The organism is Fructilactobacillus carniphilus, assembly GCF_024029675.1.
GTDB lineage: Bacteria > Bacillota > Bacilli > Lactobacillales > Lactobacillaceae > Fructilactobacillus > Fructilactobacillus carniphilus.
In genome coordinates this window covers 979,155-1,440,527 of the sequence record NZ_CP097121.1, presented here as the reverse complement: position 1 = coordinate 1,440,527, position 461,373 = coordinate 979,155, and the positions used below count along the sequence as shown (strand labels likewise).

General features: G+C 44.5%; 432 protein-coding genes, 7 tRNA genes, 9 rRNA genes, 6 pseudogenes, 1 CRISPR repeat array, 5 riboswitches and 3 other annotated features (2 of these 463 running past the window's edge). Of the genes and pseudogenes, 261 read left to right on the top strand and 193 right to left on the bottom strand.

Annotation, left to right across the window (positions count from 1 at the left end; translation table 11 throughout):
* Positions 1-419: the 5' portion of an HIT family protein gene (locus M3M37_RS07225; protein WP_252795127.1), read on the bottom strand. It extends 40 nt beyond the left edge of the window; the window shows 419 of its 459 coding nt (coding positions 1-419); the start codon lies at positions 417-419; its stop codon lies beyond the left edge, outside the window.
* A 130-nt stretch (positions 420-549) separates the two neighbouring features.
* A complete protein-coding gene (locus M3M37_RS07220; protein WP_252795126.1) occupies positions 550-1,881 on the bottom strand; it encodes an APC family permease in 1,332 nt (443 codons plus the stop codon).
* A gap of 384 nt (positions 1,882-2,265) precedes the next feature.
* On the opposite strand from M3M37_RS07220, the gene M3M37_RS07215 reads away from it, so the two are divergent.
* A tRNA-Lys gene (locus tag M3M37_RS07215) sits at positions 2,266-2,338 on the top strand.
* A 99-nt stretch (positions 2,339-2,437) separates the two neighbouring features.
* On the opposite strand, the gene M3M37_RS07210 is transcribed toward M3M37_RS07215, so the two are convergent.
* Both M3M37_RS07210 and M3M37_RS07205 read right to left on the bottom strand, forming a co-directional pair.
* Positions 2,438-2,905: a MerR family transcriptional regulator gene (locus tag M3M37_RS07210; RefSeq protein WP_252795125.1), complete on the bottom strand. Its 468-nt coding sequence runs from the start codon at positions 2,903-2,905 to the stop codon at positions 2,438-2,440.
* 12 nt (positions 2,906-2,917) lie between these two features.
* Positions 2,918-3,577: a histidine phosphatase family protein gene (locus M3M37_RS07205; RefSeq protein WP_252795124.1), complete on the bottom strand. Its 660-nt coding sequence runs from the start codon at positions 3,575-3,577 to the stop codon at positions 2,918-2,920.
* A gap of 155 nt (positions 3,578-3,732) precedes the next feature.
* Here M3M37_RS07205 and M3M37_RS07200 point away from each other — a divergent pair, with 155 nt between their 5' ends.
* Positions 3,733-5,865 carry an LTA synthase family protein gene (locus M3M37_RS07200; RefSeq protein ID WP_252795939.1) on the top strand — a complete coding sequence of 711 codons (2,133 nt, stop codon included), beginning with the start codon at positions 3,733-3,735 and terminating at the stop codon, positions 5,863-5,865.
* Between the two features lie 46 nt (positions 5,866-5,911).
* Here the strand turns inward: M3M37_RS07200 and M3M37_RS07195 are convergent, their stop codons facing one another.
* Together M3M37_RS07195 and M3M37_RS07190 are read right to left on the bottom strand one after the other, a co-directional pair.
* The gene (locus M3M37_RS07195) at positions 5,912-6,505 is read right to left on the bottom strand and encodes a DUF1054 family protein (protein WP_252795123.1); all 594 of its coding nucleotides are present in this window, start codon (positions 6,503-6,505) and stop codon (positions 5,912-5,914) included.
* Positions 6,506-6,522: 17 nt separating this feature from the next.
* Positions 6,523-7,515 carry an NAD(P)/FAD-dependent oxidoreductase gene (locus M3M37_RS07190; RefSeq protein WP_252795122.1) on the bottom strand — a complete coding sequence of 331 codons (993 nt, stop codon included), beginning with the start codon at positions 7,513-7,515 and terminating at the stop codon, positions 6,523-6,525.
* Between the two features lie 44 nt (positions 7,516-7,559).
* On the opposite strand from M3M37_RS07190, the gene M3M37_RS07185 reads away from it, so the two are divergent.
* Complete coding sequence (locus tag M3M37_RS07185) at positions 7,560-8,321, top strand: alpha/beta hydrolase (protein ID WP_252795121.1); 762 nt, start codon at positions 7,560-7,562, stop codon at positions 8,319-8,321.
* Between the two features lie 122 nt (positions 8,322-8,443).
* Positions 8,444-9,391 carry a nucleoside hydrolase gene (locus tag M3M37_RS07180; protein WP_252795120.1) on the top strand — a complete coding sequence of 316 codons (948 nt, stop codon included), beginning with the start codon at positions 8,444-8,446 and terminating at the stop codon, positions 9,389-9,391.
* A gap of 46 nt (positions 9,392-9,437) precedes the next feature.
* Here the strand turns inward: M3M37_RS07180 and M3M37_RS07175 are convergent, their stop codons facing one another.
* The 3 genes from M3M37_RS07175 to spx all read right to left on the bottom strand — a co-directional run bounded on the left by M3M37_RS07175 (position 9,438) and on the right by spx (position 12,133).
* Positions 9,438-10,535 carry a PTS sugar transporter subunit IIC gene (locus M3M37_RS07175; protein ID WP_252795119.1) on the bottom strand — a complete coding sequence of 366 codons (1,098 nt, stop codon included), beginning with the start codon at positions 10,533-10,535 and terminating at the stop codon, positions 9,438-9,440.
* A 344-nt stretch (positions 10,536-10,879) separates the two neighbouring features.
* Positions 10,880-11,686, bottom strand: coding sequence for a Cof-type HAD-IIB family hydrolase (locus M3M37_RS07170; protein ID WP_252795118.1), 807 nt, complete (start codon positions 11,684-11,686; stop codon positions 10,880-10,882).
* Between the two features lie 51 nt (positions 11,687-11,737).
* Positions 11,738-12,133, bottom strand: a complete 396-nt coding sequence (gene spx, locus M3M37_RS07165) for a transcriptional regulator Spx (RefSeq protein WP_252766690.1) — start codon at positions 12,131-12,133, stop codon at positions 11,738-11,740.
* A 202-nt stretch (positions 12,134-12,335) separates the two neighbouring features.
* On the opposite strand from spx, the gene M3M37_RS07160 reads away from it, so the two are divergent.
* A complete protein-coding gene (locus M3M37_RS07160; RefSeq protein WP_252795117.1) occupies positions 12,336-13,889 on the top strand; it encodes a bifunctional metallophosphatase/5'-nucleotidase in 1,554 nt (517 codons plus the stop codon).
* A gap of 45 nt (positions 13,890-13,934) precedes the next feature.
* Here the strand turns inward: M3M37_RS07160 and M3M37_RS07155 are convergent, their stop codons facing one another.
* From M3M37_RS07155 to rny, 5 genes are all read right to left on the bottom strand, one after another.
* Positions 13,935-14,711, bottom strand: a complete 777-nt coding sequence (locus M3M37_RS07155) for an energy-coupling factor transporter transmembrane component T family protein (RefSeq protein WP_252795116.1) — start codon at positions 14,709-14,711, stop codon at positions 13,935-13,937.
* Entirely contained in the window at positions 14,692-15,561 is an 870-nt protein-coding gene (locus M3M37_RS07150; protein WP_252795115.1) for an ATP-binding cassette domain-containing protein, read from the bottom strand. Before M3M37_RS07150 ends, M3M37_RS07155 begins: the two co-directional genes overlap by 20 nt.
* Positions 15,537-16,379: an energy-coupling factor transporter ATPase gene (locus M3M37_RS07145; protein ID WP_252795114.1), complete on the bottom strand. Its 843-nt coding sequence runs from the start codon at positions 16,377-16,379 to the stop codon at positions 15,537-15,539. Before M3M37_RS07145 ends, M3M37_RS07150 begins: the two co-directional genes overlap by 25 nt.
* 15 nt (positions 16,380-16,394) lie before the next feature.
* The gene (locus tag M3M37_RS07140) at positions 16,395-16,988 is read right to left on the bottom strand and encodes an ECF transporter S component (RefSeq protein ID WP_252795113.1); all 594 of its coding nucleotides are present in this window, start codon (positions 16,986-16,988) and stop codon (positions 16,395-16,397) included.
* A gap of 172 nt (positions 16,989-17,160) precedes the next feature.
* On the bottom strand, positions 17,161-18,750 hold the full coding sequence (rny, locus tag M3M37_RS07135; RefSeq protein WP_252795112.1) for a ribonuclease Y: 1,590 nt from the start codon (positions 18,748-18,750) through the stop codon (positions 17,161-17,163).
* Positions 18,751-18,878: 128 nt separating this feature from the next.
* On the opposite strand from rny, the gene M3M37_RS07130 reads away from it, so the two are divergent.
* The 3 genes from M3M37_RS07130 to M3M37_RS07120 are packed head-to-tail and all read left to right on the top strand — an operon-like array spanning position 18,879 to position 20,693.
* Entirely contained in the window at positions 18,879-19,286 is a 408-nt protein-coding gene (locus tag M3M37_RS07130; protein ID WP_252795111.1) for a helix-turn-helix domain-containing protein, read from the top strand.
* Between the two features lie 14 nt (positions 19,287-19,300).
* Positions 19,301-20,146 (top strand): SAM-dependent methyltransferase, encoded by an 846-nt coding sequence (locus M3M37_RS07125; RefSeq protein WP_252795110.1) that lies wholly within the window; start codon positions 19,301-19,303, stop codon positions 20,144-20,146.
* A gap of 10 nt (positions 20,147-20,156) precedes the next feature.
* Positions 20,157-20,693, top strand: a complete 537-nt coding sequence (locus M3M37_RS07120) for a GNAT family N-acetyltransferase (protein ID WP_252795109.1) — start codon at positions 20,157-20,159, stop codon at positions 20,691-20,693.
* Between the two features lie 194 nt (positions 20,694-20,887).
* Here the strand turns inward: M3M37_RS07120 and M3M37_RS07115 are convergent, their stop codons facing one another.
* From M3M37_RS07115 to M3M37_RS07100, 4 genes are all read right to left on the bottom strand, one after another.
* Positions 20,888-21,361 (bottom strand): hypothetical protein, encoded by a 474-nt coding sequence (locus M3M37_RS07115; RefSeq protein WP_252795108.1) that lies wholly within the window; start codon positions 21,359-21,361, stop codon positions 20,888-20,890.
* An 11-nt stretch (positions 21,362-21,372) separates the two neighbouring features.
* Positions 21,373-21,786: a hypothetical protein gene (locus M3M37_RS07110; RefSeq protein ID WP_252795107.1), complete on the bottom strand. Its 414-nt coding sequence runs from the start codon at positions 21,784-21,786 to the stop codon at positions 21,373-21,375.
* An 80-nt stretch (positions 21,787-21,866) separates the two neighbouring features.
* The gene (locus M3M37_RS07105; protein ID WP_252795106.1) at positions 21,867-23,054 is read right to left on the bottom strand and encodes an aminotransferase-like domain-containing protein; all 1,188 of its coding nucleotides are present in this window, start codon (positions 23,052-23,054) and stop codon (positions 21,867-21,869) included.
* A gap of 18 nt (positions 23,055-23,072) precedes the next feature.
* A complete protein-coding gene (locus M3M37_RS07100) occupies positions 23,073-24,032 on the bottom strand; it encodes a ketopantoate reductase family protein (protein WP_252795938.1) in 960 nt (319 codons plus the stop codon).
* Positions 24,033-24,430: 398 nt separating this feature from the next.
* Between M3M37_RS07100 and M3M37_RS07095 the strand changes: the two genes are divergently transcribed.
* Positions 24,431-24,871, top strand: a complete 441-nt coding sequence (locus M3M37_RS07095) for a universal stress protein (RefSeq protein ID WP_252795105.1) — start codon at positions 24,431-24,433, stop codon at positions 24,869-24,871.
* A gap of 65 nt (positions 24,872-24,936) precedes the next feature.
* Positions 24,937-25,827 (top strand): RluA family pseudouridine synthase, encoded by an 891-nt coding sequence (locus M3M37_RS07090; RefSeq protein ID WP_252795104.1) that lies wholly within the window; start codon positions 24,937-24,939, stop codon positions 25,825-25,827.
* A 59-nt stretch (positions 25,828-25,886) separates the two neighbouring features.
* On the opposite strand, the gene M3M37_RS07085 is transcribed toward M3M37_RS07090, so the two are convergent.
* Positions 25,887-26,132 carry a hypothetical protein gene (locus tag M3M37_RS07085; protein WP_252795103.1) on the bottom strand — a complete coding sequence of 82 codons (246 nt, stop codon included), beginning with the start codon at positions 26,130-26,132 and terminating at the stop codon, positions 25,887-25,889.
* A 147-nt stretch (positions 26,133-26,279) separates the two neighbouring features.
* Between M3M37_RS07085 and M3M37_RS07080 the strand changes: the two genes are divergently transcribed.
* The 3 genes from M3M37_RS07080 (at position 26,280) to M3M37_RS07070 (ending at position 29,150) form a co-directional block, all read left to right on the top strand.
* Positions 26,280-26,948, top strand: coding sequence for a type 1 glutamine amidotransferase (locus tag M3M37_RS07080; protein WP_252795102.1), 669 nt, complete (start codon positions 26,280-26,282; stop codon positions 26,946-26,948).
* A gap of 149 nt (positions 26,949-27,097) precedes the next feature.
* Entirely contained in the window at positions 27,098-28,327 is a 1,230-nt protein-coding gene (locus M3M37_RS07075) for an MFS transporter (protein WP_252795101.1), read from the top strand.
* Between the two features lie 73 nt (positions 28,328-28,400).
* Positions 28,401-29,150: an SDR family oxidoreductase gene (locus M3M37_RS07070; RefSeq protein WP_420842965.1), complete on the top strand. Its 750-nt coding sequence runs from the start codon at positions 28,401-28,403 to the stop codon at positions 29,148-29,150.
* A 109-nt stretch (positions 29,151-29,259) separates the two neighbouring features.
* Here M3M37_RS07070 and M3M37_RS07065 read toward each other — a convergent pair whose 3' ends face one another.
* The 15 genes from M3M37_RS07065 to M3M37_RS06995 form a co-directional block, all read right to left on the bottom strand.
* Entirely contained in the window at positions 29,260-29,643 is a 384-nt protein-coding gene (locus M3M37_RS07065) for a DUF2255 family protein (protein WP_252795100.1), read from the bottom strand.
* A gap of 5 nt (positions 29,644-29,648) precedes the next feature.
* Positions 29,649-29,984 (bottom strand): carboxymuconolactone decarboxylase family protein, encoded by a 336-nt coding sequence (locus M3M37_RS07060; protein ID WP_252795099.1) that lies wholly within the window; start codon positions 29,982-29,984, stop codon positions 29,649-29,651.
* A gap of 2 nt (positions 29,985-29,986) precedes the next feature.
* Positions 29,987-30,403 carry a cupin domain-containing protein gene (locus M3M37_RS07055; RefSeq protein WP_252795098.1) on the bottom strand — a complete coding sequence of 139 codons (417 nt, stop codon included), beginning with the start codon at positions 30,401-30,403 and terminating at the stop codon, positions 29,987-29,989.
* 16 nt (positions 30,404-30,419) lie between these two features.
* Positions 30,420-30,854, bottom strand: a complete 435-nt coding sequence (locus tag M3M37_RS07050; RefSeq protein ID WP_420842964.1) for a MerR family transcriptional regulator — start codon at positions 30,852-30,854, stop codon at positions 30,420-30,422.
* Positions 30,855-31,019: 165 nt separating this feature from the next.
* Positions 31,020-33,560, bottom strand: a complete 2,541-nt coding sequence (locus tag M3M37_RS07045) for an ATP-binding cassette domain-containing protein (RefSeq protein ID WP_252795097.1) — start codon at positions 33,558-33,560, stop codon at positions 31,020-31,022.
* A 193-nt stretch (positions 33,561-33,753) separates the two neighbouring features.
* Positions 33,754-34,569, bottom strand: a complete 816-nt coding sequence (locus tag M3M37_RS07040) for a DMT family transporter (RefSeq protein ID WP_252767500.1) — start codon at positions 34,567-34,569, stop codon at positions 33,754-33,756.
* A gap of 153 nt (positions 34,570-34,722) precedes the next feature.
* The gene (locus tag M3M37_RS07035) at positions 34,723-35,226 is read right to left on the bottom strand and encodes a shikimate kinase (RefSeq protein ID WP_252795096.1); all 504 of its coding nucleotides are present in this window, start codon (positions 35,224-35,226) and stop codon (positions 34,723-34,725) included.
* A gap of 1 nt (position 35,227) precedes the next feature.
* Complete coding sequence (locus M3M37_RS07030; protein ID WP_252795095.1) at positions 35,228-36,322, bottom strand: prephenate dehydrogenase; 1,095 nt, start codon at positions 36,320-36,322, stop codon at positions 35,228-35,230.
* The gene (aroA, locus tag M3M37_RS07025; protein ID WP_252795094.1) at positions 36,322-37,620 is read right to left on the bottom strand and encodes a 3-phosphoshikimate 1-carboxyvinyltransferase; all 1,299 of its coding nucleotides are present in this window, start codon (positions 37,618-37,620) and stop codon (positions 36,322-36,324) included. Before aroA ends, M3M37_RS07030 begins: the two co-directional genes overlap by 1 nt.
* 2 nt (positions 37,621-37,622) lie before the next feature.
* The gene (locus tag M3M37_RS07020; protein ID WP_252795093.1) at positions 37,623-38,147 is read right to left on the bottom strand and encodes a beta/alpha barrel domain-containing protein; all 525 of its coding nucleotides are present in this window, start codon (positions 38,145-38,147) and stop codon (positions 37,623-37,625) included.
* Position 38,148: 1 nt separating this feature from the next.
* The gene (gene aroC / locus M3M37_RS07015; RefSeq protein WP_252795092.1) at positions 38,149-39,318 is read right to left on the bottom strand and encodes a chorismate synthase; all 1,170 of its coding nucleotides are present in this window, start codon (positions 39,316-39,318) and stop codon (positions 38,149-38,151) included.
* Between the two features lies 1 nt (position 39,319).
* Entirely contained in the window at positions 39,320-39,598 is a 279-nt protein-coding gene (locus M3M37_RS07010; protein WP_252795091.1) for a chorismate mutase, read from the bottom strand.
* A 16-nt stretch (positions 39,599-39,614) separates the two neighbouring features.
* The gene (gene aroD, locus M3M37_RS07005) at positions 39,615-40,367 is read right to left on the bottom strand and encodes a type I 3-dehydroquinate dehydratase (protein ID WP_252795090.1); all 753 of its coding nucleotides are present in this window, start codon (positions 40,365-40,367) and stop codon (positions 39,615-39,617) included.
* Complete coding sequence (locus M3M37_RS07000) at positions 40,360-41,247, bottom strand: shikimate dehydrogenase (RefSeq protein WP_252795089.1); 888 nt, start codon at positions 41,245-41,247, stop codon at positions 40,360-40,362. The genes aroD and M3M37_RS07000 overlap by 8 nt, the downstream gene beginning before the upstream one ends.
* A gap of 1 nt (position 41,248) precedes the next feature.
* Positions 41,249-42,424, bottom strand: coding sequence for an MFS transporter (locus M3M37_RS06995; RefSeq protein ID WP_252795088.1), 1,176 nt, complete (start codon positions 42,422-42,424; stop codon positions 41,249-41,251).
* 587 nt (positions 42,425-43,011) lie between these two features.
* On the opposite strand from M3M37_RS06995, the gene M3M37_RS06990 reads away from it, so the two are divergent.
* The 9 genes from M3M37_RS06990 (at position 43,012) to M3M37_RS06950 (ending at position 47,496) form a co-directional block, all read left to right on the top strand.
* Complete coding sequence (locus M3M37_RS06990) at positions 43,012-43,434, top strand: hypothetical protein (RefSeq protein ID WP_252795087.1); 423 nt, start codon at positions 43,012-43,014, stop codon at positions 43,432-43,434.
* Positions 43,435-43,618: 184 nt separating this feature from the next.
* Positions 43,619-44,047, top strand: coding sequence for a hypothetical protein (locus tag M3M37_RS06985; RefSeq protein ID WP_252795086.1), 429 nt, complete (start codon positions 43,619-43,621; stop codon positions 44,045-44,047).
* 184 nt (positions 44,048-44,231) lie between these two features.
* Positions 44,232-44,657 (top strand): hypothetical protein, encoded by a 426-nt coding sequence (locus M3M37_RS06980; RefSeq protein ID WP_252795085.1) that lies wholly within the window; start codon positions 44,232-44,234, stop codon positions 44,655-44,657.
* Positions 44,654-44,851: a hypothetical protein gene (locus M3M37_RS06975; protein ID WP_252795084.1), complete on the top strand. Its 198-nt coding sequence runs from the start codon at positions 44,654-44,656 to the stop codon at positions 44,849-44,851. The genes M3M37_RS06980 and M3M37_RS06975 overlap by 4 nt, the downstream gene beginning before the upstream one ends.
* Before the next feature lie 256 nt (positions 44,852-45,107).
* Positions 45,108-45,533, top strand: coding sequence for a hypothetical protein (locus M3M37_RS06970; RefSeq protein WP_252795083.1), 426 nt, complete (start codon positions 45,108-45,110; stop codon positions 45,531-45,533).
* The gene (locus M3M37_RS06965; protein ID WP_252795082.1) at positions 45,530-46,297 is read left to right on the top strand and encodes a hypothetical protein; all 768 of its coding nucleotides are present in this window, start codon (positions 45,530-45,532) and stop codon (positions 46,295-46,297) included. The genes M3M37_RS06970 and M3M37_RS06965 overlap by 4 nt, the downstream gene beginning before the upstream one ends.
* Before the next feature lie 21 nt (positions 46,298-46,318).
* A complete protein-coding gene (locus M3M37_RS06960; protein WP_252795081.1) occupies positions 46,319-46,861 on the top strand; it encodes a hypothetical protein in 543 nt (180 codons plus the stop codon).
* The gene (locus M3M37_RS06955; RefSeq protein ID WP_252795080.1) at positions 46,858-47,193 is read left to right on the top strand and encodes a hypothetical protein; all 336 of its coding nucleotides are present in this window, start codon (positions 46,858-46,860) and stop codon (positions 47,191-47,193) included. Before M3M37_RS06960 ends, M3M37_RS06955 begins: the two co-directional genes overlap by 4 nt.
* 24 nt (positions 47,194-47,217) lie before the next feature.
* Positions 47,218-47,496, top strand: coding sequence for a hypothetical protein (locus M3M37_RS06950; protein WP_252795079.1), 279 nt, complete (start codon positions 47,218-47,220; stop codon positions 47,494-47,496).
* Positions 47,497-47,636: 140 nt separating this feature from the next.
* On the opposite strand, the gene M3M37_RS06945 is transcribed toward M3M37_RS06950, so the two are convergent.
* From M3M37_RS06945 to M3M37_RS06935, 3 genes are all read right to left on the bottom strand, one after another.
* On the bottom strand, positions 47,637-50,033 hold the full coding sequence (locus M3M37_RS06945) for a phosphoketolase family protein (RefSeq protein ID WP_252795078.1): 2,397 nt from the start codon (positions 50,031-50,033) through the stop codon (positions 47,637-47,639).
* A 171-nt stretch (positions 50,034-50,204) separates the two neighbouring features.
* Positions 50,205-50,930, bottom strand: a complete 726-nt coding sequence (locus M3M37_RS06940) for a GntR family transcriptional regulator (protein ID WP_252795077.1) — start codon at positions 50,928-50,930, stop codon at positions 50,205-50,207.
* A 121-nt stretch (positions 50,931-51,051) separates the two neighbouring features.
* Positions 51,052-52,626 carry an Nramp family divalent metal transporter gene (locus M3M37_RS06935; RefSeq protein ID WP_252795076.1) on the bottom strand — a complete coding sequence of 525 codons (1,575 nt, stop codon included), beginning with the start codon at positions 52,624-52,626 and terminating at the stop codon, positions 51,052-51,054.
* A 122-nt stretch (positions 52,627-52,748) separates the two neighbouring features.
* On the opposite strand from M3M37_RS06935, the gene M3M37_RS06930 reads away from it, so the two are divergent.
* Complete coding sequence (locus tag M3M37_RS06930) at positions 52,749-53,246, top strand: aminoacyl-tRNA deacylase (protein ID WP_252795075.1); 498 nt, start codon at positions 52,749-52,751, stop codon at positions 53,244-53,246.
* Positions 53,247-53,295: 49 nt separating this feature from the next.
* Positions 53,296-54,267, top strand: coding sequence for a polyprenyl synthetase family protein (locus M3M37_RS06925; RefSeq protein ID WP_252795074.1), 972 nt, complete (start codon positions 53,296-53,298; stop codon positions 54,265-54,267).
* Here M3M37_RS06925 and cydC read toward each other — a convergent pair whose 3' ends face one another.
* The 9 genes from cydC to M3M37_RS06880 all read right to left on the bottom strand — a co-directional run bounded on the left by cydC (position 54,268) and on the right by M3M37_RS06880 (position 65,742).
* Positions 54,268-56,007 (bottom strand): thiol reductant ABC exporter subunit CydC, encoded by a 1,740-nt coding sequence (cydC, locus tag M3M37_RS06920; RefSeq protein WP_252795073.1) that lies wholly within the window; start codon positions 56,005-56,007, stop codon positions 54,268-54,270.
* Positions 55,997-57,745 carry a thiol reductant ABC exporter subunit CydD gene (gene cydD / locus M3M37_RS06915; protein ID WP_252795072.1) on the bottom strand — a complete coding sequence of 583 codons (1,749 nt, stop codon included), beginning with the start codon at positions 57,743-57,745 and terminating at the stop codon, positions 55,997-55,999. Before cydD ends, cydC begins: the two co-directional genes overlap by 11 nt.
* Before the next feature lie 21 nt (positions 57,746-57,766).
* Positions 57,767-58,792: a cytochrome d ubiquinol oxidase subunit II gene (gene cydB, locus M3M37_RS06910; protein ID WP_252795071.1), complete on the bottom strand. Its 1,026-nt coding sequence runs from the start codon at positions 58,790-58,792 to the stop codon at positions 57,767-57,769.
* Positions 58,789-60,228 (bottom strand): cytochrome ubiquinol oxidase subunit I, encoded by a 1,440-nt coding sequence (locus M3M37_RS06905; protein WP_252795070.1) that lies wholly within the window; start codon positions 60,226-60,228, stop codon positions 58,789-58,791. The genes cydB and M3M37_RS06905 overlap by 4 nt, the downstream gene beginning before the upstream one ends.
* Positions 60,229-60,245: 17 nt before the next feature.
* Positions 60,246-61,421, bottom strand: a complete 1,176-nt coding sequence (locus tag M3M37_RS06900; protein ID WP_252795069.1) for an NAD(P)/FAD-dependent oxidoreductase — start codon at positions 61,419-61,421, stop codon at positions 60,246-60,248.
* A gap of 235 nt (positions 61,422-61,656) precedes the next feature.
* Positions 61,657-62,298 carry an HD domain-containing protein gene (locus M3M37_RS06895; protein WP_252795068.1) on the bottom strand — a complete coding sequence of 214 codons (642 nt, stop codon included), beginning with the start codon at positions 62,296-62,298 and terminating at the stop codon, positions 61,657-61,659.
* A 12-nt stretch (positions 62,299-62,310) separates the two neighbouring features.
* Entirely contained in the window at positions 62,311-62,946 is a 636-nt protein-coding gene (locus M3M37_RS06890; RefSeq protein WP_252795067.1) for an HD domain-containing protein, read from the bottom strand.
* A gap of 112 nt (positions 62,947-63,058) precedes the next feature.
* Complete coding sequence (locus tag M3M37_RS06885; protein WP_252795066.1) at positions 63,059-64,051, bottom strand: AEC family transporter; 993 nt, start codon at positions 64,049-64,051, stop codon at positions 63,059-63,061.
* 32 nt (positions 64,052-64,083) lie between these two features.
* Positions 64,084-65,742 carry a malolactic enzyme gene (locus tag M3M37_RS06880; RefSeq protein ID WP_252795065.1) on the bottom strand — a complete coding sequence of 553 codons (1,659 nt, stop codon included), beginning with the start codon at positions 65,740-65,742 and terminating at the stop codon, positions 64,084-64,086.
* A gap of 142 nt (positions 65,743-65,884) precedes the next feature.
* On the opposite strand from M3M37_RS06880, the gene M3M37_RS06875 reads away from it, so the two are divergent.
* Together M3M37_RS06875 and M3M37_RS06870 are read left to right on the top strand one after the other, a co-directional pair.
* Positions 65,885-66,772, top strand: coding sequence for a LysR family transcriptional regulator (locus M3M37_RS06875; protein WP_252795935.1), 888 nt, complete (start codon positions 65,885-65,887; stop codon positions 66,770-66,772).
* A gap of 97 nt (positions 66,773-66,869) precedes the next feature.
* Positions 66,870-68,423, top strand: coding sequence for a multicopper oxidase family protein (locus tag M3M37_RS06870; protein ID WP_252795064.1), 1,554 nt, complete (start codon positions 66,870-66,872; stop codon positions 68,421-68,423).
* Between the two features lie 533 nt (positions 68,424-68,956).
* On the opposite strand, the gene M3M37_RS06865 is transcribed toward M3M37_RS06870, so the two are convergent.
* From M3M37_RS06865 to M3M37_RS06835, 7 genes and pseudogenes are all read right to left on the bottom strand, one after another.
* On the bottom strand, positions 68,957-70,744 hold the full coding sequence (locus M3M37_RS06865; protein ID WP_252795063.1) for an oligopeptide ABC transporter substrate-binding protein: 1,788 nt from the start codon (positions 70,742-70,744) through the stop codon (positions 68,957-68,959).
* An 88-nt stretch (positions 70,745-70,832) separates the two neighbouring features.
* Positions 70,833-71,774: pseudogene (locus M3M37_RS06860) on the bottom strand (ABC transporter permease).
* Positions 71,775-71,789: 15 nt separating this feature from the next.
* Positions 71,790-72,749, bottom strand: coding sequence for an ABC transporter permease (locus M3M37_RS06855; protein ID WP_252795062.1), 960 nt, complete (start codon positions 72,747-72,749; stop codon positions 71,790-71,792).
* Between the two features lie 2 nt (positions 72,750-72,751).
* Complete coding sequence (locus M3M37_RS06850) at positions 72,752-73,720, bottom strand: ABC transporter ATP-binding protein (RefSeq protein WP_274705512.1); 969 nt, start codon at positions 73,718-73,720, stop codon at positions 72,752-72,754.
* Positions 73,720-74,735 (bottom strand): annotated as a pseudogene (locus M3M37_RS06845) (ABC transporter ATP-binding protein). The gene M3M37_RS06850 and the pseudogene M3M37_RS06845 overlap by 1 nt, the downstream one beginning before the upstream one ends.
* 393 nt (positions 74,736-75,128) lie before the next feature.
* Positions 75,129-75,719 carry a CPBP family intramembrane glutamic endopeptidase gene (locus tag M3M37_RS06840; RefSeq protein ID WP_252795061.1) on the bottom strand — a complete coding sequence of 197 codons (591 nt, stop codon included), beginning with the start codon at positions 75,717-75,719 and terminating at the stop codon, positions 75,129-75,131.
* Complete coding sequence (locus M3M37_RS06835; RefSeq protein ID WP_252795060.1) at positions 75,716-76,477, bottom strand: nicotinamide mononucleotide transporter family protein; 762 nt, start codon at positions 76,475-76,477, stop codon at positions 75,716-75,718. Before M3M37_RS06835 ends, M3M37_RS06840 begins: the two co-directional genes overlap by 4 nt.
* 167 nt (positions 76,478-76,644) lie before the next feature.
* Here M3M37_RS06835 and M3M37_RS06830 point away from each other — a divergent pair, with 167 nt between their 5' ends.
* Positions 76,645-76,863 carry a hypothetical protein gene (locus M3M37_RS06830; RefSeq protein WP_252795059.1) on the top strand — a complete coding sequence of 73 codons (219 nt, stop codon included), beginning with the start codon at positions 76,645-76,647 and terminating at the stop codon, positions 76,861-76,863.
* A 63-nt stretch (positions 76,864-76,926) separates the two neighbouring features.
* Here M3M37_RS06830 and M3M37_RS06825 read toward each other — a convergent pair whose 3' ends face one another.
* The gene (locus M3M37_RS06825) at positions 76,927-77,733 is read right to left on the bottom strand and encodes a manganese catalase (protein WP_252795058.1); all 807 of its coding nucleotides are present in this window, start codon (positions 77,731-77,733) and stop codon (positions 76,927-76,929) included.
* Between the two features lie 303 nt (positions 77,734-78,036).
* Here M3M37_RS06825 and M3M37_RS06820 point away from each other — a divergent pair, with 303 nt between their 5' ends.
* Positions 78,037-78,552, top strand: coding sequence for a flavodoxin (locus M3M37_RS06820; RefSeq protein WP_252795057.1), 516 nt, complete (start codon positions 78,037-78,039; stop codon positions 78,550-78,552).
* 59 nt (positions 78,553-78,611) lie between these two features.
* On the opposite strand, the gene M3M37_RS06815 is transcribed toward M3M37_RS06820, so the two are convergent.
* Entirely contained in the window at positions 78,612-80,969 is a 2,358-nt protein-coding gene (locus M3M37_RS06815) for an HAD-IC family P-type ATPase (protein WP_252795056.1), read from the bottom strand.
* A 145-nt stretch (positions 80,970-81,114) separates the two neighbouring features.
* The gene (locus M3M37_RS06810) at positions 81,115-81,540 is read right to left on the bottom strand and encodes an Hsp20/alpha crystallin family protein (RefSeq protein WP_252795055.1); all 426 of its coding nucleotides are present in this window, start codon (positions 81,538-81,540) and stop codon (positions 81,115-81,117) included.
* Positions 81,541-81,749: 209 nt separating this feature from the next.
* Here M3M37_RS06810 and M3M37_RS06805 point away from each other — a divergent pair, with 209 nt between their 5' ends.
* From M3M37_RS06805 to nrdI, 3 genes are read left to right on the top strand one after another with little or no spacing between them, the layout of a single operon-like run.
* A complete protein-coding gene (locus M3M37_RS06805) occupies positions 81,750-83,114 on the top strand; it encodes a hemolysin family protein (protein ID WP_252795054.1) in 1,365 nt (454 codons plus the stop codon).
* A 56-nt stretch (positions 83,115-83,170) separates the two neighbouring features.
* Complete coding sequence (locus M3M37_RS06800) at positions 83,171-86,197, top strand: YfhO family protein (protein WP_252795053.1); 3,027 nt, start codon at positions 83,171-83,173, stop codon at positions 86,195-86,197.
* A gap of 13 nt (positions 86,198-86,210) precedes the next feature.
* Complete coding sequence (nrdI, locus tag M3M37_RS06795) at positions 86,211-86,684, top strand: class Ib ribonucleoside-diphosphate reductase assembly flavoprotein NrdI (RefSeq protein WP_252795052.1); 474 nt, start codon at positions 86,211-86,213, stop codon at positions 86,682-86,684.
* A 56-nt stretch (positions 86,685-86,740) separates the two neighbouring features.
* Here the strand turns inward: nrdI and M3M37_RS06790 are convergent, their stop codons facing one another.
* Complete coding sequence (locus M3M37_RS06790) at positions 86,741-87,190, bottom strand: NUDIX domain-containing protein (protein ID WP_252795051.1); 450 nt, start codon at positions 87,188-87,190, stop codon at positions 86,741-86,743.
* 139 nt (positions 87,191-87,329) lie between these two features.
* On the opposite strand from M3M37_RS06790, the gene M3M37_RS06785 reads away from it, so the two are divergent.
* The 4 genes from M3M37_RS06785 to M3M37_RS06770 all read left to right on the top strand — a co-directional run bounded on the left by M3M37_RS06785 (position 87,330) and on the right by M3M37_RS06770 (position 90,716).
* The gene (locus tag M3M37_RS06785; protein WP_252795050.1) at positions 87,330-88,673 is read left to right on the top strand and encodes a dihydrolipoyl dehydrogenase family protein; all 1,344 of its coding nucleotides are present in this window, start codon (positions 87,330-87,332) and stop codon (positions 88,671-88,673) included.
* Between the two features lie 29 nt (positions 88,674-88,702).
* Positions 88,703-89,092 carry a DUF488 domain-containing protein gene (locus M3M37_RS06780; RefSeq protein WP_252795049.1) on the top strand — a complete coding sequence of 130 codons (390 nt, stop codon included), beginning with the start codon at positions 88,703-88,705 and terminating at the stop codon, positions 89,090-89,092.
* A gap of 4 nt (positions 89,093-89,096) precedes the next feature.
* On the top strand, positions 89,097-90,032 hold the full coding sequence (locus M3M37_RS06775) for an aldo/keto reductase (RefSeq protein ID WP_252795048.1): 936 nt from the start codon (positions 89,097-89,099) through the stop codon (positions 90,030-90,032).
* Positions 90,033-90,176: 144 nt separating this feature from the next.
* On the top strand, positions 90,177-90,716 hold the full coding sequence (locus M3M37_RS06770) for a hypothetical protein (protein ID WP_252795047.1): 540 nt from the start codon (positions 90,177-90,179) through the stop codon (positions 90,714-90,716).
* A gap of 36 nt (positions 90,717-90,752) precedes the next feature.
* Here the strand turns inward: M3M37_RS06770 and M3M37_RS06765 are convergent, their stop codons facing one another.
* From M3M37_RS06765 to M3M37_RS06740, 6 genes are all read right to left on the bottom strand, one after another.
* Positions 90,753-91,070, bottom strand: a complete 318-nt coding sequence (locus tag M3M37_RS06765) for an ArsR/SmtB family transcription factor (RefSeq protein ID WP_252766622.1) — start codon at positions 91,068-91,070, stop codon at positions 90,753-90,755.
* Positions 91,071-91,085: 15 nt separating this feature from the next.
* Entirely contained in the window at positions 91,086-91,661 is a 576-nt protein-coding gene (locus tag M3M37_RS06760) for a cadmium resistance transporter (protein WP_252795046.1), read from the bottom strand.
* Between the two features lie 126 nt (positions 91,662-91,787).
* Positions 91,788-92,492 (bottom strand): methionine ABC transporter permease, encoded by a 705-nt coding sequence (locus tag M3M37_RS06755; protein WP_252795045.1) that lies wholly within the window; start codon positions 92,490-92,492, stop codon positions 91,788-91,790.
* Positions 92,489-93,547 (bottom strand): methionine ABC transporter ATP-binding protein, encoded by a 1,059-nt coding sequence (locus M3M37_RS06750; RefSeq protein ID WP_252795044.1) that lies wholly within the window; start codon positions 93,545-93,547, stop codon positions 92,489-92,491. The genes M3M37_RS06755 and M3M37_RS06750 overlap by 4 nt, the downstream gene beginning before the upstream one ends.
* A complete protein-coding gene (locus tag M3M37_RS06745) occupies positions 93,528-94,742 on the bottom strand; it encodes a pyridoxal phosphate-dependent aminotransferase (RefSeq protein ID WP_252795043.1) in 1,215 nt (404 codons plus the stop codon). The genes M3M37_RS06750 and M3M37_RS06745 overlap by 20 nt, the downstream gene beginning before the upstream one ends.
* A gap of 33 nt (positions 94,743-94,775) precedes the next feature.
* Complete coding sequence (locus M3M37_RS06740; RefSeq protein ID WP_252795042.1) at positions 94,776-95,624, bottom strand: MetQ/NlpA family ABC transporter substrate-binding protein; 849 nt, start codon at positions 95,622-95,624, stop codon at positions 94,776-94,778.
* Positions 95,625-95,687: 63 nt separating this feature from the next.
* Positions 95,688-95,956: a binding site (T-box leader), on the bottom strand.
* A gap of 134 nt (positions 95,957-96,090) precedes the next feature.
* Here M3M37_RS06740 and M3M37_RS06735 point away from each other — a divergent pair.
* From M3M37_RS06735 to M3M37_RS06720, 4 genes are read left to right on the top strand one after another with little or no spacing between them, the layout of a single operon-like run.
* Positions 96,091-97,305, top strand: a complete 1,215-nt coding sequence (locus tag M3M37_RS06735) for an isochorismate synthase (RefSeq protein ID WP_252795041.1) — start codon at positions 96,091-96,093, stop codon at positions 97,303-97,305.
* Positions 97,283-98,899 carry a 2-succinyl-5-enolpyruvyl-6-hydroxy-3-cyclohexene-1-carboxylic-acid synthase gene (gene menD, locus M3M37_RS06730; RefSeq protein ID WP_252795040.1) on the top strand — a complete coding sequence of 539 codons (1,617 nt, stop codon included), beginning with the start codon at positions 97,283-97,285 and terminating at the stop codon, positions 98,897-98,899. The genes M3M37_RS06735 and menD overlap by 23 nt, the downstream gene beginning before the upstream one ends.
* Complete coding sequence (gene menH / locus M3M37_RS06725; RefSeq protein ID WP_252795039.1) at positions 98,899-99,711, top strand: 2-succinyl-6-hydroxy-2,4-cyclohexadiene-1-carboxylate synthase; 813 nt, start codon at positions 98,899-98,901, stop codon at positions 99,709-99,711. Before menD ends, menH begins: the two co-directional genes overlap by 1 nt.
* Positions 99,708-100,823 (top strand): enolase C-terminal domain-like protein, encoded by a 1,116-nt coding sequence (locus M3M37_RS06720; RefSeq protein WP_252795038.1) that lies wholly within the window; start codon positions 99,708-99,710, stop codon positions 100,821-100,823. The genes menH and M3M37_RS06720 overlap by 4 nt, the downstream gene beginning before the upstream one ends.
* A gap of 41 nt (positions 100,824-100,864) precedes the next feature.
* Here the strand turns inward: M3M37_RS06720 and M3M37_RS06715 are convergent, their stop codons facing one another.
* From M3M37_RS06715 to M3M37_RS06700, 4 genes are all read right to left on the bottom strand, one after another.
* Positions 100,865-102,076 (bottom strand): MFS transporter, encoded by a 1,212-nt coding sequence (locus tag M3M37_RS06715; RefSeq protein WP_252795037.1) that lies wholly within the window; start codon positions 102,074-102,076, stop codon positions 100,865-100,867.
* A gap of 195 nt (positions 102,077-102,271) precedes the next feature.
* A 5S ribosomal RNA gene (gene rrf, locus M3M37_RS06710) occupies positions 102,272-102,388 on the bottom strand.
* Between the two features lie 70 nt (positions 102,389-102,458).
* Positions 102,459-105,374: ribosomal RNA gene (locus M3M37_RS06705) — 23S ribosomal RNA — on the bottom strand.
* A 213-nt stretch (positions 105,375-105,587) separates the two neighbouring features.
* Positions 105,588-107,163: ribosomal RNA gene (locus tag M3M37_RS06700) — 16S ribosomal RNA — on the bottom strand.
* A 385-nt stretch (positions 107,164-107,548) separates the two neighbouring features.
* A riboswitch (THF riboswitch) is annotated at positions 107,549-107,646 on the top strand.
* A gap of 42 nt (positions 107,647-107,688) precedes the next feature.
* Here M3M37_RS06700 and M3M37_RS06695 point away from each other — a divergent pair.
* A complete protein-coding gene (locus M3M37_RS06695; protein ID WP_252795036.1) occupies positions 107,689-108,225 on the top strand; it encodes a folate family ECF transporter S component in 537 nt (178 codons plus the stop codon).
* A 40-nt stretch (positions 108,226-108,265) separates the two neighbouring features.
* Here the strand turns inward: M3M37_RS06695 and M3M37_RS06690 are convergent, their stop codons facing one another.
* The 10 genes from M3M37_RS06690 to M3M37_RS06645 all read right to left on the bottom strand — a co-directional run bounded on the left by M3M37_RS06690 (position 108,266) and on the right by M3M37_RS06645 (position 122,018).
* Entirely contained in the window at positions 108,266-109,135 is an 870-nt protein-coding gene (locus M3M37_RS06690; RefSeq protein ID WP_252795035.1) for a phytoene/squalene synthase family protein, read from the bottom strand.
* On the bottom strand, positions 109,128-110,621 hold the full coding sequence (locus tag M3M37_RS06685; protein WP_252795034.1) for a phytoene desaturase family protein: 1,494 nt from the start codon (positions 110,619-110,621) through the stop codon (positions 109,128-109,130). Before M3M37_RS06685 ends, M3M37_RS06690 begins: the two co-directional genes overlap by 8 nt.
* A 101-nt stretch (positions 110,622-110,722) precedes the next feature.
* A complete protein-coding gene (gene ppk1 / locus M3M37_RS06680) occupies positions 110,723-112,858 on the bottom strand; it encodes a polyphosphate kinase 1 (RefSeq protein WP_252795033.1) in 2,136 nt (711 codons plus the stop codon).
* Positions 112,848-114,254, bottom strand: a complete 1,407-nt coding sequence (locus tag M3M37_RS06675) for a DUF2252 domain-containing protein (RefSeq protein ID WP_252795032.1) — start codon at positions 114,252-114,254, stop codon at positions 112,848-112,850. The genes ppk1 and M3M37_RS06675 overlap by 11 nt, the downstream gene beginning before the upstream one ends.
* Positions 114,255-114,401: 147 nt before the next feature.
* Positions 114,402-115,127 (bottom strand): gamma-glutamyl-gamma-aminobutyrate hydrolase family protein, encoded by a 726-nt coding sequence (locus tag M3M37_RS06670; RefSeq protein WP_252795031.1) that lies wholly within the window; start codon positions 115,125-115,127, stop codon positions 114,402-114,404.
* Positions 115,128-115,139: 12 nt separating this feature from the next.
* Complete coding sequence (locus M3M37_RS06665; protein ID WP_252795030.1) at positions 115,140-116,000, bottom strand: MetQ/NlpA family ABC transporter substrate-binding protein; 861 nt, start codon at positions 115,998-116,000, stop codon at positions 115,140-115,142.
* Between the two features lie 275 nt (positions 116,001-116,275).
* A 5S ribosomal RNA gene (rrf, locus tag M3M37_RS06660) occupies positions 116,276-116,392 on the bottom strand.
* Between the two features lie 70 nt (positions 116,393-116,462).
* Positions 116,463-119,378: ribosomal RNA gene (locus tag M3M37_RS06655) — 23S ribosomal RNA — on the bottom strand.
* 213 nt (positions 119,379-119,591) lie between these two features.
* Positions 119,592-121,167: ribosomal RNA gene (locus tag M3M37_RS06650) — 16S ribosomal RNA — on the bottom strand.
* A gap of 308 nt (positions 121,168-121,475) precedes the next feature.
* On the bottom strand, positions 121,476-122,018 hold the full coding sequence (locus tag M3M37_RS06645) for a hypothetical protein (RefSeq protein ID WP_252795029.1): 543 nt from the start codon (positions 122,016-122,018) through the stop codon (positions 121,476-121,478).
* Between the two features lie 99 nt (positions 122,019-122,117).
* On the opposite strand from M3M37_RS06645, the gene M3M37_RS06640 reads away from it, so the two are divergent.
* The 3 genes from M3M37_RS06640 (at position 122,118) to M3M37_RS06630 (ending at position 124,095) form a co-directional block, all read left to right on the top strand.
* Complete coding sequence (locus M3M37_RS06640; RefSeq protein ID WP_252795028.1) at positions 122,118-123,305, top strand: thiolase family protein; 1,188 nt, start codon at positions 122,118-122,120, stop codon at positions 123,303-123,305.
* Positions 123,306-123,378: 73 nt separating this feature from the next.
* On the top strand, positions 123,379-123,903 hold the full coding sequence (locus tag M3M37_RS06635) for a GNAT family N-acetyltransferase (RefSeq protein ID WP_252795027.1): 525 nt from the start codon (positions 123,379-123,381) through the stop codon (positions 123,901-123,903).
* Positions 123,904-123,915: 12 nt separating this feature from the next.
* Positions 123,916-124,095 (top strand): hypothetical protein, encoded by a 180-nt coding sequence (locus tag M3M37_RS06630; RefSeq protein WP_252795026.1) that lies wholly within the window; start codon positions 123,916-123,918, stop codon positions 124,093-124,095.
* 157 nt (positions 124,096-124,252) lie between these two features.
* Here M3M37_RS06630 and M3M37_RS06625 read toward each other — a convergent pair whose 3' ends face one another.
* The 4 genes from M3M37_RS06625 to M3M37_RS06610 all read right to left on the bottom strand — a co-directional run bounded on the left by M3M37_RS06625 (position 124,253) and on the right by M3M37_RS06610 (position 127,364).
* Positions 124,253-124,798, bottom strand: coding sequence for a hypothetical protein (locus M3M37_RS06625; protein ID WP_252795025.1), 546 nt, complete (start codon positions 124,796-124,798; stop codon positions 124,253-124,255).
* Between the two features lie 96 nt (positions 124,799-124,894).
* Positions 124,895-125,221 carry an AzlD domain-containing protein gene (locus tag M3M37_RS06620; protein ID WP_252795024.1) on the bottom strand — a complete coding sequence of 109 codons (327 nt, stop codon included), beginning with the start codon at positions 125,219-125,221 and terminating at the stop codon, positions 124,895-124,897.
* Complete coding sequence (locus M3M37_RS06615; RefSeq protein ID WP_252795023.1) at positions 125,208-125,915, bottom strand: AzlC family ABC transporter permease; 708 nt, start codon at positions 125,913-125,915, stop codon at positions 125,208-125,210. The genes M3M37_RS06620 and M3M37_RS06615 overlap by 14 nt, the downstream gene beginning before the upstream one ends.
* A gap of 3 nt (positions 125,916-125,918) precedes the next feature.
* A complete protein-coding gene (locus M3M37_RS06610; RefSeq protein WP_252795022.1) occupies positions 125,919-127,364 on the bottom strand; it encodes an APC family permease in 1,446 nt (481 codons plus the stop codon).
* Between the two features lie 235 nt (positions 127,365-127,599).
* Between M3M37_RS06610 and recA the strand changes: the two genes are divergently transcribed.
* Complete coding sequence (recA, locus tag M3M37_RS06605; protein ID WP_252795021.1) at positions 127,600-128,715, top strand: recombinase RecA; 1,116 nt, start codon at positions 127,600-127,602, stop codon at positions 128,713-128,715.
* A gap of 46 nt (positions 128,716-128,761) precedes the next feature.
* Here recA and M3M37_RS06600 read toward each other — a convergent pair whose 3' ends face one another.
* Positions 128,762-129,304 (bottom strand): biotin transporter BioY, encoded by a 543-nt coding sequence (locus tag M3M37_RS06600; RefSeq protein WP_252795020.1) that lies wholly within the window; start codon positions 129,302-129,304, stop codon positions 128,762-128,764.
* 173 nt (positions 129,305-129,477) lie between these two features.
* A riboswitch (TPP riboswitch) is annotated at positions 129,478-129,571 on the top strand.
* Positions 129,572-129,627: 56 nt separating this feature from the next.
* Between M3M37_RS06600 and M3M37_RS06595 the strand changes: the two genes are divergently transcribed.
* Genes M3M37_RS06595 through M3M37_RS06585 form a run of 3 tightly spaced genes read left to right on the top strand, consistent with a single transcriptional unit; the run spans position 129,628 to position 132,137 of the window.
* Positions 129,628-131,031 carry an ABC transporter ATP-binding protein gene (locus M3M37_RS06595; RefSeq protein WP_252795019.1) on the top strand — a complete coding sequence of 468 codons (1,404 nt, stop codon included), beginning with the start codon at positions 129,628-129,630 and terminating at the stop codon, positions 131,029-131,031.
* Positions 131,031-131,687 (top strand): energy-coupling factor transporter transmembrane component T family protein, encoded by a 657-nt coding sequence (locus M3M37_RS06590; protein WP_252795018.1) that lies wholly within the window; start codon positions 131,031-131,033, stop codon positions 131,685-131,687. Before M3M37_RS06595 ends, M3M37_RS06590 begins: the two co-directional genes overlap by 1 nt.
* Positions 131,688-131,699: 12 nt before the next feature.
* A complete protein-coding gene (locus M3M37_RS06585; RefSeq protein ID WP_252795017.1) occupies positions 131,700-132,137 on the top strand; it encodes a hypothetical protein in 438 nt (145 codons plus the stop codon).
* A 59-nt stretch (positions 132,138-132,196) separates the two neighbouring features.
* Here the strand turns inward: M3M37_RS06585 and M3M37_RS06580 are convergent, their stop codons facing one another.
* Positions 132,197-132,568: a PaaI family thioesterase gene (locus M3M37_RS06580; protein ID WP_252795016.1), complete on the bottom strand. Its 372-nt coding sequence runs from the start codon at positions 132,566-132,568 to the stop codon at positions 132,197-132,199.
* Positions 132,569-132,627: 59 nt separating this feature from the next.
* Between M3M37_RS06580 and menB the strand changes: the two genes are divergently transcribed.
* From menB to M3M37_RS06560, 4 genes are all read left to right on the top strand, one after another.
* Positions 132,628-133,449 carry a 1,4-dihydroxy-2-naphthoyl-CoA synthase gene (gene menB, locus M3M37_RS06575; RefSeq protein ID WP_252795015.1) on the top strand — a complete coding sequence of 274 codons (822 nt, stop codon included), beginning with the start codon at positions 132,628-132,630 and terminating at the stop codon, positions 133,447-133,449.
* A 14-nt stretch (positions 133,450-133,463) separates the two neighbouring features.
* A complete protein-coding gene (locus M3M37_RS06570) occupies positions 133,464-134,918 on the top strand; it encodes an o-succinylbenzoate--CoA ligase (RefSeq protein ID WP_252795014.1) in 1,455 nt (484 codons plus the stop codon).
* 15 nt (positions 134,919-134,933) lie between these two features.
* On the top strand, positions 134,934-135,212 hold the full coding sequence (locus tag M3M37_RS06565; RefSeq protein ID WP_252795013.1) for an ArsR/SmtB family transcription factor: 279 nt from the start codon (positions 134,934-134,936) through the stop codon (positions 135,210-135,212).
* Between the two features lie 106 nt (positions 135,213-135,318).
* Positions 135,319-136,806 (top strand): MDR family MFS transporter, encoded by a 1,488-nt coding sequence (locus M3M37_RS06560; RefSeq protein WP_252795012.1) that lies wholly within the window; start codon positions 135,319-135,321, stop codon positions 136,804-136,806.
* Between the two features lie 4 nt (positions 136,807-136,810).
* Here the strand turns inward: M3M37_RS06560 and M3M37_RS06555 are convergent, their stop codons facing one another.
* Entirely contained in the window at positions 136,811-137,695 is an 885-nt protein-coding gene (locus tag M3M37_RS06555) for a LysR family transcriptional regulator (RefSeq protein ID WP_252795011.1), read from the bottom strand.
* Between the two features lie 119 nt (positions 137,696-137,814).
* On the opposite strand from M3M37_RS06555, the gene M3M37_RS06550 reads away from it, so the two are divergent.
* Both M3M37_RS06550 and M3M37_RS06545 read left to right on the top strand, forming a co-directional pair.
* Complete coding sequence (locus M3M37_RS06550) at positions 137,815-138,360, top strand: DapH/DapD/GlmU-related protein (protein WP_252795010.1); 546 nt, start codon at positions 137,815-137,817, stop codon at positions 138,358-138,360.
* Between the two features lie 44 nt (positions 138,361-138,404).
* Positions 138,405-138,863, top strand: coding sequence for a hypothetical protein (locus M3M37_RS06545; RefSeq protein ID WP_252795009.1), 459 nt, complete (start codon positions 138,405-138,407; stop codon positions 138,861-138,863).
* Here the strand turns inward: M3M37_RS06545 and M3M37_RS06540 are convergent.
* Positions 138,860-139,306 carry a GNAT family N-acetyltransferase gene (locus M3M37_RS06540; RefSeq protein WP_252795008.1) on the bottom strand — a complete coding sequence of 149 codons (447 nt, stop codon included), beginning with the start codon at positions 139,304-139,306 and terminating at the stop codon, positions 138,860-138,862. The genes M3M37_RS06545 and M3M37_RS06540 overlap by 4 nt on opposite strands.
* A 165-nt stretch (positions 139,307-139,471) precedes the next feature.
* On the opposite strand from M3M37_RS06540, the gene M3M37_RS06535 reads away from it, so the two are divergent.
* Positions 139,472-140,500, top strand: coding sequence for a zinc-binding alcohol dehydrogenase family protein (locus tag M3M37_RS06535; RefSeq protein ID WP_252795007.1), 1,029 nt, complete (start codon positions 139,472-139,474; stop codon positions 140,498-140,500).
* A 62-nt stretch (positions 140,501-140,562) separates the two neighbouring features.
* Here M3M37_RS06535 and M3M37_RS06530 read toward each other — a convergent pair whose 3' ends face one another.
* On the bottom strand, positions 140,563-140,883 hold the full coding sequence (locus M3M37_RS06530) for a helix-turn-helix domain-containing protein (RefSeq protein ID WP_252795006.1): 321 nt from the start codon (positions 140,881-140,883) through the stop codon (positions 140,563-140,565).
* A 185-nt stretch (positions 140,884-141,068) separates the two neighbouring features.
* Between M3M37_RS06530 and M3M37_RS06525 the strand changes: the two genes are divergently transcribed.
* Together M3M37_RS06525 and M3M37_RS06520 are read left to right on the top strand one after the other, a co-directional pair.
* Positions 141,069-141,311, top strand: coding sequence for a hypothetical protein (locus M3M37_RS06525; protein WP_252795005.1), 243 nt, complete (start codon positions 141,069-141,071; stop codon positions 141,309-141,311).
* Positions 141,312-141,520: 209 nt separating this feature from the next.
* Positions 141,521-141,718 (top strand): hypothetical protein, encoded by a 198-nt coding sequence (locus tag M3M37_RS06520; protein ID WP_252795004.1) that lies wholly within the window; start codon positions 141,521-141,523, stop codon positions 141,716-141,718.
* A gap of 82 nt (positions 141,719-141,800) precedes the next feature.
* On the opposite strand, the gene M3M37_RS06515 is transcribed toward M3M37_RS06520, so the two are convergent.
* Together M3M37_RS06515 and M3M37_RS06510 are read right to left on the bottom strand one after the other, a co-directional pair.
* Positions 141,801-142,691, bottom strand: coding sequence for an ATP-binding protein (locus M3M37_RS06515; RefSeq protein ID WP_252795003.1), 891 nt, complete (start codon positions 142,689-142,691; stop codon positions 141,801-141,803).
* 14 nt (positions 142,692-142,705) lie between these two features.
* Positions 142,706-143,140, bottom strand: coding sequence for a TipAS antibiotic-recognition domain-containing protein (locus M3M37_RS06510; protein ID WP_252795002.1), 435 nt, complete (start codon positions 143,138-143,140; stop codon positions 142,706-142,708).
* Between the two features lie 255 nt (positions 143,141-143,395).
* Between M3M37_RS06510 and M3M37_RS06505 the strand changes: the two genes are divergently transcribed.
* The 4 genes from M3M37_RS06505 to M3M37_RS06490 all read left to right on the top strand — a co-directional run bounded on the left by M3M37_RS06505 (position 143,396) and on the right by M3M37_RS06490 (position 145,932).
* Positions 143,396-144,130 carry a hypothetical protein gene (locus M3M37_RS06505; RefSeq protein ID WP_252795001.1) on the top strand — a complete coding sequence of 245 codons (735 nt, stop codon included), beginning with the start codon at positions 143,396-143,398 and terminating at the stop codon, positions 144,128-144,130.
* Between the two features lie 384 nt (positions 144,131-144,514).
* On the top strand, positions 144,515-145,033 hold the full coding sequence (locus tag M3M37_RS06500; protein WP_252795000.1) for an SA1002 family membrane protein: 519 nt from the start codon (positions 144,515-144,517) through the stop codon (positions 145,031-145,033).
* A 29-nt stretch (positions 145,034-145,062) separates the two neighbouring features.
* Positions 145,063-145,245 carry a hypothetical protein gene (locus tag M3M37_RS06495; RefSeq protein WP_252794999.1) on the top strand — a complete coding sequence of 61 codons (183 nt, stop codon included), beginning with the start codon at positions 145,063-145,065 and terminating at the stop codon, positions 145,243-145,245.
* Between the two features lie 87 nt (positions 145,246-145,332).
* On the top strand, positions 145,333-145,932 hold the full coding sequence (locus M3M37_RS06490) for a hypothetical protein (RefSeq protein WP_252794998.1): 600 nt from the start codon (positions 145,333-145,335) through the stop codon (positions 145,930-145,932).
* A 63-nt stretch (positions 145,933-145,995) separates the two neighbouring features.
* On the opposite strand, the gene M3M37_RS06485 is transcribed toward M3M37_RS06490, so the two are convergent.
* The 7 genes from M3M37_RS06485 to M3M37_RS06455 form a co-directional block, all read right to left on the bottom strand.
* Complete coding sequence (locus M3M37_RS06485; protein ID WP_252794997.1) at positions 145,996-146,403, bottom strand: hypothetical protein; 408 nt, start codon at positions 146,401-146,403, stop codon at positions 145,996-145,998.
* Positions 146,404-146,692: 289 nt separating this feature from the next.
* Entirely contained in the window at positions 146,693-147,922 is a 1,230-nt protein-coding gene (locus M3M37_RS06480) for a DUF6271 family protein (RefSeq protein ID WP_252794996.1), read from the bottom strand.
* Positions 147,923-148,046: 124 nt separating this feature from the next.
* Entirely contained in the window at positions 148,047-148,889 is an 843-nt protein-coding gene (locus M3M37_RS06475; protein ID WP_252794995.1) for a CPBP family intramembrane glutamic endopeptidase, read from the bottom strand.
* Positions 148,890-148,997: 108 nt separating this feature from the next.
* A complete protein-coding gene (locus M3M37_RS06470; RefSeq protein ID WP_252794994.1) occupies positions 148,998-149,180 on the bottom strand; it encodes a hypothetical protein in 183 nt (60 codons plus the stop codon).
* A gap of 98 nt (positions 149,181-149,278) precedes the next feature.
* Complete coding sequence (locus tag M3M37_RS06465; protein ID WP_252794993.1) at positions 149,279-149,827, bottom strand: GNAT family N-acetyltransferase; 549 nt, start codon at positions 149,825-149,827, stop codon at positions 149,279-149,281.
* A gap of 100 nt (positions 149,828-149,927) precedes the next feature.
* Positions 149,928-150,524, bottom strand: coding sequence for an ECF transporter S component (locus M3M37_RS06460; RefSeq protein WP_252794992.1), 597 nt, complete (start codon positions 150,522-150,524; stop codon positions 149,928-149,930).
* Between the two features lie 73 nt (positions 150,525-150,597).
* Positions 150,598-150,686: riboswitch (TPP riboswitch) on the bottom strand.
* Positions 150,687-150,715: 29 nt separating this feature from the next.
* Positions 150,716-152,083: a purine-cytosine permease family protein gene (locus tag M3M37_RS06455; RefSeq protein ID WP_252794991.1), complete on the bottom strand. Its 1,368-nt coding sequence runs from the start codon at positions 152,081-152,083 to the stop codon at positions 150,716-150,718.
* A gap of 251 nt (positions 152,084-152,334) precedes the next feature.
* Between M3M37_RS06455 and M3M37_RS06450 the strand changes: the two genes are divergently transcribed.
* Positions 152,335-152,604, top strand: a complete 270-nt coding sequence (locus M3M37_RS06450; RefSeq protein ID WP_252794990.1) for a hypothetical protein — start codon at positions 152,335-152,337, stop codon at positions 152,602-152,604.
* Positions 152,605-152,663: 59 nt separating this feature from the next.
* Here the strand turns inward: M3M37_RS06450 and M3M37_RS06445 are convergent, their stop codons facing one another.
* From M3M37_RS06445 to M3M37_RS06435, 3 genes are read right to left on the bottom strand one after another with little or no spacing between them, the layout of a single operon-like run.
* A complete protein-coding gene (locus M3M37_RS06445; RefSeq protein ID WP_252794989.1) occupies positions 152,664-152,933 on the bottom strand; it encodes a hypothetical protein in 270 nt (89 codons plus the stop codon).
* 17 nt (positions 152,934-152,950) lie between these two features.
* Positions 152,951-154,036 carry an MFS transporter gene (locus tag M3M37_RS06440; protein ID WP_252794988.1) on the bottom strand — a complete coding sequence of 362 codons (1,086 nt, stop codon included), beginning with the start codon at positions 154,034-154,036 and terminating at the stop codon, positions 152,951-152,953.
* Between the two features lie 16 nt (positions 154,037-154,052).
* Positions 154,053-154,193 (bottom strand): hypothetical protein, encoded by a 141-nt coding sequence (locus M3M37_RS06435; RefSeq protein ID WP_252794987.1) that lies wholly within the window; start codon positions 154,191-154,193, stop codon positions 154,053-154,055.
* A gap of 44 nt (positions 154,194-154,237) precedes the next feature.
* On the opposite strand from M3M37_RS06435, the gene M3M37_RS06430 reads away from it, so the two are divergent.
* Positions 154,238-155,620 carry a sugar porter family MFS transporter gene (locus tag M3M37_RS06430; protein WP_252794986.1) on the top strand — a complete coding sequence of 461 codons (1,383 nt, stop codon included), beginning with the start codon at positions 154,238-154,240 and terminating at the stop codon, positions 155,618-155,620.
* 53 nt (positions 155,621-155,673) lie between these two features.
* Here M3M37_RS06430 and addA read toward each other — a convergent pair whose 3' ends face one another.
* From addA to M3M37_RS06415, 3 genes are read right to left on the bottom strand one after another with little or no spacing between them, the layout of a single operon-like run.
* Positions 155,674-159,402, bottom strand: coding sequence for a helicase-exonuclease AddAB subunit AddA (gene addA / locus M3M37_RS06425; RefSeq protein WP_252794985.1), 3,729 nt, complete (start codon positions 159,400-159,402; stop codon positions 155,674-155,676).
* On the bottom strand, positions 159,395-162,937 hold the full coding sequence (locus tag M3M37_RS06420) for a PD-(D/E)XK nuclease family protein (RefSeq protein WP_252794984.1): 3,543 nt from the start codon (positions 162,935-162,937) through the stop codon (positions 159,395-159,397). Before M3M37_RS06420 ends, addA begins: the two co-directional genes overlap by 8 nt.
* Positions 162,934-163,497, bottom strand: a complete 564-nt coding sequence (locus tag M3M37_RS06415) for an SDR family oxidoreductase (RefSeq protein WP_252794983.1) — start codon at positions 163,495-163,497, stop codon at positions 162,934-162,936. The genes M3M37_RS06420 and M3M37_RS06415 overlap by 4 nt, the downstream gene beginning before the upstream one ends.
* A 176-nt stretch (positions 163,498-163,673) precedes the next feature.
* On the opposite strand from M3M37_RS06415, the gene M3M37_RS06410 reads away from it, so the two are divergent.
* Positions 163,674-164,984, top strand: a complete 1,311-nt coding sequence (locus M3M37_RS06410; RefSeq protein WP_252794982.1) for an NCS2 family permease — start codon at positions 163,674-163,676, stop codon at positions 164,982-164,984.
* A gap of 130 nt (positions 164,985-165,114) precedes the next feature.
* Complete coding sequence (locus M3M37_RS06405) at positions 165,115-166,296, top strand: D-alanyl-D-alanine carboxypeptidase family protein (RefSeq protein ID WP_252794981.1); 1,182 nt, start codon at positions 165,115-165,117, stop codon at positions 166,294-166,296.
* Between the two features lie 45 nt (positions 166,297-166,341).
* Here the strand turns inward: M3M37_RS06405 and M3M37_RS06400 are convergent, their stop codons facing one another.
* From M3M37_RS06400 to M3M37_RS06375, 6 genes are all read right to left on the bottom strand, one after another.
* Entirely contained in the window at positions 166,342-166,704 is a 363-nt protein-coding gene (locus M3M37_RS06400; RefSeq protein WP_252794980.1) for a TIGR02328 family protein, read from the bottom strand.
* A complete protein-coding gene (locus M3M37_RS06395; RefSeq protein ID WP_252794979.1) occupies positions 166,688-167,083 on the bottom strand; it encodes a YbgA family protein in 396 nt (131 codons plus the stop codon). Before M3M37_RS06395 ends, M3M37_RS06400 begins: the two co-directional genes overlap by 17 nt.
* Before the next feature lie 140 nt (positions 167,084-167,223).
* On the bottom strand, positions 167,224-167,874 hold the full coding sequence (locus tag M3M37_RS06390) for an amino acid ABC transporter permease (RefSeq protein WP_252794978.1): 651 nt from the start codon (positions 167,872-167,874) through the stop codon (positions 167,224-167,226).
* A complete protein-coding gene (locus M3M37_RS06385) occupies positions 167,874-168,518 on the bottom strand; it encodes an amino acid ABC transporter permease (protein ID WP_252794977.1) in 645 nt (214 codons plus the stop codon). Before M3M37_RS06385 ends, M3M37_RS06390 begins: the two co-directional genes overlap by 1 nt.
* The gene (locus tag M3M37_RS06380; protein ID WP_252794976.1) at positions 168,515-169,378 is read right to left on the bottom strand and encodes a transporter substrate-binding domain-containing protein; all 864 of its coding nucleotides are present in this window, start codon (positions 169,376-169,378) and stop codon (positions 168,515-168,517) included. Before M3M37_RS06380 ends, M3M37_RS06385 begins: the two co-directional genes overlap by 4 nt.
* A gap of 17 nt (positions 169,379-169,395) precedes the next feature.
* Positions 169,396-170,127: an amino acid ABC transporter ATP-binding protein gene (locus M3M37_RS06375; protein WP_252795933.1), complete on the bottom strand. Its 732-nt coding sequence runs from the start codon at positions 170,125-170,127 to the stop codon at positions 169,396-169,398.
* 141 nt (positions 170,128-170,268) lie between these two features.
* Between M3M37_RS06375 and M3M37_RS06370 the strand changes: the two genes are divergently transcribed.
* Positions 170,269-170,829: a DNA-3-methyladenine glycosylase I gene (locus tag M3M37_RS06370; RefSeq protein ID WP_252794975.1), complete on the top strand. Its 561-nt coding sequence runs from the start codon at positions 170,269-170,271 to the stop codon at positions 170,827-170,829.
* 147 nt (positions 170,830-170,976) lie between these two features.
* Here the strand turns inward: M3M37_RS06370 and cls are convergent, their stop codons facing one another.
* The 18 genes from cls to rpmH all read right to left on the bottom strand — a co-directional run bounded on the left by cls (position 170,977) and on the right by rpmH (position 189,446).
* Positions 170,977-172,446: a cardiolipin synthase gene (cls, locus tag M3M37_RS06365; protein ID WP_252794974.1), complete on the bottom strand. Its 1,470-nt coding sequence runs from the start codon at positions 172,444-172,446 to the stop codon at positions 170,977-170,979.
* Between the two features lie 757 nt (positions 172,447-173,203).
* Positions 173,204-174,529 (bottom strand): C1 family peptidase, encoded by a 1,326-nt coding sequence (locus tag M3M37_RS06360; protein ID WP_420842984.1) that lies wholly within the window; start codon positions 174,527-174,529, stop codon positions 173,204-173,206.
* Positions 174,530-174,624: 95 nt separating this feature from the next.
* Positions 174,625-175,272 (bottom strand): signal peptidase I, encoded by a 648-nt coding sequence (lepB, locus tag M3M37_RS06355; protein ID WP_252794972.1) that lies wholly within the window; start codon positions 175,270-175,272, stop codon positions 174,625-174,627.
* 42 nt (positions 175,273-175,314) lie between these two features.
* The gene (locus tag M3M37_RS06350; RefSeq protein WP_252794971.1) at positions 175,315-176,202 is read right to left on the bottom strand and encodes an alpha/beta hydrolase; all 888 of its coding nucleotides are present in this window, start codon (positions 176,200-176,202) and stop codon (positions 175,315-175,317) included.
* Positions 176,203-176,241: 39 nt separating this feature from the next.
* The gene (gene citG, locus M3M37_RS06345) at positions 176,242-177,129 is read right to left on the bottom strand and encodes a triphosphoribosyl-dephospho-CoA synthase CitG (protein WP_252794970.1); all 888 of its coding nucleotides are present in this window, start codon (positions 177,127-177,129) and stop codon (positions 176,242-176,244) included.
* On the bottom strand, positions 177,122-177,661 hold the full coding sequence (gene citX / locus M3M37_RS06340) for a citrate lyase holo-[acyl-carrier protein] synthase (RefSeq protein WP_252794969.1): 540 nt from the start codon (positions 177,659-177,661) through the stop codon (positions 177,122-177,124). The genes citG and citX overlap by 8 nt, the downstream gene beginning before the upstream one ends.
* A gap of 77 nt (positions 177,662-177,738) precedes the next feature.
* Entirely contained in the window at positions 177,739-179,277 is a 1,539-nt protein-coding gene (citF, locus tag M3M37_RS06335; RefSeq protein ID WP_252794968.1) for a citrate lyase subunit alpha, read from the bottom strand.
* Positions 179,267-180,181: a citrate (pro-3S)-lyase subunit beta gene (citE, locus tag M3M37_RS06330; RefSeq protein ID WP_252766564.1), complete on the bottom strand. Its 915-nt coding sequence runs from the start codon at positions 180,179-180,181 to the stop codon at positions 179,267-179,269. The genes citF and citE overlap by 11 nt, the downstream gene beginning before the upstream one ends.
* Positions 180,181-180,474: a citrate lyase acyl carrier protein gene (gene citD / locus M3M37_RS06325; protein WP_252766563.1), complete on the bottom strand. Its 294-nt coding sequence runs from the start codon at positions 180,472-180,474 to the stop codon at positions 180,181-180,183. Before citD ends, citE begins: the two co-directional genes overlap by 1 nt.
* The gene (gene citC, locus M3M37_RS06320; RefSeq protein WP_252794967.1) at positions 180,464-181,507 is read right to left on the bottom strand and encodes a [citrate (pro-3S)-lyase] ligase; all 1,044 of its coding nucleotides are present in this window, start codon (positions 181,505-181,507) and stop codon (positions 180,464-180,466) included. Before citC ends, citD begins: the two co-directional genes overlap by 11 nt.
* A 9-nt stretch (positions 181,508-181,516) precedes the next feature.
* Positions 181,517-182,653: an NAD(P)-dependent malic enzyme gene (locus tag M3M37_RS06315; RefSeq protein ID WP_252794966.1), complete on the bottom strand. Its 1,137-nt coding sequence runs from the start codon at positions 182,651-182,653 to the stop codon at positions 181,517-181,519.
* 84 nt (positions 182,654-182,737) lie between these two features.
* Positions 182,738-183,532 (bottom strand): alpha/beta fold hydrolase, encoded by a 795-nt coding sequence (locus tag M3M37_RS06310; RefSeq protein ID WP_252794965.1) that lies wholly within the window; start codon positions 183,530-183,532, stop codon positions 182,738-182,740.
* A gap of 66 nt (positions 183,533-183,598) precedes the next feature.
* On the bottom strand, positions 183,599-185,536 hold the full coding sequence (mnmG, locus tag M3M37_RS06305; RefSeq protein ID WP_252794964.1) for a tRNA uridine-5-carboxymethylaminomethyl(34) synthesis enzyme MnmG: 1,938 nt from the start codon (positions 185,534-185,536) through the stop codon (positions 183,599-183,601).
* A 48-nt stretch (positions 185,537-185,584) separates the two neighbouring features.
* Positions 185,585-186,979: a tRNA uridine-5-carboxymethylaminomethyl(34) synthesis GTPase MnmE gene (mnmE, locus tag M3M37_RS06300; RefSeq protein WP_252794963.1), complete on the bottom strand. Its 1,395-nt coding sequence runs from the start codon at positions 186,977-186,979 to the stop codon at positions 185,585-185,587.
* A gap of 168 nt (positions 186,980-187,147) precedes the next feature.
* On the bottom strand, positions 187,148-187,855 hold the full coding sequence (gene jag / locus M3M37_RS06295; RefSeq protein WP_252794962.1) for an RNA-binding cell elongation regulator Jag/EloR: 708 nt from the start codon (positions 187,853-187,855) through the stop codon (positions 187,148-187,150).
* Positions 187,856-188,050: 195 nt separating this feature from the next.
* The gene (gene yidC, locus M3M37_RS06290; protein ID WP_252794961.1) at positions 188,051-188,887 is read right to left on the bottom strand and encodes a membrane protein insertase YidC; all 837 of its coding nucleotides are present in this window, start codon (positions 188,885-188,887) and stop codon (positions 188,051-188,053) included.
* Positions 188,884-189,246, bottom strand: a complete 363-nt coding sequence (rnpA, locus tag M3M37_RS06285) for a ribonuclease P protein component (protein ID WP_252794960.1) — start codon at positions 189,244-189,246, stop codon at positions 188,884-188,886. Before rnpA ends, yidC begins: the two co-directional genes overlap by 4 nt.
* 65 nt (positions 189,247-189,311) lie before the next feature.
* Complete coding sequence (rpmH, locus tag M3M37_RS06280; RefSeq protein ID WP_252766554.1) at positions 189,312-189,446, bottom strand: 50S ribosomal protein L34; 135 nt, start codon at positions 189,444-189,446, stop codon at positions 189,312-189,314.
* A 493-nt stretch (positions 189,447-189,939) separates the two neighbouring features.
* On the opposite strand from rpmH, the gene dnaA reads away from it, so the two are divergent.
* The 15 genes from dnaA (at position 189,940) to M3M37_RS06205 (ending at position 206,794) form a co-directional block, all read left to right on the top strand.
* Positions 189,940-191,283, top strand: a complete 1,344-nt coding sequence (gene dnaA, locus M3M37_RS06275; protein WP_252794959.1) for a chromosomal replication initiator protein DnaA — start codon at positions 189,940-189,942, stop codon at positions 191,281-191,283.
* Positions 191,284-191,505: 222 nt separating this feature from the next.
* Complete coding sequence (dnaN, locus tag M3M37_RS06270) at positions 191,506-192,645, top strand: DNA polymerase III subunit beta (RefSeq protein WP_252794958.1); 1,140 nt, start codon at positions 191,506-191,508, stop codon at positions 192,643-192,645.
* Between the two features lie 170 nt (positions 192,646-192,815).
* The gene (gene yaaA / locus M3M37_RS06265; RefSeq protein ID WP_252794957.1) at positions 192,816-193,034 is read left to right on the top strand and encodes a S4 domain-containing protein YaaA; all 219 of its coding nucleotides are present in this window, start codon (positions 192,816-192,818) and stop codon (positions 193,032-193,034) included.
* A gap of 8 nt (positions 193,035-193,042) precedes the next feature.
* Positions 193,043-194,152 (top strand): DNA replication/repair protein RecF, encoded by a 1,110-nt coding sequence (gene recF / locus M3M37_RS06260; protein WP_252794956.1) that lies wholly within the window; start codon positions 193,043-193,045, stop codon positions 194,150-194,152.
* Positions 194,153-194,176: 24 nt separating this feature from the next.
* Positions 194,177-196,126: a DNA topoisomerase (ATP-hydrolyzing) subunit B gene (gene gyrB, locus M3M37_RS06255; RefSeq protein ID WP_252794955.1), complete on the top strand. Its 1,950-nt coding sequence runs from the start codon at positions 194,177-194,179 to the stop codon at positions 196,124-196,126.
* A 74-nt stretch (positions 196,127-196,200) separates the two neighbouring features.
* Positions 196,201-198,684: a DNA gyrase subunit A gene (gyrA, locus tag M3M37_RS06250; RefSeq protein ID WP_252795932.1), complete on the top strand. Its 2,484-nt coding sequence runs from the start codon at positions 196,201-196,203 to the stop codon at positions 198,682-198,684.
* Positions 198,685-198,873: 189 nt separating this feature from the next.
* Entirely contained in the window at positions 198,874-199,167 is a 294-nt protein-coding gene (gene rpsF / locus M3M37_RS06245) for a 30S ribosomal protein S6 (protein WP_252794954.1), read from the top strand.
* Positions 199,168-199,198: 31 nt separating this feature from the next.
* Positions 199,199-199,720 carry a single-stranded DNA-binding protein gene (gene ssb / locus M3M37_RS06240; protein WP_252794953.1) on the top strand — a complete coding sequence of 174 codons (522 nt, stop codon included), beginning with the start codon at positions 199,199-199,201 and terminating at the stop codon, positions 199,718-199,720.
* Positions 199,721-199,760: 40 nt separating this feature from the next.
* Positions 199,761-200,012: a 30S ribosomal protein S18 gene (gene rpsR, locus M3M37_RS06235; RefSeq protein ID WP_252766546.1), complete on the top strand. Its 252-nt coding sequence runs from the start codon at positions 199,761-199,763 to the stop codon at positions 200,010-200,012.
* Between the two features lie 153 nt (positions 200,013-200,165).
* A complete protein-coding gene (locus M3M37_RS06230) occupies positions 200,166-202,187 on the top strand; it encodes a DHH family phosphoesterase (RefSeq protein WP_252794952.1) in 2,022 nt (673 codons plus the stop codon).
* Positions 202,188-202,235: 48 nt separating this feature from the next.
* On the top strand, positions 202,236-202,688 hold the full coding sequence (gene rplI, locus M3M37_RS06225; protein ID WP_252794951.1) for a 50S ribosomal protein L9: 453 nt from the start codon (positions 202,236-202,238) through the stop codon (positions 202,686-202,688).
* A gap of 33 nt (positions 202,689-202,721) precedes the next feature.
* The gene (dnaB, locus tag M3M37_RS06220) at positions 202,722-204,134 is read left to right on the top strand and encodes a replicative DNA helicase (protein WP_252794950.1); all 1,413 of its coding nucleotides are present in this window, start codon (positions 202,722-202,724) and stop codon (positions 204,132-204,134) included.
* A 135-nt stretch (positions 204,135-204,269) separates the two neighbouring features.
* Entirely contained in the window at positions 204,270-205,241 is a 972-nt protein-coding gene (locus M3M37_RS06215) for a GMP reductase (protein WP_252794949.1), read from the top strand.
* 40 nt (positions 205,242-205,281) lie between these two features.
* Complete coding sequence (locus M3M37_RS06210; RefSeq protein WP_252794948.1) at positions 205,282-205,752, top strand: isochorismatase family protein; 471 nt, start codon at positions 205,282-205,284, stop codon at positions 205,750-205,752.
* A 97-nt stretch (positions 205,753-205,849) separates the two neighbouring features.
* Entirely contained in the window at positions 205,850-206,794 is a 945-nt protein-coding gene (locus tag M3M37_RS06205) for a DMT family transporter (protein WP_252794947.1), read from the top strand.
* Positions 206,795-206,835: 41 nt separating this feature from the next.
* On the opposite strand, the gene M3M37_RS06200 is transcribed toward M3M37_RS06205, so the two are convergent.
* Positions 206,836-207,750, bottom strand: coding sequence for a prenyltransferase (locus M3M37_RS06200; protein ID WP_252794946.1), 915 nt, complete (start codon positions 207,748-207,750; stop codon positions 206,836-206,838).
* Positions 207,751-207,878: 128 nt separating this feature from the next.
* A tRNA-Lys gene (locus M3M37_RS06195) sits at positions 207,879-207,951 on the bottom strand.
* Between the two features lie 211 nt (positions 207,952-208,162).
* Here M3M37_RS06195 and yycF point away from each other — a divergent pair.
* The 11 genes from yycF to M3M37_RS06140 all read left to right on the top strand — a co-directional run bounded on the left by yycF (position 208,163) and on the right by M3M37_RS06140 (position 219,962).
* Entirely contained in the window at positions 208,163-208,876 is a 714-nt protein-coding gene (yycF, locus tag M3M37_RS06190; protein ID WP_252794945.1) for a response regulator YycF, read from the top strand.
* A 30-nt stretch (positions 208,877-208,906) separates the two neighbouring features.
* The gene (walK, locus tag M3M37_RS06185; RefSeq protein WP_252794944.1) at positions 208,907-210,751 is read left to right on the top strand and encodes a cell wall metabolism sensor histidine kinase WalK; all 1,845 of its coding nucleotides are present in this window, start codon (positions 208,907-208,909) and stop codon (positions 210,749-210,751) included.
* Complete coding sequence (locus M3M37_RS06180; RefSeq protein ID WP_252794943.1) at positions 210,735-212,060, top strand: YycH family regulatory protein; 1,326 nt, start codon at positions 210,735-210,737, stop codon at positions 212,058-212,060. Before walK ends, M3M37_RS06180 begins: the two co-directional genes overlap by 17 nt.
* Positions 212,060-212,899 carry a two-component system regulatory protein YycI gene (locus tag M3M37_RS06175; RefSeq protein ID WP_252794942.1) on the top strand — a complete coding sequence of 280 codons (840 nt, stop codon included), beginning with the start codon at positions 212,060-212,062 and terminating at the stop codon, positions 212,897-212,899. The genes M3M37_RS06180 and M3M37_RS06175 overlap by 1 nt, the downstream gene beginning before the upstream one ends.
* Positions 212,899-213,702 carry an MBL fold metallo-hydrolase gene (locus M3M37_RS06170; protein WP_252794941.1) on the top strand — a complete coding sequence of 268 codons (804 nt, stop codon included), beginning with the start codon at positions 212,899-212,901 and terminating at the stop codon, positions 213,700-213,702. The genes M3M37_RS06175 and M3M37_RS06170 overlap by 1 nt, the downstream gene beginning before the upstream one ends.
* A 548-nt stretch (positions 213,703-214,250) precedes the next feature.
* Entirely contained in the window at positions 214,251-214,730 is a 480-nt protein-coding gene (gene rlmH, locus M3M37_RS06165; protein ID WP_252794940.1) for a 23S rRNA (pseudouridine(1915)-N(3))-methyltransferase RlmH, read from the top strand.
* A 17-nt stretch (positions 214,731-214,747) separates the two neighbouring features.
* On the top strand, positions 214,748-215,863 hold the full coding sequence (locus M3M37_RS06160; RefSeq protein WP_252794939.1) for a YibE/F family protein: 1,116 nt from the start codon (positions 214,748-214,750) through the stop codon (positions 215,861-215,863).
* On the top strand, positions 215,860-216,621 hold the full coding sequence (locus M3M37_RS06155) for a YibE/F family protein (protein WP_252794938.1): 762 nt from the start codon (positions 215,860-215,862) through the stop codon (positions 216,619-216,621). The genes M3M37_RS06160 and M3M37_RS06155 overlap by 4 nt, the downstream gene beginning before the upstream one ends.
* Before the next feature lie 123 nt (positions 216,622-216,744).
* Positions 216,745-218,565 (top strand): pyruvate oxidase, encoded by a 1,821-nt coding sequence (spxB, locus tag M3M37_RS06150; RefSeq protein WP_252794937.1) that lies wholly within the window; start codon positions 216,745-216,747, stop codon positions 218,563-218,565.
* A 408-nt stretch (positions 218,566-218,973) separates the two neighbouring features.
* Positions 218,974-219,756: a sulfite exporter TauE/SafE family protein gene (locus tag M3M37_RS06145; RefSeq protein ID WP_252794936.1), complete on the top strand. Its 783-nt coding sequence runs from the start codon at positions 218,974-218,976 to the stop codon at positions 219,754-219,756.
* Positions 219,757-219,803: 47 nt separating this feature from the next.
* On the top strand, positions 219,804-219,962 hold the full coding sequence (locus M3M37_RS06140) for a hypothetical protein (RefSeq protein ID WP_252794935.1): 159 nt from the start codon (positions 219,804-219,806) through the stop codon (positions 219,960-219,962).
* Between the two features lie 54 nt (positions 219,963-220,016).
* Here the strand turns inward: M3M37_RS06140 and M3M37_RS06135 are convergent, their stop codons facing one another.
* Positions 220,017-221,210 carry an MFS transporter gene (locus M3M37_RS06135; RefSeq protein ID WP_252794934.1) on the bottom strand — a complete coding sequence of 398 codons (1,194 nt, stop codon included), beginning with the start codon at positions 221,208-221,210 and terminating at the stop codon, positions 220,017-220,019.
* Between the two features lie 149 nt (positions 221,211-221,359).
* On the opposite strand from M3M37_RS06135, the gene M3M37_RS06130 reads away from it, so the two are divergent.
* From M3M37_RS06130 to M3M37_RS06075, 12 genes are all read left to right on the top strand, one after another.
* Positions 221,360-223,897 (top strand): M1 family metallopeptidase, encoded by a 2,538-nt coding sequence (locus tag M3M37_RS06130; RefSeq protein ID WP_252794933.1) that lies wholly within the window; start codon positions 221,360-221,362, stop codon positions 223,895-223,897.
* Positions 223,898-224,266: 369 nt separating this feature from the next.
* Positions 224,267-225,842, top strand: a 16S ribosomal RNA gene (locus tag M3M37_RS06125).
* 85 nt (positions 225,843-225,927) lie between these two features.
* Positions 225,928-226,002 (top strand) — tRNA-Ile (locus tag M3M37_RS06120).
* A 32-nt stretch (positions 226,003-226,034) separates the two neighbouring features.
* Positions 226,035-226,107 (top strand) — tRNA-Ala (locus M3M37_RS06115).
* Positions 226,108-226,277: 170 nt separating this feature from the next.
* A 23S ribosomal RNA gene (locus tag M3M37_RS06110) occupies positions 226,278-229,193 on the top strand.
* Positions 229,194-229,263: 70 nt separating this feature from the next.
* Positions 229,264-229,380, top strand: a 5S ribosomal RNA gene (gene rrf, locus M3M37_RS06105).
* A 114-nt stretch (positions 229,381-229,494) separates the two neighbouring features.
* Positions 229,495-230,784, top strand: a complete 1,290-nt coding sequence (locus M3M37_RS06100; RefSeq protein ID WP_252794932.1) for a cation:dicarboxylate symporter family transporter — start codon at positions 229,495-229,497, stop codon at positions 230,782-230,784.
* A 258-nt stretch (positions 230,785-231,042) separates the two neighbouring features.
* The gene (locus tag M3M37_RS06095; RefSeq protein WP_252794931.1) at positions 231,043-232,122 is read left to right on the top strand and encodes a carbamoyl phosphate synthase small subunit; all 1,080 of its coding nucleotides are present in this window, start codon (positions 231,043-231,045) and stop codon (positions 232,120-232,122) included.
* Between the two features lie 16 nt (positions 232,123-232,138).
* On the top strand, positions 232,139-235,312 hold the full coding sequence (gene carB, locus M3M37_RS06090) for a carbamoyl-phosphate synthase large subunit (RefSeq protein ID WP_252794930.1): 3,174 nt from the start codon (positions 232,139-232,141) through the stop codon (positions 235,310-235,312).
* 164 nt (positions 235,313-235,476) lie between these two features.
* Complete coding sequence (locus tag M3M37_RS06085) at positions 235,477-236,094, top strand: hypothetical protein (RefSeq protein ID WP_252794929.1); 618 nt, start codon at positions 235,477-235,479, stop codon at positions 236,092-236,094.
* A gap of 25 nt (positions 236,095-236,119) precedes the next feature.
* Positions 236,120-236,365: a type II toxin-antitoxin system PemI/MazE family antitoxin gene (gene mazE, locus M3M37_RS06080; protein WP_252794928.1), complete on the top strand. Its 246-nt coding sequence runs from the start codon at positions 236,120-236,122 to the stop codon at positions 236,363-236,365.
* Positions 236,366-236,379: 14 nt separating this feature from the next.
* The gene (locus M3M37_RS06075) at positions 236,380-236,730 is read left to right on the top strand and encodes a type II toxin-antitoxin system PemK/MazF family toxin (RefSeq protein ID WP_252794927.1); all 351 of its coding nucleotides are present in this window, start codon (positions 236,380-236,382) and stop codon (positions 236,728-236,730) included.
* 42 nt (positions 236,731-236,772) lie between these two features.
* Here M3M37_RS06075 and M3M37_RS06070 read toward each other — a convergent pair whose 3' ends face one another.
* From M3M37_RS06070 to M3M37_RS06060, 3 genes are read right to left on the bottom strand one after another with little or no spacing between them, the layout of a single operon-like run.
* A complete protein-coding gene (locus M3M37_RS06070) occupies positions 236,773-237,372 on the bottom strand; it encodes a hypothetical protein (protein WP_252794926.1) in 600 nt (199 codons plus the stop codon).
* 13 nt (positions 237,373-237,385) lie between these two features.
* Positions 237,386-238,960 (bottom strand): bifunctional metallophosphatase/5'-nucleotidase, encoded by a 1,575-nt coding sequence (locus tag M3M37_RS06065; RefSeq protein WP_252794925.1) that lies wholly within the window; start codon positions 238,958-238,960, stop codon positions 237,386-237,388.
* On the bottom strand, positions 238,944-240,203 hold the full coding sequence (locus M3M37_RS06060) for an MFS transporter (protein ID WP_252794924.1): 1,260 nt from the start codon (positions 240,201-240,203) through the stop codon (positions 238,944-238,946). Before M3M37_RS06060 ends, M3M37_RS06065 begins: the two co-directional genes overlap by 17 nt.
* A gap of 230 nt (positions 240,204-240,433) precedes the next feature.
* On the opposite strand from M3M37_RS06060, the gene M3M37_RS06055 reads away from it, so the two are divergent.
* On the top strand, positions 240,434-241,024 hold the full coding sequence (locus M3M37_RS06055) for a cadmium resistance transporter (protein WP_252794923.1): 591 nt from the start codon (positions 240,434-240,436) through the stop codon (positions 241,022-241,024).
* A 60-nt stretch (positions 241,025-241,084) separates the two neighbouring features.
* Here M3M37_RS06055 and M3M37_RS06050 read toward each other — a convergent pair whose 3' ends face one another.
* The gene (locus M3M37_RS06050) at positions 241,085-241,684 is read right to left on the bottom strand and encodes an NADPH-dependent FMN reductase (protein WP_252794922.1); all 600 of its coding nucleotides are present in this window, start codon (positions 241,682-241,684) and stop codon (positions 241,085-241,087) included.
* 137 nt (positions 241,685-241,821) lie between these two features.
* Here M3M37_RS06050 and M3M37_RS06045 point away from each other — a divergent pair, with 137 nt between their 5' ends.
* The 3 genes from M3M37_RS06045 to M3M37_RS06035 all read left to right on the top strand — a co-directional run bounded on the left by M3M37_RS06045 (position 241,822) and on the right by M3M37_RS06035 (position 244,962).
* Positions 241,822-243,267, top strand: a complete 1,446-nt coding sequence (locus M3M37_RS06045; RefSeq protein WP_252794921.1) for a catalase — start codon at positions 241,822-241,824, stop codon at positions 243,265-243,267.
* Positions 243,268-243,464: 197 nt separating this feature from the next.
* Positions 243,465-244,067, top strand: coding sequence for a 5' nucleotidase, NT5C type (locus tag M3M37_RS06040; protein WP_252794920.1), 603 nt, complete (start codon positions 243,465-243,467; stop codon positions 244,065-244,067).
* A 13-nt stretch (positions 244,068-244,080) separates the two neighbouring features.
* Entirely contained in the window at positions 244,081-244,962 is an 882-nt protein-coding gene (locus M3M37_RS06035; protein ID WP_420842983.1) for a ketose-bisphosphate aldolase, read from the top strand.
* A gap of 164 nt (positions 244,963-245,126) precedes the next feature.
* On the opposite strand, the gene M3M37_RS06030 is transcribed toward M3M37_RS06035, so the two are convergent.
* The 6 genes from M3M37_RS06030 to M3M37_RS06005 all read right to left on the bottom strand — a co-directional run bounded on the left by M3M37_RS06030 (position 245,127) and on the right by M3M37_RS06005 (position 249,427).
* Complete coding sequence (locus M3M37_RS06030; RefSeq protein ID WP_252794918.1) at positions 245,127-245,309, bottom strand: hypothetical protein; 183 nt, start codon at positions 245,307-245,309, stop codon at positions 245,127-245,129.
* Positions 245,302-245,907 carry a DUF1700 domain-containing protein gene (locus tag M3M37_RS06025; RefSeq protein WP_252794917.1) on the bottom strand — a complete coding sequence of 202 codons (606 nt, stop codon included), beginning with the start codon at positions 245,905-245,907 and terminating at the stop codon, positions 245,302-245,304. Before M3M37_RS06025 ends, M3M37_RS06030 begins: the two co-directional genes overlap by 8 nt.
* Positions 245,907-246,236 (bottom strand): PadR family transcriptional regulator, encoded by a 330-nt coding sequence (locus M3M37_RS06020; RefSeq protein WP_252795931.1) that lies wholly within the window; start codon positions 246,234-246,236, stop codon positions 245,907-245,909. The genes M3M37_RS06025 and M3M37_RS06020 overlap by 1 nt, the downstream gene beginning before the upstream one ends.
* 103 nt (positions 246,237-246,339) lie before the next feature.
* Entirely contained in the window at positions 246,340-246,933 is a 594-nt protein-coding gene (locus tag M3M37_RS06015; RefSeq protein ID WP_252794916.1) for an NADPH-dependent FMN reductase, read from the bottom strand.
* 121 nt (positions 246,934-247,054) lie between these two features.
* A complete protein-coding gene (dapF, locus tag M3M37_RS06010; protein ID WP_252794915.1) occupies positions 247,055-248,035 on the bottom strand; it encodes a diaminopimelate epimerase in 981 nt (326 codons plus the stop codon).
* A 15-nt stretch (positions 248,036-248,050) separates the two neighbouring features.
* Positions 248,051-249,427 (bottom strand): aspartate kinase, encoded by a 1,377-nt coding sequence (locus M3M37_RS06005; RefSeq protein WP_252794914.1) that lies wholly within the window; start codon positions 249,425-249,427, stop codon positions 248,051-248,053.
* 179 nt (positions 249,428-249,606) lie between these two features.
* A riboswitch (Lysine riboswitch) is annotated at positions 249,607-249,781 on the top strand.
* A 95-nt stretch (positions 249,782-249,876) separates the two neighbouring features.
* On the opposite strand from M3M37_RS06005, the gene lysA reads away from it, so the two are divergent.
* The 9 genes from lysA (at position 249,877) to M3M37_RS05960 (ending at position 258,398) form a co-directional block, all read left to right on the top strand.
* The gene (lysA, locus tag M3M37_RS06000; RefSeq protein ID WP_252794913.1) at positions 249,877-251,178 is read left to right on the top strand and encodes a diaminopimelate decarboxylase; all 1,302 of its coding nucleotides are present in this window, start codon (positions 249,877-249,879) and stop codon (positions 251,176-251,178) included.
* A 28-nt stretch (positions 251,179-251,206) separates the two neighbouring features.
* Positions 251,207-251,914, top strand: coding sequence for a 2,3,4,5-tetrahydropyridine-2,6-dicarboxylate N-acetyltransferase (gene dapD, locus M3M37_RS05995; RefSeq protein ID WP_252794912.1), 708 nt, complete (start codon positions 251,207-251,209; stop codon positions 251,912-251,914).
* Positions 251,915-251,917: 3 nt separating this feature from the next.
* On the top strand, positions 251,918-253,072 hold the full coding sequence (locus M3M37_RS05990; protein WP_252794911.1) for an N-acetyldiaminopimelate deacetylase: 1,155 nt from the start codon (positions 251,918-251,920) through the stop codon (positions 253,070-253,072).
* Positions 253,073-253,075: 3 nt separating this feature from the next.
* Positions 253,076-253,954 (top strand): 4-hydroxy-tetrahydrodipicolinate synthase, encoded by an 879-nt coding sequence (gene dapA, locus M3M37_RS05985; protein WP_252766501.1) that lies wholly within the window; start codon positions 253,076-253,078, stop codon positions 253,952-253,954.
* Positions 253,955-253,957: 3 nt separating this feature from the next.
* Positions 253,958-254,740, top strand: a complete 783-nt coding sequence (gene dapB / locus M3M37_RS05980) for a 4-hydroxy-tetrahydrodipicolinate reductase (RefSeq protein WP_252794910.1) — start codon at positions 253,958-253,960, stop codon at positions 254,738-254,740.
* Positions 254,741-254,758: 18 nt separating this feature from the next.
* Complete coding sequence (locus tag M3M37_RS05975; protein WP_252794909.1) at positions 254,759-255,841, top strand: aspartate-semialdehyde dehydrogenase; 1,083 nt, start codon at positions 254,759-254,761, stop codon at positions 255,839-255,841.
* 388 nt (positions 255,842-256,229) lie between these two features.
* Positions 256,230-256,874: an amino acid ABC transporter permease gene (locus M3M37_RS05970; RefSeq protein ID WP_252794908.1), complete on the top strand. Its 645-nt coding sequence runs from the start codon at positions 256,230-256,232 to the stop codon at positions 256,872-256,874.
* Positions 256,875-256,885: 11 nt separating this feature from the next.
* Positions 256,886-257,524, top strand: a complete 639-nt coding sequence (locus M3M37_RS05965) for an amino acid ABC transporter ATP-binding protein (protein WP_252794907.1) — start codon at positions 256,886-256,888, stop codon at positions 257,522-257,524.
* Between the two features lie 13 nt (positions 257,525-257,537).
* Positions 257,538-258,398, top strand: coding sequence for an amino acid ABC transporter substrate-binding protein (locus tag M3M37_RS05960; protein WP_252794906.1), 861 nt, complete (start codon positions 257,538-257,540; stop codon positions 258,396-258,398).
* Positions 258,399-258,436: 38 nt separating this feature from the next.
* Here M3M37_RS05960 and M3M37_RS05955 read toward each other — a convergent pair whose 3' ends face one another.
* Together M3M37_RS05955 and M3M37_RS05950 are read right to left on the bottom strand one after the other, a co-directional pair.
* Entirely contained in the window at positions 258,437-258,580 is a 144-nt protein-coding gene (locus M3M37_RS05955) for a hypothetical protein (RefSeq protein WP_252794905.1), read from the bottom strand.
* Positions 258,581-258,601: 21 nt separating this feature from the next.
* Positions 258,602-258,781, bottom strand: coding sequence for a hypothetical protein (locus M3M37_RS05950; protein WP_252794904.1), 180 nt, complete (start codon positions 258,779-258,781; stop codon positions 258,602-258,604).
* 298 nt (positions 258,782-259,079) lie between these two features.
* Here M3M37_RS05950 and M3M37_RS05945 point away from each other — a divergent pair, with 298 nt between their 5' ends.
* Together M3M37_RS05945 and M3M37_RS07475 are read left to right on the top strand one after the other, a co-directional pair.
* Positions 259,080-259,250 carry a hypothetical protein gene (locus M3M37_RS05945; RefSeq protein WP_252794903.1) on the top strand — a complete coding sequence of 57 codons (171 nt, stop codon included), beginning with the start codon at positions 259,080-259,082 and terminating at the stop codon, positions 259,248-259,250.
* Between the two features lie 67 nt (positions 259,251-259,317).
* Positions 259,318-259,419 (top strand): annotated as a pseudogene (locus tag M3M37_RS07475) (type II toxin-antitoxin system mRNA interferase toxin, RelE/StbE family); the annotation flags it as partial.
* 67 nt (positions 259,420-259,486) lie between these two features.
* Here M3M37_RS07475 and gndA read toward each other — a convergent pair.
* Together gndA and zwf are read right to left on the bottom strand one after the other, a co-directional pair.
* A complete protein-coding gene (gene gndA, locus M3M37_RS05940) occupies positions 259,487-260,917 on the bottom strand; it encodes an NADP-dependent phosphogluconate dehydrogenase (RefSeq protein ID WP_252794902.1) in 1,431 nt (476 codons plus the stop codon).
* A gap of 109 nt (positions 260,918-261,026) precedes the next feature.
* A complete protein-coding gene (gene zwf / locus M3M37_RS05935) occupies positions 261,027-262,517 on the bottom strand; it encodes a glucose-6-phosphate dehydrogenase (RefSeq protein WP_252794901.1) in 1,491 nt (496 codons plus the stop codon).
* A 234-nt stretch (positions 262,518-262,751) separates the two neighbouring features.
* On the opposite strand from zwf, the gene M3M37_RS05930 reads away from it, so the two are divergent.
* The 4 genes from M3M37_RS05930 (at position 262,752) to M3M37_RS05915 (ending at position 266,795) form a co-directional block, all read left to right on the top strand.
* Complete coding sequence (locus M3M37_RS05930) at positions 262,752-264,443, top strand: glycoside hydrolase family 13 protein (protein ID WP_252794900.1); 1,692 nt, start codon at positions 262,752-262,754, stop codon at positions 264,441-264,443.
* A gap of 270 nt (positions 264,444-264,713) precedes the next feature.
* Positions 264,714-265,445, top strand: a complete 732-nt coding sequence (locus tag M3M37_RS05925; protein WP_252794899.1) for a LysM peptidoglycan-binding domain-containing protein — start codon at positions 264,714-264,716, stop codon at positions 265,443-265,445.
* 827 nt (positions 265,446-266,272) lie between these two features.
* Positions 266,273-266,524 carry a type II toxin-antitoxin system RelB/DinJ family antitoxin gene (locus tag M3M37_RS05920; protein WP_252766490.1) on the top strand — a complete coding sequence of 84 codons (252 nt, stop codon included), beginning with the start codon at positions 266,273-266,275 and terminating at the stop codon, positions 266,522-266,524.
* Positions 266,517-266,795: a type II toxin-antitoxin system YafQ family toxin gene (locus tag M3M37_RS05915; RefSeq protein ID WP_252766489.1), complete on the top strand. Its 279-nt coding sequence runs from the start codon at positions 266,517-266,519 to the stop codon at positions 266,793-266,795. The genes M3M37_RS05920 and M3M37_RS05915 overlap by 8 nt, the downstream gene beginning before the upstream one ends.
* 257 nt (positions 266,796-267,052) lie before the next feature.
* Here M3M37_RS05915 and M3M37_RS05910 read toward each other — a convergent pair whose 3' ends face one another.
* Positions 267,053-267,463, bottom strand: a complete 411-nt coding sequence (locus M3M37_RS05910; RefSeq protein WP_252794898.1) for an ImmA/IrrE family metallo-endopeptidase — start codon at positions 267,461-267,463, stop codon at positions 267,053-267,055.
* Positions 267,444-267,761, bottom strand: a complete 318-nt coding sequence (locus M3M37_RS05905; RefSeq protein WP_252794897.1) for a helix-turn-helix domain-containing protein — start codon at positions 267,759-267,761, stop codon at positions 267,444-267,446. The genes M3M37_RS05910 and M3M37_RS05905 overlap by 20 nt, the downstream gene beginning before the upstream one ends.
* A gap of 250 nt (positions 267,762-268,011) precedes the next feature.
* Here M3M37_RS05905 and M3M37_RS05900 point away from each other — a divergent pair, with 250 nt between their 5' ends.
* Together M3M37_RS05900 and M3M37_RS05895 are read left to right on the top strand one after the other, a co-directional pair.
* Entirely contained in the window at positions 268,012-269,481 is a 1,470-nt protein-coding gene (locus M3M37_RS05900) for a glycoside hydrolase domain-containing protein (RefSeq protein ID WP_252794896.1), read from the top strand.
* Positions 269,441-270,133: a hypothetical protein gene (locus tag M3M37_RS05895; protein WP_252794895.1), complete on the top strand. Its 693-nt coding sequence runs from the start codon at positions 269,441-269,443 to the stop codon at positions 270,131-270,133. The genes M3M37_RS05900 and M3M37_RS05895 overlap by 41 nt, the downstream gene beginning before the upstream one ends.
* Before the next feature lie 48 nt (positions 270,134-270,181).
* Here M3M37_RS05895 and M3M37_RS05890 read toward each other — a convergent pair whose 3' ends face one another.
* A complete protein-coding gene (locus M3M37_RS05890) occupies positions 270,182-270,682 on the bottom strand; it encodes a hypothetical protein (RefSeq protein ID WP_252794894.1) in 501 nt (166 codons plus the stop codon).
* A 374-nt stretch (positions 270,683-271,056) separates the two neighbouring features.
* Positions 271,057-271,896 (bottom strand): DegV family protein, encoded by an 840-nt coding sequence (locus M3M37_RS05885; RefSeq protein WP_252794893.1) that lies wholly within the window; start codon positions 271,894-271,896, stop codon positions 271,057-271,059.
* A 162-nt stretch (positions 271,897-272,058) separates the two neighbouring features.
* Here M3M37_RS05885 and M3M37_RS05880 point away from each other — a divergent pair, with 162 nt between their 5' ends.
* The 3 genes from M3M37_RS05880 to M3M37_RS05870 are packed head-to-tail and all read left to right on the top strand — an operon-like array spanning position 272,059 to position 276,970.
* Entirely contained in the window at positions 272,059-273,255 is a 1,197-nt protein-coding gene (locus M3M37_RS05880) for an MDR family MFS transporter (RefSeq protein ID WP_252794892.1), read from the top strand.
* Positions 273,252-275,516, top strand: coding sequence for an ATP-binding cassette domain-containing protein (locus M3M37_RS05875; protein WP_252794891.1), 2,265 nt, complete (start codon positions 273,252-273,254; stop codon positions 275,514-275,516). Before M3M37_RS05880 ends, M3M37_RS05875 begins: the two co-directional genes overlap by 4 nt.
* A 38-nt stretch (positions 275,517-275,554) precedes the next feature.
* A complete protein-coding gene (locus M3M37_RS05870) occupies positions 275,555-276,970 on the top strand; it encodes a glycoside hydrolase family 32 protein (protein ID WP_252794890.1) in 1,416 nt (471 codons plus the stop codon).
* 48 nt (positions 276,971-277,018) lie between these two features.
* On the opposite strand, the gene M3M37_RS05865 is transcribed toward M3M37_RS05870, so the two are convergent.
* Entirely contained in the window at positions 277,019-277,282 is a 264-nt protein-coding gene (locus M3M37_RS05865) for a lipocalin/fatty-acid binding family protein (protein WP_252794889.1), read from the bottom strand.
* A 121-nt stretch (positions 277,283-277,403) separates the two neighbouring features.
* Positions 277,404-278,243 carry a glycosyltransferase family 8 protein gene (locus M3M37_RS05860; RefSeq protein WP_252794888.1) on the bottom strand — a complete coding sequence of 280 codons (840 nt, stop codon included), beginning with the start codon at positions 278,241-278,243 and terminating at the stop codon, positions 277,404-277,406.
* An 80-nt stretch (positions 278,244-278,323) separates the two neighbouring features.
* Between M3M37_RS05860 and M3M37_RS05855 the strand changes: the two genes are divergently transcribed.
* Together M3M37_RS05855 and M3M37_RS05850 are read left to right on the top strand one after the other, a co-directional pair.
* The gene (locus tag M3M37_RS05855) at positions 278,324-279,229 is read left to right on the top strand and encodes a phosphatase PAP2 family protein (protein ID WP_252794887.1); all 906 of its coding nucleotides are present in this window, start codon (positions 278,324-278,326) and stop codon (positions 279,227-279,229) included.
* A gap of 33 nt (positions 279,230-279,262) precedes the next feature.
* Positions 279,263-280,087 (top strand): methylenetetrahydrofolate reductase, encoded by an 825-nt coding sequence (locus M3M37_RS05850; protein ID WP_252794886.1) that lies wholly within the window; start codon positions 279,263-279,265, stop codon positions 280,085-280,087.
* Between the two features lie 65 nt (positions 280,088-280,152).
* Here M3M37_RS05850 and M3M37_RS05845 read toward each other — a convergent pair whose 3' ends face one another.
* The 8 genes from M3M37_RS05845 to M3M37_RS05810 all read right to left on the bottom strand — a co-directional run bounded on the left by M3M37_RS05845 (position 280,153) and on the right by M3M37_RS05810 (position 289,760).
* On the bottom strand, positions 280,153-282,735 hold the full coding sequence (locus tag M3M37_RS05845; RefSeq protein WP_252794885.1) for a lectin-like domain-containing protein: 2,583 nt from the start codon (positions 282,733-282,735) through the stop codon (positions 280,153-280,155).
* Positions 282,736-282,917: 182 nt separating this feature from the next.
* Positions 282,918-283,775: a WxL protein peptidoglycan domain-containing protein gene (locus M3M37_RS05840; protein ID WP_252794884.1), complete on the bottom strand. Its 858-nt coding sequence runs from the start codon at positions 283,773-283,775 to the stop codon at positions 282,918-282,920.
* Positions 283,765-284,163, bottom strand: a complete 399-nt coding sequence (locus M3M37_RS05835) for a hypothetical protein (protein ID WP_252794883.1) — start codon at positions 284,161-284,163, stop codon at positions 283,765-283,767. Before M3M37_RS05835 ends, M3M37_RS05840 begins: the two co-directional genes overlap by 11 nt.
* A 12-nt stretch (positions 284,164-284,175) precedes the next feature.
* Entirely contained in the window at positions 284,176-285,204 is a 1,029-nt protein-coding gene (locus M3M37_RS05830; RefSeq protein ID WP_252794882.1) for a DUF916 domain-containing protein, read from the bottom strand.
* A gap of 94 nt (positions 285,205-285,298) precedes the next feature.
* Positions 285,299-285,997, bottom strand: coding sequence for a WxL domain-containing protein (locus tag M3M37_RS05825; RefSeq protein ID WP_252794881.1), 699 nt, complete (start codon positions 285,995-285,997; stop codon positions 285,299-285,301).
* A 236-nt stretch (positions 285,998-286,233) separates the two neighbouring features.
* Complete coding sequence (locus M3M37_RS05820; RefSeq protein WP_252794879.1) at positions 286,234-288,363, bottom strand: Na+/H+ antiporter; 2,130 nt, start codon at positions 288,361-288,363, stop codon at positions 286,234-286,236.
* Positions 288,364-288,552: 189 nt separating this feature from the next.
* The gene (locus M3M37_RS05815; RefSeq protein WP_252794878.1) at positions 288,553-289,209 is read right to left on the bottom strand and encodes a hypothetical protein; all 657 of its coding nucleotides are present in this window, start codon (positions 289,207-289,209) and stop codon (positions 288,553-288,555) included.
* A gap of 185 nt (positions 289,210-289,394) precedes the next feature.
* Positions 289,395-289,760: a hypothetical protein gene (locus tag M3M37_RS05810; protein ID WP_252794876.1), complete on the bottom strand. Its 366-nt coding sequence runs from the start codon at positions 289,758-289,760 to the stop codon at positions 289,395-289,397.
* A 151-nt stretch (positions 289,761-289,911) separates the two neighbouring features.
* Between M3M37_RS05810 and M3M37_RS05805 the strand changes: the two genes are divergently transcribed.
* Both M3M37_RS05805 and M3M37_RS05800 read left to right on the top strand, forming a co-directional pair.
* Positions 289,912-290,067 carry a helix-turn-helix domain-containing protein gene (locus tag M3M37_RS05805; RefSeq protein WP_252794875.1) on the top strand — a complete coding sequence of 52 codons (156 nt, stop codon included), beginning with the start codon at positions 289,912-289,914 and terminating at the stop codon, positions 290,065-290,067.
* Between the two features lie 128 nt (positions 290,068-290,195).
* Complete coding sequence (locus M3M37_RS05800; protein ID WP_252794873.1) at positions 290,196-290,546, top strand: hypothetical protein; 351 nt, start codon at positions 290,196-290,198, stop codon at positions 290,544-290,546.
* Between the two features lie 288 nt (positions 290,547-290,834).
* On the opposite strand, the gene guaA is transcribed toward M3M37_RS05800, so the two are convergent.
* Both guaA and guaB read right to left on the bottom strand, forming a co-directional pair.
* Positions 290,835-292,388, bottom strand: a complete 1,554-nt coding sequence (gene guaA / locus M3M37_RS05795) for a glutamine-hydrolyzing GMP synthase (RefSeq protein WP_252794871.1) — start codon at positions 292,386-292,388, stop codon at positions 290,835-290,837.
* Positions 292,389-292,398: 10 nt separating this feature from the next.
* Positions 292,399-293,535, bottom strand: coding sequence for an IMP dehydrogenase (gene guaB, locus M3M37_RS05790; protein WP_252794869.1), 1,137 nt, complete (start codon positions 293,533-293,535; stop codon positions 292,399-292,401).
* Between the two features lie 222 nt (positions 293,536-293,757).
* On the opposite strand from guaB, the gene hisS reads away from it, so the two are divergent.
* Positions 293,758-294,945, top strand: coding sequence for a histidine--tRNA ligase (hisS, locus tag M3M37_RS05785; RefSeq protein WP_252794867.1), 1,188 nt, complete (start codon positions 293,758-293,760; stop codon positions 294,943-294,945).
* 265 nt (positions 294,946-295,210) lie between these two features.
* Here the strand turns inward: hisS and M3M37_RS05780 are convergent, their stop codons facing one another.
* Complete coding sequence (locus M3M37_RS05780) at positions 295,211-296,764, bottom strand: ClC family H(+)/Cl(-) exchange transporter (protein ID WP_252794865.1); 1,554 nt, start codon at positions 296,762-296,764, stop codon at positions 295,211-295,213.
* A gap of 214 nt (positions 296,765-296,978) precedes the next feature.
* Between M3M37_RS05780 and M3M37_RS05775 the strand changes: the two genes are divergently transcribed.
* Together M3M37_RS05775 and galU are read left to right on the top strand one after the other, a co-directional pair.
* Complete coding sequence (locus tag M3M37_RS05775; RefSeq protein WP_252794863.1) at positions 296,979-297,905, top strand: alpha/beta hydrolase; 927 nt, start codon at positions 296,979-296,981, stop codon at positions 297,903-297,905.
* Positions 297,906-298,048: 143 nt separating this feature from the next.
* Complete coding sequence (galU, locus tag M3M37_RS05770) at positions 298,049-298,924, top strand: UTP--glucose-1-phosphate uridylyltransferase GalU (protein WP_252794861.1); 876 nt, start codon at positions 298,049-298,051, stop codon at positions 298,922-298,924.
* A 72-nt stretch (positions 298,925-298,996) separates the two neighbouring features.
* On the opposite strand, the gene M3M37_RS05765 is transcribed toward galU, so the two are convergent.
* Entirely contained in the window at positions 298,997-299,782 is a 786-nt protein-coding gene (locus M3M37_RS05765; protein WP_252795930.1) for a glucose 1-dehydrogenase, read from the bottom strand.
* Positions 299,783-299,971: 189 nt separating this feature from the next.
* On the opposite strand from M3M37_RS05765, the gene M3M37_RS05760 reads away from it, so the two are divergent.
* Complete coding sequence (locus M3M37_RS05760; RefSeq protein WP_252794859.1) at positions 299,972-300,355, top strand: iron-sulfur cluster biosynthesis family protein; 384 nt, start codon at positions 299,972-299,974, stop codon at positions 300,353-300,355.
* A 78-nt stretch (positions 300,356-300,433) separates the two neighbouring features.
* Here the strand turns inward: M3M37_RS05760 and M3M37_RS05755 are convergent, their stop codons facing one another.
* The 3 genes from M3M37_RS05755 to M3M37_RS05745 form a co-directional block, all read right to left on the bottom strand.
* Complete coding sequence (locus M3M37_RS05755) at positions 300,434-301,111, bottom strand: TVP38/TMEM64 family protein (protein WP_252794858.1); 678 nt, start codon at positions 301,109-301,111, stop codon at positions 300,434-300,436.
* A gap of 23 nt (positions 301,112-301,134) precedes the next feature.
* Positions 301,135-303,003, bottom strand: a complete 1,869-nt coding sequence (locus M3M37_RS05750) for an acyltransferase family protein (RefSeq protein ID WP_252794856.1) — start codon at positions 303,001-303,003, stop codon at positions 301,135-301,137.
* A gap of 142 nt (positions 303,004-303,145) precedes the next feature.
* Positions 303,146-305,296, bottom strand: a complete 2,151-nt coding sequence (locus tag M3M37_RS05745) for an ATP-dependent Clp protease ATP-binding subunit (protein WP_274705509.1) — start codon at positions 305,294-305,296, stop codon at positions 303,146-303,148.
* A 279-nt stretch (positions 305,297-305,575) separates the two neighbouring features.
* Here M3M37_RS05745 and M3M37_RS05740 point away from each other — a divergent pair, with 279 nt between their 5' ends.
* The 14 genes and pseudogenes from M3M37_RS05740 to M3M37_RS07465 all read left to right on the top strand — a co-directional run.
* Entirely contained in the window at positions 305,576-306,565 is a 990-nt protein-coding gene (locus M3M37_RS05740; protein WP_252794855.1) for an LCP family glycopolymer transferase, read from the top strand.
* A 17-nt stretch (positions 306,566-306,582) separates the two neighbouring features.
* Complete coding sequence (locus tag M3M37_RS05735) at positions 306,583-307,335, top strand: hypothetical protein (RefSeq protein WP_252794853.1); 753 nt, start codon at positions 306,583-306,585, stop codon at positions 307,333-307,335.
* 47 nt (positions 307,336-307,382) lie between these two features.
* Complete coding sequence (locus M3M37_RS05730) at positions 307,383-308,645, top strand: hypothetical protein (protein WP_252794851.1); 1,263 nt, start codon at positions 307,383-307,385, stop codon at positions 308,643-308,645.
* Positions 308,635-309,420 (top strand): DUF4422 domain-containing protein, encoded by a 786-nt coding sequence (locus M3M37_RS05725; RefSeq protein ID WP_252794849.1) that lies wholly within the window; start codon positions 308,635-308,637, stop codon positions 309,418-309,420. Before M3M37_RS05730 ends, M3M37_RS05725 begins: the two co-directional genes overlap by 11 nt.
* Positions 309,421-309,432: 12 nt before the next feature.
* Complete coding sequence (locus M3M37_RS05720) at positions 309,433-310,389, top strand: glycosyltransferase family 2 protein (RefSeq protein WP_252794848.1); 957 nt, start codon at positions 309,433-309,435, stop codon at positions 310,387-310,389.
* 12 nt (positions 310,390-310,401) lie between these two features.
* Positions 310,402-311,235, top strand: coding sequence for a GT-D fold domain-containing glycosyltransferase (locus M3M37_RS05715; protein ID WP_252794846.1), 834 nt, complete (start codon positions 310,402-310,404; stop codon positions 311,233-311,235).
* Positions 311,236-311,257: 22 nt separating this feature from the next.
* Positions 311,258-312,343, top strand: coding sequence for a glycosyltransferase (locus M3M37_RS05710; RefSeq protein WP_252794845.1), 1,086 nt, complete (start codon positions 311,258-311,260; stop codon positions 312,341-312,343).
* A gap of 11 nt (positions 312,344-312,354) precedes the next feature.
* Complete coding sequence (locus M3M37_RS05705) at positions 312,355-313,296, top strand: glycosyltransferase family 2 protein (protein WP_252794843.1); 942 nt, start codon at positions 312,355-312,357, stop codon at positions 313,294-313,296.
* Complete coding sequence (locus tag M3M37_RS05700; RefSeq protein WP_252794842.1) at positions 313,286-314,347, top strand: glycosyltransferase; 1,062 nt, start codon at positions 313,286-313,288, stop codon at positions 314,345-314,347. Before M3M37_RS05705 ends, M3M37_RS05700 begins: the two co-directional genes overlap by 11 nt.
* Positions 314,348-314,362: 15 nt before the next feature.
* Positions 314,363-315,481, top strand: coding sequence for a UDP-galactopyranose mutase (gene glf, locus M3M37_RS05695; RefSeq protein WP_252794840.1), 1,119 nt, complete (start codon positions 314,363-314,365; stop codon positions 315,479-315,481).
* 6 nt (positions 315,482-315,487) lie between these two features.
* Positions 315,488-316,915: an oligosaccharide flippase family protein gene (locus tag M3M37_RS05690; RefSeq protein ID WP_252794838.1), complete on the top strand. Its 1,428-nt coding sequence runs from the start codon at positions 315,488-315,490 to the stop codon at positions 316,913-316,915.
* A 152-nt stretch (positions 316,916-317,067) separates the two neighbouring features.
* Positions 317,068-317,733 carry a sugar transferase gene (locus M3M37_RS05685; RefSeq protein WP_420842963.1) on the top strand — a complete coding sequence of 222 codons (666 nt, stop codon included), beginning with the start codon at positions 317,068-317,070 and terminating at the stop codon, positions 317,731-317,733.
* Between the two features lie 114 nt (positions 317,734-317,847).
* Positions 317,848-318,009: a glycosyltransferase family A protein gene (locus M3M37_RS07470; RefSeq protein WP_420842982.1), complete on the top strand. Its 162-nt coding sequence runs from the start codon at positions 317,848-317,850 to the stop codon at positions 318,007-318,009.
* Between the two features lie 80 nt (positions 318,010-318,089).
* Positions 318,090-318,398 (top strand): annotated as a pseudogene (locus M3M37_RS07465) (hypothetical protein); the annotation flags it as partial.
* A gap of 98 nt (positions 318,399-318,496) precedes the next feature.
* Here M3M37_RS07465 and M3M37_RS05680 read toward each other — a convergent pair.
* A complete protein-coding gene (locus M3M37_RS05680) occupies positions 318,497-319,516 on the bottom strand; it encodes an acyltransferase (RefSeq protein WP_252794836.1) in 1,020 nt (339 codons plus the stop codon).
* Between the two features lie 207 nt (positions 319,517-319,723).
* Between M3M37_RS05680 and M3M37_RS05675 the strand changes: the two are divergent.
* The 8 genes and pseudogenes from M3M37_RS05675 to yjeM all read left to right on the top strand — a co-directional run bounded on the left by M3M37_RS05675 (position 319,724) and on the right by yjeM (position 328,331).
* Positions 319,724-321,368, top strand: a pseudogene (locus M3M37_RS05675) (oleate hydratase).
* 150 nt (positions 321,369-321,518) lie between these two features.
* Complete coding sequence (locus M3M37_RS05670) at positions 321,519-322,517, top strand: NAD(P)-dependent oxidoreductase (RefSeq protein WP_252794835.1); 999 nt, start codon at positions 321,519-321,521, stop codon at positions 322,515-322,517.
* 13 nt (positions 322,518-322,530) lie between these two features.
* Positions 322,531-323,523, top strand: coding sequence for an NAD(P)-dependent oxidoreductase (locus tag M3M37_RS05665; RefSeq protein ID WP_252794833.1), 993 nt, complete (start codon positions 322,531-322,533; stop codon positions 323,521-323,523).
* A gap of 11 nt (positions 323,524-323,534) precedes the next feature.
* Positions 323,535-324,140 carry a nitroreductase family protein gene (locus tag M3M37_RS05660; protein ID WP_252794831.1) on the top strand — a complete coding sequence of 202 codons (606 nt, stop codon included), beginning with the start codon at positions 323,535-323,537 and terminating at the stop codon, positions 324,138-324,140.
* Between the two features lie 18 nt (positions 324,141-324,158).
* Positions 324,159-324,374 (top strand): hypothetical protein, encoded by a 216-nt coding sequence (locus tag M3M37_RS05655; RefSeq protein WP_252794829.1) that lies wholly within the window; start codon positions 324,159-324,161, stop codon positions 324,372-324,374.
* 83 nt (positions 324,375-324,457) lie between these two features.
* The gene (locus M3M37_RS05650; protein WP_252794828.1) at positions 324,458-326,251 is read left to right on the top strand and encodes a glycosyltransferase family protein; all 1,794 of its coding nucleotides are present in this window, start codon (positions 324,458-324,460) and stop codon (positions 326,249-326,251) included.
* Between the two features lie 64 nt (positions 326,252-326,315).
* Positions 326,316-326,831, top strand: a complete 516-nt coding sequence (locus M3M37_RS05645; protein ID WP_252794826.1) for a methylated-DNA--[protein]-cysteine S-methyltransferase — start codon at positions 326,316-326,318, stop codon at positions 326,829-326,831.
* 33 nt (positions 326,832-326,864) lie between these two features.
* Positions 326,865-328,331, top strand: a complete 1,467-nt coding sequence (gene yjeM, locus M3M37_RS05640) for a glutamate/gamma-aminobutyrate family transporter YjeM (protein ID WP_252794824.1) — start codon at positions 326,865-326,867, stop codon at positions 328,329-328,331.
* Positions 328,332-328,380: 49 nt separating this feature from the next.
* Here yjeM and M3M37_RS05635 read toward each other — a convergent pair whose 3' ends face one another.
* Together M3M37_RS05635 and M3M37_RS05630 are read right to left on the bottom strand one after the other, a co-directional pair.
* Entirely contained in the window at positions 328,381-329,328 is a 948-nt protein-coding gene (locus M3M37_RS05635; RefSeq protein WP_252794822.1) for an NAD(P)H-binding protein, read from the bottom strand.
* A gap of 73 nt (positions 329,329-329,401) precedes the next feature.
* The gene (locus tag M3M37_RS05630; RefSeq protein WP_252794821.1) at positions 329,402-329,923 is read right to left on the bottom strand and encodes an HdeD family acid-resistance protein; all 522 of its coding nucleotides are present in this window, start codon (positions 329,921-329,923) and stop codon (positions 329,402-329,404) included.
* A 129-nt stretch (positions 329,924-330,052) separates the two neighbouring features.
* Here M3M37_RS05630 and M3M37_RS05625 point away from each other — a divergent pair, with 129 nt between their 5' ends.
* From M3M37_RS05625 to thiM, 6 genes are all read left to right on the top strand, one after another.
* Positions 330,053-332,650 carry a YfhO family protein gene (locus M3M37_RS05625; RefSeq protein ID WP_252794819.1) on the top strand — a complete coding sequence of 866 codons (2,598 nt, stop codon included), beginning with the start codon at positions 330,053-330,055 and terminating at the stop codon, positions 332,648-332,650.
* On the top strand, positions 332,650-333,309 hold the full coding sequence (locus M3M37_RS05620) for a histidine phosphatase family protein (protein ID WP_252794818.1): 660 nt from the start codon (positions 332,650-332,652) through the stop codon (positions 333,307-333,309). The genes M3M37_RS05625 and M3M37_RS05620 overlap by 1 nt, the downstream gene beginning before the upstream one ends.
* 41 nt (positions 333,310-333,350) lie before the next feature.
* Positions 333,351-333,439: riboswitch (TPP riboswitch) on the top strand.
* Positions 333,440-333,535: 96 nt separating this feature from the next.
* Positions 333,536-334,183, top strand: coding sequence for a TenA family protein (locus M3M37_RS05615; RefSeq protein WP_252794816.1), 648 nt, complete (start codon positions 333,536-333,538; stop codon positions 334,181-334,183).
* Between the two features lies 1 nt (position 334,184).
* Positions 334,185-334,994, top strand: a complete 810-nt coding sequence (thiD, locus tag M3M37_RS05610; protein ID WP_252794811.1) for a bifunctional hydroxymethylpyrimidine kinase/phosphomethylpyrimidine kinase — start codon at positions 334,185-334,187, stop codon at positions 334,992-334,994.
* A complete protein-coding gene (gene thiE / locus M3M37_RS05605) occupies positions 334,984-335,643 on the top strand; it encodes a thiamine phosphate synthase (RefSeq protein WP_252794809.1) in 660 nt (219 codons plus the stop codon). Before thiD (M3M37_RS05610) ends, thiE begins: the two co-directional genes overlap by 11 nt.
* A complete protein-coding gene (gene thiM, locus M3M37_RS05600; RefSeq protein WP_252794808.1) occupies positions 335,633-336,421 on the top strand; it encodes a hydroxyethylthiazole kinase in 789 nt (262 codons plus the stop codon). Before thiE ends, thiM begins: the two co-directional genes overlap by 11 nt.
* 35 nt (positions 336,422-336,456) lie before the next feature.
* Here the strand turns inward: thiM and M3M37_RS05595 are convergent, their stop codons facing one another.
* The 5 genes from M3M37_RS05595 to M3M37_RS05575 form a co-directional block, all read right to left on the bottom strand.
* Positions 336,457-337,686, bottom strand: a complete 1,230-nt coding sequence (locus tag M3M37_RS05595; protein WP_252794799.1) for a DUF2075 domain-containing protein — start codon at positions 337,684-337,686, stop codon at positions 336,457-336,459.
* Positions 337,679-339,097 (bottom strand): MFS transporter, encoded by a 1,419-nt coding sequence (locus M3M37_RS05590; protein WP_252794797.1) that lies wholly within the window; start codon positions 339,095-339,097, stop codon positions 337,679-337,681. Before M3M37_RS05590 ends, M3M37_RS05595 begins: the two co-directional genes overlap by 8 nt.
* A gap of 62 nt (positions 339,098-339,159) precedes the next feature.
* Complete coding sequence (locus M3M37_RS05585; RefSeq protein WP_252794795.1) at positions 339,160-339,921, bottom strand: pyrroline-5-carboxylate reductase family protein; 762 nt, start codon at positions 339,919-339,921, stop codon at positions 339,160-339,162.
* 74 nt (positions 339,922-339,995) lie between these two features.
* Positions 339,996-341,372 carry an AAA family ATPase gene (locus M3M37_RS05580; RefSeq protein WP_252794794.1) on the bottom strand — a complete coding sequence of 459 codons (1,377 nt, stop codon included), beginning with the start codon at positions 341,370-341,372 and terminating at the stop codon, positions 339,996-339,998.
* 240 nt (positions 341,373-341,612) lie between these two features.
* Positions 341,613-343,352 carry a phospho-sugar mutase gene (locus M3M37_RS05575; protein ID WP_252794792.1) on the bottom strand — a complete coding sequence of 580 codons (1,740 nt, stop codon included), beginning with the start codon at positions 343,350-343,352 and terminating at the stop codon, positions 341,613-341,615.
* 171 nt (positions 343,353-343,523) lie between these two features.
* On the opposite strand from M3M37_RS05575, the gene M3M37_RS05570 reads away from it, so the two are divergent.
* The 8 genes from M3M37_RS05570 (at position 343,524) to M3M37_RS05535 (ending at position 351,454) form a co-directional block, all read left to right on the top strand.
* Entirely contained in the window at positions 343,524-343,796 is a 273-nt protein-coding gene (locus M3M37_RS05570; protein ID WP_252794790.1) for a GNAT family N-acetyltransferase, read from the top strand.
* 4 nt (positions 343,797-343,800) lie between these two features.
* A complete protein-coding gene (gene galE / locus M3M37_RS05565; protein ID WP_252794789.1) occupies positions 343,801-344,796 on the top strand; it encodes a UDP-glucose 4-epimerase GalE in 996 nt (331 codons plus the stop codon).
* A 6-nt stretch (positions 344,797-344,802) separates the two neighbouring features.
* A complete protein-coding gene (locus tag M3M37_RS05560; protein ID WP_252794787.1) occupies positions 344,803-345,708 on the top strand; it encodes a DMT family transporter in 906 nt (301 codons plus the stop codon).
* Positions 345,709-345,808: 100 nt separating this feature from the next.
* Complete coding sequence (locus M3M37_RS05555; protein ID WP_252794785.1) at positions 345,809-346,438, top strand: TetR/AcrR family transcriptional regulator; 630 nt, start codon at positions 345,809-345,811, stop codon at positions 346,436-346,438.
* Positions 346,431-349,118, top strand: coding sequence for an MMPL family transporter (locus tag M3M37_RS05550; RefSeq protein WP_252794783.1), 2,688 nt, complete (start codon positions 346,431-346,433; stop codon positions 349,116-349,118). Before M3M37_RS05555 ends, M3M37_RS05550 begins: the two co-directional genes overlap by 8 nt.
* A 117-nt stretch (positions 349,119-349,235) precedes the next feature.
* Complete coding sequence (locus M3M37_RS05545; RefSeq protein ID WP_252794777.1) at positions 349,236-350,177, top strand: DMT family transporter; 942 nt, start codon at positions 349,236-349,238, stop codon at positions 350,175-350,177.
* A 3-nt stretch (positions 350,178-350,180) separates the two neighbouring features.
* Positions 350,181-350,498, top strand: coding sequence for a DUF7671 family protein (locus tag M3M37_RS05540; protein WP_252794776.1), 318 nt, complete (start codon positions 350,181-350,183; stop codon positions 350,496-350,498).
* Positions 350,499-350,518: 20 nt separating this feature from the next.
* Positions 350,519-351,454: a DMT family transporter gene (locus M3M37_RS05535; RefSeq protein ID WP_252794775.1), complete on the top strand. Its 936-nt coding sequence runs from the start codon at positions 350,519-350,521 to the stop codon at positions 351,452-351,454.
* Positions 351,455-351,508: 54 nt separating this feature from the next.
* On the opposite strand, the gene metF is transcribed toward M3M37_RS05535, so the two are convergent.
* From metF to M3M37_RS05515, 4 genes and pseudogenes are all read right to left on the bottom strand, one after another.
* Entirely contained in the window at positions 351,509-352,402 is an 894-nt protein-coding gene (metF, locus tag M3M37_RS05530; protein WP_252794773.1) for a methylenetetrahydrofolate reductase [NAD(P)H], read from the bottom strand.
* A pseudogene (metE, locus tag M3M37_RS05525) lies at positions 352,392-353,847 on the bottom strand (5-methyltetrahydropteroyltriglutamate--homocysteine S-methyltransferase). Before metE ends, metF begins: the two are co-directional and overlap by 11 nt.
* A gap of 65 nt (positions 353,848-353,912) precedes the next feature.
* Positions 353,913-354,169: a binding site (T-box leader), on the bottom strand.
* Between the two features lie 26 nt (positions 354,170-354,195).
* Positions 354,196-355,002 (bottom strand): homoserine O-acetyltransferase/O-succinyltransferase family protein, encoded by an 807-nt coding sequence (locus M3M37_RS05520; RefSeq protein ID WP_252794771.1) that lies wholly within the window; start codon positions 355,000-355,002, stop codon positions 354,196-354,198.
* Positions 355,003-355,016: 14 nt separating this feature from the next.
* Positions 355,017-356,309: an O-acetylhomoserine aminocarboxypropyltransferase/cysteine synthase family protein gene (locus M3M37_RS05515; RefSeq protein ID WP_252794770.1), complete on the bottom strand. Its 1,293-nt coding sequence runs from the start codon at positions 356,307-356,309 to the stop codon at positions 355,017-355,019.
* Positions 356,310-356,785: 476 nt separating this feature from the next.
* Positions 356,786-357,029, top strand: a binding site (T-box leader).
* A 59-nt stretch (positions 357,030-357,088) separates the two neighbouring features.
* Here M3M37_RS05515 and M3M37_RS05510 point away from each other — a divergent pair.
* The 17 genes from M3M37_RS05510 to M3M37_RS05430 all read left to right on the top strand — a co-directional run bounded on the left by M3M37_RS05510 (position 357,089) and on the right by M3M37_RS05430 (position 376,560).
* Complete coding sequence (locus M3M37_RS05510) at positions 357,089-358,249, top strand: trans-sulfuration enzyme family protein (protein WP_252794768.1); 1,161 nt, start codon at positions 357,089-357,091, stop codon at positions 358,247-358,249.
* A gap of 19 nt (positions 358,250-358,268) precedes the next feature.
* Positions 358,269-359,429, top strand: a complete 1,161-nt coding sequence (locus tag M3M37_RS05505; RefSeq protein WP_252794766.1) for a homoserine dehydrogenase — start codon at positions 358,269-358,271, stop codon at positions 359,427-359,429.
* 94 nt (positions 359,430-359,523) lie between these two features.
* Complete coding sequence (locus tag M3M37_RS05500; RefSeq protein ID WP_252794765.1) at positions 359,524-360,945, top strand: basic amino acid/polyamine antiporter; 1,422 nt, start codon at positions 359,524-359,526, stop codon at positions 360,943-360,945.
* A 22-nt stretch (positions 360,946-360,967) separates the two neighbouring features.
* On the top strand, positions 360,968-361,537 hold the full coding sequence (locus tag M3M37_RS05495; protein WP_252795927.1) for an LOG family protein: 570 nt from the start codon (positions 360,968-360,970) through the stop codon (positions 361,535-361,537).
* Between the two features lie 556 nt (positions 361,538-362,093).
* Entirely contained in the window at positions 362,094-364,943 is a 2,850-nt protein-coding gene (locus tag M3M37_RS05490) for a YhgE/Pip family protein (RefSeq protein ID WP_252794763.1), read from the top strand.
* Positions 364,944-364,968: 25 nt separating this feature from the next.
* Positions 364,969-365,346: a DUF4176 domain-containing protein gene (locus tag M3M37_RS05485; RefSeq protein ID WP_252794761.1), complete on the top strand. Its 378-nt coding sequence runs from the start codon at positions 364,969-364,971 to the stop codon at positions 365,344-365,346.
* Between the two features lie 20 nt (positions 365,347-365,366).
* The gene (locus M3M37_RS05480; RefSeq protein WP_252794759.1) at positions 365,367-365,627 is read left to right on the top strand and encodes a hypothetical protein; all 261 of its coding nucleotides are present in this window, start codon (positions 365,367-365,369) and stop codon (positions 365,625-365,627) included.
* The gene (locus tag M3M37_RS05475; protein ID WP_252794758.1) at positions 365,627-365,935 is read left to right on the top strand and encodes a hypothetical protein; all 309 of its coding nucleotides are present in this window, start codon (positions 365,627-365,629) and stop codon (positions 365,933-365,935) included. The genes M3M37_RS05480 and M3M37_RS05475 overlap by 1 nt, the downstream gene beginning before the upstream one ends.
* Complete coding sequence (locus M3M37_RS05470; RefSeq protein WP_252794756.1) at positions 365,926-367,563, top strand: hypothetical protein; 1,638 nt, start codon at positions 365,926-365,928, stop codon at positions 367,561-367,563. Before M3M37_RS05475 ends, M3M37_RS05470 begins: the two co-directional genes overlap by 10 nt.
* Before the next feature lie 9 nt (positions 367,564-367,572).
* Entirely contained in the window at positions 367,573-368,451 is an 879-nt protein-coding gene (locus M3M37_RS05465) for a hypothetical protein (RefSeq protein WP_252794754.1), read from the top strand.
* A 32-nt stretch (positions 368,452-368,483) separates the two neighbouring features.
* Positions 368,484-368,870: a hypothetical protein gene (locus tag M3M37_RS05460; RefSeq protein WP_252794752.1), complete on the top strand. Its 387-nt coding sequence runs from the start codon at positions 368,484-368,486 to the stop codon at positions 368,868-368,870.
* 507 nt (positions 368,871-369,377) lie between these two features.
* Positions 369,378-369,677 (top strand): DUF4176 domain-containing protein, encoded by a 300-nt coding sequence (locus M3M37_RS05455; protein ID WP_252794750.1) that lies wholly within the window; start codon positions 369,378-369,380, stop codon positions 369,675-369,677.
* A gap of 173 nt (positions 369,678-369,850) precedes the next feature.
* Positions 369,851-370,114 (top strand): EsaB/YukD family protein, encoded by a 264-nt coding sequence (locus M3M37_RS05450; protein WP_252794748.1) that lies wholly within the window; start codon positions 369,851-369,853, stop codon positions 370,112-370,114.
* Positions 370,101-371,279, top strand: a complete 1,179-nt coding sequence (locus tag M3M37_RS05445; RefSeq protein ID WP_252794747.1) for a type VII secretion protein EssB/YukC — start codon at positions 370,101-370,103, stop codon at positions 371,277-371,279. The genes M3M37_RS05450 and M3M37_RS05445 overlap by 14 nt, the downstream gene beginning before the upstream one ends.
* A 26-nt stretch (positions 371,280-371,305) precedes the next feature.
* Positions 371,306-375,847 (top strand): type VII secretion protein EssC, encoded by a 4,542-nt coding sequence (essC, locus tag M3M37_RS05440; RefSeq protein ID WP_252794745.1) that lies wholly within the window; start codon positions 371,306-371,308, stop codon positions 375,845-375,847.
* Positions 375,847-376,149, top strand: a complete 303-nt coding sequence (locus tag M3M37_RS05435) for a hypothetical protein (RefSeq protein WP_252794744.1) — start codon at positions 375,847-375,849, stop codon at positions 376,147-376,149. The genes essC and M3M37_RS05435 overlap by 1 nt, the downstream gene beginning before the upstream one ends.
* 117 nt (positions 376,150-376,266) lie before the next feature.
* Complete coding sequence (locus M3M37_RS05430; protein WP_252794742.1) at positions 376,267-376,560, top strand: WXG100 family type VII secretion target; 294 nt, start codon at positions 376,267-376,269, stop codon at positions 376,558-376,560.
* 363 nt (positions 376,561-376,923) lie between these two features.
* Here the strand turns inward: M3M37_RS05430 and M3M37_RS05425 are convergent, their stop codons facing one another.
* The 4 genes from M3M37_RS05425 to M3M37_RS05410 form a co-directional block, all read right to left on the bottom strand.
* Positions 376,924-377,241: a hypothetical protein gene (locus tag M3M37_RS05425; protein ID WP_252794740.1), complete on the bottom strand. Its 318-nt coding sequence runs from the start codon at positions 377,239-377,241 to the stop codon at positions 376,924-376,926.
* A gap of 21 nt (positions 377,242-377,262) precedes the next feature.
* A complete protein-coding gene (locus M3M37_RS05420) occupies positions 377,263-378,576 on the bottom strand; it encodes a lipase family protein (protein ID WP_252794739.1) in 1,314 nt (437 codons plus the stop codon).
* Positions 378,577-379,137, bottom strand: a complete 561-nt coding sequence (locus tag M3M37_RS05415) for a hypothetical protein (RefSeq protein ID WP_252794737.1) — start codon at positions 379,135-379,137, stop codon at positions 378,577-378,579. It abuts the gene before it with no gap.
* Between the two features lie 470 nt (positions 379,138-379,607).
* Positions 379,608-380,168: a hypothetical protein gene (locus M3M37_RS05410; protein WP_252794736.1), complete on the bottom strand. Its 561-nt coding sequence runs from the start codon at positions 380,166-380,168 to the stop codon at positions 379,608-379,610.
* A gap of 1,321 nt (positions 380,169-381,489) precedes the next feature.
* On the opposite strand from M3M37_RS05410, the gene M3M37_RS05405 reads away from it, so the two are divergent.
* Complete coding sequence (locus tag M3M37_RS05405; RefSeq protein ID WP_252794735.1) at positions 381,490-382,041, top strand: hypothetical protein; 552 nt, start codon at positions 381,490-381,492, stop codon at positions 382,039-382,041.
* Positions 382,042-382,363: 322 nt separating this feature from the next.
* On the opposite strand, the gene M3M37_RS05400 is transcribed toward M3M37_RS05405, so the two are convergent.
* The gene (locus tag M3M37_RS05400; protein WP_252794733.1) at positions 382,364-383,308 is read right to left on the bottom strand and encodes an MFS transporter; all 945 of its coding nucleotides are present in this window, start codon (positions 383,306-383,308) and stop codon (positions 382,364-382,366) included.
* Between the two features lie 264 nt (positions 383,309-383,572).
* Between M3M37_RS05400 and pyrF the strand changes: the two genes are divergently transcribed.
* From pyrF to M3M37_RS05345, 11 genes are all read left to right on the top strand, one after another.
* A complete protein-coding gene (gene pyrF / locus M3M37_RS05395; RefSeq protein WP_252794732.1) occupies positions 383,573-384,301 on the top strand; it encodes an orotidine-5'-phosphate decarboxylase in 729 nt (242 codons plus the stop codon).
* A gap of 15 nt (positions 384,302-384,316) precedes the next feature.
* A complete protein-coding gene (pyrE, locus tag M3M37_RS05390; RefSeq protein WP_252794730.1) occupies positions 384,317-384,946 on the top strand; it encodes an orotate phosphoribosyltransferase in 630 nt (209 codons plus the stop codon).
* Positions 384,947-385,082: 136 nt separating this feature from the next.
* Positions 385,083-387,854, top strand: a complete 2,772-nt coding sequence (locus tag M3M37_RS05385) for an SH3 domain-containing protein (protein ID WP_252794728.1) — start codon at positions 385,083-385,085, stop codon at positions 387,852-387,854.
* A 146-nt stretch (positions 387,855-388,000) separates the two neighbouring features.
* The gene (locus M3M37_RS05380; protein WP_252794726.1) at positions 388,001-389,188 is read left to right on the top strand and encodes a DUF998 domain-containing protein; all 1,188 of its coding nucleotides are present in this window, start codon (positions 388,001-388,003) and stop codon (positions 389,186-389,188) included.
* Between the two features lie 44 nt (positions 389,189-389,232).
* Complete coding sequence (locus M3M37_RS05375; RefSeq protein ID WP_252794724.1) at positions 389,233-390,117, top strand: aldo/keto reductase; 885 nt, start codon at positions 389,233-389,235, stop codon at positions 390,115-390,117.
* Between the two features lie 103 nt (positions 390,118-390,220).
* Positions 390,221-391,075, top strand: a complete 855-nt coding sequence (locus tag M3M37_RS05370; RefSeq protein WP_252794723.1) for a glycerophosphoryl diester phosphodiesterase membrane domain-containing protein — start codon at positions 390,221-390,223, stop codon at positions 391,073-391,075.
* 83 nt (positions 391,076-391,158) lie between these two features.
* Entirely contained in the window at positions 391,159-391,416 is a 258-nt protein-coding gene (locus tag M3M37_RS05365; protein ID WP_252794721.1) for an acyl carrier protein, read from the top strand.
* 20 nt (positions 391,417-391,436) lie between these two features.
* The gene (locus tag M3M37_RS05360) at positions 391,437-392,015 is read left to right on the top strand and encodes a 4'-phosphopantetheinyl transferase family protein (RefSeq protein WP_252794719.1); all 579 of its coding nucleotides are present in this window, start codon (positions 391,437-391,439) and stop codon (positions 392,013-392,015) included.
* Positions 392,016-392,178: 163 nt separating this feature from the next.
* Positions 392,179-393,432, top strand: a complete 1,254-nt coding sequence (locus M3M37_RS05355; RefSeq protein WP_252794718.1) for an MFS transporter — start codon at positions 392,179-392,181, stop codon at positions 393,430-393,432.
* A 23-nt stretch (positions 393,433-393,455) separates the two neighbouring features.
* Positions 393,456-394,646, top strand: a complete 1,191-nt coding sequence (locus M3M37_RS05350) for an ATP-grasp domain-containing protein (RefSeq protein ID WP_252794717.1) — start codon at positions 393,456-393,458, stop codon at positions 394,644-394,646.
* A gap of 27 nt (positions 394,647-394,673) precedes the next feature.
* Complete coding sequence (locus M3M37_RS05345; protein ID WP_252794715.1) at positions 394,674-395,792, top strand: hypothetical protein; 1,119 nt, start codon at positions 394,674-394,676, stop codon at positions 395,790-395,792.
* A 57-nt stretch (positions 395,793-395,849) separates the two neighbouring features.
* Here the strand turns inward: M3M37_RS05345 and M3M37_RS05340 are convergent, their stop codons facing one another.
* The 3 genes from M3M37_RS05340 to M3M37_RS05330 all read right to left on the bottom strand — a co-directional run bounded on the left by M3M37_RS05340 (position 395,850) and on the right by M3M37_RS05330 (position 399,391).
* Positions 395,850-397,007: an MFS transporter gene (locus M3M37_RS05340; protein WP_252794713.1), complete on the bottom strand. Its 1,158-nt coding sequence runs from the start codon at positions 397,005-397,007 to the stop codon at positions 395,850-395,852.
* A 181-nt stretch (positions 397,008-397,188) separates the two neighbouring features.
* Positions 397,189-398,457: an adenylosuccinate synthase gene (locus M3M37_RS05335; protein ID WP_252794711.1), complete on the bottom strand. Its 1,269-nt coding sequence runs from the start codon at positions 398,455-398,457 to the stop codon at positions 397,189-397,191.
* 181 nt (positions 398,458-398,638) lie between these two features.
* Positions 398,639-399,391 (bottom strand): tyrosine-protein phosphatase, encoded by a 753-nt coding sequence (locus tag M3M37_RS05330; RefSeq protein ID WP_252794709.1) that lies wholly within the window; start codon positions 399,389-399,391, stop codon positions 398,639-398,641.
* Between the two features lie 178 nt (positions 399,392-399,569).
* Here M3M37_RS05330 and purB point away from each other — a divergent pair, with 178 nt between their 5' ends.
* From purB to M3M37_RS05280, 10 genes are all read left to right on the top strand, one after another.
* The gene (gene purB / locus M3M37_RS05325) at positions 399,570-400,865 is read left to right on the top strand and encodes an adenylosuccinate lyase (protein ID WP_252794707.1); all 1,296 of its coding nucleotides are present in this window, start codon (positions 399,570-399,572) and stop codon (positions 400,863-400,865) included.
* Between the two features lie 80 nt (positions 400,866-400,945).
* On the top strand, positions 400,946-402,181 hold the full coding sequence (gene codA / locus M3M37_RS05320) for a cytosine deaminase (RefSeq protein WP_252794705.1): 1,236 nt from the start codon (positions 400,946-400,948) through the stop codon (positions 402,179-402,181).
* A gap of 21 nt (positions 402,182-402,202) precedes the next feature.
* Entirely contained in the window at positions 402,203-403,585 is a 1,383-nt protein-coding gene (locus tag M3M37_RS05315) for a class II fumarate hydratase (RefSeq protein WP_252794703.1), read from the top strand.
* Positions 403,586-403,794: 209 nt separating this feature from the next.
* The gene (locus tag M3M37_RS05310) at positions 403,795-404,136 is read left to right on the top strand and encodes a helix-turn-helix domain-containing protein (protein ID WP_252794701.1); all 342 of its coding nucleotides are present in this window, start codon (positions 403,795-403,797) and stop codon (positions 404,134-404,136) included.
* A 22-nt stretch (positions 404,137-404,158) separates the two neighbouring features.
* Positions 404,159-404,848 (top strand): ATP-binding cassette domain-containing protein, encoded by a 690-nt coding sequence (locus M3M37_RS05305; RefSeq protein WP_252794700.1) that lies wholly within the window; start codon positions 404,159-404,161, stop codon positions 404,846-404,848.
* An 8-nt stretch (positions 404,849-404,856) separates the two neighbouring features.
* On the top strand, positions 404,857-405,621 hold the full coding sequence (locus M3M37_RS05300) for a lantibiotic immunity ABC transporter MutE/EpiE family permease subunit (protein WP_252794698.1): 765 nt from the start codon (positions 404,857-404,859) through the stop codon (positions 405,619-405,621).
* A 3-nt stretch (positions 405,622-405,624) separates the two neighbouring features.
* Positions 405,625-406,296: an ABC-2 family transporter permease gene (locus tag M3M37_RS05295; RefSeq protein WP_252794696.1), complete on the top strand. Its 672-nt coding sequence runs from the start codon at positions 405,625-405,627 to the stop codon at positions 406,294-406,296.
* A gap of 12 nt (positions 406,297-406,308) precedes the next feature.
* Positions 406,309-406,665 carry a hypothetical protein gene (locus M3M37_RS05290; protein ID WP_252794691.1) on the top strand — a complete coding sequence of 119 codons (357 nt, stop codon included), beginning with the start codon at positions 406,309-406,311 and terminating at the stop codon, positions 406,663-406,665.
* A gap of 129 nt (positions 406,666-406,794) precedes the next feature.
* Complete coding sequence (locus tag M3M37_RS05285) at positions 406,795-407,667, top strand: ABC transporter ATP-binding protein (protein ID WP_252794689.1); 873 nt, start codon at positions 406,795-406,797, stop codon at positions 407,665-407,667.
* Between the two features lie 14 nt (positions 407,668-407,681).
* Positions 407,682-408,431 carry an ABC transporter permease gene (locus M3M37_RS05280; RefSeq protein ID WP_252794687.1) on the top strand — a complete coding sequence of 250 codons (750 nt, stop codon included), beginning with the start codon at positions 407,682-407,684 and terminating at the stop codon, positions 408,429-408,431.
* Positions 408,432-408,496: 65 nt separating this feature from the next.
* On the opposite strand, the gene M3M37_RS05275 is transcribed toward M3M37_RS05280, so the two are convergent.
* Positions 408,497-409,510 (bottom strand): YczE/YyaS/YitT family protein, encoded by a 1,014-nt coding sequence (locus tag M3M37_RS05275; RefSeq protein ID WP_252794686.1) that lies wholly within the window; start codon positions 409,508-409,510, stop codon positions 408,497-408,499.
* A 197-nt stretch (positions 409,511-409,707) separates the two neighbouring features.
* On the opposite strand from M3M37_RS05275, the gene M3M37_RS05270 reads away from it, so the two are divergent.
* The 15 genes from M3M37_RS05270 to M3M37_RS05200 all read left to right on the top strand — a co-directional run bounded on the left by M3M37_RS05270 (position 409,708) and on the right by M3M37_RS05200 (position 420,779).
* Positions 409,708-409,878, top strand: a complete 171-nt coding sequence (locus M3M37_RS05270) for a hypothetical protein (RefSeq protein ID WP_252794685.1) — start codon at positions 409,708-409,710, stop codon at positions 409,876-409,878.
* Between the two features lie 243 nt (positions 409,879-410,121).
* Positions 410,122-410,565 carry a 3-hydroxyacyl-ACP dehydratase FabZ gene (fabZ, locus tag M3M37_RS05265; RefSeq protein WP_252766387.1) on the top strand — a complete coding sequence of 148 codons (444 nt, stop codon included), beginning with the start codon at positions 410,122-410,124 and terminating at the stop codon, positions 410,563-410,565.
* Between the two features lies 1 nt (position 410,566).
* Complete coding sequence (locus M3M37_RS05260) at positions 410,567-411,544, top strand: beta-ketoacyl-ACP synthase III (RefSeq protein ID WP_252794683.1); 978 nt, start codon at positions 410,567-410,569, stop codon at positions 411,542-411,544.
* A gap of 30 nt (positions 411,545-411,574) precedes the next feature.
* A complete protein-coding gene (locus M3M37_RS05255) occupies positions 411,575-411,832 on the top strand; it encodes an acyl carrier protein (protein ID WP_252794681.1) in 258 nt (85 codons plus the stop codon).
* 24 nt (positions 411,833-411,856) lie between these two features.
* Positions 411,857-412,777 (top strand): ACP S-malonyltransferase, encoded by a 921-nt coding sequence (locus tag M3M37_RS05250; RefSeq protein WP_252794680.1) that lies wholly within the window; start codon positions 411,857-411,859, stop codon positions 412,775-412,777.
* Complete coding sequence (gene fabG / locus M3M37_RS05245) at positions 412,774-413,508, top strand: 3-oxoacyl-ACP reductase FabG (protein WP_252794678.1); 735 nt, start codon at positions 412,774-412,776, stop codon at positions 413,506-413,508. Before M3M37_RS05250 ends, fabG begins: the two co-directional genes overlap by 4 nt.
* A gap of 57 nt (positions 413,509-413,565) precedes the next feature.
* On the top strand, positions 413,566-414,780 hold the full coding sequence (gene fabF / locus M3M37_RS05240; RefSeq protein WP_252795926.1) for a beta-ketoacyl-ACP synthase II: 1,215 nt from the start codon (positions 413,566-413,568) through the stop codon (positions 414,778-414,780).
* Positions 414,780-415,205, top strand: a complete 426-nt coding sequence (locus tag M3M37_RS05235; protein ID WP_252794677.1) for an acetyl-CoA carboxylase biotin carboxyl carrier protein — start codon at positions 414,780-414,782, stop codon at positions 415,203-415,205. The genes fabF and M3M37_RS05235 overlap by 1 nt, the downstream gene beginning before the upstream one ends.
* 1 nt (position 415,206) lies before the next feature.
* Positions 415,207-415,620, top strand: coding sequence for a 3-hydroxyacyl-ACP dehydratase FabZ family protein (locus tag M3M37_RS05230; RefSeq protein ID WP_252794675.1), 414 nt, complete (start codon positions 415,207-415,209; stop codon positions 415,618-415,620).
* Between the two features lie 10 nt (positions 415,621-415,630).
* A complete protein-coding gene (locus tag M3M37_RS05225; protein ID WP_252794674.1) occupies positions 415,631-417,004 on the top strand; it encodes an acetyl-CoA carboxylase biotin carboxylase subunit in 1,374 nt (457 codons plus the stop codon).
* Complete coding sequence (locus M3M37_RS05220; RefSeq protein WP_252794672.1) at positions 416,991-417,830, top strand: acetyl-CoA carboxylase carboxyltransferase subunit beta; 840 nt, start codon at positions 416,991-416,993, stop codon at positions 417,828-417,830. Before M3M37_RS05225 ends, M3M37_RS05220 begins: the two co-directional genes overlap by 14 nt.
* Complete coding sequence (accA, locus tag M3M37_RS05215) at positions 417,823-418,593, top strand: carboxyltransferase subunit alpha (protein ID WP_252794671.1); 771 nt, start codon at positions 417,823-417,825, stop codon at positions 418,591-418,593. The genes M3M37_RS05220 and accA overlap by 8 nt, the downstream gene beginning before the upstream one ends.
* Positions 418,594-418,676: 83 nt before the next feature.
* A complete protein-coding gene (gene fabI, locus M3M37_RS05210; RefSeq protein WP_252794670.1) occupies positions 418,677-419,444 on the top strand; it encodes an enoyl-ACP reductase FabI in 768 nt (255 codons plus the stop codon).
* Positions 419,445-419,452: 8 nt separating this feature from the next.
* The gene (locus M3M37_RS05205) at positions 419,453-420,214 is read left to right on the top strand and encodes a biotin--[acetyl-CoA-carboxylase] ligase (protein WP_252794668.1); all 762 of its coding nucleotides are present in this window, start codon (positions 419,453-419,455) and stop codon (positions 420,212-420,214) included.
* 31 nt (positions 420,215-420,245) lie between these two features.
* Positions 420,246-420,779 (top strand): TetR/AcrR family transcriptional regulator, encoded by a 534-nt coding sequence (locus M3M37_RS05200; protein WP_252794667.1) that lies wholly within the window; start codon positions 420,246-420,248, stop codon positions 420,777-420,779.
* 113 nt (positions 420,780-420,892) lie between these two features.
* On the opposite strand, the gene M3M37_RS05195 is transcribed toward M3M37_RS05200, so the two are convergent.
* Positions 420,893-421,096 (bottom strand): cold-shock protein, encoded by a 204-nt coding sequence (locus tag M3M37_RS05195; RefSeq protein WP_252794665.1) that lies wholly within the window; start codon positions 421,094-421,096, stop codon positions 420,893-420,895.
* Positions 421,097-421,348: 252 nt separating this feature from the next.
* On the opposite strand from M3M37_RS05195, the gene M3M37_RS05190 reads away from it, so the two are divergent.
* Positions 421,349-422,047, top strand: coding sequence for an NAD(P)H-dependent oxidoreductase (locus tag M3M37_RS05190; RefSeq protein WP_252794664.1), 699 nt, complete (start codon positions 421,349-421,351; stop codon positions 422,045-422,047).
* A 2-nt stretch (positions 422,048-422,049) separates the two neighbouring features.
* On the top strand, positions 422,050-422,232 hold the full coding sequence (locus M3M37_RS05185; RefSeq protein ID WP_252794662.1) for a hypothetical protein: 183 nt from the start codon (positions 422,050-422,052) through the stop codon (positions 422,230-422,232).
* 40 nt (positions 422,233-422,272) lie between these two features.
* Here M3M37_RS05185 and thiD (M3M37_RS05180) read toward each other — a convergent pair whose 3' ends face one another.
* Positions 422,273-423,076: a bifunctional hydroxymethylpyrimidine kinase/phosphomethylpyrimidine kinase gene (gene thiD / locus M3M37_RS05180; RefSeq protein WP_252794660.1), complete on the bottom strand. Its 804-nt coding sequence runs from the start codon at positions 423,074-423,076 to the stop codon at positions 422,273-422,275.
* A gap of 100 nt (positions 423,077-423,176) precedes the next feature.
* Here thiD (M3M37_RS05180) and M3M37_RS07445 point away from each other — a divergent pair, with 100 nt between their 5' ends.
* Positions 423,177-423,302 (top strand): hypothetical protein, encoded by a 126-nt coding sequence (locus M3M37_RS07445; RefSeq protein ID WP_274705508.1) that lies wholly within the window; start codon positions 423,177-423,179, stop codon positions 423,300-423,302.
* Positions 423,303-423,342: 40 nt separating this feature from the next.
* On the opposite strand, the gene M3M37_RS05175 is transcribed toward M3M37_RS07445, so the two are convergent.
* The gene (locus tag M3M37_RS05175; protein ID WP_252794659.1) at positions 423,343-423,780 is read right to left on the bottom strand and encodes a hypothetical protein; all 438 of its coding nucleotides are present in this window, start codon (positions 423,778-423,780) and stop codon (positions 423,343-423,345) included.
* A gap of 109 nt (positions 423,781-423,889) precedes the next feature.
* Here M3M37_RS05175 and M3M37_RS05170 point away from each other — a divergent pair, with 109 nt between their 5' ends.
* The 12 genes from M3M37_RS05170 (at position 423,890) to M3M37_RS05115 (ending at position 436,341) form a co-directional block, all read left to right on the top strand.
* Positions 423,890-424,591, top strand: coding sequence for a ribonuclease H family protein (locus M3M37_RS05170; protein ID WP_252794657.1), 702 nt, complete (start codon positions 423,890-423,892; stop codon positions 424,589-424,591).
* Between the two features lies 1 nt (position 424,592).
* The gene (locus M3M37_RS05165; protein ID WP_252794655.1) at positions 424,593-425,165 is read left to right on the top strand and encodes a sugar O-acetyltransferase; all 573 of its coding nucleotides are present in this window, start codon (positions 424,593-424,595) and stop codon (positions 425,163-425,165) included.
* A 160-nt stretch (positions 425,166-425,325) separates the two neighbouring features.
* Positions 425,326-426,909: a BCCT family transporter gene (locus tag M3M37_RS05160; RefSeq protein ID WP_252795925.1), complete on the top strand. Its 1,584-nt coding sequence runs from the start codon at positions 425,326-425,328 to the stop codon at positions 426,907-426,909.
* A gap of 65 nt (positions 426,910-426,974) precedes the next feature.
* A complete protein-coding gene (locus M3M37_RS05155; RefSeq protein WP_252794653.1) occupies positions 426,975-427,421 on the top strand; it encodes a universal stress protein in 447 nt (148 codons plus the stop codon).
* Between the two features lie 38 nt (positions 427,422-427,459).
* Positions 427,460-428,092 carry a DNA-3-methyladenine glycosylase gene (locus tag M3M37_RS05150; RefSeq protein ID WP_252794652.1) on the top strand — a complete coding sequence of 211 codons (633 nt, stop codon included), beginning with the start codon at positions 427,460-427,462 and terminating at the stop codon, positions 428,090-428,092.
* A gap of 169 nt (positions 428,093-428,261) precedes the next feature.
* Positions 428,262-428,810, top strand: coding sequence for an ECF-type riboflavin transporter substrate-binding protein (locus M3M37_RS05145; protein ID WP_252794650.1), 549 nt, complete (start codon positions 428,262-428,264; stop codon positions 428,808-428,810).
* 6 nt (positions 428,811-428,816) lie between these two features.
* Positions 428,817-430,514, top strand: coding sequence for an ABC transporter ATP-binding protein (locus M3M37_RS05140; RefSeq protein ID WP_252794649.1), 1,698 nt, complete (start codon positions 428,817-428,819; stop codon positions 430,512-430,514).
* Complete coding sequence (locus M3M37_RS05135; protein WP_252794647.1) at positions 430,507-431,337, top strand: energy-coupling factor transporter transmembrane component T family protein; 831 nt, start codon at positions 430,507-430,509, stop codon at positions 431,335-431,337. The genes M3M37_RS05140 and M3M37_RS05135 overlap by 8 nt, the downstream gene beginning before the upstream one ends.
* A gap of 72 nt (positions 431,338-431,409) precedes the next feature.
* A tRNA-Pro gene (locus M3M37_RS05130) sits at positions 431,410-431,483 on the top strand.
* Positions 431,484-431,722: 239 nt separating this feature from the next.
* The gene (gene adhP, locus M3M37_RS05125; RefSeq protein ID WP_252794646.1) at positions 431,723-432,751 is read left to right on the top strand and encodes an alcohol dehydrogenase AdhP; all 1,029 of its coding nucleotides are present in this window, start codon (positions 431,723-431,725) and stop codon (positions 432,749-432,751) included.
* 85 nt (positions 432,752-432,836) lie between these two features.
* A complete protein-coding gene (gene adhE, locus M3M37_RS05120; RefSeq protein WP_252794644.1) occupies positions 432,837-435,455 on the top strand; it encodes a bifunctional acetaldehyde-CoA/alcohol dehydrogenase in 2,619 nt (872 codons plus the stop codon).
* Positions 435,456-435,576: 121 nt separating this feature from the next.
* Positions 435,577-436,341 carry an alpha/beta fold hydrolase gene (locus M3M37_RS05115; RefSeq protein WP_252794642.1) on the top strand — a complete coding sequence of 255 codons (765 nt, stop codon included), beginning with the start codon at positions 435,577-435,579 and terminating at the stop codon, positions 436,339-436,341.
* A gap of 48 nt (positions 436,342-436,389) precedes the next feature.
* On the opposite strand, the gene M3M37_RS05110 is transcribed toward M3M37_RS05115, so the two are convergent.
* Positions 436,390-437,703: a serine hydrolase gene (locus tag M3M37_RS05110; protein WP_252794640.1), complete on the bottom strand. Its 1,314-nt coding sequence runs from the start codon at positions 437,701-437,703 to the stop codon at positions 436,390-436,392.
* A gap of 200 nt (positions 437,704-437,903) precedes the next feature.
* Between M3M37_RS05110 and cas9 (M3M37_RS05105) the strand changes: the two genes are divergently transcribed.
* The 5 genes from cas9 (M3M37_RS05105) to csn2 all read left to right on the top strand — a co-directional run bounded on the left by cas9 (M3M37_RS05105) (position 437,904) and on the right by csn2 (position 444,000).
* The gene (gene cas9, locus M3M37_RS05105) at positions 437,904-439,073 is read left to right on the top strand and encodes a type II CRISPR RNA-guided endonuclease Cas9 (protein WP_252794638.1); all 1,170 of its coding nucleotides are present in this window, start codon (positions 437,904-437,906) and stop codon (positions 439,071-439,073) included.
* Positions 439,033-441,939, top strand: a complete 2,907-nt coding sequence (gene cas9, locus M3M37_RS05100) for a type II CRISPR RNA-guided endonuclease Cas9 (protein WP_252794636.1) — start codon at positions 439,033-439,035, stop codon at positions 441,937-441,939. The genes cas9 (M3M37_RS05105) and cas9 (M3M37_RS05100) overlap by 41 nt, the downstream gene beginning before the upstream one ends.
* Before the next feature lie 210 nt (positions 441,940-442,149).
* Positions 442,150-443,055: a type II CRISPR-associated endonuclease Cas1 gene (gene cas1 / locus M3M37_RS05095; protein ID WP_252794634.1), complete on the top strand. Its 906-nt coding sequence runs from the start codon at positions 442,150-442,152 to the stop codon at positions 443,053-443,055.
* Positions 443,033-443,338, top strand: coding sequence for a CRISPR-associated endonuclease Cas2 (cas2, locus tag M3M37_RS05090; protein ID WP_252794632.1), 306 nt, complete (start codon positions 443,033-443,035; stop codon positions 443,336-443,338). Before cas1 ends, cas2 begins: the two co-directional genes overlap by 23 nt.
* Complete coding sequence (gene csn2 / locus M3M37_RS05085; protein WP_252794630.1) at positions 443,335-444,000, top strand: type II-A CRISPR-associated protein Csn2; 666 nt, start codon at positions 443,335-443,337, stop codon at positions 443,998-444,000. Before cas2 ends, csn2 begins: the two co-directional genes overlap by 4 nt.
* Before the next feature lie 20 nt (positions 444,001-444,020).
* A CRISPR array of direct repeats spans positions 444,021-445,046; the repeat unit is 36 nt; unit sequence GTTTTAGTAGTATGTCATTTCAATGAGATTAAGAAC.
* Between the two features lie 199 nt (positions 445,047-445,245).
* On the opposite strand, the gene M3M37_RS05080 is transcribed toward csn2, so the two are convergent.
* Positions 445,246-446,106 (bottom strand): hypothetical protein, encoded by an 861-nt coding sequence (locus M3M37_RS05080; protein WP_252794628.1) that lies wholly within the window; start codon positions 446,104-446,106, stop codon positions 445,246-445,248.
* A gap of 166 nt (positions 446,107-446,272) precedes the next feature.
* Between M3M37_RS05080 and M3M37_RS05075 the strand changes: the two genes are divergently transcribed.
* Positions 446,273-447,757, top strand: a complete 1,485-nt coding sequence (locus M3M37_RS05075) for a TPM domain-containing protein (protein ID WP_252794626.1) — start codon at positions 446,273-446,275, stop codon at positions 447,755-447,757.
* A gap of 65 nt (positions 447,758-447,822) precedes the next feature.
* Entirely contained in the window at positions 447,823-448,407 is a 585-nt protein-coding gene (locus M3M37_RS05070; protein WP_252794624.1) for a LemA family protein, read from the top strand.
* 42 nt (positions 448,408-448,449) lie between these two features.
* Here the strand turns inward: M3M37_RS05070 and M3M37_RS05065 are convergent, their stop codons facing one another.
* A complete protein-coding gene (locus M3M37_RS05065) occupies positions 448,450-448,692 on the bottom strand; it encodes a hypothetical protein (RefSeq protein ID WP_252794622.1) in 243 nt (80 codons plus the stop codon).
* A gap of 142 nt (positions 448,693-448,834) precedes the next feature.
* On the opposite strand from M3M37_RS05065, the gene M3M37_RS05060 reads away from it, so the two are divergent.
* The 5 genes from M3M37_RS05060 (at position 448,835) to M3M37_RS05040 (ending at position 452,275) form a co-directional block, all read left to right on the top strand.
* On the top strand, positions 448,835-449,242 hold the full coding sequence (locus tag M3M37_RS05060; RefSeq protein ID WP_252794620.1) for a hypothetical protein: 408 nt from the start codon (positions 448,835-448,837) through the stop codon (positions 449,240-449,242).
* A 14-nt stretch (positions 449,243-449,256) separates the two neighbouring features.
* On the top strand, positions 449,257-449,898 hold the full coding sequence (locus tag M3M37_RS05055) for an NAD(P)H-binding protein (protein WP_252794619.1): 642 nt from the start codon (positions 449,257-449,259) through the stop codon (positions 449,896-449,898).
* 119 nt (positions 449,899-450,017) lie between these two features.
* Positions 450,018-450,524: a TetR/AcrR family transcriptional regulator gene (locus tag M3M37_RS05050; RefSeq protein WP_252794617.1), complete on the top strand. Its 507-nt coding sequence runs from the start codon at positions 450,018-450,020 to the stop codon at positions 450,522-450,524.
* Between the two features lie 12 nt (positions 450,525-450,536).
* The gene (locus tag M3M37_RS05045) at positions 450,537-451,598 is read left to right on the top strand and encodes an ABC transporter permease (RefSeq protein WP_252794615.1); all 1,062 of its coding nucleotides are present in this window, start codon (positions 450,537-450,539) and stop codon (positions 451,596-451,598) included.
* Between the two features lie 2 nt (positions 451,599-451,600).
* On the top strand, positions 451,601-452,275 hold the full coding sequence (locus M3M37_RS05040) for an ABC transporter ATP-binding protein (protein ID WP_252794614.1): 675 nt from the start codon (positions 451,601-451,603) through the stop codon (positions 452,273-452,275).
* A gap of 102 nt (positions 452,276-452,377) precedes the next feature.
* Here the strand turns inward: M3M37_RS05040 and M3M37_RS05035 are convergent.
* Both M3M37_RS05035 and M3M37_RS05030 read right to left on the bottom strand, forming a co-directional pair.
* A tRNA-Asn gene (locus tag M3M37_RS05035) sits at positions 452,378-452,451 on the bottom strand.
* A gap of 33 nt (positions 452,452-452,484) precedes the next feature.
* Positions 452,485-452,558: transfer RNA gene (locus M3M37_RS05030), tRNA-Asn, on the bottom strand.
* Between the two features lie 223 nt (positions 452,559-452,781).
* Between M3M37_RS05030 and M3M37_RS05025 the strand changes: the two genes are divergently transcribed.
* The gene (locus M3M37_RS05025; protein ID WP_252794613.1) at positions 452,782-453,234 is read left to right on the top strand and encodes an NUDIX hydrolase; all 453 of its coding nucleotides are present in this window, start codon (positions 452,782-452,784) and stop codon (positions 453,232-453,234) included.
* A gap of 17 nt (positions 453,235-453,251) precedes the next feature.
* Here the strand turns inward: M3M37_RS05025 and M3M37_RS05020 are convergent, their stop codons facing one another.
* Complete coding sequence (locus M3M37_RS05020; RefSeq protein ID WP_252794611.1) at positions 453,252-453,974, bottom strand: response regulator transcription factor; 723 nt, start codon at positions 453,972-453,974, stop codon at positions 453,252-453,254.
* A gap of 109 nt (positions 453,975-454,083) precedes the next feature.
* Between M3M37_RS05020 and M3M37_RS05015 the strand changes: the two genes are divergently transcribed.
* The 8 genes from M3M37_RS05015 to M3M37_RS04980 all read left to right on the top strand — a co-directional run.
* A complete protein-coding gene (locus M3M37_RS05015) occupies positions 454,084-454,950 on the top strand; it encodes a phosphate ABC transporter substrate-binding protein (protein ID WP_252794610.1) in 867 nt (288 codons plus the stop codon).
* 11 nt (positions 454,951-454,961) lie between these two features.
* The gene (gene pstC / locus M3M37_RS05010) at positions 454,962-455,882 is read left to right on the top strand and encodes a phosphate ABC transporter permease subunit PstC (protein ID WP_252794608.1); all 921 of its coding nucleotides are present in this window, start codon (positions 454,962-454,964) and stop codon (positions 455,880-455,882) included.
* A complete protein-coding gene (gene pstA, locus M3M37_RS05005; protein ID WP_420842962.1) occupies positions 455,882-456,784 on the top strand; it encodes a phosphate ABC transporter permease PstA in 903 nt (300 codons plus the stop codon). The genes pstC and pstA overlap by 1 nt, the downstream gene beginning before the upstream one ends.
* A 15-nt stretch (positions 456,785-456,799) precedes the next feature.
* Positions 456,800-457,588 carry a phosphate ABC transporter ATP-binding protein PstB gene (pstB, locus tag M3M37_RS05000; protein ID WP_252794607.1) on the top strand — a complete coding sequence of 263 codons (789 nt, stop codon included), beginning with the start codon at positions 456,800-456,802 and terminating at the stop codon, positions 457,586-457,588.
* A 10-nt stretch (positions 457,589-457,598) separates the two neighbouring features.
* The gene (gene pstB / locus M3M37_RS04995; RefSeq protein ID WP_252794605.1) at positions 457,599-458,366 is read left to right on the top strand and encodes a phosphate ABC transporter ATP-binding protein PstB; all 768 of its coding nucleotides are present in this window, start codon (positions 457,599-457,601) and stop codon (positions 458,364-458,366) included.
* A gap of 21 nt (positions 458,367-458,387) precedes the next feature.
* Positions 458,388-459,065, top strand: a complete 678-nt coding sequence (gene phoU / locus M3M37_RS04990) for a phosphate signaling complex protein PhoU (protein WP_252794603.1) — start codon at positions 458,388-458,390, stop codon at positions 459,063-459,065.
* A 214-nt stretch (positions 459,066-459,279) separates the two neighbouring features.
* Entirely contained in the window at positions 459,280-460,362 is a 1,083-nt protein-coding gene (locus tag M3M37_RS04985) for a glycoside hydrolase family 73 protein (RefSeq protein WP_252794601.1), read from the top strand.
* Between the two features lie 139 nt (positions 460,363-460,501).
* Positions 460,502-461,373: the 5' portion of a zinc ribbon domain-containing protein gene (locus tag M3M37_RS04980; RefSeq protein ID WP_252794600.1), read on the top strand. It continues 352 nt past the right edge of the window; 872 of the gene's 1,224 nt are visible here — the first part of the coding sequence; it begins with the start codon at positions 460,502-460,504; the stop codon falls past the right edge of the window.

Below are 461,373 nucleotides of genomic sequence, written 5' to 3'. Positions count from 1 at the left end.
TTTCTAATCGGGTCATCACGATCCGGTTGATATTCATTTGTTGGTAAACTCCGGTTACTAGCTGGATACAGCCAAACTGGTTTTAGTCTTCGCTCAATCCGTTCACTTTGATAGCGTGGAAACACATGGGCATGTAAAAACTGATCGGTGTTTCCCAAAATATCATAATTAATTCGGTAGGGATGACAAACTGCTAATAAGGCATCGCCTAATTCCGTCATCGCCATTAAAAAGGCATTCCGTTCTGCCGTGCTCAAATCATTTAAACTACTAACTTCGTGTTTGGGGAGAAGCACTGAATAACCAGGTAAAAATTGCACGTCGCCAAAGGCTGCATATCCACCTTCAGTTTCTGCCATTACCATGGGATTTTCTCCTCGTTGCGCCGCAATAATTCGTTGGGTTTGCCAATCCTTCATCTTAGAGACCCCCTGTATTCAGTAGTTAAAGTAATTTTATTAAAGTTCAACATTGCAAATTTTTACTAATAAACAAAAAGGCCTGCCGTTTCTCCAATGAGAAACGGCAGGCTTTTCTAATTAATGACGTTTATTGTTGGGCTTTTTTCCGCGTCGTGTAACGGTGCAGGTAGTAAACTGGCACGCCAATTACGGTAATGCCTAACCCAGCAAAGGCTAAGCCGGGTTGGTTAATTAACGTTGTTACCACGATGAAGAGTCCACCTAAGATGGCAACGGCGGGAACGAGTGGGTACCAAAGCACCCGGTACGGCCGTTCCAAAAGCGGTTCTTTCTTTCTAAGGATGAAAACGGCCAGGAATAGCAAGCAGTTAAAGATCCACATTACAAACACCAACATGTCAGTCAGCAAGTCAAAGCTGCCTAAGCAAATCATAATGATGGCAATCAACAAAATAAACAAGCTGGCTACAAATGGTGCCGCTGCCCGGTTTAAGCGTTGGAATAGGTTACTAAACGGTAATAAATCTTGTTTGGCTAAGGCGTAAGGAATCCGAGCTCCCGTCATGGTGTAACCATTGATGGTCCCAAACACCGAAACCAAGATTCCAATCGTAACTAACTTACCTCCGAGGTTTCCAAACAGTTTGCCCGCTACTTCGGCAGCCGTGTTCGGGTTCCCGGCGATTTGACTAATCGGCATGTTTTTCAAGAAGACCCAGTTTACCAATACATAAATGATCATGATAAAGGTTAATCCCAACACCACAGCCTTGGGAATATCCCGTTTGGGGTTCTTCATTTCACCCGCAATGTCTCCCACGTTGATCCAACCTTCGTAGGCGAACATAGTAGCTAACAGTCCTCCTGAAAAGGCGGTAATCACGTTCGAGTGGTCAGTTGGGGTAACCGGAAAGAAGGTTACATCCACGTGACCAGGCATGAATAATCCAACAATCACAATTAAGAAAACCGGAATCAGTTTAAAAATCAGGGTTAACGATTGCACTGTTCCACCCACTTTTGCCCCTAATAAGTTTAAGCCGGTAATTGTCACTACAACTACAATCGCAATTGGCACCACTAACGACGTTGCCAGGTGCAATAAAATCACTACTTGGGTGGCAAAAATAATTGCCAACGCAGCCATGTTGGCAGGCACGTAAATCAACATTTCCGACCAACCTAGTAAGAATCCACTCAAAGGACCATAGGTATGACGCATGTATTGTACACTACCACCAGTTTCTGGAATGGCGGCTCCTAGTTCAGCAACCGTCAATCCCCCGCAAATGGTTAAAATTCCGGCGACCACCCAGGCTAACAGGGTCAAACTAATGGAATGGGTTACGGCCGTCACACTGGCAATCTTAAAGAAGACTCCGCCCCCAATCACGGTCCCCATCACCATCGCTAGTGCGGTAAAGGGCCCAATGCTCCGCTTTAATTTTTGTTCTGCCATTCTTTATCGCTCCTTTGTCATTCATCTTCATAAAAAATAAAAAGGTCCCAGTTAGTAATTACTAACCAGGACCTTTGCTTAACTAGTCGTAGGAAGGATTCGAACAACTGATGGCCTGGCTAGCAACTACGTGAACTTCTAACCAGGCATCCTAAACTAACCTTACTTAGAGTCACGCAATCCAAGTAGAGTTAGAGGAGGACATCAATTTTTGCATCAATTTGTTCATTATCCTAATTCCTTTCTGTTTTGATACCTTTGATTAAACCATCATTTTTTATGGGTGTCAATCATTTTTTAGTCCGTACTATCCCTAAACCGAAAAAACACAAGAAGGGGTAGCCAAACCAGGTTACCCATGCTATACTATAAAAGTAATGAAACGAGCGGTTAGCTCAACTGTTAGAGCAACGGGCTCTTTGTCCGTGAGATTGGGGTTCAAGTCCTTGACCGCTCATAATTAAAAAGAGCAGCCTTGGTGCTGTTCTTTTTTTGTACTCAATCAACTGAAAAAGCAGTCGATTTCCTGGTGGAAATCGGCTGCTTTTTTACGTCGCTATTCTGCTGATTGATGAGCATCATCAACATCACTAACCGTGTAGACGATCTCTTGATTTTCGTCAAGATAGCCGTAGAGGCGTTTCGTATGCTCTTTATCAAAGTAACCCATGTCAATCATTTGGTGCCCGTCTTTTTGAACTAGGCCATGGTGCATTTTTAAAATGAAGGCGTAGGTCGACCGCACAATTTGCATGTGGTGTTGAGCTTTTTCAAAGGCCGTACTCAACGAATGATCTTGATCTAAGTAAAATTTAATCAACTTAACCATCATGAAGTTTTCATGGTTAAACACCCGTGACGCCATCTTTTCGTTTCGTTCACTGTGAATGTAGCCTTTTTGTTCCCAGTAGCGTAACTGGCGGGGGGAAACGTTCGTCATTTTACTAACTTCCCCGATGCGAAAAATGTAATTATCTTCGTTACATGTCTTATAAAAAGCGGCGTGATCTACTTGATCTACCAACCTCATTCCTCCCTACTTGTTATAGTCTGTTACCGTCAGCTGGTCGCCGTCGACGGCTAGTTTCGTAATGCTACCATTCGCTGGTCGCGTGCGCAGGTCAAACTGACCTGGTTGTGAAAAGCGATCGACCAAGCTTAACAACGTATTTCCGTGACTTACGAGCAACACGCTATCTCCATCCTCAACGTTGGGATTACTGGTAATTAAATCTAACCCTTGTTGTAGACGATGCCAGTATTCCTCGGCATTTTCCGCCATGTGAAACGGATCAGCTTGTTTTAAGAAATCCTTGGCCACGTTCATATCGTACTGGTCAATAATTTCAGCAAAAGTTTTGGCTCCGTGGGGTGCCCCAGCTTGGTACCAAACTTCGTCCATATTCAGGCCTTCAAAGTAGCCGTAAAATTCCTCCCGGAAAAATGGCGACACAATTGGCGTAATTGAATTAAAGGTTTCGTTTTGGTCAAACAGTAACGACATCGTTTTCTGGGCTCGCGTTAAATCACTACAGTAAGCAGCTTTAAACTTAATGTCCTTGAGCCGTTTTCCGGTGGCCACGGCGTCATCAATTCCCTGCTGGGTTAGGGGCGAATTACTCCATCCCTGCAACTTATTGAAGACGTTATAGTACGTTTGTCCGTGGCGTACTAAGTATAATGTAAATTTGGCCATGTGCATTCATCCTCTTTCTCGTTTAATTAAGTATATCACGCTCCCCCATGCTTCGGTATTCTTATACTTTCCTTAGTGTTTTTTAATTTCAAAGTCTGCTATCATTAAAGGCATGTTATCGAACTAATATGAAGGGAATCTTACCTTTGAAATTCATAAAACAGATTCTAGCCAAGGTTAATACTCGAGTTGGCTTTTTTGTCCTCTTAATCGCTTTATTCTGGTTAAAAACCATTTACGCCTACTTTGCGGACTTCGCATTGGGAACCGAGGGAACGCTGCAATTTTTGCTGCTGTTCATTAACCCGATTGCCACGACCATCCTAATCTTTGGGCTCGCGTTTTACTTTAAACCGGCCAAACTTTTTTATCCGGCCATCCTACTTCTAGACATCATTGACACCGTCCTACTGTATTTAAACGTGATTTACTTTCGAGAATTCACCGATTTTATGACCGTGTCCACAATGACCGGATACTCCAAGGTCGATCAAGGACTGAGTGGTGCGTCTTTAGCGCTCACAATGCCTCACGACGTGTTTTACTGGTTAGACATCATTATCGTCATCTTCTTGCTCCTATTTCGGGTGATCAAGATTGACAAGCGAAGTCTTTCCAATCGATTCGCCTTTGCAGTTTTCTCCATTGGCGCCTTGTTTCTAACCTTTAACATTACGTTAGCAGACATGGACCGCCCTCAACTGCTGACCCGGGCCTTTGACCGGAATTACCTGGTTAAATACCTGGGCTTAGACGTCTTTACGGCTTACGATGCCTTTCAGACGCACCAGTCCAATGAGCTTCGGTCCCAGGCCAACAAAGCTGAAATTTATAACGTGAAGGCCTTTACCGATGCCCACTACGCCGAACCCAATCCTAACTTATTTGGGACGTTAAAGGGCAAAAACGTGGTGGTTATTCACCTGGAAAGTTTCCAACAATTTTTAATTAACAAGAAAATCAACGGTAAGGAAGTTACGCCGTTCTTAAACCAAATCTACAACAGTAACCATACTTATGCCTTCGATAACTTTTTCCACCAAGTGGGTCAGGGAAAAACCTCTGACGCCGAAAACATGCTAGAAACCAGCACCTACGGCTTGCCGCAGGGATCATTGTTTGCCCAGTTAGGAAGCGACAATACCTTCCAAGGGGCCCCCGCCATTCTCGGCCAAGATGGTTACAGTTCGGCCGTCTTCCACGGAAACGTGGCCAGTTTCTGGAACCGGAACAATACCTACAAAAACCTGGGGTACCAGTACTTCTTTGATGCCAGTTACTACGATACGACTGGAGATAAGGCCACTGGTTACGGTCTAAAGGATAAACTGCTGTTCAAGGATTCCATCAAGTACCTCCAGCACCTACAACAGCCGTTTTACGCAAAGTACATCACGGTCACCAACCACTTCCCGTACCAGCTTGATGATGAAGACATCAAGGACAACAAAATTAAGACTCCAGATACGGATGATAGTGCCGTTAACAATTACTTTGTGACCGCCCACTATCTAGATCAGTCAATCAAGGAATTCTATGACTACCTCGATAAAACCGGTCTCGCTAAGAACACGGTCGTCGTCCTCTACGGAGACCACTACGGTTTGTCTAATTCCGAAAACCCAACTCTGGCCCCGTTACTGGGCAAGAGTGAGTCGAAGTGGAATAACTTTGATAATGCCCAGTTACAACGGGTCCCATTCATGATTAACTCGCCATCCATTAACAATGGCTATGTAGATCACACCTACGGCGGTGAAATTGACGTCTTACCAACCTTGATGCACCTCCTAGGGATTAACTCCCAGAAATACATTCAGTTTGGAACGGACCTCTTCTCTGCCAAGCACGATCAGGTGGTCGCCTTCCGGAATAAGGATTGGGTCTCCCCAGAATACACTTCCGTGGACGGAACCATCTACGATTCCAAGACCGGTAAGGTCATCCATCCGGACAAGAAGTTGAAGAAAAAACTGCAAGAGATTCAAGAAAAGGTTAATACCGAACTATCGTTATCCGATACCTTGAACCAGCAAAACTTACTGCAGTTCTACCATCCCGATGGCTTCCAAAAGGTTGACCCGACGAAGTTTAACTACTCCAACGGTCTTAGTCACGAAAAACGGACCGAAGAGCAGTTAGGCGATAAATCGAAGAGTCTCTTTGACACTAACGGCAAGAAGGATACGACGAAGCTCTACAAGACTGATGCACCCGAAGTTAACGAACCCCGCAGTGATACCAGTCGAATTCAAATTCAAAATCCGGATTCAAACCAGGAAAAATAATCGTTCCTAACTAAAAAATCCATTCCCATAATTGGGAATGGATTTTTTACTGCAATCGTTGGTATAAAGGTAATAAAGTCTGTAACGTCTGTTCTAAATCCACAAGCACTTGGGGCGTTCCTAACCGAGGATCACCACGTTGAATCTGAATTCCAATTAAGACCTCCGCGGCTTTCACATTCTGGAATCGCTCAACTAGTTGCTCATAGTCGGCTACTGGTAAAGTTTGTTCTACCATGTGGTTGGCACTTAACACAAAGTTCCTCGGTAACCGAGCTACTAACGGGGCGAGCGCTTCTAACTTCGGAATAATCGTACTGGTGTACTGGGGCTTCATGTTACTTTCAACCGCTAAATAGAAGTACAAGTGGTCGGCCCAACAACCCAGTTCAAAGTGAGGCAACATTTTGTACCCCCGTGGATTCGTCGAAAAAGCCACCCACGTATTGTCAGGCGGATTCGTGGTCCGCATCCGGTGCTTGGCAACGTGCGCGTACCACGTTTCGCCCGTCGTTGCCAAAATTGGTAAGAAGGTCTGCGCCGCTTCCTCAAATTGAGGATCCAGCACGGACCGGATTCGCTCCATCCGTTCGTTCAACGTGGGCGCTTCAAATACCTTAAAATCACTGTCAGTAAACATATGACTGGTCACCCCTTCTAGCGCTTCAACGACGTACTGTGAATTGGCAGTTGCCGGTCCGGATAAAGGCGTTTCATAATCGTATTTACGGCGAGGGGAGCTTCCCCAAAGCCCGTGGCAATCAGCGTATCCTTCCCTGGATAAATGGCCTGATCTCCCACGCTAAAGAGCAACGGCACGCTACTTTCTAACTCGCGATTAACTTTAACCAAGGAGTGTTCCAGTTCTGGCTGAACGTCCCAAACTTCCAAATCCTTATTGTTGGCAATAAAGCCGTAGTTAACCACCACGTCGTCCACCGTCAGTGTGATGAAATCATCGTCCGTTTTCATCCGTTTCGCTTCGACCTGGAGGCGGTGGTCGACTTCATTCAGTTTTTGAATCAAGTAGGGGGTTACAATCTGGACCGAAGATGCTTCCAGTTGGTGAACCATCTTTTCCAATCCCCGAAATTCGTTGCGTCGGTGGATCAAGGTTACCTGATGGGCCACTGGTTCTAGCATCAACGCCATGTCGACGGCAGAATTTCCGCCCCCAGCGACCAGAACGTCCTGACCAGCAAAGCGGCTCAAATCAGAGATTCCGTAAAACAAATGTTTACCGGTTTCTGCTTCGGCGTTTTCTGCCCGTAATTCTCGAGGGTGAAAGGCACCGTTCCCAGCGGCCAAAATAACTGCTCGGCTTTTACTGGTTCCCTGGGTGGTCTCAATTTCAAAGTAATCATCGTGCTTGGTTACGTTCGTCACCTTAGTATTGAGGTGGCGTTCGACCTCCGGCACCGTATCTAACTGCGCTTCTAGATTCTGCACGAGTTGGCGACCGCTAACGCCGGCAAACCCCGCTACGTCGAGAATGTTCTTTTCGGGATACTGGGCCATCACTTGACCGCCCAGCTGTTCCAAACTCTCAATAATTTGGACCTTAGCTTCCCGTAATCCGGCGTAAAAACCCGTGAACATTCCGACGGGTCCCCCACCAATAATTGTGATATCATAGACAACGTTGGTCATTCTTATCCGTCCTCACTAAATTTTATTTACAAAGGAATTTTAACATGAAACACAAGAAGACATTTATTTTTTTCATCTTTTTATTAGTCGTTGGAACCGGATTCGGTGGCTGGTGGTATAACACTCAAAAAGCCGCCAACTATCACGTTAAGCAATCCCGAACGGCCACGGTCTTTATTCCTGGATTAGGGGGGAATTACATTACCTCAGACTACATGGTTTCTTCGTGGGATAAGAACGGGGCCGCTACCAAGGCTTTGCAAGTCTACGTTAAGGATAACGGGAAGGTTAGCACCGCCAAACAGTTTAATAAAATCGGGAAAAATAATCCGGTCATTCAGGCAAATTTCCAAACTAACAATAAACCAAGTTTTGAAGCAACCCACATGCCGCAGTTACTAGCTTACCTCAAGAAAAACTATGGCATTCAAAAGGTCAACCTGATTGGCCACTCTTCTGGGGGAGAAATTATTTACGACTACCTGACCAAGTACCGGAAAACGGCTGATCAACCAGAAACGGTAAAATTTGTTTCCATGGCAAACACTTACCCTCTGAAGGATCCCAACATCACGAACCTGCCTAAGAACCTGCAGATCTTAAACTTCTGTGGAAACGTCAGCAACACCGGGAGTGATGGTTTAATTCCGGTCCGAGACGTAGTCAAGATGAAGGAACTGGTGCGGGGCCATGTAAAGAGCTACAAACTCTACGTTTATAACGGTGATCCGCAACAAGCGCAACACTCGATGCTCCATGAAAATCCTGAGGTCAACAAGATCATCGGAGAATACATGTTCAACTAAAATCCAAGCGATTATCGAACGATAATCGCTTTTTGTTCGCATTTGACTAATTTTCGGTTGTTTTCACCTGTGCATTACAGTATTATAGGATTAAATAACTAATATTTAGTGGAGGTTAACGCATGAGTGTTCAGAAAATGATTTTAGATGTTGATACGGGGATTGATGACGCGATGGCGATTGCCTATGCCGTGGCTGATCCCGAAGTTGAATTAATTGGAATCCTATCCTCCTTTGGTAACATCGAATCCGACCGGGCTGCCCAAAATGCTCTCAAAATTTTACACCTCGTGGGTGCCGACGACGTTCCGGTGTTTATCGGCCACCAAAATCCGCTAGATCACAACTACCAACGAATTGGCGTTAACTCCCAGATTCACGGTGAAAATGGAATTGGAGAAGTTGAACTCCCGAATCCCACCCAACCAGTGGCCACCCAGGACGGCGTGAACTTTCTCTTAACCGCTGCTCAGGAATACGGCGATCAATTGACCGTTGTAGCCACGGGTCCGATGACAAATCTCGCGGCTGCTTGGGAACAAGATCCAGCAACTATGAAAAAAATTGGCAACATCACCATCATGGGGGGCGCGCTCACGGTACCTGGTAACGTGACTCCCGTGGCCGAAGCCAACGTAGAACAAGACCCCGTGGCTGCCAACCAACTCTTTACCAGTGACCTAAACGTCACTATGGTTGGTTTAGACGTGACCCTCAGAACCCTGCTAACTAAGCACGAAACGAGCCAATGGCGGACTACTGAGGCCGGCAGCAAAATGGCTGACATCGTAGACTTCTACATTGACGTGTATGCAGACCTTTACCCCGAGTTGGGCGGTTGTTCCTTACATGATCCCCTGGCTGTCGGAGTCGCTATTGACCCCAATTTTGTAACCACCATCGACATGAACATGATGGTGACCACCGAACACGACGCTTACTACGCCCGGACGATTGGTGATAAGGCGCGGCTCAACGACCCGAACCCGAACGTTAAAGTTGCGGTGGCCGTGGACAAGGACCGGTACCTCCAGGTCTTCATGGATCACTTTAAGCAACTCTTTAATTAAACATGAAAAAAGGACTGGAAAAATTTCCAGTCCTTTTTTAGTTGGATTACACTTCTTCTAAATGGAGATCGGCCGGCGCCGTCTTCCCCAGTAGCTTCAATAGTTGATAGTAAGCAAAACCAAGGCAAGCCGGAATTACTACTCCAAAGGCCAATAGCAGTACCAAGCCCGTCTTGTCGTTTGCCCAGTACCAGAGTGGCGCAATCAAGGAGTTCAACCCTAATCCGGCAATCGTGTACGGTGCCTGGAAATGAAAGCCCACTACGGAAATCGGGGCCAGCACCATTACGATTAGGAGCGGTCCTACCGCGTACAGTGGTCGTTTCAACAGGTTCGGAAATTGTACCTTCGGCGTTACCAGCGTTTGGGCAATGTTGCCACCCCAGTCATTTTCTCTAAACGACATCGCGGTAAAGATGACGAACCCGATGGTGGTCCCGATCATGGCGGCGCCTCCCGACTTCGGATCGAGCTGCACGGCGATGGCTAAGGCTGCAGAAGAAGCGGGCGTCATTAGGAACAGGAACCAAGCGGTGGCCACTACCATCGAACCCACAATTGGACTGATTTGCATCGTATCCGCCAACCGTTCACTGATCCAGTTCAATGCGGGCGTCGTTACAGCCGCAAATCCCAGTCCAGCAATACAACCAGTTAAGGCCGTCGCAAGCGGGACCAACACCAAATCAAGTGGGGTTCTGCCCGTTAACCATTTTCCAATTAAAGCAGCGACCACTGCTGCTAACACGGCGGACACTGGCTGTCCGATTGTCAAGATGGCCGATCCAGACGCTTGGGGAGCCACCCAGCTGGTCGCCGTCATGGTTTTGGCAACCGGAGCGGTGGTGAAGTACACCGAGTTGGCCCCTACCGTCGAAGCAATCATGGTGGCTCCGGTAACTAACGTAGTCGTTCGGAGCATGACCGCTACGGACATTCCCAATGCAGGAGCTAATAAGCGTTGACCAATCAAACCGGCTTCGTTGAGCGGTTGCCAGTGCAACATGGTTCCGAGGGTACTCAGTAATAATCCCATCCCTAAAACAGCTAAAATCGTATTGGAAACTCCTTGGGAAACTTGATACACCCAACCCTTCCAATTGGTGGGCGTGGGTTCGGTTGTCTTTCGTCGTACCTTCTTCATTTGTGATTTCCTCCCATAATAGTGTCAGAATTCCTATCTTAAAACAAAAACAGCGCCGGTTAAGTTACTAACCAGCGCTGTTCTGCGATGAATCTGTAAGCGAACAAAGGACTGGCCTCAAGCGGGTGAGGTCAGTCCAAAGTACTTGACCTCACTAACGAATAATAATTTCGTTAATTAAGCTCAAGACTAAGACGTTGTTCGTAAAATTCATCGTTGGTTTCATGATGGGTCTCCTTTGCGTTTTTTCTAAATATACAGGAAAAAATCAGAAAGTCAACCGCTTTTTATAATAATTTTCGGTTTATGGTTGTTTTTGTAATCTTATCAACGAAAAAGTTCGTTTATTGCTTTGAAAAATATTGACGTAAAAAAACTGCTACCCCGTCTGCGTCATTCGTGGTCGTGACCTGGTTCGCAATTTGCTTAATTTCCGAGGAAGCATTGCCCATTGCGACTCCCACTGCCGCTTTTTCTAACATACCGGCATCGTTTTCCGCATCCCCAAACGCCATCAGGTTTGAAAAATCCCAACCAAAGTGGTGTAAGAGATCATCTAATCCAACCGCTTTATCCACTTTTGGTGGTAAAAACTCCAAAATTTCGGGTTGGGAGCGCACAATGTGGTATTGTTGTTTTACAGCGTCCGGTAAGCTTTGTTGCAACCGATCTAGTTCAGCTGAAGTATTAGCAAGAATCCCCTTCGCACACTCTTGCTCCAGTAAATCGACAAACGAACGGGGTTCAAAGTCGATCTTTCCGTTTAACTTATCGCGATAAATCGAACTGCCCAGATCACTAACCGGATAAACCCGGTTAAAATCAAGCACATCCAACGGAACGCCCTGCTCCTGCGCAAATTGGTACAAAGGTTGTAGGGACTGCTTATTCATTCCCCGTTGAGCCAACACCTTACGGGTCGTGTTATCCAGCACTAACCCCCCATTAAAGGTGATCGTGGCGTCTTCCGGTTCCGTTAGTCCCAGTTGTTCGATGTAATTCCAAATGGCGTTAATCGGCCGACCGGTACAGAGTACGACCTTCATTCCCGCTTCATGTAAGCACCGCAGTTCCCGTTCGTTTGCGAGACTAATCTGCTTTTGGGAGTTTAAGAGGGTATTGTCTAAATCCAACGCAATCAACTTAATCATGATTTTACTCCAATCAAAAAGACGCCTTAAACAAGGCGTCCGTAGTAATTATTAACTTAATTTTGCTTCTAGTTCTTTGAGTTCTGCTTGCCGAATGCTACGTGGTAAGAAACGCCGAATTTCTTCTTCGTTGTAACCCACTTCGAGCCGCTTGTCATCAAAGATGATGGGCCGCTTGATTAAATCTGGATACTTAACCAATAAGTCAACTAATTGAGTTAAGGACAAGTCATCCAAGTTTAAGTGCAGCTTCTTGAAAATGTTGGAACGAGTGGAGATGATGTCTTCACTCCCATTTTCGGTTAACCGTAAAATGTGTTTTACTTCGGCAGCATTTAATGGTTTCGAGTTAATGTTTCTTTCTTTAAAGGGAATGTCGTGATCTTTTAACCAAGCCCGTGCCTTCCGACTAGATGCGCTACTTGGTGCAACATATAAGTTTAACATTATCAGCCTACCTCCTCATGCAAAGCATGTGACATAAAGTACGTCTGACAAATATTGACTATTTATTAGACAACTCTATCTTATCATAATAATCCAAGAGTTCAACGTGCTTTTTAAAACTTAATAATTACTTTACTTAATTTACACGAACGCTTTTTAATATTATAATTTAAACATTCTACAATCCGATGGAGGGCTGCACATGAAATTGACAATCTTAACCACTAGCGATACGCACGGCTTCTTGGCACCCACGAATTACGTTAAGCCTCACGCTAATCAGCCCTTTGGTCTAGAAAAAGCGGCCACCATTTTAAAGCGGGAACAGGAAAAAAGTGAGTATCACTTAACCCTCGACGACGGTGACTTTTTGGAAGGATCACCGCTTGCTTACTATCAAGCTGAGGTCGAAAAAGCTCCGGCCCCGACTGCGATTAATGCAGCCTTTAACAGCATCAAGTATGACTTTGGAACGATTGGCAATCATGAATTTAACTACGGTCAAGACTACCTGAAAAACGCCATTGCGGGCAGTCAGCGTCAATTTGTGTCCGCGAACATTTTAAATGACGACGGTACCCCTGCATTTGGAGATCCTTACGCCATTAAAACTTGCGGTGATTTAAGGGTCGCCGTGCTCGGACTTACCACTCAATCCGTAGATGCTTGGGAAAACCAGGCGAGCATTCACAATCTAAAGTTTATCTCTGCACTAGAAGCTGCCCAAAAGTACGTCCCCGAAATGCGGGAAAAAGCAGACGTCGTGGTGGTTCTTTACCACGGTGGTTTTGAACGCGATTTAAGCGACGGCAAACCGAACGATAAAATTGACGGTGAAAACGAAGCCTACGCAATTATGCAGCAGGTGCCGGGCATTGACGTGATGGCAACGGGACACCAACACCGGGCGCTCGCCGGCAAGTTATTTGGGATTCCCTACGTCCAACCGGGGCACCGGGGCAGTTACGTCGGCCGCATCCAACTCGACTTGGAGCGCGTGAACGGTCGCTACCAGGTCCAAAAGAGTCACCAAAAATTGATTAAGACCGGGGACGCTAAACCGGATTCCACAACGGCTGAAAGTTTTACGGCAACGGAAGCCAACGTCGAAAAATGGCTAGCCCTGCCCTTGGCTCACATTGACGGCAGCATGACCTATGACGATCCGTTCCAGGTTCGACTCCATGGTTCGGCCTTCGTCAACTTCATTCAAAAGGTCCAGATGGAAACAATGGGTTGCGATGTCTCGGCTACCGCCCTCTTTTCCAACGAAGCCCGGGGTTTTGAAAATCCCATCACAATGCGCAACATCATCACCAACTACGTCTACCCCAACACCCTCTCGTTGTTAGAGATTACCGGGGCCGACTTAAAGGCGGCGCTCGAAAAAACGGCTGAATACTTTACAATTAAAAACGACCAAATTATCGTTGATCCCAGGTATCACCATCCTAAAATTCGTGATTACAACTACGACATGTACGCTGGAATTGACTATACGATTAAGGTTTCTAATCCGATTGGGAAACGCGTCATTAATCCGACCTACCACGGCAAACCGGTGACCAATAAGATGAAACTAAAGATCGTCTTAAATACCTACCGCGCCGTCGGGGGTGGTCACTACCCAATGTATAGTGAAGATAAAGTGATCCGGTACGATACGATTACGATGAGTAACCTGATTGCCAAGTACTTACAAAAACATCCTGAAGTGAAGGCCGATCACACCCGTAACTTTAAAGTAATTAAATAGCAATTAAAAAACAGTTATTTCGCGATGAAATAACTGTCTTTTTAGTTATAAATAGTTAATCCCAATGATTAATACTAGAAGCAATAAGCTCGTACCGATTGTGAGCCAGTCCTTGCTCGTTCGTTGGGGTACCAGGTATTGGGGTAATTGATGCTTCCCATCATAGCCCCGGAGGAGCATCGCTGCAGCTAAATCCTCGGCCCGTCGAAAACTATTCACGAGCACCGGCAAGAACACGGCTAAGAGCGCCTGGATTCGTTGTTTTAAAGGACCAGTGCGATAGGTAATCCCGCGCGCCTGTTGTGCTGCGGTCACCGTTTGGAACTCAGCAGTTAACGTCGGTACGAACCGAAACGCAATGCTGAGGGTTAACGCGACATCTCCCACCGGAATTCCTACTCTTTGGAGCGGGGCCAGTCCTCGCTCACAAGCAGCGGTCATTGCGACCGGATTAGCAATTAACGTTAGAAGGTTCAGCACCACCAGCGCCGTCCCAAACTTGGCCAATAACAACGCCGCCGCCCGTAAGCTACCGGAAGTCACCTGCAAAATCCCCCATTGCCACAAGCTGGGTCCCGTGTGCACCAATAGTAATTGAAAGCACGCAGTTAAGATCAGAAAGAAGACAAATAACCGAATGCGTCGGAGAAAACGGCGTATGCTGAAACCAGCCAGCTTAACCAACCCGAAGCTTCCCAGCAGCAACAGGATTGCCAACCCCAGCTTCTGGTTTAAAAAAACGGCTACCAGTCCCAGGATGGTGCTCAGTAGTTGCGTTCCCGGCGTCAACCGGCGCACCCAATTATCCCGCTGTGGAGCCATGGTCATCATCCTTTCCTAAGCACCGTAAGAGCCAACGTTGTAATTCAGGTTCTGTCAACGGCAGTTCCGAACTGGGCGCAGTCGGAGCGAACTTTTGCGCCACCTGGAGTGGTTCGGGTAGGACTAAATTAGTGGCCTGCACCAACTCCGGTTCGGATTGAAACAGCATTCGCGGCGAGCCGGCAAACGCCAGCTGACCGTTTGCAAGTACCACTACCTGACTAGCTAACTGGGCCACGAGGTCCATTTCGTGGGTCACCATGATAATGGTGCGTCCCGCACTTTGCAAGTCGTGCAGTAATTGCAGCAACTCACGTTGTCCCTGGGCATCCAATCCGGCCGTGGGTTCGTCAAAAATAACCACTTGTGGTTCTAAAGCTAAGACGCCGGCCATTGCGGCCCGCCGTTGTTGCCCGCCAGAAAGTAAGACGGGATCCTGATTTTGCAGCTGAGTAGGAAAATGGACCAATCGTAAGGCCGTTTGTGCTCGTTGCTGGGCTTGGTCCCGTTCCATTCCTAATGCCAACGGACCAGCCATTACGTCGTCCAGTACCGTCTTTGCAAAGAGCTGCTGAGCCGGATTTTGAAACACCATCCCGACTTGCTGGCGCACTCGTTGTAAGTCACGCGCCGAGCTCCGCTGGGTTAACCGTTTCCCTACGATTTCAATTTCTCCGGTGGTTGGTTGTAAAAGACCATTGAGATGCTTAATCAGGGTTGATTTCCCGCTCCCGGTCTTCCCCACGATGGCGGTTATCTCGTGCTCTGGGATGGTTAGCGAAAGTGATTGCAAGGCCGCCGTTGGTTGATCTGGATACCAGTGGGTTAAATTTTTGATTTCAATTGCCATAAAGCGTCCCTCAAATCAGCACTGGTTGCCGCCTGTTGTTCAGAAACGGAATAACCTTGAGTTGCTAGCCAAGTGCGCAACCGGTACAGAAGCGGGGCCTGCAGTCCCCAATCCGCTAGCTGCTCACTTTGACTTAAAACCGCAGCGGGCGTTCCCTGTCGCGCAATTTTACCATCGTGTAAAACCACGACTTCATCGGCTAACATCGCTTCGTTCGGTTGGTGCGTGACCTCAAGGACGGTGGTGCCAAACTGCCGGTGGAGCTGGTGCAGTTGCGTAACCAACTCCTGGCGTCCCTGCGGATCCAGCATACTGGTAACTTCATCTAACAATAACACTGCGGGCCGCCGCGCCATCACACTGGCGACGGCCACCCGTTGTTTTTGGCCCCCAGAGAGTTGGTCCGGAGCTCTGTCTAAGACCGTTTCCATGTCCACTAACTGGAGAGCTGCCCGGACTCGCCGTTGTAACTCCGTTTGCTCTAAATCTTGGTTGGCCAATCCGAACGCCACGTCATCAGCGACGGTCGCCCCCACAAACTGATTATCGGGATCTTGAAAGACCATTCCGACCGTCGGATTAACGGACTGAGTAATCGGTTGGACGGGCTGACCGTTGATGGTAATCGTTCCAGACTGGGGCCGCTCTAACCCCACCAACAGTTTCAACAGGGTCGATTTTCCGCTCCCATTATTACCTAACAATGATACCCAGCTGCCCGTCGGAATTTGCCAGTTAATCGCTTGGAGTACCGGGGTGTCCTGATTCCGATATTGAAATTGAACGTGCTCAAACTCAATTTCCACTTGCTTTTCCATCCTATTTTCCCCTCGTTACCGGCGCCAGAGTTTCAACAACGGGGTGGCAATGATTGGCACTACGATTGCTGACAGGATTAGTTCCGGAATTCCATTCGTTCCGACCAGTGTCATCAATACGTTCCCTAGTAAATCCGGACTAGAAACTCCATACGCGTGCGCCACGGCGGGAGTGCGATATAAAATCCCGATTAAGCCCACTACCAGCAGGGTGTTTAACGCGGAACCCACGGCCCCGGTCCCAATTAACGCCCAGGTTTGGCGCCAGTGAGCCCGCGTGAGCCATAAAAAGACATACCCGGCAAAAAGTCCCACTAAAACCCGGGGGACCACCGAAACTAATGGGTTAGTAAACACCAACGTACTCAGGGGACTCGTGGGCGCCACAAAGGCCCGAACCCAGGATAATAGTCCCCAGACCAGTCCTAAGAGGGCGCCATCCTTTGGTCCTAGCAATACCGCTGCAATGATTACGGTAATCTGCACAATCGTAATGTTAATCGGCCCGACTGGAATGTACCCCAGAAACGGAACAAAACTTTGTAAAATCACAATGGCAATGAACAGGGCTAAAATGGCCAGGTGAAATGCTTTGGTTTGTTTAATCATCAGCTAATAATTCCTCCAGTTGTTTGGGCTTCATTAAACCTTATTATACCGAGAACTGTCCCTAAAACTCAAACTCCGCGGGAAAAGCGCCGACAGAACCAGAAATAAGCGGTCCACAAATTAGAAAATCTGTCACATTCCTAAAAAAATCCGTTCCCACCGGAAACGGATTTTAACTAACGTGTTTTTTCCGTGGGGCTTGTTTGCCACCCACGTACTGAACGGCGTTCGATCGACGAATCGCCGTTACCTTGATTTTACCGGGATACGTCAGTTCAGCTTCGATTTGCGCACAAACCTGTTGAGCTAACTGCTCCGTTTGCTCGTCATCACTGGCCTTCGGATCCACCATCATCCGAATTTCCCGACCAGCTTGAATCGCATAGCTATCCTTTACTTCAGGATGAGCGTTGGCAATTCGTTCCAAGCCCTTGAGTCGGTTCAAATATTCTTCCACGGATTCACTCCGCGCGCCCGGCCGTGCTCCCGACATGGAGTCGGCCACTCGGACTAAGACGGAAATCGTGGTTTCTGAATCAACGTCCCCGTGAGACGATGCAATTGCATCCACCACGGCCTCTTCTTCTCCGTAGGCTTCAGCAATTTGCACTCCCAACTCCACGTGGGTTCCATTTACCTCGCGGTCGACCGCTTTTCCGATATCATGAAGCAGACCGGCCCGTTTGGCGAGGCGAACGTTCACACCTAACTCCGTGGCCATCATCCCACAAAGCTCGGCCACTTCGACGGAGTGTTGTAAGACGTTTTGCCCGTAACTAGTCCGGTACTGCAAGCGTCCGATTAGTTTCATCAGGTCCGGATGTACCCAACCTAAATGGAGGTTCGCGCACGTCTCTTCTCCGGTCAGGCGAAGTTGCTCAATCACCTGCCGTTCGGTACTACGAACCACGTTCTCAATCACCGCGTTATTCAGCTGGCGCGCCGTAATTAATTCGTTAATCGCGCCCCGGGCAATTTCCCGGCGAATCGGATCGTTCGTACTAATGATCAAGGTTTCGGGACTATCTGGATTGAAGATTAAATCCACTCCAATTAGCGTTTCCAACAGACGCAAGCGTTGTTCGTTTTTCCCAACAATTTTATTGCGCATCCCCTCATCTGGGATAATCACGTTGCGGTCAATGTGATCGCGTGGCACATCGATTGGACCATTTTGGATGGCTTCCACCATTAACTGGCGGGCTTCCTTGGTGGCCGTCAGCACGTGTTCTTCGTGTTCATCCCGAACCGATTGGTCGTAGTCCTGTTGTAACGCGGTTTGCGTCATGTTCAACACGGTCTGTTCGGCTTGCTCGGGCAGTAGCCCACTCTTTTCGTGAAGTAAATCGGTGCGTTGTTGAATTAACTGGTCGGCCTGCTGCTGGGTTTGGTCAATCGTTTGCTCTAGTTCCTGCAATTCGGTTTGCTCCCGTTGCACGTTCTGTTCGCTTTTTTCTAACCGACTAGCAAAGCTCTGTAAACTCTTTTCTTGGAGCTCCACTCGTTCCTGGCGCAGTTGGTTTTCGGCCACTTGTTCGTCAATTTCTTCGTTGACCTCGTCCTGGTGCTCAGCTACGTCCGTTTCCACCTTGGTTTGGATGGCCTGCACCACTTGTTTAATCTGGTGCTGGTTCTCCTGTTCGATTTGTTCAGCTTGGGCAGTCGCTTTTGATAGGCGGTGATTCAACTGGTGGTTTTCGCGACCGTAACCAACCACTAATCCCAGAATTAACGTTACCACTGCAATTCCTAAATAAAGCATCCAATCTCCCTCCCTTCTTTAGTAATTTTTATACTTTAATCATACCATTTAACCCCCTAATTTAAAACGGAGCCCCCTATCATTTAGGGATGGATGAAGTATAATATTAAGAAAAAGGAGGTCGTGCTATGTTCCCAGAAAGACTGAAGGCCTTACGGACCGGGAAACACATTACCCTAGCCGAACTAGCCACTGAACTAAACGAAATGTTTCCAAGTGATAAGCGGCACGAAAACACCGCATCCCAAATTGGTAACTGGGAGCGCGGCATCCGCAACCCATCGTACGTAGAGGTCCGCAAATTAGCGACCTACTTCGGGATTTCGATGGACTACCTCAGCGGACGGGTCGACAGCGAAAAAACAGACTTGTCCAAACTATTCATTTCCGGAACGGACCTTTACTTTAACGAGCAACTGTTGACCGGAAACGATCGGTATGAGATTTACCAACTAATCGATGGCTTTTTGCACGGGAAAAAGGGTCGTCACGACGATGGTCGCGATACCCAAGAAGAGCTTGATTTAAACTACTAATCCTAGGAGCAACAATGAAACGAAAAAAACTACTGAAGAACTTTCAAAAGAATCATCCGCCGGTCAAAAAGACTCCGAATTACATTCAACGGTTACAGACCGAACGCACGGCCTTTGACCACTATCCGGAGGTGAAGTTCCTGCTCAACCACGCCCTGATGGCGAATCAACTCCTGCAAGCTGGTCGGTTACCCCAGGACTTGCCTAATCTAACTTTGCCGGATGACATCCAGGACCGATTGTACCAACGGGTCAACGACCAGTATGCGATGGGTGATCCGGCTGGCGACCGCGAGTGGGATCGAATTTCCAACCTGCTGCCTCAGGTAGACAAAGACCTGCGTTCATTTCGGGATTACTTAGAGGAACACTACGGCATGTGGGCCTACATCTCGTCGTCCTTTACCCAACAGTTGGCTCAATATCTAGACGGTAAGCCAGCGTTAGAAGTGATGGCCGGCAACGGCTACATCACCAAGGGGTTGCTGGACCAAAAGGCCAACGTGATTGGGACCGACAGCCTCGAGTGGCAATCGGAAAACGAAACTGGTAAGCACCAGGTGGCTCCGATTGAAAAACTCAGTGCTCTAGAGGCCTACGAAAAGTACAAGGACCAGGTCGACTACGTCATCATGAGCTGGTCGCCCGACGGAGTGCCGGTTGATGACGAACTCTTAGCCGCCATCCGGCGCGACGGTCATCCGGTTAAGCTGATTGCCATCGGTGAAAAGGACGGTGCCACGAATTCCCCGGCTTTCTGGAAACACGTCGAGTTGGTTAACGACCCTGGGATTGAGCAGCTCAATCAGTACCTGCCCCACTTCGATTTAATTAACGACCGCGTTTACTTAGTCAAATAGGAGAAATGCCATGCCTGCTTCCATCTTTTTACAGCCCCTCACCACGGAACCCGCTGATTACGACTTGATTCAAACCTTGTTTCAACAAGCCAGCACCCAACGGTTTTGGTTTCAACCGCCCCTACTGGGTGCAAATGAGGCCAGTGACTTTTTAAAGCAGCATACCACTGATCCCCAGATTGTCAGTCAGACGATTCAAACCACCGAAAATCCCCACCACGGTGTCGGACTAGTGGAAATCATCGACTTAAATCCGGTGGCGCGCGTCGGTGAATTTGAAATTGCCCTGTTAGATAACGAAAATGGAAATGGTTATGCCCAGGCCGCGATGGAACAATTGCTCAACTTAGCCTTCGCCCAGTTGAACCTGCACAAACTCTACCTGTACGTTGACGTCGCTAACGCGCCAGCGCTACACATCTACCAAAAGTTTGGCTTTCACATTGAAGGGACGATTAAAGACCAGTTCTTTGCAGCCGGGGCCTACCGGGATGCCCACTACATGGGCTTAACCCAGGCGGATTATTTTAAAACTACTAGCAACTAAAAAAAGCACCTCTGATTTAAAAATCAGAGGTGCTTTTTCATTTGGCACTTAGTTTCCCAAGCGGACTAGGTCAGTGTTCACATCACCGCCTAGTCAAGCCACCTGCAATTCGGCAGTTAATGTGGTTCCCATCATAAGCTATGCTTATGCGGCTCGTCGCATATCTTTATTATAGCAAACTAACTTTAATTTAGCTAGTCTGCTTCTTCCGCGGCGGCCTGTTGGTTTTCGGCCAGCGTGGTTAACTGGGCTTCGAGCCAGTCCGTAAACTGATCTAACGCTTGGTCGGGATCCTTTACCAATTGCTCGGCCGCCATTAACTCATCGATTCGCAACTTGGAGCGATTAATCTCTGGAGCCGCAATAATCATGTACACGTTCACGTCGACTTCACCATCACCCACCATAATCTTGTGAATGTTTTTTCCGTATGCCAACGGGAGGTTAATAATTGACGTCTGTAGTTGTACTAAGATATCCGCGTCACTGACCTGCAAGTCGGCACTGGCTAACTTATCAGAGTTCACGGCCGCCTCCACAAATTCTACCAACGGTCGCAACGTTTGGCTCGTTGCTTCGTTTAAATCTGCCAACGACGTCGTAACCGTTTTGTGCGCGTACGTTCCAGCTTCTGCTTCCGTGACAAAGTCATTTTCTTCAATCTTCATGAAAATCCTCGCTATTTTCTAAATTTCAGGTAGCGCTGCACTCGTTCCTTGGTTAAGGATTGCCGGACTTGCCAAGCCAACCGGAACCAGTATAACAGTACTCCCAGCGCTCCCACTACCAAGACGAGCCCGCCCCAACGGACCGGCAAGCCTAAGTGGGGAAGCTGAATTAGACGGTACACGGCATTACAGTAGCCCACCACGTAGAGCGCTTGCACCAGCGCTAACACGTAGAGACCCAGGCGAATCCCCAACCAAGCGACCGCTAGCGGTAACAAAATCATGACAACGGCGGCAATTTCAGACCGCCAGAAGGAAGCCACGCTGCTCTGAAAGATCCCCAGACTCAGCACAGCGTTCAGAAGTAAGAAACAGCCTAACGTCAACAAAGTCCACCAGGTGAGTCGTTTAATTTTCATTGCCATCCCATCCTTTTCTCCTTCAGTATACCGAATTTTCGTCAAGCTGACTATTGTCGGTCATTGAAAGCGAAAGACAGGAACTCTTATTCAGCACCTAAATCATTTAACACCTGGGCAATCCGTTTGATTCCCACTTTGATTTGCTCGTCATTCATGTTGGAGAAGTTCAGCCGGAAGGTTCCCGGTTGGGCCTTTCCTGAGTAGAAAGCAGAGCCCGGTACCACGGCCACGTTGGCTTCCAAGCACCGTTTGGCTAACTCATCACTGTCAATGTTACCCGGCACTTCCACCCAGATGAACATGCCACCCTCGGGTTGACTGTGGTAAACGTCATCCGGAAATTCCCGGTCAATCTCAGCTAACATCAACTTCGCGCGGTGTTCGTAAACATCCGTGATTTTCTTGATGTGCGCTGGCAAATCTTCATCCATTAAGAATTGCGAGATGATGTACTGAGTCAAATTATCGGTGTGCAAATCAGCATTTTGCTTCAGCAGTGAGTATTTCTTTAAGAAAGCTGGTTCGGCCGTTAGCCACCCAATCCGGAGTCCGGGAGCTAACATCTTAGAAAAGGAACTGATGGAAACCACGTTCCCCGTGTGGTCGTAGTGCTTGATCGGCGGTAACATCTCACCCGCGTACCGGATGGCTCCGTACGGATCGTCTTCCACAATGGGAACTCCAGCTGCATCAGCAATCTTCGTCATCCGTTCCCGCCGGGTGGCCGTCATCGTCCGGCCGGTTGGGTTTTGGAAGTTCGGCACCGTGTAGATAAACTTCGCATCTGGATGAGCAGCTAACTTTTGTTCTAAGTCGTCCATCTGCATGCCATCATCGTCCATGGCTACTCCAACTAAATCAGCACCATAGGAACGAAAAACGTCTAAGGCTGCTAAGTAGGTGGGGTCTTCCACCAATACTACGTCGCCCGGATTAATCAACATTTTGGCCACCAAATCAATGGCTTGTTGGGACCCCGTCGCAATTGCGATGTTATCGACACTAGCATCTACCTGCCGGTCCTGCATGATTTGTGCAATCTGTTTGCGTAGTTTGGGGTAGCCCAACGTTCCCGCGTACTGTAAAACTTGTTGCCCATATTGATCAAAAACCTTATTGGTGGCCTTTTTTACGGCGGCGACTGGGAATAGTTCTGGAGCTGGTAATCCACCGGCAAAGGAGATTACGTTTGGATTGGCAGCCGCCTTTAAGATGTCTTCGGTGGCATTGCTATCGCTTTTAGGAACACAGTTAGAATAATGAAATGGCATAATTTTGACCTCGCTTGTTTAGTTTTTAGAGTTCCGCATTTGTTCGGCTAAATGAACTTCGTGGGTGACAAATTCGTGCGTCCGGCACGGATAATCGTTTTTCCGGCCTAGCCGGGCGATGTAACCGTTAATGTAGTCAACCTCCGTGGGCCGACCCTTCGAAAAGTCCTGGTACATCGACGGGTAGTGGTACTTTAACTTAACACAGGAATCCAGCACGCTTTGAACCTGTTGGCCTCGATCTTCAATCATTTTGATGCCGGCCCGAGCGGCAGCATCATGGGTTTCGTTAAAGAGCTGTTCGGCCATTTCCGCGGCACCGGGATAGGAACCAAACTGCCCCATGTTAATTTCAAACATGGTACAAAGCGTGTTACAAACGGCGTTAAAGGCCACCTTCGTCAAACACATTCCTAACCAGTTATTGCTCATTTCTGGTCCTAAAGTAGCTCGTTGAAAGTCAGCATAGATTTCTTCCATCGTTTCGTCCGGGGCTTGGTCGTTGTACGGAGCCATGTGCATCGCTTCCCCGTTTTCTGGACCCATGAAATCCACGTCGCCCGGTCCGTTTAAAACGGTGGCAATCATGGCCGTTCCGGCGAGCATCTGGTCAGGATTGAAATACTGGGCTAATTTTTCAAAGTGGCCCAATCCGTTCATGGCGGAAAAGACGTACTGATCATCCGTAAATAAGCCGGCAGCCGCGTCCCGTTTCAGTTCGTCGGCTAATTGCATTTGTTTTTTAAAGACAATCCACACGTCAGGATGGCCGTCGTACTCTTCCGGGGCATAAATGTTAATTGGAACGAGATGACGATTCTCATGATCGCGAGACACGTAGACGCCCCCCTGTTCACGAACTTGTTTGCGGTTCGGATCCCAAGTTTCAATAAAATCAACCGGAACGCCCGCCTTTTCTTGTAATAAAACTCCGTACCGGTAACCCATGGCTCCGGCGCCAATGATTCCATATCGCATCATCAATTCCTCCTCTAACTAACTGAATTCCCGACCTAAACAAAAAGCTCGCCCCCAGCGTGAACTGGTAGCGAGCTTGTAAAGCTTTCTTCTCGAATTAACTTAGAAGAACCGCTCAGCTACAGTCACCTGGTGAATCTAGCTGAGCACTAACAAATCGTCCCTGCGTAGATTCCGGTTAGGAGACAAACGCAATGACTAAAATGGAACGATTGGTAGTTGAATAAGTTCGGTTCTTCATTAGTAAATTCCTCTCTTTTGAGTTGTTCCTATTTAAGCACGGACGCCATTCATTGTCAAACCCTTTTTTATTTTTTCGGTTGAAATGACCCTCCTGTGCGTGTCAATTAGGCCAAAAAATGATATAGTTAAGGAAATAGAATAACGGGGTGATCGTAATGACAGAGAATTACAAACGGATTTTAGCTCCTGTAGACGGCGGCGAAGACACCATGCCGGTTTTGAACCGCGCCGTAGAATTAGCTAAACAAAATAACAGCCACTTAGACATCTTAAACGTCATCCAAGTGACGCAATTCAACCGAAACTACGGTAACGCAGTTTCTGCTGATACAGTTTACAAGTTGACGGATCAAACCAAGGAAATTTTGGAAACTTTGAAACAATCAGCCGTAAAAGCTGGTTTAACCGATGTTTCCATTCACATGCGGTTTGGTAATCCGAAACGGATTATTGCCCATGAATTCCCAGAAGACCACAAGGATGACTTAATTGTCATGGGCGCCACCGGCTTATCTGCCGTGGAACAACTAGTGGTTGGTTCTGTAACTAACTACGTCATTCGAACTGCTAAACCAGACGTTTTAATCGTAAAGTAATTAGAGTTCAATCATTAAAACCGATCACATTTGTGGTCGGTTTTTCGTAACCGCAAGGAGTTAAGATGCAGTGGCACTATGAATTACCCGTTGCAACAGCGACCGGGGCAATCGCACTGCGGGACTTTTTAAAGAAACAGTTGCAACTGCCCAAACGATTAGTGGGCGACTTACGGAGAAACCAACGGGTGTTGGTTAACCGCCGCTACCAACCCATGAATACGATGCTTCAAGCTTCCGATGTTATTAACTTAACCTTTCTCCCCCAGGATTTTCGCAATCCGTTCCCCAAGACGCTGTTAGACGAGCACCTCACGATTCCGATTCTCTTTGAAAACGCTGACTTTGTCATTGTCAATAAACCACGCGGGATCAAGACCCACGCTAACCAACCGGGTGAAAGTGGCGCCGTCTTAAACGGAGTAGCGGCCCACTATGCACCTAATCCGGTCTACATGATTCACCGTTTAGACCAGGAAACCAGTGGCGCACTGCTCTTTGGCAAAAGCCCTGCCGCCGTGCCGATTCTTACCAAGATGATTCGGGAAAAACAAATCCAACGTGAATACTTGGTGCGAATTCGAGGACAACTACTAGCCCCGGCCGGCATCATCAAAGCACCTATCGGTTTGGACCCCACCGACCAGCGCAAACGGCGGGTCAACGGACCAAATGCCCAGGACGCCGTCACCCATTACCGCGTGCTCCAGAGTAGCCCGACGGAAAGCTTGCTCGAGGTTCAGCTAGAGACCGGGCGGACCCACCAAATTCGGGTGCATCTCGCATTTCTCGGTCATCCGATTCAAAACGATCCGTTGTATGATCCGCAAGCAGAGAACGGCCAGGCAATGCAACTACATTCATGGCGGGTTCGGATGCGAACGCCCTTTACTGACCAACCGCTAGCCGTGACGGCACCAGTGCCGCCGGAGATGGAAATTCCGTTTAAAATTTAATTATTCAAACTAAAATAACCCGCTGAAAATCACTCAGCGAGTTATTTTTTCATGCAATGTTACTTAAACGGCAACCATTCCATCATCCGCTTCATCACCGACCCAATTCGGCCCACAATCCGCGCAATCGTCTGGCTATTTTGCTGTTGGCTGTGACTAGCCCAGTAGTACACGCCGACCACCAACACCGTGACCAGTAGCGTGGCGAGCACCACCATGCTCCGGCTCCCAGTTAGGCCGTGTTGAAACAAGTATCCTAATTTTTTAAGAATGATTAACCAACTGTATCCAATTAAAACTACCATGCTATCACTCACTTACTTAAATTTCGCTCTAATTTCCTAGTTTAATTATACGCCGAGTCCGGGAATGGACTAATCAATGTGATTCCCTCCGCTTGCTAGAAAATGGTATGATTATCACAAATTAAAAGCTAAAAAGAGGGAATTACGATGCGCATCAACGTTTTACAACACACTCCAGATGAAGGTCCAGGCACCATTAAAGAATGGGCAGATAATCACGACTACGAGTTATACGTCTATCACCCGTACATGTTTGGGATGTTACCCACGGCCGCAGAAACCGACTTCTTGGTAATTCTTGGTGGTCCTATGAGTCCTAACGACGGGATTCCGTGGATTGAACAAGAACGGGAGCTAATTCAGCAACTGGTTAAAGCCCATGAACCCATCTTCGGAGTCTGCTTTGGCGCTCAACAAATTACCAAAGTTTTTGGCAAACGAGTGGTTAAATCTCCTGCCAAAGAAGTGGGCTGGGCGCCCGTTTACTTACAAAGTGACCAAATTCCGGGTCTGCCTCACCAGCTAACTGCTTTGCATTGGCACGAAGATTGTTGTGAACTCCCCGACCAAGCAGAATTGTTGTTCAGTTCTGATTTAGTGCAACAGCAGGGTTTTTTAATTGGCGACAATATCATCGGCCTGCAGTTTCACCTGGAACCCACCCAAGATAACGTGCACGAGATGATTGTCAATGATGGTCGGTATGCCTTGGATCACAACGATTTACAGCAAACGCCAACGGAGATTGATACCACGCCGGTCCCTAGTGAAAACAAAACCGCAATGTTCCAATTACTAGATTTTCTGACGCACTAAAAAACCGCCTTTCCTAAAAGGCGGTTTTTTTGCTTCCAAAATTTAATAAAGTTCGCTTTTATTTCCTTTACGACGAAAAACACCAAACAAACGTTCGCATTTGTGTTATGGTTAAGCTACCCTAAATTAAATAAAGGAAATTAACTTTTATGACTTACTTACCGGTTTTGCGCAACGCCGCCTTTCGCTGGTTAATCACCGGCAATACGCTCTCAAACATCGCTAGTAGCATTGCTAACGTTTCGTTGGTCTGGATTGCTTACCACCATTTCAATTCGCCCCTCATCATCGCGGTCGTGCTAGGCGCTTTAGAACTTCCATCTCTGCTAATTGGTCCTTTTGCCGGCGGCCTCCTGGACCACTTTCAAAAGACTACTTTAATGACGGTTGCCAACCTAATTAACGCACTGGTTTTTATCTTTTTAATTTTTAATCCCTTACGCAATCCAGTGGATTTAGGTCTCTTTTTAGTTTTATTAATAATTAGTGGCGCCGTAAAACCCTTGTTAATGGGTGGTTCCTCGATGATTATTCAAGAAGTCTTTCCCACTTCTGACCTCAAAGTGACGGCTAATTCCCTCAACACCATGAGCTTTGACTTCACCTATTTACTGGGAGCACTGCTATCGGGATTAGTTCTTTCCCTTGGTTACGGCCTTAAGGTTTATGGGTTAGTGGCCGGCCTATACTTAGTGGTGAGCTTTTGTTATTCGCGCATCAAAGTAAACCAAACACAGATCCAGCAGCAACCGAACCTTAGCTACGTTTCCGATTTAAAAAATGCCTTGCGCATCATTTTCACTAATCATGCGATTGCTGCGGCCCTAATTTTAGACTTCGTCTGGAATCTCTTTCTCTGGGCCGGTTTAACCGTTCTGCTACCGATTGCGGTTAAGTTACTCTACGGCAATTCAGCGATTCAATACGGCTTCTTAGATTCCATGACTTCGGTCGGAATCATCCTTGGTTCACTATTAGTGGGACTCTATCACCGAAAACAATTGCCCTTGCTAAAAATCGTGGCGGGAGCTATTGCTCTTCACGCGGTTTTATTCATCCTAATTGGCTTTTCCACCCAGGTTTACGTCACTGCCTTCCTGCTATTTTTAATTGGTCTCATTGTGGCTCCAGCACTGATTTACAAAAGTACCTTCTACCAATCCATGTTTAACTCAGAATCAAAGGGCTTATTATTTACCCTAGCCGGAACGATGACCTCCGCTAGCTATCCCATCGGAATTGCTCTGACCAGCCTACTCGCAAGTTTAGTCGGTTCCCAGATTGGCAGCTTATTCATTGGATTTGGTGGCGTTACCCTTGTCACAGCGGGATTCGTTTACTATAAGTTACGGCGTGGTTCTGCTTTGCAATCAAAATAAAACTTTCTCTTTGACTTAGAGTGCAGTGGAAGGTTTATATTAGCATTGTTAAGTTAAAAAGGAGGAAAAAATTATGCCAGTTAAAGATAAAGTAGTTGTCATTACCGGTGGTTCGTCTGGAATGGGTGCCGCTACCGCAAAGTTAGCTAACGAACGCGGGGCCAAGGTGGTAATTGGTTCGCGGAACCAAGCCAAGTTAGATGAAATGCTAAAAACAGTGGCTCATCCTGAAAACTTCGCCGTTCAATTAACCGATGTAACTAAGCTAACGGACGTACAAAGTTTGGTTAACCTGGCGGTGGAAAAATTTGGTCAATTAGACGTGCTCTACAACAACGCCGGGATTATGCCTCAGGGAATGGTAGCCGATGCCGAGAAGTTAGATGAATGGCAAGCCATTTTAAACACCAACATCATGGGCGTGCTCAACGGGATTAGTGCCGCCACTCCGATCATGCGCAAGCAAGGGCATGGTTTGATCATGGCGACCGACTCCGTCGCAGGACACGTGGTTTACCCTGGTTCCGCGGTTTACAACGGTTCCAAGTACGCTGTCCGAGCCATCATGGAAGGACTTCGCCAAGAAGAACACCAAAACGGCATCAAAACCGGAATTGTTTCGCCCGGGGCCGTGGACACGAACCTCTACTCAACGGTTCATGATGAAAAAATCAGAAAACAAATGCTGGAAGGCAACAGTGCCAACAAGAATGGTTGGCTAAAATCCGAAGACATTGCTGAAATTGCAGTCTTCATGATGAGTCAACCAGAAAACGTAGATATCAACGAAGTCTTGGTTCGGCCCACGGGACAACCAATTTAAACCATGTTAAAAACTCGACTATTGTAGTAGTCGGGTTTTTTATTTCCTCAAAAATTATGCTTAAAAAAATTCATTGCCGGCAAAACTAGCAATGAATTCTGTAATCTATCTAATTATTAGGAATAATTTTCACCGTTGCTCCAACCGGTCCCTCTTTTAGCATCGGTGGCAAATAGGGGCTCTTAGCATACTTAGTTTGGTAGGCCGCACTAATGGCGTGGTCTAACTCAGGCGTATTGGCAACGCGTTCAAATTTAACCTCGTAGTCCTGACCCGCCAAATGAATCTTACCAGCTCCTTGCTGCATCGCCGCTTGGTACCACGAAGAGTTTTGGCCGTTATAAGCCCGGACGTATAAATTATCATTTGTAACTACGGACCAAATCCAGGTTGGGGTGCCGTAAGTCTTTCCATCACTGTAAAACGGTGAAACCTTCATGTCATCAGCTTCACTAAATTCTTGTAGTTGGGCGGCAGTCCATTTTTCAGCCATTTCAATCATCCTTTCTTTTCGTCTTCTGCATAAACTTCCTTAGCAAGACTCATCGCTGTCCACGCCTTGGGCCAACCCGCGTAGAACGCTAACTGGGTAATGGCTTCCACCATTTCTTCTTTAGTAACGCCGTTCTTTTTCGCCGTTTCTAAGTGGTACTGCAACGGGCCAAAGATGCCCTGGGAAATGAGGCTCGTGCACGTAATTAAACTTCGTTGCTTAGCAGGAAGTTTTTGTTCCCGCGACCAAATTTCACCAAACAAAACGTCGTCGTTCATTTCGGCAAATTTCGGGGCAAAATCACCAAAGTTATCGTGTCCTGCTGTTTGTTTTTGCGCCATCGTTATTCTCCTAACTGATCGTATTCTGCATCAGAAACTGGTTCTAAGAATTCTGATTTTCCACTGGTAATCGCAATGTGGGCGAACCAACTGTCTTTTGTAGCCCCGTGCCAGTGTTTGATGTTCTTTTTAGTGACCACGACGTCTCCAGGAACAAGGTGCCGAGCTGGTTTCCCTTCTTCTTGATACCAACCTTCCCCACCGGTAACTAACAAAATTTGATATCCGTAGTGGACGTGCCAGTTATTCCGCGTCCCGGGTTCAAAGGTCACGTTTCCCACCCCGGCATCAAGATCGGGATCGGTCACTAAAGTGTCCAAAAAGCTCTTCCCGGTAAAGTATTGTCCATACGGATTGTCTTCTCCGACGGGAAAAATCACTCCGTTTTTAACGTTTTCATTTTTAATTTCGTTTGCCATGTTCATACTCCTTTAGTTAATTTTCGGTTTTAAATTGTTTCAAATACTCCGCAAAAGATTCCGAATCCTGAATCGAATGGTCCAATTTACCGTCATACCAATCGATTTTATGGGAAAGAATCTCCAAATGATTTTGCGTTTCCCGAATCTGGGCTAAGCTTCGTTCTCGGACGTTTTGTAGTAACTCTTTACGTTGTTCAATGGTCGCATCTCCCTGCGCCCGCCAGGTAATGTACTGTTGAATTTCATTCATAGACATGCCGGTGCCCTTCAGGTGCATGAGGAAATGGACCCAGCCGACGTCTTGTTCCGTATAAAAGCGCCGTTGCTTCTCATCTCGATGCGGTACAATCAAATTTTCCCGCTCATAATACCGCAGCGTATACGTTGAAAGTCCCGTTTTTTTCGCAAATTCACCGATGGAATAGTAATCGTTCGCGATGCTAACCAACTCCTTTCCTACTCACAACCTAATGGTATTCCTTAGAGTACACTCTAAGTCAACGAATTAAATTATCTTTTTAACGAAAAAGCGAACTACCCAGCTACATATCGTACTGAATAATCCGCTTTAAATTACATGTATTGTATTAAAATCCAGCCTTAGCAATCATTACTAATCACCTAACCCAAATTTCTGCCAGTACCGCGCTAAATACTCAGTGGTTAGGCTAGTCGGATACTGAACTAAAGTTTGTGGCGTGCCAGCTGCCATCAGTTGACCACCGGCTGCTCCCCCTTTGGGACCCAAATCAATCAGATAATCAGAGTTCGCCACCAGCTCCAGATCATGCGTGATGATAATGATGGTGGCCCCGCGTTGTTTAAGCTGGTTCATGACTCCCAGCAAGGTTTGGACGTCGAGGGGATGCAATCCAATCGACGGTTCGTCAAACACGAACAGGGTCCGTTCCTGATGCTTGCCGAGGTGGTTAATCAGTTTCAGTCGTTGGGCTTCCCCTCCCGACAAGGTTGGAGTACTTTCCCCTAAGTGGAGGTAATCAAGGCCAATTTCAGCTAAGGTCTGCAGGGTCCGCTGAATGGTGGGTACTTCTTGAAAGACCGGTAATGCATCCCGGACGGACAACTTGAGTAGATCAACGATGGAATAGCCGTGCCACTTAATTGCTTGAATCTCATCGTTATACCGATTTCCATGACACACCGGACAGGTTTGCTCAATGTCTGGCAGATACTGAATGTCTAAAGTAATGACGCCAATCCCACCACAGTGCGGGCAGGCGCCCTTTTTATTGTTGTACGAAAAGTCCGAAACACTGTAGTGATGCTCCTGGGCGGCCGGTAAACTGGCAAACAGCTTCCGTAAGTTATCCATGATGTTTGTGTAGGTGGCTAAACTGGAGCGAGCGTTCTTCCCCACCGGTTTAGCATCAACGCTAACTAAGTGATCTAACTGGGTATCCAAGCGTAGGACTTGTTCCGGTAGTTGCTGACCCCGAGTTTGCGCCGTAATTGCCGGCACTAAACTATCCAAAATCAAGCTGGTTTTTCCCGCTCCGGAAAAACCAGTGACCGTCGTAATCTGGTTGCCGGGAATCGTAATGGTTACATCGTGCAGGTTAAAGTAATCAGCCACCTGCACCGTGGTATCCAGCTGTTGTGCATCCGGCCGACTAGCCACCTTCTCGTGCATAACTGGTGCTTTTCCAGATAAAAATGGTCCGATTAAAGATTCTGGATCCGATTGCAAGTGCGCTGGCGTGCCTTCCGCAATCACCTGGCCTCCCTGGGCCCCCGATCCGGGACCAATTTCAATAATCCAATCGGCGGTGGCAATAATGTCCACGTCGTGATCAACTACAACCAGGGAATTGCCCTGCGCAATTAAGGCGCGAAAGACGTGGAGAAGTCCTTTCACGTTATCTGGATGCAGTCCGATCGATGGTTCATCGAGGACGTACAAGACCCCGGTGGTCTCGGTCCGCAGGGTTTTAGCTAGTTGAATCCGTTGCAATTCACCAGTCGACAGCGTGTTGCTGCCCCGAGAGAGGGTTAGATAATCAAGTCCCAGTTCTAACAACGGATGCAGGGTCGCTTGTAAGTTGGAAAATAAAATATCGGTCATGTGCTGCATGTCATCCGGCAGTTCGTGCTTGGTCACGCGCTCCCAATCCGCTAAATCACCAAGCGCTAGGTCCGCTACTTCGGCAATGTTCTTTTCCCCGACAATTTGGGTCAATAAATCGGGATTCAACCGACTCCCGTGACAAACCGGGCACACTGAGAAGTGAAAGAACTGGTTAATTTTGTTCAGGGACCGTTCACTCTTGGCTGTTTTTAATGAATCATAAACCGCGGCGTAGGCGTTCTCGTACAGCGTGTTATCGGTATGAAAAACCCGTCCGGTTGACGTCCGAAAATCCACGGGATACTGTTTTTTGGCTCCGTGCAGGACAATATCCTTTTCGTGGTCAGTTAAGTCCTTGTACGGGACATCCGTCCGAACGCCCAACGTAGCCGCTACCGTCGGCATGAAATTACGACCTGGTAAGTGCCAAGACGCCACGGCTCCTTCGTCGAGGGTCAGGTTCTCGTTACCAATCAATTTGCGTTCATCGAGTTCCCGTACCTCTCCCGTTCCGTCACATTTAAGACAGCGCCCGGCAGCATTAAAGGAAAAATCCTCGGCCGACTTGGCTTCAAACTGAACACCACACACCGGACAGGTCAATAAGCCCATCTCGGTGTTGTCTCCTGGAAGATCCATGACTTGGGCAATGTTTAGACTGGGTTTCAACCGGTGCCCGTTGGGACAAACCGGCGAACCCAACCGCGAAAAAATTAGCCGCACTACGTTAAAGACCTCCGTCATCGATCCCACCGTGGAACGTTCGGACGGAACATCGGGTCGTTGGCGCAGGGCTAAGGCCGACGGAATATGTTTGACCTCCTGCACTTGCGGCGCTCCCTGATTCTGGCTAATCCGCCGCCGGGTGTAGGTCGAAAGCGCTTCTAGATAACGACGCGACCCCTCGGCGTACAGAATTCCCATTGCTAACGAACTCTTCCCCGAACCAGAGAGGCCAGAGATGGCCACAAACTGGTTTAAGGGAATGTTGACGTTAATGTTTTTCAGGTTGTGGACGTTGCCGCCCCGGACTTCGATTTGGTGCGGAAGATGCCTTTCAGGTTCCATTTACTTATCTCCATTAAACTCACTTTTTATCGTTTTCGGTTTATTTAAGTTAACTAACTCTCAACATTAAGTAACCCATCAAGTTAGCCTCAAATAATTGTAATTATTTTCAAAGTATAGCATTAACCTTATCTAATTATAATAAAAAATGGTCACCGGTAATTAAGAATTACTAGTGACCATTTTACTGATTTTAGGTGACTTGATTTTCTTTACTTTGATTTTTCAGGAAGAGATAGATGCCAACCAAGACAATCACGCCCCCCAAAATCTGCAATGCCGTAACTTTTTGGTGTAAAAAGATTACCGCTAAAATAGTAGCTCCGATTGGTTCTCCTAACATACTCATTGAGATGGTAGTTGGACTAACAAAATTCAATAAGTAATTATACAATACATGCGCAATCGTTGGAAAAATTGCTAACGCCACAAACATGAACCAGTCATAAATGGAGTATCCAGTCATTTGCGTGTTGGTCATCAAATTAAAGAGATTTAAAAATACTCCTGCCACTAGGAAAACAATGAAACTATATATCCAAAACGAAATATTTTTAATTTTTGCTTGTCCAATTAAAAGGTAAGATACCAGTGCAATTACACTTAAAAACGATAACAAATCACCTAACAAAGCAAGGGAGTTATTACCGCCGAGGTCCCCCCAACTGACAATTATTACTCCAATGATTGACACAATAATGGTCAAGAAACTCTTTAAATCCACTTTTTCTTTATAGATCAAAAAGCCACCAAATAGGGCAACAATCGGTTGGGTCGAGAGGATGACCGTTGAACTGGTTACCGTCGTTAATTTCAAAGACTCAAACCATAAACCGAAATGTAATGCTAAAAATAAACCGGCGATGATTAGATAAACGTAATTAACCTTTGTTATCTTTTTAAAATCACCACGATGTTTTAACACCATTGGAAGTAAAAAGACACTGGCTAAATACATCCGATACATTCCCATCACGGCTGATGGGGCATTAGTTAGTTTAACTAAAATCGAAGAAATTGAAATTGCAATAATCGAAACGATTAACCAAAAATTTTTCCCTTTGAATATAAGATCACTCCTTAAAAAATTAATTTTTCCTAAATTTTACGTACAATGCTAGCTATTGTAACATTTTTGGAGTCTGAATTAAACTATGAATCTTTAATTTATTGCTTGAAAATAATCTATAATCTCATTCACAATCGTCTCTGGAGTTTGGTTAGCGTCCACCACTAAATCAGCACAGCTTTGATAATAAGCCTGCCGGGAGGCTTTCAACGCCGCTAGTTCGGCTAAATCGAGGTTTTTCGCAATCGGGCGATGCTCGTCCGCTTTCACCCGTTCGTAAGCCGTTTCTGGCGCAATCTCCAGTAAAACCACCGGAGCCGCATGGCGCTGTAAGAGTTCTCGATTCTGTTCCTGCGTGGGAACCCCGCCTCCGGTTGCTAAAATCCCCGGTTGATCCAACTGAGTGGCGAGCGCCTGGGTTTCTAACAGACGAAATCCTACTTCGCCTTGTTCGGCAAAGATGGCTGCGATGGATTGTTCGGCGGTTTCTACAATCACCTGGTCTAAATCGGTCACGGGCAGTCCCAATCGTTCGCCGAGTAACTGACTAATCGTGGTTTTGCCGCTGCCCATGAATCCGATCAAAATTAAATCCATCCTAATCCCTCCTCACAATGTGATACTCGGGTGCAAGCGTCGCCTCCGCCCGTTGGGCATCCGCCGCCGTACTAAAGGTCAGCTGTAAAATTCCGTTGACATCCTCACGGACTTCTAAAATCTGCAGGTTAACCAAATTTAGGTGGGCCTGGGCTAATAACGTCGTCACCCGCGCAATGGTTCCCGGTTGGTCCGGAATGTCTAAGAAAAGGTCGTAAAAGCCCGCACCTCGGTTATCATCCTGTTGTTCTAATTGTTGCCGACTTTGCTGGGCGCTTTGAAAGTATTCCCAGAGTGCCGGACCATCCTGCTGGTCAATGGAGGTCTGAACCCGTTGTAACGTTTCGATGTAAGCAGCCACCTGGTCACTTACCACCGGACCATTGTTGAGCAGAATCGACTGCCACATCGTGGGATCGGCCGCCGCAATCCGGGTCATGGATTTAAAACCACCGGCTGCCACGCGCAGTCCCAACGAATCTGACTGCAGTGCCTGCTTACTCTGATTGACCAGTCCGGCCGCCAACACGTGCGGTAAATGACTAACCTGCCCCACCAACCGATCGTGGCGTTCAGGCGTAATCTGGACAAACTTGGCTTTCGTTCCGGCCAGCAAATGTTGTAGTTGCTGGGCTGCAGCTCGTTCGGCACTACTTTGCGGGGTTTGAAAGTAGAAGGCATTTTCAAATAAATCGGCCCGACCAGCGCGTGCTCCCGTTTTATGAGATCCGGCCATCGGATGGCCGCCGACAAAGACCGCAGGGGTGGCCGCTAATGCTTGACTCGCTTCCACCACGCTCTGTTTTGTGCTGCCCACGTCGGTAACAATCACACCCGGTTGAAGTGGCAACTTTGCCAACGCACGCAGTGTTTGCTTAATTTGATCCACCGGCGTCGCTAAAATAATCACATCCGCTTCCGGAGCCCGTTCCAAGCCCGCACTAATGTGGTCTAGCAACTGGTGCTGTTTTGCGTAATCAATTTGAGCGTGATCCTGGTCGCTGCCGATGATGGTCACCGGTTCAGATCCCTGCCGCAGCACTCGCGCCAGCGAACTCCCTAACAAACCAAATCCGTGAATGAAAACCGTTGTCATTAATGATCCTCCCGTAATTGCTCTAAATCAGTGAAAAACTGGGGATAGGAAACCGCCACGGCCTCCTCGTTTTGTAAGGTCAACGGGGTGTGACTCCGTAACGCCGCCACCGCTAACATCATGCCAATCCGGTGGTCCCCGTGGCTATCTAAATCTGAATTCTGGACGTCCCACGCCGGGCGCCCGGTGATCGCCAATCCGTCGGGATACTCGGTCACCGCGACCCCCAGTTTCTCTAGTTCCTTTTTCAGCACTGCAATTCGATCGGTTTCTTTAACCCGTAACTCAGCAGCGCCGCGAATTGTACTAGTCCCGTCTGCCGTAGCGGCTAAGAGGGCCACCAGCGGAAGCTCGTCAATCACCGCCGGAATCTCCGGAGCCGTCAGGTGAATTGGTTGTAACTGACTGCTGCGAACCACTAAATTACCCCGGGGTTCCCCAGTAGTTGGAATCGGTTCGATGGTAACATCCGCGCCCATTTGGTCTAGGACTCGTAGAATCCCGGTCCGCGTTGGGTTTAAGTTAACGTTCGTCAGTTTCACCTCGGACTGCGGAACAATGGTGGCCGCCACCAAAAAGAAGGCGGCCGAGGAGAGGTCCCCAGGCACCACCACGGTCTGCCCGGTTAAGTGTGGCTGTGGTTGCAGTGTGATGGTGCGTTGATCTGTAGCCGTTGTGATGTCCGCTCCAAACTGGCGCAGCATAATTTCCGTATGATCCCGGGTGGGCAGTTTTTCTACCACCACCGTGGGCGTCGGTGCGTTGAGACCGGCCAGGAGCACCGCACTCTTCACTTGCGCGCTGGCGACGTTCAACCGCACCGTCCCGCCGTGGACCGGACCACCGTGGACGTGCGCTGGCAACGTACCAGCTGCGGTGAGGTCAATTCTAACGCCCAGTTCTGCCAGCGGCTGCGTAACCCGTTGCATCGGTCGGCGTTCTAAAGAATTATCTCCTACCAGCTCGCTGGTAAACGACGTGCCGCTCAAAAGTCCCATCAATAAGCGCGTCGTGGTTCCGGAATTCCCCATTGCTAATGGCGTTGCGGGAGCCACGAAGTTGCCAGCGCCTCCCTTGCCGTGCACGATCACCGTAGTTCCCTGCCGTTCAATCGGAACGCCCACGTCCCGCAGTGCTTGTAACGTGTGCTGGCAATCTTCCCCGGCTAACCAATGTTCGATGGTCGTGGTTCCCATGGCCACCGCCCCCAGCATCAGGGCTCGGTGGGAAATACTCTTATCTCCAGGTACCGCGAGCTCTCCGTGCAGTCCGTGGGGAGCTTGCTCTAACTTGCGCATCTTTACTCCTCCTGTTCTTGATAAACCGTCCAGACCATGTCAACGGCCCACCGGTTTAAAATTCGTTCTTGCGGGTCTAAATTAGCTTGATTGGTAATGCAAAATTCCCCGTCGTGCCGATAGGCTTGGTAGGCCGCCCATTTACTCGCAGCAAAACGCAGTTGGTGCTGGTCGTCAATCAACGGCCGAGCTAATTCTGCCGTTGCGGGATGTAAATCGATGAAACCCGTTTGGCGCTGACTCTGGACCAAAACCAACGAATCGAGCGGATGGGAAAAGACATCAACCAACTGCCACCGTTCCAAATAACGATAGTGTAAAGCGCCCCAGTCGGTCCCGTCTGCTAGTTGCAGTGCCGTCGGTAATAAAATTTGCTCCCCGGGGTGCTTCGTGACAGCGGCAATGGCCGCGGCAAAACTGGAATGTAACATGATTTGATATTCATGCTCCGGATGGCGTTTGACATAAGCCTGGGCGGCTCGGTAACAATCAGTGGTTTGTGGTCCCAACGTATGCACCAGCGTCATCTTAATAATCCGCTAGTTCTTGGCGATAAGCGGCTACTTGGTCCTGCAACCGGCCTAACGTACTGCCATCAAAGGTGTCCGTCAGAGCCTTGACCAGTTCAATTGCCACCACGCTTTCGATCACTAGGGAAGCCGGCACAATCGCAGTCGTATCCGAGCGTTCCACGTTGGCTTTCTTGGCTTCCTTGGTGTTTACATCCGCTGTCTGTAACGGCTTATACAGAGTCGGAATTGGCTTCATCGCGGCATTCACGATAATCGGCATTCCGTTCGTCATCCCGCCTTCAAAACCACCGAGGTGGTCACTTGCGCGCGACCAGTGCTCCGTTTCGTCCCAGTTAATCGGATCCATAACTTGGCTCCCGAAACTTTGAGCAGCTGCGAAACCATCCCCGATACTAACGCCCTTCATCGCGTTGACGCCCATCACGGCTGCAGCCAGCTTTGCATCTAACTTAGTGTCCCAGTTAACGTAGCTCCCTAATCCGGCGGGCACGTTTTCAACAATCACCCGAATGATGCCACCAACGGTATCACCATCGCGTTTGGTTTGGTCAATCAAATCGTGCACCGCAGTGACCTCTTCTTGATCGACCATCCGAAGGTCATTTTGCTGAATTGCAGCGGTCACCCGCGCCACGTCATGAGTCGGAACTTGCTCGCCGCCGATGGGACCCACCTGCGTCACAAAGCCCACCAGATCGATGTCTAACTGCCGGAGCAGTTGCTTGCAGATGTTCCCAATGGCCACTCGCATCGCCGTTTCCCGGGCCGACGACCGTTCCAACACGTTTCGGAGGTCGCGGTGCCGATACTTCATCCCGCCTACCAAATCGGCATGACCCGGACGGGGGCGTTCTACCTTTCGCAGCGTGTTCTGCGGTGTTTCTGGAGCGGTCGGATCCATAATCTGACTCCAATGGGCGTGATCGCGATTTTGAATCACGAGTGCCACTGGACTCCCGAGGGTAATCAGGTGCCGAACCCCACCCACGATTTGAACCTGATCGTGTTCGATTTTTTGTCGATTTCCCCGACCATAACCCCCTTGGCGGGCTGCTAACGCGGCGTTAATTTCATCCAAATCCAATTTCAGTCCGGCGGGAACTCCCGTAATAATCCCGGTTAGTTGGGGACCATGTGATTCTCCGGCAGTAACGTAATTAAGCATCCTAATCGTCCTCCATTGTTTGCTGTTCCAATTGTTTCGTCGTTTGCATCAATTTTCGGTAAATTTCTACCACTGCTCTCTGTTCTCGCGAATCAGGAACGGTGGTCTGAACCTGCCGTAAGACCGCTTGTTCTCGCTTTGGGTCAAAAACGGGCCAGCCATGGTGCTGTTTAATTTGTGCAATTTGTTGAGCAGTTGTTAACCGTTTTACCAGTAACGGAATTAGTTGCGCATCAATGCTTTGAATCTCTTGGCGCGCCGTTTCAAGTGAATCCTCCATCCTAATTCCTCCTCTACTACTTTGTTGTTCCGGGAAACGTGGCCAACAACTCACGAACGAGCGCCACATCCAATTGCCCCGGAGCCGATTGTTGTTCTCCAGCGGCAAAGGTCAGCGCCGACCCAAATAAATTGCCGGTAACCCGCGTAACTTTGCCTAATTCTCCCATTGCCATTGTAATGACCGGACACGAAAACCGTTGTCGGGCCTCGTTAGTGGCCGTTAACAGCGTGAGCACATCTCTCGCCGTGTGGGGCATCGTCGCCATTTTCACGACATCCGCTCCGCTTGCCGCCATTGCTTGTAAAGTCTGGCGTAATTCTGCCAAAGAAGGCGTGCCCTGAAAATGGTGTTGACTAAGAATCAGTGGGCACTGGCTCTGTTGCAGTTCTTGCAACGCCGGCAGTGAAATGGTGTTCCACTCCACGTCTACTGCTTGAACCCAAGGAGCCTGAACGAGCCGTTGTAATAACTGCTGATAAGCTGAGCCAGTTAACGTTCCGGCGCCACCTTCCACAACCGTGCGGTAGGTCACTAAGAGGGACAGTGGCGCAAGCAGTTGTTGTAATTGGCTTCCACAGGCGTCAAGTTGCTCCCAATCGGTAACCGCTTGATAGCCATCAATCCGCCATTCAACTAGGTCGGGATTCAGTTTCTTTAAAGTCTGTGCCTGCTTCAATACCACTTCCGTGGTTTCAGCCACCAGCGGAACTGCCACTTGGGTCTCCTCTCCTAACGTTACCGGTCCAATGTGAACTGGTTTAACCATTCTGGCTCCCTTCGTTAAATAAAACTTGGTGAACGTGTGCCACCGGCATCTCCTGTCCGGTCCATAGTTTAAAAGCCGCAGCTCCTTGTTCTAACATCATTTCTAATCCATTCATGACATGCTTCACTCCGGCCTGATGTGCCACCTGCATGAGTTTGGTCGTCCGAGGAGCGTAAACGGTATCATACACAATCAGGTCCTGAGGAAACCAGCTCGGGTCGTTAAGCAAGCTCTGCCCTTCCAGTGGCTTCATTCCCACGCCCGTGGCATCCACCAAGATGCGCGACGTTTGTAGTGACTGCCGTAACCCTGCTTGATCGGAGAGCGGATGCAAATGAGCCGTGGCGTACGTCTGTTCGTTGATAATCTTGGTTAAGCGCTGCGCCGCATCCCATTGCCCATCCTGGCGATTAAATATATCAAACTCACGAACTCCATCTAACGCGGCTTGAATCCCAATGGCCGTTCCGGCACCACCCGTTCCAATCAAGGTCATTTTTTCCCCGCGAATTTCTAACTGATTTTTAGCAAGGGAGCGCATAAAGCCGATTCCATCGGTATTGTATCCGGTCAGTACCCCGTCATCATTCACTACCGTGTTGACTGCATTAATTAATTCCGCGGCGGGATCAACCCGATCCAATAATTCGAGAACAATTCGTTTATTCGGCATCGAAATATTAGTTCCCCGCATTTCTAGCGTGCGCACGGATTGAATTGCAGCTGGTAGGTGGGCTTGATCCACCTCAAAGGCTAGGTAGACGTAATTCAAACCTAAATCCGAAAACGCAAGGTTATGCATGGTTGGTGACATGGAATGGCGAATGGGGGTTGCCATTAAACCAATCAAAATCGTGTGTCCATCAATTTCATTGCGCATGTTAGTGTTCCTTTCTTAATTTAATTGCGACAGTGGCTCCAATTGCTAAGCAAATTCCGAGCACCGCAATTACTACGTTGGCACTAAAAGCTAGTTGCAAGCTGGTTTTGGATAACCAACCACTAATTAACGGAACTAGTAAAGAAGCCAGGCTCCCGAAGAAGTAGAAGGTCCCCGTTACTAACCCGCGGCGATGTGGGTATAAGTTCATGAACCAGGTTAAGCCTAACTGCATGACTCCACTGGCACAACAAAAACCAAACAACAAACTACCAAATTCGGCCACCAGTGGATTCGTCCCAAAGATTACTAATAATAAAGCCACGAGCGTTCCCAAGTTAAACCCGATTAAGAGCCATTTTTCTGATTTTTCCCGTTTTAAATAACCGTACAGGGTTAAGACGCCGACAATCGATCCAATGCTGTAAAGCGATAGCAGCCAATGCGACAACCCGGCAGAAAACTGCAAGTGCTGTTGGGCAAAGAGGGTAATCCACTGCGTGAACCAAATCATCACGGCCATCGCCGTAAATCCGTACAACGCCAAACAAATTGTGGCGACCCGCCGCCGGGTTTCCCCCACATTAGTCTGGTAAGTGGTATCTGTTTCCGTCCCACTTAACGGACGGGGAAAGTGGACGAATAAGAGGTTAATTACGCTAGCTAAAATTAATAGCGCCATTACCACGAAGCTCCAACCAAACCAAAGCTGGTGGGTGGCTAAATTAGTCACCAGCAACGGCAGAATAAATTCTCCAACTGAGATAAAAGCTTTTAAAATGACGGTTCCTGAGCCCCGGCCTTCATTAATCTCTACTAGGGTCGTGTAGGTTCCGGCATCAAGCGCTGAATTACCAATCCCAGCTAATAGGGCCAGGCCATAAGCAATCACTAAGTTCGAGGTCGCTACCATTCCGAGGGCAAAAACGAAATAGCAAGCCAATCCTAAATAAATAAAATTCTTCCGCGAAAAACGATCCGATAACCAGCCTGTCAACGGATAAGCGATTAATCGACCAATTCCGACTCCCGACATAATGTAAGAGACCACTGCAATCGTAGTCTGCCAGCTAGTCGCTAAACTAGTCATGTTTTGGGCTAAGATAATCAGCGCAAACCCATGAATGAAATAATTAAAGTATAAGCTCCAACTTAATCGACGTTTGTGAATTTCCATAAATTACTCCCTCCTTAAACAACAAAAAACCAGCCCGGCTAACCTCAGTTAGTCTGACTGGTTTTAGAATTGCATTCCTGGAATTAAAGGTGCTTCCTGTAGCAATTTGACGATGAGTCCCAGTTAGATTAACTAGAGTTAGCGCATCTAACTGAGTAACTTAAACCTACTCCGCTTAGATACGAACGGTTCCGTTCGCATCTAAATTCTTGCGAACGGCTACTGAAAATAAGCGAAGTTATAAAAGTTGACCCAAATGGTCGTCATCGTTACCTTACGAGTTGGCATGAGTTTAATTCCTTTCTGAAAAGATGATGGCTTTATTAAAACACGAAAATCCAAGGCTGTCAAACTGATTATTATCCTTTTCAACCCCCTTCGAATCATTTAACGGACATAATCATTCGTAATGACAACTTCACCTGCTTTACCATTTAGTTAACCTTAAAATTCTGCTTTCACTATTGAGACGAAACTATTTTTGCTAACCGTAGCAGTATTAATTAAAATTTTGATTTCCTTTTGAACTATATTAAAATGTATTTAGTTTTTATTATAATTATAATTTGATTAAAAGAAGGTCCCGTATGAAAAAACAAAAAAGTAAATTTTCAACCATCTATATTTTAATAATAGTATTTCTACTCATAATTTTAGGAGCTGGTGGAGTTAAGCAAGTACAAAAACATCAGCATAAAGTTGCCATTGAAAAAGCGGAAAAACGGAAAGCTTTGAAGAAGTACGAAACAGAAATTGTGGAAGATTTGGCGAATAACTATGCCGGTATAAAGTCGGTTGAATTTGATAAATATTCAGTTTCCCCTATGGGAACCGTCGAATGGATTTACTATATCAATGGATATAAAACTAATGATGTTTCTTTGTATCAAATGGATGTTGACGACAAGAAACCATATTCAAGCATAATTGGAAAGTTAAATGTCAAAAAAGGAAAAAGTGACTTTAAGCAGATAAAAATTAAATATAACTATGAAGAGGAGCAGCGATGAGCATAGCTTTAATTTATGGGTTATAGCTCAGCTATCTTGTTATGTTTATTCATCTAAAACTAAAAAATATACAAAACAAAATATAGATAACTATTTTATAATAAATTAATTATGATAAAATTTTAACAATCAATTTAAATTATCGTTTGTTTTATTATATAAGCTAATCAGAAGAAGGTTCGGTATGAAAAAAAAGAAGAGCAAAAAATTTTCCATTATCTGCCTTTTAATTGCAGTAGGATTATTGACCATTTTAGGGGTTGGAGGAGTTCATCAAGTTCAAGAACATCAAAGAAAAGTGGCCATTGAAAATGAGCAAAAGCGAAAAGCTTTGAAGAAATATGAAACAGAGATTGTAGAAGATTTAGCAAATAAATATGCCGGTATAAAGTCGGTTGAATTTGATAAGTATGAAATTTTACCCATGGGATCTATTGAATGGAATTACTATATTAATGGATATAAACCAAATGATGCTTCTACGTATCAAATGGATGTTGTTAATGACAAGAAACCATATGCCAGTGAACTAGGAAAATTGAACGTTAAAAAAGGAAAAAGTGACTTTAAGCAGATAAAAATCAAATATAACTATGAAGAGGAGCAGCGATGAGCATAGCTTTAATTTATGGGTCATAGCTCAGCTAGCTTGTTATTTTTATTCATCTAAAACTAAAAAATATACAAAATAAAATATAGATAACTGTTTTATAATAAACTAATTATGATCGAACTTTAATAATCAGTTTAAATTGTAGTTTGTTTTATTATATAAACTAATCAGAAGAAGGTTCAGTATGAAAAAAAAGAAGAGCAAAAAATTTTCCATTATCTGCCTTTTAATTACAGTAGGATTATTGACCATTTTAGGCATCGGAGGGGTTAAGAAAGTTCAAGAACATCAAAGAAAAGTGGCCATTGAAAATGAGCAAAAGCGAAAAGCTTTGAAGAAGTATGAAACAGAGATTGTAGAAGATTTAGCAAATAACTATGCCGGCATAAAATCGGTTGAATTTGATAAATATATGGTTTCACCCATGGGAGGAGTGCAATGGTTTTACTATGTTAATGGATATAATCCTAAGCAACCTTCGTCATACCTAATGTATGACGATGATAAAAAACCATATGCTTGTCGACTAGGTGATTTGAACGTCAAAAAAGGCAAAAGTGATTTTAAGCAGATCAAAATCAAGTATAACTACGAAGAGGATCAACGATGAGCATGCCATTAACGGATCAACAGAATAGATATTTAAGTGATAGGTCTTATGATGTTGATGTAGCTAAAACTGGAAAAGAAGCTATACGTGCGGGTATGGTTTTAACAGACAAAAGTAACCAAAAATATAAAGTTACTAATACTTTAGATGATAAAAAACTGGATTTCAAGGAATGGCAATGGCTCCCTATGTAAATGGGCACCGTGATTATCATAACATTCAAATTGCGATTGCCGGGACGAATGTTAATGAAATTTCAACCAATGTAATCTAAATTTCAACAGCTCAAATCTTTTTTGGTTTGGAAACTTTCATTTATTGTTCATCATCCACTAAATTTGGCATTCGAAAGTTATAATTGAGAATTCATTTTTATATTAAAAATGTTACAATATGATTAAGCAGTTGACTGCTTATTTTTCACATAATTTATTTAAAAGAAGGTCCAATATGAAAAAGGAAAAAAGTAAATTTTCAACTATATATATTTTGATAATAGTAGTTTTACTCATAATTTTAGGAGTTGGAGGAGTTCATCAAGTGCAAGAACATCAAAGAAAAGTGGCCATTGAAAATGAGGAAAAGCGAAAAGCTTTAAAAAAGTATGAAACAGAAATTGTGGAAGATCTGGCAAATAACTATGCCGGTATAAAGTCGGTTGAATTTGATAAATATTCAGTCTCCCCTATGGGGTACATTGAATGGGTTTACTATATTAATGGATATGTATCAAATGATATTTCTATGTATCAGATGGATATTGCTAACGACAAGAAACCTTATGCCAGTGAACTGGGAAAATTGAATGTTAAAAAAGGCAAAAGTGACTTTAATCAGATAAAAATCAAGTATAACTATGAAGAGGATAAACGATGAACGTACCGTTAACTGATCAACAAAATAATGAACTAAGCAACTGGTCCTATAGAGTTGATGCATCTAAATTTGGAAAAAAATCTATACGTTCGGGTCGTGTTTTTATAGATAAAACTAAACAGCAATATAAAGTTATTAATGCTTTAGATGATAAAAAAACTGGATTTCAAGGGATGGCAGTGGCTCCCTATGTGAATGGGAAACCCGATTATCATAACATTCAGATTGCAATTGCCGGGACAAATGCGATGGATGTTAAAGATGATTTTACCGATGCAACTCAGATTCCTGAAGCTCAGAATGCCATTGACACTTTTATATGGAAAACATCAATGTTTACGTCAAAAAAGGGAATTCTTGAATTTATGGTCGTGAATTCAATGAAGAGACAACTAAAACATCCGGTTCGAAACTATGGAGCAGGTGCCACTAAGTCTGGGAAATCACAGTTTTCTGTAGCAAACCGTTTTTATAATAATACCGTTAGTAAGTTAAAGCAGAAAGGCTTTTCAGCAAACGATATTAAGCATGGAACCGGGCATTCTTTAGGAGGAGCATTAATCTTTTATTTGGCTGCTAAACATCACTTCCCCATGACGGCTTTTTCTAGTGCTGATCCAACAAGTAACCTGTCAAGTAAAGACTTGGATTATATCAAAAAGCATCCTGATATGTTTAAAGATTATTATCATAGTTCTGATGTGATTAGTAACTGGCAAGATTCTACTCATTTAGGTAAATATTTCTCAGTAAGCGAGTTTTAGTCAAAAGATGGGAAAAGTTTTATGGGTTTAATGGGTATTATTAATGGACATTTCCTTGATAGTTACCATTTTGAGCATAGAACCGGACAAGTCGTTGCTAGTCCATTTCAAAAATTTGATTTAAAATTACGTTTGCTTCAAGATGAATACCATGATTTGCAAAGCAGTGGAGCGTTAACTGATGCGGATAAGATTATGTTAGATGCAGCGGCAGCAATGGCTTTAACTACTGCAATTAGAGATGGTGCCACGGAAAGTCTTGATGCGATTATTAATAAACTGCACAATGCCGTTAGCGCGCAAAAATCATATTGGCAAAAATTTAAAGAACAAAGTATGATGGCTGCTCCTAATTTATCTTCAGATGAAGTAATGAGTTGTTTAAATGATAATGGCGCTAATTATCATAGTATCGTAGGAAAGTATGAACAGGATGCTAATCGAAGAATTACCAAAGCCCGAACTTTGCGAAATAAATTCACCGAGTGGGCAAGTAAAGTTCAACAGGGAATTAATGAAGTGATCGCTAGTGACAATCAGTTAGCAAAGGAATTTCATTTATGAGTTCAGATTCTAGAAAAAATTACAAAGCAAAAGAACAATGCGAAACTAAATTGGATGATTTAAAGCAAGAATATCATCAAAAACAGGATGAAATTTTTAGTGCGTATCAACAAGGAACCCAATATCTAAATAGACAACACGATAGTGTTTATCATCTGTTAGTTTCGTTGCAATTACCGGATGAAATTAAAAATAAGGCTGGTTATTTGTTTGCTGAATTTGGTGACACGATTATGCGCCAGCGGAATCAAGCTGAAATTAAATTAGACGATGAGTTTCAATTACAACAAAAAGAATTGAACAAACAATTAGATGAATTAGAAGACCAATAGATTAAATAATGAAATGAGCCAATGATGACAATGTTAGATGATCCAATTCTAGATGCTAAAATGATTAAGGATGCAGAGAAAAAATTAGAACGACAGCTAGTTCAGTACATTGGTAGTGGAGCAGTAAGTACAGCTAGCCATCGCTATAAAAGAAAGATTAATGAAGTTAAACATGAGGAAGCAAGGGTTACAAGCAAATTAGATAGTTTAAGCTCGAAAATTGATACTGCCATCAAAGGAAAATGGTCAAAAAAGGTCCAAGCAGTCAGCAAAAAGGAAATCGAAAAAATCACTAGAATTTAAGGTTACCTGATTGCTTTCTCCAGCTATAACTTTATCTACAAAAAATGCCGATACTAATTAAAGTATCGGCATTTTTCATTAAAAACTATATTTGTTATAAAAGAGAGTTTTTTGTTCTCCCCTACAAACTTAGGCAATCATTACTTGTTTAATGGTTCCCATTTCCAGTTTGTTACTTCTGGTAAATCAGTACCAACTTCGCGGATGTAACGGTTGTGCTTGTCTACCATAGCGTTCATCTTTTGGATGAATTCTGGGTGCTTTTCAGCTAAACCAGGCACGTTTTCAACAACATCCTTAGCAAGGTCGAACCGGTCTAATTGGTTCAAGACCCGCATGTCGAATGGAGTAGTGATATCACCGTTTTCACGGTAACCGTGAACATCAACATTGTGGTTAGCACGGTCAAAGAAGATGGTTCTGATGATGTCTTCGAAACCGTGGAAGGCAAACAGAACTGGAGTATCAGTGGTGAAGTAGCTGTTAAATTCAGCATCACTCAAGCCACGAGGGTCAAACTTAGGACTCCGTAACTTCAATAAGTCAACCACGTTGATAAACCGAATCTTCAAGTCTGGGAAGCTCTTGTGCAAGATTGAAATGGCAGCTAATGCTTCCAGCGTTGGTTCAACTCCGGCAGAAGCAATGACGATGTCAGGCTTTTCACCGTTGTCAGTTGAAGCCCATTCTACCTTACCAAGTCCGTTGTGAACTAAATCAGTAGCTTCGTCAATGTTAAACCATTGTGGACGTGGGTGTTTTGAAGTGGTGATCAAGTTAATCTTTTCGTAATCTGAGAAAGCAACGTCAGCAGTAGCTAATAACGTGTTAGCATCAGCTGGGAAGTATTCCCGGATGAAAGCTGGTTTCTTTTCAGCCAAGTGAGTAATCATACCTGGGTCTTGGTGAGTGTAACCATTGTGGTCTTGTTGGAAAACAGTTGACGAATCAATGAAGTTCAATGATGGGTATTGTTTTCTCCACTTCATTTCTGAAGCTTTCCGTAACCACTTGAAGTGTTGGGTCAGCATGGAGTCCACTACTCGACCAAAGGCTTCGTAAGTTGCAAAGAAACCGTGACGACCAGTTAAGACGTAACCTTCTAACCAACCTTCGTCATCGTGTTCGGATAATTGCGAATCAATAATCCGACCGTAGTGAGCCATGTGTTCGTCGTATGGTTCGTCGATTTGACGTTCCCATTGACGGTTAGTGGTTTCAAAGACACCCCAAAGCCGGTTTGACCAAGCTTCATCAGGTCCAAAGGCCCGGAAGTTGTTCGGGTTCTTCTTCATTGTGTCACGAACCCAGTCAGACCAAACGACCATGTCCATTGCTTCAGTAGCACCTGGAGTTTGAACGTCAACAGCGTAGTTTTTGTAATCAGGCAAGTCTAATGGTTGCGGGTCAATTCCACCGTTAGTAATTGGGTTAACTGACATCCGCTTGTCGCCCTTAGGTGCTAATTCTACCAATTCTTCCTTGATAGAACCGTCTTCGTTAAATGATTCTTCTGGTTTGTAGCTTTCCATCCATTTAACAAATTCGTCAGCAGTTTCCATGTTGTCAGAACTTAATGACAATGGAACTTGGTGAGCACGGAAAGAACCTTCGATTGGTAAGCCTTCTGGATTTTCCTTTGGACCAGTCCAACCCTTAGGGGAACGGAAGATGATCATTGGCCATTGTGGACGAGTTGCTGTTTCAGCAGTTTCGTTTTCACGAGCGTTCTTTTGAATGGCTTGAATGTCTTCGATGGCAGCATCCATTGCTTTAGCTAATTTTTCGTTAGCTTCGTCAACGTCAGTTCCGTGAGGTTCGTTCGTTTCAACGAAGTATGGCTTCCAACCTAAACCTTCAAAGTATTTTTGTAAGTCTTCGTCAGAAGTCCGGTTGAAGATTGTTGGGTTAGCAATCTTGAAACCGTTCAAGTTAATAATTGGAAGTGCAGCACCGTCAGTAACTGGGTTAATGAAGCTGCTTGAGAACCACGAACCAGCTAAAGGACCAGTTTCAGATTCACCATCACCGATTTCAACGGCAGCGATTACATCTGGGTTATCCAAGATAGCACCAACCCCGTGAGAAAGTGAGTAACCTAATTCTCCACCTTCGTGGATTGAACCTGGGGTTTCTGGGGCAGCGTGAGAAGCAATTCCACCTGGGAAGGAGAATTGTTTGAACAACTTAGCCATACCCTTTTCGTCTTGGGTGATTTCTGGGTAAATGTCAGAATAGCTTCCATCAATGTATGAGTTAGAAACCATTACTTGGCCACCGTGACCAGAACCTTCAATGTAGAACATGTTGAGGTCGTATTTGTTAATTACACGGTTTAAATGGGTGTAAATAAAGTTTTGAGATGAAATCGTACCCCAATGTCCAATTGGTTTAACCTTAACGTCATCTGCGGTTAAGGGTTCCTTAAGTAAAGGATTGGCACGTAAGAACAATTGACCAACTGATAAGTAGTTGGCAGTGTTCCAGTATTGCTTCATTCTGTCAAGGTATTCTTTTGAATCATAATCTACTGACATGCAATAACACTCCTTTTTAATATTATCAACCTAACGGCTGAAGAAACAGTCTGAATGCGCTCTCATACGCACTCAACTACAACATCTATCTTAACAACTTTTATTGAAAAGTCAAACAATTCAGCAATTGGTACGTATCAATTTATGGAAATTTAACCAAATTATTTCCCCCTAGTTGGGTAGGTCCACAAAGGTGTTATAGCTGAAGTAGGAGTAGTGAACCCGCATCTTCGACAGTTCAAACGGCGTCCCGTTATCCAGGAAAAAAATACCTTCCATGATACCAACCGGTTCGGTCACGGTCAAATGCAACAGTTCCTGATCGTTAGCATTGCTCGGCTCGACCTTTAACGACATCACCGCCTTAGTTCCGGTATGATGCAATTCCTTGGCAAAGTAAGCAAACAAAGACCCGGCCACGATTTCTCTGGTCAACGCCGGCGCAATCTTAATTGGAATGTAACTAGTTTCGATGATAATCGCCTGGTCATTTAGTAAGCGGAGCCGTTTAATCTCGTAGACAAACTCTTCGTCCTGTAAAAACAAACTTTCCTTTACCTCAGTGGGCGCGGGAATCACCTGAAAATCCAACACCCGAATGCTCGGTTCATACCCCTCCGTTTTCAGGTTGTTGGTAATCCCCAGGTTGGAACCCTCATAGCGAAAGATCGATTTGTTCTTTAAGTACAACGGGTTTACAAAGGTCCCCGACCCCCGCTTTTTAAAGATGACCCCCTGTTGGGCCAAAATACTAAGAGCTCGTTTAATCGAACTCCGACTAACCTGATACGTTTCGCTGAGGGTTCGCTCGTCGGGCAAACGATTATTCGTAAACTGGCCGCTCCGAATTTGTTCTTTCAGTTTTTTCATTACTTTTTGATACACTAAATCAGCCACAAACAACCTACCTCATTTTCATTGAATAATTAGAGTATAGCAGAATTAAGCTAATAACTGGAATCCGGCATTAAAAAACGCCCCACTCCTAGATTGGAGTGAGACGTTCCTTTAATTTGTTTTACTCAGCGTCAGCTTGAGCTTCATGTTTGGCTTCCAGCTTTTTGTCCGAACGAATGATATCGTACAGTACCCAAGCCAGTAAGGCCAAGATGAAGATGTTAACCGTCCAGGCAATTCCGTTAGCTAACGAAACTTGACTGGCAGATGGGTTATCTCCGAAGAATCCTTGCACCGCACTCGGCATGTTGTAGATGTTCAAGAACACTAAGGTAATTACAGAAACCCAACCACAAATTTTAATCCACCAGGAGTTCACGAACCGTTTCCCGTGCATTTCCACTGGACTGTTCGTAAACATCAGGACCGGTAACATCGAGAATGGTAAGGCAATCGCCAGAAAGACCTGGGAATTTTCCATCAGGTTGTTGATGTCAGCGTGTTGTGCCAGTTCTGATTTTCCGGCTGACATCAAGACGCAGAGTAATACTGGGATGATGGAAAGCAATCGAGTTACTAACCGTCGCGCCCACAGTGGCATCCGCATGTGAACAAATCCTTCCATGATTACTTGCCCGGTCAAGGTTCCCGTAATCGTGGAGTTTTGCCCGGAAGCTAATAGGGCTACCGCAAACAACGTCGAAAGAATCCCCGTCTTAGCCACTCCAGCCAGTAACCCGTTAGTCATAAAGGCCGGGTTCTTCAAAGCATCGTACAATCCGAAGAAGGAAGTATCTTCTACAACTCCAGATTTAAAGACGGCCACTCCCATGATTAAGAGGAGGGCGTTCACGAAGAAGGCCATTGATAACTGGATGTTGGAATCAAAGGCAGAGAATTTCACGCCACGAGCAACATCGTCTTCGTCACTGTGATCGATTTTCCGCGTTTGGGCAATCGCAGAGTGCAAGTACAGGTTATGAGGCATCACCGTTGCCCCGATAATCCCCAATGTTCCCGTCAATGGTGACATACCGTGGACCACTGGTTTTTCTTTAATCGTGTCTAAACTAGGAACTAACCCTTTCAAAACGCCTAACCAGTCTGGTTTAGACAAGGCCACTTCGTAAGCAAAGACTAAGAAAATAACTAAAATCAAAGCCACCACTAGGGCTTCAATCTTTCTAAATCCAATTGAAGTTAATAGCAACAGGACCAATACGTCCAGTACGGTAATCATTACCGCCCAGACAATCGGAATCCCGAACAGTAAGTAGAGGGCAATCGCACCTCCGATAACTTCCGCGATATCAGTTGCCATAATCGCTAACTCGGTCATAATCCAAAGTACAATTCCGAGCCCCTTACTAGTCCGGGCTCGAATTGCTTGGGCTAAATCCATTTGGGTCACGATCCCAAGTTTAGCTGCCATGTATTGTAATAACATCGCAATCAAACTTGAAATCAAGATGATGGACATCAGCATGAATTGGAAGTTTTGTCCCCCAGTGATGGACGTCGCCCAGTTTCCGGGATCCATATACCCCACTGCCACCAGTGCTCCTGGTCCTGAGTACATGAACAAGGTTTTCCAAAAGCCAATGTTCTTAGGAACTTCGATGGAACCGTTGATCTCATCTAGTGACTTGCCGTTCGCATATTCAACTAAATGGTGTTTCTTTTGTTCTTCTGCCATCCGCAATCTCTCCTTTGTAAATTAAATTGGAATTCAGAACCATTGTACATTATAAAGTAGAGATTGTCATTAAAAATTTCCGGCTGGTAAGTTATGCTAAAATAAAATGGAGGTGAACTACAATGGCGCACAAGAAAAATAAAATTCACAAGACCCTAGTGGAACAAATTTTAAGTCAACACAAGATTCCTTACCAACAAATTATCTTTCCCACCTACAAAGATGGAGACGTCGCCCAATTGGATACCAACGCATCTGATTATCCCGACCACCAAATCTACAAAACCCTCGCGTTAACCGGTAAAAAAACGGGACCCGTCGTCGGCGTAGTGCCCCTGGATTCCCGGTTAAGCTATAAAAAAATGGCGCAGGCTTCTGGCAATAAAAAAGTGGGGATGATTCCCCTCAAAGAGCTCGAACAGACCACTACCTACGAACACGGTGCCAATACGCCAATTGGGATTTACGAAAAGAAGGGTTATCCCATCTACTTTGACGAGAGCGCCCGGAAGCAAGGTGACATCGTGGTCTCCTCAGGTCAAATTGGCCGGTCCGTCCTCGTCAACGCGGAACAAATTGCGGATCTCGTCCACGGTCACTTCGCCGATCTTACCGAATGATTTATTTTCACTCGTTTGCACACTATAGTTAGAAGGAAAACACAAACCAATGGATAAACTAACTCACGTTTTGCCCTCGCAACTTCAAACCGATTTACACGCTGTGGAACAACGGTTACTCCAGTTAAACGTCGAAAATCCCACCCAAAAAGCCGCTCTACAAAAATTAATTACCGGCAGTGGGAAAATGTTACGGGCTACCTTTGTCCTGCTGGCCAGCACCTGGGGACCAGAAACTCCCAACCGTGACCGGGTAATCAACGCAGCGGCCGCAGTCGAAGTCATTCACTTGGCCTCCCTCGTGCACGATGACGTCATTGACGACGCCACCATCCGCCGGGGACAACCGACCCTGAACTCCCAGTTTGGGGAACAAACGGCCATTTATCTGGGTGATTACCTCTTTACCAAGTACTTTGAACTGCTCTTGAGCTATTCAACTGATTTTGCCAACTTGGAATACTGTGTTACCGCCATGAAGGCCGTGCTAGCCGGCGAAATTCAACAAACGGAATTAAACTTTAACTTGCACCGGACGGAAGACGACTACCTGTGTGCCGTCCAGGGGAAAACGAACGAGCTGTTTCGGATTAGCTTTGGTCAGGGCGCCCGGTTAGCTGGAGCTGATCAAGCGACCTGTCAAACGGCCGAGGAATTGGGCAATCAAATCGGCTTTGCCTTTCAAATTTTGAACGACTTGACTGATTTTCGGGTGGATCCCAAAACCGGGTTACCCCGCCTGAATGACGTGCAGGAGGGGACCTACACCCTCCCGATTATTAAGACGCTAGCTAGCGACCGTGGTCCCGAATTAGCCGCCCTATTAAAAAAAGACCACCTCGAACTCGGTGATCTTAATCTAATTGTTCAGTTAGTAACGGAAAGTGGTGGACTAGCAGCCGCGCAAACCATTGGAGAAGGCTACGTGCATAACTCCTTACAACTGTTAGACCAGTTACCCCAAAATTCGAGCACTAAGTTACTGCGTAAGTTACTCCACCGCGTGTTTGCCACACTCTAGTTACTCCCCTAAGTCCATTCGGTACAAGTTACGGTACCGTTCGTTAGTCCGATATAACTCTGCTGGCGTTCCCTGCATCTTCAGGTGCCCGTTTTCCAAAAAGATAATTTGATTAACGTGGTTCAAGCCCTGCAAATGGTGGGTCACCCAAATCATGGTTTTCCCAGCCAAGACGCGGTTAATCGTCGTGATTAACTGCTGTTCGGTAATCGGATCAAGCCCCACGGTCGGTTCATCTAAAACCACCACTGGGTTATCCTGCAATAAAATTCGGGCTAACGCCAAACGTTGCCGTTGTCCCCCAGATAACCGCACTCCATTTTCACTTACATCCGTTTCCAAGCCATTCGGAAGCTCCCTGACTAAGTCAGCGAGACCCACTTCCTGGATGGCTTTTTTGACATCGTCATCCGTGGCTTGCTCATTTCCGATTCGGACGTTGTTCATAATGGTAGTGTTAAATAAGAACGGTTGCTGGTCTAACACACTAAACCACTGATTGGCCACGGTCTGGAGGTCATGCGCCGGTAGCTGGTCAAACCAGACCTGTCCTTGGGTGGGAACCAAACTTCCAGTTAGTAGTTCCAAAAGGGTCGTTTTCCCTACCCCACTCGGGCCAATGATGGCAAGCGACTCGCCCGCCGGAACGGTAAACGACACTTGTTGAATGATGTCCGTGTCCGTCTTGGGATAGTGAAAACTAACGTTCTCAAAGTGAATTTTTTGTAATGAATTAGGCGCTGGTAAACGTTCTGGCTTTACTGGTTGGGGTTTCACCTGGCGGGAGAGATCATTTAACCGGTTCAGTGATTCCTGATACATCGGTCCTTCCTCGGCCGCCTGTGGAACCGCGCCAAAGGAATCCATCAGTGGGAAAATCCCCAGAGTAAAGGCGGCCGCGTAATTGGCACTTTCTTGGTGCCCCGTTAGCGCTAACGCTGCCCAACCAATGGTCACCATGATCATCAGTCCAAATAACAACTTCACCACGAAATCCCGGTTCCATTCAAACAGGTTGGCCTTACGGTTCAACTGGCCAGCAGGTTCATCCTGCTTCCGCACGGTTTGCACGAATTCCGCTTCCCGGCCCGAAATCATCCAGTCGGCAATCCCAAAGGTGGCATCCGTCAGTCGTTGGTAGGAATCCTGTACCAGTTCGCGTTGCCGAACCCGGGTGGCTCCCTGAATCGATTGAGATAGGATGGGAATCACCACCAGGATAATAGCAAATAAAACAAACATCACCAGTGCGTACGGCCAGCTCACGATTCCCATTCCAATTAACAGCACAATTCCAGTTAGATAAGCCACTACGATGGGAAAAATCGTCCGCAGGTAGAAGTTTTCCAGGTGATCAATGTCATCGGCTAAAAAGCCCAGTAGTTTCCCCGATTGAAATTGTTCGCTTAAAAACAAAGCAGAACTTTCCAGGGTCACGTACAGGCGTTTTCGCAGGCTAGACGTAATCTTTAAGACCCAGTTGTGACTGTTGATTCGTTCCAGGTATTTAAACACCGGCCGCCCAATCCCAAACGCGCGGGTTAACAGCACCGGCACGTACACGACCAGGATGTTATAGGGATGAGTTGCCGTTCGGCTGATTAAGTAACCGGCCACAAACATCAGCCCAACCCCACATAAAATCGTGATGACTCCCAGGAAGAAAACCAGGCAGAGCAACTTCCGATACCGCTTTAAGTTGGGACGGACCCACTGGTCTTGTTGCCACTTATTCTGCATTGTTTTCACCTCGAATCTCGTTCACTAGTTCTTGATAAACACCATTCTGTTGCTTTAATTCCGCCGGCGTTCCTTGTTCCACAATCCGACCCTGGTCCATCACTAACACGTAGTCCATCGCGCTCACCCAGTGCAACCGGTGAGTCGAAAAGAGGACCAAATGATTGTGAAAGACCTTGGTCATCGTTTGTTTCAATTCGTATTCCGTTTCCAAATCCAGGTGGGCGGTTGGTTCGTCAAACAATAGAATTGTCCGGTCCGTGTCTAACAACGCCCGGGCCAGAGCAATTCGTTGGGCTTGTCCTCCACTGATTCCCCGGCCTCCTTCACCGATCACCGTTTCTAATCCCTGTGGTAACTCGGCAATGAACGTGTCGAGCCCGGCTTGGTGGACTGCCTGATGAATGGCGACCTGATCAGCATTCGGCTTATAAAAGGCCACGTTTTGGGCAATCGTGCCGGCAAAAATGTACGGGTGCTGGGGAATGTAACTGATGTGCTTTTGCCAGGCAGTTTGCGCCAGACTATCCACGGCCTGACCATCGACAACCAACGGCTGGTCTTTTTCAGAGGCATCCGGTTGTAACCAACCACCCAGCACGTTGAGAAGCGTTGACTTCCCGGCTCCCGACTTTCCGATAATGCCAACGTTCAAATCGCCGTGTAACGTAAAGTTCAGGTCAGATAACGCTGGTTGGTCTGCTTGGGGATAGGTAAAGTTCAAGGCGCGCACGTCTAACTGACTCTCACTCGTCCAGTTTTGAAAATCCACCAGTGGGACTTCGCTATGCGGGGCAGGAATCGCGAGGATCCGGTTAATCTCCGTCAGCGCGTTCTTTCCGTCCAAGGTGGCGTGGTAGTCATCTCCATAGTCACGCACCGGGAAAAAGTAGTCTGGACACAGAATCAGGATGATTAAGGCTGGTAGCAAGGCAATCGAGCCGACGATTAAGGCCTGCCCCAGTAAAACCGCCACGATGGCAATTGAAATCGTGGTGAAGAAATCGAGTGCGAACGTTGACAATAACGCCACCTTCAGCACACTCATCGTACTTTTCCGGTAGTTTTCACTCACCCGGTAGATGTTGTCACCATATTTTTTACTCAAACCAAACAGCTTCAGCGTCTTGAGTCCCCGAATACTATCGACAAAGACGTTCGCCATCTGTTTAAATTCGGCATACTGCTGGTCTGACTTGGATTTGGCTGACAGTCCCAGGATAACCATGAACAGGATAATCACGGGAAACATCAGCAGCAGAATCACGGCCGACAGCCAGTCCACAAAGAAGATGTAAGCCACGATGATCCAAGGAATAATCGCCATGTTAATCGTTTTCAGCACGATTAAATCCAGGTAATTTTGGACCTGGTCCAGCCCTTCTAAGGCCAGCGTGACCACGTGTCCCGAACCAACGTCCGCCACCATCCATGGTCCCAAGCGAAACTCCTGTTGTAAGAGCTGGGCCTTTAACTGATCAACCGCGTGGTCAGCAAAGTTATCCGTAATTTGACTCTCAATTCGGGTAATTAAATACCGAAGGGCGAAAAAAACAAAAAAAGATAGCACCGGCACCACTAGCGCCGCTATCTTTTCTCGCTGCCAAACTACTACGAGCGATCGCGCTAAGAAGACAGCCTCTAACACGATGGTTAGCGCCTGCAGCACGGCAAGCCCACTAAGTTTGCCAATCAATTTTTTAATTCCCGGAATTGATAGTAACTGTTGATCAAACATTTTATCAATCCTTACTGCGGTTTAATAACCGTCTTGGTCTTCTTGAACTTCTTGTAATGAGACCCGGTGCCACTGGGAGATGTAACTCCACGTAAAGTAGGCAATTACGATTGGCAAGAGGATGCACAAGACCACCGTCATCACTCCGAGCGTGTAACTAGTAGCCGAGGCAGACACAATGCTAATCGTGTGGGCCGAGTTTCTGGCAATCAAAACGTTTGGGAACAAGCCCACAAAGATTAAGGCCACGAGGGCTGCCAGAGTGACCGTGCTGGCAATGTAAGCCGACCATTCTCGATCCCGAATCGTGGCAAGGTGCCCCCACACGGTTGTAGCCACAATTACCACTAAGAAGAATAGCGTAGCAATTGGATGAGTCACAAAGAAATCCGTTTGAAAGTAGAGCGCAATTGCAAAGAGCACTTCCACAGGGTAAGCAGCCCAGTACATGTTTCCACACAAAGTGGCGGCGTGGTCCCGCATTAAGCCGGAAGTCCGTAACGTAGCGTAGTGCAGTCCTTGGTAGAGGCACAACGCCGTTAAGGCCACCCCACCGAGCAGTGACAATGGATTGACCACGTCAAGAAAGCTTGCAAAGATGTTACCCTGGGCATCAATCGGCACTGGTTGAATCATGGCCGTAAAGAGCATTCCAAACAGGAAGGCTGTACATAGACTTCCCCAGAAGTTTGTCCACATCCAAGCGTTCCGACCTTTTTTGGTTTCGGCGTTTTCGGCAAATTCAAACGAAACTCCCCGAAAAATCAGAGCAATTAACACCAAGAAGAGGAGCAGGTAGAAACCAGAGAAGAGGCTCGCATACCACATTGGCATCGAGGCAAACATTGATCCCCCAGCAGCAATCAGGAACACTTCATTTCCGTCCCAGTGGGGTCCAATTGTCCGTAGTAACTGTTGCCGTTCGTCATAGTTAAACGCTAAAAAGCGCGTTGCCATTCCGATTCCTAAGTCGGCTCCGTCCAGCACTAAGAAAGCGGCAAATAACAGCCCTACTACAAAGTACCATAGTAATTGTAAAAAACTCATTTGCTAAAGGCCTCCTTTGAGAACGGATCTTCTGTATCGTATTCAATTGTATCGTCGATGGCTTCTGGTCCCTTTTCCAAGTTCTTTTTGGCGTAGACAAACATGAATGCGCCCAAGAACGAGAAGAGAAAGAAGTACACAATAATCGTAAACAAGACCGCTGCGGCACTCGTACTTGGTGAAACGGCGTCCGCGATTGGGAGTAATCCGTACACAACCCAAGGGTTCCGCCCTAATTCGGTCACAATCCAACCACAGCTGTTAATCAAGAATGGTCCAAAGGTGGCAAGGGTCAATAACAGCAGTAACCACTTCTGTTTGACGATCGTATTTTTCCGTTTTCGTGAGAACCACAGTCCTAACAGGGAGAGCATTCCGAGCGCTCCCGCTCCGGCCACCATGATTCGGAAGGAGTAGAACAACGTGTTAACTGGTGGGTAGTAGTTCATGTTTTTCCCGAACTTCTTATCGTATTTCTTGTGCAGGTCTTTGTTCACCTGGTCCATCCCGGTGATGTTGCCACTTGGTTTATGGTAGGTTAACAAGTCCAACATATACGGAATTTCAATCCGATAGGAAGCCGTTTTTTCCTTAGTATTTGAAATTTGCACCACGCTCCAAGCCGCTGGACTTTTCACGTTTTTGTACTCCCCTTCAGCAGCCGCAAACTTCATGGGTTGATCCTTAGTTAAGTACAGCATCTGACCGTCTCCGGACACAAAGCCGCCGAGTAGACCAAACAGCCCGACAATCAGACCAAGGCGCATTGATTTCCGGAAGAAAGCTGGTGATTTCTTGCGAAAAAGCATCCAAGCAGATGCCCCAGCGACAATGAAACTGCCCGTTACGAAGGCCCCAAAGATAACGTGGGGGAATTCGTACCAGAGTTGTTGGTTCTTAATGATGGCAAAGAAATCTGTCATCACTGCGTGACCAGTTTTGGGGTCAATCTTGTACCCCACTGGGTTCTGCATAAAACTGTTGGCCGCTAAAATCCAAAGGGCGGATAAGGTTGAACCAATTACCACCAACCAAATCATTAACGAGTGCCAAATTGGTTTCATTTTATCCCAGGTAAACATCCAAATCCCTAGGAAGGTTGATTCCAGGAAAAAGGCCAGCAACGCTTCGATGGCTAACGGCGCCCCGAAGATATCTCCCATAAACCGGGAGTAGTTGGACCAGTTCATCCCAAACTGGAATTCTTGAATAATCCCAGTTACGACTCCCACGGCAAAGCTCAGCAAGAAAATCTTGCCCCAGAACTTGGTCATGGTGAGGTAAATCGGCTTCTTCTTAATGACGTACATCGTCTCCATGATTGCAACTAACAATCCTAGTCCAATGGACATCGGTACGAAGAAAAAGTGAAAAATCGTGGTCATGGCGAACTGGAACCGCGCCAATGAAACCACGCTCATGCCAATGTTGAACATCTTTCATCTCTCCTCAATTAACTTTGTAGCATCATTTTCAACCCAGATAGTTCGTAACTACTGCGTTTGAAAATGATGTTTTTAATGACAGCGGCAATGAAGCCGTTAATTTTAACGTTCAGGCCTAACATCGAAACGTCAGCAACCGCGTTGTGTGGTCCGAGCGAGCAGACCGTTCCTAATGAATGGTAGTTAAACGGTGCCACGGACTTACCGGCTAACTTATTTTCTAAGTTAGCGACCGCGTTACTAGCTTCATAAATCGAAATTTGCGCCGTCGTGGGATACATCTGTCCTGAAGTAGGATCCTTCACGGCTGAAACGTCTCCAATGAGGTACTGGTTCGGGTAAGCTTGTAAGCTCATGTCGTCATTGACGACGACCCGGTTACGATGTTGGTCGTATCCAGAAGCGGCAATAACGTCGCTCCCCTTCACTCCAGCGGTCCAGAAAATGTTGGCAGCTGGCAGGAATTGGTTATCCTGACCGTAGTAAACTCCATCATCCGTTACCTTATTGACGTTCGAGCCTAGAATGAAGTTAACGCCCTTCTTTTCCAAATACCGCTTTGCATATGTAGATTGCTTCTCGTTAAACATCCCTAAAAAGGCGGGAGCCACACAGGTAATCTTTAAATCATTCGGCTGAAAGCCGTATTTTTTGGCCCAGGTTGGCACCATATGTACTAATTCACCCAACAGTTCGATGCTGGTAAAACCACCACCGACGGTCAAAATGCTCAGGTACTTCGGATCTTTAGTTTGTGCGTATTTCGCTAAGGAATCCTGCAGCGCTTTGGCATCCCTGCTGGAATTTTCAATGTTACTGATTTGGAGCCCATCTGTATCTGCTCCCGGCGTGTTGAACGTTTCTGGTTCAAAGCCCAGCGCGTTAAACAGGTAGTCGTAACTAATGTCTCCGTGGTTAGTCAACGTCACCGTGTTGTGGTCCCCATTAATCACTTGAACTTCATCCTGAATGAACTTGATCTTGGGACTAATGATGTCTTCAATCCGGAACATAATTTTCTCGGGAGCAATGCTACCCGCTGCCACGCGATAGAGTTGTGTGGAATCGTAATGGTAAGGAGTCCGGTCGACCAAGGTGATTTCTAAGTCTTGCTTGCTTTTTGCTAATCGTTTACAAGCCCGGAGTCCGGCAAACCCAGCTCCAATCACTAATACTTTTTTCATTTGACTTGCCTCCTTCTATTGGCTAGTTCATCTAACTAGCAATCTTTTTTACCCATCTAATCTTACCACATTCTAAATCCAACGGAACGCTGAATTTACTAGGCTCAAGTCCATTGTAACACTTTGTCACTTTTAATTAAATCGGGGATTAATTGAAGCAATTATTCCCGTAGGATTCAGAATCAATCACAAAAAAGCTCCCACCTGCTAACGCAGATGAGAGTTTCATCATGACTTATTTTTCTCCCTGCCATTCAGCCAGGAATTGATCTAAAAATCGTTGGGTCGCCGCTAACCGTCGTTGCGCCAGCTGCTGCGCCGTCATGGTGTTTAACTGCTGCATCACCCGCTGGGTCCGCGCTTGGTAGTGATGAAAGGTGTCGGTAGGATGCCGATATGCACTTTTACTGGTCAACTCTGAAGCATCTGCATGCGCTTCATACAATGAAATCCCGTGGACCGCCCCATACGCAAACGTGCGGGCAATCGCCACCGGACCGATGGCGTCTAAACGATCCGCATCCTGCGCCAGTTGCCCGGCCGGATCCAGCTCATAGTGATGTTGCAAGTTAGTGGAAAACGATAAATGGGCAATGTCGTCCATGATTAACCGAATGGCTGCCGTTGAATAACCCCACTCTGCCAGTTTCGTGGCAATTTCTTGTCGTTTCTGTTTTGGATTAGTCGTCAGTTTTTCGTCCGGAACATCATGTAGATAGGCAATTGTCAGCGCCAACGTTGCATCCGCTGATTCCGTCAGTAACAGCGTTTGCGTCAGTTTAACCACCCGCTGAATGTGGGCAAAATCGTGCCCCGTGTGGTCAGACGCCAGTTGCGCTTGCACGTATTCCTTTACCAGTTGCAATCGTTCATCCATGGGTTGCTCCTTTTACAATTCCCACTCCCGCTTAAATTCCGTCACAAAGGATTGCATATAGCGCTTCCGTTCGTTTCCAATCCGCCGAGCGGTCGCCGTGTTCATTTGGTCCGGCAATTTAAACAATTTCTCGTAAAAATGATTAATCGTCGTTTCGGGCTGCCGGTAGTTTCCCTTCGTCAGGTTTTCGCGGGGTTGCACCTTGGGATCGTACATCGCATACCCGTGCACTGCTCCGTACGAAAAGGCCCGAGCAATGCCAATCGCCCCGATGGCATCCAGCCGGTCGGCATCCTGCACCAACTGTCCTTCGGGACTTAATTTCTGGTGCTGTTCCAGGTTCGCAGCAAACGACATGTGGTCAATGATGGCCAAAATGTGGTCCACTTCCTCTGGTTGGTAACCCACCTGCATCAGCTCGTTCACCACCTCTGCGCGGCGGGCGGCCGGATCATCAGTTAACTTATCATCAAAACAATCGTGTAAATATGCCGCTGTGAGAGCAATTTCGCCGTTAACCGGATTTTCGGCCAGCAACTGGCGGGTCAGATTGACCACTCGTTCAATGTGATCAAAACCATGCCCCGAACGGTCTCCCGTCATCATCTGTTGGGCAAAATCGGCAACTGCCGTTAGTCGTTCTGTCATTTTGCTTCCATCCGCCTTTCTCCATTATTCGTTTAATTCTGCCACAAACGGGCTGGAAACACAAAAAGAGGTCTGCTCCTGGCAGAACCCCTTTCGTAATTACATTTCTTGATTATAGGAAGGTAATGATTTCCATCAAAATTGGCACTACCACGACGAAGAGCACCGTACTGGTAACGACCACGTTGGTAGCGTAGTCGACGTCTCCATGGGCGTTTCCAACTAAGATTGGTAAGACTGCCAATCCCGGTGCGGCAGCTTGGATGACGAAGGTACTTAATTCTGGTCCTGGAACAGAAGCTCCCATCCCATTGAAAGTCATCAAGACCGCAATCATAATGGCAGGTGAGATTACGAACCGACCCACGAGGGCCAAAATCGAATCTCGGTCAAAGTGAATTGAGTTTAATCCGGCATCTGCCAGAATAATCCCAATGTAAATCAGTGACAATGGTGTTACTAAGCCACCAATCATCGTAAAGGTCTTTCCAAGCATTGGGAAAGCTGGTGGTTCTACGATGAAGGTAATGGGTAACCCCAGCACTAACCATATTAAGGCCACTAAGAATCCAATCAACGGTGCCGGCAGTAACTTCTTCCAATTAAACTTAGCCGAGCCACCATCTGACTTGGTCTTGGTCGGATCATCCGCAGAAATGAAGAAGATCCCAATTGCCCAAGTCGAAATTGTATTCATCAGGTAGTACAGCAGGAAGTATGGTAATCCTTTATCCCCGAACAGGGCCATGTTCAACGGCATCCCAATGAAGATGGTATTGGCGTTTACGAACATGTTGATAAAAGTTCCGCGCCGTCCCTTGCGAATCTTAAACAAGTAGGTCAACGCGATGGCGACCGCATATCCAATCACAAAACTGATAAAGACGTACAGCAAGCCGCTGGACAGACTAATCAGTTTATCCCGGTTTAAGTTGGTCACCACGGACATGAAAATAGAAACTGGTAATGCAATGTTCATAATAATGAACGAAATGTTGCCTTTGAAAGTGTCGCCTAATCGGCCTGATTTTCGTAACCAATAACCTAAGGCAATGACGAGGACGATTTCACCGACACTTGACAATGATGTTAAAAACGCTGTCATTGACGTTCAATCCTCCTAAGTTAAAAACAAATTTATTTAGTTGCTAAGTCAGTGAGATCGGTGTAAACCGGGTACCATTTTTCGTTTTCCACGGCTTCTTTGACATCACTGATTGTTTCTCTGGTAACGCCTTGATCCACAGCACTTTGGGCGACGGCATTGGCCACCGTTTGTGAGAACTTCGTGAGTTGATCCACTGGTGGTAAGATGGCTGCTCCCGGTTGTTTAGGATCCACGATTCCCCCTAAGGAGTGCGCAGCGGCACTGATCATGGCATCGTTTAACGTGGTAGCAGTAGCAGCGATAGCTCCTAAACCAATTCCAGGGTAAACCAAGGCATTGTTAGCTTGACCGATTTCGTAAGTAACGCCGTTGTATTCAACGGGAGCACTTGGAACTCCGGTAGCAACTAAAGCCCGTCCGTCGGTCCACTTAATCAAGTCTTCGGCCTTTGCTTCACACAACTTGGTTGGGTTCGAAATTGGTAGGATAATTGGACGATCCGTGTGGGCAGCCATTTCTTTCACAACGTCTTCCGTGAAAGCACCTGGGTTAGTAGAAGTCCCCACCATAATGGTTGGTTGAACGGCTTTTACAATTGAAAGTAAGTCCGTTAGATCTTCACTGTTATCAAATTCAGACCGGCTCCGAGCAAATTCCTTTTGAGCTGGAGTTAAATCAGGCATGTCGTCAAACAAGAGTCCTTGCTTATCCACCATGTAGAAGTGCTTCTTGGCTTCATCTTCAGACAAACCTTCTTGAACCATTTCTTCACAAACCCGTTGTGCAATTCCGGCACCAGCAGTCCCGGCTCCGTAACACAAGTAGGTTTGGTCCGTCATCTTTTCACCAGAGATGTTCAAAGCTCCAAGCACTCCAGCTAACACAATGATTCCCGTTCCTTGGATGTCATCGTTAAAGACCAAGAATTCATCCTTGTACTTGTCCAAGATGTTAGCAGCGTTAGAACGACCAAAGTCTTCAAAGTGCAGGTACAAGTTCGGGAATAAGTCTTCAGCTTCTTGGACGAAGTTATCCACAAAGTTGTAGTACTTGTCGGAGTAGTCCCGTTCTTGGTCTAGTCCCACGTACAACGGATCTTTCCGTAATTCATCACGAGTTGTTCCGGCATCTAAGACCACTGGCAGAACTTTCGCTGGATCAATTCCGGCCGCAGCTGTATATACCATTAACTTTCCAACGGGAATGTCGATTCCTTGGGTTGCCCAGTCACCAATTCCGAGAATTCCTTCCCCATCGGTCACCACTAATAATTCAATGTCGCGACCTTCAGCAGCATTCACTAAGCTTTGCCGAATCGTTTCCCGACTGTCATCATTGATAGATAAGAAAGCGGCATTTTGAGGGTTCACGTACATCCGGCTGTAGTTTTCAATCGAATCCGCGATGGTTGGATCATAAACAACAGGCATGAATTCACTCACGTGCTTAGCGAACGTGGCGTAGAATAACACCCGGTTTTCGTTGAAAATGCTCATTAAGTAAACGCGCTTTTCTAAGTCGTTACTCTTTTGTTGGTATTCAGCGTATACCCGTTCTACTTGTTTATCGAGAGTTTGGACGCGTGGTGGTAACATTCCTTCCAGGTTGAGGGCTTTTCGTTCTGCTTCCGTAAAGGCCGTTCCCTTGTTTAAGAAGGGGTTATTTACAATCTCTTGACTCTTTGTCATAAACTAAGACTCCTTTTTCCGTAGTATAATTAGGTAACATTTACTTTTCAGATTATTCATTGAACACGTCTATCTTAAAAGAGACGGAAAATGATAGTCAAACTCAGATTTTCCATAAATAGAATTTATATGAGGTGTTCCTATCAAACTCCAGGATTTACTCTACTTTAATAAACTCGTTGAACTAAAGAGCTACACGGCCGTTTCCACGTACTTTGGGGTTAGTCAACCCACCGTTTCAATTGCCATTCACCGGCTGGAAACCGAATTTAACGTGGAACTGATTAATCGGAATCAGGCCCACCATCACGTAAAGATCAATCAAGCGGGCCAAACTTTATATGAACACACCCAAAAAATTGCGGAACAGGTTGAAGCAATTAACCATGACTTAAACAACAACGGGCGCGGGCACATTAACTTTGGGATGCCCCCGATTATTGCCAACTACTACTTTCCTGAACTAGCCATCACCCTGCGAAAGGACGGTATCCTCGATAGTTTGGATAACATCGAAGGTGGGTCCGCCTCGTTGCTAGACCGACTGAAGCAAGGCAGTGTTGACGTCGCTCTCTTGGGATCAGCGGCACCCTTAGACAGTGCCACGATTGACGCTCAGGTGGTTGCTCGCAGTGAATTTAAGCTGATTGTGCCCCCGAACTCGCCGTTAGCCAAGCAGAAACAGATTCGGGTCCGAGACTTAGACCAGCAGGACGTGATTGAATTTTCGGACGGTTTCATTCACCAACAAATTTTCAATCAACTCCTTAGGGACCACAGTCTCCACGTTCACACCAGTTATAACACCAGTGACATCGAGCTTTTAAAGCAACTGGTCAGTCGGGGTGTCGGGGTTGCCATGCTAACGGACGAAGCCATCCGGGAAACCGATAACGTGGTCGCTCTACCCATTCAAGATGACGAACTACCTCCGTTTTACGTTTCCGTGGCCTACCGCAAAAGTCACGTACTCACGCCGAAGGAAAAGAACCTCATCAAGGTCCTCACGAAGCAGATTCAAAGCAAATAAGACTACCTTACTTTTTTCCTAAGATTTGCAAAAAAAGCTTTATCCAAATTGGAATTGTAGTAAACTAAAGATGAACCAAAAGAAAGGGTGGAAAACAATGGCAGAACAAGAACAACATCACGTTTATACTGACTACTTTTTCAACGAATCCGCTTATGATTATCATGATGGCGGCTACGTTCCGTTGGAAAAACACGATGCTCCTGAAAGCAAACTGAACATCCCAGAAGTCTTAAAACCAGACAAGGTGGATGGCAACGACGTTTGGTACACTGTCGAAGCACAAACGGGAGAAACCCAGATTTTACCTGGTGAAAAGACCAAGACTTGGGGTTACAACCAAAGTTTATTGGGGAAAACGATTATTTATGAAGATGGTAAGAACTACCACGTTACCTTAAAAAATAGTCTTCCCGAATTAACTACCTACCACTGGCACGGTTTAGACGTTCCCGGTCCTTACATTGACGGTGGTTGTCATGCCCCGGTTTACCCTGGTGAAGCCAAGGAAATCGAATTCCCAGTGCACCAACCAGCTGCTACCACGTGGTTGCATGCGCACCCATGTCCATTAACTGGTTGGGATGTTTGGCACGGTTTGGCTTGTGCCGTGGTCGTAAAAGACCAGCACGAAGCCACACTGCCATTGCCACGTAACTACGGTGTCGATGACATTCCGGTGATCTTACAAGACCGTCGTTTCGACGAACACAACCAATGGAACTACGACGATGACTACGATCCAGATGGAACTGAAGGACCAACGGCCTTAATCAACGGAACGGTAAATCCTTACTTTGACGTTACCACGCAAAAATTGCGGTTACGGTTCTTAGACGGTTCAAACCGGCGGGAATGGCGTTTACACCTGAGCGATGACATGGTGATGACCCAAATCGCTTCCGATGGTGGTTTACTGCCAGAACCCGTTTACCTAACCAAGTTAATGATGACCTGTGCCGAACGGACGGAAGTGGTCTTAGACTTTGGTAAGTACAAACCAGGCGACGAAGTGACCCTGTACTCCGACGATACGCCAATCTTGAAGTTCAAGATTCACGAATTCGCTAAGGACAACACGGAAATTCCTGACCACCTCGCTGACATGGACTACCCTGATCCTGACAAGGACTCATTAGTTCACCAAGTTGTGATGTCTGGAACTGACGAAGAAGTCGAATTCAACGGAAAGAAATTCGGTATGATGCGGATTGATGACCGGCAAGAACTCGGCAAGTCCGAATACTGGGACATCACAAACACCAACGATTGTTGTGGGGGAATGATTCACCCATACCACTCTCACGGTGGCCAATTCATGGTGGTTTCTCGAAACGGTGAAGCTCCATATCCAAACGAACGTGGTTACAAAGATACCATCGGGGTTAACGCCGGCGAAACGGTTCGGGTTAAGATGAAGTTTAACCACCCGGGAATCTTCATGTACCACTGCCACATCATCGAACACGAAGATGGTGGAATGATGGCGCAACTGCAGGTTTACACTAAGGATGATCCATACAAGAAGTACAAGTTGATGGACATGAAGACCTTGATGGATGCCCTGGCTGAAGAACGACACTGTCGTCCAGAAGACTTAAAAATCAAGAGTTTGGAATCCTACAAAAAGATGGGCATGGACATGTGCTAATTTAAACGTAAACTAAAAAGAGTCGTAACTGACGAAGGTCGGTTGCGGCTCTTTTGTTATACAAAAATTAATCCTCAAAATTCGTTAGTTCATGCAAAAAATCATACAGTGAAATGGCTAAAGTAACCAAAGCAATTGCAAAGGTCGTTAGCGAAATAATCTGTTTTTTGTTCATAAGTTTGCTCCTTTTAAAATGATGCTTTATTTAATTTGGATTGTGCTTGTTTCACACTCTTCCTGTATTCTAAACTTTTTCTAGTTTGTGCGGAAGGACGAATCACATCTAGCATCCGTTTAAACTCTGTTTTGGAATTAGTTTTAATTCTAATCGTCTGATTCAGATTATTTACAATCATAATTCTCCCTTCTTTCAGTCTAAATAAACCCAGTTTCTTTCTATTGATAGGCATCCTTTTGTAAGCTATAGAGATCAACATGAGATATAAGTTAGTTCGTTGCTTTCTAATACTAGCACCTCCTGGTTATAAAAAAACCCATAACGATTTCATCGTTATGGGTCCAAAAATTAGAAATTATTTGGTTTCAGTTTGCGTAAGTTGCAAGTTACTAAATGCGTTGTCACCATCAGCTGGTTTAACGCTGTAACCCTTAACCCGCTTGTTAACTGGTTGCCAGTCTAGAGAGAACGAAGCAGGAGCGTAAGCCGTTTCCTTGTTCATGTATTCTTGCCAGTCTTTAAATTGTTTAGCCCGGTACTTTTCGTTCCAAGCCTTGTCGTTGTTCATGTTACTCATCAGTTGCGTGTTTTCTTTCGATACAAAGTGACCCATGTTGAATGGTGCGCTTTTACCGTACAATCCAGTCGGAGTTGGTTCGGAACTAACACTAAAACCACCTCTCCAGACATCAATATCCTTGTTATCTGGTTTTTGTAGAGCTTCAAAGTAACTGTTTGTTTCCATTAACTTTCCAGTAGTAAACTTCACATTCAAGCCTAACTTACGCCATTGTTGAACGTAGTACTTACTAGTGGCGTTAGCTGATTCAGAACTGTTTGGTGCCGCAAAGTTAATTTCCAATGGTTTCCCATTTGGTTGAGTCCGCCACTTACCCTTCTTCTTGTAACCAGCTTGGTCTAACAGCTTTTCCGCCTTCGCTTGATCGTAAGTAAACCCTTTAGCATTCTTGTCGTAATACTTCTTAAATACTGGTGGAAGCAGGGTATTAGCTCGCCATGAAACTCCGTTCCCAAATTTCTTAGTAACTTCGTCTTGATCGATGGCGTACATCATGGCTTGCCGCAAGTTCTTGTTACTCATCTTCTTGTTCTTGTCAGTAACCTGCGTGTTCGTCTTGGTATCTAAGTGACCCAAGTTAAATCCAAAGTAGTAGTAACCTAGTTCTGGTGCACCAACCACCTTGTAATTACTCAACTTCGAAATCTTTGGATAATCAGCTGCAGCTTGAACTCCTTGAGTAAAGTCGTATTTCTTGGCTTTCAACGCAGAGGTCACGTTACTTGGAGAAACAATTTGGATATTAATGTGTTTGATGTGAGCCTTCTTGCCCCAGTAGTACTTGTTTGGACTCCAACTAGTCGATTCCCCTTCAACCACTTTGTCCAACTTGTAGGCACCGGTAAAGATTGGCGTTTTCCGGATTTTTTCCGACGATACCAAGTCAGGAATCTTAACGTCCTTCAAATATTCGTATGGTTCAACCGTTCCCCACATAAAGTCATTCCCAGCGTATTGCATGGCTGGGGTAACCCGATCAAAGTGAATCACAGTCTTCTTCCCTTTTTCACCATCTGGGAAAGTAATTCCTGAAATACCAGCAGCCTTTCCTTCGTGGTAGTCCTTCATTCCCTTAATGTTTTCAAAGTTTTCGGAATATTGTTGGGACTTCGTTTGGGGGTTAGCCAACACCTCGTAGGCGTATTCAACGTCTTTGGCCGTTACTGGCATTCCGTTAGACCACTTAGCATTATTCCGAAGCGTAACTGTGGCGGTATTGTTCTTCCGGTCTAAGCGCAGGTTGGCCAAACCACCGTCCTTAATCTTGTAATTATTGTCGGTGGCAAATAAGTTGTTTTGACCACCAGGTAAGAAAACATCCTGGTCGGTTTTAGCACTAATCAACAGTGGATCAGAAATCCCTGTAAATGGTGATGGTGAAACTTCCCCAATCTTCAAAGTTCCGTTATTAGCGGATTCACTTGCTTTCCCTGAAGCACTAAAAGTTTGTGGCAATTTTGGCGTTTTCGCCGTGGCACTGTCGCCTCCATTAGAACAGGCGGCCAGTGAAAGGGCAACTAAGGCTGCGCTTCCCCACATGGCAAGTTTGTATCGTTTCTTCATTTTCTGCTTTTCCTCCCTTAATTTTAGATGCTGTGAACCGCGTAACTGATGTGAAATTCGCAACCACCTCCCTCAATGATTAATTACTTTAGTTACTCCGCCGTTGGGAAGCATTGGCGGTCCGCCGTAATACTTGGCCCACGTAGCTAATGGCTAAACATAACAAAATAATTTCTAAGGCAGCTGGTAACCAAGTCCACCAATACTGCGTGATGTTGTTTGGATCGTTGGCGTTCGCGATTAACGTCCCCAGTGAAGGAGTGCCATCAGGAAGCCCGAACCCTAAGTAAGATAGTCCCGTTTCCACCCCGATGTTTTCCGCAAAGGATAACGTGGTATCAACGATGATTAAAGATGAAATGTTCGGTAAAATTTATCGGAACATAATCTTGAAATTACTGGTACCAGAGACCTTGGATGCAGCAACGTAATCCTTTTGCGACTCGGCTAACGTACTAGACCGAATCAACCGCGACGTTCCCATCCAGTAAAAGATGGATAGTAATAGGGTTAACGTAATCGCGTTGTAGTGTGGGATAATCGTAACCAACACGATGATTGTCATTAACATCGGGATAATCATCATGAAGTCATAAACCCGTTGCATGGTTAAATCAACGTAACCTCCGTAGTATCCAGAAACTAATCCATATACCACCCCAAAGGTGGAAGAAATGGCGGTTAGCCCAATCGCAATTAAGATTGAGTTCCGTGACCCTACAACCAGTTGCGACAGAATTGGTCGCCCAGAGGAGTCTCCCCCTAAAATATAGTTCGTAAATGGTTTCGCATAGTAGCCCATCAAATCCGTTTGCATGATTTGTGGAACGTTTATAAAGAAGGAACCAATTACCACTAATATGATAAAGGCCACGATAAAGATTGCCGAGGCCATCGCGACTTTATCTGCTTTGAATTCGTTGAACATTACCCGAATGGTACTGGGCGTAGCTTCATTTTCGGCTTCACTAGATAACTCTAGCAATTCGGCATCCGATAACTCATCGCGTCCGTTAAAATCATATGCCATCTTCGTTCCTCCTTCCTACTCAATCCGAATCCGGGGATCCACGATACTCAAGACGATATCTGAAAGTAGGGTCCCTAAAAGGTTCAAGAATCCGTACAGTAACACTAACGTGGTGATAACCGTGTAATCACGGAAGTTAACTGCGTTTAAGAATAGTTGTCCCATCCCTGGATACGAGAAAATCATTTCGGTAAAGATGGAACCAGCTAGTAATCCAGTAATTGAGTAGCCGGCGAAAGCGGCAATTGGTAACACGGAATTTCTAAAGATGTGGTGCCGGTAGATTGCCTTGCTAGGAACCCCCTTGGCAACTTCCGTCTTTACAAAGGCGGAGTGTTTGGAGTCAATTACTTGGGAACGTAAGTACTGAATGATATTTACGGTTCCAAATAAAGCTCCCAAGAGACCCGGTAAGATAATGTGCCCTAGTCGAGATAAAATAGTTGGTCCTAAACCAGAAACACTCGGTGAGACAGAACCTGAAGTTGGGAACCACCCTAATGCGTATCCAAAAATCCAGATTCCAATCACAAGAACCACGAAGAATGGAATCGACATCGTAACGTACGTGTAAATCCGAATTAAGGTATCCGGCCATTTTCCTTCATTCTTCCCGGCGTAAATTCCGAGTGGTAATCCAATCGCGTAGGTCAGAATCATTGTGAAGACCGCTAACCAAAGGGTGTTCATTCCCCGTTGTTTAATCAAGTCCACCACGGGCATCTGGTACTCATAACTCATCCCTAAGTTGCCGTGGAACAAGTTAACCACCCAGTGCCAGTACTGTACGTACCACGGATCAAACAATCCATTGGCCGCCATCAATCGGTGAATTTCAGCGGGGTTACTCTTTGGGTTAATAGATCCAGTAAATGGATCCCCCGGCATCGCCTTCGCCATCAAGAACACCAAGATACTCAAGACAATTAATTCGGGAATCATAATCAAGATTCGGCGTAAAATTGTTTTCCACATGATTAATCTTCCTCCTTTAATTGCTTGTAATGCAGTGCTTCTTTGGGTGGTAATGAGACCAGATGTCCGGGACTAACTTCAACCATGGGGTAGGCCCGACCGTTTTCATCGTAGTAGTCATCTTTATGTTCCTGATATTGTTTTTCAATCTCTCGTCTATGTTCCAAGTTACTCTGCCGTTTTTCGAGGTTGGTACTAGGAATGGCAGCGAGTAAGCGTTGGGTGTAAATGTGTTTAGCATGTTGATAAATATCGGCTCGACTACCAACTTCAACGATTTGGCCCCGATTCATAATCGCGATTCGGTCACACATGTGTCGCACCACCCCGAGGTCATGAGAGATAAAGAGGTAGGAAACCCCAATCTCACGTTGAATCTTCTTCATGAAGTTCAAGACCTGCGCCTGAACCGATAAGTCCAAGGCAGAAACTGGTTCGTCCGCGATAATCAACTTCGGGTTCGTGGCTACGGCGCGGGCAATTCCAATCCGTTGCCGTTGGCCCCCAGAAAATTGGTGGGGATACTTGTACAGCATGTCAGGAGCTAGCCCCACAATCTTCATTAGTTGCAAAACCCGAATTTTTTCTTGTTCGGGAGTTAATTTTTCGAAGTTTTTCAGTGGTTCGGCGATGATACTTTCGACCCGTTTGCGGGGGTTCAAACTCGAAAAAGAATCTTGGAAAATCATTTGCACTTCTTTATCGTAGTTTAGCTTTTCCCGTTCGTGCTTCGTATCAACCGGCTGCCCGTTAAATTGAATCTCACCGGACGTGGATTTTTCCAGTCCGATGATGGTCTTTCCTGTCGTTGATTTCCCCGAACCGGATTCTCCAACTAATCCAAACGATTCTCCTGGTTGGATTTCAAAACTCACTCCGTCGACGGCGTAAACTTTGTCGACCACGCGGTTGAAAAAGCCGCCGCGAATGGGAAAGTGAACTTTTAAATTGTTAACCGTTAACAAGCTCATTATTCACTTTCCTCCTTAAAGTAAAAGTTCTTGTAGCAGGTACACCGGACTTCGTGACCATCCTCTAAGCGGTGCATCTCAGGATGTTCTTCGTGGTCACTAGCCGGAATCCAAGGAATCCGGGGTGCAAAGGCATCTCCGGTCCGCGGCATCTTTTGCAATGACGGAACGGAACCTTGAATCACGTAAAGATCATCGTTTTCACTGTCCGCTTGCGGAATTGATTTTAATAATGAACGAGTGTAAGGATGTTTGGGGTCGTTGAAGACTTGGTCAACCGATCCCTTTTCCACAATCTTACCAGCATACATAACGTGCACGTAGTCGGCGGTTTCGGCCACCACCCCTAAATCATGAGTGATTAGGATGATGCTAGCGTGGTTTTCAGTTTGGATGCTCCGCAACAAGTCCAAGATTTGCGCTTGAATCGTTACGTCCAGCGCGGTGGTTTTGGTTCATCGGCAATGATGAAATCCGGCTTACATGCAATTGCAATGGCGATTACGACCCGTTGGCGCATTCCCCCAGATAACTGGTGGGGAAATTGGTGCGCCGTCCGCTTCGGATCCACAATTCCAACCTGGTCTAACAATTCCAACACCCGTGCGTGCCGTTCGTTGGCGTTTAAATCGGTATGATAGATCAACGTTTCTTGAATCTGATCCTCAATCCGTTTCAGGGGATCTAGGGCTGACAATGGATCCTGGAAGATCATGCCAATCTTGGCGCCCCGAATTTGGTTGTATGTATTCTCATCAATTTGGGTTAAATCTTGTCCTTCAAAGTCGATTTCGCCGCTAATCTTAGTTTCGGCAGGATCTTGTAATCCCATGATGGAATTAACCAAGGTACTCTTACCACAACCAGATTCACCCACAATTGCCAGAATTTCATCTTGTTTAATCTTCATATTAATTTCAGAAATCGCCGGATAAAACTTCCCATCGATTTTAAATGAGGTGGTTAAATCCTTAACCGTGAGAAGCGTTTGCCGTTTTGTTGTCGGTGCTGTCATAAAATCGTCTCCAAATAAATACCTTAACTTTAATTTAAATTTTACTCATTATAGGACGCATTTTCTTAACTTACAAGCCGTTTTTTTGTTTTTCAGCAAGAAAATGACGAACCTTTTTATTTTTTCTTAGGCTTGAATTCGCTTTCATCCTATTATTATCGCCAACTGTAAATGATCATTAAACAAGGGAAAATTTTTTATTTTTTCAATAATTCCACACTTAAAAAAATTAATTATTCAGTGATTATTCCCTGACTAAAACTAACTGTTAACAAAAAAGCGTTCCTGAAATTAAATTTCAAGAACGCTTTCTACGTTAATTTTTAGTTGTTATTTCCATCGTCTTTGTTGTTATTACTATTAGTGTCTGAGTCAGAGCTATATAGTACTTTATCATTGCAAAAATCGGCTTCCAATTAGCAGGGATAAATTCAACAAAGAGTGGAGCACAATGCAATTTAGCACATTTTCCGTCTTAAACTGAACGTAACAAAGAATCAGTGAAATCAAAACGAACTCTACAATCTCAATTAGATTAGTGGAAAAATGAAGTGCCACAAACAAAACTGTGGAAACTAAAGTTGCAATGACAAGCTGTTCGGAAGCATAGTTACCAAAAATTACACCCCGACAGATAACTTCTTCCATAATAGGCGCAAAAATCAGCACCTGTAACACCTGGTAGGGGAGTAACTTAATGGAATCACCTTGATCTGGTTCCAACAGGACTGAGCCAATCATAACGATTAACCCTACCCCTAACGCCAGTCCGTCCAGTTTAAAATTCAAGCCCCGAAATTGAACTAAGTGAGCGTGAAGCGTATACCACAAAATCGAGCCAATAATGAGGAGATCACGAATAATTTTTAAAAATGGTTCGTTCCAATCCGGTCTGATTTTCAGCAGTAAAGCAGTTGCTAACGACACCCCAAAGATGATTAAAAAGATTAGTAAAACGGCCTTGCCAAGGTCAATGATTTTCATTTAGCCTCCCGAGATTGGATCACCGATTTTCCCGTTAACTTCCAGTAGACAAACGAAATCATTGAGTTGAGGACGTAGTAAATGTACTTACCAACGTTGGCCCAGTTTCCCATCGTTACGTTCCGGACCAACTGGAGGACGTTATAGACACCCCAAGCGGTCCATTGTGACTTAACCTTAAAAACGTTCAAAATATCTGCCATTAACGAAAATGAAAAAACTAACGATGTCATGATGAACAAAAAGTTTACCTGGCGAAACGCCCAGTAGTTAATTCCAAAGCTAATAATTACGGCAAATACCGCAATTAACGGCATCACAACTTTAGCGTGCGGAACCGTTCCCTTCCGATGTTTAAAAATCGTCCGCCATGTGAACCAAGCCAGCATATTAAGCACGAAGGAAATTGGATAGGTATAAATCGCCCCAAAGTTTCCCAACGCATAGTCCACGAACCCCGCAATCACAATGTTAATGAACCCAATCAGATTTCCGAGGTTATTAATCTTACCCACGTACCGCGTGGATAGCACAGATAGAACTGCTGAAATTGTGGAGACAATTCCTAAGGGGAACCACTTCCAGGTACTGTCGCGGAGCCACGGAATCGGTGACTGCGCTAACGTGGTGGCGTAATAACCAGCCGAAATGGTTGCTGCTAATACGATAGCGACTCCCAATAAATCGAACCAGTTCGAACCTGCCGTTCGATAAGCCCAGTTGATGATTTGGTCTTTGCGTTTTGGGGATAACTGCATGATCTAAACTCCTTTTGTTTTTTAAGTGGCGTGTCGACAAGCTAGTCGACTTGCGGATGGCAACCCACTAAGTAATTAGATTTGACCCTAGTTTAGCACAATTCTATTGTTCTAACTGGGAAAATTTGATAAATTACTAACAAAGCTAAAATTTGGAGGTGATTTCCTTGAAAAAAACGTATTTTTATTTTCTCTTAGCAATTACGTTGATGAGCTGGCTCGTACAAATTTACATCTTGGTAAATGCCATTAAAACCCAAGCAGTGCTTGGCCTCCTGCCCGTGATTGCCTATAATTCGCCGCAAGGAGCCTTTGGGTGGTCATTGTGCATCGCGTTATTGCTGACTATCATCACAATTGTGGCCCGTGTGTTTACAAAAAAATAAACAAAAAAGACCGGGTCTGCAGTCATACAGATCCGATCTTTCATTTGAACCAAGGGATTAAAATTAACCTTGGTCGTTGTGAAGCCGCTTGTCAGCTGGCTTCGTCTTAGGAATACCACCCATTGCTTCTGGGTTTTCTTGGTAAGTGAATTTCTCACCGTCTTTAGCAACTTGTCCTTCAAAGGCCTTGGAACCTTCACCATCGGAGAAGTTCATCAATACGTGAGAGAATTGCTTGTGTTCAATTTCTTTCATATCACCTGGTACGATTACACCGTACTTTTCTTCTAATTCTTCTTGAGCCTTCATGAATTGAAGTTGGTGTTGAGTTTCACGAGCTAACAAGAACTTCAACATGTCACGAATTCCTTCGTCTTCAGTCATGTAGTAAAGACGACTAACTTGTAAACGAGCTTCTGATTCACGCGTTACGTTGAACCGCATGTCAGCAACCAGGTTACCACTAGAAGTAGCGTAGCCGGCGTTCCAACCAAAACCGTTCGGGTTGTTTAAGCTAGCAGTCATACCGTGAACTAAGGCGTGTTCTGGGTCCATCCCAGCCATAACAGAAGCTAAAGCAGGATCCTTTTGGTAAGCAGCGTCTTGTTCGCTAAATGGTGCTCCTTCTAACAAGTAGGCAATCATAGTAGAAATCATTTCTACGTGGGCAATTTCTTCAGTACCAGTGTCTAATAAAAGATCTTTGTACTTTTCGTCACCAGTTGAAGACCAACCTTGAGATAGGTAAGACATCATACCAGTCACTTCACCCCATTGGCCTCCCAATGATTCTTGTAAGCGACGTGCCATTAATGGATCTGGACGATCCGGCTTGGCGTTGTACTGTAGTTTGCGTGTGTGTTTAAACATAAGAAACATCCTTTCTGTTTTTTACCGTAGCTAATTCACATTAGCTACTTCCCAATAGTTTTCATGCCGCACGTTAAGCAGTTGCCCACTTGTGTATCGCACGCAATTAAATATATCACGATGAATTACCATTGTCTATCAAAAAAGCTTATTTTTGGCGAAAAAAATTCAGAAAATTATTTTAATTGACAATTGAGGTTGCTCATAAGCATGATTAACCGGTCTTTTCAGCCTGTTTTGGATGAACATTGTGCTATGATTAACTTGTGATAAATTATTTTGTACCAGAAAGGAACCTTCATCATGCCAGAAACTAAAAATTTAATTGCCTACTTTTCTAGAACCGGAAACACGAAAGCCATTGCCGAAATGATTCAAGCACAAGTGGGCGGTGATTTATTTGCCATTACCACTAAAGAACCACTACCAAAGACTTTCCAACAACAATTAACTGCTGCCCAAGCTGATCAAGAATCCCACCATGACCCTGAACTGGCTGACCAAGTAACTGATTTTGCTCAGTATGATCACATTTACCTGGGAACTCCCACTTGGGACATGGCTTTACCGCAACCAGTGGCTAGCTTTTTATCCAGTTATGACTTTAACGGTAAAACGGTGCTTCCTTTCGCCACCAACTCTGGCTTTGGAACGGGAACGGTCTTCTCCCAAATCAAGGATCTCGCGAAGGGTGCCAACGTGCTCCCTGGGTTAACCTTAAAGGGTGGGAACGAAAGCGATGGCGAAGATTTCGTCATTACTGGTAATTACCAACAAGAAGTTCAAGATCAAATTAATGATTGGCTGAACCAAAACTAATCCGTAAAAAACTCAAAGAGCTATCATCCGCATCGATGATAACTCTTTTTACTTAATAATTATTTAGATCGTGCAAAACGGTGCTGCAGCTGGTGGTACCACGTCTGGACAACTGGGGTAACCCGATCGACCAGTCGTTGTAGTCCCAGAAACAGCGGATTAATTAAGAGGATTAAGACCAATCCCACTGCCCCCAATGGCCAACTGAAGATTGAGTCAAAGCCAAAGAAGTGACGTAAAAAGATAAAGGTTAACAAGAAGAGAACAATGCTACTCAAGACCACCGTTGACTTATAGGGATTCAGCGGTCGACTAACCAGAATCAATGCTTGCCAGCAAACAAAACCGGTAATCAACACACTCAAAGTGGACAACTGCAATTGATTCCAGTGCAGTAACACCCCAATCCCATTGATCACTAAGATATTAATGACCACCGTCAAAGCGGACGGCAACGAAATCCCGGTAATCCCAGCCACAAAGCGGTCCTTGATGGGATGAAAGGCCGGCGCTAATGCCAGTAAGAACGAGGGAATCCCCACCATCAAGCTGTTAATCGGAGTTAACTGAATCGGTTCGAAGGGATAGTCCTTGGCCAAGAACAAGAAAATAATACTGAGCATCACCGAAAACATCGTCTTAATCAGGTAGAGTGAGGCGATGCTATCTATGTTATTGATGACCCGCCGTCCCTCTTTAAGCACGTTAATGAGCGCCGAAAAGTTCGAGTTCATCAACACAAAGTCCGCAATACTCTTGGTACTTTCGTTTCCACTGGCCATCGCAATTCCACAGTTCGACTGCCGCAACGCCAGGATATCATTGACCCCATCACCGGTCATGGCAACCGTGTGACCGTTGGCTTGTAAGGCCTTAATTAGTTGTTCCTTTTGGTCCGGTTTGACCCGTCCAAAAATCGTGTACCGGTTGGTAAGTTCTCGATAATCGGCATCGTCTGGCACCTGACTCATATCCACTAATTGCTCCCAACCCGGAATGTTCGTGGTGCGGGCAATTTGGGCCACCGTCGTCGGATCATCACCAGAAATCACCTTTACAGTAACTCCCTGATTGCGCAGGTACTCTAAGGTCGACTCTGCGTCCGGACGAATTACATCCGTAATTAAGATGAACGCCAATAAACGAGTTCCCTGTAATTCCGTGGTCGTCATGTGGTCCGCTTGAACTAGTGCCAACACTCTGTTACCAGCTTTGGCAAACGTCGCCACTTGCTCTCGCTGGGCAGGCGTTAGATCCAACACAAACTGGGGAGCACCCAAGGCAAAGTTCCCCGTCGTCCCCAGCTCCGCACCACTCCACTTGCGAGCCGAAGAAAACGGCACCACGTGGCTAACGGCGTAGGGATGTTCGGTAAAGTGCTGCTGCAGAGTTTGCGCTGTTTCGTTGGTATCGGCAATCCCGTTGACCAGCGATCCCAAGATGGCACTTACCTCTGCTTCAGAATATTGGTTTGTGGCTAGTTGTAGCTCTTTAAATTGTAACTTCCCCGTCGTAATCGTTCCCGTTTTATCGAGACAAATCGTATCAACCCGGGCCAGCGTTTCAATCGACGCTAAATCCCGGACCAATACGTGTTGCCGGGCCAAATTATACGCGGAAACTGCCAGCGTTACCGAGGATAGTAACACCAGTCCTTCCGGAATCATTCCCATCATGGCAGCAACCGTCCCTAAAATGGCCTGGTTGTAGCCCACGCCGTGGAAAAAACGTGATGCTAACAGAATGGCCCCGAGTGGCACAATGATAATGGTGAGAATCCGAATAATCCGGTTGATTAACCGCAACAAGCGACTGTTATTTTGCTTAGTTGGTTTAAGCTTGGCAGTCAAGGAGTTCACAAAGGTCGCATCGCCCACCTTGGTTACCTGAACGTATGCATTCCCGCTCACCACAAAACTTCCCGACGTTACGGAATCACCAACTGCTTTGGTAATTGGATCGGCTTCCCCCGTAATTTGTGATTCATCAACTTCCAGTTCCTGGGTGGCAATGATTTTACCGTCCACCGGCAGTTGGTCACCCAACGTAATCTTTAACGTATCGCCCTCCACAATCTCAGCTGGGGCAATCGACTCCGCCGTTCCGTTCCGGATTACCGTAATCGGTGAATGTGACAACAGCGCCATTTTATCAATCTGGCGTTTCGAACGGAGCTCCTGAAAGATGCCAATCAAGGTGTTCACCGTGGCAATCAATAAGAAGAGCATGTTTTTGTAGCTCCCCGTTGTAAAGACCATGACTGCCAGCACCACGTTAATTAAGTTAAATAAAGTAAAAACGTTCTCGGCAATAATCCGACCCGTTGATTTGGTAAGGGGTTTAGGTTCCGTATTCTTCAATCCTTGGTGCACTCGCGCTTGGACTTCCGCACTGGTTAAACCCGTTAATTCTTGCATGCTGAATCCCCACTTTCGTCCTTTTACTACCATTAGTATACAGAAATCTAACTTCGGCGCGGGCCCCAAGCTCTTGTTTCCGTCAAATTTAAGCAAAAATAAAACATCTCGTCCGAACTGGGACCAGATGTTTTATTAGGTTTAATTATTTAATTTCAATGTTGTTACTGCCATCATCAGCGGAAGCAACCTTCGGTAAGGTAACTTTCAACAAACCATCGTGGTAGTTGGCATCAATTTTGTGGTCATCCACGTCTGGCAGGTAAAAGGATCGAGTGACGTCCATGGAACGCCGTTCTTGACTCAAGACGTGTCCATCCTCATTTTGCATTTCTGCGTTAATGTCATTTGTGGCATGCACGTTCAAAGTGCCATCGTTGTAGGTCAGATGAATATCCTGTTTCTTAAATCCCGGTAATTCCACGATCACTTCGTAATCGGTTTGATGTTCAATCACGTCGGTCTTCATTTGGTTATCGCCAGCCACTGAAGTCAACAAACTCTTACCAAAGTTCCCAAAGAAATCATCTAACGGATTGCGACCGTTATTTTGCATTTCATTCCGTGCCATTTTAAAAACCCCTTTACCAATTAATCTATCAGTTACCTGACGCCTATATTTTAGGTCCAGCCAGCCAGCAAGGCAACTAATTAGCCCGAAGTTTCAGAGTCGTTTTCTACAATATTATGGTAAAATAAGAGATAACTGTTTAAAATAGGATTAGTTAGCAACTATTACTATTTTTATTTACTTACATCAACGAAAAGAGGAATGCTACTTTGGTTACTGGATCGATATTTATCGACTTAGTTATTATTTTAGTCACATTCTTTTGTGCCGGCTTTTTCGTGGCCTGTGAGTTTGCCCTGGTGCAAACCCGGACCACGGCCCTACAAGAGGAACTCGATGACGAAAACACTTCTACCAAACGAAAACGGAAATTAACCCGTGAACTGCACATGGTGAAAAACCTGAATGAATACCTATCTACCACCCAAGTGGGAGTTTCGTTAGCCGGAATTATCCTGGGATGGATTGGTGAATCCTTTGCAATTGCTGTCTTTGTCAGAGTACTCGGTCACGACGGAATGGGAACCCCGAGCGCCACGGCGCACGGAATTGGCGCCATTTTGGGAATTATCGTGTTGACCTACTTAGAGGTGGTCTTCACAGAAATCCTGCCCAAAAACCTGAGTATTGATATGCCCCTCAAGGTATTAAACGTGGTTAGCACGCCCTTACATTACTGCCACGTCATCTTCTATCCCTTCGTTTGGTTACTGAACGTTTCCGCCTCTGGAGTAGTTAAGCTACTGGGCTTACCAGTTGCCAACGAAAACGACGAAGCATTATCACAATCAGAAATCCTCAGTGTTTCCAAAGCCGCCGTCCAAAACGGGGACCTCGAACAAAACGACTACCTGTACATGCGGCGGGCCTTTGAGCTCAACGATAAAACGGCCCGCGATATCATGATTGATCGGACGCAACTCAAAACCATCGACATTAACGATACCGTTAGCGATGCAATTGAGACTTACTTAAGCACAAAGTTTAGTCGGCTTCCCGTCGTCAAAGATAACGATAAAGATGACATCCTCGGCTACGTCTACATTTACGATTTAATCAAGCAATCGCAAATTAACCCGGATAAACCAATTACCACTTTGATTCGGAAGATTGACACCACTTCAGAAACCACCACGATTTCGATCGTGTTACAACAAATGATTAAGAATCACCAACCCATCGTGGTCGTCATTGACGAATACGGGGGAACTTCCGGGATCATCACTGACAAAGATATCTACGAAGAACTCTTTGGAACGGTCCGCGACGAAATTGACCCATCGAGTCATACCTACATCTTTAAGCAACCCAATGGTTCTTACAAAATCAGCGGTAAACTCAATACTTACGACTTTGAGAAGTATTTTGATACACAAATCAAAGAATTTAATGAATCAGACATCGTGACGATTGCCGGGTTTGTGATTGATCACTACCCGCACATCGAAGTTGGTGACGTAGTGCAAATTGGTCACTTTAACTTTAAAGTTCTTGATTACGAAAACTCATTTATTAACTGGTTCGAAGTCACCGAAGCTCCCGTGACCACGGACGATGATTCCGAAGAGCACTAAGATTTACACTAAACGAGGAGAACCTCGTTTTTTTATTGACAAGGAGTTCATTTGAGATGGAAAAGCTGCGAAAAATCCCCGTGTGGGTGAGTTATACGTTTTTCTTTGCCGTCATCATCGCGGTCTACTGGTGGACGTTTCACCTCACCAACCGTTCATTAATCTGGAGTCTTGACGGCATTGCCCAACACTATCCGATTTTAGTAAACTTTCGGAACTTGTTGACGCACTTTCTTACCCATCCGAGCCAGGGTTTAACTCACTGGTCCTTTAACATTGGCCTCGGAGCGGATCAACTAACCAGTTTTTCCTACTACGTCGTCGGCGATCTGTTTAACTACTTAATCGTCTTCTTTCCCAAAAATCAAATTGAACTAGGCTACAGCGTGCTAGTGCTCTTACGGCTGTACTGTGCCGGGCTTGCCTTTCTGTTCTACCTGAATTGCTTCCGGTTCCGCAAAGTTAGTCGGCTCATCAGTACCCTAACCTACACTTTCTCGAGTTTCGCACTCTACGCGGGCATGCACCATGCTTTCTTTCTGTTACCCTTAATTTTCTTTCCACTGTTAGCAGCTGGAATTGAACGAATATTACAGCAACGCTCGTGGTTCCCGCTCTTTTTAGCAGTCCTAATTACCTTTTTAAGCAACTTTTACTTTGCCTACATGTTGGGATTGGGCTGCCTGGTGTACGTCGGGATCCGTTTCTTGATGTTACGCAAAACCCCTGGATTTAAATGGTTCCGTTCCTTATTACAACTGACGGGAACAGTCGTGCTTGGCATTTTAGCTGCCGCGGTACTGTTCATTCCCACCATGCTGTATGCCTTTCAGTCAACCCGACTGACGGGCGCCTTTGCGAACGGCTACTGGTTCTATCCTCCGAACTACTACCTCAACTTACCTAGTAAAATCCTCGGGCTCGGAGGTCCCTTCTCCTTCTGGCTAATCATCGGCATGAGCGGAATCAGTTTCTACGCCGTGGTCTACGTCTTTGCGCACTTTAAACGTTATCGTTATGTCACCATGGCCCTGATATTAGTCGGAATCGGAATCCTATTTCCCGCTGTCAGCGCTACCTTTAACGCCTTGGCCTCGCCTTCCAATCGCTGGTTGGCCCTCGCCTTATTGCCGCTGGGCTTAGCAACGGCCATCTTTGCCGATCACCTGACCCGGTTAACCCGACGGGATTTGCTCACCATGGGAATCAGCACGGTCATCCTGCTCTTCTTACTGTGGGGGAGCCGGGGTTTCTTACTCCGCCTGCAACGTCACGATGTGGTGGAATACCTGCTGTTGCTTACTTTACTGGCGCTCTTCTGGCTCGCTAAGGACTACCACTGGCGTCCCCGGACCATTTACCTAAGTGTCCTCGGAATTGTCACCGTTAACCTAATGGCGCTGGGGCTGGGCTACTACAGTCCTAACAACAGTGGCTTTACCAAGGGAATGTTAGCAACCACGAACGCAGCTACCTACACCCAGCACTACTACGACGGCGCTAACAACTACGTAAAGCAGCGCCTGGGTAACTACCGCACTAGCATTGGTCCCCGGTATCACTATTTCCCAGATGACCGGAATAATTCTTTAAACACCGATTACTTCAACGCTAGTTCAAATGCGCCCATGAATCTGGATACCCACGACATTGCGTCCTACCTGACCGTGGAAAATGGCTACGTGGGTAATTTAGAACGCGCCGTTCGCAATAACCAGTTCACCCCGAATGACCCGGTCGCCCAAAACGACTACCGTTCGACCTTATCAGCCTTAATGGGGGTTAAGTATCTCTTTATCCGTTCAGAAAAAGCGCACCATAGCTTACCGGCGGGTTTCCAGATCGTGCGGGATCACAAACGCGAACCCCTGCTCTTTGCCCAGCAGAATCCAATGCTCCCGCCCGACCAACAACAAGGGACAGTCTTAGCTGAGAACCGGAACGCGCTGCCCCTGATGTACAATCAAACTCGTGCTATTGCTCCGGCAACTTGGAACCGCTTGAATCCAGTTGAAAAGGAACAGGCCCTCCTGGCTGGGACTGTCGTTGACTCGGCGAAAATTAAACCGGCAAAACTGCGCCCAACAGCTAAGTCACTTTCCTACACGACGCACTTCGACCAAGAAGACTGGATTACCACGCCCAAGCAACTGGCCGAGTCCGAGTGGGCCAAACCGGATGCCACTTTTAGCGTGCACCATCCTACCAAACAGCAGTTGGACCGGGTTTTAACTGCCAACCAACAACGCCAAACTGCGTTACAGCAACAAAACCGGCAGGGCTTACACGAGTTGAAAACGGACGTCTGGGGTAAACATCAGCCCGTCACCATCAAAATTAAGCGACCACAAACCACGAAACAAACGGAGCTGTACCTTGAGTTAGAGGGAATTCAAGCCAGTGGTCCGAGTGCTACGGAACAAAACCAGGTCGAAAAGAACCTGGCCTTAGTCAGAAATCAGCCGTTGACGGGCATGAACCGCCTCAACGAATGGCGTAAAAACCTGCAAACGGCTAACAACGGTAGTTTCAAATTAATTGCGAAAACCAAGGGAATGAGCAACGCCGTTACCCAGCTGGGAACGGACGAACTCTCAAACTACGTGCCTAAGCACTCCGCCCTGTTAAACCTTGGTTACTCGAGTAAGGTTCGTTCCAAAATTACGTTGACCTATCAGGGTGTTGATCAAATTAACTTCAAACGGGCGCGCGTGATTGCGGTTCCAATGAAACAAAACTACACTCGGCAGATTCGTCAGTTACAAAAACAACGGTTACGTCACATTCAGCAAACTTCTAATCAGATCACCGGGATTAATAACCAACCGCGGACGACGGTCTTAACCACGTCGATTCCATACTCAACTGGTTGGCAGTTACACGTCGACAATCGACCCGTGACAACTAAACGGGTCAACGACGGCTTTGTCGGTGGCATTATTCCAGCGGGCAAGCACCGTGTCACTCTGCAGTACCACACTCCTGGTCTTTTAATCGGCAGCATCCTGACGATGATTAGTGGTATCCTAGTACTCGGAATCAGTCTAATTACTTGGCTCATTTTCAAACGGAAACATGCATAACGGAGGCATCATCATGGAACCAATGCGAATCTTATTTATTTCAATCGAAGGCAACACGCGCAACTTCGTCAATAACCTCACCGCGTACGCGCAAACCATGCACCAGCAGGATCCTGCTCATCCGCTAGTTGAGGGCGTGGAAATTAGCGATCAAACGGACTTTGCCCAGGAAACCAAGCCCTTCTTCGTAACCGTGCCCACCTATCTGGACGGTGGCGACGGCATTGGCAGTGGGGTCACCGAACTATTAACCACCACCCTCGGCGAATACGTTGGTTACAAGGACAACGCCAAGCTTTGTTTAGGCGTCTTTGGGAGTGGGAACAAGAACTTCAACGCTCAATACTGCTTAACGGCTAAGCGTTACTCGCGGATGTTCCAAGTTCCGTTTCTAGCGGACTTTGAACTGCGTGGAACCGACCGGGACGTCCAACGAATCTACCAGGACATGGTCGAACGCAGTGCGGAAGTTTTAACCGCACAATAATCACTCATTAACTAAAAAAGGACTGCTTTCACGTTATCGCCGAAAGCAGTTCTTTTTTAGTTGTGCCAACCCACTTCGTCGTACGGGATGCCCCGTTGGTAATTTTCCAGCGCCCGTCGACGATCCCAAAGTAAATCCTGAGGTAAATCATGGACAGAATACCAGTCGAGCTGGGACGCCTGGTCCGGCTCCGCAATCCAGGGTGTCCCCTGGTAATCCTTAACCACGAAGTAACCACAGTAATACACCGTGTCATTCCCATAGTTGGCGTGAATCAAGGTTGCAAACTCCAGATCCGCTGGCTGGACCGTTAAACCCAGTTCCTCGTGCAGTTCCCGCACCAGTGCTTGTTTCATCGATTCCTGCGCTTCCACGTGACCACCCGCCGCTAAATCATAGTGGCCATCGCCAATTCCGGTTTGAAACCGTTGTTGAAGTAAAACTTCTTCCTGATGATGTCGCAACAGCAACGCAAATACCGCTGATTTGGTTCGATATCGTTCCATCTGGTAACCTTCTTTCTGTAGAACAATTTAATTTTAAAATAACTAACTCAAAGGCGGTTTAATTGCGATACCGCGGTTTTTTTGCTATTTTAAGTTTAGCATCACAAGTACAGTTTACTGTTAAAAAAGGAGAGTAACAATGGCAGAACAAAAATATCAATTTGACGTGCTTTACTTAGGAAGTGGACACGGTGCTTTTAACGGTGCCATGCCACTGGCCCAAGCTGGTTTTAAGCTCGGGATGATTGAAGCAGATAAAATTGGGGGAACCTGCCCAAACCGGGGTTGTAACGCCAAGATTTCCCTCGACATGCCGGTTAAGGTTAAAAACGAAGTGGACCAAATGCAAGGTCACGGATTAACTGGAACGACCAAGATTGACTGGAAGGCCAACTACGAACACGAACATGAAGTGATTGACGCCCTTCCCAACGCCATTGGTTCTGGTCTTGAAAGCCTTGGAATTGAATTAATCCACGGTAAGGGAACCTTGGTGGATGAACACACGATTGCAGTTAACGGGCAAAACTACACCGCTGACAAGATTGTGATTGCCACCGGAGCTCACTACCACCAGTTAGACATTCCAGGTAAGGAATACTTACACAACGGAACTGACTTCTTAAACTTAGCAGAACAACCAGACCGGCTTACCATCATCGGTGGTGGTTACATTGCGATTGAATTCGCAACAATTGCTGCGACGGCTGGAACGAAGGTAACGTTAATGTTGCACCACGAACAAGCTTTGAAGCAATTCTACCAACCATTTGTGGAAGAATTACTGAAAGACTTGGAAGCTAAGGGAGTTACGATTATGAAGAACGTGACTCCTAGTGCCGTTACTCAACAAGCCGATGGTTACGAAGTTGAAACTGACCAAGGCAACGTCGCTAGTGACTGGATCTTAGATGCTACCGGTCGTTTACCAAACGTCGAAGGCATCGGTTTGGACGAAGTCGGCGTGGAATACGATCCTCACAAGGGAATTGAGGTTAACGATCACTTACAAACCTCCGTCGACAGCATCTACGCTTCTGGAGACGTGCTGGACAAGGAAGTGGGTCGTTTAACTCCAACTGCCATTTACGAAGGTCTCTACCTGACGAAGCTCTTTACCGGTAAAACCACGGATCCGATTAACTACCCAGCCGTTCCAAGTGCCGTCTTTGCTTCCCCACGGATTGCCCAAGTTGGAGTTACTCCAGACGAAGCTAAGGCTCACCCAGATCAATACGACGTTAAGGAAGTTGATTTGAGCGAAGACTGGTTCCGGCTGGCCATGCGGGCTAACCAAGGAAAGACGATCACGGTCTTTGATAAAGAAGGTTACCTCGTCGGAATGACGGAAATTAGTTCCGAAGCTGACAACTCCATCGGAAGCGTTCTGCCATTCATCGAATACCACATTGATCCAGAAAAGATGAATGACTTCATCACGTTGTTCCCAACCATTGAATCAGAAACGAAACACCACCTGTAAAAACAAGCTGACGGTGAGGAGGAAGCTCCATGCAGCTAACGATTGAGCGAATTTACACTAAACCCGTAGATCACGACGGTTACCGGATCTTAGTCGACCGTCGCTGGCCCCGGGGGATTTCCAAGGTCAACGCGGCCCTAGATGAGTGGGCTAAAGAAATTGCCCCGACAACGGAACTGCGTCAGTGGTTTAACCACATTCCGGAACGGTTCCCCGAATTTCAACAACGCTACCGTCAGGAACTGGACCACAATCCAGCAACCGCTGCTTTCGTAACGAAGGTGGCAGCACAGTTAGAAACTAGCAACGTGATTCTGCTATACGGTGCCAAGGACCAGCAGCATAACCAGGCCGTCGTGCTGCTGGATTACCTCCATCACCAACCTGCGATTCAATCAGTTTTACAGTCAAAGGAGTAAATTTATGCAAACAGTTAAAATTGGAAAATCAGACGTAACTACCACCCCATTAGGCTTAGGAACCAACGCCGTCGGTGGTCACAACCTCTTCCCCCATCTGCACGATGAAACGGGGATTAAAATCGTTAAAACGGCCCTCGATAACGGGATTACATTGTTAGACACGGCCTATGCCTATGGACTGGGCCGTTCCGAAGAATTAATCGGTCAAGCAATCAAGGACTACGACCGTAGCAAGATTCAAATTGCTACCAAGGGTGGGCAAAAAGTAACCGATCAAGGTGACATGGTAGTTGATGACTCTCCAGAACATCTAAAACAAGCCGTTGCAGAAAGTTTAAAGCGTCTACAAACTGACTACCTAGACATCTTTTACATTCACTTCCCCGATGGTAAGACGCCGTTGTACGAATCAGTGGCCGCCTTACAAGAGCTAAAGGAAGCCGGCAAGATTAAGGCGATTGGCGTTTCTAACCTTTCCATGGATCAACTTCGAGAAGCTAACCGCGATGGCTACGTGGACGTGGACGAAGAACAATACAACCCCTTCGCCCGTGATGCTGAACAGGAACGGTTTGCTTACTTGCAAGAAAACCAAATCTCCTTTGTCCCATTCTTCCCCCTGGCTTCTGGTTTGTTGACCGGTAAGTACAGTGAAAAGACAACCTTTGCGGAAGACGACATTCGTCACGACGACCCGAACTTCCAAGAACCGCGCTTCTCCCAAATCATTAAAGCAGTCGAAACCTTACGGCCAATGGCAAAAGCGCATGACGCTACCATCGCCCAATTAGTGTTAGCTTGGTACATTAAGAACCCCAACATTTCCGTTGTGATTCCAGGGGCTAAACACCCTGACCAGGCTTTAAGTAACGCTAAGGCGCTTAACATTGAGCTAACGGATGAAGAATACAAGGCCATTGATGCAAACTTACGGTAATTAATGATTTAAACCCCGCACTGATTTTAGCAGTGTGGGATTTTTGTTTAGACAGATTTAAAGGGGAATGAGCCCCTTCTCTTTTGTTTCTAACGCTCGTTTGTGGTAAATTACCGATATGACACTACAAAGTGAGGTTATTAAATGAATCCAGAATTAATGTTTAAATTACAAAATTATCTGCAAAAGTGGACCACGATTCGTCGTAACATCCAACGACTCAAGTGGGTTTTTCTCGCTCCGGCGCTACTGTTAATCCTTGTGGGTTTGGGATTGGCAATTTACTTCAACGCCTTTAGTAGCTTTTTCATCCTGCTCCTGGGACTGCTCTTAGGTTTAATTGTCGGCGGAGTTGCCATCTTTAACTACGCCTTTACCGACATCAAATCATTGCTCCACCTCCTGCAGGGTTCCGGATCAAACGTCATCAACGACGCTAATCCTCAGATTGAGCAACTCTCAACCTCTATGCCGGTCATCAGCAAAACCAGAAAAATCATCAACGTAATGGTGGCCATCATCATCTTCGTAACGATTTTACTGCTGGTTCTTAACGCTGCTCCGCTGAGCTGGTTAACCTTCCTGTTTGGTTTCATTAGCGGGAATTTGTTAACCATCGTGGCCCTCGGAACCGCCAAGATTAAAATTGCTAATGGCGCTAATCCGATGATGTTTAAACGCTAACTAAAAAAGCTTCTAACCATTGCGTTAGAAGTTTTTTTATGCGCGAAAATACGGATGTTCTTGGTGCTTCACCACGTGGTCACTGTGTTGGTAAGCCATTTCCACCATTGTGAGGACGTGCGGATCGTTGAGACTGTACAGAATCCGTTTTCCGGTCCGCTGCGCCGTCACCAGTTGATGTTGTTTCAATAACGCCAGCTGGTGCGACACGTTCGGCTGGGTTAAGTTCAGCCGTTCCACAATTGTCGACACGTCCAACGGATTGTTTTCTAACAACAGTAAAATCCGGAGCCGTACCACGTTCCCGAGTAACTTAAAAATCTGGCTGGCTTCCGCTAGGTCTTGTTCGTTCATCGTGCTTCACCTCACCTACAACAGTTTGATTAATCCCATTATATGCGTAATGAAGCCACTATCAAAGAGCACGTACAATCCAATCACCAGATAACTGAACCGCATCAACCGGTCTCCATATCGCTCTAAGATCTGGTTAACCACCGCTAGCTGACTAATCCGTTTTAAGAATACGATGACTAGCACGGTTAGCACCGTTAAATAAGCTACCGTTTCTAAAAACGCGACCAGGGATTGTCCCAGTAAAACAGGAATGAACACCGACAGGTTACAACCGGCACACACGGTTAAGTAGGTTAAGAGCACCGTGATTACCGCGGAATGGCGCTGCTCGGGTTCCGCGTCCTCATCCTCATCACCTCGGATGGCCAGGTAAATCGGTAGAAACCCTAGTCCGCCCAATAGCCACTCTGGGAGCCAGTGCTCCAATGTTTGTCCGAGAACGTAACTCAACACTAATAAGCTGAGCATTCCCAACCAATAGCCGGTTAGCACTGCACGAAGCGAGAACCGCTTTAAAAAGAACAGCAGTAAAACAAAGAAATCTAAGTTAACCGCGATAAAGGTCAACGTTAACAGCCACCAATTCATATTATCATCCTTTCATATGAAAATAATAACATGTATAAGCGACTAGTCAATGATAATGATAATGAAGGCAAAAAAATAACTTCACCAAATTTTGATGAAGTTATTTTACATTATTAAGCTATTTAATTAGGCTTTGGAACTGTGATCAACCCAACGAGCCCACACGTCTCCGACGACTTGAATGATCAGCACCATAATCACCACTAAAATCGTAGCGACCAACGTCGTATCGTTGGCGAACCGGTTATAACCATAGGAGATGGCCATGTTACCTAAACCACCGGCCCCAATGGCACCAGCCATGGCAGTTAATCCGACCAAACTAATCAGCGTTACCGTCGAAACCCGAATTAATTCCGGAAAGGCTTCACTCAGGTAAACTCCCGAAATAATGTCCCAGTTACTGGAACCCAGTGATTGAGCAGATTCAATCGTTCCTTGGTTCACACTCTGCAAGGCCACTTGCACCTGACGAGCGTAGAACGGAAAGACTCCGACTGACAACGGCACCAAGGCCGCCGTCGTTCCGATTTGAGTTCCCACAATTTTTTGCGTTACCGGCGCAATGAAGGCCAGCAAGATGATGAACGGAATGGCCCGGAATAACGAAACCACTTTGTCCACGATGTTAAAAATAATCTTGTTCGGCATAATCCCATCCGAATCAAACAGCACCAGGGCAATCCCAAAGATTAAGCCGGCGATGCCCCCAAAGATGGCGGACCAGAACGTCATGTAGAGGGTTTGCACGATGGACGTCCACCAACCGGTTTCCCCGGTCCACCCCTGTTGCACTACGTTGGGGAAGTTTGTAATAAACCATTCTTTCATTGCGTTACACCTCTCAATTCAGTCACTTGCACGTCTAAATTCTTCAGGTAATCTAAGGCATCCTTAATTTGTTGGTCGGATCCACTCAGATCCACAATCATGATTCCAACTGGTTGTCCCTTAAATTCTTCGATATCAGCATACACGATGCTAGCGGAAACTTGGTACTTGGAGTACAGGTCCACGATGATTGGTTGTGAAATTTCTTGAGAGAAGTACACCAACTTAACTAGGTTCCGTTTCTGCGCATCGATATTCATGGATTGCAGAATGGACAAGGCATCGAAGTCGTTTCCGACAATCTTGCGGGCCACTGGGTTCGTGGATTCCACGAAAACATCGATTAAGCTACCGCTTTCAATCACTTTTCCTTGGTCCATGATTACCACTTGGTCACAAATCCGCTTAATGGCGTCCATTTCGTGGGTAATCAAGATGACGGTTAATCCCCGTTTTTGGTTTAATTCCTGCAGTAAGTCCAAAATTTGGTTGGTGTTTTCAGGGTCCAAGGCAGAGGTTGCTTCGTCAGAAATCAAAATTTCAGGATCGTTGGCTAACGCCCGGGCAATCGCCACCCGTTGTTGTTGCCCCCCGGAGAGTTGACCAGGATAATGCTTGGCGTAATCGGAAAGACCCACGTCTGCCAGTAAATCCTTGGCTTTCTTTTGAACTTCTTTGTCTTTTAGGCCACTGTGTTTAAGCGCAAAGGCCACGTTTTCAAGCACCGTCTTTTGATTTAAGAGGTTGTAATGCTGGAAAATCATGCCAATTTTGCGCCGTTCTTTCCGTAATTCGCCGGTACTAATCACTTTTTCTTCGTGATCATCCTTGGAAAAGAACTGTTCGCCAAGCACCGAAACGGTTCCGTTCGTTGGCTTTTGTAATAAGTTAATCGTCCGTACTAGGGTCGATTTTCCGGCCCCAGAGTAACCGGCAATCCCAAAGATTTGTCCGGCCGGAATGCTAAAGCTCACGTCCGAAACGGCGTGAATGGTTTGTTTGTCTTGGGTAAAATCAACCGAGACATTTTCAAATTTAACGCTGGTTTCCGTCATCGGAAATTCCTCCTTCTGCGTGGTGCGGTGTAAATAAATGTAGTTTCCCAATCCGGTGACAGGCTTCCTGGAGCCGTTCGGGACTCGTAAGCAAGCCGATCCGAACGTATTGATCCCCTTCGGAACCAAAACCCTTGCCAGGAGCAACCGCCACCGCAACTTTGTCTAACAACAAGTCGGTAAACGATTCGGACGTGTACCCCGCTGGCACTGGCATCCAAGAATAAAAGGAACCACCGGCCGGAGTTGCCTGCCAACCAATTGCGGCGGCCGCGGTTTCAAACGCATGTCGTCTGGTTTCATACAAATGGGCCAACTCTGTCACAGAATCCTGCGGACCGGTCAAAGCGGCAATCGCTGCTTCCTGAACCGCTGGAAATACGCTCACAAAGAGATGCGCTTGAATGGCATTAATGGCAGCTACCAAATCTGGATTTCCCACCGCAAAGCCAATCCGCCACCCGGCCATGTTATACGTTTTCGAGAGGGTCGAAAATTCGATTCCGACCTCTTTAGCACCAGGTGTTTGTAAGAAACTCAGCGGCTGTTGGTGATCACCCAGTGCTCCGTAGGCAAAGTCATGGACAATGCCAATTTGATTGTCCCGGGCAAACTGAACCGTCTTTGCGAAGAAATCTGCCGTTGCCACCGCTCCCGTCGGGTTATTGGGATAGTTTAAGTAAAGCAACCGCGCTGCTTGCTTACTTTTTGTACTAATCGTATCATAATCCGGCAGAAAATGGTTACTAGCATGCAAGGGAACTAGTTCGACATCAACATCCGCCAGTCGAGTTCCGGATAAATAGTCCGGATAACCGGGGTCCGGGAGTAGCAGTTTTTCGCCGGGATTCATGACCGCCAGTGGCAGTTCTACCAACCCGGTTTTCGAGCCTCCCAAAATGGCAACTTCCGTTTCGGGATCCACGTCCACTTGATAGTGGTCGTGATAATACTTAACCACCGCCTGCTTTAAGGCCGGGAGCCCGGAAAAGGGAGAGTACTTATGATTTTCTGGTTTAGCCACGGCCACTTGCATCGCTTTGACAATGTTATCCGGGGTCGGTTGGTCAGGATTCCCTTGTCCCAGATTAATCACATCTGCGCCCGTCGCAATTTTTTGGTTCACCTTCTGAACTAACGTGGCAAAGAATTGTTGGGGCAACCGTTGCACCGCCGCTGATTCTGTAAAATGCATATTACTCCTCCCCGCTCATTGAACTAATCTAAATTATTTAAACTTCAGGTTCCAAGCTGGAACTTCTAGTCCGTTGTAGTTCTTTTCAATGACTTTTTCAGTTTCCTTAGTTTGGAAAGCCTTCACAACCTTTTGTAAGTCCTTGTTATCCTTTTGTTCCTTGTTAGCAGCAATCAGGTTAATCCAGGGCTTCGATTGCTTGTTCAAAGGTTCTTTAAAGATTGTCTTGTCAGGACTCAAGTGAGCTGTTTGTGCGTAGTTCGTGTTAACCACGGCGGCCGCTGCATCGTTTAAAGTCCGGGCCGTTTGCGAAGCGTCCACTTCTTTGATGTTTAGGTTCTTGGGGTTAGACTTGATATCTTTTACCGTCAGCAATTTGTTGGGATTGCCACCCAGTTTGATTAAACCAGCTTCCTTTAAAACGAGTAAGGAACGACTTTCGTTCGTCGCATCGTTGGGAATTGCAATCGTGGCACCATCAGGAATGTCCTTCACATCCTTGTACTGCGTGGAGTACAACCGGATCGGCGTAATCACCGTGTTTCCAATTGAAACGATGTTAGATTTGTGTTGTTGGTTCCAGTTTTTCAAGAAGGCATAGTGTTGGAAGGAGTTAACGTCCACTTCGTGTTGACTCAACGCCGTGTTGGGTTGCGTGTAATCCGTAAAGTGCACGAACTTCAGCTTAATCTTGTACTTGTCCTTCGCCGTCTTAGCCACGGACTTCCAAATTTCATCGTCCGCCTTCGATCCACTCATCAAGCCGACCTTCACGACCTTTTCGTTCTGCGTCGATGACTTCGGTGCAAAACTAAACCAGCCAATCACACCAATTACCAGTAAAACCACGATTCCAATGATCCATTTTGTTGATTTCTTCATGATCCTTCACCTCATATTTTTTAATTTAACTTTAAATAAACAAAAAAAGCATCCATCCTTGTTATCAAGGACGAATGCTTTCGTGGTACCACCTTAGTTCACAAAACCAGTTTTTCAACTTGGTTTTGCCTCAGAAACTGCTCCAATTGACGCGTCTCGATTAGAACAATTTTGCTGAGATATCGGTCGCAACCCCGCCACTAGCTAACAGTAACCTGCTCACCAATGATTGATTCAGAACCCATCTTCTTTGCCTGCCTTTCATCCCTTTGCACCATCCAGGGACTCTCTGAGAAATTTCAGCAAATACTCAGTTCCTCAACTTCGTTTATTTAATTGTTCCTTATGTTAGTTGACTACCCCGTAAATGTCAACCACTAATTTAACTTTTTCTTAAAAAATCTTACGGGATTATGGAACCGAGTGTTGTTGGTGTCTCCCTTCCCGTTTTTTGGTAAGCTTAAAGATGGTAACAAACTCGAATTTAACGATTGGAATGAAGCACATGAACTCCCAAACGACCGCGTTCTTAGCGGATTTTGATAATTATCACACTGCCGTTTATTTTTCTGACCCCCAGCACCAGGTGGAATTGATTGGGCTGGGAGAAACAAGCACGTTGCATCACTTTACGTTAGCAGAACTAACGGCCTGGCACGCCCACCAATCCGTGCCCGTCTTTGGTGGCTTGCCCTTTGACCAACAACTCCAACCCACCAGCAACCTTATGAACGGCATCATGATTGCCCCCGCTTACGTGATTAACTTAGCCTCTGGGGAAGAATGGGGCACTCGGCCCGCACCGGATTATAAACAATCACCTCGGACCCACCCGCTCCACATCCTTAACCACACGACCGAAACTGATTGGCAAGCGCGCTTGCAACCGGTCTTACATACGCTTCAAACAGATCCGCAGAAACAGAAAGTGGTCCTCGGGATGCAGGAACACTTCGACCTAGACGGACAATTATCCGCTAGTCAATTAATCAAGACGCTCATCCGGCAACAGCCTCAGACCTATCATGTCGCCATTAAGCACGGCGACGAACTCTTTGGGTCAGCTACACCCGAACGCCTGGTGAAATTAAACCAGAACCAGCTTGAAACGGCAGCGGTGGCTGGTTCCATTGCCCGGGGCCAAACGGACAAGGCAGATCAAAAACTAGCACACGAGTTACAACGGGATGCCAAGAACCAACGAGAGCACCAGCTCGTGGTGACGGAAATTGAACGACGGCTACAACCGTGGGCACAACTTGATTCTGTTGCTGCTCCAGAAATTCTAACCACACCCCAGATTCAACACCTGTACACGCCGATTACCGGGACGATTAAGCAGACGGCTTCCGTTTGGCAAATCGTACAGGCCTTACACCCAACTCCCGCGTTAGGTGGCCTCCCGGTTGACTGGGCGCTGGCGACCATTGCCAACGTGGAAAGCCAGCCTCGGGGCCTCTTCGCCGCTCCAGTTGGATACGTCATGCCTGATGGAAGTGGGGAGTTCGTGATTGGCATCCGCTCTCTGTGGAGCAAGGATCATACCGTTAACCTCTTTGCGGGTGCAGGCATCCTGGCCGCTTCTGACTTAACTGCCGAAGAACGCGAAATTCAGCTCAAAACCACTGCCATGGAAAACATTTTAAAGGAGCAACTCGATGACGAACGTCATGACCAATAACCTTAAACATTTAATTAGTGCCTGTGAAAATCAAGGGGTAACGAACTTTGTGCTTTCGCCGGGGTCACGTAACACCCCGCTGGCACTCCTCCTCGCCGAACGAAACGTGAATCTGACGGTCGCAGTGGACGAACGTTCCGCCGGCTTTTTCGCATTAGGCCTAGCAAAGGCCAGTCGCCAACCGGTGGCCCTAGTAGCCACTTCCGGGACCGCCACCGCTAACTACGCGCCCGCGATTGCGGAAGCCCACAGTTTTCACGTGCCCTTAGTGGTGCTAACCACCGATCGGCCCCAGGAACTGCAGGAAATTGGGGCGCCCCAAACCATTCCCCAAGCCGGGATGTACACCACTAACGTCAAGCAAGCCCTCACCATTAATGTGCAGGAAGAGTCGCCAGACGTAACGGAATACATTGATTATCAGGTCCAACAACTGGTGCGCCAAACTAAGTTAGCACCGCGGGGTCCCGTGCAAATTAACCTGCCACTCAGAAAACCATTGTTGCCCGAATTAGGCACCCCTTGGCCCGTTGTGGTTCAGCAGGACTTTGGTCATATTACTGCGCAATTGGATGCGGCTTCACTGGCACAATTAACCCAACGATTGGAGCATAAGCGTTGCTTAATTACCATCGGTCCCACTGATCACCCGCTGCCAATGCAATTGTTACAAGAAGTTGCCGACCAATTAGACGCGCCCATCATCGCGGACGTTTTAAGCTCGGTCAGAGGGAGCGCTTCCACGGTTCCGGTTCAGCAGCTCTTGAAGTTACCGGAACAGTTGCAACCCGAAATCGTCCTCCGCTTCGGTGGCACTCCAGTTTCGGCCAGCCTGTTGCCATGGTTAAAACAGCAGCACGTTCCGGTAATCCAGATTGGTGCCGACTACCTGGGTAAGGATCACAGTCGTTGGGCCTACACCAGTTACAACTTGTCGGCCACTGACTTTTTGCAACAGTTAGCTACCACTGACATCCAGGGAACGGCGCACTACCGCGCCGACTGGGAACACTCCTTCCAACCGACGCTTGCTGCTGACCAGAAACAGCTTACCGCTCAGGAATTGCCCCGCCTGCTCTCCCACTTGACTCCCGAACACCAACTCTTTTTAGCGAACTCACTCACCGTCCGCAATTTTGATCAAGCCTTTGCGCCAGCTCATCCAGTGCAGGTTCACGGGAATCGCGGGGCCAACGGGATTGACGGTACCATTTCTAGTGCGGTCGGAATGGCTAATCAGCAGTCCACCTGGCTGGTTACCGGTGACCTGGCTTTCTTCCATGACCTAACCGGTTTGCAGTTAGCCCGCCAAACTAATGCCCACCTAACTATTGTGGTGGTAAACAACGATGGTGGCGGCATTTTCTCCCTATTACCACAGGCCGAAGCGCCTTATTTCGAGCAACTCTTTGGCACCCCGCAAGCGCTCAATCTAAAGGCAGCCGCAGCGTTCGTAAATGCACAATACCACCAGGTTACTACTGTATCGGCTTTCCAACGGCTAGTCCAGGAACCATGGGAAGGCTTACGAATCATTGAAGTCCCTGCCAACCGTGCGCACCTCTCGGCAGAATATCCGGAGGGCTTGGCCTAATGCAAACTACCATCAACGTTGCTGGCTATGACTATCACGTTACCATTACAGGAAACGGCGCCCCGTACTGGCTCTTTTTCCACGGCTTTTTAGGCAACCAGAGTGATTTTCAGGCCATTCATCCGAAAGGAACCTGCGTCTACGTCACCCTTTATGGGTTTGGAGCGCACGATCTGATGGTTCCGGCTGCAGGATTTAAGGCGGACCAACAAGTAGCATCCCTCCAGAGTTTAATTACCCAGTTAGCTTTGCAACCAGTTAACATCGTTGGTTATTCAATGGGAGCCCGCTTGGCCCTTTGTCTCGCGGTAACGGCACCCCAGTTAATTCAGCATCTAATCCTAGAAAGTGGCACGCCCGGATTGGCAGATCCGCTGGCACGGCAAGAACGACAGCAAGCGGATACGGCACGGGCAACTCAAATTGAAGCGACTGGGTTAGCTGCTTTTGTAGATCATTGGGAACAATTACCATTGTTTCACAGCCAACAAGTAGTTCCATTATCACAACAACAGCGGATGCACGCCATGCGGATGGCACATCAGCCTATCAACATGGCTAACTCATTGCGCTACTTTGGGACCGGAACCATGCCGAACCAGTGGCCAAATCTTTCGCAATTAACGCCTAAAACTACTATCATTACTGGTGAATTGGACCATAAATTTACCAACATTGGCCGCCAAATGGTGGCATCCATGCCGACGGCGACTCAAATTATCTTCCCAGCTACCGGGCATAACGTCCACTTTGAACAACCACAACAATATCAAGCAGTGTTGAACCATTTCAGTGAAGGGGGCACTCCATGAAAATTAATCAAATTACCTTAATTCCCTTAACCATCCGTTTAAAGGAGGCGTTTCGCACCAATCACGGAACAACTGCAGAGCGCCCGCTCCTTTTGGTCGAAATGAAAATGAGCAATGGAATTACTGGTTATGGTGAAGTTCAGGCCTTTGCCGACTCAAGTTATGCGCCGCAATCCCAAGCAATTGCCCTAGCCGAATTACAGGACGGTCTGCCGGCCCTAATCAAGCGTAGCTGGCAAACTCCCACGGATTTACAACGCCAACTAACCCGCTTCACTTCCTTTGCGCGGGCGGGAGTGGAAATGGCATTGTGGGATGCATACGGAAAGTTAGTCCACCAACCGCTTGCCCAGTTACTGGGTCAACCCGCTGCCACGGTCCCAGTCAGCGTGGCTTTAGGGATTCAAGCTAAAGATCAGCGCACCATTCGGCTAGCTGACGAAGAGTTGCAGGCTGGTTACCAACGATTAAAAATTAAAACGGATAATCTAGCGGTGGCGCAGCGGTTAATTAAAAAGCTCCAAATTGCGTTTCCTCATCAGTTAATTTCGTTTGATCCGAATGCAGCGTGGCCTGTTTCTAATCAAACCGTTGCTGCCCTAACAGAATTAGAAGCCGCTGGTTTGAGTATGATTGAAGAACCCTTCCATGACGCCAGTTTAGCGGAATATGCTAGCGTTCAGGCTCAACTACCGCAGTTGAAAATTAGCTTGGACGAAAGTATCAATTCGTTGACGGACATTCAAAACGCGGTGCGCGCGCAAAGTGCCGCGGCCTTTACACTTAAACCCAGCAAACTCGGTGGGATTACGCCGACCATGCAGGCTATTCAGTACATTACTAACACTCCATACTTGCCGTGGATTGGGGGCATGCTCGGCAGTGGCCTTGGCCGTGCGGTTGATTTAGCCTTAGCGGCACAACTCCCGCAACCAATTTTCCCGGCGGACATTTCAGATAGCAATCATTATTTTGAGCTAGAACCGATTAACGAATCCTTTACCGTCACGAACGGATCCTTGCCGGTTCCCACTGGCTCCGGAATCGGAGTTACCCTGAATTGGGATGCCATTAATCAATTACAAACTGGTGCAAACATTACATTTAACTAACAAAAACCGACCTCAGCTTGGAAAAGCTGGGGTCGGTTTGCTTATCTTTTGCTTTTGATTAGAAAAGTCATGATGACTAGTCCAAAAATGATGGTTAGACTTCCGGATCCCTGCCACAAAACTGGAGTATCGACTTTGATCCAAGCAGCTAGGTAACTCGTAACCGAGCAGAAGGCGAACGTGGAAATGGCTAGCGCATGCATCGCAGAAATGTTGCCAACGTTAAAGGACCGGTACATTAGTTTTTCAAACACATTGCCAGACATGCCCATCCCAATCCCCGCAATTAGCAACAACCCTAAGCGTACCACGTTCGGAACGGGTAACGTAAAGCCAATTAGACAACTACCAGATACCAAGTAATCCACGACAAAAAAGGTCGTCGCTTGCCATTTTACAAACGGGGCCACTGCGCCCCCGATTAAATCACCGGCTTTTTGGACAGCACCGACGGCCGAAAATAAAGCAACTGCTAGTCCTAACTCTTTCATAGTTAACGGTAATAATTCGAATAACAGGCCGGTAATCCCGCCCAAAATAGCTTCAAACAAGATAATTAAAAAGGCTGGCATCGTGTGGGTAAACTGGTATAAATCTGCTAACATTTGCCGGAGATAGGAACGTTCCGTTTTAGGGCTAGTTTCCGGTGCACTATTCTGAAGTTGAAAACTCGCATCATAACTAATCAGATTGTAAAAGATAATCCCGATGGGGGCGCTAACTAGGCTGGCAATGAGAAGTCCCTTACTTCCATTCGGAAGCAATAAAATCGCAGAGCTAAGAAGACTGGTAACGATGGTTATTCCCGTACTCATAAAATATTGAAAATCCACCGATTTTTCAATTTCCGCTTCGTTTTCCTGAAAAACAACGGGGATAAAACCAACTTCGACGGATCCCGAAATGGTATTAACTAAACTCAGGAAGAAATATAAACTCCCAATTATGCCTAAATTAGCTTTTTCCAGCAAACAAAAGCTACCTCCAAATAACGAGACGGTCGCCATTAGTTGCAGGATAATCAACATACGCTTGTTATTTTTCAGATGTGCTAACCAGGGTGATAATAGAATCATCAGGGCGGGCGGCAAAGCGGCTAGAACACCGAAAATAGCTAACGTATGAGCAATAGCATGGTAGCGTTGGACTAGCAAGTAGAGTAGGACGGTTGTGTAGGTACTAAATGCAATTAGTAAGAAGGATTGTCCGAGGACTAACTTCACTAGATTGGGATGTTGGTGAAATTTTTTCATGCAGAACCTCCTACTGGAATGGAACTGACCATGGTTGTTTAAGTGGCATAGATATATTGCCCCATTATACTGTTTTGAATTGTTATGTAAATCTTTTTTTTAATTATTTCTTTCAACAGACAGTTGATCGTGTTTTAGTTAATTTAATGCACAAAAAAAGACACCTTCGAATTGCTTCGAAAGTGCCTTTACTGCGCGTGGCAACGTCCTATCCTCGCAGGGGGCGATCCCCCAACTACTTTTGGCGTGCTAAAGCTTAACTGCTGTGTTCGGCATGGGAACAGGTGTATCCTTTAGGCTATCGCCACCACACTCTGAGTGAACTTCGTTCCCTCAAAACTAGCTAATATTATTTCCTGCTGAGTTTCCATTCTGCTTTTCCTTGGTTAAGTCCTCGACTGATTAGTATTAGTCCGCTTCACGTATCGCTACGCTTCCACTTCTAACCTATCGACCTGATCATCTTTCAGGAGTCTTACTTCCATATAGGAATGGGAAATCTCATCTTGAGGCGAGTTTCACACTTAGATGCTTTCAGCGTTTATCTCATCCATACATAGCTACTCAGCGGTGCGCCTGGCGGCGCAACTGATACACCAGCGGTATGTCCATCCCGGTCCTCTCGTACTAGGTACAGCTCCTCTCAAATTTCCTGCGCCCGCGACGGATAGGGACCGAACTGTCTCACGACGTTCTGAACCCAGCTCGCGTACCGCTTTAATGGGCGAACAGCCCAACCCTTGGGACCAACTACAGCCCCAGGATGCGATGAGCCGACATCGAGGTGCCAAACCTCCCCGTCGATGTGAACTCTTGGGGGAGATAAGCCTGTTATCCCCAGGGTAGCTTTTATCCGTTGAGCGATGGCCCTTCCATACGGTACCACCGGATCACTAAGTCCGACTTTCGTCCCTGCTCGACTAGTCAGTCTCACAGTCAAGCTTGCTTCTGCCTTTACACTTACAGAATGATTTCCAACCATTCTAAGCAAACCTTTGAGCGCCTCCGTTACTATTTAGGAGGCGACCGCCCCAGTCAAACTGCCAACCAGACACTGTCTCCGAGCACGATGAGTGCTCAGGGTTAGAGTGTTCACATAGCAAGGGTAGTATCCCACGGGTGCCTCCACCGAGACTAGCGTCCCGGTTTCAATGGCTCCTACCTATCCTGTACAAGCTATGTAAACACCCAATATCAAGCTACAGTAAAGCTCCATGGGGTCTTTCCGTCCTGTCGCGGGTAACCTGCTTCTTCACAGGTATCTTAATTTCACCGAGTCTCTCGTTGAGACAGTACTCAAATCGTTACGCCTTTCGTGCGGGTCGGAACTTACCCGACAAGGAATTTCGCTACCTTAGGACCGTTATAGTTACGGCCGCCGTTTACTGGGGCTTCATTTCGAGGCGTCGCCGAAGCTAACCTTTCCACTTAACCTTCCAGCACCGGGCAGGCGTCAGCCCATATACTTCATCTTACGATTTTGCATAAACCTGTGTTTTTGATAAACAGTCGTTTGAGTCTCTTCACTGCGGCTGACCTGACGGTCAGCACCCCTTCTTCCGAAGTTACGGGGTCATTTTGCCGAGTTCCTTAACGAGAGTTCTCTCGCTCACCTGAGGATCCTCTCCTCGACTACCTGTGTCGGTTTGCGGTACGGGTAGTTAATTACTCACTAGAAGCTTTTCTCGGCAGCGTGACATCGGTTGCTTCTCTACTTTAATTTCGATCCTCATCAACGCTTGTCAACCCGGTCAGAAGCATTTCACTCCTCACCTGACTTACGTTTTAAACATCCTTTTCCAGCCGGATGCTCAACCTAGCCTTCTGCGTCCCTCCATCGTTCCAACATAATTAACTAGTACAGGAATCTCAACCTGTTATCCATCGCCTACGCTTCTCAGCCTCGGCTTAGGTCCCGACTAACCCTGGGTGGACGAGCCTTCCCCAGGAAACCTTAGTCATTCGGTGGACCAGATTCTCACTGGTCTTTCGCTACTCATACCGGCATTCTCACTTCTAAGCGCTCCAACAGTCCTTCCGGTCTGCCTTCATTGCCCTTAGAACGCTCTCCTATCACGCAACGTAGTTGCGTCCGCAGTCTCGGTAATATGCTTAGCCCCGGTAAATTTTCGGCGCAGAATCACTCGACTAGTGAGCTATTACGCACTCTTTAAATGGTGGCTGCTTCTGAGCCAACATCCTAGTTGTCTAAGCAACTCCACTTCCTTTTCCACTTAGCATATATTTAGGGACCTTAACTGGCGGTCTGGGCTGTTCCCCTTTCGACGATGGATCTTATCACTCATCGTCTGACTCCCGGACATAAATCAATGGTATTCGGAGTTTATCTGAACTCAGTAATCCAAGACGGACCCCTCGCTCAAACAGTGGCTCTACCTCCATGATTCTAATTCCGAGGCTAGCCCTAAAGCTATTTCGGAGAGAACCAGCTATCTCCAAGTTCGTTTGGAATTTCACCGCTATCCACACCTCATCCCAGCACTTTTCAACGTACACGGGTTCGGACCTCCGGTGCGTATTACCGCACTTTCATCCTGGACATGGATAGATCACCTGGTTTCGGGTCTACGGCAACATACTAATTCGCCCTCTTAAGACTCGCTTTCGCTACGGCTCCGCTTTTTCGGCTTAACCTTGCATGCAACTGTAACTCGCCGGTTCATTCTACAAGAGGCACGCCATCACCCCTTAACGGGCTCTGACTGCTTGTAGGCACATGGTTGCAGGAACTATTTCACTCCCCTTCCGGGGTGCTTTTCACCTTTCCCTCACGGTACTGGTTCACTATCGGTCACTAGGGAGTATTTAGCCTTGGGAGATGGTCCTCCCGGATTCCGACGCCGTTTCACGTGTGGCGCCGTACTCAGGATCCTGAACTGAGGGAATTCAATTTCGCTTACGAGACTATCACTCTCTTTGGTGCAGCTTCCCAACTGCTTCAGCTATCAAATTCTTTTGTAACTCAAATGTTCAGTCCTACAACCCCGAACCACGAAGGTTCGGTTTGGGCTATTCCCAGTTCGCTCGCCGCTACTTTGGGAATCGAAATTTCTTTATCTTCCTGTGGGTACTTAGATGTTTCAGTTCCCCACGTCTGCCTCTGCGTAGCTATGAATTCACTACGTAGTGATTAGTCATTACACTAATCGAGTTTCCTCATTCGGAAATCTCCGGATCACAGCTTACTTACAGCTCCCCGAAGCATATCGGTGTTAGTTCCGTCCTTCATCGGCTCCTAGTACCAAGGCATTCACCATGCGCCCTTTCTAACTTAACCTATAATCCGACGGATTATAAATTATTGAGTTTAGCGATTAAACACATTAAAAAACTCAAATTACACAATGGTTTTCTCGGTTAAAATTATATCAATCAATATAATTCTTACAGAAAATAATATTATCTAGTTTTCAAAGAACTAAGTTTGAGAGTAATCCTCTCAAAACTAAACAAGACTTTGATCGGTGTAAGGTTCCGTATTATTCCTTAGAAAGGAGGTGATCCAGCCGCAGGTTCTCCTACGGCTACCTTGTTACGACTTCACCCTAATCATCTGTCCCACCTTAGGCGGCGGACTCCAAACGGTTATCCAACCGACTTTGGGTGTTACAAACTCTCATGGTGTGACGGGCGGTGTGTACAAGACCCGGGAACGTATTCACCGTGGCATGCTGATCCACGATTACTAGCGATTCCAACTTCATGCAGGCGAGTTGCAGCCTGCAATCCGAACTGAGAACGGCTTTAAGAGATTAGCTTGACCTCGCGGTTTCGCAACTCGTTGTACCGTCCATTGTAGCACGTGTGTAGCCCAGGTCATAAGGGGCATGATGATTTGACGTCATCCCCACCTTCCTCCGGTTTATCACCGGCAGTCTCTCTAGAGTGCCCAACTCAATGCTGGCAACTAAAGACAAGGGTTGCGCTCGTTGCGGGACTTAACCCAACATCTCACGACACGAGCTGACGACAACCATGCACCACCTGTCATTCTGCCCCCGAAGGGGACAACTAATCTCTTAGGCTAACAGAAGATGTCAAGACCTGGTAAGGTTCTTCGCGTAGCATCGAATTAAACCACATGCTCCACCGCTTGTGCGGGTCCCCGTCAATTCCTTTGAGTTTCAACCTTGCGGTCGTACTCCCCAGGCGGAATGCTTAATGCGTTAGCTTCGGCACTGAGAGGCGGAAACCTCCCAACACCTAGCATTCATCGTTTACGGCATGGACTACCAGGGTATCTAATCCTGTTTGCTACCCATGCTTTCGAGCCTCAGCGTCAGATGCAGACTAGACAGCCGCCTTCGCCACTGGTGTTCCTTCATATATCTACGCATTTCACCGCTACACATGAAGTTCCACTGTCCTCTTCTGCACTCAAGTTTCCCAGTTTCCGATGCACTTCTTCGGTTAAGCCGAAGGCTTTCACATCAGACTTAAAAAACCGCCTGCGCTCGCTTTACGCCCAATAAATCCGGACAACGTTTGCCACCTACGTATTACCGCGGCTGCTGGCACGTAGTTAGCCGTGACTTTCTGGTTAGATACCGTCACGCCGCGAGCAGTTACTCTCACAGTCGTTCTTCTCTAACAACAGAGTTTTACGAGCCGAAACCCTTCTTCACTCACGCGGCGTTGCTCCATCAGACTTTCGTCCATTGTGGAAGATTCCCTACTGCTGCCTCCCGTAGGAGTATGGGCCGTGTCTCAGTCCCATTGTGGCAGATTACCCTCTCAGGTCTGCTACGTATCATCGCCTTGGTGAGCCATTATCTCACCAACTAGCTAATACGCCGCGGGTCCATCCAAAAGCACTAGCACAAAGGCCAGCTTTCAAACTAAAACCATGTGGTTTTAGTTGTTATACGGTATTAGCATCTGTTTCCAGGTGTTATCCCCTACTTCTGGGCAGGTTACCCACGTGTTACTCACCAGTTCGCCACTCGGTCCGATCTAAAGTCAAATCTGTGCAAGCACGTCATTTCATTTAGGAGACCTCGTTCGACTTGCATGTATTAGGCACGCCGCCAACGTTCGTCCTGAGCCAGGATCAAACTCTCATTTTAAATGAGAACTTTACTAGCTCTACTTTATTTGTTTCTTTAAGCGAATTGACTTCGCAAATGTTTAATTTTTAAACGCTAGTTTAAAAATTCCTTACACTTTTTGTAATCAAAATCTTGTTCAGTTTTCAAAGAACTACTCAGTCATCAATTACTTGACAACTCAATTATCATAGCACGTTTTAGTCAATCAAGTCAAGAAATTAATTTGATTAATTAAAACGACATTGATTGCTTAATTAGCAACAGGAATTACTATATCAGGCTAAGCAGCCCACGTCAACCACCTTGGTCAAATTAAGTCAAATTATTTTAATTTCCCCTTCACACCCTAACTAACTGAATTATGGTATATTAAAAAAGTACTGTTTTAGTACAACTAAAATTTTTTGGAGTAGGATTTAACGCGTTAAGTGCCAGCGGAACGGAATGTGAACGCTGGACGAAAAGCAGACTGCTTGCGATGTTATTTCCGCATTCGCCACTAACCTCACCATTTGGTGGCAGCTCCAGTCAGGAGATGTCAAATTGAATTTTTTACGGAAGTGGGGACTCCGTCCTCTCAGTTTAAAGGGAATGACCTACCTTGCCATTCTAATGGCGATCGAAATTATCGTTGGTCGCTTTGTAATTGGAAGTAGTAGCGTACAATTCTCCTTTACCTTTATTGTAATTGCCTTAATCGCCAAATGGTACGGGCCGTTCTGGTCCACCGGGGTTGCTGTAATTGTTGATTTCATCTCAACCCTCTTTAGCGGGCAACCTTATTTTCCGGGGTTTGCCCTTTCCGCGATTCTAGTTAGTTTAATTTACAGTATTGGCTTTTTTCAGCAAAAACGGATTAGTTGGCCCCGCGTCATCATCGTCGTTGCTCTGATTACTGTCTTCATTAACCTAATTTTGAATTCGTGGTGGGTGTCAATTATTGCCCACACCCCGTTTTCCTATTTCTTCGGGGTTCGGCTCGGGAAAAACTTAATTTCTTTCCCGATTCAAACGGTCTTGTTATATTGGGTCCTGAATAATCGAACCATTCAAAACTTAAAACCAACCATTTTTAAATAAAGAAAGATCCGGAGCTATTGGTGGTAGCTTCGAATCTTTTTTAGATTGAATAACTAATTTTTAATTTAATTAGGAGCCACAATTTATAATACTTACTAACCACTACTCGGCCCCGCAAAACGTTGTAATCTCTTCGGCGGAGCTTTTTCAAAATAGCCTGGTATCCCTCAATTGCTAGTGCTAAGGCCAACCGAGCTTGCCGTTCTGGGACTAAAGCAATCACCGTTGGACCGCATTGATAATCAGAAAAAGCAATTCTTCCAATTCTTTTAACCAAGTCGGAAAAGGCAGCAGGAATTCCTAATGCTGGTTGCCGCAAAAACTGTAGGTCTATTTGCGCAGCCATAAGCAATGATTGGGGCAAATAAAGATAATGGCGAAGATAATCCGCCCGTACGTCCCGCAGAATGTTCGTTAACTGCATCGCAACACCCACGCGGATAACGGCCTTTTTTTCTGCCGGTTGCAACGATTCTTCCCGTAAAACGGCCATTAACATTAAGCCCACCGTTCCGGCAACCTGATAACAATAATTGCGTAAATCTGTCATCGTCTGGATCCGTTGCTGCCGCAAATCTGCCCTTTGTCCAGCAATCATCTCATCCATCAGTTGAAACGAAATCTGAAAAGTTTCAAAAACAATGGCGAGGTTCATGCCCAACTGGGACTGGGGCTTGCCAGCCTTGACGTCGTCCCACTCCTGGCATAACCGTTTAAATTCCTGGGCATCCTGCTGATCTGCCGCGTCATCAAGTTGTCGCAAAAAGGAATACAAAACAAAGATACTCAACGACTGATACTTGGGCAAGCGTGAAAATGCAAAGTAAAAGGTCGTTGAATTTTGCTTAATCATTAGTTCGCTGGCTGCCATTCCGGCTAGATAAGGGGCCAAGCGTTGTGCCCTATTCATTAGACAGATCTTTCTCTAGTTCCTGAGCAGCTAGTTCTCCACTCGTAACCACGATGGGAACTCCCGCGCCCGGATGAGTACTAGCTCCCGCAAAGTATAAGCCCTGAATCTTACGGGCCTTATTGTGAGGCCGAAAATAGTTACTCTGCAGCAGGGTGGGCTTCAGCCCAAAGGCAGTTCCGTACTTACTGTTATAGAACTCCTTAAAATCACTCGGCGTAAAAACGCGTTGGACTTGAATCCACTTTTGTAAATCAGTCAATCCAAAATCAGTTTCCATCCGCCGCAAAATCTTTGGCACGTAATCTTGCACCTCTGTTTCACTGAGTTGTTGTTGCTGTAAATTAGCCACCGGAACCAAAACGTAAAGCGCCGAAGCTCCCGCTGGTGCCACCGAAGCATCAATGGCACTAGGATTATATAAATAATACGAAGGATCGTTAGGCAAAACGCCTGTTTCAATTTCCGTTAGATTACGTTTAAAATCAGTAGCCATTTTAATCGTATGTACTCCTAATTGTTCGTACTGACAATCTACTCCTAGATATAACAGCAAACACGACATTGAGTACTGCATTTTTTGATTAACTTCTTTCTCGCTAATCCGTTCCAAGCGTTGAGCTGACTGGTCCAATAAATGTTCTACGGCATACGGATAATCCGCATTGACAACAACTGCATCACTTGCCAGCGTTTGTCCAGCCACTTTGATTCCAGTGACCTGACTCCGGTTCGTTTCAATTGCTTCCACCGGTTGATTCAGTTTAATTGTACCCCCAAGCTCGGTAAAGCGGCGCTGAAGTGCCAAGGCATACTGATACATTCCCCCATCAATGTACCAAACCCCATAGAGCAACTCGATCATCGGAATAATGTTATAAATCGATGGCCCGCTAAAGGGAGAAATCCCAATATACAGGGTTTGAAATGATAATAAATACTGCAGTTGCTGGTTGGGAATAAACTTTTGCATGTCGTGATAGGACGAGGAAAAGGTTTTTAATTGCAACGCCTGTTTTAAGGTCTTCCAATTAAAGAAGTCGCGGGGCGTGCGAAAACTCTTGTAAATAAAATTATCCTTTGCGTTTAGATACTTTTGATAAATATCCGCTAAATAATTAAGGAACCCCGCCATATCGGCGTCACTGCTCCCCTCAAACAGCTGGGTTAGGCGCACTAAATCACTAGAAATCGGATATCGTTGCTTTGCAATTTCAACGGTCATAAAGGGATCGACTCGTTGCATCGTGAAGTAATCATCCGGATCTACCCCGGATTCTAAAAAGGGCTTGCGATAAATGTCAGGCATCATCACAATCGTCGGACCCATGTCAAACCGATAACCGTCTACTTCTAAACGATTCATTTTTCCACCCACTTGGTGGTTCTTTTCAAAGATCGTAACTTCATATCCTTGAGATTGGAGCTTCAAAGCGGCCGTTAACCCACCGACACCGGCTCCAATAACACTTACTTTTTGCTTCATCTTTTCTCCTTAAAAACCAAAATCGGAACGGGCCCAGCCCGTTCCGATCTCAGCTTCACTCTCATTTACTTTTATTTTGATGTTCACTGCTTATTCCCAGTCTAATTAGTTCTCGTAGTTCTGCGCTGTTGCCACCAATTCAATAACCGATCCCACGCAGATTGCAGTTGGTTTTTGGGTTGGGGTTGCACAGCCAATTCCTTTAAAAAGGTTTGTTGGGCAGAATGACCTTTGGGACTTTCATATTTAAAGTACTTACCTTCTTTATTCATAAAGAAGCCGTCCACATCATCTTGGTCATAAACGGCAATAATGTGTTCTAACGCCTGGTGCATTTGTGGGTCCAAAACCGGAGCTGCTAATTCCACCCGGTTATCCATGTTCCGGGTCATTAAGTCGGCCGAAGAAATCCAGAGCGCGGTCCCTTCGTCGTAAAAGGCGTAAATCCGACTGTGCTCCAAAAATTGACCTACCACACTAGAAACCACAATGTTTTCCTTGGGTCCACAGACGCCAAGTTCCAGACAACAGGCCCCCCGTACAATTAAGCGGAACGGCACCCCAACGCTCGCCGCATCGTAAATGGCTGCAATCACGTCCACATCCGTTAGAGAATTAACCTTGAGGAAAACGTGACCCTGACCGGTGCGTTGGTAATATTCCTTCACCTTTTGAATGTTTTGAATTACCATGTCCTCAATTCGATGTGGTGAGGCTGCCAGAACCTTGTATTTGGGCGGGTTAGCTCCAGGTTGTTCTAGGTAATTAAAGAACGACGCCAGGTCACTCACGTAGTCCTTGCGACTGGAAAAGAGGCTTAAATCAACAAAGCCCTTGGCCGTTGATTCATTATAATTCCCGGTTCCAATCTGGACGTAACCCTCCGGATCTGCACCATCCTTGGTTAGAACCAAACAAGTCTTACTGTGAACCTTCATGTATTTCTTCCCAAAGATGATGTTACAACCGGCATCTTCCAGTTCTCCCGTCACCTTGAGGTTATTGGCTTCGTCAAACCGGGCCCGCAATTCAATCATCACGGTGACTTCAATCCCCTTTTGCGCGGCTTCCTTAAGTAAATCAATGACCTTAGAATTATTAGCCACCCGGTAGATAGTTTGCTTAATTGCCACCGTTTTCGGGTCAGCAATTGCTTCTCGTAAGAAGGTCAAAAATTGATCAAACGAATCATCCGGATACTGCAATAACAGGTCATGTTCCTGTAAATACTGCAGCATGGATCGTTGAACTGGCCATTCACGGGCCTGAAAGTCTGGATAAACCAGCTGGGGCTGCGCCTTTTCCCATGATTTTAACAACGGGAACAAGAAAGTTAAATCCAGTGGACCTGGGATTCGGTAGAGCGCTTGTTCATCAATTCGAAATTTCTTTAAAAATTCCAACACAAACTTATGATTAACGTCTGGTAAAGCTTCGATGGCCAACATCGTAATTCGACCGCGTTCCCGATCGGCCAGGTAGTGCCGGAGATTTTGCACCGTATCTTGGTTATTGTCATCTTTATCAACGTCCAAAGACGCATCCAAATCCCGGCTAACTCGGAATGTCAGAATATCTTCTACTTTGCCATCATCAAACAAAGTATTCAAATTATTGCGAATTAAATCTTCAACCCGCAGATAAATGATTTGATCATCAACGCGCAGGCGAATCGTTCGTCGAATCTCTAACGGCACTGGCACAATTCTAATCGCGTGCTTGCCTTTGAGCTTCATTTTAACTGCTAGCGCCATCCGTTTGTTCTTCAAATAATCCAAATTGTAATTATTTTCGTACGTAGTTGACGTTAAGAAGGGCAGAATCCGTTGGTCAAAAATTTGATCGGCCTTTTCACGTTGGCGCTCATCCAATTGATTGTAAGTGGAAATTTTCCCTAGACCTTCTGCTGGCAATTGTTCACTCAAACTCTTGAAGTAACTGTACTGAATCTCAAAGTTTTTTTCATTACGTTTGTGTAATCGTTTTAAAATTTTGGAATAGTGCAGTCCCGACTTTTTTTCAACCCCGTCATCAGTGACTTCCATCTGACTTTGCAAACTCGGTACCCGCACGCTGTAAAATTCATCCAAGTTATTGGCGGCAATTGCCAAAAACCGGAAACGATCCAAAAACGGGGTTGTCGTTTCATTAGCCAGTTCAATCACTCGACGGTTAAATAATAACCAACTCAAATCGCGGTTATAGCATTTGCCGTGGTAGTTAAACTCACTTACCATCTTTTTCCCCCTTAATAAAAGTTTTGTAATCCAGTTCTACTTGTTTAACGTACTCGTTCGCAAAGTGCACAAAGGCCCGATCCATCCACGTTTGGCTTTGGAGAAATCCAATGACCATGGGGAACGTAGAGGAGCGACTGTGAGCCCGGGCCAAGAGGTTCATACAAACGGAAACGTAGTCCCGATAGGCTGGCCAGTCTAGCTTGTTTAACTTCACCGATCCCTTCATGTCCTTGAACTGCCGGACGTAGAAACTATATTTTTTGGTATCAAAGTAACCCAAGAACCGATCCGAAGAACTCTGCAGAATCCGTTGACACTTCACAATTTCTTCTCCAGAAGAATGGTGCTTGTTAAAGTAAATTTCTTCATTTTGGTAAATCGGGAGCGCCTGCTTAATTTGCAGTACTAGGTAGTCACCGTTACTGTTTTCTAACAAAATGAGGTAACACAGAGTCCCCACGCTTCCCACTCCGACACTGTGGCGCACAATGTCAACAATGTGAAATTCGGATAGAAACTGGTGCACGTCGCTGCGGGCGTGATGGCGGTAATCATAGTAACCGTTGACCAAGCGTTGGTAGGTTTTGGCTCCCACGTGCTTCGTCACCGGATCATTTTCAATGAAATGACGCTTGCCATCCACCACCTCGGTATATTTCTTTACTGCATAATCAGAGTTACTCCGGACGGCCTTTTTAACCGTCTTGCTAACAATTTTTGTGAATGATTTATCAAATTTATCCCGATCATCGTGAACCACGTTAAACGCCGAGGCAATGTTTTCCAAGGTATTTGGTGCAATGAACCGTTCCATGGCTGGTAATTGGTTCAAATGAATCAGGGAACGTATGTAGGTCTTCATCACCTTATGTAAGAAGGGATTAACGTCTTTTTTGATGTCAAATCCTTGTTGTTTAGCCACTAACAAGGAACTGACCAGTAGTCGCTTGACGTCATAATCCCAATAACCAATGTGTGATTCATCGAAATCATTCATATCAAACAGTAATTGGCCTTCGGCAGAACCATAGTAACCAAAATTTCCGATGTGGGCGTCACCACCAATTAAGGTTTTAATCCCACTATTAGGGTTTAAATCCAAGTCATGATTCATGATGTCAACCGTACCCCGGAAAAACGCGAAGGCGGATTCAGACATCCGTTCCCGTTTTAAATTAAGGATTTTTTTGTATAAAAGCGAATTCCGAACGTCCATAATTTTTTCTACGTTCCGTTTATGGGGATTGTAATTCGCAATGTTTCCGTATTCTTGGTCTAATCCAAGTCGTTGTCCTTCCGCAATCAGTTCCGTGCTCGTTTTAGTGGTAATGTCCATCTGATTAAATTCATAAGGGACTAAACTTTTTTGGTTAATTTTTTTATCTTTACTCATTAGAAATGGTTCCTTTCTCTGCTTAGCAGATTTACTAACTTTATTATAACAATCACAAACGACGGAAGGAACTTAAATTTGGACAATTAAATTTTTATCGTCCAAATAAAAAATGTGCCCCGCGTTAATTCGGGACACATTTGCTGATTATTGTTCTAATTGTTTTTGAATCCGAGCAAAGAAATCTAAAAAAAGTTGCTCATCGCGGTGGTCGACTTCCCACATTAACTCGGGATGCCATTGAACTCCAACAACAGTCGCACCATCATTTTCAGCTGCTTCAATTACTCCATCAGTAGCACGAGCAGTGACGTGTAATGGTGCTGCCACTTGTTTCAATGCTTGGTGATGAATGGAGTTGACCTGGGGATTAGTCCCCATTGCATGGGCAATGCTGCTATCCGTATCAACCACAATTTCATGAATTTCCGCCTGTGGCTGGTTAAATTCCACGTGTTCAATCTCAGAACTAGGAAAATCAGTGGCAACGTCTTGGTGCAAACTACCACCTAATGCCACATTAATGATTTGCAGACCCCGACAAATCCCCAGAATCGGCTTACGTTGCCGCATCATTTCTTCAATTAAACCCATTTCCCAGCGATCATGAGGTAAATAATGAGCTTCATCTGCTTGAACAGAATTTTCGGAAAAGAGTTGCGGGTGCACGTCTTGTCCCCCTGGAATAATTAGGCCGTCAATTAAATCGACGTAATCGGGAATCATTTCGGGACTAGCCATCGGGATAATCACAGGAACAACCCCGTGTTTCCGCAAGACGTCAATAAAAACGCGAGCTGTGTAATTAGCATAATCAAGGTTAAAGTTATCGGTTTTAATGCGATTAATATTGGCCGCAATTCCAACTTTCACACTAACGACCTCCTAATTATCAAAGTAACTAACTGGTTTATCAACGTCAATCTTAGTTCCAGAGAACTTCTTTTCGATGTAACGTTGGGCGGCTTTACTGTGGTATAACTTCACTAACTTCTTGTATTCCGGCTTGTTTTTGTTCTTTTCGGCCGTGGCAATCACGTTAATGTTACCCTTCGTTGATTGATCCAATTTTTCGTGGTAAATGGCATCTTTTTTCACGTTTAAATGACTTTGTAGCGCCATCGTGTTTCCAATTAAGACCGCTGCCACGTTTTTATCTTGTAATAACCGAGGGCCGGTATGATCATCAACTTCTTGGAACTTCAGATCTTTCCGATTTTCGCCAACGTTCTGTAAGCTGTACAAGCCCGCCTTGGGTTCCCCCTTCAAAGTGATTAAACCCGCACTTTGTAAGAGCTTCAAGCTTCGAGATGTGTTGGCCGGGTTATTTGAAATTGCAATCGTTGCCCCGTTCGGAATTTCCTTCACTGATTTGTACTGCCGGGAGTAAATTCCCATGGGCTCCAAGTAGGTAGTTCCTAAAATAGCCAGTTTCCCCTTGTTACTGTGTTCGTTAAAGTACTTCAAGTAACTTTCCATTTGGAAGGCATTCACGTCCACTTGTCCTTGAATCGTAGCCTTATTCAAGCTAACTCCATCAGAGAAGTCCTTCACCTGCAAATTGATCCCAGCTTTCTTGGTTTCTGGTAACTTGGCAATGTATTCCCAGACCTGGGTATCAGGACCATATGAACCAATGGTAACCGTCTTTTGTTGGCTGTTATGACCGCCAAATTGATAAAATCCTAAACCAGCGATGACCGCCACAACGGCAATCCCGATGATCCATTTCCATGCTTTTTTCATTGGTAATTCTCCCCTTTTTAAAGTTAATGAAAAATTTACAATTATAGCCAATTTAAGCATAGCACTTACTAATAGTCAATTAATTGCATTGCTAATAGTTTTGCTAAATTAATTAGTATAGGAGAAGAATCTGCTGATTACTTGATTAACCATCAATTTCTCCTTATTTCGTGATAAATAATTACTTCTATTAATGCCAAGCTTTTAGAATTTTATCAGTAATATCATGCACAAAAAAAGACACCCTCGAATTGCTTCGAAAGTGCCTTTACTGCGCGTGGCAACGTCCTATCCTCGCAGGGGGCGATCCCCCAACTACTTTTGGCGTGCTAAAGCTTAACTGCTGTGTTCGGCATGGGAACAGGTGTATCCTTTAGGCTATCGCCACCACACTCTGAGTGAACTTCGTTCCCTCAAAACTAGCTAATATTATTTCCTGCTGAGTTTCCATTCTGCTTTTCCTTGGTTAAGTCCTCGACTGATTAGTATTAGTCCGCTTCACGTATCGCTACGCTTCCACTTCTAACCTATCGACCTGATCATCTTTCAGGAGTCTTACTTCCATATAGGAATGGGAAATCTCATCTTGAGGCGAGTTTCACACTTAGATGCTTTCAGCGTTTATCTCATCCATACATAGCTACTCAGCGGTGCGCCTGGCGGCGCAACTGATACACCAGCGGTATGTCCATCCCGGTCCTCTCGTACTAGGGACAGCTCCTCTCAAATTTCCTGCGCCCGCGACGGATAGGGACCGAACTGTCTCACGACGTTCTGAACCCAGCTCGCGTACCGCTTTAATGGGCGAACAGCCCAACCCTTGGGACCAACTACAGCCCCAGGATGCGATGAGCCGACATCGAGGTGCCAAACCTCCCCGTCGATGTGAACTCTTGGGGGAGATAAGCCTGTTATCCCCAGGGTAGCTTTTATCCGTTGAGCGATGGCCCTTCCATACGGTACCACCGGATCACTAAGTCCGACTTTCGTCCCTGCTCGACTAGTCAGTCTCACAGTCAAGCTTGCTTCTGCCTTTACACTTACAGAATGATTTCCAACCATTCTAAGCAAACCTTTGAGCGCCTCCGTTACTATTTAGGAGGCGACCGCCCCAGTCAAACTGCCAACCAGACACTGTCTCCGAGCACGATGAGTGCTCAGGGTTAGAGTGTTCACATAGCAAGGGTAGTATCCCACGGGTGCCTCCACCGAGACTAGCGTCCCGGTTTCAATGGCTCCTACCTATCCTGTACAAGCTATGTAAACACCCAATATCAAGCTACAGTAAAGCTCCATGGGGTCTTTCCGTCCTGTCGCGGGTAACCTGCTTCTTCACAGGTATCTTAATTTCACCGAGTCTCTCGTTGAGACAGTACTCAAATCGTTACGCCTTTCGTGCGGGTCGGAACTTACCCGACAAGGAATTTCGCTACCTTAGGACCGTTATAGTTACGGCCGCCGTTTACTGGGGCTTCATTTCGAGGCGTCGCCGAAGCTAACCTTTCCACTTAACCTTCCAGCACCGGGCAGGCGTCAGCCCATATACTTCATCTTACGATTTTGCATAAACCTGTGTTTTTGATAAACAGTCGTTTGAGTCTCTTCACTGCGGCTGACCTGACGGTCAGCACCCCTTCTTCCGAAGTTACGGGGTCATTTTGCCGAGTTCCTTAACGAGAGTTCTCTCGCTCACCTGAGGATCCTCTCCTCGACTACCTGTGTCGGTTTGCGGTACGGGTAGTTAATTACTCACTAGAAGCTTTTCTCGGCAGCGTGACATCGGTTGCTTCTCTACTTTAATTTCGATCCTCATCAACGCTTGTCAACCCGGTCAGAAGCATTTCACTCCTCACCTGACTTACGTTTTAAACATCCTTTTCCAGCCGGATGCTCAACCTAGCCTTCTGCGTCCCTCCATCGTTCCAACATAATTAACTAGTACAGGAATCTCAACCTGTTATCCATCGCCTACGCTTCTCAGCCTCGGCTTAGGTCCCGACTAACCCTGGGTGGACGAGCCTTCCCCAGGAAACCTTAGTCATTCGGTGGACCAGATTCTCACTGGTCTTTCGCTACTCATACCGGCATTCTCACTTCTAAGCGCTCCAACAGTCCTTCCGGTCTGCCTTCATTGCCCTTAGAACGCTCTCCTATCACGCAACGTAGTTGCGTCCGCAGTCTCGGTAATATGCTTAGCCCCGGTAAATTTTCGGCGCAGAATCACTCGACTAGTGAGCTATTACGCACTCTTTAAATGGTGGCTGCTTCTGAGCCAACATCCTAGTTGTCTAAGCAACTCCACTTCCTTTTCCACTTAGCATATATTTAGGGACCTTAACTGGCGGTCTGGGCTGTTCCCCTTTCGACGATGGATCTTATCACTCATCGTCTGACTCCCGGACATAAATCAATGGTATTCGGAGTTTATCTGAACTCAGTAATCCAAGACGGACCCCTCGCTCAAACAGTGGCTCTACCTCCATGATTCTAATTCCGAGGCTAGCCCTAAAGCTATTTCGGAGAGAACCAGCTATCTCCAAGTTCGTTTGGAATTTCACCGCTATCCACACCTCATCCCAGCACTTTTCAACGTACACGGGTTCGGACCTCCGGTGCGTATTACCGCACTTTCATCCTGGACATGGATAGATCACCTGGTTTCGGGTCTACGGCAACATACTAATTCGCCCTCTTAAGACTCGCTTTCGCTACGGCTCCGCTTTTTCGGCTTAACCTTGCATGCAACTGTAACTCGCCGGTTCATTCTACAAGAGGCACGCCATCACCCCTTAACGGGCTCTGACTGCTTGTAGGCACATGGTTGCAGGAACTATTTCACTCCCCTTCCGGGGTGCTTTTCACCTTTCCCTCACGGTACTGGTTCACTATCGGTCACTAGGGAGTATTTAGCCTTGGGAGATGGTCCTCCCGGATTCCGACGCCGTTTCACGTGTGGCGCCGTACTCAGGATCCTGAACTGAGGGAATTCAATTTCGCTTACGAGACTATCACTCTCTTTGGTGCAGCTTCCCAACTGCTTCAGCTATCAAATTCTTTTGTAACTCAAATGTTCAGTCCTACAACCCCGAACCACGAAGGTTCGGTTTGGGCTATTCCCAGTTCGCTCGCCGCTACTTTGGGAATCGAAATTTCTTTATCTTCCTGTGGGTACTTAGATGTTTCAGTTCCCCACGTCTGCCTCTGCGTAGCTATGAATTCACTACGTAGTGATTAGTCATTACACTAATCGAGTTTCCTCATTCGGAAATCTCCGGATCACAGCTTACTTACAGCTCCCCGAAGCATATCGGTGTTAGTTCCGTCCTTCATCGGCTCCTAGTACCAAGGCATTCACCATGCGCCCTTTCTAACTTAACCTATAATCCGACGGATTATAAATTATTGAGTTTAGCGATTAAACACATTAAAAAACTCAAATTACACAATGGTTTTCTCGGTTAAAATTATATCAATCAATATAATTCTTACAGAAAATAATATTATCTAGTTTTCAAAGAACTAAGTTTGAGAGTAATCCTCTCAAAACTAAACAAGACTTTGATCGGTGTAAGGTTCCGTATTATTCCTTAGAAAGGAGGTGATCCAGCCGCAGGTTCTCCTACGGCTACCTTGTTACGACTTCACCCTAATCATCTGTCCCACCTTAGGCGGCGGACTCCAAACGGTTATCCAACCGACTTTGGGTGTTACAAACTCTCATGGTGTGACGGGCGGTGTGTACAAGACCCGGGAACGTATTCACCGTGGCATGCTGATCCACGATTACTAGCGATTCCAACTTCATGCAGGCGAGTTGCAGCCTGCAATCCGAACTGAGAACGGCTTTAAGAGATTAGCTTGACCTCGCGGTTTCGCAACTCGTTGTACCGTCCATTGTAGCACGTGTGTAGCCCAGGTCATAAGGGGCATGATGATTTGACGTCATCCCCACCTTCCTCCGGTTTATCACCGGCAGTCTCTCTAGAGTGCCCAACTCAATGCTGGCAACTAAAGACAAGGGTTGCGCTCGTTGCGGGACTTAACCCAACATCTCACGACACGAGCTGACGACAACCATGCACCACCTGTCATTCTGCCCCCGAAGGGGACACCTAATCTCTTAGGCTAACAGAAGATGTCAAGACCTGGTAAGGTTCTTCGCGTAGCATCGAATTAAACCACATGCTCCACCGCTTGTGCGGGTCCCCGTCAATTCCTTTGAGTTTCAACCTTGCGGTCGTACTCCCCAGGCGGAATGCTTAATGCGTTAGCTTCGGCACTGAGAGGCGGAAACCTCCCAACACCTAGCATTCATCGTTTACGGCATGGACTACCAGGGTATCTAATCCTGTTTGCTACCCATGCTTTCGAGCCTCAGCGTCAGATGCAGACTAGACAGCCGCCTTCGCCACTGGTGTTCCTTCATATATCTACGCATTTCACCGCTACACATGAAGTTCCACTGTCCTCTTCTGCACTCAAGTTTCCCAGTTTCCGATGCACTTCTTCGGTTAAGCCGAAGGCTTTCACATCAGACTTAAAAAACCGCCTGCGCTCGCTTTACGCCCAATAAATCCGGACAACGTTTGCCACCTACGTATTACCGCGGCTGCTGGCACGTAGTTAGCCGTGACTTTCTGGTTAGATACCGTCACGCCGCGAGCAGTTACTCTCACAGTCGTTCTTCTCTAACAACAGAGTTTTACGAGCCGAAACCCTTCTTCACTCACGCGGCGTTGCTCCATCAGACTTTCGTCCATTGTGGAAGATTCCCTACTGCTGCCTCCCGTAGGAGTATGGGCCGTGTCTCAGTCCCATTGTGGCAGATTACCCTCTCAGGTCTGCTACGTATCATCGCCTTGGTGAGCCATTATCTCACCAACTAGCTAATACGCCGCGGGTCCATCCAAAAGCACTAGCGCAAAGGCCAGCTTTCAAACTAAAACCATGTGGTTTTAGTTGTTATACGGTATTAGCATCTGTTTCCAGGTGTTATCCCCTACTTCTGGGCAGGTTACCCACGTGTTACTCACCAGTTCGCCACTCGGTCCGATCTAAAGTCAAATCCGTGCAAGCACTTCATTTCATTTAGGAGACCTCGTTCGACTTGCATGTATTAGGCACGCCGCCAACGTTCGTCCTGAGCCAGGATCAAACTCTCATTTTAAATGAGAACTTTACTAGCTCTACTTTATTATTTGTTTCTTAAGCGAATTGACTTCGCAAATGTTTAATTTTTAAACGCTAGTTTAAAAATTCCTTACACTTTTTGTAATCAAAATCTTGTTCAGTTTTCAAAGAACTACTCAGTCATCAATTACTTGACAACTTAATTATCATAGCACGTTTTAGCCAATCAAGTCAAGAAATTAATTTGATTAATTAAAACGACATTGATTGCTTAATTAGCAACAGGAATTACTATATCAGGCTAAGCAGCCCACGTCAACCATCTTGGTCAAATTAAGTCAAATTTCATTGATCTTGATCTGTATAAAGTACAATTCCTGCCTGTGGATGCTGCTTTAGATATAATTTAGTAAAGTCATTCACGGCCTGATGGTCTTTCACATCAATTCCTTCACGTCGCATGGCGGCAACTAAGTCCCGATAAAAATCATCGAACTTAGGATTGTACAAAGACTGTAAACCCTTCGCGTTAATGTTAACCCAGTCAATCAGATGCGAAGCATTGGGCAACTTTTTTTGGGAACCCAGATAACCAAATAACTTTTTCAAAGCGAAAGGAATCAAATCATACAGTTTCTGAGTCTGATCGTCTTTTTCTAATAAGACGACAAACCGGGAGAACATTACCTCACCCACCAGTTGATCATCCCATTGCTCTGGTTGTTTGCCTAATCCGACGACCGCAATTTCCACAAAGCTATCAATAATAGTATCTAAATCTTGTTGTTGTGCCGGGTCTAAATGCGCCACGTCTGGTTCTTGCATAATTTGTTCCAGCCACTGGTCAATTTCTTTGCCAACTGCTTGAAATTGTTCCATTTTATCCATATAACTACCATCCTTTCGTCTCATCAATTATACTATCAAAAGTGCTCTCGATAACATAGCTAATCCCAAAATTCATTCACCCAAGGAGTGATATATATTATGAAACAAGTTGCAGTGATTAGCGCCAAACGAACCCCGATTGGCAAAATTAACGGCCAGCTCAGTCAGCTGACCTCCGTTGAACTAGGAACGATTGTTACCAAAGCCGTTTTGGCAGATAGTGGCCTTGCAGCCCATCAAATTGACCAAGTCATCTTTGGTAACGTGATTCAAGCCGGTGGGGGCCAAAACGTGGCGCGTCAAATTGAACTAAACAGTGGCATCCCAGCTAGCAGTACCGCCTGTACCATCAATCAGGTCTGTGGTTCAGGAATGAAAGCAGTCCGCATGGGGCAAACCGCCATTCAAACTGGCGATTGTGACATTGTCATTGTCGGTGGGACGGAAAGCATGTCCAACGCTCCCTACCTCAATCGGCAAGTCCGAGGTGGTCATCCGTTTGGTGGTTTCACCCTCGAAGACAGTATCGAAAGTGATGGTCTCAACGATGCTGATAGTCATCAGCCAATGGGAACGACGGCCGAAACGGTTGCCGAACGTTTCCACGTTTCTCGAGCAGAACAAGATCAATTTGCTCTGCGATCTCACCAACAAGCAGCTCAAGCGACTGCGGATCAAACTTTTGCTGCAGAAATCGTCCCCGTTACGATTCACCACAAAAAAGAGGACGTGACCATTACAACTGACGAAACAATTCGGACCGATACTAGTCTCGACAAACTAGGTAAGCTCCGGCCTGCCTTTGCTAATGAAGGAACTGTCACTGCCGGGAATGCAGCCAGCCTCAATGATGGTGCCTCTGCCCTGCTTTTAATGTCAGCTGAGCGAGCAGCTGAACTGGACCTCACCCCGTTAGCAATCCTTGACGATTACGCCGAAGCCGGATGTGATCCCCAAATTATGGGCTACGCGCCCTTCTACGCCGTTCACAAGCTTCTCGACAAAACGGATACTGACATCAACGACTTCGATTTAGTCGAACTCAACGAAGCCTTTGCCTCCCAAAGTGTAGCAGTTGCTCGTGATTTAAAGATTGATCCTGACAAACTCAACGTTTCTGGGGGAGCAATTGCCCTTGGTCACCCGCTCGGTGATTCAGGTGCTCGAATTCTCACCACTTTGATTCACAACTTACAACGAACTAAAAACCGCCGCGGACTTGCGACCCTTTGCATTGGAGGTGGCATGGCAATGGCGTTCAGCCTGCACCTCCCAACGGTACAATAGTAGTTGTCATTGTCACCGCAATTCTTTATAATGGAAAATCGTTGACTTAAAAATAGTAAGGGAGTGTTTGATTATGACTTGTATTTACGTTCGTAAAGCAACTGAAAAGGATTTGGATGCCATCAGCGACATCATTAACGCTGGAAGAGGTTTCCTGAAGGAACAAGGAATTGACCAGTGGCAGGGATCATATCCTTCGCGCGACGACATAAAACGCGACGTCGACAACGGAATTGCCTACGTCTTAGAAGTCGATGGTAAAGTAGCGGGTTCTGCTACCCTCCACCTAGGAATTGATCCAGATTACCTTGAAATGGAAGAAGGAGAATGGAAATACGGCTCAGAAGCCCACTACTCTGCCATTCACCGGGTTGCAGTTTCTAATAACTACCGAGGCCAAGGACTTGCTTACAAATTAATTAGTGGTCTGCTCACCATTTCCGGGCTACTCGGCTTCAAAGATGTCAGAATCGACACTCATCCGAAAAACAAGGGAATGCAACACATCATCGTAAACAGTGGCTTCACCAAACGGGGCATCATCCGAACCAAGATTGAAGAAGACGACCGCTTTGCTTACCAAATCGAAATACACTAGGAGAATCAAGCCATGGGAACTACGGCAGTAATGTGGAAATTAATTATCATGATCAGCACGGCTCTATTAGTAACGGTGGCAGCCTTAATTTGGGTCCTAATGCATCATCCCAAAACGCAAGTCACCCGGCTGGTGATCCTGCTGATCATCTTGCTGTTTTTAGTGCTCGGCTGGTGTACGTTAATCTTCTAGACCAAAAAATAACTCCGAAAGTCAATCAACTTTCGGAGTTATTTTTTGTTAGTAATTAATATATGAACTAATTTAAAGTTAGTTAAAAACTCACTATAAGAATAAAATAGAACCAAAATATGGTAAATTTTATAGAATCAAAAATACAAAAATCTGTTTAATTATCCCAACCAGTAGTATACGTTCCATTTTTTTTAACTTGATATATCTGCACCATTCCACTTCCACCACCTTGTTCTTGAGTTGACTTAGATACGACTTTAATTATGTACCTGTCATTAGGAGATGTTAGTAATTCATAGCCGTAATCAGGGTTGTCACCAGAAGCTTTTCTTACAATATCAATTGCTTCATCTGAAGAATTAATAGATTTTACTTCCTTATGACTATCATCGCTATCGTGATAATTACTACTTGTTTTATTCATATTAGCTGTATTGTTTTGTGATGTGGAATTAGAAGTATTTGAATTACTGCTATCATCTGCGCCTTTTAATTCCGTGGAAGTTTTGCTATTACTTTTTGAATAATCAGATTTCTTTTTTTGCTTATCACTTTTATCTTTATTATTTTGATTATTACTCTTTTTTGTTTGCTTCGTTTTTGAGTTATTATCGCTATTATTATGGTAATTATTACATGATGTCAAACTAAATAATAAAATAAATGTCAACGGAAATATAAAAATCTTTTTGTTAAACATAGTATTGCAGTCTCCTAAGTTAAAAAAATTAATATAAAAATCATTGTAATTATTACATAACCATAAATATAAAATCAATATCTAATATAGTTAAAATTAAACTACGAACCGAATTATGGCCAGGGAAACAATTCCCACTGCTACGATGACCAACAAGTTTTTACTAATAACGGCTGAAATCACCGTGGGTACGGAGGCTACCAGATTTTGCCAGTCCAAAGTCGGCAGGTGCCCGAGGTGTTGGTGAAATAAACCAGTAAACCAGAGGGCAGCCATAATTACAACCGGGACAAAACTGAGGAACTCGACCGCTGCCATCGGTAGTTCAAACCGTTTTAACAGTAAAAATGGAATAACCCGATTCAGCCAGGTCACCACTCCACAGCCAACGATAACCAGCAGAACAAATTTAAAAGAAAGCATGTTTCAACAACACCCCCAATCCGCACCCAATCAGGGTCACTAGGATTAACAGCAAATTGCTCGGGACAAAAATCATTCCCACGTAGACTAAGACCAGCGTAATAAGAATCATGATAACTTGAAGCCGGCGATCAATAGTTCGATCTGCCGCCACTTGCAGGTACAATAACCCAATAAACATCGCAATAAAGGCAAAGTCCAATCCAAATTGATTGGGATTGGGAATCAAACTGCCTAACGCTCCCCCAATTCCAGAAGAAATGATCCAGGTTAGATACGCCACCAGGTTGGAGGTATTGAGCCAATCAAAGGATAACTGGCGGTTAGTGTAATTTAACTTGTTCATGCTTAGGGCAAAGGTTTCATCCGTCAATAATGAACCAATGATAACGTTGCGCAGTAACGATTCCTTTTTCATGAACGGCGCCACTGTCATCCCCATCAGTAACATCCGGGCTGACAGCAAAAAGACCGACAGCACGATGGCAGAAAATGAACTTCCCGCTAACAACATGCTGACGATCACAAACTGAGCGGCTCCCGAATACGTAATGGCTGACATTAGCGTAATCATTAAGACGTTGAGACCGGCTGCTTTAGCTACGATACCAAACGCGAGGCCCACGCCAATGTAGCCCGAAAGGGTCGGAATCGTATCCTTAAATCCGGCTTGAGCGCTCAAATCATTCTTCACGAACTAGGCCCCTCCTTGCTCAGATTGACCATGCGCTGTTTTTGAATGACGGGCGCCGTAAAAAATGTAGATTAGCAATCCAATAACGAACCAGGCCAGCGTCAATAACTTAGCATCATTACTTAGTTCCCAGAAAATCACAAACGAAACTAGCGCTGACAAAGCGGGTAGTACCGGATATAACGGCATCCGGAACTTCGGAACCGGTAAATCCTTACCTTCCCGCGGCCGAAGCGCGTAGATTCCTAGTGAAACGAACATAAAGGAAATTAAGGTTCCAGCAGAAACCAAGTTAGCCAGGAACGTGAACGGTAGCATTGCCCCCACCAACACGGCAGCAACCGTCACCACTAAGAGGGCATTCGCCGGGTTATGCTTCTTGTTTACGCGACCTAATTTCCGGGGCAATAAGCCGTCCCGACCAAAGGCATAGACCAACCGTGAGCTAGCTAGCTGGGTCCCAATTAATGAAGCAAAGATTCCCACGATGGCAACTAACGAGAGCAGGTTAGCCGTCAATAGGTGACCAGTTTGCCGCAAGGCCCAGGCCGATGGTTCGGCATTGCCAGCGTAAGTACTGTATTTGAACATTCCGACGAGGACCAGCGAAACGCCCACAAACAACAGACTTCCGATGATTAACGTCCCTAGAATTCCGCGTGGCATGTTCTTACCGGGATCCTTGGTTTCCGCAGTATTCGATGCAATCACGTCAAAGCCTCCATAGGCCACAAAGACCTGTGCTGCTCCGGCTAAGATTCCAGTAAAGCCTCCAAAGGCCGTGCCTGGACGGTGAGCCGGAATAAACGGATGATAGTTAGCGGGGTGAATGGCAGTCAATCCGACCACAATGAACATCACAACCACAGCCACCTTAAGAATTACCAGCACATTTTCTAACTTGTTAACCCCCGCCATTTTGCGGCTTAACAGCAGACTAACTAAGATAATCGAAAGCGCGGCAAAAAGGTCAAAGACCCCACCTGTTTTCGGGTTATACCCTGAGGCTAGGTACGACGGGAGATGAATCCCAAACTCCCCTAAAAAACCCTGGACGTAAGCTGACCAACCGGATGCCACGAAGGTAATTGCCAAAAAGTACTCGGACAACATTAGCCACCCGGCAATCCAGCCAAACCCTTCGCCAAACAACACGCTAATCCAAGAAAAGGCCGATCCGGCCACCGGTAACGTCGCTGCCATTTCGGCATAGGCTAACGCTGCGAGCCCCGCACCAACTCCGCCGACGAGGAAGGCTAAAGCTACCGCAGGCCCCGTATGTTCCGCTGCCACAATTCCAGGTAGAGTAAAGATAGCGGTTCCAACCACCATTCCTAGTCCCAACCCCAGCAAATCCTTCGTTGTCATATGGGGTTCCAGGCGCGAATCTTGATCTAACAAGCCTTGGGCAGATGCCTTCCGGGTAATCCGTTCCCAAATTTTATTCATAAAAAAACCTCCTTAGCCAAACTGATTAATTATTGACTCATTATAATAGTTAATTTTTTGCAAAGATACACATTTTTCCAAATAAGTTATAATTAACGGAGAGCCAGGCAAAATATTTCCGTTAATTAGCTTAAAACTGAACCGTTTTCGGTTGGAATTTCGTACTTAATAGCGTAGAATAATTATTATTGAGGAACCAAACATACGTTCACGCCAAACAGAAAGGGTGCTTTGAATGGCCACAAATTCAAAAAAGAGCGCGCAAGATGCTCGTCAAGCTGAACTTGACAAAGCTTTAAAACAAATCAAAAAAGAATTCGGAACTGGAGCCATCATGCGGATGGGTGAAACCCCTAATTCTAACGTTGAGGCCATTTCCACGGGGATTCTCTCCCTGGATATTGCCTTAGGAATTGGTGGGTTCCCTCGCGGTCGGGTCGTGGAAATTTTTGGAGCTGAATCTTCCGGAAAAACCACAATTGCCCTGCAGGCCGTGGCCGAATTGCAAAAAAACGGTGGTACTGCTGCCTACATTGATGCCGAAAATGCGATGGATCCGGAGTACGCCAAGGCCCTCGGAGTTAACATCGATGACTTATTACTATCCCAGCCTGGAACCGGTGAGGAAGGTCTGCAAATTGCAGACGCCCTAATTGGTTCTGGAGCCATCGACCTCGTAGTGGTAGACTCCGTGGCTGCGTTAGTCCCGAAATCCGAAATTGAAGGTGACATCGGTGATTCCCACGTGGGACTCCAAGCCCGGTTAATGTCACAGGCTTTGCGGAAATTAACCGCCAATATCAATAAGACCAAAACCGTCGTGATTTTCATCAACCAACTTCGAGAAAAAGTCGGGGTCATGTTTGGAAATCCGGAAACCACTCCCGGTGGTCGGGCTCTGAAGTTCTACTCAAGTGTTCGATTGCGGGTAAGCGGTAGTAAGCAATCAAAGGAAGGCCAAGAAGTCGTGGGGAAAGAAACCAAGATCAAAGTGGCTAAGAATAAGGTGGCACCACCATTCAAGACCGTTGACACGTTGATGAGTTTTGGGCACGGAATCGAACCGGTTGCCGACATGGTGAACCTGGCCGTTGATAAAGATATCATTAACAAGTCCGGGTCCTGGTACTCCTATGGAGAAGAACGACTCGGTCAGGGATTGAACAAGACCGTGGCTAACCTGAAGGAAAAACCAGAACTTGTGGATGAATTAACCCACAAGGTCCGGGTCGCTTACGGGATTGAAAAAGAAGACCCAGAAGCAGAAAAAGATGCCGTAAAAGCTAATGCTAAAGAAACAGCTACAACCAACACTTCAACTAAATCAGAAGAAACCGATTTAGACGTCTAGAGTTACGAAGAGCCCCTTCCAAACGAAGGAGCTCTTTTTGTTTGTCCTAAAAATGGGGCAACAAGCGGTGTCGAGCTAATTGATCCGCTACGACCGCCACGACCAACGCTTTTAAGGCATCACCGGGCAAAAAGACCAGGCTGCTAACCAGCACCTGGGTGAACGGTAAGTTACTTTGCCAAGCCAGATAGCCGGCGCCCACGAGGTTCATCAGCAACATTCCACCCACTAAGTTGGCAACTATAAAGCGCCAGAATAATGGAACGCGGCGTAGGTGCTGCACTAACCAGCCAATTGCGTAAGCACAAATCGGCCAGCTAATGAGATAACCAGCGGTGGGTCCAAAGAAGACCCCAACTCCCCCGCGAAAACCTGCTAACAACGGTAATCCAACTGCCACGAGCAGTAAAAAGAGCGTGACGCTCCAAAAGCCGAGTTTCCGGCCCAAACAGGACCCAGCTAGCATGATCCCCGCCGTTTGAAAGGAAATCGGCACGGGTAAAAAAGGAATCGTAATTAACGGAATCAGTCCTAAACAGGCAATGATTGCAATCATCAGGGCACAATAAGTCATTTCTTTCAGCTTCATAAACAGTTTTCATCCTTTACACGTAGTCTGCTTCTGATTGTGCCAAATTAGGAGAACTTTGCCCACCCTCATTGAGTTAGATGGATTAAAACCGCTCTTTTCGGGCAAACAGTTTCGGCTAAATGTCACTTTTGCTGCCCGACCACCAGCCAAAATCTGGTATACTTAACCTAATCGAATAGCTGGGGTGCCCATTTACGGCTGAGATAATACCCGTTGAACCTGATCTAGGTAATGCTAGCGGAGGTAACCTGACACACAGTTGTCGCAAAAAATTCAACCGTCCCCCAATTTTGGAGGGCGGTTTTTTCGTGGAGGAAGCTATGGAACCAGCAGTCACACTGCAACATTTTAGTTTTAAATATCCGAATCAAACTGAACCCTTGTTTCACGACGTTCAGTTAGAAATTCCCACCGGCCATTTTTGGCTCTTAAGCGGTCCATCCGGTTGTGGAAAATCCACCATCTTAGAATTGATCGCCGGACTTAATGATCAATCCTACCAGGGTGAAATTACGTTACAACACCAGCCACTCCCGGAATTACCGGCAGCCCACCGGTCTAAGACCGTCAGCATGATGTTACAGGATCCCAACCAACAGTTTGTCATGCAGACGGTCGCGGGGGAGCTCCAGTTTGCCCTTGAAAATCAGCAAACGGATCCGACAAAAATTCCGGCTAAGATTCAAGCAGCGCTGGAATTTTGTCACATTGAAGCTTTAGCCGAGCGCAAGGTGCTTTCCCTTTCTGGGGGTGAAAAACAAAAGGCCATTTTGGCCACGATGGTAGCGCTCGATCCCGCTATTTTTCTGCTGGACGAACCGTTTGCCAGCATTGATCCGCATTCCAAACGTGACATTTTGCAACAATTGCACCAGCTTCAGACGGAACACGGCAAAACCATCATCGTTTCCGACCACGATTTAACCGGGTATCAGGACCTAGTAGATCACGTGGTCACGGTCGATGCTAACAAACACGAGCTTCATTTGTTGTCGACAACGGAGCAGACCGAACTATTTACCATCCGCCAACAACCTGCGCAACGCTTCTCGCTTCCTGATCCTCAGGATGCACTTTTTCGGCTCCACGACTATCAAATTTGGTACGGACAAACCCCGTTACTTTCGGTACCCAAACTAGCGATTCCAGCTGGTTGTACCCTGATCACTGGACCAAGCGGCAGCGGGAAATCGACTTTAATCCGGAGCCTAAGCAAACTGCAGAAGTATTCCGGGCAAATCAACCTGCAGCAACAAAACATTCAAAAAATCAAAAACAAACGTTACTACGATCGACTCGGACTGGTTTTTCAATCGGCTCCCGATCAATTCCTACGGGTGACCGTTGCCGAAGAGTTAGAGTTGGCACTCAAAACTAGCCAATGTCCCACATGGAACACTGAGACTGTGAATCAGGCCCTGCACCAGTTACACCTCGAAGGTCACGAACAACAGAGCGTCTACACTCTCAGTGGAGGCCAGCAGAAAAAGCTCCAAATTCTAGTAATGATGATTCGCAATCCCCAGTTGCTGCTTCTGGACGAACCGTTTGCCGGTCTCGATCAAGCTTCTGTGGCCACCGTGCAAGCGTTGTTAAAGCAACAATACCAGGGATCCGACCAGCAGTTACTGGTGATTAGTCACCAGCGCTTTGCCATTCCTCACTTTTACGATTACCACTTACAACTTGCCGAGCACACGTTTACCTACCAGGAGGCCGACTAATGAATCCTGCCTTAAAGTTACTTTTAATTGTCCTAATTGCCTTTGAAATCTCGCTGATTCCGAACCTAACCATTAATTTAGTTCTGATTGTCGTCTGCCTTGGTTATCTAATTTGGAAACAAAGTCGGCAGCTCAAGAAGGTTCTCACGTTTAGCCTAATTGCCCTGCTACCCGCGCTCGGGATTTTCTTCTCACAGCTTTATTACGGAGCAAACGGTCTCTACATGGGAACCGTGCTCTTCACTCGGCTCTACGCCTACGTGTACCTCGGCTTGGGTTTTTCCCTAACCACCCCGATGATCCAGTTAGCCCAAGCGCTAGAACAAAATGCGCACGTCCCGTCCAAGTTCGTGTACGGAGTCTTAGCCGCCATCAACCTGGTCCCGCGGTTTCAACAGGAACTGCAAGTCATCCGCGCCAGCGGTAACATGCGCGGTCAGGTATTACATCCGTGGGGGCCCACGATTTACTTTAAGGCCTTAGTCGTGGCCCTCGGTTGGTCCAATCACCTCGCCCGCGCCATGGAATCACAAGGGTTTGTGGAAGATCAACCGCGAACCTTTGCCACGCCCATCCGCGTCACAAACCGCGACTGGATTACACTAGTTGGCGCTCTCGTCCTGGTCCAACTAGTGCTCTTTCTCGCCCCAGCGTAGGAGGTAATCTCCATGCATAAGCAACAAACCGCTGCTGCCCTGATCGAAGGGTACTTGCACCAAAATCACATCACTCCCGCTGCCATCGTCGACCTGACCCGTGCCTATCAGGGTCAGTACAGTCAGCTTCCGGATTACGCAATCACCCAGAAATGGTTAAACGAATTGTTCCAAAATCCCGTCGTGTGGAAACCCGTGCTACTCGTGATTGAGATGGAACAAGCAGCCTCAACCTTTCCACCCGTCCTAGCTGCCGTTCCTAAGGAAGAACTGTGGCAACCCCAACTCCTCCAAATTGCCGGTGTCAATGGGACGATTGGCATTTCCAACTACTTTGAAATTAAGCTGAATCAGCAACCGCTCATCCGACGTTACTTACCGACGCCCCATCCACTAGCCCTGGCGTTGAGCGCCGCGCTATCAGGACAACTGGCGCAATGGGATTCCTAGAACTGGATTAAATTTTAGTTACAAGCCTAAGTAACCTGCCAGAATTTGCTAAAATAAGACTATTGGTCGCCTAACGATTGCTTGGTTAACGTGACGGTGCTGGTACTGACCAACTGGTCGTGGTGCTGTACGTTTACTTGCCAAACTTGGAGACGATGTCCCTGTTGCAGCGGGGTTGCCACGGCCGTAACTAAACCGGTGCGCACGGCTTTGAGATGATGCGTTTCAATGTTGACGCCTACAGCTGCTTCGTGTTCACCCAGCAGTTGATTAGCGCCGATACTGGCCGCCGTTTCTGCCAGCACGCAGCTAATTCCGCCGTGCATCAAGCCATAGGGTTGCTGGTCCTGTTCGGTTACATCTAGCGTGAGTACTACCCGCTTTGGTGTTACCAGCTCCGTTTGGATGTTTAATAATTCAAGTAAATTCACGTTCTTCACCACTTTCGTTATGTCGCCGTTTTATTCCATTATTACCATTGGAGGTTCTTATGACAACTACCTGGGAAACAATTCCGAATCAATACCAAGATATTCTATTTGAACGTCGCGATAAAGTTGCAAAAATTACGATTAACCGGCCGGAAAAACGCAACGCCTTTACCCCCCAAACCGTCAACGAAATGATTGACGCTTTTGCGCAATGCCGAGACGACGAAACCATCGGCGTGATTATTTTAACCGGCCAAGGTGACCTTGCCTTCTGTTCCGGTGGCGACCAAGGGGTCCGTGGGAACGGTGGCTACGTCGGCAGTGACCACATTCCCCGCTTAAACGTGCTGGACCTGCAACACCTCATCCGGGTCATTCCTAAGCCGGTGATTGCAATGGTTCGCGGTTGGTCCGTGGGAGGCGGAAACGTCTTACAGCTCGTGTGTGACCTGACGATTGCCGCTGACAACGCGAAGTTTGCGCAATCCGGTCCCAAAGTCGGTAGTTTCGACGGGGGCTACGGATCGGGCTTACTGGCCGACACGATTGGCATCAAACGGGCCAAAGAAGTCTGGTTCACGTGCAAGACCTACACCGCTGATGAAGCCTTTCAAATGGGCTGGATCAACAAGGTTGTGCCGTTAGATGATGTGGAACAAGAGACCCTCGACTGGTGTGACGTGCTCTTACAACGTTCACCCATGGCATTACGGTTAATCAAGGCTTCCATGAACGCCGCGACCGATGGATTGGCCGGGATTCAACAGCTGGCAGGTGATTCCACCCTGCTGTACTACACCAGTGACGAAGCCAAAGAAGGCCGCGACGCCTTTTTGGAAAAGCGGAAACCAAACTTTAACCAATTTCCTAAATTTCCCTAGAAACCAGGTTTACAATGGATAATTGGCTCCAAAAACGAACACAACTAACGCCCCATCGCCTAGCACTGTCCTTTCACGAGCAGACGTGGACCTTTCAAGACCTTCAACAACAAGTGAACGGTCTCTGTGCGACCTTGCAATCCCGACTAGCAAAGCCCGGGCGGGTCGCCATCCTAGGCAATAACACGCCAAATCTTTACTTTGGTATCCTAGCGTTGCATCAACTCGGCGAACCGATTGTGTGTTTAAATAAACACCTGACCACTCCCGAACTGCAGTATCAAATTGAAGATGCCCAGGTGCAGACCATTTTAACCACGCAGAAATTTCTGCCACAGTTACAGAACGTAGCTAACGTGAAACTAATCGTCCTTGATCAACTCGAGTGGCAACCTCAGTTAAATTGGTCAGCACAGCCAACGGAGCTCGATGCGTTAGCAAGCATTATGTACACGTCGGGCACGACCGGGCGCCCCAAAGGTGTTTGTCAAAGCTATCGGAACCACTGGACTAGTGCGATGGGCGCTGAACTAAACCTGCCGGTCACGGAATCCGATTGCTGGATTTGTGCCGTCCCGTTGTATCACATCAGCGGCCTTTCAATCGTGATGCGGAGTCTGTTGTACGGAATGCCGGTCCGACTCTACGAACATTTTGACCCGCTGGCGATTAACCAGGACTTGGTGCACGGGCGAGGCACCATCATTTCGGTGGTCCCCTACATGCTCAAAAAGTTACTGGCGGAAAAGCACGAACCTTACGATAACCACTTTAGCTACATGCTTCTGGGGGGCGGCGTAATTGATCAAGCGACCCTCGACCAATGTGACCACCATCAAATTCCGGTCATCCAGTCCTACGGGATGACGGAAACGTCCTCACAGGTGGTGGCACTGAATCCAGACGATGCCCAACGGAAACTGGGAGCGGTTGGAAAACCCCTCTTCCCGGTTAGTTTAAAGATTGCAGACACCGAGCAACCCAACCAGGTGGGTGAAATTCTCCTCAAGGGTGATAACCTAACGCCCGGTTACCTCAATCAACCGCAACGACTGGCGGAGAAAACAACGGCAGCTGGCTGGTTTCGGACGGGGGACCTCGGCTACATTGATGAAGAAGGTTTTTTGTACGTTAAAAGTCGTCTCACCGAACTCATCATTTCCGGGGGCGAAAACATCTATCCTCATGAAATCGAGCAGTTATTGAATCAACTACCGTGTGTGCAAGAAAGTGCCGTTGTTGGAAAAACCGATGCGACCTGGGGCTCCATTCCAGTCGCCTTTCTGGTGACTGACCAGGCCTGGAACTTGGAAGAAATCCATCAGTTTCTCACCGGTAAATTGGCCAAGTATAAGTTCCCCAAAGAATTGCACTTGGTTGACCATCTACCTAAGACTGCGAACGGAAAGTTACAACGAGTGGAATTGGTAAGGTGGTTGAAAAAGAATCATCAAGAACCTTACCGTTAACAAAGGAGCATCCTCATGACCGAACTTACCGACGACCAACTTGCCCAAAGTTTCAAAGCGCTAGCTGATCCCAATCGGATTCGCATCCTGAAAATTTTGCTGGCAAGTGATCGAGAACTAACCTGTGGCGAGGTCAGCGATCAGCTCAACATTGCAATCTCGACGGTGTCCTATCATTTCAAAATTTTGCGGCATGCTGGGATTACCAACATGCGCAAGGTAGGCCACGAAAAGTTGCTTTCGATTAACCAGCCCGTAGCAGCTCAACTACATTTAAACCAAATCATCAAATAAAAACAGCCTGTTGAAATTAAATTCAGCAGGCTGTTTGCGTTTTTCCTTCAATCAGACTATGCTTATCACAAAGTTCGATAATCATCGAAATAAGTGGAGGCAAAGAATGTTACACACGCAATGGAACAAACGAAAACGTATCATTATGTTATCAGTTTTATTAGCCAGCTTTATGACTTCCGTAGAAACCACCATCGTCACGACCGCGTTGCCCTCGATTTTAAGTTCGTTACACGGCTTGGCCTGGCAAAGTTGGGTGTTCACGGCCTATTTACTTACGACCACGCTCAGTACGCCTATTTACGGAAATCTCAGTGATCATTGGGGCCGGAAACCCGTCTTTTTAATTGGCTTAAGTTGTTTCACCCTGGGCTCACTGGCCAGCGGGCTGGCTCCCAACCTTCCCGTTTTAATCGGCGCACGGGCCCTGCAGGGACTCGGTGCGGGAGCAGTAATGCCGATTACCTTCACCCTGATTGCCGATACTTTCCCACTTTCGGAACGATCCACCATGATGGCTTGGAACAATACCGCCTGGGGTATTTCAGCGTTAATCGGTCCCCTATTGGGTGGCTTTTTGGTCGACCAATTGAGCTGGCACTGGATTTTCTTTATCAACGTGCCCTTAGGAATGCTCGTCTTCGGCTTAATTTACGCCGGTTATCAGGAATCAGCCCAGCCAACCACTACTTTAAAACTCGATTGGCGGGGAAGTTGCTGGTTAGCAATTAGTCTAATGACCCTCCTGAGCTTATTACAATTACTAAGTAATCAGCAGATTAACTGGATTACGTTAATTTCCGTGCTCCTACTTTTCCTAGTTGCACTTAGCTGCTTCATCCGCGCCGAAAGCCACGCAACCAATCCCATCATTCCGCTAACGCTTTTTCACAATCGCACCTTTACGATTCAAATCCTCACCGCCCTCTTTTTGAGTGGCATGCAGTTCGGCTTTCAAATTTATTTTCCCATTTGGTTGCAATCCATCTATCGAGTCAGCGCCACCGTGGCCGGCTTAGCAATCACGCCCAGTCCCATCGCCTGGTTATTGACTTCGTTTAGCGTGAGTGCCCTAATGAAACGCTGGGCGCCCAAGCGCATTACCAGTCCCATCGTTATCGTGCAGCTGGCGTTCTATCTAACGCTAATCTTTAGTTCCACTACTTTTCCTCTCCTGATGTTTTACATCATCGCCGGGGTAACCGGAGCGGGACTCGGAATCATCATCACCATGAATACCGTTGTCGCACAGGCGGAGGTCCCAGAAACCGATGTCGGAACGGCCTCCTCCATGATTACCCTCGGCCGAACATTAGGTCAGACCATCATGACCGGTCTGTTCGGTTTTATCTTTAATCTGACAATTAACAGCGGGCAACGACAGCATCCAAGCATTAGTCATTCCCTTTTAAATCAAGCAGTTGCTGCCAAAAACATGGCCAAGTTAAAAATCTCCATGACGCAAACTCATAACTTAGACCAAATTCTTTTAACCGCGTTTCACCATGTCTTCTTTCTCTGCACTTTGATTATGGTGGTCATTATTCTCATCAATCTTCTGGATCCACGCCATCAACCTCTGAAAATGAAATAATTAGTTAGCTTTCAGTTCCAGATTCACCCGTTACTAACAGTTCCTTAAAGGCCTGGGCCGCCGGTGATAAAGACCGTTTTTTGAGCCAAACTACCTGAGCCGGACTATCCAAACGGGGCGTCAAGGGGATAAAAGTCAAATCGCTTTCCTTCACATTCACAATTTTATCAATGCAGACCGCATAGCCGACCCCCGCTTGAACCAGTAAACTAGCATTATACAACAAGTTATAGGTTGCCACAATTTGTTGCGGGGCAAATGAATGACCCCACCATTGATTTAGGCGATTCAAGCTTTCCTGTTGTTGCGACATGATTAACGGAACGTCGGTCAGATCAGTAGCAGTTATCGACTCCTTTTGCGCCAACGGACTGGTGCGGGGAGCCAAAATCCCCCATCTGCCACAACCATGTAACGTTTTAAAATCATATAGTTTGGTGTCAATCGCTCCCATCATCACCCCAAAATCAAGCGTGCCGTTCTCTAGTTCTACTGCAACCGCATCGGCATCCATACTCGTAATCTGAAAATGCACCTGTGGCTTCGTTTGCTGCAGGTGCTTAATTATTTGGGCCAATTCTAATAAATGATTTGATTCACCACTACCAATCGTAACCAGTCCGGCAAGTTGATTGTGTTGATGAGCATTAATTAGAGTTTGATCAGCTAAACTAACGATTTTTTCCGCCTGTTCGGCTAGATAAGTTCCCGTCCTAGTTAAAGTTAACCGCCCTGATTCTCTTACAAATAGTGGCACCCCTAACTCTGCTTCGAGTTGATGAATTTGCCGCGAAATGGTCGGTTGTGACAAGTGCAGTTGCTGGGCACTTTTGGAAATATTACCCGTTTGCACAATGCTCAAAAAATAACGTAACACCCTAATTTCCATGTTCTTCTCCCAATTATGCTTTTTAAGCATAGTTTACTATTTAAAATAGGAATTAGACATCATTCACTACCACCCTTACACTAAAGCTAATTCAACAACAACTAAAGGAGGACTTTCAGATGTCTAAATTCCAAATCATTGACCAAAACAGTCTTAAGTTTGCAGAGATTCAAAGAATTAAAACTGCTAACGAAGCACTCATCCAAAATCTTAATGTAAAGTGCCATTCGCAAGCAGAAATTAGAGAACTATTAACTAAAATTACCGGAAACCCCATTCCAGCCAGCACAGAAATCAACGTTCCGTTTGAATCTGACTTTGGCCGCAACATTAAAATCGGAAAGGAAGGATTTATCAATAAAAATGCCATGTTCGTCGACCTAGGTAGCATTACCATTGGTGATCGTTGCTTACTAGGACCTAATGTAACTCTAATTAGTGTTAACCATGCTCAACCAGTAGCCAACCGGCGCAGTCTAGAACTAGCTCCCGTTACGCTTGAGGACGACGTATGGCTTGGAGCTAACGTCACAGTTCTTCCCGGTGTCACAATTGGAGCCGGTGCAATTATTGGAGCCAATAGTTTGGTAACTAAGGACGTGCCCCCATTGTCAATCGCCGTCGGCAGTCCCGCTCAAGTTATAAAACAAGTAGACGAAGCTTAATGGTTCAGCAATCAGATTCGACAATTCTTAGAAAGGAACTTACCATGAATAAATTCCTCAAATTACTAATTAGCCTAGGTACCATCATGATTTTTTCCTTGACATTTAGTATTCACAGTCAAGCCAGTCCAAAACAACCAGATGCCCACCAAGACTTGGAGCTCATGTATCCGGCCGTCCACTGGAATCGGTCCCGTTTGAGTAATCGAGTTAAACACATCGTTAATCACCAAAAGGAAATTCAATTTAAACCCCTTCGAGAAGCAGGATTACATGAATTTACCGGACCCCTCCATGGAAATATTTCTAAAAATCAATTACATCACGGTACCACCCAGCTTAAAAAAGGACATCTCTACTATTATCCAGACCAAAATGTCCTCGTAATTCCCAACCAAGATAACAGTATTGCTCCATACAAAGACTATGAAGTCGGGAAAATTCCTAGCATCACTAAATTTAACTTGCAAAATCTAGATGGGATTAAGCTTAACCAGCGTTAGCTCCCATTAGATCCCCGATACGTCATCCGCACGTGCAGAACCTCAACTTCCAAAAATGGTTCACCTTCTGTCACGAAACCTTGTTTTTCGTAGTAACCCACTGCTTGCATTTGGGCGTTAATCGTAATTGGTAATCCCGGAAACCGCTCGTGACAAAGTTGTAAAATGGCGGTCAGCAATTCCCGACCCTTCCCCGTGCCACGCACTGAGGCACTAGTCAGGACCCGGCCAAAGGTTACGTGATCCCCATCCTGAAATACCCGGGCATAGGCAATTACCTCGCCTTGCTCCGACTGCTCAAAGAGGTGTAAAGCCGTTAAATCCTCGTCATCCGGATCACAACAGTCAATTTTTTGTTCCTCCACAAAGACCTGCGACCGCGCCCGCAAAATTTGGTACACGGTCACAGGATCCATAGCTTGGAGTCGCTGAACTTGAAACATAGTTAAATTCCTTTCTCGCCAGTTGTGTCAAAATTGAAATTATTTTACCATTGCCAGAACTTCAAAGGCTAGCCCCAGTAAACTAAATTCGGGAATCTTTTGGCGGAATGCGATTATACTGGTGGTATTGAAAAAGAATTAATCAAGTCACAAAGGAGAAACATCATGCCAGAACTTATGAATGCCATCGGCTACACCCACTACCTCCCCATTGATAATCCCGAAAGTCTCTTCGAATTTAAAACGGCTATTCCAACGCTTGCAGACCACGATTTGCTGGTTCAAGTCGACGCCGTCTCAGTCAATCCGGTTGATATCTTTACCCGCAAGGGACAATCATCAACTCTAACCGAACCCAAAATCATCGGTTACGATGCGGTTGGCACCGTGGTCAAAACCAGCTCTGCTGTAAGTCTGTTCAACGTCGGCGACCGCGTCTTTTACGCGGGAGCTTACAAACGGCCTGGTAGCAATAGCGAATATCAAGCTGTCGACGAACGAATCGTTGGTCATGCTCCACAGCAACTAACTACAGCCGAAGCAGCCGCCATGCCCCTCACGAGTTTAACTGCCTGGGAATCATTATTTGAGCAAATGAACATCGACTTACACAATCACGAAACTAATGCCCAACAATCTATTTTAATTATTAACGGCGCTGGGGGCGTCGGATCCGTGGCCACCCAATTAGCTCATTTAGCCGGACTGCAAGTCATTGCCACTGCCGGAACCCCGCAAACCAAGGACTGGACGTTGCAACATGGTGCCGATTACACGGTTGATTATCATCAAAATCTGGTGGAACAAGTGCATCATCTAGGCTTTGAAACGGTTAACTACGTCCTCGAACTGCAGAATCTGGATCACTATTGGGATGACATTAGTCAGTTAATCGCTCCCCTTGGAACCATTGTTTCGACGACGGGAAGCGGAAAGGACCTCAACTTTCAACCATTGAAACGGAAGATGGTTCGCTTTGGCTGGGAATGGATGTACACCAAGTCGTGGTATCAAACGCCGAACTTGATTACTCAACACGAAATCCTGGACCAAGTGAGCCAACTCTTAGATCAAGGCCAATTACAATCCACGTTAACCAAAACGTTTAACCCCATCAACGCCGAAAACTTACGAGCGGCCACTAAACTGGTGGAGAGCCATCAGATGATGGGAAAAGTGGTCGTGGAAAATTAATTAAAATAATGTATTAGAAAAAGTCTATCTCAACTGAGATAGACTTTTTTCTTTTATCATGATTATTTGAAAAAGACGTACAGAATCACTAAGACAAAGAAAATATTCAAACAAACAGAAATGATGTTAACTAATCTTCCTAAATTTAGTGTATTTTCCGTCGCTTGTTCTCCCGCATTTAATTCAGATTGATCTTCAATAAAATACAAAACGTCTTTATTTAAGCACTCGGCTAAATCATGAAGTAATTCAACGTTGGGCGAACTTCGATCATTCTCCCATCCCGATAAAGTTTTTCTGGAGATGTTGATTTCGTCAGAAAGTTGTTGCTGGGTTAGATTATTTTCCATCCGCGCCTGCTTAATTTTTTCTGATAATTTCATAAACTAATACCCTTTCTCAGAAAAGCTGATGAACCTTTTTATAAAAGGTTACAGACTATTACCCATTAAAGCAATGTCTTAATCATTAATCATCTGTCTTAAAAACTACTCAATCGCGAAATGACGGTAGTTTAAGCGATTTTAACTTGATAAACTACGAATAAGGAAAGGGAGGAGGAGTAATTATGAAGTTTAAATTTGTCAAAATATATCCCAGTATTGGTGGCAACATTTTCCAGATTATCTGTGGTTTGTTTTTAATGGGAACCGGACTGTACGGAATTTTTACCAAACCGCTCCCCACAATAATGTTAGTCCTTGTCACTTTAGCGGTAATTTATTTTGCAATTTGTACAATTAAAATCGCACTGGCGCTGAAAGATAAAGTCAAGCAAGCAAAGGAGAATTTATATGCAAGTAAAAAATAATCTCGGTTTGTCAATTATTTCATTAATTGCGTCTCTTATTTCCGTCTGGCTAGCAGTAGTTGGGTTTTGTAACCAGAATGCACCCCTGTTTCTAAGAGGAATTTGCATCATTATGTTAATCTTCGTGGTGTGTTGCGCAATTAAAGCTAGCCTAGGAATCATAAAGTGCTTAAAAAAATAATAATAAAGAAACGGAGGAAAATCAGTCTATGCAAACAATCAAAAGAATCGGCTGGCCGGTTATCCAAGCGGTTGCATCATTAATTGCAAGCTTACTTGCTATATCTGCCATTTGTTACAAAAACGATCCAATGATATTGAGAGTAATTTATATCATTGTTCTAATCTTCTTTATATGTTGTGCCATTAAATCTATCAAAACACTCAGAGAAAAATTAAAACAATGAAAAATGGGATTGGTCATTTCAGACTAATCCCTTTTTTATTCCGATATTGATTTTAAAAATTCGAAGTCTTAATCCTTACAAATTATTTTTGCTGGGCCAATTCTTGTTTCGACTTTTTAATTAACTCAATGGCATCGTTAAAGTCATTGAGTCCTACCTTACACTTAGCGCCATCACGTTCTACCGCATGGGAGCTTGCGTAAACGACCACATTTAATAGGTCTCCCCCAGAAAAGCCATCGGTATTAGCTAAAATCTCATCCCAATCGGCTGCAGATAAAGCAATTGGTAGCTTAGCTGGAATCAACTTTTCCAAAATCTTCCGCCGTGCCTCTTTTTCCGGCAATGAGAATTCAATGTTCCCAATAATCCGCCGTAAAAAGGCTGGATCATAGTTCTTCCCGAAGTTCGTCGTAAAAATCGTAATCCCTTCGAAGTTATCTAACTCCAGCAACATGACTGATTTAGTTAGGTTAACGGCATGATCCGTACTTTTTGTTACGCTGTCCAACCGTCGACCCAGAATGGAATCCGCTTCATCAAAGATTAAAACGGCATCTGTATCCTTTGCTTCTTTAAACAGGAGCTTGATGTTCTTCGGCGTTTCCCCTACGTACTTAGATTCAATGTCTGCGTAGTTAACTTTGATCACCTTTTTGCCCATTTCCTTGGCAATGGCTTCGGCAGCGAAACTTTTCCCAGTTCCAGGCAATCCGTACAAGTTAATTACGGTGCGTCCCCCGGTAGAATCAATTTCTCGTAGTCCAAACTGATTGTAGAGTAAGTCATAATTTTCAATTTTAGAGATTAAACTTTGAATTTGGTTAGCCACCTCATCGGAGACAATCAAATTCTTTAAATCCCGTTTAGGTTCTTCCACCGGGAAAACTAAATCAGCGGTTTTGGTTGGTGCTTTCGGTTTTAATTTTAACGGGCCCGTCGTTCGTTCGCCCGCTCTATCAACTTTTGCCATATTTCCTTTCCTATCTATAGTTCGTTGTCTAATGTATTTTGGTTTTCTTCAACCCATTGGTCTTCCAACTTATCAACATACGTATCGATTGAAGCATGCAAGAAGTCCGGTAAATCTGGGTCAATTTTCTCGAATTTCTTTTTAAATTTTGGATCGTCAGCGTACATTTCGTTCAATCCTCTTAATAGCTCGATGCTAGGATCATAAAAGTTCATCAGAAATTGATGCCATCTCACCATCAGTTGTTGAACCTTTTCACTGTCTGGATCCTCATCCTTTAGTTTAGCAAGGTCCACGAAAATCTCGTTACTTTCTTTGATAATCGCGGCCTTTTTCTCATCGCTATAACTATTCCAGTTCTGTTGCGATTGTTTAACTTCTTGATCACCATACTGGTCACTAATTTGCTTTTCTACTTTTGCTTGTTTTTTGTTTTTCTTTTTACTCATTTTAGATCCGACCTAACTTAAAATCTGTTTATACAAGTTTCCATTAGCCTTATTATACAATTTACTACTTGCTTTTGAAATTTATTAATATTAACATTATATTTTATATCACAACATTTTTTATGTGACTTATACATGAAAAGTAATCAGAAGGATTAAAGTATAAAAATAAATTTTGAGAAAAATATAATTTATAAAGACATTTCAAATTAAGTGGTTTATTATTTACCTAAATTATAAAAGGAGATAATTTAGATGGTTGATACTGATTTTACATCTATGGGAATAATTGATATTAAGAAGAGTATTCCTGAAGTTGAAATATTTTTAAAAAAACACAGTAAAAGAGAAGACTATGATGAAGATACATACAATAATTTTATTAATTACTTGATTAATAATAATTGTAACCGTGAAATCAGTTATTATAATAACATGGAGTATTATAATAAAGAATCATATTGTAATCATCTAAAAAAATATAAACATTATATAAAAAAGCATAAGCAAAATAAAAAAGCTAATATTTCACCACGAAAACCAAAAAGGGATAATAAACATTGCTGGATTCATTTACATCATGTAAATGAAAACAAATTCCCTAATTTAGGAAGTCCAATTAGCATTTATAAAAATTTTGATAAATATAAACAAAATAATTACGAAAAAAATGAATCTAATTTTTACGAAAATTTTTGGAAATATGAAAATCAAGATCATAACAATATAGTACCTTGTAATGTATTAGAACACACCGTTTTACATGCCATTATACTTATAGTATATGGTGTTAAAATTTATGGTAATGATAATAAAAATGGAAGAAATTTTAGCAATGGTTATTCTAGCTTAGAAAAGAAAATTTATAATTTCTATAATAAAATTGAGTTTAAAAAATACATTTATGATGCTGACAAAGACATCATGTGCTCAAAGAAAAGAGTATTAGAGATATTAGACCAATTAAAAGAAATAGTAGATAATAAATAAATACAAATATAAAATTTATTCAATATTAAAATTTTATACTTTGAAAATGTTAATTGGACTATACAGATTCAGAAGCAGTAACATCGAATTAATCTAATAAACTTCCACTACATATGGATGACTATTGTTTAAAAATAATCAGTTTTAAAAACAGTGATATGTGAATCATCATTATTTACAATAAAGTAACGAAATCGATAGAGCCCACAATTACTTCTATACTGTCTTTTTTATTAATCATTGCTGAAGAACTCGAATCATTCGGGTTCTTTTTATTTTGGCAACTTCTGAAAGCTAAATAATCTAGTAATCTTATTCCTAGTATTTCTTTCCCTAGCAAGGTCCTCTATTATTAGAATGTAACTTACAATTAAGGAGATTAATATGATAGTTAGCGTAATTATTTTAATTGGATTGTTACTGGCAATCGGATTTATCGCCGGTCGTTCCCAAGATAAATATTTATTTTTAAAATCTGGACTATACTTCTTTTTGATGGAAATCACGTCCAGCGTTGCCTTGCTTATTTCTGTCAGCGGGGTCTATTTCCTCATGGTAAAACTGCTTCACTACGACATTCGGATTCTGACCTTTTGTCTCGCAGCCACGTTCATCGGCGGCATCATCAATTTTTATTTCATTAGATTTTTAAAATTATTCAAGAATTCAAACAGCATGTTAGTCATGCAGGTCGAATACTACATCCAGTGGACCACAATTGCCCTGACCCTCTACCAATTTTTAACGGGGTCGAGTGCTAACTTGAAGATTTTCGCCAAAGCCGGCATTTCGGCTGAAAATCTAGATATCAACGAACTCAACTTACTGGTCCTGCCACTGCTCTTGATTAGTTGGATTTCAATTGCGATGATCAAGATTTATTTAACGGACCGTGGGCACTAAGACTCACTATTAAGGAAGGAACAAATACTATGAAAAATCACGTAGATAACAAATCTAAGAACGGTAAATCAATTATTCCAACTGATCAATGGAACAAGGTTTTAGACAAAATTCAACTCAAGAAAAATCGGACAACTAAAGATCAGAAAGCAATTTTAGTTGATGAAAAAAATGATGATCCTAATTTTATCGACTGGGTACTTCATGGATAACATCAATCTAATTGCTCCCACCTCAGCTCCTTTTTCAAGGTTTAACTATGCTAAAATTAATTTATAACTGATTCTAAGGGAGAAAATATGAAGAAAAAAAGCTTACTGGTAATTCCAGTTGCCCTCACCCTGCTCCTTAGCTTGGCAGCTTGTGGTAATGACCAGAAAAAATCGGAAAATTCACAAGCTAAAACCGAACACAAACAAAGCAAGAAAAAAACTGATACAAAGGAAAAAGAGCAAAAGGCGAAGTCTAGCCAAGAAGCTCAGAGTGACAGTGCTAACCCTGACACTCAACACGGTCAAACCCAAAATGATAATTCTAACCAAAATAATCAGAGTAGTACTGCTGACGGTCAAGCAGTGGCAAACAGTGCCAACGCAAATAACACGGATAACAGCGCTACTAATGGTTCCGAGGCTAGTCAAAACCAACCGCAAGAGTCTCAATCAGTAAAGAATCAGGCAGCCGGTACTACCGACGTAGTTAACACTTCTGAGGCAGCCATTAACATTCTAAAAAACGAATTTGGTAATAGTTCTGATTATTCATACGGTGTATTATCCACCGATAATGGAGTCTATGAAATTGAAGTGACCTCTAAATCAATTCGAGCTCAAGGTGGTAGTGGAACGGTTGGCATTTATGACGTTATGCCTGATGGTACTTATAATCTAAAATATTAATTTTGAAAACAGCAAAGGGCCCTCTTCACCGGGAAGAGAGCCCTTTTTGTATGCTTATTTACGCTATCCGTTAAGCTTAATTTGCTCCTTTAAGTTATCTAACAGAGCGTTAACTTGTTGCTGCGTTGAATTAATGATCGCCAGCATTTCGTCCCTTTGCTGTTCATTATAATCTTTAATTTTATTTTCCTTCCCACTTTTCTCAGTAGGGACTGGGAAACCACGTTTAGCAATAGTCTGACCATATTCATCGTTATTTTTAAGGTAAGCTGCCTTCAACAATTCCCGAATACAATCGCCAATCGTAACGTGATTGACATGCAGAATTTGTGACAGTTCCGTTTTTAATTGCTTTATCTTCGCCTCAGTTTGTTTGTTAATTTGAACTTTTAACATTTTTGTGCTGGGCTTAACTTCAAAATCAAAATTAGCTAAATCCGGCGTTGTAATTCCATAAATGGCCGGCCACACATCAGTTTGATCGTATGCTTGTAACCAGAGGTCGTCCTCAACTGCTCAATTTAAACAATCACCTTTGGTAAAATTGCCACCCATTTTCTGTTCATAACCTAATCACATTTTTTCCAATAAACGCACCGTTTCGATTGAAATCCGGGATTTCTAAATTACCTGCATCCGCATTGTTATTTAATCGTTTCATTAATTCAACCACCAATAAGAATACCACAGCGAAGCCAAGGACTTACGTAAATAAATACCAAAAATAAAGGCTCACCTCATAATAGGTGGGCCTTTAAGTTTAACCATTAATCTCAAATTCTTGCAACGAAATCTTCTTAGTTTCAGCCATCACATCCGGCCATTTTCGCAACAGTGTCACAAAATTTTGCACGTCGCGGACCGTTTTAGCTAAATACTCATCCTCATGTTGCGCTACATGTTGAGCCACCGCTTGATAATTTTCATGCGGAATCGCAGCATAAACGACAACAAATTTAGCAAAAGTATCTTTTAAATCATCATTTAAGTTGTCAGACTTCAATGCGGCTACATACGCATCCGCTAATTGTTGGGACATCACCGCAAAATCATCGGATAAAGTTTGATCCTGCAACGCCCGTTTGGTAACCGTGGTCATCAGTCGCGACAGCAATTTCGAATCACCATAGAGAATATGATTAATCCGGTCATAGCGGTCCTTATTGTAGCGATGGATCACCCGATCGTTGTGATACAACATTTTCCAATCTGATTTACCCAACGCATTATGGTACAAATAATCAGTTCCTGAAGTTACGTTGGCGGGCGAAACCGGCACGTTTAAAAAGATATCCTTGAGGGCAAAATTACCGGCATCAATGTAATTGGCTTTCTTTTCAGAAAAGGTCAGTTTCCCAGTAAAGGTCTCTTTAGAACCCTCTACATATTTGTTGTTAATGTAATCATCTAATTGCGCCGTTGTGTAATTCGGCTTGGACAAAGAAAATAACTTCCGCAAGGTTTCCTGATCATCCTCAACGTCTGAGTAATCAATCCCCCAGGCACCAATGTAGCTACTCCCAACCAATTTAACTTTATCGTCTATGGCAAAACCTTCTAATTCTGCCAGTAATGGCGTTACCGACCGATCTGCTTGCAGATAAACATCCGAATCCCGCCGATGAACGTACCGAGTGCCTAACAAATTAGCCATGATAGAGATTTTATTAACCATTTTACCGTAAGAAAATTCTTCTCCCACGACCAAGTCAACGACATCCGGATCTACTGCTTGCCGTAATAACTGGTCAAAATCATCGGCCGTTACGTGATAAGCCTTAATTGCAGAGCCAGCTAATGAATGAAGCAACTGGTCATGATTAACGGCGAAATCGTGTTCATTCCCGGAATCTAAGACCACCAAAACCAGTTGGTCCGGACTTAATTTCCCCTGCGCAAACGCAATTTTAATTTCATCAAGCAGGCTCGCAATGCTGGCACCTGCTTCCCGGTTAGTTGGGATCACATAGAGATGTTGGGCTGCTGTCATTGGAATGCTCCTTTTAATTTGGTAGATAAGTTTTACATAGCTTATCACTTTTCTTGTGATGAAAGGAGATTAATTAAATTAAAAAAGAGCAGGTTCTCATTGAACCTACTCCTTTTGCTGAACCTTAATTAGTTACTTTGAAATTGCTTAGAATCTGCTTGGAATTGCTTGGTCTAATAAAAGTAAATAAGATAAGAAGACTAATCACTATATAACAAATAGCATGAATAAATAAATCGGTATTACCACCGACGTAAGTAAGCGAATTTTGAATAAAATCAGAGGAAAAATCAAAACAAAAATGAACTATCATTGGCAAGATAATACTTCTCGTTCTTAAATAGATAACCCCCAAAATAATTCCCACGAATACCGTCAAAAAAATTTGCACAGCTACTTTAATTACGTTCTCACTATCTAACAATGGTCTCACCAAATTAACCAAATGCATTACAGCGAACATTAAACTGCTAACCAATAAAGCAGCCAAAATTCCTTTATAGCTTACTAACTTTCGCACATTAATAAAATACTTCAGAAGTGTGATTAACAAAATCCCTCGAAATAAATATTCTTCCAAAACACCAGCTTCAATGTCACTAATGAGGTTCATATAAGCGCCATTGTTAAACGTAAATTTAACGGCAAAAATATTGTATAAAAGACCTACCAATATGATTACTATCAATCCATCAACGACTAATTGTTTCCCCAACGGTACATTAGATAACCAAAAGATCTTCTCTTTCCAAAAAAAGTGATTGAAAAGCATCAAAACAATCAACATGATTAAATCAATGATTATAAACGATTGAAAGTTATTGGAATGTAGTGGGGTTAACCCAATCATCCCCAAATTACTTAAAAATAATTTCCCCACAATTGCTGGAATCAATACAATAATAAAAATGACACTCAAGACCCAAAATGCGGTGATTCCCCAAAATGAATTTTTGAATTTCTGCAATTGATAACCTCCTTTATTTCTAAATTTAGTCAACCTAATCAAGCAAAATATAATAAAACGATGTGAACTATAAAAATTAAATTCCACATCGTCCTAAAATATAATTACCTAAATCGGATTAGCCGCCACCCAGATAATAATTGCAATTACTGCAACTACAACTGCATACCAACCAAAATATTTGGTTTCTTTTTTTCTTAATTTCTTTACAACCCAAACTATCAAAGAAAACAAGGCCGTAAACAATAGAATCCCTGAAAGGGTCGTTAAAAATGAACTCAAACTATTCATATCTTTCTCCTAATAAATTATTTATTAAAGATTAATTTTTATTTTTTAAGTTTACATTATTATAATTTTAAACGCAAATTATGCTTAAAGACCCATGATTATTTACAATAATCTTCACGTAGCAACGAATAAATTGCTTCATCACAAACACCAGAAGTGTTAAGTCCTCGCTGCCGTAAGGTTCCTTCGTAAGTTAATCCGCATTTCTTAATTACCTTACCGGAGTTCACATTCCTGCGATCATGAATAATCTCAATTCTATTGACATCACTGTTTTGAAATAAATAAGCAATCACTAATTTTACAGCTTCGGGAGTATAGCCGTTCCCCCACCAATCGTGACCAATGCAAAAGCCAAATTCCATCAATTTAACGTGCTGGTCTTGATTCACGACGGAAACCGTTCCAATTAACTCGCCATTTTCTTTTAAAACAATTCCCCAATCATAATAATCAGGCTGCTGATACCACGGTTGCCGAATTTTCAAACTTTCTTTCGTCATTTCAATGGATTCATGTGCTGGCCACGTTAAATATTTGGTGACCCGTGGATCACTGGCCCAGTTATAAAACATCATAGCAGTATCGCTTTCCTGTAACGGCCGTAAAATTAGTCGCTCAGAGGTCAACTTTTGGGTTCCTGACATTGTAATTCCTCCTTGATTTCATGATTGAAACAACCATAAACCAAAAGACATAAAAAAGCGACCGTCCACTGACAGTCGCTTCATCATTCATAAATATGGCTCATTTTTCCAACAAATGAGCCCGTTCCAACATCCGCGCAATCAACAGTGAAAGCACACCACTGAAGATGAAGACGGATACCAATGCAACTACGAACAGTGTCGCAATCAAGCCCACGCTAAAGCCGGCATAGTCTTGTCTGATTAATTGGTACCCAAACGTAATCACCGTGGTGGTAATCGAAGTCAGCGTCACACTCAGCCAGCCGTAGTTCTTGTAGCCCGTGACCGCAAATCCAAGTTCAGAACTTACCCCTTGGATTAACCCAGAAATCAACGTGGAAGCACCCCAGATTCCGCCGAGCAACATTTCTACGACAGAACCCAGCAGTTCAGCTAACAATCCGGAACCGGGAATCCGAACTACCAATAGTGCCAGTGGACCAGCCATCGTCCAGAATCCGAGCAGGATCGAACCGGCAAACGGTGCCAAGCCCAACGGCGTTAATACCGCTGTCACGGCCGTGTAAATCGGGTCCATAATCCAGAAAATCAATCCCGTGATAATACCAATTAACGTTACTAAAATGATGTTTTTCAAATGCCATTCTGATACCCAGCGTTTCATAATTTCGTCCTCCGTTTGTAATTTAGCCATAATAAAAAGCACTCAACCACGGCTGAGTGCTTTGAAAAACGAATTTATGATTGCACTAGTAACAATCAGCTTTTCAAACGCGATAATCGTTCCCTGCGGCAGTCCTAACTACATCAGGTTCAATGGGTTTAATCTCAGCTCGTGGCACCCCAACTTTTTATTCTGAACTTATTATAACATATTTTTTCTTACTACTTCGTATTTTTTTCTAGGCCAAAACCACGGGACAATCCGTAGTAGACAATGGCGGAGAAAATCATCGAGATAAACGTAGCGCCGACGGTCTCTTTAATGACCGGCATGTTCTTCAAAACCAGGTACAAAATCACGCCTAAGACCAGTGTCACAATCGCAATCACGTTGTAACCACCCTGGTACCAGAGTTGTCCCTTTGGATTAGCCAAGGTTTGGGGCGTGTAATTCTTCCAGTTTAAGAGGAAGTAATCGACACACATGATGGCGATGATTGGTCCCAGCAGCATTCCCGTGTAGTCCAAGAAGGACGTGAAGGAGGCTAAGAAACTTCCGTTTAGCAACGGCACAAAGGTTAATAACATGGAAACAAGCGTAATAATAACCAATGACTTGTTGAAACTAACCTTGTGAAAGACGTTGTTCAAAGCGGAAGCCCCGGCCTGAATGTTAACCGCGTTGGCCGTCATACTGGTCAAGACAATCACAATCATAGCGATGAAGCCAAGGCCAAGCTTATTGGCAATGATACTAGGATCAGAGTTGTTCGGATCGTAACTTCCAGACGTCATGGCCACGCTAATCGTGGTACAAATCCCAATCAACGTGAAACTCATTAACCCGAGCAGGGCGCCCCAGAACGGAGCACTGATGGCCACGTGCTTTTTGCGCGTGAACCGGGTAAAGTCAGCGGCACCGGTAACCCAGCCTAGACTAGCATCGGCAATCGTATCGATTCCCAGCCCAAACGGCATCTTTTGTGCCGCTGGAATCCGATAGTGTAACAGGTCGGTCATGGAAACGTTCTTAAAGACCACAATCGTTTCCAAAATCACAAAGATGATGACCAGCACGACTCCAATCCGTTCCACTAACTGCACGGAACGTTGGCCTGCCACGATACTCAAAATGTGTAGCACACTCATAATTCCAATTCCGACAATCATCCCGAGGTTCCCACCCGGATGACCAAAGAGTGGCCAGTTAAAGAGGCTATGGAAAATGAAGGCTAACGAGGTTGCCGCAATGAAGGTATTCACGGCCGTCCATCCCAAGAACAAGGTGATGTTAATCAGCGACGGAATAATACTTCCGCGAATCCCGAACGATCCCCGGGATAACACTGTGGTCGTGGCTCCGGTTTGGTAACCCACGTATCCCAACATGCTCAAAAAGATGTAGGCCAGCACTCCGGCAATTAACGTTGCGGTCGTCCCACCAATCAAGCCACAGGCGGCTACCACGCCCCCGATGAACCAGGTCCCGTTATTGGCGTTCGCGCCAAACCACGTGGCAAACATGTCCCAGTAGTTCATATTCCGTTCGTCTTGTGGAATGACTCGGAACGCGTACTTGCTATTATTCAATATAGTTTCCTCCAAAATATTAACATTTTGTGTCTGTTTTATATCAATAATCGTCTTTCTTAGTATAGCAGAGATTAGTGCGAAACGGTAGCACTGCCAGTAATTCTAGCCCGTTTGTGATGTTGGTTAGAATTAGCTTATAATCAAAACTAACTAACGCCCCAATCCCTTCACAAGCTCAAATTATTCCCCCCGTGAAAGCGGAAACATGATAAAATAAAGGTAGGAACATCGCAGAAAGGAGAATCGCAATGGTTATCTTATTACATGCATTAATCGGAATCGTTGGTTTCGTAAGTGCCGGCGTTTTAGGAATTAGTTTCATGGGTCACACCCAAGAACTATCCACGATGCAACGTTGGTCATTGATTTTAACGGTTAGTGCCGTTGGAATCACCGCCGTGCTTGGTCTGTACTACATGGCTGGTATTTGGGGCGCTTTAGTTTCTGGCCTCTTATTAGCCTACTTTGAATACGTGTGCTTCTTTAAAGAACCCAAAACGGTTCACGAACACCAATAAAACAGATTAAAAAAATCCGCTAGCCTCGTTTGGTTAGCGGATTTTTGTTTGGCGCAGCTTTATTTAAGTTTCACTAGGCCCACGGCAAGCGTGCCGGCAATCCAGAACAAACTCCCAATTAGCATTAACGTCGGTAACGAATTACCAATCAACGGTAAGATCAGCACGCTTAGGAGCGAAGCCACAATTTGCGGGACACAAACTTGGGCGTTAAATAGCCCCTGATAGACTCCGGCATTCTGTGCTGGAATCGCATCCATCACAAAAGCCAATGGGTAGATGATAATCCCAGCCCAGCCAACTCCAATTAGAATGAAGGCCAGCACCATGCCTAAGATTGGTGTCGTTAGACAGGTAGGGAGCGGGATCCAATTAGAATGAAGGCCAGCACCATGCCTAAGATAGAATGTAAAATTCCAATCCCCACAAAGCCCACGGCTCCAACCGCTAAGCTTCCGCCCAATGCATGCACTTGATACCGGCGTGGCACCCGGCCTAATCCTACTGCCAGAACGGAGGCGGCTAAGGCGTACACTCCGGATAACACCCCAAAGAGATTTCCTCCCTGCTGGTACGCCGCACTGGCTGGATTAGTGGTGTGATAAACGTTGGCAGCAATGGTTCCGGCACCGTATGTCCACAACAGCGCAAAGGCCACGAAACACAGCCCCTGCACTAGCGCAATCGTCCAAAAAATCGGTGGTGCCTGCTTGATTAACTGCCAGTAACTCGGCTTCGTCTGCGCCGGTGGTCCTTGATACAGCTCCAGTTCCGCTGGTGTGTACTCACGGACGTTCATCACCGTCAAAATGGCACAGATGGTTAGCACGGCCGCCGCCAAGTAGAAAACCAGTTTCATGGTCAACGGGGCGGCACCCGGTCGCGCCACGTTGCTAACGCCGAGAACCGACAGGAGCCACGGGGTAATGGCGGCTAAGATGCTTCCGCCGTTAACCATAATGCTTTGCAGCGAGGTGACCTGTCCTTTTTGTTCACTACTAACCATGTCGCCAATCAGGATCTTAAAGGGTGCCACACAGGAGTTCGCGGCCACGATGTACAGTAACACCAGTACCGCTCCAATTCCCAAGACCACGGAAATCGGTAAGCCCCAGTCCCCGGCGTTCGGCAGTAAAATCAGGGTCAGGTCAGCAATGATCGTGCCTCCGACCAGGTAGGGAATCCGGCGGCCTAACTTAGGTAACCACGTGGCGTCTGAAAACCGGCCCAGGATGGGTTGGGTAATCATTCCGGTAATTGGCGGAATTAAAAACAAGAACGCTAGCATCTGCGGACTGGCTCCAAACGTCTGAAACAGGCGACCCAGCTGGGAATTTTCTAATCCCAGTGACATTTGGGCACCCAGTAGGCCGAAGCTCAACCAAAAAAGTTGACTGAACCGTAATCGTGGTAATGGTTGTTGCTGTTTCATCGGGCCACTCCCTTTCTCAATTTAAAGATAATGTCATTGTACCGGCATCAAATCCTGGATTCAAACCTTTTATGGTTGTTAAAAATTCACAATAGCAAAAATATTTTTCACAAAAAGGGTTGCCAATTCCTTTGTAAGCGGTTACAATTAATTTCATAAATTGTTCATCCATAAAAAATGAACGAGAAAGAAGGGACTATCGTGAAAAAACCACGTTTAAGCATCGCATTTATTTTCATCTTTGGAGCACTCGGTGGACTGCTCTTCGGATTTGATACAGGGATCATTTCCGGAGCTTCACCATTAATTGAAGCTAACTTCCACCTCAACACGGAACAAACTGGATTTATTACTTCTTCCGTATTGATTGGATCCGCCATCGGAGCCTTATCAATCGGATCATTATCTGATCGGTTTGGACGGAAAAAACTATTAATCCTCGCTTCCATTCTCTTTTTGGTTGGTTCCGGATTATCCGCTTTTGCCACGGGCTTTGTTCCCATGGTCATCGCTCGAATTATCCTCGGATTAGCAGTTGGGGGCGCTTCTGCCTTAACTCCTGCTTACCTGGCCGAATTAGCCGACAAGGAACACCGGGGTTCATTAGGAACCATGTTCCAGTTAATGATTACGCTGGGAATTTTACTAGCTTACGTTTCTAACTTGGCCTTCTTGGGTCACAACCTCCTAGGGATTCGTGACTGGCGGTGGATGCTCGGATCAGCTTTGATTCCAGCCATCCTGCTCTTCATCGGTGGGGTATTACTGCCTGAATCACCACGTTACCTGGTGGAAAAAGGAAAAACTAAAGAAGCTCGTGAGGTCTTAGACCAATTACGGGCTGGTACCAACGATGATCCAGAAGCAGAAATCAAAGAAATTGAATCAGTTTCCCACCAAGAAAAAGGTGGTTTAAAGGAACTCTTCACGGTGGCTCGTCCCGCTTTAATCGTGGCCATCGGACTGATGCTCTTCCAGCAATTAGTCGGAATTAATGCCGTAATTTACTTCTTGCCACAAGTATTCATGAAAGGTTTCCACTTCCCAGCTTCCGGTGCCATCTGGATTTCCGTTGGAATTGGGATTGTCAACTTTATCGTGACGGTGCTCGCTTACCTTATCATGGACAAGGTGAACCGGAAAACGATTTTAATGTTTGGTTCAGTCGTGATGGGTGTTTCTTTGGGACTGTTAGCCATTCTAAACTTCACAGTCAGCATCAGTGTGGCCGCGATTCCAACTATCATCTTGATTGCGGTTTACATCTTCGGTTTCGCCATTTCCTGGGGTCCGATTGCCTGGTTAATGATTGGAGAAATCTTTCCACTCTCCGTTCGGGGAATTGGAACAGCGATTGGTTCAGCTGCCAACTGGATTGCTAACTTTATCGTTTCCCAGTTCTTCTTAACCATCCTCGCTCTCTTCCACAACAACGTGGGTGGTCCCTTCGCAATCTTTGCTTTCTTCGCCTTCCTTTCACTAGGATTCGTTTACTACTTTGTTCCAGAAACCCGGAACAAATCATTGGAACAAATTGAAGGAGAACTCGTTAGTCGTTACAACGACAAACAGAAAAAAGCTTAAGCAATTAAAAAAGAAAGTCAGCTCCGTTAGGAGTTGGCTTTCTTTTTTTGTGTTTAGTTTTCGTTTGGATCAATCGACACCAATTGCTGATTTCCCAACAAATACAAATACTTCTGCCGCACCGGCTCGTGCAAGATATCCTGCAGGGCCAGCGCATAGAGGTTCACTTGACCCGTGTACTGGTCCTTAATTTGCTCAACCGAGGACTTTGGATCAGCCGGATTCACAAAGCTCGTCTTGTAATCAAACAAAATCGGACCTTCATCCGGATCGTCCAAATACCCGTCAATAATTCCGTGCACCAAAATCTGTTGGTGCGGGTCATTGTGAAATTCCGAAAAGAGCCGTTGCGCTTTGATAATTAGCGAGAACGGAACTTCCCGGTGCAAGCGATCCGGAAATTGGAGAATCCGTTGCCCGACGTGGGTTTGATAGAAGGCCACAATCGCATGCCGGCTAATTTGTTTGGCAACGGTAGCGGTTAACAAATTACCTTCCACCAGTTGCTCAATCAGTGCTTTGACGTGTTCTTCATCAACCGGTTGGTTTACATCCAGCTTCTGCAAGACCAAGTGGGTTGCCGTCCCGACTTCTTGGGGTGTCGGTTGCGCCACCGTCTGCATGAACTGCGGTTGAGCAAATTGCTCACTTTGGTACCGGGTCCGCTGCAACACCTGGTGTTCCGGATCGGCCACACTGCCCAATTGAATGTTATCGGGATCATCAAATTGACGCTTAATCTCTGAAACCGATTGATAGGCCGTCGTTTGGGTGGCATCCGCAAACGGGTACTGAAATTCCAGCTGGTGCTTAATTTCAGCTGGATCCGTGGCCGTTCCAGTGAAATCCAGATCCGTAGCGGTGGCTACTGCTGAAGTCGTTGTCTGTAGTTCCTCAGGGTGCACAAACTCCACCGTAAATTCACTCGGATCAGACTGAAGCTCGGTTAAAGTCAAGTCATCGTCTAGCAACGCTTGAAACTGGGGATGCCGCACGAGGGCCATTCCCATCCAATCGAGAAAGTTAGTGGCACTACTCCGCGTTGCTTGGTTAATCACCAAATTTGGGCTTTGCCCAGCCTGAGTCCAGGTTTGCAGGGTGCGCTCTTCGGCCGTTTGCTTGGTCGTTCCCTTCACAATCCCGGTGATGATTAACTTTTGCTTGGCCCGGGTTAAGGCCACGTAGAGCTTCCGCATTTCTTCGGCTTGGGCCTTTCGTTTTAACGCATTCGTAATTGCCACATATTGCAACGTTTTCACCCGTTCGTGTCGGTCAGGGTAGTAATACTTAATTCCCAGTCCCATCTGATCATCAACCACAAAGGACTGCTTCAGTTCCGTATCGTTGGCCTTGTGATTCGCATCAATCAAAAAGACCACCGGATATTCGAGTCCCTTACTCCCATGAATCGTTTTCACGGTCACGGAGTCTGGATCCACGTCGACGCTGGCTTCCGCTAGGTCGTTATCGTCCTTCTGCAGTCTTTTAATGAACTGGACAAAGGCAAACAGTCCCTGAAATCCGTTACGTTCATATTCTTCCGCGCGTTGGTAGAGCGCGTGTAAATTAGCCTGCCGTTTCTTGCCCGCTGGCATCCCACCCACGTAGTCTAAGAAGCCAGTTTGGTTGTAAATCTCCCAGATCAGTTCGGCTAAACTATGCTTGGTGGCGTAATCACGCAGTTCCGTGAGCTGATCGAAAAACTGTTCGACTTTGCTCCGCACCCGGTTGCCAAATTCCGTCTGTTGTTGCTGCTGGTAGCCCTGCCGAAAGTCCAAAACGGCCTGGTAGTAATTCCCGGTCTTTTTCGTAATCCGGATGAAAGCGAGTTCGTTTTCATCTAAGCCCACCAACGGAGACCGCAGTACGGCTGCTAACGGAATGTCCTGCGCCGGATTATCAATGATTTGCAGCAGCGACAGCATAATTTGAATTTCGGTCGTCTTGAAGTAACTCTCCGACCCATCACTGTTCAGCGGGATTTGGTGTTCGGCAAAGACGTTCGCAATCTCAAAGTTATTCCGTTTGGTCGAGGATAACAACGCAATGTCGCCGTACTGTAACGGTCGTTTGGCTCCTGCCTTCCGGTCATAAACCTGAAAACCATCGTTCATCATCGTTTCAATCTTATTAGCAATTAGCTCAATTTGTCGCTGGTCGTTAGTTAACTGATCTTGTTCGTTGAGATTAGCTTGATCATCCGCCAGAAGGAGTAACTCCGTCTTAGTGTCTAAATCGGCTGGATAATCCCGCGCCCCAAACTGCAACTGTGCATCGCCGGTATAATCAACTTCGCCAAAGGAGCGGTCCATGATCTGTTCAAAGACGAGGTTCGTAAAATAGTCCACGTTTGCAACCGACCGAAAGTTATCGGGCAACGTAATCAACTGATTCTGTTCCGAATCTGGATAATCATGGTACTTGTCCATGAACATTTGCGGATCCGCCAACCGAAAGCGGTAGATGGACTGCTTCACATCTCCCACCATGAAGAGGTTCGGCCGTTCTGGGTTTTTAATCGTCCCCAAAATGGCATCCTGCAGGTGGTTATTATCTTGGTATTCATCGACCATGATTTCGTTAAACTGCTGCTGGAGTTGCGTGCGCAGCGCCGTGCCCACTTCGGATTGATCGTTTAAAATTTGAAACGAGAAGTGTTCAATGTCAGTAAAGTCATAGGCATGTCGCTGCCGCTTCACCTGGGCGTATTCTGTCGAAAACTGCTTTACAACCTCGATTAACTTCTGAATCAGCTGAGCCGCATCGTCATTCAGTTGCTGCAAACTCGCTTCGTCGGTCCAAAAGTAATTTTTGCTGATCTCTTCAATTTGCTTTTTCGCGGAGTTCCGTAAATTTTTACACTGCTCTTTGACATCCAGCTGTTCTTCATCGAAATCCTTTTTATTAATGCTGGGGAAACGTTTGAACCCATTCTGAGTATCTTCAAATACCGCTCGGAGCTGATCCCAACCCAGAGAGGCTAGTTGCCCGGCCACTGCTGCAAGTTGTTCTTGTTCATTTACCAAAAACGACTCAACTTTTTCAATTCCCGCGCGGTGCGCTAATTCGCGAGCTTGCTGATACGAGGCTTGGATTTGTTCCAGCTGATTCTGCAAATCCGGCAGTAAGTGGTCCCGGTATAAACGACTTTCGGTCAAGGCACCGTCCGTCCGGTAAAAATCCCCTAACTGGTCAATCCACTGCTCCGGATCCTGGTTTACGTTCGCCAGTTCATAGAGCCGGAACACCAAATCAGTTAAGCCATCATCACTTCGGTCGTTAGAAAAGTTCCGGGTTAATTGAGCAAACCGGTGGTCCCGGTCGTTACCGTACAATTCTTCCCGGACCTCATCCCAAACCTCACTCTGTAACAGCGTCCGCTCACTCTTATCCGTTAAAATCCGAAAATCGGGATCGAGATTAATAACGTAGTAGTACCGTTTCACCAGCCACAGACAAAAGGCATCCATCGTTTCAATGTGGGCGGTGGTGAGTTTGCGCAGCTGGCGCACTAAATGTTGTTTGGCCGATGACTCCTGCGTTTGGTTTAATTCCGTTTGCAGGGCCCCGTTAATTCGTTCTCGCATTTCTTGAGCAGCGGCGTTCGTGAAGGTCACAATCAGTAACTGATCCACGTCTACGCCGTCCTTGATTTTGCGCATCACTCGTTGGGTCAACACGCTGGTCTTCCCGGAGCCCGCCGACGCAGACACCAGAATGTTACCGTCGTAATCATTCTGAATCGCAGCGAGTTGTCCCGGGGTCCACTGGGTTTCACTCATGATTGCCTCCTTTCTGTTCTGCTCGTAACTTTTCTAGGACTTCCGCCATGCTGAGGTTCTCCACCTCTCGATAGTTATTCTCTGCCAGTAACGGATCAAATTGCATCACGGATTGATAGGCCGAATTGGTGATGTTGGATTTGTCCTGGAACCGAGCTGGCCACAACCGGGTATCGCCCGCAAAAATGCGGTTTCCGGCCGTTTGAATCAACTGTTCCGTGTGATTGATTACCCGGTTTAGATCGGCTTGTGAAATGATTTTGCTATCCTTATAGAAATCTCCATCATTCTTAAATCTAAACGGATAAACAGCGCTCACGTCCTGATCACCTAGCGATTGCAAGACGTCTTTATCCGCCAACAAAATCCCATTGTACTTGTGTTTTTGTAACAAACGTTGCTGAATTTGTTGTGGATCCTGCCAGTTTTTCAGTTCCGTATAATCCAGCACCGGATCAAAGACGTGCAGGTACAAAGCGCCAATCAAACGCGCCTGCTCCGTGTCTCCGATGGATTCCAAATTCTGTAATACGGCATCCATGTACGTCATCATCTGCATGGCGGTTCCATCGTAGACCTGCGCAAATTTAATCTCGCGCTCACTTGATTTGTAGTCCACGATGTTGAGGTAGTCCGTCCCATCGACGTCCATCCCATCGATTCGGTCAATCCGCCCCTGCACACTAACTTGTTTGTGATTATCTAAAGCAAACTTCAGCTCTTGGTAGTGTTTACCCGGGCCAAAGGCGACCTCGGTTTGGCGAGGCCGCATGTGCACGTGCCGAGCTTGATTCCGCAAGGCCTGCGCCATCTCAGTCACTGTCTTAATCAATTGATTCTTAATGTAGTTCATCCGCTCCGAACTTTGCAAAATTTCGTAGCGTTGCGCCTGATCATCCTCAATCAGCTTCGTGGTGACTTCCGTGACTAGCTCCGTAACCTGTTGATCATCTAAATCCCCTAGTTCCAGCTGTTGCTGGTTTACCAGTTTCATCAAGTGGTCGAGCGCTTCATGGTAGAAGGTTCCCGTATCGGCTGGATTAATCTCAAATTCATCCCGCTCTTTGAGTCGCAACCCGTACTCCAAAAAGTATTCGTACGGATTGGAATAAAACTCTTCCAATTTGGAAATCGAAGTCAGAATTTGGTTCCCATATAGACCCGTCACAATCTCATTGGTCAATGGCGTCGGTTCGTTACGATAATCCAAACTGCTCATCAGATTACGCGTCAATCGTTGCAGTTGCGGATTAGCATCCTGCTCTAACGTAGTCCGAACTGCTGCCCAACTAGCGTTTAACTTTTGCTGTTGCTTCCGACTAGCTAGCGCGGCTGGAATCAAGTACTTCAACGTGGCCCGGGGCGACCCTAGATACGGCTGCACGTCCAATTCATTCGCATCAGGTTGAGCGTGAAATACCTCGGGCGTCAGCTGGAAAAATTCCTGAATCCGCTGCACGTAGGGGGATTGCTTCAATAACGTATCATCAGCCCCATTACCCGCGTGGTGGGAAAAATACAGCTGATCCTGCGGCGTCAGAAAGGTTAAGTAGTCTTCGTACGGTTCCGCGACCATTTTCGTTTCGCTAGTGGTAGCTAAAAACTGATCCGGGGCTAACTGCTCACTCAGTTGATCTCGATCCCCATCACTCAGCAGACTCTGGCGTTCAATTCGGACCGGTAAGCTGTGGTCATCAGCGCCGACCACAATCGTAATCCGTTTATCGCGGAGGTGGTACCGCCCCATTTCTGAAATCGTTACCTGATCTAAGGTCGACGGAATCTGGGAGTAGGTGGCGCCTACAAAACCAGCTTGTAGAAGGGCTAAGAAGTCATCCTGCACGAATTCCTGGTCCCCTAATACGTTCACGTAGTCGTCTAAAATGTGGCAAAATTCATTCCACACCTGCTCGGCCTGTCCGGCTTCCTGAAGATTCCCGGCTTCAGTCGCCTGTTGTTGCCATTCTTGCAAACGGTCAGGGACTCCATGGTTCACCAAAAACTGGTACAGGATTTGCGCCGCTTCCCGACCGGTCTTGGCTTTCGTCAGCCGGCGGTAGAACGGCGGTAAATTATCTTTCACAAAGTGGCGAATCTGATTGATGGCCTTTGAAAACGCCTGATTCTTGTCCACGACCACGCCCGTGGTTTCATCCACGACGGTCGTGTACTTCCAGTCTTCTTGCTGCGTCCATTTCTTACCGTAGTAGCCGTTTTTCAAGACTAGGTTTTCACACAAGGCCAGTTGCCAGCGAAAGTCCGCTAGTTTTTCAGTTTGTTTGGGAATTAACAGCTCCGTTTTCAAGAGCTTCATCACGTCTTCGTAGCGATAGTTGCGGGCCCGGTTGGGCTTGTAAATCGCAAAGAGGGCCTGTAACAGTACTACCAACGGATGATTTTCCATCTGCTTCTGGATATCCGTAAAGTACGGGATTTGTTGCATTGAGAAAATGGGGTCAATGATGTTTTCGTAATCACTCAAATTCCGAGCAACCACCAAGAAATCCCCGTACCGGTACTTCCCGGTGGCGACTAATTGGCGAATCTTGGTCGAAACGTTCATTAACTCATCAAAGGGCGTCGCAGCCTGTAACACGTGCACCGCTGGATTAGATCGCGGTGCCTCCGGTAATTGCCGGTCTAACTCGCTACTACTAATCCAGTATTCTTCTAACTGTTGTAACCCGGGTTGTAAGTCCCGCGTGGGGGCATACTGATCGGGTAGAATCCGGCTGTGTGCTTGCGCATATTGGTATAACCGGTAATAGAGCCGGCCTGGTTGCGCAAAGAATGCTTCAGGTGCGGGAGCCACCTCGCGAACGGGTTGATCCAGCGTCAAATCGACCACCACGTGCGCTCTGCGAATCAAGGTGTGAACTAACTGCAGTTCCTGCGCGGTCAGCTCACTAAAACCAGTAAAGTAAAAGTGGAGCTGCTCTAACTGCTGAGCGGGCATCCGCAAAAGGTACTCGTTCAATAGTTCCAAGGTCGCCGCTTTATACAAATATTTCCCGTCGGTTGCGGCTAAAAAAGCCCGGTAAATGATAGCTAGATCATGGAGCTTATTGCGTAATTCTCCGGTCGCTGTCTGTTGCAGCTGCTGTAAATCATCGGGACTAACGTTCCCCTGCTGCAACTCCATCAGTTGCTCGGCGACCTGCTGAATAAAACCGGCTTGCTTGCCTTCGCCCCGGTAGATGGTTAAATCGGCTTCGTGGTCGGTGATAATCTGGAAAATAATCATATTAATGGCCACTGAAGATAACTGAGGGACTTGATAAGCCGGATGATCCCGCAAAAAGTACCAAATCAGCCGTGAAAACGAGAACGTTTGAATTTGGTTTTGCGCGTAGGTCGCCTGTTCTTCCAAGTTCAATCGTTTCAGCGTCCCCAATTCTGCTTCGAATTTAACGTTATTCGGAACAATTTGAAAGTACTGATCGCTGGGATGCTGCGCGGCAGACGTTTGCATCGCTTGAATCACTTGCCCCGCATGGTCCGTACTCGCCTTTCCCAGGATAAACTGTAAACTCATTCTTCCTCCTCTGCGGTTTCAATCACTGCAATCGATTGATTCTGGTATTTACCTTGTAAACCCGCTTTAATTAAATTACTAATTGTTTCATATGAAACAACGCCCTCGGGGACAAGCTCCCCTTCGTTGAATAATTGGGCGGGACCCTGTTTTTCAGACACTAACCTGCCGGGGCGAATAATCAGGTACGGTAGTTCCGTTTCATCAATCAATTTGATGGCATACCGTTGTTCACGCAGGTATTCTGCGACGTCCGTAACCCCGGGATAATTCAAAGCACCTTGGACTTCGCCGTCAATTCCAGCGGACGAGACCAAAATCCAGCGCTGGACCGTTACGCGTTGATGTTGCAAGGCGGCATCGACCGCCTCCACCACTAGGTCTACATCGTTCGGACCAGCCGTGATCACTATGGCAGCTAGTTGTGGCGGCAACTGGGCGTAGGTAGCCTCCTCGGTTAACTGCTCCTGCTTTATAATTACGTGATTGGTTGCATTTAATTGGTGTTTTACATTAGTGGTTAAGGGACCGTTCCCCACCACTAAAATTGAATTTGTCATGGTTTCACCTCGTTCTTTCTATTTTAGCATCTCCGCTTCTATTCCCCGTAAATTAAAATCCACTCATTTTTTTAAGAAAACTTAAAGTTCGGGTTTGAATTATTTGGAGCGCCGTTGTATGATTAGAAAGTAATCTTAAAATCAAATCGCGAACATTAGACGTAAGGGAGATTTTTATGGGAACTAAAATCGCGTCGTTTTTCAACTTTAAGGAGCTCGGGACGAACTTCCGCACGGAAACGCTCGCCGGAGTAACGACCTTTGTTTCAATGGTCTACATCCTCTTCGTTAACCCCCAGGTTTTAGGGGCAGCCGGAATGGACAAGGGAGCGGTCTTTACCGCCACAGCCATAGCAACTGCCTTTGGATGTATTTTGATGGGAGTCATTGCGAACTATCCGTTTGCGCTGTCAGCCGGGCTGGGAGTGAATGCCTTCTTCGCCTACTCTGTTTGTATCGGGATGAAGGTGCCGTGGCAAACGGCCATGAGTGGGGTCTTCATTGCCTCAATCCTCTTCATCATTTTAACGGCAATGAAACTGCGGGAAAAAATCATCAATGCGATTCCCGTAGATTTAAAGGCCGCGATTGGAGGCGGAATTGGACTTTTCATCGCCTTCATCGGCTTTCACGATGGGGGCCTGGTGGTTGCTAACAAGAGTACGTTGGTCAGCCTCGGTTCCCTCACTAATCCGTTGACCTTACTCACGGTGGCAGGCTTAATCATCACCCTCTTCTTGATGAGTGCCAAGGTTCCCGGAGCCATCTTCGTTGGGATGATCATTTCCTCCGCAATTGGAATGATTACCGGCATTATCAAACTCCCTACGGCAATTGTTGCTGGTGTGCCCAGCATCAAATCAACTTTTTTAGTCGGACTCTTCAACGTGGATAAAATTAACACTCCGCAGTTGTTCGTCGTGGTACTAACCTTCCTGCTGGTAACCTTCTTTGATACAGCCGGAACCCTGATTGGCCTGGCAGAACAAGCCGGTTACATGCGCAACAACCAAATGCCTCGGGTTGGAAGAGCCCTCGCTGCTGATTCAACGACCATGTTAGTCGGATCACTGCTGGGAACTTCCCCGATGAGTGTCTACGTCGAATCATCCGCCGGAATCGCCGTGGGTGGTCGCTCTGGATTCACCGCCATCGTTACGGGAATTATGTTCATCTTTGCGATGTTCTTCTCCCCGTTACTGGCTGTGATTACCAGTCAAATTACGGCGCCCGCCTTAATTATCGTTGGGGTTTTGATGGCTAAATCGCTCGCACAGGTCGACTGGAGCAAGTTTGAATTAGCTGCCCCAGCGTTCTTAATCGCAGTCGGAATGCCACTAACGTACAGTATCTCAGATGGAATTGCGCTCGGTTTCATCGCCTACCCAATTACCATGATTGCCGCTAAACGGGGTAAAGAAGTGGGTTGGATGATGTACGCCTTAGCAATTGTCTTCCTGATTTTCTTCTTGATTCTAAAAAATTAAATTATTTACCTAAAAAGTCATTTCTCGTTGAAATGCCTTTTTAGTTTGGTCGAAAACTATGACATAGATTGATATAATAAAGGTAATGGCCTCCATGGGCTAAATCTTTTGGAAAGCGTGGTCTCCGTTAATGGACAACCAATTTAACCAGCATCATTATCATCGCTCTCGTTCCTGGTTTACCCGGAAACGGACTGGAATCATCATCGTAGTTTTACTACTACTCATTAGTGGTGGAGCTGCCGGCATCGCTTATCATTCCTACCAAGCTCAGTCGGCTCCCAAACCCGCTAAGACCATCCCAGTTAAAAAACACACCAATACCGTTGCTTTGGCCAAACCGCTGCATCTCAACCAAACCAAGGCCCATCAGGCCATCGTGATTGATGCCCAAACCGGACAGGTGCTGGGTGAAAAAAACGCTAATCAACAGGTCGGAATCGCCTCAGAAAGTAAGATGTTAACCGCCTATGCCGTGTTAAAAGCCATTAAAGCCAAAAAGATTACCTGGAATACGGAAGTCCCGATTACCAAAAAATCAGATTGGTCCCACAAAGATCCCAACGTCTATGCCCACCTCGATGTTCATGAAGGCGAAAAACTGCAGGTCAGAACCCTCTTTAATGCCATGTACACCCTGTCTGCTAACGACGCGGCCTTTGCCCTTGCAGACTTCATGAAACCCAAGAGCTTAACCCAGCAACAGGCGCTAACCAAGTGGGCCCAGGAACTGAACCTCCGGGGCTCCAAGTGGTTTAACGCGGCAGGACAACTAAACCGGAACGCCGGGGCTTACAAGGTTAGCCACCAGAAGTGGAATGCCGAAAATACGGCAAGTGTGGCACAAGTGGCCAAAATGGCCTACCGAAACCTTCAAATTAGTCCGGAACTTCACCAGGATTATCATGATCTTGACTTTATCTATCATCCAAAACCAGACCAATCCAAATCTCTAGAAACCGAACTATCACGTTTTCAAAAGGGCGTTAAACCTCACTTGAATAATCCATTGAACCTCAGCTTCAAAAACTACAAAACGGGATCTAGTCCCAAATACGGGGGCGGCATTTCCGCCTTCATGCAAGCTCCTGATGGACACCAGTTTATCGTCGTTGTAGATGGGGCTGGACCTTACATCAGTCGGGCGCCCCGCTTTCAAGAGAGCGTTAATGCTTTAAATGAAGTCTTAGCGCACAAACAACCCATCTCGTTCCAGAAGGGACAAGAAGTTACGAACCTGAAAACCATTGATGAACCGCACGCCCACTCCACCCGGGTTAAGAAAAAAGCCGTTTATTGGAATGACAAATAAAATAGCAAAAATGCAGCCAGAAATGATGCTTTTCCGGCTGCATTTTTACACTTTCTTCGTCCGCTCTGCCAGTAGTCGCTCACACAACTGCAGATAAGCATCATCATGCTCTGGATAAATCGGCTTAGTTAATGAACAGGAAGTCAGTTCCTGATATGCTGGACAAGTTTTGCCCCGATACTCCGGTTGGCGCCAATTTTGATCCGGATGGTAGCCCCGGCGTTCCATCTCGTCCATCACCAGCATGTGAAACTGAAACAATTTATACGGTGAATGCTGAAAGACGTAGTTCACGGTCGCATGCTTACGACCCCAACCGTTGCCCCGCAACGCTGCACACTCCCGGTGTTGTCCTAGCAGTTGTTGGCGAGGTAGTTTCTGAATCAAGGCTTCATGCCAGAGGCGCATGGTCATCATCCTCCCATTCTTGTAATAACCGACTTTGTAATAAGTAGTCAACCCGATACTGGTGTGCCAACGTCAGTAACAACGGCCTTACGCGATCCACTTCGGGCGTCAAGTCTGCCAACGCCGCTTGGAATTCCGCCTTTTCTGCTGGTGTGGCACTCCGTTTAAAGTAACCCCAGACGTGTTGATAGGTGTTACGCAGGGTTTTAACTGTTGGCTGCATTTCGCCCGCGGCCAACAGCAGTTCGTGGGCAATTACTGCCTTATCATCGTCCCACTGGTTGTTGCGGGTCAAGCGACGCCAGGCATTGTATAAATGCTGGGAGTGCGCCATTATCCAATACTTTTGGTACGCCCAGTCTGCTTGCCATTGTTCCATAACGTCCTCCCGTTCCAAAATAAAACCGGGTACCCCATCTGGGATGCCCGGTTTTAAATATTTTAGTCAGATACCAATTTAGAAGTTAAAATAAGCTTATATGATAATGATACCAAACTTAATAACGAAAAGCTAGCGTTTTAGAGCGAAAGTCGTTTTTCAAACCACTTGGATAGTAACGACAGACTGTAGTTCACGATGAAGTACAGGGCCGTCACTAAGGCAAACATCGGAATCATATAGTTCGGATTTTGCCCGTAGATGACTTGGCTCCGGAACATCATTTCCGTCAACACGATGGCGGTAGCCAGGGACGTATCCTTAACCAAGGAAATAAATTGCGAAATCAACGGGGGAATCGAGTTTTTCAATCCTTGCGGTAACAAGATGTACCACAGTGTTTGCCACCGGTTCATCCCGGTTGATAAAGCCCCTTCTGACTGACCTCTCCCGACGGAGAGCAATCCACCCCGAATGATTTGTGAAACCATCGTTGATTCAAAGACGGACATGGCCACCACCGTAGCAGTAAAGGCGTTTAGTTCAATCCCTAGCTTTGGCAAGGCAAAGTAGGTAAAGAAAATCAGTAGCAGGAGTGGCAAGTTCCGAATCGTATTCACAATTAATTGCACAGTCCGTGAGAAATATGGTACTTCTTCGTAGAGAATCACTCCAAATAAGGTTCCAAAGATAAAACTGATGATAATGGAAATTACGGAAACCGCGATGGTAATTCCCAATCCTCCCATCAGGTAGTGGAGGTTCGTAGCACTAAAAGCAGATAAAATCATTAGTTACTCCCCCCTAACTTGTTTTCGAGCTTCGTCATCAACACGGACAACGGTCCGGTCAATAACAGGTAGAAAATTCCGATGACGATGTAGGTGTTAAAGGGATCCAAGTTGGCTCCAGATATCACGTTAGCTTGGTACATCAAATCCAACCCAGCCACGAAGGACAGGATGGATGAGTTCTTAATCAAGTTAATAAACTGGTTCCCTAACGAAGGAAGCGCCAACTTAAAGCCTTGCGGTAAGACCACGTGCACCATTGCTTGCGTGTACGTCATTCCGTTGGAACGGGCCCCTTCCATTTGCCCGGGATCAACGGAATTAACTCCTCCCCGAATACATTCGGCAATAAAAGCCGAGGTATAAAGCGCGAGGGCCATGGTTCCGGACCAAAAACCATTAATTTTGAGCAAGTGGGAAACCACCACGTAGAAAAATAACGTAATTACCAACAGCGGAATGTTCCGGAAGAACTCCACAAAAGCTTTCCCAATCCCCCGGATGACTGGTTGGGGCGTCATTTCCATCAGGGCAAATACCGTTCCTAAGACTAGCGAACCGATGAGACCTAGAATGGAAGCTCCGATGGTGTACCCAAATCCAGTTAAAATGGTTTGCCAGTTATCAGTTAAGATTTTAATCATTTCAGTAGTTCCCTCCAATCTAGGCCTGGAATGTTACCAAACCACTTCTTGATTAAGCGTTCGTACGTTCCGTTTTGTCGAATTGTAACCAACGCTTGATCAACTTCACGTTGGAGGCGGGTTTGTCCCTTGTTAACTGCCAATCCGTACGGTTGGTTCGTAAAGGTTCCGCCCACCACTTGCACACTCGGACTCTGTGAAGAGAACCCGTACAAGATGGCATTATCAGTGGTCATAGCATCCCCTTGACCTGATTGCAGTGCACTAAAGGCCTGCGAGTTATCCGGCATCGCAATCACCTTGGCTTTGGGAGCGAACTGCTTCGTGGTTTGCAAAGCCGTCGTTCCCATTACCCCAATGATGGTGGCGTCGGGACGGTTTAAATCCTTAATACTTTTGATGGGTGATCCCTTTTTAACCAGTAAAGATTGACCGGCCGGGAAGTACGGCTTAGAAAAGTCCACCACTTTGGCCCGTTCTTGCGTAATCGTCATGGAAGCAGCCACGGCGTCAACCTGGTTGTTTTTTAACAGTTGAATTTTGGAAGACGTCGTTACCGGCGTAAATTCCGGTTTAATCTTCGTCCCCGTTTGCTTGGCAATTTGTTCGGTCACGGCGCGGGCAACGTCCACGTCAAATCCTTCACTCTGGCCGGTTTTAGGACTAATCAGCCCAAACAGCCGGGTATCGGACTTAACGCCCCAGCGCATGACGTGCGTGGTTTTAATCGTTTCTAAGCTATCGTTATTGCGGGCTTGACTCTTTTGGTGGTTGAGACCGAGGGCGATGGCTCCCACTAACACCACCACGAGCACGATGGACGCCACTAATCCCACTCGTCGTTCGTGTAATTTACTCATTCACTGCACCTCATTTCCTAGTGATGTTCCACTTGAGACAAGAACTTCCGGGCCCGTTCGCTTTCTGGGTGATCGAAGAATTTATCCGTCGGCGCATCCTCTAAGATTCGACCGTCGGCCATAAAAATAACTCGATCAGCCACGGCGCGGGCGAAGTCCATTTCGTGAGTTACCACGAGCGTTGTATAATCTTTGTTAGACGCAATTTCACGCATAACGTCCAGCACACTCCCGACCATTTCTGGGTCTAGGGCAGAGGTTGGTTCATCAAAGAGAAGGGCTAAAGGGTTCATTGCTAGAGAACGCGCAATCGCGATTCGTTGTTGTTGTCCCCCGGATAACTGGGATGGGTACTTATTAATCTGATCCGCTAAGCCCACTCGTTCCAGCAATTTTTCCGCAATCTCACGGTTTTCCTTGTCGCCCCGTTTTAACACGATTTTGGGTGCTAATGTGATGTTTTCTAAAATCGTTTTGTTATTGTAGAGGTTGAAGTGTTGGAACACCATTCCGACGTTGGTCCGCAGTTTGTTGAGGTTCGTGGCGCTACTAGCCACGTCTTGACCATCGACAATTAATTGCCCGGATTCCACCGTCTCTAGTCCATTAATGGTCCGTAACAAGGTCGATTTCCCGGAACCGGATGGTCCGATCAGAACCACCGTTTCCCCGTCCTTAATTTCTAAGTTAATGTCGTGAAGGGCATGAAAAGAACCGTAGTACTTTTGCACGTCCGTAAATTTAATCATTGATTTCACTTGTTAATCCTCCTTGTTTCCATTAATCAGGGAGTTCCCCAACTTTAAAATAGGCTTTTTTGCTTAATTAACCTATACTTCATGTTACATTTAGTGACATTCCAACCCAATTTTTTTGTACAGGAGCTATTTATGTCAAACCTTTCTCACCGATGCCACTGGGCTCAATCAACTAACCAACAACTTGTTACTTACCATGATCAAGAGTGGGGTAAACCTCACCTCGAGAGTCAGGAACTCTTTGCGTTACTTTCCTTAGAATTGATGCAAGCCGGCTTGAGCTGGTCGACGGTCCTCAAAAAGCGCGTGGCCTTTCTGACTGCCTTTCACCAGTTTGACTACCACCAAGTAGCAAAAATGGAGTCAGACCTGCCGGACCTATTACAAAACGCGGCCATCATTCGCAATCAACGCAAACTCACGGCTATCATTCATAACGCCCAGGCCGTAGTAAAATTAGAAGCAGCGGGAACCAACTTTAGCGATTTCCTCTGGGACTATGTTCACCACCAGCCCATTGAACATGATGTGCCTGATGCTACTGCCGTTCCTAAAACCATTCCGTTAACCGATCAAGTGAGTCGAGATCTTAAACAACGTGGTTTCCAGTTTACGGGACCCGTGGTCTGTTATTCGTTCTTTCAGGCTGCTGGAATGATTAACGATCACGAAAATCAATGTCCGTTTAAATAAGATAATCTCCGTCTCCAAATTGGTGACGGTTTTTTATTTACAAGGCTTCCGTTGCCCCAACACCAGTAAGCCGGCCGCTAAACCGACCACCCATTGCCAGCGTCGTTTGCTTGATTTGGCTTTCATCTCTGTTCATCTCCTCTAAATTTAGAGCAGTGGTGACAATAACCGACTAAAGTGTTGTTTAAAGTTCAACCACCAGGACTCATTGGCAAAAATTTGTTGGGTTTGCAAAGTACTTTCTGCAATCGCGGCCTCATAGATGGCTTCCATCCGGTTAGCCAGGTCCTTATCGTACACAAAGGCATTACATTCAAAGTTCAGTTCAAAACTCCGGTAATCTAAGTTAGCGGAACCGATGGAAACTAGTTCATCATCAATCACCATCGTTTTAGCATGCAAGAATCCGTTGTTATAGGCATAAACTTTGATGCCCAGCTTCGTGAGTTGTTCCGTGTAGTACTGGGTGGCCCGGTACACAAAGGCGTGATCCGGCATGGATGGGGTCATAATTTCCACCCGAACACCTGACTTAACTGCAATTTTCAGTGCATCAAGAACCGATTCATCAGGAATTAAGTATGGCGTCATGATTTTAATTGAGTGATGCGCCATCCCAATTAACTTGATGTACCCCATCTTGATTTGTTCCATGGAGGAAATTGGATCACTTGCCACAATCTGCATGGCGGCATTGCCATCCGTGTGAATCTCAGGATAGTACTTCTTAATGGCATCCTTTTCGTTGGGATCAATTTTGTCATTCGGTGCCGTTGCGTTCCAATCCAGAATGAAACGAGACTGGAGCCCTTGCACTCCTAAACCGTGAACCCGCATCATACAGTCGTACCAGTTTCCAAACTTCTTTTTCCAACCCATGTACTGGTCACCAATGTTCATCCCACCGATGTAGCCGTACTCACCATCAATCGTCACAATCTTGTGGTGATCCCGGAAGTTAACCCGCATATCAATTAAATTAAAGCGGTTGTGTAGGAATGGATAGGCCTTTCCCCCAGCTTCAATTAAAGGCCGGAAAAACTTTTCGTTGGTTCCCATCGATCCCCAGGCATCGTAAATCACCCGGACGTCGACTCCTTCTTTCGCCTTCTGGGTTAACAAATTAAGCGTTTGCGTCCCAATTTTGTCGGCATAAAAGGTATAAAACTCGATGTGAATGGAACTCTGAGCATTTTCAATGTCTGCAAATAATTGCTTAATAAAATCGTTTCCGTTGGTATAAACATCAACCTTGTTATTTCCCAGAAGCGGTGCGGTTGCTGTGTTCATAAACATTTCAATCATGCCCTGCGCCCGGTTTAAAATTTGGTAGTTGGTGTTTTCTTCTGGCGTCACCTTGCCGAGTTGCCGTTTTTGTCTCTTGATTAACGCACTAACTTGCTTTTTTGTGCTTCCCGATAACAAAAGCATCCGGTTTTTGGGTAAGCGACGCCCGAAAAAGGCGTAGATAAAGAATCCAATCACCGGAATAAAAACTAGGACTAGGAACCAAGCCCAAGTCGCTGCGATGTTTCGTGGCTGACGAAACACCGTGACAATTGCGGCAATCGTATTTAGTAAGATGATAATGCCGATAATTTCTAAGATTAATGACATGTAATTTTCCTCCTTCTGTGCTTATATCTATCATACCTGATTTAATGTTCGGATGGGACCTGTTTTTTAATTGCAAACAATCAATTTTGCAGAGCCACGTCCCAATTCAAAAAAAAAGACCCACCTAAATGAGTCCCCTTACTCAGCTACTTTTAACAGGGCTTTAATTAGTTAAATCCTGTCGCCTTTTAAAGATAAATTGTTGCACAATGATACAAAGTGTACCACCAAACCAAACGACCATTCCAATTAAGCAGCTTAAGTGATAGACCGTGGTTGGGATATGGACATCCCAAATTTTTCCGTTTAAGCCATCAACCCAGGTAATTAGAGCTTACGCACAGAACGAAGCCATGCTCATCACTGCTCCTTCGTACTGTTTAGAAATTGCTAGTTCAGCAATTAAGGCTAACAGAATGTTTTTGGCGATAAAGATTGTAAAAAAAGAGCAATAGCGCCACCATGTTAATTACTAAGTCCATTCCATCAGCATTGAAAAGGAACGAACTAACAAGCCAAGTAAATCACGAACCAAAAATCGGTTATTCACCATCTAACCGGCAAATAGAAGAACCCCAAAACCCCAATTAAGCTAAAAATGGCCTCCAACTACGCGGTGTTTAATTGCAATGCTTGTAACATTGAATTATAAAAAGTTCCCTGCCGCGCCTCAAGTCCAGAATAAATAACTTCTCCAGTGGTGAACACCGTTAAAAAACCGGACTTAGTGAAAATCCACTAAGTACGGTTTTTTTATTTATGCCAACGAATCCCATGGTGGTAACACAATCAAGTCTGAGTTTAGTGCGGCTTGTTGCTTATCCGTCAGGTACTTACGTTGAATGACTACTTCGTAAACGTAGTCATTCATCCAGTTGTCCCCCATCACAAAGTAACCATCTTTACCCACCTTGTCGCCCCAGCTATTTTCCACTTTCCATTTCCGTGGTTGACCGTCAATTAGGTCGACTCCGGTTAACGTCATGGCATGACTCACTTCTGCCTCACGAGATTCAAACCGCTCTTTTTTACTCATTTGCGTATCAACGTCTAAGAGCTGATCTTGTAGGTACAGTTGGCTGTCTAAAATGCCGGCTTTTCGGTCTGCTTGTTTTAATACGTCATTTCCAAACCACACCGTTTCTTGGTTTTGTAGCTGCGTAATGGCCGCTTGCTTCAGTTCCTCCATCGGCAGGTTCAAAAATTGGATGGGTAATCCGCCAATTACGTTATCCTGGCTCGGTAAAGCATACGTTTGGTAGTAATTCTTATCGGGCGCATTACTCAACACCACGTAGTCGTTCAAATCTACGCCAATGTATTTTTGGTAAAATTCTTTGGGCGTCACGTCTTGATCCAAGTGGTAATGGTTGTCATCGTCTCGGTATTCAAGGTCAAATCGTTCTGGTGGCACGCCAATCGCACTAGCGGTAATTTGATAAACCTCGTTCAAAAATTGATCTTTAGCAGCCACAATTTCAGCATCATTAGCCCCAGCTCGAACCAACTTCCGCAAAGCTAAGCCATCTTTACGGAGTTTTCGATTCAAAAGGGCTGCAAATTCACTGGTGTTTTCTGTAACGGCATTTTCTGGGAAAGTTTCACGTGGAACAACCCCATACTTTTGGACCAGTGAAGCAGCCATGGCCCACTGACCCCCATCATCATCAGGAGATTCCAAGTAAAAGGTAACGTCCCGGTCCGAAAGCGGGCGGTCTGCCAAAGCAATCAAATGTGAATAGAACATGTTCGCCCGTTCAATTTTATCCCAGAAAAAGAGATAACTTTGTGATAGTTCAAAGTCCTTCACGTTATACTGGTCCGCAAATTTATGCCGCAACGTGTTTAAAATTGAAAACAGCCAGCACCGACCACTTTGCTTTTGGTTCGACACCTTTCCGGTCTTAATTTCATCCGAAAAAGTCCGATTTAACTGGCGTAAAACCGCCGCATTCTTCGCAGTTTGGTTAATCCCATTACTACTAATCGCATTGGCGACCACCTCATGGTTGGACCAAGCCATAAAATGCTGCTGTAACTCACGTAATTTTGCATCTGTCAGTGGTTCTACAAAGTTCATCATTTCCGCTTCCTTTCGTTTAGTTGTCATTGTACGAAGTTCTCTACGAAAAAGCAATTTTAACTAAAAACAACCCACTAATTGTGAGTTGTTTTTAGCTATTGCGCTTGGTGATTAATGTTGTTGCGTTCAGTCTTGGTGCTCCCAAATGGTAAGGTTTGGACCACTCCAATCACCTTATCCTTGGGAACAAAGCCCCAGTATCGACTATCGTTTGAGACTTTCCGGTTATCACCGAGCACAAAGTACTTACCCGCGGGTACCTTCATGGCTCCCTTATCTTTCATCCAGTTGGGAGCTTGGGTAGACAGAGAATGGAGGTCCCAATTACCAGCTTGGTTGGCATACTCCGTTCCCTGACTTTGTTGTTCCTTGCTGATATAAGGTTGCTTCACCTCTTGATCATTGACGTACAGCTTTTTGTTCTTAAATGCCACCGTATCACCGGGAACCGCGATAACCCGCTTGACGTAGTCAGTCCCAGCAGAACCTAGAACCCGTTTGATTACACCATCATTAGCGGCTGCCGTCGGGTCCACGCCCGTCGCATTGAAAACAATTACACTGCCGCGTTTGAGCTTTGCTTGCCGCCACACCATAATGGTCTGACGATCATGTAAGTTCGGATCCATGGAAGGTCCACTAACCTTCGCCACGGTGAACAGGGTTTGCTTAATCACCAAGGCAATTAGTAGCCCCAGCACAATGGGAATGATCCAACTTAAAATTCCTTTAACAGTCTTCATTTCTCTACTCCTTATTTTGTAGCGCTGGTTCTATTTTAGCATTTAATGGCGATTTCGTTTTAAAAAGTTCTCTTTTTGCTGAGTTACCTCAGCCGTCAAGAACCCGGATGGACCATGGGGCACGTCTGGCACAATGTGAACCTCGACCTGGTCTTGCCCAATCACCGTGGCAATTTGCGCCGCCAGGTTAATCGTCTGCACGTATGGAACCACTCGGTCGCCCGTACCGGCGTACATTAAAACTGGAACCATCTGCTGATTAAGATACGTAGCCGGATTAGCCATGGCATTCAATTCTGGAACGTCGGCCGGTCGATGAAAGCCCAGCATGACCCCTTCAAAGGAATCAGCATCCCCTATTTCCGCAAACTTGGGCGTTTGGTTCAAGACCGCAAATTGGGCCTTCATCAGGGCTAAGTCATACGGTCCGTAGGAGGCAATCACGCCGTTCACCCGGTCACTGACGTGGAAATTACCACCGAGAGGACTCTGAAGCTGACCGGATCCACTCGAAGCCGCTGCCAGCATGGCTAACTGGGCCCCTGATGATTCACCCATCAAATAGACATTGTCAGGATCCAGCTGATAATCTGCTGCATGGGCTTTAACCCAACGAATTACCGCTTTGATTTCGTAAACCGGTTGGGGAAACGGCGCCATGTAACTTAGCGAGTAATTCGGACTCACAATCGCGTAACCCTGTTTTCGTAGTTCTAAAGCTCCGGCCAGTTTTTGCGAACTCTTAGCTCCAAAGTACATCCCACCACCGTGAATGTCGATGATCACCGGATAAGGACCCTGTGCTGCATCCGGCCAGTACAAATCGAGTCGCTGACGTTCCCCATCCGCATACGGTAGATCTAGTTCCTGTTTAATCCCCTCTGTCTCAACAGGCACGAAGTGAGTTTGGCGTTCAATAAATTTAACCATGTGATAACCTCCTCGAATCATTTGTCATAATTATTCTTATTATAACCGGTGGGTCAACCGTGCCACAAAAATCGTTAGAATTAATAAATCGGCTGAACCGCCCAGACTCAAATTCTGAGCAGCAAATTGATCCGTCATCCGTTGTAACGCCACTAAATCTAACCGACCCGTCGTTTGTTTCACATGTAACAATTCTTCCGCCTGGGATTGAGCTTGAGCCACGATTGCCGGAGTTCCCGCCCGTTTAATTAGGTTACTGTCCCGGTTGTTCGCAACGATGGCTAGCAGTGCGGTTAAAATCCGCTCCCTTTGGCTGCCGGAACTAGCCAACAACGCTGGCAGTCCATGCTGAAAAACAGTGGGAAAACCAGCTTCTGCCTCGCCTCGAATTCCCGTGGTGCCATACTCTAGGTACTGACGTTCTCCCGCGGTTAGATGTTCCTTGTGGTCTAACTGGGAAAAATCATTGCTGATTAACCCCGCCGTCATGGCTCGTTCGGTGGCTAAAACAGAGGTCAAATGAATGTCACTCGCTCCGGCTTGCGCTTGGGCATACCCACAGGCTGCCAGTATAATCCCCAGCACGAAGATGGCGCCCTTGTGCGTGTTCACGTCGTTGGTTACAGCAAACATCCGCCGTTCCGCCGTCATTCCCAACGGTCGTAGCTGCGCCATTAAATTGGTCAGCTCAACGCCAGTAAAGTTTATTCCGGATTGAAAACACTGTTTCAAGTAGGGTTGCATGCTCAGCGCACTGTCGATAAACAGGTAAACGTCCATGTCCTCGTGCCCCCGGTTATCAACCGGATCGACCAGACCTGGTTTGGGGTGCGTAACCACTTCGTCTAAAAGCGCTGCTACCGCGGTTTGACTGATGCTTTCTGCGTCCTGCTGCGGAAAGGTAAGGTCGAGCGACGCGTTAGTCATCCCCGAGCACCTCCGTGGCCACCTGATTAAAGTAGGTCTGCAGTTCCGCCACCGAGTGGGTTCGGTTCCGCCCGCACTCCTTCGCTGGTCGATCACACAAAAAACAACGGCGAACCGGATAACCCATGGTACTGCGCGAATAATGTTGCTGATTGCTGGTAAACACGTCCGCATCAAATAAGCGCCCCAGCGGTTCCTGGTCTTCAAAGGTCATCGCGCGTTGTTTCGCCGTCGTTCCGGCTACTGCAAAGACATAAAAGACCTCAGTCCCGGCTGATGTGGTGGTCACAATCGGTGTTTGGAGCTGTTTCACATCCTGAAACTGGGCTTCGAACTGCCGTTGTCCGGCTATAAATAATTCTTGCAGCTCCGCATTGGTCTTAATCGGACCGGGGACGTTCATCTTCAGCGCCACGACCGTCCCTTGCGGAAACTGGGTCAGCAATTGTTGCTGCCGGTGCACCCGTTCGTCCTTACTGTGTAAGACGTCGGCGATGGTCTGGGGCGTCCCCGTCGTAAATAGGTCTCTCATCCGTTTTCTCCCATAGAATTTAACAAGCAAAAAAGCGGGCGTCTGGCAAGCAGGTCCCGCTTTCTTTTTGCGTGTAACTAGTCTTTTACTTCTTTAATGGCATCAATGATCGAACCATCCCGGTATTCAACCAAACCAACGGTGCGGTCGGTGAAGTTCAGGTCTGCTTCTTGACCCACAATTGCTTGAGCCATGTCGGCTAATTCATCAATGGTGTAAATATTCAAACCAGGAACGTTGGACAATTCTTCCTTGAGTTCTGGACGGTTCGGGTTCACAGCAATCCCTCGTTCCGTAACCAGCACGTCAATTGAACTACCTGGCGTAACGGCTGTGCCGACGCTCTTCACAACGGAAGGAATCCGACCCCGAACTAGCGGTGCACAGATAATTGTCATTTTGGCAGTGGCAGCATCTTGGTGTCCACCAACGGCCCCCCGGATTACTCCATCGGAACCAGTTAAGACGTTCACGTTAAAGTCGGTGTCAATTTCTAAGGCACTCAAAATCGAAACGTCTAATTGATCAACCATGGCCCCCTTGTTATCAGGATCAGCGTACCAGGAAGCATCAATTTCTTGTTGATCCAGGTTATCCTTCATGGATTGGGCGGCCGTCTTATCAAAGTCTTGCACGTCCATTAACTTGCCAATCAAACCTTCTTCTAAGAGGTCAACCATTGGCTTCGTAATTCCTCCGAGTCCAAAGGAAGCGTGGATGTTCTTGTTAACCATGGCTGTCCGCAAGTAACGGGTAACGGCTAAGGCAGCTCCACCAGAACCAGTTTGGAAGGAGAATCCTTCTTTAAAGTACGAAGAATTGGTGATGACGTCACTAACTAAGTTCGCAATCTTCAAGTTCTTCGGATCCTTCGTGAACCGAGTTGCTCCTGAACCAATCTTGTCAGGATCACCCACTTGGTCCACTTCCACTACGTAGTCAACTTGCGTTTGCTTGATGGAAGCTGGCGTGTTGGGGTAATCCACGAGGTTGTCGGTTAAGAGGACCACCTTGTCAGCGTAGTTAGCGTCCATTAAGGCGTAACCCAGCGAACCAAAGGCTTCTTCCCCGTACATCCCGTTGGCGTTTCCACACCGGTCAGCGTTTGGTACCCCTAAAAAGGCCACGTCAATCTTAATGTCGCCGTTTTCGATGGCCCGAGCCCGACCCCCGTGCGAACGGAAAATGACTGGGTTAGGTAGTAAACCATGAGAAACTTCGTCCCCTAGTGAACCCCGCATCCCAGAGGTGGTGATGTTAGTAACCGTGCCGTTTTTAATGGCTTCAATAGCTACGTCATTCATAGCACCCGTTAATGAAGATGGGGCTAACGTCAGGTCTTTAATCCCTTGTGCCATGATTTCTTTCATCACTTGGTTAAAAACAAAGTCCCCATTCCGGAAGTGGTGGTGGAAAGAAATCGTCATGCCGTCTTTAACGTTATCCTTCACGATTTGTTTCAAGTCGTTTGTGACCTTGTCATCACCGGTTGATAAACGAACCTTTGGAGCAGTCCGTTGCACAATTGGGTGACCAATTTCAGTGGTCGTAAACGGTTTAAAGTCTAATTTTTCTAATAAAGTGCTGGGTAATTCCCGTCCTAATTTATTCTCCAATGTAGTGACCCTCCTTGTCGACGATTCCAGAAGCCTTGGCCAGTTTCATAACCCGTTCAGCCCGCATTACCACCGGACGGTCCACCATTTGACCGTTCATGGCAATTACTCCAGAACCAGCTTGGTGAGCTCGTTCAATGGCAGCAATCACGTTTTGGGCGTTCTTAACTTCTGCTTCACTTGGTTCAAAGACCTTGTTAATTACAGGGATTTGCCGTGGGTTAATAACTGACTTCCCATCGTAACCTAATTGGTGAATGAATTCAGTTTCTTCAATCAAACCATCCACGTTGTCCACGTTGGTGTAAACCGTATCAAAGGCCGAAATCTTGGCAGCCCGAGCGGCGTTGATAATCATGTTCCGGGCGAATTCCAATTCTTTTCCGCCTGGGTAACGGTGGGTTTGTAAGTCCGTCGTGTAATCTTCGGCTGATAAGGCAATCCCAATCATCCGGTCCGAAGCCTTGGCAATTTCTTTCACGTTCAAGACCCCTTCGGCGCTTTCAATCGCAGCCATCAAGTGAGTGGTCCCAACGGGAATGCCAAATTTTTCTTCGGCAGCAGCCACCAAGTTTTCGGTTTCCCGAATCATGTCGGCATTTTCGACCTTGGGAATCCGAATGACGTCGATTCCGGCTTTCACCATTGCTTGAATGTCAGCTTGGAAGAAATCCGTATCCAATCCGTTAATCCGGACTACCAATTCGGTATCACCGTAATCAACGGTTTGCAAAGCTTCGTAGACCAAGATTCGTGCGGAATCCTTTTCAGCCAACGAAACGGCATCTTCTAAGTCAAACATGATGGAGTCGGCGCCGTAAATGCCGGCATCCTTTAACATCCCGGCGTTGTTTCCGGGAACGAACATCATTGTCCGCCGTAAACGATCTTTTTTAAATGTCATTAGAGTACCTCCCATGCTGGTTCTGCGCTGGTCCCAAGGGCCCGTTGTAAGGCCGTAATGGTCCGCGCTTTAATGACACAGTCCAAAGCCCCTTGGTCCACGGCTTTGACGTTAACATTGTCCACGTCAAAGTCCTTCACGACCTTTTCAATGGTCTGCTTAATTTGTTCCCCAAATCGTTCTTGGACGTCTGAGGTTAAATCAATTTGCACCCCATCCGTTCCCTTGCTAACGGTGATTTGGATGTCAGATGACTCTAACGTGCCATCCATGGCTGTTTTTTTAATTTCCATCAATCTTCATTCCTTTCCTAATCCGTGCTTGCAATTCTACCTTGTGCTCCGTGATGAAAGTCGCCGTTGTCGGCGGGACCAGGTCAGTTAAATCAGCTAACCGATCGTCCTTAATCGCCAACCGCACGTCGCGCGCTGAGATAATCTTGCCGTTCGTTTCCTTCCGGGGAATAATCTCAACCTGAACCGTCGGTGGCAGGACGCTTTCTAAAACCTCATTATAAACGTTTGTTGTCTCTGAATGTGGTTCCGTCCCCAAATAACGGGTGGTAATGTTTAACGCCGGCGCAATCCGTTCTTTAAAGATTAACGCATCAATCGTGGTTTGGTACCGGACCCGATTCGTATCACTCTTTAAAAAGTACGCTGGAAAGGTGGCATAACTCACCAAATAGTCCGAACCACTGACCACGTCAACGTTCTCTAAATCAGCGGTGCCGGCCTTCACCATCTCCAAGCGTTCCTGCGAGTTAAACAGCGATTTATCGGTGCTAACCACAAACACGTACACGTGGCTGCTATGCCGGGCTGCTTCCTCCACCAGGTACCGGTGTCCCAAAGTAAACGGATTAGCATTCATCACAATGGCGGAGCTTACGCCCTCCACCTTGGGAATTCCGGCCAGGTAGTCCTTAATTGAGGTCGGCCCAGTTTCTAAGAACGCGGCGTTCTCGCTGTGAACGATTTCTTGAAATCCCACGTGCTGAAAACTAGCCGAATACTGGGGCTTGGTGAACACAAAGATGTGAAAAATCCCTTGCTGACCTAAAATCGTCAGTAACGTTGACACAATCTTGTTAAAGTAGACCCCATTTTCACTGGTTTTGTGGCACACCCCGATGTACTTCAGAATGTTTTCGGAGTACGATCCGGTGGCCATTAAGCGGTCCCCTTCGAACAGCCCAATCGTTCCGTCTAACGGATCCACCTCATCAGCCGTAAAGTTCGCAATGCCTAGACCCGCAAGAAACGAGCGCCACTGCTCAAACTCATCCGGATTCTGGAGGTTCATCTCCCTGATTTCTGCATCCATCTGTTTTCCCTACTTTGCTAAGTTTTCGAGTGCTTGGGAAACGGTCTCAACCACGCCTTTATCAAAGACACCGGGCACAATTTCTCCCGCAGTTGGTTCCGGAATCATGGCCGCAATCGCTTGTGCCACGGTTTCTTCAATCTGGTAGGTAACCTGGTTAATTCCACTAGCCAATAAGCCCTTGAAGAGCCCCGGGAAGACCAAAATGTTATTAACCTGGTTCGGGTACTTACTGGATCCGGTGGCTACTACAGCTGCACCGGCCGCTTTCGCTTCATCCGGATCAATTTCAGGCACTGGATTAGCGAGGGCAAAGATGATGGGATCTTTAGCCATTCGCTTCACTTGATCGCCACTTAACACGTTCGCAACGGAAAGGCCGATAAAGACATCCTGATCGTCAATCACGTCGTCCAGAACTTGACCATCCAACCCGTTTAGTTCTTTGGCTAAACCAGTTTGATACTTATTGTAGTTTTGACTGTCTGCATGCACGACTCCGTCAATGTCAACGAGGGTCACGTGCTTGATGCCGACCGCGTTCAACAAGCGGGCCGTCGCAATTCCAGAAGCTCCGGCTCCGTTCAACACGATTTTTAAGTCCGTAAGGTTCTTATTAACCACCTTAGCGGCGTTAATTAAACCAGCCAAAATAACGATGGCCGTTCCCTCTTGGTCGTCATGGTAAACCGGGATATCTAGTTGTTGGCTCAGCAATTCTTCGAGTTCAAAACACTTGGGAGCCGCAATGTCTTCCAGGTGAATTCCGGCGAAGGATTGCGAAATGGCCTTAATGTGGCTCGCAATTTCAGCAGCACTATCTTGATCAACGGCAATTGGTAACGCGTTCACGCTAGCCAAGTCCTTGTACAAGAGTGCTTTTCCTTCGACCACCGGTAACCCGGCACCGGCACCGATGTTTCCGAGTCCAAGAACGGCAGAACCGTCAGTTACCACCGCAACCAGCTTTCCGCTCATCGTGTAAACATCTTTCAGCTTCGGATCCTGTTCAATGGCCTTTGATACCTTGGCAACACCGGGAGTGTACGCCAGTGCTAATTCCTCTTTGTTATCAACGGGAAATTCGCCTTCGATACCGAGGACTCCCGTATGGTTCTTGTGAATTTGAAATACGTCTTCTGCCATGGAAGACCTCCATTCTTTCGTTGTTTAATTGCTATCAATTCATCTGTTATTATACCCACTTTGTGAGCAATTTTCCAAATCAGTTTATTCTGTTCCTTTTGCAAGAAATTTCACTAATTCAGCGTTAAATGCAGTCGGTTGTTCAGCCATCACCAGATGTCCCGCCCGTGGAATCACCACGTGGGTTACTTGCGCTGACATCCGCGTGGCTACTTCCCCAAACTCGGGATTAAAGAAGGGGGATTCCTGCCCAGAAACAATCAACAGCGGGCACTGCAAGTTAGCAATAATGTCACGCCAATCCTGGGTAGCATGATCCACTAGTAACGGATAGTTTAGGTCCGCGTCGTACGGATACTGGTGCTTAAGTTCTTGTAACTTCTTAAACAAACCATCAGCAAAATTCGTGTACGTCGTTTTTCCCAACGGTTGTTTTAAAACTTCGTGAAAGTCATCCCAGGTAATGTCTTTAAAGCCCCAATGCCACTGCTGGTCATTAATCATCTTTGGACTCTGATCCACGTCGACCACCGTCTTAACGTTAGACGCGCCGTATAAAGACAGGTAGGCAAACATGGTCGAAGCCCCCATCGAATTTCCCATTAAAATGGGTTTTTGTAGTTGCAGTTTTTCCACTAACTCGAACAGATCTGCCGCATGCCGACTAATCCGCAGCCCCTTGCTGGTATGTTCCGACTGCCCCTGGTTTCTAGCGTCCACGTTAATCACTCGGTAGTGCTGAGTCACGAGTTCCGCAATCGTTTCCTCCCAGTATTCTTTGTAAGCACCAATTCCCGATAAGATGACCACTGGTTGGTCAGTGGGTTCACCCTGATCGTCATAAACTAACTCTACGTTGTCATTGGTATAAAATTTCATCGTTTTTTCCTCCCGTTGTTTTCCTAATGGTAACAAAAAAGTCCCAGCTCGCGCTGAGACTAATCGTTATTTTGTTTTCGCAATCCGTCCCTGTTGGACGTAAACGCCGAGGATGGCAATGTCAGAGGGGTTCACACCACTAATCCGGGCAGCTTGAGCAATCGTTTCTGGTTGAATTTCCTTCAACTTTTGCTTACCTTCCGTCGCAATCCCGTCGATAGCATCGTAATCGATGTTAGCCGGAATCTTCTTGGCTTCCATCCGTTTTAACTTGGCCACGCGGTCTTCTTCTTTTTTGATGTAGCCCGCGTATTTAAGCCGGATTGAAACCTGTTCAATTACGTCCAGAGCCAGTGGTTCTGCTGGTGCAGGAATGAATTCCAAGAGTTTTTGGTAATCCACGTACGGCCGGCGCAAGAATTGAGCAGCGCCAATTCCGTCTTGCAATGGCTTATCGCCCTGGGCCTCCACAAACTGATTAATCGCGTCATTCGGTTTAATTCGAATTTGTTCCAGTCGCTTGATTTCGGCTTCCACGGCCTCCCGTTTGGCCACAAACCGCGCGTACCGGTCGTCATCAATCAGACCCAGTTCATGCCCTAACGGCGTTAACCGCATGTCGGCATTATCGTTGCGCAATAAAAGCCGGTATTCGGCCCGGCTGGTTAACAACCGGTACGGTTCCTTGGTCCCCTTGGTTACCAGGTCATCCAGCATCACACCGATGTAGGCATCGGACCGTTTCAAGACGACTGGTTCCTTGCCTTGTAACTGCCGGGCCGCGTTAATCCCCGCCATCAAACCCTGCGCAGCGGCTTCTTCATATCCAGAGGTTCCGTTCGTCTGGCCCGCCGTAAATAAGCCGTTAACTCGCTTACTTTCCATGCTGGGTTTCATCTCTTGCGGTGGAATCACATCGTATTCAATTGCATAACCAGGCCGCATCATCTGGACGTTTTCCAGTCCCTTAATCGTGTGTAGCATTTCCTGTTGGACTTCTTCTGGAATGGACGTCGACATTCCATCCACGTACCATTCTTGGGTCCGCCGGCCTTCTGGTTCCAAAAAGACCTGGTGGCGGTCCTTATCGGCAAACCGCACCACCTTGTCTTCAATCGATGGGCAGTAACGAGGTCCCACCGAGTTAATTACTCCGTTAAACATCGGGGCCCGGTCCAGGTTATCCCGAACAATTTGATGCGTAGTCGGGTTGGTATAGGTTAACCAGCAAGAAATCTGTTGGGAGAGAGGGAGGTAGTCCTGATCCGAGGTTAAAAAACTAAAGTGATGGGGCTGTTCGTCCCCGGGTTGTTCCTCTAGTTCGGAATAATCAATCGTGTTCCCGTTAACCCGCGGAGGCGTTCCCGTCTTAAACCGTTCAAACCGGAACCCCTTTTTTTCCAGGTTTTCGGAAAGTTTGAGAGACGGAATCGTGTTATTCGGACCAGAAGAATAGCGTAGTTCCCCAATGTAAATTTGACCCCGCGCCGAGGTTCCGGTCGCCATGACCACGGCGCCGGCCTGATAAACGGCCCCCGTGTTAGTTACAACGCCCGTTACCGTATCATTTTCAATTAACAGGTCGTCTACCACCGCTTGGCGGAGGGTTAAGTTCGGCTCGTTTTCAATCGTCCGTTTCATTTCTTCGTGGTAAGCATGTTTATCCGCCTGGGCCCGCAGTGCTTGCACCGCCGGACCCTTCCGGGTATTTAGCAAACGCATCTGGATGTACGTTTTATCAATGTTCTTACCCATTTCGCCACCCAAGGCATCAATTTCTCGGACAACGGTTCCCTTCGCCGGTCCACCCACCGAAGGGTTACAAGGCATGAATGCGACCATTTCTAAACTAATCGTGAGTAACAACGTCTTTTGACCCATCCGAGCGGCAGCCAAAGCGGCTTCACAGCCCGCGTGTCCAGCCCCGACGACCACGACGTCGTAACTGCCGGCCTGGTAGGTCTGCTGGACGGCCGTTTCCTTAATCACAGGTTTCTTTGTCATGACTTCCTCCTTGAAACCAATTTCTGCGTTGTTTCATGTGAAACAAAGTTATTTTCCAATGCAAAATTGATCAAATAGTTGATCCATTAGCTCTTCATCGTAATTATCACCGGTAATTTCCCCGAGTTGTTCCCACGCGTTCTGGAGGTCAATCTGGGCAATGTCAACCGGCAAACCCGCCTGCAAGCCGTCGATTACGGTTGTCAGCGAGTCGAGGGCCTGCTGAAGCAAGCTGATGTGGCGGGCGTTCGTGACCATCACGTCCGTTTGGTTCCGCGTGATGCCATCGGTGAAGAACATTTTGGCGATGATGTTTTCTAACGCCTGCGTTCCATCCGTGGTTACTGCCGACGTCTTAATGATGGCGGTTTTTTCATTCTGCGGTAAATCAGCTGCCGTGAGTTGTTGTGGTAAATCCGTTTTATTTAGCAAGATAATTCGGTTGGTTTCTGCCGTAGCGTCCAACAGTTCCTGGTCGGAATCCGTGAGCGGTTCACTGGCATTTAAAACCAGTAAAACCAGGTCCGCTTGTTGAATGGCTGCGCGCGAGCGGTCCACTCCGATTTGTTCCACCTTATCGGTCGTCGTGTGAATCCCAGCTGTATCAATTAAATGCAGGGGAACGCCCGCCACGTTAACGTATTCGTCTAGGGTGTCCCGAGTGGTTCCTGGTACATCCGTCACAATCGCCTTTTCTTCGTGCAGTAAGCGGTTTAATAGACTCGATTTCCCAACGTTGGGGCGACCGACGATGGCCGTGTTTAAACCGTCCCGCAGTACTTTCCCCTGCTGAGCGGTTTTTAATAGGTTGGCAATCTTCTGTTTGATATCAGTAGCCCGCTCTAGCATGAGCTGGGTCGTGACTTCTTCGGCCCCATCGTATTCGGGATAGTCAATGTTGACTTCAACGTTGGCCAAGACATCCACGATTGCTTGGCGTAACTTCTTAATTACCGCAGACAGATTTCCGTCTAGTTGGTTCAGCGCTGCCTTGCGGGCGGCATCCGTCTTGGCCTCAATTAAATCCATCACGGCTTCGGATTGGGATAAATCAATCCGGCCGTTTAAAAAGGCCCGTTTGGTAAATTCCCCGGGTTCTGCTAAACGCGCGCCATTCCGAAGCACCAACTGCAAAATTTGGTTGGTTACTTGTAAGCCACCGTGACAATTAATCTCAATCACGTCCTCACAAGTGTACGTCTTCGGGGCCCGCATTACAGAAACCATAACTTCATCAATCTCGCGCTGGTTAGCTTGCGGATCAATGATGTGGCCGTAGTTAATCGTATCGGTCGCGACCTGCGCTAAATCCTTGCCCCGGTAAATCCGCTGGGCGATATCCAATGCTTCACTTCCACTTAACCGAACGATGGAAATTCCGCCCACACCAGGCGGGGTAGAAACGGCGGCAATGGTGTCATAATCAGTGGTCATTAAGGCCATGGTGCTGCTCCTTTCTCGGTTCATCCGGATCTAAATGTCCTTGAACACAAAAAAAGTACCCACCCCAACCGCACAGCGAATTAGGATAAAGTACTTTCACTACTTTATCGACAATTAATTTATTTGCATTTATCTTATAGCGAGCCTAAGGCGTTTGTCAATTTAAAGCTACTTCGGAGCAATCACTACTTCTCGATTGGGCTCGTTTCCGACCGAATATGTAATCAAATCATCGAAATCTTCAAGGGCCACGTGGATCTGCTTGCGTTCAAACGCGGGCATCGCATCCAAATGAACTGGTTGACCCGTGGACTGAACATTCCAAGCCGTTTTGCGGGCCAAGTCGGTTAGAATTTGTTCCCGACGTTCTCGGTAATTAGCAGTATCTAAAAGCACGTCCACGTAGTTCACCCCGTGGTTATTCAAGTAAAATTCACACAACTGTTGCAGGGCATTAATGGTCCGACCATGCTTACCAATCAATAATCCCTCTTTATCCGTTTCACAGTTAATGTAGACGTGTTTACTGTTGGGCATTTCCACCTCTAAGGTAGCGTTAATGTCCATTTCACTCAAGACGTTTTGCAGGTACTGTCCCAGTTGTTTCACTACGGCAAAATTCCGCTCGAACCGGTCCGGACTGGGCTGTTTTGCAGGTTGTTTTTCGGGATCACTGTCGCGCTGAGCCCGTTTTTTCGGTGGTTGAGGCGTCGCTTTTTTGGTAATCGAGACCTGAGCCGGGCGTTTAAAAAAGCCGAGGAACCCGGCGGATGGTTGTTGAATGATTTCAATGTTAACTTCGTTTTCAGTAAGGTTAAGTGCCGCTAATCCATTGTTAACGGCTGCTGCTAGAGTAGGGCCTTCGTATTTTGGCATGTTCTTTATCTCCTAGTTAGAAATTGACCCCTGCTAGCATAGCACAAACACCGCGCCAGAGTAATAACTTTCCTAAATTTTGTCAATTAAATGCTACACAATCAATTTTACCCCAGAAAAAAAGCCACCTCTCGTCATGATTAACGAAAGTCGGCTTTCAATTTAATTCAATTTTTAAGCTAAACCACCAGCTGCTTAGCGTTTCCGGTGACTCTTCTTGGCCTTCCGGATGGCTTTTTGGACCTCGCGCTCATGTTCGCGTTTGGATCGTTGTTTCTCTTCTCGTTCCCGTTGCATCTTCCAAGGGTTTTGCAGTAACAACGTTTGCACCACTTGAAAGGCGTTCGTAACCACCCAGTACAGCGACAAGGCTGACGGCACGTTCAAGGCCGTGAAGAAAATTACAACCGGCATGATTAACGTCATGGTAAAGGCCATTGCGTTAGTTTCTGGTTGTGACTTCATTGCTAACCACGAACTCAAGAACGTAAAGATGGCGGCCAGAATCGGTAAGACAAAGTAGGGATCCCGACTCCCTAGTTGTAACCAGAGGAAGTGACCAGTTTTGAGGGCCGGGGTCCGCCAAATGGCTTGGTACAAAGCAAAAATAATTGGCAGTTGCACGATCATTGGCAACATGCTGGCAAACGGATGCACTCCATTTTCTTTGTACAGTGCCTTTTGAGCTTCCTGAAGTTTCATCATGGTGTCTGTATCACGCGAAGAATACTTCTTTTGCAGGGCCTTTAACTGCGGCTGCAATTCGTTCATTTCCTTCATATTCTTCGTCTGGTACACCATCAACGGCAGAATTAAAATCCGCACGATAATGGTAAAGATAATGATCCCAATTCCGTAACTATCATTAAAGGCCTTAGAGAGCCAGATAATCGCTCTCGAGAAATTATAAACGATTAATCCATCCCAGATTCCAGTACTGTGACTGTTCACGGGAGCGTTGCTACAAGCAGTTAGAACCAAACCGAGGCTGGCCACTAACAACGTCGCCGCCATTTTTTTCCATTTTTTCACTTTTCTTCCTCACAATCATCAGGATTCAACAACTTGGCTAACTTTAAAACGTGAATCAAGCTTGCTTTTACTTCTGCCATCGATAATCCATCTGCTCGGGGCCGTGCAATTACTAAAAAATCAACGTCCTGGCGTAATTGCGGTTTTAAATCCGTCAGGGTTTGCCGAATTCTGCGTTTCACCCAATTGCGGTGAACGGCATTCCCAATCTTTTTCCCTACTGAAATTCCGACCCGAAAATGAGGTTGGTCGGGTTTTTCTAATTGATAGATTACAAACTGGCGGTTGGCTACCGATTGATGCGCGTCAAAAACCCGTTGAAATTCTGCTTCCTTTTTTACCCGATATGATTTTCTCATGCGTTCGTTCTTCTCCAATTAATCATATTTTGCATAATAAAAAAGGCCACCGACTGGTCAGTGGTCTATGCAGATAATACTTTTCTACCCTTTTGCCGGCGACGAGCTAAAACTTTACGGCCGTTCTTAGTACTCATACGGGCACGGAAACCATGAACGCGGTTTCGATGACGTTTCTTAGGTTGGTAAGTTCTTTTCATTACGAACCCTCCTTACTATATGAATGATTAATAAATTTCATTTTAGGTAATCCTAAATCGTATTTCTTTCCAATGATAACACAAAACCAGCTGAGCGCAAATAACAATTTTGCAAGCCGCAGCACACGTTCCGTGGTTTTCCCAAAAAGTTTCATAAAGTTTACCTGTGAATTGTTGTGGATAACTATCAAAGCTAATCACAGCATTATCACCAGTAATTCCACAAAAAAACAAGCTGTTTAAAAAGTTATCAACAATCTGTTGATAGCTATGATCATTAGCTCTAAAACCCTGGTATAATCATGATTATTTATCCACAGAAACTTGTTGAATTCATGTTATTTTTAGTTATCCACCAAGTTATGAACAGGCCTGTGGAAAACTTATAAACTAACTGTGAAACATTTATACACAGGTTTAATAACCTTGTGGAAAACTTTAAAAGCTAGTGCTAAAATACGGCTATGTTTATAACGGAGGAGGTTCATATTCCATGAATCAAACTGAACTATGGAATCAAATTAAAGCCAAGTTTAAAGAAAACCCTAAATTTGACGAAACTACGTATGATACTTGGATTAATTCCGCCACCCCCATTGATTACGACGGTCACATCCTGACCTTAGAGCTTCCCACCGCCTTACACCGTGACTACTGGGACCGCCAGCTAAAATCAACGTTCATTGAATATGCCTACGCGGTCACTCAAACAGACGTCCGCCCCAAGTTAGTTCTAAAGGGTGAAGCCGGGCCTAACGCCAAAAATTTGGCCCAATTTAACGAAACGCATCACCAGGAAAAAACACCACACATTGATCCGCACTTAAATCACAACTATACCTTTGACACCTTTGTCATTGGGCAGGGAAACCAGATGGCACATGCCGCAGCCCTAGCCGTTTCTGAGGATCCCGGCAAAGTTTACAATCCGCTGTTCTTTTACGGTGGGGTCGGTTTAGGAAAAACCCACTTAATGCAAGCGATTGGAAACAAGGTTCTAAAAACCAATCCCGAAGCGAACGTCAAGTACGTAACTACCGAAAAATTTACCAATGACTTTATTGATGCCCTGCAAAACAACAAGATGCAGGAGTTTCGGCGGATTTACCGCAACGTTGATTTACTGTTAGTCGATGACATCCAATTCTTAGCTAACAAAGAAGGAACCCAGGACGAGTTCTTCAATACATTCAATGCCCTCTACGAAGAAAATAAGCAAATTGTGATGACTGCCGACCGGCTTCCCAACGAGATTAACTCTCTGACAGACCGGCTGGTTTCTCGCTTTAAGTGGGGGCTATCGGTTGATATTACGGCACCCGATTTAGAGACGCGAGCCGCCATTTTACGGGCCAAAGCCCAATCAGAAGGGTTGCAAGTTGACGACAACATCATGAGTTACATTGCCAGTCAAATTGACTCTAACGTGCGGGAGTTGGAGGGAGCGCTATCGCGGATTAAGGCCTTTGCAGAACTTAAACAAGCGCCCGTGACAATGGATTTAGTTTCGGAAGCCTTAGAGCCCCTCAAACTCAACAAAGAAAAAAGCGCCATCACTCCAGAATCCATCATTAAAATCACAGCCTCGTACTATCACGTTACAGTCAAAGAAATTAAGGGGAAAAAACGGGTTAAGGCCATCGTGGTGCCCCGTCAGGTGGCCATGTATCTCTGCCGGGAACTAACCGATAATTCACTGCCCAAGATCGGAGAGGCCTTTGGGGGCAAGGATCACACCACCGTCATCCACGCCCATGAAAAAATTACTAAAATGGCTGCTTCCGATGCGGAATTACAAAAACAAATCGCGGACTTAAAAACGGAAATTAGGCATTAAAACTGGTCCCTCAGAATTGGTACGAAAAATGATATAATGGTGACTGTGGATAACTCACAAAGTTAGCTTGAGTTTATTTACAAAGTTATCCACAGTGGGTAACTCATTAAAGCTCTAACCATTTTAACTTATCCACAGAATTAACAGCACCTACTACTACTACGAACTTTATCTTTATACTTAATTAAATTAAATGTCATTTCCAAAAGGAGGATTTCTCCCATGCAATTTTCAATTAATCGCCAAGCTTTTATTAAGGCACTCGGGATTGTCCAAAGAGCCATTTCTGCTAAAACTACCATTCCCATTTTAACGGGATTAATGATTGATGTTTCTGCTAATAATATTCTACTAACGGGAAGTAACGCCGATATTTCGATTCAAACTTCAATTAGTGGTGATAATCCTGATTACGAACTCACAATTAGTTCTACTGGAAAAATTGTTTTACCCGCCCGCTTCTTTAGTGAAATCGTAAAAAAACTGCCCAACCGAGAGTTACTAGTTGAAGTTGGCGATAACTTTCAAACCACCATTAAATCCGGAAACTCTGAATTTACTATCAATGGCCTTGATGCTAATGGTTATCCGCATTTACCAGAAGTGGATGGGGAACATCCGATCCAATTACCAGCTGAAATTTTTCGCGAGGTGATTGGGCAAACTGTTATTGCAGTCTCAAAACAGGAAAGCCGTCCGATTTTAACTGGGGTCCACTTTACGTTGGATCACAATCAGTTACTAGCGGTTTCTACTGATAGTCACCGGTTAAGCCAACGGAAAGTGGAACTTCCGGCAACAGCAGAAGGGGATTATAATGTCGTAATCCCTGGTGACAGTTTGAAAGAATTATCCCGAATGTTGGATGATGAAAAGGATGCCATTGAAATGCACCTCTCTGAAAATCAGGTGCTGTTTACCTTTGGTAAGACCCGGTTTTACTCTCGCCTACTGGAAGGTAATTACCCAGACACTTCTCGTTTGATTCCGAGTTCGGCGGAAACGAAGGTGCAGTTTGCGGCTCCAGACTTATTGGCAGCTGTCGAACGAGCTTCGTTACTTTCGCATGAATCACGCAACAATGTGATTAAGCTCACCATCAAGCCTGAAGATCAGGTGGTTACGATTACGGGAAACTCACCAGACGTCGGAAAAGTGGAAGAAGATTTGAGTCCAGCTGAAGTGAGTGGTGCGGACTTAGAAATTTCCTTTAATCCCGATTATTTGAAAGATGCATTACGAGTCTTTGGACCAATTGACGTGGAAGTTGCCTTTACTTCGGCCCTTCGGCCTTTCACAATTACTCCAGTCGACAACCAGGAAAACTTCATTCAGCTGATTACGCCCGTCCGGACGTTTTAAAACCGAAAATGCATTCTAAGCCCATAATTTAAGTTATGGGCTTTTTTGTTTGCTTTATGGCTGAACTGCCTCAAAAACCTAAACGGGCTGAAATCGCCTATAAATGCGAGCTGGGTGTACTTTTTCTTTTTGAAAGCGTATAATTATAAGTAATGAAAGCAGGTGGCAACATGAAAAAAGAAGTTCTAATTACAACGCCGTACGTGACGTTGGGCCAATTGCTAAAAATGGAAGATGTCATCGCTTCCGGCGGGCAAGCAAAGTGGTTTCTACGGGAAAAAACCGTTTATGTAAACGATGAACCCGAGAACCGACGCGGGAAAAAACTGTACGATGGCGACGTTGTTCGGATTCCTGAGGTTGGTCTGTTTTTTATTAAGGCAAAGTAGGAAACCGCATGCGGATTGACGAATTAAAACTGCGTAATTTTCGTAACTATGACCAGCTCGACGTGCAGTTTGCACCCGGTGTGAATGTACTAATTGGAGAAAATGCTCAAGGGAAAACCAACTTGTTGGAGGCCATTTATGTGCTGGCCTTGGCTCGGAGTCACCGAACCAGTAACAACCGAAACCTGGTGGAATGGGAACACAAAACGGCTTTGTTAGCGGGACAAATTACCCGACAAACGGGTACGACTCAGTTGGAACTCCGGATGAGTTCCAACGGGAAGCAAGCCAAGGTCAATCACATTGAGCAGGCCAAACTATCGACCTACGTGGGCGAATTTAACGTAATTCTCTTTGCTCCCGAGGACTTGAAGCTAGTGAAGGGCTCTCCACAAGTGCGGCGCCGGTTTATGGACATCGAGTTTGGGCAGATGAGCAATCGCTATTTGTATAACGTGAGCCAGTACCGCCGGATTTTAAAGCAGCGCAATGCGTATTTGCGCCAACTGCATTTTCACGAGGCGCACGACAAGGTTTATTTAAGCGTTTTGTCAGACCAGTTAGCAGCTTACGCTGCAGAAATTATTGCCCAGCGGGTGGAACTATTGGGACGGTTACAAACGTGGTCACAAACGATTCACGCTGAGATTTCCCAACAACGAGAAGAGCTACAATTTCGCTATTCAACCGCCTTGCCCAAGGAACAACTGACAAGCGTTGACATGATTTATACGGCGTTATTGCAAAAATTTGCCGATCATCAGGAAAAAGAAATCCAGCAGGGTACGACTTTGTATGGACCTCAGCGCGATGATTTACGTTTTTTGGTGAATGGCAAGGACGTTGCCACCTTTGGATCCCAGGGACAGCAGCGGACGGCAGCACTAGCCACCAAACTAGCAGAAATTGACTTAATGAAGGCAGAGACGGGAGAGTATCCGGTCCTGTTACTTGACGATGTTTTATCAGAATTAGATGAGCTTCGTCAGACCCATTTATTAACTGCGATTCAAAACAAGGTACAAACGTTTTTAACGACCACCAGCTTAAGCGGAGTGTCTTCGGAATTAATCAAAGACCCCCGCTTGTTTCAGATTAAGGCTGGTAAGGTTACTTAGATTACTTGAAGTAGGAGGATGGACATGGCAGATCGACCAGAAGAGACGAAAGCAGAACGCGCTAACGATTATAATGCGAGTCAAATTCAAGTCCTAAAGGGACTAGAAGCCGTCCGAAAGCGGCCCGGAATGTACATTGGGGCAACCAATTCGCAAGGATTACACCACCTTGTGTGGGAAATTGTTGATAATGGAATTGATGAAGCCCTTGCGGGGTTTGCAGACCAGATTGACGTAGTGATTGAAAAGGATAACAGCATTACTGTCACGGACAATGGTCGGGGTATCCCGGTCGATAACCAAAAAGAAACCGGGAAATCAGCACTCGAAACGGTGTATACGATTTTACATGCCGGGGGAAAATTTGGTGGTGGCGGTTATAAGGTCTCTGGTGGTTTGCATGGAGTGGGAGCTTCCGTGGTGAATGCTCTCTCTGAAAACTTATCCGTTGAAGTTACCAGAAACGGGAAACGATATTACATGGACTTTGTGCGCGGACACGTGCATACACCCTTGGAAGTAGTGGGGGATGCTCCAACTGATGCCCACGGAACAAAGGTCCATTTCTTGCCGGATCCTAATATTTTCACAGAAACGACCGTGTATGACATGGAGACGTTGACCACCCGGGTTCGCGAACTAGCCTTTTTAAACAAGGGCCTGCGAATTACGATTAAGGACAATCGTCCGGCCGAACCGATTGAACACGATTTTCATTACGAAGGCGGAATTCGTCACTACGTCGAATACTTAGATCGGGAGAGGCAACCTTTATTTAAAGACCCAATTTACGTCGAAGGGGTGGAAAATGACATCACGGTGGAAGTTTCGCTACAGTACACGGATGACTACCACAGTACGTTAAAAACCTTTACCAATAACATTAATACCTATGAAGGGGGAACCCACGAAGAAGGGTTCAAGCAAGCGTTGACGCGGATTATCAACGTTTACGCTCGTAATAACAATTTGATCAAGGACAATGAAGATAACTTAACGGGACCGGACGTACGCGAAGGGCTTACAGCAGTGGTAAGCGTTAAGCATCCAGATCCACAGTTTGAGGGTCAAACGAAGACCAAATTGGGTAATTCCGATGCCCGGACGGCTACGAACCACGTCTTTAGTCAGGAATTTTCGAAGTTCATGGATGAACATCCACAGGTGGCCAAAGAAATTGTGCAGAAGGGATTATTGGCTGCTAAGGCGCGTTCGGCAGCTAAACGGGCTCGGGAAGTAACTCGGAAAAAGAGTGGACTGGAAATTAACAGCCTGCCAGGGAAATTAGCCAATAACACCAGTAAGGATCCCAAGGTTTCGGAACTATTCATAGTCGAAGGGGATTCAGCCGGTGGTTCTGCTAAACAAGGTCGTTCTCGGCTGACGCAAGCTATCTTGCCAATTCGGGGGAAGATTTTAAACGTCGAAAAGGCCACGATGGATCGGATTTTAGCGAACGAAGAAATTCGGTCATTGTTTACCGCGATGGGAACTGGATTTGGTGAAGACTTTGATATTAACAAGGTTAACTACCACAAGCTCATCATCATGACGGATGCTGATGTGGATGGGGCTCACATTCAAACGCTGTTGTTGACCTTGATTTATAACTTTATGCGACCAATGATTGATAAGGGATACGTCTACATTGCCCAACCACCTTTGTACCGGGTCCGGCAAGGAAATAAGTTTCAGCGCTACATTGATTCGGACGAAGAGTTACAGCAGCTGTTAGCTGAATTACCAGCGTCACCCAAACCACAAATTCAACGTTACAAGGGACTGGGTGAAATGGATGCGGAACAATTGTGGGAAACCACAATGAATCCGACGAACCGGCGCTTGTTGCGGGTGACCTCTGATGACGCCGCTGCGGCAGCCGAGGCCTTCCAAATGTTGATGGGAGAAAAAGTGGCTCCACGCCGGCAATTTATTGAAGAAAACGCTAAGTTTGTAGAAAACCTAGATGTTTAACAATTTTGTTTCATGTGAAACAATTCTAGGAATGGTTACCTAAGGGAACGGAGGCAAGTTACTTGGCAAGCGAAATGGAAACGCCGGAAACAAGAATTACCAACGTCGAATTATCGAAAAAGATGAAGTCCTCATTTTTGGACTATGCAATGAGTGTGATTGTAGCACGGGCGCTTCCCGACGTCCGGGATGGACTGAAGCCGGTAAACCGGCGGATTTTGTACGGAATGGATCAACTAGGGGTTACCCCGGACAAGCCGTACAAGAAATCGGCCCGGATCGTGGGCGACGTGATGGGAAAATATCATCCCCACGGTGATAGTTCGATTTACGAAGCAATGGTGCGGATGGCACAAGAATTTAGTTACCGTTATTTATTGGTTGATGGTCACGGAAACTTTGGTTCGGTCGATGGTGATGGAGCCGCAGCCATGCGGTATACCGAAGCTCGGTTGAGCAAAATTTCGTTAGAAATGCTCCGCGATATCAATAAGGATACGGTGGATTTTGCCCCCAACTACGACGGTACGGAACGTGAACCGGTAGTCTTACCAGCCCGGATTCCGAACCTGTTGTTAAACGGAGCAACGGGAATCGCCGTGGGAATGGCGACAAACATTCCGCCACATAACCTAAGCGAAGTCATTTCTGCCATTCACATCCTGATGAAAAATCCCGATGCGAGCGTTAACGAATTGATGGAGGCTCTTCCCGGTCCCGATTTTCCGACCGGGGGAATCGTCATGGGGAAGTCCGGGATTCGGCATGCCTATGAAACCGGCCGCGGAAACATCGTGGTGCGGGCCAAGGTTGATATTGAAGAAGATCGGCACGGCAAACAAACCATCATTGCAACCGAGTTGCCGTACATGGTCAACAAGGCCAAGTTAATCGAACGGATTGCTGACTTAGTACGGGATAAACGGATTAGCGGGATTACGGCGATTAATGATGAATCCGACCGAGAAGGAATGCGGATTGTTATCGAGGTCCGACGGGATGCGAGCGCCGAAGTGGTGTTAAACAACCTCTACAAGCTGACCTTGATGCAAACGTCCTACAGTTTTAACATGTTGGCCATTAGTGATGGGGCTCCGAAGGTTTTGAGCCTGAAGGAAATCCTCAATAACTACCTGGATTACCAGGTCGAAGTAATCACGAGACGGACCCGGTTTAACCTGAAAAAAGCGCAAGCACGGGCTCACATTCTTGCTGGATTGTTGGTGGCGCTAGATCACATTGATCAAGTCATTCAGATCATTCGGAGTTCCAAAACCGGTGAAATTGCCAAGCAACAATTAATCGATAACTTTGACTTAGATGACAAGCAAGCCCAGGCCATCTTGGACATGCGGTTGGTTCGGTTAACTGGTCTGGAACGCGGTAAAATCACCGATGAACACCAAAAGTTATTGGAACAGATTAAAGACTACGAAGACATCTTGAATAGTCACGACCGTGTCACCTCCATCATTTACAACGAATTGCTGGAAACCCAAAAGAAATTTGGAGATCCGCGGCGGACCGAATTGATGGTCGGAGAAATTAACAATATCGAAGATGAAGATCTGATTGAAGCTAAAAACGTTACAATCACCTTGACTCACAATGGGTACATCAAACGAATTCCGACTGACGACTTTAAAACCCAAAACCGGGGCGGTCGTGGCATCAAAGGAATGGGCGTTAACCAGGACGACTTCATTGAACATCTCCTGGTGGGCTCTACCCACGATCTGTTGCTGTTCTTCACGACGGCTGGCAAGGTTTACAGTATGAAGGCCTACGAAGTGCCAGAATACGGTCGTTCGGCCAAGGGAATCCCGATTGTGAACCTCTTACAACTCGGTGAACACGAAAAGATTCAAACCGTGCTAGACATCAGTGATACGGATGAATTAGCTAATAAGGATCTTTTCTTTACCACCAAACTGGGAACGGTCAAACGAACGCCATTGGCAGAATTTGTGAACATCCGGAACAACGGATTAAAGGCGATCAACCTGCGTGATGATGACGAAGTGATCAAAGTTTCGTTAGTCCAGGCCACGGACAACGTGATTATTGGCACCCATCTAGGGTATGCCGTCAGCTTCAAGGCAGATGCAGTCCGGTCCATGGGAAGATCTGCGACTGGAGTGCGCGGGATTAAACTGCGAGACCACGACTTCGTGATTGGAGCAGACGTGCTAGTTCCGGGTGGCGCTGTGTTTGTGATTTCTGAAAAAGGATACGGGAAACGGACGCCGGTCTCTGAATATCCCATTAAGGGACGCGGTGGTAAGGGAATTAAAACCGCGAACGTAACCACCAAGAATGGTCCGATTGTCGGACTGGGGGTAGTAATGGGTGATGAAGACATCATGCTAATTACCGACCAGGGAGTGATGATTCGGTTTGCAACGGATTCCGTTTCTGAAACCGGACGGGCCACCCTTGGAGTCCATCTGATTCGGATTGATGACGATGCTAAGGTTGCTACCATGGCAATTGTGGCGAAGGCGGATGACGATGAGTCCGAAGCTGATCCGGCGGAAACGCCTGCTAGCAACGAATAATTTAAAAAAGGATGCCAGTTTGGCATCCTTTTTGCGTATTTACCTAAGTATCGCTAAATCACGTTCGTGGATTGTCAAGAACGATAACCAATGCTATAATATTAATCTGTAGGTTAACCGTGCGTTAAACTACTACCCTTGCTCTTCAAATCGTTGGAGGGCCGAAAGTCCATAAGGAGGTGCATATTCATGGAAAACAAATATGAAATTACTTACATCATCCGTCCTGATCTTGATGACGCTGCTAAAACTGCTTTAGTAGAACGGTTCGACAAGATTTTGACTGATAATGGTGCCAAGTTGATAGATTCTAAAGATTGGTCAAAGCGTCGTTTTGCTTACGAAATTGATGGTTTCAACGAAGGAATTTACCACGTTGTAAACTTGACCGCTGAAGACAGCAAAGCCATCGACGAGTTCGACCGGTTAGCTAAGTTTAGTGACAACATTTTACGGCAAATGACTGTTAAACGTGATAACTAAATTGTGATAAGAGCGAGAGGAGCGTTTCAGTATGATTAATACCGTCGTCCTAACCGGACGTTTAACACGAGATGTTGATTTGCGATACACCCAAAGCGGCGCGGCCGTGGGTTCTTTTACCCTAGCGGTCGATCGCCGCTTCACCAATCAAAATGGTGACCGGGAAGCTGACTTCGTTAATTGTGTTATTTGGCGGAAATCAGCTGAAAATCTTGCTAACTTCGTTCATAAGGGTTCGCTGCTGGGAGTAGAAGGGCGGCTTCAAACGCGTAACTACGAAAATAAGCAGGGCCAACGAGTTTATGTAACGGAAGTCGTGGTTGAAAACTTTACCTTGTTAGAACCCCGTAACGGTGGGCAACAAGGCAATAACAACATGGGCAACCAAGCTCCGCAACAAAATCCATTTGGGACGCCGCAATCCAACAACTTTGGCGGACAATCAGATTCCAATCCGGCTAACAACAACCAGAATGGGAACGATAACTCTGCCGATCCGTTTGCGGGTTCTGGTGACCAAATCGATATTTCCGATGACGATTTGCCATTCTAAGGAATGGTAAAATTCGATTAACGAACGAGGAGGGAAAAACATGCCTGAACAAAGACACTCAAGAGGTAGAAGAGGTGGACGTCGTCGCCGTAAGGTCGACTTCATTGCCGCTAACCACATTGAATACATTGATTATAAAGACGTTGATTTATTAAAGCGGTTCATCTCAGAACGGGGTAAGATTTTACCACGTCGAGTAACGGGAACTAGCGCTAAGAACCAACGGAAGTTAACCATCGCTATCAAACGGGCTCGAATTATGGGCTTGTTACCATTCGTGGTGGAAGACTAAGTTTGACTAACAGAGCTTCTCAATTGCGAGGGGCTCTTTTTTATGGCTTTTTTTAAGGAATCTCTCAGCTAGTTAGGGATTGATCCCTGTTTGTGGAGCAGTTTGTGATAGAATATAGCTTAACAATGCCTTAATTTGGCAAAGGAGAAGACGATGAAAAATGAAAAAAAGACGTTCGCATTGCCACCGTTTGTGCATAATCAACACTTACGGACCATTGCGATTTTCATCACCTTAAACTTGGTGTTAGGCTTAGTAATCGCGTTTTTGTATAACTTATGGGTTGGGGTCGTCCTACTCGTGTTAGCCTGCGTGGGCCTTTTCTTTATCATTAAGGAACTCAACGTGGTGGAACAAAATGCAGATAATTACATGGATCGGCTCTCGTATTTAATTAACCGTGGTGAACAAGAATCACTGTTGGAAATGCCGCTAGGGGTTTTGATTTTAGATTCATCTCAACGAGTGAGTTGGATTAATCCCTACCTGCAGCCGTACTTTCAGACGGAGCGGGTGGTTGGGCGTACCATTTCCCAAGTTGCACCTCAACTGGCAGAGCTAATTAAAAAGAACTGGGATCAGGATCAATCGTTTGAAGCGGCTTGGAACGGCCATTACTTTAATTTCTTGATTCAGCGCCAGTACCGGACCATCTATATGATGGACATTACGCATTATGCTGATTTAGAGGTACAGTACGAAAACGAAAAGATTGCGATTGGAGAAATTTATCTTGATAACTTTGACGAAGTTAGTCAATCTATGTCTGATCAAGAAATTTCTAATTTGCGCAACTACGTAACGAATAAGCTGACGGATTGGGCCCAAGAATATGGGATTTATCTCAAACGGATTGATGCGGAACACTATTCCATCATGATGTATGTGCAGTCATTACGGGACGTGGAGAAAGATAAATTTAACGTGCTCGATACGATTCGCAAGGGGACCGTCCAGCAAAATTTCCCAATTACCTTGAGTATCGGGATTGCTTATGGAGATACGGATTTAAACCGGCTGGCTGATCTAGCGCAAAGTAACTTAGACCTAGCGCTTGGTCGAGGTGGTGATCAAGCGGTCATCAAAGCCAAGGATGGCAAGGCCATCTTCTTTGGGGGTAAAACCAATCCGATGGAGAAACGGACGCGGGTTCGGGCCCGGATGATTACCCACGCGCTGGTCCAATTGATGGGCACTGCTGACAAAATCTTTGTGGACGGACACCAACAACCAGACATGGATTCCTGGGGGGCCGCCATGGGAATTCGGCGGATTGCGCAGATGAATGGCAAGGAGTGTTACATCGTCTTTAATAATCAGGACGTGCACACGGATATCCGGCGGCTGCTGGATAAGATTGAGGACTACCCAGACATTCAAAATTCAATTATTACCAGTGACGAAGCCGTTAAACTGGCAACTGATGATAGTTTGATGATCATGGTCGACCACTCGAACCCGAAGATTGGAGTGGCTCAAGACCTGTACCAGAAATTAGAAAATCGGGTCGTCATCATTGACCACCATCGGCGGGGCGAGGAGTTCCCAGCCAATCCATTGTTGGCCTACGTGGAACCCTACGCTTCGTCAGCTTGTGAACTGATTACGGAAATGTTTGAGTATCAGTCGCAGTCAGCGGACCCGATGAATGACTTGGAAGCGACTGCTATGTTGACTGGAATCGTGGTTGATACGCAGTCCTTTACCGTTAAAACGGGAACACGGACGTTTGACGCTGCCAGTTACTTACGGTCGGCGGGAGCAAACGTCGATGAAATTTCGTCGTTTATGAAGGAAAACGTCAAAAACTACATGGCCGAAAATCATCTGATTTCGTTAGTGAAGTTTGAGACGGATCACGTTGCCATTATTACGGCTGAGGATGATGTTCAGTATGATTCCGTGACGGCCGCCAAATCGGTGGATTCTTTACTGTCGGTTGATGGCGTTGAAGCGTCCTTCGTGGTCTTTCGGCGTTACGATGGTAACGTTGGAATTTCTGCCCGGAGTGACGGTAGTATCAACGTCCAAGTTATCATGGAAAAGCTGGGCGGTGGTGGTCACCTCGGAGCAGGAGCAACGCAAATTAAGGATCAATCAGTCCCAGAAGCCAGCGAGCTCCTGCAAACCACTATTCAGGATAGCCTGGTTGAAGATGAGGCAGCGGCTGAATAGCAGAATGGAATTAAATTTGTTACATTAAAACTAAAGGAGTGGATTATTATGCAAGTAATCTTTTTAGAAGACGTTCGTGGGAAAGGTAAACGGGGAGAAATTAAGCAGGTCCCAGCTGGATACGCTCAAAACTACCTGATTAAGAATGGCTTAGCCGAACCAGCTACTAAATCAGCGATTAGTCGGGTAAAGGCCCAACAAAAACACGCTGAAGAGAATGCTGAAGAAGAGTTGGCAGAAGCCAAGCAACTTAAAGCCTTTTTAGAAAAGGATGACACGGTAGTAGAACTGCGAGCGAAGTCCGGAAAAGACGGACGCTTGTTTGGTTCGATTACCAGCAAACAAATTGCCCAAGCATTGGCAGACCAATACCAAGTTAAAATTGATAAACGTAAGATTGAACTAGCTGAACCAATTAAAGCAATGGGATACACCAACGTTCCCGTTAAATTACATCCCAGCGTTACGGGGACCATTCGGGTGCACATTGCGGAAAAATAGGGTTACTAGCAACGTAAAGAAAAGGGTTAGAGTATGAATAACGATGTGTTGACGGATCACACGCCACCGCAAAACGTCGAGGCGGAAAAGGCTGTACTAGGTTCCATTTTTCTCGCCCCAACGACCCTGCCTGATGCCATGGAATTGTTGCATCCGGATGATTTTTACAAACGATCTCACCAGTTGATTTACCAAGCGATGCTGGATTTAGCCGATCAAGATGAAGGAATTGATGCCGTCACCGTAACGGACCGACTGAAGAGCCAGAACCAGCTCGAAGACGTGGGTGGGGTTTCGGCGATTGTTGAGCTAGCCGAATCGGTGCCGACCGCAGCCAACCTAACCTACTACGCCAAGATTGTAAGCAAAAAGGCTACTCTACGCCGGTTAATTGAAACAGCAACAAAAATCGCCACGGATGGTTACGATGAAGATGAAGATCTCGACACACTCTTAGATAACGCGGAACGAGAAATCATGGACGTGTCGGAGGATCGAAATCAGAGCGGATTTCAACCGATTCGAGATGTTTTAGACCAGGCATTTGAAAGCATTAACGAGCTGGCTGAAAATGGTGGTGACGATGTAACTGGATTACCAACGGGTTACAAGGCGTTAGACCAAATGACGACCGGTCTGCATCCGGGAGAATTAGTTATTTTAGCCGCGCGACCAGCCGTCGGAAAAACTGCCTTTGCACTTAACATTGCCCAAAACGTGGGAGTTAAGACAAACAAGACCGTTGCCCTCTTCAGTTTAGAAATGAGCGCTGAATCATTGGTGAACCGAATGATTTGTGCTGAAGGTAGCATTGATGCTAACCATCTCCGAACTGGGGAACTAAATGCCGACGAATGGAATAACCTAACAATGGCCATGGGGACCCTGTCGACTGCTAATATTTTTATCGATGATACTCCGGGAGCCCGGATTGCTTCAATTCGGGCGAACTGTCGGCGCTTAAAAAAGGAATCCGAACGTGATCCAGATGGTGGTCTAGGCTTAATTGTGATTGACTACCTCCAGTTAATTGAAGGGAGTACTCGGGAAAGTCGGCAGCAAGAGGTTTCTGAAATTTCACGCCAACTTAAGAAATTAGCTAATGAGTTACAGGTACCAATCATTGCGCTGTCCCAACTCTCCCGGGGTGTAGAGCAACGTCAAGATAAACGACCAGTGCTGTCTGATATCCGGGAATCTGGTTCGATTGAACAGGATGCGGACATCGTGGCCTTTCTGTATCGAGATGATTATTATGAACGTGACGGCGAAAACGGCAATGATGATGATGATGCTGACATAGATCCACGCGAGGATGCCGATAATAACGTGGGAATGGTTGAAGTCATCATTGAAAAGAATCGATCGGGTCCACGGGGCACGGTTAATCTGATGTTTGTAAAATCATTTAATAAATTTACTTCGGTGGCCAACACCCCAGAATAGCGAAATCCCAGCGGGTTTCGCTTTTTTGTTTGGTCCGATTGATTGACTATTATCATGGGCTTCGGTATGATATTAGAGGTCTGCGAATGAAATAAAATTTAAAATCATTAATGTTCGTGATTAGGAGAGTGAACCATGGAAGTATTTGATTATAATGACATTCAATTGATTCCCAACAAGTGTATCGTGAACTCCCGGAGTGAGTGCGATACGACGGTCGAGTTTGGGGGCCGGCAGTTTAAGCTCCCCGTTGTTCCCGCTAACATGCAAACGGTAATTAATGAAGACTTGGCCGTTTCGTTAGCGCAAAACGGTTACTTCTACGTGATGCACCGCTTCCAACCAGAAGCCCGGCACGACTTTGTAAATTGGATGCACAACCAAGGACTGTTTGCTTCCATCAGCGTGGGAGTAAAACCTGGTGAGTACGACTTTATTACCAGTCTAGCTGCGGACCACTTAGAACCAGAGTACATTACAATCGACATTGCCCATGGTTACTCTGATTCCGTTATTAAGATGATTAAGTTCATTAAAGAACAACTACCAACTTCGTTTGTGATTGCCGGAAACGTCGGAACTCCAGAAGGGGTGCGGGCGTTAGAAAATGCTGGTGCCGATGCTACCAAAGTGGGAGTGGGACCCGGAAAAGCCTGCATCACCAAGATTAAAACTGGTTTTGGAACGGGTGGTTGGCAACTAGCTGCTATCCGGTACTGTGCTAAAGCAGCCCGCAAACCAATTGTGGCCGATGGTGGAATTCGGACCGATGGTGACATTGCCAAGTCAATTCGCTTTGGTGCCACGATGTGTATGATTGGTTCGCTGTTTGCCGGTCACTTAGAATCACCTGGGAAAGAAGTCGAGGAAGGTGGTCAGAAGTACAAGGAATACTTCGGTTCGGCTTCTGAATACCAAAAGGGTGCTTATCATAACGTCGAAGGCAAGAAACTATTGGTTCCTTACAAGGGCAGTATCTATGATACATTGCAAGAAATGAAGGAAGACTTGCAGTCATCGATTTCCTACGCGGGGGGCCGCGATTTGCAGGCGTTACAGACGGTTGACTATGTGATTGTGAAGGATACGATTTATAACGGGGACTAACGATTAGTCTTTGTTTCATGTGAAACAAAAGGAGCAATAGATGAAGCAGGTATTGATTGTGATTGATTTACAAAAGGGACTTAAAGATCTCTTTCAAATGGATCAAGTGGTGCACAACGTTAACCAATTAATCAAAACTTATCAACGTCATAACCTGCCAATCATCTTTTTTCAGCATGTTGATGATGATTTGCCAAGTGGAAGCGAGTCAGGTGAATTAATTGATGATTTAATTTGTCCCAGAGAGGCTTTGTATTTAAAAAAGACGCGGGCTGATGCATTTTGGCACACTCCCTTAGAAAGTTATCTTCGAGATCACCAAATTGAACGATTACAAATTTGCGGCGCACAAACCGATTTTTGCATTGACACGACGATTAAAGTAGCAGTTCATTTAGATTTTCAAGTTCAAGTTAGTCTTAACACGTTTACCACTGCATCTAATCGTGGTCTAACCGCCAAACAAATTAATTATCATTACTATGAAATTTGGAAAACTTCATTTTTTTAAAAAGCAGAACTGGCCTAACGGTAGTTCTGCTTTTTAGCTGAATTTGCAATTTTCCCCTTTTTTTTGTATTTTGGAAAGGAAGAGGAGAATTCATACAATGAAAAAATCATTAATTTACGTCTTATTTTCAACCGTTTTATTTAGTTTAATGGAAATTGCGTTAAAGTCCGCCGGAAATCAGTTCAATCCGATTCAACTGAACTTGATTCGATTCACGCTCGGGGGACTAGTAATTCTCCCGTTTGCCTTTTCCCATTTAAAAAAGCAGCAACGCCAGCTTCATTGGTCGGATTGGAAGGTCTTTGGACTAACCGGCTTTCTGTGCGTGGTCATTTCGATGACGCTGTACCAATTGGCGATTGAATACGGAGAACCGGCAATTGTCGCCGTCCTGTTCAGTTGTAATCCGGTGTTTGCGTTAATCTTTGCCTATCTGATTTTGCACGAGCACGTTTCGCGGGCTGATGTAATTTCGTTAGTGCTGTCTGTGATTGGGTTATTGGTAATCGTCAATCCGTTTAAACTAACGGATCCGCTGGGAATTTTCTTTGCGATCCTCGCAGCCGCCACGTTTGGTTTTTACAGCATCATGTCGCAGGCCTCATCCCTGCGGGTACAACTTGACGGAGTGGTAATGACTGGTTTTACCTTCATTGCCGGAGCGATTGAGCTGCTAGGATTAATCTTGATCACCAAGATTCCGCCCGTCGCAGCCGGAATGCGATCCGTTGGTTGGTTAAAACCGTTTGCGGACATTCCGATTTTAACTAACGTTAACCTGCCAAACCTTTGGATTTTATTGTTCGTTGGGGTCGCTGTAACCGGAGGAGGCTTTGCCTTTTACTTCCTCGCCTTACAAGAAGGTGGTGTCACGATGGCCTCATTGGTGTTCTTCTTTAAACCAGTGCTATCGCCAATCTTTGCGTTCTTCCTAATTGGGGAACACAGCAGTCTATCGACTATGATTGGAGTAGCCATCATCATTGTCAGTTCGCTAATTACTCTATACGGTTATCGCATTGATGCGAAAGCCAACCAATAAAAAAAGCGTCTTCCATTGAAAAAATGGGAGACGCTTTTTGTTCACACCTGAAACAAGGCGTAGATGATGGTTGAGAGCACTACGGCGAACGTGATGGCAATGTCATTGCGAATCGTCAATACAAAGTTTTTTTGTTTACTCTGCACCTGCCAAAAGCGGCGGGTGTTTTTAATTACTAACGGAATCGTCAGTAAGACCAGAATCGTCGACCACGGCAACCAACCGAGGCAGATGGAAATGAAGGTGCACAGATAGCCAATGATGTAGTTTATGGCGTAAAAGCGCAGCGTTCCCTCTTTGCCTAGGTAACTAACGCTGGTAAACCGGTGGAACTTGACGTCTTCATCATAGTCACAGAGGTTGTTGGCTAGACTAATATTGGTAATTGCACAGACGGCAATGCCGGCGACTAGAATCATTTTACCAGCAATGCTCCAACTAAATTGACTGGGTTGGATGTTAATCAAGACGGATGCTAACGAAATGATGTAACCCATGATGATTCCCGAAGCTACGTCGCCCAGTGGTCCATTTTGAATGGGATGAGGTCCGCCACTATAGAGGTAACCGACGGCGGCCCCGGTGAGACCGAGTAGTAAAATGACGGGACTGGTTCGCAGGACCAACCACAAAGCGAGCGACGCTCCCACTAAGGTGAGTCCGTAGATTGTTAGTTTGAGGTTCCGTGCCTCAGTCGCGTTCTTCACCTTTGAAAAGATGCCATCCTCTTCTTGGGTCAGATGATATTTTAATGCATTTTTGTAGTCTTTGTAGGTATCAAAGAGGTTGACGATAATTTGCATGAGACAGGTAATTAAAAAGAAAATCACACTGTTTACAGCATTTACTGCTTGGTACTGAAAGAGGGCGAATAATAACCCCAGACAAAACGGGAGTACCGATGCGATTAACGAGTGCAGGCGGGTAATTTTTGCAATTTGCTGCCAACTTTTCATTAGTAGTTTCTCCTTTATTCAATTAATTTAACACGAAACGGGTTGTTTTCATTGTAACCCCATCGGTTAAATGGTGATGGTTAAAAATGAGCATAAAAAAAGAACGACCATCATAGTCGTCCTTGGGATGGGCAGTCAGGGGATCGAACCCTGGACCCACGGATTAAGAGTCCGTTGCTCTGCCAGCTGAGCTAACTGCCCAAATCAAAAGTACATGTATTATATTAGCATGGACTCTACCAACGCGCAACCTTTTTTTGCAAAAAAATGACCAGATCAAGGGAGTAAGCTAGAGTGGAGGCAACAGGATTGGGTGAGAGGTGTGATATACTAATCATGATTGAGCGATTGTGTAAGTCTTAATCAATTCCTGATTTAAACCGCAAAATTAACGATAGGAGCATTGAAAAAGATGGCAAAAATACTAGTCGTTGATGACGAAAAACCCATTACAGACATTGAAAAATTTAGTTTAGAAAAAGAAGGTTACGAGGTCATCGTTGCTTATGACGGAGAAGAAGCGCTGGCGAAGGTTGAAGATGATCATCCCGATTTGGTCATCCTTGATTTAATGTTGCCGAAGATGGACGGTTTGGAAGTGGCTAAGGAGATTCGCAAGACCCACGACATGCCGATTATCATGGTGACTGCTAAGGATTCCGAGTTAGATAAGGTACTTGGACTTGAAATCGGAGCTGATGATTATGTGACGAAGCCATTTTCCAACCGAGAACTAGTGGCCCGGGTGAAGGCGAATTTGCGCCGGCAGTCAGTAGCTAACGAAGCAGCGGGACCAGCTGATAACGAACAACGTGACATTACGATTGGAAATCTCACGATTCATCCGGATTCGTATTCCGTGACGAAAGATGGAGCTCCGGTTGATTTAACCCACCGCGAATTTGAACTAATTCACTACCTGGCCCAGCACAGCGGGCAAGTGATGACGCGGGAACACCTCCTCCAAACTGTGTGGGGCTATGATTACTTTGGGGACGTTCGGACCGTAGACGTGACGGTTCGGCGGCTGCGGGAAAAGATTGAAGACGATCCTAGTCACCCCCAGTGGTTGGTTACTCGACGTGGGGTGGGTTATTATGTGCGTGATAATCCAGAAGCTAAGTAACCCAACGAATGAGACTGAAGGAGCAACAGCATGGCCCTAAAATGGAAGTTTTTTAAATCCATTCACTTTAAAATTGCGTTAGTCTTCGTGTTAATGATGCTGTTAACGCTCGAAACCGTGGGGGCCGTTTTTGTGCGGCAGTTGGAGTATCAAAACCTCAACACATTTAAGGAATCGATTCAACTAAAGCCGTACATTAATACGTCGCTAAAGAAACAGTTAGCCAGCCGGAATCAAATTAAAGCGAACAAGCAGATTCAAACAATTTTACAGGATGCGGACGTTAGCAATAACGCCGAAGTGACGGTGGTGGATGCCCGGGGTAACATTCGGGGGACTAATCAAAACAATGAACAGTCGTTGGTTGGCCAAAAGAATACCGATGGCGACATTAAGACGGCGCTATATAGTAGCAAAACAATTGAAAAAACGACTTCCAGTAACAATAATCGGTATTATATTCAGGTAACGCCTTTGATTAACAGCGCAAAGAATCAGAATAACATCGAAGGGGTCGTGTACATCCGGGCTAACCTAAGTCAGGTGTACCGTAACATTAACAACATCACGATTATTTACTTGTTTGCGGCTGTCCTGTCGATTATCCTGGGACTCTTACTGACGCTGATTATTTCGCGCACGATTACCAAGCCGATTGATGAATTGAAGCGCCAGACCGAACAGATTGCACGGGGCGATTATTCAGGGCACGTGCAGGTATATGGTAACGATGAGCTGGGTCAACTAGCGCATGCTGTTAACAATTTGTCGGTGCAGGTGGAAGAATCCCAAGAATCCACGGAGTCGGAGCGACGCCGGCTGGATTCGGTGCTAGATAACATGACAGATGGCGTGGTGGCTACCGATCGCCGGGGACTGGTTACGATTGTGAATGATGAAGCGATTGAGTTGCTGGGAACTTCAAAACAAGCGGTCGTGGGGCAACCAATTCTCAAGGTCTTGAAGTTAGAGGATCAATATAACCTGCGGGATTTGATTGAAGACCCGGGGCAGGTCTACCTTGACTTTTCAACAGCAGAACGCCGGTTGATTTTGTCAGCTCATTTTTCGTTGATTCAACGCAAATCTGGGTTCATCAACGGGTTAGTATGTGTGTTCCATGACGTTACAGCGCAACAAAAAATTGATGAAGACCGGCGCCAGTTTGTATCCAACGTGTCGCATGAGTTACGAACGCCATTAACGAGCGTTCATTCTTACCTAGAAGCCCTGACGGACGGCGCTTGGAAGGATCCGGAGCTCGCTCCCAAATTCTTGCACGTGACCCAGGATGAAACGGACCGGATGATTCGGATGATTAACGATCTCTTGACCTTGTCACGGATGGACTCGGGAACGCAGAAGTACGATAGTGAACTGGTTAACATCAATAAGATTTTTAACTACATCTTAGATCGTTTCGATATGATTGTGAAAAATGATGAAAAGAAGCACTATCGGATTCAGCGGGAGTTCACCACGCAGGATTTATGGGCAGAAATTGATCCGGACCGTTTTACCCAGGTGATTGATAACATCATGAACAACGCGGTGAAGTATTCTCCAGACGGGGGTGTGATTACCTGTCGGTTGTATGAAAACCATAACCGCGTGGTCTTGAGTATTAGTGACCAAGGACTGGGAATGCCTCAAAGTGCTTTAAAACACATCTTTGATCGGTTCTACCGGGTAGACAAAGCGCGGTCGCGGGCCCAAGGAGGAAGTGGACTTGGTCTGGCCATTTCGAAGGAAATCATCGAATCATTTGGTGGTTCCATCCGGGTCGAAAGTACGGAAGGTCGCGGATCCACCTTCTATATCTCACTTCCATATGAATCAATTGAGGAGGACCTTTGGGATGATGGAGAAGCTTAAACGCTATTTTTTACCACTTTCACTAACACTGGCCGTACTGATTAGCGTGGTTTTGTCGGTTTCATTACTAACGAATCCGGCACGGTTTAGTAGTAAGACGCACCAAAACCGGTCGGTGGCGTTGCATAATGATACCAACGTCCGCCCGCTGCAGGACGTTTATTCTCCCCTGCGAGTGATTAAAACGGATGATCATCAACACCAAAAGATGCTGACTTCTCCTACCACCAATATTGTGGGGACACTAATAAAACAGTTCCGCCGAACAGAAATGAATGATTTAAAGCGAGTTAGCACGGACAAGAAGCAACGCTACTTTGACGTTTTAAATCAACCCAACTCACTGACGTTGAATTACAACGATAGCATGTCGGCTCCGATTCTCGGACAGGTTTTAAAGCAAACGGATCTCTTTTCCAAGCGGCAACAATTCCAACGAATCGTGGTGCCTTTAGATGACAAAGGCAACATTTATTTTTTAAACGATCAGAACTACCAAATTTATGAGGCCAGCATTAAGAACTTAAATTTAAAGCAACTACACCGAACTCTGGCTCACGATGTCGTTAGTAACCGGGTCGAGATTCGGGACTTGAATAACAAACCGTTTCTCTATTTTCCACATGAGATTAAGCTCAAGGATTACGGATACATGTTGCAAGAGCAGTCTCAATCTACGTATCTAAGCCGGATTATTGGAAACAGTACGGATACGACTGTGAAACACCATCAGGATGATACCATTTACTCGTCGGCCAATCAGGATCTAACCTTTACTGGTAATGACGACGTGACTTACAACAACTTCCGGCCCCAAAAGACCGTGAAGACGAAAGAAGACGCGTTGCAGGTGGCTTATAAAAATGCGGTTCAACTTGGAGTCCCACTGGCATCATCCCAATTTGATACGTACCAAAAGCAGGACAAAACGGTAGTGTACCGGTCCTTTATTGATGGGTTTCCAATTTTTGGGGACCAACAGCTCGGGAACTATACTTATCAATTTTTGAACGGAACGACCGAACGCTACCAATTCTCGCTCCGGGACTTTCAAATTCCGGTTCCAACTGAGGAACAACAGACGACGCTGCCAAGTAGTAAGGATTTGCTCGCGGAATTAATCAAAGCTAACGTAGACACTAAAAAAATTAGTAACGTCCAAATTGGATATCAAATTGTTCCAAACGATGAGCATAAGTTGCTAATCTTGTTGCGACCAAGTTGGTTTGTGAAGTATAACAACCAATGGGTGAACTATCAGGACTTGGAGCAGGGTAATTTTGCCAAAGCACGAAAGGAGAATTTCTAATGAATTTTAAACGAATTCAGGGAATCTTCTTGATTGCTTTCATTGTAATCGACGTGTTTTTGTTTATGATGACCAAGAACAGTAAGGTTCAAGACGACAGTGAGAACGCCGGGAGTGTGAACAGTGCGATTGTGCGGGATATGAAACGGGATAACATCAAGTTCGGCAACCTTAGTAACAAAAAGGAGACCGGTTATTACCTATCGGCAGAACCGCAGGATCATTTTGAAGCGCGGTTAGGCGAGCTGAAGAACCAAAATGCCCGCAGCGAAAACGGTGCGGTTGTGAGTGATTTTAAGTCAACTGTGAAGGTTAATCCTAATCATCCGGAATGGACCTTGAACCGGTTAATGCGGAAAAAGGGGTTTGTGTTGGATGCTGCTCAATACCGCTATGATCGTGACCTTTCTAGTGCTACCAAAGTGGTTTATTCACAACAAGGGAAACAAGGTCCCTTCTTCTCCTCTAATGCCCAAATCACCTTTAGTGTGGCTGATCAGCAGGTGGTGGGTTATACGCAACGAGAACTTACCAACGTGAAGATTTTGCACGAAAAGAATGATTTGATTACGGAAGAACGGGCCATCATTAGTTTGTATCAGTACAATGAGTTACCGAATAATACTAAAATTCTCTGGACCAAACTTGCCTACACCCGCTTCTTGGAGCTGAACGGGAAGGAAGTTTACATTCCAACCTGGGTCGTCGCCATTAACAGTAAATCGAATAATAAGGTCCAAATTAAGCGGATTAACGCCTTTAATGGGGCTTCCGTCAGCACGGAAAAATTGCAAGAACAACAAAATGGGAAAGCAAAAGTAGAAAGCGTGGGAAATTAATGAGTGCGGATGATTTTAAAATTAGCGTGTTGTCGAGTGGAAGTGGCGGTAATTGTACCTACATTGAAACGCCTCAGCACAAAGTTATCCAAGACGCTGGCTTATCCGGAATCCGAATTAAACGGTTGATGGAGGGGATTGGCAAGGATTTAGCTGATGTTGATACCATGCTGGTTACTCACGAACACACGGACCATGCCAAGGGGGTGGGAATTCTCGCCCGTAAGTACGGGATGAACGTTTACGCGAACGAAGAGACCTGGCGCGCCATGGATGGCAAAATTGGGAAGATTCCGGTGGAACAGAAATACGTGTTTGATCCAGATACCACGGAACTATGGGGTGATCTTGACGTTGAGAGTTTCACAGTGGCTCACGATGCGGCTCACGCTCAGTTTTATAACTATCATCATAACGGAAAAAGTTTTGTGATTATTACCGATACCGGTTCGGTATCTGATCACGTGGCGGGGTTAATTCGGAACGCTGATGCCTATCTTTTTGAATGTAACTATGACCCTGAGATGCTAATGAACGGAGATTATTCCTATTCCACGAAACTCCGGATTAATAGCTCGACCGGGCACTTATCCAATCAGGATAGTACGGAAATTTTGATGGATGTGATGGGTCTAAAGACCAAACGGATCTTTTTGGCGCACCGAAGTCACCACAATAACACCAAGGCACTAGCTCGATTAACAGTGGCGTCAATTATGAAAAATAACGGGCTTGGGGTGGGTCACGACTTTCAGTTGTTTGATACGGACGTGGAAAAAGCCTCCCCGTTGCTGAATCTCTAATATTAATTGAGCACGAAAGCAGTAATTGCTCCGTGCTTTTTTATTTGCTCAAAATGTAACCGTTAGGCACAGGTCTCAGTTACTAGGGTAAAAAATGATATGGTAGAAAGGAACTAAGTAAGTGAATGTTGCGTTAGGATAAAACCGAACAAAAAAAGTTTCACGCGCTGAAAGTTTGGGAAAAATAGTCACTGCGATAGTTGGAATTAACTTTTAGTGGATAACTTTGTGGATAAGTTTAGGTGATAAAAGAAAATCCAGTTGTGATGGCAATTAGAGCTCGTTCATAAGTTGTTAAAAGTTATCCACAGCGTCTGTTAATAACTTTGAGGAACATTTTTTGCTGATTTTTTAATGTTGATATACCAGCGTTTCACAACCTTTTTTTCTGGGTTAACGAACAGATGTTGCTGTTGAAAATGTGGATAACTAAAAAAGTTGTTGACAAAATTACGGAAATCACAGGTGGGAAAAATTGAGGAAAAACAGCGGAAAATTTATTTTTCTGTGGATAACTTTGTGGATAAACTGTTGAAAGGATGATAGTTATGAACATTAAACTAGTGGTCGTGGGAAAATTAAAAGAAAAATACTTTGCAGCTGCTATTGCGGAGTATCGCAAACGCCTCTCTCGTTTTTGTAAATTTTCACTAGTTGAAGTCCGCGACGAAAAGGCTCCCGAATCTTTGAGCATCGCTGAGATGGAGCAGGTGATGGGCAAGGAAGGGGAACGAATCTTGGACAAGGTGGGCGACCGTGAATACGTGTTTGCTTTAGCAATTAACGGACAACAGCTAACCTCGGAAGAATTCGCGCAACAAATCAAGGGCTTAACCACCTACGGCCATTCAGATTTAACCTTTATCATTGGAGGATCACTGGGATTATCCCCAGCCGTTTTGCAACGCGCTGACGCGGAATTATCATTTGGGAAATTCACGTTGCCACATCAGTTGATGCGGGTAGTGCTCTGTGAGCAAATTTATCGGGCCTTTATGATTAATAGCAACAGTCCGTACCATAAATAAGGAAAGAAGGAATCATGATGCGTAGAATTAAACCCCAGGTTACGGTGAAATGGTGGTGGCTGTTGGTGGTTCTAATCGTTGGTGCGGTGGCCATTTTGGTTACCCACTATGATGCACCGTTATACAGTCAGACGGTGGCTGAGGTCCAGCAGGTGAAGAACGGACCGCGGATGAAGACCACTGATGAGTTCCGCAATCAGGATTACCAGCAAAACCAAACGGTCACCCTGAAAATTTTGAACGGAAAAAAACGCGGGCAAACGTTGCAAATTCAAAATCAATTTTCTGGTTCTAGTGCCACCGATCAGGAATACCATCCGGGACAACAGGTCTTTTTGCACCTGAGTGGGCGGACGAACCGCCATACCTCCAGTTTGATTAACGGATTTAAGCGCGATACTGTCGTGGTGTTCCTAATCTGGCTTACAGTTAGTTTGTTGTTACTAATCCTTAAGTTCCGCGGGTCAATGGCGTTGCTGAGTTTAGTGGTGAACGCGTTGCTGTTCTTCATGGTGGTGGAACTGGACGTCCGGACGGATTGGAATCCCTTCGTACTGTTTGCAGGCTTGGCCGTGGTCTTTACGGTTATCACGGCGTTGTTAATCTTTGGGCGCTCTAAAGAAACAGTGGTGGCTATCATTGCCACGATTTTGGGAACCGCCGCGGCGCTCATCATTGCTTGGCTGGTTTTAAGTCTGACCCACCAGCGCGGGATGAAGTTTGAAATGATGGACTACGTGACCCAACAACGACTGCCGCTGTTCTTTGCCGGCAGTATGATTGGTTCGTTAGGAGCCATCATGGATTTATCCGCGGACATCACTTCTAGTGTCTTTGCCGTGTACCGCGAGAAGCCAACGATGCGGTTTGCGGAGTTGTTTGCCAATGCCAGAAAGATTGGTCGCTCCATCATGGGTCCGTTGATTAACGTGCTCTTTTTAATCTTTGTGGCTAGTACTTTTCCCATGATGATTCTGTTCTTAAAGAACGGAAACAGTTGGGGTTACTCGTATTCCATGATTATGTCGCTAGGAATTGTTCAGAGTTTAATTAGTGGAATTGGAATTGCCCTAACCGTCCCGATTACAGGAGTCTTAGCCGGTGGAATTTGTGAAATGAAGGTGTTCAAATGAGTACAATTAGTGTTTTAGTCCTGGTATTACTGGGAGCGATGCTGCTGGCCGGTGGACGCCAGGGACTGGTTTCGTTTCTCGGCTTGCTATTTAACTTTGCGGTTGTGTTTCTTTCCGTGGTTCTGATTTCCTGGGGCATTCCATACTTAGTGGTAACGCTCTGTAACGCCGTTATCATTTTGGTGGTTTCAATTTACTTTGGGAACCAACAGGGACGCAACGCTGACATTGCGTTTGTCACTTCTTTAATCGTGGTGGGCTTAGTCATTCTGTTAATCATTCCCGTGGAACACTGGGCGCAGGTCCAAGGTTTTGGCGTAGAAAATACGGAAGACATGGAGGGAATGTCTTTACAACTCGGGGTTCGCTTTTTAGACGTTTCCTGTGCCATGACGATTTTGAGTTGTCTGGGAGCCGTGGCGGAAGCAGCCGTAGCGGTGGCTACCGGGTTAGTCGAATTAGAAGATCATGACGCTAAGATTAGCGATCAGAAGTTAAAACAAACCGGGATGCGGGTCGGCCAAGAAATTGTGGGAACGGCCTTCAATACCCTCTTTTTCGGTTTTTACGGTGAACTGATTGGCTTATTCATTTGGTTTGCTCGGTTGCATTACACCTTGGGAATGGTGCTCAACGATAAAATTTTTGTGTCCGAGTTCATCATGACGATTATCTCATCCATTGGAGTTATCCTTACAATTCCCGTCACCATTGGATTGCTACTCCATCAAAAACACCGTAAATTGCAAAAAAATTAGCCAGCTGAAGGAAAGCTGGCTTTTTTTATATAAGAACCAAAAAAATTTGAAAAAAATGGGTTTAACTCTTGAAAGCGTTTTCAAGTGGTGCTAAGATTAGGATATGAAATGGAGGTAAAGATTATGAAAGATGTAAACAAGATTCCTGCTGCAGTTGCCATGGTGAAGGTTTTAGAAGCCTATGGAGTTAAAGATGTTTATGGTTACCCTGGTGGTTCCATTAACTCAACTCTACACGCTTTGGATGTAGAAAAGGACAACATCAATTACATTCAAATTCGGCACGAACAAGTCGGGGCTTTAGCTGCTGCTGCGCACGCTAAATTAACTGGTCACATTGGTGTTGCTTTCGGTTCTGCCGGTCCTGGTGCCGTTAACATGTTAAACGGTTTATACGATGCTAAGGAAGACAAGGTTCCCGTTTTGGCCATCGTTGGTCAAGTTGCACATAACAACATGAACTACGACTACTTCCAGGAATTCCCAGAAGTACCAATGTTTGAAGATGTTTCTGTTTACGATCGAGTAGTAATGACTCCGGAAAGCTTGCCACACGTTGTGGATCAAGCCATTCACGCTGCTTACGCTAACAAGGGGGTTGCAGTGGTTGTCATTCCAAACGACTTTGGCTTTGCAGAAATTCCAGACGTTCGTTACGATTCAGCTGCTCCAACTTACGCTAAACCAGCTCCAGAGCCAGTTGCTACTGGCGAAGAAGTGAACGACTTCTTAGCAATGGTGAAGGATGCTAAACGTCCCGTAATCCACGTTGGTCGTGGAATCAAAAACGGTGGCGACAAGTTAATCGAACTTTCCAAGAAGTTACAAGTTCCGTTAATCATGGATGGTTTGGCTCAAGGTTACGTTGACAAAGCTTACGAAGGAAACATCGGAACTGCTAACCGGGCTGCTTCTAAGGCTGCTGATGAAATCTTAGCATCTGCTGACTTAGTGATTGCCATTGGTGGTGACTTTGCCTTCGCGAACAGCGTTTACGCTAGTCACGAATTCAAGTACATCCAAGTTGATAACAACACGATTCAGTTAGGTCGGCACCACGTTCCAGATTTAGCCATCTGGTCTGACGCTACGAAGTTCGTGGAAAAGGCTTTGGCCCAATCAGAACCGGCTCCAGAAAGTCCATTCTTCAAAGCAGCTGTTGCTGACATGCAAAACTGGAAAGAATACATCAAGAAGATTATGGACAGTGAGTCAGATAGCTTAACTCCTGCTCAAGTTTACAAACAAATTAACCGAATTGCCGAACCAGATGCTATTTACTCCATTGACGTTGGTGATAACATTATTAGTTCCTTCAGATACCTCAACTTTAACGACCAAATGAAGTGGGTTATCTCCGCCTTGTTTGCTACGATGGGATCTGGGGTTCCAGGTGCTATTGCTGCTAAACTAGACGAACCCGACAAGCAAGTCTTCAACATTGCTGGTGACGGTGCTTTGTCAATGGTTATGCAAGACTTAGTTACGGAAGTTAAGTACAAATTACCAATTATCAACATTGTGACCCAAAATGGTGACCTGAGCTTCATTAAGGGTGAACAAGAAGACATTGCTATGCAATACTTCGGCTTAGACTTACAAACACAAGACTTTGCTGGAATTGCTAAAGCCATGGGCTTAGACGCTGTTCGAGTAACTAACTTCGCTGAATTGTCAGCTGCCTTTGACCAAGCTAATGAAGCTGTTAAAGCTGGTCGTCCATTCTTGATTGACATTGTCATCAACGACAACCGGGCCTTACCGGTGGAAGACTTAGTGGTTAAGATTGAAGACGGCAAGGTTTCTGAAACGGTTAGTCCTAACTACCGGATTGACAAATCAGATCAACAAGCTAAGACGATTGAAGAATTATTCGCCATCTACGGAGGAGAAAACCTCTTACCGTTACAACACTACTTTGATGAATTTGGCGTTCAACTTTAATTAGCTAACTCCTAAAATCTAAAAACGCTTCTCAATTTAATTGGGAAGCGTTTTTTGGTTGGCTTAATAACATAAATGTAACCTAAAATTACTATATAATTATTTTTATCAGTACGTCGATAATTTCGTTTTTATATATTTAGCATTATAAGTTTTAAAGCATATTAAAATTTTCTAGGGTCTGATGACTGGCAAGGAAATTTTTTTATATGTTAATCATGGTGACCTATCATCTGCAACCGCAACTGCGGGTCACCTAACGAAATACTGGTTAAGCTGAACTAAAAGTTAAGAACCATTCGCAGTAAGATGGTCTTTTTAGAATACGACGTTCGCCATCCCTTTATTTATACTATAATTGAAACCAGTAAACGTTCATTCAAATTTTAAAAAGGGGTCTAAATCTAGATGGTTTTACAATTTATCTTTTTAATCGCAGCGGGGATTGTCGCCGGTTTGATGGCTACGATTGCTGGATTGGCGTCGATTGCCTCCTATCCAGCGCTGCTGATGGTCGGAATTCCGCCGGTAATTGCGAATGTTACCAACACGGTTTCGTTAATTTTTACGGGAGTTGGTGCGATTCCAGCATCGTTAAAGGAGTTGCATGGACAGTGGCACCGTGCTCTTGGCTATACCATTTTAGCCGTCATTGGGAGTGTGAGCGGGAGTGCGCTGTTACTGGTAGCGCCAGCCTCAACCTTTGAAAAAATCGTGCCGTTCTTCATCCTGGTCGCCGGAGTGATGTTGCTACTTTCGGGTCGTGGGAAGGAACTCAAAGAAGAGGAACGATTACGCCAAGCTGAAATGCATCCGACTCGGCATAAAGTTTTAACCCTAGCTAGTTACCTTGGGATTGTCCTGGTGGGTGGCTACCTTGGTTACTTTGGCGCTGCCGGTGGAGTGGTTCTCTTAGCTATTTTAGCGGTGATTACCCGGGAAAGTTTTGCGAAATACAACGCCGTTAAAAATGTGATGACCTTTGCTTGTAACATTTGCTCGTCAGCGTACTTTATCATGACCACCACGGTCGCTTGGCATGCTGTGTTACCACTGGGAATTGGCCTGTTAATTGGTGGCTTTTGTGGTCCTAAGATTGTGCGGCACGTTAACATCAAGTTGCTTCGGATTTTGATTGCCATTGCGGCCTTCTTACTCGCCGGTGACTTATTTGTCAAGGCTTACTTTTAAAATGAATTATGTTAGAATGTCAATAAACTGAGCAAGGAGGTTTCCTGATGAAGTTATTTTACTGGTTGCTATCCCTTTTCTGGGTCATTACGTTAGTGGTTTTCGTGATGATGCCCAACGAAATGGGAATGATGGTAGCGATGTACATGATGATCTTTGGAATGTTGGCCCACAGTATTGCCTGTGCCTTAGAGCACCACAAGTAAATTGAATGATTATAAAAAAGACCTTTCCTGACTGGAAAGGTCTTTTTTAACGATTTAATTACTACGAACCTGCTGATCAGTTTTCATTTCGTAACTGACCACCCAGGTGATTAAAGCCGAGCAGAACATAATGATGGCGACAATCAAGTATGGGAGGCTCGGGTTTTTATCCATTAACGTTCCCGCAAAGATGGGACCAGCAATGTTACCGATGCTCGTGAGAGACATATTAACTCCATTAATCAGACCCTGATTGTTTTTACCAAATCGGGTCAAGAGGGTGGTAATCGCGGGTCGAAGCACGTCGAAGGCACAAAAGATTAGCAAGGTAGCAATGATAACTTCAACGGCAGTGTGAGCGAAAATCATCCAGATGATCCCGGCCATGCTAATCAAAAAGCAAATCCGGGTAAGCCCAATTTCACCGACCCAGCTGACTAATCGATCGAACAGTACCACTTGTAAGATGAGGGAGAAAATTCCGTTTAGAATTAAGACGAGGGCGATTTGGTTCAGGGAGAAGTTGAAGACTTGGTGGACATAGAGGGTGTAGATACTTTCAAATCCGGCGAGTCCAAATGAGGAAACCAGAATCATGAAAAAGAGGGTCACAATCGATTTATTTAACAGACGTTTGAGTCCCTTATCTGTAATTGCAACCCCATCCACCACGTTGCCGTGGCTATGTTCTTTGAGGTGACTTGGAATTCCAACGACAAACACGAGGGCTGCTATGATTCCAGACACGCCGGCAAACCAGAACGGAGTTTTGTAACTGAGGTTCGCAAGCACGCCCCCTAGTCCGGGTCCGATGATCAATCCTCCACTAAAGGCGGCAGAAATCCAACCGATGACCCGGGCTCGTTCGCGCTCGCTCGAAAGGTCGGCGGCCAGTGCCATCGAGGTGGTTCCCACCATGGCAGCAGAAATTCCACCAATTAAACGGGAAAGGTCAAACCACAGTAACGAACCCGCCAGCGCAAAGAGGAACTCGGAAAAGGCATAGAGTAGGAGACCGGCGGTTAGAATGGGAACCCGGCCGATGCGGTCGGAAAGCCGGCCGACGATGGGGGAAAAGAGAAACTGGGTAAAAGCAAACAGGGAGGTCATCATCCCCATTTCACCCGCCGTTAAATGGTACTCCGTTTTGATGAAGGGCTCGACAGGAATCACTAAACTCCATCCCAAACAGATGATGAAGTTGGCCGCAATGATAATATAAATGGCTCGTTGATTTTCTTTACTCATACTGACTCCTCGCTTACAGAAAATTAATTACTAAAATATCATTATACGGCAAATTTTGCTTGCTGAGAAACAAAATGGTTACGGACAATCCGAAAATTGTGTACAATTAAGAGTGATGATTTGATTTAAATCTTAAAGGAGAAAACAAAATGGCAGGAATTGAACGGTTTTACACTCTGTTTCAACCTGAACATTATGATTTATTCATTGATGTTAACCGGGAACAGAAAACCATTAACGGAACGACTAAAATTCACGGACACGCTAGTCAAGCAAACATCGCTGTGAACCAAAAAGATTTGCAGGTTAGTCAGGTCTTAGCGAATGGGTCTGAGGTACCATTTACCACTGATGATGAAGCCGAAGCAATTCGGATTGAATTGCCAACAGCTGGTGACGTTGATTTAGAGATCACTTACAGCGCTCCTTTGACAGATACCATGATGGGAATTTACCCGTCTTACTACGAAGTTGATGGGGAAAAGAAACAGGTAATTGGAACCCAATTTGAAACGACGTTTGCACGCCAAGCCTTTCCTGGAATTGATGAACCAGAAGCCAAAGCTACGTTTAGGTTAGCACTGAAGTTTGACGAACACGACGGCGAAACGGTGCTGGCTAACATGCCAGAGGACCGGGTCGAAGATGGGGTTCACTACTTCAAACCAACCGTAAAAATGTCAACGTACCTAGTAGCCTTTGCCTTTGGTGACTTACAAAGTAAGTTGACTACCACTAATAGTGGCGTTGAAGTGGGGGTTTTTGCCACGAAGGCGCACCAACCAAAGGAACTCGATTTTGCCTTAGATATTGCCAAACGATCCATCGAATTCTACGAAGACTTCTACCAAACTCCATATCCACTGCCACACTCTTGGCAATTAGCTTTACCTGACTTTTCGGCCGGAGCCATGGAAAACTGGGGCCTGATTACCTATCGGGAAGCGTACTTACTGCTTGATCCTGATAACACCCCATTAGAAACGAAAGAATTAGTGGCCACGGTGATTGCACACGAATTAGCCCACCAGTGGTTCGGTGACCTAGTTACCATGAAGTGGTGGGATGATTTGTGGTTAAACGAAAGTTTTGCCAACATGATGGAATATGTGGCCATCGATGCCATACAACCCGACTGGAAGGTTTGGGAAATGTTCCAAACTTCTGAAGTGCCAATGGCACTCTCGCGTGATGCTACGGATGGCGTACAATCGGTTCACGTGGCAGTTAATGATCCTGCTGAAATTGACGCTCTCTTTGACGGCGCCATTGTGTACGCTAAGGGGGCGCGAATGTTAGTAATGGTACGGGCTCTCTTAGGTGACGATGCACTCCGGAAGGGATTACGGCAGTACTTTATTGATCACCAGTACGGCAATGCCGAAGGGAAAGACCTGTGGAAAGCCCTTGGAGATGCTTCTGGCTTGGATATTGGTAAAATTATGCACTCTTGGTTGGATCAACCAGGTTACCCAGTGGTTTCTGCCAGTGTTGATACTGATGGACAACTAGTCCTCTCACAACAACAATTCTTTATTGGTGATGGAGAAGACCAAGGGCGGGAATGGCAAATTCCATTAGACAGTAACTATGACGCTGCTCCTCAAATTATGGCTGAACCAGAATTGAAGTTGGGTGATTACCAAACCCTGCGGAAGGAAGCTGGTCAACCATTCCGTGTGAACGTGGGGAACAACTCGCATATCGTCGTTCAATACGACCAAACGTTGTTAGATGACATCTTGGATCACGTATCTGATTTATCGGTCATTGATCAACGGCAAATTTTACAAGATCTACGGTTATTGGCTAGTGCCCAACGTATTTCTTACGCGCAGTTACTACCATTGTTACGGCAATTTGCTGGCAGTCACTCTGCTATTGTGAATGCGGAATTGTATACCATTGCTAACTCATTGAAGATGTTTGTAACCCCAGGAACGCCAGCTGAACAAGAACTGCGACAATTCTTTGGGACCTTAGTTAGTGAAAACATCGAACGGTTAGGCTTGGTACCACGGGCGGGAGAAACAAACGATGACCAAAAGGTGCGTCCGATTGTTTTAAACGCTGCTTTGTACGCTCAGATTCCGACCGTAATTGAACAAGTACATGCGTTATTTACTGAGTACCAAGATCGGTTAGTTGAATTACCGGCGGATGTCCGGGCCTTGGTTTTGAAAAATGAAGTGCAAAACTACGGTAGCAAGGAACTCTTTGACCGGTTAATGCACGACTATGTTACGACTAGTGAAGTTAATTACCGGGATGACCTAGCAATTGCCATTCCACAAGTAACTTATCCGCAGTTAGCCGAACAACTAGTTGCTCAGTTTGAAAATGCCGATGTGATTAAACCACAAGACTTACGGGCTTGGTACCGGGGGCTGTTAGCTAATGACTTGAATCAGCAAGTAGCTTGGGATTGGATCTGCAAGGAATGGGGCTGGTTAGAAGCAACCGTTGGTGGTGACATGGAATTTGCGACCTTTATTACGGTCACTGCTAACATTTTCCACACTCCAGAACGGTTAGCGGAATTCAAAGCCTTCTTTGAACCGAAGTTAGACACTCCAGGCTTGACACGAGAAATTAAGATGGACGTGCGGACAATTTCTGGGAAAGCTGACTTAGTTGCGGCTGAACAAAGCGATGTTTTACAAGCTTTAAGCGAAAACGTTCAATAAATTAAAGGGGATTAATCTCTTGGTTGAGATTAATCCTTTTTTTGTTGGCAATTTTTTGACCTTTTATGACTAATTAGGGTTGACATTTATAAATGAGGACGATATAGTGATATATGTTCGTTACGAGCCAGATGGTTAAGCTTAATTAATGAAGTGAAAAATTTCAATTAAGTGTTGACATCATGGTCAAAACGAGATATTATTATTTATGCGCTGAATAGCAGTGCGAAGTAGTTCTTTGAAAACTGAACAAGATTTTGATTACAAAAAGTGTAAGGAATTTTTAAACTAGCGTTTAAAAATTAAACATTTGCGAAGTCAATTCGCTTAAGAAACAAATAATAAAGTAGAGCTAGTAAAGTTCTCATTTAAAATGAGAGTTTGATCCTGGCTCAGGACGAACGTTGGCGGCGTGCCTAATACATGCAAGTCGAACGAGGTCTCCTAAATGAAATGAAGTGCTTGCACGGATTTGACTTTAGATCGGACCGAGTGGCGAACTGGTGAGTAACACGTGGGTAACCTGCCCAGAAGTAGGGGATAACACCTGGAAACAGATGCTAATACCGTATAACAACTAAAACCACATGGTTTTAGTTTGAAAGCTGGCTTTTATGCTAGTGCTTTTGGATGGACCCGCGGCGTATTAGCTAGTTGGTGAGATAATGGCTCACCAAGGCGATGATACGTAGCAGACCTGAGAGGGTAATCTGCCACAATGGGACTGAGACACGGCCCATACTCCTACGGGAGGCAGCAGTAGGGAATCTTCCACAATGGACGAAAGTCTGATGGAGCAACGCCGCGTGAGTGAAGAAGGGTTTCGGCTCGTAAAACTCTGTTGTTAGAGAAGAACGACTGTGAGAGTAACTGCTCGCGGCGTGACGGTATCTAACCAGAAAGTCACGGCTAACTACGTGCCAGCAGCCGCGGTAATACGTAGGTGGCAAACGTTGTCCGGATTTATTGGGCGTAAAGCGAGCGCAGGCGGTTTTTTAAGTCTGATGTGAAAGCCTTCGGCTTAACCGAAGAAGTGCATCGGAAACTGGGAAACTTGAGTGCAGAAGAGGACAGTGGAACTTCATGTGTAGCGGTGAAATGCGTAGATATATGAAGGAACACCAGTGGCGAAGGCGGCTGTCTAGTCTGCATCTGACGCTGAGGCTCGAAAGCATGGGTAGCAAACAGGATTAGATACCCTGGTAGTCCATGCCGTAAACGATGAATGCTAGGTGTTGGGAGGTTTCCGCCTCTCAGTGCCGAAGCTAACGCATTAAGCATTCCGCCTGGGGAGTACGACCGCAAGGTTGAAACTCAAAGGAATTGACGGGGACCCGCACAAGCGGTGGAGCATGTGGTTTAATTCGATGCTACGCGAAGAACCTTACCAGGTCTTGACATCTTCTGTTAGCCTAAGAGATTAGGTGTCCCCTTCGGGGGCAGAATGACAGGTGGTGCATGGTTGTCGTCAGCTCGTGTCGTGAGATGTTGGGTTAAGTCCCGCAACGAGCGCAACCCTTGTCTTTAGTTGCCAGCATTGAGTTGGGCACTCTAGAGAGACTGCCGGTGATAAACCGGAGGAAGGTGGGGATGACGTCAAATCATCATGCCCCTTATGACCTGGGCTACACACGTGCTACAATGGACGGTACAACGAGTTGCGAAACCGCGAGGTCAAGCTAATCTCTTAAAGCCGTTCTCAGTTCGGATTGCAGGCTGCAACTCGCCTGCATGAAGTTGGAATCGCTAGTAATCGTGGATCAGCATGCCACGGTGAATACGTTCCCGGGTCTTGTACACACCGCCCGTCACACCATGAGAGTTTGTAACACCCAAAGTCGGTTGGATAACCGTTTGGAGTCCGCCGCCTAAGGTGGGACAGATGATTAGGGTGAAGTCGTAACAAGGTAGCCGTAGGAGAACCTGCGGCTGGATCACCTCCTTTCTAAGGAATAATACGGAACCTTACACCGATTAAAGTCTTGTTTAGTTTTGAGAGAACTACTCTCACAGTACCATCCGCGCTTTTTGGGCCTATAGCTCAGCTGGTTTAGAGCGCACGCCTGATAAGCGTGAGGTCGGTGGTTCGAGTCCACTTAGGCCCATCGCCGTTGTTACGGTATGATAATTGAATTTTGGGGAATTAGCTCAGCTGGGAGAGCACCTGCTTTGCAAGCAGGAGGTCAGCGGTTCGATCCCGCTATTCTCCATTGGTACTAGTATTTTTAGTACCGCTTGGTTCTTTGAAAACTAGATAATATTATTTTCTGTAAGAATTATATTGATTGATATAATTTTAACCGAGAAAACCATTGTGTAATTTGAGTTTTTTAATGTGTTTAATCGCTAAACTCAATAATTTATAATCCGTCGGATTATAGGTTAAGTTAGAAAGGGCGCATGGTGAATGCCTTGGTACTAGGAGCCGATGAAGGACGGAACTAACACCGATATGCTTCGGGGAGCTGTAAGTAAGCTGTGATCCGGAGATTTCCGAATGAGGAAACTCGATTAGTGTAATGACTAATCACTACGTAGTGAATTCATAGCTACGCAGAGGCAGACGTGGGGAACTGAAACATCTAAGTACCCACAGGAAGATAAAGAAATTTCGATTCCCAAAGTAGCGGCGAGCGAACTGGGAATAGCCCAAACCGAACCTTCGTGGTTCGGGGTTGTAGGACTGAACATTTGAGTTACAAAAGAATTTGATAGCTGAAGCAGTTGGGAAGCTGCACCAAAGAGAGTGATAGTCTCGTAAGCGAAATTGAATTCCCTCAGTTCAGGATCCTGAGTACGGCGCCACACGTGAAACGGCGTCGGAATCCGGGAGGACCATCTCCCAAGGCTAAATACTCCCTAGTGACCGATAGTGAACCAGTACCGTGAGGGAAAGGTGAAAAGCACCCCGGAAGGGGAGTGAAATAGTTCCTGCAACCATGTGCCTACAAGCAGTCAGAGCCCGTTAAGGGGTGATGGCGTGCCTCTTGTAGAATGAACCGGCGAGTTACAGTTGCATGCAAGGTTAAGCCGAAAAAGCGGAGCCGTAGCGAAAGCGAGTCTTAAGAGGGCGAATTAGTATGTTGCCGTAGACCCGAAACCAGGTGATCTATCCATGTCCAGGATGAAAGTGCGGTAATACGCACCGGAGGTCCGAACCCGTGTACGTTGAAAAGTGCTGGGATGAGGTGTGGATAGCGGTGAAATTCCAAACGAACTTGGAGATAGCTGGTTCTCTCCGAAATAGCTTTAGGGCTAGCCTCGGAATTAGAATCATGGAGGTAGAGCCACTGTTTGAGCGAGGGGTCCGTCTTGGATTACTGAGTTCAGATAAACTCCGAATACCATTGATTTATGTCCGGGAGTCAGACGATGAGTGATAAGATCCATCGTCGAAAGGGGAACAGCCCAGACCGCCAGTTAAGGTCCCTAAATATATGCTAAGTGGAAAAGGAAGTGGAGTTGCTTAGACAACTAGGATGTTGGCTCAGAAGCAGCCACCATTTAAAGAGTGCGTAATAGCTCACTAGTCGAGTGATTCTGCGCCGAAAATTTACCGGGGCTAAGCATATTACCGAGACTGCGGACGCAACTACGTTGCGTGATAGGAGAGCGTTCTAAGGGCAATGAAGGCAGACCGGAAGGACTGTTGGAGCGCTTAGAAGTGAGAATGCCGGTATGAGTAGCGAAAGACCAGTGAGAATCTGGTCCACCGAATGACTAAGGTTTCCTGGGGAAGGCTCGTCCACCCAGGGTTAGTCGGGACCTAAGCCGAGGCTGAGAAGCGTAGGCGATGGATAACAGGTTGAGATTCCTGTACTAGTTAATTATGTTGGAACGATGGAGGGACGCAGAAGGGTAGGTTGAGCATCCGGCTGGAAAAGGATGTTTAAAACGTAAGTCAGGTGAGGAGTGAAATGCTTCTGACCGGGTTGACAAGCGTTGATGAGGATCGAAATTAAAGTAGAGAAGCAACCGATGTCACGCTGCCGAGAAAAGCTTCTAGTGAGTAATTAACTACCCGTACCGCAAACCGACACAGGTAGTCGAGGAGAGGATCCTCAGGTGAGCGAGAGAACTCTCGTTAAGGAACTCGGCAAAATGACCCCGTAACTTCGGAAGAAGGGGTGCTGACCGTCAGGTCAGCCGCAGTGAAGAGACTCAAACGACTGTTTATCAAAAACACAGGTTTATGCAAAATCGTAAGATGAAGTATATGGGCTGACGCCTGCCCGGTGCTGGAAGGTTAAGTGGAAAGGTTAGCTTCGGCGACGCCTCGAAATGAAGCCCCAGTAAACGGCGGCCGTAACTATAACGGTCCTAAGGTAGCGAAATTCCTTGTCGGGTAAGTTCCGACCCGCACGAAAGGCGTAACGATTTGAGTACTGTCTCAACGAGAGACTCGGTGAAATTAAGATACCTGTGAAGAAGCAGGTTACCCGCGACAGGACGGAAAGACCCCATGGAGCTTTACTGTAGCTTGATATTGGGTGTTTACATAGCTTGTACAGGATAGGTAGGAGCCATTGAAACCGGGACGCTAGTCTCGGTGGAGGCACCCGTGGGATACTACCCTTGCTATGTGAACACTCTAACCCTGAGCACTCATCGTGCTCGGAGACAGTGTCTGGTTGGCAGTTTGACTGGGGCGGTCGCCTCCTAAATAGTAACGGAGGCGCTCAAAGGTTTGCTTAGAATGGTTGGAAATCATTCTGTAAGTGTAAAGGCAGAAGCAAGCTTGACTGTGAGACTGACTAGTCGAGCAGGGACGAAAGTCGGACTTAGTGATCCGGTGGTACCGTATGGAAGGGCCATCGCTCAACGGATAAAAGCTACCCTGGGGATAACAGGCTTATCTCCCCCAAGAGTTCACATCGACGGGGAGGTTTGGCACCTCGATGTCGGCTCATCGCATCCTGGGGCTGTAGTTGGTCCCAAGGGTTGGGCTGTTCGCCCATTAAAGCGGTACGCGAGCTGGGTTCAGAACGTCGTGAGACAGTTCGGTCCCTATCCGTCGCGGGCGCAGGAAATTTGAGAGGAGCTGTCCCTAGTACGAGAGGACCGGGATGGACATACCGCTGGTGTATCAGTTGCGCCGCCAGGCGCACCGCTGAGTAGCTATGTATGGATGAGATAAACGCTGAAAGCATCTAAGTGTGAAACTCGCCTCAAGATGAGATTTCCCATTCCTATATGGAAGTAAGACTCCTGAAAGATGATCAGGTCGATAGGTTAGAAGTGGAAGCGTAGCGATACGTGAAGCGGACTAATACTAATCAGTCGAGGACTTAACCAAGGAAAAGCAGAATGGAAACTCAGCAGGAAATAATATTAGCTAGTTTTGAGGGAACGAAGTTCACTCAGAGTGTGGTGGCGATAGCCTAAAGGATACACCTGTTCCCATGCCGAACACAGCAGTTAAGCTTTAGCACGCCAAAAGTAGTTGGGGGATCGCCCCCTGCAAGGATAGGACGTTGCCACGCGCAGTAAAGGCACTTTCGAAGCAATTCGAAGGTGTCTTTTTTTATGCGTTTTTGGAAAAGCTAACTAATTGATGTATAATCGATATGATTGTTCAGAATAAAGGAGCTAAAATGATGAAAGAGAAACGTTTTTTTCGGATTACATTAGGTTGGCAAATCATGCTAGGCTTGCTGTTAGGAATTGTCTTGGGAGTTATTTTCTATAAGAACCAGACGGCCATTACCGCAATGCAAAGCATTGGAACCATGTTCATTAGTTTAATCCAAATGATTGTGATGCCCATCGTGGTTTCGTGTTTAACCGTTGGGATTGCTAGCATGGGGGACATTAAAAAGGTAGGTCGAATCGGAGGGAAAACGTTAATTTATTTCGAATTAATGACGACGATTGCGATCATCATTGGATTAGTGGTGGCTAACATTGCCCACCCCGGATCTTTTATTGATGTTCACGCGATGCATTCATCGGTGGATATTAGTAAATACGTTTCCACGGCTCAGCATTCTAAGAATGAGGGCCTCTGGTCAATGTTAATTGGCCTCATTCCAACGAATATCTTTGGCTCCCTTAGTAAGGGTGACATGATGCCGGTGATTGTGTTCTCCGTATTCTTTGGACTAGGAACCGCGGCAATTGGAGAACGGGGCCAAGTCATCGTTGACTTTATGAACGCCGTTTCCCAGGTCATGTTTAAAATTACGAACTGGGTCATGCACCTAGCTCCCATCGGGGTCTGTGCCTTGATTGGAGTGACGCTCGCCGAACTGGGAATTGGAGCATTACTACCACTGGGATACTTTGTCTTACTGGTCTACCTCACCATGATTTTCTTCGTATTGATTGTTATGGGCATCGTTGCCCGGTTGTGCCACTTCAAGCTCCATGAACTACTAGTGGTCATTAAAAACGAAATTGTACTGGCTTTTTCGACCGCGAGTTCAGAAGCCGTAATGCCTAAGATGATTGAAAAGATGGATCACTTTGGGGTCAGTCCTTCGATTGTTTCCTTCGTAATTCCAACCGGATACACGTTTAACCTGGATGGATCGGCCATTTACCAATCCATCGCGGCCCTCTTTTTAGCCCAGGCCTATAACATTCACCTTTCCTTAGGCCAACAAATCACGTTGATGATTGTGTTAATGATTACTTCCAAGGGAATGGCAGGAGTACCAGGAGCGTCCTTCGTGGTCTTACTAGCTACGGTTTCGACCATTGGGGTCCCGATGTCTGGGTTAACCTTCATTGCCGGAATTGACCGTTTTGTCGACATGGGACGGACGGCTGTGAACGTGGTCGGAAACTCATTAGCCACGGTTGTGATTGGGAGTTCCGAACACGAGTTTGATGCTGATAAAGCCACTGCTTATTACCAACAAACTAGAAAGAAGCAGGTTTCCTAGCAAAAGAATGTTTGACATTTGGCGCTGTGATGATATGCTTAGATAAATTAAATATGCAAGTAAACTGGTGCGTTATTAGTTGTCTGTAAGTTAGTTCTGTGAAACTAATCAGGCAACGAGCAGCAGCACGTTCTAATCAATTAATCGTTTCCGGAGAGAAACCAATTGACGTTCAACATCATTTTGACTTCAATTTAGCTACTCCCGGTGAACGGTGAGTAGCTTTTTTTATGGTGAAATGACAAGGGAGGCCTTTTTGTGGCAACACGGTATTTAGTTTTAGAAGATGGTACCATTTACGCCGGCACTGCTTTTGGTGGGAGCCGCGATAACATGGGAGAACTGGTCTTTAGTACGGGAATGTCTGGATACCAGCAATCAATTACGGATCAATCCTACAATAACGAAATTTTGATGTTCACGAACCCCTTAATCGGAAACTACGGGGTGAACCGCGATAACTTAGAATCGCAAGTACCGACTTGTAAAGGAGTCGTGGTCAGAGAGATTGCCCGTCGGACAACCAACTGGCGCATGACGATGTCACTCTCTGAGTACCTGGAACAACATGATATTCCAGGAATTAGTGACATTGATACGCGTGCGGTGACTCGGCACATTCGGGAACAAGGAGCGATGCGTTCTGCTTTGGTAAACGAAGTGACCGACGAAACGATGGCCGAGTTACAAAAATGGGCGCGGAATCCCCACGCCATTAACGAAAGTGCCACCCACAACGCTTACTCTGCTCCAGCGACCGGCCGGCGGATTGCTGTAATTGACTTTGGTTTAAAGTACTCAATCCTGCGGGAACTTTCCAAGCGGAACTGTGACGTTGTGGTCTTACCACCCACGGCGACTGTGCAAGACGTGGAAGATGTTTACCCAGACGGCGTCTTATTGACCAACGGACCGGGAGACCCCACGGCAGTGCCAGAGGAAACCCTAGAAATGATTAGAACCGTGGAACAAAAGTACCCGTTATTGGGAATTTGTATGGGACACCAGCTCTTTGCCTTAGCAAACGGCGCCACGACCACGAAGATGAAGTTTGGACACCGGGGCTTTAACCACCCCGTGCGCAACTTAGAAACCGGCCGGATTGACTTTACGTCGCAAAACCACGGTTACATGGTGGAACGAGCTTCCGTTGATCAGACTGACCTCAAAATCCTGTTAGAAGAAATTAATGACCACTGTGTGGAAGGACTACGGCATCAATCACTGCCAGCCTTTTCGGCCCAGTTCCATCCGGATGCTGCGCCTGGTCCTCACGATGCTGACTACTTATTTGATGAATTTATGCAATTAATTGATCAAAATCCGGTGCAAAAATAGAGAAAGGTTGAACAAAATGCCACAAATAACTGACGTGAAAAAAATCATGGTAATTGGTTCCGGACCGATTATCATCGGGCAAGCAGCCGAATTTGACTACTCGGGAACCCAGGCCTGCTTAGCTTTAAAAGAATTGGGTTACGAAGTAGTGCTGGTAAACTCTAACCCAGCTACGATCATGACGGACCGGGAAGTAGCTGATGAAGTTTACATTGAACCCCTGACCCTAGAATTTGTGGCCCGGGTGCTGCGAAAAGAACGTCCGGACGCCATCTTACCCACTTTAGGGGGCCAACAAGGTTTGAACATGGCTAAGGAACTTTCTGATGCTGGGATTCTGGACGAACTCCAGATTCAACTGTTGGGAACGGACTTGGCTGCCATTAACGAAGCCGAAGACCGGGAACAATTTCGTGATTTGATGCAAGAATTAGGGGAACCAGTTCCCGAATCAACGATTGCCACGACCACGGAACAAGCCTTGGCCTTTGCGGACCAGCACGGGTATCCGGTGATTGTTCGGCCTGCTTTTACGATGGGCGGGACCGGGGGTGGAATCGCTCACAACGAGGAACAACTCCAAGAAATTGCGGCTAACGGATTAGATCTCTCGCCCGTCACCCAAGTTTTAATCGAACAAAGCATCGCGGGCTACAAGGAAATTGAATTTGAAGTAATGCGGGACCACGCTGATAACGCGATGGTGGTCTGCAACATGGAAAACTTTGATCCGGTGGGAATTCATACCGGTGATTCAATTGTGTTTGCCCCAACGCAAACCCTCTCAGACGACGAAGTGCAGATGTTGCGGGATGCCGCATTGCGGATCATTCGGGCTCTGAAGATTGAAGGGGGCTGTAACGTTCAGCTCGCCCTCGATCCCAACAGCATGCACTACTACGTCATCGAAGTGAATCCGAGGGTTAGTCGTTCGAGTGCGCTCGCTTCCAAGGCAACTGGTTATCCGATTGCCCGGATTGCCGCTAAAATTGCGGTAGGCCTGAACCTCGATGAAATCATGAACCCCGTGACCGGCACGACGTATGCCGAATTTGAACCAGCCTTAGACTACGTGGTTTGTAAGATTCCGCGGTGGCCGTTTGATAAATTTACCCAAGCCGATCGCCACCTAGGCACGCAGATGAAGGCCACCGGGGAAGTCATGTCAATTGACCGGACGGTGGAAGGGTCGATTTTGAAGGCCGTGCGTTCCTTAGACATTGATCAAAAGGACCTAGCTAATCCTGAGTTATCCCAGTTAAGTCAGGTGGAATTAGAAGAAGGATTGGTTCATGCTCACGACGACCGCCTCTTTTACCTCTACGAAGCCTTACGGCGGGGGTACACCATTGACCAACTAGCTGATTTAACCAAGATTCACATCTTCTTTTTGGACAAGTTATTGCACATCTTTGAAATTAGTCGGGAACTGGCTGCACAGCCTGGCGACCTTGCTACCTTAAAAACAGCCAAACGATACGGTTTTTCCGACGAAACGATTGCCCAGCTATGGAACAGTGATGCTGATGCCATTCGGGAACAACGCTTAGAAAATGGCTTAGTTCCGGTTTATAAAATGGTGGATACGTGTGCCGGGGAATTTGAATCCAAGACGCCGTACTTCTACAGTACCTATGAATGGGAAAACGAGAGCGAAGTTAGTGCTAAACCGTCCGTGCTCGTCCTCGGTTCCGGTCCGATTCGGATTGGGCAGGGGGTGGAATTTGACTACGCCACGGTGCACTCCGTAGAAGCCATCAAGAAGGCTGGCTACGAAGCCATCATTATGAACAACAACCCAGAAACCGTTTCGACGGATGCTTCCATTTCCGACAAACTGTACTTTGAACCACTGACGGTCGAAGAAGTGTTAAACGTGATTGACCTCGAACAACCGCTCGGCGTGGTGGTGCAATTCGGGGGGCAAACGGCCATTAACCTAGCCGAACCACTGGCTGAACACGACGTTAGAGTCTTAGGAACCAGCGTGAACGATGTGAACCGGGCTGAAGATCGGGATGAATTCGATCGGGTGATTAAAAAATTGGGAATTCCCCAACCAGTCGGGGGAACTGCTACGGATCCAGAAGCGGCATTACAAATTGCTGACGAAATTGGCTATCCCGTGTTAGTGCGTCCAAGTTACGTGCTGGGGGGTCGGGCCATGGAAATCGTGCGGCGTCGGGAAGACCTCGAAAACTACATGAAAAATGCCGTGCGGGTTTCCCACGACCATCCTGTATTGATTGACCAATACTTGACCGGAAAAGAATGTGAAGTGGATGCCATTAGTGACGGCGAAACGGTGCTGATTCCGGGAATCATGGAACACATTGAACGGGCCGGGGTTCACTCCGGAGACTCGATGGCCGTTTACCCGTCCCAGACGTTGTCTAACCACGTCAAGGACCAAATTGTAGCGTACACGGAACAACTAGCGCTGGAACTGAACTGTGTGGGTCTAATGAACATCCAGTTTGTAGTTCACAATGACCAAGCCTACGTAATTGAAGTGAACCCACGGGCCAGCCGGACGGTTCCGTTCCTGAGCAAGGTGACGGGTATTCCAATGGCGCAAGTGGCTACCAGAGCTATTCTGGGCGAAAGTTTAGCCAGTCAGGGGTATCAATCCGGATTGGCTCCAGAAAGCAAACTAGTGCACGTTAAGGCACCGGTCTTCTCTTTCTCGAAGCTCAACGACGTTGATACATTGCTGGGACCCGAAATGAAGTCAACCGGGGAAGTCATGGGATCCGATCGGACCTTCCCGAAGGCCTTGTACAAAGCCTTTGAAGCTGCTAAACTGCACGTTCCCAACCACGGCCGAGTCTTATTGACCGTCAAGGATGATGATAAGGAAGAAACGGCCCAACTGGCGCACCGGTTTGCGGACCTCGGTTACCAGATTTTGGCCACGCCTGGAACGGCGAAGTTCTTTTCCGAACATCAAATTCCAGTTCAAGAAGTGGGGAAGGTCGGCGAAGACCATGACCTGCTAGAAATGTTGTTAGGCAAACAAATTCAGATGGTGGTCAATACGGTTTCCAATACGCAGGGAAGCGAACGGGACGGCGCCATGATCCGGAGCGCAGCCATTGCCGATGGCGTGCCGTTGTTTACCTCACTGGATACGGTCTCCGCCATCTTACAAATGTTAGAAGATCAGTCGTTTACGACCCAGAGTTTGTAGTCAATGTTTCATGTGAAACACAAATAACGAAAATAGACCGCTAGCCAAATGAGCTAGGGGTCTATTTTATTTTTTGGGGGAATTTGATGGGTTACTGATTACCAGGCAAAAACCAGGTATAATTAGGGATAAAGAAAGAGCACGGAAACAGCAGGAGGATTTTCATGGCATACGGACGCAACCAGAAACCCCCGTTTTACCGGCGGTGGTGGTTCTGGCTCATCATCTTTTTACTATTCATTGGGGTGATGGCTAATTACCAGCAAAATGGAACCCAAGGCACCCATCCAAACACGGCCCCCAAAACGGCGGCGCATAAAACGGGAATTACGCGTGAACAATATAACCAAATTGCAATGGGCCAAGACCAGGCCACGATCAAGAAAACGTTGGGAACAGCGAACACAACTTCAGAAACGGATGTGAACGGACAAAAGGCCGTCGTTTGGACGTGGTCCAAGTTAAATCATGCTTTTAAAGCCAGCTCAATTTCGGTTACGTTCGTGGACGGTAAGGTGGAAAGCAAGGGCTATTTGAACTTAGCTGCTAAGCAACTAAAACCGATTAGTCAAGCTACCTATGATTCGATTCAATCAGGGACTACTTATGACGAGGTAATCCAAAAAATAGGGCGACAACCCGATTCCGAATCGGTTACTACACTGGGCGAAGCGACCAGCAAAACGATTAGTTACCTCGCTGATAAAAACGGGAAAGCCCAAACGTTTGTGTTAAGCGCGGATCGTTTAGTTTCCAAAACGCAAACACAATTTAAACAATAAGTACAGTGAAAGTGGGGGATTGTTGATGGCAGTTAAGCTACGAAAAGTCGGGGACGCTCGGGTCTTAACCGTGCCCCAAGCAGTAGTCGCTAAGGTTGGGACGACGTTTACGGTGAAGCAAACGGCGGATGGTTCGATTGTATACACGCCAGAACGAGCTAATCCGTTTGAGGGTGATTGGTTTCACCACGATTTGAAGCAAACGGACGTCACCACGGGAATTAACGAATTTTTGGATAACGAATGGAGTTATTCCACTAAAAAAGATTAAGAGAGGAACCGATTATGTACGTTCCAGTGAAAGGGGACATTGTGGAACTCGATTTTAATCCGAGTTCAGGCGAGGAAATTCGCAAACGCCGTCCCGCGTTGGTCATCAGTACGAAAAAATACAGTGAACTCACGGACCTAGCCTTTGTGTGTCCCATTACCCACGCGGACCACAACCGGTTACGCGAAATGGGGCTTTTAATCCCAGTTAATAATGCGGACGTGAGTGGGTACATTAATCCGCTGCAGTGTCATACGTTTGATTACCGAGCCCGGCACATGGAAATCATTGGACGGGCGAGTCCCGTCGTGTTAGCTCAGGTGGTTCATGTGATTAACGAGATTGTGAATGCTAAAGAAATTTAGACAGCAAAAAAGGCCTGCAACATGATGTTGTAGGCCTTTGGTTTAGTTATTGCGAATCGAATCTAAGTCACTGGCACCAATGTATTTTTGGTAGTCTTCTCCATCATAAGTAAAGCTGTAATCTTGAGCAGTTGGTTGCTTGGTAAAGATCTGGAAGTAACCCATCCGGGTGTAACTAGCAATGACTGGTTGCTTCGTCCCGTTGATGGTGATGGTAGCGGGCCAGTATCTAGTTACATTATCAACCCCGTTTGTAGTGGGCAAATTTGTTTCCTTACTGCCCTGATAGTAAACGTTTGCTTGACTATTTGAGTTATTAGACTGGTTCTGATCTGATGGTTGTTGACCAGCAGTGGCGGTGCTTTGCTCGTTCGTTTGGTTGGTACCTGTTGCTGGTTGTTCCGACTGATTTTGCTCAGTATTGGTGGCGTTCTTACTTTTATCAGCGGTCTGGTCTTTTTGTTCTTTTTGCTGGTCGTTCTTTGCTTGCTTGGACTTTTTACTGTCAGCTTTTTTCTGCTTCTCTTGCTTGCTACTCTTAGCGGTTTGGTCAGATTTTGACCCAGAGGATTGTGAGCCACAGGCGGCCAATGTAAGTGCTAACGTTAGGCAAGCTCCCACGGTGATTAATCCTTTTTTCATGTAAAGAGTCTCCTTAATTCTTTTCTAATTCACTCGCCCGGACCCGGAAATTATTCGGTTCCGTCGCGTGGTAAGGATCATGCTCTTGGAGATATTTAATCATTAAATTGGGAATGGTTTCACTGGTTTGCTTGATAACCTTATCAATGGAAAACATTTGGTAATCGCCGCCCCCGATGGCTCGATAGTTGTTCATGGCGACCACTAATTCTTGGTCATCAGTTACCGGTTGGCCGTGATAATTGAGTTTGGTTACTCGGTGACCGACGGGCTGGGAAATATCAAATTCGTAGTCAACCCCACTGTAAACGTCGTAGTTATAGAGTTGCAACTTGGGTTTTACAAACTCGTCGTTGATGACAATTTGACCGTCACGAACCGTGAAGAACTTAGCGTTTTGCTCCAAGGCAGCCCGCATTTCTTTGCCGGTAATCCGTTCGGAAAAAGCGGTGTTTGGATACGAGTAGTTACTGATGATTTCGCGCATGGAAACGCTTGGACTCAGTCCGGTGATTTCATTGTTAAATAACGCAGTTCCCGAAATATCGGTCCCCAGAGCTTCCATCTGGACTTGATTAATTAAAGCCAGGTAAGGATGACCATGCAACCGGGCTTGCAAGTGATCGTGGATGCGTAAATCGGCCCCCGTAACGGTGCCTACCGGTTCCTCGAGCCACGCTTGAACTTGGTTTTCGACCTGTGGATCAGGCAGTAATGATTTATCAATGGCAACGTCTGCGGTTTTTAAGAGCTGGCTCGTCCCATTGATTACGTGATGATCATCATCCAGGGTTAGGGTGATTTGCCCGACATTACTACCCCGCACACCGGGTTGCGTAAACGGTACGTGATTAATGATTCCCGCCAGTTCCCGGTGTTGGTGCCCGGTAATCAAAGCGTCAATGCCAGGAACGGTGGTGAGGAGGCGGTAACCTTCGTTTTCAACCGTTTCCTTTTCCGTTGGTTCGCCGGTTTCTGGATCTGCTTCTAACCCACCGTGGTAAGCCACGATAACGACGTCCGCTTGCTGGCGTAGTTGGGGAACCAGTGCTTGAGCGGTTTCTAAAATCGAATTAAAGGTTAATCCCTGAATGTTCTCAGCCATTTCCCAGTTCGGGACAAAGGCGGTGGTTAACCCCAGGATAGCAATTTTGACGCCTTGTTTTTCAATAATTTGGTAGGGAGCGTCAGCAATGTGTTCGTGTTTGGCACCCGTAATGTTGGCGCTTAAAATCGGGTAGTTGCGTTTGGCTTCCGCAGCCAGAATGTAGTCGATTCCGTAGTTAAATTCGTGGTTTCCGAGTACTCCGGCATCGTAGCCAATCTGGTTAGTGATTCCTGTCAGATAATCCTTAGGGGTGTCTGGTTGTTCGGCGAGGTAGCTCGTTAGTGGTGAGCCCTGAATCAAATCTCCGTTTTCAACGGCCAGGACGATTTCGTCTGCTGCGGCTTGTTCTCGGGCTTGTTTGATGATGGTACCGGCTTTTAACAAACCAATCCCAGTATAGTTATCCTTGGTGCTGTAATTCGTGGGGTAGACGTACCCATGCACGTCACTCGTGGAAAGCAGTTTAATTGTTTTTGGCATAACGTGGATGACCCTTCTTTAGTTGTTTAATTGACATCATGACAACGAAGCTGACTACGTAGCAGCAGCTCATGAAGATTACGACCATCGTGATGGTGGAAACGTCCATGATGAATCCTATTAATACGGGCGTAAACGTTCCAATCGTCTTGGCAATCGACATAATGGTGTTGTTAGCCGTGGCCCGGTTTTTGCTGGGGTAGAGGCTGCTAACGACGGCTCCATATCCACTATACATCCCGTCGGTGAGAAAACCAACGATCGTTCCGGCGGCCACAAATTCAAGTTTAGTTTGTGCCATGATTAGGAGGTAAACGGAAGCAGCGGAACCTAGCAGGTAGATCCCAAAGGCTAACCGACTGCCGAACCGGTCTTGCATGTAACCAAACACGGCGATTCCGGCGGCCATTCCGATAATGGTAAAGACCATCCAGATTGAAGAACTAGCCACGTTGACGTGCATTCGTTCCTGGGCAATGGTCGGTAACCAGTTCATGACGGTTGTGTAACCGGCAATGTGAATCAGGAACATGATGATAATCCGCAGGGATAAAAAGGCTTCGTGAGGGGTTGAAAAGAGGGACCACACGTCACCAAGGTGAATTTTTTCACTGGTTTTGGCTAATTCGTGGTTGTGAGTAAACGTTTCACTTTCGGGTAAGTGGAAGCGGATGAACCAGGCTAGAATAACGGGTAAAATCCCGATGAAGAAGAGTAAATGCCAACCGTAGTGGGGGATGATGAAGGCGGCTAGTAACGATGCCAGCACGGCTCCTAGTTGTCCGGCCACTCCGGCAGCAGAGGAAATTCGGCCCATGTATTTTTTAGCAAAGGCTTCGCTCAGCATGGTTAAGGCAATTCCATATTCACCACTGGTCCCGATTCCGATGATGATTCGGAAGACACAGAGCATGAAGAAGGAGTTGGTCAGTCCCATGCCGGCGGTTCCAAGCGCATAGATAAAAATTGACCAACTTAACGTTTTGACCCGGCCAAATTTATCGGCGAGGATTCCAAAGCCGATGCCTCCAAAGAGGGACCCGATGGCAGTAATGGACGGGATTAAGCCCCCTTCGGCCTTGGTAATATGTAAGGTCGCAATGATGGATGCTAGGGCTAACCCGATAAAGGCGGAATCCATTCGTTCTAAGACGAACCCAATTCCTGTGGACAGGGACACCCGTTTTTGGTACTTCGTAAACTGCTTAAAGTGCTTAAAGTGCTTAAAGTGCTTAAAGTGCATAAAACTTCCTCCAAATAAAAAAGTGATTTTGGCAGGGTCTGAGGGTTCAGAGCGCATAAAATCACTTTGGTTATGGAATTCGTCTTTAGTTAAATAACCGTGCTTGTGGTTTCTCTGAACCGACTTAAAGCCCATGTCTTTTTTCTAAGGATAGCACTTTTAGGAGATTTCGCAAATGGAGCAGAAAAAACGGGTATAATTAACTCTAAAACAATTAAAGGGGTTACCAAATGCTGGATACAATTTTGAACGCCATTGCGTACTACGTTTCGACCAACATGGATTACATTCTGGTGCTAGTGTTGTTGATTCACGCGAACCACGAGGACGGACCGGTGCTTGCCGGCGATATCATGGGGACCAACGTGTTAATCTTGATTCCGATGGTCTTAGCGCTGCTGGTTGGAGCCATTACGCAAACCTGGATGATCGGATTTTTGGGCTTATTTCCGCTGTACTTCGGGATTCAAGCTCTCTTCTTTCCGGGTTCCGGCAACCAGATGAATGAGTCCGACCATGACTCAAAGTGGAAATCAGCGTTGCATACGGCGGTGATTACCGTGACTGCCTGTGGAGCCGATAACATTGCGGTTTACATCCCGCTGTTTGTCCACCAATCGGTAAGTCACTTAATCACCATTTACGTGGTGATGGTTTTGATGGCAATCCTATTCTTCTTCATTGCGTTAGTTATCAGTAAGGATCGACATTTGGAGGCTATTTTGAATCGCTATGGTCGCTATCTCTCGGGAATCATTTACATTTATCTTGGGTTCTCCGTGTTGCTTGGGAGCGGGACGATTCAACATTTTTTTAAATAATCCCTTATTAAAGAATCACTCGCCATTTAGGTTTAACTAATTGCGTGGGTGATTTTAATTTTATCCTTCAAACGGATGTTCCACAAACAACTGTCCATAAAAAGCAATTTCTCGCACCATCCGTTTCAACCGTTCCGGATAGCGAGCCACAGCCGGCGCATCAATGGGCATTTCGCCTGCGACCGTAAAATTCTGGGTAATCCGGCCGATGATCGTCGGTTTGGGCAACACGAAACAGCCCAGTTGATTTAACGTGGGCAGCAAGGCCAGGAAGGCAAATTGACCGCCCCGGGCACTAGGGGCGTAGGTAAGAATGCGGACGGGTTTGCCCTGCATTTCATAGGCCACGTAGTCGAGGCCGTTTTTCAAAGCGGCTGGTAGGGAATGATTGTATTCCGGAGTTAAAATGACGTAGCCGTCTGCTTGCTTTAAATCGTCCAGCCAGCGCTGTTCGTTTTCCGTTAGTTGGCGGTGGGGATTATCCATCGGAGACTCGTCCTCGTTAAAGAGCGGCAGTTGGTAAGTGGCAATGTCCATGAAACGCAGGGTAACTTGGCCTGGATTAACCCAGTCTGAAGCGTGGTTTTCTAAGTAGTGAAAAAGTTTGTGGCCCTCCGCGTTGATGCGGGAGCTGCCTAAGATAATGTCAATGGTGGTCATAACTTTCTCCTTCATGATGAACCGATGCATAGCTTCATTATAAGACTTCTAGATTGACAGTGATACGGTTTTGGTATGTACTAAAGGCGTATCACATACATAACATACATATTTTAGTTTCAAAGGAGATACATATTATGGCAGACAAGTTAACGACCGAAGCAGGTCAACCGTGGGCCAATAACGAACACTCCCAAACGGCCGGAGTGCGTGGCCCCGTTTTAATGCAGGATTACCAACTCCTAGAAAAGTTGGCGCACTTTAACCGGGAACGGATTCCAGAACGGGTCGTGCACGCTAAGGGCGCTGGAGCCAAGGGAGTCTTTAAACTGACTCACGACATGAGCAAGTACACGAAGGCAGATTTGTTTAACGGGGAAGGCAAGGAAACGCCGCTAGCAATTCGGTTCTCCCAAGTGGCCGGAGAAGCCGGTTATCCCGACACCATCCGGGACGTCCGGGGCTTTGCCATTAAGTTCTACACTCAGGACGGAAACTACGACATTGTCGGCAATAACACGCCGATTTTCTTCGTGAACGATCCGTTGAAGTTCCCGGACTTCATTCATTCGCAAAAGCGGGATCCGAAAACCCACCTGCGGAGTAACGAAATGCAATGGGACTTCTGGTCTCACTCACCCGAATCAGTGCACCAAGTGACCTACCTGATGGGTGACCGGGGCAATCCCGCTAGTTACCGGACCATGAACGGATACGGTAGCCACACCTATAAGTGGGTTAACCAAGCTGGTGAAGTCTACTGGGTTAAGTACCACTTCATTAGCCAACAAGGGGTCCAAAACATGACCGACGAAACGGCTGCCAAGGCTGCTTCTGAAGACACGGACTACTTGATGCATGACCTCTACGACGCCATTGAACAAAAGGATTATCCATCCTGGAAGGTTTACGTCCAAATCTTGCCTTACCAAGAAGGAATTGACTATCCCGCTGACATCTTTGACGTAACCAAGGTTGTTTCCCACCACGATTACCCATTGAAAGAAGTCGGAGAATTTACGTTAAACGAAAATCCCACTAACTACTTTGATGACGTGGAAGAACTAGCCTTTTCACCAGCCAACCTGGTGCCCGGGATCGAAGCTTCCCCAGATAAGTTACTGCAAGGTCGGCTCTTTGCCTACAAGGATGCCGAACGATACCGTTTAGGGGCTAACTACGAACAATTGAAGATTAACCGGCCCGTCAACGAAGTGCATAACTACGAACGAGACGGGTTCATGGCGTACAATCAGGGTAGTGACGTCAACTACGAACCGAACAGTAAGAACGGTCCGGTCGAAGATCCGCACGCTTCGATTACGCCGGAACAATTATCCGGGGCAACGGGGGCTTATCGGCCGTACGACCAGGATTACTACTCCCAAGCCGGTGCTTTATACCGCCTGATGAGTCCAGCGGAAAAAGATCGTTTAATTAAAACGATTAAGAACGGGTTAGGTTCCTTTGATAATCACGAAATTCAAGTCTTAGAAACCAAGCAGTTCTATCAGGCTGATCCTGAATACGGAACGCGGGTGGCAGACGCACTCGGGTTAGATTTAGCAGAAATCAAAGAATAATAAATAAGGGAGAACGTCATCGCAATGCGGTGGCGTTCTTTTTTTGTGGGCACCGAAACCGGGAATTTGATGGTACAATAAGGATTGGTAAAGCAAGCAGAAGACATTTCGGTTGCATTTAACCGTGCTTCTTTTATCATCATTAGTAGAGGGAGCGGGTTTGCTGCTCCGGTAATTTTTAAAAGTGAGGTCCCAGGATGACAGCCACGAAACCAAAATTATTTTTAGACATGGATAACGTGATGGTAGAGACTCTTCCGGTCTTAAACGAGCTAGCTAAACTTCCGTTCACGAAGCCGAAGCCTGATCAGCTGACCGGTATTTTTCGGGATCTAGCGCCACTCCCAGGAGTGCTGGCCAGTGTACCGAAACTAGCCGAACATTACGAAATGTACGTGCTTTCGACGGCTCCTTGGGACAATCCGAGTGCTTGGCAGGATAAGCTGGCCTGGTTACAACAGTACTTCGGTGCTGGTGAGGACAATCCCTTTTACAAACGGGTGATCATCACGCACGACAAGAGTTTGGTGCACCGGACTGGTGGTCTACTAGTCGACGACCGGCCGTACCACGGCGCTAGCGCCTGGGTTGATCCTACAGTACCGAGTGCCTGGATTCAATACGGAGCGGATGAGCGGTTGCAATGGAAGAGTGAATTAACTAATTTCCTCTTAGCGATTGCGAAAGAGCAGGAACAGGGGAAAGCTCTCCCAGACGCCATTACGGTGGCTAATGCTCATCCGAACCCGTATCTGGTGCATGGTGATTTAAAAGACTTTGAAGCTTCAAATTGGGAATAACAAAGGAGAAGAACTGATGATTACAAACAGTACGGAAATGTTACAAAAAGCACGGGCCGAACACTACGCGGTTCCCGCTTTTAACGTGAACAACTTGGAATGGGCCAAGGCCATTTTACAAGCCGGAGAAAAAGCCCAATCACCGTTGATTTTACAGGTGACTAGTGGAGCTGCTAAGTACATGGGTAGTTTTCGGTTAGCCTACGATTTAATTGTGGACATGCACAATGCCTTACACATCACCGTTCCGATTTCGATTCATTTGGATCACGGGACGTACTTTGATGCTTTGAAGACGCTGGGAATTAGTTACACGTCCGTGATGTTTGATGGTTCGAGTTTACCATTGGACGATAACTTGGCTAAAACCGCAACGTTACGGGACTTAACCAAGGCACAATCCGTTAGTTTGGAAACGGAAGTCGGCACCATTGGTGGTGAAGAAGACGGCGTGATTGCGGACGGTGAAATTGCGCCAGTGGATTCCGCGGTAGCAATGGCCAAGGCCGGCGTTGACATGCTGGCCGTGGGAATCGGTAACATTCACGGTAAGTACCCGAAGGACTGGAAGGGATTGAACTTCGAACACCTGCAAAAGATTGATGATGCCATCTTTGCTGCTTTAGGCAAACGGATTCCGTTGGTATTGCACGGTGGTTCTGGAATTCCGGATGACCAAATTCGCAAAGCCATTCAACTGGGAATTGCCAAGGTGAACGTCAACACCGAAGGACAACTGGCTTTCCACCAAGGCTTACGGGATTACATCCTGAGTGACGAAGATTTGCAGGGGAAGAACTACGATCCCCGGATTCTCCTCACTGCTGGAACTGACAAATTGGTCGACATGTGCTTAGACCGGATTCGGGTCTTTGGCTCTGAAAATAAAGCTTAATTCCTACAAAAAAGAGCGTTTAGTTAGCTTAATTCCTAACTAAACGCTCTTTTTTTACCCAAATTCCAGCACTAACATTAAGCTAATAATGACTAATGCTAGCAACAAACTGAGACATACAGGAATGCCAATTACGGCTACTTTCATACTGCAAAACTCCTTTATTAATTGTCATCATCATCTGAATCATTACCAATGTTGAATTCAATGTGATTGGTATTGTGCGAGTAGGCCTTTTCAAATCCGTGGACTTTTCCACCAGCGTAAAAGCCGATGACCCCAAGGATTAAGCCGGTTACTGCTAAAGTAATGCCGGCCATGAGGGTCCGTTTCATAAATTTAACCATGGTAACCATCCTTTCGTGGATTTAATTTTGCTTGTGAGTAGCGGTAGATTTTTTTGGTCCAATTAGCTCCAATTTGAATGATAAAGCGGACCACGAAGTAGACAAGCGACGGAATCATCAGTAGGACTCCCAGAATGATTAATCCTAATCCCAGGATACTTAGGGCAATTATCCCCTTACTAAAGATGGTTGTGATTCCGAGCCAAATGAAGAGTCCGGCCGCAAAAAGTGCGGCAAAAAGGAGCGCACCGATGGTAAAGACGAAGATGAACAGCATCAACAATATAAAGCCGGCAATCCCTAGCAACGCTGGAGAAGCAATGGCGGCTAAGATTGTCACAATTAGCTTAACGTTGTGGTTGACGCTGCCTTCTTTTTTAGGTTGCTTCTCGTCTTCAGAAATCGTGTAGTTAGCGGTGATTTGCCGGGCTAGCTGGCGGGGCGTTCCCAGGTTTTCTACGATGTCTTTGTAGTTCACTAAATCACCGTCTTTAAGGTACTCCAGATAGTAAGTGGTGGCATCATCGCGTTCCTTTTGGGGCATCGTTTTGAGGTAGTATTTTAGCTCCGTAATGTATTGTTCTTGGTCCGTTGGCATTATTCATCATCCTCCTTTGGCATTTGATTATTAAAGACCTGATCGACAATCTGTTTATGGTGGTTCCAGTCGGCTTTCACCTTTTCGAGTTGGGCGAGGCCCGCAACTGTAATTTGGTAGTAACGACGGTTGCGACCGTCAAACGGCTGATCGTAGGTGGTAACCCATTCTTCCTTTTTCAACCGCCGTAAAATCGGATAAAGGGTTGAATTAGAGATGGGAATGAATTTTTTCACACCCTGAGTCAGGGCATAGCCGTAATAATCTTCTTGGGACAGGAGGGCTAAAACGATTCCCTCCAGCACTTCTGAACTAATTTGAATGGCGATGATTATCAGCTCCTTTACTTTCAGTAATATTATACATCGTATAATATAAAAAGCAAGCCACTAAAAAAGACCATGAATTTTCATGGCCTTTTTGAAATGCAATTTATTTAAGTTTAATAGCGTAATTAGCGATGTTTTGGACCGTTTGTGTAATCTTTTCGGCGTAGTATTGTTGTTCGCTAGCCTCTAAGTCGGGGTTGAGTTCACCGGTTTCCGTAAATATGTTTTGAATGAAACGAAGGTTGAGGTTGCGTGGCACACTGACCAAGCTCAGCACTTGGAAAACTGGTAACCAAGCCATGGAAGCGAGAATCCCTCCAAACGAACCCATTGAGTAACTAATCGTTTGAATCGGCGTATCGCTAACTCCCGTTCCCAGGTAGTCAAAGGCATTCTTTAAAGCTCCCGGAACCGAGTAGTCGTATTCGGGGGTTAACAGCAAAATCCCGTCACCAGCCGAAACGTCTTCGACCCACCGTTGGGCGTTGTCCGCTAAACCAGTGGGATAATCAGGCGTTCCCATTGGTGGTAGGGCCTCTGTATAAGGGTCTAGCTGGTAGTCACTGACCTTTAAGAATTTTAAGTTGACGTTGCTAGCCTTTTCTAACTCGGTTTGGTTGCGTTGCAGGTATTGAAAGAGGCGTTCTCCCATCGATGGTTCACGGACACTTCCTAAGATTACGTTTACAGTTGTCATAATGTTTAACTCCTTTATGTATTTTGAATAATCTTATTATATCTACTTATTTTTAGTAAGTAAAGTGAAATGACTTCAATTAAAAAACTCGCCTTCCACGAAGAAGACGAGTTTTTTGGTTTTAGTTAGTTTGCAGTGCTTTGACCCAATTTTGGTAAGCCGTTTCTTCCGTGGTGGGTTGGTAATCACCTTGGTCAAATTGACCGTTCAAGAGGGCGTTATCGCTAATGGTCCAGTTGCCGAGGGTGGTGGCGTTGGCAATTAAGCGCAGCGCGTAATTTTGACCAGTCCGCGCCACGTGAACCTTCACCATTCCACCCGGATTGTAAACGGTCACGACATGGTCAAAGTCACCCTGGTCGTGATTTAAGACGTAGGCGAGACTGGTAGCGGTCATCCCGGTTCCACAGGCATTGGTGAAGCCGACGCCCCGTTCGTAGGTCTTGACGAAGAGTTCGTCCTGACCCAGAATTTCGGCAAAGTTGAGGTTTACTCCGTCAGGAAAGTACGGGTTTTGCCCGTTTAAGTAAGGTCCTAATTGGGCTTGTAAGCCACCGGTTAAGGTTTCGTGGTCCATGAAACTAATCAAGTGGGGATTAGGAACTGCAATCGCAGTAAAATCGAGGTCTGGGGCAAGTTGGGGCAACGGCCGGTTTAAGACCGTGTCGCCGCCAAGTTCTGCAAACGGAAAGGCAGCCGCGTTGAAACGAACTGGGGCAATTTCGACCCCAAACGCTGGCACTTCTGGTGCTAACGTTTCGGCTTGTTCCACGTGTAAATCAGCGTCTTGGGTTTCGACTAAAAATTTCGTTTGACCACTTTGTTCGGCGAGGTAGCGAGCCACCGTCCGTAAGCCGTTTCCACACATGGAAGCAATACTTCCGTCAGCGTTAACCACCGTCATTTTGCCGGCACACCCCGGATGGTCGGAGTAATCAACAACTAGGATGCCGTCGATATCGTTAAAACGGTCGTCGTCACTTTGTTTTAGTTGCACGGCTAACCGTGAAATTTGGTTGAGCGTTGGTTCGGGATCGAATTGAGTCCGATCCAAGATGAAAAAGCGATTTTCAGAGCCATGAACTTTGCGTAAAGTTGGCATAATTAAGATCTCCTGTTAGTAATTAAAAATCCGGTTGTTATCAAAGAAGTGCTGGTAGATGAGCTTGACCGATTTTTGGGCATCAGCCTCATCGGTGCCCAGCATAATCGAGATTTTGGAAGCCCCTTCGTTAATCATGTGAATGTTGATGTTGTGGTCGGTCAGGGGCCGAATGATTTTTTCAATTGTGTTGGGACTCAGTTGCATCCCTTCGCCGACAATCATGATGATGGCATAATGGTCAATCCATTCTAACTGGTCAGGATGGAGTTCGTTTCTGATGTCGTTGCACATCGCCTTGACCTTTTGTGGGGTCAGTTGCTGGTTGTCAAAAATGATGGTTAAATCGTCAATCCCAGATGGCATGTGTTCGTAAGAAATCCCGTACTTGTACAAAATTTGAAGCAGTTTCAGGGTAAAACCGACTTCCTTGTTGAGCAGGTAGCGGTGCAGGTAGAGGGCAGAAAAGCCCTTTGAACTGGCCACCCCGGTGATAAAGCCCTTCGGTTTAAAGCCCTTTTCCGGCACAATCAAGGTTCCGGGCAAATCCGGTTGGTTGGTATTTTTGACGTTAATGGGAATTTGAGCATCGATGGCCGGAAGCAACGCCTCGTCGTGAAAGACGGAAAATCCGGCGTAGGATAGTTCCCGCATTTCCCGGTAGGTCATCGTTTGGATTCCCTTGGGTTGGGAAACAATGTGAGGATCAACCGAGTAAATCGCGTTGACGTCCGTAAAGTTCTCGTAAACTTCGGCGTGCAGCCCCTTGGCGACAATCGAACCGGTAATGTCAGACCCACCCCGCGAGAAGGTCGCAATCGTTCCGTCAGCCTCGTTCATTCCAAAGAAGCCGGGAAAAACCAGGTAGTCGGGATTGTCTCGGTAGGTAGCAAGATGGTCGTAAGTGTCATCTGTAACGTGGGCATCGTTGACAGGACCAGCCACGTTAAAGCCGATTTCTTTAGGATCCATGAATTGGGCGGGAAGTCCGAGCTTGATTAGAATCTGACTTAACAGGTAGGCGTTCAGATACTCACCGTGAGCCTTAAAAGTTGCCAGTTGGTGGGCGTAATCTGGATAAGTCTGAGTAGCTAAGTCCCGAATGACTGCTTGAATGTGGTCCATGACGGCGGCCGGTACGTTAAAATGTTCGGCAATATTTTGATACCGGGCAATGATTTCTGCTTGCAGGTCGGCCACAGCAACCTGGTTTTTCACAGCTTCTGAATACTGAATCAGCAAGTCTGTCACCTTGATGTCACCTTTAAAACGGGTTCCAGGAGCTGAAACCACAATGGCGCGCCGCTCTGGATCTTGTTGGATAATTTGGATGATTTTTTCGAACTGGGTGGCGTCCGCTAACGAACTGCCTCCAAATTTAACTACTTTCATAAGTTATTTAACCTCGTTGGTTGGATTACTAGTGAAACTATCATCATTTTTTTAATTGTGCAACTTAATTATGCGCAATAACGGACGTTTTTGGCAAACTCTATATAGAAATAAAGAAATTTAAGTCAGGAAGCTAGCAAGAGGTTGACGTCTGGGGGCTTTTTCGTTATGCTGGAAACAAATCAAATAGAGGTCGCACAGGACAAGAGTACTTAGGGGAGCTGCCATCCAGCTTAGAATCTAGGGAAAGGGTTTCGTGCCGAAGTGCTAGGGGAGATGGACCTTAGATAACTGGGACGTAGTTTAAGAGACTGCGGACTGTCGGGATTCAGTTCCCGGGGAGCTATTCATAAAATCGATTCTAACCTGCGACAATAGGGTCTTTTGGACGGAGCTTCCGTACCGAAAGGCCCTTTTTGTTTGGTTATAGCGATTGAGGAGGAAAAAGAATGTTAAGTAGTGATGAAGTTCAGGATAATCAATTATTAATCGGCGGTATCCCCGCCACCAAGCTTGCGGATGAATTTGGCACCCCGCTGCAGGTCTATGACGTGGCCAAGATTCGCCACCAGATTCGGGCTTTTGCCCGGGTGTTTGAAGAACAACACATGGACTATGCAGTTAGTTACGCCAGCAAGGCCTTTGCCTGTGTCGCCATGTACCAGGTGGTTAACCAGGAACACGCGCACATTGACGTGGTTTCGGCCGGTGAATTGGCGACGGCCATCAAAGCGGATTTCCCAATGGAGAAAGTTAGCTTCCACGGGAACAACAAATCCTACGAGGAGTTACAGATGGCCGTCCGCCATCACGTCGGTACGATTATGCTCGATAACTTCTACGAAATTGGATTGTTAGCCCAGGTCCTAGAGGAAGAAGACGCGGAAATTAACGTGATGCTACGGGTTTCTCCGGCCGTTTCGGCCCACACCCACGAATTCATCCAAACCGGTCAACAGGACAGTAAGTTTGGCTTTGATCTCTTGACCGGCCAAGCGGACCAAGCGCTGCAACTAGTGTTAGACCAACCGCGGATGCACCTGCAGGGAGTTCATTCTCACATTGGTTCGCAAATTTTTGCGACCGACGGCTTCAAGATTGAAACCCAGAAACTGGTGCAGTTAATGAAGCGGTGGCGCGACGAGTTTAACTACACGCCCCAGGTGGTGAACGTTGGTGGGGGCTTTGGAATCCAGTATACGGATGACGATCACCCGATTCGGCCAGAAGAATTTGTGGAACAGATTTTAACGACCTTGAAGGAAGAAACGGAAGCCAACAACTTGCCGTTACCAGCGGTCTGGATCGAACCGGGGCGTTCAATTGCCGGACCCGCCGGCGTGAGTCTTTACCGGGTCGGATCGCAAAAGACGATTCCAGAAATTCGCAAGTACGTAGCGGTCGACGGCGGAATGGGCGATAACATTCGCCCCGCCCTGTACGGTGCGGCTTACGAAGCGGTGGCTGCCGACAATGTCCATCCCGAAAAGACCGAAACGGTCACGGTGGCTGGTAAGTACTGTGAATCGGGAGACATCCTGGTGAAGGATGCGCACCTTCCCGAGGTCAAAGCAGGCGACGTGATTGCCGTACTAGCAACCGGAGCCTACGGGTACTCGATGGCTTCCAACTACAACCGGAATCCACGTCCCGCCGTGGTCTTCGTTGAAAACGGCCAGGCTCGGGTCGTGGTGAAACGCGAAACGTTAGCGGACTTGACGCACTTAGACGTTGCCCTTGATGAAAACTAACCTAAACATTTAATGAAGGAGTAAAAACATGGCTGAAATGAACGCACAAGAAATCATTCAATTTATTGGAAACGCAGAAAAGAAAACGAACGTGAAGGTTTACCTCAAAGGGAACCTTGCCGCCATCGAGTTTCCGGCTTCGCTTCGCGCATTTGTAAACGATCAAACCGGGGTAATCTTTGGAGACTGGAAGGACGTCAAACCATTCCTAGCCGCTAACGATGCCCACATTACTGACTACGAAATTGAAAACGACGGTCGGAATTCAGCCGTGCCGTTGTTAGATACCAAGAACATTGAAGCCCGGATTGAACCAGGAGCCATCATTCGAGATCAGGTTAAGATTGGCAAAGACGCCGTGATCATGATGGGTGCTTTGATTAACATCGGGGCCGAAATCGGGGCCGATTCCATGATCGACATGGGCGCGGTCTTAGGCGGCCGGGCCATTGTTGGGAAGCACTCCCACATTGGGGCCGGGGCCGTTTTAGCTGGGGTAATTGAACCAGCTAGTGCTAAACCCGTGCAAATTGACGATGACGTGTTAGTCGGCGCTAACGCTGTGGTAATCGAAGGCGTCCACGTCGGTAAGGGAGCCGTAGTGGCCGCTGGCGCCGTGGTAACCGAAGACGTTGCTCCTTACACGGTGGTGGCCGGAATGCCGGCGAAGAAGGTCAAAGACGTGAACCAAAAGACCTTGGACAAGACCAAACTCGAAGACGACCTGCGGGGCTAAACCATGACATTGGATTTACACGAACTTTATCAAGAACTCCATCAGATTCCAGAACTCGCCTTACACGAGTTTCAAACGCATGACTTGTTAATGAAGCAGATTGATGCTCTGACGGCCGACTGTGACTTCGCGGAGGTGCAGGTTCCGGAACAGTTACCGACCGCCATCATGGTGTTATTACATGGAAGCAATCCAACTCGGACGATTGGGTACCGGACGGACATTGATGCCCTGCCGGTGACTGAAGATACCGGATTGCCGTTTCAGTCGCAGCACGAAGGCCGGATGCACGCCTGTGGACATGACATTCACATGACCGTGGCCATGGGGGTACTGGCCCAGTTTGTAAAAGCACAACCAACTGACAACCTGCTGTTTTTCTTTCAACCAGCCGAAGAAAGTGAAAACGGGGGGAAATTGGCGTATGAAGACGGCCTCTTTACCGGGCAATGGCAACCGGACGAATTTTACGGGCTACACGATAATCCCCAACTTCCCGCTGGTGCCATCGGTTGTCGGATGGGCACTCTCTTTGCCGGGACCACGGAAGTGGACGTTCACTTTACGGGGACGCAGGGACATGCGGCCTATCCACAATTCGCGAACGACATGGTTGTCGCTGCCAGTCAGTTCATCGGACAGGTGCAAACGATTGTATCGCGGAGCGTCGATCCGATCGAAGGCGGCGTGATTACCTTCGGGCAGTTTAACGCTGGGACGATTCGGAACGTGATTGCCGGAGAAGCCGACCTCCACGGGACGATTCGGGGCCTGACCCAGAAAATGATTGAACACATTGACGACCGGCTCCGGGCCGTAGCCAATGGAATTGCGACGAGTTACAACTGCCAGGTGGACCTCCACTTAAACCAAGGTGGCTACCTCCCGGTGGAAAACAATCCGCACCTGACGCAGGAGTTTATTCAATATATGGAAAAGAACCCGCACGTCCAGTACATTGAAACGGAACCGGCGATGACCGGGGAGGACTTTGGGTACCTGCTGTCCAAGTTCCCAGGCACCATGTTTTGGCTAGGCATCGGTGATCCCGAGCATCAACTGCACTCCAGTGAACTGGTTCCGAACGAAGCAGCGATTGAACCCGGGATTAGTGCGATTACCGGCTGGTTACAACAACGAATGACAGAAAAGGAGTAAATGATGGCTGATTTTACTAAGACTGATATCATTACGGCGCTGATTACGCCCTTTACTGCAGACCAAGAGATTAATTACCCGGCCCTAGAAACGTTGACGGACCGTTTGTTACAAGAAGGTGGCAACGGGTTCTTAATCGGGGGGACGACGGGAGAAACACCGACGTTAACCCACGACGAAAAGATTAGTTTATACACGAACTTTGCCCAGTTTATCGACGGTCGGGTGCCCGTGATTGCGGGGACCGGAAGCAACAACACCCAGGCAACCATCGACTTCACGACGGAAGTTAGTCAGATTCCGGGCATTGATGCAGCGTTAGTGGTGGTGCCGTACTACAACAAACCTAATCAAGTGGGGATGAAAGCACACTTCCGGGCCGTTGCCCAAGCCACGAACTTCCCGATTATCATCTACAACATTCCGGGTCGAACCGGGGTTAAGATGGACGTTGATACGATTGTTGAACTAAGCCATGAACCCAACATCATCGGGATTAAGCAGTGTGGTTCGATGGAAGAATTTGAAGCGATTGTGCAACAAACACCTGACGACTTCCTGGTATACACGGGAGAAGACCCACAGAGCTTATTTGCACGCAGCGTCGGCGGAAACGGAGTGGTTTCAGTGGCTTCCCACCTTTACTTGCCAGAAATGCGGCAGATGTATGATGTAATGAACACCGATTTAGCGCAAGCCGGTCAATTACAACGGGACCTGACGCCGAAGATGCAGGGCTTATTCTTATACCCATCCCCATCGGCCGTGAAGTTCATGTTGACGCGGAACGGCCTTGACGTTGGGGGTTGCCGACTACCCATTACCGATTTGACCGCCGTTGAACAAGCCTACGTTTTAGAAGCACTCGGAGAAAAGGAGTAGTTTATGCCAACCACAGTTTTAGTAGCGGGCTTTCGGGGCTCCATGGGACAGAAAGCAACCGCGATGATTAAGCGAGATCCCGAATTAGAGTTAGCGGCCGTTTACAGTCCGCATCTAGAAACAACTGATCCGGCTGCCTACGATTTACCAGCCACCACGCAGGTTTTTAACCAGTTAAGTGCGATGGATACCCCGGCGCAGGTTTGGGTTGATTTTTCCACGCCAGCGGGAGCCTTTGAAAACGCCCAGTTCGCATTAGAACACGGCATGACGCCGATCATTGGAACCAGCGGGCTCAGCGATGACCAAGTCGCGCAGTTAACCAAACTCGCAAAAGAACAACACCAAGCCGGGTTATTAGTACCCAACTTTGGCTTATCTGCCGTCTTACTGATGCAATTTGCCAAGCAAGCCGCCCAGTACTTCCCGGATGCCGAAATTATCGAAATGCACCACGCTGATAAGAAGGATTCACCGTCTGGAACGGCCGTTAATACGGCCAAAATGATTGCTGCGGGTCGGAAACAAGCACCAGAAACGGTCGAGAATCCAGTCGAAACGATCCCCGGCGCACGAGGTGCGAACTACGAAGACGTTCCGATTCACGCCGTCCGGTTACCGGGTTACGTGGCGCACGAACAGGTACTCTTTGGGGGACCCGGAGAAGCACTAACGATTCGGCAGGATTCCTTTGACCGGGAATCCTTTATGCACGGTTTAAACATTGCCATTAAACAGGTTAACCGCCTGAAGGGCTTTGCCGTGGGATTAGAAAACGTGTTATAGGAAAGGATTTTTTACACTATGAAGGAATATAACGTTGCGATTTTAGGAGCGACTGGAGCCGTAGGAACACGCATGATTCAACAACTGGAACAATCTTCGATTCCGGTTAAACAAGTTAAGCTATTGGCTTCACCACGTTCAGCGGGCAAAGTGTTGCAGTTTAAGGGTCAAGATGTGACGGTCGAAGCTACGACGCCTGAATCCTTTGACGACGTGGACATCGTCTTAGCATCTGCTGGAGGAGCTGCTTCCAAGCAATTTCTGCCCGAAGCCGTTAAACGCGGGGCGGTTGCCGTTGATAATACCAGCGCCTTTCGGATGGACCCAGAGGTACCATTGGTGGTGCCGGAAGTGAACGAGGATGCGATTGCCCAACACAAGGGAATCATCGCCAACCCGAACTGTTCCACGATTCAAATGGTGGTGGCTTTAAAACCAATCTTTGACGTAGCGGGTTTGAAGCAAATCATCGTTTCCACCTACCAAGCCGGTTCTGGAGCCGGACAAACGGCCATCCAAGAGTTAGATGACGAAGCCCAACAACATTTAAACGGAGAACCGATGACGGCGGACATTTTCCCCGTGAAGAGTGAAGCACATCACTACCCGTTGGCCTTTAATTTGTTGCCACAAATTGACGTGTTTGAACCAGATGGATCAACGCACGAAGAGTGGAAGATGGTCCACGAAACCAAGAAGATTATGCTTGGCGACATGAACGATCCGAAGATTAAGGTCAACGCGACCTGTGTTCGGGTGCCCGTTGTGATCGGTCATGGAGAATCAGTGTACTTTGAAGTGGAAGATAACACTAACCTGGATGCCCACAAGGTTCAAGAATTAATCAAGCACGGTGATGGCTTGGTCTTAGAGGATGATCCAGCCGAACAACTTTATCCACAACCGATTAACGCGGAAGGTCACACTGATACCTACGTGGGCCGGGTCCGGGAAGACCCCGAAAATCCCGGTGCTTACAACCTGTGGGTCGTAGCCGATAACCTCTTAAAGGGCGCCGCCGCAAACACCGTTGAAATTGCCGAAAAATTGGTGGAACATGATTTAGTGCGGGTCCCAGCGGATTACTACGGAAAAGAATAACGAACGTTCTTTTTAAAAAAACTTAAAATAAATTGTTGACACGAATAATCAGCAAGGGTTAAGATACTGACAAAGATATGAACGAAAGAGTAACCTAACTTTCAATTTACAGAGAATCGCGCTGGAGTTGAGAAGCGATAATTGGAACTAGGCGAACCACACTCGTGATCATCAGGTACTTTCTAGAAAATACTCGGGTTGCTCCGTTACGAGCTGTGCCTCACCTTGCGTGAGGTGCCTGAGTGGCTAATAGTAATGTTAGTCAAAATAGAGGTGGGAACACGAGTCGGAATCGTCCTCAAGTTATCAATTTTGATAACTTGGGGACTTTTTTTATGGCCAAATTAATTCGACTGGTGGCCCACCAAAAACGGTCAAGGAGGAAATTATGGGTTACATCAATCAAGTTTTACCCAGTTTATTGGAAGGGTTAAAAATGACGCTGGGCGTGTTCGTCTTGACGTTAGTGGGTTCATTGCCGTTAGGAGTAATTGTTGCCATCCTGCAAAAATCACCGCTAAAAATTTTGCGCTGGATTATTGATACCTACATCACCATCATGCGGGGAACACCGCTCCTGCTGCAAATTGTGTTTGTCTACTACGGGTTAAGTCTCGCCAACCTGATTACGCTACCCCGGTTTGAGGCTGCGGTCTTTACTTTCATTTTGAACTACGCCGCTTACTTTGCCGAAATCTTTCGGGGTGGGATGCAGGCCGTTCCAGCTGGTCAATATGCCGGAGCCAAGGTGCTCGGCTTTAGTCGGCTACAAACGATGTGGTACATCACGTTACCGCAGGTGGTGAAAACCGTGATGCCATCGGTGGGAAACGAAGTAATCAACCTGATAAAGGATACCTCGCTAGTTTATGTCATTGGACTGGGGGACCTGATGCGGGCCGGAAACATTGCCGTATCACGGGACGTTACCTTAATTCCATATCTATTAGTCGGAGCAATGTACCTCGGGTTGACCATCATCTTAACCATCGCAATGCGTTACATTGAAAAACGGCTCAACTACTACCGTTAGGAGGAAAGCACATGTTAAAGATTCAGAACCTAAAGAAATCATACGGCTCCCAGGTCGTCTTTCAGAATTTAAACATTGAAGTCCCCGACGGTGGAATTTTAACGGTTGTCGGACCTTCTGGAATTGGGAAAACGACCTTTTTAAACATCCTCGCGGGTTTAAGTTCTGCGGATGCCGGGACGATCGAACTAAACGGAAAACAGTTAGAACTTAGCCCCAACCGCCGCGGCACAGATGTCGGCGTGATCTTTCAGGACTTTAACCTCTTTCCCCAGTACACGGTCGCTGAAAACGTGACGCTGGCCCCGAAAGTGGTTAAAAAGGAAAACAAACAAGAATATCAACAACAATGCCAGGAGTTACTAAAGGAGCTGGATTTAAGCGATAAACAAGCTTCCTATCCATTCCAACTCTCTGGAGGACAGAAGCAGCGGGTCGCGATTGCGCGGGCGTTAGCCATGAAACCCGGCGTATTAGCCTACGATGAACCAACTTCTGGACTGGATGAAGAATCGACTAACCGGGTCACAGAAGTGATTCAAAAGTTACAAAAACGGGGCGTGACGCAGATTGTGGTTACCCACGATTTGCCCTTTGCCCAAAGTTTGAACGGTCAGGTGTTGAACTTTGGAACGGACGTTGACCGTTAGAAAGGAGCTCTTGATGAAGAGAAAAAACAAGCTCATCATCGGAAATTTAGTGGTGCTGGCCCTCCTGGGTTTAGTCCTCGGAACCGTGTATTATCGGTTTAACCACCGGACCGATAGTTGGAAGAGCCTCCAAAATGAGAAAACGCTTAAGATTGGGATTGATGATACCTTTGTCCCAATGGGATTTCGGGATAAAAACAATAAATTGGTCGGTTACGACGTGGAAATGGCCCGGGCTGCTTGTAAGAAGCTCGGGTTGAAACCCGACTTTCAAGTGATTGACTGGTCCATGAAGGAAACCGAACTAAACACCCACCACATTGATGCCATTTGGAACGGGTACACGGTAACGCCCGAACGGAAGGAACACGTGGCCTTCACTAAGCCTTATCACCGAACGGGACAGGTCTTGTTAACCCGGGCTGATTCGGGAGTGAACCAACCCCAAGACATGCGGGGGAAGCAACTCGGAGTGCAATCGGGATCGTCCGGATTCACGCTCTTTCAAACGCACCCGCAAGATCTAAAACAATACTTAACTAGTGCGCCTGTGCAGTATGATACCTTTGATAAGGCCATCAACGACGTACAGGTGGGACGGCTGGGAGCGGTGTTAATCGATGAGGATTACGCTCGCTATTACCTGGCTCACAGTCACCCGAAGATTCCGTTAAAGATTGTCCCGACGAACTTCCCACCGGATGAAATGGCCGTGGGAGTGCGGAAGGAAGACAAGACCTTGCGGAAGAAACTCAACTGGGCCATCCAGGAATTACACCGGGATGGAACGGAACAGCGTTTGGCACGCAAGTACTTTGGTACGCCACAACCACCGCAACAACAGCAGCAACCGCAACCAATGCAAAAACCATAAAAAAAGACGTCAGTTAATTGACGTCTTTTTTGATTACGCTAGTTAGCGCGCTTGGTTTGCTGGTTACGATGGATTTTGACAGCGGATAACGAACCAATCCAGATTAACGATCCGATGAGAGCAAGTAAGGAGCTAATCAGGAAGAGCAGGACGATGGCGACAAAGGCCAAAAAGATTAACACGATGTAGCTCGAGAATTGATACTAGGGCATCTTGAAAATTAATTGATTCTCTTGACCAGCCACGTCGACTTCCTTGCGGTACTTCATCTGAGCTAGAATAATCAACGACCACATGAAGAGGAAGAGGGTCGTGGAGATGCTAGCAATGAAAACGAAGACACCTTTAGGAATGAAGACGTTCAAAAGAACAGCTGCGGACACCACGAGCGTAGAGAAAGTAATGGCATGTTGCGGAATCTGGCGTTTGGAGAGGGTCCCTCGTTTTGCTCTGCCATAAGTGATGCTCCTTTGATAAGTTTAAAAATTTAGCGCAAGCACGCATTATAAGATTAATTCTACCATTTTGCTAGATTCCATGTGAGATATTGTGACATGTAATGAAGAAAATAATTGCTAGCGATTAGCGTTAACTAAGCAATTAATTATAAAATTGTATGGATAACATCAACGCTTTGTAATCACAATGTATTACTATTTTCTATGGAAGGAGGGGATGTTTATGCCTAAGACAGAGAGTCGAGTCACTAAAAAAGTGGACGAAAAAATTAAAGAAATAGCAACTAAAACAACAGATCAGGAAACAATTGATGCGATTAATGATGCGTATACTGGTAATACGGTTAAAATTGGTAACATTGATGATTTTGATAAATGGATGAACAACGTTTGATGAAAACGAACTAAAAAAATTAAAAAATCATTCTTTACAAGGTGATAAACAGAGTCTTTACGAATTTCATATTGAATCTAATTGGTTGCTTATTTATCGGATAAGTAACGATAGAGTTATTTTAGTATTAACTAGAACCGGGACCCATAAAGAAACATTGGGATTATAAAAAAATAAGCACATAAAAAAAGAGCCGACAAATAATTGTCGGTTCTTTTTCAGCTAAATGCTGATTTTTACTGTTCTTTGTACCATGGGTAGTGGAAGCTTCCTGGACGGTCAACCCGTTCGTACGTGTGAGCACCGAAGTAGTCACGTTGTGCTTGTAACAGGTTAGCAGGGAGAACTTCAGCCCGGTATGAGTCAAAGTATGAAACTGCACCAGCTAATGATGGAACTGGAATTCCGTATTCAGTAGCAAAGGCTAAGATACGACGAGCAGCGTCTTGGTACTTGTTAGCGATGTCACCAAAGAATGGATCCATTAACAAGTTGTTCAAGTCAGGGGTCTTTTCAAAGGCTTTCGTAATTTCGTCTAAGAATTGAGCCCGGATGATACAACCTTCACGCCAGATTTGTGCTAATTCACCGTACTTCAAGTTCCAGTCGTGGCTGGCAGAAGCCATCCGCATTTGTTCGAAACCTTGGGCGTAGCTCATGATCTTACCGAAGTAAAGAGCTTGACGCATGTCTTCCACGATGTCGTCACCGTTGTAAGTTGGTTTCTTTGATGGGCCGTTCAATACCTTAGCAGCAGCCATCCGTTCGTCCTTCAACATGGAAACGAACCGAGCGTAAACGGCTTCCGTAATTACTGATTGAGGAGCACCTTCGTCTAAGGCATCTTCTGAAGACCACTTACCAGTACCTTTGTTAGCACCACGGTCTAAAATCATGTCAACGATTGGCTTGTTCTTGTCGTCACCTAAGTCATCTTTACGAGTTAAGATGTCAGCAGTGATTTCAATCAGGTAACTGTTTAATTCACCCTTGTTCCAGTCGGCGAAGATCTTAGCTAAGTCGTCAACGGAGTAACCAGCGGCGTTCCGTAAGATGTTAAATGATTCGTCAATTAACTCTTCGTCACCGTATTCGATTCCGTTGTGGACCATTTTAACGTAGTGACCAGCACCATCTGGACCGATGTAAGCAACACATGGCTTGCCATCTTTGGCTTTAGCAGCAATCTTTTCTAAGATTGGGGCAACCCGGTCATAAGCTTCTTTTTGACCACCAGGCATCAAAGAAGGACCTTGAAGGGCACCTAATTCACCACCAGAAACTCCCATTCCGATGAAGTTAATTCCTGATTTAGCCAGTTCTTTGTTTCGGGCAATCGTGTCGTGGAAGTTCGTGTTACCACCATCGATTAACGTGTCACCCTTGTCTAACAATGGAAGAATTTCGTTGATTACGGCATCAGTAGGAGCACCAGCCTTAACCATTAACAAAATCGTCCGTGGAGCTTCAATTGAGTTTACGAAGTCTTCAATGTTGTATGAAGGAATCAAGTTCTTGTCACTGTGGTCCTTCATTACTTGTTCCGTTTTAGAAGCGGAACGGTTATAAATCGCAACGGTGTAGCCGCGGCTTTCGATGTTAAGGGCCAGGTTCTTACCCATAACGGCCATTCCAACAACTCCGATGTTTGCTTTCTTGTCAGCCATAATATACCTTCCTTTTTTGGATATTATTTTTGTAAAATCCTACAATCATAGTTTATCATTAGAATTTACATTTGTGAAATAGTTTTCATTGTAAATTGAAAACGCTTTATTAACGAACGTTATTTGGCCAGTACCAGCTGTTGCCATCCCGAGCTAATAACTCGTCGGCAGCCTTTGGCCCCATGGAACCAGATTCGTAGTTCGGGAAGTCACCCGGTTCGCTGTCCCACAGTTTTTGTACGGGATCCACGAACTTCCAAGCGGCGGCTACTTCTGGCCAGCTAGCGAAGTAAGTTCCGTCACCAGTCAAAATGTCGTGGAAGAGCCGTTCGTATGGCAACGGCACTTTGGCAGCCCGGTGGTCGGATTGTAAGTAACCTAGGTCAATCGTTTCCGTGTGCATCCCTTGTTCGGAATTCTTGGTGTTGATGCTGAGCGTAATGCCAATCTTGGGATCGATGTAGAAGGAGAGCACGTTGCCTTGTAATTCAGGAGCTTGCTTGGTTCCCTTGGCAAAGATGTCTACCAACGGCTTCTTGAATTCGATGTCAATCCGGCCTTGCTTGTCAGCCAGCTTCTTTCCGGAACGAATGTAGAACGGCGTGTCGCCCCACCGATGGTTATTAAAGACAATCTTTCCAGCGGCGTAGGTGTCGTTGTTTGAATCGCTTGGTACGCCGGGTTCTTCCCGGTATGGAACTGAATCAGGACCAGCACCGTATTGACCGCGCACAAAGTTTTGTTTAACTCCGTCAGCATCGTAAATTTCCATGCTTTGCAGGGCTTTGACTTTTTCGCGCCGGATTTCCGTGTCAACGAAGGAGTTTGGTTGGTCCATGGCTAAATAGCTCACGATTTGCAGGGTGTGGTTTTGAATCATATCCCGCAATGCACCAGCCGTGTCGTAGTAACCAGCCCGATCTTCAACCCCGAGTTTTTCAGCCAGGGTAATTTGAACGTCCTTGATGTATTCGTGGTTCCACACGGCTTCAATCATCGGATTGCCAAACCGGAGGACTGGAATGGCTTCCGTCGTTTCCTTCCCTAAGTAGTGGTCAATCCGGTAGATTTGGTTTTCGTGAAAGGCACTGGTTAAAGCGTCGTTAAGTTCCTTTGCGGATTCGTAGTCACGACCAAATGGTTTTTCAATTACTAAGCGGTTGAAACCACCGTTCGTGGAAAGTACACCTTGATCGTGCAGGCTTTGAGCCACGATACCAAAGAATCGGGGCGCCATCGAAACGTAAAAGACCCGGTTTCCTTCGGTTTCGTACTTTTGTTCTAGTTGATCAGCTAACTCTTTTAGGTCGGAGTAGTGATCCTTGTTGTTTACGTCGTGAGATTTCCAGTAAAAGTGACTGGCAAATTCTTGGGCTTGATCTTGACTGTCAGCTTCACTAGCGATGGAGTCCATGATCTTAGCGCGAAATTCGTCGTCGGTTAGTGATTTTCGGGAGAGACCTATCAAAGCGAAATGGTCGTTACTCAAGCTACCTTTTTTATAGAGGTTAAAGATAGCGGGGTATAACTTCCGCAATGCTAAGTCACCAACTCCACCGAAAAGCATGAATAATGCTCGTGTTGGTGTTTCAGTTGCCATAACATTCACTCCTTCAAAAATTGGATAGATACACTACCAAGGATAAACCATAATTGGTCAGAATGGAAGGGGTTTGTTTCCCCGGTACGGCTGGAATGAAAACGCTATCTTAAACTGTGGGATACAACCAAATTAGACCACAAATGATGCTCTCGATGCTTGGTTTTAAACCGAGACGAATTTGTTAAAATGAAACCGAAAGATTTTGATTGCTTCATTAAAAAGGAGGGTCTTATGCAACGAACTCAACCATCCTGGTGGCAGGACGAAATTATTTACGAGATTTATCCGCGTTCCTTTAATGATAGTAACGGGGATGGAATTGGAGATCTGCCGGGGATTACGGCAAAATTAGATTATTTGCAAGAACTCGGCGTGACCATGCTGTGGCTCGCGCCCGTTTACCGATCGCCGATGGTCGACATGGGATATGATATTGCCGATTATCAAGCGATTGATCCGGTGTTTGGCACGATGGCAGACATGGAAGAGCTACTAAGCGCGGCCCACGACCGGGGTTTGAAGGTCATCATGGATTTAGTATTGAACCATACCTCAGACCAGCACCCGTGGTTTCAGGAAGCACTTCGTGATCCAACTAGTCCATACCGGGATTATTACATCTTTAAGTCCGCTCCGGCTGCCCAAGCTCCGACCAACTGGCGAGGTATCTTTGGGGGCTCGACTTGGACTGCGGTTCCTGATGATCCAGAAACGATGTACTTTCATACCTTTACGGCAGCGCAACCTGATTTGAATTGGGAAAATCCAGAATTGCGGCAACAGCTTTACCGCATCATTAACTGGTGGCTAGCAAAGGGAATTGCTGGCTTCCGACTAGATGCGATTACCCATTTAAAGAAGGATCAGGACTGGGAGAATCTGCCGGCCGATGGTCCCGATGGGTTAGTTAGCGTCACCCGGAAGGGGCTTAACCGTCCGGGGTTAGGTAAATTTTTACAAGAATTGAAAGAAGCCACTTTTGCCCAGCATGATTCCGTGACGATTGGGGAAGCCGCTGGGGTCCGGCCCGACCAACTAGCTGAATTTGTGGGTCCGGATGGCTATTTCTCCATGATCTTTGACTTTAGTTACCTTAATATTGACGTAGTGGATGCAAATCAGTGGGAGCAACCACGGGATTGGACCGTCGCAGAACTGGCTGACACCATCTTTGCGAGTCAACGAGCCATCCAAGCTGCGCAGGTCGTGTTTGCCAATGTTTTAGAAAATCACGACCAAAACCGGGCCCTGACCAAGTTTATTAAAAATCCCGCGGATCGAACTCCAGCAGCAGCCAAAGTCTTGGCAACTTTGTCGGTATTCCTTCCAGGGGTTCCAGTGCTTTATCAAGGACAGGAGCTGGGGATGCACAATTTTACGCGCCACCACATCGAGGACTTTAATGACGTTTCTTCCATTAATAACTATCAGCGCCTAATTAAAGCGGGTAAAACTCCTGATGAAGCACTAGCGATTGTTAACTGGCGCTCCCGCGATAACGCCCGGGTGCCAATGCCCTGGGATGACAGTCGCTTCGGGGGCTTTTCGACGGGAACGCCGTGGTTAAAACCAGGAACGTTCAAGCGCGGGATTAATGTGGCAGCTGAACAAGCTGATCCAGAGTCCGTGCTGTATTATTATCAGCAATTATTACGGTTGCAACAGCAGCCACAGTACCGGGACGTCCTCCGCATGGGTCAGTTTGAACCACTGGCTAGTCCAGCCACAGTGATTGCATATCGCCGGCAAAATGAGCAACAACAGTTATTGGTGTTGGTGAACCTGGAGCGGCAGCCCGTTTCGCTAGACCATAGGTATCAAGGCCGGATTCTTTTGGACAATTTAAGCACTGAAGTAAGCGAGAAAGGGACAATTATTGACCAATTAGCCCCCCAACAAGCCCTGATTATGGAAGAATTGTGACGAAATAGGGTGATAATTAACGAAGTTCCAATGCTGATGAAGCTTACAGCCAGTGAGAAAAGGTGAGATTAGAGCAATTGATTAATTACAGAATATGTTAAGCGTGTTACAGAATTACAGAAGCCGATGGTTTTTTTAAAATCGCTGTAATCTTGTTGTAATAATCTGACTTTAGTATAGGGACTGTTAAATGATTCAGTAATCACTTAACGGAACTCAAGAATTCGAAACTGAAAACAACTTCCCAACTATTAAAGGAGAGATTATTTCATGAAATTTAAAGGAATTAAAACTGTAGCCGCTATTACTGCTGTATCTGCTGGTGTATTATTCGCCGGCGCTAACAGTGCAGACGCTTCTACTACTGTAACGGTTAAAGCTGGAGACACTCTGTCACAAATCGCTGCTGACCACGATGTTTCAGTGCAAAGCTTAAAGGATGCTAACAAGATTCAAGATATCAACAAGATTTATGTTGGTGAAACTTTCATCATTGGCGATGACGGAAACGTGCAAGTTGCTTCTACGCAAACTCCAGTAGCACCAGCCGTACAACCACACTACGAAGTAAAACAAGCAACTGCTCAAGCTGAAACTCCAGCTCAACCGGCTGCACAATCACAACAAACTAGCCAAGCCGCTCAAGCTGAAACTCCATCCCAACCAGCAGCTCAGGCCCAACCACAACAAACTAGTCAAGTTGCTGCTCAACCAGCTGCTACGCAAACGCAACAAACTAGCCAAGCCGCTAGCACGCAAGCTTCAAGCAACAACGCTGCTGACAACGATGGTTCATTAGACTCAATCGCTGCCGTTGAATCAGGTGGTTCATACACGGCTCGGAACGGTCAATACATTGGTAAATACCAATTATCTGCTTCATACTTGAACGGTGACTACTCCCCAGCTAACCAAGAACGGGTTGCTCGTCAATACGCCATCAGCCGGTACGGTTCAATTGCTAACGCCGTTGCATTCCGGAACTCACACAACTACTGGTAAAAAAGTAAATTAGGTTACTAAAAAAGACGCTACTTCGGTGGCGTCTTTTTTGTTATCCATATTTCAGTAAAATGAACTAAACGTACTAAATAACGTACAATATAGCGTACAAGGGGATGGTAATATGAGCAAAACATTGCTTAATTTGTTAATTTTAACATCACTTATACCTTTAATATTTCTAACTGTATTAATAGTAATACAACTTAGTGTTTTTATTATTCAAAAAAGAAAATTACATTTTGATTTAAACGCTGTTCAGAAGAAAAAAACAAAAAAATATAAATATTTTGATATATTTCTGATTGCGTTATATTTAATGTTATTGATATTTGTGAATAACGATATTGGTAGATTCGTTATTTTTATCTGTTTCTTTTTTGTTATTTATATAAACAAAAAATCATTTACTATAAATCTTGGTATATTGTCAAAAGTAATAACGAAGATATTAAAATATATAACCAAGCATTAAAGAAATTGTTTTCTCTATTGAATATAGCTTGTATTATACTTTGTATACTTCAGTTTCTTATAATTATAAGATAAGGTTAACTACTGTTATTGTTTAATGAGCGGGAAAACTACTTTAATTAAAATTCAACTACTTTATGTAAAGAAAAAGGTTAGTTTAGATAATAGTTAAGATATCTAAATTAACCTTTTTTATTTCCTTTGAATCAGTTCATGTTGCTGCTCTATTTTTTGTAAAATTTTAAGTATAAAAGATCCAATTAATATATTTATATTTTTTATTAAAATCGTATACTAATATAATTTGCTATTTTGTGTACCAAATGGTACTATGATGTAAAGGAGTGATTTTAATGAAAACAAATACAGCACAAATTCATTTTAGAACTAGTACCCTTAATAAGGACGAATTTGAAAAAGTTTTAAAAGAAAACGGATTAACTGCTCCAGAAGCGTTTCGTATTTTTATGAAACAAACAATTAACAACAATGGATTACCTTTTGAAGTAAACCAACCAAATAAACGATTAAAAACAGCAATTAGTAGTGATGATTACGTTAAGTTTGATAATGCTCAGGAAGGTTTAGATTGGTTAAATGACTAAACAATACAAACCTGCTTTTGAAAATCAATTCAAAAAACATTACAAACAAATGCTAAAACAGCCTAAATATAACAAAAATCAATTCAATGAAATATATTACTTATTAATTAACGATGAAGAAATTCCAGCTAAGTTTAACGACCATAACCTCATAAATCGAAAACCTGAACGAGAACTTCACATTAAACCAGATTGGCTTTTGATTTATCGGTACGATGGTGATTATATTAAATTCATTGATACCGGTAGTCATTCAGACTTGTTTGAATAATAAATATTAATAAATTACAGAAACAAGTATAAAGTAGTAAAATCTACATTACTACTTGTTGTAATGTATACAAATATATTTGTGCCTTCTGAGTGTATTTAAATTTCCAGAATACTATTAAATTTAGTGAATTAATTTTAGCTGAGTAACCCACTGAATCCCTAGATAGTAAAAATAACAATCAAATTGTGCAATTACTTATAAAATTTAAAGAAACCAGCCCTACTAAAATAATTAGTAAGGCTGGCTTCTTTTATTTAATTAATGTTCTTTTTCATTTCCGTAATACAAATATCTCGTAACGAACTGGGAATTGCAAATAACTGCATAAATTCGTCCACGTTAATTTGATAGAGTTCTTTATCCTCTACGTAAAATGGAATTAACAAGTCAATGGCACCGATGTTAGCTTTCTGTTCATAATGCGGCTTTAAGCCTGTAGAGAAGTTTAACTGAGCATCATTCGTATCGCACTGGACTACATGACTAATTTCATGAGCAATAATAAGGGGTAATTGCCGCTGATTAGGCTCATTTGCATTAATCACAATTGATCGTGTGGGAATGTCAGCGAATGACTTTGTTTCTGGCATCAACTTATCAGTGTAAACCACCCCAATATCATGATTTAACGCGTAGTTAAACAGGCTATTTATGATCTCTTGCATCTCTGAGCCTCCTTAAAATTTCCAAAACCGTTTGCTTATCTTCTTCTGGTACCGGTTTTCCTCCAAACATCATAATAGTTTCTAAATCGTCTAAATCAGCGGTAGGGCGTTCCCCGTTCCCCAAGAGATAATCAGTGGAAACGCTAAAGTAATTGGCTACTTTCTTTAATTTTTGTGAATTAGCGTTATCAACCCACTTCTGTAAAGTTCCATTAGGGAAACCTAGTTGATGTTCTAATTCGCGAATGGAAATATTTTTGTTTTTGGCTAATTCCTTGATCCGTTGATAAATCGACATTTGCAGCACTTTCCCTTCAGTTATATAGAATATTTTTCTATTATTTGGTTGACATTTAGAAGATTAGTATATATAGTGTTCCTTGTAATCTAATTGATTACGAAGAACAAATAACTCCAACAGACGTGTTGGATTTTTATTTGTCACCATTGTAGACTATTTATCTACAACAAGCAACGTAATTATAGATTATATAGCTTAATTAGTACTAATTACTCACAATTCAATTCTACAAATGGAGGAAATTAACATGGATCAACAAGTTTTAAAAGTACAAAAATGGTTAAATTCAGAATACGGAAAGGTAAATGGCTACACCAAGGTTAATGAAAATGGCCAAACTGGTTGGAAGACCATTTATGCTTTACGTGAAGGATTACAGCACGAATTAGGCATTAATCCTGTGTCCAGTGGCTTTGGTGACCATACTAAGTCAGCCTTAGCAGGCCAAGTAGCTAAATATCGGGTAGGTTATAAAGGCAACATCGCTAAATTAATTCAAGGTGCTTTTTGGTGTAAAGGTTATAGTCCAGCTGCCTTTAACACTAAATTTTCTAAAGGAACGCAAACTGCAGTAGACGAATTGCGTCAAGATGCAGGGCTACCCAGTGGTAATTTAACGGTTCCTTTAATGGCCGCTTTGTTTGATATGAGTGCCTTTAAATTATTAGGTGGGGGTACTACTGCTATCCGAAAAATGCAACAATACCTGAATCATAACTATCTTAGTTACTTTGGTGATGATTTAGGCTTAGTTCCCACTGATGGTCTTTACCAACGAAACACTAATACCGCTTTAATTTATGCCTTACAAGCAACTGAAGGTATGTCTACTAGTCAGGCAAATGGAGTTTATGGTCCCGGTACCATTAGATTAACGCCAACGATTTATCAAGGTACCAGTGGTCCGATTGTTAAAGTTATTCAATATGGTTTAATGGTAAACGGATTTTACGATGGACCCTTTGACGGGATTTATGGAAGTAACGTTGCTAATGCGGTATTCAACTTTCGGAATTTTATGAAACTTCCACCTTACAATGGATCCGCTAACTTAGCTGTAATCAAGGGATTATTAACCTCCAATGGTGATACTAACCGTGACTCTGACGCTTGTGATACCTCATTCCAAGTCTCCAGTTCAACAGCTAAAAAACTCAAAAGTTATGGTTTTAATTTAATTGGTCGGTATTTAACTGGAACGGTGGGTACTGGTTCAAATCGACGGCCTAAAAACTTAACTACTGGTGAAATTGAAGGTTTGGTCAAAGCTGGCTTAAATATTTTTCCCATTTACCAAGATAATGATGGTGATCAATCATATTTCACTGCAGCTCAAGGAAGTTATGATGCCAATGTTGCAACTGCTGCTGCAGTTAGGCTGGGATTCCCTCAAGGAACTACCATTTATTTTGCTGTGGATACTGACATTCTGGATGGAGATATTCCTGGGACCGTTCTTCCTTATTTGGCAGCTGTTAAACGCCATTTGGGTAATAATTACAAAGTAGGTGTTTATGGGACTCGAAATGTTTGTACCCACGCCTTGGAACAAGGTTATGCCGTAAATGCTTTTGTTTCTGACATGTCAACTGGATACAGTGGTAACTTAGGTTATAAAATGCCAAAAAATTGGGCAATTGACCAGTTTACTGAGTATAATTTTGCCGGGATTGCCATTGACCAAGATGCATCATCAGGAAAGGATACTGGAAACTAATCGGTTTGTTGAAAATCCAAAATTTAAATCTGCGTTGAATGTCGTACAATCTCTTACTAAAAACACCAATATTGAATTAGACATTCCAATTACGACTTTTAACCTAACAAACTCATTAAAAATTGTTCTCCAGGCAACGGATACGTTTGCTAATTTAAATGGTAGTAATGTTTTCACCATTTCAAAAGGATCACTGTCTAAGATTGATTTATCCCAATGGTTTTCTGACACATTCAACTTGCCTAGCCCCGTACTAGATGTAGTTATTGGAAAGTTGATGGATATTTCTTTATTACAAAACATCATGGATGGTCAGTTATCACTATCGTATTCAATTGACGATGATGGGTTCTACACTGTTTCCTTAAGCATTAATATCTTTAAAGTTAAATTAGGTAATACTGAGTGGGATACTGAAGTAAATTTAGAAATTGACTTGAAAATTAAACCATCAAATTTACCAGTAGTAAAACAAGGCATTGAAGCGGTAGACTTTGCTTTTGGACATACGAGCGAAATATTTTTTGCACTTGCAATTACGGCTGTGCTAATTGCAACTCCGGCTGTTATTGAAGGTATTGCAACAGACGCCATTGTAAATACAGCAATTATCGGCTTGTGTTCTCTTATTCAAAAAGCATTTGGTATGTAAAGAAAAAGATTAGTTTAGATAGTAGTTAAAATATCTAAACTAACCCTTTTAGTTCCTTTGAATAAGTTCATGATGTTTCTCTCTTTTTTGCAAAAATTTAAGTATAAAAGAACAAACAACTAAATCTGCAATGACATACCCATAAACAATTGCACAGAATAAATAACGCCAGTCAGTTATATGGAAGTTATCATGAAAAATCATTAAACTTAGCAAACAAAGAATTAGTAATGCAAATATCCAAGAATAAATTTTTTTGCTCTTCATTAAATTCCAATATAATAGATCTCTATAAATTGGAACTTTATACCCAGTTGCTTGATGCCTAGAGTGTCTTTTTAGATAAGGAATTGTTAATTTTAAAAAGACAAAAAGGATAAATCCTAAAACAACAAAGAACAATAAATAAATATTCACCTTTTTCAAAATAATTGCCACCAAAGTTGCAAGGGTGCCAATCAATACAAGCACTAATGCCAATACAAAATATACTCTATAGATTATTTTGATATGTTTATATGTTTCGTTAGGATCTTCCGTTGCTGTCATCAAATGTCTCCTTTAGTTTTAACTATAAATGTCATTAAATTAGCTAACAGTATTTTTATCACAACATAATATACTTATCTACTATAGTATAGTTCTTGAGTGTTTTAAAATAAGAGACGTGTGTCTTTTGAGTGTACCTAAATTACCCATTTAGGTACACTTTTTTCTTTGGACATAGAACCCTTGCTACAGGTCCGTTTATTCCAACTAGAAGTACAATAACTTTGGGAGTAATTTAAGTTGGGATTAGATAACCAATAAATTTGCCCTTTATGCAAGCATTCAAAAATGATTGCTAATTAACCGAAAAGCGCTCTCATGGAATTAGAAAAATAGCTAATTCTGTGGGAGCGCTTAGTTTTTGCTTCATAAATTTAGTTGTAAATAATGGCAAAGCCACCAGGACCCACGTGAGTCATAATGACGGGGCAGGTGAGGCGGACTAACACATTAATATCTGGACGGGCTTCCTTAATGCGAGCGGCCACAGCGTCAACGTCTTCGGTAGAGTCCACGTAGGAGAGGCCGACTTCCTTCACCTTCGGATCGTTAATGAGGGTTTCCGTAATTTCATCGCGGACCTTCCGCATCTTTTTAGCACCACGACATTTAGCCACGATTTCGAGCTTACCCTCGTTAAGAGCTAAGACGGGTTTGAGCTGAATGAGGGAGGAAATGAACCCAACAGCACGGCTAGCACGACCACCCTTAACCAGGTAATCAAAGCTGTTCACGAACACGTGTAAGCTAATTTCAGGAATCATGGCAATCACGCCATTTTCCACTTCTTCCGCCGATTTTCCGGCTTTTGCTAATTCAGCAGCTTTTAGGACTTCAAAACCAAGTCCCCGGTCGGTTGATTTACTATCAATCACCCGAATGTCACCGTTCACTTGTTGGGCAGCCGATTGGGCCGTTTCGACGGTTCCACTAAGGATGCGTGTGATGTGAATTGAAACGATACTTCCATCGGGATCGTCTTTTAAGATTTGTTCGTAAGTTTCTACGAATTGACCCATGGCTGGTTGGCTAGTTTTGGGGAATTCCGTTTCGTCATCATGGAGCATTTCGGAAAATTGTTGCCGGGTGATGTCCACTTTATCCTGGTAAGTTTTTCCTTCAAAGCTAACCTGCAACGGGATGACGTGTAAATCATTGTCTTTAATTTCTTCGGAGGTTAGTTGAGCGGTTGAATCCGTAACGATATGAATCATAATGGGACTTCCTTTCGAGTTGCTATTGTTGGTTAAAATTAGGTTGTTTCAGAACTAAGTATCCATATTTTACCACGCTTTAAAGCCAGAACCGTTTCTTTTGAAACCCATGAATTTGTGCGAGAATAGAAGAAATGACTAATTATCTAGGAGGGATTGCGCATGACGAAAACGCCTCGTTCGGAAATTCGACTGACTTCAGTCTTAATTTATTCATTACTTCTTAATTCTGGAGCAGCCTTAATGTGGCCGTTGACCACCGTTTACATGCACAACACGCTCCACGAGTCCTTAACGGTCGCGGGAGTGGTGCTGTTTATCATGTCTTGTTTCATGGTGTTGGGAAATTATCTCGGTGGCCGGCTCTTTGACCGGTGGTCGCCGTACAAAACTGCCATCATCAGCATCTCCATTGCCCTGGCGGCGGTCGTGGTACTGATCTTCTCCCACGGCTGGCCCATGTTTGCCATCATGTTGTTCGTGTATGGGCTGGGAGAAGGATCCAGTTTAACCATCCTTAACGCGTATGCGGCCAAGGTGCGCAGTAAAAGTACCCGGCAGGTGTTTAACTCAGTGTACATCGGCGTGAACCTGGGGGTTGTAATTGGAACTGCCGCAGTTGGGTACTTAATGAAGTACGGCGTTGGAGTTGTCTTTGCGGTTGCTTCGTTTTTCTACGTCATTCTATTGATTATGACGATTCTTGAGTTTAACGTGAAGTTTCCGCCAGTGCAAGTCCATCGTCACCAGCAACCCGATGCTCAGGTGGACATGGGCCCCGCACCGCAGCCGAATCCGCGGTTAATCTGGCTCATTTGTGGCATGGTCTTTTTTATTTATTTGAGTTACACCCTGTGGGAAAGTGTCATGCCAGTTCATATGCAAGACCTACACATCTCCTTTGAACAGTACAGTTTCATTTGGCCGATTAACGGGTTATTAATTGTGATTGGGCAACCACTGATCAATCGAATCGGGATGCGCTTTCGGATGGTACCCCAAATTGCGTTTGGAGTTACTCTATTTGCTTCGACCTTTTTCATGTTAATTTGGGCGCGTCAGTATCACTGGTTCATTATCATCATGATTATCCTAACGATTGGAGAAATGAACGGACTTCCCGCCATTCCCGCGTGGATTGACAGTTTAGCTGATCCGCGCTCTAAGGGGCAGTACCAGGGGATGTTCAACGTCTTCATGTCCTTTGGCCGGGCAGTCGGCCCCTTGTTTGGTGGTCTGATGGTCGAATGGCTGAACTATTCCATTCTGTTTGCGTTGGCCGGCCTCTCCATTTTAATCGCGTTGGCGGTCGTGTTATTTTATAACCATACGACGACATCATCACGGAGGAAAGCATGAAGAAACAACAGGTGGCAACCGAAATAATTGTTAAAGATGCACACCAAAATAACTTAAAGCACGTTAATATTCAATTACTCAAACACGAAATCACCGTTTTTCTAGGAGAATCAGGATCTGGAAAATCCTCGTTAGTTTTTGACACGGTGGCAGCGCAGTCACGGCGGGAACTGAACGAAACCTTCCCGAGTTTTACCCAGCAGTATCTACCTAAGTACGGACAGCCAGAGGTCGGTGAGATTGAGAACCTGCCGGTAGCGATTGCGATTGAACAAAAACAACTGACGGGAAACGCTCGCTCGACCTTGGCCACCTATACCGGAATCTACTCGCTACTTCGGTTGCTGTACTCTCGGATCGGAGACCACTTTGTGGGTTATTCGGAAGTCTTTTCGTTTAACCTGCCTCAGGGAATGTGTCCCAACTGTCAGGGACTCGGCTACGTGGATGACGTGGACGAAAGCAAGCTGATTGATCTGGAGAAATCGTTGAACGAAGGGGCCATTACCTTCGTCAGCTTCCGTCCGGGTAGTTGGCGGTGGCGTCGTTACGGAGATTCAGGGTTATTCGATAACGATAAACCGATTAAGGATTACACCCCGGCCGAATATGAACTATTAATGCACGCTCCCAAGCAGCCGTTTCCTAACTCTCCCGCTTCCTTTAAGAGTGCAGACTACGAAGGGGTGGTGCCCCGGATTGTTCGCTCGATTCTGCACAGCTCGGAAGGAAAACACCATCAGGCGGCGATTAACGAGGTCGTCACCCAACGGGAATGCCCGGTCTGTCGGGGCGATCGGTTAAACCACCAGGCGCTGAGTGTCACCATTAACGACGTGAACATTGCGAAAGCAACCAAGATGAACCTGGTCCAATTTCTGGAATTTTTACGGGGAATTAAAAACAACTTAGGTGACGAAATCATCCGGAGTTTAACCACCAAAATTAACCCGTTGATTGAGATTGGTCTCGGTTATTTGACCTTGGACCGAACCACCAGCACGCTTTCTGGGGGTGAAGTGCAGCGGATTAAGATTGCCAAGCACCTCACGAATTCACTGTCAGACCTGCTGTACGTGTTTGATGAACCCAGCGTCGGACTCCATCCGCACGACATTCAACTGATTAAAAAAGCCTTGCTAAAGCTGAAGGATAAGGGCAATACCATCTTTGTGGTCGACCACAATCCGGCCTTGTTTACGATTGCCGATCACGTCGTGGAAGTCGGACCGCAAGCCGGAGCTGCCGGCGGTAAAATCACCTTTACGGGAACTTATCCGGAACTACGGGCCTCTAACACTCTAACCGGAGAATGGTTGCGTAAACCGCACCAGCTGGCTACGCCCCACGAACCGCACGAGTTTGTGTCCTTAGAACACGTTCAGCTGCACAACCTGCAAGACGTTAGCGTCAAAGTACCAATGGAAATCATGACCGTGCTGTCGGGAGTGGCTGGTTCGGGAAAGAGTTCGCTGGCCCTGGCCTTAAAACGGAAGCTAAACGGTAACTACGTTGATTTAACCCAGCAAGCAGCTGGAATTAGCATTCGTTCGACGCCAGTGACGTATCTAAACTTATTGAACCCGATTCGACGTTTATTTGGGAAAACTAACAAGGTTTCAACCCAACTCTTTAGTTACAACGGGAAGGGCGCTTGCCCACGGTGTAAGGGGAAAGGAATCACGATTACCGACATGGCGTTTATGGACCCGGTCAAACAGGTTTGTGAACTGTGTGGTGGTAAGCGGTATAGCCAGGAAGCTTTACAATATCAGTACCATGGTAAGGATATTGCGGCCGTGCTAGCGTTATCCGTGGACGAAGCGGTGGATTTCTTTGCCGCGGAACCCGACTTAGCAACTCCACTAAAACGGCTCCAAGAGGTCGGACTCGGCTATCTCGGTCTGGATCAATCTTTGACGACGGTTTCGGGAGGAGAACTGCAACGGCTCCGGTTAGCCCAAACGCTCGGTGAAAACGGGCAGACCTACTTTCTCGATGAACCGACGGCGGGCCTGCATCTCAAAGATACTGCCCAACTAGTTGAGCTGTTTCACCGCTTAGTTGCAGCTGGAAATAGCCTAATCCTGGTGGAACACAATTTAGATGTGATTAGTCAGGCCGATTGGCTGATTGACATTGGTCCGGGGGCCGGGATTTACGGCGGTCAGGTTCTCTATAGCGGGATTCCGGCAGGAGCAATGACGACGCCGACTTCAGTGACGGGGAAGGCACTGACGGAGTATTTAAAAACGGATTAAGCAGATAGACGATTTTAACTCATCACGGAGGAAAGCACATGAAACTTGAGCAACAGCGGATGCCCGCCGTTACAAACGACCGGTTTCGCCTACACTACCATCTGATGCCACCCCAGGGTTGGATGAACGACCCGAACGGCTTCGTCTACTTTCAGGGTTACTACCATCTGTTTTACCAGTACCATCCGTACGGAGTAGAATGGGGACCAATGCATTGGGGGCACGCCCGTAGTCAGGATCTGCTTCACTGGGAAACCTTGCCACCGGCACTTGCTCCGGATAGTGAAGCTGATGAGTCCGGTTGTTTTTCGGGGAGCGCAATCGTTAAAGATAACCGGTTGTTTCTCGTTTACACGGGTCATCACGTTCCGGATGAAAGCAAACCAGATGATTTTTGGCAAACCCAAAACGTGGCGGTCAGTGATGATGGGATTCATTTCTATAAATTAGCCACGAATCCGGTCATTGAAACGCCACCAGCTGATAATAGCCAGCATTTCCGGGATCCCAAGGTCTTTGAAAGAGACGGCCAGTACTATCTAGTGTTGGGAAGTCAGCTTGCAACTACGCAGACGGGACGAGCCCTGCTCTATCAATCCACTAATTTAGTCGATTGGGAATATCAAGGAGTGATCACCGCAGCTTCGACTGCTAGTGAATCCGGCTTTATGTGGGAGTGTCCTGATTTCTTCCGGCTTAACGGTCAGGACGTGTTGCTATTGTCGCCACAAGGAATCGCGGCAACGGAGAAAGAAAATTTAAACCTCTACCAGACCAGTTATTTAGTCGGTCAATTTGATTTTCAGACGCTCGATTATCAGCACGGTAACCTGCAGGAGCTAGATCATGGGCACGATTTTTATGCGACCCAAACGATGTTAGCCCCGGACGGACGCCGGATTGTAGTTGGCTGGATGGACATGTGGGAAGCGGAGTTCCCCGAACAAGCCGATGGTTGGGCCGGTGCGATGACGCTCCCACGGGAATTAACTTGGTGCGCCGGTCAACTATGCATGCTACCGGTTGCTGAAGTAACCCAGTTACGGACGCAGCAAGTGATTGATGAAGAATGGCATGGCACGGAACGTAACCTGGCAGTGCCCGATGCGCAGCATCTCGAACTGCACTTGCAGACCAAGTTAGCCAGTTGGCCGGTATCACAACTAACCCTGCAATTCCAAGCGGGTGACCAACGATTGCAAATTACCTATCACAAAGCCCAGCATGAGGTGGTGGTTACCAGGGCGGGGCAAGATGCGCAACGGTTTGCTCAAGTTCGACCCCAAGCTGAATTAGATCTGCAAATCTGGACCGATACTAGTTCGGTGGAAATCTTTGTTAACCACGGTGCCGCGGCCTTTAGCGAACGCTTTTATCCACTTACCGCACCAGAAGTAACGCTCGCAGCGGATGCACCAGTGACGGTGCAACTCACTGGTTATCAACTCCACTAAAAAACGCCTTGAGCATTATGCTCAAGACGTTTTTTGCATCCGAAAGGATTAGTTGACCCACCGTTGCTTAATCACTTCTGCGAGAATTGCTGTGTGTTTCTTGCGCTTATCGGTGGTAAAGTAGACGTAATCACCAATTCCGTAATAGCCAGCTCGATCTGGACCGGTTACGGTGGCGCGGCTCACTTTGTCATCAATCGCAATTACATTATTACCAATTACATTAGCAATAATCTGATTGCCATCGTTTTTGATTGCCACTTTCACCATGCCAACGCTCACACTTCGATAGACAGGTTCATCATTACGCATAAACTCCTCATCCTTTCTGATTCAATTTTCAAATATCCGACTAGGGAACCACTCCCTAGTGGCCTCATTATAGCATGAAATAAAAAAGCAGCCCAAGCATGAATTGGGACTGCTTAAAATGTTAGTTAAAATGGTTAGTGACAATTTGTTGGTAGTTGAGCCACAGGGCGGTATATGGGGAATTACTGTCGGCTTGCCATGGTTTGGGTTTTCCGCAGAAGTGGATAATCCTGGTGTGCTTCATGATCCAGTCCAGATTTTCTTTACCACCACTGCGGGTGAGGTACATCAGTGATTTACGGGCATCAAAGTTCCAAAGATCTTCAGAGATTTCCTTGGTATCATTGCTATAGAGGTAGTTGAGAATATCTTGATCAGGCAAAACTAGGTAATCATGATACTTTTCAACCGTCTCCACGATATCCTTAACTTTAATTTTTTGTCGCATCTGATCGAGATCCATCAGCATAACTCCCGAGTTGTAGTACCCGCCGTCGGTTCCTAAGCGAAGGTTATTGATGGAACGCATGATGTCGGTTAATCCCTTGTGGACAGCGGCTGCAAACATTTTGCCGTCTAAGTTAGTTTCCCAGAGGGGCATGATATCATTAACTACCAGCAAATCAGGATCTAGGTATAGAACCTTGTGAAGATCATTGGGTAATGAATCAGCACAGAGCAGGCGGAAGTACATTTCCTGCGGGTAGTCATAGACGCTTAAAAAGGACTTGGGTAAGTTCACCCGTTCGTCCATTTTAATGACGTTTAAGTCTAAGTTTAAGCGACCAGCGTAGTTTAACAAATTAGCATTGGTTTCTGCGCTAATGTCTGATTGTAACAACCAGACTCGAAAGGCAGCCTTCTGATTATTCAGCCGGAGTGAATAAAGCATTACTTTAAGCGGATCAATGTAGTTTTGGTTACTGGTAACCAAAATCTCAATGGGTTCTGTACTAGTCATAGCGGGACTCCTTTGATATTTAGATTACTTTAATTATATTAATTTATGGTGAGCTTGACCATCACTTAGAGGAGAAAAACATGTCAAAACAACAACAATACTGGATGTTATTCTGCGCCATCCTGCTGTTTATTGGATTAATGGGATTCGCTACTAGATTTGATCTGCAGTTGAGTCAAACCATCACTAATTATCATAGTTATGGAGCCACCGTGGGCCAAACCATTGGTTCATTTCCCTTGTACTTGGTGTTAATTCTAAGTGGGGAGGTTGCAATTGGAAGTGCATTGCGACAACCACGACGCTGGCTGGCTTTACTGGAATTTGCAGTGGGACTGACTTTGTCTGTTAGTCAACTGCAACATTTTGGGCGAGAAAGTAGTTCGTACTTTTTCAAAGCGCAACAAAACGTGCAACAGGGTCTAGCGGTTGGGACGCATACGCAACTGCAATCGCATGAGCACGGTTGGAGTTTGGTCATTACGGGGCTGTTTTTGTACGGAATCATCACGTTCGTTTGCCAGTGGTGGCTACACCGACAGTCTGATTTTCGCTTGCACCAGCTCTTAACTATCGCCATCTTTGCCAGTGGAACGGTATTTTTAGCACTGACGGTAAACGTTACTTTAAAAACAATCTGGGGTCGGTACCGGCCTTACGAGGTGCAACAGCACCTCCAGGATTTTACCAGTTGGTATCACATCAATGGAAATAACGGTCACTATTCATTTCCCTCCGGACACACGATGGCAGCGACGTTGGCACTTGTCTTTTCGTGGTTTGGTCGCGGCCGCTGGCACCGGTGGTTGTGGCGTCTGGGACTGTTGGATAGTATTTTGATTGCACTGAGTCGCTTGGTAATCGGAGCGCATTTCTTATCGGACGTGACGTTTTCGTTCTTTATTACGGCTTTAATCATTTTCAGCATGCAGATCTGGCTGAAAAAATACTTATTAAAGCAGACGGATCCGATTTTACGAAAATGATTCGGTTGGGAATAAAGAGAATTAGAGGAAGGGATGGCTATGATGACATCACCACTTGGGATTGAAATTTCGCCAGCAACAACATCGCTTGCTAATCAACGGTTTATCGAAGCTAGTGGAATAGGAACCACCATCCGTCCTGACTTTGTCTCGGTTACATGGAGTGCCGGTGGAAAAGATAATCCAGGAAAACCATATGATTTGATTCAACAACTGGAACGAAACCAGCTGCAGGTGCTTCCCCATCTCACCGGGTTGTACAAAACTCCCACTGCAATAACCCAGGAACTGCATGAATTAACGCGATTAGGAGTTAAACGGGTGCTCGCCTTACGTGGTGATGTAAACCACCACCAACGACCCACGGGCTATTTTCCGCACGCAACTAACTTAATCCGGTACATTAAGCAACACAGTCAATTGAAAATTGCTGCTGCGGCCTATCCTGAGCGTCATCCGGAATCGGATAGTTGGGGAACGGAACTTTTTTATTTACGGGCTAAGGTCCAGGCTGGAGCCACGGAGTTGTTTACTCAATTTTGTTTTGATGTACCAACTATTTTCAGGTGGTTAGACCGCATTCATATTGCTGATATCCGAGTTCCTGTGGTAGTGGGGGTATTACCGTTGACGAGTCAAACCCGAATTCAGCAGGCTGAAATCATGCTGGGACATCCTTTACCGATGGAGCTTAAAAATCGATTAGCAGTAGCCCAGACGGAATCAGAGTTACGAGCCATTGGAATTCAGGTGGCTCTGGAACAAATTTACAGCTTGCAACGAGTGGGTGTAGGCGTTCAAATTTATACTTTTAACGACGTGCAACTATTACAAACCATTTGGAAAACAATTAAATAAACCCAACAAAAAAGGGACCCTCGGGCAGTTGCTCGAGGGTCCCTTTTCATGTTTATAGGATTGAACTAAGGAGTTTCTGTGGAGTTCACGGTCCAGTTTAAAGTAGCACCGTAGTCGCTCTTTTGCCCACTTTGCGGAGCATCAGGAGCTTTACGTACATTTAACTTCAAACCGTTGCGACTATTCCAATCCACACTCTTTAGATCTGGTAAATTATCACCAGAGGAATAAACGTTCACATTGTCGTTATTTCCAGGGGTGAGGGGATGCTTATCTCCTTTACCATCGAAGTAAACTAACTGGAACGGCGAATCTTTGGTTCCGATGACGTCAGCGTTACTTAGTTGACCTGCCACACTTTGGCTGTTGTCTTTAGCCTGTGACAGACTAATTGAGTATTCTTTTCGTTCAGCTTTTTGCCGGGTATCCTTAATGGAAAGAGCCTGGTAACCAAGCTTAGGATTGATTCGAGGCGTGGTCAGAACCGGGTTACCGGATTCGTCAAAGGTGTAAGTATCAAGGGGAAGCATATCTGAGTTAGGGGTAAAGAAAGCATGCGTTCCGTATTCAAAACTCATCGGAGCAATTTTTAGATTTCCAGCATTTAGGTTATAAATTTCTTCTTTACCATAATACGTGGAAGTCTGATCCCCACCTTGCGATTGCCCAGTTAATTTCGGCGTACTTGAGAAGTACTTCCCTTGATTTTCACCGAGGTTCACGTTAGCCGTGATGTTCTTGGTCGAGTAAGCGTCGAGAGTTGGCAAACCTTTAATCACAATCTTCTTACAGTTCTTGTAAGTCGATCCATCATTCTGGGTGAGATTATCATCACTTATGGTGTAATGCAGACCGTTAGATTTGTCCGTTGAATCATAAGGAATATCCTGACCCTCAAACTGGAGTTTCAAGTTATTTGGATTGTTATCCTTGAGACTTGGTAAGTAGAAGGTGTATTGACCATTGATTAACGGAACTTGACTAAAGTTATACAGTGGAATCCGATAGTTGATGTTATCGTAATCTCGAACGTTATACAATTGGTCAGACCAATCTTGCATATTTTGGGTCACGTTTTGCATCTGATTATTAATGTAGATCGATGGTCTACCAGGTGGACGATGACTCGGGATTACTTTCACATCACTAGATTCAATTGGTGTTTTATCTGCGAAGTTAGAGCCAGAAGCTTTCACCGTATTAACTACAGCTTGTTGCCCTGAATCCAGTTGATCGGAAATCAATGCTGCTTTGAAGCCGTGTGATTGTGGAGTCGGTTTTTCAGCATCCTTCTTAATTGGTGGGATATCAGGGTAGTAGAGGTTTACGTCCTCACTTCCGTCCAATAACCGCAATTGTTTAGGCAAGTCATCAGTTACATGAACATCTAACCAATGATTTCCTAAATCGGGATCCTTAGGATTATAAATACTATCGTAGTAGTTATAGATATCAGACCGATAAAGAAGAATATCTCCAACGTCCGCTTTATCAATAATATTCCGGAAGACAGGGTATTTGTTACCATCGTCTCCGGTAAATTGCGAGTCAAATGATAAGGCATGCATTAGTTCTTCGGTAGTTAAAGAATGATCATCCGGAAGCAATCCAGTTTCATCAGTCTTTGGTACAACAGTTCCACCGTCCTTTTTACTAATTCGGAGACCTTGTTGACCTAACTTGGTTAAATCAGCAGCTGTTTTACTAACTCCTGGAGTCCCAGGGATATCAGAAGCTGAAATAGCACTAATCATGTAGTTATCACCAGTCGAACCAGTCATTCCCCAGTAAGCTTTTTTCTCAGGGCCAAAGGTATCGGCGATGTTAATGGTTGGAGAAGAAAGTTTCAACTGTTGAAAGTTATTGGTATTTTTACTGGAGTCAGAGTAACCAAACGTTGCAGTAGCACTTCCGGTAGTTCCACTTTTATCGGGGTTCCAAGTATAAACAACTGGTTCCCAACGTGGTTTATCAATTCCAGAACTCTTGGTATTTCCCACCATACTAGGAGCTGGAACAGCTCCATAATTATCGTTGGCATTAGGGAACGGATTAAGAGAATTGCTGCCGCTAGGTTGGTTTTGGTACCACTGGCTTCCACTACCATAGTGATTAATTCCTGTGAAATAGCCACTACCAAACTTGTGGACGTTAATGTGGTTTTTATCAGGAAGCGTAAATGCTAAATGCGACTTTGCAGCCGAATTCTTTTCAATCTGATAAGCATCACTATAATCTCCGTTGTAGTATGGGTCAAATTCTAACGACATAGCATTTCTAATTATTTGCTTAGAGGAATCATAAGCAGATTTAGCGCCATTTAAGTCAGGATAATATTCACTAAAATTACGGAAATTACCGTAGGCACCTAATGATTCACCGTTAGTTCCCGTAGCAACAGATCCCTTTTTGTCGGTGGAAATTTGATTCTGATCGTTTTGCAACGTAAAGGTTAAACCATCGGCTGCATTTTCCGGATCATCGGAAGCAATGTAGATATAGAACTTCAGAGTAAACTGTCTCGATAAATCAACTTGATTTTTCCACCATAATCCACGGGATTGGCCTTTGGAATAATCAGTAACTACTTGGGCATTAGGATAATCAAGTGCAGCAGGTGGATTTCCTTTGTACGTAAAATTACTCATACTAGGACCTGATTCAGGCGGAGCTGGGATGTTGAGATCATTACTAGCATGCGCAGCTGGGGCTACTCCTGAGAGCAAACCTCCCATGGTAATTAAACCGAGCGCCCCACTTGCTAGCAATTTTTTTAACTTTTTAATGGTGTTGACCTCCTTTCTTTGAATGATATTAAAGGCTCATGACTTTAATTTAAAGCTTGTTTAATTGATATGTTACGGTGGACGTTCAGATTTTGACCATGACCCTGAAGCTTGACCACTACCTGATAATTACCAGTCGCAACCTTTTTCGGGGGCAAATCAAATTTCACCCTTGAATTGGGAGCAATGTTAACGTTGGTTAAACGTTTAGAGCTGATAATTTTAGAACCTTGTTCTAGCGTTATCTTTCCCCGTAGATGTTGCAACAATTGGGGATGGTTATTGCTAATCCTAGCAACGACCGTTGCGGAGGTTGCTAGGGGAGCAACTTCAACTTTAGTCAGGCGTAGCTGCTGTAAATTTGGTTGATTTTTCTGAGCGTTTAAGGATACACCAGTTACAAAGGTCACATCATTTTGAACGTGGTTAGTCTGACCAACTGGTGCGGTGGCAGTAATGCCTCCTAACGTAATTCCCCGTCCCTGATTCCCTGAATTAATCTGGTAGGTAACAACCTGATTCGAATGGGGGGCAACGGTAACGTGCTTGGTCCGCTTGCCAATTACTTTATTAGTGAGACTTTGCTTGCCACGCGGTTGGGCCGATGAATCTTGATAGTTGATCGTACCATTAGGGGACGTCACGGCATTGTTGAGCCGGGTCGTCACATGTAGTTGTTGATTGCTATCATTCGTGACCAACAAAGGTAGTTTGTAGGTCGTATGATCCTTGGACCGGAGAGCAAAGTAGCCAGCACCTTTTTGGAGTGGTAAGCCTCCCAATTGTGGCGTCACGGAAAAGTCACTAGGAACAGACTGGGCATGACTAAAACTCGGCAAGCTTACCGTAACGATCGTTGTTATGCACACTAAGGCTAGCGTAAACCAAGTTTTAGTTCTCATGGCTCTTGGCCAATTTTTGAAGCTTAGTTTGGAATTGGCTGTTAAGCACAATTAAAACAACTAAAAAGAGCACCATAATTCCAGTGGCAGTTACTCCAATGTGGAGGAACTGTCCTGTCTGTGGAAGTTCCGTTACGGGAGCTGGCTTTACACTAGCCATGGGAGCAGGAGTTTCTTTTTTAGGTTGTTCCTTTGTTTTGTCAGGCTTCTTTTCTTGCTTAGGTTTTTCGTTGTTATTTTTTTTGCCAACGCTAACTGCTGCTGTACTTTTAGCTGAATTGTTATTGGTTTGATTATCAGCATAAATACTACTCGTCCCAAAAATGATGGCAATTAAAGCAAGTCCTAAAACAGCAAATAAGAGCGCCTTTTGTTTATCAAGCTTCATCTAATCACCTACCTATTTTTCTTGGTCTTGAAGGAGTTCCTTTTGCTTCTTCTTTTGTCTGTAAATTAAGTACAGCAAAAGCAGAATGATTAATAGAAGGGCAATCAGAAGAGCAATCCACCACCAGTTGTTATTGTTGTAAATTACTGAATCCTTGATTGAAACCGTAAAGTCCTTTTCAATTTTCCAGTGATTACCATTTTCATCATGAGCACGTAAACTCAAGTGATATGTTCCAGGCAGTAGGGCATTTTTTCCAAAGTCATTCCGTGTTTGAAAATTGGAATTAGGAGCCATGCTCAGTTGATATAATTTATTCTTAGACAAAGTTTTCTTAGGATTACCCTTCCGGTAGATTCGGTCCTTAATTTGTAATCCTTGAATCGTAGTTGGGCGCTCGTTAGCCAACTTAGTGTTAATGATGGTTTGAGAGCCACTCTTGTTAGGTTTGATGCTAAGAGCGGTTAACTTAGGATTAACTTTTTTATCTTGGGACTTAATCATGACCGGCATTACTAAAGCCATCTTGTTATTAATGTTGATGTTGTTAGCGTTAACGTTGTCGTTTTTATTTTCGGTTTTAACGTATAACGCACCGAGAATAATCCCTTTATAGTCTTTTTTAGGTGGAACAACGGTGAAGCTAACTTGTTTGGTTTTATTGGCACCAACTGTAATAACTTGTTTCTTTTCCTTAATCAAATCGCGCATTTTATACTTTAGCGTTTTATCATGAGGAACTTTTCCAGGGTTATAGGTAATCGCACCATCCTTGGAAGTGTAGGCAGTGGTTGGTTCAATCCTTAAAGTTTGCGAATAATTAGCCAAATTTGCAACGTCCATTGTAATGGTTTGCGGTTCACCCGGCTTGGTTTTGAAGAAGAATGAACCTCCTCTTTCAATTTCGGTTGCTGGATAATTTGGTTTAACCGCTACCCCAGGTCCGGGAGTAGCATGGACAACTGGAGCTAACAATGTAAACAGGAAGGAAAAGAAAGCGACTCCCAATAATAATTTTAACTTGTGATGCTTTGAAATCATAATCTTCCTCTACTTCTATTTATTTAGTAAAAAAGGGAAACACTCATTACAAAATAAGTGGTTCCCTTTTTTTAACTATGGAAACATGAAACCCTTATTTAGTAGGGTTTGCAGATGTTCCGGCGCTTAATGTCCAAGTGATAGGGGCATCGTATGCACCAGTATCGGTGTTAGCAGGAACATCTAAACTAGCAATCCGTGAACCTGGTTTGCTGTAGTCGATTGTAGTAGTACCAAGACCTTGGTTTGCGGCAGCAGTAATAACGTTAGAACTACCACCATTTGAAGTGATTTGTGCATCTGGGTTCACAGAAACACGAGTTCCTTTACTGTTTGAATAACCAGTGTTCTTCAAGTTAATAGTCCATGGAGAAGTAGTAGCGGCTGAACTATTTTCTTTGGTAAATTGACCCAATTGAGCATCTAATCTCCAACCATTTTGAGCGGTTGTATCTTTACCATCAGCACCACGGCTATCGGTAACAGAAATTTGGCTTTGTTGGTTACCAGTGTTGTTGTTCATCAAGCCTTGAGTTTGGTTTGAGTTAGACATGCTAGTAGGCATGAAGTTCAAATCAGGAACTTGGTTCAAAGTCAAGAAACCATTTTGAACAGCTACATGAGCATTTGAAGTTGCAGCAACGCTACCAGTTGTATCATTTTGAGTAGTGCTGGTGTTAAGTGGTAAAGCGCTGTTGTCAGGTGCGGCATGTGCAGCAGGTGCAGCAACGGCTAAACCAAGTACAGCGGCGAATGAAGCAACTCCGCCAATGATAAGTTTATTCTTCTTCATAATTGAAGACCCCCTAAAATATTTTAGAAATGTGTAACTTTGAATATTAAAAATGCACTGAAGCAATGCAAATCTAATAGTACAGTTCCATTATAACCTATAAACTGCAAAATGAAAGAAAAAATTAAAATTTACAAAGGTTGATAAAGTTATCAAAATAAACGTATTGCTATTTTCAACTGGAATAAATAGGGATATTTATGATAATTTGAAACCTTCCGTCTAGAAGCTCATTTTTAATCTTCTTCCTTTTTGTAGTCATTGAGTAAAATCGTTTCTTCGTAGTTCACGTTTTGCCGTAAATGTAAGCCCATGTTCCGGGAAATGTGACCGTTATCAATCAATGTTTCAATTGCTTTCCGTTCGGCCTCTAACGCCTGCGTTTTTAACTCGAGAACCTGACGATTGTACTTTTGTTCTTCCTGTTCGGTATCCCCGAAGAATTTGGCTTCCTGAATCTGATTTTGGTAGTAAACCAACAGGAAGTGGACGTTTTGCGCTGAGAAGTCCTTGCGGTTAATATCGTCACGATCCAAGAATTGATTAATGGCTTTGATGGCTCCCTGTGAGCTAACTCGTTGGATTAAGCGGAGATCATCCTTCGTCTTTTGACTCTCACCCTGATTCCACTGCCAGAATTTAACGAGCCGAAGAAACCGGGTCCAGAGGCTAAAGTGTTGAATTTTTAATCGGGTTTGCTTGGTACCCGTTATCTGGGTTAAGCGGTATTCAAGCTGATTCAAATGCCGGGAAGCAATCCAGTAAGCGTCAGGACCGATGAGTTTTTGTTCGTAAAGCTGCTCAATTGCGTTGCGTTGACCCTTGAGGGCGACCCGCCGGAGCGCAATGGTTTCATTGAGATTCTTGGTCACTTCGGGTCGATCGTGGAAACGCCGTTGTTGTTTTCTAATTGACGCTTCGTAGTCCATGATGATGTCAAATACGGCCCGCTGGTTTGATTCCGTTTTGTTGGATTCCAGATAGGCAATTGCCGAGTTCATCATGTACAGTTTGGCCACACCGTAACCGACGTAAGAACTATTTTGTTTCTCGTTTTCTTCCTCATTGTCGTCTTCTGGTTCATCATCTCTGATGCTAGAGGCTCGGGTTTCGATGGTACCTTGCCCGGGAGCAATCAAGGGCAGGGTAATCGAAGCGGCAATCAAACTGATCACGATCACCCCCGCTGCAATAAAGAGCATTAACGCTCGGTCAGGGAATGGTGCTCCGGTGTCAATTATAGCGGGAACAGAGAGCACCCCGGCCATGGTGATGGCGCCCCGAACTCCAGACAGTCCAGCTAAGAGTCCAATTTTAAACTGGGGCTTCTTCTTTTCTTTTTTGGTGACGTAGTAGGAGAAAGACTGGTAACCAAGAATCCACACGACTCGAATAATCAAGATCATTAACCAGATTAAGAAGGCATAGCCGATTGATTGTAAAGTTCCGTATTTATTCCCTTTAATTACGCTGCGCATGGCAATCGGAAGTTCGATTCCGAGAATCAGGAAGACCACTCCGTTTAGACAGTAGACGATGATGTCCCAGGTTCGATTGGTAAGCAGCGTAATTTCGGGCGTTTGACCGGCGTCTCGCTTGCTTTGTAGGTGGTCGAGAATCCCGGCGGTAACAACTGCGATTACCCCAGATGCGTGAAGATATTCTTCGGCTACGACGTAGATTAAAAAGGGGGTTAGAATCTGGAGCACGACGCTAAAGATGGCATCGTGAAAGTTGATACTATCGAGTTTATTGCGAATCCAGAGGAGAATTTGCATCAGGAACCACCCAATGAAAAGTCCCATCAGCGACATGTAGATGAAGTCCCCGGCTGCTTTGTAGATGGAAAAATAGCCGGTTACCACGGCTGCAATTGCATATTTGAAGGCAATCAAACCGCTGGCATCGTTGATAAGGCTTTCACCACTGACCAAGTGAAGGATGCTTTTGGGTAAGTTAACTCGTTTGGAGATTGATTGTACTGCCACTGGATCGGTCGGTGACAGAATGGCAATCAGGGCAAAACAAACAGCCAATGGCATTGAGGGAATTAACCAGTTAACGAGAAAACCACCAACAATCGTGGTCAAAAAGACCAGCCAAATGGCATTTTCAAAGATCGGTCCCCGAAGCTCCCAGAGTTCCTTTTTCGGGAAATCACGTCCGTCGTTAAACAGCAACGGCGCGATAAACAGCAAGAGGAACCAAGTGGTATCTAAGTCAATTTTGAAGTTGAAAATTAAGGCCATCCCTACCCCGAGCGCGATTTGAATCAAACTGACGGGAACAATCGTGATGTAGTGGCTGGCAACGTTGGAAATTAAAACTAGACCGAGTAAAATGAGCACGGCTTCTAAAATGGTCATCGCGAGTCCTCCTATATAAAAGTAATTAATAATTCAATTATACCGGAGGTGGGCGGGTTTATGAAATGTTATTGGGAAATGAGCTACTAGATGTTCTGATTATGAATAAAAATATCCTTGTGGAATTTATTTTTAAGTCCACAAGGATATTTTGATGGTATGCATTTATCTATAAAGCATGTATTTAAATTAGTATCCTACCGGTCTAGTTTCCCAATAACCGCCACCAGTTATAAATGTGTAGGTATTAGGCTGACCAGCATTTGGAAATGCTTCGTAGGCCGTCTCTCCATTGGCATCCTTTTGATACGGGTCACCATAAATCCTTCCAGCGTTGTTGTTATCCGGTTGCGGATTAGAATTAACATTACTATTTTGGGTAGTGTTATCGTTGGTCTTCTCATTTGTAGAAGAATGGGATTCATTACTGGTGGTTTGGCTATGCTGGTTATTGGTGCTTGCCTGGTTGTTTGGTTGATTTGACAACTGCTTTTCGAACTTAATGGTCTTTTTGTCCATTTTAAAATTTGCTTTGGATTCTTTAAATGAAAGATAATAGTGATGCTTCTTTTTGGTTTTATCATCTTGCTTTATAAGCGCATATGACGATTTATTATTACTTTTAATTTTGAAAACAAATTTTTTATTTTCATTTTTTTGCTTTAAATTCAAAGTAGCATCTTTAGAACTAACCACTAAATTTCCCTTTGCCTGGTTAACATAGGTTCCAGTTTCTGACTGTTTAAAGCTACTTGTCTTTGCAAAACTGTTTAGCGGTGTGATTAACATGAGCAATAAACTAAAAGCTACTGTCGCAAATAATGATTTTCGATAATTACTTTTCATTTTTATTCCTAACTATCAATAATGATTTATTTTAATAATTTATTTTTCAAACTATTGAATTACTCTTGAGTGATTACTTTTTGATCTAGTAATTCTTTGTATTTAATTAATTTTTGGGAGATATTCTTATCATCAGCATCATCTTTTTTAGGATTGCTGTGATCAGTCGAATTCAAACGTTGATGTTAGAGGTTTAGATCTCCCTTATCTTCATGCGTATCAAGATTTTTGTTAATCGCATCGGCGGCTTCTTGAATTTTACTTTTATCGAAGAAGGGGACTGCTAAATCATATGAGGAACCACTTTTTTCAATTGATAGAGTGGTGATGATTCCATTTAAAAATTCAATAACTCCTAAAACCATTCGACTTAGTTTATAAGCGGTATTAATCGTTACTCCACTAACGTTATTAATAGGAATGTTTTGGACAGATTTACCTGCCGGAATCAAGCCGAAGAATACGGTATTACATTCATCAACTCTAATTGAGCGATAGTTAACTGAAATAGTTCCTTTGAAATCGTGAGAATCTTTAACAACTAGAATCATTTTTACCTCCCTCCCACATTCATTATAAATTTATGTTGAAATAAAAACAATATAAAAAAGAAAGATAACTTCAACTGTAATGAATTTTCTTCAACGGTGCATTAAAATTAAGCAAGAACCTGATAATTGAGATCGAGGGAAGGATGATTTCATGGCAAATGAACGTTTGGGTGAGTATGTAAGAGAGGAACGGACGAAACGTAATTATTCCGTCCGCCAACTAGCCTTACAAGCAGACGTTTCTGCTTCCTACATTCTCGATTGGAAAATGGGCGGACTACGCATGAAATTAATCCCAGTACCTTGAAAAAATTAGCCAGTGGGTTACGGATTGACGAGCAAACGCTCCTACGGCACGCCGGTTTTGATCCTGCTTATGAGCAGGGAGATAACCAACACCAGTTTTTCAATTGCCATTGTTGAAAAATCACGTTGGTGAAGAGCAATCTAAATCATCCTGAAAACCTCATTTGCTATCTTCCCTTTTTAAAGTCCCAAGTTAACATTAACAGTAAGTATTTAATTCGCTACACGATGAAACGCTGGCCTTCCCAGATTGGGCACGAATCTTTGTTACTGCTCACTGAATTTGAACAGGTCGATAATTTAATTAATCAGATGGTTGTATTGGTCCAAAATCAGAAGTTTCAACTCGGCCGGCTCCGAAAGTGGCAGAACCACCTTTTTATGGTGGATGAGAATGCCAACCTGACGGAGATTAAAGTGCAACGAAACTTGAAACGACAGCTTTTTCACGTGTCGTTAATGTTAGATAAATATAACTAAAAAGCAGACTCTGAGGAGCCTGCTTTTCAGTTCGTTATTAATCTATCCGTTATTTTGCCCATTCATAGACATTCTGGTCAGGGATATTGATTTTGTCTTTTTGTTCGTTTACTAGGTAATTACTGTCTAGGTTTAGGAGTAGGGTGCTGGAAATTCCCATTACCATTTGGATTTTAAGTGCTTCTGCTGGATTAAGATCAGTTTTTCGATATTTTGATAATTTCATTATATAACACAAAAATAGTCACTTGAACTATGCAAGCAAACACATTCAAGTGACTATTTTTCTTATTCGTATTCAATCGTTGCAGGTGGCTTACCCGTAATGTCGTAGAGGACGCGGTTAACGCCCGGAACATCATCGACGATTCGTTTGGAAACCTTACCTAGAACTTCCCAAGGAACTTCCGCAAATTCAGCGGTCATTCCATCAACTGAAGTGACGGCTCGGATTGTAACGGCTTCGTCATAGGTCCGTTCGTCCCCCATGACGCCCACACTGCGAATGCCGGGAAGGGCAGTGAAGTATTGCCAAACGGTCTTGTTTAAGCCAGCTTTGGCAAATTCGTCCCGTAAAATGGCATCGGAATCACGCACCATCCGGAGTCGTTCTGGCGTCACTTCACCAATTACCCGAATGGCTAACCCAGGACCAGGGAAGGGTTGGCGCCAAACTAGTTCACTGGGCATCCCCAGTTTTTCCCCGAGTTCCCGAACTTCGTCTTTAAAGAGCTTGTTTAAAGGCTCAATCAGTTTGAATTGTAAGTCTTCGGGCAATCCACCCACGTTGTGGTGGGATTTGATGGTTTGTGCCGTATCAGTTCCAGATTCAATCACATCAGTGTAGAGCGTTCCTTGGGCTAGGAAATCCACGTTCTTAAACTTGCGGGCTTCGTTGGAGAAGGTTTCGATGAACTCTTTTCCGATGATTTTCCGTTTCTTTTCGGGATCCGTAACGCCCTTGAGCTTGTTCAAGAAGTGGTCGCTGGCATCTACAAAATCAATGTTTAAGCCAAAGTCTTCCCCCAATGATTTGAGCACTTGTTCGGCTTCGTTTTTCCGCAACAGACCGTGGTCCACGAACACCGGAATTAGTTGGTCGCCAATGGCACGGTGCAATAGCACTGATACCACTGAAGAATCAACTCCACCGGATAACCCGAGTAAGACCCGCTTGTCGCCTACGGTTTCCTTGATGGTTTGAATCTCATCTTCAATAAAGTCGTCCATCGACCAGTTAGCTTCGGCACCAGCAATGTCAAAGACAAAGTGGCGCAACATTTCCCGACCTTGAGCCGTCAAGTTTACTTCGGGGTGGAACTGAACGGCGTAAAAGCCTCGTTCGGGATCAGCCATGGCTGAGATAGGACAATTAGCACTGGTAGCGGTCGCAGCAAAGCCATCGGGAACCTTGGTAACGAAGTCCCCGTGACTCATGAGCACGCGTTGTTTTTCGTTCATATCCTTGAAGAACTCGGAATTGTGGTCCGTGACGTCGATGTCAGCTTGACCGTATTCACTGTTTTCAGCGGTAACGGTTTCGCCACCGGGCAGATCGTGGGCCATCAGTTGCATTCCGTAACAAATTCCCAGAATTGGGAGGCCTAAATTAAAGATTTCAGGGTCAACTCCGAGGGCGTTCGGACCGTTAACACTGTTGGGACCACCAGAAAAGATGATGGCTTTGGGATCCATCTTTTTAATCTCTTCAGCTGACATGGTATGTGGTTTTAGTTCGGAATAAACGCCCATTTCCCGAATCCGCCGGGTGATGAGCTGATTGTATTGGCTTCCGAAGTCCAACACAACCACTGAATCATATTTTTTGGCTAGATTTGGCATTCCAATCCTCCTATTTGTGGTAGTTGGGAGCACTCTTCGTGATCAAGACGTCATGGGGGTGGGATTCCCGTAATCCGGCGTTCGTAATCCGGCAGAATTGAGCGTCCTTCATGGCAGCAATCGTTGGGGCACCAACGTAGCCCATGCCGGCCCGTAAACCACCCATCATTTGGTACAGAATGGTTTCTACGTCCCCTTTGTATTCGGTTTTACCTTCGATACCTTCGGGCACTAATTTCTTTTCGGATTTAACTTTACCTTGGAAGTACCGGTCAGAAGAACCTTTTTCCATGGCTGGAATTGAGCCCATGCCCCGGTATACCTTGAATTGTTTGCCATCGGCACTTTCGAGGATTTTACCAGGAGCTTCCGTCGTTCCGGCAAGCATGCTTCCAAGCATCACGGCGTCACCACCGGCTACAAGAGCTTTGGCAATGTCACCAGAGTATTGCATCCCACCGTCGACGATGATTTGGCGCCCGTATTCTTTTGCAACGGCAGCACATTCAAAAGCAGCGCTAATTTGAGGAACTCCGACTCCAGCAACGACCCGCGTGGTACAAATTGAACCAGGACCGATACCCACTTTAACCACGTCTGTTCCAGCTTCAAAAAGAGCGCGAGCCCCAGCGGCCGTAGCAATGTTTCCGGCAATCAAAGTCTTGTCGGGGAATTGTTTCCGGATTTCAGCGACTTTTGATAAAACACCTTTAGAGTGGCCGTGGGCAGAATCTAACACAATGGCGTCAGCACCAGCTTCAAAGAGGGCTTTGGCCCGGTCGAAAGATTCTTCATTGATTCCCACGGCAGCGGCAACGAGGTAGTTACCATTTTCGTCCACAGCAGCATTTTCCCCAGTTACTTCGGCGGTTTTGACCTTTTCCACTTCGACCGCTTGATCTGCGGCAGACATGTTTTTATGAATGACCCCGAGGCCACCTTGACGGGCCATTTCAATTCCCATGGCTGATTCGGTAACCGTATCCATGGCAGCACTCAAGACTGGAATGTTTAAAAGAAGGTTTTTGCCTAATTTTGTTTTTAAGCTGACCTGGTATGGCAGAACGTCACTAGCTGCCGGTACCAAGAGCACATCATCGTAAGTAAGTGCTTCGTGTTGGCCAAACTTGTTTTCCCAATTATTCATATAATCCCCCTAATTATCTATGACTGTTATTAATATCATAGAATAGCAGAAAGAGCGCGGAAAATCAAAGAAAATCACGAACACTAACTCCACTATTGTAAATTAATGTACGTAACCATTTTGACGCGGAAAAATGTTTGGAATTAGCGGGGAAATTATTCAAAATTTAAGAATAATGGTAGAATTTAACTAAACACCCAAAAAAGAAAGTTGGTTGAATTCATGGATGGAAAATTCAAGCGAGTGCGGGGGATGGAAGACATCCTGCCGGAACAAACTGCGATCTGGCAACGAATCGAAGATACAGCCCGTAACGTGTTTGCGCGCTATAACTACGCTGAAATTAGAACCCCACTGGTAGAAAAAACGGACGTTTTTAGTCGGACCTCCGGGGATTCCTCAGACATTGTGACGAAACAAATGTATTCCTTTGAAGATAAAGGGGGACGAAGCATCACGCTGCGTCCGGAAGGAACGGCCGGAATTGTCCGTTCGTTTGTCGAAAACAAGTTATTTGGACCAGAACATCCCAAGCCAGTTAAGACTTACTACATGGGACCAATGTTTCGGTACGAACGGCCGGGCGCTACGCACAACCGGGAATTTCACCAAATCGGTTGTGAAACGATTGGAACCGTAAGCCCGCAGATTGATGCTGAAGTGATTCGCTTAGCCATCGACATTTTCCAAGGCTTAGACATCCAGAATCTGCGAGTGGAACTCAACACCCTCGGAGACGATGAAAGTCGGGCGGCTTATCGGGACACGTTGGTGGACTACTTTAAACAGTACCAAGACGAGTTGAGTAATGATTCGCAACGGCGGTTGGATCAAAACCCACTTCGGATCCTTGATAGTAAAGACCGGCATGATCAAGAAATTGTGGCGGGGGCTCCGAAACTGGAAGATAGTTTAAACGAACGTTCGCAACAATACTTTGCAGCCGTTAAACGGGCGTTGGACATTTTACACGTGGACTATACGGTTGATGATCGGTTAGTGCGGGGGCTTGATTACTACACCGATACGGTATTTGAAATTCAGGCGAAGGCGCCTGCCTTTGGTGACGAATACACCACCATCTGTGCCGGTGGTCGTTATAACAACATGGTCCAGGAATTTGGCGGACCCGAAATGGGTGGCGTTGGGTTTGCGTTTGGAGAAGAACGGTTAGCCACGGTCGTTCAAGCCGACGAAAACGAACACGCGGTGGATTACTTCATTTGTACTGATACCAAGGACAAAGAATCCGCAGAAGTTAATCGCATTCTAGACGAAGCGTTAGCTAAGGCATCAGAGTTGCGTAGTAGCGGAAACGTAGTGGAAGTAAACTTCCAAGAACGTAGTATGAAGAGTCAAAAGAAGGAAGCCTTTAAGCTAAACGCGAAAAACATCATTGTAATTGAATAGCTAAAGTTAAAAAGAGGCTCATTACCAGAAATTGGTAGCGAGCCTCTTTTTTCAATGTAAAAATTCGTTTACGTATTTTAAAGTGCTTAATTTACGATTGAAATGTTATTTATAATTATTATAATTTCAACAAATTAGCTGTTTTGTTCAAGTTGCATCATCATTTCTGACTATAACTTGAACAAAAATGGCATTTTGACCAAGTTGTCGTCCAATTTTAAGAATTAACTTAGCTAAATCTAGCGGATTGTTAAAGCTGCTCATCTTATCCTAAATCATCCGTTTGATTTGTTGCCATCTGTCGTAGTTCCTTGTACAGATAACCCACAGCGTCCTTGTGGACCAGGAAAATCAACGTATCCCCGGGTTTAATTACGGTTGAACCATGGGGCAGAATCGTGAGGTTACCCCGTTTAATCGTAATCAGAATGGTATTTTCCGGCCACTTAACGTCTTGGACCTGCTGGTTGGCGACCTCGCTAAAACCAAAGACCGGCACCTGGAGTTGGTCGGTGGCTTCCAGTGAATCAATGTAACGTTTGATGCTCGTGAGTCTTTCTGAGAGCACTTGATAAATCGGTTGAGTTCCCATTAAATCAGCGGTGAGGTAGGCAATTAAAACCACAATGGTCAATGACATGAAGTTTCTGGTACTACCCACTAATTCAGTAATCAGGATGATGGAAGTAAACGGGGCTTTGCAAACGGCCGTCAAACAGCCGGCCATGCCGAAAATGATCAGATTATTCATTAAGTTGGCGGGTAAAAAGCCCAGTTGGTGCATGATGGTACCGTAGCCAGCTCCAATTAAAGCCCCAATGGTTAGGATGGGCATGAAGAAACCACCCGGTAAGCCAGCGCCATATGATACTAGTCCAAAGCTAAACCGCAACGCTAACCAAGCTAAAATCAGCAGCACGGCATAGTGGTGGGTAGCCAGGAGCATGATGATTTTACTTCCCCCACCGGTGGTAGCAGGAAAGTACATGCCAATTGGAATGATGAGGAGCAGAGGAATTGCACAGTAGAGCCAACTCGGAATCAACTTGATTTTGGAATACCACGCTGGGAAATTGAGCAAACCTAAGTTATAGAAGTGACCCAGAATTCCCAAAGCTAATCCGAGCGGCAGTAACTGCCAGTACATTACCGGTTGGAGTAATCTTTGATAGGTAATTGGAAGGACGGGAGCTAAGCCAAACACGTTTTCTGAAACAAAGTTAGAACACAGTGCCCCAGTCAGGCAGGAGAGCCAGATGGTGGGTTGAAAGTTCCGATAAACGCCTTCAAGGACAAAGAAAGTGCCGGCTAACGGCGCGCTAAACGTGGCGGAAAGTCCTGCAGCAGCTCCAGTAGCAATCGAAAGCCGTCTGGTTCCGCCTTGTTGTTTTAAGCCAGCGGCAATTCCTTGGCCTACGGCACCTCCAAGTTGAATGGATGGTCCTTCACGTCCCATGAAAACTCCGGTAGAGTTGGTAAGCACGCCCGCTACGAATTTCTTCCAGAGGACCTGGATCCAGTTCATTTCGAGGTTTCCGGCTAGCTGCGCTTCTACCTGCGGAATTCCAGAACCACGGATGCTCGGTTCGGATTTAACCAGCAAGCCAACCACGATGGCCAACAAGAGGGCCAGAGGAATGACAATCCAAAGATTTTGCCAGTGATGGGGAATGGTTTGGTATAAGTGCGTACTGAACTGGAGTCCGTGTTCAATTAGAACGCGAAACACAGAGATGACTCCTCCCGTTGCGATTCCAATGACGGCGCTAATTCCCACGAATTTTAAGTTTGCTAATGCTAACCAGTGTGGTTTTGCCACAACTTCCATCTCCTCCATGATTGTTTAAAACATTCATTATTGTATCATTTTCCGGCGCTAGTTCGAGATGTGGTAAAATAAGGAACAATAGAATGCTGATGATGGTCGTAATTTTCCATCATTATTAAGCTAACGAGTAATGATAAAAAGTTGGCGGTTAATTTTCGAGAATGGAGCCGTCACTTAATCTGAATAAAAAGAAAGATGGTTAGAAATGGATAAAGTAAAACAAAAGCGGGTGTGGCCCCGCGTACTGGTCGTAATCCTGATTATTGTAATCGTTGCTAGCGGCTTCGCAGTTTATTATCTCTTTAACTTTGCCTTTCAAAGGGGTGGGTTTGCTTCCCAACAAGGTGCAAACGTTAACACTGAATTTTACGACAAGACTCCGTCACAAACCTGGACCCAAAAAACCAAAGATGGACTACTGCTGAAAGCTCATTACTTTGCAGCCGCTCAACCAACCGACAAAACGGTCGTGGTGGTGCATGGTTATGGGAGCTCCGCACGAAAAATGAGTTCCTACATTAAAATGTTTCATAATGACGGCTACAACGTTTTAGCGCCCGATAATCGTGCGTTTGGGAAAAGTCAGGGTCATTACGTGGGTTATGGCTGGCTGGATCGGATTGACCTGGCTAACTGGATGAAGCAGTTAAACGAATACAATCCCCACGCAGAAATAGGAATGTTTGGGGTTAGCATGGGAGCGGCCGAAGTGATGTACACCCTGCCCTTGGCACCGAAAAACGTGAAGTTTGCGATTGCTGACTGTGGGTACGCTAGCATTAATGCCGAGCTGGCTTATCAACTGAAGACGATGTTTAAATTGCCATCGTTCCCAATCCTGCCGTTAGCTAACGTTTACTCGAAGATCTTAGCCAAGTATGATTTCCAACGGGCGAACACGAAGCAGAGTTTGCATAAGAATCAGATTCCACTCTTTATTATTCACGGTGATAAAGATCAGTTCGTACCCACTAAATTTGCCTACCAGAACTACCGGAACAACGACGGTAAGAATAAACAAATCTGGATTGTGAAGGGGGCAGGTCACGCTCAAGCTCGCTCTATGGATCCAGAGGAATATCAGCACCGAACGCAGGCCTTTGCTGAACAGTGGTTTAACTCCCGTCCGTAAGGGGTTATAGACTTTTCGATGCTTGAAAAGATATTTACAAAAAGTGGTAGAATTGATATGCTAAAGATAAATTTCTTGTTTAAAAACAAAATATTATCGGATTAAACGATGATGTTATTACAATCAAAGGTGGATTAAAGCACATGAAAAAAGTTACAAAAGCGATTATTCCCGCGGCTGGATTAGGAACCCGGTTCCTGCCAGAAACTAAAGCAGTTCCCAAGGAAATGTTGCCGGTGATTGACACCCCAACGATTCAATACATAGTGGAAGAAGCGCAGGCTTCTGGAATTACCGACATTGTGATTGTTACAGGAAGTGGCAAAAACGAAATTGAAGACCATTTTTCACCGAACTACATGTTGGAAGAAAACCTGGAAAGTAAAGGGAAGCTTGACATGTTGAAATCGGTGCAAGCTTCTGATGACGTAAAGGTTTATTTTGTCCGTCAACCTTATCCGAAGGGATTAGGGGATGCAGTTTTAACTGGAAAAAGCTTCCTTGGCAATGAACCATTTGTGGTTATGCTTGGGGATGACTTGATGACTGATCAAGTTCCGTTGACTAAGCAATTGATTAACAGTTATGAAAAGACCGGTTCGTCAACGTTAGCTGTGATGCGGGTCCCACATGAAGATACCTCTAAATACGGGGTGATCGATCCGATTGAAAAGGTGGATGACGAAACTTACGATGTACGTCAGTTCGTAGAAAAGCCGAGTCCAGAAGACGCACCAAGTGATCTCGCCATTATCGGACGTTACCTCTTTACTCCAGAGATTTTAGATGTCTTAGAAACGACTAAACCTGGTAAAGGAAACGAAGTACAGCTGACGGATGCGATTGACACGTTAAATAAGTCACAAAAGGTCTATGCACACGAATTTAAAGGTGAACGGTTTGATACCGGAAACAAATTGAGCTGGCTCAAGACGAACATTCAATTTGGGTTGCAACGGCCTGATTTAAGCGCTGATTTGAAAGATTACATTATCGAATTAGCCAACGACTTAAAATAAATAACCATAGAAAAAACGCTGATTCATTCGAATCAGCGTTTTTTTGTGATTAAATTTTGCTGTTTAGATGGTTTAGCCCTTACCATCCATGAAGGCAGGATAAAGCGTCATTCCACCATCAATGTAGAGGGAAACCCCTGTAATGTAACTGGCTTGGTCGGAGGCTAAGAAAGCAGCACCAGCAGCGACTTCTTCTGGGGTTCCAATCCGATTCATCGGCACCATGGAAACCGTGGATTTGTATTGTTCTGGATCTGCAAATTTTTTAGCATTAATGGGAGTATTAATGGCTCCTGGACAGATTTGGTTAATTCGAATGTTTTGGTTAGCGTATTCCATCGCCGTGGTTTCTGTAAAGAGTTTTACCCCACCTTTACTGGCCGCATAACTAGCAAAGTTGGGCCATGGAATTTGTTGGTGCACGGAAGAGGTGTTGATGATGGCCCCTTTTTTCTTGTTAGCCAACCAGTAATCTAAAGCAGCTTTGGTGCCTAAGAAGGTTCCGGTCAAGTTAACATCTAAAACAGCATTCCAGTCGTTAAGTTCGATTTGATCCGTGGGGCAATGCTTTTCCATACCGGCGTTGTTAAAGAACACATCGAGATCGCCAAAAGTATCAACAGCTTTTTTCACTAATGCGTCAGCAGCGGCTTCGTCACTAATGTCTTGTTGAATGATCGTGGCTTTTCCACCAGCAGCTTCGACCTTAGCAGCTGTATCATTAGCTGCCTCTTCATTGCGATGATAGTTAATGACCACGTTCATGTGCTCTTGACCGAGCCGTTCAGCAATTGCAGCCCCAATTCCAGAGTCTCCTCCGGTAATCACAGCTGTCTTACCTTCAAGATCTTTGTACATAACCATACTAGTTACTCCTTTTCTGTGTGTGAGGATAATTCAATTTTACCATACCTCTTTCGGAACTGTAGCCGGAGCCTTCTCGAAAATTAAGTTGTTAAAAATTAAATTTTGTGAGCTAAATATTGGGGTTCAGCTGGTGAAGCTGTTAGAATGAATTAGTAAACTAATTGAAGGAGGAATATTATTATGAACTTAACGATTACTGACCCAGCAATGGACTACATCAAGAAACGCATGCCAGACGCTAAATACTACTTGTTAGCCACTGATGATGGTTCCAACCAATACTCAAAGGGTGGCGGTTCTTGTACCGTTGGTGATACTTTCCAAGTGGTGGGTGTTTCTAAGTTAGAAGCCCCATATGACGTTAAAATGGATAATAATCAGGATGCTCCTTTCTATACGAGTAAAAATGACATGTCATTCTTTGATAAAGGAATGAAGATTGATTTTAATCACAACTGGTTACAATTAAAGAGTGATAGTGAACTCTTGGACGGTCAAATGACTACTAACGATGCTACTAAGGGCATTGAAAACACTGGCATGGATGGTGTGATTGGCTGCTAATTAGTAGTTTAATCCATTGAGTTAAAAAACTTCATAAACAAAAAAGTGATGCTAACTAAAAAGTTAGCATCACTTTTTTTATCCCGCTAAATACTTCAAGAAGCGATCCGCTCCCAAGAAAAATAGCAAGAGAATCAGCACCACAATCAATAATTCTAGCCATTTCCCGGCTAGCAGTGAATTTCCCCCGAGGGCATAAATCAAAGCTAGGGGAATCGTTCCCAAACAAGCGGCCACTTGGACCAATTGATTCCCAAACTGTTTCTCATCGTTAGCAGCTTGCAAGCTAACTAGATAAGATGGAATTGCCGGAATTGAGTAACCCACAACCAGCGCCATGAGGGGGTTTTTACTGTTTTTTAGGTGATCGGCAAACCGATTATGTTTGTATTCCTTTTGAACGTCCCGTTTGAAGAGGCTAATTAGATGAATGGCGGCCAAGTTACCTAGTCCAATGGCTACTGCGTTAATTAGCGTTCCAAAGAGGGTGCCAAAGCATAACCCTGCTAAAATCGCGATGGGCATCACGGGAATCCCAGGAACAACGGTTCCGATAAACAAGAGCAACATTAAAAGGATGGCATCAAACGCACCATGTTGTCGGATTTCTTGGATAGCTTGGGGCCGTTTTGAGGGATCAAACATCATTTTAATTTGTGGTAGGTAGTCCTTAAACATCATTATTAAAATTAAAATTCCGATGATGATGGCACCGATTTTAATGAGATCCATTCGACTGATTCGGGGTAATTTCATGGGTACTCCTTATTTGTTTCTAATTATTTTTTTTCATGTTCTAAGACATTTTTGGCAATGAACGTAGCATACTTAGGCGCACCAGTGGTGTTCGGGTGTGCTTGGTCATTGTAAAGCCAATCCGGATGGTTTTCAACGTAGTCATTCCAATCAATCACGTAGAAGTTTTTGTTCTTCTGGTGGGCTTCGGTTAAGAGCTCGTTATTTTTGTTTTGCCACGGTTGAGACGGAATGTGGTTATTAATCCAGAAAACGTTGCGGTTAGGACCCGCAATTTTAATCACTTCGTCGATGGTATCTTGATTAATATTCCCGTTGGTACCTAGCCCAATGATAACATTTTTACCCAAGACACCCTTACTTTGCATCGTCTTTAAAGAAGAAACAGCCACATCAGCTTGACGGGAGACCTGAGCGTCGATGTAGAGTTGTGGGAAGATCTTTTGTAAATCATCCCGTCCTGCTAACATGACGGAGTCTCCCACAGCACTCCCAGATAATTGTTGTGCTTGTTTGAGTTGTGCCTTGGTAAGCCCGTCTTTTTGAATTTTGGCTTCGTCAGCAGAAGTTCGTTTAACTTTTTTACCGTCTTTAATTTGTTGGGCTAGTTTTTGGTTATATTGTTTTTCCTTTTTGGCGTTTTGCTTAATGTGGTTAGCTAGGGGGGAATGGTTCGCCACCTTGGGGTCCACGATGGTGGATTGAATGAAACCCACCATTCCTAATGCGATGATTAAGGAGAGAATGGCTCGCCGGGGTGTGATGTGACTGACAAAATTTAAGATCTGTCGGGCAGCGTGGGCATAATCATAGTGGCTAAAAGGAACTTCCACGTAACGATAGGAAAGCTCTGAAATCACTAGAATAATGGCGACTTCAATGAGGGCGTAGAGCCACTGATAATCAGCGAGGTTCTTAATTTTATCGCCAAAGAATACGAAGACTGGTAATTGATAGACATAGATTTCATAACTTCTTGATCCAATCCAATCAAAGACAGGATTCGTTAACAAGCGATTCCAAACGCTGGCGTTGGCCACGATGGCCCACATTGCGAGGACGGTGAAGATGGAAAAGAGGAACATCCCCCCACGGTATAAGAATGGTGATTGGGCGCCGACCGTAAAGACGGTGATTACCATTCCAGCCATTCCAATGGCACCAATCACCTCGAAAAACCAGCGTTGTTGGGAATTCGGACTACTAAGTGTCTTTTGACTAGGCCAGAGGACCGCTAAGCAAGCCCCTAACAAGATGGAAAACATGCGGGTATCAGTTCCATAATAAACTCGACTGGGATCAACACCAGGTTTAAACAAGAAGGCCATTAAGAGAGCCGAAATCACGGAAAGAATTAGGGCCGTCCAGAAGATTCCACGTTTAGATTTACGGAAAAAGCGAAGCAATAAGATGACAATCAGAGGCCAGATTAGATAGAACTGACCCTCAATGGAGAGGGTCCAAAGGTGTGTAAAGGGAGACTCTGAACCGGCAAATTTTTGAAAGTAAGATTGACCGTTTAAAATTTCAAACCAGTTATACACGTACGCAAGGTTTGTCACGATGCTCTGCCAGAGGTTGGCTAAAATATTACGTTGGAAAAAGGTAATGTAGGCAGCTGTGGCAAAGAGCATCACAATCAAGGTTGGGTACAGACGTTTTAAGCGTTTGTACCAAAAATGACCGTAACTGAAGGTACCAGTCGTTTGGTATTCATTAAGCAGATGGTCTGTGACTAGGTATCCTGATAGGGTCAAGAAGACCGGAACCCCTAAATAACCTCCACTAAAAAGAGCAGGATTAAAATGATACAGAATAACACAAATAACGGCTAGGGCTCGTAAACCGGTAAATCCAGTAATGAAGCGGTTTTTAGGGTGATCAGTTGGCATGGTGATGAAACCTCTTTTGCAAAATTTTTTAGCACATCTTTAATAATATATCCCGAAGAATGGCGTTACAATAGGCAAGCGCAAATTAAGTAAAAAAAATAACCTGCCGTAATGACAGGTTATTTTCTATTAGTGAAGAAGATTATTTGTCAGCCTTTTCAGCGACGTGATCTGCTTCAATTTTAATGGTGTCGTTTTCTTTATCCAAGACAGCCTTGATGTCCTTAACATCTTGGTGGTCGAGGTAGTACATAGCAATCTTGTCACGTAATTGTTGTTCGATTACTCTCCGCAATGGACGAGCCCCCATGGCTTCATCGTAACCTTGTTCCATCAACCAGTCTTTGACATCTTGAGAGATGGCCAACTTCATTCCCTTGCGAGCCAAAGTTTCGTTCAAGTCCTGAATCATCAAATCCACGATTTGACTTAAGTCATCTTTCGTCAGGTGAGAGAATTCTACGATGGCGTTGAACCGGTTCAAGAATTCAGGACGGAAGAATGGAGCTAAACGATCCATGATGCTTTCGTTCTCATCGTCATCCTTCGTCATGGAGTTGTTACCAAATCCGGCATTCGAAGTAGCAATAATCACCGTGTTCTTGAAGTTAACAACGTTTCCTTGCCCATCAGTTAACCGACCATCATCCATTACTTGTAGTAATAAGGTAATTACTTGGGGGTTAGCTTTTTCAATTTCATCAAGTAAGACAATGGAGTAAGGATTCCGCCGTACTCGTTCCGTTAAGGTGTTACCGTTGTCGTTATAGCCAACGTATCCAGCGGTGGCACCAATCATCTTAGAAACGGCGGTTTCATCTTGGTATTCAGACATGTCAAGCCGGATAATGGAATCCTGGTTGTTAAACATGTCTTTAGCCAGTTGTTTCACTAATTCAGTTTTACCAACCCCAGTTGGTCCAACGAAGAGGAATGATCCAATTGGACGATTACCATCATCAAAACCAGCCCGGTTCCGCCGAATGGCATTGACAACGGCATCCACAGCTTCATCTTGACCGATGATGTGGGACTTGAGCCGGTCGCCCATTCCCTTCAGACGCTCCATGTCGTCTGAGCTCATTTGTGAAACTGGGATTCCGGTTAACCGCTCTACTGATTCAGCAATATCAGCTGGAGTAGCGACTGGAGTTTCGGAATTGTCAGACTCATTGTTTAATTGTTTTTCTAATTCTTCAATCCGAGCCTTGTCTTTAGCAGCAGCTTCGAAGTTTTCCGCGTTAGCGTTGTCTTCTTTTTGTTGCTTAGCAGCTTGTAATTCTTTTTCCAGACTAACTTTGTCAGTTACTGGGTGCTTAGCAGCTAAGTGGGCTGCGGTCATATCAACTAAGTCGATGGCCTTGTCAGGTAATGATCGCTGTGGAATGTATTGTTCTGAGTAATCAATGGCAGCCTTCAAAGCATCATCAGGTAATTTAACTTGGTGGTGTTCTTCGTAAGACTTCCGGATCCCTTGTAAGATTTCAAAGGTCGTCTTCTTGCTAGGTGCATTAACCACAACGTCATTAAAACGACGGGCCAGAGCAGCGTCTTTCATGATGGTGTTTCTGTATTCATCTTGGGTAGTAGCTCCAATTACAGAGATGTCACCACGAGATAAAGCCGGCTTCAAGATATCAGACAAACCTTTACCGCCATTTTCATCCCCAGAAGCACCGGCACCAACGATTTGGTGAATTTCATCAAAGAATAGAATGACGTTTTTACGTTGTTCCACTTCTTTAACTAACTTTTGAATGTTTTCTTCGTAGGCTCCCCGGTATTGAGTTCCGGCTTCTAGAGAAGAAAGGTCAATTGAAATGATTTCCTTGTCCTTGATGGTAGCTGGAACATCACCATTGACAATTTTTTGTGCCAATCCTTCAACGATGGCTGTTTTACCAACTCCAGCATCTCCAACTAAGATCGGGTTGTTTTTAATTCGCCGGCTCAAAATTTCGGCAGTTTCTTGAATTTCTTTGTCCCGACCAATTACGGGATCCAGTAAACCTTGTTTAGCTTCGTTGGTTAAGTTACGACCGATTTTATCAAGGTAACTTTCTTGTTTTTGATTTGCTTGTTGATTAGCTTGATTTGGTGTGACATTGTGTTGTCCAGTTTGACCAGGAATTTGACCAGTGCGGCGCATTTCAGCCACTTGTTCTGGAGTTAATTCATGTCCGTTAACGACGTAACGAGCATGGGGGTTGTTACCCATATTGTTAAAAAAGCTGTTAAATAAGTCATCCATTCCGTTGTTTCCGAATGGGTCATTTCCAAAATTGCTTGGCATAGAAAGTCCTTCTTTCCTAAGTTATTGGGAAGGCACTTATTAGATGAATTCCCATCAGAGATATTTCTTAATCTCTATACTTAATAGTTTAACCTTTCTTAACCAAAAAGAAAAGGAATTAGCTCACAAAGTCTAAAAAAGTTAAAATCAGGGTAAAATAAGAGGGTAAATGCAAGCGTCACGGGGGACACGTCCAACTTAATGTTTTAAAATCTACTTTAGTTTGGTAAACTGTAACTATTGTCGTTTGGACTTATGTAGGAAAAGGAGATTATCAGTATGGACGAAAGTCGACTAGATCGTGATCAAAAGCCCCAAAGATCACATCGAACCCGCAACATTATTTTGACGATTATTTTGGTCCTTTTGGTAGGTGGAGTTGCCTTTGGATCTTATAAATACTTTGCGGTTAAAAATGCTGTTAACAAGGCATACAACAGTGCTGGGTTACAAAAAGAGCGAGATACAGGTGCACTGTTGAAGAACAAAAAGCCCATTTCTATTTTACTAATGGGAACTGATACAGGGGAATTGGGGCGGACTTACAAGGGTCGGACAGATACCATGATGGTAGTGACCATCAATCCGAATACACACAAGACGTTGATTACCAGTATTCCGCGGGATACAGCCGTTAACATTCCTGGTTACCCAGACCAGTCTCCCGCTAAGATCAACGCTGCTTATGCTTACGGCAGTGCTAAAACTGCCATTCAAACGGTGCAAAAGATGCTAAATATCCCGATTGACTATTACGCCATGATTAACATGCGGGGGTTGGTGCAAGTGGTTGACCAAGTCGGGGGAGTAACTATTTCTCCCGAATTAACCTTTGATTATGAGGGTTACCACTTCACAAAGGGGCAACCCACTAAGATGGACGGGAAAAAGGCACTAGCTTACTCGCGGATGCGTTACGACGATCCTCGGGGTGACTTTGGTCGGGAACAGCGGCAACGGCAATTGCTCGAAGGAGTAGTTACTAAGAGTGGTTCCGTAACTTCCTTATTAAATCAAGGCTTTATCGATTCCATTGCTAAAAACACCCAAACTGATTTGCAATTCTCTGATTTATCTGCGATTGCAACTGGATATCTTTCTGCTCGAAAGAACATTGAAAATACCTACTTGAGTGGACAGTCTGGAGAAATGATTGATGGACAAGACATGGAAGTTACACCGCAATCTGAATTGCAAAAAAAGACAGATCAAATCAGAAGTAGTCTAGACTTACCACATGCTACGACTGGTGATATCGCTTTAAATTAAAGGAGATTTTTGAATAAATGGAGTACTCTAATTGGCAATATTTTTTGTATAAATTAGGTTCACTTTTCAATAGCAGCATTTTTAATCTAATTGCGGCTATTCTGATTGTTATTGTTGTAACTGTATTGTTCATATATGATTTCCAAAATCATGGACCGATTTTGTCTAGTAATAAGAATAGATCCAATGAAAACGTTGATAATGAACGAGGAAAGCACTCAGGTAGAAAGCATGTTTTTCGCAATGAAGTACTGCTAGGAGTTGCTTTAATTGTAATTTTAGCCATCATGTTTGTTTCTCGTTCTTCTTTGGCAAAAGTTGATAGCCCATTTGAAATCAATAATAGTAGTAAAACTAAAATAGCTACTAAAGGAAAAGTTGTATGGATGAAATATAATAATGGAAGTTTAGGGATTAACGCTGATGACCATAAAGGTGAAAATGCGATTGTTGCGCAAATCAACAATGTTCCCATTCCCACTGATGCACCTGTAGTAACTCCTTACAAGGGAACGATGATTTCTAACAATGAATTTTTAAAATTAAATCCTGGTGACGATGTAGAAATTAAGTACCATCCTTACCAGTTTAAATATAAAAACCATGCTCAGTTTGGTAATGACAAAGCTGCTTTAAAACAAATTACTTTGTTAAACAGAGCCAAAGTTAATGGTTATGTAGAGAAATATACACCGAAACAAGTAACAAAAAAACAAGCAAAAACACACGCAGTCCAATCTCCATACGCAGCTGAGACAGATTACTATTAATTAATAAATGTCGATTTGATATTGTTTGGGAGAAAAGATGGTGTTTAATGGAAAATGTTTTGAGTAAAATTACTAGATTTTTTAATAATTTTTATGCGAAGCCAGAAACTGAAGAAACACGGACTACGTTGGTCTGTGCGTTTTTTGGCATCTACACATTTTTAATGTTTTTTACATTAATCTATACCTATTGGACGAAAGAATATGGGTTGTTTTTTAGTCCGGTCACAAAAATAGCTTCAGCAGTATTAATAATAGGTTGCTTGGAAAGTATTTTATTACGGAAACCGGATTCATCATATATTGTATATTTTTTATTGATTGCTTTGGGATTAATCGTAAAGAGGACCTCAACATTATCTTTTCCATTGTGGTTCTTTGTAATGCTTTTGATGATTAATCACATCGATTTTAGAAAGATTGTTAAAGTTTTTTTTCTGGTTACCGCGGTTATGACGATTTGCACAGTAATTTTGGGATATTTTAATCTAATTCCAACTTTTTCTACATTTAGAGGATTTACTAATAATGGCCAAATGTCATTTAGGCAAGCTTTAGGATTCAATTGGGTAACGTTACCATCACAATTATTTTTCTATTTATTCCTTTGCTATATTTTTATTAAAAAAGGGAAATTAAATAAAATATCTCTATTTTTACTGTTTTTGATTAGTTGCTTCTTGTATTCACAAACTAATACTAGAAATCCATTTCTATTAGAACTATTATTGATTGCGTTTTTCTTATTAATGCAAGTAGGATTTAAATATAAATTTCTTAAATTCTTCAAAACTAATTTATTTAAATATCTTTCGATATTATCAATGCCTATTGCTTCAATTTTGACGATTATTGTTTCTTATATTGGTCCAACTTCTCCATTTATGGTTAAGTTTGATTCAATTATGTCGGGAAGAATTGGTTTATCTCACCTTGGAATTGAAAAATATGGACTTAGTTTCTTTGGAACGGTAATTAAATTTAAGACTTTTAGTCCTAGTCATCCGCTTCATGGAAAGTATTTTTATTTAGATAATTCTTTTATTCAATATTTATTGAATTTTGGAATTATATTCTTACTTGTCATTGTCATTTTGCTAACAGCAGCGTTGTGGATCGAGTTTAAGAAAAAGCATTGGTATGTTTTATTGATTTTCATTTTCATTGCTCTTCACAGTGTTGGGGATCCCCAGTTGATTTATTTACAGTATTCTCCATTTGCTTTGATTATTGTTGAAGTTATTGATCGATTTAATTTAAAGAAATTTTTACAAGCAACAAGAGAAAGGATTGGAATAAATGAGGATTAAAATTTTGGTTGCTACTCATAAAGATGCCCTAATGCCAGTTAAAGATGATCTCTATCTTCCTGTATTGGTGGGTGCTGATCAAAATTTTAAGGATCAAAAGGGATATCAACTTGATAATCAGGGTGAAAATATTTCTCGTTTGAATCCAAATTTTAATGAACTTACGGCTGTATACTGGGCATTTAAAAATTTACATAATGTTGATGCCGTTGGGCTTGTTCATTATCGTCGTTTGTTTAGTAAACACTTGTCTCGTAATATCAACAATGTTTTAGATTATCAAGAGGCTGAAGAGTTATTAAAAAAAGCACCAATTGTTTTACCAAGGAAGAGACATTATGTTGTTGAGACAATTTATTCACACTATGTTCATTCTCACCACAAGGAACCCTTGGAACTAACCAAAAAAATCATTGCAACTGATTATCCTGATTATTTACTGGCTTTTAATCAGGTCATGGAAAGTCGCTCTGCTCATATGTTCAATATGTTCATTATGAAAACCGATTATTTTAATAAATACTGTGAATGGTTGTTTGGAATATTATTTAAAGTAAGGGGTCAATTAGACATTTCTGATTATTCGGAACAAGAAGCCCGAGTATTTGGATATTTATCAGAACTATTAATGGATGTTTGGATTAAAACCAATAACATTGATTATGTAGAGTGTAACTGGATTCAAACTGGTGATCGTCACTTAGTTAAAAAAGCCATTGGTTTTTTAAAAAGAAAAATTTCAAGTAATGTTGGTGAAGATAATACCCATTATTAAAGAGGATTATGTATGAATGATTTTGATATCAGTATTATAATGCCAGCCTATAATTCAGAAAAAACAATTGGAAGAGCGATTGATTCGATTATTAAGCAAAAGACGAAGTATAAATTTGAGTTAATTGTCGTTGATGATGGTTCAAAAGATAACACAATTCAGATCGTCAAGAGAAAAGCAGCTAATGGGAATAACATTAATTTGTTATTACAAGACCACCAATTTCAAGCTAAAGCAAGAAATCTCGGGATAAAAAAAGCAAAAGGTAAATTTATTATGTTTGCGGATGATGACGATTTATATTTGCATGGGTTTATCGAAAAAATGGGGAATAGTATTGCTGAAAAACAACTAGTTATTGCTGGAATTCAAAAAGAAAATAATGGTGAGATAAATTTAGAGACGAATTCGTTATTAGAAAGTGCTGATAGTAAAGAACAATTAATCGGAATTTATCTGACTAAGAATCAAGAAATGGATGTAGGATTGTGGAACAAAATTTTCATAAAAAAAGTCATTGAAGATAATAACATTAGTATGAGTAATGACAATTTTTTTGAAGATAGTTTATTTGTATTAGATTATCTTTTAGCAATCAATTATCGGAAAATTTATTTTATTAATGAACCATTATATGATTTGAAAAAAAGAAATGGATCGACTACTAATACCTTTGATTCTAAGTTATTAGAAAAGTGTCACAATTACATCAACAAGGTTAGTTTACTGGTGAACGAAAATCATCTAAAACAATTTTTACCAGCGTTTAAGGCTAGAATATATTTGTTTTATATTCACCGAAATATCTTAACTAATCAAGCTTGGACTTCAAAGCAACAAGTTAAAATTTTAAAGCCATATATTTCCTTGGAAACATTCAAAAATTTGCAAGTTAAGTATGGGATTGCTTTATTGATAGCAAGATTTTTACCCCAGATTTACATTAATTTGTATAAACATAAAAATTAGATGAGGTCTTCGATGAAATTTAGTACTTTTCTTAGCAAAGCAATTAATGATATTATCTATATTCCAATTTATCAACTTGTGTATAAAAAGAAATATTTAAAGTTTAATATTGCTAAAATTGAAGAAACTATAGATGCGGTTGCCGATAAAAATATTTCCATCAGCAGATTCGGTGATGGAGAGTTTAAATGGATTCATATGACGGAACAAAATTCTTATGAAATAGAATCTCCAAAATTAAGTAAGCGATTATTAGAGGTTCTTAATTCCACTGATCCAATGGTAAGAATTTGTTTACCTCAAGCATTTCGTGATCCTAAAATTTTAACTGCTACAAAATACTGGGAACGAGAAATGGGAAAATACGGATCCAAATGGTCTAATGATCCCAATCCTGAGCACTATTATTTAAATACTTCTGTCACGAGGCCATATATGGATTTAATTGATAAATCTGTGGCTACCTACGTTTTTAATCGTTTTAAAAAGCATTTGCAGGATAAAAATGTTTTGATGATTGAGGGAGACCAAACTAATTTTGGGAAGGAAAACGATTTATTAAGTAATTCCAGAAAAATTACCAGGTTGATCTGTCCAAGTAAAAACGCATTTGAAAATTATAATCGAATTTTAGAGGATGCCAAAGTAAGAATTTATGAAAAACAAATCGACATTGTGTTGGTTGCTTTGGGGCCAACTGCGACCATTCTTGCTTATGATTTGACTAGGTTAACTGGAAAACAAGTATTAGATGTTGGACATATGGATATTGAGTATAGCTGGTATCTAAATGGGGATACAAAAAGAGTTCCAGTTAAAGGGAAGGCAGTGAACGAGGTAGAGTAGTTATCTAGTTTAGGAGGTAGTTTTGGATAATAAAATTGCAATATTATCTAATGGTCTGAGTGGTAAAGGCGGAACAGAAACGGTTTTATCTTATGTTGGTAACTCACGAGAAATTAAAAAACATTTTGATTTAGTCCTTTTTGTTTTTAGTAAAGTTAAAGATGAATCTTTTTTTGATCATTGTGGCTATTCAGAAGTCTATAAAACTGAATTAAAAAGTAAAGTGATCAGGTTAATTAAATTGGTTAAATTTTTGGTTAACTTTAAAGGATCAGTTGTGATTATTACTGATCCTAAACTCATCCCAATTACTAAAATAGTTAAACAGGTCTTATTTAAAAAATATAAAATTGTTTTTTGGAGTCACTATGCTTTAGATAATGTTGTGCTTAAAGAAAATGATGCTGGAATTTATATTGATTTCAATAAGTTGAAACAATCTAATTATTTTTTGGCAATTTCTACTGGAATTAAAAAAGAATTGATTTCTAATGGGATTCCATCAGAAAAAATAAAAGTAATTTATAATCCACTTACTCCCAAAACTGAAACTATTTTACCTTCCCCAAGCAACTGCAAATTTATTTATATCGCTAGAATTCAAATGGATGGTCAAAAGAATTTGAAGGGACTTTTGACTGCATTAGACAAGGTAAAAGGTGACTGGATTTTAGAGATTTATGGTTCTGGGAATGATTATCCCAAGGCCCAAGAATTTGTGAAAAATCATGATAATTTGCGTAATAAAGTCATTTTCAAAGGATGGCAATTAGATCCTTGGGGAATGGTTTCTGAGGCCAATGCATTGTTACTAAACTCTAATTATGAAGGATTGCCGATGGTGCTGGCTGAGGCTATGAGTTATGGAATTCCATGTGTCTCATCTGATTGTCCAACTGGTCCAGATGACTTAATTATTCCGAAAAAAAATGGATTTTTATATAAAGTGGGCGATTATGATCAGCTTAGTAAGTATTTAAATCTATTTGTAGATAATAGGATTAAGTTCAATCCAGTTGAAATCAAAAAGAGTATTCACTTTATGTATAATAATGAATATGATAAAAGATTCATTTCGGAAATTGATGAAATTATTAATAATGATTAAGGCGGTAATTTATGACTAAAGATACTGATGTTGCTGGGGTTTTAGTGACGTTTAACCGATTAGAATTACTAAAGGGATCAATTAGATCTTTATTAGAGCAGACTGTTGCAGTTAAAAACTTGTTTATTATTAATAATGCTAGTTCAGATGGAACCAAAGAATATTTAGATAATTTAAAGAATGAATATCCACAAATTAAGATAAAAAATTTGGATAAAAATATTGGTGGAGCCGGCGGTTTTAATGAGGGAATCAAATTTGCTGCTCAAAATGGTAACTATGATTTTTATTGGGTAATGGACGATGACACATATCCTAAAAAAGACGCGCTTGAACAATTGTTAAACGCTGATGAGAAACTCATTAATCAAAAGGAGAACGTTGGCTTTTTGTCTAGTAATGTGATTTTTACGGACGGAAATCCCGTTAAAATGAATATTCCAGTGGTTAGTCCAGAATGGAATAAAGATATTTCTGAAAATCTAGTAGGGCTTTCTTCAGCGTCTTTTGTTTCTATGCTAATTAATAATGATGCAGTAGAAAAATTAGGGTTACCGATTAGTGAGTTCTTTATTTGGGGCGATGATGTTGAATATTCTGAAAGGATTTCATCACATTATTCTTGCTACTTTGTTGGTCATAGTGAAGTTGTCCATAAAATGAAAGCAAATGCCGGAGTCAATTTATTAACAGAAAATAAAAATCGAATTGGGAGACATTTTTATGACACTAGAAATCGTTTCTATATGGCCAAACAAAGAGGATTAAAAACTACAATTAAGTATTTTTTGAATCGAGTGTTTATGATTTTTGAAATACTATTTTCTAGATCCAGTGATAAATTTAAAAAAAATGGTGTATTAATTCATGGTTTATGGTCGGGAATTTGGTTTAGCCCTAAAATTGAATATTTAGATAAGAAGTTAGATAAGGGTGTGGAAAATGACCGATAAGAAGGATGATATAACTTTTGTTGGATCTGTCACCGGTAGAGGCGGAATTGAAACGGTTTTGACGCACGTTTTGAAAAGTAAAATTATCAATTCTAATTTTAATTTATCTTTTTTTCTATTTAGAAAAGTTAGATATCAAGAATTCTTTGCTGGTCTTAAAGATATAAAGACATATAAAACTAATTTAACTAATAATTATTCGTGTTTGATTAGATTGTTAATATTTTTAATTAGTTATCAGGGAGATGCCTTAGTTTTTATGGGGCCTAAAGAAATTTTAGTGGCTCGCTGGGTAAAAAAAATTTTCCGAAAAAAATATAAAATTATTTCGTGGATGCATAATTCTAATGTTGATGCTGCATTAAATTTTAATCTATTGCCCAATGCTGATTTTCATTTAGCTATTTCAAATGAAATAAAACATGAGATCGAAGATACTGGAGTATCATCCGATAAAATTAAAGTTATTTATAATCCAATTGAACCCAAGACAAAAACGATTACTCCTAATATAGATAAAACAACTTTTATTTACGTCAGTAGGATAATTTTGGACGGTCAAAAAAATCTGCGAGGGTTGTTAGAAGTATTAAAAAATTTGAATGGTAATTGGGAATTAGATGTCTATGGCAGTGGGCGAGACCTTGCTGCAGTGAAAGCTATTGTTAATTCCAACTCCAATTTAAAAGAAAAAATTCATTTAAAAGGTTGGAGTCAAAATCCTTGGGATGAGATTGAACATGCTAACGCCTTATTATTGAATTCTAACTTTGAAGGTTTTGGAATGGTTTTAGCTGAAGCGATGAGTTATGGAATTCCTTGCATTTCCTCTGACTGTAAGGCTGGACCAAATGATATAATAAGAAATAATGAGAATGGTTTCTTGTATCCAGTTGGAGATTATACTTTGCTAGCAAATGATTTAACTCTATTTTGTGAAAATAAAGTTAATTTTGTTCCTCAAAAAGTAAAAGAATCCATTAATTTTTTATACGACAAAAATTATGACGCTCGGTTTGTTAACTCACTAAAGTATTTTTTGAGTTTTTAGGAAAGAGGTTTATTTATGACTGATTATCTAGTAGTTGGCTCAGGACTATTTGGAGCTACTTTTGCCTACGAAGCAGCTAAACGCGGGAATCATGTTCAAGTAATTGAAAAACGTGATCACATTGCCGGAAATATCTATACAAAAGAAGTAGAAGGGATTCAGGTTCACCAGTATGGAGCCCACATTTTTCATACGAAAATGAAAGATATTTGGGAATATGTACAACAATTTGCTGAATTTAATAATTACATTAATAGTCCAATTGCAAATTATAATGGTGAAATTTATAACTTGCCGTTTAATATGAATACTTTTAGCAAACTTTGGGGTGTTCGGACTCCCGCTGAAGCGCAAGCTAAAATTGAAGAGCAAAAACGGAATGCTAACGTCCCAGAGAAACCAACTAATTTAGAAGAACAAGCTCTTTCGTTAGTTGGAACTGATATCTATGAAAAACTAATTAAGGGATATACGGAAAAACAATGGGGAAGAAAGGCAGTTGATCTACCATCGTTTATTATTCGGCGTATTCCAGTTCGTTTTATCTATGACAATAATTACTTTAGTGATCCATACCAGGGAATTCCCAAGGGTGGGTATACCCAAATTATTGAAAAAATGTTAGCTGATGATTTGATTGACGTAAAATTGAACACGGATTTTTTTGCTCACAAAGAAGAGTACCTAAATTCTGGGAAACGCATTATTTTTACTGGGATGATTGATCAATTCTTTGACTATGCTTTAGGTGAGTTGGAATATCGGAGTCTTCGTTTTGAAACAGAGATAAAGGATGTTGACAATTATCAAGGGAACGCGGTGGTCAACTATACCGATGCAGAGATCCCATATACGCGTGTTATTGAACACAAACACTTTGAATTTGGAAAGGGTAACAAGGGGAAGACCGTGGTTACCCACGAATATCCTAAGGACTGGCATCGTGGTGATGAACCATACTATCCAGTTGATAATAAACAAAACCGTTCATTGTATAAACAATATACCGATTTAGTTGCTGAAAAAGCAGATAATGTTGTCTTTGGTGGTCGTTTAGGTCAGTATCGGTACTACAACATGGATCAAACCATTATGTCGGCCCTACGTTTAGTTAAAACAGAATTCGGTGAGTAGTTAATAATGAAGGTAATTAAAAATTACCTATACAATGCTTTTTATCAAATATTTGTGTTACTGGTTCCATTGGTAACTTCTCCCTATTTAGCCCGAGTTTTAGGTCCTAAAGGGGTGGGAATTAATGATTTTACCAATGCCGTTATTCAGTTCTTTATCATTTTTGGTAGCGTAGGCGTAGCACTGTATGGGAATCGACAAGTTGCATATGTTCGAAATAATCGTGAGAAATTAACCAACACTTTTTATGAAATCCTTTTCATGCGTATTATTACAATTGGAATTGCGTATATTGCGTTCTTTATCTTTCTTTCCCTTGTTCATCGGTTTCAAATTTATTATTTAGCGCAGTCATTTTCCTTATTAGCGGCAGCATTTGATGTTTCTTGGTTTTTCCAGGGAGTGGAAAATTTTGCGGTCACAGTATTAAGAAACCTGATTGTTAAAATAATTACGTTAATTAGTATTTTTACTCTGGTTAAATCTTATGATGATTTGGCAATCTATATCTTAATTTTGTCGCTTTCTGGACTAATCGGGAACCTAACTTTGTTCCCGAGTTTACGCAGGTACATTGGATTACCTAATTGGAAGAAATTCCATTTGTGGCATCATTTTTATCCTTCATTGGTGCTCTTTATTCCGGAGATTGCTACTCAAATCTATTTATATGTTAATAAATATATGCTTGGGATGATGACTAACGTTACTCAAGCTGGATTTTTTGGGCAATCTGATAAAATAATTAAAATGTCATTAGCAGTTGTGACAGCAACTGGAATGGTTATGCTTCCTCATGTTGCAAATGCCTTTCAACGTGGTGAAATGGAAAAAGTACGAGGTTATTTGTATACGACTTTTGAGTTTGTTACGGCCTTATCTGTTCCTCTAACATTTGGAATCGCAGCAGTTGCCAATACATTCGTGCCATTGTTTTTTACACCCAAATTTATGCCAGTAATTCCGTTAATGATGTTAGAATCGGTGGTCATTATTTTGATTGCATGGAGTAATGCCATTGGAGTTCAGTATCTAGTTCCAACTGGACAAAATAAAGCATATAACTATTCTGTAATTGTTGGAGCTGTCGTCAACATTGTGGCTAACGTTCCTTTAATTTTATTGATTGGAACAGTGGGAGCGACGCTAGCAACGATTTTATCCGAAATTTGTGTTACTGCTTATCAAATTTATGCAATTCGTAATCAAGTGAGCCTAGTAAAATTATTTGAAGGATACTTTAAATATTTCCTTGCCGGATTGGTAATGTTTATCGTGGTTTTTGCAATTGATTTAAAATCTCCGGATAAATGGTCAATTCTTTTCTTGGAAATCATTATTGGAGTGATTTGTTACGCACTTATGCTTTTAATTTTAAGACCACACTTAATTAAAGAAATAATTTTAAAAGCTAAGACTAAACTTGGCAATTAAAATAAAATAACTATTTAAACCTATTTGATAGTTTAAATGGTTATTTTTTATCCATCTGTCTTTTTATTGCTTTATATGATATAATTTAAACGTTTTGGGCTGATAATCAATAAATTGTTGTATTTTTATTTTCGAGGAAAAGGTGATTAGATTTGGTAAAGGAAAAAGTTCATGAAAAAATCTGGCTGGATCCTTCAAAAGTACAAAATCGACCAATTTATTTTTCCGTTAAAAGAATAATGGATATTTTTTTAAGCTGTCTAGGTTTAATTTTAATCAGTCCATTGTTATTGGTTATTTGTCTGTTTGTTAAGTTTGATGGTTCCCATGGGAAAATATTTTATATTCAAGAACGAGTTGGAAAAAATGGAAAACATTTTAAAATGTTTAAGTTTCGTTCAATGATTCCAAATGCTGATCAAAAATTAGCCGAATTGAAAGCTCAAAATGAAGTTCACGGGGCTATGTTTAAAATGAAAGATGACCCTCGAGTGACTAAAATTGGTAAATTTATTCGCAAATACAGTCTGGATGAATTGCCACAGTTATTTAATGTTATTAGTGGAAGCATGTCTTTAGTTGGTCCCCGTCCTCCAATTCCGAGTGAAGTGGCAGAATACACTAAATATGACATGCAAAGATTGCTGGTAGTTCCTGGATGTACTGGGTTATGGCAAACAACCGCTCGCAATAGTGCTGACTTTGGTGAAATGGTTAATCTTGATTTAGAATACATTCAAAAAAGTTCACTATTATTTGATTTAAAGTTAATGTTTGATACTGTAAAAATTATGATAAGGCCAAACGCTGCATATTAAAAAAGTGAATCTTAGTTGATTCACTTTTTTTGTATAATTAATTTTTGATAATATTATATGAGAATAACTTAATGATGGATTCAATGGTTTATTTTATAATTCCCTCTTAATAATATCGAAAAATATTTATATGAATGTTTAGAATCAGTTGAAAAACAGAGTTATCAGAACATTCGTCCGATTATTGTTAATGATTACTCCACTGATGATTCTTTAAAAATTATGAGAAATAATCAGCAAGAACCCAGGTTTAAATTTATGTTTTTAAATAATTAATATAATAACGAGTTCCTTATTCTCGAAATCGAGCTTTAGAACAGCTAAAGGGTAAGTATGTTACCTTTTTAGATTCAGATGATGTTTTATTAACTAATTATATTAGTAAATTAGTTGATTTGATTGAAATTAATAATTTGATAATTGAAGTTACCGGTGTGAGAACATGCTTAAGACTAAACCCTAAAAAATTTAAGTTTAATCATGTATATTTATATAACGATGGGTTGTGTGAATTATTAGGTGCTAATTGTATCGATCGATTTCTTTGGAATAAATTATTATATGTGAGTGATGTTCAAAATAATTCATTTCGCTTTGATTTTAATATTTTCATAGCAAAAGATCTGATATTTTTTCTTGAGTTAAGCGTGAATTTTTCCCGTTAATATTCAATAGATATTTTTTAATATAGGAAAAAGGCTTAAATTTTAAAGGTGTTAAAAATGTTAAAACAAAGTAAATACAACTTACAAGTTAAATAATATTAAGGAAGAATATCCTTAATTATTGGTGTTTTTCTAATTACAAATATGATTAGACCTACAATCAAGTAGGTAACAATTGGCATGATCCAAACAAAAATAAAGCTATTTGGTTGCGGCTTGAAGAAATCTTCAAAAACTTTAAAGAAAATTGGGTGAAGAATATAAATTCCTAAGCTAACTGAAGCAGCTCCTGCGAACCACTTTTCGTGCTTATTGAAAAAGTCGGTTTTTTCACTGGTTTTTTTAATGATCAAGTAGAGTGCAATTGCGTACCAGAATAGCAAAATTCCCCCAATGGGACCATTATTTATTTTGAATGCTGTCGTCAGTAGAGAAATTACTAGCGCAATCATTCCAACACCAATCATTATTTTTTGAGCTTTATTTGAAAAGTAATTGATTTTAAGTAGATAACCCATGATGAAAAACCCTACGAATTCAGAAGCAATCGGGTTTAGTTGTAAACCGGATGTACCACCGACAATTGGAAGGTTAAGTGCATGGACAAAGTCTAAATAGACGTAATTAGCAATGAAATTTAATCCGACTAGGTATAGGAGTAGAGTCTTATTTTTTTCAGCTAAGACCGCTAGTACTGGGGTTAGTAAATACAGTAGGATAATGGCGTAGAAGAACCAAAATATGTTGTTAATGTTATTGTTCAAAAAACTGTAAATAAAGTCTTTAATCCCAGGATTAGGATGAGGAATCGGACCTGGAAATGCTGTAAATTTAATGTCGTATAGGTAGTAAATAATACTCCAAACAATTAACGGAATTCCAACTCGTTTAATTCTTTTGATTAAAAAGGTTTTCGTGGAGTATTTAGTTCGATAATTCAAAAGGGTCGCTCCCGAGTTAATAAAAAAGAGATAAACGGCGGGAATAAAGATGTCCTGGATAATGCCATTTTTTTGTACCATGCCATTTTTACTAATGTACTGAGAGGAGTGAAGCATTAGTACCGAAAAAATTGCCACAATGTTAATTAAATCGATATAAATAATTCTTTTTTTCATATGGTTATACCTTTCTTAATAATTTATAAACATTGATTTAAGTATGACATTGATAGGAAAAAATTGCATTATTTTTTCTGAGATATTAATTATGTGTATTTATGGCGACTGATCCTGATGAAATCTGGTAAATATAATTGGCGTCCATTTCCCATAACCCACTCATTTCAGCGTTATAATTAAGAAAAGGGATATTGGGTGAGCGTGATGGTTAAGTTTGCGACAGGAAATTATTATGGGTTGGTGCGACCCAAAGCAACACCGGGAGTTAAGGATAAGAAACATATATCGTTGGAGCCGTATTGGCAGGACTAGCTTCGGTAGCTTTATTGATTCGCGATGGCTACATGCCGGGTGAAAACATTACAATTTTTGAAGAAAAGGACCAGGCAAGTGGCTCTTTGGAAGCCTTTGAGAACATCAATGTTGGTTATGTGACTCCAGGTGGTCGGGAGATGGAGGACCACTTTGAGTGCTTGTGGAATCTCTTTAGTACCATTCCGTCTTTAGAGGATCCCCAGCAAAGTTGTTTAGATCTTTATTATTACCTTGACCAGGAAGATCCCAACCAATCGAATTGCCGATTAATTCATAATCAAGGAGAAAAATTACCTGACGATAAGTACTACATGCTTAATAAAAAAGCGTTGAAGCAAATGATTAAGTTGGTAATAACACCGGAACGAAAATTAGTCGAAAAATCCATCGAGGAAGTCTTTGATGACAACTTCTTCAGTTCTAATTTCTGGATTGACTGGCAAACCATGTTCGCGTTCGAAACGTGGCAATCTGCCATCGAAATACGGCGTTATTTAATGCGCTTTATTCACAACGTGGATGGATTAGCCGACTTTACGGCATTGAAATTTAATAAATATGATGATTATCAGTCCATGAGCGAACCACTAGTGGCCTTTTTGCAGGACCACGGGGTCGTTTTCCAATATGGAACCACAGTAGAAAACGTCAAGGTTGAAACTAAAGCTGACCAAGTGATGGCGAACCAACTGATTATCAAAAAGGATAACCAGGAAGACACCATTCCTTTAGACGATAATGATCTGGTCTTTGTCACAAATGGTTCGATTACGGAGGCAACTACATACGGTTCTCATGATGCGGCTCCAGTTACCGATAACAGTTTAGGTGGCAGTTGGCCGCACAAGATGAACGATTTGGACACCCCGAGGTCTTTTGTGACACGATTACGGATTCTAATTGGGGTATGAGTTTCACGATCCACCGCCAACCAGCTTATAAAGGGAAACCAAAGAATGAAGTGGTCTTATGGCTGTATGGCTTGTATTCCGACGTTAAAGGTAATTACATTAAAAAGAACATCACAGATTGTTCCGGGAAGGAATTAACTGAGGAACTGCTATACCACCTTGGGGTTCTCGAAGATCAGATTGATGAAATGGCAAACGTTGAGAATATTCAAGCCATTCCTGACTATATGCCGTTTATCACGAGCTATTTCCAAATGCGCAAACCAGGCGACCGGCCAGATGTTATTCCCAATGGATCCACCAACCTAGCTTTCATCGGGAACTTTGCCGAATCCGCCACTCGCGACGTGGTGTTTACAACGGAATATTCGGTTAGAACTGCTTTTGAAGCTGTCTACGGTTTGTTAAACATTGACCATACAATTCCAGAGGTCTATCCATCGGTTTGCGACATTAGAACGTTAATGAGATCACTGTATTATTTAAGCGATCAAAAAACGCTGGAGCAAATGGATTTAAACTCAGTGGAGCGGTCCGGCTTGAATTTTGCTTTGAACAAAATTAAGGGAACGTGGCTAAATGACTTGTTGGAAGAGAGCCACTTAGTGAAGAAGGATCAATAATTAGTTATTGTAGTTAACCACTTAAATTGGATGATCCAATTTAAGTGGTTTTTCTTTTGTTAGCAAAATGTAAGATTTTCCTAATTTCTTGCCATCTAAATTCCAAGTACCTTATAATTAGAAGTAGACGACCCAACGAGGAGAATAAATATGTTTAAAATAACTGTGTACAATGTGCGTGAGGTGGAAACCCCACTGTTCGAAAAGTTGAATAAAGATGATTATGATTTAACCTTAGTTGCAGAACGGATGACGCTTGATAACGTGGACCGGGCTGAGGGCGCCGATGCCGTTTTAATCACGGCCTTTGACGACTGTGATGCTGAGGTAATTGAAAAACTAGCTGGCCACGGAGTTAAGTACATCTACACCCGGGTAGTGGGAATTAACAATATTGACGTAAAAGCCGCCCGTAATTTAGGGATTCAAGTGGCCAACGTGCCAAACTACTCCCCGCGGGCGGTAGCAGAGTTATCGCTGAGCTTGGGACTAACTCTCTTTCGAAATGTGTCTCGTGCCGCTGCTAACACGCATGCCGGAGACTTCCGACTGCTGCCAACCTACTATGCTAACGAAATTCACAGCGCCACGGTTGGAATCATTGGTGCGGGTAAAATTGGAATGACCGAAGCTAAACTGTACCGGGCTTTAGGAGCGCAAGTCTTGGCTTACAAGCGCCACCCAGAACCTGATAATGACGTGGTTCAATTTACCGATTTAGATACTTTACTTAAAAAGTCAGATATCGTTTCGTTACACATTCCTTACATTCCCGGCCAAACTGGCAATCTAATTGGAGATGAAGAACTCGCGAAGATGAAGGACAGTGCCATCTTGGTTAACACTGCTCGGGGTCAAGTTGTGGACACCCAAGCAGTGGCTGACGCGGTGCGGAGTAACCGCATTGGTGGCTACGGAACTGACGTAATTCTTGATGAGGATGCCATTATCGGCAAGCAGTTTGATTCGCTCGATGATTTACCGAACCCGCTCAATGTGGAACTAATGAAGAATTATCCCAACGTTTTAGTAACGCCACACATGGGCTTCTTTACGGAACCAGCGGTAGAAGACATGATTCGGATTAGCTTTGAAAACTTTGCCAATACGTTGGCCAACGGGGAACCGTTGTACCCAATCAACGAGTAGGAAGGAACGAAAGATGGATAAAATTACGGTTTATAACGTCCGTGAGTTTGAAAAACCCATGTACGAGGATTTGAATCACGGTCGCTTTGAATTGAACTTACTAACGGAACCTTTATCAGAAGCAAACGTGGACACTGCTGATGGTTCGATTGGGGTTTTAATTGACGGAACGACTACGGCGGATGCCGAATTATTAGCGGCCCTTAAAAACCTGGGGATTAAATACTGCTTTACTCGCTTTGTGGGTTACAACAACATCGATTTGGATGCTGCTAATGCCAGAGACATCATGGTAGCCCGGGTACCTAGTTATTCTCCATACTCAGTGGCTGAATTGGCGTTGACAATGGGATTAGACCTGGCTCGGCACGTTACGGCAGCAACTGATAACACGAACCAGGGGGACTTCTTCCTGCAACCAGATTACTTTGCCAATGAAATTGATCACTTGACGGTTGGAATTATCGGAGTCGGTCACATGGGTGCAGCCGAAGCGCAGTTGTGGCACAACCTCGGCGCCAACGTGTTAGGGTTTCAACGTCATCCAAACGATAATCCGGACGTTGATTTTGTCTCGTTAAACGAGTTGTTAATGCAGTCAGACATCGTGTCACTTCACGTTCCGTACTTCCCCGGCGAAAATGATTTGATGATTGGAGCTATTGAAATCGGGAACATGAAGAGTAACGCCGTGCTGGTCAACACCGCTCGTGGTGAATTAGTGGACACAGCTGCGGTCGCAGATGCGCTCGAAGACGGGAACCTTGCCGGCTATGCTGCCGATGTAATCCCAGACGAAAATGCGATTGACGGCAAGCAATTTGATAGCCTGGATGACATTCCAGACCAAGAGTTGTTAAGCCTCATGAAACACTACCCAAACGTGATTATTACGCCCCACATGGGTTATGACACCCAACCGGCAACGGAAGATATGATTAAGGTTAGTTTCCAAAATTTCCAGGATGCCATTGAAACGGGCGAAACCGAAAACCAGATCAAATAGGAGGTCATACCGTGGATACGCAATTATTAGATTTAATGAAGCACCGGCGCACCATTTATAATTTAGGGCGCAACGTCCAGATTCCCCAAGCGGAACTCTATCAATACATTAAGGCAGTGATTCGGCACACTCCATCGGCCTTTAACAGCCAACCAGTCCGGGCCGTGGTATTGTTTAACGATAACCACGAAAAACTGTGGGACATCGTGGAAACGGCACTAGAAGAAAAGGTGGCGCCCGATGCCTTTTTACGGACGAAAGCAAAAATTAGTAGTTTCCGAGACGCGTTTGCCTCCATCTTGTTCTACACGGACATGGACGTGGTGCAAGCTTACGCAGATAATCCCCACCTAGCTACTTACCAATACCAAGAGTATAACTGGGCTGAAGAAGCACAGGGTAACGCACAATTTGCGGTCTGGACCGGATTAGAAGAAAACGGTTTGGGCGTAAACATTCAACACTACGATCCACTAATTAACTCGGCTGTCGCTGCTCAATTTGATATTCCAGCTAGTTGGCAATTACGGGCCGAAATGAACTTTGGTTCCATTGAAAAACCTGCTGCTGAAAAAGAATTTATGGATGATGACCAACGGTTCAAGGTCTTTGACTAGAATCTAAAGGAGTCCACCATGAAGCAAGATGAAATTGATCAACGTTTAATTAAACTGCGGCGGATTGCTAATTGGACGATTACCCCGCTGTGTTTAGCGTTGATTGTGGCTTACTTTGTGCAAAAAGAAGTCACACCTTTAGTAATCATTCTCGCGATTCTCGTAGTTTGTGCTTACATTCCGTACGGTGCCGTTACGTTGTATTACGTGTGGAAACGCAGAAAACAAGACTAACCAGGCATCCCCCGCTCGTCGTGGTGAGGGGTGCTTTTTTGGTGTAAAATGAAAAGGTTGAAAACGGAAAGGAGGAATAATTGGTGCAAAAATTCCGTACGTGGGGGCCGGCCGTCTTACTAATTGGATTGGCAACGGCCTTAATCATGTTAATGCAGTGGAAAGTGGGAACGGTCATTTTAGGCTATGACACTTTTTTCCATTTTAACCGGATTTATGATGCTGCCGAACAGCTCCGGACCGGCCATTTTAATTATTTTATGAGTAACTTTGGCTACCAGCGATCGGGACAAATGATTAATGCACTGTACGGGCCTTACTTTGCGTATCTCTTAGGGATGCTGCTGTGGCTAACTGGTAGTTGGTTTAATTTTCAGTTGTTAACCGGTTTTCTGATTTTGTCCGGGGCTGGTTTCAGCGCTTGGCTCCTTTTCCGGCGCTTACACGTTCAGCCTTTTTTAGCAATGTTAGGGGCGTTGATTTACCTAGCCCAAAATTTCATTACCTACTGGATTACTAGTTCCGCCTTTTTAGATTGGGGAGCGATGTTACTTCCTCTAGCGGTACTAGCTGGCTTAACCTTATTAGATGGTAGTCCTCGGCGCATTAGTTGGGGACTAGGGCTTATCATGGCAGTTTTGATTGAGGTCCACACGTTGAGTGCGGTCATGACCTGTTTGTTGCTATTTCCATTTGCACTGGTTGGTTGGACGCGATCCCAAGAAAAGGGACGTTACTTGGTTCGGCTGGGGTTGAACGTGTTATTAGCCGTGGTGTTAACGGCCAACTACGTGGTAGCGTTTGTTAACATTGTCTTACATAATCACCTGGTGGCTCCGTTTGCCGTGAAAAGCTTACGGACCGGAGCGATGCACCTATTAAGTCCGAACTGGATGCAGGCAGATGTCGGGATTGTTTTCATCATAATTTTGTTAATCCAATTGCTCTTGTTAGTTATAGTACGACCTTTACGTCGTTTGAACTACTTTTTGACGGGGATAGGAATCTGTTTCTTCTACATTTCCTCCATTCTCTTTCCCTGGCGGACGGTTCAACGGTTCTTTCCCTTCCTGCAGCACTTCTTACAGTTTCCATCGCGATTCTTTTCGTTCGCGGCGCTGTTATTATTGGCGGGCTTATTGATGTCCTTGACTCAGGTCCTGCAAACGCCACGGTTCCGCTGGAGTTTTGGTTCCGTTTATGCTTTGGTAGGTCTATTAGCAGTTGCCGCCGTAATGTTAGGAATGCGGAACGTTAAGATTCAAGCCGATAATAACTGGAATAGCGGGATGCGACCGCCGCAAGTGGGAGTCTATACACCGATTAAGCACCGGTACGATTACTACCAATCAGGCGTTACCAGTCAAACGCTGAAGGCTGATTTTGCTAGTTATGATTTAGCGCGTCCGTTACTGGCAGAACGGCGGGGAATGACCGATTACCTGCCAAACTATAGCGGGCGGGCGAACGTCAGACACCTGCAGCAACAGTATCAAGCTCAGATTATGCAGCGGAACCGCTGGGTGCATAAATGGGTGGACGAATCCGGACGGATGCACGTTACCTGGAATAGTCAGCAACCGGGATTAGTTACAGTTCCCGTGGTGGCGTATCATGATACGACCGTTCGGTTGAACGGACAGCAACTACGGCGTGGGAAGCAAGCCGATGCCAATCATTACCAAGTCACAGACATCGGTACCATCCAAGTTATGCAAAATCTAGGTACAAATCGGGTACTGGTTACCTATGCAGCGCCGTTCTTTGTAAAAGTTGCGGTCTTAGGATCTCTAATTGCCTGGTTCCTAGTACTCGGCTGGGGCTTGGTCTTGATGTTGCGGAAAGTCGGTAAATTCACCAAAAAGCGGACGAGCTAGGCGACCACGCAAAAATGTGCTAAAATTACAATCACAGCAACAGAACGAAATGAGGAGTTAGCGGATGCAACGGTTATATTGGGATGCGATTAACATTGATGGCCAGAAAGTCTTTTACACTGTAACTGACGCTGGGCTTAATTTTGTGAGCTCTCCTGATTACGGTGTATCACAGGTGTTGCGGTTTTATCCCCAAGCCTTTGAATATGTTCACGATCACCAGCAAACTGATCATTACCGCAAAGCCCTGAAGCGTTATCTCAAGGGGAAGAGTGACCACTTTGGCTTCACCTTGGATTATTTTGTGGATGGGACTCCGCAGGAAGAAGAGGTCTGGCAGCTGATTAGAGCAATTCCATATGGAAAAACTCTGACGTTGGCTGAAATTGCAGATCAATTACAGTTAGAACCGCAGTTGGTGCAACAAGCACTGCAAAATTGTCCCTTATGGTTGGTTGTGCCGTTACACCGAGTAGTGGAGCGGGGGACCGATCGGGGTTACCGCACTGATGCGGCCATGCGGATTTATCTCCGAAATCTGGAACAAAGTCCAAAATCAGAGTTACGAGAGTTACTATAGCTCACCAACTAACTTTGAGAGGATTAAAAATAGATGAATAACCGAAAAATCACCCTGGTATCGTTGGTATTGATTATCTTTACCTCGATCTTTAACTTCGTTAACATTCCCCGGGCTTTTTACCTGATGGGCTATGCTTCCATCATTTTTTACGTAATTGCAGCCCTGTGTTTCTTTTTACCGTTTGCTTTCATGGTGGCGGAATTTGGTTCCGCTTATCCGAGCGCCAAGGGGGGCATCTATACGTGGATGGCTTCCGCTGTCAATTCCCGCTACGCCTTTGTGGGAATCGTGATGTGGTATACCTCGTTTATTACATGGATGCTCAACACTAGTTCAATTATCTGGATTCCGATTTCTACGGCAATCTTTGGGGTGGATAAGACGCAAAGTTGGCATTTACTGGGCTTAAATGACGTCCAAACGTTGGGAATCCTAGCGGTTGCTTTAGTTATCTTAGTGACCTTTGTGGCTAGTCGGGGCTTGAATCAGTTCAAGCTGATTACCTCCATCGGGGGCTCGGCCATGTTACTGGCCAGTTTCATCCTAATTGTGGGGGGAAGCGTAATCCTGTTGCTGAACGGACATCCCTTGCAACCCCTGAGTTTGCTAAGCTTCATTCACTCGCCGAACCCGGATTATCAAACAGGAATTGCAGTGCTCGGATTCTCCGTCTACGCGATCTTCGCCTTCGGGGGCATTGAAATCATTAGTGGACTTGTAGATCAAACCAAGAATCCGCAAAAAACGTTTCCACGGGGAATTGCGGTAAGCGCAATTCTGATCACGATTGTGTATGCGTTAGGAATCTTTGTGACCGGGATGTTTACCAATTGGAACCAGGTCTTTAACGCCAATGGTGGGAAAAACGTTAACATCGGAAACGAAGCCTTCATTGCGATGAATAACTTTGGTTATCAACTTGGATTAGCGCTACATTGCCCGCATGGAGTAGCCGTGCAAATGGGGCTCTGGGTGGCGCGCTACATTGGGTTATCCATGTTCCTCGCTTTAATGGGCGCCTTTACGACAGTGGTCTTTTCACCAATCAAACAACTGGTGGAAGGAACCCCGGCAACCATGTGGCCCAAGTGGTTCCGAAAGGTTAAACGTGACCTGCCGGTAAACGCAATGAAAGTTCAAGCTTTAATCGTGATTGCCTTTATCTTGCTGGTTTCGTTTGGAGGCAAAGATGCCAAGATGTTCTTCCAGATTGTGGTTTCTATGACCAACGTAGCCATGTCCCTACCGTACCTGTTTGTAGCTTACGCTTTTTGGCAGTTCCGGAAGAAGCGGATTGACCATCCCTTCGTGTTCTTTAAGAGCTATGCGGTGGCCCGCTTAGCGTCCATCGTGGTACTAGTGACCGTGGGAGCGGCGATTATCTTTACTTTGGTTGCTCCGGTCATGAGTGGTCAGTGGACCACCACGATGTGGATGATTATCGGTCCTGTGCTGTTTATTACGGTGGCCCTGATTTGGTCACGAAAAACTGAATAAAATGCAAAAGGATCCTCCTAATTTCAGGAAGATCCTTTTTAATATTTGACTATAAAAGATAACCTGGTTTCGGCGCCAACATGTCTCGAACTTGTTCCGTAAGACTCGGTAAAGGACGGCCCAGCGCCTGGGGTAAGTCCTGATACTGAGCGCGGCGTTTTGCAATCGCCTCGTGACTCATACCCATTTCCACCGTTTGTTCCGCTACTTGCGGTCCTAACGCACCAGAACTCATTAGAACTTGGCAATTAATTAAGAACTGTTGGGTCGCACCGTCTAAGTTTTGCTGCTGTAACCAGGCTTGGTATTCAGCCGGAGTCAGCTGTTGCAACTGAACGTCTTGACCCGTGACGGTCCGGACGGCTTTAACTAACTCCTCGTAGGTATGGAAAACGCCGGTTAGTTCGTAACTGGATTTTAATTCGTCTTCGGGATTACTCAAGAAATTGGCGGCTGCCTCTGCATAATAGTGTTCTGCTGCCCAACCAATGGTCTGGTTGCCGGCCGTCGTTACGACTGGTTCTTTTTGCTGCAACGCAGCTTGAAGGGCTGGAAATTCGTTGTTTAAATACCAGTTGTTCCGTAGAAAGGAGTGGGGCAAATTGGTTTGCGCAATGAATTGTTCGGTAGCTAAGTGATCTGCGGCCAGTGGATTCTGACAGCGGTCGGCGTGAAAGAAACTGGTGTAACCAAGCCAGTGCACGTGGTTCTGGACGGCGGCTTGGACGACGTTTTTGTGTTGAGTGATCCGCGGGACCGCTTCATTCGGATGGGATGAAATTAAAAGGACTCGGTCAACGTCCGCTAACGCTGCTTGTAAACTGGCAGGATCGTCATAATCACCCTGACGGATGTCTAAATAGGCGGGGTAGAGCTGGTGGGCTTTATCGAGATTACGAGCAATAATCACGATATCGCGAAAGGACACCCGAGTCAGTAAGTGGTTGACGACTAACTGGCCGAAACGGCCGGTTGCCGCGGTGACCGCGTATTTCATGGTAAAGGACCTCCTTGCTGATTTAGACAATAAAAAAGAGAGCGACGAATTGTCACTCTCCGAGGTTCGTTGCTTAGAACGAACGGATGATCAATAAGATTCCAAAGAACATCAGGTAAAAGGCGATTAAGAACAAGCTGGTACTTACCCCTAACACTGGGTTGAATAAGAGAACAATTCCTAAAATCAAACCAATGACAGCGAGGATTACAGTAAACCAAAAGTAACCTTTTTGGTTCTTGCTAATGTAACGACTAGCCCAAAGTTCGAAGAGGGAGTCCATGATGAATGAAATTGACAAAACAACCCAAAGGTAAATGCCACCTAAACCAGGCATAAAGATGATTAGGACTCCTAAGATCAAATCTAGGACGGCACTAATAATTACCCACGTGTTACTGATTCCCAGTGATTTATCAATCGCCGTTAAATCAGCTAGCTTGAAGATTCCTTCCATTACCATCGCAAAGGCAATTATGTAAGCAACCACCACTAGGGAGCCACCTGGATATTTCAGCATTACTAATGAAAGAATTGCAAATAAAATTCCCACTACTAAAGTAAAGGGATCAAATTTTCTTTCGGAACTAAACATAGTGTTTCCTCCTTATATTTTAATACAAACTTAATTATATCATATTTGGTAAGCAGTCCTCGTTTTATAGTAAAATAAAATTGACGGCAATTTTTTTCGAAATCAGTAATGAAGAAAGTGTTGAAATTCATGAAGAAGAAACTGTACCATCTTTTCGGCTATTTGGGAGCTTTTTTCCTGCCCATTTTAGTTGTAATTCTAGCTTTTGCTGGGCGCGGGATTGCTCCGTTAGGTGACCATAATCTGTTGGTGAGCGACTTAGCAACCCAATACTTTCCCTTTTTCAATTTTTTGCGTATGCAGTTACACAATGGAGGATTTAGTACCTATTCTTTTTTATTTTCTCTCGGGGATAATACAATTCCGGTCTACACCTATTATTTAATGAGTCCCTTGAATCTGTTGGTGGCTTTTGTTAAAAGTGCCCAGATTCCACTGCTCATGGAAGCCATCATTATGATTAAGATTGGCTTGATTAGTCTCTCCATGGTGATTTTTCTGCGGGTTAAGGAACACGAGTTTAACTGGTGGCAACTGGTGGCCGGAGTTGCGTACGGTCTGTGTGGCTTTGTGTCCATGTATTTTTACGACTTTATGTGGCTGGAAGCGTTGATGGTCTTACCGTTCTTGACGCTTGCCATTGACCGGCTCTTTCAGAAAGGCAAGTGGGGTTGGTATACCTTTACTTTATTGGTTGCCATCCTGTTGAACTATTACATGGGGTACATGCTGTGCGTTTACTCTGTGATCTACTTTGTTTACCTCCTGTTATTGCACCAACCGCAGTCCATGAAGTTCTGGGCCTACGTCAAGACCCAGGGAGCTTTACTGGTTAAATACATCGTCAGCTCCATCCTTGGCGGGGCTCTATCAGCAATCTTGCTAGTGCCCACCTTGGTGGGGATGCTGTCAACGGGGAAGGGAAGCCTCGATTGGACTAGTTTCCTACCAATCTTCCGGTTTTTGCCATCCGACCTGCTTAGTTTAGGGGTCGGCGCGACGAACTTTGTGGGCCGCTTAAACCACGAACCCTCCTTGTTTGTTGGGAGTTTCTTTGCTTTAGGTATCCTCGTGTTCTGGTTTAGTCCTAAAATTAAACGTCACGAAAAGCGAGCCTCAGCCTGGTTAGTGGGAGCGATTTTTGTCGGGATGCTGATTGCCACCTTCGACACGGTCTGGCACATGTTTCAAATGCCCGCCGGGTTCCCGTTCCGCGAAGTTTACATGTTGAGTTTTGTGATGATCTGGCTGGGTTACCAAGCTTGGCGGCGCGGAGCGTTTGCTCAATTTCAGGTGGTTAAAAAAGCGGCCGGCTTATTAGCCTTATTAATCACAATTGGTTACGGATCCGCTTTCTTAGAAATTCGGATTGCGCGAGCCCTGCACTGGGCCACGCCGTTCTATGTGACTAGCTATTGGAACTGGTTGTGGGCCATGCTGTTTATTTTACTGACGGTTGCAGCAATTGGGATTAGTCAACGACAACCACGCTGGTGGCCGTTATTGTTACTGGTAGTGTCCCTCGAAATGGGTACCAACCTGTGGCTGGCCCTCGGTGGTACCCATGAATACGGGAATCAAACCCAGTTTGTGCAAAAGTACAATCGGTCCGCTCAACTGGTGAAAACGGATCAGAATCGCCACCGCTTTACTCGGTTAGACGTCAATAACCAATTGTACGTGCACAACTTCAACATTAATTACAACCAGTACAATGACTCCCTCCTGTTTGATTTTTACGGAGTGAATAGTTACACGTCTTCGCTCAACGTTCACACGCACGATGCACTGACAAAGCTGGGCTTGTACAGTCGAAACGAACGGCGGGTTAGTGTCCGAGGCCTAACGCCTGTAACTGCGCAGCTCTTGAGCGTTGGGCGTCAGGTGGACATTAGTTCTGCCGGAAAGCGGCAGATTAAAACCACGTCGACCAACGCTGGCCTCGGTTATGCTGTTTCGGATCAACTGGAACACCTCCGCTTGGCCAACAATGATGTGTACGGTAATTTGAATCGCTTGTTTCAAGCGGAAAGTAATTCTAAGACCACTGTCTTTCATCCCAATGCGGTTCAGCTGGTGCAAGCTCAGAAAAAAGCCGGTCAGTACCGTTATCAAGTTCGGGTGACAGCTGCCAAACCGGGCATGCAGTATCTTGACTTACAACGCGTTAGTCCCAACCAAAAACTGCAGATTCAGGTCAACGGTCAGCCCATTCAGAGTCGCTATCCACAGAATGGAGCAGAGCTGATTGAACTAGGACACAGAAAGGCGCACGAGCAGTTCACGGTGCAGTTCATGAGTAACCGGAAGCTCAATCAACGTGATTTGCAAACGACCTTTGCTATTTATCAGGGTCAAGCGGTAGATCGCTTTAGCCAGGCTACGAGACCTTATCAATTGCACGTGAATCATCCGGACCGCCTTGCCATTCATGGGAACCACTTTACGGGCACGGTCCAAACGACTAAAGCCCGTCCGGTGGTGCTGATTAGCATTCCGTACGATCAAGGATGGACGATTACAGATGGCAATAAACCTGTTAAAATGAAGAGGGCGGTAAACGGCTTGTCACAAGTCCGGTTAACCCCCGGCACTCATCGTTTGACGTTCCGGTACCAGACTCCGGGTCTTAAGGCTGGTTTCTTAATTTCATTAGTGGGATTAATTGGAACCGGACTGGCCGGTTGGTTCTGGCGGAAAAAGCGTACGGTTAGGAGAGATGCATAATGGCAGTAACAGCATATTTAGTAAGACACGGACAAACTTATTTAAACCTCTATAACAAGGTCCAGGGGTGGATTGATTCCCCCTTGACTTCGAAGGGAATTGCGGATGCCCAGGACGCGGGTGACCGGTTAGCCAAGATTGAATTTGACGCCGCCTTTACCAGTGATTCGGGACGGGCAGTGGCCACTGGTCGGGAAATTTTGAAGAAAAATCCGCGTGGGATGGACATCATTACTTACCAATATCCTGAACTGCGAGAACAGTTCCACGGCTACTTTGAAGGGGAAAACCTCGAACAAATGTGGCAGTTCGTGGGGGAACAAGTTGATATTACTAACGAAGCGGGCGTTTTAGACCACTACGGACTGGAACGAGCTCGGGATCTGATTGCCAAGGCGGATCTGTACAACAATGCCGAAAATAATCAACAGTTTTGGGATCGCTTGAACCGGGGCTTTGATCGGATTCGGGAAAATACTGAAGACGGGCAAAACATCCTGATTGTGTCCCACGGGATGACGATTCGATCGATTGTGGATCGATACGCCCCAGAACTCGATGATGGGCAAGCCGCTAAAAATGGTAGTATCACTAAGTTACTGATTCATCCGGAAACCATTGAAGTTGAATACTACAATAAATTAGACCAGGACGTGTAGTTGCTTGGTTCAAGCAACTAGTGCTACAATGACGTTAATCAAATAAAAAGTTGGGGTGCCATGCGCTGAGATTATACCCATTGAACCTGATGTAGTTAACACTATCGCAGGAAACTTTTATCCGGACGGATTCCGTCCCTTAATAATTGTTAATCCCAAAGTTCTCAGCGATTGCTGGGAACTTTTTTTATTTGGTAAATTTAGCTCATGAGAAGGAGATTGACTAATGCAACCAACCGGAAGTAGGCAGATGCAACAGACGGTGGCGGAACTGATGCCACAATTTATGGAGAATTCCTTTGTAAAAGAGATTGCTACGGGAAGTTTATCCCGGGCGGCCGTAGTGAATTACGTCCAACAGGATAATTTGTACTTAGATCGCTTTTTAACCCTGTATCAGCAGGTACTAGGCGCATTAAATCCTAGTTTACTGGAGCAAACGGAACACGACATTCAGCGGGAAAATGGGGCGCATCAGGTGTTACTGAAGGTGGCGCAGACCACGACGGATCAGATTATGACGCCGGTACCGGCTGCTAAGCAAGTCACCAAGGCGTACTTGGAACACATGGAACGCTCAGCTGAACAATCCGCCTTTTTGGGACTCGCCAGCATGCAAGCCTGTCCCGCGGTTTATAGTAAACTGGCGCAACGATTGGTCCAGCAGGGAGCTAATCAGGCGGATAATCCATTTGCCGACTGGATTAACTTCTATGTCGGAACTGATGATGATTTTAACCACACCATGTTTCATGAGTTGGATCAGCTGAGCCCAACCGTAACGGCTGCGGAACGGCAGCAGGCGCAGCAAGTTTTTCGCAAGAGTTGTGAATTAGAACTGGCCTTTTTTACCCAGGCCGAGGAGGATGATTAACATGCCACAATATCCAACGGGACTCACGATTGCGGGCACTGATTCTGGTGGGGGTGCGGGAATGATGGCCGACATCAAAACGATGCAAACCCTTAAAACCTTTGCGACATCGGTAGTAGTCGGATTGACGGCGCAAAATACGGAGGGCGTGCAACGGATTGAAACCGTGGACGCCGCCATGATAGATGCTCAATTTGCATCCGTTGCCGCGGACTTTGACGTTCGGGCCGCTAAAACAGGAGCCCTTTTTGACGCCGAGCACGTGCAGGCGGTAGTGAGAAACCTGGCTCGCTACCACTTTCCAGTGGTCGTCGTGGATCCGGTGATGGTCGCTAAGGGTGGTAGTCATTTGTTAGATGAAGCTGGAATTGCGACTCTTAAAACGGATTTACTGCCGCTAGCCGACGTGGTTACGCCTAATTTACCAGAAGCCGAACTATTAGCCGGCCGTGCGATTCACGACCGGGTAGACGTTTTAAACGCAGCGAAGCAGATTCAGCAGTTGGGAGCTGCCAACGTGGTGATTAAGGGCGGTCACGGGACGGATGCTGTGGTGGCCGATTACGTGAAACTAGCGGATGGTACCGATTACTGGCTGGAAAGTCCCCGAGTTAACACGAACCGAACGCACGGTACGGGCGATACCTTGTCGTCCGCCATCGTCTCCTACGTGGCCCACGGGATGAACCTAAAGCAGGCGATTCGGCAGGCACACAACTACTTAGCTGCAATTATTCCGCATCCGTTGCCACTGGGTCACGGTCACGGACCGTTGAATCACGGGTTATGGGAGGAACATGATGAAATTTAAGCCAGCAATGTTGCAAGTGTACTTGGTAATTGGAACCCAAAACGTGGAGCAGCAACCCGCCCGACTGTTGCAGGTGGTGCAACAAGCGCTCGCTGCTGGAGTCACGGCAGTTCAATTCCGCGAAAAAGACGGGTCTCAATTGGATGCGGCGGCACGGGTACGATTAGGAAAAGCAATCCACCAGTTGACCCAAGCAGCTGATGTTCCCCTGCTAGTTGATGATGACGTTCAGTTAGCGGAACAGATTGGAGCCGAGGGGGTCCACGTGGGTCAGACCGATGATACCGTAGGCCCAATTCGAGCTCAACATCCTGACTGGATCATTGGATTATCGGTTCACAACGAAGCAGAATTGCAAGCTAGTCAAGCTGACCTTCCGCAGGTGGATTATCTAGGCGTGGGACCGGTCTTTGCGACTGATAGTAAACCGGATGCCCAGGCTCCGATTGGCGTAGCCGGGCTTCAAGCGGTGCAAGCACAAACGGAGCTGCCCCTGGTTGCCATCGGTGGCATTAGTGAAACCAACGTCCATGAACTGAGTGCGGTGCCAACCATTGGAGTTTCAGTGATTTCTGCCATTACGCAGAGTTCAGATCTTCAGAAAACGGTGCAGCTTTTAAAAACGAAGGGAGCAACTCATGAAAACTAACCTATTAGCCCAGATTCACAGTCAGACCCCGATTGTCTTAAACGTCGCTAACCACGTGACCCCACAGCGGGTTGCAGATGGAATCAACTACATTGGCGGTTCACCGATGATGGTGGCTGATCCACTGGAAGCAGCTGATTTAGCCCACATTGCTAACACGGTGGTTTTAAACCTGGGGTCAACCAATCCCGTAGCGCAGGAACTAATGCTAACGGCGGGGCAAGCGGCCAATCAGGTGCAACATCCGGTGATCTTTGACCCGGTGGCGGTGGGAGCCACTCCCTTACGGCGCCAACGGACCCAACAACTTTTAGAGCACGTTCAGGTGATGGTGATTCGTGGTAACGCCGGTGAAGTGGCTGCACTGGCCGGGATTAAGTGGGAACAGCACGGAATTGATGCTGGACAAGGAACCGCTGATCCGGTTGAAGTTGCGCAAACGGCCGCCCAACAACTGAACTGTGTGGTGGTAATTTCCGGACCCACGGACATTGTTACGGATGGCACCACGGTGTATCGGATTGCAAATAATGCACCGCTGTTAACCACCAACGTGGGGATGGGTGATGTCCTCGATGGCTTACTGGGGGTGGCCACGGGCGTAAGTGCCGACCTAGAGACCATTGCCACCGCAACGGGCATTTTGCCAGTAGCAGCGGAACTGGCGGCGGAGCGGTATCCCGATGCGCCGTTCTCGTTTATAGCCGAAACTTATAACCAACTCGCCCGCTTAGATGATCAGACCTTGCAACAACGTTTACAACTGCAAAAGAACTAAAAAAAGACCGCTTTCCAACTGGAAAGCGATCTTTTTTAGTCTAAATTGAGGGAGTGATAGCTCTGTAACAGGGCTCCCCGTAATTCAGGATCGTGCGCATACAGGTAAGCACCGTGAATCCCCCGTTTTAAGAGGACGTTCACAGAATTTAAAATGATTTGGTGTTTCATGCGGGTGAATTGTGCTGGATCAGTAACGTCCGTCCGGCGTTTGATCATCTCGTTGTTAGTTTTCTTACTGAGGTCTACCTTGATGCGATGATCAGCAGGGTCCAAATACAACAGGGGACTGAGAATCAGCCCGACGTAGTTCAGATCAAAACCCTGGCAGGTATAAATTGATCCCACTTCGTCAATCGTCTCTGGAATCTCGGCCCAGGGGGTTTGCGTGTAATTATATTGATCCCACGGCATGTGAAAGCCCCCGGTTTCGTGAATGTAGTGTTTGCCCCCGTCTAACGTGGAGGGATAACCGGTGGTCGCGACAATCCGGGACAACCCCACTTCCTGATTGCGGTGCACAATGGCCTGCCGCATCGCTTCGGCATCCGCATAGATGCGAAAGTCATAGTCCTGCCTGGTATTTGCAGGTAATGGGAGTAACTCGCCCGCGCTAAAGGCGTCCATCCAGTGAATTAACTCCGGACTAGCAGTCATGCGAAATTGATGCGTTAAATCGTACTCTGCGTGGGGATAGGGGGCCACAATCCGATTTAACAGTTCTTGGTCCCAGTAATTCTTAGTTTGAATTACCTGGTGAAAGTCAAAGACGCAGATGACCACCCGACTCAGCTTAAGAATCTCTGTCAGCTGGTTGTCGCCGTAAAAGTTGTTGTAGTGATCTGGTTGCGAGAGCAACAAGTGTGCTTCGTCAATCACCACCACGTCGGCGCGTTCGTGCCGTTTGTGCAACTGGTTAATGAAGGAAGTCGGGCGCAGAAAGTTTTTCTTAAGCACGTTTTGCTCGGGCCCGGCCATTTGCTTGTAGACCTTGAGGACCTCGGGGTGGTTGACCAAAAAATAGTTTTTCGTGCCGGAAAACCGACTGTGTTCATTGTGGGCGGCCTGTTGGAGTTCGTAAAAAAGCTGACTGAGAATTACACTTTTGCCCGTCCCACAGTCGCCGTTAATGGTGAAAATGGCCGGGGTAGAGCCTGCTAGATGTTGTTGCGTAAATTGCATAATGCGTTGCACTAACTCTTGTTGTTCCGGGCTTAATTTATGTTGGTTGGGCGCCAACTTGGTGGTTGCTGCATTATTAACCACGTTTACCCTGCTTTCTTTGTAATCCCCAGTTGGTGAAAGCCAGGATGGTGATGATAACCGCAATCACAAACAACAGGGTGTAATCAAGATGGCCGCCCTGAATGGTAGCAGCCATTTGGGCGTTAGCGCCGTGAGCTTGGTTTTGATAAAAGGCTAATCCCGAGGCCAACAGACTGGTCCCCAATGAGCCCGCGTATTGTTGCAACATGTTAAACAGCGAGTTGACGTCGGCCGATTGTTTCACGGGTGCGATTGATTGGGAGTTGGACAGCAGGTTGGCAAAGGCCATGTTCATCCCGATTCGGAGTAACGAGAAGAGTAGCATGAAGGCCATGGGAGTGGCCCACTTGCTCGAGATGCTGAAGCAAAAAGTGGCAATCGTGAAGATAATCATTCCAGAGAGGATTGGTTTAAAAGCGCCGTACCGGTCGTAGGCAAATCCCGCCACGGGAGAAATGGCTCCTCCGATGATGGAACCAGGTAAGAGGATTAAACCAGCCGCTAGGGGAGTGACGTGAAAGACGACTTCTGAGTAAATCGGAATTACAAAGGAAATTCCGATGTTAACGAACATCAGCATCATGTAGACGATAGCGTTTAGCGAGATGCTGGAATTTTTCAGTGGATGGAGCGAAAGTACCTGGGTGTTGCCGTGGTTGTTGGTCCACACGAAGAGAGCCAAACTGCAAAACCCAATTAATAACGGAATGAGCCACGGTAAGATGGTGCCGTGCGCGCTTCCTAGCTGATTAGTCGCCCACACAAAGGAAAAAAGCGTGATGGCGAGCCAACCCAAAGCCACGAAGTCGAAGTGTTTTTGAACTCCTTGGGGCTGTAAATCGAGGGTTTTACTACCCAGCCAGAAAGTTAACAAGATAAATGGCAGGATGACAATGAAAATGTAACGCCAGGACAGCAGGGAGGATAAGGCGCCACCGTAGGTAGGACCCAACGCCGGGGCTAGGGAAACCACCATCGAGGCGATTCCGACGTAGGTTCCGATGCGACGCTTGGGAATAAGGGCGAAGATCACCTGGTACATCATCGGCATTGCTAAACCGGTGGAACCGGCTTGAATGAGTCGTCCCGCTAACAGCACGGGAAAGTTGGGAGCTAACATGGACAACAGGTCTCCAATCACAAAGAGGAGGCTGGAGATGGCAAAGATTCGTTTGACCGGATAGCGCTTGAGTAGGAAGGCCGTAGTGGACATGGTGATGGTCACGACTAAGAGGTAACCGGTTGTAATCCACTGGATGGTATCCAGGGAAACGCTGAGTTCCTTGGCTAGTTCTGGAAACGTCACGTTCATGGAGGTTTCTAGTAAAACTCCCGAGAAGGATAGAAATGCTGCGGCCAGAATGGCCAGATTGGTTTTGAGCGGGATTTTTTCTGCTGGTGTAGCTGACATAAAAAGAGCTCCTTTCTTACAAAGAAAAAAGACGCACGGGCGTCTTTTAATTACATAAACATTTAACCGTTGGCTTGGTTCACGGCGTGGTTGACCGCATTCCGAAATCCTTTTTCATCCAGCCCCACGACTCCCTTAATGGTGGAACCACCGGGAGAAGTGACCTGGTCCTTTAATACATCGGGGTTAGTACCCGTTTCTAAGGCGAGCTTGGCACTTCCAAAGACCATGCTAGCCGCCACTTGGTAGGCCGTTTTTCGGTCCAGACCATTCTGAACGGCGGCGTCTGCTAAAGCACTCATGAAAACGTCGACAAAGGCGGGACCACAACCCGCCACGGTGCCAACAATTCCGGCGTTAGTGGCTGGAACTGCCACGATGGTTCCAAGTTGAGCCAACAGTTCATCAACCGTTTTCTGATCCGCAGGAGTGGCAGCATCCGCCTTGGTCATGGCAATGCACCCCGCGTTCACGGCGACCGGAATGTTAGGAATGATGCAGACAGCCGAATTAGTGGGGAAAATGTCTTGGATTTGCGCGGGGGTAATACCCTGCACGGCCGAAATGATGATGGTGTGGTTGGCAACGTTCGTTGCTCGTAAAATGGTTTGGGTAGCTGGAGCAGGCGTGGTAACGAATAAGACGTCTGCCGCCGAAAAGTCATTTTCCGTCAGCAACTGAAAGCCGATTTCTCGTTGGAAAGCTTGCAGTTCTGGAGTAACGCGATGACCTTTTACTAATAGATCAGTAGCCGAGTAGCAATTAGCAAGCCCACGGATGATGGAACTTCCCATGTGTCCGGCTCCTAAAATTCCGATTTTCATTGGCAACTCCTTTGTGTGTGAGAACGTAATTACCATTATTGTAGCATGTTTGTCGTTAGGACAACGATGGCCGCTTAATTAGTCGGGGTAGCCATCAAAGCGGCGTCTACGTCATCGTTGGTAATCGTCTGTAGGTCTTTTTTGGTCGGATGAGGTTGAAACGCTACCCGTCGGGCCTGGGCCTGGAGCATGGCCTGGTAAATATTCCGGGCCCACCGGGCGTTTCCGCTCGGATTGTTTTGGTTAATAAAATTCGTCACGACTTCTGTAAAGTAACTGTCGTGTTCCAGGGTGACAATTTGTTCTTTGTTGATCATGTTTAAGATAATCTGCGTCAGCTCCCCGGTCGTGTAGTCTTCAAAGTGGACCCGATTCGGGATTCGGGATCGCAGTCCGGGATTGTCGTTTAAGAAGGTTTCCATCTGGTCTGTATAGCCAGCCAGAATGACAATTAAATCTTCTCGGTGGTTTTCCATGCCGATAATCAGCTGGTCAATCGCTTCGTGACCAAAGTCAGTCGGACTGTCGGGGTGGGAAAGTTGGTAGGCTTCGTCGATAAAGAGCACGCCGCCTAAAGCTGCTTGAATTACTTTTTTGGTCCGGTCCGCCGTGGTTCCAGTGTATTGACCCACGAGGTCCGATCGATCAGTCAGCACTAACTTGTTGGCAGTAATGATGTCGTTTTGGTAGAGAATCGTGGCAAAAAGCTTGGCGACCGTTGTTTTTCCCGTTCCGGGGTTCCCCGTAAAAATCATGTGGTTACTGATCCCCTCGGGCGTTTTGAGTCCGTGATCCTTCCGCAATTGATTCATTTTGGCAATTGCGACCATGTCGGTAATTTGTTGCTTGGCTTCCTCTAAACCAGTGAGGCCTTTAAGTTCAGCCAGAGCATCTACGTTCGTATCAAGCGTTTCGACGTTGAGGCTTAAATCATCGTTGGGACTATCATCGTCAGTGGTCGTTTTTTCTGATTTGTCGGTTGCACTTGCCGGGTCATCCTTGAGGTTATTCAAATCGCTGAGATTGAGGTCAGCGTACGGATCCTTTTCAAATAATTGAGTAGCATGGCCGTAGTTCGTGGTGAACTTGCTAATGTCAATGGTGGCAATCGAAGAAACTTCGTCCGTTTCGATGTCGACCACGTCAACTAAGGGCAGCTGTTTTTGCAGGTCTGCGACTGTAACCGGTTTTTTAATGGCGAAGTAGATTGACATCGTCCGTTTTTTAAAGTTGAGTTGGAAGCTAAACTTACTCCCCAAGAGCTTGTGCAGGAGGTTATACAGCAGGATTAAATTGTCAGTCCAATCCGTGGTTCCTCCAGCATCGTTTGGTTCGCGTTGGTAAGACTTGATATTGTTGATTTTAAAGACTTTGGTTTCTAGGTTTCGATCCAGTTTGTAGTTTTCGCGGTAGAATAGCTGACCATATTCTTTTAATTCTTCAAAAGTCATGGCTACACTCCCTTTCTGTTGGCGGATTTGGTTCTAACCTTTTTATTTTATAAGGAAGATTCAGAATTGTAAACCAAGAAAGGCGAAAAAATCAGACAATCCAGGGAAAGAAGACAGATTAAGGGCAGTGGTTCTCAAAGTTTGACTTTGAAAGCGGTTAAATTGTTCGGATTTGCTCGAAAACAGGGCAGAATAAAATCGCCCAACTAGGAGAACTAGTCAGACGATTTAGATTAACTCTTATTTTTGGAGTAAGTCATGGTTAATGGCCGCAACGTAACTCTCTAAGCATTGGGTTGCTTGGGCTTGGGAATCGGCCTTCACTCCCACGTAGAACTTAATCTTGGGTTCGGTTCCAGAGGGGCGGATGGCTAACCAAGTTCCATCAGCTAACCAGTACTTCAACACGTTGGACTGCGGTAGGTCAATTGGAGTTTCGGTTCCATCAGCCGCCGTCTTAACGGAAGTTTGGAAGTCTTCTTGCGCCACAACTGCCACACCGTTAAATTCGGATAGCGGGTGAGCTCTAAAGTTCTTCATGAGGTTAGTCATCGTTTCTTGACCGTCTAAGCCGGAGAATTCTTCGGAAATGGTTTCTTCTTCAAAGTAACCATATTGTTGGTACAGAGATTGGAGTCCGTCATACAAGGTTTGTCCCTGTTGCTTGTAGTAAGCTGCCACTTCAGCCAGTAACATGGTTGATTGAATGGCATCCTTGTCCCGGACAAACGGTTTGATGAGGTACCCAAAGCTTTCTTCAAACCCAAACAGGAAGGTGTGGTCGTGGTTAACTTCGGCCAGTTGAATCTGTTCGGCAATGAACTTAAAGCCGGTCAACACGTTTTTCATGGTAACGCCGTAGTGGTTAGCAATGTCAGTAGCCAGCTCGGTCGATACGATTGACTTAACGACCATCCCGTCTGCCGGTAAATCGTTAGCGGCTTGTTTGGCCTTTAAGATGTAATCTAGCAAAACACTGGCAATTTGATTTCCAGTCATTAACTGGTACTTTCCATCTGGTTGGCGCACTGCGGCACCCAGCCGGTCTGCATCAGGATCAGTAGCGATTAAAACGTCAGCGTCTTCCTGCTTGCCCAACTCAATGGCTAAGTCGAAGGTTTGGGGAAATTCAGGATTCGGGAACGGCGTGGTCGGGAATTCTGGATCGGCAATCGTTTGTTCCACCACCACGTCGTAGTTTTGAAAACCAGCGTCGGATAAAGCCCGTCGCGCGATGATTTTCCCGGTTCCGTGAAGTGGGGTGTAGACGAACTTCAGATCTTTTCCGACCGTTTTAATCAAATCATGGTTGACGTTGACGGTCTTAATTTGGTCTAGGTAAGCGACGTCGACGTCTTCACCCACGATTTGGAGTAAGTCCTGTTCGCGTAATTCTGTTTCAGCGGCCACCTGAATGGCAAAGAGGTCGGTCACCTGACGTACGTAGGTGGTCATTAAGTCGGATTCCTTGGGGGGCATTTGACCACCGTCGGGACCGTAAATTTTATAACCATTGTATTGCTTCGGGTTGTGACTAGCGGTAATCATAATTCCCGCGTAAGTATGTAAATGGCGGACCGCAAAGGACAATTCTGGGGTCGGGCGGATGTCATCAAACACGTAGCTCTTAATGCCGTGGGCGCCTAATACGCGGGCAGCTTCGTGGGCAAAGAGCCGGGAATTGTAACGCGGATCAAAGCTGATCACGACTCCACGGTCCCGGTCAGCAGCTGGTAACGTTTCCATTAATTTAGCTAAGCCCTCAGTGGCCTGGCGAACCGTGTAGATGTTCATCCGGTTCGTTCCAGCGCCAATGACGCCTCGCATTCCAGCCGTTCCAAAGGACAAGGAGGTGCTAAAGGCATCGGCGATGGCATCCGGGTCATTGGCCATTGCTTGAAGTTCGTTTTTTAAATCTGCAGGAAGGTTGGCGGCGTCTTTCCATTCCGTGTACCGTTCCATGATTTCCGTCTTGTTCATAGAGTAATCTCCTCAATAAAGTCGATTAAGAGTATTAATTCAATCCAAATTATAGTTATTAATCCGCTAATAGTCAACGAGCGCCGGTCTGATAATGATTAGCTGGGTTTTCCGGATGCCAATCGGAGGTATGGTATAATACGAATAAATGAACAGGGGAGGTTCAACCGAATGAAATTCTTAGCTAGTCCAGGGCGGTTTTATCTGAATAATCCCGCTGGAGAAATGGTGGCCGAAGTCACGTTTACAATTGCTGACAACGTGGTTGCAATTAACCACACCTTTGTCGATCCCAGTTTGCGGGGCCAAGGCGTGGCCGGTAAGTTAATGGTGGCCGTAATTGATTATGCCCAAGAACATCATTACTGGATTAAGCCGGTTTGTTCCTACGCCCAAATGTTTTTCCAGAAATTTACCCAGTATCAGGATTTAGTAAAGGAGTAAGAAAATGGCAGTTTTAGTTGCTGGGGGAGCCGGTTACATCGGTTCTCACATGGTAGATCGCTTGATTGGTGAGGGTTACGACGTGGTCGTAGCGGATAATCTCTCAACTGGTCACCGCGCCGCCGTACATCCGCAAGCGCGCTTTTATGAAGGGGATACGCGGGACGCCCACTTTTTAGACGATTTATTTGCCAAAGAAGACATCGAAGCCGTAATTCACATGGATGCCTTCTCGTTAGTTCCTGAATCAATGAAGAAACCGTTGAAATACTTTGATAACAATGTGATTGGCATGATTGTGTTGTTAGAAGCAATGAAACGAGCCGGCGTGAAGTACGTGGTCTTTTCGTCAACGGCGGCTACTTACGGTAATCCGGAACGAATTCCGATTCACGAAGCTGATCGGAAGGAACCCATTAACCCGTATGGTGAAAGCAAGTTAATGATGGAGCACATTATGAAATGGGTGGAACAAGCAGACGGAATTCACTCCGTCGCCTTACGGTACTTTAATGCCGCCGGTGCCAAAGCTGACGGTTCGATTGGAGAAGATCATCACCCAGAAACCCACTTGATTCCAATCGTGCTAAAGGTAGCCGCTGGGCAACAAGATCAGCTAAAAATCTTTGGGGATGACTACGATACTCCGGATGGCACTAACGTTCGTGATTATATTCACATCTTAGATTTGGCGGATGCTCACATTCTGGCAATGGAATACTTAAAACAAGGTCATCCGAGTGACGTCTTTAATCTCGGCTCTTCCACCGGCTTTTCCAACCGAGAAATTTTGGAAGCCGCGCGCAAGGTAACGGGGAAAGAAATTCCAGCGGAAGTAGCACCGCGACGGGGCGGAGATCCTGACACGCTGGTAGCGGACAGTAGTAAAGCCCGTGAAGTACTAGGTTGGAAACCGCAATACGATAACGTTGAAGACATCATTAAGACAGCCTGGACGTGGAAGCAAAAACATCCCAATGGCTACTCAGATCGGTCTTAATGTCCAATGACCAATAAAAGAACATACCTCGGAGTGGTGCTTGCCATTGCCGGAGCCTTGATGTGGGGCATTCAAGGTCCGGTATCAGAATTTTTGTATCAGGATCGACACTTTTCGACGGAATGGTTGATGGGGATTAAAATGTTAGTTTCTGGCATTTTAATCCTTTTCTTTGTGCGCTTGGTGCAACACCAGCCCGTGTTTACCATTTGGAAGCGCCAAACCTGGTTACCGTTAATCTGCTACTCTGTCTTGGGGTTAACCGGAGTCCAATATTTTTTCCTCCTCACGGTCCGGGCTAGCAATCCAGCGACGGCCACCATCATGCAAAGCCTGGGGACCGTGATGATTGTGATTTTAACGGCCCTTGTGTATCGTCAGTTACCGAGTCGTCCCGAAGCAATTGCGGTGGCAGTCGCACTGGTCGGGACTTGGCTCTTAGTGACCAAAGGGGATCTCACCAGCCTAGCAATTAGTCCTAAAGCGTTTGAATTAGGTCTGTTGGTGGCATTAGCCGGTGCTCTGCAAACAATGTTGCCGGTTAAGTTAATCCAACGGAACAACACGTTGGTGGTGATTGGCTGGGCGATGTTAATCGGAGGCCTCATCTTTAGTTGCATTCATCCCGTGTGGGTGAATCCGCCACACCTAAGCGTTGGCGTCGTGCTGGGGGTCGGTTTTATCGTGATCTTTGGGACAATGTTGGCCTTTATCTGCTTTGTGTCTAGTTTGCACTACGTTTCGCCCACCACAGCGGGGTTACTGGACACCTTCGAACCGCTGTCAGCGACGTTACTCACAGTTTGGTTCTTCCATACCAGTTTTAACTTAGCCGAAATCATCGGGGGGATACTGATTTTAAGTACCGTCTTTATTCTGGCCGTTCCCGCTCGCAAGCAATCTTCATTTTAAGGAGATTGCTTTTTTTATTAAAATTAATTGAACACCGTGTTGACTTAATAATCAAAATGAGTAGAATTGAGTTTGATATGAAGTAGAAGGGGGTCAAGTGATGGTCAAACAAACGCGCAAAACCAGTACGGTCGCGGACATTCAGGAAGCGTTAATTGCGTTAATTAACGAAAAAGGGCTTCAAAATTTGAATGTGACAGACATTACGCGCACCGCTGGCATCGGTCGGGGGACGTTTTACACCCATTATTTGGATAAGGCGGACCTCGTGAATCAGCTCGAAGCAGATTTACTGGAAAAACTGCAGACTGACTTAGATCATATTATGCCGGATGCAATGAAATGGCTCGTTGGAGAAGTGCCCAAAACCGCTTCGTTTATCACAGAGACACTCAATAATTTCTACGCGAACCAACGCTTAGTCGCGGCGTTACTGGGCGAGCAGGGAGATCCGTACTTTTTAAATCGGATTAAACAGGTGGTGTTTGCAGACCTGGACGCGGCGTTGACCAAGTTTGGGGATCAAATCCACAGTCAACAAGCGGTGCCGCTTGATTACGTGCGGGAATTCATTATCGACGAAATCATGGGCATCATTGTGTATTGGATTAAGAAACCGAATCCAGAACCACCCACTGTGGTGGCCAAAATCATTGCTAACTTGCAACAAACCGCCCCGTTTCAACTACTAACACTGACCAAAAAACAGGAGGAGCCTAACGATGAATAAGTTTGTAAAAAAATATAGTGGCATTGCGCTATTGTGGCTCATTGCCGTACTCGCCGCGATCCTCTTTTTACCGAACATCGGAAGTCTAGAGGCCGAAAAGGGACAGACCAAGATCCCGGCGAACATGCAGAGTCAGGTGGCCAATAACATGCAAAAGCACTGGGGCCATCACATTAGTAATACCCGTCAGGTGGTTTTGGTCTATAACAACGGCGAACAGCCGATTACCAAAGCTCAACAGCAGCGGATTGATCAACGAATTCGTCACCTAGAGAAAAATTCCGATCATTACGGAATTAAGAGTGTGACGTCGATTACCAATACGCCGGTGGCCAAGAAACAGCTGCTGTCGAAGGATAAATCGACCGAAATCGTGCAGTTGAACGTTTCCAAACGCGATTCGGTGGAAACCATGAACCAGAAGCTGAAGTCCGGCGGGAAGGTCAGCGGCGTGCGCTCGTACGTGACGGGAGCGGACGTCTTAAACGATGACATGCGGCTCTCGATGGTGGATGGAATCAAGAAAACGGAAATTATTGCCACAATCTTCATCTTAATTGTGCTGATTATCGTTTTCCGGTCCCCGATCGTCCCACTGGTTTCGTTATTAACCGTGGGAGTTTCGTTCATCGTCTCGTTGAGCGTGGTCATGAACCTTGTGAAGTACTTTAACTTCCCGCTTTCAAACTTTACTCAAGTCTTCATCGTGGTGGTGCTGTTCGGAATCGGGACCGATTACAATATCCTGCTGTACGACCAGTTTAAGGAGAACCTGGCCAACGGGATGGACCGCGTCCAAGCAACCGTTTCAGCCCGGAAGTTAGCCGGGCGGACGATTCTTGATAGTGGAATCTCCGTTCTGATTGGATTTGCAGCCCTTGGTTTGGCGAACTTCTCCGTCTACCGGTCTGGATTTGCTGTAGCAGTTGGAGTAGTCGTCTTACTGCTCGTACTGTTAACCTTGAATCCGTTCTTTATGTCCGTTCTTGGTGCCAAGATGTACTGGCCGAACAAGAACCTGGCTGAACAAGACCAAAACAGCCGGCTTTGGGGTTGGTTATCCAAGCACTCCGTTCAGTTTGCCGTTCCCGCTGTGATCGTAGTCTTAGCGGTTCTCTTACCCATCATTTCCTTTGGTCACGGGAACCTTAGTTATGATAGTGCGGTCGAATTAAGCAACAGTGTGCCATCAAAACAAGGATTAAACGTGGTGGAAAAGCACTTCAGCAAGGGGACTGCCGAACCATCCACGATTTACATTAAGTCTGATCATTCGCTGAAGAACCAGGCTGACCTAATGAAGATTGATCAAGTTACGAATCAGTTGCGGAGTCGGAAGGACGTGGCTACGGTGGCTTCCGTCACCCAACCAAGTGGACAACCAATTAAACAACTGTACTTAAATGATCAATTACAAACGTTAACCGGAAAAATGAATCAAGCCGGGCAAGGATTGCAACAAATCCAAGCCGGGGGCAACGGGCAAGGTTTTAATGCTGATCAACTGAAAGCCATTGGTGAATCTGCTCAAGCCATCGGGCAGAAGTTACAAACGATTCAAGCCACGGCGGGCAACCAGATGACCGGGGACCAGGTGGTCGCTGCCATGCAACAAAAGGCGACGTCTATGGGATCACCGTTAAACCAAGCCCAACTGCAAATTATTGGCGGCGCTCTGCAACAAGCTCAAGCTAGTCAAAGCAACGTGAGTGGACAGCTAAATGGAATTGCAAGCGATACCCAAAACATCGGTAATAATGCCCAAGCGCTGGGTGAACAGTTGAAGGCCTTGCAAGCCCAAACCGAAAAAGCCCAACAGGGTCTGAGCCAAATCTCTGGCGGAGTGGGACAAGCTAACAACTACCTGGCTTCCGTTCAGGGTTCGGCTGCCGGTCAAACCTTCTTCATTCCAGAACAAGTCATGAACAGTGATCAGTTTAAACAGGCAGTTAACAATTACTTATCTGGAAACGAAAAAACCACCAAGATTGTGGTGGTCTTGAACCAGAACCCATCGAGTGCAAAGGCCATGAAGACGGTTAACGACATCCAAAATCAAGTTAAACAAAACTTGAAGGGGAGTGACCTTGATAAGGCCACGGTCGCCGTTAACGGTCAAAGTGCTCTGATTTCTGATACGCAAACGATTGCTTCGGGAGACTTCTTCCGGACCGCTGTCATCATGTTAATCGGAATTTTAGTGGCCCTCATCTTTGTGACCCGGTCAATCTTACAACCGCTTTACATTGAAGGAACGTTGCTGTTAGCTTACTTTGCTTCGTTGACGGTCACCCACTGGATTAGTAGTTTAGTGCTGGGACACCCGATGTTGACTTGGAACACGCCGTTCTTTGCCTTCATCATGATTATCGCTCTGGGAGTGGACTACAGTATCTTCTTAATGCGGAAGTACCAGACGGTTCCCGGTGCTAATCCCGCCGAACGAATCATCGAGTCTTCCAAGTTTATTGGAGTCGTGGTGCTTTCCGCGGCCTTGATTCTAGGGGGAACGTTCGCAGCCTTGATGCCATCTGGTGTCTTGACGCTGATTCAAGTTGCCATTGCCGTGATTGTGGGACTTTTAATCCTTGTGATTATCCTGCCAATCTTAATGTCGGCTGCGGTGAAATTAACGTATCCTGATCCCGAAAAGGCGACAGAAGCTGCCGAAGGTGAATAAGTAAAAATAAGTCTCGCTTGTGCGGGGCTTATTTTTTTCTGCTTCGGGGGCGGAAATTTATGCCAAAAAAGCGTATGATAAAAACATTGGAAAAATTAAGGTTGAAGGGGAAGAAGCATGGAAAAACAACCACAAGTGCAACACCAAAACATTATGAAGGGGATACTGTGGGCCACACTGGCCTCCGCGTTCTGGGGAATTTCAGGAACGATTCTCCAGTTTGTCTCGCAAAACGCTAGCATCCCGGCGTCCTGGTTCCTGTCGGTTCGAACACTGTTTTCGGGAATTATCTTGCTATTTATTAGCGCGGTTTTATACCGGGGCAAGATTTTTGGGGTCTTTCGAGATGTCCACTCGATTTTATTGATCTTTGGGTACGCCATCTTTGGGCTCGGAGCAAACTTACTGTCATTCTACGTCAGTGTGCAAACGGGAAACGCCGCTTCAGCCACTATTTTGCAGTATCTCGCGCCCTTGTTTATTTTATTGGGCGGCTTTATCTTTAAGCACAAGATCCCGAACAAGGTCGATGTTCTGGTCTTTGTAATTGCTTTAGTGGGGGTAATCCTTTCGATTACCAAGGGTGACATTAGTCAATTATCCATCCCACCCGTTTCATTATTCTGGGGAATTATTTCCGGAATTACTGCTGCTTGTTACGTGGTGATCCCACGGCCGTTAATGGAAAAGAATTCACCGTTGACGGTGCTTGGTTGGGGAACTTTGATTGCCGGGTTCTTCTTTAACCTGCACCAACCGGTATGGGAAAACGTCCCACATTTGACGACTGGGAGTGTGATTGGGATTGCCGCCATTGTCATCTTTGGAACGGTGTTGCCGTTCGCCTGCCTGTTATACAGTATGCACTTTGCTAGCTCCGAAGACGTTAGTTTGGTCGATGCGGTACAACCGGTAATGACTTTTATCTTAAGTATCGTCTTCTTACACACCAAGATTAGTTTCATGGAAATCGTGGGATCAGCGCTCGTCATCATTGCCATTTACATTCTGCAATACTACCGGCGTAAGTCCGATCAAGTAGCGCGGAAAATGGAGTAAGCCATGTCACAGCAGTACAAGGTGTTACGGTTCATTGGCGTTCCGGTGGTGCAAACGGCTAACGGTCAGTATGAGATTAAACGTGATCAAGCCGGTCAGTTTAAGCTGCACGAGTGGCGCATCGGTAAACACACCAAGGGTCACTATCAGGCGCCCGGTCAAATCTTTTTGACCGAGAACCAAATGCGGGTTGCAATCGTAGCGGCCTTTGATGTATCTTTTAAAAAACGCCATCGGTACCAACCGATGGCTCGTTTTTTGTCGGAGTCGGTGCCAGCGGATGTGTTGCAAACGGCGCAGGCTCAATTAGACGCAAACTAAGTGTGATAAGGGGAAAATTAATGTTTACATGGTATCGCAAGTTAAGTAATAACATGAAGGGAATTTTACTGGCGGGACTCGCCTCTGTTTCCTGGGGGATTGCAGGGGTCATTACCCAGTTCGTGTCCCAAAACGAATCGATTCCGGCCTCCTGGTTCCTATCGGCTCGGACCACTGGAGCAGGGTTAATCCTGATCTTGGCCAGCGCGATTATTTATCGCGGTCGGATCTTTGATATTTTCAAGAGTTGGAAGTCGATTGGGATTCTGATTTGTTACGGACTATTCGGACTGGCTGCCAACATGGGGAGCTTCTACGTTAGTATTCAAACCGGGAACGCCGCTGCCACCACGATTTTGCAGTACTTGGCGCCACTTTTCATCGTGATTGGGGGCTTCATTTTTCAACGTCGTAAACCGGTGAAAATGGACCTGGTGGTCTTTGTAATTGCCATCATTGGGGTGGTACTTTCAATCACCAAGGGAGACCTCAGCCAGCTATCGATTCCGCTAGATTCCTTTTTATGGGGATTAGTTACCGGAGTGACGGCCGCTTTGTACGTCGTCTTACCTCGGCCGCTGGGTAAAACCAACCCCCCAATCGTCGTAATGGGATGGGGAACGTTGATTGCCAGCCTGGCCTTTAACCTGAACCATCCGGTGTGGAAAGATGTTCCTCCGTTGAGCGCCGGTGCCATTCTTGGGGTCCTCGGGATTATCTTCTTTGGAACGTTATTGACCTTCTCCACGCTGATTTACGCTTCCCGGTTCACTTCGTCAGAAAACATCAGTTTGATGGATGCCTTACAACCAGTTTCAACCTTTATTTTGAGTGTAATCTTCTTCAAGGAATCACTGAGTTTGGCCGAAGTGGTGGGGGCCATCATGGTGATTATCGCCATTTACCTCTTGCAGTACACGCAACGCCACGAGGACATTGCGCAACAAAAACAATAAATGATGATAAAACACAAAAACCGTCGCTCATAAGAGTGACGGTTTTTTAGTTACTTAAGCATGGTTTAGTTGGGGGCGCGGGGCTGGATTAGCCTCAAAGAGCGTGTGAGTTGCCGCCCAAATTTGCTGGGCGACTTCCGGATTGTTCATCGTGTAAAGATGGATGCCGTCAACCCCGTGGGCCACTAAATCAACAATTTGGTCGATGGCGTAGGCAATTCCGGCGGCCCGCATGGCCTCGGGGCAATCCTGATAGCGGTCCATCATGGCGGTGAACTTCTTGGGCATGGTAATCCCAGCCAGCTCGGTGATGCGCTTAATCTGCCGGTGGTTGGTGCAGGGCATGATTCCGACTTCCACCGGAACGTTAATCCCAGCTAGCCGGAGCCGTTCTTGAAAGGCATAAAATTGATCATTATCAAAAATCATCTGGGTGATTAAGTGGTTGACACCGTTTTCCACTTTCGTTTTTAAGTTGAGAGTGTCGGTAATCAGGTCCGGGGCTTCCGGATGTTTTTGCGGATAACAAGCACCGGTAATGTCGAATTGACCGGTTTGCTGGATGAATTTCGCTAGATCAGCCGCGTGGGGGAAAACTCTCGGAGTAGTTTGCCCTGGCTGATAATCACCGCGGAGGGCAAGAACGTTGTGAATCTGGTAGCGATCTAAATCAGCGAGAAAGCGACGCACGTCATTTTGATCCCGATAGAGCCCGGGGAGATGTGCCAACACCGGGATTTGCAGGTCGGTTTGAATCTGACTAGCCAAGGAGAGCATGGATTGATTGTTACTTCCGCCAGCGCCCTGCGTTACCGAAATGAAATCGGGATGAATTCCCTTGATTCCGGACAGGGAGTTGAGCAGTTTTTGTTGCCCGAGGTCGGTCTTGGGAGGGAACACTTCTAAAGAAAAGACCGTTTTCTGGGCGAAGAGGTGGTTAATCAGCATGGTCTTGTCCTAACTGGGCGCGTTGCTGTTTAGCCGCGGTGACCATGTTTTCGACGCTGGCGAAGGCCTCAGCTTCCCTCCGAGTTTTGAGACCACAATCAGGATTAATCCAGACTTTTTGCGCCGGTAATTTAGCAAGAATATTATGAATCACTTGCTCAATTTCAGTTACGCTGGGAATTCGGGGCGAGTGAATGTCGTAAACGCCGGGGCCCACTTCCGTTTCAAAGTGGTTGGCTTTTAGTTCATCAATAATGGAGAGGTCGGAACGGGAGGCTTCAAACGAAATCACGTCGGCATCCATGTTATCGATGGCCGGAATAATGTCGTTAAACTCGCTGTAACACATGTGGGTGTGGATTTGGGTTGTCGGCTGCACGTGACTGTGAACCAGTTTGAATGCTGGAATGGCCCAGTCGAGGTAGTCCTTGTACCAGTTACTTTGCCGTAACGGGAGTTTTTCTCGGAGGGCCGCTTCGTCAATTTGAATAATCTTGATGCCGTGCTGTTCTAGGTCGAGCACTTCGTCTTGGATGGCGAGGGCAATCTGAGTAACGGAAGTTGATGCGGGGATGTCTTCCCGCGGGAATGACCAGTTAAAAATCGTAACCGGACCCGTTAACATTCCCTTAACTGGCTGATCCGTGAGGCTTTGTGCGTAAGTCGATGCCGTGACCGTAATCGGTCGTTTCCGACTTACATCTCCCCAGATGATGGGAGGCTTCACGCCCCGGGTTCCGTAGGATTGAACCCAGGCGTTTTGGGTAAAGGCAAAGCCGTCTAGGTTTTCTCCAAAGTATTCCACCATGTCATTACGTTCGTATTCACCGTGAACCAGAACGTCTAAACCAACTCTTTCCTGCCACTCGATAATTCGTTTGATTTTGGCCCGGTTAAATTGATCATACTCGGCTTTACTAATCTCGTGATGACGGTAAGCAGCCCGGTTTTTCCGGACGTCCGGTGTTTGGGGGAAGGAACCAATCGTTGTGGTGGTGTTGACTAGCAACCGCAATGTCGTCAAAGAGCTGGGTCCCTACTAGTTTGACGTCCGTTTCTGGTTCAAATTCAGGCACGATGTAGTGGTAGTTGGTGTTGAACCACTTTTTCATGGGCAGGGCTTTAACCGATTCCGTTTCGGTTTGGTAACCCCGCGCTTGGGCAAAGTAGCGATCCAGTGGATTTAGGTTTAATTCCTGATACCGAGCGGGAATGATGTTGAACAAGTTCGCGGTGTCTAGCAGGTTGTCAAAGAAGGAGAAGTCGCCGACGCTGATGTAGCTTAAACCAGCTGCTTCTTGAGCGTCCCAATTTTGTGTTTTAAGCGAAGCGGCCGTCTCCAGTAATTTTGCTTGCGATAGTTCGTGGCGCCAGTACTTTTCGGTAGCGCGTTTTAATTCTCGGTGGGCCCCAATTCGGGGAAACCCAATAATACTTGTACTCATAATGTGTACCTCCTAGGTAATTAACGAAAAAAAAGAATAAAAAAAATCCCGCAGTCAAAAATTGACTACGGGACGTTGATACGCGGTACCACCCTGCTTCTGCTGGCCATCACTGACCAGCACTCGACAAGTACATCAATTCCAATTAATTGAGATACTCTAACGCGATAACGGGCGCACCCGAATGCGGCTCATCTACAGACTCACCGGATTCAATCGATTCAGAGACCATTTTCAGATTCTAAGCAACGCTGACTCTCACCACCATGTCAACTCTCTTTAGGTTACCGCCAAAACTTACTTATCTCTTCAATATCTTTGTTGCTAATTAGACTAATGAATCATTTTTTATTTGTCAAGGACTTTTTTAGAAGCTTGTGCTGGAATGGAGGCGAGCCACTGCTTAAAAAAGCGGGTGGCGTCTGCCTGCCAGCGATTAACGGGTCGACCGTTATGATAATAATTTTGGGGGTGGGGCGTTGATTTTTCCGCTTGTTGATCGCGCTGTTCTTCCAGGGCGAGGGTGTTCGTGCTGTACTCAAGGTGCCCCATTACGTAGTAAGAATTTAGCGCGGGGGCGTGGAGGACCACGGCGCCTAATTGGTCATTGCCGGCTAGGACGCGAACGCCAGGTTCAACGGATGCAAGGGGAATGGTGAAGTAGCGGGAGTGGGGCATGGTAACCCCGTCCGTCGTAAAGACTCCACACAATTTGTGGTCGAGACGTTTTCCCGTAAACTGGTGCTCACGCTCTCCCGCAGCCCAGGCCGCCCAGCACAGAAAGAGGCTGGTCTGGACGTGGTGACGGCGCCACGCAAGTAAGCTTTGAAAATCATCCCAGTAATCGATTTCTTGAAAGGCTTTTTGATCAACCGGCGCCCCGGTGACAAGCAGGGCGTCAAACTGTTGGTCTTGAACGTCCGTTAAACTGGCATAGCGTTGCTTAACCCCCGCCGCGTAGTGCTGGAAATGATGGTGGGGTAAATAAGCAAACGTCAGGTTAAAGTTTTGGTGGGTTCGCTTGAAGACGCTAATCAACTGGTGTTCCGTTTCTGCTCGTTTCGGCATGAGGTTCACAATCAAAACATTGAGTGCTCCTGGTTGTGGCGTCGTTGTGTTTTGGTTGTAACCAGTGAGAATGTTCATGCGTCCCATGGTCCTCCTCCTTTCTAGAGCTGATCTAAGGCCTGGGTGAAATCAGCAATTAAATCATCACTGTTTTCAATCCCGACGGAAACCCGGATTAAATCGGGACTAATCCCGGCGGCCTCTAACTCAGCATGATTAAGTTGGGCGTGGGTGGTAGACGCCGGATGAATAATTAGCGATTTGGCGTCGCCTACGTTGGCGAGCAGGGCAAAGAGCTGAAGATTTTGGATGAGCTTTTTTCCAGCTTCCTCACCGCCGGTTAAGCCAAAGGTAAAGACGGAGCCCACGCCCCGGGGGAAGTCTTGTTGTGCACGGTCCCGATACGGGCTGGTACTTAATTCGGGATATTTAATCCAGGCCACTTCCGGACGACTCTGTAAGAACTGGATTAGTTTTCTGGTGTTTTGCACGTGCCGTTCCACCCGGAGTGATAGGGTTTCGGTTCCTTGCAGCAGTAAAAAGGCGTTAAAGGGACTGAGGGCAGCCCCGTTGTCCCGTAACTCTTCGGCCCGGACCTTGGTCGTAAAGGCGGCGCCCGCTAAATCTCCGTACACAATCCCTTGGTAGTGGTCATCGGGAGTTACAAAAGCGGGATAACGGTTGCTTGCGTGGTAATCAAACTGTTCGTTTTCTACGATGAGACCGCCCATGCTAGTTCCATGGCCGCCGATAAACTTGGTTGCCGATTCAATGACTACGTCGGCACCATGGTCAAGCGGTCGGTACAGGTAAGGGGAAGCAAAGGTATTATCCACAATGCACAGTAACCCGTGTTGGTGGGCAATGGCAGCGATAGCCTCGATGTCACTCAGATTAATATCAGGGTTACCGATGGTTTCCAAGTAGAGGGCCTTTGTCCGGGGCGTAATTGCATTGGCAAAGTTGGCTGGTTCATCCGAATCAACAAAGTGCGTGGTAATTCCGAGTTTGGGGAGGGTAACGTTAAAGAGGTTGTAGGTCCCTCCGTAGAGAGTACTAGCCGCCACAATTTCGTCTCCAGTCCCGGCAACGTTGGTGATGGCAGCACTAATGGCTGCCGCCCCAGAGGCTAGCGCCACCGCACTGGTTCCGTTTTCTAAAGCGGCAATCCGTTTTTCTAAAGCGGCAATCCGTTTTTCTAAAACGGCCGTGGTGGGATTAGTCAGCCGGGTGTAAATGTTACCCGGTTCTTGTAAGGCAAAGCGGCGAGCCGCTTGGTCGGGATCCTGGAAAACGTAAGACGTCGTTTGATAAATCGGGACAGCACAGGCGCCCGTGGGGTCCAGTGTTTGGCCGGCGTGAATCTGGTTTGTTTCAAAATGTGGTTCAGTCATAATTAATCCTCCTCTAAATTTTAGGGTAAACAAAAAAGGCCTGCGCCCTGGATTACGTTAATCCATGGGACGAAGACCTTCGTGGTACCACCCAATTTTGTTTACGCTTTGCAACGCAAACCTCAACAACACAATTGTGTCTGGGAAAATAACGGTTCCTCCCGGATGCCAGCTGGGCATCACGACTCAGAGTTCATCTAGAAAACCGTTGTTGTTACACCGTTTCAGTCACTGGTGCTCCCTTTAAACAACGAGGGGTTTTCCTCTTCTCGTCAACGTCGTTGTGAAATTAGGTTGAAGCTTAAAACGGCCGTTTGAATTTGTCAACTAGGAAAAAGGCTGGCAATTTAATGTTAAATTTCTTTTTACTATTAACTGCCAACGAAAAAATGGTGCTAGAAAAAAATTTGGTGGTTGACAAACTTACGGGGGCTCGGTAGGGTATGAAGCAACCAAAAACAAGCCACAAAATTTAGTTGAGAACGTTGATGAGATGAGTAGAAGCTGAAATTACCAAAGCGAGCCACGGACTGGTGAAAGGTGGTGTAAGGCAGGTTTCGAACATGGTCTTGGAGTTCAATAATCGAGTGAGGTTTTCAAACTCGATTCGGGCGCGCCCGTTACTGCGTAGGAGTATCGGAATTTTTCCGGCACTTAACGAGTGTTTGTCAGTGATGGCAAGCAGAAACCAGGGTGGTACCACGTCTAAACGTCCCGTAGTCAATTTGACTACGGGATTTTTTTTGGAACGAAATCGAGATGACGAGGAGGAAATTAACATGACGGGTTTTAATACCAAATTAATTTACGGTAAGGGTTTAAATCAGGTTCACGATAATCAAACGGGGGCGGTTAACGTACCCATTTATCAAGCAACTACGTACGCTTTTAAGCAAGTAGCTGGAAAACATAAGTATGACTATTCCCGGTCGCTGAATCCGACCCGAGAATACTTGGAAGACCAGATTGCAGCGTTAGAAGATGCCCAGCATGGGTACGCCTTTGCTTCTGGAAGTGCGGCTATCCACGCAGTGTTTACCCTGTTTCATCCGGGCGACCACATCGTGGTGAGTCGCAATATTTACGGCGGGACCTTTCGGTTGATTCACGACTACCTCGAACCGCTGGGAATTGAATTTAGTGCGGTTGATACGCAGGATTTGGCGGCAGTAGAAGCGGCCATCCAACCGCAGACCAAGGCGATTTACTTTGAAACGATTGATAATCCATTCCTAAAGGTGACGAGTGTCAAACAAATTGCGGCAATCGCCAAACGTCATCACGTGCTCACCATTGTGGACAACACCTTTTTAACTCCGTATTTACAACAGGCGTTAACGCTGGGAGCCGACGTGGTGATTCATTCCGCCACAAAGTACCTGGGTGGTCATTCTGATGTGATTGCAGGACTGGTAGTGACAAATGACGATGAGATTGGTAAGCAACTAGAGTTTGTGCAGAATGCGGTGGGTGGAATCCTAGCTCCCGAAGACTGTACGTTGGTAATTCGCGGGATTAAGACGTTATCCGTTCGGTTGGATCGGCATTTACAAAATGCGCAGAAAATCCTGGACTATCTAAAAACCAAGTCCGACCAAATTGAACGAATTTACTATCCGGGTCAGGCGGGCGATGCAAGTGATGCGGTAGCGAAAACGGAACTAAAGGGCTACGGCGGGGTGATTACCTTTGCATTAAAGCCCAACGTGGATGCGGAAAAGTTCGTTAACAGTCCGCGGTTAATCTGGTTGGCCGTTAGCCTGGGATCCGTAGAAAGTTTGATTGAACTACCCTACTTTATGACGCATGCCGAATTACCGGTGGCAGAACGGCGTAAGGTGGGAATTACTCCCCAACTGGTTCGTCTGTCGGTGGGACTAGAGGATCCGGATGATTTAATTGCTGATTTAGAACAGGCCTTTGCGGTGGCTGAACAATAAAACTGCAAGGAGGAGCATCGTGAAAATAGCAATCTTAGGGCACGGAACGGTTGGAGCAGGAGTAACCAAGCTGCTTTCTAATCCAACCAAGCAACCCGTAAACCAACTAACGGTGAAATCAATCTGGGTTCGACCGGAAAAGGTCCAATTAGAAGCGCGCTATACGGATGATTACCAACAAATTTTACATGACCCAGAAATTGAAGCCGTGGTAGAAGCCCTGGGTGGTGAGGAACCCGCGGCGACGATGATTCGTGAAGCGCTAGAACACCAGAAGCACGTAGTCACCGCAAATAATGTGGTAATTGCCCTTCATCTGGCTGAGTTTCAGCAACTGGCGCAGCAGCAGGGAGTGCACTTGTACTTTGAATCCAGCGTTGGCGGTGGGATTCCGTGGATTGCTAATTTGGAACGAGTGCTCCGCATTGATACGGTGAATGAAGTGCAGGGAATCTGGAACGGCACCAGTAACTTTATTTTGGATGAAATGACGGAGAGTGGTGCGCCGTTTGACGTGGTCCTGTCCGAGGCGCAACGACTAGGTTATGCGGAAGCCGATCCCAGCGCAGATATCGACGGCGACGACATTGAAAACAAGTTATGTATTAGTGCCGCGCTAGCTTACAACGCGGATTTGCGTCCGGGACCGCAAACCTTGAAAGTGGGAATTCGCAACGTAACGGCGGCTGACATTCACTACTTTAAACAGCAGCAATTATTGCTAAAACTAATGGGAAAAAGTGTTTGTCAGAAAGGGCAAGTTAGTTTGATTATTGAACCCACCCTGGTTCCCAAGACGGCGGCGGAAGCTAGCGTCCGTGCTAACCAGAACCAAGTTCGGTTGCATGAAGCAACGATTGGAGATTTGAGTTTGGTGGGGCAAGGAGCCGGGCAACTGCCTACGGCTCATGCCCTGGTTCAAGATTTATTGGACATCGAACTGGCTCATGGGCACCAACAGCAAGATCTATCGAGTCTTTTACAAGTCAATCAAAACTTGCAAACGAGCGACTACGTGTTGCGGACTCACGCTGATGTGCGGCAGGATTTGGTTGGGTATGACGTGGAACGCGATGCTGATTACTATTGGATTAAACAAATTAGTGCGGCGGCTGCCCACCAACTAGCCCGGCAAATTAAACTTCGAGATCAACGAGTTCTGCTGGCCGCGGTCGCTTAAGTTGTTCTCAACTGTTCCTGATTTAACCCAGTCGTTAATTCCGGTATAATAGAAACTATTCGGAATTTTACAGGTGTGAAAGGAAGCGGAACAGTTGAAACAAAAACAACCCGGAGTGTCCCTCGTGGGCCTCATCATGCTGGTAATCAGTGCGGCCATTGGGGCAGGGATCTACAATGCTAGTGCTCAGCTGGCAGCCGTCTCAACGCCCGGACCAGCCTTAGTGGCGTGGTTAATCGTGGGAATTGGAATTTTTGGGCTCACGTGGAGTTTTAAGTCACTAAATGAAACCCAACCAGAGCTCAATGGGATGGTGGAATACGCCCAAACTGGTTTTGGGAACTTTGCCGGATTTCTGTCGGGCTGGGGATATTGGTTGTCATCCTGGGTCGGGAGTGTGGCCTTTGCGACGATGATGATGTCTGCGATTGGCTACTTTATCCCTAGTTTTCGGAGTGGGAACTCACTTGGAGCGGTTTTGACCGCTTCCGCCATTTCCTGGGCGCTAACTTTGCTAGTGATTAATGGAATTGAACTCGCGACCTCGATTAACGTCATCATCACGATTTTAAAGTTGATTCCCTTGGTGGCCTTCATCTTATTAGGCATCGTGATGTTTAAGGCCGGGGTCTTTACTGCTCACTTCTGGGCCAACTTCACGACTAATTTTCGGTACTATCCGGCCACCGCAAGTGGAATTTTCACCCAGATTAAGGGATGCATTATTACCATGATGTGGGTCTTTGTTGGGATTGAAGGAGCGACGATGATGACAGACCGGGCTCGCAAACGATCCGATGCCAGTAAGGCGACCATCATTGGCTTTTTGGCGCTGTTAACGCTGAACGTCGTGATTTCAATGCTTCCCTATGGATATTTGACGCAAGCGCAATTAGCTCACGTTAGTAATCCGGCGCTGACCTATGTGGTGCAAGATATGATGGGACCAGTTGGGGGTGCTTTAGTTAGCATCTCGTTAATTATTACGATTACTGGTGCTTGGTTATCCTGGACGATGCTCCCGGTCGAAGCAACCACTCAAATGGCCGAAAAGGGACTCTTACCGCACTGGTTTGGGGTAATGAACCGGAAAAATTCGCCGGCCCACTCTTTGTGGATGACTCAAATCCTACTGCAATTATTTTTAATCTCGCTGTTATTTTCAACGCAGGCCTATAACTTTGCCATTTCCTTATGTACGGCAGCCATCGTGGTGTGTTATTCACTGGTAGCGGCGTTTCAGGTGCAGGTCGGCTGGCACCGCCATTCTGTGAGCTTAATGCTGCCGGGCTTAGTGGCGTTCGTGTTTGAAATTACGGGAATTGTGCTGGCTGGAGTGCAATACCTCTGGTTGTGTACCATTGCCTATGTACTAGGATTTGTCTTCTACATTCGCGCGGTGCACGAACAGGGACGGAGATTAACCCGACGTGAAATGATTCTGATGAGTCTAATCACGCTGGCTGCGATTGCAGCAGTTGCAGCCGTTATCACCGGCCGTTTAGCGTTGAGTTAATGACCAGAAGGGACGAAGGATGATGAAAAATAAAGCAGTCGCCGTGTACTGCGGAGCAGCAACGGGGAATCAACCTGCGTATCAAAGCGCAACGGTGGAGTTAGCGCATTGGTTAGTGAAAAACCACCTCACGCTAGTTTATGGTGGAGGTGGCGTGGGCCTGATGGGGTTATTGGCACGAACGGTGCTGGCGGATGGCGGTCAGGTGCAGGGAATCATGCCCCAAACACTGGTAGACCGGGGCGCTGCCCTTGATGAATTGTCTGATTTGCAGGTGGTTGCCAACATGTCGATTCGTAAACAACGGATGTTAGAACTGGCGGATGCTTGTATTGCACTACCCGGCGGACCGGGGACGCTCGAAGAGATTGCGGAAGCTTACTCCTGGACGCGGATCGGCGCTAATGCGAACCCGTGCGTTTTGTACAACGTCAACGGTTATTACAATCCTTTGCAACAGATGTTTGCCGAAATGGTGGACAATGATTTCTTGACAGCCCAGGACAACGCCAAGTTGGGTTTTGCTCGTTCCTTAGCTGAAATTGAGACGTTTATTAAAAACTACACGCCGCCGACGGTACGTAAATATTAAAAAAATCGTCCGCTCTCTATAAACGGGACGTAATATTGATTAATTTTAAGGATTTGTTCTGATTTCCAATTGGAGGAAGTCCTTTTTTGTTACTTAAATCAAAAAAGTTTCACAACAGGGCTTAGTGTAACTATTTATTAAATTTATCCTAAAAATATTTCTGTTTAGTACTTACGATTTTTAGTTTGGCTAATTATTTTAAGGCTAGCTAGTTTTTAGCTGTAATTATTAACTTTTGGAGCTAATTCTGGGTTTTAATTTTGAATTGGATTTATTTATAAAAAAATTCCCCCTAAAAATTAGGTTTTTGGCTAATTTTTAGGGGGAATTTTAATTTTATTCAATCATCATCTTATTTTAAAAAATGAGCTCCATTGATTATTTTAATAATTATATACATTTATAGATTAAACTGTGCCTAAGCATAAACATTTTGATGCATTTAGCTTAATACCAGCACTAGTCATAGAAACATCAAAGAGTATAATTCTACATAAATCTTAAGTTATTAAGAAATTATAAATATAATGTTTAACTTACATAACAGGAGATAAAAATGGAAAAACCTAAAAAAAGTAAAAATTATAGAAGTAAGTTGATGAAGACCATCCTATTTTTATTAATTTGTATAATCCCAGCGTTGATTGCGTATGAAGCATATCAGTTAGTAGCAAAAAGTTCTTCATACGAAGTAAATAATATTAAAGTAGCAGTCGTAAATGAAGATCGACCTACACAACAAAATAATCGTACTTGGGATGTTGGAGGTCAATTAGTAAACAAGCTACGTGACGACAAAAAGAGTAAGGTGCATTGGCATTTTGTATCAGAAAACGAATCTAAACGAGAATTAAATGATGGCGATGTTGATATGGCTGTTTATTTGCCATCCGATTTATCCATTAATGCTGCTTCTGCTCTAGGACCGAGACCGCGACTGAGTAACATTAAAATTAGAATGGCAAAACGAAATAATTTTATGTCGGTTCAGGTTAATCAACAAATTGCTAATGATGTAAAACAAATTGTAACTGCAAATATTCAAGCGGTTTACGATAAGATTTTATTAAACGATATTAAAGAAATGGGTAATCAGATGAAAATTGCTTCGAAAGGAAGCAATCAGATTAATGGAAATGTCCTAACCGTTAGATCAGGTAAAGTTTCTGTTTCTCGGGACCTGGATGCCTTAACTCAACAGATGCTTAATTTTCAAGATGGATCAAAGGCAATTGACGGACAAATTAATAGTAATTCACAAATGTTGTCTAACCAGTTAAACGCAAATGCCCAGAATTTTAGCAATCAAATCCAAGGAACATCCCAATCATTTAATTCTAAAGTGGGTGCTAATCAGCAGGCCATGTCGTCCCAGTTAAATGATTTATCTGGTAATTTTGACAATCAGTTAAATACTTTAGCAACCGGAATTGATACGTTAACCATTAATAATAAAAAAATTAATACTTCGTTAGCAAGCCTCCAGACTGGTTCAAGTTCAGTAGGTGGTGGTCTGCAAAGTTTATCAACTAATTCGGCTGATGCAAGTAAAGCAGTTAATGATTATACCAATAAGTTCGGGGATTTGAACCAGCAGTTAGGTTCACTAAACCAACAAACTGCTGAATTAAATAATAATAGTCAAAGTGATCAAGCAACCGTGGCTAAAACCCAAGCATTTGTTAAATCAGCTGGTAATTTGATTGATCAAGCACTAATTTTAAAAAACATTGATATTACTAATTTAGCTAAGCTCAAAGATGATCAAAAGAATAATGAAGCATTGAAGAATAATGCGCAAGAAATTATTGATAAGGCCAAGGCGGTTGGGGACACTAACCAACAAATAAATAACAATGATAAGAGCGCCTTAGCTAATCTTACTGATCTTGATAAAGATGACTCAATTGCTCCAGATGTAAAAAGTAACTTGAATGATAAATACATTAGTCCGGCTACCAAAAGTTTAACTAGTAATGCAGAACTTAGCTCAAGTGAAGCAGCCGATCTGGACAAAATAACAACTGATGCAACTACGATTCAATCAAGTATTGGAAATTTAAGTGACGAAGTTGCAACCATTAATAAATTGGTCCCTGCAATTCAAGATCTGGATAAAAATGAATTGTTAAGTCCAGAAAATAAAGATGACGCTAAAACCTTGACTGAAGCTTTACCACATGTTGTTAAAACGCTCCAAAGTATTAAGGGATTGTCTGATGCCACTGATCAATCCACTAAGACCAGTAATTCATTAGCAAATAACTCGGAAGGGATTAATAATAATGTCGCCGGGTTACAAACCTTAGTAAACAAAGTTAATAGCGATTATTCTGGAGTGGATAAAGGACTTAATGGGTCTAAAACTGATTCAGATGGAGTAATCAATGAAGGACAAGCCGTAGCCGAGAATGGTGGCCAAATTAAAGCTAATAAAGCCCAGGCAATTAGAGGGGTTAATAATAGTGCGGATCAAGGCAACGCAGCGCTTGCCAATGATTTACAAGCTGGCTTAGGCCAGTTAAGTTCCAACTTAGATAGTTATAAAGGTTTTGATTTAAGTAACATGAATCAAAATATGATCGATAAAGTTGCAGCTAATGAAAAAAACAATAATGATCAATTAGCTAATGCTGCGGATTCGGTTAAGGGCGTCTCACAAAAAGCTTCTGATAATGACAATAAAATTCACGATGCTTTAGGCAATTTAATTAATAACAACCGACAGTTACATGGATTATTAAATCGAAATGCGGAAAAAGTTATCCCAATTAATGCAAAGCAGAAAAACGTGAATAGCATGATAAATCCGGTTAATAATACGGTTTCTGGTAAGGGATATGGGGCTACCCTTAATAAGTTATTTGCGCCAACAATTATTGCAGTAGTCTTGTATGTTGGGGCGTTGCTAACTTATATGGCAAAAATTTACTCTAGAAGACATCGGAGCATTAGTTTTGGATATAAAGCGGTTACTGCAATTGCGATAATTCAAGCCATTACAGTTGATTTTATTTCAGTTTATTTCCAAGTAGAGCCAAGTAACATCGTATTGTTACTTTTGATTTCTACAGTTGCAGCACTTAGTTTTAACTACATTAGTTTAGCGATGAATAAGATTATGGGATTAGTTGGGTTAATCCTGATGGTGGTGCTATTAGCAGTTCAAATTGTAATATCAAATAACGTTATTCCAGCCAACGCGCTGGGAATCTTTAATAAGCTAGCATTCTTATTACCATTAACATATGGAGTTAAAGCCCTTAATGATGTAATTAACAGCTTATTGTATACTCCTGCTTTAACTGGAGACATGCTTGCATTAGTCGCTTACCCAGCCATTTTGTTTGCAATTAGTTTTGGGTTGCAAAAATATCGTGAACGGAAAATGTTAGAAAAAGACTAAAAATTAATTAATAGGTGAATTGAAAATGAACGAAAAATTAAAAATGCTGCCAGTCGGGTCAATTGTTTATTTGAACGAAGGTAATGTAAAAATGGTGATTGTGGCCAATGGTCAATTGATTGCCAACGATAATAACGAATTACCGACGTATTGGGATTATCTAGGCGGGGTTTTCCCGCAGGGATTTGATCCTGATAATATGTACTATTTTAATCAGAACGACATCGATAAAGTGATTTTTCGAGGCTATGAAGATGATAATAGTGAAAGATATGCTCAGTTAATTAAAGACTGGAAAGCAAGTCATCAAAAGGAATACCAGGTTGAAAAAGGAATTAATCTCCAAATGCTAAGGAATGAGGCAAGCGAGATTGCTGACTACGATGAAATAAATGAAGAATAATATTTTTTAGGAGAATAAAGATGGTAAAAATTAGTTCTGATAGTGGCATCGTACAAGAAGCGGTTAGTGGGTTACAACATTTTAATCCCATCAACGTTAATAAATCTAATGCCAGTTATAGCAATATTGCTGGGTTACTTGCTGGCAATAATAGTGTTCGAAAATTAGCTAAAGCAACTAATTCGATGGAAAAATTACTGCAGGATAAGGCGATGACGTTTACCAAGGTCGATACCAAAAAACATGGTGATGACGCTAGTTTGGCTCAAGGATTTAAGTGATGGATAAAAGAAAACTAAAAGAATTAAATGAACAACTAGCTAATTTAAAAAAAGCCCAAATTAGTGAGGAAAATCAAACAGATGCCTACTATCAAGAAATTCGGAGCCAGTCTAGAAAAATTATGGATAGTCTAACTGCTTTAGGGGCGAATGGAGATCTGGCGATGCAGAAATTATCTACCTACATGGCTAATCAAGATTTAGAGTTAAGTCGCCTATTAAGAACAATTTCTGCAACTTCAAACGATTACTTTTGCGATAAAAAACGGCAACTAGAAAATAAAGTGGAGGAAGAACAATGGGACTGAAATATGATAGCGGCGAATCCCAACAAATGATTTCTAGCTTACAAGTGACCATTGGTCTGACTTCAGCCTTTATTCAAACCGCTGAAAGTGGAATCTATCAATTGATTGCTAGCGTCGGAAAAGATGGGATGACGGGAGAAGCCTACGAAAGCGGGAAAAATCTTTTTAACGGTCAAATTAAAGGTGAAGTCCGTAAATTAAAAAGTGCAACTGATAAATTGAAGAAGGATTTATCAACTTATGAAGCAGCTAATCAAAGAGTTAGTCATTATGGGCGAATTGATGAAGATCAATTAGAAAGTACTAGATCCCAAATTAAAAAACAAATTAGCAATTTAAAAAGGATGCAACGCGATTATCAGCATAAGAGCAGTAAAGCTGATGATGTAGGGTTATCCATGATTTATCGTAGTCATGCTTCGCACATCCAATGGCAGATTGACGGGCAAAATGAAGGATTACATGCCATCGAAAAAGAATTAGCTGATTTGAGAAGCTATAATCAGCGTGTCAGCGGCTTATTTAAGTCGGGGATTGAAGCGACTAAGCACGTACAATCTAGCATTAATAGTTCTGGAGGCAAAACGAGCTCTTCTTTAATAAAAGAACTTGAAAAACTTATGGAGGACGGGCAGAAGTTTACTGATCAAGACAATTTCATTAGACTTCAACAATTGCTGAAATTATATCCGAAAGGAATAATTAAAGCTGTCCTTGATAGTAAAGAATTGACAAACTTCGCTAATACTTATATATCATCATCTCACAAAATTAAATTAATGCGGCTCTTAGTTAAATACAGAAAATTAGGAGATAAAACATTTTTAAAAGTCCTCAGTATTAACAAAATTGGTTCCGCCGTTAAATGTGTAGATTATTTTACTTCTCCTTTTAAGTCATTTACAGCTAAAGGTTTAAAGATGATTCCTAAAGTAAAAGGAATAATTGGAAAAGGTGGAGGTGCTGCGACCTGGGCCGAACTAGTCATTACTTTTGCTTCCAGTGCAGTAGGGGAATTCCAAAAAACTAAAAGCATTGGGAAGGCATCTATCGGTGGAGCACTTGATACCGTTAAAAGTGTGGGACCACTTGAAGGAGCAGCTGTTGGTGCATCAGTCGGTGGAGCGATTGGATCTGTAGTCCCAATTTTTGGAACTGGTGTTGGAGTATTAGCAGGTACAGTTTTCGGAGGAATATTTGGAGCATCAAATTCGATTAATAATTTCATTCATCCACATTTCTATTCTGGTCTAAAGAAAACGGCTTATTCAGACTACGATAAAATAAAGAAAACGGCTTATTCAGACTACGATAAAATAAAGAAAACGGCTTATTCAGACTACGATAAAATAAAGAAAACGGCTTATTCAGACTACGATAAAATAAAGAAAACGGCTTATTCAGACTACGATAAAATAAAGAAAACGGCTTATTCAGACTACGATAAAATAAAGAAAACGGCTTATTCAGACTACGATAAAATAAAGAAAACGACTTACTCAAACTACGATAAAGTAAAAAAGGTGGATTATTCAAACTACGATAAAATAAAAAGCGTGGGCAAGGCGAAAACGCTTTTTAACAATAAATCTAAATTTAAATTTACATGTTTTTCGCCCATATTTTAGGAGTTAATCATGACCAAAAGCATTTTTTCAGCAACCTTTGAGGAAAGCAAGAACCTATTAAATGATTCTTTCTATAAAAAAGATAAAGCGGATCAAGCTAATAACGAAAAAAGATTTAAATATAATCGGAAAAAAATTGTTACCTTTGAAATACTAGGTGGTATTTTTGCTACATTATTTTTACTTATTCTTCCTGGTTGGGGTGCATCCTATCTTTGCACAAGGTTAGCTCTCGAAAAGGGAATCCCTAATTTTTCCCCCTTCTTTATTTTTAAAGGTGGATTACTTCTTCTTTTAATATTTGGAATTATAAGTTTAATTGTTCCGAAATATTGGAAAATTTTTTGGGGAAAATTTGATTATTCATTTATAGGAATAGTTTGGTTATTAATTGAAGCAAATGGCGTTATTTGTTTAATTGGCTATGTGTTCCATGAGTTTTATTTACTACTTTTAACTTATTTCGTTTTACTAATAATTTTAATTATGTTCATCATTCATCGAATTCATTTAACGAAAATATTACTATATAAAGTTAAAGAAAATCAGTTAGATATAACTTTCAAAAGAACGATAAATTTGTTATATGCAATTATACCATCTCTTGTTTCCATTTATTTTGTAATTAAAATTATTAATCCCAATGTAGTTAAAACCAATTTTACTTTTACGGTTCTTATAACTGGTTCTCTCCTGTTCTCTTTCTGCTTAAATTTATTTGGAATCTTCCTAGAAGTATACCAAGTTTCTACTTACCTTCTGGTTGGATATTATTACCATAAATACTCCGAAGACTACCGCAAATTAGAGAATAAGACTTATCAGCAGTGGTATGGGAAATTCTACATGAAATTAAAGGGGTTAAAAGATGATGAAACTAAGCAATAAAATGGTAGTTTCAGTTAATTTGGAGGTGAATTATGACTAAGAGCATCTTTTCCGCGACATTCGCCGAAAGCAAAAATTTATTAAATGATTATTTCTACAAGAACAATAAAGCCAATCAAGCTAATACACATAGAAGATTCAACTACAATCACACCAAAATATTAGTAGCTGAAACGGCAGCAACTATATTTTTTGTATTATTTTTTTTTATTCTTCCTTGTTGGGTAGTATCTTATCTTTGTACGAAGGAAGCTATTGAAAAGGGAATTCCTAATTTTTTTCCTTTTTTTATTTTTAAAGGTGGATTATTCCTTCTTTTAATATTTGGAATTGTAAGCTTAATTGCCCCTAATTATTTAAAAGTTTTTTGGAGTAAATTTGATTTATCTTTTATTAGGAGGAGTTTGGCAATCAATTAGTTTTAATGCTTTTTTTTGTTTAATTGCTTATAAAACAAATCAACTTCGTTTAGTTATTTTGCTATATCCAATTGTAGTAATATTCTTAATTATATTTATCATACATCGAATTCATTTAACAAAAATTTTGTTATACAGTGTTAAAGAAAATCATGTAGATATAACTTTTAAAAGAACGATAAAATTATCATCTATAATTATTCCATTTTGCATCTTTATTTATTTTATAATTAAATCTATTAATCCTGATTTAGTGAAGATAAATTATACTCCAATTGTTATTATCTTGTTCGCTTTTTGCTTAACTTTATTGATGATTTTTATGGAGGTATATTCAGTTTCTACCTATCTTTTGGTCGGGTATTATTACCATAAGTACTCCGAAGACTACCGCAAATTAGAGAATAAGACTTATCAGCAGTGGTATGGGAAATTCTACATGAAGCTAAAAGGGTTAAAAAATAATGAAAACAATCAATAAAAGGACTCATATAAGGAGGTTCTAACATGACTGAAAGCACAAAATTATTACCACTCGGAAGTATTGTAATTTTAAAAGAGGGTTTACAAAAATTAATGATTGTTGGAAGGGGTGCTGTTTATGGTGACTCTGAAACTGGAGAAGAAAAATTTGCAGATTATATGGCAGTTATCTATCCTTCAGGAATTGATCCAGAAACTACAATCTTTTTTAATCAAAGCGACATTGATAAAGTTATTTTTAAAGGGTTTTCTGATGAAGAAGAAATTAGATTTTTAGATATTTATGCTAAATGGAAACAAGAAAATTATCCCGATGAAGAATAAAACAGGCTCTAGTGAATTTCAGAACCATAGTTGGGAAGCGGAATCGTCGAGAATCGCTTTAACAAGCCCACTAAAGGTAATTTTACGGAATGTGTAGATAATCTATAAAAGAGGTCTGATTTATGACCTTCTTTTTTTATAATTAGTGTAAAATTAATTGTGAGGTGGATTAATTGAATAATCATATAAATATAGAAATTAGGAATGGGAAAGAGAGTTTAGATCTCCGGATTCCTAATAAGTTAACGTTAAAATCATTAAAGCGACTAATTGCCCCAATTCTTTTTAGAGAGGGAATCGTAGACAATGATTTTTATGAGCTAAAGGTTGCTAATAAAAGTGGATTCTTTGTACTACCATTGAAAGATTATGCGATTGGAGACGGTGATATTTTCATAATTTCGCATTTAGGAGAAGATGATAATGAGAGAGATTAGTAATGGTGAAATGAACTTAAAAATAAATTATCTTGATGATAAAATTGAGGTTTTTTTAGAAGCTAAACAAGTCCAAGAAGGTACGATGGACATTATCAATGATTATCTTGAAAGTGATGATAATTTATTTTTAACTGGCAAAATTAGTCATCAGGAAGATGGATCTTATAAAATTGTTTATAATAATCCGGGTTCTTTGGTTTCTCTACGAAATATGGCTAGTCATTCTAGCCATTTTAATCGGCTCAAATTAGCATTAAGGGTAATTAACCTTGTGAATGTACCTCATTATAGGTTTGTTATGTTTTTAAATCCAAGAAATATGGTAGTTACCCCTAATCAGGATATAAAAGTAGCTCATCGAGGAATTCATGAATTAATGGATCCAATGGAAATAACTGAAGCTGAAAAATTAAAGCAAATTAAGGCGATGATAATTAGCATCGTAGTAAATAAAGTTGAGTTTGATGACGTTATTAATGACAGCAAATTAATTGCTAAGAATAAATTTGCTGCGAAAATCATTGCAATTGATAGTTTTGAACAATTACAAAATTACATGACAAAATTAACTGCAATTGAATCTAAACATCAAAATAGCATTACTAAAACAATGCCAAAATGGGTTTATCGAACTTTAGTTTGGGGAAGTGGGCTATTGCTTTTAATCTCAATTGTTATCTGTATTAGTTGGGCAGTTTCGCTACATAAAACGCAGGGACAGAGAATGGAACTCCAATCTACGAATGCTTACCTAGATGGCAGATACCAAGATGCAGTTAATGTGATGGCAAAGCAAAATCCTGATCGATTGTCAGTTGAGGAACAATATGTGTTAGCTCAAAGCTATGTTCATTTATCCAATTTAAACAATGGTCAAAAAACAAAGTTCTTAGATCAACTATCACCTAATTCCGACAATAATTTAGTGATGTTTTGGATTAGTGACGGAAGAAAAAAATACAACGATGAGTTAAATTATGCGAAAAAATTGAATGATAATGAACTAATTTTACATGCTTATCAGCAATTACTATTAGAGGTTAAGGATAACGGATCAATTAGTGGTGAAAAGAAACAAAAATTATTGAAGGAATATCAAGATGCCGTTAACTCGTACCAAAAGAAAGTTTCGCCTAAGAAGGATAAAAACGATAATAAATAGGAATACTTAACAGTAAAGGTAAGATTATGATAAACGAAAAGCAAAGGGAAACTAGGAACTACTATCCTTATGTACCTAATTTTGATAATAGTATCATTGCAAAAAATGACATAACCTATATTATTTTCGCTTGGGATGCAGAATTTGAATATTTTGAGTTTAGTAACGATACTAATACGTGTCGCTTAAACAATGACCAGGAGCTGAAGGTCGAAGATGGGTTAGCTTATTTAGACGACCGCGAAATTGAAATAAATCGGGTTATTAAAACTGGAAACCTAAGTTTAATTATTAAGCCGTATCAAGATTTGAAGATTATCACCACGAATTTACCTGATAGATTAGTAACCATTAGCAATAACCAAAATGCACCATTAAGTGGACTAGTTAAAGGTGCCCATCAAGAACTAATTTTAAAACCGCAGAAAAACGATATCGGTAGCTACAACTATAAATATAACTTTGGAGTTATGAACTTAGCTAGTAAAACTTACATTAACGATGTGATCATTACTAACGATACCAAGGGTTATTTAAACGTTGGAGATACTATTTTTATTAATGGAATCTACATTGAGCGAAATCAATATCAATTGAAAATAACCGAAATTTTTGCCGATATTTATTTGGATTCTAATTATTTTATTAACGAAAAATTTGTTCCCCAAACTCCCAAAAACTTCCCTGAATATGCAAGGTCTCCTAGAGTTAGATTAACCCAACCTAATGATAAAATCTCGGTTAAAAGTCCTAAAGAAGACGATGAGATGCATACAGATTTAATTAGAACGGCCTTACCAGCAACGGGAATGCTATTTGCTACGGTTTTAATGACCCTCGTAACTGGTTTAAATGTGTATATGATGGTGGGAATGGGTTCAATGTCTCTAATCACTGTATTTACCACTTTTTATATTTATCGGAAGGATAAAAGGAAGCTTAAAAGTGATAATTTAGAGAAAAATAGTGATTATGAAACTTATTTATACAATGTTAGTAAAAAAATTAATAAGTTGAACCAGCAACAAAGACAAGCATTGCACTATTTATATCCCAATATGCGGATTTTGTACCAAATGGTGAAGGATTATAATCATCGAATTTTTGAAAAGAAGAATACCGATGATGATTTTTTGGAATTTCAAGTTGGAACTGGAGTAATTGATAGCTCCTATACGATTGATTTTCGAAGTGATGAAAATCAAAAGGGGAATCCGTTATATAAGCAAGCCAAAGACTTGGTTGTGGATCCAATGAGAAAATTGAAAGATGCACCAGTTAGGTTGAGTTTAATGGACACGACAGTTGGTTTGGTTGGGGAGTATAAAACCGTTCGCCCAACGATTACAACCATGATTATGCAACTGGCGACCTTTCAATCTTATGAAGATGTGCAATTTCTTTTATTAGTACCAGAAAAAAACCAGGCCGATTGGTTAGAGTTTAGGTGGCTGAAACACCTTAATATTACTGGAATTGGTTTGCGTGGATTGGTTTTTGATGAATCGACTAGACAAGCTATTTTAAATCCTTTTTATCAATTACTAAAGAAGCGAAGACAAAAAATTAGGGAAGCTAAAAATAAAAAGCTTCAATTTGCGGTACATTATGTCATGGTCATCTTGGAAGATGAGTGGCTAAATGAATCTGAATTAAATGAATTTTTAGACGGTGACATGTCTAAATACGGAGTAACCGTTATTTGGGTCAAAAACAAAGTTGATGCATTACCTTCCACGGTCAATACAATGATTACGTTTGAGAATGAAGATTCTGCTGTGATTGTCAATCAAAATGGTGAATATGTTGATCAATCATTTAGACCATTGGTTTTGCCCCCAGATGTAGATGTAAGAGATTACATTACGCATATCGCTAACCTAAATATTTTAACTGTTAAGAAGAATTCCATTCCGGACCAAGTTTCATTTTTAGATTTATACGGAGTAAAGAGAACCGAGCAGTTGAGGATTGCAGCTCGGTGGGCTAAAGCTAATCCAATCAAGAGTCTTGCTGTTCCCTTAGGGTTAAAAGGGAAAGACGACATCATCAAGCTTGATCTAAATGAAAAAGCAGATGGCCCGCATGGATTAGTAGCAGGAACAACTGGTTCCGGTAAATCAGAAACGCTCCAAAGTTATTTATTAAGTTTGGCAGTTAATTTTTCACCTGAAGACGTTGGTTTTTTGCCAATCGACTTTAAGGGTGGGGGAATGGCTAATTTATTTAGAAATTTACCACATTTAATGGGATCCATCACCAACTTAGATGGAGCTGCCACTACGAGAGCGTTGGCAAGTATTAAAGCTGAATTACAAAAGCGACAGCGCTTATTTGATAAGTTTCGCGTTAATAGTATTAATGGGTACACCCAAAAGTATCAGGAAGGAAAGAAAAAGGGAGTATCTAAGGACAGTACCGAATATCCGACTGAACCATTACCCCATTTATTTTTGATTTCTGATGAATTTGCTGAATTAAAGGATAATCAGCCGGACTTTATGACTGAATTAGTTTCAACCGCCAGAATTGGACGTTCTTTAGGGGTACATCTGATTTTAGCAACCCAAAAACCAGCTGGGGTAGTTAACGACCAAATTTGGTCAAATTCTCGGTTTCATATCGCCTTAAAGATGCAAGATGAAGCGGATTCAAAGGAAGTTCTGAAAACCCCGGATGCGGCAAGAATAACTCAACCGGGACGAGCTTACTTACAGGTCGGAAATAACGAACTATATGAATTATTTCAAAGTGCTTGGTCAGGGGCAACCTATGAGCCAAATAAGGTCAAAAGAGTTAGAAAGACAGATAATCGAGTTTGGACAATCAATGAATTGGGTCAGTACGTATTAGCTTTTGATGATGAAAATGAAGAAGTATTAAAGACGGAATTGTTTGCTAAAGATGAAGAAAATATTCCAACGCAATTAGATGCAGTAATTGATGAAGTAGTTAAAGCAACTAAAGAGGTAAAACCGGTTATTCCAGCAAGACCATGGTTGCCTCCTTTGAAAGATAAAATGGTCACTCCACTAATTGATTACAAACAAGATTGGAAAGAGCCTAGAAACTTAACGATTCCATTAGGAGTTCTTGATTTACCTAAGCAACAAACTCAACAGCAATTTGATTTTGATTTAGAAAAACGGAGTCACACCGCTATTTATGGAAGTCCTGGATACGGTAAATCAACCCTGTTACAAACCATTATTTTAAATTTAGCTAGAGAAAACAATCCAGAACAAGTTCAATTTAGTTTATTTGATTTTGGCGCACATGGATTATTTGCTTTGAGTGGACTGCCTAATACTAGCGACATTGTCAGCTTAGATATGCCTGAAAAACTGCATAAAATGATTAAACGGTTGCATAGCGAAATTAAAGAACGAAAATTGCGACTACTAAAAGCGGGCGTCTCTTCTTATAAACAATATGAAGAAACAACAGGCGAGGTATTTTCAGTTCAAGTAGTTGTGTTAGACGGATATGATGCCCTAGTTGACAGTAAGTATCGAGAATCAGTTGATTTATTGTTAAGTGACATTTTACGTGAAGGTGCCTCGTTAGGGATGTATTTAATTTTAGCCGCAAGCCGTGTTACAGCGGTACGTTCCTCGATGCGTAGTAATATTGAGACTCAAATGTCCTTATATTTACTTGATAATGATGATTTAATTACTTTATATGGTAAAGCTAGAATTGATACAGGTGATATAAACGGTAGAGGTGAAATCCTCTTAGATGAGCCAACCGAAATTCAATTCTATTTACCGGTTTCAGGCCAAGATGATGCCAGCCGGGTTATTGAATTAAAGAAAACAATTGACCAGCTAGATAATGCTTGGACAGGGAAAAGACCTGCTAAAATCCCCATGGTACCAAGTGATATTGATGAGTTTGACTTTATTAGGGACCGCGATGTTGCAAGATTAGCTAATAAACATCATGTACTTCCACTGGGATACCGATTTAAGGATGCAAAACCGGTTGGAATTGACTTTAATGATAGTAGATTTTTCTCAATTGCCTATGAAGATGATACACAACAAGTTAATATGCTTAAACGAATTCAAGCAGGGAATGATATTTTTGAAAAGCCACTGCCACTAATCGTAATTGACTCTGAGGATATGATTGAATCGATGCAAAATGATGGGATTGAATACTTTGGAAGTGAACAGTTTGGCGAAGCGAAGGCAAAAATCGCTGAAATCACAGAGTCTAATCCGGCCATTATTTACATTATGAATGCGGATGTGTTTTTGAAGCAGATTGATAGTAAAACTCTAAATGAATGGATTAAGCATGGGTATAAAAATGGTAAACGTTTAATTATCGGCTTCTATCATCGTTGGTTGATTAAGTACGATACGGCCTCGCAACTAATCAAAGAGAATAATAAAGATGGATTACTTTTAATGAGACAAAATGATCAACAAATTATTGAAGCCACGGAGAGTCTTAGAGAACCTGATTTGAAGGATGATGAATCGTATCTTTATCATCGGAGAAAAATTGAAAAGATTAAAATGATCCAAATTAATGATTATGAAAGTGACGAATTCTAATGGAAGATAAAACAGAATTATCCTTAGAAGAAAAAGAGGGTCGCTTAAAATATATTAATAAAGTAATTGATGACGGAGAATCTCAACTTAGAGACGTTAAAAAATATCAAATGGAGCTAAGTGAGCGGCTTATAAATTTAGCGCAAAAAAATGATCTAATGGCCTCAAATGAATTTAAAAAAGGATACAATGAGGCTATGGAAATATTAGATGATCGCAACTATGAAATTAAAAGAGCTTTGAAATATGTTTATGAAGAACAATATTATCTCAAAAAAGAAATAAATAAAAATAAAAACTAGATTATTTGTTGCAAAACAATGGATTAGTAATATAATAATAATAAGCTAAATTTTTTAATATTTATTAGATAATTTAGGATTATTTATTTTATATATTTAAGAAAGCGAGATTATATTATGGCTAAAATTTCCGTTACACCAGAAGAGCTCCAACAACAAGCACAAGTTTATTTACATGCTAAGGATGGTATTGAAGAACAAATTCAAACTGTTAATAATATGAACAGTACTATTGCAGAAGAATGGCAAGGTCAAGCATTCCAAGCATACTTGGAACAATACCAACAATTATATGGAAAAGTTCAACAATTTGAAGAACTGCTCCAAAGCATCAATCAACAACTTAATCAATACGCACAAACGGTTGCTGAACGTGATGCTGCAGATGCCAGCAGTTTTCAATTAGATTAATTTAAAGAATGAGGAATTGCTTATACTAAAATAGTATAAGCAATTTTTATTATTAAAAGATTGTAGGGATGGATGTTAGCATAAAAAAAGCTACATGAAATTTTGGTTCAAGCTTTTGATAACTAGGGAGTGAATGTTTGTAAACTGGTCGATTTAATCAGTTAAATAAGAAATACGTGCACGCTTTCTTAAAGTAATTAATAAATTACACGCCTAAAATACTGATTACGATGGTGATAAAGCGATTTTGAATTATTAAATAATTAAGATAAAAACAGAGCTGATTTTAATCAGCTCTGTTTTTGTGTTTATTATTGATAATAAGATTAATTTTTGCTTTTTTCCCATGATAGTAAAAAAGCATTAAATACTATCGGCTCCTTGTGTAAAGTTACCATGACTTAATGATTCACATTTTCTAATGGCGGCTTTACCTGCCTTACCGTCTAATCCACTTTGTAATTCTGACTTTGCTGCCAAAACGAAACTATTTTTTTCTGATGCAGCAGCATTAATAGAAATTTGGGCTTCTTTTTTTATTACACTATAGTTTATGCGCATCGTTACTGGTAACCCATTTTCAATAACTGCTTTGGCAATTTTTCTTTTCAGTTCATGAAGATGTTTTTCACCATTTTCAATGGTATCAAAAGCGCTGTCTAAAGAATTAATTAAGTTCATTATAATGCTCCTTTACGTCCACTAAAAATTGAATCTACCAGCCCATGTGGTATCGATACTGATCTGGTCTGAAGTTGTCTTTTTAATTCCTGATTCAAGTTCATCAATATCACGTTTTTGTTTGACTATTAACTTATTCACCTCATTAATAGAACTTTCACTGACCACTTGTTGTGGTCTTAAACGATTTCTATTGATGGTTTTTTCAACGATGTCTGAAACATCAATGTCAAACATATCTATAAATTCATTTTTAACCCGATTAAAACTTTTATTCATTTTAGGAACAATTTTATTGTTAGAATGTTCAATATCATCTAATTTATTACTAGCTTGCTCTAAAACACCAATACTACTAAGAGCAACTCCGGTATTGACTAAGATTCTATCAGCAGATATTATTCCCAGACCAGCAGACATAGAAAATTTAGCTCCGAATTTTACTGATTCGACAATTCTATTAGGAACTGTTTTTTCTACACTAATACTATTTTGAATAACGCTTTTACTTGCTAAGTAACCGCTGCCGATTACACCTATAAAATTAGATATTACTTCAATAGATGTAGCCGCACGTCTTTTTATAACAAATAAGTCATGTGAAATATTACCATGAAAAGAACCTAAAACGATTGCTTTTCCATGCTTGTCAAAAGATTTGTTGCTAAAAGAGTCTGTAAAATGACCACTAATTCCAAGTGAATTAAAAAATGAATATTTCAATATATTTTTGGGGGTAATCTTTTGATTTTCGTTCTTTAAAAAGTGTTGTTTAGAAAAATTTGGCACTACTCCTGGAACATCTGAAACAATGTCATCATTATTTTTATAATTTACAATTCTTTTTTCAAAATATCCCGACGTAGCGCGTTTTCTCAATTTAGGCGATAATTCATTGTAAGATTTAGGGGCGGAAAATGTGGTTGCTCTAGCATTATATGTGACTGCTCCATAACTAGCCAATGCACCACCTAGAGAATGGCCAGTAAAAACAAGGTTCTTAGGATTAAATCCATATTTCTTTTGCATTTTATTTACGAATCCTCTCAAATCTGTAAATTGAGAGGATTGTTTATAAGCTTCTGGATTAGCTAACTCGCCATCTTGAACAAAATCGGATAGTTGGCCTGCTGTCCCTCGACAAGCAACTACATATTGACCATCTACTTTGATCAAACTAGCTTGTAATCCGTGGGCTTCAAAATTTGTATGTGCTGTTGTGCCAATAACTATAGCATTTCGATTATATGGCATATATTTTTTTAATTTTTTATAACTATCACCATAAACGTCTTTAGAAAAATTCCATAAAGTTTTATCGCTTAAAGCTTTCATTTACTCGTTTCCTTTCTTAAAATGATCGGGATGCAACTTTAGTAATTCTTGTTTAATTTGTGGGCCGGTAATGTTAGAAGTAAAGCCCTTTTTCTTTAAAATATCAATATCTTTGGGAAACAGTAAATATTTGATGGCGGAATTTTTATATTCCGCTGATTCCGGAACTTTAATGATGGGCTTGTCTTTTTCGTCTTTAGCAAAGCCCATATTATCCAATTCTAATTGCTGATGATCATCGTAGTAGACAGATAGATCCTGTTTTTTGTTTTTATTGAAATAAACCGTATAGTCCAGAGTAAGTTGACCATCAACTGGATTTCTCCATAGCTTATGGTCAGGAACGACTTTATCGACTCCGATGTAATTCCACTGGTAAAATTCATTCAATTCTTTGCTTGATTTTTTGATTATTTTTGCTTGTTCTTGCTGAACATGATATCTGTAGATCATATAGCTGGTTCCTCCTAAAAATATTATTATTAAGACGATTGCTAACAAAATGAATCCAACTTTATTATCATCACTTAAGTTATTAAATTTATTAAATATTTTTTTCATATTTAGTCTCCTTACTTTTTAGTATAAAATTATTTAAATTATAACTTTATATTTAACTAATAGTGTAACATAGTTTAGAAAATGCCTATACTTCAGTATAGGCATTTTTATTATAATTATCATTTAACTAAAGTAAGGTCCAGCATGAAAAATCAGAAAAGCGAAAGGTTTTGAAGAAATTCTAAACAGAAATTGTAGAAAATTTAGTTAATAAATATGCGGGCATCAAGACGATTTAATTTGATAAGTACGCAGTTATACCCACGGTAGGTGGTGAATTGTTATACTATATTAATGGATATAAACCAAACGATATTTCTACGTATTTAATGTTTTTTGATGAAAAGGAGCCATATGCCAGTATATTAAGAAAGTTAAATGTGAAAGAAGGCAAAAGTGATTTCAAACAGATAAAAATTAAATATAATGATGAAGATAACTTTAGTGATTTTAGTGCTAAAAGATGTGCTCTACTTATTCTCTTGCTTAAAATGATTGGGATGCAACTTTAGTAATTCTTGTTTAATTTGTGGGCCGGTAATGTTAGAAGTAAAGCCCTTTTTCTTTAAATGGTCAATATCATTTACCGTTAATTTATAGTAATACGAATTGTGTCCATATTCAGCTGATTCTGGAACTTTAATAATGGGTTTATTTGTTTCTTCTTTATAAAAACCGATATTATTCAATTCCAGCTGCAGATGATTATCATAGTAGACAGATACATCTTTCTTTTTATTTTTATTGAAATAAACTGTATAGTTTAAGGTCAGTTGATCACTCATTGGATTTCTCCATAGTTTATGGTCAGGAACGACTTTATCGACTCCGATGTAATTCCACTGGTAAAATTCATTCAATTCTTGGGTTGATTTTTTGATTATTTTTGCTTGTTCTTGCTGAACATGATGTTTGTGGATTGTATAAATAGAACCACCTAAAAGTAATACTGTTATTATAATTACTAATATAATTACACCGACCTTATGATTGTCACTTAATTGATCAAATTTACTAAATGTCTTTTTCACAGTTCGTCTCCTTGCTTTAATCATCTTATTATAATTATATTTTTATAAAATAGTGTAACATGTTACAGAAAATGCTTATACTGACAGCAGTATAGGCATTTTTTATTATAATCATCATTTGATTAAACGGGGGTTCCAATATGAAAAAGCAGAAAAGTAAATTTTCAACCATCTATATTTAATAATAGTATTTTTACTCATAATTTTAGGAGTTGGTGGAATTAAGTAAGTGCAAGAACATGAAAGAAAAGTTGCCATTGAAAAAGCATAAAAACGGCAAGCTTTAAAAAAATATGAGACAGAAATTGTGAAAGATTTGGTCAATAACTATGCGGGTATAAATTCGGTTGAGTTTGATAAATATTTTGATTCATTCATGGGAGATGTTGAATGGACTTACTATATTAATGGAAAATTGAATGTCAAAAAAGACAAAAGTTATTTCAAATGGATAAAAATTAAATATAACTATAATGATTATAAGTGAGGGTGATTGTGCTTATTAACTTTTTACTTGTAGTTTAGGAGCTAATTATGACCAAAAGTATCTTTTCAGCAACTTTTAGAGAAAGCCAAAATTTATTACATGATATTTTTTAAGAACCAATAAACAAAATAATACAGAAAAAATTCATTCAGCAGCAATTCAAACCGATTCAATAGCAGTCAAAAGAATTATAGGTATTTTTATTTGGAATTTACTTTTTATTTTACTACCGAATTTAATAATTGCTTCTATAAGTCATAATTATGTTCCATTTGAAATAGGGTTATTAATCTTAACTTTTTCACTACTTTCTTATATAGGATCGCCAACGTATTTAAAAGATACAATGGTTGCATTATCATGCCTAGTGGTTGGTCCATTATGGTTAGTGATAGGAATAGATACGTTTTTAGCTCCAATGGCAATTGAAAAAAACTAATTAATGATGATTATCATCATCATTTTTATGTTGTTATTCTCGCTCTTTGTAATTAAACAACGGATTAATTCTTTTTTTAAAAAAACCTTTAAATTTATTTTGCTTGTGACTCCATTTGTCTATTTCTTGATAGCTTGTTCTTCGTTGATTAACGAACTGTTTTTTCATTTTAATTTTAAAATTACTTTAAATTTAATTTATATTTATTTATTTGTTATAGTAATTAATTTATTAATCTTATTTCTGATACTCTATATAATGTCAGTTCCGTTACTATTTGGATATTATTTGCATAAATATTCCGAAGATTATCGAAAGTTAGAAAAGAAATCTCAGCAGCAGTGGTATGGGAAATTCTACATGAAATTAAAGGGATTAAAAGCAGGAGATAAGTTGTGAAAAAGTTATTTAGTAAATTTAATCAATTAAGTGACAACAATAAAGTCGGACTCACTTTGTTAGCAATTATCCTGTCAATATTACTTTTGGGCGGTTCTAGTTATATGATTTACAGGTATCATGTTCAGCAAGAACAAGCAAAAATAATCAAAAAATCAAGCAAGGAATTGAATGAATTTTACCAGTGGAATTACATCGGAGTCGATAAAGTCGTTCCTGACCATAAGCTATGGAGAAATCCAGTTGATGGTCAACTTACTCTGGACTATACGGTTTATTTCAATAAAAATAAAAAGAAAGATGAATCTGTTTTCTATGATAATCATCTACAGTTGGAGTTAAATAATACCGGTTTTTATAAAGAGGAAACAAATAAACCCATTATTAAAGTTCCAGAGTCAGCTGAATATGGACACAATTCGTATTACTACAAATTAACGGTAAATGATATTGACCATTTAAAGAAAAAGGGCTTTACCTCCAACATTACCGGACCACAAATTAAACAAGAATTACTAAAGTTGCATCCCAATCATTTTAAGAAATGAAATTACGGATTTAGATAGTCGTTTATAAATTGATGCTCGTCTTTAATCATCTTCATAGTTATATTTGATTTCTATCTGCTTAAAATCCCTTTTTTAACATTCAACTTTCTAAGTAAGCTATCACAGGATTGGGGACATCACTAGACATTTCATAAGTAGCAGTATCATTTGGTTTATATCCATTAATAAAGAAAGATTGAAAAACTTTCGCATAAATCCATTGGATAAATCAGTACATTAAACATTATTATTATCACTAAAAGCAGAATATGATAAAGAACGTGGAGTTTCTGATAATTTCGCAAAGGATTCAATTGATATTCTAACGATAATCGTAGTTTTTGCGGTTGAGATTAGGAAGAGATAGCATTGTAACGAAACTAATCAGATAGAGCACCGATAAGAACATCATCACAACAATCAAGTTGAAGTGTTCCATTAAAAGACCGATGACCAAGGAAGACATTCCTCCGAGGGCTCGACCAACGCCAACAATCATGTTATTGGCACTGGAGCGAACGGTTATGGGATAAAGTTGACTGACCACGGCGCCGTAACCACCGTACATCCCATTGGAAAAGAAGCCAACGACTGCTCCGATAATCAGGAGGAGTCCAATCGTGGTCCAGTTTGTTTTTCCGTCGGTAAACATGTAACGCCGAATGGCCGTGAATGGGGACATGGTCTGGTTTCGTTTATTCGCTAAAAAGGTTGACGATTCCTTTAAGTGACGTCGAACTAAAAAGATGAGGACGATGGAAAGTAAGCCAAAGAGATACAGAGCATGCCAACCAAAATGCGGGATTACGAGAGTAGCTAAGATTGCAGCAGCAACTGCACCAATTTGGGCACCAATAGTGGCAATGGAAGATAGTTTACCTAGATTTCGATTGGGAAAGGCTTCAGCAATTAACGTAATGCCGATCCCGTATTCACCCCCAGCTCCGATTCCGGCTAACAACCGAAACAGATAAATCCAATAGATGTTTTTGGCAATGCTCATGAGGGCAGTAGCCAGGGCAAAAACAAAGATGGTGTTGGTGAAGACTTTGACCCGGATCAAGCGATCACCCAGCATCCCGAAGATGATGCCCCCGAGTAGCATTCCCCAGTTAGTGATGGTTCCAATCATGCCAGCGGCCCCGGGCGAAATGTGCATGGTGGCGATGATGGAACTTAACGTAAACGAAAGAAAAAGCACGTCCATATTTTCGAGACCAAATCCAGAACTAGCGGCGAAAAGCACTAGTTTTTGATTGGTCGACATGGGAACGTGCGGTTAATCGGTTTTTGTCATCGATAACCCTCCAAAGCGAGATTCACGGATCCCAATTATTTGTTTTTTATCTAGTGTGATATAAAGAATCAGTTTGTACAACGGACGGTTTTATATTATAATGCGGGAAACTAATTAAATGGTTCAGAGAAGCCAGATTAAAGGACAAGTAAATTAATTAACCATTAGCGGGCCTTCTCTATCATAGGGAAGGTTCTTTTTGACTTTTTTGGACTCTAACCGTGGGAGGTACTAATGACGAATTCGCAGACAATTCATCCATTAATGGTTGCTTTGGATTTTCAAACCAAGGACGAAGTACAGACCTTTTTAAACCAGTTTCCGCATCCAGAGCAACTGACGGTTAAAATTGGAATGGAACTATTTTATCGCTACGGACCAACGATAGTGACTGAGATTCAAAAACTGGGGTGTGCGATTTTTCTCGATCTGAAGTTGTTTGACATCCCGAATACAGTCGAACGGGCGTTAATCCAGCTTGGCGAATTAGGGGTAAACTACGTGACCGTACACACGCTGGGCGGGGCTACCATGTTACAGGCGGCCAAACGAGGGTTAACGGCCGGAGCGGAGCGGGGAAACGTTGCTGTTCCTCACTTACTGGGGGTTACGGAATTAACCTCAATTTCTCCGGAGATTTTGCGTGAAGAACAAAATTGCCGCCTCGATATGACGGAACAAGTGGTGTCATTAGCTCGCTTGGCGCGACAATCTGGTTGTGATGGTGTAATTACCTCAGCTTTAGAGTTACCGGCTTTGGTGCAACAGGTTGGGACTGAGTTTGAATACGTAGTACCCGGGATTCGATTGGCGAGTGATGCTACTGGTGATCAACAACGAGTGGCGACGCCCCAAACGGCCCGTCAGGATGGTGCGTCTGCAATTGTGGTAGGACGACCGATTAACCAGAGTTCCAATCCGGTGGCGGCCTATGATCGCTACCATGTTGCGTGGACTGAATAACAGGAGACTTTAATAATGCAAAAACTAGAAACAAAGATTTTAGACCAATTGGTAGCACATGACATTGTGCAATTGCATTCGGATCATACCTTTCAGTTTGCGAGTGGGATTCACTCTCCCATTTATACGGACTTGCGGTTAACGGTTTCTTATCCTGAGCTCCGAAGTAACATTGCGGATGTTTTGGCGCAATTAATTAAGGCTCAATATCCAGACGCAACCGTCATTGGCGGGGTGGCCACCGCAGGGATTCCCCACGCAGCGTTGGTTGCTGACCGGTTGAATCTCCCTATGGTTTACGTTCGCTCCAAACCCAAGGATCACGGAACAGGAAAGCAGATTGAAGGAAAAATTAGCCAGCAGGACCAAGTCGTTTTGATTGATGACCTGATTTCGACGGGAGGTAGCGTCATTAAAGCCGCTCAAGCGGTACAACGCGAGGGATACCAAGTTGCCGGCGTTGTTTCCATTTTCTCATACGGTTTTCCGGATGCGAACCAAAACTTCAAGGATGTTCAAATTCCGTTTACACCTCTGTTGACCTACGTTCAATTGATTCAGCAGTTGTTAGATACCAATGCGATTACTCAAAATCAGTACAGCAAATTTAATCAATGGCACCAGGATCCGTGGAATTGGAAATGAGGCTAATAATCTTGCTGAGCCTATGTTAAAATGTAAAAGACTCGTAATAAAGACGAGTCTTTTTTTATGCTAGAATAATAATGGTAATCAAATTAACTAATAATTAAAAAGCTATTTACGAAAGGACCTATATTTTATGAAGAAGTATGCTAAGGCACACAACAAAATGGCGTTAGCCACTGGTGAAACTAAAACCAGAGCTAAGCTAACCAAGTCAAAACATGGCTGGCTTAAAATTGCCATGGGGTTAACCTTCGCTTCGACGGCCCTCTTTGCAGTTGGAAAGCCAACTCATGCAGATGTTCAATCCTCTGCACCAGTTGCTGTGGCAACTGTTCCATCATCTGATAATCAAAAAAACACTGAACAAGCACCGGCTTCTGATGTTAAGCAAACAACTACGAACGAGCAAACTGATTCATCAGCTACTACTAATGGTCAAGCAACTACTGACCAAAAGCAAAGTGTTGACGCTAAACAAGCGCCGGTAACTGATCAAAAAGATCAAGCTGATACTAAATTAAACGAGCAAGCTGCTCCGCAATCAGAAAATTCAAAGCAAGTAGCTAAGGCTGCTGAGCAAACTACTGCTAAAACAGATGAAGTGCCTGCTACTGATGACCAAGCAGTTGATCAAAAAGCAACTGAACAAAAGGATTCCCAAGCTGCTCAAGTAGCGACTACTCCAAAGGAAGCAACGGATTCCAAAGCGGAACAGGTTACTAGAACTGCTGATGCAGTAAAAACGGATGCTAAGGAAGCTACAACTGACAATCAGGATCAAGCCGAAACAAAGGAAACAAACAAAGCTGATCAAGCTACTCCTGCTAAATTGACCACGGATGCAACGAAACAAGCTAGTGATCAAGTTGAAACGAAGAGCGATGATCAAACACAAAATGTAGAGCAAACACATGATGCCCGGTTAGTTAACTTGGTTGTTCAAACCGCAGCACAGAATCTGTCTACGGCTAACATGACTAGAGAGTCTGGCTCTTACACTCCATCTGGAGAACAAAACGTTCGTGACAATCCAAGTTTAAATGGAAACATCACGGGTCAATTACAAGCCGGCGATACCATTAACTATGATGGAAAAGTTCAGGCTGATGGTTACACATGGTTACACTACACGAACTACGAAAGCAAGGATCGTTGGGTAGCTCAATTAGCTAGCGCTACTACTAGCCACTCTGATTTCATTAACTCCTTGTCTGCCGGAGCACTTGAAACTTGGAAGAAGTACGGCGTATTGCCAAGTATTTCGATTGCCCAAGCTATTGTTGAAAGTGCCTGGGGTCAAGCAGCTCCTGGGAATAACCTCTTTGGGATTAAGGGATCATACAATGGTCAATCTGTAACTGTTCCAACCCAAGAATGGATTAATGGGCACTATGTAACGATTCAAGACCGCTTCCGGGCTTACCCTAGTTTTGCTGAAAGTGTCCAAGATCACGGTTACTTCTTATATTCAAACTCACGGTACGCAAACTTACTTGGGAATCGGGATTACTCACAAGTAGCTTGGATGTTACAAAATGATGGTTATGCAACTTCACCTACGTACGCAAGTACTTTAATTAACGTAATTCAATCAAACAACTTATCTCGATTTGATCAAAATTTGGATAATCCAACGACAGTACCAACCAATCCTGACAACAATTCCACTAAAGTAGTAGCTGCTAATGGAACTTGGACCTTTAGTTCTGACGTTAACCTACGAAATGCACCAAGCTTATCAGGACAAATCGTAGGATTAGGGCAAACTGGTCAACAAATTCACTACGATGGTTTAGCTGATAATAATGGCTATACTTGGATGCGTTTTAAAGCTAGCAATGGTGCTTACCAATACGCCGCTCAACTCGGGGCTAATGCTGATATTCCAGCTACTAACCCAAGTACTGATAACAACAATAACACTGGTATGAACCAAGAAAGCGGTAGTTACACGTTGAGCAGTGCACAAAATGTACGTTCTGATGCTAGTCTAAGTGCCGGGGTAACTGGTCAATTGCAAGCCGGAGACACGATTTACTACAGTGGTACTCGCGAAGCGGATGGCTACAAGTGGTTACACTATAATAACTACGCTGGTCAAGACCGGTGGGTTGCTGATTTAAATAGTGCCAACCAAACTCCTTCTCAACCGGCCCCAACGCCAACCCCAGAACCAAACAATAATAACCAAGCTACTAACCAAGAACGTGGTAGTTACACGTTAAGTGGACCGCAAAATGTACGGACGGATGCTAGTTTGAGTGCTGGGGTAACGGGTCAACTCCAAGCTGGAGATACGATTTACTACGATGGTACTCGTGAAGCGGATGGTTACAAGTGGTTGCATTACAATAACTACGCCGGTCAAGATCGGTGGGTTGCTGATTTGAATAGCGCTAGCCAACCAGCTCCGACCCCAGCCCCTGCTCCTAGTGAAAATAACGGGAACAACAATAACCAAGAAAGTGGTAGTTACACGTTAACTGGAGCTCAGAACGTCCGGACTGACGCTAGCCTGAGTGCTGGGGTAACGGGGCAACTTCAAGCTGGCGACACAATTTACTACAACGGTACGCGTCAAGCCGATGGCTACAAGTGGTTACACTACGACAACTACGCTGGTCAAGACCGGTGGGTTGCTGATTTAAATGGTGGTAGCCAACCAGCAGCACAACCAACTACTCCTACTAACAACGATAATGGTGCTACAGTTAAAGTAGATGGTATTTACACGGTTCGTTATGAACAAAACGTCCGGACTGATGCGAGCTTAAGTGCTGGGGTAACGGGTCAACTCCAAGCTGGGGACACGATTCGATATGACGCTATGAAGCAAGCTAACGGTTACACATGGTTACACTACGTTAACTTTGCCGGGGCTGATCGTTGGATTGCCCAACTCTAATTTAAAGATAAAGTGAACGCGTAAGCGCTCTGAATTTAAAAACCACGGATTATCGAAGGGATAATCCGTGGTTTTTAGTTCGGGAATAGATAGGGTATAATTTGGGATGACGATTTATTTCCAGCTAAACTTAGAAAGGTTTAAACATGAAGTCTCCTAAGTATTATTTTGAAATTCCTGAGCAGACTGTACAGAAGCTAAAACTTCGGGATGGGGAAAAGTTCATCCTCCAGGTCGATAAAAATGGCTTGCAACTGGAGAAAGAAAACGTTCAGCGGGCTTCCTTTTGGAATGTGTCGTATTGGTGGGAAATTATTCCGGCAATTTTAATGGCCTTGGTCTTTTTTATCTACTGCACGCTAACACAATCACGTTTAATTCCGTTAACTGGTGATTATTCAATTGCCACTGGGACCATTATTTTAGGAACCATCATGGGCTCGATTCTTTTTACAATCTTTTTCATCAAAACGCGGAATAATTCGGTTAATTCGGTCTATCGTAATATTTATTGGCGGAATTTGCCGACCATTATCATTGCGGTGGCGTTGATTCTCCTAGTTTCTTTATTAGGGATTTTCTGGATTTTTTCGCGGGTCTTTTATGGAGCTGAATTTGATCATTATACCGCCACGGGTATGCTATTTATGTTTGGCATCATCATTAATACCATCATGATTAACGTGGCCGATAACATTACACCAACAATTTTGGTTGATTTGTTGATTTTGATGATCATTGGCGGTTTATTGATTTCGATGCTGGCTAACGGCAATAAACAGTGGTGGAAGCATAACATCAGTTTTCTGGGAACGGCCAAGGCCATTGACAGTTGGCAGTTTAACCTGACCTTTATTGTGTCGGCGTTGTTAATGTTAGCGCTGGTTGATTATCTGTTTGTTTCTTTAAAACCATTGCACTGGCCACCAATTCGAACCTTCTGTTTGCGGTTGTTACTAACCCTCTTAGCGGTTGATGCCTTAGCAGTGGGCTTAATTTATAATAACCGGCAGGTTCCGTGGATGCACTACTGGCACGATCAATTTGCCTGGGCGATGGCTTTGGTCATTATTATCCTAATCGGTGGGATTAAATGGTTGTTACCTAAAATCCCGCGCAATTTTATGATTAATTCCTATTTAATTGTTTTTTTGATTATCTTAGTTAGTTTCTTGTTTCGACACGTGCATTATTTATCCCTCACGGCTTTTGAAATTTTAGCATCTGCATTAGGCTTTTCTTGGATTATGATGCTGTTTCAGTACTTATTGGGGGAAATTAACCAAAAGAGCCAACAAGTTGTACAGCTTCAAATCAAGAAACCAAATGAATGAAATTAACTGGTGATTCTCCTATAATGAAGTCGGAGGTGCTAACTATGAAACTAAATTTAGATTCAACAATTACCTTAAACAACGGAATTGAAATGCCTTTATTGGGATTAGGCGTTTGGAAGAGTGATAACCAAACTGCTGCCCAATCAGTTAAATGGGCGCTAGCAAACGGCTACCGGGCCATTGATACTGCTAAGCAATACGGAAACGAAGCCGGAGTCGGGGAAGGCTTGAAAGAGGGTCTTGCCGAAAACGGGTTGAAACGAGAAGATATTTTCTTAACCACGAAGGTCTTTAACGGGGACCAAGGTTATGAAAGCACGCTGAAGGCCTTTGAAGGGCAACTAGAACGTTTGCAAACTAGTTACGTTGACCTCCTCTTGATTCACTGGCCAGTAAACGGCAAGTATAACGAAACTTGGAAAGCTATGGAAAAGTTATACCACGAAGGTAAAGTACGTTCGATTGGAGTTTCGAACTTCAACTTGGACCGTTTAACTGATTTGATGGAACACGCTTCGGTTAAACCAGTCTTAAACCAAATGGAATTTAACCCCGTGGAACAAGAAAAAGACATTAAAGACTACTGTGACAAGCACCACATCTGGCTAGAAGCTTGGTCTCCATTGGGACACGGTGATGCTTTGAACGATTCTGCCATTCAAAAGCTGGCTGATAAGTATAATAAGTCGACAGCGCAAATTATTTTACGGTGGGAATTACAACGTGAAGTGATTACGATTCCAAAGTCAACGCATGAAGAATACATCAAACAGAATGCTGATGTTTACGACTTTGAATTGAGTGACGAAGACGTTGCTTTGATTGACAGTTTAGATGTTGATAAGCGTTCCCTCTGGTACGGAGCCTTTCGTTGGAACGGTAATCCGGCCGGATTTGCTGATACCGTTGACGAATGGGATAAGTAATAACCAATTAAGGACTCGACATGTTCGGGTTCTTTTTTTATTTGGTATTTTTTCGTTGTATTTTTTGTTATAATGTGATTATTAAATCTCAACGGAGGTTATTATGATTAGAGAAGTATTAAGGAAGACTAACACTACGATAAAAAATAATTTTTGGTCTTTGTGGGCAATGTTTTTGCCCATTACGGTTTTATTTTGTATTTATTATGTCATTAATTTATCATATTATTATATTAGCAAAAATATAACAGATATCAATGATTTATACAAGGTTTTATTCTTTGTGATATATAACATTACTTTTGTATTAGAAATGTCATTTAGTTTTGGGATAATTAACAGTTTGAAGAAGGGCAAATTTCAATTTAAGAATACCTTTGTGGCTTTTCGGGGTTTTAACTGGTTGCCAAGTTTTACTATATCTGTGATATCACTGATCCCAATAGTATCAATATTAGTTATTTGGGCATTTATGGTATTTATGATGATAATGAACCTTTTATATTTTGGAAACTCGAGCTTTTTTGTATGGCTTTTGATTGGGAGTGTTTTAATAATATTTTTTTTGATCTATGTATGGTTAAGGCTACAGCTTTTGCTATTTACGTATTTTGTCTCTAAAGATGCTGACCCAAACTTTTTTCATGCCATTAAGGAAAGCTTTAGATTAGTGAAAGGACACCGTTGGCAATTAATTGCTTTCAATTTAATCCAATTAGTAGCTTTATTCATCATTGCAATAGTATGTATGTTAGTCATCAATATGGGTATTAATATTTCTATAATTAAGAGAGAATATGGAAATATTTCAATATCTTTTTTGGTAGTATTTATTGTTTACTTTTTTTATGCTTTTTATGCACTGTGGATGGCAGTTACTAATGTTCAGATCTTCCTTAGCTTACTGGATTTGAAAACGCAGAATTCAAAAGGAACGACAGTGAAATCAAATGAATAATTAACTGTTTACTCAAAAAAGTGAAGATATGGTAAAATAAGACTGATTCAAGTAAATTTAGACTAATTAATGGAGTGGTAACGATGGCAGAACAAGCAAATAAGGAACAAATTTTAGCAGAAATCAAAGACATTGTGGTGGATCAAACGGATATCGATCCTAACAAAATTACGTTAGACGCGAACTTCAAAGATAACTTGGACTTAGACAGTTTGGATATCTTTGAAATCGTGGATGCCCTAGAAGACAAATATGACATCGAAATTGATGGCGACGAAGGCATGGAAACGGTGCAGGATTTAGTTGATTACGTTGCTAAACAACTAGACGAACAAAAATAATCAGGTAGGAGGCGGTTCGTTTGTTGAAATTCAAAACCGGACGGCTCACTGACCTGCAATATCAACCGTACTATCGTCGGTTTCAGATTGAAGATAATCAGCGTAAACAGAAGGATTTAGTGGGGCGGATTTTATTGGCGAAGCTCATAGATTTGCCGGAAGATGCGTTACTAGCTGATGATGAATTCACGACGATTGCGAACGGAAAGCCGTTGTTTGCGAAGCGAACGACGGCTTTTAATATTTCCCACTCGGCTGACCTGGTGTTGGTTGCCATTTCAGACCGTCCCCTGGGAGTTGATGTAGAAAAGGTGAAACCGGTCCAATTAAAGCGGCTCAAACGGGCCTTTACAGTTGCAGAGTTAGCCTACTTAGAAAAGTTACCAGCAGCCCGGCAATCATTGGCGATGCTGCGGTTGTGGACGGTTAAAGAGGCTGTTTTAAAGGAAACTGGCGCAGGATTACCCGGTAAACCACGGACTGTGAGTGTAAACGTTCCCCGGATGGATGTGGCCGAACAGCATGGTCAACGGTTTGCGATTAACTTTTTAGCCATTCATGAGGATTACTTGGGGACGATGGCCCAGAAAATGGAATAATCCGAACATCATGTTCTGAAAATACATTAAAAGCACTGAATCAACTGATTCAGTGCTTTTTTGCGTATTTACTTTTCGGATTTAGTTTGGTAAGCTAAAAGGCAACTTACGCAAGAAAAATTATTACTTTAACTAGTAAACGAAATGAAAGAAGGCAATTTAATTGCAAGTTTTTTGGCAAAACGCAAAATTTCGGGCCTTGATGTGTTCCGGCCTCTTGGATAATCTAGGAACGACCCTATTTAACATTGTTTTCATTATCTATGCCAGCCACATGCCTAATCCGAATCTGGCGGTTAGTGCTGTGAGTCTGATTTCCTCGTTACCCTACGTTACGAACATCATTGCTGGGGTTTTTGCTGATCACTCGCACCAGCATTATCGCGGCATGTTAGTCATTCGGTTACTGCAAATGGGGCTCTTTTTAGTACTGAGTGGGTTGATCAGTTTAACCCCGGGATGGTATTTATTTGGGATTCTGCTACTGTTGAACTTTTTGACAGAATTTTTAGGTACTTATGGGGGCTATTTAATGCTCCCAATTTTTAAAAAGATTGTGCCGGAACAGGATCTAACCGCGGCCCGAGGTTTTCAAGGTGGAGTCAGCCAATCAATTAGTCTGATAGGTGGAATGGTGGGGGCATCCTTGTTAGCCTTGTTAAACCAAAATTATGTTTTGTTCGCCTTAGTCAATGCGGTTACATTTCTATTGTCTTACATCATTTTAAAGTGGCACCAAGCCGATTTGGATGTGCCCGTGAAACAAAGCGTTACTCCACAGTCCACTAAATTTAGTCTAAAAACGGTAGTGGGGGAAATGAAAAATAATTACGGGGCATTACGTAATTTTCCGCAATTATTTCATTTTGTCTTACTCTTTGCGCTGACTAATTTATTGACATCCATGCAAGAAGTGCTGATGACGTTAACCTTGTTACACTATCATTCGCTAATCCTCTTTAACTACGGATTTACCGTGGCCCTCGTGGGAGCGATGGAAAGTGGCGGTATGATTGTTGGATCTTTCTTCGGGTTACCAGGACTGCGCCGCGCCAGCATTGAAAGCAATGTGATCCTGGTGTTGGCTACTTTATTAGGTTTATTTTTAGATATGCTAGTTGCACGAAATGGAATTGTGATGATTTTGTTGGTTGCCATCGTTGGGTACTTATGTGGAATTCTTTTTCCTAAGATCGACGCTTTCATTATGAAAGCCGCTCCAGAAGAACAGTTGGGAACGATTATGAGTGCCATTAACTCGTTAGTGACCTTGACCATTCCTCTGGGTTCGCTAGTGGTCGTGGCTTTGGGAAACCTCATCCCGCTAACAGTTATTTGGGGACTAATGTGTGGTCTGGGCGTTCTTGGAGTTGGATATGCAATTTCGTTATGGAAAAGATATCAGACGTATGCGTAAACTAAATAATGGAAGGAAAACGCATGAAATATTTTTTGTATCCCTATCAACCAGCAGGAATTGAATTACCCAAACAACTTCCGGATGACCTGACGGTGGTAGTTCCGGAACAGCAAAAGGAACGCTATGAAAAGTATGTTACCGCTGCTAGTCAGGGACAAATTGATACAGTAGCGAGCCTTGATTTTGCTCATCTAGTGACGTATTTTCGGAAAAAACAGACGCAGGAAACCATTTCAGACATCAGAACGTTAGCCGAGGATGCCATGATTGGGGTCGGAATTTTAAAAACCTATTTCTGTGATAAGCAGTTGGATTCCGAGCTTTCGAATCTCTTCTTTAAAGATAAGTACTACATGCGTTCGATTCTACAGGGAATTGTACCCCAACCTGAGTTTCAGGCGGTGAGTTCCTTTGCGCAAATAAAGAATTTTGTGGAAGAACACGGGCAATCCGTTTTAAAGCCCCGGCGAGCTGATTCCGCAACGGGTGTGTTCGTGATTGAACCCGCTCATCTAAATGAATTTGCTGATGTAAATTTAGGTGAGGATGACTACTTAATTGAAACCTTCTGCCCGTTTAACCACATGGTAACCGTCGATGGTTATTCGGTTGGCAATGAAATTAAATTAGACCTCTACCATGAATACTGTGATTTGATTTTATCAACGTTAACCACGCGTCAAAATCTCTGTGTGCGGACCTCTAAGCTATATTTTTCTTCGGCAACGTGGGTTCCAATGATTCGGAAACAACTGAAGGAAGCAACCCAAAAAATTCTCGACGTTATGACCGTCACTGGAGAAACAACCCCGTTTCACTTTGAATTTTTTTATGGGGAACGAGGAATCATGTTTTGTGAGGTCGGGAAACGATTTGGGGGCCAGGGAATGATTAAATTGACTCCATTTGAATTTGGTGTTTCGATTCCAACCGCATTTTGGCAGGATTACCTCGAACCAGGGACCGCCAACCTTTCCATTTCAAAGCGGCCTCAATGCATTGCCGGGCTATTGTTTGTGATGGCACCACCACACTCTGATCGTTACCAGAAGCTTCATTACGACTGGATTAAAAGCATCCATCAGAAAAAGGGAAATGAGACCGCTACCTACCAGTCTACCGGCTCATACTGTTTTGTGGTGGAATTTACTAGTCGCAATGAAGCTGAGTTTACTGCTCATTTGCAGCAACTAACGAAAGCTTTTCAATGAAAAATGTGAAGTAAATGAGGATGACGAATGGAATTACAAAACAAACGTGAACTTTTAGAACGCCGCCGGTTACTAGCATCATATCCAGAACAACTCCAAATCTTACCAGCTAGTCCGGTTTTTCGAAACGACGAGAAGGGCTTTTTTACCTATTCTCCTTACTTAGATACGGTCACTAACTTTACGCAGACGAATACTGCTAAGTTAGTCTTTAAGGCTCAGACGTGTGTCCGGTACTTAAATAACGAGCAAAAGTTGAATTTAGACTGTCCGTTATCGTTAAACTGTCAGGTGCAGTATGCATTTCAACAATACGAGCAGTGTAATCAAACCGCTAACATGCGGCGCGTGATTCGGGGTTTAATGCAGACCTACGGCTTAAAATCCGAGCAAATCTTTGTCGAAGCACCCCGTTTTTTGAAGAATTATCTGCAGGAGTTGCAAGAGTTTAGAATTAAATTTGTGGATGCTGATTTTACGGCCGACTTACATAATGGGGCCAAGAACGTGTACGTGAAGTTTTACTACTATTACTTTGAGATGCCGTGTGTTTTCTGTAATTTTGCCCTAGTCAATCTAAATGAAGACCTGGGGACGTCGCAATTGGATTCCATCGTATTTCAAGAACGGCTAAATATGATTAAGGACCAGGTTCCTTATCCGTTTGCCCGGCCTGAATACCAAGTTTGTCGGTTATTTTTGCAAGAAATTATTCAACAATCACGGTTGAATCAACTACAGATCCATCGGCTTTTAAACGACGTGTTAGCAATTGTTAGCTTAGCAGCCAATGAAGTTCCCTTAACCGCTAAGGGAGCAGGTTCGGAGTTTCGTCGTAAGGTTAAACATCTTTGTCTGTATTTTGAATTTTACTGTGGTGGTTTGCCACCGGTTGTAGATTTGCTGACGTTAATTGAGAAAATGGCTGTTATTCAGGGACTTTCGCTAGGATCACTGACTAAGTTAGCTGGATATTTAAGCACCTGTGAGCAACAAATTCAAAAATTTAGAGCGCAGTATGGTGAAACAGAGGTATCAACCGCAACCGCTGCAAAGTTACATCAATCAAAGGGAGTTCCGTTAGAAGTTTTTGGTTACCGCCAACCGGTGCGTAATGACATTTATTATTTCAAAGCGCAGGATTAAGACTTCCAAGCAAAATAAAAAAACCGCCACGGCGTTTTTTTGTTGGATGGAAAGTCGCTAAGCTTTTTGCCGGTAAACCAGAATCATAGTAAACGGCAGTAGCGCGGTTCCAATTAACAGTAGACTAACGAGAAAGCTAGATTGATTAATCACTAATCCAATTAGATAACTGCCCAGGGGCATCACTAGATTTAAACAAAAGAATAAGACTGAAAAGGTTTTTCCAATGATTTCGGCCGGAACTTGCAATTGAATGAACGTTTGACTTAGGACGCCGTACCGGACTAAGTTTAAGTTGGCAATGATTGCTAATAGACACATGGAGTAAATGTTGGGGAATCCAAAGATCACGAATAATGAGAGCACCAGAAGCGCTAAAAAGCTGTATTCGGTTTTGAGGGTCTTGCCAATTTTAAAGTAGTGCATCGACAGGGCGCCTAGGATTCCACCGACGGCCATGAAGCTTACGACAATCCCATATAAAGCTTGCTGATGTAAAGTTTTGGTGACGAACACGGGGGCAAAAACGTTTAGTTCTGCGGAAAATAACGAGAGAATGGTTCCTAATAAAATAATTTCTTGCAGGCGAGGGACACGGAAAACGTATTTAATGGTGTTCGAGTACCGATTATCGGGATTCCTCGGGGGTAGTTTGAATTTTAACAACGGGAGCAACAGGATGAAACCGATTAAAAAGGACACAGCGTTGATTCCTAGAGCCCATTCAATTGTAAGGAAATGCTTGGTGTACAGAATGGTAGAGATAGCTGGAATCACAATGGTTAGCACCTGCCCGACCACCGAAGTCCATTGGTTGTAAGTCGGGATCCGTTCCCTTTGGACGTAGCTGCTAATGGCCTTTTTCATTAACGGGGAAAGTAAAAAGTTACTAAAATTAATGAGGAAAAGAAAGAGGTTGATAATTAGAATGCTGGGCCTTTGATTTCCAATGGCGGTTAGATAGAACAAATTGAGAAACGAAATGACCACGGAGAAGAACTCAATCCCCAAGAGAAACTTGCCGACGTAGCGGGAGTCGGCCAAATAGCCACCCACAAAACTGGCAATGAAATTCGCGGAGCTAGCGACCGCCAAACTAGTTGCTAAGGTTTTCGATGAACCAAACGTGTTTAAAATCCACAGATCCAGGAGGGTGTTAAAGATGAGGTCACCAACCTGGGAAAATGTTTTGGAAAAAAAGAGGCGTAGTTCCATAGGTAATCCTCCCCAAAAATAAGTTTAGATTTTTTCTTAGTTAAATTTAAGCTTATCCTTGTTTTAAAGGATTAGCAATCTACGCCAAATTAATTTTAGTAAAATTTAAGTTAAAAAAGAGCCGAATCGGGTTGAAATAGTGTTTCAATCTGATTCGACTCTTTAAATATAAATTTTTTGATTACCGCCGGTGGGTTTGTTCCCGATCCGGACCAACCGAATACCATTCAATGGGAACCTGAACCAGGGCTTCCACCGTTTTGATGTAGTTTTGGGCGTTAGCCGGTAACTGGTCAAAGGTGGTGCAATCCGTGGTACTTTCGTTCCAACCTGGCAGTTCTTGGTAAACTGGTTCACAGTTGTCTAGTTCATCAAGGTTAGCAGGATAGTAATCGATAATTTTTCCGTTAAGCCGGTAACCGGTGCAGACCTTAATCACGTCGAGTTCATCTAACACATCGACACAGTTCATGGCTAAGGCAGTTAAACCGGAAACGCGCGCAGCGTGCCGCAATCCGACCGTATCCAGCCAGCCAATCCGGCGGGGTCGTTTAGTGACCGTTCCGTATTCGTGGGCAGTATCACGGATATGATCCCCAATTTCGGTTAACAATTCAGTGGGGAAAGGACCTTCACCCACGCGGGATGTGTAGGCCTTGCAAACGCCAATTACGTCAGTTACCTTGGTCGGACCTAAACCGGCTCCCACGGCAGCACCACCGGCAACCGGATTAGAAGAAGTGACGTACGGATAGGTTCCGTGGTCAATGTCTAACATAATCCCTTGGGCCCCTTCAAAGAGCACGTTTTGTTGCTTTTCAATGGCGTCGTTTAAGAGGACGGAAGTATCCGTAACGTACGGTTTCATCCGTTCCCGATATGCCTTGTATTCGTTGTAAATGGAGTTGAAGTCTAACGGTTCCACTTCATACAATTTGGTTAATAATTCGTTTTTTTGCCGGAGGGTTTCTTGGAGTTCTCGTTTGAACGTCTCCGGATCAATTAAATCGGCTACCCGAATTCCCACCCGGGCAATTTTATCCATGTAAGCAGGACCAATTCCTTTGTGGGTGGTTCCGATTTTATTCGTCCGTTGTTTTTCGCTTAGTTCGTCTAACAGAATGTGGTACGGCATAATGACCTGGGCCCGCGAAGAGATCCGTAAGTTATCGGTCGGGACGTCGTTTTCGTTGAGATAATTAATTTCTGCAAAGAGCGACTTCGGGTTTAGAACCACGCCGTTCCCAATGACAGCCAGTTTATCAGAGTAAAAAATCCCAGATGGCAACAGTTGTAGGCTAAACTTGTGTCCGTTAAAGACAATCGTATGGCCGGCGTTGTCGCCTCCTTGGTATCGTGCAATTGCATCGGAATCTTTACTGAGATAATCGACGATTTTACCCTTACCTTCATCGCCCCATTGACTACCAACAACCACTGTTACTGACATATAAGCACCTCGTTAAATTTTTTTACCAGTAGCAAGTTTACCAATCTTAACCGGTGAAATCAAGAACTTAACGGATTTTTGCAGATTAAAAGTTCGGGTTTTATTTGAGAAACAAAAACCGACCGCTACCATCTATCCTAAACGGGATAGATGGTAGCGGTCGGTTGAGCTGGTTAAACCATTATTCAGGAATGACAAACGTCTGTTTAAATTTAGTTTGAAAGTTTTCGTCTAAGTCGAGAGCTTCCGTCAGGTAATTTGAAAAATTACCGTAGTGTTGGTCAATCGTAGCGAAGGCTCGTTCGAGGTAACTCTTGTCAACGTTCAAAGCTACTTGGAGCGCTTTAATTTGTTCAGCAGAAATTTTCCCCTGCAGGGAGTTAATGATTTCTTCGTTGCTGGCTTTGCGCATTTCGTTAGTTTTAAGGTAGTCAGCGTAAATTTGGTCGTCAGAAGCACCGGCCAGTTTCAGGATTAAAGCGGCACCAAAGCCAGTGCGGTCTTTACCAGCAAAACAGTGGAATAACAGCGGTTCGTTCAGCTTCAAGGCTTCCGTTAGAAAATCATGATATCCTTTTTGCGCCGATTCACTAAGCACCAGTTGTTCGTAAGTATTTAGCATGCCCTCTGTAATGTTATCGGCATGTAGTAACATGTCTTCAATGGAGGCACTACTGTTAGTAGCGGAAGCCAGGATGTCAATGTTTTGATACTTAACACCGGGCATGGTGGTATCTGGTTGTTGTTCGATTTCTTTTTTACTCCGGAAGTCAAAAACTTCCTTTAAATGATGTTGATTAACGAGAAAATCAACATCTTCAGGGGTTAAATCAACTAACTGACCGCTTCGCAGGAAGATTCCCGGACGTAAGGTTCCCCCAGCAACGGGAATACCACCGATATCGCGAAAGTTTACAATTTTTGATGCTGTCATGAGCTTGCTCCTTTATGATTGTGATTTAATTAATAGTATACCATTAAATGGAAGCGCAGTCCTTAAAGGTTAAACAAAAAATAATTGGCAAGGATAAAGTTCGTGAAAATCCGGACGATAATTGACAAAAATCCAGAAATCGTTAGAATTAAAGTAATTTAAGAGTGGGGGTACGACAATGATTGAGCGGTATACACGCGCACCAATGAAAAAAATTTGGAGTATGCAAAACCAGTACCAATCCTGGTTAGACGTTGAAATTGCGATTGATGAAGCTTGGAATAAACTGGGGTTAATTCCCGATAACGATTTAAAAGCCATTCAACAAAAGGCGAAGTTTGATCCGGATGAAATTGCTAAAATCGAAGCAGTAACTCACCATGACGTGGTGGCCTTTACCCGGGACGTTTCTGAATCCTTAGGACCCGAAAAACGCTGGATTCACTACGGGGTTACCAGTACGGACGTTGTGGATACGGCGCAAGGGGTTCGATTAAAACAAGCCAACGCCGTTTTGCGCGAGGACTTGTTGACTTTAAAAGAAACGATTAGAGAAAAAGCCTTACAATACAAGGATACGGTCATGATGGGCCGGACCCACGGGGTGCAAGCAGAACCCACCACGTTTGGTTTGAAACTAGCCCGGTGGTACTCCGAATTGAACCGAGACATTGACCGCTTTGACCATGCGGCTGCGGGCGTTGAAGCCGGAAAAATTTCGGGAGCAGTGGGAACCTTTGCTAACATTGATCCTGAAGTGGAACGGTACGTTTGTGACAAACTCGGATTGCGGGCTCAAGAAATTGGGAGTCAAGTGCTACCGCGTGATTTACACGCCGAATACATTGCCGTCCTGGCTCTAACCGCTACTAGTTTGGAAAACTTTGCGACCGAAATTCGGAGCTTGCAACGTTCAGAAATTCATGAAGTGGAAGAACACTTTAATGCCGGCCAAAAGGGATCCTCAGCGATGCCCCATAAACGGAACCCCATCGGATCAGAAAATATTTGTGGTTTGGCTCGAACGATGCGGGGCTTGATGACGCCGGCTTACGAAAACGTTTCGTTGTGGCACGAACGCGACATTTCTCACTCTTCGTCAGAACGAATCATCCTCCCCGAAGGAACCACGTTGTTAGACTACATGTTGCACCGGTTTAATAACATTGTGAAGAATCTGGACGTCTTCCCAGAGCGCATGAAGGAGAATATGAACATTACGCACGGCCTGATTTACAGCCAACGGGTAATGTTAAAATTGATTAACACCGGTTTGAGCCGGGAAGCTGCTTACGATTTAGTGCAACCACTCACGGCCAAGTCCTGGGATGAACAAATTTCCTTCCGGGAATTGGTAGAAAACAGTCCAGAAATCACGGACCGGTTGAGTGCAGCAGAAATTAACGATGCCTTTGATTACCACTACCACCTGCGGCACGTGGATGATATTTTCAAACGGGTCGGCTTAGAATAAGTGCATGAACAAGATTCCATTGACGCCTTGGACGTGAATGGAATTTTTTCTAACCACGATAATAAGAGAAAGGATTACGGATGTTAATTCAACAGGTTGTGATTGAAAATCAAGCAACGCCACAAGATGTGCGTTGTCAGGATGGGATAATTACTGAAATGGCAGCGCATTTAACGCCCGAGCCAGATGAGCAAGTGATTGATGCCACGGGTAATTTACTGTTGCCACCGTTTGTGGATTCCCATGTGCACCTAGATTCGACTTTAACGGCTGGGGAACCACGCTGGAACGAAACGGGAACGCTATTTGATGGGATTCAGATTTGGTCGGAACGGAAACCCCAGTTGACTCATGACGATGTAAAACGACGGGCGCTCGCGACGTTAAAACGACAAGCCGAACACGGGGTCCAGTTCGTGCGCAGTCACGTTGATACCACTGACCCCAGTTTTACGGCACTGAAAGCTCTACTGGAGGTTCGTGATGAAGTTTCTGACTTCATGGAACTCCAACTGGTGGCGTTTCCTCAGGAAGGAATTTTATCGTTTCCAAATGGAAAGAAACTAATGGAAACCGCCGCCCAAATGGGTGTAGACGCGATTGGTGGGATTCCGCACTATGAATTTAACCAGTACTACGGGAAGGAATCCCTGGAATTTATCATGGACCTCGCGGAGCGCACCAACAAACTGGTGGACGTGCACTGTGACGAAATTGATGATCCGGGCTCCCGGAACTTGGAAGTGCTGGCGACGTTGGCCTACGAATCTGGGTTGAAAGAGCGAGTGACCGCTAGCCATACGGTTTCGTTGGCAAGCGTAAACGATGCCTACGCTTATAAACTAATGCGGGTGCTAGAATTGGCGCAACTGAACTTCGTGGCCAATCCCCTGGTGAACATGCACTTGGGTGGCCGCTTTGATACCTATCCGAAACGCCGGGGATTAACACGGGTTAAAGAATTGCTAGAGCACCACATCAACGTTTCCTTTGGAGAGGATGACATTAAGGATCCGTGGTATCCGATGGGCGACGGCAACATGCTAGATGCGCTCTACGTCGGGATTTTAGCCAGTGGGTTAATGGGCTATCACCAGATTTTGGATTCCTACCGGTTGATTAGTACAAACGGTGCCAAAACCCTGCACGTGCAGGATCACTATGGAATTGAAGTCGGGAAACCAGCTAGTTTCCTGATTTTTGCCGGGTCCAATTTTTATGACGTTTTAAACGAACGGCGGCCGTTGCTGTACTCCATTCGAAACGGCAAGGTCTTAGTAGAAAATCACCCGCAGTCCGCGCACCTAAATTTCTAAACAAGCAAAAAGGAGAACGCGATGACCGAATATCGAACTGAATCTGATACCTTAGGAGACGTGCAAGTCCCGAAAAACGCTCTCTGGGGAGCACAAACGGAACGAAGTCGCCATAACTTTCCGGTGGGACCGTTAATGCCAGTGCAAGTAATTCGAGCGTTGCTGGTCATTAAACGAGCTGCAGCGCAGGTTAATGCCCAGGATCAGAAGCTGGCACCGGAAAAAGCAGCTGCGATTGCAACCGCCGTTGATCAATTACTGGAACTGGACGATGCCGCTTTAATGCAGGATTTTCCGCTTCATGTTTACCAAACCGGTTCCGGAACCCAAACCAACATGAACGTGAACGAGGTCATTACCCACGTGGTGCAGCAGAATCAGCCTGACCTTACGGTGCAACCAAATGATGACGTAAATGCTTCGCAAAGTTCAAATGACACTTTCCCGACGGCGATGAACATGGCTGCTTATCAAGCAGTTCAAGCGCTAATGTCCCCGTTACAACATTTAATTACGGCGTTCCAGCAGTTGGAAAGCAAGTATCAAGCAGCGGTCAAGATTGGCCGAACTCACCTTCAGGATGCCACTCCGTTGACCTTTGGCCAGGAAGTTTCTGGTTGGCGCAGTACCTTACAGCGCGATCAACAAGCCTTACAGGAAAACGCACAGGGATTGCTGGAGTTACCGATTGGGGGAACGGCGGTTGGAACTGGGTTGAATACCCCAGCTGGATTTGATGCACAAATGGTGCAGGCTTTAAGTCAAGCCCAGGGAGTCCATTATCGCGTGGGCAATAAATTTGCGGGACTATCCGCGCATTCGGCCTTGTTAAATACGCACGGCGCCGTGCGGACGCTTGCTTCTGATTTATTGAAAATTGCGAATGACATTCGCTTCTTAGCCAGTGGACCGCGAGCCGGTTACGGGGAACTGACGATTCCCGCTAACGAACCGGGGTCGTCCATCATGCCAGGGAAGGTGAACCCGACTCAGGCCGAGGCGATGACGATGGCGGCGACGCGGATCATGGGGAACGACACGACGCTGACCGTGGCGAACAGCCAGGGAAACTTTGAAATGAACGTGTATAAACCGGTGATGATCGCCACCTTCTTAGAGTCGGTGGAATTATTGACCGATTTACTGCCGAACTTCACGGATAAGATGGTCAGTGGGATTCAGGTGAACCAGGAGCGGATGCAGCAATTGGTTGATGCCTCGTTGATGACGGTGACGGCGTTAAGTCCTCACATCGGTTATCACCATGCAGCTGAAATTGCGAACCAGGCGGCGCAAGCCAACGAAAATTTGCGGGACGCGGCGCTTGCATCGGGATACCTAACGGCAGCGGAGTTTGATCAGTGGGTGAACCAGTTGCGGATGACGAATTATGATCGAGATTAAAATTTAAACTAAATGAATCAATAAAAAAACAGCTTTGTTAATTAACCTTTGCCGGGATAATTAGCAGAGCTGTTTTTAGTTTAGAAAGACGAAGAATGCCTTTATAGCAACGATGCACCTATTAGTTGCGGGAAAGCGCATAAGTAGTTCGTGATTTTTACGTTAATAGTTTTATGCTTAAAAATGATTTTAAAAGGAGAGGTTGATCGATGATTTTAGGACAACGGATTAGAGAAGAACGGGAGAAAAGGAACTGGACCCAAAATGATTTGGCTGAGCTGTTAAACGTTAGTCGCCAGTCCGTTTCTAAATGGGAAATTGGGACTGCTTATCCTGATATTGACAGATTGATTCAAATCAGCGATTTGTTCGAGGTTAGCTTGGATAGTCTCATCCGGGGTGATGATAAATTCCAAAAAAAAATTAAGGTCGAGAATCCAAAGGTAGGGATGACCTTTTGGGATTTTCTCAATCATCGCTGGTGGATTATTTTTATAGTTGCATGGTGTTTGGCGTGGCTAATTCCAGTGATTATTCATGCATTTAAGTAATGATTAAATTAAGGAGACCAGAATGACGGAGTACATTTTAACGACCAACCAATTAACCAAGCGGTTTAAACAGAAAGTGGTTTTAAATCACATTAATTTGAAAATTCCACAAGGTAAAATTTATGGATTGCTGGGAATTAATGGAGCTGGGAAGTCCACGACCATGAAGATTATCACTGGAATTATTACTGATTTTGAAGGGGGAATGGAATTTAAGCATCAACCTTGGCACCGATCAATTTTGCAACAAATTGGGTCTTTAATTGAATATCCGGCTGCTTATGGGAATTTAACGGCATTCGATAATATGAAGATTATTGCTTTAGAAGACCACTTGCCTTTAGAAAAGATTCCAGTTATTTTAGCCCGTTTAAACATTGATAATACCGGGAATAAAAAAGTGAAGAACTTTTCTTTGGGAATGAAGCAACGGTTGGGAATTGCAATGGCGATGCTGAAGAATCCAGATTTTTTGATTTTAGATGAACCTTTTAATGGTTTAGATCCGTACGGAATTAAAGAGCTGAAAACATATTTAAAGGAGCTTACCCAAACGGGAAAAACGGTTCTAATTTCAAGTCACATTCTGCCCGAATTACAAGACATCGCAGAATTCATTGGTATTTTGAATAATGGATCGTTGGTTTATCAACAAGCAGTGACTGGTAAAGAGGATTTGAATCAGATCTTCTTTGAAAAAACACAAGGATAATAGTTGAGATGAAGAATGCATTAAAAATAGAAATATTGAAAACTAAATCGAGTAATGATTTAAACATAGCATTAATTTTACCGTTGCTTTTCTGCGTATTTACCCTGATGACGTTACTATCATCTAGGAATCCAACTGGGTTAGTTAATGGGGTTAGCATTATTCAAACTAATATTTTTAACATTTGGGCACTGATTTTGTTGCCAATATGTGTTGTGATGATTATTAGTGGTGATTATCAACAAGAAAAGCGGGCTTTAGGGCTTCAAAGCGTTTTAGCCAATCATTGGTCTTTGCAACAGCGTTACCTAGCCAAGTCTTTGAAATACTGGTTATTAATGTTATTAGCTCAAACTACTTTATTAGTGGTTGTTTGCATTAGTAACTTGCTGACAACTAGAACGGTCGGGAATGTCGCGTTATTATCGTTTGCTTCACTGGTTATCTGGCTTGGTAGTTGGCCACTAATTGTAATTAACATGCAGCTATTGCGCTATTTGAATGCAATTATGGTTATCCTGCTTAATCTCGGAATTTCAATTATGAGTGCTTTTATGGGAATTGCTTTAACCTTGCGTTTCTGGCTAGATCCCTGGGTATTAGCACTTCGGACGATCACATTATTACGGATTAATCCTAACGGGACCGTCTTATCAGCTCAAAGTAATTTGACTAACAATCTTAGTTTTATCGGTTGGATTGTCATCGTAGTCGTGATGTGGTTAATCATTAATTATTTGCTGTCTTTAAGTAATGCTCGAAAGGTGGCTTGAGTTGTGTTAAAAGCTAATTGTTTGAAAATCAAACATCAACCGTTACTGTTAGGAATTTCATTATTAATCGGATTATACGGAATTTATTTTGGCTTAAAAAGCAAAGCTTCACCAATGACAGGAACACTTTGGACCAAGACGGCAATTGTTTATTTGAACTGTTTGGCCCCATGTTTGCTTAGTCTAATTCTTGCAATTCAACGAAGGTTCGAGGACCAAAGACCTAATTTTAATGGGATTCTTTCACTGCCGAAGCGAACTAGCTGGCTATTAGGATTTTCGCTAAGTACTTACTGGATGTGGTTAATTAATATTCTTATTTTTAATTTGCTGATGGTAACGATTGGTGATTTTTCCATAAGGATGTCCCTGAATCTGTGGGTTAGCTTAGCAATCTTAAATTTAGTTTGGGTGCCAATTATTGAGTATGTGGGAATCATGCATGGTTATTTAGCTTGTATTGGGGTTGGAATTATGACAATTCCATTTATGATTTATTACGGAACAACAGCATTGGGAGCGGGATTATGGTATCTGATTCCATGGGTTTATGGTGCCAAAATTTATTTAGTTTCGCCATTTCGATTAATGGGAATGGTGCTGGTAGTTTTATTAATTACCACGGTTGAGCAAATTATAGTTAATTGGCGTTTTAATCATTGGTCAGGAAATTAGGAGGAATTAAAAATGAAGCAGAGTAGAAAAGAAATTATTAATTTAGGGGCTTGGCTTGCATTAGTTATTATGATTATCTTATTTGCGGTTCAAACTCATACTTTTAACGTTAATATGGTGCTTTTTATCATCATTGTGCCAACGTTGCTAAATTTACCGTTATTTTTTAAAAGTCGCACTAAAAGCATGCTTGTGTTTCAACTCATCATGCTAGTGATTTCCTTACTAATCTTTATACTGGTAACGATTACAATGCTGATGAATGCTAGTTATAACCAGTTGATTCGGTGGTCAATTTTGTTTCTAGCAATTATCGGAATGATTTTCGTTATCATAAATTTGGTTTCATTGATTTCAAAAAGAAAATAGCAATTTTAAAAGGATGGCTCAGCTACTGAGACATCCTTTTTTGCTGGGGCTCAAGACTAGAGCTTGTCTGGATCAATCATTATTGTAAGGTCAAAGAAGTTTGATTTTATTTAATGAAGGAGGAGACAGGTGCAATTACAAGTAACGAACCTCAGAAAACAAATTAAAGGGAAATCGATTCTAAAGGACGTCTCGTTTACGCTGGAAGCGGGGCAAATTGGGGGACTAGTTGGCGCAAATGGAGCCGGGAAAACCACCCTGATGAAATCCATTTTAGGAATGATATCCATTAATCAGGGCACTATCAAAGTGGAGCAACAGGTGGTTAGCGTTCAAAAGAAAACAGCCCTCCACAACGTGGGATCGTTGATTGAATATCCGGCACTTTATCCTTACTTAACCGGTTGGGAGCATCTCCGGTTATTTGCTAACGATGACTATAACCAGAAAGAAACTGAAGATTTAATTGCTGCTTTAGAAATGGAATCTTATCTAAAGCGGCCCACCCGCCAATATTCCTTGGGAATGAAGCAGAAGTTAGGCATTTTATTAGCGTTGATTAATCAACCCAGACTAGTAATTCTCGATGAACCCATTAACGGTCTAGATCCTAATGGGACGAAGCAGGTTCGGGATTTAATTCTCCGCTTGCAAAAACGGGGCATTACTTTTCTAATTTCCAGCCACGTTTTAAGCGAATTAGAGAAAATGATTGATGTGTTAATCATCATTAAAGACGGTGTGATCTTAAAACAGACGACATTGCGTCGTTTTCAGCACCATTCCCAGCAGCGGCTCCGGATTACCGTTGATAAGTTTGATTTAGCGCGCAAACTGATTGGAGCTAATGAGCAAATTGAAATTAGTGATACAGCTTTAATGGTCCCGGTAGCCGAGTTGCAAACGTTGGTTCCAGGGTTAAATGCCAATGGGATTCACATTCAAACGGTTGAAAGTGAACGAGATGACTTTGAAAACAACTTGTTGCAGTTGCTGAAATAGAAAGGAGACGCCACGTGAAATTACTGATTAAACAAGAGTTATTTAAGCTTTTTCATCAGAAAAGTACCTATGCGGTGCTGGTTTTGCAACTAGTACTGATGCTTACTACTGCTGAAATCTCTAACTATAATCCGCATCTCATTACGGTTAAAGCAGTTTGGTTAGATAACTTTAATGGTTCGCTGTGGGGATTTTTGGTGCTGATTTATCTCAGTAGTACCATTTTCACCCAAGAGTTTAACTACGGCACCATTAAACTCTTAATTTCCAAACAATTTTCGCGCACTACAATTTATCTGAGCAAGCTAGTCACCTTATTGGTGTTTGCTGGTTTGTTGGCATTAATCTCGCTTAGTTTTTCGCTACTGCTTTTCAGCTGGTTGGGCAATTCTGCCATTCCTACCGCAGATTGGAATGTTTTCTGGTTGAGTAACGTGGCCAAGTTTTTCACCACGGGATTGATCAGCAGTTTGGTATTGACCGTTGCTTTAGGGTTTAAATCAACGGGCTTAGGAACGACGGTCGGAATCATCGTTTGCTTTGTTAGTCCATTATTGGCTAATGCAATGTTTGGGTTAGTTCATAGCCATCCGTTGCTAAGGTACAATCCGATTAACGTCATGAATTTAAATGGGCAAGTTATTAACCCAGCCTTACAGCAGGTTACGTTGTTATCAATTCCAGAGTATTTAGGCTTAATCTTGGTTTATGGAGGTTGTTTGCTGGTAGTTGGAAATTATGCCTTTAAACGCCGGACCACCTAATGATGTCGTTAAAGCTAAAAAAACACCTTACTTCGGAAAAGTAAGGTGTTTTTAGTTAGTCGATTTTATTTTTGACCAGCGTTTTGATTGTTCTTGGTGCTGGTCGTGTTAACTGGTGAGTTCTTTAAGTCCCCACGCTTGTCCCGCTTTACCATTTCAGCGATTAACATCCGGTATTGGGAACGGTAATCGTTGTAGGCTTTTTGGGATTCTTGCATGCTGTGTTCCGTTTCTTGAATTTTCTTAATTAACTCCCGGTTGGTGTAACCAGCCAGGTGCATTTGCATGTCCAACGTGGAGTTGTAGGCTTTTGACAGGGAATGGTACCCAGACCGAGTTGCCTTCGTAACCCCACTGGCCAAGTTCTTGATGGATGGGTGACCACTTAATTCGTCAATGTAATCCATCGTTGGGGTACTGATACTGCGATCCCAGAAGGAAATCAATGGACCAGCGAAGAAGGCCACGATAATGGAAGCAAACCCAACCGGACCGTGCACTAAGACGGCGGCAACCAAGAAACAAATATCTTGGATAACCCGAGCGGTCTTATATTTACAGTGCAAACGGGCCGAAGCAATTGGTGCAATCGCATCGTACGGAGCAACTCCCAAGGATGGAGCCATGTACAAAGAACTTCCGGCCGTAAAGAAGAGTAAACCAAGAATTAAATCAGCAACCAAAATCAAGAAGTTAACGTGACCGGGGAAGATTTGGTGGTAGATGGCAGAGAACCATTGGATTTCAAATCCAACTAACACCATGTTCATAATCGTCCCAATTCCGATTTTCTTCCGGTCCAAAAGCAGTACGAAAATGAAGATGACGAAGTTCGCACACAATTGGTAAATCCCTAGAGAAGTATGCAAGAGGGTTGCCATCCCGGTATTGACGGCGGTGAAGGGATCAAGCCCCAGAATTGGGGAAGATTTTAATAACGCCGCCCCCATGGACAAAATGGCAATTCCGACGAATGACATTAACGTTCGTAAGGAAATATTAATGACTTTTCCAAAGAAAGAAAAATTTTGTTGCGGAGCAGTAGTGGTGCTACCGCTATCGTTATTTTCATTATTCATAGGCTCAGTTAAATCCTTTCAAAAAATGTGATATTCCAATTATATCATAACGCAAATGGGTTGGTTCCTGCCAAGTTAATTGATTTGAACGCTAATCTGGGTAGAATCGTGCGTCTTTTTACCATTTATATTATAATTTAGCCAGTGACAAAATTAATTGTCCCAACGCAAACGGTTGAACAAGGAGGGAAACCCGCGTGAAATTAATGAAAATAACCCAAAAAGACTTTGCTGCTTTAGGCAACTGGCGTAAACGCGAGCAACAATTGATGCAACTACATCGACTGGTCCAGAAGGGTCGGCCCCAAACGTTTAACCTAAGTGCCCAACAATTGAACTTGTTCGCACAGGCCAAATTAAAATATTAGTAGGACAAAGGATTAAGGACTTTGTCCTTTTTTCAGTTGGGTGCCTGTTGCAGGTTAATGGTTGTTGTTACTAATCATTTAATCTGTAACCAGCATTTTGAAGAGCAGGAATGCCCTAGCAGCCGGGCTTTGCTATCTCTAACCAGGGGAAATGGCCCCCAATTGATTGCAACCCGTTCGCCTTTTACCGAGAATAGGTTGAGCAGACGAATCTCAATATTTTGATGATTAGGAGTAATAACTATGGCTGTAATGAATGCAAAAGAAATTATGGATTTAATTCCAAACCGGTACCCGATTCTGTTTATTGACCGGGTCGACGAAATGACTCCGGGAGAATCAATCGTTGCTACCAAAAATGTGACGATTAACGAGGAGTACTTTCAGGGACACTTCCCCGGTAACCCGGTCATGCCAGGGGTCTTAATTATTGAATCGATGGCACAAGTGGCATCGATTTTGATTTTAAGTACTCCTGAGTTTGAAAACAAAACGGCTTACCTCGGCAGCATTAAAAACGCCAAATTCCGCCGGATGGTGGAACCAGGTGACGTGTTAACCTTCAAGGTAACCATGGATAAGGTGAGAAACCGGACGGGATCCGTTTCCTGTGTGGCCTATGTGGGCGAAGAAAAAGCGTGTGAAACGAAGCTAACGTTTATCGTGGATCAACAAGAAAGAGAATAACATGACAAGTTACGCGATTAAGGCCGCGGCGCTGGCAGTACCAGAGCGGGTGGTTACTAATCATGACTTAGAACAAATAATGGATACCTCTGATGAGTGGATTAAACGACGAACGGGAATTGAACGTCGTCACATTGCGGTGGCAGAAACCAACGCCTCGTTAGCGACCAAAGTGGCTCGCCAGTTAGTGGAACAAGCCCAAATGGATGTCCATCGATTGGACTATATCATCGTGGCCACCATGTCACCGGATCACCTGACCCCGGCAGTAGCTGCCGAAGTTCAAGGAGCGCTGGGAGCGACTAACGCAGTAGCGTTTGATGTGAATGCGGCTTGTTCCGGGTTTGTGTACGCCACGGATGTCATGAATTCGTTGCTGGCTAAATTGCCGGGTGGAACGGGAATTGTGATTGGGAGTGAACGGCTGAGCAAGCTAGTTGACTGGCATGATCGTTCTACCGCAGTCCTGTTTGGCGACGGAGCAGCCGGGGTTTTGGTTACAAACGACGGGAGTGCTTCGCAAGTGATGGGAGCTGATTTAAAGACCGCCGGGGACTTAGGTTCCTCACTGACTGCCGGTCAAATGGTGGAAAAGACTCCTTTTGGCAACGGTAATTTGGATGCACGGCACCGTTTTTTTCAAATGGATGGGCACGTGGTGTATAACTTTGCGACCCGTCAGGCGCCGGCTTCCATTCGGCGGGCCACGGAACAGGCCGGCTTGGACTTGTCGGACATTAAGTACTTTGTGATGCACCAGGCGAACGCACGGATTGTCAAACGGGTTGCAAAAAAACTCGATTTGCCAGACCAGCGCTTTCCGATTAACATTACTGAATATGGAAATACTGCGGCCGCCAGTGAACCGATTTTATTGGCAGAACTGATTAATCAGCACCAGATTCAGCGGGGTGACTACATTGCCTTGACTGGTTTTGGTGGCGGATTAACGGTCGGAACTGTTATTATTAGATACTAGATTAAGATTTAATTAAGAGGAGAATAACCAATGAGTGAAACTAGTAAAGATCAAATTTTAGCTAAGATTAAAGAAATTGTGGCAGACCAAACTGATGACGTCGATGTTAACGACATTACGTTAGAAACTAACTTTAAAGATGGTTTGGACCTTGATAGCCTAGACATCTTTGAAATCGTGGACGCCCTAGAAGACGAATACGACATCGAAATTGACGGTGACGAAGGAATTGAAACAGTTGGTCAGTTAGTTGATTACGTTGACCAACAAGTTAACCAAGCTAAATAAACGCACGATTAGATTGAGGCCTCTATGACAAAAATAGGTTATTTATTTAGTGGGCAGGGAAGTCAGTTTCCGGACATGGGGATGGACCTCTATGAAGCAGAACCGTTGTACCGAGCTGCCATTGACCAGGTCCAGACGACGCTCGGAATTGATTTGACCGATGCCCAGCAACTGAATGATCCGAACAACGTGCAAGTTGCCATTTTGGCCATGAGCTACGGACTTAGTCAGGTGCTTACTGCCGCTGGTTTAGCCCCTCAGGCCATGATTGGTTTGAGTTTAGGTGAATATAGTGCCTTAGTTGCTAGTGGCGCGCTGGTTTACCCAGATGCGCTAGCCCTAGTCCATGATCGGTCCCGGTACATGGCAGAAGCCGGTGCTGCTCAACCCGGCTCCATGGCGGCGGTTTTAAAGCTTGATCCGCAAACGGTGACGGAGGTCGTTAATGATCTCCCTGACGTTTATCCGGCTAATTACAATACCCCGTTCCAGACAGTGATTGGCGGAACTAAAGCAGGGGTGGCTGCGGCCACGGAACAGTTGAAGGCCGCTGGGGCTAAACGAGTGGTGCCCCTGCCGGTAGCGGTTGCTTCCCACACCCCGTTAATGAAATCAGCGAGTGCTAAGTTGCAACAACGCTTGAAGCCGGTATCCGTGCATGACTGGACGGTACCAGTGATTAGTAATACGACAGAACAGCCGTTTACTACAGCGACATTAAAGACCACGTTGACGCACCAACTGGTGCAACCAACTCACTTTCAAGCAGATTTAGAGTATCTCAACCATACGACGGATGTTGATACGTTGGTTGAAATCGGACCGGGCGAAACGTTGACCCGGTTTGCTAAGAAAATTGTCCCTGATTTGGCGACCTATCATGTCGATAGCGTAGCCACGTTAGCCAAGGTACAAGCTGAATTACAGACGGAGGTCACAAAATGACGACAACGAAACAGGTAGTGCTGGTGACGGGTGGAACCAAAGGAATTGGGTTAGCAACTGCCCAAGAATTAGCGACGGAAAACCGCCAGGTAGTTCTGAATTCCCACCGGGAACTTAGTGCTGATGAAGTAGCTGCTTTACAAGCGGAATTTTCCACTCCAGTAGAAATTGTAACTGGAGACGTTGCCAAGGAAGAAGACGCGGACCGGATGGTGCAAACGGTCCTGGATAAGTACGGGCGGCTGGATGTGTTAGTTAATAACGCCGGACAAACGCAGGACAAGTTAATGACGCGGATGACGGAAGCCTCATTTAAGGACGTGTTAGACACCAACCTGGTTGGGACGTTTAACATGTCCAAATTTGCGTTAAAGGTCATGCAAAAACAACGTTCTGGTGTGATTGTAAACATGTCTAGTATTGCCGGAACCCATGGTAATCTAGGCCAAGCAAACTATTCTGCTAGTAAAGCCGGAATTGTGGGCTTAACGAAAACCACGGCGCGCGAAGGATCGTTGCGGGGGATTCGGTGTAATGCGGTTGCTCCCGGGATGATTAAGACCGCGATGACCGCTAAGTTAAGTGATAAAATTGTAAAACAATTTGAAAATGAAATTCCGTTAAAACGGTTTGGAGACGTGCAAAACATTGCCAAAACGGTCGCCTTTTTGGTCGATAACGACTACATTACGGGGCAAGTAATTACCGTTGATGGTGGATTAACCATGTAAGTTCTGCAGTTTCTTATAAGGAGGAAACTTGTGAGTAATCGAGTAGTAGTAACAGGAATGGGAGTTGTTTCCCCAGTCGGCAATACAGCTGATGAATTTGTCGATAACATTTTGGATTCTAAAAATGGGATTGGTCCCATTACCAAGTTTGATGCTAGTGAAACCGGGATCTCAGTGGCCGCTGAGGTGAAAGACTTTGATCCGGGTAAACGGCTCAGCAAACGCGACTACAAGCGACTAGATCCTTACGCACAATATGCCCTATATACGGCTAAAGAAGCGATGGACCAAGCGGGATTGGTATTAAACGAAAACTACCAACCAGAAGATTTAGGGGTCATTTACGGAACTGGAATCGGTGGAATTTCAACCATCGAAGAACAACTGCAAAAGGCCTTTGAAAAAGGACCACGCCGGGTATCTCCTTTATTCGTTCCCAAAGCGATTTCTAATATGGCGGCCGGAAACGTATCAATGTACTTTGACGCCCAAAACACATCGCAAACGGTGGTTACAGCTTGTGCTTCTGGAACCAACGCGGTGGGGGATGCCTTTGAATACATCAAGAATGGCAAGGCCAAGATTATGATTGCCGGAGGAACGGAAGCCGCCGTTAGTATGATGGGAATTGCTGGATTTGCGGCTCTGACGGCTTTATCGACTTCAGAAGATCCAGAAAAAGCCTCCCTCCCATTTGACGTGAACCGGAACGGATTTGTGCTGGGTGAAGGGGCCGCTTCGTTAGTCTTAGAAGACTATGACCACGCGAAAGAACGCGGGGCCCACATCTTAGCTGAAATCGTTGGTTACGGAACGACCAGTGATGCTTACCACTTAACCGCTCCTGATCCAGAGGGAAAAGGGGCCATCATGGCGATGAAACAAGCGTTAAATGAAGGTGGCATTGCTCCGGAAGAACTCGATTATGTAAATGCTCACGGGACGGCGACGCATGCTAATGATGTTGCTGAAGCTTCTGACATTGAAAAATTGTTTAAGGATAACGATCACTTAAAGACAAGTTCCATCAAGGGAATGGTAGGGCACTCACTAGGAGCCGCTGGTGGTTTAGAGGCTGCCATTCTGGTTGGAGCCTTACAACGGGGTCAAATGCCCGTCAACGTTGGTCTGTACGAACAAGATCCTGAAGTCCACATTCAGTTAGTTAACGATGATAACAAACAGGCTCCCATTAAAACGGCCATCAGTAACTCCTTTGGTTTTGGGGGTCACAACGCTGTGATTGCAATGAGAAAGTGGGAAGAAGATTAATGAATGAAGCTGATATTGAAAGGTTATTAGCCAAATTTGATCAATCAAGCTTACAAGAGTTAAAAATCGATGGGGATGGAGTGAACGTTTACTTTAGTAAACAAAGTACGCCAGCTCCCCAAGTGGACGCTGATAATGAAACTTCGTCCGAAGCTATGGCGCAAACTGGTTCGCAAACAGCCGCTCCGTATCAATTGAAAGCGCCGATGGTCGGTCTGGTTTACATGGCTCCAAGTCCAGACAAACCAGCTTATAAAGAAATTGGGGACCACGTGAAAAAAGGGGAAACCATTTGTGCCATCGAAGCCATGAAATTAATTAACGAAGTGAAAAGTCCTGTGAGTGGAATTATCAAAAAGCGGCTGTTTTCAGACGGTGAAATGGTTGAGTACGAACAGCCATTGTTTGAGATTGAGGAGGACTAGCATGGAGTATAAGGTAAGTGACTTTATTCCCCAACGGTATCCCTTTGAAATGATTGATAAGATTGTGGCGGTTACTCCGGGGGAAAGTGCGCAAGCCCAAAAGAACATCACGATGAACGAGTGGTATTTTTCAAACGGAAACCAACTATCGTTGCCGCATCCCATCATTTTGGAATCCCTAGCGCAAACTGGAGTAGTAGCCATTTTATCCATGCCCGAACATCACAAACAGAACGTCTTCTTTGGCGGGATTAAGCAGGCGGAGTTTAAGGATGAAATGCGTCCCGGTGACGTCTTGCAACTTAAGGTCCAGTTAACCAAGTTGAAACGAAACATCGGGGTTGGTCACGGTGAAGTAATCCGTGACGGCGAAGTCATTGTGACTGCTGATCTCATGTTTGCCATTGAAGCGTAGGGTGAAGTTGATGATAAAAAGGGTTTTAATTGCTAATCGGGGCGAAATTGCGGTCCAGACCATTCGGGCTCTGCATGAAATGGATCTGCAGGCGGTGGCCGTCTATTCGACAGCTGACCGTGATAGCCTATTCGTTCAAATAGCAGATCAAGCCGTTTGCATCGGGAGTGGTTTGCCCCAGGACTCGTATTTGAACATGGGCGCCATTTTGGATGCTGCCGTTTTAACTGGTTCAGATGCCATTTTCCCAGGTTACGGTTTTCTAGCGGAAAACAGCGAATTTGCTGAGTTATGTCAAGACTATGGAGTGAAGTTCATTGGTCCCAGTGCGGAAGTCATCAATTTAATGGGAAACAAGGCGAACGCCAAGGAAACCATGAAAAAACTGGATGTTCCCACGATTCCGGGTTCCGATGGCTTCGTAGATTCTTTAGCAGATGCTAAACGAATTGCCGCAGAAATTGGCTATCCCGTGATGTTGAAAGCAGCCGCAGGTGGGGGCGGGAAAGGAATTCGCCAGGTTAATAACCAGACGGAACTGGTCCAAGCCTATACCGATACCAAGCGGGAAAGCCAGCTGTCTTATGGAGACGACCGGCTCTACTTAGAAAAAGATTTATCAGACGCTAAACACATTGAGATGCAAGCAATTGCTGATCAACACGGTCACGTCGTTTACTTTCCAGAGCGAGATTGCTCGTTACAACGTAACCACCAAAAGATTTTGGAAGAATCGCCTTGTCCAGAACTTAGTGAAGCAGAACGAGCTCACATGGGTGAAGTCGTGGTTCGGGCCATGCGGGGGATTCACTACGAGAATACGGGAACTTTCGAATTCTTGATGGATCCTGAGCATCATTTTTACTTCATGGAAATGAACACGCGGCTTCAAGTTGAACATACGATTACAGAAGAAGTCGCAGACGTAGAATTAATCAAAGCCATGATTATGGTAGCCAACGGTGATGATTTGCCGTTTCGACAAGCCGATTGTGGTGTGCATGGCTATGCTCTAGAGTGTCGGATTAATGCCGAAGATCCTACACAAAACTTTCAACCCTGTGCTGGAAAAATCACGAAGTTACATTTTCCGGTGGGAACGAAAGGAGTTCGGATTGATTCTGGAGTTGAAGTGGGAAGTCTGATTTCGCCATTTTACGATTCGATGATTGCAAAAATCATCGTACACATGCCGACGAAACCGGCTGCCGTTGCCAAGATGATTCGGGTTCTGCGTGAATTTGAAATTGAAGGGGTCAAAACCAACCGAGAATTCTTGCTAGCAGTGCTGCAAGATCAACATTTTCAAACGGGTGACTTCAATAACCTCTATATTGAGAACGTCTTTTTGAAGGATTGGATGAAACAAAATGGACCAAAATAACGCGAAACAACCGAGTCCTGCTGAGTTACAAAAACGAATGGATCAGATTCCAGACGTGTGGACGAAGTGTCCGATTTGCGGCACCATGATTTATAAAAAGCGGTTTGACCGGTTTAAAGAGTGTCCCAATTGTTACTACGGTTTTCGATTAGGTGCTCAGGAACGGGTTGCTTTGTTGTGTGACGATTTTACTCCAGTAAATCAGGAACTTCAGGCTCCCGAACAATTTCAAGATCCGAAATACCTAGCCAAGTTGGCCCAAGCACGTAAGGTCACTGGTTTAAACGAAGGAGTTTTAACTGGAACTGGAACCATTGCCGGTCATCGAGCGGCCATTGGGGTCATGGACTGGCGTTTTATCATGGGTAGTCTCGGGAGTACGACCGGTGAATTACTGGCGCGCTTATTTGAGTTTGCAACGGAGCAGCAACTACCAGTTATTATTTTTACCGCTTCTGGTGGGGCTCGAATGCAGGAAGGAATTCATTCCCTGATGCAGATGGCCAAGGTATCAGAAGCAGTTGCCGAACATAGTCGAGCTGGTTTGGTTTACATTAGCTATTTATGTGATCCGACGACAGGGGGAGTAACCGCTAGCTTTGCAATGGAGGGCGATTTATTGCTTTCTGAACCGCACGCTTTGATTGGATTTGCCGGGCGCCGGGTGATTGAACGCACGATTCAACAGGTGCCTCCGAAGGACTTTCAACGGGCTGAAACGTTGTTAGAACACGGCTTTTTAGATGCCATTGTTCCGCGACGTGAGATGTTAAACACTCTTGGTCAGATTCTAGCAATTCACGAAGGCGGTGGTTGGAATGGCTAAAACAACGGCCTTTGATCGGGTGCTGCAAGCTCGTTCAGAGGATAAAATCAGCATTAAGGACTTAATTGCAGGTCTGACCGATAACTTTTTGGAACTACACGGTGATCGGGCTTATGGTGATGATTCAGCCGTTTACGGCGGAATTGGTCAGATGAACGGTCGTCCCGTGACAATGGTCGGAATTCGCAAGGCCGATGACCAAAAGAATGCCGCGGAAGTTCACTTTGGATCTGCGGAACCGGATGGATATCGCAAAGCCTTACGACTGATGAAGCAAGCGGAAAAATTTAACCGGCCCGTGGTTACACTAGTGAATACTCCAGGGGCTTATCCTGACGTGGAAGCTGAGTATCACGGTCAGGGTTACATGATTTCCCAGTTGATTATTCAAGGAATGCAACTGAAGGTACCCTACATCTCCATTATCGTGGGAGAAGGAGGTAGTGGTGGTGCACTCGCATTAGCAGTGGGAGACACCGTTTGGGCCTTTGAAGAAAGCATCTATTCTGTGTTGTCACCAGAGGGTTACGCCACGATTTTATGGAAAGACGCCAGCCGGGTACGTGAAGCAGCTGAAGTGATGAAATTAACTCCAGATGATTTGCTCCAACAGGGAATTATTGATCGAATTATTCCAGAAGTCCGGACGGATTCCCAAATCAAGCAGTTAAAAAGTGAATTGTTTGGTAAAATAGAAGAGATAAGTGCGCTGCCACAAACTGAGATGTTACAAAAACGGTTTGAACGGTATCGCAACTTTTAACTTAGTTGGCTAACTAATGGATTAATTTCCGTTAGTTAGTTTTGTGTTTTTTAAATTAGAAACTGAAAGGATGACCAAGAACCATGGCTGCTAATTTATTAGAAGGTAAAAAAATTGTCATCATGGGAGTGGCAAACAAGAAAAGTATTGCCTGGGGCTGTGCCCGTGCTGTTACAGAATTAGGTGGGCAAGTAATCTTAACCTACCAAAATGACCGGATGAAAAAGAGTTTAGACCGGTTTGTCGATCCAGATACGCCGATGTTTGAATGTGACGTGGCTGACGACAACAACGTTGAAAAAACGTTTACAGACATTCATGCTCAATTTGGTAACATTGATGGAGTGTTACACGCCATCGCATACGCAGATAAAGAAACTTTACAAAACGGAGTGATTAACACGAAGGAAGCTGGGTTTAACCTTGCTCAAGACGTAAGTGCTTACTCCTTAATCTCTGTGACGCGTTATGCTAGCAAAATTTTGAACAACCCAGGGAGCATCGTTACGATGACTTACATGGGTTCTACTTACGCGATTCCAAACTACAACATCATGGGAATTGCCAAGGCCTCCTTGGAAGCCGAAGTTCGTTACCTGGCGACGGAACTTGGTGAAGCTGGAGTGCGGGTTAACGCCGTTTCCGCTGGAGCTGTGCGGACGTTGGCTGTGACGGGGGTTAAAGGACACGGAGACCTCTTGAAGGAATCAGAATCCCTCACAACCGACGGTAAGAGTGTTTCAAAGTTAGAAATTGGGAACGCCGTGGCCTTCTTGTTAAGTGACTTAGCAACGGGAATTACGGGGGACGTTATTTATGTTGATAAAGGAGTCCACCTGTTTAATACTTAGGTTCATTCATGATTAATTTAGAGCAAAGTTATTTGTTAGCTCAAACCGGGTTAGATATGCAACATCTGCATCTGTTTGCCGAAGTGGATTCAACTATGACGGTGGCGGAACGGCTTAGATTACCCGGAATTCATTTGATTGCAGCAGACCGGATGACAGCCGGTCGCGGACAACGAGGTCATTCATTTACGGCGCCGGCCACGGGGGTTTATGTGACAATTGTCATTCCCGTCCGGCCCGTTTTTTTGCAACAACCAGGATTATTGACAATGGGCGTGGCTGCTGCCACCCATCAAGTGCTAGAAACCGTACTTCGGGTGACAACTTCGTTAAAATGGATTAATGATCTTTATTTACACAATCACAAGGTTGGGGGGATTTTGGTTGAGCTGAAAAGTGATGCCCAGAATCAACCAGAAAGCTTTATGATTGGAATTGGTTTGAATTTAGCCCCCCACCACTCATTAGCTACCGTAAACGCCACTGCCCTTAGTACGACGATGGCGGCCAAAAACCAGTTGATTGCTGCTCTGTACAAGCAGGTGGTGAATTTTAGTGTCCATCCTAACTTGCAACGCGTTCGTGATTGTTACAATCAACATTTGTTGTGGCGGGGGCAACTAGTTCAAGTCCAGCTAGGTAATCAGCTAAAACGGGGATTACTTCAAGGGTTAGATCAGCAACTGCGGTTAGAGTTGGTTGATCAAAATGGTCAGTTACACCATCTTACTCCAGAGGAGGCAACCCACCTTCGTCCGGTTCAGCAATAACAACGAAAAATGCAAGAGAAGAGGGATCCAGGTGAAATTAAATCGGCAACAGAAACGGGAACAGACGCGTCAGCGCATTATCTTAGGCCTATTTGAGTTAATGTTGGAAAAGAATTACGCAGACATCACCGTGAAGGCGATTTGCAAGCAGGCGAACGTATCGCGAATGACCTTTTATCGGAACTTCCACACCAAGGAAGAAGTGATTAAGGGTCAATTTGAGATGGTTTATGATCATTTCATCCAACGACTGGCTACCCAGAAGTATTTAGCCTTTTACGACGTTGCGACAACTTTTTTCACGTTAATTAAGGAAAATAAGTTGATGATGGAAGCATTGGTACAAAATAATTTAACCAATCTGCTGTTGGAATCCCTCTCGACTTACATTAAAACCCTGGTGGATCAGCAAATTTTGATTACTCGAGAGCAATCTTCCCAGTTTTTGGTAGCCATGATTTCCGGGGGATTAACCGAAGTGATTGTGGTCTGGACTAAGAATGATATGCAACAATCGGTTGAAGAACTCGTGATTTTTGCGTCCAAGTACATGCACTTAAAATAAAAAATCAGAAACAAAAAGCGATTGCCAGACGCATAGTCCAGCAATCGCTTTTTATGTGATGTGAGGCAACAAAAAAAGGATTCACGATTGTGAATCCTTTTTGTAAAGGCTAATTAGTCTTCAACGGGAGTAACGTTAGCAGCTTGTGGGCCACGGTCGCCATCTTCAACGTCTAAAGTAACCTTTTCGCCTTCATCAAGGGTTTTGAAACCATCTTTGTTGATAGCTGAGAAGTGAACGAATACGTCACCATCTTCAGTTGTAATAAAACCGTAACCCTTGTCAGCGTTAAACCATTTAACAGTACCTTGCTTCATAATATGAAACCTCCATAAAAAAATATAAATTTAATGTTGCTTTAGTTTGAATCTAATAAGGAAGTCATTCCATATAAAATAAAACAAGAAACCTTAAAAACTCGAAACCTATCAAACATTGACCTTAGTATAACACGGCTCATCACAAAGTCAACACTAATGGATGATTTCTTTTCTTAATCAAAACCGCCCTGCTTTACCGTAGCTACCGGAAACCGTACAATGAAAGCTAATAGAATGGAGGAATTTAACTTGCAAACATTAGTCATTGTAGCTCATCCTGAGTACGAAGATTCGAGCACCCAGGCTTTTTTAAACCGGGCTCAAGCAGATTTAGATACGGTCACTTGGCACAGACTAACGGATAATAATGAACCATTAGCCGTTGCGTCAGAACAACAACGGCTGTTGCAGGCCGACCGCATTATTTTTCAGTTCCCCATGTATTGGTACAGCGCCCCGGCGCTTTTAAAACAATGGGAGGATGACGTGTTAACCCGGGCGTTTACCTTTGCCAGCGAACGAGGAAAATTAGTCGACAAACAGTTGGGCATCGTTACGTCACTGGGTTATCCCGAACAAGAGTTTCAAGCAGGTGGGACGGAAGGCTTTAGCATCTCGGAAGTTTTAACTCCGTACCGGGCGTTGGCGCACCACGCTGGCATGCAGTTTCTAAAACCGCTGGTGATTAATCAATTTGCGTACCTAACGGACGCGGAGCAAGCGCAGTTACTAATTGAATATCAACAATATTTAACTGCTTCCCAACCGTTGCATTTTCAGCAACGGGTAAAATGGATGATTAAGCAGTTACAAAAGTGGCAAGTTAGTCAACCGCAAGCCCAGCAGCAACGAATTCAGCTCATTATTGACCAACTGCAAGAGCAGCAAGAACATTTGGACGATTTGAAGGAGCAAATTAAATTAATTCGCCAAGCAGAGGAGGGATAGTCATGGATACCGAGAAGTGGTTATTAGCTGAGTTAACAGAACTAGAAAATACGACTCAGAATGAACCAATCACAACGAAGGCCCTGTTACAGGCCACACAACAATTGGTGCATGTACAGGCTGTCCGAATTGAACAAGCCGAAGCTGAGCTTGACGGCCGGATTTGGAGTCCCTCCAAGTGGTAAAAAAATAAACCTAGCAGTTAGCTAGGTTTATTTTTAGTTGTTAGTTAGCGGCCCAATGGTTGATTGGACCAAACTGGTGCCCGACGTTAATCCCGTCTTTGATGCAGGCATCAACGTATTCCTTGGCACTCCGAATTGCAGTTTCAACGGACTTGCCTAATCCTAACTCTGCCGTAATTGCAGCGGATAGGGTATCACCAGTTCCGTTCTTATGAGTGGTTTCATAGTATGGTTCTGTCATTTTGAAGGACTGACCATTTTCCAATAAAACGTAGTCGGTCACCGTTTCCTGGGTTGTTTGGTCGTGCCGACCTTTAACCATGACGTTGCGGGCCCCCATTTCCTGGAGCTTGTGGGCTGCCTTTTCTTGAAAATCAGGCAGTTCGGGATCCAAACCACTAAGTTTAACGGCTTCAAAGAAGTTCGGGGTTAAAACCTCAGCCAGGGGAATTAATCGTTGAACGAGCGTCTCGTATGCTGCTTGTTCGAGTAACATATCTCCATGTTTTGTAATGATAACGGGATCAACCACGAGGGGACCGAAATCATATTTTTCGTAGTTGTCAGCCACGGTATTAATGATGTCAGCATCGGCTAGCATCCCGGTTTTAGCGGCTCGAATGTGGAAGTCGTCGGCGAGATCCTTAAATTCCTGACTAATGAAATCGGCGTCCATGTTAACTCCTGCGTGAATTCCAAAGGAGTTTCCCGCCACACAGGCAGTGATGATGGTTGCTCCGTAAACTTGTTTAGCAAAAAAGGTTAAAAGGTCGGCTTGCATGCCGGCACTACCATCACTATCGCTCCCGGCAATGGTGACAACTTGGGGATAATCATTGAGCATAAGAGACACACCTTCCTGAAGAAATTTGATTTTTCTACGTTGGATGTATTATAATACATAGAGCTGTTATTTGTAAGTCTAAAGTAAAGGAGTGTTCATCATGAGAATTTGTCATCCAAATGGTGTCCAAGGTCGGCGTCCAATTGACCAGAAAAAACGTAAAAAAGAAGAAAAACGAGTTGCAGATTTACAAAAGTTTTTAAAACAAAAACCTGCTGCTAAGTAAATTAAAAAGGGATTACGAATTGCTATCGTAATCCCTTTTTCTATTTCTTGGCTTTCGTCGCCTTCACAATTTCCTTTTTCTTCAATTTAGACATGGCGCGCAATTGATCCTTGAGTTCATTGATCTCTGCGGCGTGACTCTCTTTCCATTTGGCAAATGAATTATTGGAGTCCGTATCAGCCGGTTTTAAACCTGTATTTAGCCAAAACATTGCTTCAGAGAGACTGTTAAAATTCCGTAGCCATAACGTTTGCCCGTTTTCGGAATCAAAGGCTACGTACGAACGAGGCTTTTTCTTTAAGAAGGTGTGCCGTCTAATTTTAAAGGCTTCTCTTTTTCTGGTTAAATAGTAATCAGGCAGGATAAAACTACCGGCTGAGATTAATTGAGGAAAACGTTCATTGCGCTTAGCGTGACGATCGCGCAACATTTTCATGGCTTGGTCAGCCGTGATTAGTTTAATATTAAGCTCAGACATATTATTCTCCTCCTACTTATACTATTATTTTTACATAAAAAGCGCGTCCTGCAAAGGATTTAGACCAACTAATTCTGAAATTTTTACTTTTGACCAACGGAGGCATCTGATGACGAAGACAAAAAAGTATTATGCCGTCAAAAAGGGACGAAAACCAGGGATTTACCAGACCTGGGCGGAAGCCAAGGCACAAGTCGAGGGCTTTTCAGGAGCTCAGTACCAAAGTTTTCCAACGCAAACGGCTGCGCAGCAATTTTTGACGCAACCGACATCTCGACCAACCAAGCAACCAGCTAATCCTACTCAATCAGGTTCACACGGTCGCCCAGAAATCGTGGTTTTTACGGATGGGGGATCCCGGAACCACGGCAACGTTGCCGGCGGTCACGTCAAAGCAACTGATCCCGCCGCGTGGGCCTATCTAATTGATTGGCAGGGTCGTCAACACAGTGATTCGGATGGTGAATGGGGCGTTACTAACAATAAGATGGAAATCACGGCGTTAGTAAAAGCGTTACAATGGTTACGAGCGAACCAACTGCAACAGCGCAACGTGGGCGTGGTGTCTGACTCTAAGTACGTTTTAGATGCGATTCAAAAGGGCTGGTTGGCTGGTTGGAAACGACGGGGTTGGCGCCGGGCAACCGGGGAACTGAAGAACCAGGAACTGTGGCACGAGCTTGACGGCTTACTGGCCGAGTTTCCCCACCTGCAATTGGCCTGGACCAAGGGACACGCGACGAATCAGGGGAACATGTACGTTGACGAACGCTTAAACCAAACGATGGATCAAATGGAAAGGAAGCGCTAGGATGACAACGGAACGAGCCAAAATGACCGCTGGGGAATCGTTTAACCAGTTTGATCACGAATTAATTAAGCGCCGGATTTTAGTGCGCAAGATGTTACAAAAGATTAATAATACCCCGGATAACGAAGAACGGAACGCCATGATTAAAGGTCTATTTGCAGAGACCGGGGAAGAATTCTTCATGGAAACGGACTTGCAATTCGATTACGGATTTAACGTGCACATCGGGAATAATTTCTTTGGAAACTATCACCTGACCCTGCTTGATTCGTGCCCAATTCGGTTTGGGAAAAACTGTTACATTGGACCTAATTGTAGTTTGTACACTAACATCCATCCCTTAAATGCCAGAGACCGGATTAACGACGTGGAACTGGGAGCTCCCATTACGATTGGCGATAACGCGTGGTTTGGTGGTGGTGTAACCATTTTACCTGGAGTCACATTGGGCAATAACGTGGTCGTTGGAGCTGGGTCGGTTGTCACCAAGTCCTTTGGAGATGACGTGGTAATCGCTGGTAATCCAGCCCGGATCATTAAGCAGATTGATAACAGCAATTTGCAGGAAAAATAAAGTGTTATAATCAGAGCAATTCAGTAAAGTTGGAAATACCGCTATTAAGTTTGAATTTCGATTCACGTAGCGGTATTTTTGTATGAAAAAGCATAGCGCTTTCAGGAGGACCATTATTTTAAAGCATTTCAACATTGATAAATTCGTTTTTATCCCAACCATGGTGATTTTCGTGGTGGCGTCGGTGATTCTGATTGCCGGTGGGAGCACGTTACAGGGTGATCTAGCAACGGCGCTTGCATGGATTACCAAGCAAATGGGTTGGGCGTACATGATGGTTTACATCATTAACTTCGTTTTTTTCTTGTGGTTGATTTTTAGTAAATACGGTTCGATTAAACTGGGGGATGCCAAGTCGGTGCCCGAGTATAGTAGTTTGCAATGGGGCAGTATGGTCTTTGCGACGGCCATTGATGCCAGTATTTTAATGTTAAGCATGGTGGACCCGATTCGGTACGTTTCCCACCCAGCTTTTGGGATTAAGCCTTTTTCGGAGGATGCCTATAATTACGCGCACATGTTGGGTCAATTTGACTGGGGACCGATGGCTTGGATGATGTTTGCCCCAGCGGCCATTGCGATTGGCTACATTCTGTTTGTTAAGAAAAATAAGGTGCAACGTCTCAGTAAGTCGATTAACTTTTTGCAGGGAGATGCCAAGTGGCAGTATGCTGGGCGTCAGCTGGTGGATTTCCTGGTCGTCTTCGGCATCATGGGCGGAGTCGGTTCGTCCGTGGGAATGGAAATCCCGATTATTTCCAACGTTTTGAGTGGCTTAACGGGCTGGCCCGATAACATGGCGCTCAAAATGGGCTTGTTTGCCATCCTGTTCGTAATTTTTGCTTGGACCGTTTGGCACGGTTTGAACGGGGGAATTGACCGCCTAAGTGACATGCACATCTGGACCGCCATTTTGTTTCTAGCCTTTGTCTTACTGGTGGGACCCACGATTTACATTTTGAGTTCCGAAACCAACAGTTTAGGCCTGTTAACCAGTAACTTCGTGAAACTAAGTACCAACACGGTTCCCAACGGCACCCCTGACATTGCTAACTCCGAAACGATTTTTTACTGGGGCTGGTGGTTGTCATACATGCCCGTTATGGGATTGTTCATTGCCCGGATTTCTAAGGGCCGGACGATTCGGCAGGTCTTACTGGGAATGTTGATGTACGGTTCGGCTGGTTGTTTGAGTTTCTACGCCATCCTCGGGGGTTACTCGTTGTGGCTGCAAAAAAACGGAGTCGTAAACCTGGTCCACATTTTGAACACGCACGGACAGGCGGCCGTGATTACGGCAGTTCTAGGGACCTTGCCAATGAAGGGAATCGTGTTTGCGGTCTACTGTATTTCCTGTTTCATTTTCTTGGCCACCACGATTTCGTCTTCGGCCTACATCGTGTCGTCCTTTACGAGTCTCGAGCTGAAGGGCAATCAGGATCCAAGTCAATTGAACCGGATGACCTGGGTTGTTGTTTTTGTTCTCTTTGCCTTTGGAATCGTGGTTGTGGGTGGATTTGATACCATTCAAACGTTCTGTGCGATTGCCGGCTTTCCATTGATGTTTGTCTGCATCATGATTCTGATTTCCATTTATTACATGGTGAAAAACGACGAAGGCATTGTGTTGAAAGCCAAGGGAATGGAAGACATGCGGGTTGAAAAGAAGAAGGAAAAGATGCGACGGATTCGGGCCCGGCACATGATTGCCAAGCTGAATGCCAAGGATGACGACGATGATTAACAAGCAAAATTTTGCGGGCGCGTGTGGCGCTTTCATGCTATGATATGAACGAGGAGGTGAGATACATGGCTAAGGTAGAACCATTAGAATTCAAACGGATTTTATTGACGATTGACGCTGATGATCCAGACGCAAACGTCCGGGCCCTCAGTTACGCGGTGACGCAGGCGAAAACATTTAACGCTCAGCTCGGGATTTGTTCGGTATTAGAGGGTGGTGACATCAACATTTACGATTCTCTAACACCGAAGAAATTAGACGAGAAGCGAGATGCTTTGAACCAGGTCATTTACAAGTACGTGGATTTGGCTAAGGACTTCGGGGTAGAAAACGTCACGGCCATCGCCAGTGAAGGCGGCGACATCGACGACGAAATCTTGGATACGATTATTCCAGACTTTAAGCCCGACTTGCTCGTTTGCGGAGCTGATAAGGATGGGGAACACCATTTTTACAGCATTAGCGTGAAGTTGGCGAAAAAAGCTAAGATTTCAGTGATCGTAGTACGGTAATATTTGATAACGGTGATTTTTAAAGGCGGGCACGGACGGTGACAGAACGACTGCGACGGTTCTTTGCAACGGGAACCACGGATGAAATTACGCAACGCTTGCTAGGCAAGCTCTTGATTTACCACTCACCGCAAGGATTAATGAGTGGTTATATTACGGAGGCAGAGGCTTATCTGGGTCAACGCGATTCAGCCGCGCATGCTTATCAAGGCAAACGGACTCCTGCGAACGAAGCTCTCTATGGCGTACCCGGGACGATTTACATTTATTCGATTCATTCGCGGCTCTGCCTCGATGTGGCGGCGCAAGCGCGGGACGTTCCCGAGGGAATTTTGATTCGGGGGCTGGAACCGGTCCAGGGACGAGCATTAATGGAGCAAAATCGTGCTAAGCATGGGTATGATTTGACCAATGGTCCCGGCAAGTTAATGGAAGCCTTGGGCATCACGGATAAGCACCTGAACGAGCTGGAATTTGGGGAAACGGATTTAGACATTGATTTAGATCATGGCAAGATTCCCAAACAAATCGTGACCAGTGGTCGGATTGGCGTGAGTGACCGTGGGAGTTGGACGGAAAAACCGTACCGCTTCTACGTTGCCGGTAATCCGTACGTTTCCAAGTTACCGAAACGCGACTTTGACTTAAAAAATCACGGTTGGAAAAATTAACCCCAACAAACGCAGGGGCCTAATTAAATTTAGGCCCCTGCGTTTTTAGTTCGAAAAAGTTTGAAGAATTGGGATTAAAGCCGAACCATTTTACAAAACAGATTGAGATAATCCAGAATTAACCGTATAATAAGAGGCATCGACAAGAATTAAAAGGAGAGTTTTGCTAATGAAAAGTTTATCGGTAAAAAAAGTGGTCGCCATTGGAATTGGGGCCGCCATTTTCGTGATTTTGGATCGGTTTGCTTCCATTCCGACCGGATTTCCTAACACTAATTTAGCGACAACCTACGCCTTTTTGGCCCTCTTTGCGTTGATTTATGGACCAGTGGTCGGTTTTTCGGTCGGATTCATTGGGCACGCCTTAAACGATTTTATGATGTTTGGAAACCCGTGGTGGAGTTGGGTGCTCTGTTCCGCCTTATTTGGGCTCGTGATTGGATTTTTTGGTAAGTACTTCAAGGTGAACCAAGGAATCTTTGGTTGGAAAGACGCTGTGTGGTTTAATCTGATTCAAATTGTGACCAACTACGTTCTATGGGCGTTTGTAGCTCCAACCTTAGACATCTTAATTTACAGTGAACCCGCTAGTAAGGTTTACGTGCAGGGTTTGTTATCTGGAACCTTGGACAGTATCTCCGTGGGAATCTTGGGCACCATTTTGATTAAAGCCTACGCCGCTACTCGGGTCCGCAAGGATAGTTTACGAAAAGAGTAGGAGCTTATGACTGAACCAATCATCGAATTTAGTGATTTTTCGTTTAAATATAACAGTCAGGCGGAAGCTAACCTGACGAACGTAAAGCTCGCCGTTCACCCTGGCGAAAAACTATTAATTTTAGGTCCCTCCGGAAGTGGTAAATCAACCCTGGCTAAGTGTATTAATGGCTTAATTCCAGAGGAAGATCCTGGCGATATAACGGGAACCGGGCAAATTGCCGGCCATCCGGTTGGAGGCATGTCATTGTTTGACCTTTCCTTTTCAGTTTCGACGGTTTTGCAGGACCCAGACAGTCAATTTACAGGTTTAACCGCTGCGGAAGACATCGCTTTTATGCTAGAAAACGACGCCATGCCCCAAGCCCAAATGAAGCAGGTGGTGGCCGAATGGGCTAATCGCCTGCAGATTAAGGGATTGCTAAACCAGTCGCCGCAGTCACTCTCGGGAGGCCAAAAGCAAAAGGTTTCGTTAGCCGGAGTTTTAGTCAACCAAGCACCGATTTTATTACTAGACGAACCCCTTGCAAACCTAGATCCCGTTGCTAGTCACGAAATTTTGGCACTGGTAACCAAGTTACAAGCAGAACTCGGGTTTACCCTCGTGATGATCGAACACCGCTTAGATTTAGTCTCCTCCGCCGCTTTTGATCATGCCATCGTGCTCAGTGAAGGTCGGGTAGTTAGCGATTCTGATCTGGACACATTGTTAAAAACAGAACGCTTAGAAGAAAATGGCATCGAACCGCCACTCTACGTGCGGGTGTTAAAGGCCGCCGGAATCGACGTGCAACGGCAACCGCATTTAGATCACGTCCAGCAATTAGAATTAACGCCGGCGGAATTAGGGCAAATTCGACGGTGGAGTGAAGGAGCGGTTCAGCAAGCACATTCGAAGCCTGAGGGTTCCGCATTACTGGAACTACAAAACGTTGGCTTTCAGTATCCCAACAAGAATCACGCGACCCTAGCTGGAGTAAATTGCACCATCTACCAAGGGGATTTTATTAGTGTGGTCGGACAAAACGGAGCCGGAAAATCGACTTTGATGAAGTTGATTTGTGGTTTTTTGCGCGGCACGGGGACGATTACGTGGCAGGATAAGTCATTGGCAACGGCTTCCATTAAGGAAATTGCGGACCACATCGGGTACGTGATGCAGGACCCGAACCAAATGTTGTCACAAAAAACGGTTTTTGCGGAAGTGGCTCTGGGACTACGGTTACGGCAGGTAGAGCACATTGAAACTCAAGTAAACGACGTCTTACAGATTTGTGGATTATACCCATTTCGGAATTGGCCGCTCAGTGCGTTGAGTTTTGGGCAACGAAAACGGGTGACGATTGCCGCAATTTTGGTGTTACATCCGCAGCTCTTAATTTTGGATGAACCCACAGCTGGACAGGATTGGCAAACCTACACGGAAATCATGACCTTTTTGGAACAATTACACCAACAAGGAATTACCATCATGTTAATTACACATGATTTAGAACTGATGGCCCAGTATAGTAACCGGGTGTTAGTGGTGAACGATGGGAAATTAGCAGCTGACGTCACACCTAACCAATTATTACAGCAACCCGAGTTGATGAACGCTGCGCACCTTTGTTCTACCAGTTTGGCTACGTTAGCTAAGCAAGCTGGCACTACCGAAGCGGAGCTGATGATGGCATTAAAGGAGAGGGGGAAACAGCATGAATGAGGCCAATACGTTAGGGTATCATCCTGGCACCACGTTTATCTACCGGATTAACGCAGCTGCGAAGCTTCTCTTTTTCTTGATTGTGTCGGTGGCCTGCATGACGACTTTTGACACGCGCTTTTTGGTTTTAGTGGCCATTTTGTCGCTTTTAATTTTTAAGTGGTCCCACTTAAAGTGGCGACAGGTGGCGTTTGTGGTGAAGTTTATTGCCTTTTTCTCAATTTTGAACGTGATCCTGGTTTTCGTTTTTTCACCCCAATATGGAGTGCATCTTTATGGAGCTAAAACGGTGATCATTTCGGCTGGTTATTTTACGGTAACGACGCAAGAACTATTTTACCTGTTAAACGTGACCTTAAAGTACGTCTGCACGGTTCCGCTTGCATTGGTGTTCATTATGACAACCAATCCGAGTTTGTTTGCATCCAGTCTGAATCGGTTGGGGATTAGCTATAAGATTAGTTACGCGGTGGCGCTTACGCTGCGTTACATTCCAGATGTGCAACGTGAATTTGGAGACATCAAGGATGCCCAACAAGCGCGTGGGAGCGAACTTTCTTCTAAGGGAAAACTGACCACGCGCTTGCACGGGATCATCAATATCATTATTCCGTTGATTTTATCCAGTTTTGAAAATATCGACCGAATTAGTACAGCCATGCAACTGCGCCGTTTTGGCAGCAAGAAAAAACGGACGTGGTACACTGCGCAACCCTTTCGGGGGACGGATGCACTGGTATTGGGATTAGCAATCCTATTGCTGATGATTACCATTTTATTGTTTCAAGTTAATCATGGTCGTTTTTACAATCCGTTTCAGTGAAAAGAACGAGAAACAGTTTGCGGTTTAACCATTAACTGAATTTGTGGTATCATAATTAGGTAATGATACTAACGGGATATAGCTCAGTTTGGTAGAGCGCATGCTTCGGGAGTATGAGGTCGCAGGTTCAATTCCTGTTATCCCGATTATAATTACAGGTAGAGTAGGACTCGCAAGTAGCGGTCCTACTCTTTTTTTGTCTATATTGTTCACTATCACACAAAATTATATTTTACGCGATTTGGTATGATAAAGCCGTTGCTGCGCAATTATATCTAATTTTTTAGTTTTTTTAAAAGCTAAAAAGATGTTTTTTAGTTGACATGTGAATAGTTTAACAATATAATGAATTCGTAAAGTAAAGGTTTGGAAAGGGGAAACAATCATGAAAGCAGCTGTTGTGCGTCCGAACTCAGATGGGTACGTGGATGTCAAAGACGTTCAATTACGTCCCATCGAAGATCATGAAGCATTAGTTAAGATTGAATACTGTGGTTTATGTCACACTGATTTACACGTTGCTGCCGGGGACTTCGGTGAAGTTCCAGGTCGAATTATTGGTCACGAAGGAGTCGGAAAGGTCATCCAGGTCGGAAAAGACGTGGATAACCTGAAAGTGGGAGATCGAGTGTCAATCGCTTGGTTCTACTCTGCTGATGGAACCTGTCGTTACTGTGTCACTGGAAACGAAACTCTCTGTCGAAACGTTAAAAACGCTGGATTTAGCGTGGACGGTGCGATGGCGGAAGAATGTATCGTAGATGCCAAGTACGCTGTCAAAGTTCCTGACGGATTGGACCCCATCCAAGCTACTTCCTTAACTTGTGCCGGAGTAACAACTTACAAGGCCTTGAAGGAAGGGGACACCAAACCAGGTGACTGGGTTGAGATCGTCGGAGCCGGTGGGTTAGGAAACTTAGCCGTGCAACTGGCTAAACACGTTTTTGGTGCCCGGGTAGTGGTGACTGACGGTGATCCTGACAAACTGGAAGCCGCTAAGGAAAATGGCGCCGATGTGGTAATTAATCGGCACGATGACGATGCGACGGAACAAATCATTAAGGCCACTGATGGTGGAGTCGATGCTTCGATCGTAACCGCTGTTAGTGCAGCTGCCTTCACCAATGCAGTAAACGCTTTGGCTCCCAACGGAACGTTAGTTGCCGTGGCCTTGCCAAAGGGTGATATGGCCTTAAATATTGATAAGACGGTCTTAGACGGAATTAAAGTCGCGGGTTCGTTAGTCGGAACCCGGGAAGATTTGCGCGAAACCTTCCAATTTGGTGCTGCTGGTGAAGTGGAACCGATCGTTAGAACCGACAAATTGGAAAACATTAACCACGTGATTGACGACATGAAAGCCGGCAAGATTGTTGGTCGGGTAGTCTTTGATTTTACGGGCGCAACTGTCTAATTTATAGTAACAACCGGCAAAAAACCTTGCTCCTCAATCGGAGGGGCAAGTACTGCAGAACATGGAAGTAACCGGAGGAAAGAACATGTCTGACAAAAAAGAAGAAAAACAACTCAAACAAATTGACAATACCATCGACAAGATGGTGAAAAAAGCTCACGTGGCCTTAGACGAAATGAGTAGTTTTGATCAAGCTAAAGTGGACGAAATTACGCACGCCATGGTAATTGCCGGAGTCGATGCGCACCAACGCCTTGGTAAAATGGCTTACGAAGAAACTGGTCGGGGAGTCGCTGAAGACAAGGCCATCAAGAACTTATTTGCTACTGAAGAAATCTGGCACGACATTCGCAACGACAAAACGGTCGGTGTGATTGACGAAAACTCGGAAGAAGATTTGATTAAAGTGGCAGAACCATTAGGTGTCATCGCGGGAATTACACCCGTAACGAACCCAACTTCCACCACGTTGTTCAAGTCCATCATTTCGATGAAGACGCGGAACGCCATCATCTTTAGTTTGCATCCCCAAGCACTGAAATCTTCAATTGAAGCCGCTAAAATCATGCGGGATGCTGCCGTGGCCGCTGGTGCACCGAAAGACTGCATCCAATGGATTGAAGAACCAAGTCGGGAAGCTACGAATGCCTTGATTAAGCACCCAGGTGTAGCATGTACCTTGGCTACTGGTGGTCCTGGTTTAGTTAAAGCCGCTTACTCTACTGGAAAACCTGCTTTAGGGGTTGGTCCTGGTAATGGTCCGGTTTACATCGAAAAGACCGCTAAGATTCCAGAAGCCGTGAACGACATTGTGTTATCCAAGACCTTTGATAACGGGATGATTTGTGCCACTGAAAACAGTGCCGTCATTGACGATGATATTTACGACGACGTGAAGGAACAATTGGAACGTAACCGAGTTTATTTTGTTCCAGAAGACGAACAACAACAATTAACTGATGCAATGTTTGATAGCACCCGGTTAAGCGTTAAGGGTCCAATCGCCGGAGCAACCGCTCAACAAATTGCTGACATGGCAAACATCAAGGTTCCTAAAGATACCCAAGTGCTTGCCGTGGAAATGACAGGAATTGGACCAAAGTACCCGATGTCTGGAGAAAAATTATCCCCAGTAATCTCCGTTTACCGGGCTAAGGGTCACAAAGATGCCTTTGAAATCGTAAACAAGCTGCTGGACTACGGTGGATTAGGGCACACAGCTGCCATTCAAACTCGGAACGAAGAATTAGCGACGAAGTTCGGAGTTTCTGTGAAAGCCTCCCGGATTATTGTGAACTCGCCATCTGGATTAGGTGGGGTGGGGAACTTGTACAATAACATGACCCCATCCTTAACCTTAGGAACTGGATCATGGGGACAAAACTCAATTTCCCATAACGTAACGGATTACGACCTGTTGAACATCAAAACAATCGCAAAGAGAAGAAATAATATGCAATGGATTAAACTACCAAAAATTTACTTCGAAAAAAACTCCGTGCGTTACCTCAAGGATATGCCGGACATTCACAAAGCCTTTATTGTTACGAGTCCATCCATGGTTAAATACCACTACGTTGACAAGGTGCTTGACGAATTAAACGCTCGTGATGACGATGTCCAATACTACATCTTTGATGACATTCACGGCGAACCAACGACGGAAACGGTGGATGCCGGAGTATTGCAAATGCGTGGTTTCCAACCAGACACGATTATCGCCCTCGGGGGAGGATCACCGCTGGATGCTGCTAAGATGATGTGGTTAATCTACGAAAACTCGGAAACGGATTTCTTTGGTGCTAAGCAAAAATTCTTGGACATTCGGAAACGGGCTTACCGCTTTGAAAAACCAAGCAAGTCGAAGATGGTTGCCATCCCAAGTACGTCCGGAACTGGTTCCGAAGTAACACCGTTCTCAGTTATTACGGATGCTAAGTTACACATTAAGTACCCACTGGCTGATTACGCCTTAACTCCTGATGTAGCCATCATTGACCCGCAATTTGTTAAGACGGTGCCAAAGAGCACGATTGCTGCTTCTGGATTGGATGCTTTGACCCACGCCATTGAATCATACGTTTCGGTCATGGCTTCTGACTACACGCGTCCGTTGTCATTGCAAGCTATTAAGATGATTTTTGAAAACTTAACGGCTTCTTACAACGGTGACATGGAAGCTCGGGACAAGATGCACACGGCCTCAACGATTGCCGGAATGGCCTTTGCGAACGCCTTCTTGGGAATTACCCACTCCATCGCCCACAAACTCGGTGGTCAATTCGGCATTACCCACGGAATTGCGATTGCAATTACCTTGCCACACGTTATTCGTTACAACTTCAAACAACCAAAGAAGATTGCAACGTGGCCGAAGTACGAATCCTTCCGCGCTGATAAAGACTATGCAGAAATTGCTCGTTACATCGGTTTAGAAGGTAACTCGGAAGAAGAGTTAAAAGAGGCTTTGGTGCACAAAGTGATTGATTTAGCTCACTCAGTTGGCGTTACGTTGAGCTTGAAAGCCCAAGGTGTCGACCGGGAGGAATTGGAAGAAAAAGCCCAACGGTTAGCCGAATTAGCTTACGGGGACCAATGTACAACGGCCAACCCGAAGGAACCATTGATTGCTGATCTGAAAGACATCATTTTGGATGAGTACGATGGAATTGGAGTGGAAACGGAAACCGATAAAGAAGTTTAACCTAATTTAAACTAAGGTCCTCTAGCTAGGAATTCTAGCTGGAGGGCTTTTTGGTGTGATTGCTAAAAATGGTATCATTTGAGTAACTAACTGGATTGAGTAGCTGACAGGAGAACGAAAAATGTTGAACTTTATTACGGTAGGAACGGGTTTTCCCGTGGTCATGCTGCATGGATATGAACTGGACTCGACTAGCTTAATGCCACTGCTGGAGCCCTTTTTTCAAAACCAAACGCGTGCTTACCAACGGATTTACATTGACTTACCCGGGATGGGACAGTCGCGGGACCAACCCTTTATTGATTCAGCTACGACCCTCCAAATGGTGGTACAGGTTATCAAGTCGTTACAGTTACAGCGGTTTGTGACGTTAGGACAATCATACGGTGGCTATCTAGCGACAAGATTATCAAGTTACTTTCCGCAGGAATTAACGGCGCAACTACTAGTAGTTCCAATGATGGTGCCTGCAACTTCCCAACGAAAACTAGCTCAATTGCAACATACTTACGTAAGCCCGGATGCAACTCAATTTAGCAATGGTTTTGGGGAAGTAAACGTGGTCCTTAATCGATTGAAATATCGGTACTATCAACAACAGATTGCCACCGTCATGGCGAAAAATAAGAGTCCGATGTTAACCCAGGCCATGCAATCCGATCGTTATGCATTACCGGATTTAAGGGGGCAAAAGTCGGAATTAACTACCACTGCGTTGGTTGGTAAATATGACAATATCGTCGGCAACCAAGACGTGGAAAAACTTCGCCCATCCTATCCGGAATTAAAGGTAAAATGCTATTCAAACTCAGGTCATAATTTGATGATTGATGAAACGGATCGTTTTTATGCTGATCTAGCCACCTTTTTACAACAATCAGTGTAAATAAAAACAGGTTTTCCTTGTCATAGGAGAACCTGTTTTTATTTGCATTTAATGTCGGGGGGCGTAGCGATTTTTCAGCCAATAGACTAAGTAACCCAATCCAGCTATAATTACGATTAACTCAAAGCCGCCAAGGAACATTCGTCCCCAAGCGATGTTATCCGAGTTGGTAAAGACAACCGGAATGGATGATGATTGTCGTTGGAGGAATTGAAGGTGTGGAGCTTGAATCTGGAGCTGACCAAATGGTTGGTTCTTATGGATGGGGGCTAGTGGCATTGAGAACTGAGTGAGGCCATCGTTAGGAACTAATCGTGTTGTTAATTGGTCCGATTTTCGAAGCCAGTAGTAAGGCGGGCGTTGAAATCCTAACGGAACCGAGGATTGTTTTCCGTTAATCACCTGTAATTTTTGGTAGGGTAAATTCTTCCGTTGTAGATTGACCACCTGGAGCTGGTTGAGGCCGTTGAGAATCTTAGCGGTCTGCAGATTTCTTTGCCCGGTAGCAGCCCCAATCACTACGGTAATGACCCGATGATTACCTTTAGTAGCGGTTGCCACTAGGTTTTCGCCGGCTGTATCGCTCGTCCCGGTTTTAAGTCCATCGACCTGGAAGCCAGCGTGATTTCCCAACAGATGATTGGTGGTAGCTTCTGGAATGCCGTTCCAGTTAATTTGTTGAAGCGCTGTAGTTTGGACAATTTGTGGATTTAGTTGATAAACTTTTTGTGCAATCAGTGCGGTTTCTTTAGCAGATAGCTTGTTTTCGGTAGCTCCACTAAGTTGGGAACTACCTAAAGAACCTAATTCTTGATTAGTTAAACCACAAGCGTTATAAAGTTGGGCGTTTTTAATTCCCCATTTAGATACGGTTTGGCGCATGATTTGACCAAAGTCACCATGGGGACCAGCAATGGATTGTCCGAGCGCTATTGCTGCGGCGTTGGCAGATGTTACTAAACTAGCATTATAGAGCTGTCTGACGGTATATGTTTGTCCTGCTACCAACGGGACGTTCGTATACAAGGGATTTTGACTTAAAGTAGCAATTGCTTGGCTGATGGGAACCTTGGTATCCCAGTTAAGTTGATGTTGTTTGATTTTTTGCAAAACAACCCCAATGGTCACTAATTTACTAACAGAAGCAATGGGTAAGCGTTGATCTTGATTTTCACCATACAAAATCTGGCCACTATTGGCATCAATGGCAATGGCACCTTTTGCTTGGGATTGAACCTGTTGGTTAGTCAAGGGTAAATTAGATGAATTTGCTGCTGCCTGACCAGTCCTTAATGGCATTCCCAGGCTAAAAAAGAGCATGAATGAAAGTAATAATAATTTAAACGGTCGATTCTTTGCCATCGTAAACCCACTTTCCAGTCCAAACCCAGATTAGCAATTTTTAAAATTTGGTTAAGACTGTCCCCATTTTAGATTTTAATGGAGAGAGCGTCAATTAAAATTAGAATAGAATGATTAACTTCTAAACAGGGGAGTTAAATGGGCAATTTTGTTTTTCGAATAATGATATAATAATATTATTATTTAACTAGGAGGCCATTATGAAAAAAGATGTACCCTATAACCTAGGTTTAGACATTGGCACGAGTTCGATTGGGTGGGCGATTACCGATGAAAATAATCGTTTGATTTCTGTAAAGGGACACTATGGAATCGGAGCTCGCTTGTTTAGTGAAGGACAATCTGCTGCTGATCGCCGTGGGTTTCGAACGACCCGGCGGCGTTTATCACGCAGAAAATGGCGCTTGCGGTTATTAGATGAAATTTTTGATGCTCCGATTGCGGAGGTGGATCAAAGCTTTTACCCTCGGTTACGTCAATCGAGTGTTTCTCCATTAGATCCCACTAAAAAACAAGAATTTGCGGGCAATATTTTATTTGATGATCCTGATTTTACTGATCAGGATTACCATCATCAATATCCCACTATTTATCATTTACGGCATGATTTGGCTACAGAGGACCAAAAGTTTGATGTGCGGTTAATTTACTTAGCCGTTCACCACTTGATTAAATATCGGGGGCACTTTTTAAATAAGGCGGATGCTGATAAGTTTAAGGGTGGAGAAATTGATTTAGCGTCAGCTTTTAGTCAATTAAATGAGATTTTTGCCATGAAACAACGGGATGGTCTAGAGTTAAAAACGACCGGAGTGAATCAATGGGTTGCAACGTTGACTGACAAAAAATTGTCTAAAAGTGATCGACAAAAACAAATCGCTGGAGAGATTTTTGTTAAAGGAGATAAAGATCAAAATCAGGCTAATAAAAAAGTTGCAACTGAGTTACTGAAAGCCATTCTGGGTTTGAAAGCTAAGTTTAACGTTATCTTTGGAATTCAAGCTGCTGCTAACGCTAAGGAATTTTCTTTAACTTTTAATAGCGATGATTTTGACGATAAAATTGCGGATCTAGGTTCACAAATTACGGATGAAGACCAAGAAATCTTAGCAATTCTCCAAAAACTCTACTTTGCAGTTGATCTAGCGGGAATTTTACAAAATTCAGAAGATGGGTCGATGTATGAAAGTGTTTCCGCTGCCATGATGGGTCGCTATAAGCAACATTGTCATGATTTAAGTCGATTAAAACGAATGGCGGAGCAACTAAAACAAGCCGGAAAGAAACAACCAGCCAAAGCATTAAAGCAGGCCTATGCTGATTACGTTGATGGAGAAATTAGTAGTTATAAAAAAAATTCCGTGGGATGAATTTGCGAAGCGGGTGGAAAAGCAACTAGATGATTCGGATCTGGCTACGCAAATTAAAACGGAGATTGCTAAAGAGCAATTTATGCCCAAGCAACGTTCTAAGGATAATGGAGCGATTCCGTACCAACTGCAACAACAAGAACTGGATGCTATTATTGAGAACCAGGGTCGCTATTACCCATGGTTATTAGAGCAAAAAGACCATTTAGATGCTTTAATTTCTTTCCGGGTTCCTTATTATGTTGGTCCGATGGTTGATCCTGACCAAGTTAGCGAAGATAATGGTAAATTTGCCTGGATGAAACGCAAAGAACAAGGTGAAATTAAGCCCTGGAATTTTGAAGAAAAAGTTGATAAAACAGCTTCAGCCACTAATTTTATTAAACGGATGACCGCGACTGATACCTATTTGATTGGGGCTCCAGTTTTACCGAAGAATAGTTTGTTGTACCAAGAATTTACGGTTTTAAATGAGTTGAATAAGTTAAAGGTTAACGTAAATGGAAACAAATTAGCGTTATCTCCCGATTATAAACAAGCAATTTTTAATCAGGTATACAAGAAACACAAACGGGTTTCTTTGAAACGGCTTAATGATTTTATGCAAGCGCAAAGTTGGTTTAGTACGGATGCCTATCTTTCTGGAACCACGGACCAGAAGAACGTTAACAATACATTAAGTACTTATAATGACTTTAAAGCTATTTTTGGAGCTCAAATTGATAATCCTAACCGGCAAGCGGATTTGGAACGGATTATTGAATGGTCCACGATTTTTGAAGATGAACACATTTTTAAGTTGAAATTAGATACAATTAGCTGGCTCACACCAACGCAAAAAGACCGGCTGTCTAAACACCGGTACCAAGGTTGGGGACGTTTATCAAAACAACTGTTAGCTGGGATTACCAACGCTAATGGCGAACGGGTCATTGACGTCTTGTGGAATACCCAACAAAATTTAATGGAAACGCTGGCAGATGACGGATTTAAAAAAGCAATCCAGGAATTTAACGGAGAAAAATTAGACAAACAAAACGTTTCAGATGTAATTGCTGATTTATATACCTCCCCACAGAATAAAAAGGCCATTCGTCAGGTACTGTTAGTAGTTGATGACATTGAAAAGGCCATGGGGCACGCGCCTGCTAATATCATGATTGAATTTGCTCGTGAGGATCGGAATGATCATCGCTTGATTAATTCACGTTCTCGGCAATTAAACCAAATGTTTGAAAAAGCCAAGGATGAAGTTAGCGAATCCGTTCAGGATGAATTAAAAGATAAAATCAAAGACAAAGTGCAATTTAATGATCGTTTGTATTTATACTTTGTGCAAGGTGGAAAAGACCTCTATTCAGGGGAACCTTTGGACATTGATCGTCTTTCTCAGTATGATATTGATCACATCTTGCCCCAATCGTTTATTCTTGATAATTCATTAGATAATCGGATTTTAACTTCACAAAGTAATAATCGAGCTAAGAAAGCTGATCAATTACCAGGTGAAATTTTTGGTCCTAGGATGAAAGGATATTGGAACACGCTCCGTGAACATGGACTAATGACTTGGAAGAAATACAATAATTTAACGTTAACGCCGGATAAGATTAGCAAATTCAATAATCAAGGACGGTTCATTAACCGGCAGTTAGTGGAAACTAGACAGGTCATTAAGCTAGTGGCAGAAATTTTGCATGATCAGTATGGAAATGATAAGCAAACTAACATCGTGACGATTAAAGCAGATTTAACCCATCACATGCGAACCAAGTTTAAATTCTATAAAAATCGGAACGTCAACGATTATCATCATGCTTTTGATGCTTACTTGTCAGCATTCGTCGGCAACTGGTTATTGCAACAATACCCGAAGTTAAAACCATATCTCGTGTATGGTGACTTTGCTAAAGCTGGAATTAAAGACTTTAAGCAGTTTAACTTTTTGTATCGCTTTGAGAAAGAGCATGCAGTTGCTGAAGATGGAACGATTAAAAATGACTCGGATCAACTACTGGGCTATATGCGTAAGGTATACCAGCTAAAGAAAATTCTGGTAACAAAGGAACTGGAAACTAATCATGGTAATTTATATAAGCAAACAGTTTTCCCTGCCCCGTCTCATGATAAAAAGATGAAGAAACCAAGGAAGTTAATTAATCCCAAGAACAATCGTCCTAGCGATATTTATGGTGGATATACTAGTAAAACAGCTGCTTTCATGGTCTTGGTTAAAGTTACCAAAGGGAAAAAGACCGAGTATCGACTGTCTAACGTCCCGTTAGCTAATCTAGTATGGCAACAGCAAGGAATGTCATTTGACGAGATGGTTGATAAATCAGTACGTTCCCAATTTACTGGTAAAAATGGCAAAGTAAGTGAATATCAGGTAGTTAAGAATAAGGTGTACATCAATCAACTGGTATCAGAAAATGAATCGCTATTTACCTTAGCTAGTAAACAATATCGTCATAATGCACAACAGTTGGTTTTGTCGGACAAATCAATGCAAATTTTAAATTCCAACTTAAATAACGTTAATCATGATGAATTAGTGTTTGTCTTTAACGAAATTGTTGATAATGGTGAGAAATACTTTAAAGCTTACGATTTTAGTAATAACGAAGCCGCTAAAGCTACCTTTGATGAATTATCTGACTTAGAAGAGATGAGAAGCATTATTGATGATTTGTTGATTGGGTTACACGCCAATGCCCCGTATACGGATGTTTCTAAGGTTGGATTGCCAAAATATTTTGGATTATTCTCGTTAAAAGCTGGTTTGAAATTTGACCCTGAAACCGAATTTATTTATCAATCACCAACCGGATTATTCTCACGCAAAGTTAAAATTTCTGATTTGTAGAGCTTATGTAACAAAAAAGGGAGGCTATCAGATGATAGCTTCCCTTTTCTACTATGTATGGCCCTTAAGGGCTCACAAGGATAAACTCAGCCAGAGGCATTGTTTGATTTTAACTCAGTATGTCATTTCAATGAGATTAAAAATCGTTGGCTTCCCAACCAACAAAATAAATATAACGACTTTTTCGATGAAAGTCAAGGAGGGAAACAGATGGGATGGAGAAGTATTGTAGTGACCCAGCACGCAAAAATTTCTTACTCGGGACGACGAATTATTGTGCAAACGAATCAGAACATCAATGAAATTCCGATTGATGATATCGAGGTTCTTTTGATTAGTACAACCCAAGCAGTCATTACAGCTCGGGCCGTCAGTGAATTGGCTCGAGCATCAGTTAAAGTGATTTTTTCGGACGATACAGGAGAGCCGGTTTGTGAAACCGTTGATTATTTACCTAATAATCGGAGTGTATCGTTGTTACAACAACAATTTGATTGGGATGTTGCTCGTAAAGAAATGCTTTGGACCTGGTTAGTAACTGCTAAGATTCAAATGCAAATTACGGTGTTGCAAAAACAACAAATTGATACTAGCGAATTAGATTATGAATTTCATAAAATTGAGGTCAATGATATCAGCAATCGGGAAGCAGTTGTGGCGCGCAAATATTTTCCGTTACTATTTGAAGCCGGTTTTGAACGCCGTAATTTTCAGCCGGCTAACGCAGCTTTGAACTATGGTTATTCAATCTTATTGTCATTTATTAATCGAAACATTGTGGCCACTGGTTGTTTAACCCAGCTAGGAATTCATCATCATAATGATGAAAATCAGTTTAATTTAGGGTCAGATCTAATGGAACCGTTCCGACCGATTATCGATTGGTGGGTTAGTGAACAAAATATTAATGAACTGACGCCAGAAATTAAAATTCAGCTAGTTGATTTATTGAATTTAGAGTTGAAATTTAACGGCAAGAATACCATTTTACGGAACGCGTTGAGGACCCACGTAACTAACTGCATTAGTTATTTAAATGGAGAACGTGAAACAGCCAAAGTAGAGGTGGAATTAGGAGATGAGATATCGGATCATGCGCTTAATCGTAATGTTTGATTTACCTGTTGATACTAGCGAAGACAAACGAAATTATCGAAAATTTCGCAAAGAATTAATTAATGAAGGCTTTTTAATGATTCAGTATTCGGTGTACGCACGCGTTTGTGTTACGAAACAATCAGCACATTTTACCGAAAATCGGATTAAAACTTTTTTACCACCAAGAGGGTTGATTCAAACCTTAACTGTAACTGAAAAGCAGTATAATGGTATGCATTTCTTGGTTGGGGATCAAAAGGATGACGTGCGAAATACTTCAGATCGGACGGTCGTAATATGAAAATTACATTGTATCCACATGCTCCATTTGAGATTAAAGCTGGAATTCCAACTATCATTCGTACTAATAACCAATCTTTTTACAGTGACTTAATGATAGGGATTCAAAGAAATGAAGATTTAGTTTTAAGTGAAGCTGATGAAAAATTAGATATTAACAATAATCTTGATTTTTTAGGCAACATTGTCACAAACTTAGATATTTTCCAGCCCTTTAAACTTAAGATGGAAAAGGAAATTTTGGAGAATCTAAATGAGAAAGAGCGCCAACGACTTTATCAGCTAGATCGAGAAATGAAGAGCATTTTCTTAGGTTCATCTTACTTGGAAGATTTTCCTATGACAGTTGATGATGAATGGGACTTAAAGCGACAATATAAATACTGTGGGGTTAATTTTTTGGATAATTCGCTATCTTCTCCATATGATATAATTAAGGAAGTTCTTAACTTATATCACAAATTTAATTCTAAAAAATTAATTGTTCTTAATGATTTATTCAATTATTTGGATGAAGAGCAACAAATTCAGATATTTAAATTGATTAAACGGTTGGAATTGCATGTCTTACTATTAGATTTTTCCTGGCAACCATACTCCCAATTGCTGGAAGAATGCTGTTATTACAGCGTTGATAAAGATTTTATTATCTTTGAACGCTGATTAATAAAATATTACAGACGGTTTTAGTAGTATGTCATTTCAATGAGATTAAGAACATCGTCATCTAAATAGTCATCAACCTCGTTGTTTTAGTAGTATGTCATTTCAATGAGATTAAGAACTATCATCAATTAATCGAGAAGTAGACGCTTGTTTTAGTAGTATGTCATTTCAATGAGATTAAGAACACAAAAAAGTTGATTTTACACCGTCTAGTTGTTTTAGTAGTATGTCATTTCAATGAGATTAAGAACATTTGGCACGTACGGTGACCAAAAGTTTACGTTTTAGTAGTATGTCATTTCAATGAGATTAAGAACAGAACTATGAAACCTATGTCAATCTCATTAGTTTTAGTAGTATGTCATTTCAATGAGATTAAGAACTTAACGAAAGAATAGTAGACCATGCTTGTTGTTTTAGTAGTATGTCATTTCAATGAGATTAAGAACTAGGATCAAGAACAGCAGGCTTACCTTTATGTTTTAGTAGTATGTCATTTCAATGAGATTAAGAACTAGGATCAAGAACAGCAGGCTTACCTTTATGTTTTAGTAGTATGTCATTTCAATGAGATTAAGAACTAGGATCAAGAACAGCAGGCTTACCTTTATGTTTTAGTAGTATGTCATTTCAATGAGATTAAGAACATTCCGGCAAGATGTTACATTAATTAATCGGTTTTAGTAGTATGTCATTTCAATGAGATTAAGAACTCCAGCTCCACCGGAGAAGTCACAGCCATCGTTTTAGTAGTATGTCATTTCAATGAGATTAAGAACGACTATTAATCCAAAGATTTGTCTGGCGGGGTTTTAGTAGTATGTCATTTCAATGAGATTAAGAACTAACGCCCCAGTAGTTATGACTATCGACATGTTTTAGTAGTATGTCATTTCAATGAGATTAAGAACGAAATCTACGTGGAATAAGTATCATGCTAAGTTTTAGTAGTATGTCATTTCAATGAGATTAAGAACCTATGTTCGAAAATCAGACCTTGGTGTCACGCTTTAGTAGTATGTCATTTCAAAGAGCTAAATTATTCCACAAATGGAAAAAAGGCAGGTCCAGTTGGGCTTGCCTTTTCATTACTAATCTTATTTTTATTATTAGGTTATAACGTATCAATTATGTTGTAATTTAGGAGAAAATTATAATATTATGAAGATCAAAATGGTATTAAATAAGATTAGCATCCCTATTATTACATAAATAAGTCTTAAAAATTAAATAAAATTATTTTTAGCGTTGTTTAATTAGTCGTAATGGGAACGCAATCACTAGCAACTCAATCCAACTAATCAAGAGACAGATACAGATTAAAATCAGCAGCACCAGCCACACTACCCCGGTTAACAGGACAAATTGATCTAGCGATTGACCAAAAGCGGGATGGATTAGTTTAATGCCGGTAATCACAATACTGATGATAATCACGAGGAACAGGTAGACCTTTGCGCCTTGCCAGGAACTCTTCAAATCAGCAGGGGAGAGACTAAATGCAGTTGTGCTAATGGTTCCAATTAATAACAGTAATAAAACTTGTTGCCACCAGGAGCTGGATAAAAAAGCAGTTACAGTTTCTCCCAGCCAAGTTTGGGTGGTTTGGCCAGCAAATTGAGCATAAGAGAGCAATGGCTGCTGTTGATTAATGAATTCTGGAGCTCCCACTGGTGTGTAGTCTGGGTGACACAGGAGCTGGATGAGTAACGTCAAAACAAAGATGCCACTTAACATGGGCGCCAAGCCGATGAAGAAATTTCCGACCGCTTGGTACCAATTTCGCGGATTATAATTAGAAGCCACGCTTCCGAGGGAACCATCGTGATTGCCCGACAGGTTTAGTAGTTTAAAGGAACTAATCCGATGCATGAAGAGTAATGCAAAAATGAGGTGGCCTAGTTCGTGGATAATGACACCGAGACCACCGACCCAGTACTGGGCACGTTCGCTGAAGTTGACCACAAGGGTGCGTTGCACCACGCGGGCTAAATGTGAAGTGAGCCAACCCACCACGAGGGGCCAGGCAATCAGAACGACGATTAAAAAGAGGGCTAGTTTTCCAGCTTGTAAAGCTAGACTTTCTAAAACTGCCACGTCCATGTGGATACCTCGCTTTCGGTAGTAGTATGACCATTATACGGAAAACACGAGCAGAAAGTGGTCCCAACGACTTACGACGGTGGTTAAGATTAATTGACAGGGGTCAAGGACTATAAGAGAATAGCGCTATGCAGATTAAACGCACAGAATTGAGGATAACTTATCCATGAAGAAAACGCGATTTCTAGGCTTTTTGGCTACCCTAATGCTTGGGTTAATGTTACTGGTGACCGGGGTCCATGCTGCGGACCACCAGAGTACCTTTGTGAATGACGATGCCGGAGTACTTTCGGAAAACACCTTGCAAATGGTCGATGACCTAAACCAAAATCAGCTGCGCCAAATTAAAGGGAAACCGCAATATGCGGTGATTACGAAAAATGGATTACCTAAACAGCAAAACATTGATGACTATGCCATTGATCAAGCCCGTCGGTTAAAACTAGGCCGAGCTGGTTGGCACAATGGAGTTTTATTAGTTGTTAATGTTAAGCCAGGCCAACACGAAGCTCGTTTAGAAGTGGGAACCGGATTACAGGGCGCGCTCCCCGATGGCGCTGTTTCTCAAATTTTCACCAACCAACAAGTGCAAAGTAGTTTGCACCAACAAAATTACGACCAGGCAGTGCAAACGATTAGTAATTTGGTGGCTCAACGGTTAAAACAACAGCAAAGTAACATTTATACCCCGAGCCAAGTACAGCAACAACAAGCCCGCACCCGGACTAACCGGGCGGATCAAGCAGAACAGCACAAAAATCTCGTATTTGTGGCGTTGCTATTAGTTCTAGTTGGAATCGGGGCGTTGGTCTTTTCTCTGAAGGGACGGCGTCATTACAGCCGTAAGTCCTATGATCGCAAGGTGATTGACTTTCTGCAAAAGCAACAGCTGCCAACTACCGATGAGGTTTTAATTAATCGAATAGTTGATAATCTGACGGCTAAGCAAAAACGGCCGGCTTCCGAGACGTTATGGCAGGCCTTTAACGAAGAAAGTTTGAAGTTGCATGGCATTAACAAGGTGGTTTTCTTTCCTAATCTAGCGAAGGGACCCGTAGCCGTGACGGATTACCAGCAACAAGTTACACAATATGAACACGAAAAGGCGACCCGTGAACAGAAGGTAAAACAAGTAGCCTTGCAATACCTCAAGCAACAGAATTATCCGGATGATACCGAGGTTTTCATCGTTGCGTTACTGGGAACCGATGCCGTCCAAAGCTACATTGAGACGGGCGCTGATTACTCGGCAGTGGAAGCCACCATTGCGGACCAATTCCGGCGGCACATGCTGATTAATTTCATGCAAACCGATCCCCAAATGCAGCAACGAATGCAGAACAAGGGGGCCACCGGGTCTTACTCTAGTTACGTCAATCGGATGAGTAGTAGACGAGTGAACCAGATTTATAACGGCGGCAATATCAGTCGGATGTTGTTGTGGGGAGCCGTTGCCGGGTTGTTAGGTTCCATGTTTTCGAATCGCGACCATCATGATGACCACTGGGGTAGCGGTTCCTCATTTGGAGGCGGGAATGACTCCGGTTTCTTTGACAGTGGCGGTGATAATTCTGGAGGATTCTTTGGTGATGGATTTGGCGGCGATTCCGGCGGATTTGACGGCGGTGGTGGCGACTCTAGCGGGTGGTAACCCAACCGCAAAGCCGGTATAATGTGGAAATAGGAATGCCGAACTTTAAACATGGAGGAAACAACATGAAACTGAAAAAAGGATACGTGGTTACGGGGATTATCGCCGTAGTCGTAGTAATCTTGGGCGGATGGCTAATTTCAACTAGTAACGGCTTTGTCCGCAGCCAGCAACAGATTAAGCAGGACCAAGGAAATTTGGAAGTGCAACTTCAACGACGGGCCGATTTAACCCCGCAATTAGTGAGCACGTTACAGGGTTCCATGAAGAACGAACAAAAGATTTTTGGTGAAATTGCCGCTTCCCGGAATCAATATGCAAATGCGAAAAACTTGAAAGACAAGAATCAGGCCGTGCAAAACATGGACAAGCAAACAAACGTCTTGTTAAACGCGGTTCAGGAAAACTATCCGACCCTGGCGAGTTCCAACCAAGTTTCAGAGTTAATGACTCAGATTGAAGGTAGTGAAAACCGAGTTAGTCAAGCACGACGGGACTATAACCAAGATGTTACTGCCTACAACACTAAGATTGCGGTCTTTCCTGGAAATGTGATTGCGAACATGAAGGGACTAAAGCCGTACGATGAGTTTAAGGCTGATTCCAACGCCCAAAAGGCACCCAAGATTAATTTAAATACGGATAAATAAAAAAGAAGCACAAATTCCACGAGGAATTGTGCTTCTTTTAGTTTACTGGTAAGTAATCGTCATGAGGCATTTATAGTAATTTAGACTGGCAATGTTGGTATCCAGAATTTCGTAACCATCGTACTGCATGCCACTCATGACTTCTTCAATGACCTGATTGGTATCTTTGTCAAAGAAAAAGTTAAAGCCACTCAGTTTAAAGGCCACTAGGTGTTTGTGACCATCCCGTTGGGCTAAACCGGGTTTCAGCTTTTCGTAATGAGATGCATTGGAAAAAATAGGCATAAACTCTCCTTTTAAAAACATAATTAGGTTAGTCCTAAGATACCATAAATAGAACTTGCTGAATATTGGTTTTGTCCCCCTTTTTTAAACAATTAGAATCAACTATAATCGGATTAAATTCAAGCTTACGAGGAGGCAGAACATGAAACAAACTAGGAGATGGATCCTGCTCATCGCGAGCTGTTTATTGTTAGTAACGTTGACCGGGTGTCGGAATTTTTCCTTCACCGATCAGGGTCATGACTACGTAAAGGTTTATGATGCCAAGGGTCACTTATTGCAGCATACCAACAAATTGGGAAAACTGCGGCAGCTAACGGATAACAAGTATCATTCCGTTAAGCATGTGCCGGTTCCCAAAGATGCCCAGGAAAACTACCGCTACGTGATTCACCAACGCAAGCATAATTTACAGTTGCAGGTAGTCGTCTATGCCAACTACAAGTTAGCTAAAATTAGTGGAGTACCAATCTTAGGGAGTGGTACCATAGATTTAACCCAGCGGCAGTTTGAAGTTCTTAACGATCCAGATCGCACGCTGGCTAACTAAAGGAGGATGATTCCATGCGAGTAACAATTTTAGCGGCTGCTGGACAGATTGCGGAACTGGTAACCCAAAACCTAATGACAGAAACTGACGATCAATTAACCTTAGTAGCTCGGGAAGCAGACTCCCGGTTGACGATTACTGATGCCGAACGAGAAAATTTAGTGGACTTAGACGTTAACGATGTTAATAAATTAGCGGCTACTATGCGAGGGGAAGATCTTGTCTTGTTGGCTACTTCACCAGACGAACGGATGGCTAACAGCGTTATCAAGGCAATGGATCAAGCTGGAGTAAGTCGGTTAATCGTGACCGGAGCCATCGGAGTGGAAAATGAAGTTCCCGGTAAGTTTGGGGAATGGAATCGCCGCATGGGCGGTGGCTTGTTAGCAGCCGTTGCCGATGGTTTCCATGCGATTGAAAATAGTGATTTAGACTACACCTATCTCCGGATGACGTGGTTATACAACGACCCTCGTAAAAAAGACTACGTGATTACGGAACCAGGGGAGCCGCAGCCAGGAGTTCAGGTAACGCGAACCGCCGTTGCGAATTTCTTAACTCATTTGATTAAGAGTGGGGCCAATGATTATCAACGCGCTTCAATTGGGATTTACGAACCCGGTTCGGATCGGTACGACAAACCCACGTTTTACTAAAATTGCCTAAAAATCAGATTGTGAGTTGTAATCTGATTTTTAGTTTGCAAAAATGTTGACACGGTGTCACCATCGTGGTAAATTATTTGTAAATAAAGTTAGCAAAAGGAGGAAACAAAATGCCCACCAGTACATTTGAAAAATTGCCAGCTGCAAAGAAGGAACGGGTTAACGCCGCCTTACTAAAAGAATTTTCAGTTTATTCCCTTGCAGAGGCCCAGGTCGCCCGGATTGTTGATGACGCCGAAATTTCGCGTGGTTCGTTTTATAAATACTTCAACGATATTTCCGATGCTTATCGGTATGAGTTTGGCCAGGTAATGTCCAGCTTGCACGCGCCGTTTAAACAGGGAGCATCTGCCACGGACGTTACAGGAATCGTCCGGATGGTGGAACAATTCGTTTCCGAAAGTAATCGGAGTGAGTACCGCGAGTTCATGCGGCTCTATTACCAACGCAATCAGTACTTGTTACCCACTGACATTTCGCCGCGGACGCCGACGGAATTGGAGTGGGCTAGTTCGGTGCTCGTGCATCAGAGTATTAAAGAGATTCTCTTGAATCCCGACCAGCAAACCCAGTATTTAGAAAGGCTGGAGCGGGTTTTACAACAATTATTTCACTAAGGAGGGAACAACATGTTTTTAGCACTCAAGGAAATTAAGTATTCCAAATTACGTTATGGACTAATCATGACGATGATTCTTTTGATTAGTTATTTGATTTTCATTTTAACCAGCTTAGCGGTAGGGCTGGCGTCTCAAAATACCCAGGCGATTAAGAGTTGGAACCCCACGCGAATTGTCTTGAATAAGAATTCTAACGTGAATGTGGGACAGTCCTTAATCATGAAGAGTGATTTAGACAAGGTGCACTTGAATCCGAAACAGGAAGCTGTGATTGGGTCAGTACCGGTTGTAGCCACCGGAAAACACGAAAAGATTTCTTCCCAATTTATGGGAATCGATCCGAACCAGTACGTGGCTAGGGACTTGCGGTTAACCAGCGGTCATAAAGCACGGAATCAAAATCAAGTGGTTGTGGACCAAAAGTTCCAGCAAGCAGGGTATCATTTGGAAGATAAGTTGCAATTTAATTCATCTCAGGAACGTTACCAAATTGTTGGATTTGTGAAAAATGCAAAGTTTAACATTGCTCCAGTTGTATACGGATCATTACCAACGTGGCATACGCTTCGGAATCTCGATGATCGCTTTGCCGGGAGTGCTGTGCTAAGTAAGAAAGCAGACTTCCAGATTCCTAGTAACCAATTACATTCATACTCAACGAAAACGGTGGTTACTAATCTCCCCGGTTACACCGCCCAGACGTTGACCTTTACCCTGATGATTGGATTCTTGATGATTATTTCCCTGATTATTATTGCAGTCTTTTTATACATATTGACGATGCAAAAATTACCGAACTATGCCGTTTTACGGGCCCAAGGAATTCCAGCCGGCAAGTTAGTGAAAGCAACGATGGCGCAAACCTTCATTTTAGTGGTAACTGGAATTGGCGCTGGCTTCTTGTTGACCGTCGGGACCCTACTGGTACTGCCGAGTGCGGTTCCAGTCGCCTTTAGTTTCCCGATTATGTTAGGAACGGTGGCTGGCTTACTGGTAACTTCCATGTTGGGAGCCTTATTACCAGCCCTGTTAATTGTACGAATTGATCCAGCGGATGCGATTGGAGGATAACGATGGCAAGCATTGAATTAAAGAACATTACCAAGAGTTTTGGCACGGAAGAAAATCGGTATCGGGTGTTAGATAACGTGAATTTTACCAGCAACGCCGGGGAAGTCACGATCATTACTGGACCATCTGGATCTGGGAAAAGTACTCTTTTAACAATTATGGGAGCGCTCCGGAATCCAGATGACGGAGAGGTCTGGCTAGATGGAACCCAGGTTAACCAACTTAGCAGTCGAGAACAGGATCATTTTCGGTTAGAAAAAATTGGCTTCATCTTACAGGCTCATACTTTGGTTCCGTTTCTAACAGTTGACGATCAGTTCCAACTGGTTGATCAGGTAAAACCTACAGGAAATCTAGCTGGAGAACAGTTTGATCAGCTCCTCCAAACTCTGGATGTGAGTCAACTGTTGCAGCAATACCCCGCTGAACTATCTGGAGGACAAAGTCAGCGGGTGGCGATCGCCCGCGGACTGTACACGCAACCGGCTGTTATTTTAGCCGATGAACCGACAGCCTCGTTGGACGAAAAACGGGTTTATAAGGTTTGTGAACTATTGGCTTCCGCGGCCAAACAGCAAGGCCGGGCGGTCGTGGTCGTGACCCATGACGAGCGGATGCACGATTACGCGGATCACATTTATGAACTAGTGGATGGCAACTTAACCAAACAACGTTAATAAAGCTAAAGGAGCTCCAACTGTGCTAGTTGGAACTCCTTTTTAATTGGGAAATTAGAATAAACAAAAAGCCCTCCCACGGGAAGAACTTTGAAAAGAATACTGACGTGGCTGGGCTCGAACCAGCGACATCCTGATTAACAGTCAGGTGTTTCTACCAACTGAACTACACGTCAAGAAGTGAAAATGATAACCAGCGACTGCTGGAACTGCTGTGGCTGGGCTCGAACCAGCGACATCCTGATTAACAGTCAGGTGTTTCTACCAACTGAACTACACAGCAATAAGAAAAACTGAAATTCGCTTGCTAATTACCCAAGCGAATAACTATATTTTAGCAACTAAGTTCATGTTTGACAACCTTTTTTTGTTAAATAAAATTGATTATTCGGTTATCCGTATGATTTTAATTGAATGAGGATTAAATGTTCATAAATTAATCCTTGCTTTTTAGTTGTAATAGGTCTAAATTAAGACCAACCTTAGCGCAAAAGGAGAATTTTCTAATGGCAGATTACATTCATGAGCTTCGCCAATTGGTTGGGCATCGCCCGTTAATTTTGAATACGGCCAGTGGAGCACTTTTAAACGAGCAAAATCAGGTACTACTGCAGGAACGGACCGGTAAAAACGATTGGTGTTTTCCGGGGGGTTACATGGAATACGGCGAACGAATCGTTGAAACCTTAAAGCGGGAATTTAAAGAGGATTCTGGCTTAGACGTGGAACCCATTCGACTTTTACACGTTTTTGACGGCGATTGTTTCAAGTACCCCAATGGTGATGAGGTGCAATGCATTACTAATTTCTTTCTGGTCCGCAAAACGGGTGGTCAATTGCTGGACCATCAAACGGCGGAAACGAGTGCCTTGCGCTACTTTCCGTTGACGGACTTACCACCGTTTTTTAATCATCAATCAGAAAAGATGGCCCAAGCGGTTATTGATTATTTAGCGTAAAAGAAGAGCTGAGCCGTTCAGCTCTTTTTAATTTGGTAATTACCAACAAAGTGGTAGCCAAACCCGCGGACCGTCTTAATGTGTTTCGGATGCTTAGGGTCAACTTCAATTTTATCGCGAAGGTGGCTAATGTGAATGTCGACCATTCGAGAAGTTTCAGAAATATCATATTGATCGCCCCAGACGCCCTCCAGCAATTGGGCTCGACTTAGAACTTGGGGAGCATGTTCGATTAGATACAAAAGCAGTTTTAATTCCTTAGGGGTGAGTCCCAAATCTTGATTTTGTTTAAAGGCCTTGTATTTTTGGCGGTCAATCACGACGTCATCAAAACGTAAATTAGGGCGTTTAGGTGATTGGGGGGACTTGGTTTGGGATAGTTGCATATAAAGCTGGTGCTTTTGCTCAAACCGAGCTAACAATTCGAATGCGTCCCACGGGGCAATCACGTAGTCGTCAAAACCGGCTTGAAAAATAGTGGTGGCTAGTTCCGGAGAATTAGCCAGAATGATAATGGGAAGCTGGTTCATGTGGCGGAACTCGTGCAACTGGGTTTCAAATTGGTCCAGTGGGAACGCCGTGAGATCCCACAACAAACCGCCACTCTGTTTTTGTTCCATTACGGAAGCCACTTGGGTCGGATCGTCAACGGTGTCAACAAAAAAATCATGATCATTAAAGGCTTGCCCTAAATCAATGGCTAAACGGAGTTGTTTGGTTACTAACGTTACGTGTTGCACACCCTCACCTCAATTTTTACATAATCTTTACATAAAGCACACAGGACCTTTACATTGGTTAATTATACTTGGTTTTGCAATGAAATACATGAATAAGAGGGAGGCACCTATGCGATTAGGCAAGTTAATCCCCGTGGGCTTAGCCGCGGCGGGCATTTTATTGTTAAGTGGTTGCGGAACGAAAAACAAGGGAAATGCGGTAACGGCTGTGGGTTCGACGGCGATGCAACCCCTGGTACAAAAAGCCGGGAGTGATTTTCAAACTGAACATAAACAGTATACGGTTACCGTCCAAGGGGGCGGCTCGGGAACGGGACTTAGTCAAGCTGAAACCGGTGCGGTCAACGTGGGAAATTCTGATATTTTTGCCGAGCAAAAGGACGGAATCCATGCTAACAAGTTGAAAGATCATCAGGTTGCTGTGGTCGGGATTGCTCCCGTTGCTAACGAAGAAAATGGGGTTAAAAACCTGACGGAACAACAATTAGAAAAAATCTTTACCGGAAAGATTAAAAACTGGAAGGAAGTCGGTGGTAAGGACCTCCCGATTATCGTGATTAACCGGGCCCAGGGAAGTGGAACCCGCAAGACTTTTGAAGCTAAGGTCTTGAAGGGCCAACAGCCGGTGAAGAGCCAGGAACAAGATTCAAATGGAACCGTGAAGAAGATTGTCCAAAACACGCCGGGGACGATTAGTTATCTGTCACTTCCATATTTAAACAAACAGATTAAAACATTGAGCGTCGACGGAGTGGAGCCCACGGCAGCTAACATTACCACCAATAAATGGCGGATTTGGTCATACGAACACATGTATACTGCCAAACACCCGAGCAAGGCGACCCAAGCTTTTGTCAACTACCTGATGTCAAAACCGGTACAAGCGAAATTAGTGAAAGAAGCTGGTTACGTTAGTGTTCATGACATGAAAGTTCACATGACCCCGGATAATCGGGTCTTACCAGGTCGACAGTAAAGGAGAAAGCCATGAATAACATTCAAAAACGATTAATGAAACCAAGCGCAGCGACTCGCCAAGACCGGCGGGGACGTTGGATTAGTTTCATTTGTGTCAGCTTTATTATGATTCTAACGGTTTCCATCATTGGCTTTATTGCCATTCATGGGTTGGCAACCTTTACGGATAACCATATTTCAGTTTGGGACTTTCTCACGAAGAGTGATTGGAATCCGGGTCAAATGGGAGCTAATGGGAAACCCGAAGTAGGAGCGCTTGCCATGATTGTGGCATCGTTTGCGGTGACCCTGTTGGCAGCGCTCTTTGCAACGCCCTTTGCCGTGGCCGTAGCGGTGTACATGACGGAGCTGGCTCCAAAAAAGGGCGCTCGGATGTTACAACCCGTGATTGAACTGTTGGTTGGAATTCCGTCCGTGGTGTATGGGTTTGTTGGCCTGGTAGTGATTGTTCCGGCCCTCCGCACGGTCTTTGGCGGCACTGGATTCGGGGTATTAGCGGGCGCAATTGTTCTCTTTGTAATGATTCTACCGACGATTACCTCCCTCACGATTGATAGTTTAAAACAAGTCCCTGGCTACTATCGGAATGCTTCATTAGCGCTAGGAGCCACGAGATGGCAAACGATTTACAAGGTGATTTTACGGGCAGCTTTACCGGGAATTATGACGGCCGTGGTTTTTGGAATGGCGCGGGCCTTTGGAGAAGCACTGGCCGTGCAAATGGTGATTGGGAACGCAGCAATTGTACCCACCAACTTGGTTTCGCCTACGTCAACGTTGACCAGCCAATTAACCTCCCAAATGGGGGATACCATCATGGGAACCTTGCCCAATAACGCTCTGTGGTCCTTAGCACTGGTTTTACTGTTGATGTCCGTCATCTTTAACGTACTGGTGAAATTGATTGGAAAAAGAGGGGAGCTGAAATAATGAACGAAAGCACTGTTAAAGCAAACCGAGCGAACCGCTGGGCCTTATGGGGCATTAAAGGCATGGTGGGAATCGTGGTCTTGATTTTAATTGCCTTACTGGGTTACATCCTAATTACTGGAGTACCCCACGTTTCCTGGCACTTTTTGACCTCACCGTCCAAGGAATTTGGCGCCGGTGGAGGAATTGCCAATGAACTCTTTAATTCGATTTACATTCTAGTAATTACGTTGGTCATCTCGTGTCCGTTAGCGCTCGGGGCCGGCATCTATCTCTCCGAATTTGCTAAACCGTCGTGGTTGACCAGTACGGTGCGGACGTTAATTGAAGTCTTGAGTTCATTGCCTTCGATTGTGGTCGGCCTGTTTGGCTACCTGGTATTGGTCATTAAATTCCAGTTGGACTTTTCCATTATTTCAGGAGCATTTGCGTTAATGTTTGTGAACCTTCCATTGCTAACTAGAAACACGGAAGAAGCCCTCACAGCTGTACCGCATTCACAACGAGAAGCGGGCTGGGCGCTGGGACTGTCACAATGGCGAACGATTACTAAAATTATTTTGCCAGCTGCTGTTCCCGGGTTAGTGACCGGAGTAATTTTAAGTGCCGGTCGAATTTTTGGAGAAGCCGCTGCCCTAATCTTTACGGCGGGACAAAGTACGCCGGTAATTAGCTACAGTAACTGGAATCCGTTTAGTCCCACGAGCTTTCTGAATCCGATGCGTCCCGCCGAAACTTTGGCGGTTCACATTTGGAAGCTGAACACAGACGGAATTACACCAGATGCGGACCAGATTTCTAGTGGAGCGTCGGCCGTTTTGATCATTGTGATTTTACTGATTATTCTGTTATCGCGTTATCTTGGGAACTACTGTTACCGCAAGATGAGTGGTACCAAGTAGGAGAAAGGAGTCCCCGTGGCAACTTATAACTTAGAGGAACACTACTTAACCAAGGTTCCGGATCCGATTGCGTTAGAAACTAAGCACCTGGACGTTTTTTACGGTAACAAGCAGGCAACGTTTGATGCGAACCTACGCTTTCCGAAGAATCAGATTACCGCTTTGATTGGGGCGTCTGGATCCGGGAAATCGACTTTTTTACGGAGCTTAAATCGCTTAAACGATAACGTGGCCACTGTGAAAGGGGCGATTGAGTACCAAGGATTAGATATCAATCAAGCTCAGATTAATGTGTATGAAGTCCGCAAAAACATCGGGATGGTCTTTCAACACCCCAATCCCTTTGCCAAGTCGATTTATGAAAACATTGCGTTTGCCCTCCGCGAAAATGGCATGACGGAGGACATTGATCAGCAAGTTGAACAAAGTCTGAGGGGCGCAGCGTTGTGGGACGAGGTTAAGGATAAGCTCAACCAAAGTGCCCTTTCCTTATCCGGAGGGCAGCAGCAACGGCTGTGCATTGCGCGGGCGATTGCGGTGAAACCAGATATTTTGTTAATGGATGAACCGACGAGTGCTCTGGATCCGATTTCGAGCCGCAAGATTGAAACGACTTTACAAGAATTAAAGCAGCACTACACGATTATCATTGTGACCCATAACATGCAGCAGGCAGCTCGTGCGAGTGACTTTACGGCCTTCTTTCACCTCGGACACGTGATTGAGTTTAATCAGACCGAAGAATTATTTACAAATCCACGGATGCAGGCGACGGAAGATTACATTTCGGGACACTTTGGCTAAGGAGGAGCACATGGCAACCACGAAAGAACCGCTTTTAACTACCAACGACGTGCGGTTGTACTATGGAGAACACGAAGCCCTTCATGGGATCAACTTGGATTTTAATCAGCACGAAATTACCGCACTAATTGGACCTTCCGGGTGTGGAAAATCAACCTACCTGCGCTGCATTAACCGGATGAATGATTTGGTGGATGGGGTTTCCATCACGGGGAGTTTCCGGCTCGATGGGCAAGATATTTATAGCCCCAAACAAGACGTGGTAGCGTTGCGCAAACAGGTGGGAATGGTGTTTCAACAACCCAATCCATTTCCCTTTTCCGTTTATGACAACGTGGCTTATGGTTTGCGGGTGCAAGGGATTAAGGATAAAAAGATGTTAGACGAACGGGTGGAAGCTAGTTTACGTCAGGCGGCCGTCTGGGAAGAAGTTAAGGATGACTTAAATAAAGATGCGTTATCCTTTTCTGGAGGACAGCAGCAACGAATCTGTATTGCCCGGCTACTGGCGGTGCGCCCCGAAGTGATTTTACTAGATGAACCGACGAGTGCATTGGATCCAATCTCTAGTGCCGAAATTGAAGAAACCCTTTTGAAAATTAAGGACCAGTATACAATTATCATTGTGACCCACAGCATGCAGCAGGCTTCCCGGATTTCGGATCGAACGGCCTTCATGCTAAATGGTAAACTAGTCGAAACCGGTAAAACCAAGCACATCTTCTTGAACCCGGAAAAACAGGAAACCAGTGACTACTTAAACGGTAAATTTGGCTAAGCAGCAGAGGAGGAATTAACCATGGCAAATACATTTGACGATCGACTAGCAAAGCTCCGCCAGGGGTTTACGGACATGGGCGTGGACGTTAGCGAACAAATTTATCAATCAACGAAGTCTTACATTGATCACGACGTAGAGCTAGCGCATCAAGTAATTGACGGCGATAACGAAGTGAATGGCAACGAAACTCAACTGGAAACGGATGCAATGAATCTAATTGCACTCCAACAGCCGGTGGCGCGGGACTTTCGCATCATCATTAGCTATTTAAAGTCAAGCACGGACCTAGAACGGATTGGGGATAATGCGGTTAACATTGCCAGAGAAACCCTTCAGGCCAAGGGTAATCCGCGGATTTCAGACGTTGAAATCGTGATTGCTAAGATTACTAAACACATCCGGAAGATGTTAGAGGAAATTTTGGATGCTTACACTACTTTTGATGCAGAAATTGCCCCAGTGATTGTTCAAGAAGATCGTAGAATTGATGAATATTATCACAACACCCGGACGGCGATTACCGAAGGGATTCTCGAAAACCCTGCTACAGCGGTTGCTGCTTCCAGCTATTTGATGGTAATTCGGTTGTTAGAACGAATTGGGGATCACATTGTGAACCTCGCCGAATACTTAATTTATAGCGATACCGGTAAGATTGTGGAACTGGGAGAAGCCAGTGACGCTGATGCGGAATAACTTGTAATGCAAAAACGATTGCTGCGGCAGTCGTTTTTTTAGTTGGAAAATGGGAAGATAATTTTTAGATAATCTAAAATATTTATTGCTTAAATGTGCTATAATAAAGCTAGATTTTTTCAGTTACGACGAAATCATTGATTTTGTCGTATTTAAATGTGTACCTAAACATTACCGAAGACTGTCCACAATCTGGATAGAGGAGATCATGCTAATGAAATTCTTAAAACTACACATGGTGTTGTTTTCATCGCTATTGTTGGCAGGTAGCGTTGTAAATCACCCGACGGTCCACGCCGATGAACAACCAGCGACCCCTCAAGTCCAAACAGATGATTTTTCCGATTTAGCTCCCAATCAACGAGATTTTATTAATCAAGTTCGTCCTGGGGCCATTATGGCCTGGAAACAATATGGAGTACTGCCATCCGTAGCCATTGCTCAAGCAATCATTGAAAGTGGCTGGGGTTCATCATCATTAGCTGCACAAAACCACAATTTGTTTGGAATTAAGGGAGCGTGGAATGGTCAAGCGGTTTTCCTTCCCACCCAAGAATTTTCTGGTGGCGGATATGTAACTATTACAGATTCTTTCCGATCTTATCCTGACTGGTCGACTAGTATCCAAGATTATGGGGACTTTTTACGGAACAATAGTCGCTATGCCAATTTAATTGGGGTTAGAGACTACGTTTCAGTTGCTAATGCCCTTCATGAAGATGGTTACGCGACAGCACCAGATTACGCACAAACGTTAATTAGTTGTATTCAACACAACCATTTGGATCGGGTCGATCAAGAGGCTTTTAACGCTCCTGATGATTACAAAGGACCGGTTGGTTCGGGAGCTAGCACCAATACCACTCCAAATGGAACTCCAGGAGCAGCTAATGACCCGTACAGCAAGGGGGCGCCTTCTGATTATACGCCAGCGCCTAACGTTGATAACAGTTCCGCAGTGGGACAATACACTGGGGATGATAAGGATCGAGATCCACAGGTGGTCGCATTTGATCCGCATGGGGCTTCGAACGTTCCAACTGAAAAAGCAGATCCAAACGATGCCACGTTAGGGAATCCTGTTACAGTAACTGGGGACCCATATCAACCGCAAACCCAGAAGGTAGATTTGAAGCCAGTATCGCAACCTCAATCAGATTTACCACAGGGAATTATGCAAAATCAATCATCTAATGAAACAAAGCAAGTTAATTCAACGGCAGTGGGGAACAAGTCTAACCCACAAAATGCAGCTAGTTCGCCAAATGCGAACCCTACTACTGCTAGTGACAATTAAGTTTCAATCGTTTTAGCGTCTGATTATTCAGGCGCTTTTTTTAATTAGCAGCATGGGTCCGTAGGTTCCGAGGGGTCAATTTATATGGTAGGATGGTTGTAAACTTGAAACAACGCACCGGAAAAACAGGAGTAAATTCATGGCAAAACAGGAAAACGGACAACTGCGACCGCACCATCGTTCCCATTGGAAACGAAACTTATTTTTATTACTGGTGGTAGCCGTAGTTGGAGGTCTGGGACTAACAGGCTATCGTTATTATGCAAAGGATCAGCAGGTTGCCCGGATTACGAGCGGAATTTTGAACGAACAGGAACAAACTTTTACTGACAATGTGGTGATTAGTGGTCAACCGGGAGCGGTAAATGCTTCGATTATGCGGCCGGTGGTTAATTACTATCAACAGCATCCGCACGAATTGGCGATCCTAAAGGACCAGTTAGACCAAAATAATTCTGCTCCCAACGGTTTCCGGCTCGTGAAAAAGGGGACGTACTTCTGGATTTTCCCCCACTATCGCTTAGCGATTGATCAAATCCGGCCGATAGTGCAAACGAATGCTCCCAACGCCACAGTCGAATTAGATGGTCATGACGTCGGGCAAACATCTGAGAATAGTCAAATTCAATTACCACCGTTGGTTCCGGGATTTCACAGTCTTAAGATTACTGCTGACGTGAATGGGAAGAAACTTTCGACGTTTAAACAGGTCAGCTTTTTTGCCAACGAACACGAAAAAGTTACCGTTCCGTTAGCAATGATGTCGTTTCGGGTGAAGGGGCCTGCTGGCGCTCAAATCTTCGTCAATAATGACAAGGTAGGAACGGTGGCGGACGATGGAACCGGGGCCGTTACGGACGTTCCCCTGGGGCAACAGACCACCACCTGGCTGCAAATGGACGTGGATGGACATCAAGTGGTCAGCGAGAAAAAGACCATTACTAAGAAGGATGATGGCAAGTTGATTAGTTATAATTTCCCGAGTGCCGTTAGCAAGAACGATGGGTTTCA

Excerpts from the sequence above, each read along its gene's own strand:
- spxB (WP_252794937.1), top strand. The coding sequence starts at position 216,745 with ATGAAAGATGTAAACAAGATTCCTGCTGCAGTTGCCATGGTGAAGGTT.
- M3M37_RS07000 (WP_252795089.1), bottom strand. The coding sequence starts at position 41,247 with ATGCGCAATGAAATTGATGGACACACGATTTTGATTGGTTTAATGGCA.
- rny (WP_252795112.1), bottom strand. The coding sequence starts at position 18,750 with ATGCTTTATTTAGGAATTGCAGTGGTAACGTTAATTCTGGGATTAGTG.
- M3M37_RS06200 (WP_252794946.1), bottom strand. The coding sequence starts at position 207,750 with ATGAAAAGTTGGCAGCAAATTGCAAAAATTACCCGCCTGCACTCGTTA.
- M3M37_RS05865 (WP_252794889.1), bottom strand. The coding sequence starts at position 277,282 with ATGCGTAATGATGAACCTGTCTATCGAAGTGTGAGCGTTGGCATGGTG.
- M3M37_RS05045 (WP_252794615.1), top strand. The coding sequence starts at position 450,537 with ATGTTTTTAGCACTCAAGGAAATTAAGTATTCCAAATTACGTTATGGA.
- M3M37_RS07090 (WP_252795104.1), top strand. The coding sequence starts at position 24,937 with ATGCAGTGGCACTATGAATTACCCGTTGCAACAGCGACCGGGGCAATC.
- M3M37_RS06685 (WP_252795034.1), bottom strand. The coding sequence starts at position 110,621 with ATGAAGCAAAAAGTAAGTGTTATTGGAGCCGGTGTCGGTGGGTTAACG.
- citX (WP_252794969.1), bottom strand. The coding sequence starts at position 177,661 with ATGAGAGACCTATTTACGACGGGGACGCCCCAGACCATCGCCGACGTC.
- M3M37_RS06050 (WP_252794922.1), bottom strand. The coding sequence starts at position 241,684 with ATGACCACCATTGACATTATCTTAGGCAGCTCCCGCATCAACGCGGAG.
- M3M37_RS05075 (WP_252794626.1), top strand. The coding sequence starts at position 446,273 with ATGAAGAAAACGCGATTTCTAGGCTTTTTGGCTACCCTAATGCTTGGG.
- M3M37_RS06935 (WP_252795076.1), bottom strand. The coding sequence starts at position 52,626 with ATGGCAGAAGAACAAAAGAAACACCATTTAGTTGAATATGCGAACGGC.
- M3M37_RS06760 (WP_252795046.1), bottom strand. The coding sequence starts at position 91,661 with ATGAATTGGTGGCTGTTAACGTTGACCTTTATCGCGGTTAACTTAGAT.
- M3M37_RS07195 (WP_252795123.1), bottom strand. The coding sequence starts at position 6,505 with ATGTTTACTGACAGTGATTTTAAGGTATTTGAAGCGCCCACGTTGAAC.
- M3M37_RS05160 (WP_252795925.1), top strand. The coding sequence starts at position 425,326 with ATGGTGATTTTCGTGGTGGCGTCGGTGATTCTGATTGCCGGTGGGAGC.
- M3M37_RS05705 (WP_252794843.1), top strand. The coding sequence starts at position 312,355 with ATGACTAAAGATACTGATGTTGCTGGGGTTTTAGTGACGTTTAACCGA.
- M3M37_RS05370 (WP_252794723.1), top strand. The coding sequence starts at position 390,221 with ATGATTAGAGAAGTATTAAGGAAGACTAACACTACGATAAAAAATAAT.
- M3M37_RS05155 (WP_252794653.1), top strand. The coding sequence starts at position 426,975 with ATGGCTAAGGTAGAACCATTAGAATTCAAACGGATTTTATTGACGATT.
- M3M37_RS07115 (WP_252795108.1), bottom strand. The coding sequence starts at position 21,361 with ATGAAGATTGAAGAAAATGACTTTGTCACGGAAGCAGAAGCTGGAACG.
- cas9 (WP_252794638.1), top strand. The coding sequence starts at position 437,904 with ATGAAAAAAGATGTACCCTATAACCTAGGTTTAGACATTGGCACGAGT.
- M3M37_RS06640 (WP_252795028.1), top strand. The coding sequence starts at position 122,118 with ATGAAACAAGTTGCAGTGATTAGCGCCAAACGAACCCCGATTGGCAAA.
- M3M37_RS06850 (WP_274705512.1), bottom strand. The coding sequence starts at position 73,720 with ATGAGCTTGTTAACGGTTAACAATTTAAAAGTTCACTTTCCCATTCGC.
- mazE (WP_252794928.1), top strand. The coding sequence starts at position 236,120 with ATGGCAGTTAAGCTACGAAAAGTCGGGGACGCTCGGGTCTTAACCGTG.
- M3M37_RS06745 (WP_252795043.1), bottom strand. The coding sequence starts at position 94,742 with ATGCATTTTACAGAATCAGCGGCGGTGCAACGGTTGCCCCAACAATTC.
- M3M37_RS06630 (WP_252795026.1), top strand. The coding sequence starts at position 123,916 with ATGGGAACTACGGCAGTAATGTGGAAATTAATTATCATGATCAGCACG.
- M3M37_RS05415 (WP_252794737.1), bottom strand. The coding sequence starts at position 379,137 with ATGAAAAAAATATTTAATAAATTTAATAACTTAAGTGATGATAATAAA.
- M3M37_RS05585 (WP_252794795.1), bottom strand. The coding sequence starts at position 339,921 with ATGAAAATCGGAATTTTAGGAGCCGGACACATGGGAAGTTCCATCATC.
- M3M37_RS06180 (WP_252794943.1), top strand. The coding sequence starts at position 210,735 with ATGATGGAGAAGCTTAAACGCTATTTTTTACCACTTTCACTAACACTG.
- M3M37_RS06810 (WP_252795055.1), bottom strand. The coding sequence starts at position 81,540 with ATGGCACGGAATGAAATGCAAAATAACGGTCGCAATCCGTTAGATGAT.
- M3M37_RS06045 (WP_252794921.1), top strand. The coding sequence starts at position 241,822 with ATGGCAGACAAGTTAACGACCGAAGCAGGTCAACCGTGGGCCAATAAC.
- M3M37_RS07035 (WP_252795096.1), bottom strand. The coding sequence starts at position 35,226 with ATGGATTTAATTTTGATCGGATTCATGGGCAGCGGCAAAACCACGATT.
- M3M37_RS07150 (WP_252795115.1), bottom strand. The coding sequence starts at position 15,561 with ATGGCAATTGAAATCAAAAATTTAACCCACTGGTATCCAGATCAACCA.
- fabZ (WP_252766387.1), top strand. The coding sequence starts at position 410,122 with ATGGCTGTAATGAATGCAAAAGAAATTATGGATTTAATTCCAAACCGG.
- dapA (WP_252766501.1), top strand. The coding sequence starts at position 253,076 with ATGGCTGATTTTACTAAGACTGATATCATTACGGCGCTGATTACGCCC.
- yjeM (WP_252794824.1), top strand. The coding sequence starts at position 326,865 with ATGAATAACCGAAAAATCACCCTGGTATCGTTGGTATTGATTATCTTT.
- dnaN (WP_252794958.1), top strand. The coding sequence starts at position 191,506 with ATGCAATTTTCAATTAATCGCCAAGCTTTTATTAAGGCACTCGGGATT.
- hisS (WP_252794867.1), top strand. The coding sequence starts at position 293,758 with ATGGATGGAAAATTCAAGCGAGTGCGGGGGATGGAAGACATCCTGCCG.
- M3M37_RS06480 (WP_252794996.1), bottom strand. The coding sequence starts at position 147,922 with ATGACAGCAGCCCAACATCTCTATGTGATCCCAACTAACCGGGAAGCA.
- M3M37_RS06735 (WP_252795041.1), top strand. The coding sequence starts at position 96,091 with ATGGTAACAAACTCGAATTTAACGATTGGAATGAAGCACATGAACTCC.
- M3M37_RS05460 (WP_252794752.1), top strand. The coding sequence starts at position 368,484 with ATGACTAAGAGCATCTTTTCCGCGACATTCGCCGAAAGCAAAAATTTA.
- M3M37_RS06750 (WP_252795044.1), bottom strand. The coding sequence starts at position 93,547 with ATGACGGAAACCAGCGTTAAATTTGAAAATGTCTCGGTTGATTTTACC.
- adhE (WP_252794644.1), top strand. The coding sequence starts at position 432,837 with ATGTCTGACAAAAAAGAAGAAAAACAACTCAAACAAATTGACAATACC.
- cydB (WP_252795071.1), bottom strand. The coding sequence starts at position 58,792 with ATGAGTTTTTTACAATTACTATGGTACTTTGTAGTAGGGCTGTTATTT.
- csn2 (WP_252794630.1), top strand. The coding sequence starts at position 443,335 with ATGAAAATTACATTGTATCCACATGCTCCATTTGAGATTAAAGCTGGA.
- codA (WP_252794705.1), top strand. The coding sequence starts at position 400,946 with ATGTTAATTCAACAGGTTGTGATTGAAAATCAAGCAACGCCACAAGAT.
- M3M37_RS06370 (WP_252794975.1), top strand. The coding sequence starts at position 170,269 with ATGTCAAACCTTTCTCACCGATGCCACTGGGCTCAATCAACTAACCAA.
- dnaB (WP_252794950.1), top strand. The coding sequence starts at position 202,722 with ATGAATAACGATGTGTTGACGGATCACACGCCACCGCAAAACGTCGAG.
- M3M37_RS06975 (WP_252795084.1), top strand. The coding sequence starts at position 44,654 with ATGAGCATGCCATTAACGGATCAACAGAATAGATATTTAAGTGATAGG.
- M3M37_RS05555 (WP_252794785.1), top strand. The coding sequence starts at position 345,809 with ATGGTCAAACAAACGCGCAAAACCAGTACGGTCGCGGACATTCAGGAA.
- M3M37_RS05715 (WP_252794846.1), top strand. The coding sequence starts at position 310,402 with ATGAAATTTAGTACTTTTCTTAGCAAAGCAATTAATGATATTATCTAT.
- M3M37_RS07220 (WP_252795126.1), bottom strand. The coding sequence starts at position 1,881 with ATGGCAGAACAAAAATTAAAGCGGAGCATTGGGCCCTTTACCGCACTA.
- menH (WP_252795039.1), top strand. The coding sequence starts at position 98,899 with ATGCAAACTACCATCAACGTTGCTGGCTATGACTATCACGTTACCATT.
- M3M37_RS06990 (WP_252795087.1), top strand. The coding sequence starts at position 43,012 with ATGAAAAAACAAAAAAGTAAATTTTCAACCATCTATATTTTAATAATA.
- M3M37_RS06570 (WP_252795014.1), top strand. The coding sequence starts at position 133,464 with ATGGATAATTGGCTCCAAAAACGAACACAACTAACGCCCCATCGCCTA.
- M3M37_RS06070 (WP_252794926.1), bottom strand. The coding sequence starts at position 237,372 with ATGAAAAAAGGATTAATCACCGTGGGAGCTTGCCTAACGTTAGCACTT.
- yycF (WP_252794945.1), top strand. The coding sequence starts at position 208,163 with ATGGCAAAAATACTAGTCGTTGATGACGAAAAACCCATTACAGACATT.
- M3M37_RS06465 (WP_252794993.1), bottom strand. The coding sequence starts at position 149,827 with ATGTCAGGAACCCAAAAGTTGACCTCTGAGCGACTAATTTTACGGCCG.
- walK (WP_252794944.1), top strand. The coding sequence starts at position 208,907 with ATGGCCCTAAAATGGAAGTTTTTTAAATCCATTCACTTTAAAATTGCG.
- thiE (WP_252794809.1), top strand. The coding sequence starts at position 334,984 with ATGAAATTTAAGCCAGCAATGTTGCAAGTGTACTTGGTAATTGGAACC.
- M3M37_RS05345 (WP_252794715.1), top strand. The coding sequence starts at position 394,674 with ATGGAATTACAAAACAAACGTGAACTTTTAGAACGCCGCCGGTTACTA.
- M3M37_RS05510 (WP_252794768.1), top strand. The coding sequence starts at position 357,089 with ATGACGGGTTTTAATACCAAATTAATTTACGGTAAGGGTTTAAATCAG.
- M3M37_RS06715 (WP_252795037.1), bottom strand. The coding sequence starts at position 102,076 with ATGAAAAAATTTCACCAACATCCCAATCTAGTGAAGTTAGTCCTCGGA.
- M3M37_RS06415 (WP_252794983.1), bottom strand. The coding sequence starts at position 163,497 with ATGACAAATTCAATTTTAGTGGTGGGGAACGGTCCCTTAACCACTAAT.
- M3M37_RS06065 (WP_252794925.1), bottom strand. The coding sequence starts at position 238,960 with ATGCCAAAAACAATTAAACTGCTTTCCACGAGTGACGTGCATGGGTAC.
- M3M37_RS07020 (WP_252795093.1), bottom strand. The coding sequence starts at position 38,147 with ATGACGCTGGTGCATACGTTGGGACCACAAACCACTGATTGTTACCGA.
- M3M37_RS06855 (WP_252795062.1), bottom strand. The coding sequence starts at position 72,749 with ATGTGGAAAACAATTTTACGCCGAATCTTGATTATGATTCCCGAATTA.
- M3M37_RS06385 (WP_252794977.1), bottom strand. The coding sequence starts at position 168,518 with ATGATTAAAATCTTAACTGATAACTGGCAAACCATTTTAACTGGATTT.
- M3M37_RS05665 (WP_252794833.1), top strand. The coding sequence starts at position 322,531 with ATGGATAAAATTACGGTTTATAACGTCCGTGAGTTTGAAAAACCCATG.
- M3M37_RS07185 (WP_252795121.1), top strand. The coding sequence starts at position 7,560 with ATGAAACACAAGAAGACATTTATTTTTTTCATCTTTTTATTAGTCGTT.
- ppk1 (WP_252795033.1), bottom strand. The coding sequence starts at position 112,858 with ATGGTAAGTGAGTTTAACTACCACGGCAAATGCTATAACCGCGATTTG.
- lysA (WP_252794913.1), top strand. The coding sequence starts at position 249,877 with ATGTTAAGTAGTGATGAAGTTCAGGATAATCAATTATTAATCGGCGGT.
- M3M37_RS06635 (WP_252795027.1), top strand. The coding sequence starts at position 123,379 with ATGACTTGTATTTACGTTCGTAAAGCAACTGAAAAGGATTTGGATGCC.
- M3M37_RS07075 (WP_252795101.1), top strand. The coding sequence starts at position 27,098 with ATGACTTACTTACCGGTTTTGCGCAACGCCGCCTTTCGCTGGTTAATC.
- cls (WP_252794974.1), bottom strand. The coding sequence starts at position 172,446 with ATGTCATTAATCTTAGAAATTATCGGCATTATCATCTTACTAAATACG.
- M3M37_RS07155 (WP_252795116.1), bottom strand. The coding sequence starts at position 14,711 with ATGGCTCCACAGCGGGATAATTGGGTGCGCCGGTTGACGCCGGGAACG.
- M3M37_RS06785 (WP_252795050.1), top strand. The coding sequence starts at position 87,330 with ATGGCAGAACAAAAATATCAATTTGACGTGCTTTACTTAGGAAGTGGA.
- M3M37_RS06155 (WP_252794938.1), top strand. The coding sequence starts at position 215,860 with ATGAGTACAATTAGTGTTTTAGTCCTGGTATTACTGGGAGCGATGCTG.
- M3M37_RS05560 (WP_252794787.1), top strand. The coding sequence starts at position 344,803 with ATGACCAATAAAAGAACATACCTCGGAGTGGTGCTTGCCATTGCCGGA.
- guaB (WP_252794869.1), bottom strand. The coding sequence starts at position 293,535 with ATGAATAATTGGGAAAACAAGTTTGGCCAACACGAAGCACTTACTTAC.
- lepB (WP_252794972.1), bottom strand. The coding sequence starts at position 175,272 with ATGAAGACTGTTAAAGGAATTTTAAGTTGGATCATTCCCATTGTGCTG.
- M3M37_RS06865 (WP_252795063.1), bottom strand. The coding sequence starts at position 70,744 with ATGAAGAAACGATACAAACTTGCCATGTGGGGAAGCGCAGCCTTAGTT.
- M3M37_RS05015 (WP_252794610.1), top strand. The coding sequence starts at position 454,084 with ATGCGATTAGGCAAGTTAATCCCCGTGGGCTTAGCCGCGGCGGGCATT.
- M3M37_RS06460 (WP_252794992.1), bottom strand. The coding sequence starts at position 150,524 with ATGGCTAAATTACAAACGGAGGACGAAATTATGAAACGCTGGGTATCA.
- M3M37_RS06435 (WP_252794987.1), bottom strand. The coding sequence starts at position 154,193 with ATGAAATTAATTGTAACCGCTTACAAAGGAATTGGCAACCCTTTTTGT.
- M3M37_RS05400 (WP_252794733.1), bottom strand. The coding sequence starts at position 383,308 with ATGTCGACCAATCAAAAACTAGTGCTTTTCGCCGCTAGTTCTGGATTT.
- M3M37_RS05575 (WP_252794792.1), bottom strand. The coding sequence starts at position 343,352 with ATGAACAAGACGGAAATCATGGAACGGTACACGGAATGGAAAGACGCC.
- M3M37_RS06620 (WP_252795024.1), bottom strand. The coding sequence starts at position 125,221 with ATGCTTTCTTTTAAATTTGTTCTGCTGGTTATCGTTGGCTGTGGAGTG.
- pstC (WP_252794608.1), top strand. The coding sequence starts at position 454,962 with ATGAATAACATTCAAAAACGATTAATGAAACCAAGCGCAGCGACTCGC.
- M3M37_RS06675 (WP_252795032.1), bottom strand. The coding sequence starts at position 114,254 with ATGAGTAAAGATAAAAAAATTAACCAAAAAAGTTTAGTCCCTTATGAA.
- M3M37_RS07205 (WP_252795124.1), bottom strand. The coding sequence starts at position 3,577 with ATGGCCAAATTTACATTATACTTAGTACGCCACGGACAAACGTACTAT.
- M3M37_RS05815 (WP_252794878.1), bottom strand. The coding sequence starts at position 289,209 with ATGAAAAGTAATTATCGAAAATCATTATTTGCGACAGTAGCTTTTAGT.
- M3M37_RS07120 (WP_252795109.1), top strand. The coding sequence starts at position 20,157 with ATGCCTGCTTCCATCTTTTTACAGCCCCTCACCACGGAACCCGCTGAT.
- thiD (WP_252794811.1), top strand. The coding sequence starts at position 334,185 with ATGCCACAATATCCAACGGGACTCACGATTGCGGGCACTGATTCTGGT.
- M3M37_RS06550 (WP_252795010.1), top strand. The coding sequence starts at position 137,815 with ATGTCTAAATTCCAAATCATTGACCAAAACAGTCTTAAGTTTGCAGAG.
- gyrA (WP_252795932.1), top strand. The coding sequence starts at position 196,201 with ATGGAAACGCCGGAAACAAGAATTACCAACGTCGAATTATCGAAAAAG.
- rpsR (WP_252766546.1), top strand. The coding sequence starts at position 199,761 with ATGCCTGAACAAAGACACTCAAGAGGTAGAAGAGGTGGACGTCGTCGC.
- M3M37_RS05835 (WP_252794883.1), bottom strand. The coding sequence starts at position 284,163 with ATGAAGCTTGATAAACAAAAGGCGCTCTTATTTGCTGTTTTAGGACTT.
- M3M37_RS06525 (WP_252795005.1), top strand. The coding sequence starts at position 141,069 with ATGAAGTTTAAATTTGTCAAAATATATCCCAGTATTGGTGGCAACATT.
- rnpA (WP_252794960.1), bottom strand. The coding sequence starts at position 189,246 with ATGAGAAAATCATATCGGGTAAAAAAGGAAGCAGAATTTCAACGGGTT.
- M3M37_RS05420 (WP_252794739.1), bottom strand. The coding sequence starts at position 378,576 with ATGAAAGCTTTAAGCGATAAAACTTTATGGAATTTTTCTAAAGACGTT.
- M3M37_RS05925 (WP_252794899.1), top strand. The coding sequence starts at position 264,714 with ATGAAATTTAAAGGAATTAAAACTGTAGCCGCTATTACTGCTGTATCT.
- M3M37_RS05140 (WP_252794649.1), top strand. The coding sequence starts at position 428,817 with ATGACTGAACCAATCATCGAATTTAGTGATTTTTCGTTTAAATATAAC.
- M3M37_RS06930 (WP_252795075.1), top strand. The coding sequence starts at position 52,749 with ATGGCGCACAAGAAAAATAAAATTCACAAGACCCTAGTGGAACAAATT.
- M3M37_RS06505 (WP_252795001.1), top strand. The coding sequence starts at position 143,396 with ATGGTTGATACTGATTTTACATCTATGGGAATAATTGATATTAAGAAG.
- M3M37_RS06530 (WP_252795006.1), bottom strand. The coding sequence starts at position 140,883 with ATGAAATTATCAGAAAAAATTAAGCAGGCGCGGATGGAAAATAATCTA.
- M3M37_RS06315 (WP_252794966.1), bottom strand. The coding sequence starts at position 182,653 with ATGGCAGAAGACGTATTTCAAATTCACAAGAACCATACGGGAGTCCTC.
- M3M37_RS05350 (WP_252794717.1), top strand. The coding sequence starts at position 393,456 with ATGAAATATTTTTTGTATCCCTATCAACCAGCAGGAATTGAATTACCC.
- M3M37_RS07065 (WP_252795100.1), bottom strand. The coding sequence starts at position 29,643 with ATGGCTGAAAAATGGACTGCCGCCCAACTACAAGAATTTAGTGAAGCT.
- M3M37_RS05255 (WP_252794681.1), top strand. The coding sequence starts at position 411,575 with ATGAGTGAAACTAGTAAAGATCAAATTTTAGCTAAGATTAAAGAAATT.
- M3M37_RS06835 (WP_252795060.1), bottom strand. The coding sequence starts at position 76,477 with ATGCAGTTATCCCCAAAACGCAAAGACCAAATCATCAACTGGGCTTAT.
- M3M37_RS06815 (WP_252795056.1), bottom strand. The coding sequence starts at position 80,969 with ATGCAAGAATTAACGGGTTTAACCAGTGCGGAAGTCCAAGCGCGAGTG.
- M3M37_RS06890 (WP_252795067.1), bottom strand. The coding sequence starts at position 62,946 with ATGACAGAACGACTAACGGCAGTTGCCGATTTTGCCCAACAGATGATG.
- M3M37_RS06205 (WP_252794947.1), top strand. The coding sequence starts at position 205,850 with ATGAAAAAATCATTAATTTACGTCTTATTTTCAACCGTTTTATTTAGT.
- M3M37_RS07445 (WP_274705508.1), top strand. The coding sequence starts at position 423,177 with ATGAGAATTTGTCATCCAAATGGTGTCCAAGGTCGGCGTCCAATTGAC.
- M3M37_RS06535 (WP_252795007.1), top strand. The coding sequence starts at position 139,472 with ATGCCAGAACTTATGAATGCCATCGGCTACACCCACTACCTCCCCATT.
- M3M37_RS07190 (WP_252795122.1), bottom strand. The coding sequence starts at position 7,515 with ATGACCAACGTTGTCTATGATATCACAATTATTGGTGGGGGACCCGTC.
- M3M37_RS05720 (WP_252794848.1), top strand. The coding sequence starts at position 309,433 with ATGAATGATTTTGATATCAGTATTATAATGCCAGCCTATAATTCAGAA.
- M3M37_RS07180 (WP_252795120.1), top strand. The coding sequence starts at position 8,444 with ATGAGTGTTCAGAAAATGATTTTAGATGTTGATACGGGGATTGATGAC.
- M3M37_RS05520 (WP_252794771.1), bottom strand. The coding sequence starts at position 355,002 with ATGGGACGCATGAACATTCTCACTGGTTACAACCAAAACACAACGACG.
- M3M37_RS05945 (WP_252794903.1), top strand. The coding sequence starts at position 259,080 with ATGCCTAAGACAGAGAGTCGAGTCACTAAAAAAGTGGACGAAAAAATT.
- M3M37_RS06495 (WP_252794999.1), top strand. The coding sequence starts at position 145,063 with ATGAAAAATCACGTAGATAACAAATCTAAGAACGGTAAATCAATTATT.
- M3M37_RS06500 (WP_252795000.1), top strand. The coding sequence starts at position 144,515 with ATGATAGTTAGCGTAATTATTTTAATTGGATTGTTACTGGCAATCGGA.
- M3M37_RS06840 (WP_252795061.1), bottom strand. The coding sequence starts at position 75,719 with ATGAAAATCATTGACCTTGGCAAGGCCGTTTTACTAATCTTTTTAATC.
- M3M37_RS07145 (WP_252795114.1), bottom strand. The coding sequence starts at position 16,379 with ATGGAAAAGCAAGTGGAAATTGAGTTTGAGCACGTTCAATTTCAATAT.
- rpsF (WP_252794954.1), top strand. The coding sequence starts at position 198,874 with ATGGAAAACAAATATGAAATTACTTACATCATCCGTCCTGATCTTGAT.
- M3M37_RS05615 (WP_252794816.1), top strand. The coding sequence starts at position 333,536 with ATGCAACCAACCGGAAGTAGGCAGATGCAACAGACGGTGGCGGAACTG.
- M3M37_RS05590 (WP_252794797.1), bottom strand. The coding sequence starts at position 339,097 with ATGTCAGCTACACCAGCAGAAAAAATCCCGCTCAAAACCAATCTGGCC.
- rpmH (WP_252766554.1), bottom strand. The coding sequence starts at position 189,446 with ATGAAAAGAACTTACCAACCTAAGAAACGTCATCGAAACCGCGTTCAT.
- aroD (WP_252795090.1), bottom strand. The coding sequence starts at position 40,367 with ATGGTTAAACCAGTTCACATTGGACCGGTAACGTTAGGAGAGGAGACC.
- M3M37_RS06775 (WP_252795048.1), top strand. The coding sequence starts at position 89,097 with ATGCAAACAGTTAAAATTGGAAAATCAGACGTAACTACCACCCCATTA.
- M3M37_RS07105 (WP_252795106.1), bottom strand. The coding sequence starts at position 23,054 with ATGCCATTTCATTATTCTAACTGTGTTCCTAAAAGCGATAGCAATGCC.
- thiD (WP_252794660.1), bottom strand. The coding sequence starts at position 423,076 with ATGCTCAATGATTATCCCCAAGTTGTCACCATTGCCGGGAGCGATAGT.
- M3M37_RS05860 (WP_252794888.1), bottom strand. The coding sequence starts at position 278,243 with ATGACTAGTACAGAACCCATTGAGATTTTGGTTACCAGTAACCAAAAC.
- M3M37_RS05915 (WP_252766489.1), top strand. The coding sequence starts at position 266,517 with ATGACTAAACAATACAAACCTGCTTTTGAAAATCAATTCAAAAAACAT.
- M3M37_RS05110 (WP_252794640.1), bottom strand. The coding sequence starts at position 437,703 with ATGGCAAAGAATCGACCGTTTAAATTATTATTACTTTCATTCATGCTC.
- M3M37_RS05475 (WP_252794758.1), top strand. The coding sequence starts at position 365,627 with ATGGATAAAAGAAAACTAAAAGAATTAAATGAACAACTAGCTAATTTA.
- M3M37_RS06140 (WP_252794935.1), top strand. The coding sequence starts at position 219,804 with ATGAAGTTATTTTACTGGTTGCTATCCCTTTTCTGGGTCATTACGTTA.
- M3M37_RS05820 (WP_252794879.1), bottom strand. The coding sequence starts at position 288,363 with ATGACCATTTTAGAAGCCGTGCTCATTTTACTCGGTCTAGTTTTAATT.
- M3M37_RS05635 (WP_252794822.1), bottom strand. The coding sequence starts at position 329,328 with ATGAAATACGCGGTCACCGCGGCAACCGGCCGTTTCGGCCAGTTAGTC.
- M3M37_RS06540 (WP_252795008.1), bottom strand. The coding sequence starts at position 139,306 with ATGTTTCAAGTTCAGCGACTCCAAGCTATGGATCCTGTGACCGTGTAC.
- M3M37_RS05825 (WP_252794881.1), bottom strand. The coding sequence starts at position 285,997 with ATGAAGAAGAATAAACTTATCATTGGCGGAGTTGCTTCATTCGCCGCT.
- M3M37_RS05580 (WP_252794794.1), bottom strand. The coding sequence starts at position 341,372 with ATGACTTTTGAAGAATTAAAAGAATATGGTCAGCTATTCTACCGCGAA.
- M3M37_RS05990 (WP_252794911.1), top strand. The coding sequence starts at position 251,918 with ATGACATTGGATTTACACGAACTTTATCAAGAACTCCATCAGATTCCA.
- M3M37_RS06170 (WP_252794941.1), top strand. The coding sequence starts at position 212,899 with ATGAGTGCGGATGATTTTAAAATTAGCGTGTTGTCGAGTGGAAGTGGC.
- M3M37_RS06515 (WP_252795003.1), bottom strand. The coding sequence starts at position 142,691 with ATGGCAAAAGTTGATAGAGCGGGCGAACGAACGACGGGCCCGTTAAAA.
- M3M37_RS05330 (WP_252794709.1), bottom strand. The coding sequence starts at position 399,391 with ATGACAGCATCAAAAATTGTAAACTTTCGCGATATCGGTGGTATTCCC.
- M3M37_RS05805 (WP_252794875.1), top strand. The coding sequence starts at position 289,912 with ATGGCAAATGAACGTTTGGGTGAGTATGTAAGAGAGGAACGGACGAAA.
- M3M37_RS05175 (WP_252794659.1), bottom strand. The coding sequence starts at position 423,780 with ATGTCTGAGCTTAATATTAAACTAATCACGGCTGACCAAGCCATGAAA.
- M3M37_RS06015 (WP_252794916.1), bottom strand. The coding sequence starts at position 246,933 with ATGACAACTGTAAACGTAATCTTAGGAAGTGTCCGTGAACCATCGATG.
- mnmE (WP_252794963.1), bottom strand. The coding sequence starts at position 186,979 with ATGGCCTTAATGACCACTGATTATGACACCATTGCCGCCGTTTCTACC.
- M3M37_RS05930 (WP_252794900.1), top strand. The coding sequence starts at position 262,752 with ATGCAACGAACTCAACCATCCTGGTGGCAGGACGAAATTATTTACGAG.
- M3M37_RS05810 (WP_252794876.1), bottom strand. The coding sequence starts at position 289,760 with ATGATTCTAGTTGTTAAAGATTCTCACGATTTCAAAGGAACTATTTCA.
- citC (WP_252794967.1), bottom strand. The coding sequence starts at position 181,507 with ATGGATGCAGAAATCAGGGAGATGAACCTCCAGAATCCGGATGAGTTT.
- M3M37_RS05445 (WP_252794747.1), top strand. The coding sequence starts at position 370,101 with ATGAGAGAGATTAGTAATGGTGAAATGAACTTAAAAATAAATTATCTT.
- M3M37_RS05620 (WP_252794818.1), top strand. The coding sequence starts at position 332,650 with ATGGCAGTAACAGCATATTTAGTAAGACACGGACAAACTTATTTAAAC.
- M3M37_RS06390 (WP_252794978.1), bottom strand. The coding sequence starts at position 167,874 with ATGATTTTATCTGCTTTTAGTGCTACGAACCTCCACTACCTGATGGGA.
- M3M37_RS05335 (WP_252794711.1), bottom strand. The coding sequence starts at position 398,457 with ATGTCAGTAACAGTGGTTGTTGGTAGTCAATGGGGCGATGAAGGTAAG.
- M3M37_RS05890 (WP_252794894.1), bottom strand. The coding sequence starts at position 270,682 with ATGACAGCAACGGAAGATCCTAACGAAACATATAAACATATCAAAATA.
- M3M37_RS07045 (WP_252795097.1), bottom strand. The coding sequence starts at position 33,560 with ATGGAACCTGAAAGGCATCTTCCGCACCAAATCGAAGTCCGGGGCGGC.
- jag (WP_252794962.1), bottom strand. The coding sequence starts at position 187,855 with ATGCCAAAATACGAAGGCCCTACTCTAGCAGCAGCCGTTAACAATGGA.
- M3M37_RS05185 (WP_252794662.1), top strand. The coding sequence starts at position 422,050 with ATGGATACCGAGAAGTGGTTATTAGCTGAGTTAACAGAACTAGAAAAT.
- M3M37_RS06100 (WP_252794932.1), top strand. The coding sequence starts at position 229,495 with ATGAAAGAGAAACGTTTTTTTCGGATTACATTAGGTTGGCAAATCATG.
- M3M37_RS06820 (WP_252795057.1), top strand. The coding sequence starts at position 78,037 with ATGCCAGAAACTAAAAATTTAATTGCCTACTTTTCTAGAACCGGAAAC.
- M3M37_RS06520 (WP_252795004.1), top strand. The coding sequence starts at position 141,521 with ATGCAAACAATCAAAAGAATCGGCTGGCCGGTTATCCAAGCGGTTGCA.
- fabG (WP_252794678.1), top strand. The coding sequence starts at position 412,774 with ATGACGACAACGAAACAGGTAGTGCTGGTGACGGGTGGAACCAAAGGA.
- M3M37_RS05040 (WP_252794614.1), top strand. The coding sequence starts at position 451,601 with ATGGCAAGCATTGAATTAAAGAACATTACCAAGAGTTTTGGCACGGAA.
- cas9 (WP_252794636.1), top strand. The coding sequence starts at position 439,033 with ATGGAGAAATTAGTAGTTATAAAAAAAATTCCGTGGGATGAATTTGCG.
- M3M37_RS05965 (WP_252794907.1), top strand. The coding sequence starts at position 256,886 with ATGTTAAAGATTCAGAACCTAAAGAAATCATACGGCTCCCAGGTCGTC.
- M3M37_RS06625 (WP_252795025.1), bottom strand. The coding sequence starts at position 124,798 with ATGTTTAACAAAAAGATTTTTATATTTCCGTTGACATTTATTTTATTA.
- M3M37_RS07175 (WP_252795119.1), bottom strand. The coding sequence starts at position 10,535 with ATGAAGAAGGTACGACGAAAGACAACCGAACCCACGCCCACCAATTGG.
- M3M37_RS06490 (WP_252794998.1), top strand. The coding sequence starts at position 145,333 with ATGAAGAAAAAAAGCTTACTGGTAATTCCAGTTGCCCTCACCCTGCTC.
- M3M37_RS07060 (WP_252795099.1), bottom strand. The coding sequence starts at position 29,984 with ATGGCGCAAAAACAAACAGCAGGACACGATAACTTTGGTGATTTTGCC.
- M3M37_RS05700 (WP_252794842.1), top strand. The coding sequence starts at position 313,286 with ATGACCGATAAGAAGGATGATATAACTTTTGTTGGATCTGTCACCGGT.
- M3M37_RS05630 (WP_252794821.1), bottom strand. The coding sequence starts at position 329,923 with ATGTTTAGTTCCGAAAGAAAATTTGATCCCTTTACTTTAGTAGTGGGA.
- M3M37_RS06470 (WP_252794994.1), bottom strand. The coding sequence starts at position 149,180 with ATGAATAGTTTGAGTTCATTTTTAACGACCCTTTCAGGGATTCTATTG.
- rplI (WP_252794951.1), top strand. The coding sequence starts at position 202,236 with ATGCAAGTAATCTTTTTAGAAGACGTTCGTGGGAAAGGTAAACGGGGA.
- dapB (WP_252794910.1), top strand. The coding sequence starts at position 253,958 with ATGCCAACCACAGTTTTAGTAGCGGGCTTTCGGGGCTCCATGGGACAG.
- M3M37_RS06970 (WP_252795083.1), top strand. The coding sequence starts at position 45,108 with ATGAAAAAGGAAAAAAGTAAATTTTCAACTATATATATTTTGATAATA.
- M3M37_RS06950 (WP_252795079.1), top strand. The coding sequence starts at position 47,218 with ATGACAATGTTAGATGATCCAATTCTAGATGCTAAAATGATTAAGGAT.
- ssb (WP_252794953.1), top strand. The coding sequence starts at position 199,199 with ATGATTAATACCGTCGTCCTAACCGGACGTTTAACACGAGATGTTGAT.
- M3M37_RS05910 (WP_252794898.1), bottom strand. The coding sequence starts at position 267,463 with ATGCAAGAGATCATAAATAGCCTGTTTAACTACGCGTTAAATCATGAT.
- M3M37_RS05900 (WP_252794896.1), top strand. The coding sequence starts at position 268,012 with ATGGATCAACAAGTTTTAAAAGTACAAAAATGGTTAAATTCAGAATAC.
- M3M37_RS04985 (WP_252794601.1), top strand. The coding sequence starts at position 459,280 with ATGAAATTCTTAAAACTACACATGGTGTTGTTTTCATCGCTATTGTTG.
- pstB (WP_252794605.1), top strand. The coding sequence starts at position 457,599 with ATGGCAACCACGAAAGAACCGCTTTTAACTACCAACGACGTGCGGTTG.
- M3M37_RS06895 (WP_252795068.1), bottom strand. The coding sequence starts at position 62,298 with ATGGATGAACGATTGCAACTGGTAAAGGAATACGTGCAAGCGCAACTG.
- dapF (WP_252794915.1), bottom strand. The coding sequence starts at position 248,035 with ATGCCAACTTTACGCAAAGTTCATGGCTCTGAAAATCGCTTTTTCATC.
- M3M37_RS07110 (WP_252795107.1), bottom strand. The coding sequence starts at position 21,786 with ATGGCAATGAAAATTAAACGACTCACCTGGTGGACTTTGTTGACGTTA.
- M3M37_RS06665 (WP_252795030.1), bottom strand. The coding sequence starts at position 116,000 with ATGAAAAAAGCATGGAAATGGATCATCGGGATTGCCGTTGTGGCGGTC.
- M3M37_RS07100 (WP_252795938.1), bottom strand. The coding sequence starts at position 24,032 with ATGCGATATGGAATCATTGGCGCCGGAGCCATGGGTTACCGGTACGGA.
- M3M37_RS05115 (WP_252794642.1), top strand. The coding sequence starts at position 435,577 with ATGTTGAACTTTATTACGGTAGGAACGGGTTTTCCCGTGGTCATGCTG.
- M3M37_RS07010 (WP_252795091.1), bottom strand. The coding sequence starts at position 39,598 with ATGGAGGATTCACTTGAAACGGCGCGCCAAGAGATTCAAAGCATTGAT.
- essC (WP_252794745.1), top strand. The coding sequence starts at position 371,306 with ATGATAAACGAAAAGCAAAGGGAAACTAGGAACTACTATCCTTATGTA.
- M3M37_RS05250 (WP_252794680.1), top strand. The coding sequence starts at position 411,857 with ATGACAAAAATAGGTTATTTATTTAGTGGGCAGGGAAGTCAGTTTCCG.
- dnaA (WP_252794959.1), top strand. The coding sequence starts at position 189,940 with ATGAATCAAACTGAACTATGGAATCAAATTAAAGCCAAGTTTAAAGAA.
- M3M37_RS05655 (WP_252794829.1), top strand. The coding sequence starts at position 324,159 with ATGAAGCAAGATGAAATTGATCAACGTTTAATTAAACTGCGGCGGATT.
- M3M37_RS06740 (WP_252795042.1), bottom strand. The coding sequence starts at position 95,624 with ATGAAGAAATCAACAAAATGGATCATTGGAATCGTGGTTTTACTGGTA.
- M3M37_RS05850 (WP_252794886.1), top strand. The coding sequence starts at position 279,263 with ATGGCTATGATGACATCACCACTTGGGATTGAAATTTCGCCAGCAACA.
- M3M37_RS06445 (WP_252794989.1), bottom strand. The coding sequence starts at position 152,933 with ATGGTGCTGGCCTTCATTCTAATTGGAGTTGGCTGGGCTGGGATTATC.
- M3M37_RS06955 (WP_252795080.1), top strand. The coding sequence starts at position 46,858 with ATGAGTTCAGATTCTAGAAAAAATTACAAAGCAAAAGAACAATGCGAA.
- M3M37_RS05145 (WP_252794650.1), top strand. The coding sequence starts at position 428,262 with ATGAAAAGTTTATCGGTAAAAAAAGTGGTCGCCATTGGAATTGGGGCC.
- M3M37_RS06555 (WP_252795011.1), bottom strand. The coding sequence starts at position 137,695 with ATGGAAATTAGGGTGTTACGTTATTTTTTGAGCATTGTGCAAACGGGT.
- M3M37_RS06160 (WP_252794939.1), top strand. The coding sequence starts at position 214,748 with ATGCGTAGAATTAAACCCCAGGTTACGGTGAAATGGTGGTGGCTGTTG.
- M3M37_RS05725 (WP_252794849.1), top strand. The coding sequence starts at position 308,635 with ATGAGGATTAAAATTTTGGTTGCTACTCATAAAGATGCCCTAATGCCA.
- zwf (WP_252794901.1), bottom strand. The coding sequence starts at position 262,517 with ATGGCAACTGAAACACCAACACGAGCATTATTCATGCTTTTCGGTGGA.
- M3M37_RS06210 (WP_252794948.1), top strand. The coding sequence starts at position 205,282 with ATGAAGCAGGTATTGATTGTGATTGATTTACAAAAGGGACTTAAAGAT.
- M3M37_RS05220 (WP_252794672.1), top strand. The coding sequence starts at position 416,991 with ATGGACCAAAATAACGCGAAACAACCGAGTCCTGCTGAGTTACAAAAA.
- pyrF (WP_252794732.1), top strand. The coding sequence starts at position 383,573 with ATGACGAATTCGCAGACAATTCATCCATTAATGGTTGCTTTGGATTTT.
- M3M37_RS05870 (WP_252794890.1), top strand. The coding sequence starts at position 275,555 with ATGAAACTTGAGCAACAGCGGATGCCCGCCGTTACAAACGACCGGTTT.
- M3M37_RS05545 (WP_252794777.1), top strand. The coding sequence starts at position 349,236 with ATGGAAAAACAACCACAAGTGCAACACCAAAACATTATGAAGGGGATA.
- M3M37_RS06405 (WP_252794981.1), top strand. The coding sequence starts at position 165,115 with ATGGACAACCAATTTAACCAGCATCATTATCATCGCTCTCGTTCCTGG.
- M3M37_RS05645 (WP_252794826.1), top strand. The coding sequence starts at position 326,316 with ATGCAACGGTTATATTGGGATGCGATTAACATTGATGGCCAGAAAGTC.
- M3M37_RS06985 (WP_252795086.1), top strand. The coding sequence starts at position 43,619 with ATGAAAAAAAAGAAGAGCAAAAAATTTTCCATTATCTGCCTTTTAATT.
- M3M37_RS05275 (WP_252794686.1), bottom strand. The coding sequence starts at position 409,510 with ATGAATAATGAAAATAACGATAGCGGTAGCACCACTACTGCTCCGCAA.
- aroA (WP_252795094.1), bottom strand. The coding sequence starts at position 37,620 with ATGCGCAAGTTAGAGCAAGCTCCCCACGGACTGCACGGAGAGCTCGCG.
- M3M37_RS05495 (WP_252795927.1), top strand. The coding sequence starts at position 360,968 with ATGAAAAATAAAGCAGTCGCCGTGTACTGCGGAGCAGCAACGGGGAAT.
- M3M37_RS07055 (WP_252795098.1), bottom strand. The coding sequence starts at position 30,403 with ATGGCAAACGAAATTAAAAATGAAAACGTTAAAAACGGAGTGATTTTT.
- M3M37_RS06400 (WP_252794980.1), bottom strand. The coding sequence starts at position 166,704 with ATGCGCCTCTGGCATGAAGCCTTGATTCAGAAACTACCTCGCCAACAA.
- M3M37_RS06590 (WP_252795018.1), top strand. The coding sequence starts at position 131,031 with ATGAATCCTGCCTTAAAGTTACTTTTAATTGTCCTAATTGCCTTTGAA.
- M3M37_RS05435 (WP_252794744.1), top strand. The coding sequence starts at position 375,847 with ATGGAAGATAAAACAGAATTATCCTTAGAAGAAAAAGAGGGTCGCTTA.
- M3M37_RS06005 (WP_252794914.1), bottom strand. The coding sequence starts at position 249,427 with ATGAAAGTAGTTAAATTTGGAGGCAGTTCGTTAGCGGACGCCACCCAG.
- spx (WP_252766690.1), bottom strand. The coding sequence starts at position 12,133 with ATGTTAAACTTATATGTTGCACCAAGTAGCGCATCTAGTCGGAAGGCA.
- M3M37_RS06075 (WP_252794927.1), top strand. The coding sequence starts at position 236,380 with ATGTACGTTCCAGTGAAAGGGGACATTGTGGAACTCGATTTTAATCCG.
- M3M37_RS06595 (WP_252795019.1), top strand. The coding sequence starts at position 129,628 with ATGGAACCAGCAGTCACACTGCAACATTTTAGTTTTAAATATCCGAAT.
- M3M37_RS07160 (WP_252795117.1), top strand. The coding sequence starts at position 12,336 with ATGAAATTGACAATCTTAACCACTAGCGATACGCACGGCTTCTTGGCA.
- M3M37_RS06230 (WP_252794952.1), top strand. The coding sequence starts at position 200,166 with ATGAAAAATGAAAAAAAGACGTTCGCATTGCCACCGTTTGTGCATAAT.
- M3M37_RS06645 (WP_252795029.1), bottom strand. The coding sequence starts at position 122,018 with ATGGATAAAATGGAACAATTTCAAGCAGTTGGCAAAGAAATTGACCAG.
- M3M37_RS07070 (WP_420842965.1), top strand. The coding sequence starts at position 28,401 with ATGCCAGTTAAAGATAAAGTAGTTGTCATTACCGGTGGTTCGTCTGGA.
- M3M37_RS07095 (WP_252795105.1), top strand. The coding sequence starts at position 24,431 with ATGACAGAGAATTACAAACGGATTTTAGCTCCTGTAGACGGCGGCGAA.
- dapD (WP_252794912.1), top strand. The coding sequence starts at position 251,207 with ATGGCTGAAATGAACGCACAAGAAATCATTCAATTTATTGGAAACGCA.
- menD (WP_252795040.1), top strand. The coding sequence starts at position 97,283 with ATGACGAACGTCATGACCAATAACCTTAAACATTTAATTAGTGCCTGT.
- M3M37_RS05540 (WP_252794776.1), top strand. The coding sequence starts at position 350,181 with ATGTCACAGCAGTACAAGGTGTTACGGTTCATTGGCGTTCCGGTGGTG.
- M3M37_RS05060 (WP_252794620.1), top strand. The coding sequence starts at position 448,835 with ATGAAACAAACTAGGAGATGGATCCTGCTCATCGCGAGCTGTTTATTG.
- M3M37_RS06995 (WP_252795088.1), bottom strand. The coding sequence starts at position 42,424 with ATGGAAATTCACAAACGTCGATTAAGTTGGAGCTTATACTTTAATTAT.
- M3M37_RS07170 (WP_252795118.1), bottom strand. The coding sequence starts at position 11,686 with ATGATTAAGTTGATTGCGTTGGATTTAGACAATACCCTCTTAAACTCC.
- M3M37_RS05845 (WP_252794885.1), bottom strand. The coding sequence starts at position 282,735 with ATGAGTAATTTTACGTACAAAGGAAATCCACCTGCTGCACTTGATTAT.
- M3M37_RS05550 (WP_252794783.1), top strand. The coding sequence starts at position 346,431 with ATGAATAAGTTTGTAAAAAAATATAGTGGCATTGCGCTATTGTGGCTC.
- pyrE (WP_252794730.1), top strand. The coding sequence starts at position 384,317 with ATGCAAAAACTAGAAACAAAGATTTTAGACCAATTGGTAGCACATGAC.
- citD (WP_252766563.1), bottom strand. The coding sequence starts at position 180,474 with ATGGAAATTAAAAAAACAGCCATGGATGGCACGTTAGAGTCATCTGAC.
- M3M37_RS05750 (WP_252794856.1), bottom strand. The coding sequence starts at position 303,003 with ATGCCAACTGATCACCCTAAAAACCGCTTCATTACTGGATTTACCGGT.
- M3M37_RS05745 (WP_274705509.1), bottom strand. The coding sequence starts at position 305,296 with ATGCCAAGCAATTTTGGAAATGACCCATTCGGAAACAACGGAATGGAT.
- M3M37_RS05465 (WP_252794754.1), top strand. The coding sequence starts at position 367,573 with ATGACCAAAAGCATTTTTTCAGCAACCTTTGAGGAAAGCAAGAACCTA.
- aroC (WP_252795092.1), bottom strand. The coding sequence starts at position 39,318 with ATGCTTAATTACGTTACTGCCGGAGAATCACATGGTCCCCAACTAACC.
- M3M37_RS05855 (WP_252794887.1), top strand. The coding sequence starts at position 278,324 with ATGTCAAAACAACAACAATACTGGATGTTATTCTGCGCCATCCTGCTG.
- M3M37_RS05385 (WP_252794728.1), top strand. The coding sequence starts at position 385,083 with ATGAAGAAGTATGCTAAGGCACACAACAAAATGGCGTTAGCCACTGGT.
- M3M37_RS05455 (WP_252794750.1), top strand. The coding sequence starts at position 369,378 with ATGACTGAAAGCACAAAATTATTACCACTCGGAAGTATTGTAATTTTA.
- M3M37_RS05535 (WP_252794775.1), top strand. The coding sequence starts at position 350,519 with ATGTTTACATGGTATCGCAAGTTAAGTAATAACATGAAGGGAATTTTA.
- M3M37_RS06780 (WP_252795049.1), top strand. The coding sequence starts at position 88,703 with ATGCAGCTAACGATTGAGCGAATTTACACTAAACCCGTAGATCACGAC.
- M3M37_RS06055 (WP_252794923.1), top strand. The coding sequence starts at position 240,434 with ATGCTGGATACAATTTTGAACGCCATTGCGTACTACGTTTCGACCAAC.
- rlmH (WP_252794940.1), top strand. The coding sequence starts at position 214,251 with ATGAACATTAAACTAGTGGTCGTGGGAAAATTAAAAGAAAAATACTTT.
- M3M37_RS06885 (WP_252795066.1), bottom strand. The coding sequence starts at position 64,051 with ATGACAGCGTTTTTAACATCATTGTCAAGTGTCGGTGAAATCGTCCTC.
- M3M37_RS06800 (WP_252795053.1), top strand. The coding sequence starts at position 83,171 with ATGGAAAAGCTGCGAAAAATCCCCGTGTGGGTGAGTTATACGTTTTTC.
- M3M37_RS05365 (WP_252794721.1), top strand. The coding sequence starts at position 391,159 with ATGGCAGAACAAGCAAATAAGGAACAAATTTTAGCAGAAATCAAAGAC.
- M3M37_RS05970 (WP_252794908.1), top strand. The coding sequence starts at position 256,230 with ATGGGTTACATCAATCAAGTTTTACCCAGTTTATTGGAAGGGTTAAAA.
- M3M37_RS05690 (WP_252794838.1), top strand. The coding sequence starts at position 315,488 with ATGAAGGTAATTAAAAATTACCTATACAATGCTTTTTATCAAATATTT.
- M3M37_RS05885 (WP_252794893.1), bottom strand. The coding sequence starts at position 271,896 with ATGATTCATATCGTTACGGATTCAACCGCTCAACTAACCTCCGAAGAA.
- M3M37_RS06560 (WP_252795012.1), top strand. The coding sequence starts at position 135,319 with ATGTTACACACGCAATGGAACAAACGAAAACGTATCATTATGTTATCA.
- citG (WP_252794970.1), bottom strand. The coding sequence starts at position 177,129 with ATGACTAACGCGTCGCTCGACCTTACCTTTCCGCAGCAGGACGCAGAA.
- M3M37_RS06380 (WP_252794976.1), bottom strand. The coding sequence starts at position 169,378 with ATGAGTAAATTACACGAACGACGAGTGGGATTAGTGGCGTCCATCGTG.
- M3M37_RS05975 (WP_252794909.1), top strand. The coding sequence starts at position 254,759 with ATGAAGGAATATAACGTTGCGATTTTAGGAGCGACTGGAGCCGTAGGA.
- cas2 (WP_252794632.1), top strand. The coding sequence starts at position 443,033 with ATGCGCTTAATCGTAATGTTTGATTTACCTGTTGATACTAGCGAAGAC.
- M3M37_RS05740 (WP_252794855.1), top strand. The coding sequence starts at position 305,576 with ATGGACGAAAGTCGACTAGATCGTGATCAAAAGCCCCAAAGATCACAT.
- M3M37_RS05195 (WP_252794665.1), bottom strand. The coding sequence starts at position 421,096 with ATGAAGCAAGGTACTGTTAAATGGTTTAACGCTGACAAGGGTTACGGT.
- fabI (WP_252794670.1), top strand. The coding sequence starts at position 418,677 with ATGGCTGCTAATTTATTAGAAGGTAAAAAAATTGTCATCATGGGAGTG.
- M3M37_RS05755 (WP_252794858.1), bottom strand. The coding sequence starts at position 301,111 with ATGAAATTACCCCGAATCAGTCGAATGGATCTCATTAAAATCGGTGCC.
- fabF (WP_252795926.1), top strand. The coding sequence starts at position 413,566 with ATGGGAGTTGTTTCCCCAGTCGGCAATACAGCTGATGAATTTGTCGAT.
- M3M37_RS06510 (WP_252795002.1), bottom strand. The coding sequence starts at position 143,140 with ATGAGTAAAAAGAAAAACAAAAAACAAGCAAAAGTAGAAAAGCAAATT.
- M3M37_RS06565 (WP_252795013.1), top strand. The coding sequence starts at position 134,934 with ATGACCGAACTTACCGACGACCAACTTGCCCAAAGTTTCAAAGCGCTA.
- accA (WP_252794671.1), top strand. The coding sequence starts at position 417,823 with ATGGCTAAAACAACGGCCTTTGATCGGGTGCTGCAAGCTCGTTCAGAG.
- M3M37_RS05290 (WP_252794691.1), top strand. The coding sequence starts at position 406,309 with ATGAAGCAGAGTAGAAAAGAAATTATTAATTTAGGGGCTTGGCTTGCA.
- M3M37_RS07130 (WP_252795111.1), top strand. The coding sequence starts at position 18,879 with ATGTTCCCAGAAAGACTGAAGGCCTTACGGACCGGGAAACACATTACC.
- gyrB (WP_252794955.1), top strand. The coding sequence starts at position 194,177 with ATGGCAGATCGACCAGAAGAGACGAAAGCAGAACGCGCTAACGATTAT.
- citE (WP_252766564.1), bottom strand. The coding sequence starts at position 180,181 with ATGACATTTAAAAAAGATCGTTTACGGCGGACAATGATGTTCGTTCCC.
- M3M37_RS06900 (WP_252795069.1), bottom strand. The coding sequence starts at position 61,421 with ATGAAAAAAGTATTAGTGATTGGAGCTGGGTTTGCCGGACTCCGGGCT.
- M3M37_RS05765 (WP_252795930.1), bottom strand. The coding sequence starts at position 299,782 with ATGTACAAAGATCTTGAAGGTAAGACAGCTGTGATTACCGGAGGAGAC.
- M3M37_RS05680 (WP_252794836.1), bottom strand. The coding sequence starts at position 319,516 with ATGAAAAAAAGAATTATTTATATCGATTTAATTAACATTGTGGCAATT.
- M3M37_RS05730 (WP_252794851.1), top strand. The coding sequence starts at position 307,383 with ATGGAAAATGTTTTGAGTAAAATTACTAGATTTTTTAATAATTTTTAT.
- galE (WP_252794789.1), top strand. The coding sequence starts at position 343,801 with ATGGCAGTTTTAGTTGCTGGGGGAGCCGGTTACATCGGTTCTCACATG.
- M3M37_RS05205 (WP_252794668.1), top strand. The coding sequence starts at position 419,453 with ATGATTAATTTAGAGCAAAGTTATTTGTTAGCTCAAACCGGGTTAGAT.
- purB (WP_252794707.1), top strand. The coding sequence starts at position 399,570 with ATGATTGAGCGGTATACACGCGCACCAATGAAAAAAATTTGGAGTATG.
- M3M37_RS05670 (WP_252794835.1), top strand. The coding sequence starts at position 321,519 with ATGTTTAAAATAACTGTGTACAATGTGCGTGAGGTGGAAACCCCACTG.
- M3M37_RS05515 (WP_252794770.1), bottom strand. The coding sequence starts at position 356,309 with ATGACTGAACCACATTTTGAAACAAACCAGATTCACGCCGGCCAAACA.
- M3M37_RS06925 (WP_252795074.1), top strand. The coding sequence starts at position 53,296 with ATGGATAAACTAACTCACGTTTTGCCCTCGCAACTTCAAACCGATTTA.
- M3M37_RS06410 (WP_252794982.1), top strand. The coding sequence starts at position 163,674 with ATGGGAACTAAAATCGCGTCGTTTTTCAACTTTAAGGAGCTCGGGACG.
- M3M37_RS05235 (WP_252794677.1), top strand. The coding sequence starts at position 414,780 with ATGAATGAAGCTGATATTGAAAGGTTATTAGCCAAATTTGATCAATCA.
- guaA (WP_252794871.1), bottom strand. The coding sequence starts at position 292,388 with ATGCCAAATCTAGCCAAAAAATATGATTCAGTGGTTGTGTTGGACTTC.
- M3M37_RS05315 (WP_252794703.1), top strand. The coding sequence starts at position 402,203 with ATGACCGAATATCGAACTGAATCTGATACCTTAGGAGACGTGCAAGTC.
- M3M37_RS07125 (WP_252795110.1), top strand. The coding sequence starts at position 19,301 with ATGAAACGAAAAAAACTACTGAAGAACTTTCAAAAGAATCATCCGCCG.
- M3M37_RS05050 (WP_252794617.1), top strand. The coding sequence starts at position 450,018 with ATGCCCACCAGTACATTTGAAAAATTGCCAGCTGCAAAGAAGGAACGG.
- M3M37_RS06545 (WP_252795009.1), top strand. The coding sequence starts at position 138,405 with ATGAATAAATTCCTCAAATTACTAATTAGCCTAGGTACCATCATGATT.
- M3M37_RS06060 (WP_252794924.1), bottom strand. The coding sequence starts at position 240,203 with ATGCACTTTAAGCACTTTAAGCACTTTAAGCACTTTAAGCAGTTTACG.
- M3M37_RS05070 (WP_252794624.1), top strand. The coding sequence starts at position 447,823 with ATGAAACTGAAAAAAGGATACGTGGTTACGGGGATTATCGCCGTAGTC.
- M3M37_RS05625 (WP_252794819.1), top strand. The coding sequence starts at position 330,053 with ATGAAGAAGAAACTGTACCATCTTTTCGGCTATTTGGGAGCTTTTTTC.
- M3M37_RS06585 (WP_252795017.1), top strand. The coding sequence starts at position 131,700 with ATGCATAAGCAACAAACCGCTGCTGCCCTGATCGAAGGGTACTTGCAC.
- M3M37_RS05375 (WP_252794724.1), top strand. The coding sequence starts at position 389,233 with ATGAAACTAAATTTAGATTCAACAATTACCTTAAACAACGGAATTGAA.
- M3M37_RS06215 (WP_252794949.1), top strand. The coding sequence starts at position 204,270 with ATGGAAGTATTTGATTATAATGACATTCAATTGATTCCCAACAAGTGT.
- M3M37_RS07080 (WP_252795102.1), top strand. The coding sequence starts at position 26,280 with ATGCGCATCAACGTTTTACAACACACTCCAGATGAAGGTCCAGGCACC.
- M3M37_RS05300 (WP_252794698.1), top strand. The coding sequence starts at position 404,857 with ATGAAGAATGCATTAAAAATAGAAATATTGAAAACTAAATCGAGTAAT.
- M3M37_RS05485 (WP_252794761.1), top strand. The coding sequence starts at position 364,969 with ATGAACGAAAAATTAAAAATGCTGCCAGTCGGGTCAATTGTTTATTTG.
- M3M37_RS06025 (WP_252794917.1), bottom strand. The coding sequence starts at position 245,907 with ATGCCAACGGACCAAGAACAATACATTACGGAGCTAAAATACTACCTC.
- M3M37_RS05170 (WP_252794657.1), top strand. The coding sequence starts at position 423,890 with ATGACGAAGACAAAAAAGTATTATGCCGTCAAAAAGGGACGAAAACCA.
- M3M37_RS05165 (WP_252794655.1), top strand. The coding sequence starts at position 424,593 with ATGACAACGGAACGAGCCAAAATGACCGCTGGGGAATCGTTTAACCAG.
- menB (WP_252795015.1), top strand. The coding sequence starts at position 132,628 with ATGACAACTACCTGGGAAACAATTCCGAATCAATACCAAGATATTCTA.
- M3M37_RS05490 (WP_252794763.1), top strand. The coding sequence starts at position 362,094 with ATGGAAAAACCTAAAAAAAGTAAAAATTATAGAAGTAAGTTGATGAAG.
- M3M37_RS05065 (WP_252794622.1), bottom strand. The coding sequence starts at position 448,692 with ATGCCTATTTTTTCCAATGCATCTCATTACGAAAAGCTGAAACCCGGT.
- thiM (WP_252794808.1), top strand. The coding sequence starts at position 335,633 with ATGAAAACTAACCTATTAGCCCAGATTCACAGTCAGACCCCGATTGTC.
- M3M37_RS06880 (WP_252795065.1), bottom strand. The coding sequence starts at position 65,742 with ATGACAAAGAGTCAAGAGATTGTAAATAACCCCTTCTTAAACAAGGGA.
- M3M37_RS06130 (WP_252794933.1), top strand. The coding sequence starts at position 221,360 with ATGGCAGGAATTGAACGGTTTTACACTCTGTTTCAACCTGAACATTAT.
- cydC (WP_252795073.1), bottom strand. The coding sequence starts at position 56,007 with ATGCAGAATAAGTGGCAACAAGACCAGTGGGTCCGTCCCAACTTAAAG.
- recA (WP_252795021.1), top strand. The coding sequence starts at position 127,600 with ATGGCCACAAATTCAAAAAAGAGCGCGCAAGATGCTCGTCAAGCTGAA.
- recF (WP_252794956.1), top strand. The coding sequence starts at position 193,043 with ATGCGGATTGACGAATTAAAACTGCGTAATTTTCGTAACTATGACCAG.
- M3M37_RS06085 (WP_252794929.1), top strand. The coding sequence starts at position 235,477 with ATGGCATACGGACGCAACCAGAAACCCCCGTTTTACCGGCGGTGGTGG.
- galU (WP_252794861.1), top strand. The coding sequence starts at position 298,049 with ATGAAAAAAGTTACAAAAGCGATTATTCCCGCGGCTGGATTAGGAACC.
- M3M37_RS06450 (WP_252794990.1), top strand. The coding sequence starts at position 152,335 with ATGGTTATCTTATTACATGCATTAATCGGAATCGTTGGTTTCGTAAGT.
- M3M37_RS06965 (WP_252795082.1), top strand. The coding sequence starts at position 45,530 with ATGAACGTACCGTTAACTGATCAACAAAATAATGAACTAAGCAACTGG.
- M3M37_RS06175 (WP_252794942.1), top strand. The coding sequence starts at position 212,060 with ATGAATTTTAAACGAATTCAGGGAATCTTCTTGATTGCTTTCATTGTA.
- M3M37_RS06755 (WP_252795045.1), bottom strand. The coding sequence starts at position 92,492 with ATGAAAGAATGGTTTATTACAAACTTCCCCAACGTAGTGCAACAGGGG.
- mnmG (WP_252794964.1), bottom strand. The coding sequence starts at position 185,536 with ATGACAAAGAAACCTGTGATTAAGGAAACGGCCGTCCAGCAGACCTAC.
- M3M37_RS06030 (WP_252794918.1), bottom strand. The coding sequence starts at position 245,309 with ATGGTTAAATTTATGAAACGGACCCTCATGGCCGGCATTACTTTAGCA.
- M3M37_RS05380 (WP_252794726.1), top strand. The coding sequence starts at position 388,001 with ATGAAGTCTCCTAAGTATTATTTTGAAATTCCTGAGCAGACTGTACAG.
- M3M37_RS05840 (WP_252794884.1), bottom strand. The coding sequence starts at position 283,775 with ATGAGAACTAAAACTTGGTTTACGCTAGCCTTAGTGTGCATAACAACG.
- M3M37_RS06375 (WP_252795933.1), bottom strand. The coding sequence starts at position 170,127 with ATGATTAAATTTACGGACGTGCAAAAGTACTACGGTTCTTTTCATGCC.
- M3M37_RS06690 (WP_252795035.1), bottom strand. The coding sequence starts at position 109,135 with ATGAATAGGGCACAACGCTTGGCCCCTTATCTAGCCGGAATGGCAGCC.
- M3M37_RS05340 (WP_252794713.1), bottom strand. The coding sequence starts at position 397,007 with ATGGAACTACGCCTCTTTTTTTCCAAAACATTTTCCCAGGTTGGTGAC.
- M3M37_RS05570 (WP_252794790.1), top strand. The coding sequence starts at position 343,524 with ATGAAATTCTTAGCTAGTCCAGGGCGGTTTTATCTGAATAATCCCGCT.
- carB (WP_252794930.1), top strand. The coding sequence starts at position 232,139 with ATGCCACAAATAACTGACGTGAAAAAAATCATGGTAATTGGTTCCGGA.
- M3M37_RS06440 (WP_252794988.1), bottom strand. The coding sequence starts at position 154,036 with ATGAAACAGCAACAACCATTACCACGATTACGGTTCAGTCAACTTTTT.
- M3M37_RS05425 (WP_252794740.1), bottom strand. The coding sequence starts at position 377,241 with ATGAACTTAATTAATTCTTTAGACAGCGCTTTTGATACCATTGAAAAT.
- M3M37_RS06145 (WP_252794936.1), top strand. The coding sequence starts at position 218,974 with ATGGTTTTACAATTTATCTTTTTAATCGCAGCGGGGATTGTCGCCGGT.
- M3M37_RS06610 (WP_252795022.1), bottom strand. The coding sequence starts at position 127,364 with ATGAATAAAATTTGGGAACGGATTACCCGGAAGGCATCTGCCCAAGGC.
- M3M37_RS06770 (WP_252795047.1), top strand. The coding sequence starts at position 90,177 with ATGAATCCAGAATTAATGTTTAAATTACAAAATTATCTGCAAAAGTGG.
- M3M37_RS05305 (WP_252794700.1), top strand. The coding sequence starts at position 404,159 with ATGACGGAGTACATTTTAACGACCAACCAATTAACCAAGCGGTTTAAA.
- M3M37_RS05480 (WP_252794759.1), top strand. The coding sequence starts at position 365,367 with ATGGTAAAAATTAGTTCTGATAGTGGCATCGTACAAGAAGCGGTTAGT.
- M3M37_RS05260 (WP_252794683.1), top strand. The coding sequence starts at position 410,567 with ATGACAAGTTACGCGATTAAGGCCGCGGCGCTGGCAGTACCAGAGCGG.
- phoU (WP_252794603.1), top strand. The coding sequence starts at position 458,388 with ATGGCAAATACATTTGACGATCGACTAGCAAAGCTCCGCCAGGGGTTT.
- M3M37_RS05430 (WP_252794742.1), top strand. The coding sequence starts at position 376,267 with ATGGCTAAAATTTCCGTTACACCAGAAGAGCTCCAACAACAAGCACAA.
- M3M37_RS05230 (WP_252794675.1), top strand. The coding sequence starts at position 415,207 with ATGGAGTATAAGGTAAGTGACTTTATTCCCCAACGGTATCCCTTTGAA.
- cas1 (WP_252794634.1), top strand. The coding sequence starts at position 442,150 with ATGGGATGGAGAAGTATTGTAGTGACCCAGCACGCAAAAATTTCTTAC.
- M3M37_RS06980 (WP_252795085.1), top strand. The coding sequence starts at position 44,232 with ATGAAAAAAAAGAAGAGCAAAAAATTTTCCATTATCTGCCTTTTAATT.
- M3M37_RS05225 (WP_252794674.1), top strand. The coding sequence starts at position 415,631 with ATGATAAAAAGGGTTTTAATTGCTAATCGGGGCGAAATTGCGGTCCAG.
- M3M37_RS06945 (WP_252795078.1), bottom strand. The coding sequence starts at position 50,033 with ATGTCAGTAGATTATGATTCAAAAGAATACCTTGACAGAATGAAGCAA.
- M3M37_RS05310 (WP_252794701.1), top strand. The coding sequence starts at position 403,795 with ATGATTTTAGGACAACGGATTAGAGAAGAACGGGAGAAAAGGAACTGG.
- M3M37_RS05760 (WP_252794859.1), top strand. The coding sequence starts at position 299,972 with ATGAACTTAACGATTACTGACCCAGCAATGGACTACATCAAGAAACGC.
- M3M37_RS07085 (WP_252795103.1), bottom strand. The coding sequence starts at position 26,132 with ATGGTAGTTTTAATTGGATACAGTTGGTTAATCATTCTTAAAAAATTA.
- M3M37_RS05920 (WP_252766490.1), top strand. The coding sequence starts at position 266,273 with ATGAAAACAAATACAGCACAAATTCATTTTAGAACTAGTACCCTTAAT.
- glf (WP_252794840.1), top strand. The coding sequence starts at position 314,363 with ATGACTGATTATCTAGTAGTTGGCTCAGGACTATTTGGAGCTACTTTT.
- M3M37_RS07140 (WP_252795113.1), bottom strand. The coding sequence starts at position 16,988 with ATGATTAAACAAACCAAAGCATTTCACCTGGCCATTTTAGCCCTGTTC.
- adhP (WP_252794646.1), top strand. The coding sequence starts at position 431,723 with ATGAAAGCAGCTGTTGTGCGTCCGAACTCAGATGGGTACGTGGATGTC.
- gndA (WP_252794902.1), bottom strand. The coding sequence starts at position 260,917 with ATGGCTGACAAGAAAGCAAACATCGGAGTTGTTGGAATGGCCGTTATG.
- M3M37_RS05055 (WP_252794619.1), top strand. The coding sequence starts at position 449,257 with ATGCGAGTAACAATTTTAGCGGCTGCTGGACAGATTGCGGAACTGGTA.
- yaaA (WP_252794957.1), top strand. The coding sequence starts at position 192,816 with ATGAAAAAAGAAGTTCTAATTACAACGCCGTACGTGACGTTGGGCCAA.
- M3M37_RS06360 (WP_420842984.1), bottom strand. The coding sequence starts at position 174,529 with ATGATGAACTTTGTAGAACCACTGACAGATGCAAAATTACGTGAGTTA.
- M3M37_RS06395 (WP_252794979.1), bottom strand. The coding sequence starts at position 167,083 with ATGGAACAATGGCAAGCAGACTGGGCGTACCAAAAGTATTGGATAATG.
- M3M37_RS05960 (WP_252794906.1), top strand. The coding sequence starts at position 257,538 with ATGAAGAGAAAAAACAAGCTCATCATCGGAAATTTAGTGGTGCTGGCC.
- M3M37_RS06350 (WP_252794971.1), bottom strand. The coding sequence starts at position 176,202 with ATGGTTAAATTTATTGAACGCCAAACTCACTTCGTGCCTGTTGAGACA.
- M3M37_RS06040 (WP_252794920.1), top strand. The coding sequence starts at position 243,465 with ATGACAGCCACGAAACCAAAATTATTTTTAGACATGGATAACGTGATG.
- M3M37_RS06790 (WP_252795051.1), bottom strand. The coding sequence starts at position 87,190 with ATGGAACGATATCGAACCAAATCAGCGGTATTTGCGTTGCTGTTGCGA.
- M3M37_RS05830 (WP_252794882.1), bottom strand. The coding sequence starts at position 285,204 with ATGATTTCAAAGCATCACAAGTTAAAATTATTATTGGGAGTCGCTTTC.
- M3M37_RS05025 (WP_252794613.1), top strand. The coding sequence starts at position 452,782 with ATGGCAGATTACATTCATGAGCTTCGCCAATTGGTTGGGCATCGCCCG.
- M3M37_RS06310 (WP_252794965.1), bottom strand. The coding sequence starts at position 183,532 with ATGAAATTTTATACCAATGACAACGTAGAGTTAGTTTATGACGATCAG.
- M3M37_RS07030 (WP_252795095.1), bottom strand. The coding sequence starts at position 36,322 with ATGACAACGGTTTTCATTCACGGATTTGGTTTGTTAGGGAGTTCGCTG.
- M3M37_RS06765 (WP_252766622.1), bottom strand. The coding sequence starts at position 91,070 with ATGAACGAACAAGACCTAGCGGAAGCCAGCCAGATTTTTAAGTTACTC.
- pstA (WP_420842962.1), top strand. The coding sequence starts at position 455,882 with ATGAACGAAAGCACTGTTAAAGCAAACCGAGCGAACCGCTGGGCCTTA.
- M3M37_RS05735 (WP_252794853.1), top strand. The coding sequence starts at position 306,583 with ATGGAGTACTCTAATTGGCAATATTTTTTGTATAAATTAGGTTCACTT.
- nrdI (WP_252795052.1), top strand. The coding sequence starts at position 86,211 with ATGGAACCAATGCGAATCTTATTTATTTCAATCGAAGGCAACACGCGC.
- M3M37_RS05775 (WP_252794863.1), top strand. The coding sequence starts at position 296,979 with ATGGATAAAGTAAAACAAAAGCGGGTGTGGCCCCGCGTACTGGTCGTA.
- M3M37_RS05875 (WP_252794891.1), top strand. The coding sequence starts at position 273,252 with ATGAAGAAACAACAGGTGGCAACCGAAATAATTGTTAAAGATGCACAC.
- M3M37_RS06825 (WP_252795058.1), bottom strand. The coding sequence starts at position 77,733 with ATGTTTAAACACACACGCAAACTACAGTACAACGCCAAGCCGGATCGT.
- M3M37_RS05905 (WP_252794897.1), bottom strand. The coding sequence starts at position 267,761 with ATGTCGATTTATCAACGGATCAAGGAATTAGCCAAAAACAAAAATATT.
- M3M37_RS06720 (WP_252795038.1), top strand. The coding sequence starts at position 99,708 with ATGAAAATTAATCAAATTACCTTAATTCCCTTAACCATCCGTTTAAAG.
- M3M37_RS05135 (WP_252794647.1), top strand. The coding sequence starts at position 430,507 with ATGAATGAGGCCAATACGTTAGGGTATCATCCTGGCACCACGTTTATC.
- M3M37_RS05080 (WP_252794628.1), bottom strand. The coding sequence starts at position 446,106 with ATGGACGTGGCAGTTTTAGAAAGTCTAGCTTTACAAGCTGGAAAACTA.
- M3M37_RS05470 (WP_252794756.1), top strand. The coding sequence starts at position 365,926 with ATGGGACTGAAATATGATAGCGGCGAATCCCAACAAATGATTTCTAGC.
- cydD (WP_252795072.1), bottom strand. The coding sequence starts at position 57,745 with ATGTTTGATCAACAGTTACTATCAATTCCGGGAATTAAAAAATTGATT.
- M3M37_RS06420 (WP_252794984.1), bottom strand. The coding sequence starts at position 162,937 with ATGAGTTTACAGTTTATCCTGGGAAAGGCGAGTACGGACCATGCGGGG.
- M3M37_RS05880 (WP_252794892.1), top strand. The coding sequence starts at position 272,059 with ATGACGAAAACGCCTCGTTCGGAAATTCGACTGACTTCAGTCTTAATT.
- M3M37_RS06135 (WP_252794934.1), bottom strand. The coding sequence starts at position 221,210 with ATGAGTAAAGAAAATCAACGAGCCATTTATATTATCATTGCGGCCAAC.
- metF (WP_252794773.1), bottom strand. The coding sequence starts at position 352,402 with ATGCTGATTAACCACCTCTTCGCCCAGAAAACGGTCTTTTCTTTAGAA.
- M3M37_RS06870 (WP_252795064.1), top strand. The coding sequence starts at position 66,870 with ATGGCAGAACAAGAACAACATCACGTTTATACTGACTACTTTTTCAAC.
- M3M37_RS06960 (WP_252795081.1), top strand. The coding sequence starts at position 46,319 with ATGGGTTTAATGGGTATTATTAATGGACATTTCCTTGATAGTTACCAT.
- M3M37_RS06600 (WP_252795020.1), bottom strand. The coding sequence starts at position 129,304 with ATGAAGCTGAAAGAAATGACTTATTGTGCCCTGATGATTGCAATCATT.
- addA (WP_252794985.1), bottom strand. The coding sequence starts at position 159,402 with ATGAGTGAAACCCAGTGGACCCCGGGACAACTCGCTGCGATTCAGAAT.
- M3M37_RS06905 (WP_252795070.1), bottom strand. The coding sequence starts at position 60,228 with ATGTTCAACATTGGCATGAGCGTGGTTTCATTGGCGCGGTTCCAGTTC.